Raw genomic sequence first — 457,362 nt, 5'->3', positions numbered from 1 at the left:
TTGTAACCGGCGTAGTCGTCGGTCATGACATAGCCGCGATAGCCGTCCAGCAGGCGCACCGGCACCTCCTGCGCTCGGCTGGTGGCGTAGTCGAAAAGGATCACCGGGCGATCAGGTAGGCCGCCGGTTTGTACCCACATCCAGGATTGGCTGCTGGGCTCACGCCCCGGCTCTTTCAACACCTGCACACGTGTTTCATCACAGTGGATGATCCGACTGTTCAACAGGCTTTCGCGCATCAGATTCAGCAGCGGCTGAAAGTGCTCGCTGCATTGAATCACCCAGCGTGCCAGGGTTTGGCGCGGGATATCGATACCGTGACGCCCCAGCACTTTTTCGAAGCGGTGAAGCGGCAAGCCGTCTACGTATTTGGTGGTCAGCAGCATGGCCAGCACACTCGGGCTGGCCATGCTTTTCTCGATCATCTGGGCGGGCTTGTCCGCCGTTACGGGCGCTGACTCGCAGTCCCGGCAGCCGTACACCTTGCGAACATGTTTGATGACGCGAATCTGCATCGGGACGATTTCAAGTTGTTCGCTGACTTCTTCACCGATGGCATGTTTACGGCAGCCACAAGCGCAGGTCAGTTCATGCTCGGGCAGTTCGTGGACAACTTCGATACGCGGCAAATCAGCTGGCAGCGGCTTGCGCTTGCCACGGCGTTTGGTTGGCGCAACGACTTCCTCGTCGTCAGCCTCATCCAAGGGCTCGGCCAGGCTTTCCGCTTCGTCGAAGAGTGGCAACTGTGGTGTCGCCGCATCGCCAGTCTGCTCGGTCTTGCGCCCGAACAAGCGCTGGCGCAACAGCGCAACTTCCTCTTCGAGATGAACGATCTTGCCCTTGTCGGACGCGCGCTCGTGGATCATCTGCTCAAGCAGTTGCTTGAGCAGAACAGGATCGTCAGGGAGGTTTTCGGGCATGGAAATCATGCCGCGGATTATACCGAATCAGGCGACGTATCGAGGCGTCAAAACCTGATGCGGACGGTTGCGCCAGAGGTCGAAGCCATCGAGCAGCCAGTTCAGTTCCTGAACGGTCAGGACAATGGCGACGTCAGTCGGATCAGGTGAAGTTTTGAAACGTTCGGACTCCAGGCGTTTGAGCCAGAGGCAGAAGCCGTTTCGCTCCCAATAAAGGATTTTCACGCGATTGCGAGGCTTGTTGAGGAAGACGAAAAGCACTGGGTCGAACACCGCCACCTTGATATCGAGTTCGACCAGCGCGGCCAGGCCATCGATGGATTTTCGAAAGTCGACGGGCTTGGGGTAGAGGTACACTTTTTCGACTTTGGCGTCGGGTCGCATCATGGTCGGCGAGCTCCAGAAAGAAATCGGGAGCACAGCATCGGGGATCAGGTAAGCGCTTTGAATGTGGGGTTCATGGAGCGCTTACGTTTCATGGAATGGCGCGCGAGGGGGCCAGCCTTTCTTGAGGCGGTTGAGTTGGGCGGGGATGAATTGCTGGCTGTAGATTGGGTCTTCTGCGATCGCCAGCCAGAAAGCTTGGGAGAAATGGTCGAAGCTGTGGAATGTTTGACCTGCGAGTTTACGGATGATGAATTCTGGAAGAAGGCTGGCCATGGAGTCGTCCCTGGGTGAAAGGCAGGGAAAGTGTGCCCTGGGACCAGCTTTCTGTATGTCAGGGGTAGGCTGTATGTCAGTAGGATCGTTCCTGGTGATTTGTAGGAGTAGTCTTGGAGCCTGTTTATCCTCCACCGCTTTGGATGAAAAACTGCCGGGTAAATTTGCCAAATGACTCCGGGTGCGGTGCCAGCATTCTCAGCGGCGCGTCATGGCATCCGGATATGTAGAGACCCTGGGTGATCAGGGCCTCATTCTATTCAGCTAGCTTTGAAACCTTCTTTGCCATTGGCCAGGCGCCACGTTTCGACTATTTCAAGTACTTGCTCAGGCTCACCCCGGTTGCTGCCTTGCGGTCTAAAAAAAAGATCACTACCAGACGGATGCTCGGTAATTTTCTCAAAATGTTCAATCAAAGGTACCAGTACGTTGTCTGGCTCATCCTCGATAGCTGTATCGATCATTTGGAGGAAGGTAAGGAACTCTTGTTTTGTGTAATCTTCAAGTTTATTTTTCAAGACCGTCTTTTCCATAGTGAATGTGGTTGTGGGCTTTGGGCGTCAAACTTATTAAGTTGTCCATGTCATATACACCACCTTGCTCGCTGATAGGCACGACGTGGTGAATTTCGTGGGAGCGTTTGCTCATATACTTGTCATCTCTATCGACCCAAGGCGAGTATCCATGTTTTCTCATTCGACGGATGTCTTGAGGGCTAAACTGCTTCGAAAGCTCGGGGTCATTAGCCACCGCCTTCCAAAATTGCCGCCGGAACGCGTTAAAACTCCTATATTCTCTATCCCTTAGAAGATCAGCAATCTGAGCAGGAATTGGAGCACCTTCGAGGCTGGCTGCCGATTTACGCCATGTATCTGTTACCTGTGCACCGTTCCCGGTTGATGTACCAGCCTCGTATCGCGGACTCTTGAACAACACCAGAATAGGGGGTAAACCCGAGTCCATGGGAAAGGTGATGATCAACCGTTCCTGGTCCAGCAAGTCCAGCGCCGGGTAACCCTCTGTTTCGGTGCTGACGGGGTTCAGGGTACTGCCGGTGTAAACGACGGTACCGGGCGCTGCTGGCGGCAAGGTGGTGGAGCTTCCTTCTTCACCACCCGGCGCGTTGGCCGGTGTCCAAGTCAGAATCCGCTGCGGATTTTCCAGTGCAAGGCTGTAGACCAGACGTTCAGTGTCGAATGTCGCCGTGCGCACCGGTACTGGTCTGTCCCCAGGCACCACATACAGGTCCAGGCCGTTGTCATGCTCGGCCCCTGCCAACAAATACGGTAAGTCGATGCTGGTTGATGACAGAGCCAAGGCTGCAAGGTCCGGCCCGCCGGGCGGCGTAAGGCTGGCTAGTGAGGTGCTGATTAGGTACCTGCGCTCACTGTTACCCAGCGTTGATGGCCAGGCCATCGCGAGGGTGCCTACCGCAAGCGAGGAGATGGTAGTCGCAACGAAGCGGGTAATCGCCGCTGTGAATCGCCCCTGGTTTCCTAGACACTCTCCAAGCTCAGGAAATAGCGTTTCTCATACTCTACTGGAGACAGCTGCATAGCACTGCTGTGTCGGCGTTTAGGGTTATAGAACATCTCGATGTAATCGAAAATATCACTTCGGGCTTCTTCACGGGTTGTGTAGATCTTTCGTCGGATTCGCTCCCGCTTCAAAAGCTGGAAAAAGCTCTCGGCTACGGCATTGTCGTGGCAGTTTCCCCGCCGGCTCATGCTGCTGATTACATTGTTAGCCTTCAAGAAGCTTTGCCAATCTGAGCTACTGAACTGACTACCCTGATCTGAGTGAATCATCACTTGCTGCTGTGGCTTGCGTCGCCACACAGCCATCAACATTGCGTCGATAGCGAGGTCGCTGCACATCCTTGGCTTCATTGACCAACCAATTACTTGGCGTGAGAACAGATCCAGCACTACCGCCAGGTAGAGCCATCCTTCATAGGTGCGGATGTAAGTGATATCTGTCACCCAGACCTTGTTCGGTTCACTGACATTGAACTGCCGCGCGAGGTGGTTGGGCGAGGCCACTGTTGGTTTACCACCGTAAAACCCTGGACGCCGCCGATAGCCCGTTTGCGAACGCAGCCCCTCCGCCTGCATCAAGCGCCCGACTCGATTTCGTCCGCATTCCTCTCCTAGCTCACGTAGGTCATCGTGAATTTTGCGGTAGCCGTATACGCCTCCGCTTTCTAGCCAAGCGTGTTTGATCAAGCCAAGCAGACGTTGATCTTCTTTTGCTCGGGCAGATTGAGGCTCGGCCAGCCAGGCGTAGTAGCCGCTGGGGTGCACCTTGAGGGTTTGGCAAAGGCGCCGCACCGGGTAATCAGTCGAGTGCTTCTTGATGAAGGCGTACTTTAACCGCACTCCTTGGCAAAGTACGCGGCGGCCTTTTTTAAGATGTCTCGCTCTTCCGTCACGCGCTTGAGTTCAGCGCGCAGCTTGCGCAGTTCGGCCTGCTGATCGTCGTCTTGCTGACGCTGCTCTTGGGGCTTGCTGTAGACCTTGATCCAGGCATAAAGGCTGTGCACGGACATGCCCAGGCGCTGGGCAACATCGGCGACGGGCTTGCCTTTCTCGGTGACTTGCTTGACCGCTTCGATCTTGAATTCTTCAGGGTAACGCTGACGACTCATGGCACCTCCTATTTGGGCCTCATTATGAGGCTTGGAGGTGTCTACGAAACCAGGGGCGATTCACACTGGTATAGCGCCGCCCATGCGAGCCTGGACCAATGCCATTATTGGCCTGATAACTGGCCACCCAGCGTCGAAGCAGGCTGAAATCGATACCTAAGTGTTGAGCCACCTTTCGGAAACCGTTGCTGCCATCCAGGTAGGCTGTGATCGCTGTGAGCTTGAATTGCTCGGTGTACTTACCCATAGATCCCCCAAGGGTTGGATTGGTGTCCAACTTCTTGGGGGCAGTCCAGCCTGTGGGAGCGGGCGTGCCCGCGAAGGGGCCAGTGAATCCAGCCCACAAAAAAGGCCTCTTGCGAGGCCTTTGTCACATTCAGATCAACGCTTGAGCCCGTAGCTCTCATCCAGCATGCCCGGCGAGTTAGGCGCTTTCGGCGCATAGTCGCGCGGCACTTCGGCGGTGTCTTTAGGTGGGGTCAGGCGGTCACGCGGGCCTTGCGGTGCATCGGAGTGCAGCGCAGCCAGCAGGCGTTGGCGGGTGACGTCATCGAGGGCCAGGCTGTTGGCGCCTTCAGCCAGGTGATCCTGTACGTCCTGATAGCTCTGGGTCAGTTTCTTGACCAGCATGGCGGTGCTGTTGAAGTGGGTGACCACTTCGTTCTGGTAGCTGTCGAAGCGCTTCTGGATGTCATCCAGTTGACGCTGGGTGTTGCTCGGGGCCGCATTGGGCAGCAGGCGGGCAACAATGAAACCGACTGCCACACCGATGACCAGGGCCAGGGTTGGCAACAACCAAACAAGGAGCGAGAGTTCCACGAGTCCTTCCTCTATAAACGGCTTTGCTTTACGTTAACGGCTCAGACCTGCGCTGTATACCGCGAGCGATCGCAAATCAGAACAGAATTTCACACCTAGACGAATCGACCCTTCCCGAGGTCACGGAGTAGTGCCTTGCTTGTCCGCGAAACCCCCTTGTTCATCGATGGCCCCAGCGGCCAGCTGGAAGCCTTGTACCTGGACGTGGCCAATGCCCGTGGCGCGGTGCTGATCTGCCACCCCAACCCGGTCCAGGGCGGCACCATGCTCAACAAGGTGGTCTCGACCCTGCAGCGCACCGCACGTGATGCCGGCTATGTGACCCTGCGTTTCAACTACCGTGGCGTCGGCCAGAGCGCCGGCAGCCACGACATGGGCGCTGGCGAAGTGGCCGATGCCGAGGCCGCTGCAGCATGGCTGCGTGCCAGGCACCCCGGGCTACCGTTGGTGCTGATGGGCTTTTCGTTCGGTGGTTTCGTTGCCACCAGCCTGGCCGGGCGCCTTGAAACGGCAGGCGTCGAGTTGCAGCACCTGTTCATGATCGCCCCGGCAGTCATGCGCCTGACCGCCGAATTCCCGCTGCCGCAGCGCTGCCCGCTCACCTTGGTGCAGCCGGACGCCGACGAAGTCGTCGCGCCGCAGCTGGTTTACGAATGGTCCGAAAGCCTGCCGCGTCCCCATGAGCTGCTGAAAGTGGCAGAATGCGGACACTTCTTCCATGGCAAGCTGACCGATCTGAAGGATCTGCTGCTGCCGCGCCTTTCGAACTGAGCCAAGCCTGAATAAGCGAACACCCATGACCACGCGCATTCTTACCGGTATCACCACCACCGGCACTCCGCACCTGGGCAACTACGCCGGCGCCATCCGCCCGGCGATCCGTGCCAGCCAGCAGCCCGGTGTCGACTCGTTCTACTTCCTGGCCGACTACCACGCCCTGATCAAGTGCGACGACCCGCTGCGCATCCAGCGCTCGCGCCTGGAAATCGCCGCCACCTGGCTGGCCGGTGGCCTGGACCCGGACAAGGTGACCTTCTATCGCCAGTCCGACATCCCGGAAATCCCCGAGCTGACTTGGCTGCTGACCTGCGTTGCCGCCAAAGGCCTGCTGAACCGCGCGCATGCCTACAAGGCCTCGGTGGACAAGAACGTCGAGAACGGTGAAGACCCGGACGCCGGCGTGACCATGGGCTTGTTCAGCTACCCGGTGCTGATGGCCGCCGATATCCTGATGTTCAACGCCAACAAGGTGCCGGTCGGTCGTGACCAGATCCAGCACGTGGAAATGGCCCGCGATATCGGCCAGCGCTTCAATCACCTGTTCGGCCAAGGCAAGGACTTCTTCGCCTTGCCGGAGGCTGTGATCGAGGAAAGCGTGGCGACCCTGCCGGGCCTGGACGGGCGCAAGATGTCCAAGAGCTATGACAACACCATCCCGTTGTTCACCAGCGCCAAGGACATGAAAGACGCCATCTCGCGCATCGTCACCGATTCGCGCGCGCCCGGTGAGGCGAAAGACCCGGACAACGCGCACCTGTTCACCCTGTACCAGGCCTTCTCCACGCCTGAACAATGCGCCGGTTTCCGCGAAGAGCTGCTGCAGGGCCTGGGCTGGGGCGATGCCAAGCAGCGCCTGTTCCAGCTGCTGGACGGCCAGCTGGCCGAGAAGCGCGAGTACTATCACCAGTTGATCGCCCGGCCGGCGGACCTGGAAGACATCCTGCTGGCTGGCGCCGCCAAGGCCCGCAAGATCGCCACGCCGTTCCTCGAGCAGCTGCGCGAGGCCGTTGGCCTGCGTTCATTCCGCAGCAGCGTGCAGGCCACCGCCGAAGTGAAGAAAAAAGCCACCAAGAGCGCGCGTTTTGTCAGCTTCCGTGATGAAGACGGCAGCTTCCGCTTCCGCCTGCTGGCCGCTGACGGCGAGCAACTGCTGTTGTCGCGCAGCTTCGCCGACGGCAAGAGTGCCGGCGCCGTGAGCAAGCAGCTGCAGCAAGGTGGCGAGGTTGATGTGCGCGTCGAAGGCCTGAGTTTCGGCCTGTGGCTCAATGGCGAGCAGGTCGCCGACGGGCCGCAGTTCGACAACGCTGAAGCCCGTGATGCGGCCATTCAGAGCCTGAACGAAGCCTTGGCACCACAGCAGGACTGAGGCTGCCAAACGGTGGGAGCAACTGTCTTGCTCAATTTCTGAAAGCTGGCGCTATCCGTGTGGGAGCGGGCATGCCCGCGAAACAGGCGCCGCGGTGCATGGCACCGGCTTTGCCGGTGTTCGCGGGCACGCCCGCTCCCACAGACTGATTGCCATTAAGCGGGCCTGTCGCTACAGTGACGGCCCGTTTTTTGTTGCCTCGCTAACGAATCATGACTCCCTTAGAACGCTATCAAGCAGATCTGAAACGTCCCGACTTCTTCCATGACGCGGCGCAGGAAACTGCGGTGCGTCACCTCCAGCGCCTGTACGACGACCTGGTGCACGCGCAGAACAACAAGCCGGGCGTGTTCGGCAAGCTGTTCGGCAAGAAGGAGCAGACTCCGGTCAAGGGCCTGTACTTCTGGGGTGGGGTGGGGCGAGGCAAGACCTACCTGGTTGATACCTTCTACGAAGCGCTGCCGTTCAAGCAGAAGATGCGTACGCACTTCCACCGCTTCATGAAGCGTGTGCACGAGGAGATGAAAACCCTCAAGGGCGAGAAGAACCCGCTGACCATCATTGCCAGGCGCTTCAGCGAAGAAGCCAAGGTGATCTGCTTCGACGAATTCTTCGTGTCGGACATTACCGACGCCATGATCCTCGGCACCTTGATGGAAGAGCTGTTCAAGAATGGCGTGTCGCTGGTGGCCACCTCCAACATCGTGCCGGACGGCCTGTACAAGGACGGCCTGCAGCGTGCGCGCTTCCTGCCGGCCATCGCCATGATCAAGCAGTACACCGACGTGGTGAACGTCGATAGCGGGGTCGACTACCGCCTGCGTCACCTGGAGCAGGCCGAACTGTTCCACTTCCCGCTCGATGACGCGGCGCACCAGAGCATGCGCGCCAGCTTCAAGGCGCTCACCCCTGAGTGCACCCAGGCGATCGAGAACGACGTGCTGATGATCGAGAACCGCCCGATCAATGCCCTGCGTACTTGCGACGACGTCGCCTGGTTCGACTTCCGCGACCTGTGCGACGGGCCGCGCAGCCAGAACGACTACATTGAGTTGGGCAAGATCTTCCACGCCGTATTGCTGAGCAACGTGGAGCAGATGGGCGTCACCACCGACGACATCGCCCGCCGCTTCATCAACATGGTGGACGAGTTCTACGATCGCAACGTCAAGCTGATCATCTCGGCCGAGGTGGAGTTGAAGGACCTGTATACCGGTGGGCGTCTGAGCTTCGAGTTCCAGCGTACCCTGAGCCGGTTGCTGGAGATGCAGTCGCACGAATTCCTGGCGCGCGCACACAAGCCCTGACGCCAGCGGCAAGCTTCAGGCGGCAAGGAAAATTCAGGGCAATGCGCGATCCGCTCTGGTTTTTCCTCGTCGCTTGAAGCTCGAAACCTGCCGCACCGGAAGCCTTTCAGGCTTCCTGCATGAACTGCTGCCGATACTGGTTCGGCGACAACTCGGTATGCTGGCGGAACAGCCGCGCAAAGAAACTGGCATCGTCATAGCCCACCTCGTAACTGATGGTCTTGATGCTCTTGCGCGTACTCGACAACAACCCCTTGGCTGTCTCGATGCGTAACCGTTGCAGGTAATGCAGCGGCTTGTCACCCGTTGCGCCCTGGAAGCGACGCATGAAGTTGCGGATGCTCATGCCGTGGTTGCGGGCCACATCCTCGAAGCGGAACTTGTCGGCGAAGTGCTCCTCCAGCCAGTGCTGGATCTGCAGGATGATCAGGTCCTGGTGCAGCTTCTGCCCGCCAAAGCCCATGCGCCCCGGGGTGTAGTTGCGTTGCACTTCGTAAAGGATATCGCGGGACACCGCACGGGCCACGTTGGCACCGCAGAAGCGTTCGATCAGGTAGATGTACAGGTCGCAGGCTGAAGTTGCACCGCCGGCGCAATAGATATTGTCGGCATCGGTCAGGTGCTTGTCCTGGTTCAGGCGGATCTGCGGGAAGCGTTCGGCAAAGCTGTTGAAGAAGCGCCAGTAGGTGGTCGCCTCCTTGCCATCGAGCAGGCCGGATTCGGCCAGCCAGAATACACCACTGGCCTCGGCGCACAGCACCGCGCCACGCGCGTGCTGTTCACGCAGCCACGGCAGCACCTGTGGATAACGTTGCAGCAGGTTGTCGAAATCATCCCAGTAGGCAGGGAGGATGATCACATCAGCGTCGTCCAGGCCGCCGTCAACCGGTAACTGCACATTGCTGAAGCTGTCCACGGGCTGGCTGTCGGGGCTCACCAGGCGGATTTCGAACATGGGCTGCAAGCCCAGGCCCAGCTGCTTGCTGTAGCGCAGGCTGGCGAGGTGGAAGAAGTCCTTGGCCTGCATCAAGGTCGAAGCGAACACCTTGTCAATGGCCAGGATGCTGACGCGCCGCAGCGACGCTGAGGGTTGGGTAAACATCATTGTCATTGTTCTTATAGGGTAGAGTGGTCAATCACCGGCTGGATCGTCTTATTTTTTGGCGATTGTGTCTACCCCATGTAACAGCGGCGCGAAGCGGGGCGCAGTGTTTGGCTCAAGGCGCCGGGTTGGGCTGCTCCTGATGAATGGCTTCGATCGCTGTCAGCAGATCGGCGCTCAGGTTCAGTTCAAGGCTGGCCAGGTTGCTGTCCAGTTGCTGCAGGCTGGTGGCGCCAATGATGTTGCTGGTCACGAACGGCTGTCGGGTGACGAACGCCAGGGCCATTTGCGCCGGGTCCAGGCCGTGCTCGCGGGCCAACTGCACGTAGCGGCTACAGGCCGCCACGGTCTGTGGGTTGGAGTAACGGGCAAAGCGGCTGAACAGGGTCAGGCGTGCATTGTCTGGCCGTGCGCCGTTCTCGTACTTGCCCGAGAGCATGCCGAAGGCCAGCGGCGAATAGGCCAGCAGGCCACATTGCTCGCGTATGGCCACTTCTGCCAGGCCCACCTCGAAGCTGCGGTTGAGCAGGTTGTACGGGTTCTGGATCGATACCGCCCGTGGCCAGCCCCGGCTCTCGGCCAGCTGCAGGAATTTCATGGTGCCCCACGGCGTTTCGTTGGACAGGCCGATGTGGCGGATCTTGCCCGCACGTACCTGCTCGTCGAGCACCTGGAGGGTTTCTTCCAGTGGGGTGAAGTGATCCTGCGGCAGGTGCTGATAGCCCAGCTTGCCGAAGAAGTTGGTGCTGCGCTCTGGCCAGTGCAACTGGTACAGGTCGATGCGGTCGGTCTGCAGGCGCTTGAGGCTTTCGTCCAGCGCCGCGACGATGTGCTGACGGTTGTGCTTGAGCTGCCCGTCACGGATATGGCTGATGCCGTTGCCCGGGCCTGCCACCTTGCTGGCCAGGATCCACGCGTCGCGGTCGCCATGGTCACGGAACCAGTTGCCGATGATGCGCTCGGTGGCCGCGTAGGTCTCCGGGCGGGGAGGGACCGGGTACATCTCGGCGGTGTCGATGAAGTTGACCCCGGCAGCCTTGGCCCGGGCAATCTGTTCGTAGGCCTCGGCCTGGATGTTCTGCTCGCCCCAGGTCATGGTGCCCAGGCACAGGGCGCTGACGTTGAGGTCGGTACGGCCGAGCTGGCGGTATTCCATCGGTTATTCACTCCTTGGCGATAGAAGCCAATCAAAGCAGGTTGAAATTTTTCGCGCAATCTGGATAATTCAGCCCCTCTCCGCGTGGCGGAAGTGATGCACCATCACGCAGGAAGAACCCCGTCGAACATTGGCGTGCCCGACCCGAGCCCCCAAAAGCGTCTGTGTTCGGCTGCGCGCTTGCCCTTGGCAAGCTGTGCACTATCCAGTAAGATTCGCCGTCTATTTTTCGCTGGGCGGCCTCTGAGGCTTTAGAGAATGAAAACTTTTACTGCTAAACCGGAAACAGTAAAGCGCGAGTGGTTCGTAGTCGACGCCGCTGGCCAGACCCTGGGTCGTCTGGCTACCGAAATCGCTACCCGTCTGCGTGGCAAACACAAACCAGAATACACCCCTCACGTTGACACCGGCGACTACATCGTCGTTATCAACGCCGAGCAGGTTCGTGTGACTGGTGCCAAGTCTTCCGACAAAATGTACTACTCCCACTCCGGTTTCCCAGGCGGTATCAAGGAAATCAACTTCGAGAAGTTGATCGCCAAGGCCCCTGAGCGTGTTATCGAAACTGCGGTCAAAGGCATGCTGCCTAAGAACCCGCTGGGTCGCGACATGTACCGCAAGCTGAAAGTGTACGCGGGTGCTGCTCACCCACACACTGCTCAGCAGCCTCAAGAACTGAAGATCTAACGGGATAGTTCATTATGTCGGCGACTCAAAATTACGGCACTGGCCGTCGCAAGACCGCAACCGCTCGCGTATTCCTGCGTCCGGGTACTGGTAACATTTCCATCAACAACCGTTCTCTGGACGTGTTCTTCGGTCGCGAAACCGCTCGCATGGTTGTTCGCCAGCCGCTCGAGCTGACTGAATCCGTTGAGAAATTCGACATCTACGTCACCGTTTCCGGTGGTGGTGTCAGCGGTCAGGCCGGTGCGATCCGTCACGGTATCACCCGCGCTCTGATGGAATACGACGAAACCCTGCGTGGCGCTCTGCGTCGTGCTGGCTACGTCACCCGCGACGCTCGTGAAGTTGAGCGTAAGAAAGTGGGTCTGCGTAAAGCGCGTAAGCGTCCTCAGTACTCCAAGCGTTAATACCGCTTCGGCAGTCGAAAAAAGCCCGGTTCCTTGGAACCGGGCTTTTTTTTTAGCCTTGAACTAACCTGTCAGCAGTCAGTGGCCGCTTGTCGCATAGACGTAGATCAAGCAAAGCGTGGGTTGTCGCCCTTGCCGGGGTAATCACCTTGTCAGTGTGTGGATTTGTTTCTTACCATGGCGGCCAATTTTTAGTGCCATTGACACAACCTAAGTACAGGCCAGGTCCAACTGGCCAAGCAAGCTGATGGGAGAGGACTGAATGAGCAATGACGGCGTCAACGCAGGCCGGCGCCGCTTCCTCGTAGCCGCGACATCCGTGGTCGGGGCGGCGGGGGCAGTGGGGGCTGCGGTACCGTTCGTGGGGTCATGGTTTCCCAGTGCCAAGGCGAAAGCCGCGGGTGCACCGGTGAAGGTCAACATCGCCAAGGTCGAGGCAGGGCAGCAGATGGTGGCCGAGTGGCGTGGCCAGCCCGTATTCATCGTGCGGCGAACGGAGGAAATCCTTGGCAATCTGAAAAAAATCACGGGTGACCTGTCCGATCCCGAGTCCAAGGCCTCGGTACAGCCAGCGTACGTCGACCCTGAGGTTCGCTCGATCAAGCCGGAAATTCTCATTCTCGTCGGCCTGTGCACGCACCTGGGCTGCTCGCCCACCTTCCGGCCAGAAGTGGCGCCCGCCGACCTTGGGCCGAAATGGGTGGGTGGTTACTTCTGCCCGTGCCACGGCTCTCACTATGACCTGGCTGGTCGTGTCTACAAGTCCCAGCCGGCGCCTCTCAACCTGCCCGTGCCACCGCACTCTTATGAGTCGGACGAGATCATCGTCATTGGCGTCGACCAGGAGAACGCATGATGAGCAAGTTCATGGACTGGATTGATGCTCGCTTCCCCGCCACCAAGATGTGGGAAGACCACCTCAGCAAGTATTACGCACCCAAGAACTTCAACTTCCTGTACTTCTTCGGCTCCCTGGCATTGCTGGTGCTGGTCAACCAGATCGTGACCGGCGTGTGGCTGACCATGAGCTTCACGCCCTCGGCGGAAGAGGCGTTCGCCTCGGTCGAGTACATCATGCGTGACGTGGAATACGGCTGGATCCTGCGCTACCTGCACTCCACGGGGGCGTCAGCGTTCTTCATCGTGGTCTACCTGCACATGTTCCGCGGCCTGCTCTATGGCTCCTACCAGAAGCCACGCGAGCTGGTCTGGCTGTTCGGCATGCTGATCTATCTGGCGCTGATGGCTGAAGCGTTCATGGGCTACCTGCTGCCATGGGGGCAGATGTCGTACTGGGGCGCCCAGGTGATCATCTCGCTGTTCGGTGCCATCCCGGTGATCGGTGATGACCTCACCCAGTGGATCCGCGGTGACTACCTGATCTCGGGCATCACCCTGAACCGCTTCTTCGCCCTGCATGTGGTTGCCCTGCCAATCGTGATTCTCGGCCTGGTGGTATTGCACATCCTCGCCTTGCACGAAGTGGGTTCGAACAACCCTGATGGCGTCGACATCAAGAAGAAAAAGGACGAAAACGGTATTCCGCTGGATGGTATTCCGTTCCACCCGTACTACACCGTCAAAGACATTGTCGGCGTGGTGGTGTTCCTGTTCGTGTTCTGCGCCGTGGTGTTCTTCTTCCCTGAAATGGGCGGTTATTTCCTGGAGAAACCTAACTTCGAGCAGGCCAACGCCTTCAAGACTCCAGAGCACATCGCGCCGGTGTGGTACTTCACACCGTTCTACGCAATCCTGCGTGCGGTGCCTGACAAACTGATGGGCGTCATTGCCATGGGAGCGGCCATCGCCGTGCTGTTCGTACTGCCTTGGCTCGACCGCAGTCCGGTGCGTTCCATGCGTTACAAGGGCTGGATCAGCAAGGTCTTCCTGCTGGTGTTCTGCGTGTCCTTCGTCATCCTCGGCGTGCTGGGCGTACTGGCACCGACACCTGGGCGTACTTTGCTGTCGCAGGTATGCACGGTGTTGTACTTCGCCTACTTCCTGCTGATGCCGTTCTACACAAGGCTCGAGAAGACCAAACCGGTTCCGGAAAGGGTGACTGGCTGATGAAAAAGTTGATTGCAGTATTTTTGCTGGCAGTGATGCCCGCCTTTTCCTTCGCTGCCGAACATGGCCTGGAGCTGGACAAGGTCGATATCGACCTGACTGACAAGGCCGCCATGCAGGACGGCGCGCGTACCTTCGCCAACTATTGCATGGGTTGCCACAGTGCCAAGTTCCAGCGCTACGAGCGGGTGGCTGATGACCTGGGTATCCCGCATGAACTGATGCTCGAGAAGCTGGTGTTCACAGGTGCCAAGATCGGTGACCACATGCAGATCGGCATGAAGCCCAGCGACGCCAAGACCTGGTTCGGTGCTGCGCCGCCCGACCTGACCCTGGTCGCCCGCGTGCGCGGTACCGATTGGCTTTACACCTACCTGCGCAGTTTCTATGAGGACCCATCCCGCCCTTATGGGGTGAACAACAAGGTATTCCCGAACGTCGGCATGCCTAACGTGCTGGTGGGTCTGCAAGGTAACCAGGTAGTGGGTTGCAAGCAGGTGCAGACGGTGGTCGATGGCAAGAAGCAATTCGACCCGTTGACCGGCAGCCCGTTGACCCATGAAGCTTGCGATCAGCTGACCATTACGCCGAATTCCGGTACCCTGACGGCCGAGCAGTTCGACGAGAAGGTCAAGAACCTTGTGACCTTCCTGGCCTATTCGGCCAACCCAGTCAAACTGGAAAGCCAGCGCATCGGCACCTATGTGTTGCTGTATCTGGCTTTCTTCTTCGTATTCGCCTACTTGCTCAAGCGTGAATACTGGAAGGACGTGCACTGATCACGCAGTAGTTTCTGGTTGTTGAACGCGCCCGGGGTGGCCTAGCAGTATTGCCAGGCCACCCCGGGCGCGTTTTCATTTAAAGTTGCACAAGCATCCGTGCGAGGAGCCGCTACATGGGCGCAACCAACAGGTTAGCCTGCTATTCCGATCCCGCTGATCACTATTCTCATCGGGTGCGCCTGGTTCTGGCCGAGAAGGGCGTCAGCGTGCAGTTGATCGATGTCGATCCCGCCCGCCTGCCGCCGAAGCTGGCCGAGGTCAACCCTTATGGCAGTGTGCCGACCTTGGTCGATCGTGACCTGGCGTTGTATGAATCGACCGTGGTGATGGAATACCTCGAGGAGCGTTACCCGCACCCGCCGCTGATGCCGGTATACCCGGTAGCGCGTGGCAACAGCCGTCTGCTGATGCACCGCATCCAGCGCGACTGGTGTGCCTTGGCCGATACCGTGCTTGACCCGCGTAGCAGTGAAGCTGCCCGAACCGAAGCGCGCAAGGCCTTGCGCGAAAGCCTGACCGGGGTCTCGCCGTTGTTCAGCGAGTTCGCCTGCTTCATGAGTGATGAGCAAAGCCTGGTCGATTGCTGTCTATTGCCCATACTCTGGCGTTTGCCGGTGTTGGGTATCGAATTGCCGCGGCAAGCCAAGCCGCTGCTGGATTACATGGAGCGCCAGTTCGCCCGCGAGCCTTTCCAGGCGAGCCTGTCCTCCGTAGAACGTGAAATGCGCAAGCTTTAAGGAGCCGTTGATGAACTCCAGTCGCCCCTATCTGGTTCGAGCACTGTACGAGTGGATCGTCGACAACGATTGCACGCCCCATATGCTGGTCAATGCCGAATTCCCGAAAGTTCAGGTGCCGGATGGTTTCGCCAGTGATGGCCAGATCGTCTTGAATATCTCGCCAAGTGCCGTGCGTAGCCTGCACATGGACAATGATGCAGTCAGCTTCGAGGGCCGCTTCAGTGGCGTGGCTCACTCGCTGTTCGTGCCGGTTGGTGCAATCCTGGGTATCTACGCCCGCGAAAATGGCCAAGGTATGGTCTTCGAGCTGGAGCCGTCTTTGATGGATGGCGACGAGCTGGAAGACGATGATGTGCAGCCGGATGACGATGGCCCGCCAGACGATGGAGGGCAGCCGCCGCGTCCGACTGGCCGGCCAAGCCTGAAAGTGGTCAAGTAACAAAAAAGGCGATCCGGATGGATCGCCTTTTTTGTTTGGCCTGTCCAGGCAATCACTGAGTCAATCGATGTACTCGAACAGCTTGACGATCTTCTGCACGCCCGACACGCCCTGCACCACGGCAGTGGCCGAGTTGGCTTCTTGACGGGTGACCAGGCCCAGCAGGTAGACGATGCCGTTTTCGGTAATCACCTTGATGCGCGAGCTGGGCACGGCGCTGTCGGTCAGCATCTGGGTCTTGATCTTGGTGGTCAGCCAGGCGTCGTTGTTGCGCGCCAGAATGGAGGAGGGCTGCATCACTTGCAGCTCGTTGTGCACTTTCTTGACCCGCTGGACCTGGCTGGCGGTTTGCTCCGCGAGGCTCTTGAGGTCGGCGCGCGGGGTCTGCCCGGCCAGCAGGACGATGCCGTTGTAGCTGCTGACAACGATGTGCGAGCCCTTGTCCAGGTCTGGGTTGGCTTTGGAAATGTTCACGGCGGCCTTGGTCTCGATCAGCGAGTCGTCGATCTTGCTGCCGATGGTGCGCGTGCCGCGATCGTCCTCGATCGGCGAATTGCGGGTAGAGGTGAGTACCGAGCTGCAACCAGTGACGCTCAGGCACAGGGTCAGGGCCATCAGGCCGAGGCGCATAGGGGTCATTCTTCACTCCCGAACAGTTGGCTGTCGATCAGATCGCACAGGCAGTGGATCGCCAGCAGGTGGACTTCCTGGATACGCGCGGTAACTGTCGAAGGCACGCGGATTTCCACGTCCTCGGGCAGCAGCAGCGAAGCCATGCCGCCGCCGTCGCGACCCGTCAATGCTACGACAATCATTTCACGGTCATGTGCGGCCTGGATGGCCTGGATCACGTTGGCCGAATTGCCGCTGGTAGAGATCGCCAGCAGAACGTCACCGGGCTGGCCCAGGGCGCGGATCTGCTTGGAAAAGACTTCGTTGTAGCTGTAGTCGTTGGCGATCGAGGTCAGGGTCGAGCTGTCGGTGGTCAGCGCGATAGCTGGCAGGCTGGGGCGCTCGCGCTCGAAGCGGTTGAGCAGCTCCGATGAAAAGTGCTGGGCATCGCCGGCCGAGCCGCCGTTGCCGCAGGCGAGCATCTTGCCCTCGTTGAGCAGCGCATTGACCATGACCAGGCTGGCCTGCTCGATGTGCGGTGCCAGGATGTCCATTGCCTGTTGCTTGGTTTCGATGCTGGCCTCGAACAGCCGGCGAATTCGGGATTGCATGTCCATCTGGTGACCTTAAATGGGGCGGTGGCCTTTGCTACGCGCAACAACGACCAGCCCGCGATACATAGAGCAAAAAAAACGAAGTGGGTTCAGCATTCGAAGGCGTTTTTCAGCCATTGAAGCGGTCTGCCTGCATGGTGGCTACCCTGCAGGGCGACCACGTCGAAGCGGCAGGGGTAGTTGCCCCAGTGGGCCTCCTTTTGCAGGAACAGGGTGGCGGCAAGCACCAACCGTTTCTGCTTGCGCCCGTCGATACTGTCGAGGGCGCCTCCGAAGCCCGCGTGCAACCGGTAGCGGACTTCGACGAATACTACTGTATCGGCGTCGAGCATGACCAGATCAAGCTCACCGCCTTTGCATCGCCAGTTGCGTGCCAGCAACTGCAGCCCTTGCCCCTGAAGGTACTCAAGGGCTTGGGTTTCTGCCGCTTGCCCGGCACGGGTAGGCGATGCTGCGGCCATCAACGCACGGTGTCAGGCAGGCGCTTGACCTGGCCGCCGCTAAACTCGGCCCAAGGCAGCTGGCGTTCGACGCGCTGGTTGGCATTGATGCTCAGGCTGCCCGAAAGGCCAAGGACGCGGTTGTCCGGTAGCGCTTTCAGTTGGCCCAGGCGCGGCGCCAGGCTGTAGGCATCGACGCCCATGGCATACAGGCGGCCGAGGCTGCCAGCGGCTTGCGGCCACTGCTGTACAACCTGTTGACGCAGGCTGTTGCTGGTGTCGAGCAGCCACGGTGTTTCGCAGAAGCGGATGCCGTTCATGTCATTGTACTGGTTGACGTCACCGCTGGCGCTGTACAGGTTCGAGGTGGCATAGACCGGCACGTCACCGGCGTACTGGAAGTTCAGGGTCGGCTTGATCTGTTGCGCCTGTTGTGGGGTCGAGGCGAGGAAGATGAAGTCGATGTCCTGGCGGCGCGACGGTTGTGCAGCGATGCTGCCGCCCACTGTGCTTTGCAGGCTCTTGGCGCGGCCTTCGCTCTGGCGCAGCTGGAACAGGTCGGCAATTTGCTGGGCCAGGGCGACCGGCTGGGCGATGCGCTCGGCGGCGAGCAGGGTTCCGCCATTGCCTTCCCAGTCCTGGCGGAAGGCGGCCAGGACACGGTCACCCCATTCGCCGCTCGGCACCAGGGCAACGGCGCGGACCATGCCATCGGCGCGGGCGCGGCGGGCCACTTCGCGGGCTTCGTCCTCGGCAGCCAGGCCGAACTGGAACAGTTGTGGCGGCGCCTTCTGGCCAGCGTCGGCGTAGTTCAGGGCCAGTGTGGTGATCGGCAGCTGTGGTTTGGCGGCCAGTTGTTTGACCAATGGCTTTTCAAGCGGGCCGATGACCAGTTGCACGCCGGCGGCTTGCGCCTGGCGATAGAAGTCGTCCAGCGAGCCGATGCGTGAGCTGTCGAACACCTGCACCGCAGGCGCTGGCTGGCCGCTTTGCTGGGCCTGGAAGTGGGCGGCCATGAAGCCATCGCGCAGGGCGCGGGCTACACCGGCCAGCGGGCCTTCCTGAGGCAGCAGCAGGGCGATCTTGGTCAGCGGCTGGCTGGCCAGCTCCTTGAGCTTGGTCAGGGCCAGCGGCAGTTGCTGGGCGGCAGGGTGGTCCGGGTGCTGTTTGACCCAGGCTTCGATGGCCGCTTGCTGCTGCTCCAGGGTGCCGGCGCTTTTCACGGCGAAGGCCAGGCTGGTCCAGCCAGCCAGGGTCTGATCGTTGGTTGGCTGCTGCAGTTGCTCTGCAGGCAGCGAGGCGACCAAGGCCCAGATGGCGTCATTGTTGGTGCTGGCGGCCTGGCCGCCAAGCAGCGGGGCCAGCAGGATGCGCTGCTGTGCGGCAGCCAGGGCCTGGCCATCGGCTTCGAGCGCGGCGGCGTGCACACTGTAGGTGCGCGCTTGCAGGTCTGCCGGCAGTTCGGCGAGGCGCTGCAGGCTGGGGTGGGCCAGGGCGGTCAGCGCTGCCTTGGGCTGGTTGCGGCTCATGGCCAGCTCGGCCGCGAGGGTGCTGGCGAACACTTGCTGGGCCGGCTTGAGCGTGTCCAGCGGGACCTGCTCGAGAATGCGTGCGGCGCGTGGGAAGTCCTTCTGCTTGTAGGCCAGGTCGGCCGCGCTCAGGCGCAGCAGCGCGGCGTCTTCCGCAGACTTGCTGGAAGCTGCCTTTTCGAGCAGTTGCTCGATGCTGGCGTCCGGGGTGCGTGGTAGTTCGCCCAGGCTGGATGAGGGCGAGCTGGCGCAGGCTGCCAGCAGGGCGGCGAGGCAGAGGGCTGTGAGCAGCCGCAGGCAAGCGATCATGTAAAGGTCCTGTTACTCGATCAAGTTGGCCGGCAATTGTACCCAAGCACTGGCCGGGGCGCGATGTTGCTGTGTCGATCCTTCACTATAGGTGGCGTGTTCCTGATCGCCGGCGAAGTTCTTTGCGCCCTGTTGCAGGCGCTCGGGCTACAATGGCGCCTTTGATCCGAATGACAGGTGTGCGCAGTGACTGATGTGGCAGGGGCTTCGAAATCCACGGTGGGGACGCTGTATGTGGTGGCAACCCCCATCGGCAACCTTGACGACATGAGCGCCCGGGCGCTGAAGGTGCTGGCGGACGTGGCGCTGATCGCGGCCGAAGACACCCGTCATTCGATCCGCCTGCTGCAACACTTTGGCATCGATACGCCGTTGGCCGCTTGTCATGAGCACAACGAGCGTGACGAGGGCGGGCGTTTCCTCTCCAAACTGCTGGCGGGTGAAAATGTGGCGCTGGTCTCCGATGCCGGCACGCCTCTGATTTCCGACCCGGGCTATCACCTGGTGCGTCAGGCGCGGGCCGCGGGGGTGAGCGTGGTGCCGGTGCCGGGCGCCTGTGCCTTGATCGCCGCGCTTTCGGCGGCAGGCCTGCCGTCGGATCGCTTCATCTTCGAAGGCTTCCTGCCGGCCAAGCAGGCAGGGCGCCGGGCGCGCCTGGAGCAGGTGAGGGAAGAGCCGCGCACGTTGATCTTCTACGAAGCCCCGCATCGAATCCTGGAATGCCTTGAAGACATGGAGGCGGTATTTGGTGGCGATCGTCCGGCGTTGCTGGCGCGCGAACTGACCAAGACCTTCGAGACCCTGAAGGGCTTGCCGCTGGCCGAGTTGCGCGCCTTCGTAGCCGGCGACAGCAATCAGCAGCGTGGTGAATGCGTGGTGCTGGTCGGCGGCTGGAGTGCGCCGGAGGGCGAGCAGGCCATCAGTGCCGAAGCACAGCGCGTGCTCGATCTGCTATTGGCTGAGTTGCCACTGAAGCGGGCGGCGGCGCTTGCAGCGGAAATTACCGGGGTGCGCAAGAACCTGTTGTATCAACTGGCCCTTGAAAAGCAGAAAGCCGAATAGTGGCAGTTTGATATAAATGCCGTTAGCGCTTGTTCTTGCGCCCGCGTGTCGGTAACCTTGGCGGCGGAGAGTCGATCGGACAGTCGCTGCCTGTTTTTGTTCCGCAACTTTTTGTTGTGTGAGCAGCAGGGGGAGGAAAGTCCGGGCTCCACAGGGCGGAGTGCCAGGTAACGCCTGGGAGGCGTGAGCCTACGGAAAGTGCCACAGAAAATAACCGCCTAAGCACTTCGGTGCCGGTAAGGGTGAAAAGGTGCGGTAAGAGCGCACCGCACGGCTGGCAACAGTTCGTGGCTAGGTAAACCCCACTCGGAGCAAGACCAAATAGGGTTCCATCAGGCGTGGCCCGCGTCGGAACCGGGTAGGTTGCTAGAGGCGTCCAGTGATGGCCGTCGTAGAGGAATGACTGTCCTCGACAAAACCCGGCTTACAGATCGACTCTCCACCTTTCTTTCCCTGCTTGAATCGATAGCAGATCCTCTCTGGTAATACCGAAAAAATCTTACTCTTAATAAATTACTTTAACTTCGAACTCCATTCGCTTGCGTGGGTTTGATTTTTCTCGTGTTTTTTTCTCTCTGGCAGTCCTTCCACATTCCCTTGTTGCGCTAAATCTCGGTCCTGTAAGGCTTTTCCTTATGAACGTGCCTTGACGGTGCTGCGGGCGGATTCCTATAGTGTGCGCAAGTGGCAGAAAGTGGGATGAAGTGGGTTTTCTGACACAAAAAAGCTAACATTGTGGGGAATCACAGCCGTGTTCCGCGGAGCCAACGCCGTCAGCCTCGATGCCAAGGGCCGTCTCGCCATGCCGAGTCGGTACCGTGACGAGCTCGACTCACGTTGCAATGGCCAACTGATCGTGACCATTGACGCCGTAGACCCCTGCTTGTGTGTTTATCCCCTCGATGAGTGGGAACAGATAGAAGCCAAGTTGCGTGCCTTGCCATCGTTGCGTGAGGAAAACCGCCGCCTCCAGCGTTTGCTGATTGGTAATGCGGTTGACCTGGAGCTCGATGGCAGTGGGCGTTTCCTGGTGCCGCCCCGCCTGCGTGAGTACGCCAAGCTCGACAAGAAGGCGATGCTGGTGGGGCAACTGAACAAATTCCAGCTGTGGGATGAAGATGCCTGGAACGCGGTTTCGGCAGCTGACCTTGCAGCTATTCAACAACCGGGCGCCATGCCCGACGAATTGCGTGACCTGATCCTGTGACCATAGATAGCGGCTTCAACCACATTACCGTCCTGCTCGATGAAGCTGTCGAGGCATTGGCCCTGCGCGCCGACGGTTGCTATCTGGACGGTACTTTCGGCCGGGGCGGACACAGCCGTCTGATTCTCAGCAAGCTCGGGCCGCAAGGGCGGCTCTTGGGCTTCGACAAAGATCCACAAGCGATTGCCACGGGGCAAGCGCTGGCGGCCGAAGACGGCCGCTTTGTCATTGTGCAGCGCAGTTTTGCCGAGCTGGGTGCAGAAGTGGCAGCACGCGGCCTGCACGGCAAGGTCAGTGGTGTGTTGCTGGACCTGGGCGTGTCCTCGCCGCAGCTGGATGACCCGGAGCGTGGCTTCAGCTTCCTCAATGATGGCCCGCTGGACATGCGCATGAACCCGGACCAGGGCATCAGTGCCGCTGAGTTCATCGCCACTGCGCCCGTGGAAGAAATCGCCCGCGTCTTCAAGGAGTACGGCGAAGAGCGCTTTGCCGGGCGAATGGCGCGTGCAGTGGTCGAGCGCCGTGAAAAACAGCCCTTCACCCGTACCGCCGACCTGGCGGAGGTGCTCAAAGTGGCCAACCCTGCATGGGAAAAGGGCAAGAACCCGGCTACCCGAGCCTTCCAAGGCCTTCGCATTCACGTCAACAACGAGCTGGGTGACCTGGAGGCTGGCCTTGAGGCTGCGCTCGATGCGCTCGAAGTCGGTGGTCGCCTGGCGGTCATCAGCTTCCACTCGCTGGAAGACCGTATCGTCAAACTGTTCATGCGCAAGCTGGTGAAGGGTGAGGCCGACAACCTGCCGCGTAACCTGCCGGTTCAGCACAAGGCCTTCGAGCCGAAAATCAAGCTGATCGGCAAGGCTCAGTTCGCCTCCGAGGCCGAGCTCAAGGCCAACCCGCGGTCGCGTAGCGCCGTGATGCGCGTGGCGGAGAAGCTGCGGTGAGCAGGCTACTTGCCAAACCCTTGCCAGGCGGAAGCTTCCTGATGCTTTTGCTGTTCGTCGGCGTGCTGGTTTCGGCCATTGCCGTGTCCTACAGTGCGCACTGGAACCGTCAACTGCTCAACACCCTGTACGGTGAATTGAACGAGCGCGACAAGGCTCAGGCCGAATGGGGCCGGCTGATTCTTGAGCAGAGTACCTGGACCGCTGCCAGCCGCATCGAGAGCCTGGCCTCCGAGCAGTTGAAGATGCGCGTGCCGTCAGCTGACGAAGTCCGGATGGTGGCGCCATGATGAAGCTCGAAGGCGCACTCTACCCGTGGCGCTTCCGCGTAGTGATCGGCTTGCTGGCGATCATGGTCGGCGCCATTTGCTGGCGCATCATCGACCTCCAGGTGGTTGACCGTGACTTCCTCAAGGGCCAGGGCGATGCACGCAGCCTGCGTCACATCCCCATCCCGGCGCACCGCGGCTTGATCACCGACCGCAACGGTGAGCCGTTGGCCGTGAGTACCCCGGTCACCACGTTGTGGGCCAACCCTAAAGAGATGCAGGCCTCCAAGGAACGCTGGCCGCAATTGGCCGCAGCGCTGGGGCAAAACCCGCAGCAGTTGATCGAACGCCTGACCCAGCAGGCCAACAAAGAGTTCATCTACCTGGTCCGGGGGCTGACCCCCGAGCAGGGCCAGCACGTGCTCGACCTCAAAGTGCCTGGTGTGTACGGCCTGGAAGAATTCCGCCGCTTCTATCCGGCCGGTGACGTGACTGCACACATGGTCGGCTTTACCGACCTCGACGACCACGGTCGTGAAGGGGTGGAGCTGGCCTATGACGAGTGGCTGGCCGGTGTGCCCGGCAAGCGTCAGGTGATCAAGGACCGGCGCGGTCGGCTGATCAAGGACATTCAGGTAACCAAGAACGCCAAGGCCGGGAAGACCTTGGCGTTGTCGATAGACCTGCGCCTGCAGTACCTGGCTACCCGCGAGTTGCGCAACGCCATTGCCGAACAGGACGCCAAGGCCGGCAGCCTGGTGATCATGGACGTCAAGACCGGTGAGGTCCTGGCCATGGTCAACCAGCCGACCTACAACCCCAACAACCGCCGTAGCATGTTCCCGGCGGCCATGCGTAACCGGGCGATCATCGACGTGTTCGAGCCGGGCTCCACGGTCAAGCCGATCTCCATGAGTGCGGCGCTGCAGAGTGGCCGCTGGAAGCCGACCGACAAGGTCGAGGTGTACCCTGGCAGCCTGCAGATCGGCCGCTACACCATCAAGGACGTGTCGCGCAGCGAGGGCCCGATTCTTGATTTGACCGGCATCCTGATCAACTCCAGTAACGTTGGCATGAGCAAGATCGCCTTCGACATCGGCGGCGAGGCCATCTACCGGGTCATGTCCCAGGTCGGCCTGGGCCAGTACACCGGCCTTGGCTTCCCGGGCGAACGTGTCGGCAACCTGCCCAACCACCGTGAGTGGCGCAAGGCCGAGACCGCCACCCTGTCCTATGGCTACGGCGTATCGGTGACCGCCCTGCAGCTGGTGCATGCCTACGCGGCGCTGGCCAACGACGGCAAGATGGTGCCGCTGTCGATCATCAAGGTCGACAAGACGCCGGAAGCCGTGCAGGCCATTCCGAAGGAAGTCGCCGAAACCGTTCAGGGCATGCTGCAGCAGGTGATCGAAGCGCCGCGTGGCGTCTTCCGTGCCCAGGTGCCGTTCTATCACGTGGCCGGCAAGTCCGGCACCGCGCGTAAGGCCACCGTGGGTGCCAAGGGGTACACCGAAAACGCCTACCGCTCGCTGTTTGCCGGCTTCGGGCCAATGAGTGACCCGCGCTACGCCATCGTCGTGGTCATCGACGAGCCAAGAAAGGGTGGTTACTTCGGTGGCCTGGTTTCGGCGCCTGTATTCAGCAACGTCATGTCCGGCACCCTGCGCCTGATGAACGTGCCGCCAGACAACCTGCCGCCACCGGCACCAGCCGTGCCATCACAAGTCAATGCAGCAGCCGCCAAGGGAGGGCGTGGATGATGACAATGCCATTAAGCAAACTTTTCGCCCATGCCAGCCGTGATCCGTTGATTCGTGAGCTGACCCTGGACAGCCGTAGTGTGCGCCCGGGTGACTTGTTCCTGGCGGTGCCGGGTGCCAAGGTCGATGGTCGCGAGCATATCGCCGATGCCCTGGCCCGTGGTGCTGCTGCCGTGGCCTATGAAGAGCAGGGCGCCAACGTGCTGCCGCTGACCGATGTGCCCCTGATTCCGGTCAAAGGCCTGATCGCTCAGCTGTCAGATATCGCCGGGCGCTTCTACGGTGAACCGAGCCGCCAGTTGAATCTGGTCGGCGTGACCGGCACCAACGGCAAGACAAGTGTTACCCAACTGGTCGCCCAGGCGCTCGACCTGCTTGGCCAGCGCTGCGGCCTGATTGGCACCCTGGGTACCGGTTTCTACGGCGAGTTGCAGAGCGGCCGCCTGACCACGCCGGACCCGATTGCCGTGCAATCGACCCTCAACGACCTCAAGAAAGGCGGCGCCAAGGCCGTGGCCATGGAAGTGTCTTCCCATGCCCTGGAGCAAGGCCGGGTTGCCGCACTGGAATTCGACATCGCGGTGATGACCAACCTGTCCCGCGACCACCTCGACTATCACGGCAGCATGGAAGCCTATGAGGCCGCCAAGGCCAAGCTGTTCGCCTGGCCGAGCCTGCGTTGCCAGGTGGTCAACCTGGATGACGGGTTTGGTCGTCGTCTGGCCGCCGACTTCGCGCGTCGCCCGAGTGTCGACCATATCGAAACCCGGCTGCTGAGCTACAGCCTGGAAAACCCTGAAGCCTCGCTGTTCTGCCGCGAAGCCGTGTTCAGTGATGATGGCGTGCGCGCCACGATCGTCACCGCCCAAGGTGAGCGTATCTTGCGCAGCCAACTGCTGGGCCGCTTCAACCTGAGCAACATGCTTGCCGCTGTGGCGACCCTGCTGGCGCTCGACTATGCGCTGGACGAGATCCTCAAGGTCACGCCGCAACTGCAGGGGCCGGTAGGCCGCATGCAGCGCCTGGGTGGCGGCGACAAGCCGCTGGTGGTGGTCGACTACGCGCACACACCGGATGCACTTGAAAAGGTACTCGAGGCCCTGCGCCCGCACGCTCATGGCAAGCTGTTGTGCCTGTTCGGCTGCGGCGGTGACCGTGATCGCGGCAAGCGCCCGCTGATGGCCGAAGTGGCCGAGCGCCTGGCCGACCGCGTACTGGTCACCGACGACAACCCGCGTACTGAAGATCCGTTGCGCATCTTCGATGATATCCGCCCCGGTTTCACCAGGCCTGACGACGTCGAGTTCGTTGCCGGCCGTGGCGAAGCCATCGCGCACCTGATTGCCACCGCTGCTGCCAACGATGTGATCGTGCTGGCCGGCAAGGGGCACGAGGATTACCAGGAGATCAATGGCGAGCGCCATGATTTCTCCGATTTGACCGAAGCCGAAAAGGCACTTGCAGCCTGGGAGGCTCCACATGCTTAAGCCGCTGTCACTCAGCCAGCTGACCACAGCACTGAAGGGTCAACACATCGGTGGCGACGCCACGTTCACCGGCGTCAGCATCGATAGCCGCAGTGTCAGCGCCGGGCAACTGTTTGTCGCCCTGGCCGGCCCGCGTTTCGATGGCCATGACTACCTGGCAGATGTGAAAGCCAAAGGCGCAGTAGCCGCCCTGGTCGAGCGTGAAGTGGCTGGTGTCGACCTGCCGCAGTTGCTGGTCAAGGATTGCCGGGTAGCACTGGGTCAGCTCGGCGCCCTGAACCGCGCGGCTTTCGACAAGCCTGTAGTGGCCATTACCGGTTCCAGCGGCAAGACCACGGTCAAGGAAATGCTCGCCAGCATCCTGCGTACCCGTGGCCTGGTGCACGCCACCCGCGGCAACTTGAACAATGACCTCGGTGCACCGCTGACACTGCTGGAGATCGCCCCGGAGCACAGCGCGGCAGTGATCGAGCTGGGCGCCTCGCGCATTGGCGAAATCCGCTACACCGTAGGCCTGACGCAACCGCAGGTTGTCATCATCAACAACGCCGGTACTGCCCACGTTGGTGAATTCGGCGGCCCGGACAAGATCGTCGAAGCCAAGGGCGAGATTCTCGAAGGCCTGGGCCAGGGCGGTATTGCCATCCTCAACCTGGACGACAAAGCCTTTGACATCTGGAAGGCGCGTGCCGGTGCGCACAAGGTCGTCAGTTTCGCACGCAGCAACCCGAAGGCCGATTTCCACGCGTCAGACATTGGTCGCGATGCCCGTGGCTGCCCGTCCTTCACCCTGCATGGCGCCGGTGAAACGGTAGCCGTGCAACTCAATGTGCTGGGTGAACACAACGTCAGCAATGCCCTGGCCGCCGCCGCCGCTGCACATGCCGTTGGTCTGAGCCTGAGCGGCATCGCCGCCGGCCTGGCGGCGGTGCAGCCGGTCAAGGGGCGCACCGTGGCGCAGATCGCGCCGAACGGGGTACGGGTAATCGACGACAGTTACAACGCAAATCCCACCTCTATGTGCGCAGCCATTGATATACTCGCCGGCTTTTCCGGACGCACCGTTCTGGTGCTTGGGGATATCGGCGAATTGGGGCAATGGGCGGAAGAAGGCCACCGTCAGGTGGGTGACTACGCGCGTGGCAAGGTCGACGCCCTGTACGCAGTGGGTTCCAACATGACACATGCGGTCAAGGCGTTCGGCGCCAATGGCCGCCATTTCGCTACTCAAGCTGAGCTGATCGATGCGGTTAGCGCCGAGAATGCCAGTGACACCACTATCTTGATCAAGGGCTCGCGCAGCGCTGCGATGGAAAACGTCGTGGCGGCATTGTGCGGTGCCAGCGGGGAGAAACATTAATGCTGCTGCTGTTGGCCGAGTATCTGCAACAGTTCCACAAAGGCTTCGCGGTCTTTCAGTACCTGTCCCTGCGCGGGATTCTTGGTGTACTGACCGCGTTGTCCCTGGCGCTGTGGCTGGGCCCCTGGATGATCCGTACCCTGCAAATTCGCCAGATCGGCCAGGCCGTGCGTAACGACGGCCCGCAATCGCACCTGTCCAAGTCCGGCACCCCGACCATGGGTGGGGCGCTGATCCTGTCGGCTATCGCCGTCAGCACCTTGCTGTGGGCCGACCTGAGCAACCGCTATGTATGGGTTGTGCTGATCGTCACCCTGGCGTTCGGTGCCATCGGCTGGGTCGATGACTACCGCAAGGTGATCGAAAAGAACTCGCGTGGCCTTCCGAGCCGCTGGAAGTACTTCTGGCAGTCGGTGTTCGGCCTGGCGGCGGCGGTGTTCCTGTACAAGACGGCGCCCACCAGCGTCGAGACCACGCTGATCCTGCCGTTCATCAAGGATGTCACCATTCCGCTGGGCGTCGGCTTCGTCGTACTGACCTACTTCGTCATTGTCGGCTCGAGCAACGCGGTCAACCTCACCGATGGCCTTGACGGCCTGGCAATCATGCCGACGGTGATGGTCGGCGGCGCGCTGGGCATCTTCTGCTACCTGTCGGGTAACGTGAAGTTCGCCGAATACCTGCTGATCCCCTACGTGCCGGGCTCGGGCGAGCTGATCGTGTTCTGCGGCGCGCTGATCGGTGCCGGCCTGGGCTTCCTGTGGTTCAACACTTACCCGGCGCAAGTGTTCATGGGCGACGTCGGCGCGCTGGCACTGGGCGCCGCGCTGGGCACCATCGCCGTCATCGTGCGCCAGGAAATCGTGCTGTTCATCATGGGCGGCATCTTCGTGGTGGAAACCCTGTCGGTGGTGATCCAGGTCGCCTCCTTCAAGCTGACCGGCAAGCGCGTGTTCCGCATGGCGCCGATTCATCACCACTTTGAACTCAAGGGCTGGCCAGAGCCCCGGGTGATCGTCCGATTCTGGATCATCACCGTGATCCTGGTACTGATTGGCCTTGCAACCCTGAAATTGAGGTAGATGAGCGTGTCTTTGATCGCTTCCGACCAATTCCGCATCGTTGTCGGCCTCGGCAAGAGCGGCATGTCCCTGGTTCGCTTCCTGGCGAGCCGGGGCATTGCCTTTGCGGTCGCCGATACCCGCGAGCAACCGCCGGAACTGGAAACCCTGCGCCGTGATTACCCGCAGGTGGAAGTGCGCTGTGGTGAACTGGACGTGGACTTCCTGTGCCGCGCCAACGAGCTGTACGTGAGCCCCGGTCTGGCCTTGGCCACGCCGGCCTTGCAGCAGGCTGCCGCGCGTGGCGTGAAGCTGTCTGGCGACATAGAGCTGTTTGCTCGCCATGCCAAGGCGCCGATCGTTGCCATCAGTGGTTCCAACGCCAAGAGCACCGTCACGACGCTGGTCGGTGAAATGGCCGCCAAGGCCGGCAAACGCGTGGCCGTGGGCGGTAACCTCGGTACCCCGGCCCTCGACCTGCTGGCCGATGACATCGAGCTGTACGTGCTGGAGCTTTCCAGCTTCCAGCTGGAAACCACTGACCAGCTCAACGCCGAAGTGGCGACCGTTCTGAACATCAGCGAAGACCACATGGACCGCTATAGCGGCCTTCCGGCCTACCACCTGGCCAAGCACCGGATTTTCCGCGGTGCCCGCCAGGTGGTGGTCAACCGCCAGGATGCCCTGAGCCGGCCGCTGCCGGTGGAAGGCCGTCCATGCTGGACCTTCGGCCTCAACCCGCCCGACTTCAAAGCGTTTGGCCTGCGTGAAGTGGACGGTGAGAAATACCTGGCGTTCGAGTTCCAGACGCTGATGCCGGCGCGCGAACTGAAGGTTCGCGGTGCTCACAACCAGAGTAACGCCCTGGCGGCGCTGGCCCTGGGGCATGCTGCAGGCCTGCCGTTCGAGCCCATGCTCGAGGCCCTGCGCGAATTCGGTGGCCTGGCCCACCGGTGCCAGTGGGTACGCGAGCGTAATGGCGTGAACTGGTACGACGATTCCAAGGCCACCAACGTCGGTGCAGCCCTGGCCGCCATCGAAGGCCTGGGCGCCGATATCGAAGGCAAGTTGGTGCTGATCGCCGGTGGTGACGGCAAAGGTGCTGAATTCACTGCGCTGCGCGAGCCGGTCAAGCGTTTCTGCCGCGCCGTGGTATTGCTTGGCCGTGATGCCGAGCGCCTGGCCGAGGCCTTGGGCGATGCCGTGCCACTGGTTCGGGTCAAGACCCTTGACGATGCCGTACAGCAGTGTGCCGAGCTGGCCCAGGCCGGCGATGCCGTGCTGCTGTCGCCAGCATGCGCCAGCCTCGACATGTTCAAGAACTTCGAGGAACGGGGACGCCTGTTCGCCCAGGCAGCGGGAGGTCTTGCATGATCTTCGGCATCTTCAAACCCTACCCGTCGCCGCTGATCAGCGGCCGTGGCATCGACCTGGACTTCCCGATGCTGGCCGGTTGCCTGGCCTTGCTGGGCCTGGGCCTGGTGATGATCACTTCGGCCTCCTCGGAAGTGGCTGCGGTACAGTCCGGCAACCCGCTGTATCACATGTTCCGCCACCTGGTGTACGTGTTCCTTGGTCTGGTGGCCTGCGGGGCAACCATCCTGGTGCCGATCGCCACTTGGCAGCGCATGGGCTTCATGATGCTGCTTGGCGCCTTCGGCTTGCTGGTACTGGTGCTGGTGCCGGGTATCGGCCGTGAGGTCAACGGCTCCATGCGCTGGATCGGTTTCAGCTTCTTCAACGTGCAGCCTTCGGAAATCGCCAAGGTGTTCGTGGTCATCTACCTGGCCGGCTACCTGGTACGCCGACAGACCGAGGTGCGCGAAACCTGGATGGGCTTCTTCAAGCCGTTCATCGTGCTGCTGCCCATGGCCGCCTTGCTGCTGATGGAACCGGACTTCGGCGCCACGGTGGTGATGATGGGCGCGGCGGCGGCCATGTTGTTTTTAGGAGGGGTGGGGCTGTTCCGCTTCAGCCTGATGGTGGTGCTGGCGGTGCTGGCGGTATTTGTTCTGGTGCAGGCGCAGCCCTACCGGATGGCGCGCCTTATTACCTTCACCGACCCTTGGGCCGATCAGTTCGGCTCGGGCTACCAGCTGACCCAGGCACTGATTGCCTTCGGCCGTGGCGAGTGGCTGGGCGTTGGCCTGGGCAACAGCGTGCAGAAGCAGTTCTACCTGCCTGAAGCGCACACCGACTTCGTGTTCTCGGTCCTGGCGGAAGAACTGGGCGTGGTTGGCTCGCTGCTGACCGTCGCGCTGTTCGTGTTCGTCACCGTGCGCGCCCTGTACATCGGCCTGTGGGCCGAGAAGGCCAAACAGTTCTTTGCCGCCTACATGGCGTTCGGCCTGGCTTTCCTGTGGATTGGCCAGTTCCTGATCAACATCGGTGTGAACGTCGGCCTGCTGCCGACCAAGGGCCTGACCCTGCCGTTTCTCAGTTACGGGGGGAGCTCGCTGGTGATCTGCTGCGCCTGCGTGGGCCTGTTGCTGCGCATCGAGTGGGAAAGCCGCACGCACCTGGGCAGTGAGGAGCACGAATTCAGCGAAAGCGATTTTGCCGAGGAGACCAGTCATGGCCGCTGAAGGCAAAAATGTGTTGATCATGGCCGGCGGCACCGGGGGGCACGTATTCCCGGCGCTGGCCTGCGCCCGTGAGTTCCAGGCGCGCGGTTACAGCGTGCACTGGCTGGGCACCCCGCGTGGCATCGAGAACGAGCTGGTGCCGCAGGCGGGTTTGCCATTGCATCTGATTCAGGTCAGCGGCTTGCGCGGCAAGGGCAAGCTGTCGTTGCTCAAGGCGCCTTTCACCTTGGTCAAGGCCGTACTGCAGGCACGGCGCATCATTCGCCAGCTCAAGCCCGTATGTGTCCTGGGCTTTGGCGGCTATGTGACCGGCCCCGGCGGCATGGCCGCGCGGCTGTGCGGCGTGCCACTGGTGATCCATGAGCAGAACGCCAGGGCCGGTACCGCCAATCGGTTGCTGGTGCCACTCTCGGCCCGGGTCTGCGAAGCTTTCCCGAACACCTTCGAGGCCAGCGACAAACGTCGCACCACCGGCAACCCGGTGCGTCCGGAGCTCTTCATGGACGCGCAACGCACGCCTTTGGGCGAGCGCCGCGCACGCCTGTTGGTGCTGGGGGGCAGCCTGGGTGCGGAACCATTGAACAAATTGTTGCCTAAGGCCCTGTCCGAGGTGCCCGCGGCGCTGCGGCCAGAGGTGTTCCACCAGGCCGGCAAGCAGCACGCACCGATTACCGCCGAGCGTTATCACGAGGCGGGCGTCGCGGCTCAGGTAGAGCCTTTCATCAAAGACATGGCCCAGGCTTATGGCTGGGCCGACCTGGTGGTGTGCCGGGCCGGTGCCTTGACTGTCAGCGAACTGGCAGCAGCAGGCCTGCCTTCGATGCTGGTGCCTTTGCCCCACGCGATCGACGATCACCAGACCCACAACGCCCAATATCTGGCCCGCGAAGGCGCTGCCTTCCTGATGCCACAAGCGACAACTGGCGCAGCGCAACTCGCTGAACGCCTGAACGAGGTGCTGATGCAACCCGAGAAACTCAACGTCATGGCTGGCACCGCACGGCGCCTGGCCAAACCTGCTGCAACCAGCACCGTGGTCGATATCTGCCTGGAGGTGGCCCATGGTTGAGAGCCAGAAAGCCATGCCCCAACCGAAGATGGGCCGTATTCGCCGCATTCACTTCGTCGGCATCGGCGGCGTGGGCATGTGCGGTATTGCCGAAGTGTTGCTGAACCTGGGCTATGAAGTGTCCGGTTCGGACCTTAAAGCCTCGCCGGTTACCGAGCGCCTGGAGTCCTTCGGCGCTGAGATCTTCGTCGGCCACCGCGCCGAGAACGCTGCCACCGCCGATGTGCTGGTGGTGTCCAGCGCCATCAACCCGGCCAACCCGGAAGTTGCCACCGCACTGGAGCGGCGCATTCCGGTGGTGCCGCGTGCCGAGATGCTCGCCGAGCTGATGCGTTACCGCCATGGCGTGGCCGTTGCCGGTACTCACGGCAAGACCACCACAACCAGCCTGCTGGCTTCAGTGTTCGCCGCCGGTGGCCTGGACCCGACCTTCGTCATCGGTGGCCGCCTTACCGCTGCCGGCACCAATGCGCAGCTGGGCACCAGCCGCTACCTGATCGCTGAAGCAGACGAAAGCGATGCCAGCTTCCTGCACCTGCAGCCGATGGTGGCGGTTGTCACCAACATCGATGCCGACCACATGGCGACCTACGAAGGTGACTTCAACAAGCTGAAGAAAACCTTTGTCGAGTTCCTGCACAACTTGCCGTTCTATGGGCTGGCAGTGATGTGCCTGGACGACCCGGTGGTTCGCGAGATCCTGCCGCAGGTGAAGCGCCCGACCGTGACCTACGGCTTCAGCGAAGAGGCCGACATCCGCGCCATCAATGTGCGTCAGCAGGGCATGCAGACCCACTTCACCGTGCTGCGCCGTGACCGCGAGCCGTTGGAGGTTTCGGTGAACATGCCCGGCAACCACAACGTGCTCAACGCCCTGGCTACCATCGCCATCGCCACTGACGAAGGCATTACTGACGAGGCCATCGTCCAGGGCCTGTCCGGCTTCCAGGGTGTCGGTCGTCGCTTCCAGGTATACGGCGAGCTGCCGGTCGAAGGCGGCAGTGTGATGTTGGTCGACGACTACGGTCATCACCCCACCGAAGTGGCGGCGGTGATCAAGGCTGTGCGCGGTGGCTGGCCAAGCCGCCGCCTGGTGATCGTCTACCAGCCGCACCGCTACAGCCGCACCCGCGACCTGTACGACGATTTCGTCCAGGTGTTGGGCGATGCCAACGTGCTGCTGCTGATGGAGGTCTACCCGGCCGGCGAAGAGCCGATCCCCGGTGCCGACAGCCGTCAGCTGTGCCACAGCATCCGCCAGCGCGGCAAGCTGGACCCGATCTACATCGAGCGCGGCGCCGAACTGGCACCGCTGGTCAAGCCACTGCTGCGCGCTGGCGACATCCTGCTCTGCCAGGGTGCCGGTGATGTCGGCGGCCTGGCTCCCCAGTTGATGAAAAGCCCGCTGTTCGCAGGCGCCAAGCAGGAGAAGTCGAAATGACCAGCGCCTACGACAAGCTGCACTCGACCCTGGACGTCAAGGCGTTCGGTCGCGTCGCCGTGCTGTACGGTGGCAAGAGCGCCGAGCGTGAAGTGTCGCTGAAATCCGGCGCCGCAGTGATCGATGCGCTGAGCACTGCCGGCGTCGACGTGGTTGCCATCGACGTCGGTGACGACCTGCTCGCACGCCTGCAGAGCGAGAAGATTGACCGCGCCTTCATCATCCTCCACGGCCGTGGCGGTGAAGACGGGAGCATGCAAGGTTTGCTGGAGTGCCTGGGCATCCCCTACACCGGCAGCGGCATCCTGGCTTCGGCGCTGGCGATGGACAAGCTGCGCACCAAGCAGGTGTGGCAGAGCCTGGGCATTCCCACGCCACGCCACGCGGTGCTGGCGAGCGAAAGCGATTGTTTGCAGGCCAGTACGGAACTGGGCTTCCCGCTTATCGTCAAACCCGCCCATGAAGGCTCTAGCATCGGCATGGCCAAGGTGAACAGCGCCCAGGAACTGGTCGCCGCCTGGCAGGACGCCGCCAAATACGATTCCCAGGTACTGGTGGAGCAGTGGATCCACGGCCCGGAGTTCACCATCGCGGTACTGCGCGGCCAGGTGCTGCCGCCGATCGCCCTGGGTACGCCGCACGTGTTCTACGACTACGACGCCAAGTACATCGCCAACGATACCCAGTACCGCATCCCGTGCGGGCTGGATAGCGTCAAGGAACAGGAACTGATCGACCTGACCGCGCGCGCCTGCGATGCCATTGGCATCGAAGGCTGGGGGCGGCTGGACGTGATGCAGGACGAGCAGGGCCGGTTCTGGCTGCTCGAAGTCAACACCGCACCAGGCATGACAGATCATAGCCTGGTGCCCATGGCGGCCCGCGCGGCTGGCCTGGACTTCCAGCAACTGGTGCTGGCAATCCTGGCCGAAAGCGTGGCGACGCGAGGTTAATAACCATGCAAGGCGCGATGATACGTCAGCAGCAACCCGTTACCGGCCGTAGCAAGCCGGTGCCGCGTGGTGCCAGCCGGCTGGTGGCCGACGAGCCCGTATCGGCGCGCCTGCCCCGGCCAAGCCTGGGCGGCCTCAAGCGCTTGCTGTGGCCGGTGTTGCTGGTGGCGGCCGGCTTTGGTGCCTACGAGGGCGCCATTCGCCTGATGCCGTACGCCGACCGCCCGATCACCAAGATCGATGTGCAGGGCGACCTCAGCTACATCAGTCAGCAATCGGTGCAGCAGCGTATCGCGCCCTACGTGGCGGCGAGCTTCTTCAGCGTCGACCTGCCGGCGATGCGCGCCGAGCTCGAGCAGATGCCGTGGATCGCCCACGCCGAAGTGCGCCGGGTGTGGCCCGACGAGGTGGTGATCCGCCTTGAAGAGCAGCTGCCGGTGGCACGCTGGGGGGACGCAGCCCTGCTCAACAACCAGGGTCAGGCTTTCACCCCGCGCGAGCTGGCCAACTATGAGCACCTGCCGCAGCTGGCCGGGCCGCAGCGTGCTCAGCAACAAGTCATGCAGCAGTATCAGGTATTGAGCCAGATGCTGCGCCCCTTGGGCTTTTCCATCGCTCGCCTGGAGCTGCGCGAGCGAGGCAGCTGGTTCCTGACCACCGGTGCGAGCAGTGCCGGGCCAGGCATCGAGTTGCTGCTGGGGCGCGATCATCTGGTGGAGAAGATGCGCCGTTTCATTGCCATTTACGACAAGACACTCAAAGACCAGATCACCACTATCGCCCGCATTGATCTGCGTTATTCCAACGGACTTGCCGTTGGTTGGCGGGAACCGATTGCACCGACGACGGCCCAACCCGCCGTTGCGAAGAATTAGAGAGAGGCAGGACCATGGCAAACGCGCATAGCGGCAAAATGATCGTCGGGCTGGACATTGGCACCTCCAAGGTGGTGGCGCTGGTGGGCGAAGTGGGCGAAGACGGCACCCTGGAAATCGTCGGGATCGGCACCCATCCGTCCCGTGGCCTGAAAAAAGGCGTGGTGGTGAACATCGAGTCCACCGTGCAGTCGATCCAGCGCGCCGTGGAAGAGGCGCAGCTGATGGCCGGCTGCCGTATCCACTCGGCGTTCGTCGGTGTGGCCGGTAACCACATCCGCAGCCTGAACTCTCACGGCATCGTCGCCATCCGTGACCGCGAGGTCAGCCTGGCCGACCTGGAGCGCGTACTCGACGCCGCCCAGGCCGTGGCGATTCCGGCCGACCAGCGCGTGCTGCACACCTTGCCGCAGGACTACGTGATCGACAACCAGGAAGGCGTGCGCGAGCCGCTGGGCATGTCTGGCGTGCGTCTGGAAGCCAAGGTTCACGTGGTCACTTGCGCAGTCAACGCCGCCCAGAACATCGAGAAGTGTGTGCGCCGCTGCGGCCTGGAAATCGACGACATCATCCTCGAGCAGCTGGCTTCGGCCTACTCGGTGCTGACCGATGATGAAAAAGAGCTGGGCGTGTGCCTGGTGGACATCGGTGGCGGCACCACCGACATCGCCATCTTCACCGAGGGTGCCATCCGCCACACGGCGGTCATCCCGATTGCTGGCGACCAGGTGACCAACGACATCGCCATGGCCCTGCGTACCCCGACCCAGTACGCCGAAGAAATCAAGATCCGCTACGCCTGTGCCCTGGCCAAACTGGCTGGCGCTGGCGAGACCATCAAGGTGCCGAGCGTCGGCGATCGCCCACCGCGCGAGCTGTCGCGCCAGGCCCTGGCCGAGGTGGTGGAGCCACGTTACGACGAGCTCTTCACCCTGATCCAGGCCGAACTGCGCCGCAGTGGCTACGAAGACCTGGTGCCCGCCGGCATCGTCCTCACCGGCGGCACCGCGAAGATGGAAGGCGCCGTCGAACTGGCCGAGGAAATTTTCCACATGCCGGTACGCCTGGGCGTGCCGCACAGCGTTCGGGGGCTGAGCGACGTGGTGCGCAACCCGATCTATTCCACTGGTGTGGGCTTGCTCACCTACGGCCTGCTGAAGCAGTCCGAGGACTTGGCCCTGACCGGTAACAGCAACAGCAGCAGCAACAGCTATGGCGATGAACCGAAGGCCCCAGTGCTTGAACGCTTCAAGAAGTGGGTCCAGGGCAACTTCTAAGTTTCAAAGCAGTAGTGGTAGGCGCAACAACTAGAGAACTGTAAGGAGAGGGAAAATGTTCGAGCTCGTAGACAACGTCCCGCAAAGTCCGGTCATTAAAGTGATCGGCGTTGGTGGTGGTGGCGGCAACGCCGTCAATCACATGGTCAAGAGCAGCATCGAAGGCGTGGAATTCATCTGCGCCAACACCGATGCCCAGGCGCTGAAAAACATTGGCGCGCGCACCATCCTGCAATTGGGCACTGGCGTGACCAAAGGCCTGGGTGCCGGTGCCAATCCGGAAGTCGGCCGTCAGGCCGCGCTGGAAGACCGTGAGCGCATCGCTGAAGTGCTGCAGGGCACCAACATGGTGTTCATCACCACTGGCATGGGCGGCGGTACCGGTACCGGTGCAGCGCCAATCATTGCCGAAGTGGCCAAGGAAATGGGTATCCTCACCGTCGCAGTGGTGACCCGTCCGTTCCCGTTCGAAGGCCGCAAGCGCATGCAGATCGCCGATGAAGGCATCCGCATGCTGGCTGAAAGCGTCGACTCGTTGATCACCATCCCCAACGAGAAGCTGCTGACCATCCTGGGCAAGGATGCCAGCCTGCTGTCCGCTTTCGCCAAGGCTGACGATGTCCTGGCCGGTGCCGTACGCGGTATCTCCGACATCATCAAGCGCCCCGGCATGATCAACGTCGACTTCGCCGACGTGCGCACCGTGATGGGTGAAATGGGCATGGCCATGATGGGTACTGGTTGCGCCAGCGGCCCGAACCGTGCGCGTGAAGCCACCGAGGCAGCTATCCGTAACCCGCTGCTGGAAGACGTCAACCTGCAGGGCGCCCGCGGTATCCTGGTGAACATCACCGCAGGCCCGGACCTGTCGCTGGGTGAGTACTCCGACGTGGGTAGCATCATCGAAGCCTTCGCCTCCGACCACGCGATGGTCAAGGTCGGCACCGTGATCGACCCGGACATGCGCGACGAACTGCACGTGACCGTGGTGGCCACTGGTCTGGGCGCACGCATCGAGAAGCCTGTGAAGGTGGTCGACAATACCCTGCAGACTGCCCAGCAGGCGTACGAAGCGTCCAATCCTGCGCCGGTGCGCCAGGAGCAGCCAGCGGTCAACTACCGTGACCTGGAGCGCCCGACCGTCATGCGCAACCAGGCGCATGCAGGTGCTGCCGCAGCCGCTAAACTGAACCCTCAGGATGACCTGGACTACCTCGATATCCCGGCATTCCTGCGTCGTCAGGCTGATTAATGGAATTTATCAGGGGTATAAAGGTGATTGGTATTCATCAAAGGTTGGGTCTGTTATCATCCCTAGCCTTTGTTGATACCTGTTCGCAATTTGCGCTGAAGCGGCCAATGCCATGATTAAACAACGCACCCTGAAGAATACCATCCGTGCCACAGGTGTCGGTCTGCACTCCGGGGAGAAGGTTTACCTGACCCTCAAGCCTGCACCTGTTGACACCGGCATCGTCTTCCGCCGCGCCGACCTCGACCCTGTGGTCGAGATTCCTGCGCGTGCGGCCAACGTCGGCGAGACAACCATGTCGACGACGCTGGTCAACGGTGACGTCAAGGTCGATACGGTCGAGCACCTGCTCTCCGCCATGGCGGGTCTGGGCATCGATAACGCCTACGTCGAGCTCTCCGCCTCGGAAGTGCCGATCATGGATGGCAGCGCCGGTCCTTTTGTATTCCTGATTCAGTCTGCCGGCCTGGAAGAACAGGACGCAGCCAAGAAGTTCATCCGCATCCTGCGTGAGGTAACCGTGGAAGAGGGCGACAAGCGCGCCACGTTCCTGCCTTTCGAAGGTTTCAAGGTGAGCTTCGAGATCGATTTCGATCACCCGGTGCTTCGCAACCGGACCCAGAGCGCCAGCGTCGACTTTTCCAGCACGTCGTTCGTGAAGGAAGTCAGCCGCGCGCGTACTTTTGGTTTCATGCGTGACATCGAGTACCTGCGCAAGCACAACCTTGCGTTGGGTGGCAGTGTCGAGAACGCCATCGTGGTCGATGAGGACGGCGTGCTGAACGAAGACGGCCTTCGTTACGAAGACGAATTCGTCAAGCACAAGATCCTCGACGCCATCGGCGATCTGTACCTGCTGGGCAACAGCCTGATCGGCGAGTTCAAGGGCTTCAAGTCCGGCCACGCGCTGAACAACCAGCTGTTGCGCAAGCTGATTGCTGAAACCGATGCCTGGGAAGTGGTCACTTTCGAAGATGCCAGTACGGCACCGATCTCGTACATGCGCCCTGTTGCGGCCGTGTAAGTTCGAACACTCTCTAGTTCATTAAGGCCACCTTCGGGTGGCCTTTTTTATGGCTTGCCCTGGGCGTGGGCGGCCAACCGTTCCAGTGCTGCGCGCAGTTTGGGGTCGGTAATGCCTTCGGCGGTGTCGCGCAGGCTCTCGGCCGCGCTGTTCGAAAGCTCGGCAGCATGCCCGCCCCGCTTGGCCGGCACCAGCGGCGGCTGCACCTTGTACAGGATGCGCCTGAGGTTGCCGAATGCTTCCATGGCCTGCAGTGCCGCCAACAAGCGCTTCTGCTGGTAGCGCAGGCGGGTGGCCCAATGGCCGTCGGTAACCACCAGCAACAAAGTACCATCGCGCCAGGACGCCACATGGCAGTGCTCGCGGGCAGCCGGTTGCAACTGGCTTTCCAGCAGGCGCTGCAAGTGCTCCAGGCGCTCGGCCTGGTTCAGCAGCAGGCGCAGCGGGCGCACCTGGCGCAGCAGGGCGGAGGGCGGCTGGGCGGGGGAGGGTTTGTAGGCCATGGGGGTACGCGTGAGGTGACGTGGGCACAGTCTAACATCTCCGTTGCCTGTACCGGCCTCTTCGCGGGTGAACCCGCTCCTACCAGGGCTATCGATACCTCGTAGGAGCGGGTTCACCCGCGAAGGGGCCGGCACAGGCAGCCAAAGACAAGACTGGTTCTCGATAGCTTTCATGTTGCCAAGCCTTGAACTCAGTGAAAATGCCCCTATCTAAAACAGGCCCCCGCCAAAACGCTGTATCAGCATCGTGGAAATCCACCACTTTCCTCACCATCGTTTCCGGGTAGAATGCTCGTTCGCATGCGGCCTATGGGCTGCACGGGCGACTCATGGGGCCGCCCTCCATCCCTACGTGTGGAAGATCCTGCCGATATGTTTGCGCCTTTGTTAAAAAAACTTTTTGGAAGCAAGAACGAGCGTGAAGTCAAACGCATGCTCAAGACGGTGAGTATCGTCAATGCCTTCGAAGAGAAGATGGTGGCCCTCTCCGACGAGCAACTGCGGGGCAAGACTGCAGAGTTCAAGGAACGCCTGGCCAAAGGCGAGACACTGGACCAGTTGCTGCCCGAAGCCTTCGCCGTGGCCCGCGAGGCCGGCAAGCGCGTCATGGGCATGCGCCATTTCGATGTGCAGCTGATCGGCGGCATGACCCTGCACGAGGGTATGATCGCAGAAATGCGCACCGGTGAAGGCAAGACCTTGGTCGGTACCTTGGCCGTCTACCTCAACGCATTGTCCGGCAAGGGCGTGCATGTGGTCACCGTCAACGACTACCTGGCGCGCCGTGACGCCAACTGGATGCGCCCGCTGTACGAATTCCTCGGTCTGTCGGTCGGTATCGTCTCGGCCTTCCAGCCGCCGGAAGAAAAGCGCGCCGCCTATGCAGCCGACATCACCTACGGCACCAACAACGAATTCGGGTTCGACTACCTGCGCGACAACATGGCGTTCAGCCAGGACGAGAAGTTCCAGCGTGAACTGAACTTCGCCGTGATCGACGAAGTCGACTCCATCCTCATCGACGAAGCGCGTACCCCGCTGATCATTTCCGGTCAGGCCGAGGACAGCTCCAAGCTGTACATCGAGATCAACCGCCTGATCCCGCGCCTCACCCAGCACATCGAAGAGGTCGAAGGCCAGGTCACCCAGGAAGGCCACTTCACCATCGACGAGAAGAGTCGCCAGGTGGAGCTGAACGAAGCCGGTCACCAGTTCATCGAAGAGATGCTGGCCCAGGCGGGCCTGCTGGCTGAAGGCGAGAGCCTGTACTCCGCGCACAACCTGGGCTTGCTGACACACGTCTACGCCGGTCTTCGTGCACACAAGCTGTTCCACCGCAACGTCGAGTACATCGTCCAGGACGGCCAGGTTCTGCTGATCGACGAACACACCGGCCGTACCATGCCGGGTCGTCGCCTGTCCGAGGGCCTGCACCAGGCCATCGAGGCAAAAGAGAACCTGAACATCCAGGCCGAGAGCCAGACCCTGGCTTCGACCACCTTCCAGAACTACTTCCGCCTGTACACCAAGCTGTCCGGCATGACTGGTACGGCCGACACCGAAGCATTCGAGTTCCAGTCGATCTACGGCCTGAACGTGATGGTCATTCCGCCGAACAAGCCACTGGCGCGTAAGGACTACAACGACCTGGTGTACCTGACCGCTGACGAGAAATACGCCGCGATCATCGCCGACATCAAGGAAAGCATGAAGCTGGGCCGTCCGGTGCTGGTGGGTACCGCGACCATTGAAACTTCCGAGCACATGTCCAACCTCCTGAAAAAGGAAGGGATCGACCACAAGGTGCTCAACGCCAAGTATCACGAGAAGGAAGCCGAGATCATCGCGCAAGCAGGCGCGCCAGGTGCACTGACCATCGCCACCAACATGGCTGGCCGTGGTACCGACATCCTGCTGGGCGGTAACTGGGAAGCCGAAGTGGCTGCCCTGGAAAACCCGACAGCCGAGCAGATCGCCCAGATCAAGGCCGACTGGCAGAAGCGTCACCAGCAAGTGATCGAGACGGGTGGCCTGCATGTAATCGCTTCCGAGCGCCACGAATCGCGCCGTATCGACAACCAGCTGCGCGGCCGCTCCGGTCGTCAGGGCGACCCGGGTTCCAGCCGCTTCTACCTGTCGCTGGAAGACAGCCTGATGCGCATCTTCGCCTCTGACCGGGTGAAGAACTTCATGAAGGCACTGGGCATGCAGTCGGGCGAGGCCATCGAGCACCGCATGGTCACCAACGCTATCGAGAAAGCCCAGCGCAAGGTCGAAGGCCGCAACTTCGACATTCGTAAGCAATTGCTCGAATATGACGACGTCGCCAACGAGCAGCGCAAGGTGATCTACCACATGCGCAACAGCCTGCTTGCCGCCGACAACATTGGCGACACCATCGTCGAATTCCGCAAGGAAGTCCTGGACGCTACCATCAGCCAGCACATTCCGCCGCAGTCGCTGCCAGAGCAGTGGGACGTAGCCGGCCTGGAGGCTTCGCTGGCCAGCGATTTCGCCATCAAGTTGCCGATCCAGCAATGGCTCGACGAGGACGATCACCTCTACGAAGAGACCCTGCGCGAGAAGCTGCTGAGCGAGATCACCACGGCCTACACCGAGAAGGAAGACCAGGCCGGTCTCGAGGCCCTGCGAACCTTCGAGAAGCAGATTCTGCTGCGCGTACTGGACGACCTGTGGAAAGACCACCTGTCGACCATGGACCACCTGCGTCACGGTATTCACCTGCGTGGTTATGCGCAGAAGAACCCGAAGCAGGAGTACAAGCGCGAGTCGTTCAGCCTGTTCCAGGAGCTGTTGGAGTCGATCAAGCGCGACACCATCCGCGTGCTGTCGCACGTACAGGTTCGCCGCGAAGACCCGGCCGAAGAAGAAGCCCGCCTGCGCCGCGAGGCCGAAGAGCTGGCGAGTCGCATGCAGTTCCAGCACGCCGCTGCACCGGGCCTGGGAAGTGAGCAACTGAGCGAGGAGGGTGCCGAAGTAGCGGTAGCCTCGGCGCCAGTACGCAATGACCAGAAGCTGGGCCGCAACGAGCCGTGCTGGTGTGGTTCGGGCAAGAAGTTCAAGCATTGCCACGGTCAGATCGAGTGATCTGAACCTAACGTTGTACAAGCCTGGGGCCGCTTTGCGGCCCTTTCGCGACACAAGGCCGCTCCCACAGGTACCGCGCTCGTCCATGATCGGGCGCGATCCTTGTGGGGGCGGCCTTGTGTCGCGATGGGGCGCGAAGCGGCCCCTTTTTCGACATCATCGTTTTTTCTAGGAGCGCTCTAATGGCTGTTGGTCTTGGTCCTTTGCCCACCCTGCACCCGGTTCCGGGTTTTGAACTCGGTATCGCTTCTGCCGGTATCAAGCGCCCGGGGCGCAAGGATGTGGTGGTCATGCGCTGTGCCGAAGGCTCCAGCGTGGCTGGCGTGTTCACCCTCAACGCCTTCTGCGCAGCGCCGGTGATCCTGTCCAAGCAGCGTGTACAGGGCACCGTGCGCTACCTGCTGACCAACACGGGTAACGCCAACGCCGGCACCGGCGCGCCAGGCCTGGCCGCCGCCGAGCGCACCTGCGCCAAGCTGGCCGAACTGGCTGGCGTACCGGCCGAGTCGGTACTGCCGTTCTCCACCGGCGTGATTGGCGAGCCGCTGCCGGTCGAAAAGATCGAAGGCGCGCTGCAGGCCGCCCTCGACAACCTGTCGGAAAACAACTGGGCTGAGGCCGCTACCGGCATCATGACCACCGACACCCTGCCCAAGGGGGCCAGCCGCCAGTTCCAGCACGATGGCGTGACCGTCACCGTTACCGGTATCAGCAAGGGTGCAGGCATGATCCGCCCGAACATGGCGACCATGCTGGGCTACATCGCCACCGACGCCAAGGTGGCGCCAAAGGTACTCAAGGACCTGATGCTGGACGGCGCCAACAAGTCGTTCAACCGCATCACGATCGATGGTGACACTTCGACCAACGATTGCTGCATGCTGATCGCTACCGGCAAGGCCGACCTGCCGGAAGTGACCGAAGCCAGCGGCGCGCTTTTCGAAGCGCTGAAAAAGGCCGTGTTCGAAGTGTGCATGGAAGTGGCCCAGGCCATTGTCCGTGACGGCGAAGGCGCGACCAAGTTCGTGACCGTGCAGGTCAACGGCGGTGGCAACCACCAGGAGTGCCTGGACGTTGGCTACGCCGTGGCCCACTCGCCGCTGATCAAGACCGCGCTGTTCGCTTCCGACCCGAACTGGGGCCGCATCCTCGCCGCCGTAGGCCGTGCCGGTGTACCGGAGCTGGATGTGAGCCTGATCGATGTCTACCTGGACAGCGTTTGCATCGCGAGCAAAGGCGGCCGCAGCCCGAGCTATACCGAAGCGCAGGGTTCGGCAGTGATGGCCCAGGAAGAGATCACCATCCGAATCGAACTGGGCCGCGGCCAGTGCAGCGAAACCATCTGGACGACTGACCTGTCCCACGAGTACGTGAAGATCAACGCCGAGTACCGTACCTGATCTACTGATCCGAAGGCCTCTTCGCGGGCACGCCCGCTCCCACAGGTGTTGCAATGCCTGCAGGAGCGGTGCGGTCCCTGTAGGAGCGGGCTTGCCCGCGAATGGCCGCGCAGCGGCCTGCGGGTTTTGCAATACAAACCTGATGGAGCCGAACCATGAGCTATCACCTGATCATCGGCGACAAGCTGTACTCCTCCTGGTCGCTGCGTGGCGCCCTGGCGCTCGAGCTGGCTGGCGTGCCCTACGAAGAAACCCTGATCAAGCTGAACCAGCCTGATACCCGCCAGCGCATCCTCGCTTTCTCCTCCACCGGCAAGGTGCCGCTGCTCAAGACCGAGCACGGTGTGATCGCCGATTCCCTGGCCATTGCCGAATACCTCAACGAACAGCACCTCGACGCCCAGCTGTGGCCTGCCGACGCAGCCGCCCGCGCCCAGGCCCGTTCGGCTTGCGCGCAGATGCACAGCGGTTTCTTCGCCCTGCGCGGTGCCATGCCGTTCGACCTGTCGCGTGACCAGGCGCTGGACACTGTGCCGCTGGACGTGCAGGTCGATATCGACCGTATCGTCGCGCTGTGGTCCGAATGCCGCGTGGTGGCCAAGGACAGCGGCCCGTTCCTGTTCGGCCAGCCAAGCCTGGCCGATGCCTTCTTTGCCCCGGTGGCCGTGCGCCTGCGCACCTACCGCGTAGAAGTCCCCGCCGAGGCGGCAGCCTACATCGAGACCATTTATCAGTGGCCAGCCTTCCAGGCATGGCAACAGGCAGGCCTGGAGGAGCGTGAAGCGTGAAACGGATTCATGTAGTGGCTGCCGTCATTCGCGGTGCTGATGGCCGTATTCTGATCGCACGCCGTGCCGATACCCAGCACCAGGGCGGCTTGTGGGAGTTCCCCGGTGGCAAGGTGGAAGAAGGCGAAAGCGTCGAAGCAGCGCTTGCCCGCGAGCTGCGCGAGGAGCTGGGCATCGAGGTAAGCCGGTCGCGTGCGCTGATCAAGGTCAGCCATGACTACCCGGACAAGCAGGTGCTGCTGGACGTGCGCGAGGTCGAAGCGTTCACTGGCGAACCCCATGGTGCCGAAGGCCAGCCGCTGGAATGGGTTGCCCCGCGCGATTTGCCGCAGTACGAATTCCCCGAGGCCAACAAACCGATCGTCGCCGCTGCGCGCCTGCCGGACCAGTACCTGATCACCCCGGATGGCTTGGAGGTGCCGCAGCTGCTCAAGGGCATCCAGAAGGCGGTGGCCAATGGTATTCGCCTGATCCAGTTACGTGCCCCGGACATGTACGACCCCAAGTACCGCGACGTGGCGGTGGATGCGGTCGGGCTGTGTGCGGGCAAGGCGCAGCTGATGCTGAAAGGGCCACTGGAATGGCTGGGTGATTTCCCGGCGGCCGGTTGGCACCTGACAGCCGCGCAGCTGCGCAAGTACGCCGCCAGGGGCCGGCCGTTCCCCAAGGAGCGCTGGTTGGCGGCATCCTGCCACAGTGCCGAAGAGCTGGCGCTGGCTGAGCAGATGGGCGTGGACTTTGTCACCTTGTCGCCAGTGCAGGCGACCCAGACGCATCCGGATGCGGTGCCGCTGGGCTGGGATGAGGCGCAGCGCGTGATTGCCGGGTTCAACAAGCCGGTATATCTGCTGGGTGGGGTAGGGCCGAGTGAGCGCCAGCAGGCCTGGGAGGCGGGTGCACAGGGTGTGGCCGGGATCCGGGCGTTCTGGCCACAGGTTTGAGTCCCCTGTAACAGGGGCTGCTGCGGGGCCCATTCGCGGGGCCCGCTCCCACAGGAAACTCACAAGCTTCAAGCCTGCTCGAAACCTGTGGGAGCGGGCAAGCCCGCGAATGGGCTGCAAAGCAGCCCCAGAAGTATCAGCCTTTCGGTTTCTCGGCGGGCTGCCACAAAACCTCAGCCACCCCCTGGCGCCGCCCGATGATCCGCGCCGCCACGAACAATAGATCGGAAAGCCGGTTGATATACGCCAAACCAACGCCTTCCAGCGGCTCCACGGCATTCAACTGCTGACACCGGCGCTCTGCACTGCGCGCCAGGCTGCGGCACACATGCGCCTGCGCCACCAGCGCCGAACCACTGGGCAGAATGAAGTTCTTCAGCGGCCCCAGCTCTTCGTTCCACACATCGATGGCCGCCTCCAGGCGTTCCACTTCCGCCAGGGTCAACGCCTGGTAACTGGGCATCGCCAGCTCGCCACCCAGGTCGAACAAGCGGTGCTGACACGGCGCCAGCACTGTGGTCACTTCATTCAGCCCGTGCTCGGCGAGCCCCGCCAGCAGCAACCCCAACTGGCTGTTCAGGCTGTCCACCTCGCCAATCGCTTCGATCCGCGGGTGGTCCTTGGGCACCCGACGGCCGTCGCCCAGGCCGGTTTCGCCTTTGTCGCCGGTGCGGGTATAGATCTTCGAAAGGCGGTAGCCCATGTCATTGCTCCGTTCTGGCCGGCACCGCCGCTGCCGGCTGGGTGAGGGGCAGGCGTAGGGTAAAGCAGGTGCCTTGGCCTGGCGTGGATTGCACTTCCATCTGCCCCTTGTGGTTGTTGGTGATGATGAAGTAAGAGACCGACAGGCCCAGCCCGGTACCCTGGCCGATTTCCTTGGTGGTGAAGAACGGCTCGAAGGTGCGCTTGCGCACCGCCTCGGGCATGCCGACGCCGTTGTCTTCGACCTGGATTTCCGCCCATGGCGGGTTTAGCCGGGTGCGCAGTGTGATGCGTCCGGGCTCGCTGGGTTGCGGGCGTTGGTGGATGGCCTGGGCTGCGTTCTTCAGCAAGTTGAGCAGTACTTGTTCCAGCTCGTTGGCGGTACATGGCACCGGCCCCAGGTCGGGGTCGAACTGGCGCACGATGGCTTGCCCCTTGAAGTCGAAGCCGATGGCCAGATCGAAGTCATTGCCGGCAATTTCAAGCGCCTGATCGATCAGTGCCGGCAGCTCGCATGGCTCCAGCTGGCGGTTGCTGCGGCGGCTGAAGCTGAGCATGTGGGTGACGATCTTCGCCGCCCGGGCGCCGGCCTGCTGAATGCCGTCGAGCAGCTGCGGCACCTCGCGGCTGTCCAGGTAGCGGTTGATCGTGGCCAGGTCGATCCCCAGCTCTTCGGCCTGTTCCTGGTTGCGCGGCAGGTCGGACGACAGGCGTCGGCGAATGTTCTGCACGTTGTGCAGGATAGCGCCCAGCGGGTTGTTGATTTCGTGCGCCATGCCGGCAGCCAGACCACCGACCGAGAGCATTTTTTCCGATTGCACCATCATTTCTTCCAATGACAGGCGCTGGGTGATGTCGTCGATACGAATGACCACGCCGCGCCCGCCGCCGCCGGTCAGTGGGTAGAAGGTCAGGGCGTAGTGGCGCAGGTCGTCGCCCTTGGGCCAGGTTACCCGCTCGATCTTCGCCACTCGATGTTTTTCCACGGTTTCCTTCAGTTGCGGGAGGAACGGCTTCAGCGGCTCGAACGCAATGAACACCGGCTGGTTAAGTGCCTCGTCCAGTGGTGTGCCGGAAAGCACCGTGGCTTCGTGGTTCCATTGGGTCACGTAAAGCTGTTCGTCGAGGGCGATCAGTGCCGAGGGCATCGAGTCGATGATGCTGTTGAGGTAGTTCTGGAAACCGGTGAGCTTTTTCTCGATCTTGCTGCGTACCTGTACTTCCAGTTCCAGCTTGCGGTTGGTGTGGCGGGTTTCTTCAGCAAGGCCCTGAGCCTGGTCGTAGGCACTCTGGAACTCGTCGCGGGCGCTCTTGAGCTGCTGCTCGCGGGCCTCGATGCGCGACAGCATGGTGTTGAAGGCCTCGGCCAGGCTGCCGATTTCATCATCGTTGCCGCGTTGGGCGCGCAAGGCGTAGCTCTCTTCGCGGGTAACCTGGCGGCTGAGTTCCTCAAGCTGGTTGATCGGTTGGGTGATCAGGCGTTTGATCTGCCGGGCGATGACGATCCATAGCAGGACACTGAACACCAGGATGCCCAGGCTGGCGCTGAGTGTGCCGGTGTAGAAGGCCGTGGGCAGTTCGCTGCTGGCTACCAGCAGCAAGTGTGCCGGTGGGTTGGCATCGCGGGGGATGCGGATCAACTGAGTGCTGCGAAACTCCATCAGGCGCCAGCCGTCGATGTTGCGAAAACGTTTGGGCAGGGCCAGCGGCTCGCCATGCTGCAACTGCGCCAGCATTCGGCCATCGCCACCGTAGACCGCGGCGGCGCGTAGCGGTGTGTAACTTTCCAGTTCCTTGAGCAGGGCACGGGCCGTTTCCGGGGTGTCGCCGGCGCGGGCTGCAAGCTGAGGATTGGCCACCAGCCGGCCGATGGTCTGCATGGCCTGAGGCGCCATGCTTTCCTGGGTGATCCAGTAGGCGGCGCTGATGAAGGTGAGGTTGGCCATCAGCAAGATGGTCACCAGCAATACCAGCAGGGCCGCCAGCAGCTTCTGCCCGACCGGGAGGTTTTCCAGGCGTTGGCGCAAGGTCATGGGCAAGGCAATGTCCGTATCCGGTTGAAGGGCCGCGTCAGTCGCAGGGCAAACCACGCGCGCGCAGGTTTTCGACCAAGCGCTGCAGCAGGTGTTCCAGCTGCGGCAATTGCAGGCCATGACGGCCCGCAGCGCGGCAAGCATGGCCGAGCAGGTAGTGCAACTCGGTGCGCCGTCCTGCATGCACGTCCTGGTACATGGAAGAGTAGTTGGCTGCGGTGGCGAGGATTACCCGCTGCACTTCTTCCTCCAGCCCCTCGGCTGCTTGCGGCTGGCCGCAACGGCGCAGCAGGCGGGCCAGCTCGACGCACAGGGCCTGCACTTCACCCAGGTGCCCCAGCAGCCCGCCATTCTGGCAATCGTGAAGCACGGTCAGCGGGTTGATGGCGCAATTGAGCGCCAGCTTGCGCCACAGGCGGGTCAGTATGTCTACTGTCCATTCTGCGGGGATACCGGCCTCGTGCAGGTCATCGAACCAGGCGGGGATCATGGGGTTACGTGGGTCGCCCAGCCAGTTGAAGCCATGGCCGGCAAAACGCACCTGCCAGTCCCCCTCGCGGAAGGCGCCTTCGGTGCTGGAGGCGAAGATGCAGCGAGCGTGCGGCACCAGGTCTGCGACTTCATCCTGGCTGCCAAGGCCATTCTGCAACAGCAGCACTTCGGCGCTCTCGGCCAGCCGTGGCGCTAGACCGGCAATCGCCGGGGCAGCGTCATAGGCCTTGCAGGCCACCAGCAGCCGGTGGATCGGGCCATGCGCCTGCGCCGTTTCGGCTGGTATGGCGTAGTGCCGGGTTTGCTCCTGTTCGATCAGGGTCAGGCCACCGGCCTGTTGATAAGCCTGCAGCCGTTGCCCGTCACGCAGGATCAGGCGCACGGCCTTGCCTGCGCGTGCCAGGCGGCAGGCCCACAGACTGCCAAGGCTACCGGCGCCGAGAATATGCCAGGTGCTGCTCATATGCGTTTCGCAACCCGTTATAATGAGCCCGCATTTTAACCTTCAAACCCAGCGCGCTCCATCTTCAGCCTGAGCGCGCTTTTATTTTGGGAGAACAACCATGCCTTCGTTCGACGTGGTATCGGAACTGGACAAGCACGAAGTGCAGAACGCGGTCGACAACGCCATCAAGGAACTGGACCGCCGCTACGACCTCAAGGGCAAAGGCACCTTCGAGTTCAAGGACAAAGAGCAGACCGTGATGCTCACCGCCGAGGAAGAGTTCCAGCTCGAGGCGATGCTGGAGATCCTGCGCCTTGCACTGGTCAAGCGCAAGATCGACGTGAAGTGCCTGGAAACCAAGGACCCCTACGCCTCCGGCAAGGAAAAGAAACAGGAAGCCAAGTTCCGCGAAGGCATCGACAAGGACCTGGCAAAAAAGATCGTTGCCACCATCAAGGATGGCAAGCTGAAAGTACAGGCCGCCATCCAGGGTGAGCAGGTACGGGTAACCGGCAAGAAACGTGACGATCTGCAGGAAGCCATCGCCCTGCTGCGCACCAAGGAATTCGACATGCCGCTGCAGTTCAACAACTTCCGCGACTGATGCGGGGGTGGCCCGGAACCCCGATGGCCAAATGATGTCCATGGGGGCCGGGGTTGCGTAATAACACGCGCGGCCTGTTCTACCGTGTACTTGCCGCTCGGCATCAGGAGATGAATATGGATTTGAACGCTGAGGTCGACCAGCTCGTCCGCCAATCCCAGACGTGGATCCCTTTGATCATGGAATACGGCAGCCGTGTGCTGCTGGCACTGCTGACCTTGGCGGTTGGCTGGTGGATCATCAACAAGGTCAGCGCCCGCCTCGGCAAGCTGGTTGGCCTGCGCAACGCCGACCTGGCGCTGCAGGGCTTCATCAGCACCCTGGCGAACATCGTGCTGAAGGTGCTGCTGTTGGTCAGCGTGGCCTCGATGATCGGCATCGAGACCACCTCGTTCGTCGCCGCCATCGGTGCCGCAGGCCTGGCCATCGGCCTTGCCTTGCAGGGCAGCCTGGCGAACTTCGCCGGTGGTGTGCTGATTCTGATGTTCCGCCCGTTCCGTATCGGTGACTGGATCGAGGCGCAGGGCGTTGCCGGCACAGTCGACAGTATCCAGATCTTCCACACCGTGCTGCGCACCGGTGACAACAAGACGGTCATCATGCCCAATGGCAGCCTGTCCAACGGCATCATTACCAACACCAACCGCCAGCCGACGCGCAAGGTGGTGTTCGATGTGGGCGTTGACTATGAGGCCGACCTGCAGAAGGCCCGCAATGTGTTGCTGGAGCTGGCAAAGGACCCGCGTGTTCTGCAAGACCCGGCACCGCAGGCGGTCGTGTCGACGCTGGGCGACAGCTCGATCACCGTATCGCTGCGCTTGTGGACCAAGACCTCCGATTACTGGGACGTGATGTTCATGCTCAACGAGTATGCGCGTGACCGGTTGAAGGCCGAAGGGATCGATATTCCGTTTCCGCAGCGGGTTATTCGCGTGGTGCAGGAGACTGCAACGCAGTAATACCGCGTTAAAGCCGGGGCCGCTTTGCGCCCCTTCGCGGGCAAGCCCGCGCCTACGAGGACATGCGTGTTCTGTGTAGGAGCGGGCTTGCCCGCGAAGGGGCGCAAAGCGGCCCCAGTTTTTTTCGACCCTGATTACACTTGCTCACAGCAATTTCCAGCCATTTCTGGCATATAGCGTGACCCCGCCCGCCACACCCGATACGCCATCATGAAACCACTGCTGTATATCACCCCTCTGCGTGCCTTGCTGTTCGGCCTGACCCTGGCCCTGTTCGAACTGCTGACCTACCTGGCCAGCGATGCGGTCATGCCGGCCATGCCTGTCGTGGTCAACGACCTCGACGCCAGCCCCGAATACATACCCCATGCCCTCAACCTGTACCTGCTGGGGGGCGTGGTACTGCAATGGCTGATCGGCCCGTTGGCCGACCGTTATGGACGGCGCCCTTTGCTGCTGGTCGGCTGCGCATTCTTTGGCCTGGCCTGCCTGGCTACCTTCTGGGTCCAGGACATCGGCCTGTTCAACCTGTTGCGTCTGTTGCAGGGCATTGGCCTGGGCTTTGTGGTCACCGTCAGCTACCCAGCCCTGAACGAGGCTTTCAGCGAGGCTGATGCCGTACGCATGATGGCCCTGTTGGCCAACATCGCCTTGCTGTCGCCCCTGCTCGGGCCGCTGGTGGGCACCTTGCTGCTGCAATGGCTGGACTGGCGCTGGCTGTTCGTGGCGTTCGCCATCGGCGCGGTGCTGGCCTGGCTGCTGCTGTACCGGCTGATGCCGGAAACCCTGGGCGTGGAGCGCCGTGACGGCTCGCGGCTGGCGTTCACGCCGATTCACCTGCTGCCACTGCTGGCGGGCTATGGCCAGTTGCTGGGCAACCGCCGCTTCGTTGCAGGCAGCGCCGCCCTTGGGTTGGTCGGCTTACCGCTGATTGGCTGGATTGGCCTGTCGCCGGTGCTGCTGATTCACGATGAGGGGTTGAGTACCCTAGAGTATGCCTTGTGGCAGTTGCCGGTTTTTGGCGGGCTGATCCTCGGTAACCTGATCATCAACCGTATTGCCGATCGCTACCCGCTGCCAGCCCTGGTGCGTGGCGCGCTCTGGCCATACCTGGCTGGCCTGTGCCTGATGGTGCTGGCGACCTGGTACTGGCCGAGCGTGACCAGTGTGGTGGCCGGCATGTCGTTGTATGCGCTGGGGTTGGGCGTGGCCAATGCGGTGCTGTACCGCATGACGCTGTTCTCCAGTGAGCAGAGCAAGGGGCTGGTTTCGGCCATGCTGGGGATGATCACCATTGCCTTGCTGGGGCTCGGCGGTGCGCTGCTGGCGATGATTGGCGCCGGTGCCAGCTTGCTGCATTTTGCCCTGGCGGCGGGGGTGGCGGGGGCGTTGGCGCTGTGGCCGCTGTGGTTTGTGGTGGGTGGGCGGCCTGGGGAAGGGGCTGTAGCTCGATAATCGGTATTGCCGGTGCCGGCCTCTTCGCGGGTAAACCCGCTCCTACACAGGGCCGCGCCGCCTTGTAGGAGCGGGTTTACCCGCGAAGAGGCCAGCACAGGCAATACAAAACTTCAGGGCCGCTCAGCCACAGAGTGATCCTCGGCCACCGGCGTCCCCCGCCCGGCTTCCTGATGCCACTGCAGGGCGATCAGGATCAGCGTAGGCACCCCCAGCAGCGCCGTGATCAGGAAGAAGTCGTGGTAGCCGAACTTCTCCACAATTACGCCCGAATACCCGCCGATCAGCCGCGGCAACAGCAACATGATCGAACTGAGCAGCGCGTACTGGGTCGCCGAGAACTTCAGGTTGGTCAGGCTGGACAGGTAGGCGACAAAGGCCGAGGTAGCCATGCCGGAGCTGAAGTTGTCCAGCGAGATGGTCACCACCAGCATTTCCAGGTTCGGCCCCATGTCAGCCAACATCAGGAACAGGATGTTGGTGCCGGCAGAGGCTACGCCGCCAATGAACAGGATGGGCATGATGCCGAAGCGTACGATCAGCAGGCCGCCAACCCCGGCGCCGACCAGGGTCATGATCAGGCCGAAGATCTTGCTGACGCTGGCAATCTGGTCCTTGGTGAAGCCCATGTCGATATAGAACACGTTGGCCATCACCCCCATCACCGTGTCCGACATGCGATAGGTGGCGATCAGGCCGAGCAGCAGCAGAGCCTGCCAGCGGTAGCGGGTGATGAAGTCGTTGATCGGGGTCAGCACGGGAGCCAGGCCACGACGGCCGAGGCTCGACAGGCAGGCCCAGGTCAGCAGCACGTAGAGGATCAGGCGCAGGAAGGCGCGGTCTTCCAGCAGCAGGTCGAGCGGCGTGGCATCACCGGAGACCACGCTGGACCAGCCGGTATTGAACATCTGGGTGAAGCTGGCCGGTACCGAGACCAGCAGGATGATCAGCACGAACACCGAGGCCATCTGGTGCACCAGCCCATAGCGCGCTGCCGACAGCTGGGTGCGCATGGGCACTGGTGGTTCGCGCATGACCAACGTGGTGAACAGGGCGGGCAGCATCATCACCCCGAACATCACGTACGTGCCGGCCCAGGCCTTGTGCAGGTAGCTGAAGCCGGTAGAGCCGAACCACTCGGCGAAGAACAGGGCACCGGCCGTGGCGAGCAAGGCAGCCACCCGGTAGCCGGCCATGTAGCTGGCTGCGAGCGCGGCCTGGCGCTGGTCGTCAGCGATTTCCAGGCGGTAGGCGTCGACAGCGATGTCCTGGGTAGCCGAGGCGAAGGCCACCAGTACGGCCATGGCGATCAGCCAGGAGAGGTGTTGTTGCGGGTCGCACAGGCTCATGCCGACCAGCCCGATCACCACCAGCGCTTGCGACAACAGCAGCCACGAACGCCGGCGCCCGAGGCCGCCAAGCAGCGGCAAGCGCCACTGGTCGAGCAGCGGCGACCAGACCCACTTGAAGGCGTAGGCCAAGCCAATCAGGCTGGCATAACCGATGGTTTCACGGGCAACGCCGGCTTCGCGCAACCATACCGACAGGGTCGAGAACACCAGCATGTAGGGCAGGCCGGCGGCGAAACCGAGTAGCAAAAGTACCAATGTTGACGGGCTGGCATAGGCAGCAAGCGCAGCGCGCCAGGTTTTACGGGGCATGGGCCAACATCTGCCTCAAGTTTTCGAAAACAAAGCGCGCACTCTAACCGCTGTGCTCCATTGGGCGCCAGCCATGGCGCGTCATATCCACACGATTGTTGCTTACATTCACACCTTCCCCGCGTAACCGCGCCCGTTGTTCATCGCCCGACGGGGTGCCCAGCGGCAGGCTCAACCGGCCACCTGCACCGAGCACCCGGTGCCAAGGCAGGCGTGTGTCTGCAGGCAACTGCCCCAGGGTGCGCCCCACCCAGCGCGCCGCACGGCCAAGCCCGGCCAGTTCGGCCAGTTGGCCATAGCTCACGACCTTGCCGGGTGGCACCTGGCCCAGTACTGAATACAGCGCCGTTCGTCGGCCCTCGGCCGAATCAAGGGCGTGCTCATATCCATCAGACATCTCGCCCGCCTTGGGCTGCAGATGAAACCGGACCGGTGGTCTGGTAAATGAGAGTTGAACTCAACGGCATACTCCCGGTCTGTCCTTGCTCTGGTCGTGGGTATCTGGATAATGCCCGGCTTTTTCGTCAAATCGAACCCATAGTCCGCAAACAAAGCCCGTTTATGAATTCTAGATCCTTGTTGTGCCTTCTTGCTGTTTCCCTGTGTGCCTCTCCAGTGTGGGCCGACACTGTGTGGATGAAGAACGGTGATCGGCTAAGTGGCAAGATCAAGGTATTCGACGGCGGCAAGCTGCTGCTGGAAACCCCTTATGGCGGGTCCATCGCCCTGGACTGGAAACAGGTCCAGACGCTGGAAAGCGACCAGGAGATGCTGGTCAAGCAGGACGCCTACAGCGGAGAGAAAGCCAAGTCGCTCAAGGCGGCAGAGGCAGGCAAGGTGACCTTGGCCAATGGCGATTCACCGAAGACGGTGGAGCTGGCCAGCATCGAGCAGATCATGAAGCCCAAGCCGCTGGTCGAGGATTTCGTGTGGAAAGGTAATGTCGACGTGGCGCTGGACTACAAGCGCGCCGAGAACGACACCGACGATTATGACGTGGGCTTCAAGACCACTGCCCGCCATGGCCGCTGGCGGCACAACGCCGAGGGTGAGTACAACCGCGAGACCAAGGACGACGTCACCACCACCAACAACTGGAGCGCCGAGTACGCCCTGGACCGCTTCATTACCGATAAGTGGTTCTGGCAGGGGCGTGCGGAGTACAAGCGCGATCACATCGAAGACCTGGCCCGCCAGCGCACCGTGGGTACCGGCCCGGGTTACCAGTTCTGGGACGATGAGCTGGGTGCGTTCTCGCTGGGCTCACTGATCAACCGCACTGATTTCGAGTATCGGGACGGCGGCAAGGATAATTTCTATTCTGCGGCCGTGAAGTGGGATTACACCCGCTACCTGATCGGCAAGAACGTGCAACTGTTCACCAACGGCGAGTTCGCCAAGCCGCTGGGTGGCGTGGCCGACTACTCGCTGGATGCCGAGGTTGGCCTGCGCTACAAGGTCACCGAGTGGGCCTCGCTGAACCTCAAGGCGGAGAAGGATATCATCACCGGCACGCGTGAGAGTGACCTGGACAAGACACGCTATACCGCGGGCTTCGGCGTTACCTGGTAAGGCGTCTGGATGCAGGTCAGTGGCACAGGCAGCTGATAATGCTTATCTTGTCCCCAACCCGTCCGCCAGGAGCCGCCCTCAAGTGAGTACCAACGCCATCCGCCCCGCCCGGGAACTGCTGCTCAAGGAATACCGCGGCGTGCTTTCGACACATTCCAGGTCGATGCCTGGCTACCCCTTCGGTTCGGTCGTGCCGTACTGCCTGGACGCCCAGGGCAACCCGCTGATCCTGATCAGCCGCATTGCCCAGCACACCCACAACCTGCAGAAGGACCCCAAGTGTTCGCTGCTGGTGGGTGAGCGCGAGGCCGAGGATGTGCAGGCGGTAGGGCGCCTGACGGTGATGGCCGAAGCGCACAAGCTGGTCGACGAGGCCGTCATCGAGGCCGCCGCCGAACGCTATTACCGCTATTTCCCGGACGCGGCCGACTACCACAAGGCCCACGATTTCGATTTCTGGGTGCTGCAACCGGTGCGCCACCGCTACATCGGCGGCTTCGGTGCGATCCACTGGCTTGACCATGTGACCTTGGCCAACCCGTTCGCGGGCAAGGCCGAGGGGAGCATGATCGAACACATGAACAGCGATCACGCCAGTGCCATTGCCCACTACGTCGAATTGACCGGGTTGCCACAGCACGTACCGGCGCAGATGGTTGGGGTAGACAGCGAAGGCATGCACCTGCGCATCGGCCAGGCAGTGCACTGGTTGCCTTTCCCCACTACTTGCAACACGCCGACACAAGTCCGCGAGGCCTTGGTTTTGCTGGCTCGCGCCGACCATTGGCCGCTTGTGATGCAAGCCGAGGGTTGAAATCCGGAGCGCAGGCATCCATTTGAGGTCTTATTGGAAGGTTATCTTCCGTCGAGGAACCCTTGATGCGTGCTTTTCTACTGCTGTTTCTGATTTTTCCTGTGCTGGAGCTGTTCGTCTTCGTGAAGGTCAGCGCGGCTATCGGTTTCTTCCCGGCGTTGCTGCTGATCATCGCCGGCTCCGCCCTGGGCGTACTGGTCATGCGGGTGGCCGGCCTGGCGACTGCATTGCGCGCCCGTGAAAGCCTGCAGCGCGGTGAATTGCCCGCCGAGGACATGTTCCAGGGCATGATGCTGGCCGTGGGCGGTGGCCTGTTGTTGCTGCCCGGCTTCATCAGCGACGTGCTGGGTGTGCTGTGCCTGCTGCCATTCACCCGCCGCCTGGCGGCGCGCAAGATGCGCGAGCGTGCCGAGGCCCAGGCCATGCGCCAGCGTGCATTCCAGGATGACCCCTTCCAGGCGCAGCCGCGTGATGGCGGCCACCGCCCGAACGTGATCGAAGGCGAGTACGAGCGCCGCGACAAGTAACAAGGACCGGGGCCGCGCAAGCGGCCCCGGTTTTTTTGGGCCTGATGAAAAATTTTCTATCTCGAGCCTTGTAATTGGATGTGGCGGCCTCATGTATGTGGTCACCGCAAGGTTTCTGGTGGCAACACCAGACATTACACAGGTGGTTCGCTCACAGCGGGCCACCCCCGGCAACGCCGGACAGCATCAAAACCGCCGGTGTCGAACCGGCCGATGAAAACCACAATTTGGGAGAGATCGACAATGAAACTTCGTCCTCTGCATGACCGCGTAGTCATCCGTCGCAGCGAAGAAGAATCGAAAACCGCTGGCGGTATCGTCCTGCCGGGTTCGGCCGCTGAAAAACCAAACCGCGGCGAAGTTGTAGCCGTCGGCACCGGTCGCGTTCTGGACAACGGCGAAGTTCGCGCGCTGGCCGTGAAAGTGGGTGACAAAGTGGTTTTCGGCCCGTACTCGGGCAGCAACACCGTGAAAGTCGATGGCGAAGACCTGCTGGTCATGGCCGAGAACGAAATCCTCGCCGTTGTCGAAGGCTGATTTCCCCCGACTTCCCGTTACTCCAAAGTTTTTCAAGGATTAAACGATCATGGCTGCTAAAGACGTAAAATTTGGTGATTCCGCTCGTAAGAAAATGCTGGTTGGTGTCAACGTTCTGGCTGACGCGGTAAAAGCGACCCTGGGCCCGAAAGGCCGTAACGTGGTACTGGCCAAGAGCTTCGGCGCGCCGACCATCACCAAGGACGGCGTTTCCGTCGCCAAAGAAATCGAGCTGAAAGACGCTTTCGAAAACATGGGCGCCCAGCTGGTCAAGGAAGTTGCTTCCAAGGCCAACGACGCTGCCGGTGACGGCACCACCACCGCTACCGTTCTGGCTCAGGCCATCGTCAACGAAGGCCTGAAAGCCGTCGCTGCCGGCATGAACCCGATGGACCTGAAGCGCGGTATCGACAAGGCCACTGCTGCCGTCGTTGCCGAGCTGAAGAACCTGTCCAAGCCATGCGCCGACTCCAAGGCCATCGCCCAGGTAGGTACCATCTCTGCCAACTCCGACAACTCCATCGGTGAAATCATCGCCGAAGCCATGGAAAAAGTCGGTAAAGAAGGCGTGATCACTGTTGAAGAAGGCTCGGGCCTGGAAAACGAACTGTCCGTCGTAGAAGGCATGCAGTTCGACCGCGGCTACCTGTCGCCGTACTTCGTCAACAAGCCGGACACCATGGTTGCCGAGCTGGAAGGCCCGCTGCTGCTGCTGGTCGACAAGAAAATCTCCAACATCCGTGAGCTGCTGCCAGTTCTGGAAGCCGTTGCCAAGGCCGGCCGCCCACTGCTGATCGTTGCCGAAGACGTTGAAGGTGAAGCGCTGGCTACCCTGGTAGTCAACAACATGCGCGGCATCGTCAAGGTTGCTGCAGTCAAGGCTCCGGGCTTCGGCGATCGCCGCAAGGCCATGCTGCAGGACATCGCTGTCCTGACTGGCGGCCAGGTCATCTCCGAAGAAATCGGCCTGTCCCTGGAAACCGCTACCCTGGAGCACCTGGGTAACGCCAAGCGCGTCATCCTGTCCAAGGAAAACACCACCATCATCGACGGTGCTGGCGCTGACACCGAGATCGAAGCACGCGTCAAGCAGATCCGTGCCCAGATCGAAGAAACCTCCTCGGACTACGACCGTGAGAAGCTGCAAGAGCGTCTGGCCAAGCTGGCTGGCGGTGTTGCCGTGATCAAGGTCGGTGCCGGCACCGAAGTTGAAATGAAAGAGAAGAAAGCCCGCGTTGAAGACGCCCTGCACGCTACCCGTGCAGCCGTTGAAGAAGGCGTGGTGCCTGGCGGTGGTGTTGCCCTGGTTCGCGCCCTGGCAGCCATCATCGACCTGAAAGGCGACAACGAAGACCAGAACGTCGGTATCGCGCTGCTGCGTCGCGCTGTTGAATCCCCGCTGCGCCAGATCACTGCCAACGCCGGTGATGAGCCAAGCGTGGTTGCTGACAAGGTCAAGCAAGGTTCGGGCAACTTCGGCTACAACGCCGCTACCGGTGAATACGGCGACATGATCGAGATGGGTATCCTGGACCCAGCCAAGGTCACTCGCTCGGCGCTGCAAGCTGCTGCTTCGATCGGCGGTCTGATGATCACCACCGAAGCCATGGTTGCCGACCTGCCGGAAGACAAGCCAGCTGCTGGCATGCCTGACATGGGCGGCATGGGTGGCATGGGCGGCATGATGTAAGCCAGCCTTACCCCCTGCACCATCAAAAAGCCCCGGTTCGCGAGAACCGGGGCTTTTTTTTATTGCTGTCGGGGCCTCTTCGCAGCACAAGGCTGCGCTTGAGCCTTGTGCTGCGAAGAGCGTGGATCAACCGACCAGCGGATCACCCACGTGCAGGATCTTCATGCCGTTGGTGCCACCGATAGTGTGGTAGCTGTCACCCTTGGTCAGGATCACCCAGTCACCTTGCTCCACCAGGCCACGTTTGAGCAGCTCGTCGACCGCCGCCTGGCTCACCTTGTCGGCCGGCAGCGCGGCCGGGTCGAAGGCAATCGGGTACACGCCACGGAACATCGAGGCGCGCGCCTGGGTGGCGCGGTGCGGCGACAGGGCGAAGATCGGTACATGCGAACGCAGGCGCGACATGATCAGCGGGGTGTAGCCGCTTTCGGTCAGGGCGATGATCGCCTTTACGCCCGGGAAGTGGTTGGCAGTGTACATGGCCGCCAAGGCGATGCTTTCGTCGCAGCGCTGGAAGGTGGTGTGCAGGCGATGGCTGGACTTCTGGCTGGTCGGGTGCTTTTCGGCACCCAGGCAGATGCGTGCCATGGCCTGGACAGCTTCGATCGGGTAGGAACCGGCGGCGCTTTCGGCCGACAGCATTACCGCATCGGTGTTGTCCAGCACGGCGTTGGCCACGTCGGACACTTCCGCGCGGGTCGGCATCGGGTTCTGGATCATCGACTCCATCATCTGGGTCGCCACGATCACGGCCTTGTTGTTGCGGCGGGCGTGCTGGATGATCTTCTTCTGGATAGCGATCAGCTCGGCGTCGCCGATTTCCACGCCCAGGTCACCACGGGCAACCATCACAGCGTCGGAGGCGGCGATCAGCTTGTCGAGGGTCTCGTCATCGGCCACCGCTTCGGCGCGTTCGATCTTGGCCACCAGCCAGGCGCTGCCGCCGGCTTCGTCACGCAGCTTGCGCGCGTATTCCATGTCGCTGGCGTCACGCGGGAAGGATACGGCCAGGTAGTCCAGGTCCATTTCCGCAGCCAGTTTGATGTCGGCCTTGTCTTTTTCGGTCAGGGCCGGTGCGGTCAGGCCGCCACCTTTACGGTTGATGCCTTTGTGGTCCGACAGTGGGCCACCGATGATCACCACGCAGTGCAGGGCATCTGCAGTGGCGGTTTCGACGCGCATGACCACGCGGCCATCGTCGAGCAGCAGTTCGTCACCAACGCCGCAGTCCTTGACCAGGTCGGGGTAGTCGATACCGACGATGTCCTGGTTGCCTTCGGTCAGCGGGTGGGCGGTGGAGAAGGTGAACTTGTCACCGATCTTCAGTTCGATGCGCTTGTTGGCGAACTTGGCGATGCGGATCTTCGGACCCTGCAGGTCGCCCAGCAGTGCAACATGGCGGCCGTTCTTGGCGGCGATGTCACGGATCAGGCGCGCGCGGGCCTTGTGCTCGTCCGGTGTGCCGTGGGAGAAGTTCAGACGTGCCACGTCCAGGCCGGCGAGGATCAGTTGTTCGATCACTTCCGGCGAGTTGCTGGCGGGGCCAAGGGTGGCGACGATTTTGGTGCGGCGGATGCTCATGCACAGACTCCTATAGTGAAGCGCAGCGAAAGGCTACTCCTGAATCTCGCTGTAGTCATTGTTCCGTTGCACTACCTGCAACCAAGGCAGGGTGGCATTTGAACGGGGCAGGGTATCCTTGCAAAAGGGTGTGAAGATTTGCAGGCAAACGCCGATACACTGGCATCAAAGGAGATCCCCATGCGAGCCCTGATCGTTTTAGCCTTGGCCGCCAGCGCCGTCGGCTGTACCCGCTGGTCCATGGACCACCACCTGAACAATGCCTACCGCGCCTACGACCGCGGCGATTGCGCACGGGTCATGCTCGAACTGTCGCAGGTTGATCGCACCAGCCGTGCCCGGCCGTTCATCCACCCCGAAGTGTCACTGCTGCGCGGCCAGTGCCTGGAGCGCCAGGCGTTGTACGTGGACGCGGCGCAGACCTATCAGTACCTGATCCAGCAGTACCCGGGCAACGAATATGCCTATCGCGCCCGGGCGCGCCTGCAGACCTTGGAAAAACTCGGCCATTTGCGCGGTGCAGAAACGGCCGTGGCCAACCCGGTGACGACCGTACCTTGGCGCTAACACAAAGGTGTGGTTTATTTCACGGGATTTGCTGCGCGTGCTGCGCTAATCTGTAACTCAGCTGTTACAACAACCGCCAGTACCTTGTATTCCTGGCATCAGGTACGGAATACACTCGCGATCATGTTCAACAAGCGCCACATCGAACGTCATCAACTACCTTGTGTCCTCAAGGTGTTCAACCGCTTTACCGGTCAGGAGATCGGCCAGCTAGGCAATGCCTCGGAAAATGGGTTGATGGTCATCAGCCAGCTGCCCGTGTTGGTCGGGCCCGATTACGAACTGCAACTGCGTATGCCCCTGCCTGGCGGCGGGCACCAGTTCGTCAACCTCACTGCCAGTTGCCTGTGGTGCCGCGAGGACCAGACGCCTGGGCACTACGATTCGGGCTTCATGCTGCTGCAGTCTCCGCGCGAGTACGATGATTTCGTACGTTCGTTGCGCGACTATTTCAGTTTCCGCCCCGCCAACGCTCCCGTCTGAACGTTCATTTTTCAGAATCGCGCTAGAATCGGGTCGACCTTGATACAGGACGACCCCGTGACCTCCAGCATTTTCTGGCACGACTATGAAACCACCGGCATCAACCCGCGCTGCGATCGGCCGCTGCAGGTGGCCGGCCTGCGCACTGACTTCGACCTTAACGAAATCGACGAGCCAATCAGCCTTTATTGCCGACCGTCGGACGACATCCTGCCGCACCCGGCGGCCTGCCTAGTGACAGGCATTACGCCGCAACTGCTGGCGGAGCAGGGCCTGTGCGAAGCCGAGTTCATGACTCGCGTGCATGCCCAGCTGGCGCAACCGGGCACCTGTGGTGCCGGCTACAACACCCTGCGCTTCGACGATGAAGTGACCCGCTACAGCCTTTACCGCAACTTTTTCGACCCCTATGCCCGTGAATGGCAGGGAGGCAATAGCCGCTGGGACCTGATCGACATTGTGCGTACCGCCTATGCCTTGCGCCCGGAAGGCATTGAATGGCCGCAACAGGACGGGCGCACCAGCCTGCGTCTGGAACTGCTGAGCAAGGCCAATGGCATTGACCACGGTCATGCCCACGAAGCGCTTTCCGACGTGCGGGCAACCATTGCCTTGGCTCGCCTGATTCGGCAGAAACAACCCAAGTTGTATGACTGGCTGTTTCAGCTGCGCAGCAAGCATAAAGTGATGGAGCAGGTCCGTCTGTTGCAGCCACTGGTGCATATATCCGGGCGTTTTTCGGCGGCGCGCAATTACCTGGGGGTCGTATTGCCACTGGCCTGGCACCCGCGTAATCGCAATGCACTGATTGTCTGCGACCTGCATCAGGAAACCCTACCGTTACTGCGGGAAAGTGCTGAAGTTTTACGTCAGCGCTTGTACACCCGGCATGATGAATTGGCCGAAGGTGAATTACCGGTACCGCTCAAATTGGTGCAGATCAATCGCTGCCCGGTAGTGGCGCCGCTGTCGGTATTACGCCCGGTCGATCAGCAACGATTGGGCCTGGACTTGACGTTGTTACAATCGCGCGGTGAACAACTGGCCAATCAACAGGCGCAATGGCAAGAAAAGCTGGAGCACATCTATGGCAAGGACGAGTTTGCCCCGAGTGAGGACCCGGAACAGCAGTTGTATGATGGTTTTATAGGTGACCGCGACCGGCGCTTATGCGAGCAAGTTCGTGCGCTGGAACCGGCGCAGTTGAGCCATGGCCAATGGATGTTCGATGATCCGCGTTTGCCGGAGCTGTTGTTCCGCTACCGGGCACGTAACTTCCCTGAAACCTTGACCGGCGAAGAGCGGCAACGTTGGTATGGCTTCTGCCAACAGCGCCTGAGCGACCCGCAGTGGGGGGCGCCGAATACCTTGGGCGACTTCGAAAAGGCGCGCCAGCAAGCCTGGGAGGGGGCCGACGAGGCAGGCAGGCGCGTGTTGGAGGCCTGGCAACTGCATGCTCGACAATTGCAGGAACGCTATTCAATCGGCTGATGGCAGATAAACAAAAACGCCGGCAATGTGCCGGCGTTTTTGTTGTGCGAAGCAAGAGGGCGTATGCGGATAATCAGTCCAGCAGGGTTGCCCAGCTTTCAACCACGTCGCCGCCCCAAGTGGCTTTCCACTCTTTCAGGGTCTTGTGGTTGCCGCCTTTGGTTTCGATCACTTCACCGTTGTGCGGGTTCTTGTATTGCTTGACCTTGCGTGCGCGCTTGGTGGCGGTAGTCTTGACCGAACCACGAGGTGCCTTGCTCAGTTTCGACTCTGGATCGAGCAGGGCAATCACGTCGCGCAGCGACTTGGAGTACTCGCCCATCAGTGTGCGCAGTTTGCCTTCGAACTCCAGTTCTTTCTTCAGCTTGTCATCCTGCGACAGATTGGCCAGGCGGGCCTGAAGTTCCTTGATGGCTTCTTCGGTGGCGCGGTACTCGTTGATCAGGGACATGGAGTGTTCCTTAATGCGTGTTCAGAAATGTGTGGGGCAATAATAGACAGCCCATACTCGCAAGTAAACATAAGATTGGGCCATTAACTGTTAATTAAGCTGTGACAGCATTTCTCTACGTGAACAAAATTTTACATATGCCCCGTGCGTTTCCTCTTGTCTGTCAGGCAGCGCCCGTGTGGCGTTTTCGGGCTTGCATATGCCATCGCGGTAACGATCAATACTGCGTTTTTTCTGGCGGACCGCTAGAATAGGCGCCTTTGCGAAGTTCTGGAGTCTCATTCATGCGCACCTATCGTCTGGTGATCGCCTGCCCCGACCGTGTAGGCATCGTGGCGAAAGTCAGTAATTTCCTGGCCTTGTACAATGGCTGGATCAACGAAGCCAGCCACCACTCCGATGAGCAGAGCGGTTGGTTCTTCATGCGTCATGAAATCCGCGCTGAATCGCTGCCGTTCGGTATCGAAGCCTTCCGTGAGGCGTTTGCGCCGATCGCCGAAGAGTTCTCCATGACCTGGCGCATTACCGACTCGGCTCAGAAAAAACGCGTGGTATTGATGGCCAGCCGTGAGTCGCACTGCCTGGCAGACTTGCTGCACCGCTGGCACACCGATGAGCTGGACTGCGAGATCCCTTGCGTGATTTCCAACCACAACGACCTGCGCAGCATGGTCGAGTGGCACGGTATTCCGTTCTTCCATGTACCGGTCGACCCCAAAGACAAGGCCCCGGCCTTTGCCGAGGTGTCGCGCCTGGTGCAGGAGCATGCGGCCGACGTCGTGGTGCTGGCCCGCTACATGCAGATCCTGCCGCCACAACTGTGCCGGGACTATGCCGAGAAGGTGATCAACATCCATCACAGCTTCCTGCCGTCGTTCGTCGGCGCCAAGCCTTACCACCAGGCCGCCCTGCGTGGGGTGAAGCTGATCGGCGCGACGTGCCACTACGTCACCGAAGAGCTGGATGCCGGCCCGATCATCGAGCAGGATGTGGTGCGTGTCAGCCATGCCGACAGCATCGAGGACATGGTCCGCTTCGGCCGTGATGTGGAGAAGATGGTGCTGGCCCGTGGCCTGCGTTATCACCTGGAGGACCGCGTGCTGGTGCATGGTAACAAGACTGTGGTGTTCGACTGACACCGTGCGGCTTGCTGTGAGATTCCGGGCTGCTGCGCAGCCCTGTCACGACAGGGGCGCAGAGCGCCCCGGCACTCCTGGGTGAAACGGCAATGACCAAGCAACGCAACAACCCCGTCGCCTCACCTCCACCGACCGTTGGCGAAGGCTGCCTGGCCCGCTACGACCCTGAAGCCCTGGATGACACGGATGGCACCGACTTCCCCGGCGCCGCCGAACTCTGGCAACAGCTCAACCCGCCTGACGCCGCCAGCGCTCCAGCAACGGACGTCCCAGCAGGCACACAAACACCGGCCCCCCAGCCAGCAGATAAAAGTAATACGTAACCGCCCGCCATATCAGGATTGCCGCAGCTGCGGTCGAGCTGCCCACCAAGGGTGTCAACAGGCTGGCCGACGTCAGTTCGGCGGCCCCGGCGCCGCCAGGCAGCAGACTGAATTGGCCGGCGCTGAGCGACAGCATCTGCACCAGGAAGCTGGGAATCCACTGCAGGTCTACCCCCAAGCCCCGCAGCACCAGGTACAAGACGCTGTAGCGCAGTCCCCAGTGGATGCAGGTCAGGGTGAACACCAGGCTCAGCCTGCGCTTGGGCAGGCGCCAGGTCTGCGCCAGTGCTGCAACGAAGTGCAGCAGTTTGCGCGCCCAGCGACGTTTGCGCGGCTGGCCCATCCCCATGCGCTGCAACAGCCTGCCGTTCATGCGCATTATCGGGCGCCGGTAGCGCAACAGCCCGATCACCCCGGCCAACGCTGAGCACAGCAGTAACGCACTGCCAAGCAACATGCTTTCCTGGCTGCGGCCCAGGCTGTGGAACAGTGCGTAGCCGGCAATCGCCAGCATTGCGCAAAAGAAGAACACCAGGTCGTTCAACTGGTCCATGGCAAAAACGGCGCCGCTGCGTGCCGGGCGGATGCGGTCTCGCGCCAGCAGGGCCATCAGGGTCAGCGGCCCACCACTGCCGCCAGGGGTGGTGCAGATGGCAAACTCGGTGGCCATGACCACGCCCAGGCTGCGAGCATGGCTCAACTGTTTTGCCTGCTCACCCAGCAACAGGCGCAGGCGCAGCGCATTGATGACCCAGCACAACAGAATCATGCCTAGTAGCATGAGCAGCAGGTGCGGGTCGAACCGGCTCAGCCTCGGCAGCAGCTCGCTACCACCCAGCAACGCTGGCACCAGCGCTGCACCCAGCAATGCCAGCGCCAGCCAGGCCCAGCGCTTCATGCTGCCCCCTGGCGCTCCAGCCAGGCAGATTTGGTCAGCGGTTCGCGGCCATCCTTCAACAGTCTCTCCAGCGTGCGCAACCAATAGTCACGGGATGAGCGATGGCGCATGTCTACAGGGTGCAGCCCCAAGCGCAACGTGCTCGCGCCCCGCCAGCGCTGGCATTGCCAGTCGCACAGCGTGCGGGACAGTTTGCGACGCCATGCGCAGCGCGCGCTCCAGACCAGGCCTGGCGCATCAATAGCCGTAAAGTCTGGCAAGCGGTACAGATGCTGAGGTGTACTGGTGTATTTCAGTGGCAGGCGGCACAGCGCTTGCCGCGTGCCCTGGCTCATGAGCCAGGCCGGTGCGACAAACCCTGCCACAGGCCACCCTCGGTCCTCGAACAGTGCCAGGCCTTCCTGTAGCCGGGTAAGCGCTTCGTTCTCATCAAGGCTGTAGAACTCGCCTTCATGGGTATAAATGCGCCGCATGAAGTAGTCGATGGGGCTGCGTGGTACGGGGCCTTCGTCAGCATGGGCATAGCCGTGAAGCGCCAGCTCGTCGCCTTTGGCAAGGCGTTCGTCCAGCAGACGGCAGAACGAAGGTGCCTGGTGCAGCGGATTGCGTCGATGGAAGTCCGGGACCACCAGCCATGTCATTGGCACGTGGCCCAGCGCGTCCACGGCCCCTACGAACGGTTCATAGTCCGGCCAGGTTTCCGGGGCAACATCATGCAACACCAGCATGAGGCTGCGTTGGCTGGCAGAAGGCTCAAGCATGGGCGCGCACCTGCGGCTGGTGGCCGAGCACGGCCTGGTAGTGCTGGAGCAGGCCAGCTACCACGTTATCCCATGAATAATGTTGCTCTACATGGTGGCGGGCCTGCACGCCGAGCTCGCGGATACCTGCCTCGAATGCCTCGCGCACGGCGGATGCCATGGCCCGACCATCGTTGGGCGTGCACAGGCGGCCACACTGTTCGTTGATGATTTCAGGGAACGCACCGGCGCGCGCGGCCACCACGGGTGTGGCGCTGGCCATGGCTTCGAGAATGACCAGGCCGAATGTTTCCTGGTCGCCAGCATGCACCAACAAGTCGGCGCTGGCGATCAGCCGGGCCACCTCTGCAGCCGGGCAGAAGTGATCGATGACGCTGACGTTGTGCGGCACGCTGGCCGGCATGTTCGAGCCCACCAGTAACAGGTGGTAGGGGTCGCCAAGTTGCTGCATGCAGTCAAGCAGCACCGGCAGGTTCTTTTCCCGCGAGCCGCGGCCGGCAAAGATCAACAGGCGGCTGGTGTCGGCAATGCCCAATTCGGCACGTACATGTGGGTCGCGCCGGGAGGGGTGGAAAGTGGCAAGGTCAACGCCCAGCGGCTGCACATGGACATCGCGCACGCCCAAGCGGCGTAATTTGTCGGCCATCACCTGGCTGGGGGCCAGTACCCGATCAAAATTGCCGTAGAGCTTGCTGACGTAGGCCTCGACATTGGGTGCGAACCAGTTGCCCATGCGGTTGCTGACCAGTAACGGCAGGTCGGAATGGTAGAAACCGATCACGGGCACGTCGAGCTGGCGCCGCGCTTCCAGCGCCGCCCAGGCGGTCAGGTAGGGGTCGCCAACTTCGATCAGGTCGGGTTTGAGCGTGCGCAGTGTATTGCACCAGGGGGCCAGGCGTACCGGAAACCGGTAGCCCTTGCCAAACGGCAAGGGCGGCGCAGGTACCTGATAGATGCCATCGCCGTGTTGGGCGCTGGCACCGGGAATCAACAGGCTGTGGCGTACGCCGTGAATGGCGTCGAGACGGTGATGTTTGGCATCAAGATAGGTACGTACGCCACCGCTGGCCGGGGCGTAGAACATGGTGATGTCGGCGATGTGCACGATCAGCATCCCTCCGGGATCGTCTTCGGGTCTGTCATCTGGCGTTGAATTGCCGGCGATGAAATGCCTAAAGGTGGACCTATCAGAAGGATAGTTTGTTCGATCGGTTTGAGAGGAGGGGAGTGCGTAATGCCTGGCGCAGCGCAGAGGCTGCGCCAGGCGAATGTGTAGCCTCTATCAGATACGGAAGCTGCCCACCAGGTGCTTCAGGCGGCCAGCCTGCTGCTCGAGGTCGGAGCAGGCGCGCAGGGTCGCTTGCAGGTTCTCCACGCCTTCCTGGTTGAGCATGTTGATCTCGTTGATGTCCATGTTGATCGCCTCGACCACGGCGGTCTGCTCTTCGGTGGCAGTGGCCACCGACTGGTTCATGCCGTCGATCTCGCCGATGCGCACGGTAACGCTGTCCAGTCGCTCACCCGCCTGGTTGGCGATCTGCATGCTGTCCTGGCTGTGGCGCTGGCTCTGCTCCATGGTGTCGACCGACTCGCGGGCACCGACTTGCAGCTCTTCGATCATGGTCTGCACTTGCTGCGCCGACTCCTGGGTGCGGTGCGCCAGATTGCGCACCTCATCGGCGACCACGGCAAAGCCACGCCCGGCCTCACCGGCGCGGGCCGCTTCGATGGCGGCGTTCAGCGCCAGCAGGTTGGTCTGCTGGGAAATGCTGGTGATCACTTCCAGGATCTGGCCGATATTCACGGTCTTGCTGTTCAGTGTTTCGATGTGCGCGCTGGAGGTGACGATCAGGTCGGACAGGCGGTTCATCGCGGCAATGTTGCGCTCGACCACTTGCTGGCCTTCTTCGGCCAGCAGGCGCGCGGAGCTTGCGTGCTGCGAAGCCTGGGCGGCGTTGCCGGCGATTTCCTGAGCCGCAGCGCCCAACTCATTGATGGCGGCGGCGACACTGTTGGTGCGGTTGGACTGCTCGTCGGAGTTGGTCATCGACGAGTTCGAAGCGCTGATCACCCGCAGGGCTACTTCGTTGACCTGCTCGGTGGCCGAGGACACTTCGCGAATGCTGCTGTGAATGCGCTCGACGAAGCGGTTGAAGGCGTTGCCGAGGACACCGAATTCGTCGTGGCTGTGGATGTGTAGGCGCTTGGTCAGGTCGCCCTCACCTTCGGCGATGTCTTCCATGGCGCGGGTCATGGTGTGCAGCGGTTGCATCAACACGCGGATCAGCAGGCCGAGCAGGCCGATGATGATCACCACTGCCACTACCGTGGCGATCACCGCAGAGGTGCGGAAGGTGCTGAGCATCGAGAAGGCCTTGTCCTTGTCCACCGACAGGCCGATGTACCAGTTCGCCGACGGCAGGCCGGTAATCGGGCTGAAGGTCAGCAGGCGGGTCTGGCCATCGCTTTGCACTTCGGTCAGCTCGCCGGTCAGTTTCGGCGTGTGCTGCGGGAACAGGTCCGACAGCGACTTCATGACCAGATCCTTATCCGGGTGCACCAGGATCTTGCCCTGGTCGTTGACCAGGAAGGCGTATCCCATGCCGCCGAAGTTCAGCGAGTTGATGATCTGCACCAGACCGTCCAGGGCCAGGTCGCCGCCGACCACGCCAACGCTGTTGGAGACCTTGCTGAGGATGCCGATGACCATCTTGTTGGTGGTCATGTCGATGTAGGGTTCGGTCAGCGTCGCGCCGCTGGCGTTCATGCCGTCCTTGTACCAAGGGCGGGTGCGCGGGTCGTAGCCGTCGGGCATCTTCGCGTCCGGGCGCACGCTGAAACCGCCGTCGACTTTGCCCAGGTAGACCGTGAGGAAGCTGGATATCAGCGCATTCTGACCCATCAGGGTTTCGGCGTTGGCCGGGTCCTGGGCAATGTTCTGCGCCAGGTTCTCCACCAGTTTTATCCGGCCCTCGAACAGGTTGCGAATGTTGGTCGACGTGGAGGCGCCCATTTCAGCCAGATAGTTTTCCAGGTCCTCGCGGATCGCATTACGCTGGAGGTAATCGTTGTAGAGGGTGAAAAGGCTGAAGGCGAGTATCACGATCAGTGATGCCGCCAAAAGAATCTTGTGGCTGAAACGAAGGCTTTTGTTCATGGCGTAATCGGTTCCGCTAAGGTTTTATATCAGGCGTTCGCACGAGTGGAGCCGTAGGTTGTGCAACATCCCGAAAAGTCCCTTTTCGGCTGTTCCTCTCTATTAAGGCGAATAACACCCACAGGTATCGGCCGAATTAAGCTAAAGCTTGAGCAGAGGATTAAAGAGATGTCGGAATTTTCGACCATCGTTGTAGGCGCGGGCCCGGATGGCCTGCCAGTCGGGCAAGCAATGCGCCTGGCCAACCGCCACGGTCTGGTGGCTGGCGCAACCGGTACTGGCAAGACCGTCACCCTGCAGCGCCTGGCGGAGGTGTTCAGCGACGCAGGGGTGGCGGTGTTCGCCGCGGATGTCAAAGGCGACCTTTGTGGCCTGGGTGCTGCCGGTGCGCCACAAGGCAAGGTGGCTGAACGCATCGCCGGCATGCCGTGGCTGGGGCATACGCCCAGGGCTTACCCGGTGAGCTTGTGGGATATCGCCGGGCAGTCTGGCCACCCGCTGCGCACCACCCTCAGTGAAATGGGGCCGTTGTTGCTGGGCAACTTGCTGGAACTGACCGACAGCCAGCAGGCGGCGCTTTATGCAGCATTCAAGGTGGCCGACCGCGAAGGCCTGCTGCTGCTGGACCTCAAAGACCTCAAGGCCCTGCTGGCGCATCTGAAGGACAACCCACAGCTGCTCGGCGAAGACAGCGCGCTGATGACCACGGCCTCCACCCAGGCTTTGTTGCGCCGGCTCGCTACCTTGGAGCAGCAGGGCGCCGAGGCACTGTTCGGCGAGCCGGCATTGCAACTGGAGGACCTGCTGCGCCCTGATCCGGATGGACGTGGACGTATCCACCTGCTCGATGCCAGCCGATTGGTGCACGAGGCACCCAAGGTGTACGCGACGTTCCTGTTGTGGCTGCTGGCCGAATTGTTCGAGCAGTTGCCCGAGCGCGGTGATGCCGACAAGCCGGTGCTGGCGCTGTTCTTCGATGAAGCACACCTGCTGTTCAACGGCACGCCCAAGGCGTTGCAGGACCGTCTTGAGCAAGTGGTCCGGCTGATCCGCTCCAAGGGGGTGGGGGTCTATTTCGTTACCCAGTCGCCGGGTGACTTGCCCGACGCGGTGCTGGCCCAGTTGGGCTTGCGCATTCAGCACGGCTTGCGGGCGTTCACGGCCAAGGAGCAGAAGTCGCTGCGGGCGGTAGCCGATGGTTTCCGCCCCAACCCGACGTTCGACACCCTGGCGGTGCTGACCGAACTGGGTATTGGCGAAGCGCTGGTGGGTACGTTGCAAGAGAAGGGCACGCCGGCCATGGTGCAGAGGGTGCTGGTTGCACCGCCGCAGTCGCGTATCGGGCCACTGAGTGCGGCTGAGCGTATTGCGCTGATTGCGGCTTCGCCATTGTCGGGGCGCTATGACAAACCGGTGGACCGTGAATCTGCCTATGAAATGCTGAGCCAGCGTAAGGGCGAGCCGGTGGAGCCGGCGCCACAACCGAAGGCGGATGAAGAGAGTTTTGCCGACAAGGCGGGTGAGTTCTTGCAGAGTGCAGCGGGGCAGGCGATCAAGTCGGCAGTGCGCCAGGCGGCCAACCAGTTGGGGCGGCAGTTGGTGCGCGGTTTGATGGGGTCGTTGTTAGGGGGCAAGAAAAGGTAGTCTTCCTGCGCCGCTTCCATACCCCTGGTAGCAGAAGTCTGCTTCGGCAAGGAACAAGGTGGCGCGGGCATTACGGCTATGAAAAAGGCGCCCGAGGGCGCCTTCATTCATTGCGGTGTCACTCAGCCAATGGCTTTGGACGCCAGCCAGAACAGGCCGGCCGCCAGGCCCATCGAGGTAGGCAGGGTCAGGACCCATGCCAGCAGGATGGTCTTCACGGTGCCGCCTTGCAGGCCACTTTTGTTGGCGACCATGGTGCCGGCCACGCCGGACGACAGCACGTGGGTGGTCGACACCGGCAGGGCGAATACGTTGGCCATACCGATAGCGCAGGCTGCGGTGATCTGTGCCGACATGCCTTGGGCATAGGTCATGCCTTGTTTGCCGATCTTCTCGCCCACCGTCAACACCACGCGCTTCCAGCCAACCATGGTACCCAGGCCAAGGGCCAGTGCGACGGCCACGATCACCCAGAACGGGGCGTATTCGGTGGTGGCGGTGAGGTCTTTGCGCAGTTTTTCAAGGTCGGACTTTTCACGGGCGTCCAGGCCTGGCAGCTTGCCAACCTTCTTCGCCGTGTCATCCAGGCACAACAGATAGCGGCGCACTTCAACGCGCTTCTCGGCATCGAGGCTGTGGTAGTCCGTCACACCTTTCAGCGAGGTCTGCAGCGCAGCAATGGTCGGCTCGGTCTGCTGCGGGTTGCAACTGAACTGCTCCGGCAGGTCGCTGGCCTTGGCCTTGCCCAGTGCCAGGAACTCGCCCAGGGTGGCGGCGTTACGCTGGTAGAACTGGCTCATGTGCAGGGTAGCGTCGCGAGTACGTTCGATCTGGTAGGTGGTGCTGTTCAGGTCGAGTACGAACTTGGCCGGGACAATACCGATCAGCACCAGCATGATCAGGCCGATGCCTTTCTGGCCGTCGTTGGAGCCGTGCACGAAGCTCACGCCCATGGCGGAAACCACCAGGACCAGACGGTTCCAGAAGGGCGGGTGCTTCTTGTCGTCGAGCTTGCGGCGCTGTTCCGGGGTTTTGTGCATCTTCGACAGCGGGCGCCACCATTTCAGGCCGATCAGCACCAGGGCAGCAACGGCGAAGCCGGCCATTGGCGAGACCACCAGCGACATGGCGATATCGATCGCTTTCTGCCAGTTGACGCCGTCGCCCAGCGGAATGTCGTTGATCAGGGCGTTGGCCAGGCCGACACCGAGGATGGAGCCGATCAGCGTGTGCGAACTGGAGGCGGGGATGCCAAAGTACCAGGTGCCCAGGTTCCAGGTGATGGCCGCAGCCAGCAACGAGAAGACCATGGCCAGGCCGTGGCCGGTGTTCACATTGATCAGCAGCTCTACCGGCAACAGGTGCACGATGGCATAGGCCACCCCTACACCGCCGAGCAGAACGCCAAGGAAGTTGAACACGCCGGAGAAGAACACGGCGAGGTGCGGCGGCATGGCTTTGGTATAGATGACGGTAGCTACCGCGTTGGCGGTGTCATGAAAGCCATTGATGAACTCGAAGGCGAGTACGAAGGTCAAGGCGAGCAGCAGGCTCACCAACACCCAGGCATCCAGTCCGCTGAATAAATCGATCATGAAGGTTGTCTGGCGGGTCTTAGGGGGGCGGGATTATGCCAGAAAACCTTGGCAATCGATGCACCTGTAACAGGCAGATGACAATCTTCATGGTGCAAGCGCGCCATGCAGAGGGGGGCGGTACGGGAGGTAAATAGCGGCTAAAAATCACAAAATAGGGCGAAAAAAGGCCGAAATCTTGAGGAAAATCCATTTCGCAGAAATTCAAACGACTGTATGAAATTTGTGTGATTCCATTTCATCATCGGCCAGACAGTAAAGATCGACCTCGCCCGGGTAGGCCGGGCGACGACGCGCAGAGGGCCCCGAGGCTCAGGGATTGTCGCTGCGCAGTTCTTTTTCGATGCGTTCCAGTTCCTGGCTGAAGGCCTGGTCGCGAACGCTGGCACGCTTGCGCCAGGGTTTGCGTTCCGGATCCGGTTGTGCGGCGTATGTGGTGACTTCACCACCATAAACATCCTTGTAACGTTCAGCCTGGCGCTCGAGTTCCGCGCGCAGTTCATCTTTCGTCACGTGCAGTACCTGAAATAAGTGTAATGACTGTTGTCATGCATTGTGCAACATGCATTTTGCCTTGCTGGCCGCAACGGCTTGATAAAGCGGAAGGTTCAATGACCACGGTAAGCGGAGGGCCTGCGCAATCGATTATAGCAACCGATAATTCGCCGAACATCGATAATTTACGCAACCCTGACATCATCTGGCGTAAGTAGCAGATTGTGCCCGCGAACAGTTGGGACCTTTCGTACAAAGTTTGAAAGGAATGGCGGATAGAAGTTCGTTGCAATGTCAGGGCGGGCCGGAATGAAAAACGGCCTCGCCGAAAGGCGAGGCCGTTGCCTGGGGACTTCTACGGTGGGTACCTGACCAGTCTCTCCAAAGAAGCCACAAGTGGCATGGGAAAGGTATAAGCAAAAGTGTCGGCGGTCAATTGCGATTATCGGCCGTTTGTTCGATAATCGCACGAACCGGTGTTTTTTTTGAGGTGTGCGATGAGTGACGAAACCCTGGGCAACGATTCCGGCAATGCTGAGGTGGCGCGACCTGCTTCGGCTGCCATGGCGCCGCCGATCGTGGCTTCCCCGGCCAAGCGCATCCAGGCCTTTACCGGTGACCCGGACTTCATGACCTCGCTGGCACGTGGCCTGGCCGTGATCCAGGCATTCCAGGAGCGCAAGCGCCACCTGACCATCGCCCAGATCAGCCACCGTACCGAAATCCCTCGCGCGGCGGTGCGCCGTTGCCTGCACACGTTGATCAAGCTGGGGTACGCCACCACCGACGGGCGTACCTATTCGCTGCTGCCCAAAGTGCTGACCCTGGGGCATGCCTACCTGTCGTCGACGCCGCTGGCAATTTCTGCCCAGCCGTACCTGGACCGCATCAGTGACCAGCTGCATGAGGCGGCCAACATGGCCACCCTCGAAGGCGACGACATCCTTTATATAGCCCGTTCGGCCACGGTCGAGCGGCTGATTTCGGTCGATCTATCGGTGGGCGGACGTCTGCCGGCCTATTGCACGTCGATGGGGCGCATTCTGCTGGCGGCCATGGACGACACCAGCCTGCGTGAGTACCTGGAACGTGCCGACCTCAAGGCGCGCACCAGCCGCACCCTGAATGACCCCGAATCGTTGTTCGCCTGCATCCAGCAGGTGCGCGCCCAGGGCTGGTGCGTGGTAGACCAGGAACTGGAACAGGGGCTGCGATCGATTGCGGTGCCGGTGTATGACGCTTCGGGGCAGGTGTTGGCTGCGCTGAACGTCAGTACCCATGTCGGGCGGGTGACCCGCAGTGAACTGGAGCAGCGGTTCTTGCCAATTTTGCTGGCAGCCAGCCGGGACCTTTGCCACCAGTTGTTTGGTTGAGACCGCAGGGAGCACTTTGCGGCCCCGGATCAGAACAGGCAAAACCGTTTCTTGTGCGATAAACGCACAGTGTCGTGCCGGGTGAATTGCTTCACCCCGGCCCGCTGATTAATGTCTCTCGCAACGGTCGGCTAGCCGACCGAACAAGAAAAACACTAGAGGCACTCACTCATGAATACTGTCACCTCGCTGCTGCGGCCGCACCCGCATGCAGTATCGTTATATCCAGGCTGACCCAGGCCATATACCCCAATCATCGCCCTTGTACCGGATGCCCGCGTGCAATGGCCTGACTGTGCCCCACATTCTGGATAACAATAATGAACCAAGCGCAAACCAACGTCGGCAAAAGCCTCGACGTTCAGTCATTCATCAATCAGCAGCCGCTGTCCCGCTATCAGTGGCGGGTCGTGCTGCTGTGCTTCCTGATCGTCTTCCTCGACGGCCTGGACACCGCTGCCATGGGGTTCATCGCCCCGGCACTGTCGCAAGAGTGGGGGATCGACCGCGCCAGCCTTGGGCCGGTCATGAGTGCCGCGTTGATCGGCATGGTGTTCGGCGCCCTGGGCTCCGGGCCGCTGGCTGACCGTTTCGGCCGCAAAGGCGTGCTGGTGGGGGCGGTGCTGGTGTTCGGTGGCTTCAGCCTGGCCTCGGCCTATGCCACCAACGTCGACCAGTTGCTGGTACTGCGCTTCCTGACGGGCCTGGGCCTGGGTGCAGGCATGCCCAACGCTACCACGCTGTTGTCCGAATACACGCCGGAGCGCCTCAAGTCGCTGCTGGTGACCAGCATGTTCTGTGGCTTCAACCTGGGCATGGCGGGTGGTGGCTTCATTTCCGCCAAGATGATCCCGGCCTACGGCTGGCACAGCCTGCTGGTCATCGGTGGCGTGCTGCCGTTGCTGCTGGCGCTGGTGCTGATGGTCTGGCTGCCGGAGTCGGCGCGGTTCCTGGTGGTGCGCAACCGCGGTACCGACAAGGTGCGCAAGACCTTGTCGCCCATCGCGCCGCAAGTGGTGGCCGAGGCAGGCAGTTTCAGCGTGCCGGAGCAAAAGGCGGTGGCTGCACGCAACGTGTTCGCGGTGATCTTCTCTGGCACCTATGGCTTGGGCACCGTGTTGCTGTGGCTGACCTATTTCATGGGCCTGGTGATCGTCTACCTCCTGACCAGCTGGCTGCCAACCCTGATGCGTGACAGCGGCGCGAGCATGGAGCAGGCGGCGTTCATCGGCGCGCTGTTCCAGTTTGGCGGCGTGCTAAGTGCAGTCGGCGTGGGTTGGGCCATGGACCGTTTCAATCCGCACAAGGTAATTGGCATTTTCTATCTGCTCGCCGGGGTGTTCGCCTACGCAGTGGGGCAGAGCCTGGGCAACATCACTCTGCTAGCCACGCTGGTGCTCGTCGCTGGTATGTGCGTGAACGGTGCGCAGTCGGCAATGCCATCGCTGGCGGCGCGCTTCTATCCCACCCAGGGCCGGGCCACAGGCGTATCGTGGATGCTGGGTATTGGCCGCTTTGGTGCGATTCTCGGGGCCTGGAGTGGTGCAACGCTGCTGGGCCTGGGCTGGAGCTTCGAGCAGGTGCTGACGGCGTTGCTGGTACCGGCGGCGCTGGCGACCGTGGGAGTGGTCGTCAAGGGGCTGGTCAGCCACGCCGACGCAACCTGAGGGCGAGGGCCGCGTTGCGGCCCATTCACAGCGTAACGCCGCTCCCGCAGGTGCGGCGTTGTGCTGCAATCAGGGCGCACAGTTGCCCTGCGCGTGGGGTGGATAGTCGTGCAACAAATGGTTCGTTAATCGCACAGATAGTCGATTATCGGATTGTAAGGTACCTACCAGTCTCCTTAATCTGGGTTTACCGAAGCACCCTGACCAGGAGCCTCCAAATGCCACGCGCAGACCATTTCCGAACCCACCCAAATCGAGCTGTCCGCCATGCGTGACCTCGACGCCCGTACCGCCGCTGACCATGGCCAGCTGGCAGGAGAAGCCTGATGCACGACGTATTCATCTGTGATGCCATCCGTACCCCGATCGGCCGCTTCGGCGGCGCCCTGGCCAGCGTGCGGGCCGACGACTTGGCAGCCGTGCCGCTGAAGGCGCTGATCGAGCGCAACCCTGGCGTGCAGTGGGACCAGGTAGACGAAGTGTTCTTCGGCTGCGCCAACCAGGCCGGTGAAGACAACCGCAACGTGGCCCGCATGGCACTGCTGCTGGCCGGCCTGCCGGAAAGCATCCCGGGCGTCACCCTGAACCGCCTGTGCGCGTCGGGCATGGATGCCGTCGGCACCGCGTTCCGCGCCATCGCCAGCGGCGAGATGGAGCTGGTGATTGCCGGTGGCGTCGAGTCGATGTCGCGCGCCCCGTTCGTCATGGGCAAGGCTGAAAGCGCCTATTCGCGCAACATGAAGCTGGAAGACACCACCATTGGCTGGCGTTTCATCAACCCGCTGATGAAGAGCCAGTACGGTGTGGATTCCATGCCGGAAACCGCCGACAACGTGGCCGACGACTATCAGGTTTCGCGTGCTGACCAGGACGCTTTCGCCCTGCGCAGCCAGCAGAAGGCTGCCGCCGCACAGGCTGCCGGCTTCTTTGCCGAAGAAATCGTGCCGGTGCGTATCGCTCACAAGAAGGGCGAAATCATCGTCGAACGTGACGAACACCTGCGCCCTGAAACCACGCTGGAGGCGCTGACCAAGCTCAAACCGGTCAATGGCCCGGACAAGACGGTCACCGCCGGCAACGCCTCGGGCGTGAACGACGGTGCTGCGGCGATGATCCTGGCCTCGGCCGCAGCGGTGAAGAAACACGGCCTGACTCCGCGTGCCCGTGTTCTGGGCATGGCCAGCGGCGGCGTTGCGCCACGTGTCATGGGCATTGGCCCGGTGCCGGCGGTGCGCAAACTGACCGAGCGTCTGGGGATAGCGGTAAGTGATTTCGACGTGATCGAGCTTAACGAAGCGTTTGCCAGCCAAGGCCTGGCGGTGCTGCGTGAGCTGGGTGTGGCTGACGATGCGCCCCAGGTAAACCCTAATGGCGGTGCCATTGCCCTGGGCCACCCCCTGGGCATGAGCGGTGCACGCCTGGTACTGACTGCGTTGCACCAGCTGGAGAAGAGTGGCGGTCGCAAGGGCCTGGCGACCATGTGTGTGGGTGTCGGCCAAGGTCTGGCGTTGGCCATCGAGCGGGTTTGACCTGTACCGGCCTCTTCGCGGGGAAGCCCGCTCCAACAGGGATCCACGCAATCACCTGTGGGAGCGGGCTTCCCCGCGAAGAGGCCTCTCCTGTGAGACATAAGGCCCATTGCCAGCCCGATAGCGGAACGAGTGTGTTACTAGGTATGTCTAGAACTACCTAGGACCCTCCAGGAGTAAACCCGTCATGACCTCAACCTATTACACCGGCGAAGAACGCAGCAAGCGCATCTTCGCTATAGTCGGTGCCTCATCAGGCAACTTGGTGGAATGGTTCGACTTCTACGTCTACGCCTTCTGCGCGATCTACTTCGCTCCGGCCTTCTTCCCCTCCGACGACCCCACCGTGCAGCTGTTGAACACGGCAGGTGTATTCGCCGCGGGCTTTTTGATGCGCCCCATTGGTGGCTGGATCTTCGGCCGCCTCGCCGACCGCCACGGTCGCAAGAACTCCCTGATGATCTCGGTGCTGATGATGTGCTTCGGCTCCCTGATGATCGCTTGCCTGCCCACCTATGCCAGCATCGGCACCTGGGCCCCGGCGCTGCTATTGCTGGCCCGTCTGATCCAGGGGCTGTCGGTAGGGGGCGAATACGGCACCACGGCCACCTACATGAGTGAAGTGGCACTGCGTGGGCAGCGCGGCTTCTTTGCTTCGTTCCAGTACGTCACCCTGATCGGCGGCCAGTTGCTGGCGGTCCTGGTCGTGGTGATCCTGCAACAGCTGCTGACTGAAGATGAACTGCGGGCCTGGGGCTGGCGCATTCCCTTCGTGGTGGGGGCCATCGCCGCCCTGATCTCGCTGATGTTGCGCCGTTCGCTGCACGAGACCAGTAACGCCGAAGCCCGCAATGACAAGGATGCAGGTTCGATCGGAGGTCTGTTCCGCAATCACGCAGCGGCGTTCATCACGGTACTGGGCTACACCGCGGGTGGCTCGCTGATTTTCTATACTTTCACCACCTATATGCAGAAGTACCTGGTCAACACCGCGGGCATGACCGCCAAGAACGCCAGCTACGTGATGACCGGGGCGTTGTTCCTGTTCATGGTGGTGCAGCCGTTCTTCGGCATGCTGTCCGACCGTATCGGCCGGCGCAATTCGATGCTGCTGTTCGGCGGCCTCGGTACCCTGTGCACCGTGCCGCTGCTGATGGCGCTGAAAACCGTGACCAGCCCGATCATGGCCTTCGTGCTGATCAGCCTGGCCCTGTGTATCGTGAGTTTCTACACCTCGATCAGCGGTCTGGTGAAGGCCGAGATGTTCCCGCCGCAGGTGCGTGCACTGGGTGTTGGCCTGGCCTACGCGGTGGCCAACGCAGCATTCGGCGGTTCGGCCGAGTATGTGGCCCTGGGCCTGAAAACCCTGGGGATGGAAAACACTTTCTACTGGTACGTGACGGCGATGATGGCGATTGCCTTCCTGTTCAGCCTGCGCCTGCCGAAGCAGGCGGCGTACCTGCACCATGATGATTAAGGACGCTGCATGAGCAACCAACTGTTCGACGCCTATTTCACCGCGCCGGCCATGCGCGAGATTTTCTCCGACCGAGGCCGCCTGCAGGGCATGCTGGATTTCGAAGCCGCGCTTGCCCGAGCCGAAGCCTCTGCCGGTTTGGTCCCGCACAGCGCGGTAGCGGCCATCGAGGCGGCATGCCAGGCCGAGCGCTATGACGTTGGCGCGCTGGCCAATGCCATCGCCACCGCGGGCAACTCGGCCATTCCGCTGGTGAAAGCGTTGGGCAAGGTGATCGCCACCGGCGTGCCTGAGGCTGAGCGCTATGTGCACCTTGGCGCCACAAGCCAGGATGCGATGGATACCGGTCTGGTTCTGCAACTGCGCGATGCCCTCGATTTGATCGAGGCCGACCTCGGCAAGCTGGCCGATACCCTGTCGCAGCAGGCCTTGAAGCACGCCGATACGCCATTGGTGGGTCGTACCTGGTTGCAACACGCCACCCCGGTGACCCTGGGCATGAAACTGGCCGGTGTACTGGGTGCTTTGACCCGCCACCGTCAGCGCCTGCAGGAACTGCGCCCGCGCCTGCTGGTCCTGCAGTTCGGCGGTGCCTCGGGCAGCCTGGCGGCGCTGGGCAGCAAGGCGATGCCGGTGGCCGAAGCGCTGGCCGAACAGCTCAAGCTGACCCTGCCCGAGCAGCCCTGGCACACCCAGCGCGACCGCCTGGTGGAGTTTGCCTCGGTACTGGGCCTGGTTGCCGGCAGCCTGGGCAAGTTCGGCCGTGATATCAGCTTGCTGATGCAAACCGAGGCGGGGGAGGTGTTTGAGCCTTCTGCGCCGGGTAAGGGTGGTTCTTCGACCATGCCACACAAGCGCAACCCGGTGGGTGCCGCCGTGTTGATCGGTGCTGCGACCCGCGTGCCGGGCCTGCTGTCGACGCTGTTCGCGGCCATGCCTCAGGAGCACGAGCGCAGCCTGGGCCTATGGCATGCCGAGTGGGAAACCCTGCCGGATATCTGCTGCCTGGTCTCTGGCGCCCTGCGCCAGGCTCAAGTGATTGCCGAGGGCATGGAGGTGGACGCCGCGCGCATGCGCCGTAACCTCGACCTGACCCAAGGCCTGGTGTTGGCCGAAGCGGTGAGCATCGTCCTCGCCCAGCGTCTGGGTCGCGACCGTGCCCACCACCTGCTGGAACAATGCTGCCAACGCGCGGTGGCCGAACAGCGACACCTGCGTGCCGTGCTGGGTGACGAGCCACAGGTCAGCGCCGAGCTGTCTGGCGAAGAACTCGATCGTCTGCTCGACCCTGCCCATTACCTGGGCCAGGCCCGCGTCTGGGTGGCGCGCGCCGTGTCCGAACATCAACGTTTCACTGCCTGAAGGAGACCGCTGTGGCGCACTTGCAACTGGCCGATGGCGTTTTGAATTACCAGATCGATGGCCCGGATGACGCCCCGGTGCTGGTCCTGTCCAACTCGCTGGGTACCGACCTGGGCATGTGGGACACCCAGATTCCGCTCTGGAGCCAGCACTTCCGAGTGCTGCGCTATGACACCCGTGGTCACGGAGCATCGCTGGTCACTGAAGGCCCTTACAGCATCGAACAGCTGGGCCGCGACGTGCTGGCCCTGCTCGATGGCCTGGATATTCAAAAGGCTCACTTCGTCGGCCTGTCGATGGGTGGCCTTATCGGCCAGTGGTTGGGTATCCATGCAGGTGAGCGCCTGCACAGCCTGACCTTGTGCAACACGGCCGCCAAGATCGCCAATGACGAGGTGTGGAACACCCGTATCGACACGGTACTCAAAGGCGGCCAGCAGGCCATGGTCGACCTGCGCGATGCCTCCATCGCCCGCTGGTTTACCCCGGGCTTTGCCCAGGCACAGGCGGAGCAGGCCCAGCGTATCTGCCAGATGCTGGCGCAAACCAGCCCGCAAGGCTACGCAGGCAACTGTGCAGCGGTACGTGACGCTGATTATCGTGAGCAACTGGGCCGTATCCAGGTGCCCGCGCTGATCGTTGCCGGTACGGAAGACGTGGTTACCACCCCTGAGCATGGCCGCTTCATGCAGGCCGGTATCCAAGGTGCCGAGTACGTCGACTTCCCGGCGGCGCACCTGTCCAACGTCGAGATTGGCGAGGCCTTCAGCCGCCGCGTGCTCGATTTCCTGCTGGCTCACTGAGGACAACGCCATGGACGAGAAACAACGTTACGACGCTGGCATGCAAGTGCGCCGCGCAGTGCTGGGTGATGCCCACGTGGACCGCAGCCTGGAGAAGCTCAACGACTTCAATGGCGAGTTCCAGGAAATGATCACCCGCCACGCCTGGGGTGACATCTGGACCCGCCCAGGGCTGCCGCGCCATACCCGCAGCCTGATCACCATCGCCATGCTGATCGGCATGAACCGCAACGACGAGCTGAAGCTGCACCTGCGTGCAGCGGCCAACAATGGCGTGACCCGCGACGAGATCAAGGAAGTGCTGATGCAGAGCGCGATCTACTGCGGCATTCCGGCGGCCAATGCCACGTTCCACCTGGCTGAGTCGGTGTGGGATGAACTTGGCGTAGAGTCTCGCCAGTAAACCGTGATCGCGGGCAGGCCCCTGCAACAGGGCGCTTGCCCGCGAATGGCCTTTACACCGATGCCTTTTTTTGCCGCATGGCAATCGGGCCGGCGTTGGCTTCCACGGCGCGCTTCAGGGTCGGGCACAGGCCCAGCATGAACGCAGCTTCCGCCACCACGAACAGTGGCCCGATGATCAGGCCGCTCACGTCGTCGACAAATGCCGGTTTGCGGCCTTCGTAGTAATGGCCGATGAACTGGATGATCCATCCCACCACGAACGCCCCCAGCCCGGCGCCGAGCCATAGCGTTGTCGACTGCACTGCCAGCGCTTCACCGACCCACAGGCACAGGCCCAGCAACAGCCCCATCACCAGCCCGAAGCGCAGGTCCAGGCGCAGGTAGAACCACACAGACGCCGCCGCTGCCAGCAGGGCAGGGGACAGCCACATGCCAGCTATCTCCCAGCCTGGGCGTGAAAGCAGGATGGTGACTGCCAGCACGATCATGGGGATGCCGACGAAGTGGGTGGCGATGTTGCGTGGATCGCGGTGGTAGTTGGCGTATTGGCTCAGGTGGTCGACGAGGGTTTTCATTGTTGTGCCTCCCTGTTCAGCTTTGTTTCACCTGTAGCGGATAGTGATCAGGATAGCCTGCAGTCACCACCATCATCAGCTCAGCGAATGGCGGCAGCTCGCACTGGGCAATTCATGGCAGGGTTTTCATCACGCTGTTGCCAATGATGCTTTCAAAAGGGAGGGCGTCTGGCCTCTTCGCGGGGTTATTCGCGAAGAGGCCAATTGAGTCACAGAAGATTCAGCGGATAACTCACAATCAAGCGGTTCTCATCGAACGCGTTGGTGCTGAAGTCGCGACGCATGGTCGAGTTGCGCCATTTCAGCGACAGGTCCTTGAAGCTGCCCGACTGCACCACATAGGCCAGCTCTGTTTCCCGCGCCCATTCCTTGCCATCGTCCACGCTGCCCACGTTGACGTTGTCACCCTTGATATAGCGGTTCATCAGGGTCAGCCCGGGTACGCCGACGGTGGCGAAGTTGAAGTCATGGCGAACCTGCCAGGAACGCTCCTTGGCATTGTCGAAGCTTGAATTGTAGCTGTCGTTGGCCAGGGTACCGCCACTGGTGCCATTGACCCGCATCCAGGCATCGTCGCCGCTGACCTTCTGCAGGCCAACGTAAAAGGTGTGGCCTTGGTAGCGCGCCGAAAGCAAGGCGGAGGCGGTGCGGTTGTCCAGCTTGCCGGCCCGTTCGGCGCCATCTTCCTTGCCGATGAAGTAGCCCAGGTTGGCGCCCAGCGTCCAGTCGCCCAGCGGCTGGCTGTGCGTCAGGTTGAGGTATTGCTGGCGGTAGATGTCCTTGAGCTGGGCATCCCACAGGCCGATCATGGTGCGCTTGTCGTTGAAGGTGTACTCACCGCCGCCGAAGTTGAAACGGTCGGAGGTGAAGGCGGCTTTACCGTTGAGCGACATGTCTTCCATGCTGGCATCGTTGCGCGGGCTGTTGCCGCGGAACTGGCCGGCGTACAGGGTCAGGCCGGCGATTTCCCTGGAGGTCAGCTGGCCACCGCGGAATGTTTGCGGCAGTGAGCGGCCATCGTCCGAACGCAGGATTGGCAGTACCGGCATCCATTCACCGACTTTCAGCTCGGTTTCGGACAGCTTGGCCTTCAGCGCCACACCCAGCCGGCCAAAGTCATCGGCCGGGCGGCCGTCGTCATGCACGGGCAGCAGGTGAGTGTTGGTGGTGCCTTTGCCGCCGTCGAGCTTGACCGAGTACAGGCCCAGTACGTCCACGCCGAAACCGACCGTGCCCTGGGTGAAACCGGAGCGGGCATCGAGGATGAAGCTTTGTGTCCATTCCTCGGCCTTGCCCTGTGGGTGGGCCGGGTCGACGAAGTTACGGTTGATGTAGAAGTTGCGCAGGTTGAGGGTGGCCTTGGCGTCCTCGATGAAACCACCTTCGTTGGCGGCGAATGCGGGGAGGGCGCAGGACATGGCCAACAGGCCAGGCAGCAGCTGACGTGCGGGTAGCGAAATGCTCATCTGTCGTGGATCTCTTGTTTTTATGGTCGAGCCGGTGCACTGCAGGATCGGGCCTGCAGGTGCGGGTGTTTTTGATGAACTTGGGTAACGTTGCGTGGGGGGATGGTGCGGGGTAGTGCGGGGGTGAGGCAATTCGCCGCAAACGGAACGGGGCGATAATCGAACGGAATGTTCCGGTTGGTTAATAACTCTCCTGGGGCGGCCTCTTCGCGGGTGAACCCGCTCCTACAGCGGCTTGCGCCCAACCACCGATATGTGTCCACCACCCGATCCGTGTAGGAGCGGGTTCACCCGCGAATACGGTGGTGGCTGCGACGCCGAATCGCCAGGGGATACTGGCCGGCACAGGCACTAAAAAAGCAAAGCCCACCGCTAAGGGTGGGCTTGTGCTGTAACAAGGCCGATCAGCCTTTCGGTGTTTCCACCGATGCCTGCTGGTTGGCCTGCCCGGTCTGCTCGTACCAGCCACCGCCAAGCGCCTTGTACAGGTTGACCTCGCTGGTCAGCTGCGACAGGCGGTCGCCGATCAGCGCTTGCTGGGCACTGAACAGGTTGCGTTGGGCATCGAGGAAGGTCAGGTTGCTGTCAATCCCGATGCGGTAACGGCGTTCGGCCAAGCGGTAGTAGTCCTGGTTCGCCTGCACCAGGTCGCGCTGGGCCTGCAACTGCTCTTCGAAGGTCTTGCGTGCCGCCAGGCCATCGGAGACTTCCTGGAAGGCCGTCTGGATGGTTTTTTCGTACTTGGCGACGTTGATGTCCTTCTGGATTTTCGAGTAGTCCAGGCTGGCTTTGAGGCTACCGGCGTTGAAGATCGGCAGGTTGATCTGCGGCTGGAACAGCCAGGTGCCCTGGCCGCCCGAGAACAGGTGGCCCATGTCGGGGCTCAGGCTGCCGGCGTTCGCGGTCAGGCTGATGCTCGGGAAGAACGCTGCGCGGGCTGCACCAATGTTGGCGTTGGCAGCCTTGAGCAGGTGCTCGGCTTCCTGAATGTCCGGGCGACGCTGAAGGATATCCGATGGCAGGCCGGCCGGTACTTCGGCCAGTTGGTCGGCATCAAGCTCCAGCGGCTTGGCCAGGTCGGCAGGAATGCCGGTGCCCAGCAGCACGGTCAGGCTGTTGACGTCCTGGGCGACCAGGCGCTGGTACTGCGAGTACTTGACCCTGGCGCCTTCCACGGCGGTACGCGCCTGGCTGACGTCCAGGGCCGATGCCACGCCGACTTCGTTGCTGCGACGGGTGAGGTTGTAGCTTTCCTCGTAGGTCTTCAGCGTTTCTTCGGTCAGCTTGAACAGGGCCTGGTCGGCCTGCCAGGTGTAGTAGGCGTTGGCCACGCTGGCTACCAGGGCGATTTGCGTGGAACGACGCGCCTGCTCGCTGGAGAGGTAGGTTTCCAGGGCCTGCTCGGTCAGGCTGCGCACGCGGCCGAACAGGTCCAGCTCGTAGGCGCTGACGCCCAAGGTGGCCGAGTACTGGCTGGTGATGCCAGATTCGCCCGTTTGCGACATGTTCGCCGGGACACGCTGGCGGCTGCCGCTGCCGGTGGCCGAAACCGCCGGGAACAGGTCGGCGCGCTGAATGCGGTATTGCGCACGGTAGGCGTCGAGGTTCAACGCCGCGACGCGCAGGTCGCGGTTATTGACCAGCGAGGTCTGGATCAGCTGTTGCAGCGCCGGGTCGCGGAAGAACTGGCGCCAGCCCTGTTCAGCAGCGGCAACATCCGCCGATTGCGTCGGCGAGTAAGCAGGGCCTTGCGGCCACTGCGCAGCCACCGGCGCCTCCGGGGTCTGGTAGTCAGGGATCAGCGAGCAGCCGCCAAGAATGAAAGCGGTTACCGCCAGGGACAACAAAGACTTGGTCATTGCCCAGCCTCATAACGTGGATTTTCAGGGGTGACGTCTTTTTCCGGCTCTTTGCTGCCGAACAGCGACGACACTGCGACGAAGAACAGTGGTACCCAGAAGATAGCCAGCACGGTCGCACTGATCATGCCGCCGATCACGCCAGTACCGATGGCGTGCTGGCTGCCGGCGCCGGCGCCGCTGGCGATGGTCAACGGCACCACGCCCAGGATGAACGCCAGCGAGGTCATGATGATCGGGCGCAGACGCATGCGGCACGCTTCGATCGCTGCGTCGTACAGGCTACGGCCTTGTTCGTGCAGCTCCTTGGCGAATTCCACGATCAGAATGGCGTTTTTCGCCGCAAGACCGATGGTGGTCAACAGGCCAACCAGGAAGTACACGTCGTTGGACAGGCCGCGCAGGCTGGTGGCGATCAGCGCACCGATGATACCCAGCGGTACTACCAGCACCACAGCGATCGGGATCGACCAGCTTTCGTACAGGGCCGCCAGGCACAGGAACACGAACAGCACCGAGAGGGCGAACAGCGCCGGCATCTGCGAGCCGGAGAGTTTTTCCTCGTAGGACATGCCGGTCCAGGAGAAGCCGATACCGCTTGGCAGCTCGCCTGCAATGCGCTCGACCTCGGCCATGGCTTCACCGGTACTGTAGCCAGGCGCCGGTGCACCGAGGATTTCCATCGCTTCGACACCGTTGTAACGCGACAGCTTCGGCGAACCGTAGGTCCATTCGCCTTTGGCGAAGGAGGAGAACGGCACCATCTCGCCTGCGCCGTTGCGCACGTACCATTTTTGCAGGTCTTCCGGGCTCATCCGCGCGCTGGGTTCGCCCTGGATGTACACCTTCTTGACCCGGCCACGGTCGATGAAGTCGTTGACGTAGCTGGCACCCAAGGCAATCGACAGGGTGTTGTTGATGTCGGCAATGGTCACGCCCAAGGCGCTGGCACGTTCGTCATCAATGGTCAGCTGGTACTGCGGTTCATCGTTCAGGCCGTTCGGGCGCACGGCGCTGAGGATCTTGCTCTGCGCAGCTTTGGCCAGGAACTGGTTGCGCGCCTCCATCAACTTCGCGTGGCCGACACCGCCGCGGTCCTGAAGGAACACGTCGAAGCCGGTGGCGTTACCCAGTTCAAGCACCGCTGGCGGGGCGAAGGCGAACACCATCGCATCGCGGAAGGTGAAGAAGTGCTGCTGGGCGCGCTGGGCCAGGGCGAACACGCTGTTTTCCTTCGAGCGTTCATCCCAGGGTTTGAGCATGATGAAAGCCATGCCTGAGCTCTGGCCGCGGCCTGCGAAGTTGAAACCGTTGACGGTGAACACCGACGATACGGTATCGGCTTCGTCCTTGAGCAGGTATTCACGCATCTGGTCGACCACGACCTGCGTGCGTTCGGCACTGGAGCCGGCCGGGGTCTGCACCTGAGCGAACAGTACGCCCTGGTCTTCTTCTGGCAGGAACGCGGTAGGGATGCGGGCGAACAGCCAGATCATGCCGACCACGATCAGCGCATAGGCCAGCAGGAATGGCACCTTGTTGCGCAGGATGGTGCCTACACTGCGCTCGTAGCCATTGACGCTGCGGTCGAAGTTGCGGTTGAACCAGCCGAAGAAACCGCCTTTGGCGGTGTGGTGTTCGCCCTTCTTCAACGGTTTGAGCATGGTTGCGCAGAGCGCCGGGGTGAAGATCAGCGCAACCAGCACCGACAGGCCCATGGCCGAGACGATGGTGATGGAGAACTGCCGGTAGATCACACCCGTGGAGCCGCCGAAGAACGCCATGGGCAGCAGTACGGCCGAGAGCACCAGGGCGATACCCACCAGGGCACCCTGGATCTGTTCCATCGAGCGTTTGGTCGCTTCCTTGGGCGGCAAGCCTTCCTCGGACATGACCCGCTCGACGTTCTCCACCACGACGATGGCGTCGTCCACCAGCAAGCCGATGGCCAGAACCATGGCGAACATGGTCAGGGTGTTGATGCTGAAGCCCGCGGCGGCAAGGATGCCGAAGGTACCCAGCAATACCACCGGTACGGTCATGGTGGTGATGATGGTGGCGCGGAAGTTCTGCAGGAACAGGTACATCACCAGGAACACCAGCACCACGGCTTCGATCAGGGTGTGGATCACGCCGCTGATCGATTCGGTGACCACTGGGGTGGTGTCATACGGGAATACCGCCTTGACCCCCGGCGGGAAGAACGGTTCCAGGCCTTTGATGGTCTCGCGCAGTGCCTTGGCGGTGTCCAGGGCGTTGGCGCCGGTTGCCAGTTTTACCGCCAGGCCGGAAGCCGGCTTGCCGTTGAACTGGGCGCTGACGGCGTAGTTTTCACCCCCCAGGCCCACTTGGGCGACGTCACCCAGGCGCACCTGTGAACCGTCTTTGTTGACCTTGAGCAGAATGCTCTCGAACTGCTCGGCGGTTTGCAGGCGGGTCTTGCCGATGATGGTGGCGTTCAGCTGGGTGCCCGGCAGGGCTGGCAGGCCGCCGAGCTGGCCGGAAGACACCTGCACGTTCTGTGCGGCCACAGCGGTCTTGACGTCGACCGGGGTCAGCTGGAACTTGTTCAGCTTGGCCGGATCGAGCCAGATACGCATGGCGTACTGCGCACCGAACACCTGGAAGTCACCTACACCCGCTGTACGCGAGATCGGGTCCTGCATGTTCGAGACGATGTAGTTGGCCAGGTCGTCCTTGGTCATGCTGCCGTCTTCGGAGACCAGGCCGATCACCAGCAGGAAGTTCTTCACTGCTTTGGTGACGCGGATACCTTGCTGCTGCACTTCCTGCGGCAGCAGCGGGGTGGCCAGGTTCAGCTTGTTCTGTACCTGTACCTGCGCGGTGTCGGGGTTGGTGCCCTGTTCGAAGGTGGCGGTAATGGTCATGCTGCCGTCGGAGTTACTTTCCGACGACACATAACGCAGGTTGTCGATACCGTTGAGCTGCTGCTCGATCACCTGCACCACGGTGTCCTGCACGGTTTGCGCCGAGGCGCCCGGGTAGGTCACGGCGATGGCGATGGCCGGCGGCGCGATACTGGGGTACTGGTTGATCGGCAGCTTCAGGATAGACAAGGCCCCGACCAGCATGATCACCAACGCGATCACCCAGGCGAAGATCGGGCGATCGATAAAGAACTTCGACATGGTTTACTCCGCTTTGGCGTCTGCTTTCGCCGCGTTGGCCTGAACAGGGCCGGCCGGCTTCTTGACGTTGGTGGCTTCGCTGACCTTCACCTCGACGCCTGGGCGCACGTACTGCAGCCCTTCGGTGATCAGGCGGTCACCCGGGTTGAGGCCTTCCTCGATCAGCCAGTCGCTACCCAAGGTGCGGCTGGCCTTGAGCTGGCGCAGTTCAACCTTGTTCTCCTGGTTGACCACCAGGGCGGTGGGTGCGCCCTTGAGGTCGCGGGTCACGCCTTGTTGCGGTGCCAGGATGGCGTTGGTGTTGACCCCGGCCTTGAGCCGCGCATGCACGAACATGCCTGGCAGCAGGGTGTGATCGGGGTTGGGGAACAGGGCGCGCAGGGTCACCGAGCCGGTGGTCTCGTCGACCGCGACTTCGGAGAATTCCAGGCGACCTTCCTGCTTGAACAGGCTGCCGTCTTCCAGTACCAGCTGAACCGATGCGGCGTTTTTGCCGGCCTTCTGCAACTGGCCGCTTTCCAGGTCACGGCGCAGCTTGAGCAGCTCGGCGGTGGACTGGGTAACGTCGACATAAATAGGATCGAGCTGCTGGATGGTGGCCATGGCGTCGGTCTGACCATTGCTCACCAGTGCACCTTCGGTGAACGAAGAGCGACCGATACGGCCGCTGATCGGCGCCAGAACCTTGGTGTAGCGCAGGTCGATCTGTGCGCTCTTGAGCGAAGCCTCGGCCTGCAATCGTTTGGCATTGGCGTCGTCGTATTCCTGTTTGGAGACGGCCTGCTCGTCAATCAGTTGCTTGTAGCGTTCGGCCAGTGAGCGTGTAGCCAGCAGGTTGGCCTTGGCATTGGCCAGGGTGGCTTCGTACACGGCAGGGTCGATCTGATACAACTGCTGGCCTTCCTTGACCTCACTGCCTTCCTTGAACAGGCGCTTGAGGATGATGCCGTTGACCTGCGGGCGCACTTCTGCGACGCGGTAGGCACTGGTTCGCCCCGGCAATTCCGAGGTGAGGGTGAAGGCTTGCGGCTGGATGGTCACGACGCCGACCTGAGGAGCCTGCGCCGCGGGCGCTGCTTCTTCTTTCTTACAGCCACTGAGCAGGGTTGCCAGGGCGACGGCGGAAACCAGAGCGGTAACGGCTGGCTTGAATTGCATGAGGATCCTCGGGTCGCTGGAGCAGGGAGACGCTCAAGAGTAATGGAAGAGATCTTGATCTGGAAAAAATGCTATCCGGTGGATAAATAGCTTGCTAAGGAATATACTTACATTCATGGTTGTTTGTAAATACTGCTGGGTTGTACTCAGGTACAGCCGCAGCGTTTGATTAGCTCATCCGAGAGGCCCCGGCAGAGGTGCCCCCGGAGCGTCCCCGCACGCGCTGCGCGTTCGGGCCAGATGAGGTTGTACTGCCATGGTCCGTAGAACCAAAGAAGAAGCCCAGGAAACCCGCGCCCAGATCATCGAAGCGGCGGAAAGGGCCTTCTACAAGCGCGGGGTCGCGCGAACCACCCTGGCCGACATCGCCGAACTGGCGGGTGTGACGCGGGGGGCGATCTACTGGCACTTCAACAACAAGGCCGAGCTGGTGCAGGCGTTGCTCGACAGCCTGCGCGAGACCCATGACCATTTGGCGCGCGCGAGCGAAAGCGAGGATGAACTCGACCCGCTTGGCTGCATGCGCAAGCTGCTGTTGCAAGTGTTCAACGAGCTGGTGCTCGATGCCCGAACCCGTCGTATCAATGAAATCCTGCATCACAAGTGCGAGTTCACCGATGACATGTGTGAAATTCGCCAGCAGCGCCAGAGTGCGGTGCTGGATTGCCACAAGGGCATCACCCTGACGCTGGCCAATGCCGTACGCCGGGGCCAGTTGCCTGGCGAGCTGGATGTCGAGCGCGCGGCGGTGGCCATGTTTGCCTATGTCGATGGCCTGATCGGGCGCTGGCTATTGCTGCCTGACAGTGTCGATCTGCTGGGCGATGTCGAAAAATGGGTCGACACCGGGCTAGATATGCTGCGCTTGAGCCCGGCTCTGCGCAAATGACACTTTGTTAAGGATTGTGAGGGAGTGTTTCCCCTTTGTGTTAAGGGGGTATTAAGGGCATGGCCGCCCTGCGGCTGTTCGGAGCACAAGGCGGCTCTTGCAGCAAGTGCGTAGCCTTCAGCGGCCGCGCAATTGCCGGTCGGGCAAAGCCAATGCCGCAAGCAGTCCCAGCACCGCGACGACCGCACTCCCCATCAGCAGCTGCCGGAACGTTTCCAGCAACCGTCCCTGAGTCACCGGGTCCACCTCTGCGGCCTTCAAGCTCCCCAGCAACGGATTACCCGACAGTTCGAAACCACCCTGATGCAGCAGTGCCAGCAACAAGCTGGACATGCATGCCACGCCCATGGCTCCGCCCAGCGAACGGAACAGGTTGGTGGTGCTGGTGGCCACGCCGATGTCTTTGCTGGCCACCGCGCTCTGTGTGCCCACCAGTGAGGTCGGGAATTGCAGCCCGCAGGCTATGCCGGTCAGCAGCATGAACAGCGCAATGAGCAACGCTGATTGCGGTGGGGTCAGTGCCATCGCGAAAATGGCCACTGGCATCAGCAGTGCACCGGCCAGGATCTGTGGCTTGTAGCGCCCGGTCCGGCTGGTCATGCGGCCACCTGTGAAGGCGCCCATGGGCAGCCCCATGGCCAGCGGCAGCAGATGCAGGGCGGCGCTGTCGGCACCGGCGCCGGTAATGCCCTGGTAACGCAGGGGCATGAGCATGGTCAGCGAAATGGACTGGAAGCTGGCGAAGAAGATCACCGCCCAGCACAGCACTGCCACACGGTTGCCGAACAGACTGAGCGGCAGCAGCGGTTCCGGGCAGCGGCGTTCGTGGGCGATGAATAGCGCCAGGCCCAGCAGGGCGCAGCCGAACAGCGCCAGCACGGCCGGGTCGGCCCAGGCCTGGCCCTGGCCCACCAAGGTGATGCCCAGGAGCAGGCTGCCAAGGCCGAGAATCAACAGCATGGCGCCAAGGTAGTCCACCTGTGCCTCGCGACGCTGCACTGGCATGTCGCCGAGCGCACGGCGAATGGCCCACAAGGCGACCAGCCCCAGCGGCAGGTTGATCCAGAACACCCAGCGCCACGACAGGTACTCGGTCAACCAGCCGCCCAGCACTGGCCCGGCCACGCTGGCCGCGGCGTACATGCTGCTGAAGTAGCCCTGGTAGCGGCCGCGTTCGCGCGGGGGCACGAAGTCGCCAATGATTGCCTGGCTCACCGAGACCATCCCGCCTGCGCCGATACCCTGCAGTACCCGGGCCAGCACCAGTTGCGGCATGTCCTGGGCCATGGCGCAGGCAATGGAGGCCAGGGTGAACAGGCTGATGCCGGTGAGGATCATCCGGCGCCGGCCGTAAAGGTCGCCCAGTTTGCCGTAGATCGGCACGGCCACGGTCATGGCCACCATATAACCGGAGATGACCCAGGCCAGCAGGCCGACATCGCTGAACTGCGCCGAGATGGCCGGCAGCGAGACGGCGACGATGGTCTGGTCCAGTGCGCCGAGGAAGATGGCCAGCATCAGGGCGGTGAGCACGTTGCGCAGGGCGGTGGGGGGCAGGGCGGCGGTCACGGGAATACCTTGTTTTGTCTATGGCGGCCCCTTCGCGGGCAAGCCTGCTCTCACAGAAGCCCTCGGATTGTAACCTGAGTTAGGTAGCTTCCTATGTACTATCTGCATCCCCTATGCAAGATCGGCATTGGCGCATTCATCCAGTGCTGCATGGCTGCGTGATATCGTTGGTATGCCACAGAGGCTGAAATCCGGGGCTTGCACCAGGTTGGTGCAGCATATTGCCGCAGGTTTTTCAGTCCGCTGTCTCCCACACCTTTTATTCCTCTGCCTGCATGTCGAGCATGACCGCCCAGATGGCGACGGTTGGAACAGGTCAGGTAGACCCGATTACAGGGGTCGGTAGTTACCGTTCAAATTTCAACTTTTTTGCGGAGTGATCATGCCCAAGGCTTCCCACCAAGATCTGCGTTTTGCCTTCCGCGAGCTGCTCGCTTCAGGTTCCTGTTTCCACACTGCCTCGGTGTTCGACCCGATGTCGGCACGCATTGCCGCAGACCTGGGCTTCGAAGTCGGTATCCTCGGCGGGTCGGTCGCTTCGTTGCAGGTACTGGCTGCTCCGGACTTCGCTCTGATCACCCTCAGCGAGTTCGTCGAGCAGGCCACCCGCATTGGTCGGGTCGCGCAACTGCCGGTACTGGCCGACGCCGACCACGGCTATGGCAACGCACTGAACGTGATGCGCACGGTGATCGAACTGGAGCGCGCCGGTGTGGCCGCACTGACCATTGAGGACACCCTGCTGCCTGCCCAGTTCGGGCGCAAGTCCACCGACCTGATCCCGGTCGAGGAGGGGGTTGGCAAGATCCGTGCGGCGCTGGAGGCACGAGTCGATTCGTCCCTGTCGATCATTGCCCGTACCAACGCGGGCGTAATCAGCACCGAAGAAATCATCGTGCGTACCCAGAGCTACCAGAAGGCGGGCGCTGATGGCATCTGCATGGTCGGGGTCAAGGACTTCGAGCAGCTCGAGCAGATTGCCGAGCACCTGACCGTGCCGCTGATGCTGGTCACCTATGGCAACCCGAACCTGCGCGATGACGAGCGCCTGGCGCGTCTGGGCGTGCGCATCGTGGTCGATGGCCATGCGGCTTACTTTGCCGCGATCAAGGCCACTTACGACTGCCTGCGGCTGCAGCGTGGTCGGCAGAACAAGTCGGAAAACCTCAGTGCCACCGAGCTCTCGCACACCTACACCCAGCCAGAAGACTACATTCGCTGGGCCAAGGAATACATGAGCGTCGAAGAGTGATCGGCAGGGCGCCGTCCATTCAACGGACGGCGCTCAAGGTTGCACTGTGAGGCACGCAATGTGCCTGCTCGCAGCTATTGGCGACGCTTGGCTGGCTGCGTAGCAGTTCGGCGCGCCAGCAGGCTGAGCCATACAGCGCTGTAACTGCGGTAAGGGCCATGACAAGGGCGACTCTTTTTGATTTGATGCCCATGGTGCTCACCTCCTGTGACAGCGATAGGGGTGTACGCCACTAGTATAGATCCCGATCCCACTCCGGCTCGTCCTTGAAACGCTGTACCAGGAAATCCAGCATGCTGCGCAAGGTCGCCGGCATGTGTTTGCGCGACGTATACACCGCATTAAGGTTCAGTTCACGCGGTTTGGCCTCGGGCAGCAGACGCACCAGTTCACCCCGGCGTATGGCGTCTGCGGCCTGGAAGGTTGGCAGCATGGCGATACCTGCGCCCGCCAGCGCGGCCCTCTGCAGGGTCATCACCTCATTGGCACTGATGTTTCCCGATACGGGGACGGCGACCTGCTGGCCGGCTACCGCGAAATGCCACAAGCTGTGTCCGAAATAGGCATGGGTCAGGCAGTTGTGCAGGCTCAGTTCCTCAACCCGTTGCGGCGTGCCTCGCTCATTCAGGTAGGCCGGTGCCGCGCACACGACCGAGCGGCACACGCTCAGGCGCCGGGCGATGAGGCTGGGGTCCACGTCATTGCTGGTGCGAATGGCCAGGTCGATGCGCTCGTCCACCAGGTTGACGGTGCGGTCGAGCATCTGCAGTTCTACCTTCACGTCAGGGAAGCGCCGCACATAGGCGGCCACTGCATCCACCAGCTGTGCCTGGCCGAATGAGGTACTGACGCTGATACGCAGTGCCCCCCTTGGCGCGTCTTCCGGCTGCTGCACGGCAGCCTGCAGGTCACCGGCCAGTTCCAGCAGTTGCCGGCAGCGAGGCAGGGTTTCCTGGCCGGCTGCCGTGAGGCTGAGCTTGCGCGTGGTCCGCTGCATCAGCCGCGTGCCAACCCAGTCTTCCAACTCTGCCAGGTAGCGCGACACGACCGGACGCGATAACTGCAGATAGTCCGCCGCCGCCGACTGACTGCCCAGGTCGATGACTGTGACGAATACACGCATGGCATTGAGGCGATCCATGATTTGCCCGATTTCAGAAACAAACTATGTATGAGCATCGCATTTTTTGTGACGAATCGGGTAACTAAGCTGTGCGCATTGTTTGCCGGAAGGCGTTATCCGAAGCCGGCAGACGAGAGCCCTGGCGCTGGCGGCGAAGGTCGCCAAGGGCAGTCATTTCGTTCAACTGATGGAGAGTATTTCATGAGCAAGATCGCAATCATCGGTGCCACTGGCCGCGCTGGCAGCCAGTTACTGGAAGAGGCCCTGCGCCGTGGTCACCGTGTGCTGGCCATTGCCCGCGACCCTTCCACGCTTGCAGGGCGAGAGGGTGTGACCGTCAAGTCGCTGGATGCCACGGACAGCGCGGCCCTGCAAGCAGCGGTCGCAGGTATGGACGCTGTGTTGAGTGCCGCGCATTTCTCGACAATGCAGCCGCACGCCATCATCGAGCCGGTGAAGCGCGCCGGGGTCAAGCGCCTGCTGGTGGTGGGTGGCGCCGGTAGCTTGTTGTTGCCGTCAGGGCATCGGGTGATCGACAGCCCGGATTTCCCGGAGGCGTATAAAGCCGAGGCCAGTGCCGGCGTGCGTTTTCTGGAGGCGCTGCGGCGCGAGCCGAACCTGGACTGGACCTTCCTCTCGCCTTCGGCTGAGTTCGTTGAGGGTGAGCGCAGAGGTCACTATGCGCTGGGCAAGGATCATCTGTTGATCGGTGCGGACGGCAAGAGCTGGATCACGTTTGCCGACTATGCGATTGCCATGCTGGATGAGCTGGAGAAGCCGAAACACTCGCGGCAACGGTTCACAGTCGGCTATTGAGTCGCCTGCGAAAGGGCCGTCACAGGCTGGCCTGGCCCTCCAGCCAGTCCAGCAATTCCAGCAGCCCGGGCGGTAAGCTCCTGGCCTGGCTCACCAGGTAATACCCCTTGCCTGTCAGCACCTTCAGCGCAAACGGCATGCACAACCGCCCACCGCGCAGGTCATCGCCAATCAGCGACCAGTCACCGATCGCCACCCCAGTCCCCTGCGAGGCCATGGCCATCGCCATGTCCAGTGTCTCGAAATGTTGTTTAGGTCCATGCGTGGCCAGCGTCACTCCAGCCGCCTGCAACCACAACCGCCAGTCGTGTTCATCCCGCGAGGGATGCAGCAGCATGTGCCTGGCCAGGTCTTCCACCTGCTGCAACGGCACTGGCCCTTCACGCAGTGACGGTGCGCACACCGGGGTCAGCTGCTCATCGAACAGCTTGCGCACCTGCAGCCCGTGGTTCGGTGCATCGCCGTAGACCACTGCCGCATCGAAGCCCTCGCGACGGAAATCCACCCCGTGCTGCACGGTCGTGGTCAGCTCCACCGGTACGTCCGGGCGCAGTGCCTGCCACTCCATCAGGCGCGGCAGCAGCCAACGCATCACGCAGGTGGGGGCCTTGAGCTGCAGGGTGGTGCTGTGCTCACCCACCTCGCGCACCCCTTGTTCGATCAGGGCGAACACCTGCTGCACCCGCGGCAACCAGTCCAGGCCTTCACGGGTCAGGCTCAACCCACGCGCCTCGCGCTTGAACAGGGCATAACCGAGGTGTTCTTCGAGGGCTGCAATCTGGCGGCTGACAGCGCCCTGGGTGATGTGCAACTGCTGCCCGGCGCGGGTGAAGTTGCAGTGCTGGGCGGTGACCAGAAACGTGTGCAGGGCAGGCAGGGGCGGGAGACGTTTCATTGCAGTAAGCCATGATCAAAGGACATGGCTAGTATGTGTTTTTTTACATTGTGGCGATAGCCGTGGCTTGGGTCCAATAAGGGCATACCCCAACAAGATTCATGGTGATCCCTGATGGCAACCTGCGGCGAAGTACTGGTCAAACTCCTTGAAGGCTATGGCGTCGATCATGTCTTCGGCATCCCCGGTGTGCATACCGTGGAGCTCTATCGTGGCCTGGCGGGCTCTTCCATTCGCCACATCACCCCGCGTCATGAGCAAGGTGCCGGGTTCATGGCTGACGGCTATGCGCGCACCCGCGGCAAACCCGGGGTATGCTTCATCATCACTGGCCCGGGCATGACCAATATCACCACTGCCATGGGCCAGGCCTATGCCGACTCGATCCCGATGCTGGTGATTTCCAGCGTGCAGTCCCGTGACCAACTGGGCGGTGGCCGTGGCAAGTTGCACGAGCTGCCCAACCAAGCCGCGCTGGTATCGGGGGTGGCGGCGTTTTCCCACACCTTGATGAGTGCAGCCGACTTGCCGCAGGTGCTGGCCCGGGCATTTGCCGTGTTCGACAGTGCCCGGCCACGCCCGGTGCATATCGAAATCCCGCTCGATGTGCTGGTTGAACCGGCCGACTTCCTGCTGCCGGGCCGCCCTGTACGGGGTAGTCGGGCAGGGGCTGCACCGCAGGCCGTGGCGCAGATGGCTGAGCGACTGGCCAGTGCACGTCGGCCGCTGATTCTGGCCGGCGGCGGGGCGTTGGCTGCGGGCGCTGCGCTGGCACGCCTGGCCGAACACCTTCAGGCCCCGGTGGCGCTGACCATCAATGCCAAAGGCTTGCTGCCTGCCAGCCACCCATTGCAGATCGGCTCGACCCAGTCGTTACCGGCCACACGGGCGCTGGTGGCCGAGGCTGACGTGGTGCTGGCGATCGGCACCGAACTGGCCGAAACCGATTATGACGTGACCTTCAAGGGAGGCTTCGAGATCCCGGGCAGTCTGCTGCGCATTGACATCGACCCGGACCAGACCGTGCGTAATTATCTGCCGGAGCTGGCGCTGGTGGCCGATGCCGAGCTGGCAGCCGAAGCGCTGCTCGGTGCCTTGCAGGCCCAGCCGCAGCCAGTGCACGAAAGCACTTGGGGCGTGGCCCGCGTGGCCGACCTGCGCAAGGTCCTGGCGGCAGACTGGGACCAGCCCACCCTGAGCCAGACGCGTTTGCTGAGCGCCATACTGGAGCGCCTGCCGAATGCGATTCTGGTGGGCGACTCGACCCAACCTGTGTACACCGGCAACCTGACACTCGACATGCAGCAGCCACGCCGCTGGTTCAACGCCTCGACCGGGTACGGCACCTTGGGTTACGCGTTGCCAGCAGCTATGGGCGCCTGGTTGGGCAGTGCCGAGCAGGCCGTGGAACGCGCTCCGGCGGTGTGCCTGATTGGTGATGGTGGTTTGCAGTTCACCCTGCCGGAACTGGCCAGTGCAGTGGAGGCGCAGGTACCGCTGATCGTACTGCTGTGGAATAACCAGGGGTACGAGGAAATCAAGAAATACATGGTCAATCGGGCGATCGAGCCGGTCGGGGTGGATATCCATACCCCGGATTTCATCGGCGTGGCGCGGGCGTTGGGCGCGGCAGCAGAGAACGTGGCCGATATCGCCCAATTGCAGGCCGCGCTCGGGCAAGCGGTGGAGCGCAAGGGGCCGACCTTGATTCAGGTGGATCAGAATCAGTGGCAGGCCGCGGTGTTGGGTTGAAGCATTGCGATTGCCTGTATCGGCCTCTCGCACCTGCAGGCAGCGCGCAATTTTCGCATCTGTGCAAAAACCTGTAGGAGCGGGTTTACCCGCGAAAGCGCCGCTGCAGGCGAATGTCGAGCTTCAGACCGCAGTAGCCCGCAACCGAGCCACATCACGAATCGGCGGCGCGCCGTAAAGCCGGCTGTATTCACGGCTGAACTGCGACGGGCTTTCATAACCCACCCGATAAGCCGCCACCGCCGCCTCCAGCCCGTCGTTCAACATCAGCCGCCGCGCCTCCTGCAGGCGCAGCTGCTTCTGGTACTGAAGCGGGCTCATCGAGGTCACGGCCTTGAAGCGGTGGTGCAAGGTCGAGGTGCTGAGGTTGACCTCACGGGCCAGGTCCTCGATACGCAGCGGCTGTTGGAAGTTGTTGTTGAGCCAAGTGATGGCCTGGCAAACCCGGTGGGTCTGGCTGTTGGCCAAGGCAATTTCATACAGCCGGTAACCCTGCGGCCCACGCAGCAGGCGGTAGAGAATCTCTCGGCGGAACAGCGGCGCCAGCATTGCGATGTCGCGGGGGGTGTCCAGCAGCCGCAGCAACCGCAGCAGGGCATCGAGTAACGCGGCATCTGTCCTTTCCACATACAAACCACGGCCGGAAGGTCGATTGGGTACCAGCATCGGGCCGCTCTCGGCGATCAGCTGGCTGATCTCCGCCGGGTCCAGGTCCATGCGCAGGCCCAGGCTTGGGTTCTCGGGGCTGGCATCCAGCCTCACGGCACTGAGTGGCAAGGTCACCGAAACGACCATGTAATGCAGTGGGTCGTAGGCATACTGCTCGTCACCCAGGAACAGGCTTTTGCTGCCTTGGGCAAGGATGCACAGGGCAGGCTGCGCCAGGGTGGGTACAGAACGCACATTTTCGGTGTGACGCACCAGGTACAGGTCATCAATGGCCGATGCTGGGCCATAGGGCTCGCCCGCATGGCGGTTGATCAGCTCGGCCAGCTCCAGGCGCTGCAGTTCCAGGGTCGGTTCGGTGGACGTGGCGGTGGTCATGATGGCTTTCCTCTGCTGACCGACGCAGCATAGGTTTGGGCAAAGACGGGCGCTAGTCGAAAGCTGCATGTGGATTGCCTGATCCTGCCGCGCTGCAGGATCAGGCAATCGACATGCAGTAATGGCCTAACGCGCTGCGCGGGTGAGCGCCTAACCTTGGCAGCCTGGCTTTTCCGTCCGCCTGCTTCAAGGAGATTGTGCAATGACCCTTAAACAACCGGTCACCCACCTTGCTTTCATCCGTGCCAGCAGCGGGCGCTCGGCAGAGCTGGGCGCGCGCCTGCGTGACCTGCTCGAGCCCTCGCTGCGTACACCGGGTTGCCTGAGTTTTACCGTGCAGCGTTCGCAGGCTGATGCTGACCTGTGGTTGCTCAGCGGAAGCTGGCAGGACCAGCAGGCGATGAGTGGTTACTTTGCTTCGCCGACACTGGAGGTGTTCGGTGAGCTGGTGCAGGCCCAGGTGGTCAGCAGCCTGGACTTGCATACCTTCGATTGAGCGTGAATGAGGTAAAGTGACGCCCTTGTTCAATCACGCGGACAGCAACATGGCACGTAGGGAATTCACTCATTTCGAAGCGGTATCGGCGATGGTGCCGGTGGAAGGTGGCGGCTACAACGCAGCCATCGCGGTCAAAGCCTTGGGCATGGGCGGCGCGCCGCGCTTTCACAAGGTTCTCGACGGGCAGGTATTCAAGGGCGCCGTGGCCGCCGACGAAGCGGCCACCGCCGAACTGCAACGCCTGCAGGGCGTCAGCGAAGAGGGTGAGCTGGTCTGGTGATCAGGCCGGCGGCCGGGCCATCTTGAACAGGTTGCCCAGCTCGAAATAATCCGCCGGGCCACCCCCACGCAGGATTGGCTCGGCGGCAGCGGTATCGTAGATGCCGTTGTTCAACAGGTGCTCGGCAATGTGCACCGCCACCACTTCCCCAAGGATCAGCCAGCTGGGCACCTCTTGCTGGTCGGCCCGCTTGAGCTGGACGATCTGGCTGACCTTGCACTCGAAGGCTACCGGCGTTTCACCCACGCGCGGCACCTTGACGATGCTCGACGGTGCGGCAGTGAGGCCGCTCAATTCGAATTCGTTCACTTCGGCAGCAACCGGTGCGCAGCTCAGGTTCATTTGCTCGGCCAGTGGGCGGGTGGCCAGGTTCCAGACGAACTCACCGGTCTGCTCGATGTTGTTCAGGCTGTCTTTGCGCCCGACGCTGCAGAAACCGATGATCGGCGGGATGTAGTTGAACGCATTGAAGAAGCTGTAAGGCGCCAGGTTCAGGCGGCCTTCGCGGTCCTGAGAGGAGATCCAGCCGATCGGGCGGGGACCGACGATGGCATTGAACGGGTCGTGCGGCAGGCCGTGGCCTTTGGCGGGTTCGTAGTAATACATCTGTGCTGGGCTTGTTGGCCCTACCTCCTGGTGGACAAGGTGCCTAGTGTGCCAAGCCTGAGCTCGCCTGCAAATGATCAAGCCCGGCCGAAGCCGGGCTGGGTGCTCGCAATCAGGTATCAGCTGATGCGGTGCGCGTTGGTGCGATCGAAGCCGTCTTCAGCGAAGCGTTGGCCACCGGTGCGGTCGAAGCCGTCTTCAGCGAAGCGTTGGCCACCGGTGCGGTCGAAGCCGTCTTCGGCGAAGCGCTGGCCGCCGGTGCGGTCGAAGCCGTCTTCGGCGAAGCGTTGGCCACCGGTGCGGTCGAAGCCGTCTTCAGCGTAGCTGGCTGACTGGGTTTGAACTGCGGCAAAGGTGTGAGCGTCGGTCCGGTCGAAGCCATCTTCGGCGAAGGCGCCAGCTGCGAAAACCGAGAGGGCCAGGGTAAGGATCAGTTTGTTTTTCATGGTCGTTGCTCCAGGGGTTTGTGAGTTGTTTGTTTCTATGGGTTTAATCCTACGCCGAATAACTTGATTAAAAAGCGCAAAAAACAGCGCTTAATAATCTATTTGCTCGATGTATTTGGGCGCGTATGTGGTGCTTCAGGCCGCAACCCTGGCTAGGGAGCGTCCTTGCGGGCGCCAACGTTCTGCCAGCCATTGCAGCTTGATAAGGTGGAATTAATAGGGCGTTAAGAAGGAAAAGTCTGAATAGAAAAGGGGCGCTCCATGCAATGGAGCGCCCCTTTTAGTACTGCCAGGCCAGCGTTACTCAGTGGTAATCCGCGAGTGCTGCTTGGTGTCTTTCATGGTCGCGTAAACCAGCAGCGAGCAGGCGATACAGGCGGTGACGTACCAGTAGAAGCCGCTCTCCATACCAGCGCTCTTGAACCACAGGGCCACGTATTCGGCGGTGCCACCGAAGATCGACACCGTCAGGGCATACGGCAGGCCCACGCCCAGGGCGCGAATCTCGGTTGGGAACAGCTCGGCTTTGACCACGGCGTTGATCGAGGTATAGCCGCTTACGATGATCAGTGCGGCCATGATCAGGAAGAACGCACCCCACCAGGTCTGGATGGTGTGCAGGGTGCTGAGGATGGGGACGGTGAACAGGGTGCCGAGCACACCGAAAGCGATCAGGATCGGACGGCGGCCAATCTTGTCGGACAGACCACCGATCACCGGCTGCAGGCACATGAACAGGAACAGCGTGGCGGCCGAGATGGTGGTCGAGTCACTGATGCTCATGCCCACGGTGTTGACCAGGTATTTCTGCATGTAGGTGGTGTAGGTGTAGAAGGCCAGGGTGCCGCCCATGGTCAGACCGACGACGGTCATCAGCTCCTTGGGGTGACGCAGCAGGGTGCGCATCAGGCTTTCCTTGGCCTTTTCCTTCTTGGTGAACGAGGCGGTTTCTTCCATGCCGCGACGCAGGTACAGGGCCACCACCGCGCACAGCGCACCGATCACGAACGGCACGCGCCAGCCCCAGGCGTACAACTGCTCGGTGGTCAGGGTCTGTTGCAGGATGATCAGTACCGCCAGGGCGATGAGCTGGCCGGAGATCAGGGTCACGTACTGGAAGCTGGAGAAGAAACCACGGCGATCCTTGCTGGCCATTTCGCTGAGGTAGGTGGCCGAGGTGCCGTATTCACCACCCACCGACAGGCCCTGCAGCAGGCGCGCGATGACCAGCAGGACAGGTGCGGCGACGCCGATGGTTTCGTAACCCGGGGTCAGGGCGATGACCAGGGAGCCTGCGCACATGAGCAGGACCGACGCCATCAGCGCGGCCTTGCGGCCCTTGCGGTCGGCGTACAGGCCCATCAGCCAGCCACCGATCGGGCGCATCAGGAAGCCCACGGCGAAGATCGCGGCGGTATTGAGCAGTTGTGCGGTGGAGTCGCCGGCGGGGAAGAAGGCCTTGGCGAAGTACAGCGAGAATGCGGCGTAGACGTACCAGTCGTACCATTCGACCATGTTGCCGATGGACCCGCTGAAAATCGACTTCAAGCGGCTGGCGGTGGTTTTTTCTGCGGCAGGCGCGGTGGCCGCCCCGGCGGGCAGGGAGGTGGCGTTATCCATGAGGGATACCTTCTCGTTGTTTTTGTGGAGCGCGCCGTGGCGCAGCTTGCCAAGGCAATTGCAGAAGGTGTGCCAAATGGGTGCGGGCTGATTCATTTGAGGGCATCAAATAGCCCGAGCCGGCACAGTAGTGGGTGTTGCGCCGCCCTTTGCAGGAGCGGGCTTGACCGCGAAGGGCTGCAAAGCAGTCCAAAGCCTCGACGTTATGAGCGGTTTTTTGCCTACCAGGTCTTGGTCATAAGCGGATTTCCGCTCATGCCTACCCAATAAAATCCTCGCGCACCAGCCCATGCCGTTGCATCTTTTCGTTAAGCGTGCGCCGCGGCAGTTGCAAAGCCTCCATCACCGACTTGATCTCGCCCCCATGTTGACGCAAGGCCGCACGTAGGCATTGCGCCTCGAATGCTTCCATCTGCTCGCCCAGCGACTGCCCGGCAGGTGCCACCTCGAAGTTTGGCGAACCCAGCCCCAACGCATGCCGCTCCGCCGCATTGGCCAGTTCACGTACGTTGCCAGGCCAGTCATGTGACAGCAGCTGCGCCAGCTGAGCACCCGATAGCGGCGGGGCCGCGCGGCCAAGCTTTTCACCGGCAGCACGGGCAAAGTGCTCGAACAGCAGCGGAATGTCCTCCCGCCGCTCGCGCAGCGGTGCCAGGCGCAATTCGGCGACGTTCAGGCGGTAGGCCAGGTCTTCGCGGAAGCGCCCGGCACGAGCCTCCTCGAGCAGGTCGGGCTTGGTCGCAGCAATGATGCGCAGGTCGACGCTGATGCTCTGGTTGGCCCCCAGGCGCTCCAGTTTCTGCTCCTGTATCACCCGCAACAGCTTGGCCTGTTGGGCCAGGGGCATGCTCTCGATTTCGTCGAGGAACACGGTGCCACCGTTGGCATACTCCAGCTTGCCGATGCGTTTACCCTGGGCGCCCGTGAAGGCGCCACTCTCATGGCCAAACAGTTCGGCCTCGAACAGCGACTCGGGGATGGCCGCGCAGTTAAGGGCTACAAAGGGCTTGGCGGCACGGGGGCCGAAGTCGTGCAGGCAGCGGGCCACCCGCTCCTTGCCACTGCCGGTTTCACCGCGGATCAACACGTTCACCGGCAGGCCGGCCAGGTCCAGCACTTGCCGGCGCAGCTGTTGCAGGCCCTGGGACATGCCCAGCAGCGTGCCTTCCAGGCGTGACTTGAGGTCGGCCTGCTCGTGGAGCCGGCGGTTCTCAAGCACCAGCTGGCGTTTTTCAAGGGCGCGGCGCAGGCTGCCCAGCAAGTCTTGCGGCGTGAAGGGTTTTTCCAGGAAGTCATAGGCCCCCATGCGCATGGCTTCTACCGCCATCGGTACATCACCGTGACCGGTCAGCAGAATCACGGGCAAGTCGGGGTCGTTCGCCTGCAGGCGTTCGAGCAATTGCAGGCCATCCATGCCCGGCATGCGCACATCGCTGATGATCACCCCAGGGAAGTGCTGCGGCAGGTGTGCCAGGCACGCTTCGGCGCGAGCGAACAACTGCACGCTGAAGCCAGACAGGCTCAGCCATTGCTCGACAGCAGTGCGGATACTGGCTTCATCATCGACGACGATCACCGAATTCAACATACAGGCTCCAGGTCACGGGGCAGGGTAAGGCTCAGGCGCGCGCCGCCAGGCAGGTTTTCGGCCCGCAGCTGGCCGCCGGCCTCGTGGACGATGCCGTAGGAAATGGCCAGGCCCAGCCCTAGCCCTTCCCCCACCGGTTTGGTGGTAAAGAACGGGTCGAAGACCTTGGCCAGGTCGGCTTCGGCAATGCCGCCACCCGAGTCGAGCACACTCAGGCGCCATAGCTCCCCGTCGGGTTCGATGCGGATCTCCAGGCGTTTGTAACGCTTGTCGAGCATGGCGTCGAGTGCATTGTGCAGGAGGTTTATCAGCACCTGCTCCAGGCGGATGGCATCGCCGCGTACCCAGGCCGGGCGTGCCAGGTACAGAGCCACTTCCACTTCCTCGTTGCGAAGGCGCGCTTCCAGCAGGTGCAAGGCCTGGTCGACCACGGTTGCCAGGTCAAGGCGTTCGCGCAGGCCCATCGGGCTGTTGCGGGCAAAGGTTTTCAGGTGGCTGGTAAGTGCTGCCATGCGCGTGAGCATCTGTTCCAGTGGCTCCAGCGCTTGCCGCGCTTCGTCATGGCGACCATGGTCAAGCAGCAGGCGCAGGGTTTCCAGCTGCATACGTTGGGTGGTCAGCGGTTGGTTGATTTCGTGGGCCATGGCCGCCGACATCTGCCCGAGTGCGGCCAGCTTGGCTGATTGCACCAGGCCTTCCTGGGCAGTGCGCAGCTCGCGGGTGCGTTCTTCGACCTGGCGTTCGAGTTCTTGCCGGCTGCGCTGGCGCAGGCGTGCCAGGCGCAGGCGTTGGCTGACGAAAAGGGCGGCGAACACCAGGCTCAGCCAGACGGCGGCGGCGCCAAGCGCGGCGTTACGGCCGTCGGCAGCGACCTGCGGTTTGCGCAGCAGGTGCAAGGTCCAGTTTTCGCCTTCCAGCGGCAGGCTTTCCCACAGGTACTCGGTACTACCCTCGGGGCCTTGCACGCGGCTAAGGGTGCTGTAGGGGGCAAACCGCGTCAGCACCTGATGGTGTAGCGGCACCAGCGGTTGCTTGTCGTACTGGCGGGTTTCGGCCAGCTCGGCACGGTCGGCGCCACTGAGCGGCTGAAGTTCGCGGTAGCGCCAGCCATCCTGGTTTGCGATGAAAGTGATGCCGCGGGCGTCGCTGACCAACAGGATATCGTTGCCCTGTCGCCATTCGCGTTCCAGCTCGGGGAACTCCAGCTTCACCACCATGGCGCCAAGGAATCGGCCATGCTCGTCGTTCACCGCGCTGGCGAGGAAGTAGCCCGGCACGCCACTGGTCACGCCCACGGCATAGAAGCGGCCACTGCCCTGGTTGCGGGTTTGCTTGAAGTAGGGGCGGAAACCGTAGTTGGAGCCGACGTAGCTGCTGGGCAGCCGCCAGTTGCTGGCGGCAATGGCCAGCCCGGTGCGGTCGAGCAGCTCGAGGGTGGAGGAATTGGCGGCGCCATTGATGCGTTCGAGCTTGAGGTTCAGGGCGTTCTGAGCCTTTTCGTCGACCGGGCCGCGCAAGGCTGCGATCAGCTCCGGGTCCAGCGCCAGCACGGCGGGGAGGGCACGGTAGCGATCGATCAGGGTGTGCAGTGCGTTGGCGTACAGGCCCAGTTGCTGGCTGGCACGCTTGGCGTCGTCTTCCATGGCCTGGCGCTTGGCCTGGTGCATGGCCCAGCCGGCGCTGAGTGCGGTACCCAGCACGATCAGCAGGGTGATCAGCCCCAGACGCAGGGCGCGAAAGGAAAAGGGCATCGGGGGCGGATCCGGTGGTGGGAGATCGGGGCCGGCCTCTTCGCGGGTAAACCCGCGCCTACAGGGACTCTGCAGCACCTGTAGGCGCGGTTTTACCCGCGAAAAGGCCGGAACAGGCGGCCTTTTTCAGTCAAAGCAATTCAAAGCTCTGCTGCTGCACCGCCTGGGAGTCCAGCCCTACCTGGACATTGAACTCCCCTGGTTCGGCAACCCGCTGCAACTGGCCATTGTAGAACTTCAGGTCGTCCTCGCTGATGCGGAAGGTCAACGTGCGGGTTTCACCCGGTTCAAGCATCAGCTTCTGGAAGTTTTTCAACTCTTTCACTGGGCGGCTCATCGACGCCGACACATCCTGCAGGTACAGCTGCACCACCGTCTCGCCTGCAACCTTGCCGGTGTTCTTGACTGTTACCTTGGCATCCAGCGTATCGCCGCGCTTTAGATCCTTGCTCGACAGGTTCAGGCCTGACAGCTCGAAGCTGCTGTAGCTCAAGCCATAGCCGAACGGATAAAGCGGCCCGTTGGGTTCTTCGAAGTATTGCGAGGTGTAGTTGCCCGGCTTGCCCGGCGTGAACGGCCGGCCGATGCGGGTGTGGTTGTAGTACATCGGGATCTGCCCCACCGACCGTGGGAAGGTAATGGCCAGCTTGCCGGAGGGGTTGTAGTCGCCAAACAGCACGTCGGCGATGGCATTGCCGCCTTCGGTGCCGGCGAACCAGGTTTCCAGGATGGCATCGGCCTGCTCGCGCTCCCAGCTGATCGACAGCGGCCGGCCGTTCATCAGCACCAGCACCAGCGGTTTGCCGGTGGCCTTGAGCGCCTTGATCAGCTCGCGCTGGCTGGCCGGGATCTCCAGGGTGGTGCGGCTCGACGACTCGTGGGACATGCCGCGGGACTCGCCGACCACTGCGACCACGACGTCGGATTGCTTCGCCGCCTTGACTGCTTCATCGATCAGCACGGCAGGCGGGCGTGGGTCGTCGACGATTTCCGGGGCATCGAAGTTGAGGAAGTTCAGGTAATCGAAGATCGCCTTGTCGCCCGTGACGTTGGAGCCTTTGGCGTAGACCAGCTTGGCCTTGCCTTCCACGGCGCGGCGCAAGCCTTCGCGCACGGTCACCGAGTGAACGGGCTTACCGTCGGCGGCCCAGCTGCCCATCATGTCGATCGGGGCATCGGCCAGCGGGCCGACCAAGGCAATGGTGCCGGCTTTTTTCAGTGGCAGGGTCTGGTTGCGGTTTTCCAGCAGCACCAGGCTGCGGCGTGCCACGTCACGCGCAGCTTCGCGGTGCAGGCGGTCGTTGCCGTAGTAGTCCTTCAGATCGGTTTCGGCCTTGCCGATGCGCACGTACGGGTCCTTGAACAGGCCCATGTCGTACTTGGCACCCAGCACTTCACGCACCGCCTGGTCCAGCTCGCGCTGGGTCACCTCGCCGGACTTCAGCAGGCCCGGCAGCTCTTCGCCGTACAGGGTATCGTTCATGCTCATGTCGATGCCGGCCTTGATCGCCAGCTTGGCGGCTTCACGGCCGTCACGGGCGACGCCGTGGCGAATCAGCTCCTGGATGGCACCGTGGTCGCTGATGGTCACGCCCTTGAAGCCCCACTCCTTGCGCAGCAGGTCGTTCATCAGCCAGGTGTTGGAGGTGGCCGGTACGCCGTTGATCGAGTTCAGCGCCACCATAACGCCACCGGCACCTGCATCGAGCGCGGCGCGATAGGGTGGCAGGTAGTCGTTGTACATTTTCGGCAGGCTCATATCGACCGTGTTGTAGTCGCGCCCGCCTTCCACGGCGCCATACAAGGCGAAATGCTTGACGATGGCCATGATGCTGTCGGGGTTGGCCGGGCTGCTGCCCTGGAACGAGCGCACCATTACCTGGCCGATTCTCGAAGTCAGGTAGGTGTCTTCGCCGAAACCTTCGCTTGTGCGGCCCCAGCGCGGGTCACGGGCGATATCCACCATTGGCGCGAACGTCATGTCCAGGGCGTCGGCCGAGGCTTCGATCGCGGCGGTGCGGCCGACCTTGGCGACGGCCTCCATGTCCCAGGTAGCGGCCATGCCCAGGCCGATCGGGAAGATGGTGCGCTCGCCGTGGACGGTGTCGTAGGCGAAGAACATCGGGATCTTCAGGCGGCTGCGCATGGCCGCGTCCTGCATCGGCCGGTTTTCGGGGGCAGTGCGTGAGTTGAAGGTGCCACCGATACGGCCGGCGGCGATTTCCTCGCGGATCTTGTCGCGGGGCATTTCCGGGCCGATGCTGATCAGGCGCAACTGGCCGATTTTTTCGGCTTCGGTCATCTGGCTGATCAGATGCTCGATAAAGGCCTGCTTGTCCTGCAGGGGCGGGGCGGTGGGGGCGGCGAGGGCCGCCTGACTGGCAAGGCCCATGGCCAGGCCCAGCAAAGACAGTTTCATCATCAATTCCGTTTTGGGGCCTCTGCCGTATCCACGGTGATACGTGCGCGACCGAAGTTTTCAGGCGGCTATTGTTGTACGATTTGCAGGCAATTCTTCCAGCGGCGGATTATGCCTGAATATGTCGCCTGCGGATGAAGCCCCGAATGCCGGGATAACAACTATAAGAACGCTCAAGAGACCGACGGCATGACCCCCTTCGACGAATACCATCAGCGGCAGATTGCCGAAGCCATTGCCCGTGCCGAACGGCGTACCGATGCCGAACTGGTGACGGTGCTTGCCCGTCGTGCCGACGATTATGCGTATTGGCCGTTGTTGTGGGCCGCCGTGCTGGCACTGACCGTGCCCGGTCTGTTGCACTGGCTGCTGGCTTGGCCCAGCGTGCGTGGCGTGCTGATGGGCAACGTGCTGCTGTTCGTCGTTTTGTGCCTGCTGCTGCGCAACCCACGCCTGGCCGACTGGCTGATCCCCCGTACCTTGCGCCGCTGGCGTGCCTCGCGCCTGGCCCACCAGCAGTTTCGCGAGCAGAACCTGCAGCGCACAGCGGGCGCCACGGGCGTGCTGATTTTCGTCAGCGAGGCGGAGCGGCATGTGGAGATCCTGGTCGATCGGGGTATCGAGCACTGCCTGGATGCCCAAGCCCGCGCGGCCATCGGTGCCCGCTTGGCCGAGCAGGTGCGCCAGGGCCGTACCTTGCAGGGCTTTGTCGAGTGCATCGAAGCGTGTGGCGAGTTGCTTAGCCAGCACGTGCCGCCAACCCATGCACGCAACGAGTTGCCCAACCGCTTGGTGATTCTCGACTGAAGGAGCGTCCAGCCTTGCTGGATTTCCTGTGGGCACAGGCTTGCCTTGGAAACAGGCGACAGGGTGTCTGGCACCGGCTTTGCCGGTGTTCGCGGGCAAGCCCGCTCCCACAGGGTGCTTGGGGCACGTTAGAATAGGCGTTCCGCTTCCCAAGGCCCCCTTTTTCATGTCCGCCAGTACTTCTGCCTCTTGCGCGCCGGATGCGCGCGCTCAGTTTCTCGACCTGCTGAACGCCACCCTGCACGGCGAAACCCTGGTCAAGCTGGTGCTGGCGCGCCATGTCGGTGCCGACCAGACCTTGCAACGGATCATTGCCAAGCCGCTGCAGGTCAAGGGCCAGCCGTGCCTGTCGCTGGTCTACCGCCACCAGACCCGCGACATCACCCGCAACCTGCCGCTGGACCAGGCCCAGGTGCTGGTTGCCGAACTGCTGCCGGACAGCTTCCGCAATGCCCATCTGTTCGATGCTGACGGCGAAGTGCAGCTGACCTTCAGCAAGAAGGGCAAACCGATGCTCCAGCGCCACGGTGCCCAGGCACCGCGCGTGGCCGATGCGGGCAGCGGGCATGACCGCGAGAAGAAGCGTTATCTGGAGCTGTCGCGGCCGTTTCTGCGCGACCTCGGTGTGACCGACGCACAAGGCGCACTGATCCCGTCCATGTCGCGCAAGTGGAAGCAGATCAACAAGTTCATCGAGGTTTTCGACCACGCCCTGGCCAATGCACCGGTGTCGACGGAACAGGCGCTGCGGGTGGCCGACTTCGGTTCGGGCAAGGGCTACCTGACCTTTGCCATGCATGACTACCTGCGCAACAGTTTGGGCCGTGACGCACAGGTGACCGGCGTGGAGCTGCGCCAGGACATGGTCGACCTGTGCAACGCCGCGGCCGCACGCCTCGACCACCCAGGCCTGGAGTTCCAGTGTGGTGATGTGCGCAGCGTGGTGCCTGAGGCCATCGAGGTGATGATCGCCTTGCATGCCTGTGACATCGCTACCGACTACGCAATCCACACCGGCATCCGCTGCAACGCCGCGATCATCATGTGCTCGCCGTGCTGCCACAAGCAGATCCGCCCGCAATTGCACAGCCCGGGGTTGCTGCAACCCATGCTGCAGTACGGCCTGCACCTGGGCCAGCAGGCCGAAATGCTGACCGACAGCCTGCGTGCGCTGTACCTGGAAGCCTGTGGCTATGAAACCAAGGTGTTCGAGTTCATCTCGCTGGAGCACACCAACAAGAACAAGATGATTCTTGCGGTGAAGCGGCGGCAGGCGGGAGATAACGGGGCGTTGCTGGAGAAGATTGCCCAGCTCAAGGCGTTCTATGGGGTGCAGGAGCATTGCCTGGAATCGTTGTTGCGCGCGGATGGGTTGCTCTGACGCCACCCACCGGCACGCCTCCGGGGACGCTGTCAGCGCCGAGCAGAGGGCACTTCGATAGCCAATGCTGCCTGCCCCAACGGGTGGGTGCTGGCATCGAAGAAATGCACCGCCGTCCCCGGCAAATCCCCGAAACGATCTGCAAAATGCTGCTTCTGATTGATCACCGAAGCCTCGCCCAGCGGCCGAATGGCAATGGATAGCTGTTGCGGACGGGCTTGGCGCACAGCGTCGAGCAGGTGCCGGTCACTGCTGTCCAGATGCTGTCCGAACAGGCATATCCCGTGGTTTTCCTGCGCCAGCTGCCCCAGGCACCAGTTCAGGTAGTCCGAGTTGCGGATAGCGCGCAGTTTTTCGTCGCTGCGGTCTTCGTTGACGAAAAGCGGTACTTCACCCGGGATGTTCACGGCAAACCCATCGAGCAGTTCGGCACTTTCAGCGCTGCGCTGGCGGGTGGTGCCGTCGGGCAGCTTGAGCAGGTGCAGGCCGCCATGCAGGTGCAGCACCCGGGTGCCTTCGCTGCCGGTGCGTCGCACGTCGAAATAGCCTTGTTCGTCGAACAGTTCGGCGAAGCCATTCGGGGCGTGATGTACGGCCCATGGCAGTAGCAGGTCGTAGTTGCTGGTGTAGACGCTTCGATAGCCACGCAGGGCCTGATTGAGGGTTGCCAGTGTGGCCGGCGGCATCAGCGGCCAGGGCAGATGCACCGTGCGCACGGCGTGAATCAACGCTTCCTTGATCGAGTAGTAGCGGTTCAGCGGTGCGGTGGAGTTGATGGCCAGGGCGGCATTGGTCCGCACGGTGGTGTTGAGGGCGCTGAGCACCGGCTCGAACAGTTCCGTGGCCAAGGACTTGAACAGTGCCTGGTCGCTGACCGCCAGGCCTTTCTTGCGGCCTGCGCGTTGCGCTTGCTCGAACAACGAGAAGTAGCCGAACGGCTTCCATACTGCGCGGCTGGCGCCGTTGCCCAGCAGCAGGGCGTCGCAGGGGTGGCGGGCGGCGAGTTCTGGCCAGGGGGTGAGGGTGGCATCGAGAGCGGGCATGCTGGGTCCGTTGAGTGGTGCGGGGAACGGGGCGACTTTAGCATGTCATGCGAGGTGTGCGAGGGTTGGTGTCAGGGCGATGGTTTTGTGTTGTCTGTGCTGGCCCTTTCGCGGGTAAACCCGCCCCTACAAGTCCATGTAGGAGCGGGTTTACCCGCGAAAGGGCCAGCACAGGCGCAGCAGGTTGAACAGGATGAAAGCCGCTCAACCCTGTTCGGTCACTTGCACACTGTGGTTTCGGTTGCGCCACACGCGGTACGCACGAATCCCTGCGCGTACCGAGCCGAATAGCAGTTTTTCTTCCATGTCCCGCGCCATCCCCGAGCGCACCAACATGCGCAGGAAAGTGCCACGGGCGCGGGCGATGGCGAAGAAGATGCCTTGGGCCGCCAGGGTGTCGCGCACTTCGCGCAGGGCGGCGATGCCGCTGACATCGATGCTGGTTACCGCTTCGGCATCGAACAGCACGGCTTTAGGCTGGTCCTGGCTTTGCACGGCTTCAAGCAGGCGCATCTTGAAGTAGTCGGCATTGAAGAACAGGATGGCGTCGTCGAAGCGGTACACCACCAGGCCAGGCACGGTGCGGGCGTCCTTGAATTTGCGGATGTCCACCTGGCCTTCGGTGCCCGGCAGCCAGCCCAGTACGGCATCGGTGGGCTGGTAGATGCTGTAAAGCAGGCGCAGGATCGCCAGGGTCACGGCAAACACGATACCGGGCAGCACGCCCAAGCTCAGTACGCCCGCCGTGGTCACCAGGCACAGCCAGAACTCGAAGCGGCTTAGACGCCGGATATGCCCCAGCGACTTGATGTCGATCAACCCCCAGCCTGCCATCAGCAGCACGGCGCCCAGCGCAGCCTGGGGGATCCAGGCCATGGGCGCGGTGAAGAACAGCAGGATCAGGGCGATCACCAGTGCCGCGATGATGCCCACCAGCTGGCTTTTGCCACCGACCATGTCGTTGACTGCAGTGCGCGAGTCGGCACCGCTGATGGCAAAGCCCTGGGAAACCCCGGCCGCCAGGTTGCTCACGCCCAGGGCGACGAATTCGTGGTTGGCGTTGATCGCATAGCCATGCCGGGCGGCAAAGCTGCGTGCGGTAAGCATGGCGCTACAGAAGCTGACGGTGGCGATACCCAGGGCGTCGCGCAGCAGGCTCTTCATTTCCGCCAGGTTGCTGTGTGGCCAGGCCAGTTGCGGGATGCCTGCAGGTACCGGCCCAAGGACGGCGACGCCGAAGCGGTCAAGGCCGAACAGACCAACCAGCAGCATGAACAACGCCACTACCGTGAGGGCTGCGGGCAGGCGCGGGTAGCGCCGTGGCAGCCAGATGAGCAGGCCCAGGGCGGCCAGGCCGATGATCAATGTGACCCAGTGAATTTCCCCCAGACGCTGGAAGAAGTTGATCAGGCTGAGGATGAAACCGTCGCCCTCGATCTTGAAGCCCACCACTTTGGACAGCTGCCCGGCGATCAGGCTCAGGCCGATACCGTTGAGGTAGCCGATCAGGATCGGCCGCGAGAAGAAGCTGGCGATGAACCCGGCCCGCGCCAGGCCCGCGGCAATCAGCATCACGCCGACCAGCACGGTGACGATCACCGACAGTTCGACGATGCGCTGCGGGTCGCCCATGGCCAGCGGTGCCACGGCACCGGCGATCATCGCGCAGGTGGCGGCGTCGGGGCCGACCATCAGCTGGCGCGAGCTACCGATCAGCGCGTAGACCATCATCGGTAGCACACAGGCGTACAGGCCATATTGCGGCGGCAGCCCGACGATCTGCGCATAGGCAATGGCAATGGGAATCTGGATCGCGGCTACCGACAGGCCCGCCTGCAGATCGGCGTGGAACCATTCACGGCGGTAGTGCAGCAGGTTGGCAAGGCCCGGTAGCCAGCGGGAGAGAAACATGCGTTGTCCTTTCGAATGGTTTCACGAATCCAGTGAGCATATCCGCCACAAGCCGTTTCGCTTGCGCACGCAAAGGCCCGATGCGCATTGAAGCGGATCGGTGGGTAAATGGCCATGGGCCAGGTCAAGGCAGGATGAAAAACGAAAAAAGGAGCCAAGGCTCCTTTTGACTGCGATGACGTTGCTGGAACGCCATGCGGGAATGCGATGTGGAGCGGGTAGAGGGAATCGAACCCTCAACTAAAGCTTGGGAAGCTTTCGTTTTGCCACTAAACTATACCCGCATCTGAGCTCGACTTTTTACCAGAACCTTCAGCGAATTAGAAGCCCAAGTTATAAAAAAGCTTGTCGGCGCCCCGTGGCCTGCGGGTATTGGCTACAAGGCGCCGAGCCGCTCAGATGGCAAATGCATGCTGCCCCTGTTGCACGGGTTGGTAACGTTGGCGGGGTTCACGCACGGTTGGCTTGAGGAAGCCCAGCATGACATTGCGGGTGTTCTCGCAGGCGGTCTTGTTCTCCATGTCCAGGAAGTGGCCCGCATCGCGGATCACGCTGAACTGGCTTCTGCCCACATGCTTGCTGAACTGCCGCGCATCCTCGACTGTGGTGTACTCGTCGCGCTCGCCGTTGATGAACAGCACCGGGATGTTGATATTGCGCGCGCCTTGCAGCGCACGTTCCAGGTCGTGCTCCAGCACCTGGTTGATGTGGAAGTGCATCTGTGCGTACTCGTGGCTGTCCAGGCTGCTCACATGGCGGTAGTTGAAGCGTTTGAACAGCGACGGCAAGTGCTTGCCGATGGTGTCATTGACCAGGTTGCCGACCTGATAACGGTCGCAGGCGGCCAGGTACTGGCAGCCACGGTCCAGATAGTCGCGCATCGGCTCGTTGATCACTGGCGAGAACGAACTCACCACTGCCTTCTTCACGTACCGCGGCTGGTGCGCCAGCGCCAGCAGCGTGCTTGCGCCACCCCACGAAAAAGACATCACGTGGTCTGCCTGGAAGTGCTCGATCAGCTCAAGGAGGATATGCGCCTCGGTCTCCTTGCTGATCAGCCGTTCCTGACGGTTGTGCGGCTTGGACTTGCCTGAATACGGCTGGTCGAACAGAACCACGTTGAACTGTGGGTGCAGGTTACGTACCGTCTGGGCGAACGAGGCCGTGGTGGCCAGCGAGCCGTTGATCAGGATGATCGTGTTTTCGGCCGCATCCGCGCGATAGAACTCCGTGTAAACCCGATACTGACCTTGGATATCAAGTACAGCGATTTCTGGCCTCATGTCATCGACTCCTGGCGCAAAAAGGGTATTCGCGTCACCTAGGGTGCACGTTCTTTATGACAGGTAGGCATTTGCCTGAAGATAATCCGGGGGCCCTGTGTCGATCCTTGGCACTTGCGTCGACGGTATTGTTTTTGGCGGGCAATTTGCCGTGCCCCAAGGCATCTAGGCTTTGGGTGGCCGGCAAAAAGTGTCATCGGCTGCAGGTGTGACTTGGTAGTCACATGCAGACTGACGATTTGGATTCAAGCAGTGGGTTGGGGATCGCGCAAGTGCCGTTCGGTAAGTAATGTGACTTTTGTCGCTGAGCGGTCGTATGACGACACGGGCTGTCTGTCACGGCCTAGACAGTGGCTATCTCATTGGCCGTCAGTTCACGATACTCCCCCGGCGCCAACCCCGGATCCAGCCGGATCGCCCCCATGCTCTCCCGATGCAGCCCCACCACCTTGTTGTTGAAATGCCCGAACATGCGCTTGACCTGGTGGTATCGCCCCTCGACGATCGCCAGCCGGGCTCGGTGGGGGCCGAGGATGTCCAGCTGGGCAGGTTGGGTGGTGAGGTCTTCGAAGGCAAAATAGAAACCCTCGCGAAACTTGGCCACATAGTGCTCGCCAATCTCGTCCTCGGTGTCCACCAGATAATGCTTGGGCAGCTTGGTGGCAGGCTGGGTCAGGCGCCGTGACCACTGGCCATCGTTGGTCAGGATCATCAGGCCGGTCGTGTTGAAATCCAGGCGCCCGGCTATGTGCAGGTCATCTCGAAACGCCGCTGGCAGCAGGTCGAGAACGGTACGGTGTTGCGGGTCGTGAGTGGCGCTTACGCAGCCAGTGGGCTTGTACAGCATCAGGTAGCGGGCCGGGCGGCCGGCCTGCAGCAGTTGCTCGTCCAGCTCTACGCGGCTGAATTCACGCACGTCGGTCAGCGGGTCGCTGACTACCTGGCCATCCACTCGCACGCGGCGTTGCGCCAGCATCAGGCGAACGTTCTGGCGGTTGTAGCTGGGCAGGTTGGCGAGGAAACGGTCAAGGCGCATGGCAACGATCAGTGGGCAGCGGATGGACGGAGCTGTTCTTCAACGGCGGCGCAGCGCGGGCACAGACAGGCCTTGTTGCGCAGCTCGTCGGGCAAGGCCTGGAGCACGGCCGGGTCGATGGTCACGCTATAGCACCAACACGCTTGGGTGGCACGGCGTGGGTCGGCCAGGCTGCACTGGTTGAGGGCACCGCAAGCGGGGCAGTGTTGCTTGTCATTCATGGCGGGTTTCACTGCAGACACGGTTGCGGCCAGCCTGCTTGGCACGATAAAGCGCGCGGTCGGCGCGGGTCAGCAGGGCGTGCAGGGTATCCCCCGGTTGCAGGCTGCTCAGGCCGATGCTGGTGGTCAGCCGCAGCGGCTGGTTGTCGTAACTGAAGGTCAGCTGCTCGGTGCGTCGGCGGATCTTTTCCGCCACCTCGATGGCCTGGCGGCCTTCAGCTTCGCGCAGCAGCACGATGAATTCCTCACCGCCCCAGCGGCACAGTATATCTGACTGACGCAGGCTGCCTTGCAGCACATTGGCGAATTGGCGTAGCACTTCGTCACCTGCCAGGTGGCCGTGGTTGTCGTTCAGCGCCTTGAAGTGGTCCAGATCGATCAGCAAGGCCACCAGTGGGCTACTGTCGCGCCTGGCTTCTCGCAGCGCCTGGGCGGCGAGCAGGTCGAAGCTGCGCCGGTTGTACAAGCCGGTGAGGCTGTCGAGCGTGGCCAAGGCTTCGGTGCTGGCCTGGTGGCGGCGGACCATGGCATGCACCAGTGCCAGCACCACCAGGGTGATCATCGTACAGATCGCCAGGTTCAGGTACAGCGCGTGGCGAATGCGGTCGAGGACGCCGGTTTCGCGTTTGTCCACCAACAGGTACCAGTCCAGTTCGGGCAGGTGGCGAATGTTGAGAAAGTGGCTGTGGTTTTCGCTGTCATGGTACTCGTGGCTGCCTTCGCCCGGCACCAACTGCTCGGCCAGCATGGCCTTCAGCTCAGGGTTGTCCTTAAGTGACTGGCCGACTTGCAAGCCATGCGGGCCACCCTCGGAGCCGGTCATCAGCACCTTGCCCTTGGCATCCGTGAAGAGCACCGCGCGCTGGTAGCGGCGTTGGTACTGATCGATCAGCTTGACCACCGACGATACGCTCAGCCCTACGCCTGCCGCGCCGATGAAGCGCTGCTGGTAGTCGTGCACCTGGTAATTGATGAACACGGTCAGGCTGTCCTGGTTGGCCATGTCCAGGTCGACGTTGATCTCATAAGGGGCCTTGAGTTCACGCAGACGGAAATACCAGGCATCACGCCAGGTGCCCGGTTCGACGTGCTTGAGCACGCCTTTGGCCTGGTAGTAGGTCAGCGTGCGATCGGACACGAAAAAGGACGTGAAGATGTCCTGCTTGCCCAGGACCTCGCTCAGGTAGCGGGTCATGCGTTGGGTATCCTGCTCGCCGGACAGTACCCAGTCGCGCAGGAAGGTGTCCTGGGCCATCATCGAGGCGATCAGCACCGGGCGGATCAGGTCTTTCTGGATTTCCGAGTAGACAGTGTCGGAGGTTAGCGGCAATTCGGTATTGATGATGCCGTCGCGGATGGCGCTGCGCGAGGAGAAGTAGCTGAGCAGCGAGGTGGCCAGGAAGCCGCATGCCAGTAACACGAGCAGGGTAACGATCAGCGAGCGTTGCGAGAACAGAGCGGAACGTAAGGGCATGATCTTCCCGTGATGTGTGCCGAGCCGCTTATTCTAGTGAGATGGCCGGCAAATGACTGCAAGTTTTTCAGGGTTATTGCAGCTGTATCAAGTTATTGCAGAAACGGCACTGCACCTGCCCGCCACTGTCTTACTCAGTGTCGATTTACACATCTTGTATCGACGCTCGCCAGCGCCGCTGTTCGGGCACTCCAGCGGTCCAGGAGGCCGCCATGTCCTATCGAATCCTGTTGATCGCCCTGCTGGGGCTGATGACTTCGGCCTGCGCCCCGTACCATGAGCGCGGGGGCTATTACCGTTCGGACTATTACTCCACCGACCGCTATGTGGCGCCGGGGTATTACCGCTATGACCGTTACTATGTGGCGCCTGCGCCGCGCTACTACTATCAGCCTGCTCCCCGTTACTACAATCGGTCGGCCCCTGTGCCCCATTACCGGCCCTATCCGCAGCCGAGGATGAACCAGTGGCATGGCAACCCGCGCCATGACTACGGCAATCGCCAGCGGCAAGACTACCGGCAGGACCGGGATCGCCATGACTATCGCAATGACAGCCAGCGTTACCGGCAGGGCGACCGGCACTCCAATCGGCAGGTTGACCACCGCGGGCGCTGGGACGGGCGGGGCGGGCAGGGGCGAGGAGGAAACTGGCAGCGCTAGCTGAGCGGAGGCGGGGGCTGAAAAGCAGCCCCCGCATCAGCAGGCTAACCCACATCCGCCAATGGGTGCCGTCCTTCCCACGCCTTGGCAAAATGCGCCTCGACTACCGCCGCCGGTACTTGCGCCACATCAGGCCAGTGCCAGCGCGGCTGGTTGTCTTTGTCCAGCAGGCGAGCGCGCACGCCTTCACTGAATTCAGGGTGGCGGCAACAGTTCAGGCTCATGCTGTATTCCATCTGGAACACCTGCGCCAACGACAGGTACCGCGCCCGGCGGATCTGCTCCCAGACCAGATGCGCCGTCAGCGGGCAACCCTCATGCAGACGGTGGCCGGCATCTGCCAGCAATGGGTCGTCATGCTGCTTGAGCCTTTCCAGCGCGCGCCAGGCTGAAGCCGCATCCGCCACGTCGAGTAACTGATCGATCTCATGCCGTCGTGGCAGCCACTGGGCATCAGGCAGCTCGGCGCAGGCACGATGCTGCTCGGCCTTGAGCAGGCTGTTCAGTTGTATGGCGGTCTGCTCCTGCCAGTTGAGTTGCACCAACTCCTCGATCAAGGCCTCTTGCTGGTGCTCGCCCAGAAAACGGTCAGCCAGGCCTAGGTCAAGGGCATCGCGGGCGTTGATCGGCGCACCTGTCAGGCCGAAGAACAAACCCAGCTTGCCCGGCAGTCGGGCCAGGAACCAACTGGCGCCTACGTCAGGGTACAGGCCGATGCTGATTTCCGGCATGGCCAGCCGGCTGCTGGGGGTGACGATACGTACATTGGCGCCTTGCAGCAGCCCCATGCCCCCACCCAGCACATGCCCATGGCCCCAGCACAGCAACGGTTTGGGGTAGGTGTGCAGGGCAAAGTCCAGGCGGTATTCGGCGGCGAAGAAGGAGGCCGCCAGCGGTGGGACACTGCCGGGGTGGTCCCGGCAGGCTTGCGCCAGCGCACGGACATCGCCGCCTGCGCAAAAGGCTTTTGCCCCGTTGCCGCGCAGCAGCACGCAGACGATACCCGGGTCGCGGGCCCAGGCATGCAGTTGTTCGCCCAGCACCTCGATCATCGGCAGGTTCAGGGCATTGAGCGCCTTGGGCGCATCCAGGGTGGCGATGCCGATGCGGGCGCCATCGACGCCGGTGAGTACCTCGCAGTGAATGGTCATGGACTACCTCTCGCAAGTCATCGCTCAAGTATGGCTTGCCTGGCCGATCATGCCGGTCGTCGGTCGGATCGTTTGACAAGCGCGAAGGGCTTACCTAGTGTCGCGCCATTGTTTATGGAAGGCCCCATGACTGACGACGATCGCATCAAACTCGAACCCAGCTGGAAGGCCGCATTGCGCGGTGAATTCGACCAGCCTTACATGCACCAGCTGCGCGAGTTCCTGCGTGGCGAGTACGCTGCCGGCAAGGAGATCTACCCGCCAGGGCCGCTGATCTTCAATGCGCTCAATTCGACACCGCTGGGCCAGGTGAAGGTGGTCATCCTCGGTCAGGACCCGTACCACGGGCCGGGCCAGGCACATGGCTTGTGCTTCTCGGTGCAACCGGGCGTGGCCACGCCACCGTCGCTGGTCAATATCTACAAGGAGCTGCAGCGCGACCTGAACATCCCGATCCCCAGCCACGGCTACCTCCAGAGCTGGGCGGAACAAGGCGTTCTGTTGCTCAACACGACCATGACCGTCGAGCGCGCCAATGCCGCGTCGCATGCCAAGAAAGGCTGGGAGTTTTTTACCGACCGGATTATCCAGGTGGTCAGTGAGCAATGCCCGAACGTGGTGTTCCTGCTATGGGGGGCGCATGCACAGAGCAAGCAGAAGCTGATCGACGGTACCAAGCATCTGGTTTTGAAGTCGGTCCATCCTTCGCCGCTGTCGGCGTATCGCGGGTTCATCGGTTGCGGGCATTTCAGCCGTGCCAACAGCTTCCTCGAGCAGCGGGGGCTCGGGCCCATCGACTGGGCACTGCCCCCGCTGTGACAAACCGCGGTGGGGTACGCAATCGCTCAGGGCGTCATGCTGATGCGCGGCTCGCTGCGCTGGCCAATGGCAATACCCCGCTCATGGTTCTGGCGCACGTACTCCACCAAGGCTTCAAGGTCGGTGATGCCGGTGTCCTGGCGTCGCCTTCCTTCTTTGAAAGTGGCCAAGCCACCGCCACCATCGGCCAGGAAGAGGTTGCTGACGACGCGATAATGGGTCAACGGCTCAACGGGTTTGCCGTGAAGACGCACACTCCCCTCGACGACACGGCTGCCGACAGGCCGTGAACCATCCCACTCATAATGAAAACCCTTCGATACTTGCAGCGGATTGAAACTGCCCCTGTTCCATTGAAGGTTGAGCAGTTCGGTAATCTGCTTGCCTGTCAGTTCCTGAACCACCAGTGGGTTATTGAACGGTTGTACGGCGAATAATTGTTCGTAGGTCAGGTCGCTATCGGCAGGCTGGATAAGATCACTGCGCAGCCCACCCAGGTTGAGAAAGGCAACCTGGGTATTGAACGCCTGGGTCATGGCCAATTGGGCATCCGTGACCAGGTTCCCCAAGGTTGTTTCACCGGCCGCATTTTCTTTACGGTCAAGTTCTGCCGTCGAGATGCGTCCTATGGGTTCGAGCAATTTTTCCCCGGACCGCTGACGCACTTCCTCCAGCAAACTGGCCAACTGGGCATTCGGCAGGTAGTTCTGTGGGTCAGCAGGAATATTGCGGGCGGTGATGTTCGTGACGTGATGGGTGCCTGGCGTTACCTGCAACTCCAACTGAGTCAGGAAGTGGCCGTACTTGCCAGCCTGAGTGATGCTCAGGTCACCCACCTTGCATTGATAGCTGGCATGCGAGTGGCCGCTGATGACGGCATCTACCGCAGGATCCAGCCGCTTCGCCACGTCGACGATCGTGCCACTTAGCTGGCTGCAATCCTGCGTGTCGAACGGCTCGGCGGTATCCCCTCCCTGGTGCATGACCGCAATGATTGCATTCACACCCTTGGCCTTGAGCTCCGGAATCACGTCATTGATGGCTTGCGCTTCATCCGTGGCTTTGAGCCCTGCGAATGCGCTGGCCGAGACCACTTTTTCCATGTTGCGCGGCACTGCACCGACGAACGCTATCTTCACCCCTTTTACCTGCTCAATGTGATAAGCCGGTAGCAAGCGCTTGCCCGTAGTGGTATCGATCAGGTTGGACGCTATGTAAGGGAAGCCACTTCCTGGGTAGTTGCCGCGAAACTTGCAAGCCTTTTCAGGGCGCGTTGACTCGCATCCTCCGTGGATCTGACGAAGAAACTCGGCCTTGCCTGCATCCAGTTCGTGGTTCCCGGATGCGCTGACGATCATGCCCATCGCGTTCAAGGCCTCAAGCACAGGCTCGTCAGCCCACAGCGCAGAAATGGCGGGGCTGCCCCCTATCAAGTCGCCAGCCCCGATGAACAGCAGATCGGGGTCCTGCGTTCGCAGTTCATCGAGCATGGCGCCGAGTGTGGCGATGCCGCCGTAGGTCAGGCGGGTAGCGCCTTGCGCGCCAGCGTAGTCTTGGGGGTTGGGTTCCAGGTAGCCGTGAAGATCATTGATAGCCACGACGTTGATCTGGACGGGGGCAGGTGACTCTGCGGCAAGGCTGCCTGCGCTTATGGCAAGGCATGCCCAGGCAATAGCCGAGCGATAGTTGCAAGAAAGACGAACTTTCATCATTACCTCTTGAATGCCGGGAAGTGTGGGTTTGCTGGCGATCAGGGCAGCAATCCGACTCTATTCACCCGGGCATTGGGCAAGTGGTAACTATCTATCTTCAGGGTACTTGCAGCTCGAATGCCTGTTGTCCCACAACCGGAAGAGCGGTTCTGCAAGAAACAACACCAGGATCAGGCGCATCACCTGCAGCGCCGTCACCAGCGGCACTGACAATTGCAGCGTTTCGGCCGTGAGGCTCATTTCGGCGATCCCGCCAGGCATCATCCCCAGTGTCAGCGAACGCAAGTCCAGTGCAGTCATCATGCTCAGCAGCCACGCGGCACTGGCGGCAATCGCCATGCACAACGCCGTGGCCATCAAGGTGCGCCCCAGGAACGACGGTGCGCGGCGGAAGAACGCGCGGTTGAAGTGACAGGCCAGGCCGCTGCCGATGAGCCACTGGCCGATCTGGCTGGCGCCATTGGGCAGGGCGATCTGCAGGTTGCCGGCCAGGCTGACCGTAGCCGCTACCAGCAATGGCCCGAACAGCCAAGGGTTGGGCTGGCGCAAGCGCTGCCAGAGCAAGGCAACGGCAACACCCAAGGGCGCAATCAATGCCAGCCAGCCCCAGCTCACGCTACCGGTGTGGTTCAGTGGCACCCCGTCACCCAGCAGAAACTTGAACAGCGCCGGCACGCAAAGCACCACTGCCAGCACACGCAAGCTCTGCGCTGCCGCCACCTGGCTGAGCACCGCGCCATTGCGCGCCCCAAGGTTGACCATCTCTCCCGAACCGCCCGGCATGCTGGCAAAGAACGCGGTGGCGCGGTCTTCGCCGGTTCGCCGCAGCAGCCATACGCTGATCACGCTGGACAGGGTGGTGAACAACGCACCGAAGAAAATCAGCGCGAAATGGCTGGCCACCTGCTCGATCACCGCGGGGGTGAAGTGCAGGCCAATACCGATGCCGATGATCCACTGCCCGCACTTGCGGCCGTTGGGGATTTCCGAAAGCTGCCAACGCGTCAGGCAGCGCACCAGGATGATCGCCAGCAATGAACCGACCATCCATGGCAAAGGCCAGCCGACCTTGCTGGCGGCAAAACCGCCAGCAAGGCCGACCAGCCCGGTCGCGACGAACAATGGCAACGACCGATCAGGCATCGGCCAGGGCCCGGCGCTGCAGGCTGCGTTTGCGCCAGATGCGCAGCAGCGGCAGGGCGAGCATTACCACTACCAGCGCCCAGATGCCCATGCTGATCGGGCTCGACCAGAGGATGCCCAGTTCACCGTTGGAGATCGACAGCGCCCGACGCAGGTTCTGCTCCATCAGCCCGCCGAGGATGAAGCCCAGCAGAATCGGCGACAGTGGGAAGTCCAGCTTGCGCATGATGTAGCCCATGATGCCGATGCCGACCATGAGGAACAGGTCGAAGGTAGTGGCATGCACGGCGTAAACGCCGATCGCGGTGATGATGGCGATCACCGGCACCAGCGCCCAGTTTGGCACGGCGAGGATGCGGGTGAAGATGCGGATCATCGGGATGTTGAGGATCACCAGCATGATGTTGGCGACGAACAGCGAGGCGATCAGGCCCCAGACGATATCTGGCTGCTGTTCGAACAGCAGTGGGCCAGGGGTGATGTTGTACAGGGTCAGGGCGCCGATCATCACGGCCGTGGTGCCAGAGCCCGGTACGCCCAGGGTCAGCATCGGGACCAGGGCGCCACAGCAGGACGCACCAATGGCAGTTTCCGGGGCTGCCAGGCCACGGGCATCGCCTTTGCCGAACTTGCCGCTTTCCCCGGCCATGCGTTTCTCGGTCATGTAGGCCACGGCGCTGGCCAGCGTTGCGCCGGCGCCGGGTAGAACACCCATGATGAAACCGAGCAGGCCGCAACGGATGTTGACCAGGAACACCGAGGCCGCTTCCTTGAAGTTGAACAGCATACGGCCGGTAGCCTTGACCGCCTGGTGGCCATGGTGGGTCTTTTCCAGCAGCAGGAGGATTTCGCTGATGGAGAACAGGCCCAGCACGAGGACCACGAACTGAATGCCGTCGGCCAGGTGCACGCTGTCACCGGTGAAGCGGTACACGCCGCTGTTGGCGTCGATGCCGACCGCCGACAGGAACAGGCCGATGAGAGCGGCAATGAAGGTTTTCAGTGGTTTGTCACCGGCCATGCCACCCAGCGCGACGATGGCGAACACCATCAGCACAAAGTACTCCGCCGGGCCGAAGGCGATGGCCCATTTCGCCAGCAGCGGGGCGAACAGCACCATGCCGCAGGTGGCAATGAAGGCGCCGATGAACGAACTCCAGGCCGACAGCGACAGGGCAACACCGGCCAGGCCCTGGCGGGCCATCGGGTAACCATCGAGGGTGGTCATGACGGTCGAGGCTTCGCCCGGGATGTTCAGCAAGATCGAGCTGATACGCCCGCCATATTCGCAGCCCAGGTACACCGCGGCCAGCAGGATCAGCGCCGATTCCGGCGGCAGGCCGAGGGCAAAGGCGATGGGGATCAGCAGGGCCACGCCGTTGATCGGGCCCAGGCCCGGCAGCAGGCCGACCACGGTGCCGATCAAGGTGCCGGAGAGGGCGGTGACCAGGTTGTAGGGGGACAGGGCAATGCCGAAGCCCTGGCCCAGGTAGCTCAAGGTATCCATGTCAGTTCTCCAGTACGCTCAGCAGGCCAAGGGGCAGGGGCACGTCCATCACGCGGTCGAACAGCCAGTAGAGGAAAATGCTCATGCCGGCCACCACAATGGCGCTTTGCAGCCAGCGGCCACCGTACAGCCGAGCCATGGGCAGGCCGACCAGGATGGCGCTGAGGATGAAACCGAGCGCTTCGAAAGTGGCGGCGAAGACGATCAGCAGGCCGACACAGGCGGTGATCTTGATCAGGGTCTCGCGGTCCAGTTCCGGTTCGTCATCCTTGCGCACGATGGGCGTTGGGCGGAACACCAGGTACAGCAGGCCCAGTCCCATCAGGCCGAGCACCAGCAGCGGGTAAGCGCGCGGGCCCACCGGTTCATAGGAGAATGCAGCCTGATAGGGCCAGGCCATCACGGCCAGGGCGGCACACATCGCCAGCAGGGCCAGGGCGAAAATGCGTTGAAGGATCATTGGGGAATCCTCGTTGGGATTGCTCAAGTGAAATGCAAATCCTGTGGGAGCGGCCTTGCGTTGCGATCGGGCGCGAAGCGGCCGCTAAACCTGCCGATGCGATCTGTCCGAAGCATCGTATCGGCTGTGCCGGGGGCCGCTTCGCGCCCGATCCCGACACAAGGCCGCTCCCACAGGGGTGGTGAGTCCGACAGGCTTACTGGATCAGGCCGAATTCCTTGGCCAGCGCCTTGTAGTCAGCCACTTGCTTCTTCACATAGCCGTCCAGCTCTTCGCCGGTCATGGCGAACGGGAACAGCTCGCGCTGGTCTCGCAGCTTGGCGAAGTCCTCGGAGGCCAGCATCTTGTCGAACGAGGCCTTCCACCAGGCGTAGTCCTCGTCGCTCACTTTTGGCCCCAGGTAGAAACCGCGCACCACCGGCCAGACGATGTCGTAGCCCTGCTCCTTGGCAGTAGGGATGTCTTTCATTTCCGGCTCGTCCAGGCGGTTCTCAGAGAACACCGCGAGGATGCGCATGTTGCCGCTCTGGATGTGCGGCATGGAGTCGGAAATGTCGGTAGAGCCGACCTGGATGTGGCCGCCCAGCAATGCCGTGGCGATTTCGCCGCCGCCCTCCAGGGCCACGTAGCGCAGGTCGCGCGGGTTGATGCCAGCGGCCTTGGCGATCAACGCAGTCTGCATCCAGTCCTGGCTGCCGACGGTGCCGCCGGAACCGATCACGACCTTGCTCGGGTCTTTCTTCAGCGCTGCGACCAGGTCATCAAGTGTCTTGTAGGGCGAGTCGCTCTTCACCGCGATGGCACCGTAGCTGGTGCCGACGGCAGCCAGCCATTTCACTGCGTTTTCGTCGAAGCGGCCGAATTTGCCCTGAGCCAGGTTAAGCAGTGAGCCACTGGACCAGGCCACCAGCGTGCCGGCGTCTGCCGGGCGCTGGGCGACCACGGCGTTGTACGCGACCGCGCCGACACCGCCGGGCATGTAGGTGACGCGCATCGGTTTGCTGAGGATCTTTTCTTGTACCAGTGCGCTTTGCACCAGCTTGCAGGTCAGGTCGAAGCCACCGCCGGGTGAGGCGGGAGCGATGCATTCGGGGCGTTTCGGTTCTGCAGCGAGGGCGTTGCCGGCCAACAGCAGGCAGCCGGTAGCGAGGACGAGGCGGCGCAGTGAAAAGGTCATCGTCGATCTCCGTGAGTGTTGTTGTTATCGGATTACCGCTATGGGGTTACCACAGCGCCACGCTGTAGCTGACCAACAGCCTCACTTCATCCGCGTCACGGGCGAAGTTGGAGCGGAAGGTGGCGTTGCGCAGACGCACGGCGACGTTCTTCAACGGGCCGCTTTGTACCACGTACTTCAGTTCGGTGTTGCGTTCCCACTCTTTGCCTTCGCCACCGGCAGCACGGCTGACGTTGTCACCGCTGATGTAACGGGTCATGAAGGTCAGGCCCGGTACGCCGAGCGCGGCGAAGTTGTAGTCGTAGCGCGCCTGCCAGGAGCGTTCGTCGGCCCCGGCGAAGTCATTGATCTGGACGAAGTTGACCAGGTACGGGTCGGCGCCATCCACATACGGGAAGGCACTTTCGCCAGACAACTGCTGCCAGGCGGCGCTGACCTTGTGCCCGCCCAGGGCATAGCTGAGCATGCCGTTGACGGTGGTGTTGTCGATGTTGCCGGCCTTGGCTGCACCGGCGTCGTCGCTCATGGCAAGGCGCAGGTCGGCACCCAGGGTGCCCGGGCCCCAGGGTTGGGTGGCGACCATGCCGATGAAGTGCTGGCGGTAGATATCGTCGAGCTGGGCGAAGTGGTAGCTGCCGGTGATGCGGTCGGTGAACTGGTAGTCGAGCCCCGCCAGGGCCAGGTTGTCAGCGCTGAAGGTGCCACCGAAGCGGCCGTTCTTGTTGTTCAGCGCCAGGTCTTCCCAGTTGGTGTCGTTGCGGTCCTTGGCTTTGTCTATGCGGCCACCAGTGAAGGTCAGGCCCTTGATCTCCTTGGAGGTGAGCAGGCCACCTTCGAAGGTTTGCGGCAGGATACGCCCATCGTTGGGCTGCAGGGTCGGCAGTTCGGGGATCAGGGTGCCGATCTTGAGTTCAGTCTGGGAGATCTTCACCTTGCCGGTCAGGCCCAGCTTGGAGTACTCGTCGGCAGCCTTGCCGTCATCGTGGGTCGGCAGCAGGCCGCTGTTGGCACGGTCCGGGCTGGAGTCGAGCTTGATGCCGAGCATGCCCAACGCGTCCAGGCCAAAGCCCACGGTGCCATCGGTGTAGCCAGACTCGAAATTGAGGATGAAGCCCTGGGCCCATTCATCGCGCTTGGATTGCTGCGCGCTGGTGCCGTCGCGGAAGTCGCGGTTGAAGTACATGTTGCGGGTTTCGAAGGTGGCCGTGCTGTCTTCGAAGAAGGCGGCCTGGCTCATCGGGGCGACACCGGCAAGCGCGAGGGCGCTGGCGATGGCCGAGGGGCGAGCGATAAAGGAACGGGTAGGCGCGAACGCCTGCGGCTGCGATGACAGCATCGTCGATGACTCCGTTTATTGTTCTTATTCGTTGCACCTTGCTGGTGCTTTTTTCGGCGCGAAGGGCGACCGTGGTGCGATGCTAGGCAACGAACCTTTCGCTAACCTTTCAGCGTGAAAGGTTTGTCACGAGGGGCTTCACAGGCGTGGTGACAGCGGTACACTCCGCGCCACCGTCCCACCCGAGCAGGGAGAATCCGATGCGTGTGCTACTGGTCGAAGACCACCTGCAACTGGCCGAAAGCGTGGCCCTGGCCTTGAAAAGCCATGGCCTGACCGTGGATGTGCTGCATGACGGCGTGGCTGCCGACCTGGCGCTGGCCAGTGAGGAATACGCCGTGGCCGTGCTGGATGTCGGCCTGCCGCGCATGGACGGCTTTGAGGTATTGGCGCGCTTGCGAGGTCGTGGCAAGACCTTGCCGGTGCTGATGCTGACTGCGCGCAGTGACGTCAAGGACCGGGTCCATGGCCTGAACCTGGGCGCCGACGATTATCTGGCCAAGCCGTTTGAGCTGACCGAGCTGGAGGCGCGGGTCAAGGCCTTGCTGCGCCGCAGTGTGCTCGGTGGCGAGCGCCAGCAACGCTGTGGGCCGCTGGTGTATGACCTGGACACCCGTCGCTTCACCCTCGGTGACGACAACCTGACGCTGACCTCGCGCGAGCAGAGCGTGCTGGAAGCGCTGATCGCTCGCCCGGGCCGGGTGATGAGCAAGGAGCAGCTGGCTGCCCAGGTGTTTGGCCTGGACGAAGAGGCCAGCCCTGACGCCATCGAAATCTACATTCACCGGCTGCGCAAGAAGCTCGACGGGCACCCTGTGGCCATCGTCACTTTCCGCGGTCTGGGCTATTTGCTTGAGCACCGCGATGCGTGACAACGGCAGCCTGCGCGGGCGCTTGCTGGGTAATTTGGCGCTGTTGCTGGTGGTGCTGATGCTGGCCAGCGGCCTTAGCGCCTACTGGAATGGCCGCGAGGCCGCCGACACTGCCTACGACCGCACGCTGCTGGCTTCGGCGAGAACCATCGCCGCGGGCCTGTCGCAGCGCGATGGTTCGTTGAGCGCGGATGTGCCTTACGTGGCGCTGGACACGTTCGCCTATGACAGTGCGGGGCGCATTTACTATCAGGTGCTGGATATCAAGCAAAGGCTGATTTCTGGCTACGAGAACCTGCCGCCACCGCCGCCGGGTACGCCGCGCACCGATGACTATCCGGCATTGGCACGGTTCTACAACGCCACTTACCTGGGCCAGGACGTTCGTGTGGTCAGCCTGCTGAAGCCGGTCAGCGAGCCGAACATGAACGGCATGGCAGAGATTCGCGTAGCCGAAACCGAAGAAGCGCGGGTGCGCATGGCCCGAGGGTTGATGGCCGATACCCTGCTGCGCCTGGGCATGCTGGCACTGGGGGCGTTGGTGATGGTGTGGTTTGCCGTGAGTGCCGCGTTGCGGCCGTTGGAGCGCCTGCGCACAGCGGTGGAAGAACGCCAGCCGGACGACTTGCGAGCGTTGCCGGTGGTGCAGGTACAGCGCGAGCTGGGCCCGCTGGTGCGCGCCTTGAACCACTTTACCGAGCGCTTGCGCGGCCAGTTCGAGCGCCAGGCGCAGTTCATTGCCGACGCGGCCCACGAACTGCGAACGCCGCTGGCGGCGTTGAAGGCACGGGTCGAGTTGGGCTTGCGCTCGGCCGAGCCGCAGGAGTGGCGGCAGACCTTGGAGTCGGCAGCCCAGGGCACCGACAGGCTGACCCACCTGGCCAACCAGCTGTTGTCCCTGGCGCGGGTCGAGAATGGCGCACGGGCGATTGCCGAAGGCGGTGCGCAGCGTCTGGACTTGAGTCAGTTGGCCCGCGAGCTGGGCATGGCCATGGCGCCTTTGGCGCACAAGCGCGGGGTGGCGCTGGCGCTGGAGGCCGAGGCGCCGGTGTGGCTGAAGGGGGAGCCGACATTGCTCAACGAGTTGTTGAGCAACCTGGTGGACAATGCCTTGGCGCATACGCCAGCGGGTGGCAATGTGATTTTGCGGGTAATGGCGCCGGCAGTGCTGGAAGTGGAAGACGACGGGCCAGGTATTCCCGTGACCGAGCGCGAACGGGTGTTCGAGCGGTTCTACCGGCGAAGTGCGCAGGGCAGTGGGTTAGGGCTGGCGATCGTTGGCGAGATCTGTCGGGCGCACCTGGCGCAAGTGAGCCTGCATGATGGCGAGAAGGGCGGGTTGCGGGTGCGGGTGAGCTTTATCGCGGATTGATGGTTTGCCTGTGTCGCCCCTTTCATGGGCTCACCCGCGAAAGGGGCGACACAGGCTGCTACAGCTCAGCGCAACATGCTCCGCGCCTCCAGCAGTTCATCGACCTCCAGCTCGGTGCCAAACGGCAACCCCAGATGGCGGTACGCCGGCAGCGCAGCCAATGGCCGGTGACGCCCGCGCTGACTGATGCAGCGGGCGATCTGCACGATGTCGATGTAATCGATCTTGTCAGTCTGGCGGTCCAGGTCATGAACCTGGCTCGGCAGGTGGACCAACTGCTCCGGAAACTCCCAGGCCTTGAGGATCTTGTCCCCCAGCACCGGCTGGAGTTGCTCGATCACGTAATGCAGGCAAACCGGGTCGGACAACAGTTCGTTGTGCTCTTCGGCATAGATGAGTACCGGCAGCGCGCCAATCTGGTTGACCAGCCCACCCAAGGTGGCCTGGTCGGGCTTGAGAGGTGTGAAGCGGCGGCAGATTTCGTAGCTGATGCCCGCCACTTCCAGGCTACTGGCCCAGATATCGCGCAGTTTCTGCTCCACTGCCGGCGAGCGGGCATGGAAAATCTGCTCGATCACCAGGCCGATGGCCAGGTTGCAGCTGTAATTGATGCCTAGCCGCGTGATGGCGGTATGCAGGTCGGTCACCTCGACCGCAGCACGCAGCAGTGGGCTGTTGACGACCTTGATCAGGCGCGCTGACAGGGCCGCGTCGCGGCCGATCACCTTGCTCAGGGCCGCTACGCTGATCTCGCTGTCTTCCGCTGCCTCGCGGATGCTCAAGGCAACCTCGGGCAGGGTTGGCAGGACCAGGTCATCCTTTTCGATGGCGTCGAGCAATTGTGCTTGAACCAACTCGGCCAGCTTGTTCATGGGCATGTCTACCGCAGTGGTGGTGCGGCCCCGCCACAGGGGTGGGGCAGGCTGGTCAGCGCTGGATTTCCCGGTCGCGGTCCAGTTCGTAAGGCAGGGTCAGCACCTGCAGGCGCGGGCCTTCGAGGCTGCCCAGGTGCAGGTTGCCGTCTTCCACCGCCTCGGCGCTGAGCACCGCGAGCAGTTCGCAGCCCGTGCCGTTGCCGGCAGCAATGACCACTTCACCGACCGACGACCCATGGGTGGGCGAGAAAATCTCGGCGCCCGGGGCCGGAATGGCCTGCTGGTCCAGGGCCAGGCGGTACTGGCGGCGCTTGAGTTTGCCCAGGTACTGCATGCGGGCGACGATTTCCTGGCCGGTGTAGCAGCCTTTCTTGAAGCTGACGCCGTCGACGGCCTGCAGGTTGATCATCTGCGGGATGAACAGCTCACGGGTCGGGCCCATGACCTGGCCGATACCTGCGCGAATCTGCCCCAGCAGCCAATCGTTGACACTGCCTTCGGGCAGCGCTGCGGCAAGGGCCTGGCGTACAGGCTCGGCGTCAGCCGCCGGCACCCACAACTCGACCCGGCCGGCGGACACGGCGATCGCGATCAGCCCGTCATGGCGCACGGTGCTACCGGCGGCGGCGGGCACGACAAGCCCCAGCGCCTGCAGTGCAGCGTCGCCACCTTGCAGGCCGAAACGTGCCCATGCGCTGCTTTCGTCGGTCAGCGTGGCCTTGGAGAACACAGCGTACTTTTTCAGGTCGGCCAGTTGCGCGTCGAGCAGTTCACTGGCCATGGCCAGCAAGTAGCCGTTGCCTTCGGGCACTATGCGGAAGCTCGACTGCATGCGCCCCTTGACCATGCAGCGGGCGCCGAGGCTGGCGTGTTCCTGGCTGAGGTAGTTGATGTTGCAGGTCAGCTGGCCTTGCAGGAACTTGCCTGCATCGGAGCCGCGGACGGCGAGGATGCCCTCGTGGGACAGGGGGCAGAAGAAAGCGGAATCGGCCATGGGTCATCGCGGTGGCTAAAGACTGGCGGCCATCATAGAACGCCGGTAACAAAATAGGTAGGTGACTAGACCAACGCCCGGTGTCGCTTCGCGCGCCTGGCTGTATACTGGCGGCCCATTCGAGGAGGGCCCCATGGTCGAACAAACTGAACTCAACCGGCTTTTCTGGCACAGCCGCCGCGGCATGCTGGAACTGGACGTACTGCTGGTGCCTTTCACCCAGGAAGTCTACCCCACCCTCAATGAGACCGACCGTGAACTGTACGTGCGTCTCTTGAGCTGCGAGGATCAGGACATGTTCGGCTGGTTCATGGAGCGCACCGAGTCCGAAGACCCGGAACTGCAGCGCATGGTCCGCATCATTCTGGACCGTGTCCAGCCCAAGTGAGTGCTTCGAGTGCCGTTGGCAAGGCTCGCGCCTGCTGCTGACGGCCTACCTCGCTTGTCAGGTTCTGGCGTGGCTTGCCGTGTGGGCGAGCCCGCTGCCCGGGTGGATGGCCTTTTTTGTTGTCGCCGCCTGTACGGCCCACGCTGGCTGGGCCATTCCCCGACGTATCCTGTTGACCCATGAGCATGCTGTTGTCGGCCTGCGCCGTGATGTGCGGGGCTGGCAGGTGTTCAGCCGTGCCTGTGGGTGGCAGTCAGTGCGCTTGTGCCAGGACAGCGTGGCTTTGCCTGGGCTGGTGGTGTTGCGCTTTGAGCGGGCGGGGCGGTGGTTGGGGCAGAGCCAGTGCGTACCGGGGGATGCGCTGGGGCCGGATGAGCATCGGCGCTTGCGGGTGCGGTTGAAGTTCAGCCGGCGGCGCTGGGCTGCGGTGAGCCGGGCATAGATCGAGACCGGGTCAGCTTCTTCGCGGGCTCGCCCGCCCCCACAGCTACTGCGCAATGCTGCAAGGCAGTCAAATTCCTGTGGGAGGGGGCGAGCCCGCGAAGGCCGCGACGCCGTTTTCAGATTGGGCTGAGGATAGTGTCCTTGGCCTCGTCCAGCATCCCTGGATAGTCCAGTGTGTAATGCAACCCTCGGCTTTCCTTGCGCTGCATGGCGGACAGGATCATCAGCTCGGCCACTTGCGCCAGGTTGCGCAGCTCGATCAGGTCACGGCTGACCTTGTAGTTGCTGTAGAACTCGTTGATTTCATCCAGCAGCAGGCGAATGCGGTGCTGGGCCCGCTGCAGGCGCTTGCTGGTGCGCACGATGCCGACGTAGTCCCACATGAAGCGCCGCAGTTCGTCCCAGTTGTGCGCAATGATCACGTCCTCGTCCGAGTCGGTCACCTGGCTGGCGTCCCAGCCGGGCAAGGCCTTGGGCATGGCCACTTGCTCCAGGTGCGCCTGGATGTCGGCAGCGGCGGCGCGACCGTACACAAAACATTCCAGCAGCGAGTTGCTGGCCATGCGGTTGGCGCCGTGCAGGCCGGTGAAACTGGTTTCGCCGATGGCATACAGGCCAGGCACATCGGTGTGGCCGCAGTCGTCGACCATCACCCCGCCGCAGGTGTAATGCGCCGCCGGCACCACTGGGATCGGCTGGCGGGTGATATCGATGCCAAAGGCCAGGCAGCGCTCGTACACGGTGGGGAAGTGGCTCTTGATGAAATCTGCAGGCTTGTGAGTGATGTCCAGGTATACGCAGTCCACGCCCAGGCGCTTCATCTCATGGTCGATGGCGCGGGCCACGATGTCCCTTGGGGCCAGCTCTTCGCGTGGGTCGAAGCGTGGCATGAAGCGTTCGCCGTTGGGCAGGCGCAGCAGGGCGCCCTCGCCGCGCAGGGCTTCGGTGATCAGGAAACTCTTGGCCTGCGGGTGATACAGGCAGGTCGGGTGGAACTGGTTGAACTCCAGGTTCGCCACCCGGCAGCCGGCCCGCCAGGCCATGGCGATACCGTCGCCGCAGGCACCATCGGGGTTGCTGGTATAGAGGTAGACCTTGGCCGCACCGCCCGTGGCCAGCACGGTGAAGCGCGCGCCGAAGGTGTCTACCTCGCCGGTGTTGCGGTCGAGCACGTAGGCGCCCAGGCAGCGTTCGCCGGGCAGGCCCAGGCGGCGTTCAGTGATCAGGTCGACCGCCACCCGCTGCTCCAGCAGCTGGATGTTCGGGCGCTGGCGAGCCTGTTCCAGCAGCGTGGTGAAGATTGCCGCGCCGGTAGCGTCGGCGGCGTGGATGATGCGCCGGTGGCTATGGCCCCCTTCACGGGTGAGGTGGAACTCGAAGCCGCCATCGTCGACGCTGTAGTGCTCATCGCGGGTGAAGGGCACGCCTTGCTCGATCAGCCACTGGATCGCTTCGCGGCTGTGCTCGACGGTAAAGCGCACCGCGTCTTCATGGCACAACCCGCCGCCGGCATTGAGGGTGTCCTCGACATGCGACTGCACAGTATCGGTGTTGTCCAGCACTGCAGCGACGCCGCCCTGGGCCCAGAAGGTCGAGCCGTTGGCCAGGTCGCCCTTGCTCAATACGGCAACGCGAAGGTGGCTGGGGAGGTTAAGTGCCAGGCTGAGACCGGCGGCACCGCTGCCGATCACCAGGACATCATGTTGGAATTGTTGGCTCATGTCGGGACACTAGTAATCTTTGGGAGGGGCACGGCACAATGGTCACGCGCGGATGGCATTGTGAAACTATCGTTAAACGTGGCCGGGATGCCTTTATAGCAGCCCCGGGTGGCCAATTTCCATGCTACCTGCCAGGTTGCGACAACCTTTGTGGGAACTTTCCGACATGGCCGGAAATCCTATGAAGGCTGCCCGTACGCCACAATTTGCCGCGGCGACGCAGGGCGGCAGGCCTTTCCAGGCTTACCCCTGTGTATTTGAAACCTGATTATCGACGTAGCCGGCCGTGACCGCGCCGCGTCTTCCGTGCAAGCCGACCAAGGGCTGCAGGAAACTTGCTTGGAGGGGAGAACTTTTGCGCAAAGCCCGAGTCTATGGTTGCAAGCCTGAACGATGGCTGATGCAACGCTCCTTCGAGTTCACTGAGGAGTGTTCATGCTAACCCAGGAAGAGGATCAGCAGCTTGTCGAGCGCGTTCAGCGCGGCGACAGGCGAGCTTTCGATCTGTTGGTGCTGAAGTATCAGCACAAGATTCTCGGGTTGATCGTGCGGTTTGTCCACGATACCCACGAGGCCCAGGATGTAGCACAGGAAGCCTTCATCAAGGCCTACCGTGCGCTTGGCAACTTCCGCGGCGACAGTGCGTTCTATACGTGGCTGTACCGCATCGCCATCAACACGGCGAAGAACTACCTGGTGTCCCGTGGAAGACGGCCGCCAGACAGTGATGTGAGCTCCGAGGATGCGGAGTTTTACGACGGCGATCATGGTCTCAAGGATCTCGAGTCCCCAGAGCGCTCGTTGTTGCGGGATGAAATCGAAGGCACTGTCCATCGCACCATCCAGCAACTGCCCGAAGACCTGCGTACGGCATTGACGCTACGCGAGTTCGACGGGCTGAGTTACGAAGACATTGCCAGTGTCATGCAATGTCCGGTGGGTACCGTGCGCTCTCGAATCTTCCGCGCTCGGGAGGCCATAGATAAAGCCCTGCAGCCGTTGTTGCAGGAAACCTGAGACAGCGGCGACAGCGCCAAGAGAGGAACCGCCATGAGTCGTGAAGCTTTGCAGGAATCGCTGTCCGCGGTGATGGATAACGAAGCGGATGAACTGGAACTGCGTCGGGTGTTGAACGCCGTCGACGACGCCGAAACCCGTGCCACCTGGTCGCGTTACCAGGTTGCCCGTGCAGCCATGCACAAGGAGCTGCTGCTGCCTAACCTGGATATCGCCTCTGCGGTGTCCGCGGCGCTGGCCGACGAAGCCGTGCCAGCCAAGGTCAAGAAAGGCCCTTGGCGCAGCATTGGCCGTCTGGCGGTAGCCGCCTCGGTTACTGTCGCGGTACTGGCCGGTGTGCGTATGTACAACCAGGACGAGATCACGGGTGCAGAGCTTGCTGCCCAGCAGCCTGTCCAGCAGGGCCTGAGTGTGCCACAAGCGCAAGGCCCGGCCGTTTTGGCAGGCTATAGTGAAAGCAGTGAGCAACCGACCGGGCCAATGGCCAATGGCGTGCTGCAGAACCAGGCCGGCTGGGATCAGCGTCTGCCAGGCTACCTGCGCCAGCATGCCCAGGAATCTGCGCTCAAGGGCACTGAAACCGCATTGCCGTATGCCCGCGCCGCCAGCCTGGAAAACCGTTAAGTAAGGAGGATCATGCGCGCGCTACCTCTCTTGTCGCTGCTGATTGGCAGCTGCATGACGGTGCCAGCATTGGCTGCCAATTCTTCGCCTGAGGCGAGTGAGTGGCTGAACAAGCTGGCACAGGCCGAGCAAAAACAGAGCTATCAAGGGTCGTTCGTCTACGAACGCAACGGCAGTTTCTCCTCCCACGACATCTGGCACAGGGTCGACGACGGCAAGGTCAGCGAGCGGCTGTTGCAGCTTGATGGCGCCGCCCAGGAAATCGTGCGCGTGGATGGCAAGGTGGAGTGTGTCAGCGGGGCCTTGGCCAGCGGTGTCACGGCGCCGCCGGATACCGCACCGCGTGTGCTTGATCCGCTGAAACTGATGGGTTGGTACGATTTGAGTGTGGCAGGCAAGTCACGGGTCGCCGGGCGCGATGCCGTGATCATTACGCTCACGCCACGCGACCAGCATCGCTATGCGTTCGAATTGCACCTGGACCGTCACTCGGGTTTGCCACTGCGTTCGTTGATGATCAACGACAAGGGGCAGTTGCTGGAACGCTTCCAGATGACCCGTCTCGATACCGATGAAATACCCAGCGACGCAGACCTGCGCCCAGGTGCTGCCTGCAAGCCAGTGCAGCATGTGGCAGCCGGCAGCAATGATACCGTCGCGGGTTGGCGTTCGGACTGGCTGCCACCCGGTTTCGAGCTGGTCAACAGCTCGGTACGCCGTGATCCCAAGCGCAACAGTTCGGTCAGCAGCCTGATGTATGACGACGGCCTGGCGCGTTTTTCGGTGTTCATCGAGCAAGTGAGCGATGATGGCGGCACCGACATGCGCACCCAGCTAGGCCCGACCTCGGCAGTCTCGCGTCGCCTGAATACACCCAAGGGCAAAGTGATGGTGACCGTGGTTGGCGAAATTCCGCTGGGTACGGCAGAACGCGTCGCCCTGTCGATGCGCCCCCAGGATGCCCAGGCGCGCCAGTAATGGCGCGCTTTTGCGTGCCGAGTCAAGGCAGGTGGGCATACGCCTGAAATGAAATTAAAGCATTGTCATTTGCAATCCATCGGCAAATTTTCTATAGGTCAGGCTTTGAAGAGCCTGGCCTTTTCTGCGTTGAGCAGGGGTCTTTCCAAACTACCGCTCGTTGTGACGGGAGTCGTATGTCAATACCACGCTTGAAATCCTACCTAATGATGTTCGCTGCTGTGCTGATGCTCGGCCAAGTAGTCGCCGCCCAGGCCGAGGAAGCCCTGCCGGACTTCACCACCCTGGTGGAGCAGGCTTCGCCGGCAGTGGTCAACATCAGTACCAAGCAGAAACTGCCTGACCGCCGGATCGCCGCAGGCCAGATGCCGGATCTGGAAGGCCTGCCGCCGATGTTCCGCGAGTTCTTCGAGCGCAACATGCCCCAGCAGCCGCGTTCGCCGCGCGGCGACCGCCAGCGCGAGGCGCAGTCGCTGGGCTCGGGTTTCATTATCTCCAGTGATGGCTACGTGCTCACCAATAACCATGTGGTGGCCGATGCCGACGAGATCATCGTTCGCCTGTCGGACCGTAGCGAACTGCAGGCCAAGCTGGTCGGCACCGACCCGCGCACTGACGTGGCGCTGCTGAAGGTCGATGGCAAGAATTTGCCAACGGTGAAGCTGGGTGACTCCGAGAAGCTCAAGGTGGGCGAGTGGGTACTGGCCATCGGTTCGCCGTTCGGCTTCGACCATTCGGTGACCAAAGGTATCGTCAGCGCCAAGGGCCGGACCCTGCCCAATGACACCTACGTACCGTTCATCCAGACCGACGTGGCCATCAACCCGGGTAACTCCGGCGGCCCGCTGTTCAACATGAAAGGCGAAGTGGTGGGGATCAACTCGCAGATCTTCACCCGTTCTGGCGGTTTCATGGGCCTGTCGTTCGCCATCCCGATCGATGTGGCGATCGATGTCTCCAACCAGCTGAAGAAAGACGGCAAGGTCAGCCGCGGCTGGCTGGGCGTGGTGATTCAGGAGGTCAACAAGGACCTGGCTGAATCGTTCGGCCTGGACAAGCCGGCGGGCGCCCTGGTGGCCCAGGTGCTGGAAAACGGCCCGGCAGCCAAAGGCGGCCTGCAGGTGGGCGACGTGATCCTCAGCATGAACGGCCAGCCAATCGTCATGTCGGCCGATCTGCCGCACCTGGTAGGCGGCCTCAAGGATGGCGAGAAGGCCAAGCTGGAAATCATCCGCAATGGCAAGCGCCAGAACCTGGACATCAGCGTCGGCGCGCTGCCGGATGACGACGTTGACATTGGCGCTGGCACCGAAGGCAGCGCCGAGCGCAGCAGCAACCGCCTGGGTGTATCGGTCGCCGACCTGACCGCCGAGCAGAAAAAATCCCTGGAGCTCAAAGGTGGCGTGGTCATCAAGGAAGTGCAGGATGGCCCGGCAGCCATGATCGGCTTGCGCCCGGGTGATGTCATCAGCCATCTGAACAACCAGGCCATCGGTTCTGCCAAGGAATTCACCGAAATCGCCAAGGAACTGCCGAAGAACCGTTCCGTGTCGATGCGCGTGCTGCGTCAGGGCCGTGCCAGCTTCATCACCTTCAAGCTTGCTGAATAAGCGGTTTCGCAAGGCGAAAGGGCAGCTTCGGCTGCCCTTTTTCATGAATATTCACAATTGCCGGAATGATTGCTGTGTACAGTCGGACAGAGGAATCTCCCATAACCCAGCAGCTTAAGGTACAATTCCCGGCTATTTTTCGGCGGGCGTCCGGCTCGCAGCCTTTTCGAGTGTTGACCCGTGAGTGATTTGAGTCATATCCGCAATTTCTCCATCATCGCCCACATCGACCATGGCAAGTCGACGCTGGCTGACCGTTTCATCCAGATGTGCGGTGGCCTGTCGGCGCGCGAGATGGAAGCCCAGGTGCTCGATTCCATGGACCTGGAGCGTGAGCGCGGTATCACCATCAAGGCCCACAGCGTCACGCTTCACTACAAGGCGCAGGACGGCAAGACCTACCAGCTGAACTTCATCGATACCCCCGGCCACGTCGACTTCACCTACGAAGTCTCGCGCTCGCTGGCGGCCTGTGAGGGGGCACTGCTGGTGGTCGACGCCGGCCAGGGCGTGGAGGCCCAGTCCGTAGCCAACTGCTACACCGCCATCGAGCAGGGCCTGGAGGTCATGCCGGTCCTGAACAAGATGGACCTGCCCCAGGCCGATCCGGACCGCGTCAAGGACGAAATCGAGAAGATCATCGGTATCGACGCCACCGACGCCGTCGCCTGCAGCGCCAAGAGCGGCATGGGCGTTGACGAGGTGCTCGAGCGCCTGGTGCACACCATTCCCGCGCCGGAAGGTGAGATCGACGCACCGCTGCAAGCGCTGATCATCGACTCCTGGTTCGACAATTACCTGGGCGTGGTCTCGCTGGTGCGCGTGCGCCAGGGCCGCGTCAAGAAAGGCGACAAGATCCTGGTCAAGTCCACCGGCAAGGTGCACCTGGTCGACAGCGTCGGTGTCTTCACCCCGAAACACACCCAGACTGCCGATCTGAAAGCCGGCGAAGTAGGCTTCATCATCGCCAGCATCAAGGACATCCACGGTGCCCCGGTTGGTGACACCCTGACCCTGTCCTCGACCCCTGAGGTCGAGGTGTTGCCAGGCTTCAAGAAGATCCAGCCGCAGGTCTATGCCGGCCTGTTCCCGGTCAGTTCCGACGACTTCGAGGATTTCCGCGACGCTCTGCAGAAGCTGACCCTGAACGACTCCTCGCTGCAGTACATGCCGGAAAGCTCCGACGCGCTGGGCTTTGGCTTCCGTTGCGGTTTCCTGGGCATGTTGCACATGGAGATCATCCAGGAGCGCCTGGAGCGCGAATACGACCTGGACCTGATCACCACCGCGCCCAGCGTGATCTACGAGCTGGAGTTGAAAACCGGCGAAACCATCGTCGTCGACAACCCGTCCAAGCTGCCGGACGTCTCGGCTGTAGCCGACTTCCGCGAGCCGATCGTCACCGCGACCATCCTGGTTCCGCAGGAGCACCTGGGCAACGTCATCACCCTGTGCATCGAGAAGCGTGGCGTACAGCGCGACATGCAGTTCCTCGGCAGCCAGGTGCAGGTGCGTTACGACATGCCGATGAACGAAGTGGTGCTCGATTTCTTCGACCGCCTCAAATCCACCAGCCGCGGCTATGCTTCGCTGGATTATCATTTCGATCGCTACCAGTCGGCCAACCTGGTCAAGCTGGACGTGCTGATCAACGGCGACAAGGTCGATGCCCTGGCATTGATCGTGCACCGCGACAACGCGGCCTACAAAGGCCGTGCGTTGACCGAGAAGATGAAGGAACTGATCCCTCGGCAGATGTTCGACGTAGCGATCCAGGCAGCCATTGGCGGCCAGATCATTGCGCGGACAACCGTCAAGGCGCTCAGAAAGAACGTACTGGCCAAGTGCTACGGTGGTGACGTCAGCCGTAAGAAGAAGCTGCTGGAGAAGCAGAAGGCCGGTAAGAAACGCATGAAACAGGTGGGCAACGTGGAAATTCCACAAGAAGCCTTCCTCGCCGTGCTCAGGTTGGATAGCTAGGTCCTATGTCGCTAAATTTCCCGCTGTTGCTGGTCATCGCCGTCTTCATCTGCGGTCTGCTGGGCTTGATCGACCTGCTGTTCCTGGCCCCGCGCCGGCGTGCGGCAATCGCCAACTATCAGGGTAGCGTCAGCCAGCCTGAGATGGCGGTGGTCGAACGGCTGAACAAGGAGCCGTTGCTGGTCGAGTACGGCAAGTCGTTCTTTCCGGTGCTGTTCATCGTGCTGGTGCTGCGTTCGTTCCTGGTCGAGCCGTTCCAGATCCCTTCGGGATCGATGAAACCGACCCTGGAAGTGGGCGACTTCATCCTGGTGAACAAATTCTCGTACGGCATTCGCCTGCCGGTGATCGACAAGAAGGTCATCGAGGTCGGTGACCCGCAACGCGGGGATGTGATGGTGTTCCGCTACCCGAGCGACCCGAATGTCAACTACATCAAGCGTGTGGTTGGCCTGCCGGGCGACGTGGTCCGCTACACCAACGACAAGCGGCTGTTCGTCAACGGCCAGCCCGTTGCCGAACAACTGGTGGGCAGCGAGCCGGGTACCCTGGGCAGTGCTCAGCTGTACAAGGAAAAGCTCGGCGCGGCCGAACACCTGATCCGCAAGGAAATGAGCCGTTATCGCATGCCGCCGGACCAGCAGTGGACCGTACCTGCGGGCCATTACTTCATGATGGGCGACAACCGCGACAACTCCAACGATAGCCGTTTCTGGGATGACCCGAACATTCCCAAGGAACTGCACGGCATGGTTCCGGACCGGAACATTGTCGGCAAGGCCTTCGCGGTGTGGATGAGCTGGCCAGAGCCCAAACTCAGCCACTTGCCCAACCTGTCGCGGGTTGGCCTGATCCATTGATACCCATCGGCGCTGTCCAGCAGACAGCGCCGAATGCATTTCTGACATAGGCTGTGTTCTCAGGGATCGGGAGATTCGCCGCAAATCGATCGGCGGACCACAGCCAAACAGTCTTTCAGGATGTTGATTTGAACAACGCGTTGAACAACGATCGGGTGGCCGCATGAGTGCTTCCCTTGCCGGTCTGGAGCGAAAGCTCGGTTACACCTTCAAGAACCAGGACCAGATGCTCCTGGCACTGACCCATCGCAGTTACGCCGGGCGCAACAATGAGCGCCTGGAGTTCCTCGGTGACGCCATTCTCAACTTCGTTGCCGGCGAAGCGCTGTTCGAGCGTTTTCCGCAGGCCCGCGAAGGCCAGTTGTCGCGGCTGCGTGCGCGGTTGGTCAAGGGTGAGACCCTGGCCCGTCTGGCCCGTGGTTTTGACCTGGGCGATTACCTGCGCCTGGGTTCCGGAGAACTCAAGAGCGGCGGCTTTCGCCGCGAGTCGATCCTGGCCGACGCCCTGGAGGCACTGATTGGTGCCATCTATCTGGACGCCGACATGGACACCGCCCGGGAGCGCATCCTGGCCTGGCTGGCCGATGAGTTCGAAGGCCTGACACTGGTCGACACCAATAAAGATCCGAAAACCCGCCTGCAAGAGTTCCTGCAGTCGCGCAGCTGTGAGCTGCCGCGTTACGAAGTCGTGGATATCCAGGGTGAACCACACTGCCGGACCTTCTTCGTCGAATGCGAAGTGGTACTGCTGAACAACAAGAGCCGTGGTCAAGGCGTTAGCCGGCGTATTGCCGAGCAAGTCGCCGCCGCGTCTGCACTGATCGCCCTGGGCGTGGAGAATGGCAATGACTGATAGCAACCCGACCCGCTGCGGCTACGTAGCCATTGTCGGCCGTCCCAACGTCGGCAAGTCGACCCTGCTCAACCACATCCTGGGCCAGAAGCTGGCGATTACCTCGCGCAAGCCGCAGACCACCCGCCACAACATGCTCGGCATCAAGACCGAAGGTGATGTGCAGGCCATCTACGTCGATACCCCCGGTATGCACAAGGCCAATGACAAGGCCCTGAACCGTTACATGAACCGCAACGCCTCGGCGGCCCTCAAGGACGTCGACGTGGTTATCTTCGTGGTTGACCGTACCAAGTGGACCGACGAGGACCAACTGGTTCTGGAGCGCGTGCAGTATGTCACCGGCCCGCTGATCATCGCGGTCAACAAGACCGACCGCATGGAAGAGAAAGCCGAGCTCATCCCGCACCTGCAGTGGCTGCAAGAGCAACTGCCGAACGCCGAGGTGATGCCGATTTCGGCACAGCAGGGGCACAACCTTGAAGCGCTGGAAGCACAGATCGCCAAGCACCTGCCCGAGAACGATCATTTCTTCCCCGAAGACCAGATCACCGACCGTAGCAGCCGCTTCCTGGCCGCCGAACTGGTGCGTGAGAAGATCATGCGCCAGCTGGGTGCGGAGTTGCCGTACCAGATCACGGTGGAGATCGAGGAATTCAAGCAGCAGGGCCATGTGCTGCACATTCACGCGTTGATCCTGGTTGAACGCGATGGCCAGAAGAAAATCATCATTGGTGACAAGGGCGAGCGCATCAAGCGCATCGGTTCCGAGGCGCGCAAGGACATGGAAGTGCTGTTCGATTCCAAGGTCATGCTCAACCTGTGGGTCAAGGTAAAGGGCGGCTGGTCCGACGACGAGCGCGCCCTGCGTTCGCTGGGCTACGGCGACCTGTAATTACCTGACCGGTCGGTTATTCCTGTGGGAGCGGGCTTGCCCGCGAATGCGATAGTGGGTTCACTGACGCTTTCGCGGGCACGCCCGCTCCCACACGTACATCAGGCCCCAGAGATAGTGCATGGACCAACCCACCCCCCAGCCAGCCTACGTACTGCACAGCCGTGCCTACAAGGAAACCAGCGCGCTGGTGGACTTTTTCACCCCGCAGGGCCGCATGCGCGCCGTGTTGCGTCGCGCGCGGGGTAAGGGCGGCAGCCTGGTGCGGCCGTTCGTGTCGCTGGAGGTGGAACTGCGTGGGCGTGGCGAGCTGAAGAATGTCAGCCGCATGGACAGCACCGGCATCGCCGCCTGGCTTCACGGCGATGCGCTGTTCAGCGGGCTGTACCTCAATGAGCTGCTGATGCGCCTGTTGCCTGCCGAAGCGCCGTTCCCGGCCCTGTTCGAGCACTACACCTTGACCTTGCAGGCACTGAGCGCCGGTCGACCGCTGGAACCCCTGCTGCGCTCGTTCGAATGGCGGCTGCTGGACGAACTCGGCTATGCGTTTTCCTTGCACCATGACGTCAACGAGCAGCCCATTGCCGCCGATGGCCTGTACCGCTTGCGCGTTGACGCCGGCCTGGAGCGGGTTGAGCTGGCGCAGCCCGGCCTGTTCCGTGGCACCGAACTGCTGGCCCTGGCCCAAACCGACTGGGATGCCCCTGGCGCCTTGCTTGCCGCGAAGCGGCTGATGCGCCAGGCACTGGCAGTTCACCTGGGGGCAAAACCGCTGGTCAGCCGGGAACTGTTTCGCAAGCGCTGATCAGGACGTATGCTGTTGGGCTCAATCCTCAGGAGAGCCTTTCGTGACTCACAGCAACCGCATGCTTCTTGGCGTCAACATCGACCACGTGGCGACCCTGCGCCAGGCCCGTGGCACGCGCTACCCTGACCCGGTCAAGGCTGCCCTGGACGCCGAGGAAGCAGGCGCCGATGGCATCACCGTGCACCTGCGCGAAGACCGCCGGCACATCCAGGAGCGTGACGTCGTGCTGCTCAAGGATGTACTGCAGACCCGCATGAACTTCGAGATGGGCGTCACCGAAGAGATGATGGCCTTTGCCGAAAAGATTCGGCCGGCGCATATCTGCCTGGTACCCGAAACCCGTCAGGAGCTGACCACCGAAGGTGGCCTGGACGTGGCAGGGCAGGAAGCGCGGATCAAGGCTGCAGTGGAACGGCTGGCACGTACCGGTGCCGAGGTGTCGCTGTTCATCGACGCCGACGAGCGGCAGATCGAGGCCTCGCGTCGGGTCGGCGCACCGGCCATCGAGCTGCACACCGGCCGTTATGCCGATGCCGAAACCCCCACCGATGTGGCTGAAGAGCTCAAGCGTATCGTCGACAGTGTGGCGTTTGGCGTGGGGCAGGGGCTGATCGTCAATGCGGGTCACGGGCTGCACTACCACAACGTCGAGGCGGTGGCGGCGATCAAGGGTATCAATGAACTGAACATTGGCCATGCGCTGGTGGCCCATGCCCTGTTTGTCGGCTTCAAGGCTGCTGTGGCCGAGATGAAGGCGCTGATCGTGGCGGCTTCGCGCTGATTTGTCGGCTCCTCGCCGCAAGTGTATTCAGGCGCCCCTGCGGGCGCCTTTCTTATTTGCGCGCCAGCAGGGTGGCGCGGCGCGGGGCAGGCAGGCCTTCGACGGTCTTGCTGTGGTCGTTCGGGTCGAGGAAGTCGCTCAGTGACTGGTAGCGCATCCAATCGGTGCTGCGCTGCTCCTCGACGCTGGTCACGCTCACGTCGACGCAGCGCACATCGCTGAAGCCGGCACGGCGCAACCAGCGGGCCAGCGCCGGTACCGACGGCAGGTACCAGACGTTGCGCATCTGTGCGTAGCGGTCCTCAGGCACCAGCACCTGGTTTTCGTCGCCCTCGATAACCAGCGTTTCCAGCACCAGCTCGCCACCCTTGACCAGGCAGTCCTTGAGCGCCAGCAGGTGCTCGATGGGCGAGCGGCGGTGATAGAACACGCCCATGGAAAACACGGTATCGAAACCTTCCAGGTTGGCGGGCAGGTCTTCCAGGGCGAACGGCAGGTGCCAGGCCGGCAACTCCGGCAGGTATTGCTGCACGGCCTGGAACTGGCAGAAGAACAGCCAGTTGGGGTCGACCCCAATCACCATGTCTGCGCCGGCGCCGAGCATGCGCCACTGGTAGTAGCCATTGCCGCAGCCCACGTCGAGTACACGCTTGCCCTTGAGGTCCAGGTGCGGGCCGACCCGTGACCACTTCCAGTCCGAACGCCATTCGGTGTCAACGTGCACGCCAAACAGGTCGAACGGCCCTTTGCGCCAGGGCGACAGGCCCATCAGTGCCTGGCGCATCTGCGCGCGGGTGGCGTCGTCGCAGTCGCAATCCAGACGCAACCCGTTGACCAGGTCGATTTCACTGGGTTGCAGGGCGGGCAGGGCTTCCAGCGCCCCGCGCCAGCGGTCGAGGTCACCGTGACCCTTTTCCAGCTTGGCGTCCAGTTGTGCTTGCAGGCCTTGCGACCAGGAAGCCAGGGGCGTGCCCGCCAGGCGGCGGACGAGGGGAGACAGATCGATCATGGCAGGGCTATCAACGAGGCGAAGTTAAGGCATTGGAACCAAGGCACCACTTTCGAGAAGCCGGCTGCGCGCAGGCGTTCCTGGTGGGTTTCGAGTGTATCGGGCTTCATCACGTTTTCGATGGCGCTGCGCTTCTGGGCGATCTCCAGTTCGCTGTAGCCATTGGCCCGTTTGAAATCCAGGTGCAGTTCATTGAGCAGGTCCTGCTCTTGTTCATCGGCGAAGCGCAGCTTCTCCGACAGAATCAGCGCGCCGCCGGGCAGCAGCGCCTGGCGGATTCGCCCGAGCAGTTCAAGGCGCTGGTCAGGGGCGATGAACTGCAGGGTGAAGTTCATCGCCACTACCGAGGCGGGCTCGAAGGGCAGGGCAAGGATATCGGCTTCCAGTACTTGTACTGGCAGCAACTCCTGGAACATCGAATCCTGCGCAGTAAGGTACTGGCGGCAGCGCTCGACCATGGCGGCGGAGTTATCCACCGCGATTACCCTGCAGCCGTCGCTGCGCACATGGCGCCGCAGCGACTGGGTAACGGCACCCAGCGATGCGCCCAGATCGTACAGTGCGGTGCCTGGCTGGGCGAACCGAGCGGCCAGTACCCCGAGGTTCTCGACAATGGTTGGGTAACCGGGCACCGAGCGCTTGATCATGTCCGGGAACACACGCACGACGTCTTCGTTGAAGACGAAGTCGGGCACCTGCTCCAGGGGTTGGGAGAAAAGGCGGTCGGGTTGTTTGCTCACGGCGAATCCAGGCGGCTGGTGATAGGCAGGGGGCGCATTCTAGCCAAACCGCAGCCCGGATGCATGGTTGGCTGACCAGCGCTTTGCGTTCAATTGACCCGAATGCTGCAATCGAAGGTCTGCACCGGGCGCACTTCCGGGGCCCAGGGTTGCTGGTAGACCAATACCAGGTTCCCTTCGCCCGTAGCGCGGGCCTGGAAGCGCCAGGTCGATAGGCCCGAGCTGCCGACGATACCGGTGTCTTCAGGCGCGCTGTAAACCTCGGGGCCAAGGCTTTGCAATACGTTGGGCGCCGGGTTCTGTACCAGCCAGCGGTAGCCGGTGGTGGGGTTGCTGGGCAGGGTAAGCGTGAGGATCTGGCCGACCTGCAGGCGCTTGGGGCATTCGCTTTCGGCGTCCAGGTCAACAGGCTGCGAGGGTTGTTGCGCGCAGGCAGAAAGCAGGGCGAAGCTCAGGGGAACGAGCAGACGAGGAGAGGTCATGGTGGCTCCGAAGGCTGGCGATGGCCTGAGGATACCCGATGATCGAGGAAATTTGTGCTGCCTGTGCCGGCCCTTTCGCGAGTAAGCCCGCGCCTGCAGGGGTAGCGTACCCTTGCAGGCGCGGGCTTGCCCGCGAAGAGGCCGGTGCAGGCTAGAACAGCACTTTCGCCACGTCGGTAAAGCGCTTGGCGAAATGCACTGTCAGGCCTTCGCGCAGGTAGTCCGGCAGTTCTTCGAAGTCACCGCGGTTGGGCTCCGGCAGGATCAGTTCGAAAATCTTCTGCCGCCGCGCTGCAATCACCTTCTCGCGCACGCCGCCAATCGGCAGTACCTGACCGGTGAGGGTCAGCTCGCCCGTCATGGCGACACCTTTTTTGGCAGACTGGTCGCGGGCCAGTGAAAGCAAAGCGCTGGCCATTGTGATGCCGGCACTGGGGCCGTCCTTGGGCGTGGCGCCTTCTGGGACGTGCAGGTGGATGAACGCTTCGTTGAAGAAACCTGGATCCCCGCCAAATTGCTTGAGGTTGGAGCTGATGTAGCTGTAGGCAATTTCGGCAGACTCCTTCATCACGTCACCCAGCTTGCCGGTCAGCTTGAAGCCGCGGTTGTGGGTGTGGATGCGGGTCGCCTCGATCGGCAGCGTGGCGCCGCCCATGCTGGTCCAGGCCAGGCCGGTGATGACGCCTTTGCCAGCCAGTACCTGCTCGCTGCGGAACACCGGTATGCCGAGTGCGGTTTCCAGGTCCTTGGTGCCGATCTTAAGCTTGGCGTCGGGGTTTTCCAGCAGCTTGACCACGGCCTTGCGCACCAGTTTGCCCAGTTGCTTCTCCAGCTGGCGCACGCCCGCCTCGCGGGCATAACCGTCGATCACCAGGCGCAGGGCGCTGTCGCTGATGCTGAGGCTAGTCTTGGAAACGCCGGCCTTTTCCAGCTGCTTGGGCCACAGGTGGCGCTTGGCGATGGTCAGTTTTTCTTCGGTGATATAGCCAGACAGGCGGATCACTTCCATGCGGTCGAGCAACGGCCCGGGAATCGAATCGAGGGTGTTGGCAGTGCACACGAACAGCACCTTGGACAAGTCCAGGCGCAGGTCGAGGTAGTGGTCGAGGAAATCGACGTTCTGCTCGGGGTCGAGGGTTTCCAGCAACGCTGAGGCCGGGTCGCCCTGGTAGCTCTGGCCCATCTTGTCGATTTCGTCGAGCATGATGACCGGGTTCATCACTTCGACGTCTTTCAGGGCCTGCACCAGCTTGCCGGGCTGGGCGCCGATATAGGTGCGGCGGTGGCCCTTGATCTCGGCTTCATCACGCATGCCGCCGACGCTGAAGCGATAGAACGGCCGGCCGAGCGATTCGGCGATGGACTTGCCGATGCTGGTCTTGCCCACCCCGGGCGGGCCTACCAACAGCACGATCGAGCCGCTGATCTCGCCTTTCCAGGCGCCCACGGCGAGGAACTCGAGGATGCGCTCCTTGATGTCGTCGAGGCCGGAGTGGTACTGGTCGAGGACTTTGCGCGCGTGCTTGAGGTCGAGCTTGTCTTTGCCGTACACGCCCCACGGCAGGGCGGTGGCCCATTCCAGATAGTTGCGGGTGACGGCGTATTCGGGTGAGCCGGTTTCCAGGATGGCCAGTTTGCCCATCTCTTCATCGATGCGCTTGCGTGCCTGCGGTGGCAGGGTCTTGCCTTCCAGGCGCTGTTCGAACTGTTCGAGGTCGGCGCTGCGGTCGTCCTTGGTCAGCCCCAGCTCTTGCTGGATGACCTTGAGTTGTTCCTTGAGGAAAAACTCGCGCTGGTGCTCGCCGATCTGCCGGTTGACCTCGGCCGAGATCTCGTTCTGCAAGCGCGCGACTTCCACCTCTTTGCGCAGCATTGGCAGTACTTTCTCCATGCGTTTGAGCATGGGCACGCAGTCGAGCACTTCCTGCAACTGATTGCCGGTGGCCGAGGTGAGCGCGGCGGCGAAGTCGGTGAGCGGCGAAGGGTCGTTGGGGCTGAAGCGGTTGAGGTAGTTCTTCAGCTCTTCGCTGTACAGCGGGTTGAGCGGCAGCAGCTCTTTGATCGCGTTGATCAGCGCCATGCCGTAGGCTTTGACCTCGTCGGTCGGCTCGGCGGGCTGGCGCGGGTATTCGACTTCGACCAGGTAGGGCGGGCGGTGGTGCTTGAGCCAGTTGCGGATGCGCACCCGGGACAGGCCCTGGGCGACGAACTGCAATTTGCCGTTTTCGCGGCTGGCATGGTGCACCTTGACCAGCGTGCCGTACTGCGGCAGTGCCGAGGTGTCGAAGTGGCGGTGGTCTTCTGGCGGGGTGTCCATGAAGAACAGCGCCAGGCAGTGGTCCGGTGACTTGGCTACCAGGTCGAGCGTTTCGGCCCAGGGCTCTTCATTGACGATCACCGGCAGTACTTGGGCCGGGAAGAACGGGCGGTTGTGGATCGGGATGACGTAGACCTTGTCCGGCAGCTGCTGACCGGGCAGGGCGAGGGCGTGGCCGGCTTCGGCCTGGAAGGTGTGCTCGACTTCGCTGTGTTCGTCAGGGTGTTCGGGGAAATCCTGCTGGTCGCTCATGGGGCACCTGCGTGAATGACTATGGTGCTTAGATGGGGCGGGGAGGGATGGGTTTCAATGGTTCGGGAGCAGCCTTGTGTCGCGATTGGGCTGCGCAGCAGCCCCAGAATCCATCCAGCATTCTAGATCGTTGGGGCCGCTGCGCGACCCAATCGCGACACAAGGCCGCTCCCACAGGGTTGAGCCTGCGGGAGCGGTGTCGCTTACTCGGCTAATTTGTAAGCGATGATGTAATCGCCCATCTTGGTGCCCAGCGAGCCATGGCCGCCGGCAGTCACCAGCACATATTGCTTGCCGTCCTTGCCGGTGTAGCTCATCGGCGTAGCCTGGCCACCTGCTGGCAGGCGTGCTTTCCACAACTCCTTGCCGTTGTTCACGTCATAGGCGCGCAGGTACTGGTCGAGCGTGCCGCTGAGGAAGCCGACGCCACCGGCGGTGACGATCGAGCCACCCATGCTCGGCACGCCAACCGGCAGGCCGATCGGTAGCGGGGTGCTGTCGCGGGTGGTGCCGTTCTTGTGTTTCCACACCACCTTGTTGGTGAACAGGTCGATGGCGGCGACGTAGCCCCAGGCGGGTGCCTGGCACGGTACGCCGAGCGGCGACATGAACGGGTGCATGGTCACGGCATACGGTGCGCCGGTGTTCGGCTGCACGCCGCTGGTCTCGCTTTCGCGCTTGCTGCCTTCGGCAACCTGCTCACGCGGAACCATCTTCGACACGAAGGCCATGTAGTTGGGCGAAGTGAACAGCAGCTGGCGCACCGGGTCGACCGACACGCTGCCCCAGTTGAATACACCGACGTTGCCGGGGTAGACCAACGAACCTTGCTCGGATGGCGGGGTGTACTGGCCTTCGTAGCGCAGCTCGCGGAACTGGATGCGGCACAGCATCTGGTCGAAAGGCGTGGCGCCCCACATGGCCTGTTCGGTCAGCTCTGGGCCGAGCAGGTTGAGGTCGGAGCGGGCCTGGGTGGGCGAGGTGTGGTCGCCTTCCACTGCGCCTTGTGGGGTGGGGATCTCGCGGATCGGCACGATTGGCGTGCCGTCGCGGCGGTCGAGCACGTACAGGCTGCCTTGCTTGGTCGGTACGATGATCGCCGGTTTCACGCCATCGTCGGTTTTCAGGTGTACCAGGGTCGGCTGGCTGCCGACGTCCATGTCCCACAGGTCGTGGTGGGTGAACTGATAGTTCCAGCGTGCCTTGCCGGTGGCCAGGTCAAGGGCGACCACGCCGGCGCTGTACTTCTCGGCGCCCGGGGTGCGGTCGGCGCCCCACTGGTCCGGGGTCTGGTTGCCCAGCGGCAGGTAGATCATGCCAAGGTCTTCGTCGACGCTGGCGATCGACCACATGTTGGCCGAGTTGCGGCTGTACATTTTGCCGGCAGCCAATGGCTTGGTGTCGTCCGGGTTGTTACTGTCCCAGTTCCACACCAGGTGGCCGTCGTGCACGTCGTAGGCGCGGATCACCCCGGACGGCTCATTGGTCGACTCGTTGTCGGTGACGTGGCCACCGATGATCACCAGGTCACGGGTAATCGCAGCAGGCGAGGTGGAGTAATAGCCGCCGGCGGTGAATGGGCCAATGCCGGTGGTGAGGTCGATCACGCCCTGGTTGGCGAAACCTTCGCAGACCTTGCCGTTGTCGGCGTTGATGGCGATCAGGCGGGCATCCGCGGTAGGCAGGTAGAGGCGACGCGGGCAGGCTTGGGCCACGGCCTGGCCTGCATCGGTAATTTTCGGCGCCGGGCTGCCGTCGCGGCTGACGTAGCGGTTTTCGTCATAGTACGAGACGCCACGGCAGGTCATGTGGGCAAAGCCCTTGAAGGTGCCGGTCGGGCTCTTGACCTGCGGGTCGTAGCGCCAGATTTCTGCGCCAGTGTCCGGGTCCAGCGCCAGCAGGCGGCTGTGCGCGGTGCAGGCGTACAGCATGCCGTTGACCTTCAGCGGGGTGTTCTGGTTGGTCAGCTCCACCGGGTCGTTTTCGGTTGGCAGATCACCGGTGCGAATTCGCCAGGCTTCTTCCAGACGGTAGGCGTTCTGCGGGGTGATCTGGCGCAGCGGCGAGTAGCGGTCGCCATGCTCGGTACGGCCGTAGGCCTGCCATTCGCCGTCGGGCATGGCCGGGGCGGCGCTGGCCATTTCGCTGCTGTCGCGGCCCAGTTCGCCGAACACTTCACCGGGATGGGTGAACTGGCTGGCCAGCGCGCAAGCGCCCGAAGCGACCACTGCCACGCCGAGCAGTGCAGTGTTGGCTTTGCTGGCTGGGCCGATCAGCGGGCGACGTGCCCACGGCAGCAGCAGCACCACGCCGATGGCGAACCAGATAGCCAGCCGTGGCACCAGTTGCCACCAGTCCAGGCCTACTTCGAACAGGGCCCATACGGTGCTGCCCAGCAGCACCAGGCCATACAGGCCCAGGGCGATCTGGCGTTGGGCCAGCAGCAGGATGCCCGAAAGGGCAAAGCCGATACCGGCGATCAGGTAGTACAGCGATCCGCCCAGCTGGCTCAGCTTGATACCGCCGGCCAGCAGGGCCAAGCCCATCAGCAACAGCAGCGCGCCAATCAGGCGCGGTAGCCAGCGGCTTCCTTGGTTCGCACCTTCAGTGCTCATCGTAGGTTCTCCGTCAGGTCAAAAAAGGGGTTAGAAACTGCTCTGGATCTTCAGGCCGCCGATCAGGGCGCCATCGACCTGCGACACCCCGCCCGGGTGGCGGATGTACTGCAGGTTGGGGCGTACCGTGAGCCAGTCGGCCAAATGGATGCCGTAGTACAGCTCGGCGCTGTACTCGGTGTCCTGCACTGGCAGGAAGCCCGGGTTGTCGTAGTCGTAGAGGCCGGCGGCCTGGTTGACCAGGCGGGCGTTCTTGCGATAGGCAGGGTTGACGTGCACGCGGGCCAGGGCGAAACCGATGTCGTCCTTGGCGCGGGCATCGAAAGGCCCTTTGAATACCAGTCCTGCCTGCACATAGTTGTCGATGGCATTGGTCTTTTTGTCATGCACCGTGGCGTTGGCGAACACGCTCAAGCCGCGCGACTGGTCGGACGCCAGCGAGGTGACCTGCTGCTGGGCGCCAATCCACAAGCCGTGCTTGCTCGAACTGCTGCGGTAGGCGGCGCCGCTGATGGCGGCCGGCTGACCGTTGCTGTCCTTGAGAACATCTTGTGCCTTGGCATTACTGTAGTAGTAGCCGGCACGATATTCCCCTTTCAAGCCTTGGATACGTGGGGTCCATACCAGTTCGAACGGCATTACCGCACCCTGGGTGCCGCTGCCGCTGAGCTTGAAACCATTGCCGGATTCGAGGTTGGAAGGGTTCTGCTCGAAGACGCCGACCTGGGCGTACAGCTCGGGGGTAAGGTTGTAGCGCACGCGCAGGGCCCACTGGCTGACTGGCCAGTTGTACCAGATGCCACCCACCCAGTTGCCCACCTGCGAGCCGCAGAAAGCCAGGTTCTGGAAGTCGCAAGGGAAGCTGTTGAAGTCCTCGCCTTCACCGAAGCGGCCGAATTTCACATCCAGCGCACCGTCGAAGTACTTCTGCTTGATCCACATCTGCGTCAGCCGCCAGGTTTCGCCGCGGCCCCAGACTTCCTGGGCGGAGGTGAAGCCGCCGACACGCGGGTCGTTGATGCGGTCGTTGCTGATGTTGTCGCCGTGACGCTCGGTGACGGTCAGCTGGAATTCGGTGTCGTGCCAGCCGAGGATCTTCTCCAGGTCCAGGTGGCTGCCGAAGGTGAACTGGTCGCTGTAGCGCGCGGTGCGGTCGTGGTCGTAGCCGCCGTGCAGGTTGCTGCCCATCTCGCCGGTGTAGCCAAGGGTGAAGTCGTAGCCCTTTTCCAGCAGTTCGCTGCGGGTTCCACCCCAGTCGCCGAGCATCCAAGGGGAGTCGCTGGCGAACATTTCGCTGGCGCCGGCGGGGGTTGCCAAGGCACTAAGGGCGAGGCCGATGTAGCAGGTTTTAGGCAGTTGGAACATGAGATAGCGCTATCTTTTGATTATTGAAAAAAACGGCAAGCGCATCGAAGGGCGGGCCCCTCAATGGATATGGCGACAAGAGTGTTCGATGAAGCGTTTCAGCTTGCGGCGGGAAGGATATAGGGGAAGTTATAAGAAAAAAAGACAAATTGTCGCAGAGGATTGTTGTTGAACGGGCAACAGTCGTCATTAATCGAGGCAGGTGTAGGAGCGGGTTCACCCGCGAATGCGCCGGTTGCCCTGCCATCGTATTCGCGGGTGAACCCGTTCCTACACCGATCTTCGTCGCTTGTGGTTCAGAAGGTGGTACGCAACCCAACTTCCACGCTACGCCCCGGCGCCGGTGCGATATCGCGCAGGATCGAACTGGCATAGCGCACGGTCTGGTCGGTGAGGTTTTCGCCGCGCACAAACGCCAGCCACTGGCTTTGACCAATGTCGAAGCGGTAGCCAACGCTCGCGCCCAAGGTGGTGTAGCCATCAGTGCTGGTTTCGTTGGCGGGTTTGCGGTGCTGCGACGCAGCGTGCTGCACGTCTACCCGCGCCTGCCAGCGGTCCAGCTCCCAGACCAGGCCGCTGTTCAGGCGCAGCGGCGCGATACGGGGCAGTGGCTCGCCACTGTCGAGGTTCTTGGCCCGGGTATAGTCACCGGACAACTCCAGCGCGAAGCTGCCGTAACGGTTCTCGGCCAACTGCCAGCGGTCCTGGGCCTCGATACCGTAGAAGCGCGCCCGCACGCCTTGATACTGGTATTCCGGGAAGCCTTCATGGTCATGATCGTGATCCTCCTCCTCATGGTCATGCTCGCCTTCGCGGGTGTTGCCGGTGCCAATCAGGCCGATGTAGTTGCGGAAGTGGTTGTAGAACACCCCGACACTGCCTTTATGGGTGCCGTTGTCGAAGCGTAGCGCCAGGTCGGCGGAAATGGCCTTTTCCTTGTTCAGGCTGGCGTCACCGACTTCAAACGCGCCGGTGGCTACGTGCGCGCCATTGGCGTACAGCTCGTAAAAGGTAGGGGCGCGCTCGGTGTAGCCGAGGTTGGCGGCCAGCGACCAGACTGGGTCGAGCTGGTACACAGCCCCCGACGACAGGCTGAAGGCGTTGAAGCTGCTGGCGCTGTCTGCGTCGACGAAGTTCTCGTTGCCTTTGGCGTCAGGATCTACGCGGGTGTGCTCCATGCGCGCACCCAGGCTCAGGTTCAGGCGCTCGCTGGCTTGCCACTGCTCGAGCATGAACAGTGCCACGCTGTCGGTATCGGTATGCGGGACGAAGGCTTCCTCGCCGAGGGCCGAAAACTCGTTACGGCTGACTTGGGCCCCAATGATCCCTTCCACTGGTCCAAGCGGTTGGTGGCGGGCTTCAATACGCGCTTCGTAGCCTTTGTTCTTGAAGGTGGTATGGACCTCGCCTTCTTCGATTTCTTTGTGTTCGTAGTCGGTGTAACCGGCATCTACCTTGACTGAGCTGAACGGGCCGTCGAGGTCGCGCAATTCGGAGGCGAAGGCGTAGTGGTCCTGTTTCATGTCCAGACGCACGCCGGACTCGGCCACCGAGCCATAGTTGCTGTCGTAGCCGCTGTACGACAGGCCGGCGTAGCCGTGGTCCCAGTGGTAGGCACCACCGATTGCGCCGCCGTCCTGGCGACCGTCGCTGTTTTCCAGGCGGTGTTTGCTGCCGGGTTCGTCGGCATCGCGCACCTTGGCGCTGCGTGCGTAGCCCGGGATGCGCAGGTCGTTGAACTGGCGGCTGTTGGCATCCAGGTGCAGGGCGAAGGCGCCGTCGCCGGCCTCCAGCTTGCCGGCGCTGCTGCGGGTGGTGTCGGCACCGCCGTAGCGCAGTTCTCCTGCGCCGTGGATGCCCTCGATCGGCGAGTCCGGGATACGGTTGTCGAAGGTGTTGACCACCCCGCCAATGGCGTTGCCGCCGTAAAGCAGGGCGGCCGGGCCCCGGACGATTTCGACGCGCTCGACGGTTACCGGGTCCAGCGGCACGGCATGATCGTAGGACAGCGACGAGGCATCCAGGGCACCGACGCCATTGCGCAGGATACGAATGCGGTCGCCATCCAGGCCGCGGATCACCGGGCGGCTGGCGCCAGGGCCAAACCAGGTAGAGGCGACACCGGGCTGCTTGTTCAGGGTTTCACCCAGGCTGCCGTGCTGCTGTTGCAGCAGGTTTTCGCCTTCGAGCACGGTGCTGGGGGCGGCCAGTTGGCGGTTACCCAGCGGGTTGGCGGTGATGACCTGTGGTTCGAGTTCTACGGCCTGGCTGGGGGATGCAGCCAGCCAGAGTGCGACGGCAAGGGGGGAAAGGCGAAGCGGTGTGTACAGCATGGGGATGGGGCGTTCCTTGGCAGATGCTTTTTAGCGTTACAACATAACATAACTATTCCATCACAGAGGTTTTGCCTCTGACCAGCGATTTTTCTGTCGACTCGACGGATCCCGCCCACCACTACACTCGTGTAAGGTGCGCATCTTTCCTACGGAGCACAGCATGAGCACGGCCCAACACAACGCGCTGCACGGCAAGACCCTTGAACAGATCCTCACCGAGCTGGTGGCGCATTACCAATGGCATGGCCTGGCCGAGCGCATCGATGTGCGCTGCTTCAAGAGCAACCCGACCATCAAGTCGAGCCTGACGTTCCTGCGCAAAACACCGTGGGCGCGGGAAAAGGTCGAGCAGCTGTACGTGAAGCTGCAGCGTCAGGCCTGACATGTCGCGTCGCCCTTGGCTGACCGGCATGGCCGTGCTGGGCTGGTTCGGCCTGGCCGTGCAGGTGAACCTGGTACTGCTGGCGCGTTGGCAGGAACAGGCCAGCCTGATTGGTGGCCTGATCAATGTGTTCGGCTACTTCACCGTGCTGACCAATACCCTGGTGGCGACGGTGCTCAGCTATGCCGCATTCGGCCGGGAAGGCCGTGGCAAACGCTTTTTCCTGTCGCCCTCGGTAAGCTCTGCAGTGGCCGCCAGTATCGTGCTGGTGGCGCTGGCCTACAGCGTGCTGCTGCGTCATTTGTGGCAACCACAGGGTTGGCAATGGCTGGCGGACGAGTTGCTGCACGACGTGATGCCGGTGCTGTATGCCTTGTACTGGTGGAGCGAGGTGCCCAAGGGCAGTTTGCGGCTATGGCATTTGCTGGTGTGGGCGGTGTACCCAGCGGTCTACTTTGGTTATGCGTTGTGGCGGGGGAGTGAGATCGGCGTCTATGCCTACCCGTTCATTGATGTGGCCAGCCTGGGGTATGGGCAGGTGATGCTCAACGCCCTTGGGGTGCTGGCGGGTTTCTGGGGGATAGGGCTGGTGTTGCTTGGGCTGGATCGGTGGCGGGGGCTGCACAGGCTGGCTTGACCTGTACCGGCCTCTTCGCAGGCAAGCCCGCCCCCGCAGAGAAATCACAAGCCCAAGGGCTGTGGTATTCGCTGTGGAAGCGGGAGGCACGCGGCCCGGGTGTCAGCAGCAGGGCACAAGATTGCTGATATCCCCAAATGGCCAGGGCCGCGATGGAGCCTTAGTGCTTCTTCCCTTGCATGCTCGAAACCCATTGCTCGCTGCGACTATGCCCACTGGTTCTCAACACGCCCAGGTCCAGCGCATTTTCCCCATCCGCCGCCATTTTGCTTTTGGCTATCTCGGCGATTGCCGTGCCCAGATCCACCGGTGAGTTGGACGCATCGAGCGACAGGTCTCGGCGATAGTCATTGCCGCTTAGCGTTTCCTGGGTGACCGAGTTGGCGTCGAGCCTCACGTCGCCTTTGGCCGACTGCAAGCGTGCCCCCACCAGATGAGCGTTGCCACCGACCTGCAGGTCGATGCCGTCGCTGCTTTTAAGCGTGGTCTGACGCGCCACATTGTCACGCTGTGCATGCGACACGTCGAGGCTGACGGTCGGCGAGAACCCTGGGTCTGCCTTGCTCAGGGCCGAACCGGCCTTTTTCTCGACCTTGCCTCCCAGCGGCCCTGCCACCGATTTGGCCGCGTTGACATAGCCCTGCGGGTTTTTCTCCTGGCTCAGCCTGACATCGCCTTTCACGCTCAGGGTGTTGACGTTGTCCTTGAGGCTGGCGATGCGCAGGTCACCGTCGATTGTGCCGCCAATATGCCCTGCATCCAGGGTGGCACTCTCGATGCGGGTATCGCCGCGGCTTTGCAGGTCGATGCGCTCGGCGCGCAGGTCACTGGTATTCCAGGTGAGGTTGTCGCGCTTGTCGAGCTCTACCTTGAGCCGGCCATGCAGGCCGCGGGTGTCCAAGGCGCCCTTGGCCATGTTGAAACCAGCGCCGGCCGAGATGTCAAGGTTGTCGCGTCGCTCCTGGCTGGAAGAGGCTTCAACCAGCATGCCGCCATTCGAGGCGTCTAGGGTGATCTGTTCGGCCGAGGCCTGCAGGCCTTGCAGGTGCAGGGCGATGTCCTCGCGGGCGCTGCTGGTCAGGGTCAGTGTGCCGTTGCTGGCAAACTGGGCATCGACCGCCTGACGTGCATGTTCGTCCTGCTTGCCGTGGCTGAAGTGGCCGCCTATGGCTCCCCCTTGGGTCTGGCCAACCTTGGCCGCCAGCTCCATGCCGCCACCCAGGTTGGCGCCTGTGGCCTGCTGGGTATCGCTGGCCGCCTTGACCTGCAACTGGCCGCCGCTTTGCACCCGTATGTCGCCGGCCTTGGCCTCGCGGTTGCCAATGCGGGTGCCTTCGAGCAACAGGTCGCCGGCGCTGGTCAGTTGAACTTCGCCCTTGGCGTCGATCTGTGCCACTTGTGCCTTGCTCTGCGTGCTCAGCTTCTGGTCCTGGTCCAGATAGCCCCGGCCATCGACGCCGGTGCTGCCCGGGCGGTTGCCGACTTTGGCCCAGGCATTGCCATCGAGCTGGCGTGACTGCTGTTCGGCCTTGTCGGTCGCCTGGGGTAGGGCGAGCGACCCTGCACTGTGCATGACCACGCTGCCTTCGCCGCCATCGATGCGGGCCCCTTCGTAGCGGCCATCGCTGCCCAGCTGTACCTGGATACCCTGTTGCCCGTAAAGGCTGCCGGGCACGGCGGTGCTGGCGATATCCTTTTTATCCAGCGACCCTCCTTTGCCGGCGGCGCGTACATTCAAGTCCTCGCCGGTGCTGGTGTCCAGGCGCGCGTCGCCACCATAGGCCAGGCGTTGAACGGTGGTTTCCTGGGTATTTTCGGCGGCGCTCACCTGATGCTGCTGCGCCTCGATTTTCAGCGAGCCGGCATTGGCCCGCCAGGCTGTGCCCTGGTCGGCCAGTGTGTCAGCCTTGACCTCGACCTTTGCTGCGGAAAACTCGCTGACCTGAGCAATTCCACGGCGCTGGTTTTCCAGGCGCTTGAGGTGTTCGACCGTCATGTCGGCCCCCACGCTGGGAGGCGCCATGGCGTCTTCGGGCGAAGCTTGCTGGAAGCGTGCGGCTTCCTCACCCAGCACCAGGCGTTCGATAGGGCGGGTCAGGTCGCGGTATTCGATACTGGCGCCCAGGCTACCCGACCAGTCGTCACGGCTTTGTTCATGTTCATGGGTATCCTGAGCTGCACGGTTGTCGATGCGTTTGGCGGTCACCTGCAGGGTGTTGCCGGCCTCGACGTGCGCGGCCTCGGTGAGCAGTGCATCACTGCGCAATTTCAGATCGCCGCTGGCCTGCAACTCGCTGCGCTGCACCTTGCTGTCGCGATCGGCTTGCACCTCGCGGTTGTGATGGCCTTCGAACAAGCTGCCCAGACGGTCGATGCCACCGGTTACTGTCAACCCGCCACCACTTTCGGTGGTGCTGGTGGCTACGTCACGGTCGTTGCGGGTCGCCCCCAGTGTCACTTCCCGCGCCTGCACATCGAGATCGCCGGCAGTGGCCTGGACCTTGCTGCCGTTGACCTGCAGGTGCGCGCTGCTGTTCATGCCCACCGAGGCGCCCTTGAGCTCACTGGCAACCTGGTTGGTCGTGCGCTGCTTGCTGGTGCTGGTCACGACCTCATACGCCACGCCAGCCGCGTACTGGCGAGACTCGGGCTTGCCATCCTCGGCTTCCTGGGTCTGTCTGGCGCTGGCCGTGAAACCCCGTTGTTGGTCGCGGGTTTCGCGTTCATCGACCGATTGCGAACTGCCAATCAACAGGTCACCTTTGGCCTCGACTTGCAGATGCTTGCCAGCTTCGACCTTGGCGCCCTGGATGCGCATCTCTTCGGCGCTGGCCAGGCGCAGGTTGCTGGTCGAGCTGACGTCGCTGACCAGTACCTGCTGTTTGCGGTCCGTGCTTTCGTGCTTGCTGCCGATCAGGCCGAACAGTTTACTGTCGCTGGTGCGCTGGGTGGAGGTCGTGCTGCCATGGTCTGCCTCGATAGCCAGCGAGCCGTTCTCGCTGTAGAGCACCGCGTCCTGTTTACCGAACACGGTGCTGCCTTTGATCGCGACCTGGTCGGCGCTCACAGTGAGCTTGCCATCGCTGGTTATCGTGCTGCCAGCGACGACCTGGCCCTCGGTGTCGTTACCTTTGCGGTCACCAAAGAATGTGCCGGACACCAGGTCGCCTCGGTAGTCGCGTTGGGTACCGTGTTCCTGCAAGGTGGTGGTGCCGATGTCGGCCTGTTTCGCCTGGATAGCCAGATCGCCGCGGCTGTGCAGGCTGCTGCCCTGTACGTTGAGGTTGTCGCTTGCCTTTATCGACATGTGCCCGGCGCTCAGGGTACTGCCCTTTGCGGTTTCCTTGAGCTGGTCGCTATCGCTGTCACCGCGCCATAAATCCTTGCGATGACGCACCTGCTGTTCGGTGCGTTTGCTGTCGATGCCGGCGAGGATGTCCAGGCCGGCACCGCTGTCGACCGTCAGCTCGTTACCGGCGTCCACCTTCGCGGCAGTCATGCGCATGTCGTCGCCGGACTGCAACAGCACGCTCTCAGTGCCCAGCAATTGACTGCCCTGTTGCTGCTGGTGGGTGGTGGTGGTCTTGCGGTTGTAGGTTTCACGGGTGACGAACCAGAACTTCTTGTTCCAGCTGTCACTGTCGTGCTTGATGTGCTCGATTGTCTTGGCGTCCAGGGTGAGCTTCTTGCCAGCTCTTGCTTCGATCCGCGGGGCCTGGCCGTCGACCGTTTCAAGCATCAGGTCATCGGCAGCGGTGAGTTTCAGTACGCCACGCTCGCTGCGCAGCTCGGTCGGGCGGTCGCCACTGCCGCTGACATGCAGGCCCCCGGCCGAGCTGATGTCGACCCCCTCGGTGCCCAGAATCTGCGAGGCCCCCACACGCACACCCGCGCCTTCGGCAGTACTTACCACACGGATACGCCCGGCGCGCATGGCGCCGAACAGGCTGGCGTCAATGCTCGAAGAGGGGCTGGGCAGGTGTTCGACCACCTCGCCGTTGCGGCTGTCGATACGGTTGCGGCCGACAGTGATGTCGAGCGTTTCGCTGGCCATGAGCAAGCCTTTGCTGTCCACGCGCGGTGCGATTAGTTCGAGTGCGCCACCGGCATTGCCCTGGCCATGCTCCAGTACCTGCAGGGTGCCACTGGCCGTGAGCGTATCGAGGTACCTGAGCTGTTGCTCCTCGAATTGCGGGGTGCCCACCACGAAGCCTGCGCGGGTGGTGTTGATGAAACTGCCGCCATTGAGGGTGATGCCATTGGGGTTGGCCAGTATGTAGTCGGCCGGGCGCCCGAAGATTTCCTGCGGCCCCTCGATCAGCGAGGCGTTGCGGCTGATCACTTCGTTAAGAATGGTCGAGGCGGCCTGGCCCTGGAACTGCGGGTTGGCCGCCAGGGCGCCGGCTAGTTGCGACTGCCCGGCTGCGGTGGCGTTGTTCAGCACCAGGCCCGGGGTGGCAACGTTGTAGTCGATGAACTGGTTGTGTGACAGCCCCTTGGCGTTGGGCGGCACGATGTCGATGACCGGCACCCCGTGGCCGTTGTGGATGACCGGGGTTCCCCCGGGGCCGCTGGCTGCTTCCAGTCCTGTCTGAGCCACTGCGGCGCTGGGCCCGAGCACGGCGAGGAAGATTGCCCAGCGCAAGGTATCCGGGCGAACAGGCGGTAACTGCGAGAGTGTTTGCATTTTCTCGTTCTCTTTGTTGTGGGTGAATCAGATGCTCAGGGTCCAGTCCAGCACCCAGAAGCCGGGCTCCAGCCGCGGGCGGGGCAGGTCGCTGGTGTACAAGGCGCGTTGGTAGTCCAGGCGCAGGCGGCTGCCGGGCAGGCTCAGTTCAAACCCTGCGGCGGCCCCGGCCAGGCGCTGTGACGGTTTGCCTTCGGCGGTGCGAACCCAGCCCAGGTCCAGGCCGATGTAGGGGCGTATCTCGAAAGGTGGGGCCCAGGTCCGTGGCAGCGCCTGGCTGAACGTATTGCGCCAGACGGCGCTGCTGGCACCGGAGTAAGTGTGCAGACGGAAGCCGCGGACAGCCGAATCGTCGCTGACCAGCAGCTGTTCGACGGCAGGCAGCGGGTCACGGCTGTACTGCATGGCCAGCTCGCTCTGCCAGCGCCAAGGGCTGGGTGCCGGGCCTTGACGCAGGTGCAGCAGGTTGGCGCGGTACTTGCGAAAGTCCGGGCGCAGGCGTTGAGCACCCAGGGGCGAGCGGTCGGCACCCAATGCGTCAATGCCTTGGGCAACGCCGAAGTAACCGTTCCACAAGCCACTTTCGAGCCACAGCAGGTTGATGCCGGCCTCTACCGTGGCCAGCGTCGGGCTCTGCTGGACGATAACCGCGCCAGCGCTGCGGTTGATCAGCTGCTTGCGGTCCAGCCGGGCGCTGGCGCTGAGCATGCCTTGCTGGTTGCGCCACAATACCCGCTCGACACTCAGGCCCTGATAGCTGCTGCTGCCGTCGGCAGCCTTGTCGCTGTAGGGGAGGGGGGCTTGATAGCTTAGCTGGCTGGCGCTGAGGGCAAAGGTCCAGGCGCCGTAGGGGATGCTGTAGTACAACGATATCCCTTGGCTTTGGCCAGGCGTATCGAGCACCGTGCGGGTCAACGACAGGCGCAGCTCATCATTGAGGCCAAGCGGGCTGTCCAGGCCAATGCCGAGGTTGACGCGGTGGCGGCCGGTCAGCTCGCTGCCCCGGTTGTCGAAGCGGCTGTCCAGGTGCCAGCGTGAAGCAACCTTGCCCGGCTGCACGACCACGCGGGTGCCGCCCTGCAGTTCGCCGGGCAGCAAGGTGGCGCCCAGTTCATAGGCGCGAAGGCGGTTGAGCTGGTCCAGGCCTTGCTCAAGGTCGGGCAGGTACAGTGGCTGCCCAAGCAGGCCTGGGAAGGCACTGGAGAGAGACAGGGGCAGGTCGGGGCCAGCCAGTTCGATGGTTTCGACAAAACCTTCGACAATGACGATGTCCAACGGCATGCCCTCTGCTGGGGGCTGCCGCAGGTAGGGGCGGCTGGTTGGGTAGCCGGCTTGTACATAACGTTGGGTGATGGCTTTGAGCAGCCGGTTGATGTCGGCAATGCCCATGCAGGCAGGCGTGAGGGCACGGAGGGTGGGCGCCAGTGCCGAGTTCGAAAGCCGGTGCATGCCCGCCACGCGCACGCCATCGATTGCCCAGCAGCGATCATCGTGCGGGCGGTGGGAAGTGCTGTTGGTCGGTTCAGCCGGGACGGATATACGCTGCCAGCGTTCCAGCCGCTGCTGTTGCTCGAGTTGCCGCAGCCCATGCTGTTGATCGCGCAGCTGCTGGCTGGCAGGGTCGTCGGCCAGCACCTGGGGAACGGACAGCAAGCCAGAAAGGCAACCGGCCGACAGCCAATGGGCGATGCGGTGAATCAGGCACGGCATTGAAGCACCCCGCAAATGATGTACGGTTTTCGTACTCGTCTGCGTGGATGCTAGAAATTAAGCTACTCGTATGGATGCAGTACCCTGCCTAAGCACCTGTCAGGCAAGTTCGCGCTAAATGGTGAGAAGGTTCCTACAACTTTTGCCGGAAGGCTCTATATCAAGGGCGGATCTCGATCAGCGTTCCATCCCGAACCAGGTCCCACACTTCCTGCATGTCGCGGTTGCGCATGGCAATGCAACCATCCGTCCAGTCCAGGGTATGGAAGTACCATTCCGGGTATTCATCGTTGATCGGCGTGCCGTGAATCATGATCATGCTGCCGGCATTCACCCCTGCCCGGGTCGCGCGGGCGGCATCGCTGATGTTCGGGTAATTGATGTGCATGGCCAGGTTGAAGCGGTCGCTCTGCTTGCGCCAGTCCAGCCAGTACAAGCCCTCGGGGGTTTTCTTGTCGCCTTCGCGTTCCTTGGCGCCCTTGGGCTGCTTGCCCAGCGAAATGCGGTAGGTTTTCAGCGGCTCGCCGCGGCTGATCAACTGCAGGCGGCGCTCCGACTTGATCACCAGCACCTTGTCGATCAACGGTTGCATGGCTTGCTGCGAAGGCGAGGGAGTTTGCGCTGCCGGCGCGGGCTTGCGGATGATGGTTTCGGTGAAGGCCGCCTGGGACACCGAGGTAACGCAAAGGCAGAAAAGGGCAAGCAACCAGCGCATGTAACAGTATCCCTGAAGGCGTTTAGGTGTGTGGCGAAACGTTCATCGGCGGCAGGTATTCATGGCCTATGGGGTAGTGCTGGCCGATGCGGTCGCGATAGTAGCATTCTAGTGTGCGAGTGACGGTGCGGAAAGCCAGCTCGTCCCACGGTATCTCATGTTCTTCGAACAGCCGCACCTCCAGGCTTTCGACACCGACGGCAAAGTCCAGGTCCGCCAACTCGGCGCGGAAGAACACATGCACCTGGCTGATGTGCGGCAGATCGAACAGCTGGTACAGGGACGTCGGCCCGACCCGGGCGCAGGCTTCCTCGACGGTTTCGCGACGCGCGGCCTGGTCGAGGGTTTCGCCGTTTTCCATGAAACCGGCGGGCAGGGTCCAGAAACCCCGGCGCGGCTCAATGGCGCGGCGACACAGCAACACCTGGCTGCCCCAGGTCGGCAACACGCCGGCCACAATGTTGGGGTTCTGGTAGTGGATGGTCTGGCAAGAGCCGCAGACGTACCGCAGGCGGCTGTCGCCCTCGGGGATCCGCTGAGTGACCGGTTGGCCGCATGCGCTGCAGAATTTCATGTGTGGTTCCTTATGCTCAAGGCTATCTTGGCGCGGCCACCGTGCCGCCGCAAGCGCTGGGGCTTGGGTGCTTCGCGGCTTTGGTGCATCATGCAACACAGGACCTGGATACGAGCGTGCGCAATGCTGGACGAGCTACTTCGCCGAATGAGCAACCACCAACCCGCGTCATTGGAAACCGACAGGCGGTTCCCCGAAGCGGCGGTCCTCTTGCCCATTACCCGCAGCGAAGCGCCCGAACTGGTCTTGACCCTGCGCGCCAAGGGCCTGTCTACCCACGGTGGCGAAGTAGCCTTTCCCGGTGGCCGCCGCGACCCGGAAGACCCGGACCTGGTCTTTACTGCCCTGCGCGAGGCTGAAGAAGAAATCGGCCTGCCCCCTGGCCTGGTGGAGGTGATTGGTCCGCTCAGCCCGCTGATTTCGCTACATGGCCTGAAAGTGACGCCATTCGTCGGGCTTATCCCCGACTTCGTCGAATATCGCGCCAATGATGCCGAGATCGCGGCAGTATTCACCGTGCCGCTGGAATTCTTCCGGCAGGACCCGCGCGACCATACCCACCGTATCGATTACCAGGGGCGTAGCTGGTATGTGCCCAGTTACCGCTATGGTGAATACAAGATCTGGGGGTTGTCGGCGATCATGATCGTCGAGCTGGTCAACCTGCTGTTCGATGCCGGTATCAGCCTGCATCAGCCCCCGGAGCGTTACATCGAAAATTGAGCGGGGCCTACCCCGCCATCTGCGTCGCAGCCTGAGGAACAAGCATGAAATATCGCCTGGGCGACCTGCGGGTCGAGAGCCACCCCACCAGTTGGGCCGCCCCCAACGCCACGCTCATTGGCAGCGTGCGCCTGCAAGCCCATGCCAGTGTGTGGTTTGGCGCGGTGTTGCGCGGTGATAACGAGCTGATCGACATCGGCGAAGGCAGCAACGTGCAGGATGGCACGGTGATGCACACCGACATGGGCTCGCCACTGACGTTGGGCAAGGGCGTGACCGTTGGCCACAATGCCATGTTGCATGGCTGCACGGTGGGCGACTTCAGCCTGGTCGGTATCAACGCAGTGATCCTCAATGGCGCGCGCATTGGCAAGCACTGCATCATCGGCGCCAATGCACTGATCGCCGAGGGCAAGGAAATTCCGGACGGTTCGCTGGTGATGGGCTCGCCGGGCAAGGTGGTACGCGAACTGACCGAGCAGCAGAAGCGCATGCTTGAAGCGAGTGCCGCACATTACGTGCACAATGCCCAGCGCTATGCGCGGGATCTGGTGGTTGATGATGAGTGAAGTGGTCGAGCGGCCGGTGGCTTCGCCGTGCGTGAGCATTTGCGCGCTGGACGAGCAGGATATCTGCACAGGCTGCCAGCGTACCGTGGCCGAGATTGGTCGCTGGGGGCGGATGGACAACGACGAGCGTCGGGCGGTGCTCAAGCGTTGCCATGAACGGGCAGTAGAAGCCGGCCTCATCATGCAGGCCTGACGCGAACCCTGTAGGAGCGGGTTTACCCGCGAACACCGGCGAAGCCGGTGCCATGCACCGCAGTGGCAGCTTCGCGGGCACGCCCGCTCCCACAGGTACAGCGACAGCCTTGAGGGCTGCACATCTGTGGGGGCGGGTTTACCCGCGAACGGCCCAGCGGTAATCTGTGCGGCTTGCCCACAGACAGCCCGCCATGTTCTATCTGATTGCCTACATCAGCAGCGTAGTGCTGATCAACTACGCCTTCTCCAGTGCCCCGCATCTGGACATCATCTGGTCCGCCTGGGGCGGCCTGGTGTTCATCCTGCGCGATATGGTGCAGACCCGTTTTGGTCATGGCGCCCTGTTCGCCATGCTGGTGGCACTGGTGCTGTCCTATGTCACCTCGGAACCGGCCATCGCCCTGGCCAGCGCCACTGCGTTCTTCATCTCCGAGCTGATCGACTGGCTGGTGTTCAGCATCACCCGTCGGCCGCTGCGCGACCGCCTGTGGCTCAGTTCGGCGCTGAGCATCCCGGTGGATACCTTCATTTTCTTCGGCATGATCGGCGCGCTGACCCCGGCAGTGATCGGCACCGCGATGGCCTCGAAATTCGCGGGTGTAACGGCGGTGTGGCTGGCCATGGCATTTCGCGCCCGGCGGGCCGCCGTGGCCGGTTGATGGTGTAGAATAGCGGTCCTTTTTCAGCGGGTGGCGCCTAGCCTGGCGCGGCCCCGGATGCCTTCGAGGACCTGAAATGACCCGTATCGGAACCCCATTGTCGCCCACCGCGACCCGTGTACTGCTCTGCGGCTGTGGCGAGCTGGGCAAGGAAGTGGTAATCGAGCTGCAGCGCCTGGGCGTCGAAGTAATCGCCGTCGACCGCTACGCCAATGCTCCGGCAATGCAGGTGGCGCACCGCAGCCATGTGGTCAACATGCTCGATGGCGTTGCCCTGCGCGCGGTGATCGAAGCCGAGAAGCCGCACTACATCGTGCCGGAAATCGAAGCCATCGCCACCGCCACCCTGGTCGAGCTGGAAAACGAAGGCTTCACCGTGGTGCCGACGGCCCGCGCCACCCAGTTGACCATGAACCGCGAAGGCATCCGCCGCCTGGCTGCCGAAGAGCTGGACCTGCCAACCTCGCCGTACCACTTCGCCGACACCTATGAAGACTACGCCAAGGCCGTAGCCGACCTGGGTTACCCGTGCGTGGTCAAGCCGGTGATGAGCTCGTCGGGCAAGGGCCAGAGCCTGCTGCGCAGCGATGCTGACCTGCAGAAGTCGTGGGACTATGCCCAGGAGGGCGGCCGCGCTGGCAAGGGTCGGGTGATAGTCGAAGGTTTCATTGACTTCGAATATGAAATCACCCTGCTGACCGTGCGCCACGTGGGCGGTACCACCTTCCTTGAACCCGTTGGCCACCGTCAGGAGAAGGGCGATTACCAGGAGTCCTGGCAGCCACAGGCCATGAGCCCGAAGGCGCTGGCTGAATCGCAGCGCGTGGCCAAGGCGGTCACCGATGCCCTCGGCGGTCGTGGCCTGTTTGGTGTGGAGCTGTTCGTGAAGGGCGACCAGGTGTGGTTCAGCGAAGTGTCGCCGCGCCCGCATGACACCGGTCTGGTCACCCTGATTTCCCAGGACCTGTCGCAATTCGCCCTGCATGCCCGCGCCATTCTCGGCTTGCCGATTCCGGTGGTGCGTCAGTTCGGCCCGTCGGCTTCGGCAGTGATCTTGCCCGAAGGCCAGTCCCAACAGACCAGCTTCGCCAACCTGGGCGCAGCGCTGAGCGAGCCGGATACCGCCATTCGCCTGTTCGGCAAGCCGGAAATCAATGGCACCCGCCGCATGGGTGTGTGCCTGGCGCGTGACGAATCGGTCGAACTGGCGCGGGCCAAGGCGACCCGTGCTTCGCAGGCGGTCAAGGTCGAGTTCTGATCCGCGAGTGCTGGGGCTGCTTTGCAGCCCTATCGCGACACAAGGCCGCTCCCACAGGGATAGCGCAGCTTCCAGGCTTACGCGATCGCTGTGGGAGCAACTGTCTTGCTCAATTTCTAAAAGCTGGCGCCTTCCCTGTGGGAGCGGGCTTGCCCGCGAACACGGGCGAAGCCCGTGCCATCCACCACGGTGTTGGCTTCGCGGGCAAGCCCGCTTGTGTCGCGATAGGGCCGCAAAGCGGCCCCAGTGGCTTACAGCGTGGTATTGCGCGTCTCTTTCAGGCACAGCACGGCAATCAGGCTGATCACCGCCGCCACCGACACATAACCCCCCACCCAGCTCAACCCCCCCATGCTCACCAGTTTCTGGGCAAAGAACGGTGCCGCCGAGGCGCCGACGATACCGCCCAGGTTATACGCCGCCGAGGCACCGGTATAGCGCACGTGGGTCGGGAACAGCTCTGGCAGCAATGCACCCATCGGCGCGAAGGTCACGCCCATCAGGAACAGCTCGATGGCCAGGAACAGCGCCACGCCCGCAGTCGATCCCGAGGTCAGTAGTGGCTCCATGGTAAAGCCCGAAGCTATCGCCAGCAGGCCGCCGACGATCAGTACCGGCTTGCGCCCGTATCGGTCACTGAGCCAGGCCGACAACGGTGTGGCCAGTGCCATGAACACCACCGCGAAACACAGCAGGCCAAGGAACGTTTCGCGGCTGTAGCCCAGTGTGGTCACGCCGTAGCTCAGCGAGAACACCGTGGAAATGTAGAACAGCGCATAGCACACCACCATGGCCGCAGCGCCCAGCAGGGTTGGCAGCCAGTATTTGGAGAACAGGTCGACCACCGGCATTTTCACCCGCTCGTGGCGGGCAACGGCCTTGGCGAACACCGGGCTCTCTTCGAGCTTCAGGCGCACGTACAGGCCTACCAGTACCAGTGCGGCGCTGAGCAGGAACGGAATGCGCCAGCCCCACTCGCGGAACTGCTCGTCGCTGAGCACCAGGGCCAGGGTCAGGAACAGGCCGTTGGCCGCCAGGAAGCCGATTGACGGGCCCAACTGCGGGAACATGCCGAACCAGGCCCGCTTGCCTTCCGGGGCGTTTTCGGTTGCCAGCAGGGCCGCGCCACCCCATTCGCCGCCCAGGCCCAGGCCTTGGCCAAAACGCAGCAGGCAGAGAATGATCGGCGCCCACACGCCAATGCTGTCATAGCCCGGCAGCACGCCAATGGCGGTGGTGGATACGCCCATCAGCAGCAGCGAAGCGACCAGCGTCGACTTGCGGCCGATGCGGTCGCCAAAATGGCCGAACAACGCCGAGCCCAGCGGGCGGGCGAGGAAGGCGATACCGAAGGTGAGGAAGGCGGCCAGCATTTGCGCGGTGCCCGACCCGGAAGGGAAGAACACCGGGCCGATTACCAAGGCGGCGGCGGTGGCGTAGACGTAGAAATCGTAGAACTCGATGGCGGTGCCGATGAAGCTGGCAGTGGCTACCCGCGCAGGCGAGTTGACTGGCGCGGCAGGCGCTTGGGCATAAGTGCTGCTTGTCATTGAGGAGGTCCCTGACAGTCTGGTCCGGCTCCATGGGCTTGGCCCGCGACGGCATGCCCTGCAAAAGGGCGGGTACGGTTAAGCGGGCGCCGGAGCGTTTTATTGTGTGCGCCCGACTGACGATAGCCCAAGGGGGTACGGGCGGGGCGGGTACTGTTCGGGGGTGTTGACGCAGGACCGCAGGGCGTATCAGTGGAGCGGACTGGCCGTGGAGCGCCGGGTGCGGGTAGCAGGCGTGACGGCGGGGCTGGGTAAGCGTGACCCGAGTATAGCTATCGGGTCACGGTCCACACCAGTACCTTGCTGGCGCAATTGTCCTCTGTTTCAAGGATTTCCAGGCGATAGCGGCCTATCTTCAGGCAAACAGCGCTTTCCGGGATGCTTTCCAGCGCTTCGGTGACCAGTCCGTTGAGGGTTTTCGGCCCGCCGTCGCAGGGCAGGTGCCAGCTCAGGGTGCGGTTGATTTCGCGTAACGAAGCGGTGCCATCGATGACGAAGGTACCATCGGGTTGCGGGTGCACATGCGGGTTTTCCAGGCTTTGCTCGTCCTCGAACTCGCCGACGATCTCTTCGAGAATGTCTTCCAGGGTGACGATACCCAGTACTTCGCCGTACTCGTCCACCACCACGCCCAAGCGGCGCTGCTGCTTGTGGAAGTTCAACAACTGCATTTGCAGGGGCGTGCTTTCCGGTACGAAATAAGGTTCGTAGCAGGCGCTGTGCAGCGCTTCCAGGGTCAGCTCGGCCTTGGGCAGCAGGTGGCTGATCAGCTTGGTGTTGAGGATCGCTTCGACCTGGTTGATGTCGTTGTGGTAGACCGGCAGGCGGGTGTGGCGGCTGACGATCAGCTGCTCGACGATGCGTTCGATCGGCTCGTCGAGGTTGATGCCATCCACTTCGTTGCGCGGCACCAGGATGTCGTTGACAGTGATCTTGTCCAGTGACTGCAGGCCGTCGAGCAGACCCTGGCGAGGTGCTTCGTGCTGTTCATCCTCATCGAAGTCGTCGGCCTCCTGCGTGTGCAGGGCCACCGCTGTGGGCTGTGCCCGGAACGGGCGCAGAATCAGCTTGGCGGCGCCGTCCAGTAGGCAGGCCAGTGGCTGCAGCAGTGCGAGAGGCACTTTCAGCAGGCTGGCACCAAGGCTCACGAACGCCTGCGGGTTACGCCGGGCAAGGCGCCGCGGCAGGTACTCGGCAAACACCAGCAAGGTGAGGGTCGCGGCCAGGCCTGCCAGCCAGAAGCCGTGCTCGCCACTCTGGCGCTGGCCCACCAGGCAGGCCAGCCCCAGCACCAGCAGCTTGCCCAGGCTGGCGCACAGCACCAAGGCCTGGGCTGGCAGCACGGGATGGCCGTCTTCGCCGGCGCGCAGTGTGCCATTGAGCTGCAGGCGGGCAGCCTCCACGGCAGTGAACAGTGCTGACCACAAAAGGGCCAGTGCCAGAGTGCCGAATAGCGGTGCGTACGGCAGGGTGTCCATGGGCGGCCGTCAGATATGCAAGATGAATTCGCGAACCAGCTTGCTGCCGAAATAGGCCAGCATCAGCAGGCAGAAACCGCTCAGCGTCCAGCGGATGGCCATGTGGCCCCGCCAACCCAGGCGGGTGCGGCCCCACAGCAGCACGCTGAACACCACCCAGGCGACACAGGCCAGCAAGGTCTTGTGCGCCAGGTGCTGGGCGAACAGGTTGTCGAGGAACAGCCAGCCGGAGATCAGCGACAGCGACAGCAGGCACCAGCCGGCCCAGAGGAAGCCGAACAGCAGGCTTTCCATGGTTTGCAGTGGCGGGAAGTTGCGGATCAGCCCGGACGGGTGCTTGTTCTTCAGCTGGCGGTCCTGCAGCAGCAACAGCAGCGACTGGAACACCGCGATGGTGAACAGCCCGTAGGCCAGGATCGACAACAGGATGTGCGCAAGGATGCCGGGTTCTTCGTTGATCAGCGGTACCGTGCCGGGGGGGGCGAACTGGGCCAGCAGCGCGGTCACCGCACCCAGCGGGAACAGCAGCACCAGCAGGTTTTCCACGGGTATGCGCAGGCAGGCCAGCAGGGTCAGGGAAATGACCGCCACGGCGATCAGGCTGGCGGCGCTGAAGAAGTCCAGGCTCAGGCCCAGCGGGGTGATCAGCTGGAAGAACAGTGCACCGGCCTGGGCCAGGACTGCGATGGCACCCAGCAGGCCAAGCAGGCGCTTTTCGGCCTTGCGGCCCTGGGACAGGTATGAGCCCTGGTAGATGGCCGCCGCTATATATAGGCCGGCTGCGATCAGGTTGGGGATGAGGCTGGGTGAGGAGACCATAAGTCCTGGTTGGCGAGCCTTTAAAGAGACGGAGTTTGGCATAGATTCCGCTGATCAAGGAAGACTGAAGGCTTGTGTCGGGGCATTCGTGGGCACGCCCGCTCCCACAGGTATGGCGCAGGCCTGCAAGCAGTGAGGATCCTGTGGGAACGGGCGCGCCCGCGAAGAGGCCAGCACAGCCACCGAATATCTACCAAGGTGTGCGTCGCCGCTGCACTTCGCTATAATCGCCGCCTTGCTGTGCCCGGCGGGTGTGTGTTTCCCCCCCTGGCACCTGACAAACCTCGGCTTTACTGGGCCTGAAAGGATCACCATGTTCGAAAACCTGACCGACCGCCTGTCACAGACGCTGCGCCATGTCACCGGCAAGGCCAAGCTGACCGAAGACAACATCAAGGACACGCTGCGCGAAGTGCGCATGGCGCTGCTCGAGGCCGACGTTGCCCTGCCGGTAGTCAAGGATTTCGTCAACAGCGTCAAGGATCGTGCGGTCGGGACCGAGGTGTCGCGCAGCCTGACTCCGGGCCAGGCCTTCGTGAAGATCGTTCAGGCCGAGCTGGAAAGCCTGATGGGCGCGGCCAACGAAGACCTCGCACTGAACGCCGCCCCGCCTGCCGTCGTGCTGATGGCGGGCCTGCAAGGCGCCGGTAAGACCACCACCGCCGGCAAGCTGGCGCGCTTTCTTAAAGAGCGCAAGAAAAAGAGCGTGATGGTGGTGTCTGCCGACGTCTATCGTCCGGCGGCGATCAAGCAGTTGGAAACACTGGCCAACGATATCGGCGTCACCTTCTTCCCGTCCGATATCAGCCAGAAGCCGGTGGCCATCGCCGAAGCCGCCATCCGTGAAGCCAAGCTGAAGTTCATCGACGTGGTCATCGTCGACACCGCCGGCCGTCTGCACATCGACGCCGACATGATGGACGAGATCAAGGCGCTGCACGCTGCCGTCAAACCGATCGAGACGCTGTTCGTGGTCGACGCCATGACCGGCCAGGACGCTGCCAACACCGCCAAGGCCTTTGGCGAGGCGCTGCCGCTGACCGGTGTGGTGCTGACCAAGGTTGACGGTGACGCCCGAGGCGGTGCTGCGCTGTCGGTACGTGCAATCACCGGCAAACCGATCAAGTTCATCGGTATGGGTGAGAAGACCGAGGCCCTCGAGCCGTTCCACCCCGACCGCGTCGCTTCGCGCATCCTCGGCATGGGCGACGTGCTCAGCCTGATCGAGCAGGCCGAACAGACCATCGACAAGGCCAAGGCCGACAAGCTGGCCAAGAAGCTGAAGAAGGGCAAGGGCTTCGACCTCGAAGACTTCCGTGACCAGCTGCAGCAAATGAAGAACATGGGCGGCCTCGGCGGCCTGATGGACAAGCTGCCAAGCATCGGCGGGGTCAACCTGTCGCAAATGGGCAATGCCCAGGGCGCGGCCGAAAAGCAGTTCAAGCAGATGGAAGCGATCATCAACTCCATGACCCCGGCCGAGCGCCGCGACCCTGACCTGATCAGCGGTTCGCGCAAGCGCCGTATTGCGTTGGGTTCCGGTACCCAGGTGCAGGACATCGGCCGGCTGATCAAGCAGCACAAGCAGATGCAGAAGATGATGAAGAAGTTCTCTGCCAAAGGCGGCATGGCCAAGATGATGCGCGGCCTCGGCGGGATGCTGCCAGGTGGCGGCATGCCAAAGCTGTAACCCCCGATCCGGGTGCCTGCCTTTTGTCGGGCAGGCGCCCAGAACCCCCGCTGTAGCGGGGCAACAGCCGCGAATTTCGCGGCGCAACCGGCAAATCTGGACGGCAGGGCGAGGCCTTGCCGAAAAAGTCATTTGCAAATGTCCGTGTATTCCCCGAGAATATGCGGCCTTTTGGGCACCCGTGTGCCTATTTGGCATTCAGATTTGCAGTACCAGCTGCTGTATCAACTGCAGCACCGACTATAGGAACGATGTTCACATGGTAACCATTCGTCTGGCCCGTGGCGGCTCGAAAAAGCGCCCATTCTACCACCTGACCGTGACCAACTCGCGTAACGCCCGTGACGGCCGTTTCGTTGAGCGCGTAGGTTTCTTCAACCCAATCGCTGCTGGCGCCGAAGTTAAGCTGTCGGTCAACCAAGAGCGCGTCACCTACTGGCTGAGCCAGGGTGCACAGCCGTCTGAGCGTGTTGCTCAGCTGCTGAAGGAAGCTGCCAAGGCCGCTGCCTGAATAGTATGAACGCGACGCCAGAAAAGGCTGACGACCTCATCGTCGTTGGCAAGATTTTTTCGGTTCACGGCGTTCGCGGCGAGGTGAAGGTGTATTCCTTTACCGATCCGATTGAAAACCTGTTGGATTATCCACGCTGGACGCTTCGGCACGAAGGCAAGGTAAAGCAGGTCGAGCTGGTCAGCGGTCGTGGCTCCCAAAAGGGCCTGGTCGTGAAGCTGAAAGGTCTCGACGATCGCGATGAAGCCCGTCTTCTGAGCGGTTACGAAATCTGCATCCCGCGGAGCCTTTTGCCCAACCTGGCTGCCGACGAGTACTACTGGTACCAGTTGGTAGGTCTGAAGGTCATCAACCAGGACGAACAACTGTTCGGCAAGGTCGATCACCTGTTGGAGACCGGTGCGAACGATGTAATGGTGGTCAAGCCCTGCGCAGGCAGCCTGGATGATCGCGAGCGTCTGTTGCCCTATACGGAGCAATGTGTGCTGGCAATCGACCTCGAAGCAGGCGTGATGCGGGTCGAATGGGACGCGGACTTCTAAACGATGGGTAACCTTCGCGTAGACGTCATCACGTTGTTCCCCGAGATGTTCTCGGCCATCACGGAGTACGGCATTACCAGCCGCGCGGTGAAACAAGGGTTGCTTCAGGTGACTTGCTGGAACCCGCGGGACTACACCACAGATCGTCACCACACGGTAGATGATCGGCCGTTTGGCGGTGGTCCGGGCATGGTGATGAAAATCAAGCCTCTGGAAGACGCCCTGGTTAGCGCCAGGCAGGCGACCGGAGCAGCGGCGAAGGTGATCTACCTTTCGCCACAAGGCCGCAAGCTGACTCAGCAGGCGGTCAAAGGCCTGGCCGAACAGGAATCGTTGATCCTGATCGCCGGTCGTTATGAAGGCATCGACGAGCGCTTTATCGAGGCTCATGTCGATGAGGAGTGGTCGATTGGCGACTATGTGCTTTCCGGTGGCGAGCTGCCGGCCATGGTACTGATCGATGCGGTTACGCGACTGCTGCCCGGAGCTTTAGGGCATGTGGACTCGGCGGAAGAAGATTCCTTCACCGACGGTCTGCTCGATTGCCCGCACTACACCCGGCCTGAGGTGTATGCGGATCAGCGTGTTCCCGACGTGTTGCTAAGTGGCAACCATGCACATATCCGGCGTTGGAGGATGAAGCAGTCCCTTGGTAGGACCTTCGAACGACGCGCCGATCTTCTGGAAAGTCGCTCGCTTTCTGGAGAAGAGAAGAAGCTGCTCGAGGAATATCTCCGCGAGCGGGACGATAGTTAAACGTATCGATGGTGGATCGCGTATCCATCTTAGGAGCACAGCATGACCAACAAGATCATCCAGCAGCTCGAAGCCGAGCAGATGAGCAAGGAAATCCCAACCTTCGCACCAGGCGACACCGTTGTCGTTCAGGTTAAAGTGAAGGAAGGTGAGCGTTCCCGTCTGCAGGCGTTCGAAGGCGTCGTTATCGCCAAGCGTAACCGCGGTCTGAACAGCGCCTTCACCGTGCGCAAGATCTCCAGCGGCGTTGGCGTAGAGCGTACCTTCCAGACCTACAGCCCGCAAATCGACAGCCTGGCCGTGAAACGTCGTGGTGACGTGCGTAAAGCCAAGCTGTACTACCTGCGCGACCTGTCCGGCAAAGCCGCTCGCATCAAGGAAAAACTGTCCTGAGTGCAGTTTGCCCGGTGGCCGAGGCCGCCTAGCGAGAAAAAAGCAGCCTTCGGGCTGCTTTTTTGCGTTTTGAAACCCCGAAAATGTGATTGCCATGACGACCCGAGACCAGGAAATCCAGCGCCGCACCGAACTGTCGGTGACCCGCGTGACCAAGGCGGTGTTCCCCAATACCACCAACCACCACAACACCCTGTTCGGCGGCACCGCCCTGGCCTGGATGGACGAAGTGTCGTTCATCGCTGCCACGCGTTTTTGCCGCCTGCCGTTGGTGACCGTGTCTACCGACCGCATCGATTTCAAGCACCCGATTCCGGCGGGCTCGATCGTCGAGCTGGTGGGGACGGTGATCAAGGTCGGCAACACCAGCTTGCAGGTGCAGGTGGATGTGTTTGTCGAGAACATGTACCTGGATGGCCGTGACCGGGCGATCCATGGGGTGTTCAGCTTCGTCGCCATCGACGAGGACAAGCGCCCGGTGCCCGTGCTGCCAGGCGCCTGAGTGTCACGGCTCCGGTGCTGGCTCGATCAATGCCACCAGGGTCCAGCCCGGTTGTGGCTGCAACGGGTTATCAGGGCTGGCTACATGAACCCAGCCATGGTCATCGCGTGCGAACAGCAAGTGTGCACGCTCGCCATGCAGCGCCTGGTAGGCGTCCCAGCCAAAGCCTTCGGTCAGGTTGGTGCTATACAACTCGGCGCCCTGATGCATGCGGTTGGCCAGTTGCAAATAGGTCATCGGCTTGGCCCCCAATAGATGCCCGCGGTGCTCTTCGGCCGCTCGATGTTTGTCGCTGCGTTGTTTCTCCAGGCCACTGGCTAGCACGAACAGCCGGCTGTGCCCGAAATCGTGACGGAACCTGGCGCAGGCCAATGCATTGATTTCGCCGGCAGGAGAGAGGCCCAGCAAGTGCCCGAGGCCGACCAGGTCCAGATGGGCGTCGGCATGCTGCGAGGCCGGGTTGCCAAAATAGGTCGTGAGCCCGTCCATGCGCGCGGCGCGGATGTTTTCCCAGCTGGAGTCCGTCAGCAAAACCCGGCAGCCCAATTGCTGAAGGGTTTTGGCGATGGCCCGGGCCGGCTCGTTGGCGCCGACGATGAGAAACCCGCTGGGGGCCGGTTCAGCGACCTTGAGCAAGCGTGCCAGCGGCCTGGCCGTAGCGCTTTGCAGTACCACCGTGCCGATGATTACCGCGAAGGTCAACGGTACCAGCAGCAAGGCATCCTGGTGGCCGGCCTGGTCCAGACGGATGGCAAAAATGGCTGAAACGGCTGCAGCAACGATGCCGCGTGGAGCAATCCAGGCCAGCAGCGCGCGCTCCCGCCATTTGAGTGTCGAGCCCAGTGTGGCCAGCCAGACGCTGAGAGGGCGTGCCAGCAGTTGGATCACCAGCAACAGCGCCAGGACGGCAGGGCCAAGGCCTAGCAGGGCATGCAGGTCAAGGCGTGCAGCCAGCAGGATGAACAGGCCGGAAATCAGCAGCACGCTGAGGTTTTCCTTGAAGTGCAGGATCTGTCGCACATCAACCCCGCGCATGTTGGCCAGCCACATTCCCATCACGGTGACCGCCAGCAGCCCCGACTCGTGCACGATCTGGTTGGCGGCGATGAAAATACCCAGTACCGCCGCCAGTGACGCGAGGTTGTGCAGGTACTCTGGTAGCCACTGTTCGCGCATTATTTGCCCCAACAGCCAGCCCCCCGCCGCGCCCAGGGCGGTGCCGCAGAAGATCACGCCGGCGAAGGTAACAAGGCTCTGGCTCAGGCCGTTACCCTCGGCGCTGGCGATGATGAAGCTGTATACCACCACGGCGAGCAGCGCGCCGATCGGGTCGATCATGATCCCTTCCCAGCGCAGGATGTTCGCGATCGCTGCCTTTGGTCGCACCACGCGCAGCATGGGCACGATCACTGTTGGGCCGGTCACCAGGGTCAGGGTGCCGAAGAGAATCGCCAGCGGCCAGTCGAACCCGAGCAGCCAGTGGGTTGCCAGTGCAATCACCAGCCAGGTGACCAGTGCGCCCACCGTGACCAGGCGATGCACCACGCTGCCGATCTCGCGCCACTGCGACAGGTGCAGGGTCAGGCTGCCTTCGAACAGAATCAGCGCTACCGCCAGCGACACCAGCGGCATCAGCAATGGGCCGAACAGCGCTTCGGGATCGAGCCACCCCAGCGCTGGGCCGGCAATGATCCCGGCCAACAACAGAAACAGAATTGCCGGCAGCTTCAGGCGCCAGGCCAGCCATTGGCAGGCGAGCGCTGCTGCGCCGATGCCGCCCACACTCAGAAGGATCTGCTGTTCGTTCATGCGGGCTCCCTATGCCGACGTTGTTATGAAAGACTAAGCGCCATTTCGTCGTTTGCCACCGAGATTTCATGCCCGCCCTCGACCACCCCCTGATCGACCAGTTCCTTGACGCCCTATGGCTGGAAAAAGGCCTGTCCGACAACACCCGCGTGTCCTACCGCAGCGACCTGGCCCTGTTCAATGGCTGGCTGCAGGAGCATTCGGTATCGCTGCCAGACGCCGGCCGCGACCTGATCCTCGATCACCTGGCCTGGCGCCTGGATCAGGGCTACAAGCCACGTTCCACGGCGCGTTTCCTCTCCGGTCTGCGCGGCTTTTTCCGTTACCTGCTGCGGGAAAAGCTGGTGGCCATCGACCCGACCCTGCAGGTCGACATGCCGCAATTGGGCAAGCCGCTACCCAAGTCGCTGTCCGAAGCCGACGTCGAAGCCCTGTTGCAGGCTCCGGACCTGGGCGAAGCCATTGGCCAACGCGACCGTGCCATGCTCGAAGTGCTCTACGCGTGCGGCCTTCGGGTTACCGAACTGGTCAGCCTGACCCTCGACCAGGTCAACCTGCGCCAGGGTGTGCTGCGGGTGATGGGCAAGGGCAGCAAGGAACGCCTGGTGCCCATGGGTGAAGAGGCGGTGGTGTGGTTGGAGCGCTACCAGCGCGATGGTCGCGCCGAACTGCTCAATGGCCGTCCCAGCGACGTGCTGTTCCCCAGTCAGCGCGGCGAGCAGATGACGCGCCAGACCTTCTGGCACCGTATCAAACACCACGCACGGGTTGCCGGCATCGACAAGCCGCTGTCGCCGCACACCCTGCGGCATGCCTTCGCCACCCACCTGCTCAACCACGGTGCCGACTTGCGGGTGGTGCAGATGCTGCTGGGCCACAGTGACCTGTCGACCACGCAGATCTATACCCACGTCGCCAAGGCGCGCCTGCAGCAGTTGCACGCCCAGCACCACCCGCGTGGATGAATGTTTTTCATGTTCCGCCGACCGGTCCTTGCGACCCCCTTCACGGGCAGCGTGATGTGGTAGGCTTGAGCGGTTTGCACCAAGGGCCGCACGGTCACCGCGTATTTTCCGCAGGTGGCGCCCTCCGGCCCCTGTCCGCCTTCAGGAGTTCCCATGCGCGTGACCCAGTTTTTCGCCGCCGCCGCGTTGGCGCTGGCCAGTACCTTTGCCGTTGCCGCGGCAACCGATAGCAACGCCGGTGCCGAGCAGGCCATCCGTAAATCGTTGCAGAACCTCGAGCTGGAAGTGCCCGTGGAAAGCGTGGCCAGCAGCCCGCTCAACGGCCTGTATGAAGTCAAGCTGCAGGGCGGCCGCGTGCTGTATGCCAGCGCGGATGGCCAGTTCGTGATGCAGGGCTACCTGTTCCAGATCCAGGACGGCAAGCCGGTCAACCTCACCGAAAAAGCCGAACGCCAAGGTATCGCCAAGCTCATCAACGGCATTCCAGCCGCCGAGATGGTGGTTTATCCTGCCAAGGGCGAGACCAAGTCGCACATCACCGTGTTCACCGACACCACCTGCCCGTACTGCCACAAGCTGCACGCCGAGGTGCCCGAGTTGAACCGTCGCGGTATTGAAGTGCGCTATGTCGCCTTCCCGCGCCAGGGCCTCGGTTCGTCGGGTGACCAGCAGTTGCAGGCAGTGTGGTGCTCCAGCGACCGCCGTGGGGCGATGGACAAAATGGTCGAAGGTAAAGAAATCAAGGCCGCCAAGTGCACCAACCCGGTCAGCAAGCAGTTCCAGCTGGGTCAGTCGATCGGTGTCAACGGCACGCCGGCCATTGTTCTTGAGAGCGGCCAGGTCATTCCGGGCTACCAGCCTGCACCGCAGGTCGCCAAGCTGGCACTTGCCAAGTAATCCAGTTCAGTACGCCGTCGTCATGGGGTGACGGCAAGTTTCACGGTCGGCAAACGTGTCGGCCGTTCAATGGGGAGTTCACAGTGAAACCGGTCAAAGTAGGCATCTGTGGGTTGGGGACCGTCGGTGGCGGAACCTTCAATGTACTTCAGCGCAACGCCGAGGAGATTGCCCGCCGTGCCGGGCGCGGTATTGAAGTGGCACAGATCGCCATGCGCTCGCAGAACCCGAACTGCCAGATTACCGGTACCCCCATTACCGCTGACGTGTTCGAAGTTGCAAGCAACCCGGAGATCGACATTGTCATCGAGCTGATCGGTGGCTATACCATCGCCCGCGACCTGGTGCTGAAGGCCATCGAAAACGGTAAGCACGTGGTCACTGCCAACAAGGCGCTGATTGCCGTGCACGGCAACGAAATCTTCGCCAAGGCCCGCGAGAAGGGCGTGATTGTCGCGTTCGAGGCGGCCGTAGCCGGTGGCATCCCGGTGATCAAGGCCATCCGCGAAGGCCTGTCGGCCAACCGCATCAACTGGCTGGCTGGCATCATCAACGGCACCGGTAACTTCATCCTCACCGAAATGCGTGAGAAGGGCCGTGCCTTCCCGGACGTGCTGGCCGAAGCTCAGGCGCTGGGCTACGCCGAAGCCGACCCGACCTTTGACGTAGAAGGCATTGACGCTGCGCACAAGCTGACGATCCTGGCGTCCATCGCGTTCGGTATCCCGCTGCAGTTCGACAAGGCCTACACCGAAGGTATCACCCAGCTGACAACGGCAGACGTGAACTACGCCGAGGCGTTGGGCTACCGCATCAAGCACCTGGGCGTGGCGCGTCGCACCGCCGAAGGTATCGAGCTGCGCGTGCACCCGACGCTGATCCCGGCCGACCGTCTGATCGCCAACGTCAACGGCGTGATGAACGCTGTCATGGTCAACGGTGATGCTGCTGGCTCCACCCTGTACTACGGTGCTGGCGCGGGTATGGAGCCTACCGCTTCGTCAGTGGTCGGCGACCTGGTCGACGTGGTCCGTGCCATGACCTCCGACCCGGAAAACCGTGTGCCGCACCTGGCCTTCCAGCCAGACTCGCTGTCGGCCCACCCGATCCTGCCGATCGAAGCCTGCGAAAGCGCCTACTACCTGCGCATCCAGGCCAAGGATCACCCGGGCGTACTGGCCCAGGTCGCCAGCATCCTTTCGGAGCGCGGTATCAACATCGAGTCGATCATGCAGAAGGAAGCCGAGGAACAGGATGGCCTGGTGCCAATGATCCTGGTGACCCATGGCGTGGTCGAGCAGCGTATCAATGACGCCATCGTCGCCCTGGAAGCCCTGCAGGACGTGGTCGGCAAGGTTGTGCGCATTCGCGTCGAGCAGCTCAACTAACAAATATTGCCGATGGGCCGCCCGCGCGGCCCCGGCCCCAGCATCGAAGGTTTGCACCCATGCGCTATATCAGTACCCGCGGCCAGGCACCGGCCCTGAATTTCGAAGACGTGCTGCTGGCTGGCCTGGCCAGCGACGGCGGCCTCTACGTGCCGGAAAACCTGCCACGCTTCACCCAGGAAGAAATCGCCTCGTGGGCCGGCTTGCCCTACCACGAGCTGGCCTTCCGCGTGATGCGTCCGTTCGTCGAAGACAGCATCGCCGACGCCGACTTCAAGAAGATCCTCGAAGAGACCTACGGCGAGTTCGCCCACGCGGCGGTCGCCCCGTTGCGTCAGCTGAACAGCAACGAGTGGGTGCTGGAGCTGTTCCACGGCCCGACCCTGGCGTTCAAGGACTTTGCCCTGCAGTTGCTCGGCCGCCTGCTTGACCATGTGCTGGCCAAGCGCAACGAGCGCGTGGTCATCATCGGTGCCACCAGCGGTGATACCGGTTCTGCCGCGATCGAAGGCTGCCGCCGTTGCGACAACGTCGACATCTTCATCCTGCACCCGCACCAGCGTGTGTCTGAAGTGCAGCGCCGCCAGATGACTACCATCTTTGGCGACAACATCCACAACATCGCCATCGAAGGCAACTTCGACGATTGCCAGGAAATGGTCAAGGCCAGTTTCGCCGACCAGTCGTTCCTCAAGGGCACCCGCCTGGTCGCCGTCAACTCGATCAACTGGGCGCGGATCATGGCCCAGATCGTCTACTACTTCCATGCAGCCCTGCAGCTGGGTGGCCCGGCGCGCTCGGTGGCGTTCTCGGTACCGACCGGCAACTTCGGCGACATCTTCGCCGGCTACCTGGCGCGCAACATGGGCCTGCCGGTCAGCCAATTGATCGTCGCCACCAACCGCAACGACATCCTGCACCGCTTCATGAGCGGCAACCAGTACGTCAAGGAAACCCTGCACGCGACCCTGTCGCCGTCGATGGACATCATGGTCTCGTCCAACTTCGAGCGCCTGCTGTTCGACCTGCATGGCCGCAACGGTGGGGCGATTGCCGAGCTGATGGCCAACTTCAAGCAAGGTGGCGGCTTCAGCGTCGAGCAAGACCGCTGGACCGAAGCCCGCAAACTGTTCGACTCGCTGGCAGTCAGCGACGAGCAAACCTGCGAGACCATCGCAGAAGTGTTCGCCGCCACCGGTGAAGTGCTCGACCCGCATACCGCAATCGGCGTCAAGGCTGCCCGCGAGTGCCGCCGTAGCCTGGACACGCCAATGGTGGTGCTGGGTACCGCGCACCCGGTCAAGTTCCCGGACGCGGTGGAGAAGGCCGGTGTGGGCAAAGCGCTGGAGCTACCCGCGCACCTCAGCGACCTGTTCAGCCGTGAAGAGCGTTGCACGGTACTGGCCAACGACCTGAAGGCTGTACAGGGCTTTGTCAGCCAGCACGGCAACCGCGGCAAGCCGCTGTAATTGCATGGCGTTTGGGGCTGCAGAGCAGCCCCAACGTCTCAGCCTTTTCCCTCAGGTCTATCAGAAACATCCTATTCGGCCTGCCGAGCACCCCGCATAAATTAGCCGGTCCTCCCAACAGGAGCGGCTCATGCACCAGCCCTATGTGTTGATCCACCAGGCTCGCCCGTCCCACCAGATCCTCTTGCACCAGGCGCTTAACGGCCAAGGCGTCTTCAACGTGCGCATCAGCGAGAGCATCGCTGACCTCGACGCCTGCCTCTGTGCTGAGCGTCGCCCCGACCTGCTGATCCTCGACCACGCCATGCCAGCCCGGGCCGGCCTTGCCCTGTTCGCCCAATCGCAGCGAGCGCGCGCATTGCTGTTCGTCGGTCAGCCTGCCCCAGCGCGTCAAAACCTTGCCCAAGAGGCCAGAAAGCGCGGCATGTGGGTGCTCGACGAGTTACCCTGGCCGCTGTCGATGCCACGCCTGCAGCATGCCTTGCAAACACTGCAGGTGCGCCCAGGGAGGCGTATTCAAACTGTCATGCCAGCCCCGCATGCTCACTGAAGCGGGCGCGGTTTGACGAACTTTCTGCGGCGCCTGCTGGTCAGTTACTTTAGGTCCCACCACGCAGCGAGTGATCCGGATGGAAAGAATCTGCAGCCTGCTCAACGAAGCCCTGACGCCCTATCAGACCCACCTCGGCACCGCCGATCCCAGTGGTAATCGCCAACTGACCGTTCACGACCCTCTCTCAGGTATTACCTTGCGGCGCACGGTCAGCGAGCGCCAATTGCAGGAGCACCGCCTGCTGATCGACCTCGTGGACGGCTTGCACCGAGACCTGCAGATAGCTGAGGGGCGGTTGCAGCCATGTGTCATCGCAGCATTGCAGCATCGCCAGCAACCGCAGGGAACCTTTGCCTGAGTGGTTCATCAGACAGTGTAAGGGCAGCCAGCCAGTGCTTTGCTCCGGCGCTGGCAAGGCTGTCACGGGAAGTCCTCAAGGGCTTTCGCTTGGCCCCGGGCGTCTTCCCCAGCGCCCGGGGTTTCTTTTTCTCGGCAGGCACGTATCCCCCGTCTGCTTCTGCAACGACCGTGCATACGGGTTGGGCTTATTTGTCCTCAAAGAAACGCCGGCTTTCCTGTAGATAGTCTTCTCGCAATGCCAGGTCCAGCCAGCGGGCATACAACCCTGGCAACACATCCCGGCGCAGGGTAGGCAGCAACTGGTCGATGTGGGCAACTGCCGCACGCCCCAGTTCGCTGTTTGAACACCCCACATGCAGAAACTGGTAGCGATTCACGCCCTGCACAGTATGAAACTGGTAGTCAGCCAGTGACCCGCCTTGTTGTTGGATCAGGTAGCGCACTTCAGGCCAGTAGCCGAGCACCAGGCGCAGGCGCCCCAGTTGCTGCATCTGCAACAGGTTGGCGGTGGCCTCGTTGCCGTAGTGGCGGCTGAGCGCGCTGTCGGGCAACTGGCGCAGGATGCTGTCAATCTGCGTGCCGTAGCTGCGCTCGGCGACAATCCCCAGCTTTAGCGGGGCCTTGCTCAGCAGGCCATGCAGGTCCACCTGATGGCCGTCGAGGTAGGGTGCCACCAGCGCCTGGTTTTCCTTGCGCAACACCAGGCCGCCGCTAAGCACGCCCAGCGCTGGAACGGAAAAATGCACATACTTGGCCCGTTCAGGGGTCCACAGCAGGGTTGGGTCGCAGGTGAAGGTGTCACGGTCTTGCAGCATCTGCAGGCCGCGGGCGCGGTTGACCCGCACGATGCTGTGTTCGTACTCGGGCATCTGCCTGATCAGCAGCGGTAACAACTGGTCGATGACCCCCTGGCCTTCTTCCGTGCCTTCAAAAATGGTGAACGGTGGCAGGTCGCGCACCAGCCAGAAGAGGTGCTCCTTGGCGCTTGCTGGCTGCAACAGCAACGCAGGCAATAGCCCGCAGAGCAGGAGCAGATGGCGTAGGCAGCGGGGCGCGCACATGGAGCCGGTCAGCGCCAGGATCAGACCGTGCCCGCTGCGCGCAGGCTGGCGATGGCCGCTGCGTCGTAGCCCAGGCTGCCGAGCAGCGCCTCGGTATGCTCGCCCAAGGCCGGGCCGACCCATTCGCTAGAGCCGGGAGTCTCCGACAGCTTGGGCACGATGCCGGGCATGTGGAATGGCTTGCCATCCGGCAGCTTGGCCTGCAGGAACATTTCGCGTGCCAGGTACTGGGGGTCGTTGAACATGTCTTCGGCCGAATAGATACGGCTGGCTGGCACTTCGGCAGTGGTCAGCACCTGCATCAGTTGCTCCAGTGGCAAGCTGTTGGCCCAGCGGTCGATTACCCCATACAGCTCGTCACGACGCAGGTCGCGGCCGTCGTTGCTGGCCAGGGTAGGGTCGTTGGCGAGGTCATCGCGACCGATGGCCTGCATGAAGCGCTTGAAGATCGCATCACCGTTGGCGCCGATCTGTACATGCTTGCCGTCGGCGCTTGTGTGGATGGAGGAGGGCGTGATGCCTGGCATGATGTTGCCGGTGCGTTCGCGGATGAAACCGAACACATCGAATTCCGGGACCATGCTCTCCATCATGGCAAAGATCGCCTCGTACAGGGCCACGTCCACCACCTGGCCCTGGCCGCCATTGACTTCCCGGTGGCGCAGCGCCATCAGCGCGCCGATCACCCCCCACAGGGCGGCAATCGAGTCACCGATGGAAATCCCCGTGCGCACTGGCGGGCGGTCATCGAAACCGGTGATGTAGCGCAGGCCGCCCATCGACTCGCCTACGGCACCGAAGCCTGGCTGGTCTTTCATCGGCCCGGTCTGGCCAAAGCCCGACAGGCGCACCATCACCAGGCGCGGGTTCAGCGCATGCAGCTCATCCCACCCCAAACCGAGTTTTTCCAGCACGCCCGGGCGAAAGTTTTCGATCAGGATGTCGGCCTCGGCCAGCAGGCGCTTGAGGATATCGCGGCCCTCGGTGTGCTTGAGGTTGAGGGTGAGCGACTGCTTGTTGCGGGCCTGCACGAACCACCACAGCGAGGTGCCCTCGTACAGCTTGCGCCACTTGCGCAGCGGGTCGCCGCCATCGGGCGATTCGACCTTGACCACTTCGGCGCCGAATTCGGCACAGATACGGGAGGCGAACGGCCCTGCGATCAGGGTACCGAGTTCGACAACTTTAAGGCCGGCGAGGGGTTTGCTGGGCGTCGACATGGGGTGTCCGTGGCAGTTGGGCAGAGCCGTGGTTTTATCACACGTCGGTTTCGCCGGGTACTGCTGCGGGGCATGGAAGGTGCGGATGGGTTAGACTGTGCCACTTTCTTTTGCACGAAGCCCGTCGACCATGGCCCAGCCGTCCACCACCTACAAGTTCGAATTGAATCTCACCGACCTTGATCGCAACGTCTACGAAAGCGTCAAACAGACTATCGCTCGGCACCCTTCGGAAACCGAAGAGCGCATGGCCGTTCGTTTGTTGGCGTACGCGCTCTGGTACAACGAGAACTTGTCGTTTGGCCGCGGCCTGTCGGATGTCGATGAGCCGGCGCTGTGGGAAAAGAGCCTGGACGATCGCGTGCTGCACTGGATTGAAGTTGGCCAGCCCGATGCCGATCGCCTGACCTGGTGCTCGCGCCGTACCGAACGCACCAGCTTGCTGGCTTACGGCAGCTTGCGAGTGTGGGAGGGTAAAGTGGTGAGCGCGGTCAAGAACCTGAAAAACCTGAGCATTGCCGCTGTGCCGCAAGAGGTGCTGGAAACCCTGGCGACCGACATGCCGCGTAGCATCAAGTGGGACGTGATGATCAGTGAAGGTACGGTATTCGTGACTGACGACCGTGGCCAGCATGAAGTGCAACTGCAGTGGCTGCTCGGTGAGCGTGGTTGAAGCAACCCATGCGTATCGAACCTCGCCCGCTGCCGCCGACCCTGCCATTTCTGGGTAACCTGCCACCCTTGCTGACCCGCCTTTACGCCGCGCGCGGCGTGCAGAGCGAGGCCGAGCTGGACAAAAGCCTGGCACGCCTGCTGCCGTACCAGCAGCTCAAGGGCATCGAGGCCGGTGTGGACCTGCTGGTCGAAGCCATCGACCAGCGCCAGCGCATCCTCATCGTCGGCGACTTCGATGCCGACGGTGCCACCGCCAGCACCGTCGGGGTGCTGGGCCTGCGCCTGCTGGGTGCGGCCCATGTCGATTACCTGGTGCCCAACCGCTTCGAGTATGGCTACGGCCTGACCCCGGAAATCGTCGAGGTGGCGCTGCAGCGCCAGCCGCAGTTGCTGATTACCGTGGACAACGGCATTTCCAGTGTTGATGGGGTGGCAGCCGCCAAGGCCGCCGGGCTCAAGGTGCTGGTCACCGACCACCACCTGCCGGGCGAGCAGTTGCCCGATGCCGATGCCATCATCAACCCCAACCAGCCGGGCTGCAGCTTTCCGAGCAAGTCGCTGGCCGGGGTAGGGGTGATCTTCTATGTGTTGATGGCCCTGCGCGCTCGCTTGCGCAGCCTTGGGCGCTACGAGGCGCAGCCACAGCCGAACATTGGCGAGCTGCTCGATCTGGTGGCGCTGGGCAGTGTTGCTGACGTGGTGCCGCTGGATGCCAACAACCGCATCCTGGTGCACCAAGGCCTCGAGCGCATCCGCGCCGGTCGAGCCCGACCAGGGCTGAAGGCCATTCTCGAAGTGGCCCGCCGTGATCACCGGCGGATCACCTCGACCGACCTCGGTTTCATCCTCGGCCCGCGGTTGAACGCCGCAGGGCGGCTGGACGACATGAGCCTGGGTATAGAATGCCTGCTGTGCGAAGACGCGGCGCTGGCCCAGGACATGGCCCAGCAGCTGGACGACCTGAACCAGGACCGCAAGTCCATCGAGCAGGGCATGCAGCGCGAGGCCCTGGCCCAGCTCAAGGACCTGCCGGTCGAGTCCATGCCCTACGGCTTGTGCCTGTTCGATGCCGATTGGCACCAAGGGGTGATCGGTATTCTGGCTTCGCGTCTGAAGGAACGTTACCACCGGCCGACCATTGCGTTCGCTGATGCTGGCGACGGCATGCTCAAAGGTTCGGCGCGCTCGGTGCCGGGCTTCCATATTCGCGATGCGCTGGATGCCGTGGCCGCGCGCCACCCGCAACTGATCAGCAAGTTCGGCGGCCACGCCATGGCGGCAGGGTTATCGTTGCCCGAGGCCAATTTCCCGGCATTTGCTGAGGCGTTCGATGAAGAGGTGCGGCGTCAACTGCGCGAAGAAGACCTGACCGGCCGGCTGTTATCCGACGGTAGCCTGGCGGTCGAGGAATTCCACCTCGACCTGGCCAAGGCCCTGCGCCACGCCGGGCCTTGGGGCCAGCACTTCCCGGAGCCGCTGTTCCATGGCGTGTTCCAGTTGGTGGAGCAGCGTGTGGTTGGCGAACGGCACCTGAAAGTGGTGCTCAAGAGCGAATGTGGCTCGGTGCGGCTGGATGGCATTGCCTTCGGCATTGACCGCGAAGTGTGGCCAAACCCGACGGTGCGCTGGGTGGAGTTGGCGTACAAGCTGGATGTGAACGAGTTTCGCGGTAATGAGAGTGTGCAGTTGATGATTGCGCATATGGAGCCGCGCTGACTGCAAATAGGGGGCTGCTTTGCAGACTATCGCCGGCAAGCCAGCTCCCACCTCGACCGCATTGACTTCAAGTCATGCCCGCTCCCACACATACAACTGTTAGTGGCGGATCTCGGATTGCCTTTTGCACTTCCGGATCTGCCAGTGCATGACGCCTGCTGCGACGAACGAAGCCAGGCTCAGCAGTGAGAAGAACACAATCCCCTCGACTGCTTCCCGGTTGTAAGTCTCTATCACATACTTCTTGATTGCTTGATCGTACAGAATTTCATCGCTGGTCGATAATTGTCTGACGATTGAGCCGGCTAAAGCATCTTCGACATCTGCAAACAGGGGCGTCGCCTTGCTAAGGTTGGCGGCGTCGAAGCGGGCTTTTTCTGCATAAACCCATGTTTTGATCAGATGGCCGCTTGGTTCGGTGTAAGTAATGCCAAAACTGTAGATCGACTTGTCATGCTCCCAAAGTTCGGGTTTTGATGTAAGAGTGGCTGGAACGCGTACCCAGGGAGCTGTTACTGGTTGTGTGCTGCTGTTCCAGTTCGTTAGGTAGATCGGAATAAAACATAAGAAAATGAAGCCGATAAGTAGCATGGATGTCATTCGCTTATGGGGTTCCAAAGCCTGCATGATTTCGATCCAGGCACGCCAAGTTAACATCAGCAAATCCCTCCTAGGAATGAAGCCTTCTAACGATATTTGTCTTGCTGTGGGGCAGAGCAACAAGCGTACTTGTCCTGGCCGCCACCTATGACGGTGGTGATTGATGGACGAGGACCTGCGGGCGGTTGTCCATTAATGCTGTCAATTCCCACGGTGATCGTAGCGCCGTCACTAGTAGATGGCGGCGGCTGAATGGGTGGGTTCACACCGCCATAAATAACTGGTTGCCCCCAGTTGTTCACTTGAAATAGCTCTAATCTTCTTGTGCCTAGCTGGATCTCCAACGTATCGGGGTGCCATGTGACTACCTGGATTAATCCGCCGAAGTGATTATTTATAGTCTCTGGATTGGTAATTGCTAAGTTTGGGGCTAATATAGGCTTTGGTGCTTCGCTGGATATGTCGTGTGTTTTTAAGCTGTTCATAATTGGCGCTATGGCCGTTGCGATATTTTTAGCTAACTCTGAATTATATGTGCCTAGTAAGCTGGCGCCCAGCGCGACAGCAGTGAATACACCAGCGGTATAAGGGGCCGCCGCCAGGAGTGCAAACCCCGCCACCACACCAGCTACGTTGCCTACTAAACTGATGTAATCACCTTCTTTTGGCTCTTTTCCTTCCTTGGATTCAGCAACGATTTTCAAAAATGTCACCGTACCCGCGAGAGTATTGGTAACGATATTCAAAAACGGCACTGCTCCCGCAGTCATTTGCGTAACAGACAGCACGGAGGCAATGGCACTGGCGGTCTGCGCAGTCTGCACAACTAGCGAAAAGCCTTGACTGTCAGTGGTGAACTGGTCATGCACCGCAGCAGCCGCGCCTGCTTGGAATCCAGGTTTTCCAACCCTATCAACCATGGCCACAAATATTTCGACCCGTTTAGTCATATTTTGAAATCCTTGTTTATTGTCTTGAACGCAATAGTGAGGCGCAGACGGTCGCAGTCTATGGTTGGTGAGTTAGCTCGGTGTGGAATTTCACCGTCGAAGATTGCGATACGCCTTGGTTTGGGTAGTGCCGCAGCGATAACGTCAGTCTTGGCGTCATTGCAGAATAAAAGCTCACCTCCCCATGTCGTTGCCCAGTAGTCGTTACAGAAAAGGACTGCGGTATGCCCTGGCTCGCTTGGCAGGTTGTCTCGGTGAATTGGGCTGTCCTGCCCAGCGGTCTGGCCGTTTGCATACACGCCGATCAGTCTGGAGTTTTTCATGTGTCCAGCACATAGACGCTTCCAGATGTTGATGAGGAATCCCCAGCGCTCGTTTGCGACCAGTTCTTGCTCACAACATTCCAGTGATTCACGCTTGCTCCCTGCAATGAAAAAATGCCAGCAGGGGCGAGCGAAGGGCGTAGAATTTACTGGCCAGTCATATCGCCATAGGGGGTGTGAGAACGCGTTGTTAAGTTTGGCTTGTTCATCAAGTGTAATGGCATTGTCTAGAATGCTAATGTCACTTGGAGCGAATTGTCTTTGCATTGGCTATGTCTCAAGTTTTGTACAATGCCTTAAAGGCTGTTAGCCAGATAGTGGTGGTTGGCGCTAGGAGACATTAGTCGCTTGGTGTAGTGGGTTCGATAAGATATGGGGGTTACTGATTGAGAAGATTTTCCGAAGCTGATGTGGCTCTTGAGGCAATTGGCTGTGGGAAATCTTCCGTTGCCCCGGTGCGTCGGGGCAAGAAGGTGTACATGGGGGAGGTGACCCATTCATGTATGGAGTAATTACTGCCCTTAGCCGAGTAACAGTGGCGCCAACCTCAACGCGACATACCTAGGGGTTGTATGAAATGCCTTGAGACGAAAGTCAGGCAAGGCGAAAACAGCCGAAGAAGCGCAGTTTATGGGCCGTAAATGAGCATACCGAGGCTGTTTTCAACGCAGCATTACCGAGTATCAAGGCATTTCATACAGAGCCTAACTCGGCATCATCCATCAACGCCTTGGCCATCGCACTGCGGTAGTGGGCAGCCCAGATCATCATGGGTTTCTCATCCATCAGGCCGAGGATGGTCAGTTCGCGCACATAACCCATCAATTCGGATGCCTGGTCACGGGCGTCTCGGCACGGAATGCCTGCTTCGATGCGAAACAGTGGGTGGGTCTGGTTTTTACCTTGGAAGAAAGTGGTTTTGCCGACGGTGAATTGGGTGTCGACTGTGCTCATTGATCCTTCTCCTGAATCATTTCGAGTGACAACGAATGAAAGTTCTAATCGAAATGAGGGGGAGATCAGGGACTGTCATTTTCATATCAATAACTCGTAGGCTTACTGATTGACTGCTTCTCCGATTCCACACGAAGGGTGGCAGCTGTACGCGGTGTGGAATCCAGGCTACGAGTTAACCCGGTAGGCTTGTGACCTTCCGCGCACAACGGCCATGACGACAGTTACTCGGTAATTGATCGGGATTCCACGCCCGGACGCTGAATGCCAGCAACCAGCAAAGGCGACATACTCTCAAGACAAAAAAACCACACCCCACCCAAAATCCCATGGAACCTCCCCCCCACCCATTCTGGTCTAGTCTGAAGTTATGACCGGACCTGGGCCAGGGACGTGCAATTGAGTGTCCGGGCCGGATCACCATTGGAGTCCTTGGGAGGTGCCCTCATGAGCCTGCTGCTCGAGCCTTACACCCTGCGTCAGCTGACCTTGCCCAACCGCATCGCCGTGTCACCAATGTGCCAGTATTCAGCCGTCGATGGCTTGGCCAACGACTGGCATCTCGTCCATTTAGGCAGCCGTGCCGTCGGTGGCGCCGGCCTGGTAATCACTGAAGCCGTGGCGGTGACCGCCGATGGCCGGATCACCGCCGAAGACCTGGGCCTGTGGGACGACGCCCAGATAGCGCCGTTGCAGCGCATCACCCGCTTCATCAGTGCCCAGGGGGCCGTGCCTGGCATCCAGCTGGCTCACGCCGGGCGCAAAGCCAGTACCTACCGCCCGTGGCTTGGCAAACCAGGCAGCGTCAAACTGGAGGAGGGCGGCTGGCAGCCGGTGGGGCCATCGAGGATCGCCTTCGATCCGCAGCACACGCCTCCACGCGAGCTGAGCCAGGACGAGATCCAGGATGTAATCGCCGCTTTCGTCGCCTCGACCGAACGCGCCTTGAAGGCTGGATTCAAGGTGGTGGAAATCCATGCTGCCCATGGCTACCTGCTGCACCAGTTCCTGTCACCGCTGAGCAACCAGCGCCGTGATCAATATGGCAGTTCCTTCGAAAACCGTATCCGCCTGACCCTGGAGGTGGTCGAGGCCGTGCGCAAAACCTGGCCTGCCGAATTGCCGCTGTTCGTGCGGGTATCGGCTACCGATTGGGTAGAGGACGGCTGGAACCCGGATGAAACCGTCGAACTGGCACGCCGCCTGCGGAGTTTGGGCGTGGATCTGATCGATGTTTCTTCTGGTGGCACCTCGGTCAACGCCGAGATCCCCACCGGCCCCGGCTACCAGACCCGCTTTGCCGAGCGCGTGCGCAAGGAATCGGAAATCGCCACCGGCACCGTGGGCATGATCACCGAACCGGCCCAGGCCGAGCACATCCTGCGCACCGGCCAGGCCGATATCATCTTCCTCGCCCGCGAACTGTTGCGCGACCCGTACTGGCCACTGCATGCCGACGACGACCTGGGCGGCAACAAGGCCACCTGGCCTGCGCAATACCAGCGTGCGACCAGCCGCGCCAACCCGATTCACGAGTCGGATTTGCGCGACTGACCCATGACGGCCCCTGCAGGAGCAGCCGTGTCTCGCGAAAGGGCCGCAAAGCGGCCCAGGGTTCAGCTATAGGCAGCCTTGCTGAGAATATCGCTTACCCATTGGTTGATGCTTTTTTCGGCCAGCTCCGCCTTGGCCGCCACACTGGCGTGAAGGGTAGGCTCAAGGCGTAGGCTGAGCTTGCCGGAATACGTTTTCTGCGGTTCCCGCCCAAGGCGTTCGCAAGTCTCAAGATAATCGTCAACGGCTTCTTCAAATGCCTGGCGCAACTCACTGATCGATTCGCCATGAAAACCTATCACGTCGCGAATACCGGCGACATGGCCGATCAACAACTGGTCTTCGTCGCTGTATTCGATACGAGCGGCGTATCCGCGGTAAGTCATTACATTCATGGTAATACTCCTGCCTGCTCAATGAACTGGCGGGCGTCTCTTAGTTGATAGGGCTTGGCGTGCCAGTCCGGATGAGGGCGGTGGAAGGTTGCCACTGCTCCATTGAGTTCAAAGCGAACCCGTGATCCTCTTCCTTCTATGACCCTGGCACCCAGCGATACCAGCAGAGACTCCACCCGCGCCCACTCCAGTGTTCTGGGAACCGGCCTTTTAAGTAATGCTTCAAGTGTGGCTTGCTGATGATTATTCATGGTATCAGATTATGATACCAGTCAAGAGAGCTCAATGAACGTGCAGTAGGAGGGAGTAGATCACGGTTGAAGGAAAATTCTGAGACGTTGGCCGAGGGGCATTCAAGCCCCTCGGTCAACGCGAGCACTTAGTGCTTGATCATCACATGCCGCACACAGGTGTAGTCCTCCAGCCCATACATCGACATGTCCTTGCCATACCCCGAATGCTTCTGCCCGCCATGGGGCATTTCGCTGACCAGCATGAAGTGGGTATTCACCCAGGTGCAGCCGTACTGCAAGCGCGCCGCTAGGCGGTGGGCGCGGCCGGTGTCGCGGGTCCATACCGATGAGGCCAGGCCGTAGTTGGAGTCGTTGGCCCATTCCAGTGCCTGCGCTTCATCGGTGAAGCGGGTGACCGAAACCACCGGGCCAAAAACTTCGTTGCGCACGATCTCGTCGTCCTGCAGGGCATCGGCCAGCACAGTAGGCTCGAAGAAATAGCCATCGCCCTCTATTGCCTTGCCACCGGTTACCAGACGAATGTGCGGCTGGGCGATGGCCCGCTGCACCAAACCGGCGACCTTGTCGCGGTGCTGGGCACTGATCAGCGGCCCCAGTTCGGTTTCTTCAGACTCCTGCAGGCCCGGTTTGAGGCTGGCTACGGCTTTCCCCAAGCGCTCGACGAAGCGCTCGTAGATCCCGTCCTGCACATACAGGCGGCAGGCTGCGGTGCAGTCCTGGCCAGCGTTGTAGAAGCCGAAGGTGCGGATGCCGTCGATGGCGGCATCGATGTCAGCGTCATCGAACACCAGCACCGGCGCCTTGCCGCCCAGCTCCATGTGCATGCGTTTCACGCTGTCGGCGGTGGCGCTGATGATGTGCGCGCCGGTGGGGATCGAGCCGGTCAGCGATACCATGCGCACCTTGGGGTGGGTTATCAACGGGTTGCCGACCGTCTGGCCGCGACCGAAGAGAATGTTCAGCACCCCCGGCGGGAGCAAGTCCTGGGCCAGCTCGCCCAGGCGCAGGGCCGTCAGGGGCGTCAGTTCGGACGGCTTTATCACCACTGTGTTGCCGGCAGCCAGGGCCGGGGCGATCTTCCAGGCCAGCATCATCAGCGGGTAGTTCCACGGCGCGATGGAAGCCACCACACCCAACGGGTCGCGGCGAATCATCGAGGTGTGGCCCGGCAGGTACTCGCCTGCCGCCAAGCCGCCCAGGCAGCGCGCCGCACCGGCAAAGTAGCGGAACACGTCGGCAATCGCCGGGATTTCGTCGTTCAGTGCAGCGCTCAGGGGCTTGCCGCAGTTTTGCGATTCCAGCCTGGCCAGTTCATCGCCATGGGCTTCGATGGCGTCGGCCAGCGCCAGCAAGGCCTGCGAACGTTCTTTAGGGCTGGTTTGCGACCAGCTGTCGAAGGCCTGGTCGGCAGCGCGCACGGCGCTGTCCACCTGGGCTTCGCTGGCTTCGTTGATCTGCGCCAGGGCAGTGCCCAGCGCCGGGTTGAGCACGGTCCAGGCCGGGCCTTGGCCAGCGACCAGCTGGCCATTGATCAGCATCTGCGTTTGCATCGGGGGCTCCTCCAGGGTCATTTGCCACCGCCCGCGACGCTATCGCCGCCACGGGTCAGGTAATAGGCGCCAAGAATCGGCAGCATGGTCACCAGCATCACCAGCATGGCGACAACGTTGGTCACGGGTACGTCGCGCGGGCGACTGAGCTGGTTGAGCAGCCAGATCGGCAGGGTGCGCTCGTGGCCGGCGGTGAACGTGGTGACGATGATTTCATCGAACGACAAGGCAAAGGCCAGCATGCCGCCCGCCAGCAGCGCCGAGCCGAGGTTGGGCAGGACGATGTAGCGGAAGGTCTGCCAACCGTCGGCGCCAAGGTCCATCGAGGCTTCGATCAGGCTTTGCGAGGTGCGCCGCAGGCGGGCGATCACGTTGTTGTAGACGATCACCACGCAGAACGTGGCGTGGCCGACTACGATGGTGAACACCCCGGGCTCTATCCCCAGCGTCTTGAATGCCGAGAGCAGGGCGAGGCCGGTGATGATGCCTGGCAGGGCGATGGGCAGGATCAGCACCAGCGAAATGCTTTCCTTGCCAAAAAAACTGCGCCGATAGAGCGCCGCCGAGGCCAACGTACCGAGCACCAGTGCGATCAAGGTGGCCAGGCAAGCCACCTGCAGCGACAGCTTGATTGCCTCTAGCACATCGGGCCGGGTGAAGGCCACGTCGATCCACTTCAGGGTAAAGCCCTTGGGCGGAAAGCTGAACGCCGCGTCTTCGGTGTTGAAGGCGTACAGGAAGATGATCAGGATCGGGAAGTGCAGGAACAGCAACCCGCCCCAGGCCGCCAGGCGCAGCCCTGCAGACGCTTTTTCAGAGTGCATCGAAAGCCCCCAGGCGTTTGACGATGGCCAGGTATACCGCGATCAGCACGATGGGCACCAAGGTGAACGCGGCGGCCATCGGCATGTTGCCGATCGCCCCTTGCTGGGCATAGACCATGCTGCCGATGAAGTAGCCGGGCGGGCCGACCAGCTGCGGCACGATGAAGTCGCCCAGGGTGAGCGAGAAGGTGAAGATCGAGCCGGCGGCGATGCCGGGGATCGACAGCGGCAGGATCACCTGCACGAAGGTTTGCCCTGGCCGGGCACCCAGGTCCGCCGACGCCTGCAGCAGCGACGGTGGCAAGCGCTCCAGCGAGGCCTGGATCGGCAGGATCATGAACGGCAGCCAGATATACACGAACACTAGGAAGCGCCCCAGGTGCGAAGTCGACAGCGTGCTGCCGCCCACGCCCGGCACGGCCAGCACCACCTGCAGCAGGCCATCCAGGTGCAACTGCTGGACGAACCACTGGGCCACGCCGCCCTTGGCCAGCAGCAGGGTCCAGGCATAGGTCTTGACGATGTAGCTGGCCCACATCGGCATCATCACCGCGATGTAGAAAAACGCCTTGGTCTTGCCGCTGGTGTAGCGCGCCATGTAATAGGCGATGGGGAAGGCCAGTACTGCGCTGGCCAGCGACACTGCCACCGCCATGCCCAGGGTGCGCAGGATGATGTCGAAGTTCGACGGGTTGAACAGCGCGGCGAAGTTGCCCAGGGTCAGGTCCGGGGTCACCGCCATGGTGAAGTCGTCGAAGGTATAGAAGCCCTGCCACAGCAGGTTCAGCAGCGAGCCCAGGTAAATCGCGCCGAACCAGGTCAGCGGCGGGATCAACAGCAGTGCCAGGGACAGGTTGGGGCGCCGGTACAGCAGGTTGGACAGGGTGCGCAGTGTGCTCATGTCAGCGGCCCTCGGTTTCCTGCAGCACCGTCATGGCCTCGCGGGGCCAGTGCGCCTGCAGGCGTTGCCCGAGCTGCCAGGCCTGTACCTGCTTCTGCCAGCGGTCATTGGCCTGGCTTACTGCCAGCAGTTGACCGTTGTCCAGCTGCAGTTCGTAGCGGGTGGCGCTGCCTTGGTACTGGACATCGTGCAGCACGCCGCTGACCTGTACCTCATGGCTGGTCACTACCGGGTCGCCCAGGCGAATGTGCTCGGGACGGATGGAGAAGGGCGCCGGGCTGCCGTTGAGCTGCATGGCCAGCTCGCCCCGCACCACGTTGGACGTGCCGACGAATTCAGCGACGAAGGTTGTGCTGGGCTTCATGTACAGGTTGCGCGGGGTGTCGACCTGTTCGATACGGCCGCGGTTGAACACCGCGACCCGGTCAGACATCGACAGTGCTTCGGTTTGGTCGTGGGTGACGAAGATGAAGGTGATGCCCAGTTGGCGTTGCAGCTTTTTCAGCTCGCCTTGCATCTGTTCGCGCAATTTCAGGTCCAGCGCGCCCAGTGGCTCATCCAGCAGCAGCACCCGCGGACGGTTGACCAACGCCCGGGCCAGGGCCACGCGCTGACGCTGGCCGCCAGACAGCTGTGCCGGCTTGCGCGCGCCATAGCCGGCCAGGGCTACCATGGCCAGGGCTTCTTCGGCGCGGCTGTGGCGTTCGGCCTTGCCCACGCCTTTTACCTTCAGGCCATAGGCGATGTTCTCCAGCACGTTCATGTGCGGGAACAGCGCATAGTCCTGGAACACAGTGTTGACGTCACGTTGGTAGGGCGGCAGGCCAGCGGCCTCGACCCCTTGGATGCGGATCGAACCGCTAGAGGGTTGCTCGAAGCCTGCGATCAGGCGCAGGCAGGTGGTCTTGCCCGAGCCGGAAGGGCCGAGCATGGAAAAGAACTCGCCATCGATGATGTCGATGCTGACCTGGTCGACGGCCTTGACCTCGCCGAAGGTGCGGGAAACCTGGGTGAACTGGACGGCTAGGGGCATGCGTGGACTCCGGACAACAAGGGTTCTCCTGTGCCGGCCTCTTCGCGGGTGAACCCGCTCCTACAGGACGCGCCACCCTTGCAGGCGGTGAAGAACCTGGGGGAGCGGGATTGCCCGGGAAAAGGCTGGTACAGGCATTCAGGCAACCTTAGCGACCACCCATGATCGCAATGTAGTCCTGGGTCCAGCGGCTGTAAGGCACGAACTTGCCCCCTTGGGCCTGCGGTGTTTTCCAGAAGGCAATCTTGTCGAAGTTGTCGAAGCCGTTGGTCTTGCAGCCCTCGGCCCCCAGCAGCTCGCTGCCGGTGCACGCCGCCGGCACAGCCGGCAACGAGCCGAACCAGGCCGCCACATCGCCTTGCACCTTAGGTTGCAACGACCAGTCCATCCACTTGTAGGCGCAATTGGGGTGCTTGGCCTCGGCGTGCAGCATGGTGGTGTCGGCCCAGCCGGTCGCGCCCTCCTTGGGAATGGTCGAGGCCACTGGCTGGTTCTCGGCCTTGAGGCCATTGACCATGTAGCCCCAGGAGCTGGAGGCAACCACGCCTTCGTTTTTCACATCGCTCATCTGGACCGTGGCGTCATGCCAATAGCGGTGGATCAGCGGTTGCTGCTGGCGCAGCAGTTCCAGCACGGCCTTGTATTGTGCCTCGTTCAGTTCGTACGGGTCCTTGATGCCCAGTTCGGGCCTGGCCGACTTCAGGTACAGCGCTGCATCGGCGATGTAGATCGGCCCGTCATAGGCTTGCACGCGGCCCTTGTTCGGCTTGCCGTCGGGCAGGTTCTGCGGCTCGAACACCACGCTCCAGCTGGTGGGCGCCTGCTTGAAGGTGTCGGTGTTGTACAGCAGCACGTTTGGCCCCCACTGGTACGGCGTGCCGTACACCTGCTTGTCGACCACATACCAGCTACCGTTCTGCAGGCGCGGGTCGATGCTCTTCCAGTTGGGGATCAAGGCGGTGTTGATCGGCTGTACGCGCTTGCCTGCAATCAGCCGCAGCGATGCATCGCCCGAGGCGGTGACCAGGTCATAGCCGCCCTTGGTCATCAGGCTGACCATCTCGTCCGAGGTGGCGGCCGTTTTCACGCTGACCTTGCAGCCGGTTTCCTTTTCGAAACCGGTCACCCAGTCGTAGGCCTTGTCGCTTTCACCGCGTTCGATGTAGCCGGGCCAGGCGACGATGTCCAGGCGCCCCTCGCCGGCCCCCAGGGCCTTGGGCGCTTCGGCGGCCTGCAGGCTGGCGCTGGCCAGCATGGCGCAGGTGGTGGCGCCGAGCAATGCGGTCTTGTGCACTGACATGGTGTTCCCTCTTCTTGGCGATCTTGTTCGGGCAGTCATGAGGCAAGCAGTGAAACAATCGTTATAAGCGTAGTGCGTGAGTGCGAGGTATTGGCGATATCGAGTCTAGTTGGCTTTTTGCCCGCTAACGCAACATCCTGAAGCAAATCCCTGCATGGCGTGTGCTCCGCCAAGCCTTACTCTGGCGTTTGAATCTTCTTACGTGGAGACACGCGAATGAACACCCGTGGCTTGCTCGATCAACTCCTCAAATCCGGCCAGCAACTGCTCGAAAAGCAGGGGGGCGCCACCAAGCCTGGCAGCCCTTCGGGCGGGTTGGGCGGGTTGTTGTCCGGGGCAGGAGGCGGCCTGCTGGGTGGGGGCGCTCTGGGCCTGTTGCTGGGTAGCAAGAAGGCCCGCAAGTACGGTGGCAAGGCCCTGACTTACGGCGGCCTCGCCGCGCTGGGGGTACTGGCCTATAAAGCTTACGGCAACTGGCAGGCAAACCAGCGGGGGGCCGCAGCCGAGCCTCAAACCATCGACCGCCTGCCGCCGGCCCAGGCCGAGCAGCACAGCCAGGCGGTACTGCGCGCCTTGGTGGCGGCGGCCAAGTCCGATGGGCATATCGACGAGCGCGAGCGGGCGCTGATCGAGGGTGAATTCACGCGCCTGGACAGCGACCGCGAATTGCAGCACTGGCTGCATGCCGAGCTGAACAAGCCGCTGGACCCGGCCGAAGTGGCCCGCGCTGCGCAAACGCCGGAGATGGCTGCCGAGATGTACCTGGCCAGCGTGATGATGGTCGATCAGGAAAACTTCATGGAGCGTGCCTACCTGGACGAGCTGGCTCGCCAGCTGCGGCTGGACCCGGGCTTGCGCCAGGAACTGGAAAGCCAGGTGCGGTTGGCTGCAGCGTAGTGGCGGTGCTTGCCACGGCCTATTGAGCGCCTGTGAGATCGAGCGCCGCCCGCGCGGCGCTCGATCTCACAGGCGCAAAATTCCTGACGACAATCACATCAATACCGTAAGACCTCTGGGCTATACTTCGGCGATTTTTCCCGCTCGTTGTGAATTCCTGAGGGCTGAATGTGAAGAACTGGACCTTGCGCCAACGGATCCTGGCAAGTTTCGCCGTGATCATCGCCATCATGTTGCTGATGATCGTGGCCGCCTACTCGCGGTTGGTGACTATCGAAACCGCCGAAGAGGCGGTGGGGACCGACAGCATTCCCGGCGTCTACTACAGCTCGATGATCCGCAGCGCCTGGGTCGACAGCTACGTTACCAGCCAGCAACTGGTGGGCCTGTCCAACCATCGTGAAATCACATCGGCCGACCTGGAACTGTTCAGAAGCTTCGATAACCGGCTGAAGCAATACATGGCCAGCTACCAGGCCACCATCCAGGACAAAGACGACCAGGCCCGATTTGACAGCTTCGTGCAACTGGAAGAAAACTACCTCAAGATCGTCAACCAGGTGCTGGATGCGTACGGTCAGCACAACTACGACGAAGCCCAACGGCTGATCACCGAGGTCCTCACCCCGGCCTGGAAGGATGGGCGCGAGCACCTGAATGAAGTGATCGAGTATAATCGGGCCTCTGCCGATGCCGCCACCAACGATATCGTCAACGCAGTCAACACGGCCAAGGGCAGCATGGTGGTCTCACTGCTGCTGGCAATCGTCGCTGCCGGCATCTGCGGCCTGTTGCTGCTGCGTGCTATCACAGCGCCCATGCAGCGTATCGTGCATGCCCTCGACAAGCTGCGTTCCGGTGACCTGAGCATGCGCCTGAGCCTGGATCGCAAGGACGAATTCGGTGCCATCGAAAGCGGCTTCAACGAAATGGCCGAGGCACTGGCCAACCTGGTGGCCCAGGCCCAACGCTCGTCGGTGCAGGTGACCACTTCGGTCACCGAAATTGCCGCCACCTCCAAGCAGCAGCAGGCCACCGCTACCGAGACGGCCGCTACCACCACCGAAATCGGCGCCACCTCGCGGGAAATCGCCGCGACTTCGCGGGACCTGGTGCGCACCATGACCGAAGTGACGACGGCTGCTGATCAGGCATCCAGTCTGGCAGGCTCTGGGCAGCAGGGTCTGGCACGCATGGAAGAGACCATGCACCAGGTGATGGGCGCTGCCGACCTGGTCAATGCCAAGCTCGGTATCCTCAACGAGAAAGCCAGCAACATCACCCAGATGGTGGTAACCATCGTCAAGGTTGCCGACCAGACCAATCTGCTGTCGGAAAAGGCCGGTGAATATGGCCGCGGCTTTGCCGTGGTCGCTACCGAAGTGCGCCGCCTGGCCGACCAGACCGCCGTGGCCACCTACGACATCGAGCAAATGGTGCGCGAGATCCAGTCGGCAGTGTCGGCCGGTGTCATGGGGATGGACAAGTTCTCCGAAGAAGTGCGCCGCGGCATGTTCGAGGTGCAGCAGGTGGGCGAGCAACTGAGCCAGATCATTCACCAGGTGCAGGCCTTGGCGCCGCGTGTATTGATGGTCAACGAAGGCATGCAGGCCCAGGCCACCGGTGCCGAGCAGATCAATCAGGCGCTGGCCCAGCTCAGCGATGCCAGCACCCAGACTGTCGAGTCGCTGCGCCAGGCCAGCTATGCCATCGACGAGCTGAGCCAGGTGGCCGCGGGCCTGCGTGGCGGCGTGTCGCGCTTCAAAGTCTGACCGCGATGAACGACTTGCAACTGCGTACCGCGCGGGCGGCGAACACCGAGGGGGCGTTGTACCTGCAGTTTCGCATCAGAGCGCAGCGTTTTGCCCTGAGCGTGCACGAGGTGATCGAAGTGCTGCCTCGTCAGCCGCTCAAGCCGATCGCCCAGGCACCTGCCTGGGTCGCGGGCATCCTCGCCCATCGTGGCCAACTGGTTCCGGTCATCGACCTTGCCGCCTTCAGCTTTGGCCAGCCGGCGGTGCAACGCACCAGCACCCGCCTGGTGCTGGTGCACTACCGAGGCGGCCTGCAGCTTGGCCTGATCCTGGAGCAGGCCACCGAAACCCTGCGTTGCCAACCGGACGAGTTCCAGCCCTATGGGGTGGACACAGGCGATGCGCCTTATCTGGGCCCGGTGCGCCAGGATGCCCAAGGCCTGCTGCAGCGCATCGAAGTCAATGACCTGCTGCCCGACACCGTGCACGCATTGCTGTACACGCAAGACCCGACAGGGATGCCTACATGAACGAACAGCGTTTCTTCCGCTTCTTGCGCGAGCGTATTGGCCTGGACGTGGAGTCGGTGGGCGCGCCTATGGTCGAACGCGCGCTGCGCCAACGTTGCGTGGCTGCGGGCGCGATGGACCTGGACGATTACTGGCTGCGCCTGCAGCAGTCGGCAGACGAGCAACAGGCGCTGATCGAAGCGGTGATCGTCCCGGAAACCTGGTTTTTCCGTTACCCCGAATCCTTCACTGCGCTGGCCAGCCTGGCCCATAAACGGCTGGCTCAACTGGCTGGCGCGCGCCCACTGCGATTGCTCAGCCTGCCGTGTTCTACCGGCGAGGAGCCCTATTCGCTGGCCATGGCCTTGTTTGACGCCGGCATGGCGCCTGGGGCATTCCTTGTCGATGGAATGGACATCAGCCCAAGTTCAGTAGCCAAGGCCGGGCAGGCGGTATATGGGCGCAATGCGTTCCGGGGTAGCGAACTGGGCTTTCGCGAGCGCTACTTCGATGCTCTGGACGAAGGCCACCGCCTGCATGAGCGGGTACGCCAGCAAGTCAGCCTGCGGGTGGGCAATGTGCTTGACCCGGCGCTGGCCAGCCGCGACGGCCTGTATGACTTCGTGTTCTGTCGCAACCTGTTGATCTATTTCGACGTACCGACCCAACAGCGTGTGTTCGAAGTGCTCAAGCGCTTGCTGCATCCGCAGGGTGTGCTGTTCATCGGCCCGGCCGAAGGCAGCTTGCTGGCACGCATGGGCATGCGTCCATTGGGGATCGCCCAGTCGTTTGCCTATGTACGCCATGAAGGCGACAGCGCCCCCTTGGCGGCGGCACCCGCCCAACCGGCCAAGCGTGCGTTCACGACGTTGCCCGCACCGGTTTATCCGCAGCCCAGTGTGCCGTTGCCTCGTTCACTGCGTGTGCTGCCGGTGGCGGCCAGGCCAGCGCCAGCCCGCGAGCACAGCCACGAGGGGGCCAGCGAGTTGCTGGCCGGCATTGCCCGGCTGGCCAATGCCGGTGCCAGCGAGCAGGCCCGTAGCGAATGCCAGCGCTACCTGAGCCAGTACCCGCCGTCGGCACAGGTGTACTACTGGCTGGGGTTGCTCAGTGATACCGAAGGCGATGCGCAGCAGGCGCTGAGCCACTATCGCAAGGCCCTGTACCTGGAACCACAGCACCCCGAGGCGCTGGTGCACCTGGCCGCCTTGCTGGCGGCCCAGGGTGACCTGGCCGGCGCTCGGCGCCTTCAGGAGCGCGCGGCTCGGGCTGGCCGGGAGTCTGAACGATGAACAGTGAATCCGCGATGCAATTGCTCGCCGAGGATGACGCGCACATCGACGACTGCTGGAACCGTATTGGCGTGCGCGGCGACAAGCAGTGCCCACTGCTGGAGCGGCATGTTCATTGCCGCAATTGCGAGGTGTATGCCGCCGCGGCCACGCGTTTGCTCGACCGCTATGCGCTGGTGCAGGAGCACCAGGCTGCAGCGGTGCAGCCGGACGCGGAAAACACCGGTCGCTCGATGCTGCTGTTCCGTCTGGGCGAAGAGTGGCTGGCGCTGGCTACCGCCTGCCTGGCCGAAATCGCCCCGTTGCAGGCGGTGCATTCATTGCCGCACCAGCGCTCGCGGCTGCTGCACGGGGTTGCCAATGTACGCGGTGCGTTGGTGCCGTGCCTGTCCCTGGCTGACTTGCTCGGGGTGCAGGCCGGCTCCACCGAGCAACGCAGCGCACGGGCGATGCCACGTATGCTGATTCTGGCCGCCGAAGGCGGGCCGGTGGTGATGGCTGTCGAGGAAATCGACGGTATTCACCGGCTCGACCCGCAGTTGCTGGGCAGTGGCCGGGACGCCACACGCTTCACCGCCGCAGTCCTGCAGTGGCGCGGCCGCAGCGTGCGGGTTCTGGACGATCAACACTTACTGTCTGCCGTGCAGCGGAGCCTGTCATGACCCCAGAGCAAATGCGCGACGCATCGTTGCTCGAACTGTTCAGCCTGGAGGCCGAGGCGCAGACCCAAGTGCTCAATGCCGGCCTGATGGCACTGGAGCGCAACCCTACCCAGGCCGACCAGCTCGAGGCCTGCATGCGCGCTGCCCACTCGCTCAAGGGGGCTGCGCGCATTGTCGGGGTGGATGCTGGCGTCAGTGTCGCCCACGTGATGGAAGACTGCCTTGTGGCGGCCCAGGAAGGCCGACTGCGGCTGACCGCCGAGCATATTGACGCGCTGTTGCAAGGTACCGACTTGCTGATGCGTATTGCCACACCCGGCGATGCCGGGGCGCAGGCGACCTTGCCGGTGTTTCTTGCGCAAATGGCCAGCCTGCTCGACCCGGGCGCCTCTGCCATGCCTGTCGTGCCACCGGCGGCATCCGTGCCGCCGCTGGCAACCCTGCCGCCTGCCCCCATGGTAATGCCAGCCGAACCACCGGAACCAGAGCCCGAACCCGCCCTGCGGCGCAAGGCTGGCAAGCGCGCTGGCGAAGGTGCCGAGCGGGTACTGCGTGTCACCGCCGACCGCCTCAATAGCCTGCTTGACCTGTCCAGCAAGTCGCTGGTGGAAACCCAGCGGCTCAAGCCATATCTGGCTACCCTGCAGCGCCTCAAGCGCATGCACGGCCAGGGTATGCAGGCGCTTGACGGCTTGCGCATGCAGCTGGAAGACACGGGGCAGGGCAACGAGGTGCTCGAGGCCTTGGCACAGACCCAGCGCCTGCTGGCAGAGACCCAGCAGATTCTGCAGCAGCAGGCGGCCGACCTGGATGAGTTCGGCTGGCAGGCCAGCCAGCGTGCGCAGTTGTTGTATGACACCGCACTGGCCTGCCGGATGCGGCCGTTTGCCGACGTGCTGACCGGGCAAAGCCGTATGGTCCGCGACCTGGGCCGTTCGCTGGGCAAGCCGGTGCGGCTGGTGGTGGAAGGGGAGAAGACCCAGGTCGACCGCGATGTGCTGGAAAAGCTCGAAGCACCGCTGACCCACCTGTTGCGCAATGCCGTCGACCACGGCATCGAATTGCCCGAGCGGCGCCTGCTGGCGGGCAAGCCAGACGAGGGGGTGATCCGCCTGCGGGCTTCGCACCAGGCGGGCATGCTCAGCCTGGAGCTGATCGACGATGGCGCCGGTATCGACCTGGAACGCCTGCGCAGCAGCATCGTCGAGCGCGCCCTGTCGCCCGCTGACACGGTGGCGCGGATGAGTGAGGCGGAGCTGCTGACGTTCCTGTTCCTGCCCGGTTTCAGCCTGCGTGACAAGGTTACCGAAGTGTCCGGGCGCGGCGTGGGGCTGGATGCGGTGCAGCACTTGATCCGCGAGCTGCGCGGCTCGATCGAGTTGACCCAGGTGGCAGGGCAGGGCTGTCGCTTCCATCTTCAGGTGCCGCTGACCCTGTCGGTCGTTCGCAGCCTGGTGGTCGAGGTGGGCGGTGAGGCTTACGCCTTCCCGCTGGCCCATATCGAACGCACGCTGGAAGTGACCGCCGAACAGATCGTGCAGATCGAAGGGCGCCAGCATTTCTGGCACGAAGGCCGGCATATTGGCCTGGTGGCGGCCAGCCAGTTGCTCAATCGCCCGGCTGGGCAAAGCGATGAAGCCAGCCTGCGGGTAGTGGTGATTCGTGAGCGCGAGCAGCTGTATGGCGTGGCCGTGGAGCGGCTGGTGGGGGAGCGGGTGCTGGTCGTGATGCCACTCGACCCACGCCTGGGGAAGGTGCAGGACATTTCCTCCGGCGCCTTGCTCGATGATGGCTCGGTGGTCCTGATCGTCGATGTCGAAGACTTGCTACGCTCGCTGGAAAAACTGCTCAGCACGGGCAGCCTGGAGCGCATCGAGCGCGGCAGCAGCGGAGCCCGTGGCGTAGTCCGCAAACGCATCCTGGTGGTCGACGACTCGCTGACCGTACGCGAACTGCAGCGCAAGCTGCTGGGCAACCGTGGCTACGACGTGGCGGTGGCGGTGGATGGCATGGACGGCTGGAACGCCCTGCGCAGTGAGGACTTCGACCTGTTGATCACCGACATAGACATGCCGCGCATGGACGGTATCGAGCTGGTTACCCTGGTGCGTCGCGACCAGCGCCTGCAGTCATTGCCGGTGATGGTGGTGTCCTATAAAGACCGTGAGGAAGACCGACGGCGTGGCCTGGACGCCGGCGCCGACTACTATTTGGCAAAGGCCAGTTTCCACGACGATGCGTTGCTGGATGCTGTTGTGGAACTGATCGGAGGTGCTCAGGGATGAAGATCGCCATCGTCAATGACATGCCCCTGGCCGTCGAAGCGTTGCGCCGGGCGGTCGCCCTGGAGCCCGCACACCAGGTCGTGTGGGTGGCCAGCAACGGTGCCGAGGCGGTGCAGCGTTGCACCGAGCAGTTACCGGACCTGATCCTCATGGACCTGATCATGCCGGTGATGGACGGTGTCGAGGCAACCCGGCGGATCATGGCCGAAACCCCGTGCGCCATTGTCATCGTCACGGTCGACCGTAAACAGAACGTACACCGGGTATTCGAGGCCATGGGCCATGGCGCCCTCGATGTGGTCGACACCCCGGCGTTGGGCGCTGGCGATGCCCGCGAAGCGGCGGCGCCCTTGCTGCGCAAGATCCTCAATATCGGCTGGCTGGTCGGCCAGCAGCGGGCACCTGCCGCAAGGTCGGTCGCTGCGCCGCTGCGCGAGGCTTCCCAGCGCCGCGGGTTGGTGGCAATCGGGTCTTCGGCAGGTGGCCCTGCAGCACTCGAAGTATTGCTCAAGGGCTTGCCGGCAGCGTTTCCGGCGGCCATCGTGCTGGTCCAGCATGTGGACCAGGTGTTTGCCGCAGGCATGGCCGAATGGCTCAGCAGCGCAGCAGGCCTGCCGGTGCGCCTGGCCCGTGAAGGCGAACCGCCGCAGCCAGGGCAGGTACTCCTGGCCGGTACCAACCACCACATTCGCCTGCTACAGAATGGCCAACTGGCCTACACTGCGGAACCTGTGAATGAAATCTACCGGCCCTCGATCGATGTGTTCTTCGAGAGCGTGGCACGTTACTGGAATGGTGATGCAGTGGGCGTGCTGCTCACCGGCATGGGCCGCGACGGTGCCCAGGGCCTGAAGCTGATGCGTCAGCAGGGCTTTCTGACCATTGCCCAGGACCAGGCCAGCAGCGCGGTGTACGGCATGCCCAAGGCTGCTGCGGCTATTGATGCCGCCGTGGAAATCCGCCCGCTGGAACGCATTGCCGGGCGCTTGACTGAATTTTTCGCAAAATGACGAAATGTATTGAATCACGCCGCCAGGCCGGTAGTGATCGGGTGAACAATGATGAATGATTTACCGATCGAAGGTTTCGCGACCACCAACGAAAACTCGGCAATGGTGCTGCTGGTCGACGATCAGGCCATGATCGGCGAAGCGGTGCGGCGTGGCTTGGCCAATGAAGACAACATCGACTTCCACTTCTGTGCCGACCCGCACCAGGCGGTGGCCCAGGCCATGCGCATCAAGCCCACGGTCATTCTTCAAGACCTGATCATGCCTGGCCTGGACGGCTTGACCCTGGTGCGCGAGTACCGCAACAACCCGGTGACCCAGGACATCCCGATCATCGTCCTGTCGACCAAGGAAGACCCGCTGGTAAAGAGTGCGGCATTTGCCGCCGGGGCCAACGACTACCTGGTCAAGCTGCCTGACACCATCGAACTGGTGGCACGCATCCGTTACCACTCGCGTTCCTACCTGACCCTGCTGCAGCGCGACGAGGCCTACCGTGCCCTGCGCGTCAGCCAGCAGCAGCTGCTTGATTCCAATCTGATGTTGCAGCGGCTGATGAACTCCGATGGCCTGACCGGGCTGTCCAACCGCCGGCACTTCGACGAATACCTGGAGCTGGAATGGCGCCGGGCGATGCGTGAACAGCAGCAGTTGTCGTTGCTGATGATCGACGTGGATTACTTCAAAGTCTACAACGACAGCTTTGGCCATCTGGCCGGTGACGAGGCCTTGCGCCAGGTCGCCGAAGCCATCCGTAGCTCGTGCTCGCGGCCGACCGACCTGCCGGCGCGCTATGGCGGCGAAGAGTTTGCCCTGGTGCTGCCCAACACCTCGCCAGGCGGGGCGCGGCTGGTGGCCGAAAAACTGCGCCAGACCGTGCTGGGCCTTGGCATCCCCCATACTGCGCCGACGGCTGATACGTTCTTGACCGTGAGCATCGGCCTGGCCACCCAGACTCCGGCTATCGGCAGCCATTGCCGGCAGCTGATTTCGGCGGCGGACAAGGGGCTTTACCTGGCCAAGAACAGCGGGCGGAATCAGGTGGGCGTTGCTTGAGGGTCGAATACCGCCAGCGAGCACTGATTAGAATGTTGCCGAGCATGGCTGGCGGTATCGATATCGATGCTTTTACAACCGTCACTCCACGATCTTTACGGCTCTTGTAATGCCGTGGAAGATAATTATCTTGTCTGGGTAGACTAGCTGAACTTCGGCCTTGAACTGATAAATTGAATTGATCTTGAGCGTACTGTCATCGCCGTAGTAAGGACTGGTGGGCGATGCCGGCTCGACGCTATGGGATATGCGGCCAATTGTGTCGGCGAACCTGAACTCTGTCCGGACTTGCTGCAGATTCTCTTGGGACCCACCTTCGACGCCAGGGAAGCCAAAGCTCATATCGATTCTGTATTTTAGAGGGCCACCGCTTGTGTCAATTATTTCTTTCAGGCTGAGCGTGTTGTTTCTTTCTTTCGCTAGTGTAATGGTGCCGAGTTCACCCTTAAGTTTCCATTCATTGTCTGTGGTTGATTTAGGGAAGATTTCGATGATTTTCATGCTGGCCTCGTTTAGGTGCGATTGCATGTCGGTATTGCAAGGTGAGAGTTGAATGTCAGTCGCCAGCGTTTACAACTGGCAGAAATGTCAGTTGCAGTAGCCTGTCGGTTTTGCCTGCCGGGCGGGTCTGCCGCCGCGCCTCCGACTGCGTTATACTCGCGGGCTTTTCACCGAATTCGCACGAGTAGCCCGCCCATGGAAATCCAACCGATCCTGAACACCATCAAGGACCTCACCGAGCGTTCCCAGTCAATTCGGGGGTATCTTTGACTACGATCACAAGCATGACCGCCTGATCGAAGTCAACCGCGAGCTGGAAGACCCCAACGTCTGGAACAAGCCTGAGTACGCCCAGGCACTGGGCCGCGAGCGTGCCATGCTGGCCCAGGTCGTCGAGACCCTGGACAAGCTGTCCAACGGCCTGGGTGACTGCCAGGACCTGCTCGACATGGCCGTCGAAGAAAATGACGAAGGCGCCGTCGGCGACGTCGTGACCGAGCTGGAAAGCCTGGAAGAAAACCTGGCCCAGCTTGAGTTCCGTCGCATGTTCAGCGGCGAGATGGACATGAACAACGCCTACCTGGACATCCAGGCCGGTTCTGGTGGTACCGAGGCGCAGGACTGGGCCAACATCCTGCTGCGCATGTACCTGCGCTGGGCCGACAAGCGTGGTTTCGATGCCACCATCATCGAGCTTTCCGAAGGTGAAGTGGCCGGTATCAAAGGTGCAACCGTGCACATCAAGGGCGAATACGCCTTCGGCTGGCTGCGCACCGAAATCGGCGTGCACCGCCTGGTGCGCAAGAGCCCGTTCGACTCCGGTGCCCGTCGCCACACGTCGTTCTCGGCGGTGTTCGTATCGCCCGAGATCGACGACAAGGTCGAAATCGAGATCAACCCGTCCGACCTGCGCATCGACACCTACCGCTCCTCCGGTGCCGGTGGTCAGCACGTGAACACCACCGACTCGGCGGTCCGTATCACTCACGTACCGACCAATACCGTGGTGGCTTGCCAGAACGAACGCTCCCAGCACGCCAACAAGGACACCGCCATGAAAATGCTGCGGGCCAAGTTGTACGAACTGGAAATGCAGAAGCGCAATGCCGCCTCGCAGGCGCTGGAAGACAGCAAGTCGGACATCGGCTGGGGCCACCAGATTCGCTCCTACGTGCTGGATGACTCGCGCATCAAGGACCTGCGTACTGGCGTCGAACGCAGCGACTGCCAGAAGGTCCTCGATGGCGACCTTGACCAGTACCTGGAAGCGAGCCTCAAACAGGGCCTGTAAGCCGCACTCCACTGCCGCGATACCTGGCTACCCGCCGGTATCGCGTGCCCTGCCCGAAAAGGGCAACGAATACCTGATGGAAAGAATGACGACATGAGCGACCTGAAGACCGAATCGCAAGACCTGCAACAGGAAGAAAACGCCCTGATCGCCCTGCGCAAGGAAAAACTTGCCGCCGAGCGTGCCAAGGGCAATGCCTTCCCCAACGACTTCCGTCGCGACAGCTACTGCAACGACCTGCAGAAGCAATACGCGGACAAGACCAAGGAAGAGCTGGAAGCAGCCGCGATCCCGGTCAAGGTCGCCGGCCGCATCATGCTCAACCGTGGTTCGTTCATGGTTATCCAAGACATGACTGGCCGTATTCAGGTCTACGTCAACCGCAAGACCCTGCCGGAAGAAACCCTGGCCGCGGTCAAAACCTGGGACCTGGGCGACATCATCAGCGCCGAAGGCACCCTGGCCCGTTCCGGCAAGGGCGACCTGTACGTCGAAATGACCAACGTGCGCCTGCTGACCAAGTCGCTGCGCCCGCTGCCCGACAAGCACCACGGCCTGACCGACACCGAGCAGCGCTACCGCCAGCGCTACGTCGACCTGATGGTCAACGAAGAAACCCGCCACACCTTCCGTGTGCGTTCGCAGGTGATCTCGCACATCCGCAAGTTCCTCATCGAGCGTGACTTCCTCGAAGTCGAGACGCCGATGCTGCAGACCATCCCGGGCGGCGCCGCTGCCAAGCCGTTCGAAACCCACCACAATGCCCTGGACATGGCCATGTTCCTGCGTATCGCGCCGGAGCTGTACCTCAAGCGTCTGGTGGTTGGTGGTTTTGAGAAAGTGTTCGAGATCAACCGCAACTTCCGTAACGAAGGCGTTTCGACTCGTCACAACCCTGAATTCACCATGCTCGAGTTCTACCAGGCCTACGCCGACTACCGCGACAACATGGACCTCACCGAGGAACTGTTCCGCGAGCTGGCGCAACTGGTACTGGGCTCCACTGACGTACCGTACGGCGACAAGGTCTTCCACTTCGGCGAGCCGTTCGTACGCCTGTCGGTGTTCGACTCGATCCTCAAGTACAACCCGGAGCTGACCGCCGCCGACCTGCAGGACGTCGACCGCGCCCGCGAGATTGCCAGGAAAGCCGGCGCCAAGGTGCTGGGCCATGAAGGCCTGGGCAAGCTGCAGGTGATGATTTTCGAAGAGCTGGTCGAGCACAAGCTGGAACAGCCGCACTTCATTACCGAGTACCCGTTCGAAGTGTCGCCGTTGGCCCGTCGCAACGACGACAACCCGGCCGTTACCGACCGTTTCGAGCTGTTCATCGGTGGCCGCGAAATCGCCAACGCCTACTCCGAGCTCAACGATGCCGAAGATCAGGCCGAGCGCTTCCTGGCCCAGGTGGCCGAGAAGGACGCGGGTGACGATGAAGCCATGCACTATGACGCCGACTTCGTTCGTGCGCTGGAGTACGGCATGCCGCCGACCGCCGGTGAAGGCATCGGCATCGACCGCCTGGTGATGCTGCTGACCAACTCGCCGTCGATCCGCGACGTCATCCTGTTCCCGCACATGCGTCCGCAGGCCTGAGTGAGCTGAACGAGCCGCCTTTCGAGGCGGCTTTTTCTTGCCTGAAGCTTTATGTTGTCAGTACCGGCCTCTTCGCGGGTAAACCCGCTCCTACAAAGGCCTTGTAGGAGCGGGTTTACCCGCGAAGGGGCCAGCACTGACGAAACACGCCCATGAGGTATCCCCCGTGACACCCGCCATGCCTGACCAAGGCGCCGCCGGCATCGCCACCGCCGTCGCCGAAAGCGTGCAATACCAAGGCCGCAAGACTGCCCGCCAAGGCAGCGAACAGCGTCGCCAGTTGATTCTCGATGCCGCCATGCGCATTGTCGTGCGCGATGGCGTGCGCGGTGTGCGCCACCGGGCAGTGGCCGCCGAGGCCGGCGTGCCATTGTCGGCCACCACCTACTACTTCAAGGACATCGAGGACCTGCTCACCGATACCTTTGCCCAGTACGTCGAGCGCAGTGCGGCTTACATGGCCAAGCTGTGGGCCAACACCGAGGTGGTGTTGCGCCAGTTGCTGGCACAGGGCGATGGCAGCCCGCAGGCCCGGGCGCGGCTGGCTGACGAGGTGGCGCGCATGACCGCCGACTACGTTCAGCGGCAACTGCTGAACCGCCGTGACTTCCTGATGGCCGAGCAGGCTTTCCGCCAGGAAGCATTGCTGTGCCCGCGACTGGCTGAGCTGGTGTGCGCTCATGAGCAGATCCTGCTGCACGGCACCCGGCAATTGCTGCAGGTCGTGGGTTCGCGGCAGCCGGAGCAGGATGCACAGATGTTGACGGCGATTATCGAGCAGTTGGAATATCAAGGCCTGCTCAAGCAAGCGAATGCGCAAGCCGATGGGCAGATGCTCGCTATGCTTACCCGATACCTGCAGCTGGTGCTGGCATCGGCCTGAGCCGAGAACGACCTTTTCAAGGAGAACCTGATGAGAGCCTGGCGTGTGGTGTTGTTGACTTTGTCATTCCTGCTGCTGGGCGGTTGTCTGGTGACCTTCCATGAGCCTTTGCCCAGCAACCAGGCAGCGCCCAAGGCCTTGCTCGGCAAGTGGAGCAGCAAGGACGCCTGGGGAGAGCCGTTGAAACTGGTGATCAGCCGTAGCGGTGGCGACGCCTACAAGGCAGTGGCCACGGCCAAGGGCAAGGCGCCTGAAGAGTACGTGTTCACCGTGTCACGCCACGGCAACCGCTGGTACTTGTCGGCTGGCGTGCCCAAGCGCCTGGGCGGCAATTTCCTGATTGGCGGCTTCGATATCGTCGATGGCAAGGAACTGGTGGTCTACAACCTGGATGTCGAGCAGGTACAGCAGGCGGTGGACAAGAAGGAACTGAGCGGTCGTAGTACCGAAGTGCCGGAGGACAACGGCGACGGCGTGCTGATCGACAGCCCGGCGGCGCGGGTGCTGGCCTACCTGGACGACCCGGCCAACTCCGACCTGTTCGTCGAAGTGGCGCGGTTCCAGCGCTCGGGCAAATGACCGTGTTGGCGTCTTCGCGGGCTTGCCCGCTCCCACAGGTATTTCACAGGTATCTGATCCTGTGGTGCCCCTGTGGGAGCGGGCTTGCCCGCGAAGAGGCCGGTACAGGTTTCGTGTACTAGAAAGGAGTTCCCGGTGGACGAATACCAGCAAACCATCCGCGCCCTGTCCGACCGCATCGTCGCAGCACAGACGCCTATCCGGGTCCTGGACGCGGTGAAGTGGGACGACAACATCCGCCAGGGCTTTCTCAAGGCCAAGGGCAAGGAGCCGCCGGCGGTTGATCGCGCCTACTACCAATCGCGCCCGCTGTCGTTCGACTCCAGCGCGGTCAAGGCCGAGTTCCAGGGCATCGAGCGCGACATCATTCGCCAGTTGGGCCAGTTCAACCCGGTCGGGCAGATCATGAAGCGCATGTGCCGCGAATACCGCATGGTGGTGCGCATGCTTGAAGCACGCGGTACCGAGGACTTCGGCCTGATCTCCCAGGAGCTGTACGGCGCCGCCTCGGATGCCTTCCACGCCGGTGACCCGACCCTGGCCGACCTTGGCCTGATGCTGTCGGACTACCTGAACAACATCGATGGCCGTGGTGACCTCAAGGATGAGCCAAAGAATCTCACCGCCAAGGAGGCGGTGGAGATCCTCCAGCACCGGCTGAACAACGTGTTCGGCGAGGCCGAAGGGACCATTCGCGTGTTCGAGTCCGACGGTATCGTCGCCGACGCCGCAGCCGGTGCCGACTACATCAAGGTGCGTGCCGATGCCATGTTCAACGCCCGCGATGTGCGCGCCCTGGAGGTGCACGAAGGGTTGGTGCATGTCGGTACCACGCTCAATGGCCTGAACCAGCCGATCTGCACCTTCCTGGCCAAAGGCCCGCCATCGTCGACGGTAACCCAGGAGGGCCTGGCGATTCTCATGGAGGTGATCGCCTTTGCCTCCTACCCCAGCCGCCTGCGCAAGCTCACCAACCGCACCCGTGCCATCCACATGGTCGAGGAGGGGGCAGACTTCATGCAGGTCTACGGTTTCTTCCGCGAGCAGGGCTTCGAGATGGCGCAGAGCTACAGCAACGCCAGCCGGGTGTTCCGCGGCTCGGTGCCCAACGGCCTGCCATTCACCAAGGACTTGTCCTACCTCAAGGGCTTCATCATGGTTTACAACTACATTCAGTTGGCCGTGAAGAAGGGCAAACTGGAACAGATCCCGTTGCTGTTCTGTGGCAAGACCACCCTGGAAGACATGCGGACCCTGCGCCAACTGGTCGAGGAAGGGTTGGTCGAGCCGCCCAAGTACCTGCCTGAACAGTTCCGCGACCTGAGTGCGCTGTCGGCCTGGATGTGCTTCTCCAACTTCCTCAACCACCTGAGCCTGGATCGCATTGAAGCCGACTACGCGAACATTCTCTGAGCACTGCCGCCTGCTCGTCCTCGGCCTGGTCCTGCTGAGCCTTGGCGGCTGCAGCAGCCTGTTGTTCTACCCCGAGCGTGGTCAGGCCTTCACCCCTGAGCGTGCCAAGCTGGAATACCGCGATGTCACGCTGACCACTGCTGATGGCATCCGCCTTCACGGTTGGTGGCTGCCAGCCAAGGCCGGGGTCGAGGTCAAGGGCACGGTGCTGCACCTGCACGGCAACGGCGGTAACCTGCCAGGGCACCTGGGGGGTAGCTACTGGCTGCCGGAGCAGGGCTACCAGGTGTTGATGATCGATTACCGCGGCTATGGCTTGTCTCAGGGCCAGCCGAGCCTGCCGGAGGTTTACCAGGACATTGCTGCAGCCATGGCCTGGCTGCAGCAGGCGCCCGAGGTCAAGGGCAAGCCGCTGGTACTGCTGGGGCAGAGCCTGGGCGGTGCCATGGCCATTCATTACCTGGCGGCCCACCCCGAACAGCGTCAGCGCTTCAGCGCCCTGGTGTTCGATGGTGTGCCGGCCAGTTACCGCGCGGTGGGGCGCTTTGCGCTCAGCACTTCCTGGATGACCTGGCCATTGCAGGTTCCGCTGTCGTGGCTGGTGCCGGACGGCGACAGCGCGATCCGCTCGATCGAGCGATTGAGCAGCCCGCCCAAGTTGTTTTTCCACAGCATCGACGACAACCTGGTGCCGATGGACAACGGCATCCGCCTGTATCAGCACGCGCCACCACCGCGGGTGCTGCAACTGACCCGAGGGGGGCACGTGCAGACCTTCGCCGACCCTACCTGGCGCCAGGTGATGCTGCGGTTCCTCGATGATCCCAGCCATTTCAACGGCCTGCGGCGGCTTGCCGAAGTGCCCAATTTCCCTGACGAGAAGAACAAGCAATGAGTGAAGAACGCAACGCCATCCCGCTGATCCTGACCGGCGTCGGCAGCATCATCGTGACGGTAGGGGCTTTGTGGTATTACGGTTACCTGCATTTCGCCAAGCCCGAAGATGCCCTGCTGCTGCAGGACTTCACCATGCTCAAGACCATCCCCGGCGAGGACTACAAGGTATCGCTGGACCCGGCGCCGCAAGTGGCCCAGTGCGTCGACGGCGTGCTGGTGCTGTTCGACACCCAACAGAAAGGCCTGACCGGCGTGCTGGTGGACAACCGCAAGCGCGCGGTGCGCTGCATGGGCGAAGAAACACCGCAGCAGGTGCAGTGAGCCATTTCCTTGCTGCCTGAACTCGCCTCTTCGCGGGCACGCCCGCTCCCACAGGGTCGCGCAAAACTCGAAACTGGCGCCGTACCTGTGGGAGCGGGCGTGCCCGCGAAGAGGCCAGAACAGGCAAAAGAAAGGTTCTTCACGGATTGCCGGGAAAGTCATTCTTGATCTTCATGAAAAAGAATTCGCTGTCCCGGTAACCGTAAGCCATCCGCTTGATCACCTTGATCCGGTTGTTGATGCCTTCCAGCTGGCCCGTATGCATCGGCCATCGCACCCTGCTCAAGATGCCGCGCCAGTATCCCTTCAGGCGTTTAGCAAACTGCTTCAGTGCCGGTATCGCGCTTTCATCAGCCAGACGCAGCCACTGCTTCCAGGCTGATCGCCAACCCCAGGCGGTGGTGGGCGACCACAGCGCTTTTAACTCTGCTTTCATCAGATAAACCGTCATCAGCGATTGGTTAGCCGACAGCAGATCCCTCAGGTGCACCTGTTGATCTTTTCGCTTGAGATTTTCCGGATTACGCAGCAGTAGCCAGCGTGCTTGCTTGATCACCCTGCGCGCGGGTTTGTCATGGCGCAGACGGTTGGCTTCGTCGACCCGTACCCGGTCAATCACCTCGCGCCCATACTTGGCGACTACATGAAACAGGTCGTAGACCACGCGTGCCTGAGGGCAGTGTTGGCGTACCTCCAGGTCAAATGCGGTGTTCATGTCCATCGCCACTGCTTCGATCCGCGCACAGCCTTCTGGCCCCAACTCCTCAAAGAAGGGCCTGACAGCCGCTCTGCTACGTCCTTCGCCAATCCACAGAACCCGGCGGGTATCGGCGTCCAGCACCACGCTGGCGTAGCGATGGCCTTTGAACAGGGCGAACTCGTCCATCACCAGGCGCCTGGGCTGGGCCTTTGGTAGCTTCTCTAGAGCGGCTTGTAGAGCTCGTCGCTCCAGCAAGCGCACACTGTCCCAATGCAAGTCAAACAGCTCAGCGACGTGCAGGGTAGGCAGCCGCTGGCAAGCCTGGATCACGGCCTCGGCCAAGCGCTGGGTCATACGCGAATAGCGATCAAGCCAGCTGACTGACTCCATCCGCTTGCCGCATGCGCGACACCCAACGCGCCGCAGTTCCACATTCAACCGTACCGCATGGCCAAGAATGGGGAGATCACGGATCGAACGCTGGCAGTATTCGTGGATGGCGGTGCTGGGCTGATGGCAGCCGCTGCAGGTGGGGAACCTAGTGGGCTGCGGAATCAGGTCGATCAGCAGATCGTCGCCGTCAGGCCTGATGGCAATGACAGAAAAGCCCTCCCAAAAGGGCAGAAACGTATTAATATCGTGCACAAGAACGCCGGTTTGTTGATGTGTTTGCTCGCACGAACATCATCCATCAAACCGGCGTTCTTGTTTCTGTCTTTCCCGGGATTCCGTGAAGAACCAAAAGAAAGCCCCGCGTCGATCGCGGGGCTTGTCCTTTCAGCTAGCCAGCCTTAGCGCTGAACCTGGCTCACCGAGCGTGGTGCCACCGGCTGGTTGTCGTTGGAGATGGTCACCTCCACCCGACGGTTCTGCGCACGTCCCGAGTTGCTCGAGTTGTCCGCTACCGGGTACTCCTTGCCATAGCCCTGGGAAACGATACGCGCCGGATCTACCCCGGCACGTACCAGTGCCATGCGCACGCTATTGGCGCGGCGTTCGGACAGTGTCTGGTTGTAGTTGGCCGAGCCGACGCTGTCGGTGTAGCCCTCGACGATCACCTTGCGTTCCGGGTTTTCCTGAAGGAACTGGGCCAGCTTGGTGATGTTCGGGTAAGCGCTGCTCTTGAGTTCGGCCTTGTTGAAGTCGAACAGCACGTCGCCGAAGGTCACCAGCGTTCCGCGGTCGGTCTGCTTGGCGTTGAGGCTGTCCTGCAGCTTGGCGATCTGCGCGTCGCGGGCATCCAGCTTGGCCTGCGCGCGCTGGGCCGAGGCGTTTTTCAGTTCAGCTTCGGCAGTACGCAGGGCAATGGTCTGCTTGGCCACTTCGACGCGCTGGTTGGTCAAGTAGGCCAGTTGGTCGACTTTCTTCTCGTCTTCACGGTCCATGTACGCCTTGTCGGCCTTGTTCAGCCAGTCCTGGGCGTCCTTGGTCTCCAGTGCCGCGACCTTGCTCGCTTGCGGGTCGCTCTGCAGCGAGGAGAAGTTGGTGCGGGCCGCTTCCAGATTGGCATTCGGATCGTGCGAGCAGGCAGCAAGACCGACGCTCAGGGCCAGCAGGGCGGGAATCATGACGTGTTTGCGCATAGTGTTCATCCTTTGATCGTGTGCGAAGGCTAAGGTTGGCGGGGCAGGGCTCACTGAACGCTGCGCAGGCCTTCCTCACGTACGTCCTGAACGCCCTGGCGGGCATCCTGCACGGCCTTCTGGGCTTTGGCTGCCTGGGCCTTGCGTTCGGCGAGGCGGGCATCCCACTCGGCCTGTTGGGCCAGGCGCTTGGCCTCGTCGTACTTCTTGTCGTGCATGGCGATTTCGGCTTGCTTGAACTTGTCCTGAGCCGCTTTCATTTCAACGGCAGCGAACTCGGTACCGCCAGCGCTGACGGCGGAGTTCACGGCGGACTGGGTGACGGCATACTGCTCGGTGGGCGGATTGCCCGCACAGCCGGCCAGGACCAGGCTACTGCCCAGCGCCAGCGCGGCCAGCTTGAACCCGCGCACATGAGTGGATGACAGTTTGCTAGTGCGGGTCTTCATGGTGGTCAGCTCCATTGGATCACTCCTGATAACGACGATGTCCGTAGCAGTCCATCGCTCAATCCCTGACATAACCGCGCGCTTCAGTTCAACGGTGCACGAGGGCAGTGTGCAGGGTTTTAGCGTGATGGCTATTGGCTCCGACTCGAAGGTTTTTCGAATAGTTCAGAAAAAAGCGCCGTGATCGGATAACTATTTCTGACTGATCGGTCAGTGCGATTTGCCTGGAACTTTCCCAGGCTGGAGCGGTATTCCGGGCCTTGAGCAGGCCCGGAATGCTGGCGCGCAGGATTATTTGTCGCTGTCGACTGTCGCGTTGCTCAAGTTGTGCAGGTGTTGGCGGGACAGGGAGAGAAAGCGCGGCGTAGGACCAACGTCTTCGTACAACGGGTCGCCTTCTTCGTCGGTGGCGATGACCTGGCGACCCTGTACATAGGGGAAGCTGGCCTCCAGTTCTTCAAGGGCGGCGGCGACCAGTTCGCCGAGCAGTTCTTCGGCGGTGCGCTTGGGGTACATGTCGATCAGCGCGGCCAGGCGCGCTTCGGACTCCAGGTCCAGGTGCAGGACATGACCGGTACGGCTGAGGGTGCCGGCGGCATTCTGTTCCCAGTGCTGGGCGAGTTCACGGATTTTCATGATGACCTCTGTTGACGCCTGGAAAGGCTGCACTGCATGGGAGTGCTGTGCTTTCACTTTAGTTTGGTTTGGCCGATCACGGCTTGCCATCGTCGTTCGGCTGTGGGCACTCTTGGGGGATACCGCTCGCTCCTGCACAGGGCGCGCTGAGGCTGATAGGGATGTAACGGAGAGAGCGCCAATGACCGATATCGATGTGCGTTTGCGTGAAGATGTCCATGTGTTGGGTGAGCTGCTTGGCGAAACCATTCGCCAGCAGCATGGCGATGCGTTCCTGCAGAAAATCGAGGACATCCGCCACAGTGCCAAGGCCGACCGTCGCGGCCCGGGTGAGCAGCTGAGCTCGACCCTGGCGGACCTGGCCGAAGAAGACCTGCTGCCCGTAGCGAGGGCCTTCAACCAGTTCCTCAACCTGGCCAACATGGCCGAGCAGTACCAGTTGATCCGCCGCCGTGACGCCGACCAGCCCGAGCCATTCGAAGCGCAGGTACTGCCCGAGCTGCTGGGGCGCTTGAAGCAGGCCGGCCACAGCAACGATGCCCTGGCCCGGCAACTGGCCAAGCTCGATATCCAGCTGGTGCTCACCGCACACCCCACCGAAGTGGCCCGCCGCACGCTGATCCAGAAGTACGACGCGATCGCCGGCCAACTGGCCGCACAGGACCATCGTGACCTGACCCCGGCAGAACGCCAGCAAGTGCGCGAGCGCCTGCGGCGGCTGATCGCCGAGGCCTGGCACACCGAGGAAATCCGCCGTACCCGGCCTACGCCGGTAGACGAAGCCAAGTGGGGTTTCGCAGTGATCGAGCATTCACTGTGGCATGCCATCCCCAGCCACCTGCGCAAGGTCGACAAGGCCCTGCTGGAGGCCACTGGCCTGCGCCTGCCGCTGGAGGCCGCGCCGATCCGCTTTGCCTCGTGGATGGGTGGGGACCGTGATGGCAACCCCAATGTGACGGCTGCCGTCACCCGCGAAGTACTCCTGCTGGCGCGCTGGATGGCCGCCGACCTGTTCCTGCGCGACATTGATGCACTGGCCGCCGAGTTGTCCATGCAGCAGGCCAACGACGCCCTGCGCAAACAGGTTGGCGACAGCGCCGAACCCTACCGCGCAGTGCTCAAGCAACTGCGCGACCGCCTGCGTGCGACACGCGCATGGGCGCATTCGGCCTTGACCAGCAACCAACCGGCCGGTGCCGACGTGCTGGTGGACAACCGCGAGCTGATCGCGCCGCTGGAGCTGTGCTACCAGTCACTGCACGAATGCGGCATGGGCGTGATCGCCGAGGGGCCGCTGCTCGACTGCTTGCGTCGTGCGGTGACCTTCGGCCTGTTCCTGGGCCGCCTGGACGTACGCCAGGACGCTGCCCGCCACCGTGATGCGCTGACCGAGATTACCGATTACCTGGGCCTGGGGCGTTACGCCGACTGGGATGAGGAGCAGCGCATCGCGTTCCTCCAGGCCGAGCTGAAAAACCGCCGGCCCCTGCTGCCTGCGCATTTCAAGCCGCAAGCGGACACCGCCGAAGTGCTGGCGACCTGCAGGGAAGTGGCCGCCGCGCCGGCCGCCTCGTTGGGGTCTTACGTCATCTCCATGGCCGGTGCCGCCTCGGATGTACTGGCGGTGCAACTGTTGCTCAAGGAAGCCGGCCTGACCCGCCCCATGCGTGTGGTGCCACTGTTCGAGACCCTGGCCGACCTCGACAACGCCGGCCCGGTCATGCAGCGCCTGCTTGGCCTGCCGGGCTACCGCGCGGGCCTGCGCGGCCCGCAGGAAGTGATGATCGGCTACTCCGATTCGGCCAAGGACGCCGGCACCACGGCTGCTGCGTGGGCGCAGTACCGGGCTCAGGAAAACCTGGTGCGCATCTGTGCCGAGCATCAGGTCGAGCTGCTGCTGTTCCACGGCCGTGGCGGTACGGTCGGGCGAGGCGGCGGCCCGGCCCATGCCGCGATCCTGTCGCAGCCACCGGGTTCGGTGGCGGGGCGTTTCCGCACCACCGAGCAGGGTGAAATGATCCGCTTCAAGTTCGGCTTGCCGGGCATTGCCGAGCAAAACCTCAACCTGTACCTGGCTGCCGTGCTTGAAGCCACGCTGTTGCCACCACCGCCCCCGCAGCCGGCCTGGCGTGAAGTGATGGACCAGTTGGCCGCCGATGGTGTCCAGGCCTACCGCAGCGTGGTACGGGAGAATCCCGATTTCGTCGAGTACTTCCGTCAGTCGACGCCAGAACAGGAACTGGGGCGCCTGCCGTTGGGCAGCCGCCCGGCAAAACGTCGCGCCGGGGGCATCGAAAGCCTGCGGGCCATCCCGTGGATCTTCGGCTGGACCCAGACCCGGCTGATGCTGCCGGCCTGGCTGGGCTGGGAAACGGCGCTGACCAATGCCTTGGCCCGTGGTCAGGGTGAGTTGCTGGCACAGATGCGCGAGCAATGGCCGTTCTTCCGCACCCGCATCGATATGCTGGAAATGGTGCTGGCCAAGGCCGATGCGCAAATTGCCGAGGCCTACGACGAACGTCTGGTGCAACCGCACCTGCGTCCTTTAGGTGCGCACCTGCGCGACCTATTGTCGCAGTCATGCCAGGTGGTGCTGGGCCTGACCGGGCAGCCGGTGCTACTGGCGCACAGCCCCGAGACACTGGAATTCATTAGCCTGCGCAATACCTATCTGGACCCGTTGCACCGCCTGCAGGCAGAGTTGCTGGCCCGCTCGCGCAGCCGCGAAGCCGCTCTGGACAGCCCGTTGGAGCAGGCCTTGCTGGTGACCGTGGCGGGTATTGCCGCCGGGCTGCGCAACACCGGCTAAGGGCAAGCCCGGGTCATGTCTGGCGCGTGCCATACAGGCCCGGCACTATGACGGGGAGGGTGGTTGCGCCTGGCGCAACCGCCTGCCCGGTCAGCCGCAAGTGGCGCATTCCTGCAACTTTGGGACGCTTGTCTGGCTGCCGGGCGCTGTGTATCTTGAGCAGCCTTCTGACCGATTTATGGTCATACCCGATTTTCCGGACTTGGCCCTGGTCGCCGAATCCATTGAATTTCATAAAAAAATTTGAGGAGCACGAGATGCGCGTAATTCTGCTGGGAGCTCCCGGGGCCGGTAAAGGTACTCAGGCAAAGTTCATCACCGAAAAGTTCGGTATTCCACAGATCTCCACCGGTGACATGCTTCGTGCCGCCGTCAAGGCTGGCACCCCGCTGGGCCTGGAGCTGAAGAAAGTCATGGATGCCGGCCAGCTGGTCTCCGACGAGTTGATCATCAGCCTGGTGAAGGAGCGCATCGCTCAGCCTGATTGCGCCAACGGCTGCCTGTTCGACGGCTTCCCACGCACCATCCCACAGGCCGAAGCCATGGTCGCTGCCGGTGTCGACATCGATGCCGTGGTCGAAATTGCCGTGGACGACGAAGAAATCGTCGGCCGCATGGCTGGCCGCCGCGTGCACCTGGCCTCGGGCCGTACCTACCACATTCAGTACAACCCGCCGAAAGTGGAAGGCAAGGACGACGAGACCGGTGAAGACCTGATCCAGCGTGACGACGACAAAGAAGAAACCGTTCGCCATCGCCTGTCGGTCTACCACAGCCAGACCAAGCCGCTGGTGGATTTCTACCAGAAGCTGTCGGCTGCCAATGGCGGCAAGCCGAAGTACAGCCACATCGAAGGTGTCGGCTCGGTTGAAGCCATCACCGCCAAGGTCCTGGCAGCCCTGAGCTGATCCGGCGCCTGAGGCACCTCGACAACGGCCCGCTTGCGGGCCGTTGTCGTTTGTAGGCCGCACAGCGCCCCCTCAGGACACAACGCCGCTGCTGCTCTATACTGCCGCTCTTTTTCATTCGCACCTGGATACCCGTTCGATGACCACCCTGCTGGCCCTGGATACCGCCACCGAAGCCTGTTCCGTCGCGCTGCTGCATGACGGCAAGGTGACCAGCCACTACGAGGTGATCCCGCGCATGCATGCCCAGAAGCTGCTGCCGATGATCAAGCAACTGCTGGCCGACTCTGGCGTGGCACTGAATGCGCTGGATGCCATTGCCTTTGGCCGTGGCCCGGGCGCGTTCACCGGCGTGCGTATTGCCATCGGTGTTGTGCAAGGCCTGGCCTTCGCCCTCGAACGCCCGGTGCTGCCGGTGTCCAACCTGGCCGCATTGGCCCAGGGTGCATTGCGCGAGCAGGGCGTGCAGCAGGTGGCCGCTGCCATCGATGCGCGCATGGATGAAGTGTACTGGGGCTGCTACCAGGCCACGGCGGGTGAAATGTGCCTGGTCGGCCGTGAAGCCGTATTGCCGCCCGAGCAGGTGGCGCTACCGGCAGGCAGCAATGGCGAGTGGTTCGGTGCCGGTACCGGGTGGGGCTACGCCGAGCGCCTGGCGGTACAGGTGGCGGCGAGCAACCCGGCTGCCTTGCCCAATGCTCTGGACATTCTCAGCCTGGCCACCTTTGCCTGGGCCCGTGGCGAGGCAATCGTCGCCGAGCAGGCGCAACCGGTTTATCTGCGCGATAATGTAGCCACGCCCAAGAAGCACTGAGTGCTGTTCGTCGGTTATCGCCGAACACGCTAAAACCTTTTGCGCGATCTGTGGTCCAGTTATCACTCAAGCATTAGCGACGGAACCCTGATGCTGCTAAATTGCCATCATTGGTCCTGAGTGCTCATGCCATGCGTATCGACGGTTTCTCATCGCAGTCCTACCCGCTCAAGCGCACCTCGCGCAAAGCAGCGGTGCGTGACGAGGCCATCGACGATGCCGAGGTGATCGAGGAGGCAGAGGCCGCCCCGCAGGAAGCCACCGCCCGCCGCCCTGGTGGTGGCCTGCCAGCCCGCCAGCAGGACATGGTTTTCCCTCGCGCCCGTGACCGCCGCACCGCCACCGCACTGGCCAGCTACCTGAGCACTGCCGGCTTTACTGACTGGGACATGGAAGTACTGGGGCTCGACCTGTACATTTGATGGATGAATCCCTCACCACTGCCTTACTTTCTCGGTTGCCCGTCGTGGAGCGAAAACGCCTGGCGCGACTACCTGTACCCCGCTGACGCCAACAGTAATCAAATGCTTGGCTTCTACAGCCAGGTGTTCAACGCGGTCGAAGGCAACACCACTTTCTACGCACGTCCCGCTCCCGGCACCATTGCCCGCTGGGCGCAGGTCATGCCCGAGCACTTTCGCTTCACTGCCAAGTTTCCGCGGGATGTCAGCCATGAGGGCGACCTGCGTGACCAGCTTGAACCTGCCTTCGACTTCACTCGGCTGATGGCCCCGCTGGGCCAGCGCGTATCACCCTACTGGCTGCAGTTGCCGGCCCAGTTCGGCCCGGCGCGCCTGGGTGAGCTTTGTCACTTCCTCGATCAGATTGCCGTGCCCGTGGCTGTGGAAGTGCGCAACCAGGCCTTTTTTGCCAAGGGTGAGGAAGAGCGCCTGCTCAATCGCCTGCTGCACGAACGCGGTGTGGAGCGCATCTGTCTCGACCCACGTGCGCTGTTCAGTTGCACCTCGCGCGACCCAGCCGTGCTGCATGCGCAGTCGAAGAAGCCCAAGGTGCCTCCGCGGCCGGCAGCCTTCAGCCAGCACCCGCAGGTTCGCTTCATTGGCCATCCGGAACTGGAGGCCAATCACACCTTCCTTAGCCCTTGGGTAGAAAAAGTCGCCGCCTGGATCGAAGAAGGCCGCAATCCCTATATCTTCCTGCACACCTCGGACAATCGCCTGGCTGCGGCGCTGGCCCAGCGCTTCCATCAACGCCTGATGGCACGCCTGCCGGGCCTGGCACCTTTGCCGGAATTGCCGCGCGCCCCTGAGGTCGAACAATTGGGGCTACTCTGACCTTTCCCTGACTGCCGGAGGTTGAACCATGGATGTGCAAACCCTGCGAGCTGAGGCCTTCAAGGCGTTACACGAGCGCGACGGCGCGTTCGTCATCCCCAACCCGTGGGATGCCGGCTCCGCCAAGTTGCTCGCCAGCCTGGGTTTCGAGGCGCTGGCGACCACCAGTGCAGGCCTGGCCTTCAGCCTGGGCCGGCCAGACGCCGAAGGCGCCTTGAGCCTGGACGATACACTGGACAATGCCGGCGAGATCGTCGATGCCACCGCGCTGCCGGTGGCCGCCGATCTGGAAAACGGTTTTGGCGACTTGCCCGAAGACTGTGCCCAGACCATTCTGCGTGCCGCCGAAATTGGCCTGGTGGGCGGCTCCATCGAAGATGCCAGTGGCCGCAGTGATGCGCCCATCTATGACTTCGGGTTGGCTGTGGAGCGCGTGCGCGCCGCTGTGCAGGCTGCGCGAAGCCTGCCATTCCCGTTCACCTTGTGCGCCCGGGCAGAAAACCTGCTGCACGGACGCATGGACCTCGACGACACCATCCTGCGCCTGCAAGCCTATGCCGAAGCCGGTGCCGACGTGCTCTACGCCCCCGGGCTGCGCACCGTGGAGGAAGTCCGTGCCGTGGTGCAGGCAGTCGCACCGCGCCCTGTGAATGTGCTGATGGGCATGGCGGGCGTGCCGCTGAGCGTCAACCAGTTGCAGGACCTGGGCGTGCGCCGCGTCAGCGTTGGCTCGTCGCTGGCCCGTGCTGCGCTCGGGGCCTTCTACCGGGCCGCGCAGGAAATTCGCGATGAGGGCACGTTCGGCTACGGTGAGCAGACCATGCCGTTTGCCCAGCTGAACGACCTGTTCCGTCGCTGATGCGGGCATTGCTGGCGCTACTGGCCGGCCTGCTGACGGTGGCCGGCCTGGCCTGGCACTTCGGCTGGCGCCTGCCTGCCGCATGGAACCCCTGGGCGCCGCTGGACGTACGCCAGCCGCCCAACCTGCTGACCCCCTACAAACTGTCGCGCCTACGCGATGACCCAGCGCTGTGCCGGCAGGCGCTGGAAACCAGCCACCTGCGTTACCGGGCACAAGCCGACAGCCCGGCGTCGGCCAACTGCCCGCTGCAGAACGTATGGCGCATCGAGGGCGGCCAGGCGCGGCTGAGCAGCAGCTTTCTGGCCAGTTGCCCGTTGGCGGTGGCCTATGCACTGTTCGAAAACCATGGCTTGCAGCCGGCGGCGCAGGAAGTGTTTGGGCAACCGGTGACGCAGGTCGATCACTTGGGCAGCTTTGCCTGCCGCAACGTCTACCACCGCAAGCAGGGCCGTTTGAGCCAGCACGCCACGGCCAATGCGCTGGACATCAGCGGTTTTCGCCTGAAGGACGGCCAGCGCATTATCCTGGCGCGTGACTGGCAGGCGGGCGGGCAGAAGGCGGAATTCTTGCGTCAGGTGCAGCAGGCCGCTTGCGAGAGCTTCAGCACGGTACTGGGGCCGGATTACAACGCTGCGCACCGCAACCACTTTCACCTGGACATGGGGCGCTGGCAGATCTGTCGTTAGCCTCAGGCGTACGCGCGCACGTTGTTCAGCACCACTGGGCGCGCCCAGTGGATGTCGAACGCCAGGTCATTCTGCTGCTTGGCCAGGGTGGCGTCGTCGAACGGTTCCGGGGCCGGGTCCAGCAGGTTGCTTTCCAGCTCGGCGATGGGTAGGAACAGTGACCGTGGCGTGGGGCCAGGGCCGGGTTCGGCGATCGGCTGACCCTGGTTCATCACCACCGGGCGCAGCCAGCTGTTGTTGATGTCGAGCTGGCGCTGTTGCTCGATCAGTTCCATGGCGCTGAACGGCTCGGGGGCGGGCGGCAGCAGCTTGGCTTCAAGTTCGGCCTTGGGCAGAAACAACGGTTCGGGTGGCGCCACGATGGTGTCGTGCACCGGGCAGGCGCGCTGGGCGTCGATCAAGGCCAGTGCACGGGCGCCGCCGATGGGTTCGCCGCTGTCCTGGTCGTATTGCACGAACGACTGGCTGACGCCGTCTACGGGCTCTTCCTGCTGCTCGGCCATGGCCCGGGCAAAGAAATCCTGCCACAGGTGGCTGACGCCCCCGAGTGCCTGGGTGTTGTGCTGACTGTAGTTGCCGACGGGCGACAAATAGGTCAAGCCGATGGGAAGAGTATCTGACATGGCAGTCGTGCGCGCTGTGCTCTGGCAGAATAGCGGGATATTGCCTGTATCGGCCGTGGCTGCCGATTCATTAAGGGCTTGGTTTGATTTTTCGGGTGTGAACGATGGAAGAGCAAGGCACGGGTATCAGGGTCGAGGCGATTACAGCTGAGTATGCGCAACAGGCCAGGGCGTGGGCTGAACGCCTGGGCCTGCCGCTGCAGGACGATACCGCCGCCTTCGCTGTGCAGGTGGGCGTCGACGGCTTGCAGATTCAGCAACTGGGCCCGCAGGCGCCTGGGCCGGTGCGTGTGGACTTCGTCGAAGGCCAGGCTGCGCATCGCCGCCAGTTTGGCGGCGGCAACGGGCAGATGATCGCCAAGGCCGTGGGCATTGCCCAAGGTATCCGGCCGCAGGTACTGGATGCCACGGCGGGGCTGGGCAAGGACGCGTTCGTGCTGGCCAGCCTTGGCTGCCAGATGACCCTGATCGAGCGCCAGCCGCTGATTGCCGCGCTGCTGGAGGACGGCCTGGCGCGGGCCCGGGCGGATGAAGAGGTGGGCCCGATTGTCGGGCGCATGCGTCTGCTGACCGGCAACGCCATCGAGCGCATGCGCGCCTGGGAAGGGGAGGCGCCGCAGGTGATCTACCTCGACCCGATGTTCCCGCACCGCGACAAGAGCGCCCTGGTGAAAAAGGAAATGCGTGTGTTCCGGCCTTTGGTGGGCGATGACCCGGATGCCCCTGCGCTGCTTGAAGCCGCCCTGGCGCTGGCCAGCCACCGGGTGGTGGTGAAGCGCCCGCGCAAGGCACCGATCATCGACGGGCCGAAGCCGAGCCACAGCCTGGAAGGCAAGTCGAGCCGGTATGACATTTATCCGAAGAAGGCGTTGAAAGCCTGACGTTTGTGTGGCCTGCCCAGGCCTCTTCGCGGGTAAGCTCGCGAAGAGGCCTGCAAAGATATCCAGGTATCAGGGTTTGAATGCCCTCAAGAACACCCCCACCACCTCGCGCACATGCGCCTCGGCTTCATCGCCTTCCAGCGGCCCCGCACATCCCAGCAGCAACCGGTAATCCGGTGCCCCTTTGACCAGGCAGAAGAAGTGCTCCGCGGCGCGCAGCGGGTTGTCGATGCGCAGCAGCCCGCGCTCATGTGCCCCACGCAGTAGCGCTTCCATGCCTGCGAGTACGCGCTTGGGCCCGGCCTCGTAGAAGTACTCGCCAAAACTCGGGTCCAGGCTGCCCTGGGCCATGATCAGGCGGCTGAGCTTGATCGCTTCGTCACTGCTGATAAGCGCCTGGAAGTTGCGGGCAATCGTCAGCAGCACTTCTTCCACCGGTACCCCCTCGGGATACTCGAACAGCAGGTCAGGCAACTGGATCTGGCAGGTGGCCATGACCGCCGAACAGAACAATGTCTGTTTGTCGGTGAAGTGGCTGTACACGGTGAGCTTTGAAACACCTGCCGCCGCAGCGACCGCATCCATGCTGGTGTTGGCGTAGCCAAGGCTGAGGAACAGGGCCTTGGCCGCTTCAAGGATCGCCTCGCGCTTGGCCAGGTCCTTGGGCCGGCCTGGGCCGATGGGTGCGTCGTTGAGCATTGTGGTCTGCATCTGGTTTAAGAATCCCCATCTTAACGGGTCAGCCGCGATACGGCTAAACCTAGCTCACATTTACCTGCGGCCTGCCAGCGTTCAGTTGATCGACAGGGTGGGCGTTCAGCCGCCGCTTGATCTCACAGGCGCCAGAGGGCTCCAGCCAGGTCGTCGAAAAGCCAGCGCATGCCCTTCCCGGCATCGTTGCGCTGATTTAATATACCAGCCAGTACAAATATTAAATGTGCACTCCGCGAAAGGATTCATCATGTTGCGCCATGCCTTGTCCATCGCTCTGCCCGCCGCCGCTGCCCTGCTTCTGGCGGCGTGTGGCCAGGAAGCCGCCCCACCCGCCGCGCCGCGCCCGGCGCTGGTGGTGCAGCCACAGCCGGCCGAAGCCGCTGCCGACAGTTACCCCGGCGAAGTGCGCGCGCGCTTCGAGCCGGAGCTGGCCTTCCGCATTGGCGGCAAGGTCAGCAAGCGCCTGGTGGAGGAGGGGCAGCGGGTCAAGGCCGACCAGCCGCTGGCCGAGCTGGACCCGCAGGACGTGCGCCTGCAACTTGAAGCCAATCGCGCCCAGCTGGCGGCTGCCGAGGCCAACCTGGCATTGGTGCGCGCCGAGCGCGACCGCTACCAGAAGCTGCTGGAACGGCAGATGGTCAGCCACTCCCAGTTCGACAACGCCGAAAACCTCTACCGTGCAGGCCTTGCCCGTCTGAAGCAGGCCAAGGCCGAGTTCGATGTGGCGGGCAACCAGGCCGAATATGCCGTATTGCGTGCGCCGCAGGCCGGGGTGATCGCCAAGCGCCAGGTTGAAGTGGGCCAGGTGGTCGCCGCCGGGCAGACCGTGTTCACCCTTGCCGCCGATGGCGAGCGAGAAGTGGCCATCGGCCTGCCGGAGCAGCAGTTTGCCCGCTTCGCTGTGGGCCAACCGGTGAGCGTGGAGCTGTGGTCGCACCCGCAGGCGCGTTTCCAGGGGCGCATTCGCGAGCTGTCACCGGCCGCCGACCCGCGCTCGCGCACGTTCGCGGCGCGCATCGCCTTCACCACGGCCGCCGTACCGGCCGAGCTGGGCCAGAGCGCCCGGGTGTTCATCGCCAAGGACGGGCTGATCCCGCTGGCGGTACCGCTGTCGGCAGTGACTGCGGAAAACGGTCAGGCCTATGTCTGGCGGGTGAACAAGGAAAGCCGCCTGGAGCGGGCGACCGTGCGCCTGGGGGCTTATGGCAGCGACAGCGTGCCGGTGCTCGAAGGCCTGGACCCGGGTGACTGGGTGGTTGCCGCTGGTGGCCATGTACTGCGCGAGGGCCAGGAGGTACGCCCCGTGGACCGCAGCAACCGTGTAGTGAACCTGACGGCCAAGGAGTAAGTCCCGATGGGTTTCAACCTTTCTGCCTGGGCGCTGCGCAACCGCCAGATCGTCCTGTTCCTGATGATCCTGCTGGCCGCCATTGGCGCCATGTCGTACACCAAGCTTGGCCAGAGCGAGGACCCGCCATTCACCTTCAAGGCCATGGTCATCCGCACCCTGTGGCCAGGCGCCAGCGCTGAAGAAGTGGCGCGGCAGGTGACCGAGCGCATCGAGAAGAAGCTGATGGAAACCGGTGAGTACGAGAGAATCGTCTCGTTCTCTCGCCCCGGCGAATCGCAGGTTACTTTCATGGCCCGCGACTCGCTGCACTCCAAGGACATCCCCGAGTTGTGGTACCAGATCCGCAAGAAGGTTGCGGACATTCGCCACACCTTGCCGCCGGAGATCCAGGGCCCGTTCTTCAACGACGAGTTCGGCACCACCTTCGGCAACATCTATGCGCTGACTGGCGAAGGCTTTGACTATGCGGTGCTCAAGGACTACGCCGACCGTATCCAGATCCAGCTGCAGCGGGTCAAGGATGTGGGCAAGGTCGAGCTGATCGGCCTGCAGGACGAGAAAGTCTGGATCGAGCTGTCCAACCTCAAGTTGGCCACCCTCGGCGTGCCCCTGGAAGCCGTGCAGAAGGCGTTGCAAGAGCAGAACGCGGTGAGCACCGCCGGTTTCTTCGAGACGCCCAGCGAGCGCTTGCAACTGCGCGTGAGCGGGCGTTTCGACAGTGTCGAGCAGATCCGCCAGTTCCCCATTCGCGTGGGTGATCGCACCTTCCGGATTGGTGATGTCGCCGAGGTGCACCGTGGCTTCAACGACCCACCTGCACCGCGCATGCGCTTCATGGGCGAGGATGCCATTGGCCTGGCGGTGTCGATGAAAGACGGTGGCGACATCCTGGTACTGGGCAAGGCCCTGGAAGGCGAGTTCGAGCGCCTGGCGCATAACCTGCCTGCCGGCATGGCGCTGCGCAAGGTTTCGGATCAACCGGCGGCGGTCAAGGCCGGCGTGGGCGAGTTCGTGCAGGTGCTGGTCGAGGCGTTGGTCATTGTGCTGCTGGTGAGCTTCTTCTCGCTGGGTCTGCGCACTGGCCTGGTGGTGGCGCTGGCCATTCCGCTGGTGTTGGCCATGACCTTTGCCGCCATGCACTACTTCGGCATCGGCCTGCACAAGATTTCCCTTGGCGCGCTGGTGCTGGCCCTGGGCTTGCTGGTGGACGACGCGATCATTGCCGTGGAGATGATGGCGATCAAGATGGAGCAGGGCTATGACCGCCTCAAGGCAGCCAGCTATGCCTGGACGAGTACGGCCTTCCCGATGCTCACCGGTACGCTGATCACGGCAGCAGGCTTTCTGCCGATTGCCACCGCGGCCTCCAGCACGGGCGAATACACCCGGTCGATCTTCCAGGTGGTCACCATCGCTTTGCTGACCTCTTGGGTGGCGGCCGTGGTGTTCGTGCCTTACCTGGGCGAGCGCCTGCTACCCGACCTGGCCAAGCTGCATGCGGCGCGTCATGGCAAGGACGGCCATGCACCAGACCCATACGCCACCCCGTTCTACCAGCGCGTGCGACGGCTGGTGGAGTGGTGCGTACGGCGGCGCAAGACGGTAATTCTGCTGACCATCGCTGCCTTTGTCGGCAGCATCCTGCTGTTCCGCTTCGTACCCCAGCAGTTCTTCCCGGCTTCCGGGCGCCCGGAGCTGATGGTTGACCTGAAGCTGGCCGAAGGTGCCTCGCTGGCCAATACCGCCGAGCGGGTCAAGCAGCTGGAGGGGCTGCTCAAGCAGCAGGACGGTATCGACAACTACGTGGCCTATGTGGGCACCGGTTCGCCGCGCTTCTACCTGCCGCTGGACCAGCAACTGCCGGCAGCCAGCTTTGCCCAGTTCGTGGTGCTGGCCAAGTCGATGGAAGACCGCGAGCGCCTGCGCAGTTGGCTGATCAGCACTGTGGACCAGCAGTTCCCCGACCTGCGTGCCCGGGTCACGCGCCTGGAAAACGGCCCGCCTGTGGGCTACCCGGTGCAGTTCCGGGTCACTGGCGAGCATATCGAGAAGGCCCGTGCACTGGCCCGTGAAGTGGCGGACAAGGTGCGCGAGAACCCGCATGTGGTGAACGTGCACCTGGACTGGGAGGAACCCAGCAAGGCGGTGTTCCTCGAAATCGACCAGGACCGCGCCCGTGCGCTGGGCGTGAGCACTTCGCACCTGGCGAGCTTCCTGCAAAGCTCGCTGATCGGCACCACGGTCAGCCAGTACCGCGAGGACAACGAACTGATCGAGATCCTGCTGCGCGGCACCCTTCAGGAGCGCAGCGAGCTGGCCAACCTGGGTAGCCTGGCATTGCCCACCGACAATGGCCAGAGCGTGGCGCTGTCGCAGGTGGCGACCCTGGAGTACGGCTTTGAAGAAGGCATTATCTGGCACCGCAACCGCTTGCCGACGGTGACCGTGCGTGCCGATATCTACGACCAGGAGCAGCCGGCGACGCTGGTGAAGCAGATTCTGCCGACCCTGCAGGAAATCCGCGCCAAGCTGCCCGATGGCTACCTGCTGGAGGTGGGCGGCACGGTGGAGGACTCCGAACGGGGGCAGAAATCGGTGAATGCCGGCATGCCACTGTTCATCGTGGTAGTCCTGAGCTTGCTGATGATCCAGCTGCGCAGTTTCTCGCGCACGGTGATGGTGTTCCTCACCGCGCCGCTGGGGTTGATTGGTGTGACCCTGTTCCTGCTGGTGTTCCGCCAGCCGTTCGGCTTTGTCGCCATGCTTGGCACCATTGCCTTGGCGGGGATGATCATGCGCAACTCGGTGATCCTGGTGGACCAGATCGAGCAGGACATCGCAGCGGGGATGGAGCGCTGGCAGGCGATCATCGAGGCAACGGTGCGGCGCTTCCGGCCGATCGTGCTGACCGCGCTGGCGGCGGTGCTGGCCATGATCCCGTTGTCGCGTAGTGTGTTCTATGGACCGATGGCGGTGGCGATCATGGGTGGGCTGATCGTGGCCACGGTGCTTACACTGCTGTTCCTGCCGGCGTTGTATGCGGCGTGGTTCAGGGTGAAGAAGGGCTGAAGACCGCAGGGGGAGGGCTTGGCCCTCCCTTCGCGGGTGAACCCGCTCCTACGACGGCCTGTGTCCAACCCCGCCGCCGTGTAGGAGCGGGTTTACCCGCGAATACGGTGGCGGCAGCAACGGTGAGCGGCTGGTGAAAATTGGCCAGCAGGCCCGGCCCCTTCGCGGGTGAACCCGCTCCTACAGAGGACCGCGCAGGCTTTTCGATCATTGTAGGAGCGGGTTTACCCGCGAATACGGTGGCGGCAGCAACGGTGAGCGGCTGGTGAAAATTGGCCAGCAGGCCTGGCCCTTTCGCGGGTGAACCCGCTCCTACAGAGGACCGCGCAGGCTTTTCGATCATTGTAGGAGCGGGTTTACCCGCGAATACGGTAGCGGCAGCAACGTTGAACGGCTGGTGAAAATTGGCCAGCAGGCCCGGCCCTTTCGCGGGTGAACCCGCTCCTACAGCGCGCCGAAGACCTTCTTGGCCAGGCTGGTAGCCGCAGCTGCCGGGTTCTGGCGAATGCTCTGCTCCTGTTTGCCGATCATCTCGAACAGGCCATCCAGCGCCTTCTCGGTCACGTAGTTCTCGATATTGGCGTCATCCTTGACCAGCCCCAGGCCTTTGGCTTGGGCAGCGAAGGCATTGTACTGCTGGGCCACGCCGACCTTGTCGGTGGCCTGCTTGACGATTGGCAGGAACTTGGCGCGGATCTGCTCGCGGCTGCTCTTGTTCAGGTACTGGGTGGCCGAGTCGTCACCGCCGCTGAGAATGCCCTTGGCATCGGTCACGCTCATGTTCTTGACGGCATCCACCAGAATCGCCTGGGCCTGCGGCACGGCGGCCTCGGCGGCTTTGTTCATGCTGGTTTCCAGGGCTTCGACCTGTTCACCCTTGCCGAACATCTTCATGGCCTTGGCGGCTTTGCCCAGGTTGCCTGGCAGCTCGATGCGCACGTCCGGATTATTGCTGAAGCCGCCTGGGGTGCTCAGTTGCTTGACGGCCAGCTGCGCACCTTGGGTCAGGGCATCTTTCAGGCCGCCGGTGGCGTCTTTCTGGCTGAGGTCGCCCAGCGACAGGGCCAGGGCACTGGCCGACAGCAGCAGGCCGGCGCACAGGGTGGTGAAGCGCAGGGAAGTGCGGATCATGAAGCTTTCCTTGTAAACGGATGAGTGCGGGTATCAGCGAACCTGATCTACCTTGATGCGTACCGATTGCGGGTCACTGCCATCAAGCGCGACACCGTGGTGTTCGGTATTGATGAACAGCAACTTGCCATTCAGCTCGATGCGCGCGCTCACCGCATAGCGGTGGCCAGGCTTGACCTGCGCGGGGTCATAGGTGAGATGGAACGGCAGCGGCACGTTGCCTTTGACCGGACCGGCCTGGCGCGCCAGGGTCACGGCAGGGGCGTCCATCAGCGACACATCCTGCAGTTCCACGCTCAGGGTGGCGGCAGGCGGCAGGGCAATGCGCTGCAGGTAGAAGACTTCGCCGTCCAGGCTGGCCTGGTTGGGTGGGGTTTGGCTGGAGCAGGCTGCAAGCAGGGATGCGCAACACAGCATAAAGAGCTTTTTCATGGAATCTCCGGTGTCCTTGGAGCTGGCTTGTGGCCAACCCCACGGACTTTAGCGGATTTTGCCGACCGATGAACCGTTAGAGGGTCGAAGTTTCCAGCCCGTCGTCACGGTGCAGGGCCACCTGGCGGATCGACAGGCGCAGCTCGGCCGACAGTACTCGCTTGGCCACGCCCTCGGCCAGCTCGCCGAGCTTGTCGTGATAACCCAGCTTGCCTTGCGCGTCGGCGTGCAGCACGCCTTGCTGAAGCAAGGTCTGGATGAAGTGGCGGAACAGCGTCTTGTCGAAGAACTCCGGTGCGTTCAGGCCATGCAGGATCGACAGGCGCTGGGCCATCATCACGCACAGGTCTTCCAGCGCTTCGGCGCTCAGGCTGTTCTGCCCGCTGTTGATCAGCAGCGAGGTGGCCATGTAGAAGCGCTGCAGGGTCTGGGTGATGGTGCGGGCGAGCAGGGTCAGCAACACGAACTGCCGCGAGCTGGGCGCCGGGCGCACGTACAGGTCGTTGTCCTGGCGCAGCAGGCCCTGTTCCACCAGCGCGACCAGCCATTGGTCGATGACCTCGTCCAGCTGTTCTGGCGTCCAGCGCAGGAACAGTTCGGCCTGCAGATAGGGATAAAGTGCATGCACATACTGGCCCAGCAGTTGGCGGCTCATGCGTGAACTGCTGAGGAAGAAACTGGCGAGCAGCGCCGGCAGGGCGAAGATGTGCAGCACATTGTTGCGGTAGTAGGTCATCAGCACCGCGTTGCCTTCATCCAGGTAGAGGATGCGGCCCAAGGCGTCCTTCTGCTCGGCCACCAGGTTCATGCTGCGCACATGTTCGATCAGTGCTTTGCCGTCGCCCTCGGGCAGGGTGGTGTGCGGCGAGTAGGGCACTTGGCGCAGCAGCGCCAGGTACAGGTCGAGAACGCGGGTCAGGGCGCGCTCGTCCAGGGCAAGGCGGCTGGTCGACAGCAGTGCCAGGGCCACCAGGTTGACCGGGTTGATGGCGGCCGCCTCGTTGAGGTGACGGGCCACGGTTTCTCCAAGGCGGGCGGTGGTGGCGTTGAGCCAATCCGGCCGGTACTGCGGACCGTGATCCTGTTCACGCCAGCCGGGCTGCTGCTGGTCGAGGAAACCAGCCAGGCGGATGGGTTCGCCGAAGTTGACGTAGACCTGGCCAAAGCGCTGCTTGAGTGCACCGAACACCTTGAAGATGTCCAACACCGACTCCTTCTTCTTGCTGGCGCCGCGCAGTTCGCCCAGGTAGGTACGGCCTTCGAGCACGCGTTCGTAGCCGATGTACACCGGCACGAACACGATTGGCGTACGCGACGAGCGCAGGAAGCTGCGCAGGGTAATGGCCAGCATCCCGGTGCGCGGCTGCAACATGCGCCCGGTACGCGAGCGGCCGCCTTCGACGAAGTACTCGACCGGGAAGCCCTTGGTGTACAGGGTGTGCAGGTACTCGTTGAACACTGCCGTGTAAAGCGGGTTGCCCTTGAACGTGCGGCGCATGAAGAAGGCGCCACCACGGCGTAGCAGGTTACCGACCACAGGCATGTTGAGGTTGATGCCCGCAGCCACGTGCGGCGGGGTGAGGCCGTTGCGGAACAGCAGGTACGACAGCAGCAGGTAATCGATGTGGCTGCGGTGGCACGGCACGTAGATCACTTCATGGCCAGGGGCGATACCCTGCACCTGTTCGATGTGGTTGACCTTGATGCCGTCGTAGATCTTGTTCCAGAACCAGCTGAGCACCACTTCGAGGAAGCGGATGGCGGTATAGGTGTAGTCCGAGGCTATCTCGTTGCCATAGCGCAGTGCCTGGGCCTCGGCTTTGGCCAGCGGCAGGTTCTCGCGCTGAGCTTCGTCGGCAATCGCCTGGCGCACTTGCGGGGCATGGACCAGGCCTTTGACCAGGGTGCGTCGGTGCGAGATGTCCGGGCCGATGACGGCAGTCTTGAGGTTGCGAAAGTGCACGCGCATCAGGCGCTGGGCCATGCGCACGGTGCGCTCGTGACCTTTGTTGTGCTGCACCAGTTCGCGCAGGTGGATTGGCGCGGAGAACTGTACCCGGGTCTTGCGCCCCAGGATCAGTACGGTCAGCAGCCGGCGCAGGCGCCCGGTTACCGCCCAGCTGTCGGCGAACAGCAGCTTCCAGGGGCTGGACTCGCTGGCCGGGGTCTGGCCCCAGAACACGCTGACAGGAATGATCTGCGCATCTTCTTCGGCATGCTGGCTGACGGCAGCCACCAGGCGCTCGAGCGTGGGCGGGGCGCCGCTTTTGTCCTGGCGGCCGAGCCAGTCCGGGTCGGGGGTCAGGTAGAAGAACGCGGCGGGTTCCTGCAGTGGGCCGACGGCTACCGGCAGCACCGGGCGCGGCAGCCCCGCCTTGGTGCACTCGTGGTCGAGCACGGCCAGGTCGGTGAGCGCGGGCGAGGGCAACGCATAGAACACCGGCCGGCTGCGGTCGAGGTTGAGGGTCATGGAAGACTGGTTGATGGTCTCGGAGCGCACCCACAGGTACAACAGGCGACGCAGGCCGCCGAATATCAGGCGGTGCAGGGGGGAACGGGTCATGGGGTGTGTGCCCTGGGTGTGATGTTCAGGTGAGTATTCTGCTATTTAGTCTGCCGTATCGGCGTAAGTTCAGCAAAATTCGGCCAACGACGGGACCGTCATCAATTTTTTTTGTTCTGTGTCATATACTCGGCCTGCCACTTGCAGGATATTTCGGCAAGCGGCGTTGGCACGGGGCAGGTGACCTCGTGCCTGCAAGGCGATCTTCACAATAAAAATCCGGAGTAGTTCAGATGTCGTCTCGTGAGACTGGGAATGTAAAGTGGTTCAACGATGCCAAGGGTTATGGCTTCATTCAGCGCGAAGGTGGTGCGGATGTCTTCGTCCACTATCGGGCGATTCGCGGTGAGGGGCATCGTACCCTGGTCGAAGGGCAGCGGGTGGAGTACGCCTGCGTGCAGGGCCAGAAAGGCCTGCAAGCCGAAGACGTAGTGGGCCTCTGAGCCTCTGGTTTCAAGCCGTAGGAGCGGGCTTGCCCGCGAAGCAGCCACTACGGTGGCTGCCACGGGCGAGGCCCGTGTTCGCGGGTAAGCACGCTCCTACAGAAACGAGCAAGCCTGCCGTTTCATGATGTACGCCAGGTGATTTCCTCTTCACCGTCGGCGCTGATGCGGACCCAGCGGTCAGCATCTTCTTCCCCGTCTTCCTCGACCCAGCCACCCGGCGCGCAGCGCACTTCCACACCCAGCGCGGCAAATGCGGCGCGGGCGCAGGCAACGTCATCGGCCCACGGCGTCTGGTCGCTTTCCAGGTACAGGCTGTTCCATTTCCCTACAGCCTTGGGTAACCAAGTGACCGGAATGTTACCGGCCTGGCATTTGAAGGTATGGCCTTTCTGCTTCCACTCGGTGCACGGGCCGATTGCCTGGGCGAGCCACTCGGCAATCTGCTTGTGGTCGACGTCGGCGTCCTTCAGGTAGATCTCGATATCAGGTTGACGCATAAGGGCTCCGGGTGTGCTCAGTCTTGGCGCACGAAATAGTCATAACGCATGGAAACCGTGACCTCGAACGGCTCGGGCTGGTCGATCACCCGGGCACGTTTTTCGGCGCTGGCGCGCCAGCCGTGTGGGGTCATGGCCAGCAGGTCGGCGCGGGCCTTGGGCGCGGCCAGGCTCAGGCGGAACTCGAGGGTTTCGCTGTGGGCGTGGGCCATGCCTTCAGGGACCAGGGCCAGGTGCTTGTCGTCGGCGTAAGGGCGTACTTCATCGTAGAGCACTTCACGCAGTTCCATCAGGTGGCCGCTGGTCGGGCCGACCCGCATCAGGCCGCCGCCGGGGCTGAGCAAGCGCTTGGCCTCGGTCCAGTCCAGCGGGCTGAAAACGCTGGCGATGAACTGGCAGCTGGCGTCGGTCAGCGGCACGCGGGCCATGCTGGCGACCATCCAGGTGACCGCCGGTGCTCGGCGGCAGGCGCGCTTGACCGCTTCGCGGGAGATGTCCAGCGCATAGCCGTCGGCGGCCGGCAAGGCCTGGGCGATCTGTGCGGTGTAGTAACCCTCGCCGCAGCCGATGTCCAGCCAGGCGCCAGGCTGGCGCTCGGCGGCCAGCTCGGCCAGGCGGCGGGCGACTGGCGCGTAATGGCCGGCGTCGAGAAAGTCGCGGCGTGCCTCGACCATCGCCTGGTTGTCACCGGGGTCGCGGCTGTTCTTGTGCTGCACCGGCAGCAGGTTCAGGTAACCCTGGCGGGCGCGGTCGAAGCGGTGGCCGGCCGGGCACACCACTCCATTGTCGAGCCGGCTCAGCGGCGCCTGGCAAAGCGGGCAGGCAAGCATCAGGCGAGCAACCGGACCAGGGTCTGGTAGTAGATTTCGGTCAGCAGATCGAGGTCGCTGGCCAGGATCCGCTCGTCAACCTGGTGGATGGTGGCGTTGACCGGGCCGAGTTCGACCACCTGGGTGCCCATGGTTGCGATGAAGCGGCCATCGGAGGTACCGCCGCTGGTGGAGGGCTGGGTATCGCGACCGGTGACGCCCTTGATGCTGGCCGCCACGGCGTCGAGCAGCTCGCCTGGTTCGGTCAGGAACGGCAGGCCCGACAGTGCCCAGTCGACCGACCAGTCCAGTTCATGCTTGTCGAGAATCGCCGACACTCGGGCCTGCAGGCCTTCGACGGTGGACTCGGTAGAAAAGCGGAAGTTGAACAGCGCGGTCAGCTCGCCCGGGACCACGTTGGTGGCGCCGGTGCCGGAATTGAGGTTGGAGATCTGGAAGCTGGTTGGCGGGAAGAACGCATTGCCCTCGTCCCAGTGCTCGGCAGCCAGTTCCGCCAGGGCCGGGGCGGCCAGGTGGATCGGGTTGCGCGCCAGGTGCGGGTAGGCCACATGGCCCTGTTTGCCGCGTATGGTCAGCTTGGCGCCCAGCGAACCGCGGCGACCGTTCTTGACCACGTCACCCAGCAAGGTGGTGCTGGACGGTTCGCCGACGATGCACCAGTCCAGGCGCTCGTTGCGCGCTTTCAGGCGCTCGACCACCGCTTTGGTGCCGTGGTGGGCGGGGCCTTCCTCGTCGCTGGTGATCAGAAACGCGACCTTGCCGCGGTGGTTCGGGTAGTCCTGCACGAAGCGCTCGCTGGCGATGACCATGGACGCCAGGCTGCCCTTCATGTCGGCGGCGCCACGGCCGCAGAGCATGCCGTCGGCGTCGATCAGCGCCTCGAACGGTTCATGCTGCCATTGCTGGACCGGGCCGGTAGGCACCACGTCGGTGTGGCCGGCAAAACACAGTACCGGGCCGTCCTGGCTGCCGTGGGTGGCCCAGAAGTTGTCGACATCTTCAATGCGCATCGGCTCCAGCTGGAAACCGACGGCGCCCAGACGGTTCATCATCTGCGCCTGGCAATCGGCGTCGACGGGGGTGACCGAGGGGCGACGGATCAGGTCGCAGGCCAGTTGAAGGGTAGGCGAGAGCTCGGCAGGGGCCGTCATGGGGGACTCCGGGGCAAGGCAAGGCGGGGAAATCTGAGGGGCGTTATCTTATATCAAATGGTTTCGGGCAGCACGGCCCATTCGCGGGCACGCCCGCTCCCACAAGTACTGCACAGCTCTGAACGCCTGTGCCAAGCCTGTGGGAGCGGGCGTGCCCGCGAATGGGCTGCACAGGTCAGCCCAGGCAACTTCAAGCCTGCTGCGCTTCGGCAGCCTTTTCTGCGGGCTTGGGCAGCGACGACAGGAACGCCATCACCAGCGCTGCTACATAAGGCAACGACTGCACCAGCAACATCGCCACCCAGAAGCGCATGTCCGAACTCGGCAGCCCCTGCACCAGGTAGATACCCAACGCCGCGCCCCACAGCAGCACCATGATGAACAGCTCTTCACGGGCTTCGGAAATCGCCACCAGCAACCCATGGCTGTCAGCGTTCTTCGGCGTGCGGAAGAACGGCATGCTGCTGGTGAAGAAACCATACAGTACCGCCTTGGCGATGGTGTGCGACAGTGCCAGCCCGGCCAGCGCAGCTGCGAAGGCATCCTTGAGGTTCACCCCCACCGCTCGGCGGTACAGGAAGATGATCTTGCCGACCTTGAAGAAGAACAGCGCCAGCGGCGGGATGGCGAAGATCATCAAGGGTGGATCGACCCGATGCGGCACGATGATCATCGCCGCCGACCACAACAGCGCGCCGATGGTGAAGAAGATGTTCATGCCATCGGCGATCCACGGTAGCCAGCCGGCCAGGAAGTGGTAGCGCTGGCCACGGGTCAGCTGGCTGCCTTTGCCGCGCAGCAGCGCGCCGGCGTGGTGCTTGATGATCTGGATGGCGCCGTAGGCCCAGCGGAAGCGTTGCTTCTTGAAGTCGATGAAGGTGTCGGGCATCAGGCCCTTGCCGTAGCTGTTGTGGGCGTAGGCGGCGGACAGGCCTTTCTCGAACACGCGCAGGCCCAGTTCGGCGTCCTCGCAGATGCACCACTCGGCCCAGCCCAGTTCTTCCAGCACACTGCGCCGGGTCATGGTCATGGTGCCGTGCTGGATGATCGCGTCACGGTCGTTGCGGGTGACCATACCGATGTGGAAGAAGCCCTTGTATTCGCTGTAGCACAGCTTCTTGAAGGCGCTTTCGTGCTGGTCGCGGTAATCCTGCGGTGACTGCACCACGGCAATTTTCGGGTCGGCGAAGTGCGGCACCATGTGCTTGAGCCAGTTGCGGTCGACGCAGTAGTCCGAGTCGATTACCGCGATCACTTCGGCGTCCTTGGCCGTGTGCGGGATCAGGTAATTCAGCGCGCCACCCTTGAAGCCGGCCAGAGGCGCGACGTGGAAGAACTTGAAGCGCTCGCCAAGCTTTTCGCAGTGGGCCTTGAGCGGCTCCCACACGGCCGGGTCCTTGGTGTTGTTGTCGATCACCAGCACTTCGTAGTCGGGGTAGTCCAGGGCGGCCAAGGCGTCCAGAGTCTGTTTCACCATCTCAGGTGGTTCGTTGTAGCACGGCACATGCACCGACACCTTGGGCCGGTAGGCAGTGTCGGCCTGCACGGGCAGGAACTCGCGGCGGCGCTTGTGTATCCAGACCGCCTCGGCCAGTTCGTGGGCCTCGGTGAGCAGCACGATGAACACGCCCAGCGCGCCGAGGGCCAGCAGCACGCCCACGGTCAGGCTGAACCAGGTGCTGTATTGCTGGCTGTAGTCGTAGGCGATCCACACCAGCACCGACCCGCACAGGAAGGTGATGAACGTCAGGAAGGTACGGCCACGCTGGCGCAGGGCCGAGCCATCGATGAACAGCACCATCAAGGCGATCATTGCCAGCACCACCGACGCCACTGCCAGGGCCCGCCACTGCGGGATCGCCACCACGGGGCCGTCGAAGTTGAACTTCTGCTGGCGCTCGGCGTTGTAGACGCCCCAGTAGGCGCCTACCGAACCTTCGTCGCTGGCCTTCCAGGGTTGGTCATAGGCTTCAATGACAAAGTAGTTGTAGCCACGGCGGTTGAGGGTGTTGACCAGGGTGCGCAAGTAGATGGCCTGGTCGGCCTGTGTGGCATCGGCACCACCGCGCATGCGGCCGTTGCTCGGCCAGCCGACTTCCGACAGCAGCAGGGGTTTGCGCGGGAACTGGTGCTTCAGTTCACGGGCGCGCTCGAGGACGAACTCGACCGAATCCTTCATCGGCACGAACTCCCAGTAGGGCAGGATGTGCGCGGCAATCAGGTCGACGTGTCTGGCCAGCTCAGGATGTTCCTTCCAGATGTGCCATTGTTCACTGGTGGTCACGGGCACCTTCACGGCTGCGCGTACCCGGTCCAGGTATTTGATCAGGTTTTCCGGTGTGACCTCTTCACGGAACAGCGCCTCGTTGCCGACCACCACCCGCACCACGCTGCGCGATGTGTTGGCCAGCTGGATGGCCGTGGCGATTTCGCGCTCGTTGCGCTCCAGGTCCGGGCTGATCCATATCCCCAGCGTCACCCGCAGGCCGAACTCTTCGGCCAGGCGCGGGATGTCGGCCTGGGTGCCTTCCACGGTATAGATACGGATGCTGTCGGTCAGTTTGCTCAGTTGCTCCAGGTCCTGGCGCATTTCGTCGTCAGTGGGGTACTGACCCTTCTGTGGGCTTTCGCCCAGGCGGAACGGCGAATACGAAAAACCAGAGATCTGTTCTGGCCAGGCGGGGGCGGAGACCGGGCGGTTGATCAGTGCCCAGAACCCGGTGAACAGTGCGGCGATGGTCAGCACCACTACCAGGTTCAGGCCGAATTTACGTGAAGACATCGTCGTCCATTCATGTCGAAGTGATAGGACATTAAAGCAGGGTTGGCAGTCTCTTTCCTAACGATGCAGGCCAAGGGTCCACTGGCATATAATGCGCGCCGGTTTTTTGGGGTATGAACATGAGCACAGAAGATCCACGCTTTGCCGGCGTTGCCCGGCTGTATGGCGACCAGGGGCTGCAACGTCTGGGCCAGGCCCATGTGGCTGTGGTCGGTATTGGCGGGGTGGGCTCGTGGGTGGCCGAAGCACTGGCACGCAGCGGCGTGGGCGAGATTACCCTGTTCGACCTGGACGATGTCTGCGTCAGTAACACCAACCGCCAGGCCCATGCGCTGGAAGGGCAGGTGGGGCGGCCCAAGGTCGAGGTCATGGCCGAGCGCCTGCGGGCGATCAACCCGGGGTGCACGGTGCATGCGGTGGCCGACTTCGTCACCCGCGAGACCATGGCCGAGTACATCACCGAGCACCTCGACTGCGTGATCGACTGCATCGACAGCGTCATGGCCAAGGCGGCGTTGATCGCCTGGTGTCGGCGGCGCAAGATTGCCATTGTCACTACCGGTGGCGCGGGCGGGCAGATCGACCCGACGCAGATCCAGATCGCCGACCTGAACAAGACCTTCAACGACCCGTTGGCTTCGCGGGTGCGTTCCACCCTGCGCCGCGACTACAACTTCTCGCGGAATGTCAGCCGCAACTATGGCGTGCCGTGCGTGTTCTCCAGTGAACAGCTGCGTTACCCCAAGGGCGATGGCAGCGTCTGCCTGCAGAAAAGCTTCGTGGGTGAGGGCGTGCGGCTGGACTGCTCGGGTGGCTTTGGTGCAGTGATGATGGTGACCGCGACCTTTGGCATGGTAGCGGCGAGCAAGGCGATAGAAAAACTGGTGGCTGGAGCGCGCCGGCCGTCGGAACGGGTCAAGCCTGAATAGACCGTGTGGGCATCCTCGCGGGCCCGCCCGCTACAGGTGTTGCATCTCTCTCAAGCATGATGCCGTACCTGTGGGAGCGGGCAGGCCCGCGAAGAAACCAGCGCCGATTCAGCGGTTGGACGCCAACTCCGCCATCCGCTGCAACACCGCATGCAGCCCATTGCTGCGCGACGGCGACAGTTGGCGTTCCAGCCCGAGCTGGGTAAACCACTCGCGCAGATCAATCCCGGCCAGCTCCTCACTGGCCAGTCCCTGCACCCGTACCAGCAACAGCGCCAGCAGCCCACGCAACAAGCGGGCATCGCTGCTGGCCTTGAACCGCCACACGCCCTCGATCTGCTCGGCCACCAGCCACACCAGGCTCTCGCAGCCATGCACCCGGTTGGCCTCGGTCTTTTCGGCGTCTGCCAGCGGCTCCAGGCGGTCACCCCACTGCATCAGCAGCCGCGCACGCTGTTCCCAGCCTTTGCCCTGTTGAAACGCTTCCAGCGCTTGGTGCGCCTGTTCCGGCAGGCTCATCGCAACAGCTCCAGGCCTTGGTCCAGCGCGTCGAAGAAACGCTGCACGTCATCGCTGTCGTTGTACAAACCCAGCGATACCCGTATCGCGCCTTCCAGCCCCAGCCCCTTCAGCAGTGGCATGGCGCAGTGGTGACCGGCACGTACGGCAATGCCCTGTTCAGTCAGCAGGTGAGCGATATCGGCGTTGTGCACGCCCTCGATGACGAAACTGGCCAGGGCCGTCTGCGGTGCGCCCAACACCCGCACGCCCTCGCGGTCGCCCAGGCCACGCAGCAGGTGCTGGTGCAGGCTGGCTTCATGCGCTGCGACCGCATGGGCATCGAGGCTGGCCAGATAGTCCAGTGTCGCACCCAGGCCGATCACCCCGGCAATCGGCGGCGTACCCGCTTCGAAGCCCAGGGGCGCGGGACGGAAGCTGGCGCTGTGGTACTCGGCCAGCTGCACCATCTCGCCACCGAACTGCCAGTGGCGCAACAGCTCCAGGGCCTGGGCGCGGCCATAGAGCACGCCGACGCCGTCCGGACCGTACAGCTTGTGGCTGGAAAACACATAGAAGTCGCAGCCCAGCTGCTGCATGTCCTGGCGACCATGCACCACGCCCTGGGCACCATCGACCACCGTCAGCGCGCCTTGGGCGCGGGCATGGGCCAGCAGCGCTGGCAGCGGTTGCCAGGTACCCAGCACGTTGGACAGCTGGCTGATGGCGAGCACTCGGGTGCGCGGGCCGATCAGTTGCAGTGCCTGGTCCTGGTCGATACGACCAAGGGCGTCCAGTGGCAACACCACCAGGCGCAGGTTGCGCCGGTGCGCCAGCTGTTGCCAGGGCAGCAGGTTGGCATGGTGCTCCAGGGCACTGATGGCAATTTCGTCACCGGCTTCGAGGCGGTGCTCCAGGCCATAGGCCAGCAGGTTCAGTGCCGAGGTGGCGCCGTGGGTGAACACGATCTGCCGCGAGTCTGCGGCATTGAGCCAGGCGGCGACCTTGTCGCGGCTGGTTTCGAAGGCCTGGGTCGCCAGCGCACCTGGCAAATGCTGGGCACGGTGCACGTTGGCCGCGCCATGGCCGTAGTAATGGCTCAGGGCATCGAGCAAGGCTTGCGGCTTCTGGGTGGTGGCGGCGCTGTCCAGATAGGTCTGGTGCTGCCGTTGCAGGGCGGCGATGGCGGGGAAGTCGGCACGCCAGGGAGAGGGCTGGAACATGTTTGCGAGGCCTGGAATGAAAATCGGGTCTGGTGCATTGGCGCCAGACCCGATCTTAACACCTCAAACCCGGCAGGGTTCTCAGTTGTGAGCGTGCAGCGCTTCGTTCAGCTCGATGGCCGACTTGTGGGTCTTGCATTCTACCGCGCCGTTCAGCGAGTTGCGGCGGAACAGCAGGTCGGTCTGGCCGGCCAGGTCGCGGGCCTTGACCACTTTGACCAGTTCGTTGTTCTCGTCCAGCAGGTTCACCTTGGTGCCCGCGGTGATGTACAGTCCGGCTTCGACGGTGTTGCGGTCGCCCAGCGGAATACCGATACCGGCGTTGGCGCCGATCAGGCAGCCCTCGCCGACTTTGATGACGATGTTGCCGCCACCGGACAGGGTGCCCATGGTCGAGCAGCCGCCGCCCAGGTCCGAGCCCTTGCCGACGAATACGCCAGCGGAAACGCGGCCTTCGATCATGCCCGGGCCTTCGGTACCCGCGTTAAAGTTGACGAAGCCTTCGTGCATGATGGTGGTGCCTTCGCCAATGTAGGCGCCCAGGCGCACACGGGCGGTGTCGGCGATACGCACGCCGGCCGGGACCACGTAATCGGTCATTTTCGGGAACTTGTCCACCGAGAACACTTCCAGCAGCTCGCCCTTCAGGCGTGCTTCCAGTTGCAGTTCGGCCAGCTCGCCCAGGTCGACCGCGCCCTGGTTGGTCCAGGCCACGTTCGGCAGCAGCGGGAAGATGCCGGCCAGGCTTACGCCATGCGGCTTGACCAGACGGTGCGACAGCAGGTGCAGCTTGAGGTAGGCCTCTGGAGTCGAGCTCAGGGCAGCGTCTTCGGCCAGCAGGGTGGCGACCAGCGGCTTGTGGCTCTCTGCCAGACGGGTCAGCAGGGCGGCCTGCGCGGCGTCCACGCCCTTCACGGCTTCGGCCAGTTGTGCGGCCTGGGCGTTGCTGAAGGCGATGGCCTGGTTGCCACCTTCGTAACCGAGAACAGGGGCGACTGCAGCAACCAGTTCGGCGCTCGGATTGAGCAGTGGTTGTGCGTAGAACACTTCCAGCCAGGCGCCCTGGCGGTTCTGGGAGCCGACACCGAAGGCCAGGCTGAACAGGGTATTGGACATGTGATTACCTCGTGCGAAATAGGGTAGGGGCTCAGGCCAGGGCAGCGGCGTACAGGTCGGGCTTGAAGCCAACCAGGGTACGCGCGCCAAGGTCGAGCACCGGGCGTTTGATCATCGACGGCTGGGCCAGCATCAGCTCGACGGCCTTGGCCTGGTCGAGGTCTGCCTTGCTGGCGTCGTCCAGCTTGCGGAAGGTGGTGCCGGCACGGTTGAGGATGACTTCCCAGCCGTGTTCGTCGCACCAGCGGTTCAGGCTGTCACGGTCGATGCCTTGGGTTTTGTAATCGTGGAATTCGTAGGCGATGGCTTTGTCTTCGAGCCAGGTACGCGCCTTTTTCATGGTGTCACAGGCTTTGATGCCGTAGAGCGTGTAGGTCATTGTGTACATTGGGGATACAGGTTGCCCCAATCTCTCCGTTTTTCGATGTCAGTCGCGCGATTATGCGGGAACGAGGCAGGGAGCGCCACGGGTGTGCAAGTCTTGGGTTTTGATGGGGCGTGGTTAGGTCTGCCTTGAGTCTTGCAGCGCCTTTGAGATCGAGCGCCGTCCCGGCTTAAGAGATTCAGCGCCTTTGAGATCGAGCGCCGCCCGCGCGGCGCTTCGCGGGTAAACCCGCTCCTACGTTTGTTTCGGGCCAGTTATGCCTGTGGCATTTGCGCGCGAACGCCTTGGCGCACGCCTCGATATCGCGTCGTACAAACAAGGCGGTCGCGCGGGTCTGGCACAGGCGATACTGGCCCGAAACAAACGTAGGAGCGGGTTTACCCGCGAAGCGCCGCGCGGGCGGCGCTCGATCTCACAGGCGCTGAATGTCTTAAGCCGGGAAACTGGCGGCGCTTGATCTCAAAGGCGCTGCATCAAACCTACGTATCATCATGTTACATATTCCCCCGTCACCTGCGACTATCGTGCAGCGGCCCCGAACCGTCGGTCGCCGCTAACATATTGTTCCAATGGCGATGTTTCGCCTTGCTATCGTTTCTGGTTCACAAAGGAAGCTTTCCCGGATGCAGTCCGCCTACACCGTTCTCATCCTGCTGACGCTGGTCAGCCTGTCGAAGCTGGTCGGCCGTGTGATCCCACTGCCATTGCCGCTGGTACAGATTGCCGCCGGTGCCTTGCTGGCGTGGCCGACGCTGGGCCTGCATGTAGCCCTTGACCCCGAACTGTTCCTGTTCCTGTTTCTGCCTCCGCTGCTGTTCGCCGACGGCTGGCGCATCCCCAAGCGTGAGTTATGGCGCATTCGTGGCCCGGTAGTGGCGCTGGCCGTGGGGCTGGTGTTGTTCACCGTGGTCGGTGCCGGTTATTTCATCCACTGGTTGCTGCCGAGCATCCCGTTGCCGGTGGCCTTCGCCCTGGCCGCAGTGCTTTCGCCGACCGACGCCGTGGCCGTTTCGGCCATTGCCCAGGACCGCCTGCCCACTCCCCTGATGCACATGCTGCAGGGCGAGGCGCTGATGAACGACGCGTCGGGCCTGGTAACCTTCAAGTTCGCCTTGGCGGCGGCGATCACCGGGGTGTTTTCGTTGGCTGACGCCAGCTTCAGCTTTGTGTTGGTCGCACTGGGCGGCCTTGCGGTGGGTGTGGTACTGAGCTGGTTGATCGGTCGCCTGCGCATGTGGATGATCACCCGGGGCTGGGACGATCCAGCTACCCATGTGGTGTTCATGTTGCTGCTGCCGTTCGCAGCCTACGTGCTGGCCGAGCGCCTGGGCGTTTCGGGTATTCTCTCGGCGGTCGCGGCCGGCATGATGCAGAGCTGGCTCGACCTGCTGCCGCGTCAGACCAGTACCCGCCTGCTCAATCGCAGTGTCTGGTCGTTGCTGGAGTTTGCCTTCAATGGCCTGATCTTCCTGTTGTTGGGCTTGCAGTTGCCAGACATCATCAAGGCTGTGGTCAGCCACGAAGCGACCCTCTGGCCGACATTGGCCTACCGCTGCCTGGACGTGGTGGCGATCTTTGCCGCACTGATTCTGTTGCGGTTCATCTGGGTCCAGAGTATCTGGCGCTCGATCGGTGTGGTACGTCGCTGGCGCGGCAAGCCGGCACTGGTGCTGATGCCTACGGCGCGTTCCTGCTGGTTGCTGACCTTGGGTGGTGTGCGCGGCGCTGTCACCCTGGCGGGTGTCATGTCGATCCCGTTGCTGATAGGGGCTGGTACAGCTTTCCCGGAGCGTGACCTGCTTATCTTCATTGCTGCGGGGGTAATTCTGCTGTCGTTGATCAGTGCCTGCCTTGCCCTGCCGCTGTTACTGCGCGGGGTGACCAAGAGCCCGGACGAGCGCTTGCACCAGGAAGTGCAGGAAGCCTGGCGGCGCACAGCCGAGGCGGCGATTCATGCCTTGGAGGCAGAAGAGGTGATCGACAGCAACGCACCGCAGGATGCTGCGCAGGCAACTTTGGCGACCGAGCTGAAGGCACGCTTGATGGCTGAATACCGGGATGAGCTGGAAAGCTACGACGACAGTGCCGAAGCCAAGGCTCTGGCCGCACAGATGGACTTGCTGGAGCGGCGTTTACGCTTGCGTGCCCTGAGGGCGCAGCGGCTGGAGCTGTACAACCTGCATCGTCAGCACCTGGTGGGCGATGAGGTGGTGCGGCAAGTACTGGGTGAGCTGGATATGAGTGAGGCGAACCTGGGTTCAGTCAAGTAGACCCTATCAAGGCCCTTCGCGGGCGCGCCCGCTCCCAGGTACTGCGCTGCGCTTGAAATCAGCGCAGTACCTGTGGGAGCGGGCGTGCCCGCGAAGGGGTTGATCAGCGGTTTTGCAGGAAGGCGCGAATGCGCTCCGCCGCTTCGATGCATTCGGCCAGCGGTGCAACCAGTGCCATGCGCACGCGCCCGGCACCCGGGTTCACCCCATCCACTTCACGCGACAGGTACGACCCCGGTACCACGGTCACATGCTGGGCTTCGAACAGGTCGCGGGTGAACTCGGCATCGTCGCCCGGTACCTTGGCCCACAGGTAGAAACTGCCGTCCGGGCGCTGCACGTCCAGTACCGGCTGCAGAATATCCAGCACGGCATCGTACTTGGCCCGGTATTGGTCGCGGTTCTCGCGTACATGCGCCTCGTCCTGCCAGGCGGCGATGCTGGCCAGCTGGGTTTGCACTGGCATCGCGCAGCCGTGGTAGGTGCGGTACAGCAGAAACGGCTTGATGATCTGGGCATCGCCCGCGACGAAGCCCGAGCGCAGCCCTGGCAGGTTGGAGCGCTTGGACAGGCTGTGGAACACCACGCAGCGCGCAAAATCGCTACGGCCAAGCTCGGCGCATGCCGACAGCAGGCCTGGCGGTGGCGCATCCTCGTCGAAGTACAGCTCGCTGTAGCACTCGTCGGCGGCGATCACGAAGTCGTGTTCGTCAGCCAGGGCAATCAGCTTCTTCAGGGTGTTCATCGGCACCAGCGCACCGGTAGGGTTGCCCGGCGAGCACAGGAACAGGATCTGGCAACGCTTCCACACCTCGGCCGGTACGGCGTCGAAGTCCGGGTTGAAACCGTTGTTTTCCAGGCACGGTAGGTAGTGCGGGGTGGCACCGGCCAGCAGCGCTGCGCCTTCGTAGATCTGGTAGAACGGGTTGGGGCTGATCACCAGGCCGTCATCGGCGCGGTTGACCACGGCCTGGGTGAAGGCGAACAGCGCTTCACGGGTGCCGTTGACCGGGAGGATGTGGCGGTCGGCGTCCAGCCAGCCGGCGGGCACGCCAAAGCGTCGTTCGCACCACTGGCCGATGGCCTGGCGCAGGGCTGGCAAACCAAGGGTGCTGGGGTAAACCGCCAGCTTGTCGAGGTTGTCGGCCATGGCCTGGGCGACGAACGCCGGCGATTCGTGCTTCGGCTCACCAATCGACAGGGCGATGGCGCGTTTGTCCGCCGCAGGCTTCACGCTGCCCAGCAGGGCGCGAAGCTTTTCGAACGGATAGGGCTGAAGCTGGGTCAAGGCATGGTTCATCGGCGCAAGGTCTCGTCAATCGTCTAATCGTTAAAAGGTCACGCGGGTCTGGCTGGTGTCGCTACCTTGGCCGGCCTGCAGTTGCTGCACGATGGCTTCCTGCAGGCGGCTGCACAGCTGCGGGTCTGACAGCGGCTGGTTGTCGGCATCGGTAATGAAGAACACGTCTTCTACCCGCTCGCCGAGGGTGGCGATCTTGGCGTTTTGCAGTGACAGGTCGAACTCCAGGAAGATCCGCCCCAGCCGGGCCAGCAGGCCCGGGCGGTCTGGTGCGGTGATTTCGAGGATGGTCACCGGCCGCTGGGCATCGTTGAGGATGGTCACTTGCGGCGGGAAGTCGAAGTGCTTGAGCTGGCGCGGTACCCGGCGCTGGATGATGGTCGGGTAGTCCTCGGGGTTGCGCAGCGCTTCGGTCAGGCCATCGCGAATCTGCTTGACCCGCTGCGGGTTGTCGCCGATCGAGCCACCGTCGTTGTCCAGCACAATGTAGGTGTCGAGGGTGAACTGGCTGCTCGACGTGATGATCCGTGCGTCGTGGATGTTCAGGTTCAACTGCGACATGGCCGCCACCGTCACGGCGAAGAAATCGTGCTGGTCGGGGGCATAGATGAAGATCTGCGTACCGCCTTCGAACTCGCGTTGGGTGGTTTCCTTGATCAGCACCAGCGGCCCGCCATCGGCCGGTTGCTGCAAGATCGCATCCGTGTGCCAGGCGACGTCGGCGGCGGTGTGCTTGAGGAAATAGTCATCGCCCAGTTGCGCCCATAGCTGCTCGACGTCGTCCGGGTCGGTGCCCTCGCGCACCAGGATGTCCAGCGCTGACGACTGGGTCTGGCGAATCTGCTCTTCGCGGTCCAGCGGGTTTTCCAGGCCGCGGCGCAGGGCACGCTTGGTCTCGGTGTACAGCTGGCGCAGCAGGCTGGCCCGCCACGAGTTCCAAAGGCTCGGGTTGGTGGCGTTGATGTCGGCCACGGTCAGTACGTACAGGTAGTCAAGGCGCGTCTCGTCGCCCACGTGCAGGGCAAAGTCGTTGATCACCTGCGGGTCGGACAAGTCCTTGCGCTGAGCGGTGGTCGACATCACCAGGTGGTTCTGCACCAGCCAGACGATCAGGCGGCTGTCCCAGGCCGGCAACTGGTGCCGTTCGCAGAACTTCTGTGCGTCCACTGCACCGATTTCCGAGTGGTCGCCCTGGCGACCCTTGCCGATGTCGTGGTACAGCCCGGCCAGGTAGATCAGCTCGGGTTTGGGCAGGCGCCCCATGAGCTTGCTGGCCAGCGGGAATTTCTCGGACACCGGCGTGTATTGCAGCTTGCGCAGGTGCTTGATGAGGTTGAGGGTATGCGCATCGACCGTATAGATGTGGAACAGGTCATGCTGCATCTGCCCGACGATCAGGCCGAACTCTGGCAGGTAACGGCCAAGAATGCCGTAGCGGTTCATCCGGCGCAGGTTGCGGTGGATGCCGATTTCGCACTTGAACAGCTCGATGAACAGGCTGGTATTGCGGATATCGGTGCGGAACGTGTCGTCGATCAGGTGGCGGTGTTCGCGCAGCAGGCGCACGGTATCGGCACGCACGCCCTTGATCTCGGGGTGTTGGGCCATCAGCACGAAGATTTCCAGCATGGCGAATGGCGTGCGTTTGAACACGTTCGGGTGGGTGGCCTCGATATAGCCGTCATGCAGGCGGAACCGCGCATTCAGCGGCTGGGTGCTGCCACTTTCCTCATCGGCGAGGATAACCTCTTCGAAGTGCTGGATGATCAGGTCGCACAGCTGACTGATGCTCATCACCACCCGGTAGTACTGCTGCATGAACTGTTCGATCGCCCGCTTGGGGTTTTCATCGCTGTAGCCCAGCAGCGTGGCGATGCTGCGCTGGTGGTCGAACAGCAGGCGGTCTTCGGCGCGTCCGGCCAGCATGTGCAGGGCGTAACGGACTTTCCAGAGGAAGTCCTGGGACGAAGCCAGCAGTTCATTCTCGCTTTCCAGCAAGAAGCCTTCGCCGGCCAGTGCGTGCAGGTTGAGCGTTCCGTACTGGCGGCGGGCCACCCACAGGACCGTCTGGATGTCACGCAGGCCACCTGGCGAACCCTTGACGTTGGGTTCGAGGTTGTACTCGGTGTCGTTGTACTTGTGGTGGCGGGCCTTGAGTTCGGCGCGCTTGGCCAGGAAGAACTCCTTGCTCGGCCACATGTGCGCGGTGCTGGTGACTTCCAGCATGCGCTGGCGCAAGGCCTCGGGACCGGCGATGGTGCGACTTTCCATCAGGTTGGTGATCACCGTCAGGTCGGCGCGGGCCTGTTCGGCGCACTCGTCGACGGTGCGCACGCTCTGGCCGACTTCCAGGCCAATGTCCCACAGCAAGGTCAGAAAGCGCTCGATGGCGTCGCGGTACTGCTCGTGCTCGGCAGCGCCCAGCAGAATCAGCAGGTCGATGTCCGAGTGCGGGTGCAGTTCACCGCGCCCGTAGCCGCCCACCGCAACCAGGGCAATGCCGCTCTGGTCGCCCCAGTCGAACTGGTTCCACGCCTGTTGCAGGATATTGTCGACGAGCCAGGCGCGGGCCTCGATCAGCGGACGGATGTCGCTGCCGGCGCGAAAACGTTTGTCGAGCACCTCGCCGGCCAGGCGGATGGCTTTCTTGAAGGCGGCGATGGGGCTCGCCTTGAGGGCCAGTTCCGCCTGGAACTGGCCACGGTCGAACAGCTCGGGGTCCACCTGGGGCATCGCGTCACGTTCCTGTCGTGGGGTGGCCTGTCGGGGTGCGGTCAGGCCGAAGTGCGCGGGATGGTGTCGTCCTTGCGCAGGGTGAAGATCTCGTAGCCAGTGGCGGTCACCACCAAAGTGTGTTCCCACTGGGCCGAGAGCTTGCGGTCCTTGGTGATGGCGGTCCAGCCGTCGCCCAGCACCTTGGTGTCGGCCTTGCCCTGGTTGATCATCGGCTCGATGGTGAAGGTCATGCCTTCCTTCAGCTCCATGCCCGTGCCAGCGCGGCCATAGTGGAGGATCTGCGGCTCTTCGTGGAACACCTTGCCGATGCCATGACCGCAGAACTCGCGTACCACCGAGAAACCGTTCTTTTCCGCGTGCTTCTGGATCACTTCACCGATGTCGCCCAGGCGGCAGCCCGGCTTGACCAGCTCGATGGCCTTGTACATGCATTCCTGGGTGACCTTGGACAGGCGCTCGGCCCAGACCGGCACGTTACCGACGTGGAACATGCGGCTGGTATCGCCGTGGTAGCCGTCCTTGATCACGGTGACGTCGATATTGAGCGTGTCACCGTCCTTGAGCGGCTTGTCGTTGGGGATGCCGTGGCAGACCACATGGTTGATCGAGGTGCAGATCGACTTCGGGTAGCCCTTGTAGTTGAGCGGTGCCGGGATGGCCTGCTGAACGTTGACGATATAATCGTGGCACAGGCGGTCGAGCTCTTCGGTGGTGACACCGGGCTTGACGTGTTCTTCGATCATTTCCAGCACTTCGGCGGCCAGGCGGCCAGCGATGCGCATCTTCTCGATGTCTTCTGCGGTCTTGATGGTGACGGTCATTACAGGCTCTCTACGGCGCCGTGCCGGCGCGAACAAACGGGAAAGGCCGGATTCTAGCAGAGCAGGGCGCCGATCGGTCGGGATAAAGGCGGCCATGCTGTTGTCTACAGCTGGCATTCTGGCGCGAAAGCCGGGGTGCTGCAAAAAGTGCTGACAGACGCAACAGTATCCGGGTTCCGTTCGCTCGCGGTCTGTGGTATAAAATGCGCCGCTTTCGGGGACGACCCCGTCAGCACTTAACCCACACACGTGTCGACACGATGACCTGGGTGCCCCGAGTTGCAGAATTCGCGGGTTGGTCATTGGGATACGTGGAGGCCCAACCCGACTTATCAAGGAACTATCATGTCCCAAGTCAACATGCGCGATATGCTGAAGGCCGGTGTGCACTTCGGCCACCAGACCCGTTACTGGAACCCGAAAATGGGCAAGTACATTTTCGGCGCGCGTAACAAGATCCACATCGTCAACCTGGAAAAAACCCTGCCAATGTTCAACGACGCTCTGTCGTTCGTAGAACGCCTGGCCCAGGGCAAGAACAAGATCCTGTTCGTCGGCACCAAGCGTTCCGCCGGCAAGATCGTCGCCGAGCAAGCCGCTCGTTGCGGTTCGCCGTACGTTGACCACCGTTGGTTGGGCGGCATGCTGACCAACTACAAGACCATCCGCGCTTCGATCAAGCGTCTGCGCGACCTGGAAACCCAGGCCGAAGACGGCACTTTCGCCAAGCTGACCAAGAAAGAAGCCCTGATGCGCTCCCGCGACCTGGAAAAACTGGATCGCAGCCTGGGTGGCATCAAGGACATGGGCGGTCTGCCAGACGCTCTGTTCGTTATCGACGTTGATCACGAGCGCATCGCGATCACCGAAGCCAACAAACTGGGTATCCCGGTCATCGGCGTTGTCGATACCAACAGCAGCCCGGAAGGTGTTGACTACATCATCCCAGGTAACGATGACGCCATTCGCGCTATCGAGCTGTACATGACTTCGATGGCTGACGCAGTCATCCGCGGCCGCAACAACGTTGCCGGCGGCACCGAAGTTTACGCTGAAGAAGCGGCTGCACCTGCTGCTGAGTAATAGGCGCTAGCGTCTACTTGGCACGCAAAAAGGGGGCTTTGCCCCCTTTTTGCCACCTTGAAATCCTGCTGTCAGCATCGGCCCCGCATCATGGGCCTGCTGAAATGAAAACAGCGGATTTGCAGAATTGAACGCCCGTGATTGACGGGTGGAATGGTTGAAAAACTTTCCAAGAGGATTTTGAAATGGCAGCAATTACTGCAGCGCTGGTAAAAGAACTGCGCGAGCGTACCGGCGAAGGCATGATGGATTGCAAAAAGGCCCTGGAAAAGGCCGGCGGCGACATCGAGAAAGCCATTGACGACATGCGTGCCTCGGGCGCCATCAAGGCCGCCAAAAAGGCTGGCAACGTCGCTGCTGAAGGCGCTATCGCCGTCAAGACCGACGGTACATCCGCCGTCCTGCTGGAAGTGAACTCGCAGACCGACTTCCTGGCCCTGCAAGACGACTTCAAGAACTTCGTGGCCGAAAGCCTCGAAGAAGCCTTCGCCCAGAAGCTGACCGACGCCGCTCCGCTGATCGCCTCGCGTGAAGCTGCTCGTGAAGCCCTGGTTGCCAAGTGCGGCGAGAACGTCAACATCCGTCGCCTGGTGCGCGTTGAGGGTGACGTTGTCGGTGCCTACCTGCACGGCAACAAGATCGGCGCTGTCGTCGTTCTGAAAGGCGGTGACGTGGAGCTGGCGAAGAACATCGCCATGCACGTTGCAGCTTCGAACCCTGAGTTCCTGGATTCGTCGGAAATCTCCGCCGAGGCCATCGAGCGCGAGAAGAATGTCTTCCTGCAGCTGAACGCCGACAAGATCGCCGGCAAGCCGGAAAACATCGTTGAGAACATGATCAACGGTCGTATCACCAAGTTCAAGGCCGAAGCCTCGCTGAAAGAGCAAGCCTTCGTCATGAACCCGGAAATCAAGGTTGGCGAGCTGGCCAAGAAAGCCGGTGCTGAAATCGTTTCCTTCACCTACTTCAAAGTAGGCGAAGGCATCGAGAAGCCAGTCGACGACTTCGCTGCTGAAGTTGCCGCTCAGGTCGCTGCTGCCAAGCAGTAAGACAGCCCCGTCTGTCGCCCCAAAGAGGCTGCCCGCTCACGCGCGCAGCCTCTTTGTCAAAACGGGGAGGGGTTTATACGACTCCCTCTTCGCTGGCACCGAAGCGGTGCCACGCTACAGTTAGCAGGCTGCAAACAGCCCGCACGAATTTTCTAAAAGTACGCCGCAGGAGAGACTCGCAATGGCTCAGCAGGTGAGTGGTCGCCAACCTCGCTATAAACGCATTTTGCTCAAACTTAGCGGCGAGGCCCTGATGGGCTCGGAAGACTTCGGGATCGACCCGAAAGTGCTGGATCGCATGGCGCTTGAAGTTGGCCAGCTGGTAGGGATCGGTGTCCAGGTCGGCCTGGTGATCGGTGGTGGCAACCTGTTCCGCGGCGCCGCGCTCAGCGCAGCCGGCATGGACCGCGTCACGGGTGACCACATGGGGATGCTGGCTACCGTGATGAACGGCCTGGCCATGCGCGATGCGCTGGAACGCTCGAACATCCCGGCCCTGGTCATGTCGGCCATTTCCATGGTGGGTGTCACCGATCATTACGATCGCCGCAAAGCTATTCGTCACCTCAACTCCGGGGATGTGGTAATTTTCTCCGCCGGTACCGGCAACCCGTTCTTCACCACCGACTCCGCGGCCTGCCTGCGCGCCATCGAAATCGATGCTGACGTGGTGCTGAAGGCGACCAAGGTCGATGGCGTGTACACTGCCGATCCATTCAAGGACCCGCATGCCGAGAAATTCGATCACCTGACCTACGATGAGGTTCTGGATCGCAAGCTGGGTGTGATGGACCTGACCGCAATCTGCCTGTGCCGTGACCACAAGATGCCATTGCGGGTATTCAACATGAACAAGCCTGGCGCCCTGCTGAACATCGTGGTGGGTGGCGCTGAAGGCACACTGATCGAGGAAGGCCAAGCATGATCAACGACATCAAGAAAGACGCGCAGGAGCGCATGGGCAAGTCCATCGAAGCCCTGTCCCGCAACCTGGCTGCAATCCGCACCGGTCGCGCTCACCCAAGCATCCTGGACAGCGTCAAGGTTACCGCCTGGGGTAGCGAAATGCCGCTGAACCAGGTCGCCGCGATCACCGTCGAAGATGCCCGCACCCTGAAGATCGTCGCTCACGACAAGAACCTCAGCGCTGCCATCGAAAAGGCCATCCTCACCTCCGATCTGGGCCTTAACCCGTCCAGCGCCGGTACCACCATCCGTGTGCCGATGCCGGCCCTGACCGAGGAAACCCGCAAGGGCTACACCAAGCAGGCCAGCGGTGTTGCCGAGGATGCCAAGGTAGCCGTGCGCAACGTGCGCCGCGACGCCCTGGCTGACCTGAAAAAGCTGACCAAGGACAAGGAAATCAGCGAAGACGAAGAGCGTCGCGCCGCGGACGAGATCCAGAAGCTGACCGACAAGTTCGTCGCCGAAGTGGATGCTGCCTTCAAAGCCAAGGAAAAGGACCTGATGGCCGTCTAAGGCCGGGGTTTTTTAATGGAAAAGACCAAGCCAGCGGCGCCGTCCTCGGTGCCGCGTCATGTCGCGATCATCATGGATGGCAACAACCGCTGGGCGAAAAAACGCCTGCTGCCCGGCGTGGCCGGGCACAAGGCGGGTGTGGATGCCGTTCGCGCGGTCATCGAAGTCTGTGCCAAGTCAGGGGTCGAGGTACTGACCCTGTTCGCCTTCTCCAGCGAGAACTGGCAGCGCCCTGCCGAAGAGGTCGGTGCGCTGATGGAGCTGTTCTTCTCGGCGCTGCGCCGTGAGGCCAAGCGCCTTGACGAGAACAATATCAGCCTGCGCATCATCGGCGACCGTTCGCGTTTCCATCCTGAGCTGCAGGCCGCCATGCGCGAGGCCGAGGCAGTGACCGCTGGCAACAACCGCTTCATTCTGCAGATAGCAGCCAACTACGGTGGCCAGTGGGACATCGCCCAGGCTGCCCAGCGGCTGGCGCGGGAAGTGCAAGCCGGGCACCTGCGCCCGGAAGACATCACGCCGGGCCTGCTGCAGACCTGTCTGGCAACCGGCGACCTGCCGCTACCGGACCTGTGCATTCGCACCGGTGGCGAGCACCGCATCAGCAATTTCCTGTTGTGGCAGCTGGCCTATGCCGAGTTGTATTTCTCCGACCTCTACTGGCCGGACTTCAAACACGAGGCCATGCGCAATGCCCTGGCCGATTTCGCTTCGCGCCAGCGCCGCTTCGGTAAGACCAGCGAGCAGGTCGAGGCTGGAGCTCGTGCTTAATGCTTAAACAACGCATCATTACTGCGCTGATCCTGCTGCCGGTCGCGCTGGGTGGTTTCTTCCTGCTCAATGGCGGGGATTTCGCCCTGTTCATCGGCTTCGTAGTGACCCTCGGTGCCTGGGAGTGGGCACGCCTTGCCGGGCTGATGGCCCAGCCGCTGCGCATTGCCTATGCAGCGGTGGTCGCGGGGGCGCTGATGCTGCTGTACATCCTTCCGGAACTGGCGCCCTGGGTACTGGGCGCTGCGGTGATCTGGTGGGGGCTGGCCACCTGGCTGGTGCTTACCTACCCGCGCAGCAGCGACCTGTGGGCCAGTGCTGCCTGTCGGTTGCTGATCGGCCTGCTGGTGTTGCTGCCGGCCTGGCAAGGGTTGGTGCTGCTCAAGCACTGGCCCCTGGGCAACTGGCTGATCCTGTCCGTCATGGTGCTGGTGTGGGCCGCGGACATCGGTGCGTACTTCTCTGGCCGGGCATTCGGCAAGCGCAAGCTGGCTCCGCAGGTCAGTCCGGGCAAGAGCTGGGAAGGCGTGTACGGTGGCCTGGCGGTCAGCCTGTTGATTACCCTGGGTGTCGGCATCAGCCGCGACTGGGGCTTTGGTCAGATCCTGCTGGGCCTGTTGGGCGCTGCGTTGCTGGTGATGTCCTCGGTGGTCGGTGACCTGACCGAGAGCATGTTCAAGCGTCGCTCCGGTATCAAGGACAGCAGCAATCTGTTGCCCGGGCATGGGGGTGTGCTCGATCGCATTGACAGCCTGACTGCGGCAATCCCGATCTTCGCCGTCCTGTTGTGGGCTGCCGAATGGGGTGTGATGTGAGTCGCCCGCAGCGTATTACCGTACTCGGGGCCACCGGCTCCATTGGCCTGAGCACGCTGGATGTGATTGCGCGTCATCCTGACCGTTATCAAGCGTTTGCCCTCACTGGCTATTCGCGCATCGACGAGCTGTTGGCCTTATGTGTGCGTCATCGCCCGGCATTCGCTGTGGTGCCGAGCACTGAGGCGGCGGTGAGGTTGCGTGCGAGTCTGGCTGCGGCCGGTTGCACCACCGAGGTACTGGAAGGTGAGGCCGGGCTTTGCCAGGTGGCGTCGGCCGCTGAAGTGGATGCAGTGATGGCAGCCATTGTCGGTGCTGCCGGCCTGCGCCCCACGCTGGCGGCGGTCGAGGCAGGCAAGAAGGTGTTGCTGGCCAACAAGGAAGCACTTGTGATGTCCGGCGCACTGTTCATGGAGGCGGTGCGGCAAAAGGGTGCCGTGCTGCTGCCGATCGACAGCGAACACAACGCTATCTTCCAGTGCATGCCAGGCGACTACGCCCGTGGCCTGAGTGCTGTCGGTGTGCGCCGGATCCTGCTTACCGCGTCCGGCGGGCCGTTCCGCGAAACGCCGGTCGAGGCGCTGCTGGACGTGACTCCGGAGCAAGCCTGTGCGCACCCCAACTGGTCCATGGGGCGCAAGATCTCCGTGGATTCGGCCAGCATGATGAACAAAGGCCTCGAGTTGATCGAAGCCTGCTGGTTGTTCGATGCCGTGCCGTCCAAGGTTGAGGTGGTGGTGCACCCGCAGAGCGTGATCCACTCGCTGGTCGACTACGTGGACGGTTCGGTACTCGCGCAGTTGGGCAACCCGGACATGCGTACGCCAATCGCCAACGCGTTGGCCTGGCCGGAACGGATCGATTCCGGGGTTGCCCCTCTGGACCTGTTCGCCATCGCCCGTCTGGATTTCCAGGCGCCCGACGAACAACGCTTCCCTTGCCTGCGCCTTGCGCGGCAGGCTGCCGAGGCCGGCAACAGCGCGCCTGCCGTGCTCAATGCGGCCAACGAAGTCGCGGTCCAGGCATTTCTTGAACGGCGCATCCGCTTCCCGGAGATCGCGGGTATGATCGAACAGGTACTCGACCAGGAACCCGTCGTACCGCTGCCGTCGCTGGATGCGGTATTTGCCGCCGATCAGCGTGCCCGGGAGCTTTCCCGTGAGTGGCTGAGGCGTCACGGCCGCTGATGCAGGCCCGCCAAGGTTCGTGAGGGGGCTGGGCAGGATGCCGGCCCGCTGAACATCATTCGGAGATGGACATGACAGCGCTCTACATGATTATCGGCACCCTCGTGGCTCTGGGTGTGCTGGTCACTTTCCACGAATTCGGTCACTTCTGGGTGGCGCGCCGCTGCGGCGTCAAGGTGCTGCGTTTCTCGGTGGGTTTCGGCACGCCGCTGCTGCGGTGGCATGACCGCCACGGCACCGAGTTCGTTGTTGCGGCCATTCCTCTGGGTGGCTACGTCAAGATGCTCGACGAGCGCGAAGGCGATGTGCCGCCAGCGCTGGCCGGGCAGTCGTTCAACCGCAAGTCGGTGCGCCAGCGTATTGCGATTGTCGCGGCAGGCCCGATCGCCAATTTTCTGCTGGCTATCCTGTTTTTCTGGGTGCTGGCGATGCTGGGTACCCAGCAAGTCCGCCCGGTTATCGGCGCGGTCGACAGTGGCAGCCTGGCAGCATCTGCAGGGCTGACCGCGGGTCAGGAAATTGTTTCTGTAGATGGCAAGCCGACCAACGGTTGGTCGGCGGTCAATTTGCAGCTGGTTCGTCGTCTGGGCGAGAGCGGTACCTTGCAGATTGGCGTGCGCGATGAGGGCGCCAGCGCCGAGCGCCAGCTGCAGGTCAAGCTGGACAGTTGGCTCAAGGGCGCCGACGAGCCGGACCCGATTCAATCCCTGGGGCTGCGCCCTTGGCGCCCGGCGATCACCCCGGTGCTGGCCGAGATCGATCCGAAGGGGCCGGCTGCCGCTGCGGGCCTGAAAACCGGTGACAAGCTGCTGGCTCTGGATCATGTGGCGGTTACCGAATGGCAGCAGGTAGTCGACCGCGTGCGCGCCCGCCCGGATGCCAAGGTCGTGGTGCGAGTGGAGCGCGACGGCGCTGCCCTGGAGCTGCCGGTGACCTTGGCCCGCAAGGGGGAGGGCAAGGCAGTCGGTGGCTATCTCGGCGCTGGTGTCAAAGGTGGCGAATGGCCTGCCAACATGCTCCGCGAAATCAGCTATGGCCCGCTGGATGCGGTGGGTGAGAGCTTGTCGCGTACCTGGAACATGAGCGTCCTGACCCTTGAATCGCTGAAGAAAATGCTGTTCGGGGAGCTCTCGGTAAAAAACTTGAGTGGACCGATAACCATTGCTAAAGTGGCGGGCGCTTCAGCCCAGTCCGGCGTGGGGGATTTCCTGAATTTCCTGGCCTACCTGAGCATAAGCCTGGGGGTTCTTAACCTGCTGCCCATTCCAGTACTGGACGGGGGGCATTTGCTGTTTTACCTGGTCGAGTGGGCGCGCGGTCGTCCGCTGTCGGATCGGGTGCAAGGTTGGGGGGTTCAGATCGGTATCAGTTTGGTCATAGGGGTGATGTTGCTCGCCCTGATCAACGATCTGGGTCGACTATAAAGCTTCGCTCAATTGCGAACCTGCCGTTCTGTGACGGCAGGTTGTTTATTGCCAGTTGGAATAAAAGGACTTCATGAAACGTCTGCTGCTAACTGCGGTCATGTCCGCACTGATGATCGCTGAAGTTCACGCCGAGTCCTTCACCATCTCCGATATTCGCGTCAACGGCCTGCAGCGGGTTTCCGCTGGCAGTGTGTTCGGTGCCTTGCCACTGAACGTTGGCGACCAGGCTGACGACCGCCGCCTGGTGGACTCGACTCGTTCCCTGTTCAAGACCGGGTTCTTCCAGGACATCCAGTTGAGCCGCGATGGCAATGTGCTGATCATCAACGTGGTCGAGCGCCCGTCGGTGTCGAGCATCGAGATTGAAGGCAACAAGGCGATCAGCACCGAAGACCTGATGAAGGGCCTGAAGCAATCGGGCCTGGCCGAAGGTGAGATCTTCCAGCGTGCCACCCTCGAAGGTGTGCGTAACGAGCTGCAGCGCCAGTACGTGGCCCAGGGGCGCTACTCGGCCGAGGTCGACGCCGAAGTGGTGCCGCAGCCGCGCAACCGTGTGGCCCTGAAGATCAAGATCAACGAAGGCACCGTCGCCGCCATCCAGCACATCAACATCGTTGGCAACAACGTATTCGATGATGAGACCCTGGGGCAGCTGTTCGAGCTGAAGACCACCAACTGGCTGTCGTTCTTCAAGAACGACGACAAGTACGCCCGTGAAAAACTCTCCGGTGACCTGGAGCGCCTGCGTTCCTACTACCTGGACCGCGGCTACATCAACATGGACATCGCCTCCACCCAGGTGTCCATCACGCCGGACAAGAAGCACGTCTACATCACCGTCAATATCAACGAAGGCGAGAAATACACCGTTCGCGACGTGAAGCTGTCCGGTGACCTCAAGGTGCCGGAAGACCAGGTCAAGTCGCTGCTGCTGGTGCAGCCGGGGCAGGTATTCTCGCGCAAGGTGATGACCACCACGTCCGAGCTGATCACCCGTCGCCTGGGTAACGAAGGCTACACCTTCGCCAACGTCAACGGCGTGCCGCAACCCAACGACCAGGACCACACGGTCGACATCATGTTCGTGGTCGACCCGGGCAAGCGTGCCTACGTCAACCGCATCAACTACCGCGGCAACACCAAGACCGAAGACGAAGTGCTGCGTCGCGAAATGCGCCAGATGGAAGGCGGCTGGGCGTCGACCTACCTGATCGACCAGTCCAAGACCCGTCTTGAGCGCCTGGGCTTCTTCAAGGAAGTCAACGTCGAGACCCCGCAGGTGCCTGGCACCGACGACCAGGTCGACGTCAACTACAGCGTCGAAGAGCAGGCCTCCGGCTCGATCACCGCCAGCGTCGGTTTCGCCCAGAGCGCCGGCCTGATCCTGGGTGGTTCGATCAGCCAGAGCAACTTCCTCGGTACCGGTAACAAGGTATCCATCGGCCTGACCCGTTCGGAATACCAGACCCGTTACAACTTCGGTTTCGTTGATCCCTACTTCACCGCCGATGGCGTCAGCCTGGGCTACAACGCCTTCTACCGCAGCACCGATTACGACGACCTCGACGTCGACGTTGCCAGCTATGCGGTGGACAGCTACGGTGCCGGCGTCAGCCTGGGCTACCCGATCAGCGAAACCTCGCGCCTGACCTACGGCCTGAGCGTGCAGCAGGACAAGATCAAGACCGGCAAATACACCGTCGACGAGATCTTCGATTTCCTCGAGCAGGAGGGTGACAACTTCCTGAACTTCAAGGCCTCGATCGGTTGGTCCGAGTCGACCCTGAACAAAGGCGTACTGGCCACCCGTGGTCACTCGCAAAGCCTGACCCTGGAGTCCACCGTTCCGGGCAGCGACCTGTCGTTCTTCAAGCTTGACTACCGTGGCCAGCTGTTCAAGCCGATCACCAGCGACTACACCCTGCGCCTGCATACCGAGCTGGGCTATGGTGATGGTTACGGCAGCACCTCCGGTCTGCCGTTCTACGAGAACTATTTCGCGGGTGGTTTCAACTCCGTCCGTGGCTTCAAGGACAGCAGCCTGGGCCCACGCAGTACCCCGAGCATCGGCGAGGCCGCAGGTGGCAAGCCAGGCACCATCGCCGACCCGGATCAGGATCCGTTGCCGTTTGGTGGTAACGTGCTGGTGCAGGGCGGTGCCGAACTGCTGTTCCCGCTGCCGTTCGTCAAGGACCAGCGTTCACTGCGCACCTCTGTGTTCTGGGACGTGGGTAACGTGTTCGACACCAATTGCGGCAACAAACCTGATTGCGAGAAGGTCGGGTTCTCGGGCATGGCCAGTTCGGTCGGCCTGGGCGTGACCTGGATTACCGCACTGGGCCCGCTGAGCTTCAGCCTGGCAATGCCGGTCAAGAAGCCGGACGATGCCGATACCCAGGTGTTCCAATTCTCTCTGGGCCAGACCTTCTAAGGTCGGCCCTTGCTTAATGACAACGGTTTATCCAGGAGTGCATCGTGCGTAAATTGGCTCAATTGGCCGTAGTGGCCGCGGCGTTGGTAGCCACCCCGGCTTTCGCCGAAATGAAGGTTGCCGTCCTGAACTACCAGATGGCCCTGCTCGAGTCGGATGCCGCCAAGAAGTATGCGGTTGATGCCGAGAAGAAATTCGGTCCGCAACTGACCAAGCTGAAAAGCCTGGAAAGCAGTGCCAAGGGCATCCAGGACCGCCTGATCAAGGGCGGCGACAAGATGCAGCAGCAGGAGCGTGAGCGCCTGGAGCTCGAGTTCAAGCAAAAGGCCCGCGATTTCCAGTTCCAGTCCAAGGAACTGAACGAAGCCAAGGCCGTTGCTGATCGCGACATGCTCAAGCAACTGAAGCCGAAGCTGGATGGTGCTGTCGAGGAAGTGATCAAGAAGGGCGGCTACGACCTGGTCCTCGAGCGTGGTGCGGTCATCGATGTCAAACCTCAGTACGACATCACCCGCCAAGTCATCGAGCGCATGAACCAAGCCCGTTGATATGAGTGTGACCATGACGCTAGGCCAGCTGGCCGAGGTACTCGGAGCTACCCTCAAGGGGCCCGAGGCGCTGCAGATTACCGGGTTGGCCACCTTGCAGGAGGCTGGCCCGACGCAGTTGAGCTTCCTCGCCAACCCGCAGTACCGCAAGTACCTGGATAACAGCCAGGCCGGCGCGGTGCTGCTCAAGGCTGCGGATGCCGAAAGCTTTGCCGGCAATACCCTGATCGTGGCGGACCCGTACCTGGCTTACGCGCGGATTTCCCACCTGTTCGATCCCAAACCCAAGGCTGAGGCGGGAATACATCCCAGCGCCGTGGTGGCGGAAGATGCCCAGGTGGACGCCAGCGCCAGCATCGGGCCGTTCGCGGTCATCGAAAGTGGTGCGCGCATCGGCGCCAACGTCAGCATCGGCGCACACTGCTTCATCGGTGCCCGCAGTGTGGTCGGTGAAGGTGGTTGGCTGGCACCGCGGGTCACGCTGTATCACGACGTGACCATCGGTAAGCGTGTGGTCATCCAGTCGGGTGCCGTGATCGGCGGCGAGGGCTTCGGCTTTGCCAACGAGAAGGGCATCTGGCGCAAGATTGCGCAGATCGGCGGCGTCACCATTGGTGATGACGTGGAGATCGGCGTAAATACTGCTGTTGACCGTGGCGCGCTGTCCGACACCCGGATCGGCGACGGGGTCAAGCTGGATAACCAGATCCAGATCGCTCACAACGTGCAGATCGGTGATCACACTGCCATGGCCGCTTGCGTCGGAATCTCCGGCAGCACGCGCATCGGCAAGCACTGCATGCTGGCCGGGGGTGTGGGGCTGGTTGGGCACATCGATATTTGCGATAACGTTTTCGTTTCCGGAATGACCATGGTTACCCGTTCGATCACTGAACCGGGTTCCTATTCTTCCGGCACTGCCATGCAGCCGCTGGCTGACTGGCGCAAGAGCGCCGCGCGTATCCGCCACCTGGACGACATGGCCAAGCGTCTCCAGCAGCTGGAAAAACGCGTCGATACCGTGACCTCAGGTGGCCTGCCGACATCAGAAGGCTGATACCATTCCCTGAGCAAGAGTGAACAGTCGCTAGCTGGCTCCTCTTTGGATTGCAAAAGGAGCGTGTGGTCAGCACCTGCGCTCCCTATTCTTATTACAGGCTTCCCCACCGAAATGATGGACATCAACGAGATTCGCGAATACCTGCCTCACCGCTACCCGTTTCTGCTGGTAGACCGTGTGACGGATCTGGACTTCGAGGCCCAGAGCATTCGTGCCTACAAGAATGTCAGCATCAATGAGCCGTTTTTCAATGGCCACTTCCCGGCACACCCGATCATGCCGGGTGTCCTGATCATCGAAGCCATGGCCCAGGCGGCCGGCATCCTTGGTTTCAAGATGCTCGATGCCAAGCCGGCCGATGGCACCCTGTACTACTTTGTCGGTTCCGACAAACTGCGTTTCCGTCAGCCGGTTCTGCCGGGTGACCAGCTTGTGCTGGAAGCCAAGTTCCTCAGCCGTAAAAGCATGATCTGGAAGTTCGAGTGCCGCGCCCTTGTCGATGGCAAGCCGGTCTGCTCGGCAGAAATCACCTGCGCGGAACGCTCCCTATGAATTCGATTGATCCTCGGGCCATTATCGATCCGTCGGCCAAGCTGGCCGACGGCGTCGAGGTCGGCCCTTGGTCGATCGTTGGCCCTGATGTAGAAATCGGGGAGGGCACCGTTATCGGCCCGCATGTTGTGCTCAAAGGCCCGACCCGCATCGGCAAGCACAACCGTATCTTTCAGTTTTCCTCGATCGGTGAAGACACCCCGGACCTGAAGTACAAGGGTGAGCCGACGCGCCTGGTGATCGGTGATCACAATGTGATTCGCGAAGGGGTGACCATCCACCGCGGTACTGTTCAGGACCGCGCGGAAACCACCGTGGGTGACCATAACCTGATTATGGCCTATGCCCACATTGGCCACGACAGTGTCATCGGCAACCACTGCATCCTGGTCAACAACACGGCGTTGGCAGGTCATGTACATGTGGGTGACTGGGCGATCCTGTCCGGTTACACCCTGGTTCACCAGTACTGCCATATTGGCGCCCACGCGTTTTCCGGCATGGGCACGGCCATTGGCAAGGACGTTCCGGCCTTCGTTACCGTGTTCGGCAGCCCCGCCGAAGCCCGCAGCATGAACTTCGAGGGCATGCGCCGCCGCGGTTTCAGCGACGAGGTGATCCATGTGCTGCGTCGTTGCTACAAGATTGTCTACCGTCAGGGCCTGACCGTCGAAGACGCGCTCAAGGAGCTGGCCGAACCGGCCACGCAACACCCTGAGGTCGAGCTGTTCCGTCAGTCGATCCTGAGCTCCGCTCGCGGCATCACGCGCTGATATGGCCCAGCTTTGCGTAGCGCTGGTCGCCGGTGAGGCCAGTGGCGATATTCTTGGTTCAGGCTTGATGCGTGCCCTCAAGGCGCGCCACCCCGACGTGCGTTTCATCGGGGTTGGCGGCCCCTTGATGGAGGCCGAGGGCCTGCAATCCTATTTCCCCATGGAGCGCCTGGCCGTCATGGGACTGGTCGAAGTACTGGGGCGCCTGCGCGAGCTGCTCAAGCGCCGCAAGCTGCTGATCCAGACCCTGATCGAAGAAAAGCCCGACGTATTCATCGGCATCGACGCCCCTGACTTCACCCTCAACATCGAGCTGAAGCTGCGCCAGGCCGGGATCAAGACCGTGCACTATGTCAGCCCGTCAGTGTGGGCCTGGCGGCAGAAGCGCGTGCTGAAGATCCGCGAAGGCTGCGACCTGATGCTGACGCTGCTGCCGTTCGAGGCGCGGTTCTACGAAGAGCAGGGTGTGCCAGTGCGTTTTGTCGGCCACCCGCTGGCAGACACCATACCGCTTGAAGCCGACCGCCCGGCCGCGCGCGCCGCGCTGGGCCTGGGCGAGGGGCCGGTGGTGGCGCTGATGCCGGGCAGCCGGGGTGGCGAAGTAGGGCGCCTGGGCGCGTTGTTCCTTGACGCCGCCGAGCGCCTCAGCCAACAAGTGCCGGGTGTGCGCTTCGTGTTGCCCTGCGCCAACGCCACGCGGCGCGCCCAGATCGAACAGATGCTTGAAGGGCGCCACCTGCCGCTGACCCTGCTCGATGGCCAGTCGCACCAGGCCCTGGCGGCCTGTGACGCGGTGCTGATCGCCTCGGGCACCGCCACCCTCGAGGCGTTGCTGTACAAGCGGCCGATGGTGGTGGCGTACCGCCTGGCGCCCTTGACCTTCTGGATTCTCAAGCGTCTGGTGAAAAGCCCTTACGTGTCATTGCCGAACCTGCTGGCCCAGCGAGAGCTGGTGCCCGAGTTGCTGCAGGACGACGCTACCAGCGAAGCGCTGGCCAACACCCTGGCGCCGCTGGTGCGCGATGGAAGCCAGCAGACCGAACGTTTCGACGAAATTCACCGCACCCTGCGCCGTGACGCCTCCAATCAGGCGGCCGAGGCGGTACTGGCCCTGCTCAAGGACCGCTGACATGCAAATTGGACTGGACTTCAACCTGGTAGAAGACCTGGTCGCCGGCGTTGACGAAGTGGGCCGTGGCCCGCTGTGCGGCGCGGTGGTAACGGCGGCAGTGATTCTTGATCCCGCGCGGCCGATTCTCGGTCTGAACGATTCGAAGAAACTCACCGAAGCCAGGCGTGAGGCGCTGTTCGACGAGATCTGCGAAAAGGCCTTGAGCTTCTGCATCGCCCGCGCCGAAGTCGAGGAAATCGACAGCCTGAACATCCTGCAGGCCACCATGCTGGCCATGCAGCGGGCAGTGGAGGGCTTGCACATTACGCCAAAGCTGGCCCTGATTGATGGCAATCGCTGCCCGAAGCTGGCGGTGCCGGCAGCACCGGTGGTCAAGGGGGATAGCCAGGTGCCGGCCATTGCGGCGGCATCGATCCTGGCCAAGGTGACCCGTGATCGGGAGATGAGTGCGTTCGAACTGATCTACCCGGGTTATGGCATTGGCGGGCACAAGGGCTACCCGACCCCGGTGCATCTCGAGGCGTTGGCGCGTCTTGGGCCTACGCCCATTCATCGGCGTTCCTTCGCCCCGGTGCGGGCGGCTTGGGATGCTCGCGAAGGCGTCACCGATTCCCTGATCTGACCTATTGGGGCCGCTTTGCGGCCCTTCGCGGGCACGCCCGCTCCCACAGGATTCATCGGTCTGAGCAGCGGGGCCGTACCTGTGGGAGCGGGCGTGCCCGCCAAGGGCTGCAAAGCAGGCCCAAAAAAAGCCCCTAGTTAGGCTACAATCCCGCCCTTGTCGTTAAGCTCTGCTACAGGATCTTCCATGTCGGTTCCCTTCGTTCACCTGCGCGTCCACTCCGAATTCTCGCTGGTCGACGGCCTGGTGCGGATCAAACCGCTGGCCAAGGCGCTGACCGGGATGAACATGCCGGCGGTCGCGATCACCGATCAGAGCAACATGTGCTCGCTGGTGAAGTTCTACAAGACGGCCATGGGCGCCGGCATCAAGCCGATCTGCGGTGCCGACCTGTGGCTGGCCGGTGCCGACCCGGAAGCCCCGCTGTCGCGCATCTGCTTCCTGGCCATGGACCCCAAGGGCTATCGCAACCTCACCGAACTGATCTCGCGCGGCTGGACCGATGGCCAGCGCAATGGCCTGGTCATCCTCCAGCGTGAATGGATCGCCCCGGCCAGCGAGGGCCTGATTGCCCTGTCCGCGGGCAAGGAAGGCGACATTGGCATGGCGCTGCTGGCGGGTCGGCAAGACGAAGCCGAAGCGCTTCTTCAAGACTGGATGGGCATGTTCCCCGAGCGCTTCTATGTTGAAGTGCAGCGCACCAATCGGGCACGCGACGAAGAATACGTGCACGCGGCGGTGGCATTGGCCGACAAGCTTGGCGCCCCGCTGGTGGCTACCAACGACGTACGCTTCATCAAGCAGACGGACTTCGACGCCCACGAAACCCGCGTATGCATTGGCGAGGGCTGGACCCTCGATGACCCGCGCCGTCCGCGTTGCTACAGCGACCAGCAGTACCTGAAGTCGGCCGAGGAAATGGCCGAGCTCTTCAGTGACCTGCCCGACGCCATCGCCAACACCGTCGAGATTGCCAAGCGCTGCAACATCCAGGTGCAGCTGGGCAAGTACTTCCTGCCTGACTTCCCCACGCCCAACGGCATGGGCATCGACGACTACCTGCGGCATGTGGCCCACGAAGGCCTGGAAGAGCGCCTGGCCGTGCTGTGGCCGAAAGAGACCACGCCCAATTACGAAGAAAAGCGTCAGGTTTACCTGGACCGCCTGAAGTTCGAACTGGATATCATCATCCAGATGGGCTTCCCCGGTTACTTCCTGATTGTTATGGACTTCATCAAGTGGGCCAAGAACAACGACGTACCGGTTGGCCCGGGCCGCGGTTCGGGCGCTGGCTCGCTGGTGGCCTATGTACTGAAGATCACCGATCTCGACCCGCTGGCCTACGACCTGCTGTTCGAGCGCTTCCTCAACCCTGAACGTATTTCCATGCCCGACTTCGACGTCGACTTCTGCATGGACGGCCGTGACCGGGTGATCGACTACGTGGCCGAGGCCTACGGCCGTAATGCGGTGAGCCAGATCATCACCTTCGGTACCATGGCCGCCAAGGCGGTGGTGCGTGACGTGGCGCGGGTGCAAGGCAAATCCTATGGCCTGGCCGACCGCCTGTCGAAGATGATCCCCTTCGAAGTGGGCATGACCCTGGAGAAGGCCTACGAGCAGGAAGAAATCCTGCGTGACTTCCTCAAGGGCGACGAAGACGCCCGTGAAATCTGGGACATGGCCCTGAAGCTGGAGGGTGTGACCCGGGGTACCGGCAAGCACGCCGGTGGTGTGGTTATCGCACCGACCAAGCTCACCGACTTTTCGCCGATCGCCTGTGATGAAGAGGGTGGTGGCCTGGTAACCCAGTTCGACAAGGATGACGTCGAGGCCGCCGGCCTGGTGAAGTTCGACTTCCTCGGCCTGCGTACCTTGACCATCATCAAGTGGGCGATGGAGATCATCAACCGCGAGCAGGCCAAGAAGAACCTGCCCGACCTCAACATCGACTTCATCCCGCTGGACGACCGCAAGACTTACGAGCTGCTGCAGAAGGCCGAAACCACGGCGGTGTTCCAGCTTGAATCGCGTGGCATGAAGGAGCTGATCAAGAAGCTCAAGCCCGACTGCCTGGAAGACCTGATTGCACTGGTTGCGCTGTTCCGCCCGGGCCCGCTGCAATCGGGCATGGTGGACGACTTCATCAACCGCAAGCACGGCCGCGCCGAGCTGGCCTACCCGCACTCCGACTACCAGTACGAAGGCCTCAAGCCGGTACTGGCGCCGACCTACGGCATCATCCTGTACCAGGAACAGGTGATGCAGATCGCCCAGGTCATGGCGGGTTACACCCTGGGTGGCGCCGACATGCTACGCCGGGCCATGGGTAAGAAAAAGCCCGAGGAAATGGCCAAGCAGCGCGGTGGTTTCATCGAGGGTTGCGTAGCCAACAATATCGATGCGGACCTCGCCGGTAACATCTTCGACCTGGTAGAGAAGTTCGCGGGCTACGGCTTCAACAAATCCCACTCCGCCGCCTATGGCCTGGTGTCGTACCAGACCGCCTGGCTGAAAACCCACTACCCGGCGCCGTTCATGGCTGCGGTCCTGTCGGCGGATATGCACAACACCGACAAGGTGGTGGTGCTGGTGGAAGAGGTGCGCAGCATGAAGCTGCGCCTCGACGCGCCGGACGTGAACTTCTCGGACTTCAAGTTCACCGTCAACAACGACGGCCGTATCGTCTACGGCCTTGGCGCCATCAAGGGTGTCGGCGAAGGCCCGGTGGAGGCGATTGTCGAGGCCCGTGCCCAAGGCGGTCCGTTCAAGGACCTGTTCGATTTCTGTGAACGCATCGACCTCAAGCGGGTCAACAAGCGTACCCTTGATGCGCTGGTGCGCAGTGGCGCGTTGGACCGCCTTGGCCCGCACTTCCATGACGAGATCAAGGCCTACCACGCCAACATCGACATCAACCGGGCAACCTTGCTGTCGGCGCTGGGCGAGGCCATCAAGGCAGCCGAGCAGGCTGCGCATACCGCTGACAGTGGTCATGTCGACCTGTTCGGCAGCATGTTCGACGCGGCAGATGTCGACGTCTATGCCAACCATCGCAAGGTGCGCGAGCTCACCCTCAAGGAGCGTCTGAAGGGGGAGAAAGACACCCTTGGCCTCTACCTCACCGGCCACCCGATCGACGAGTACGAGACCGAGATCCGCCGCTTCGCCCGCCAGCGCATCGTCGACCTCAAGCCGTCGCGCGAAACCCAGACCATCGCGGGCATGATCATTGCCTTGCGGGTGATGAAGAACAAGAAGGGCGACAAGATGGGCTTCGTCACCCTGGATGACCGTTCCGGACGGATCGAGGCATCGCTGTTTGCCGATGCCTTCATGGCGGCACAGTCCTTGCTGCAGACCGATGCCATGGTGGTGGTGGAAGGCGAGGTCAGCAATGACGACTTCTCCGGGGGCTTGCGCCTGCGGGTGAAGCAGGTGATGACCATGGAAGACGCGCGCACCAAGCTGGCCGAGAGCCTGCGCCTGAAGGTGGCGCACGACGCACTGAAGGGCGACCGGCTGAAATGGCTGGGCGAGTTGATCACCCGCCATCGCGGTGCTTGCCCGATCACGCTGGAGTACACCGGCAGCGACGCCAAGGCCATGCTGCAGTTTGGCGAGCAGTGGGCGATCGACCCAGCCGATGGGCTGATTCAGGCGCTGCGTGACCAGTTCGGGCGTGAGAACGTCTTCCTGCAATATCGTTGAACCGACAAAAATTTAATCTCGACCTGAATGCGCCTGATCCCTTAAGGTATGGCGCCAAACGGATCAACCGGCCGGCCGCCTGGCCGTAGACCCAAGACGGATGACTATGAACCCGAATTTCCTCGACTTCGAACAGCCGATTGCCGACCTGCAAGCCAAGATCGAAGGCCTGCGCCTGGTGGGCAACGACAACTCGCTGAACATCAGCGATGAAATTGCCCGTCTGCAAGACAAGAGCAACACCCTGACCGAAAGCATCTTCGGCAACCTGACCAGCTGGCAGATCGCCCGCCTGGCCCGTCACCCGCGTCGTCCTTACACCCTGGACTACCTGGAGCACATCTTCACCGAGTTCGAAGAGCTGCACGGGGACCGTCACTTCTCTGACGACGCCGCCATCGTGGGTGGTACTGCGCGTCTGGACGGCAAGCCGGTCATGGTCATTGGCCACCAGAAGGGCCGTGAAGTGCGCGAGAAAGTGCGTCGCAACTTCGGCATGCCGCGCCCGGAAGGCTACCGCAAGGCCTGTCGCCTGATGGAAATGGCCGAACGCTTCAAGATGCCGATCCTGACCTTCATCGACACGCCGGGCGCCTACCCGGGTATCGACGCCGAAGAGCGCAACCAGAGTGAAGCCATCGCCTGGAACCTGCGGGTCATGGCACGCCTGAAAACCCCGATCATCGCTACCGTGATTGGTGAGGGTGGTTCCGGTGGTGCACTGGCCATTGGCGTGTGCGACCAACTGAACATGCTGCAGTACTCCACCTACTCGGTGATCTCGCCGGAAGGCTGTGCTTCGATTCTGTGGAAAACTGCCGATAAAGCAGCAGACGCGGCCGAGGCCATGGGCATCACCGCCGAGCGTCTGAAGAGCCTGAACATTGTCGACAAGGTCATCCAGGAGCCGCTGGGCGGCGCCCACCGTGACCCGGCCAAGATGTCCGAAAGCATCCGTGCCGATCTGGTGCAGCAGCTGGACATGCTCGGCAAGTTCGACAACGATGCGCTGCTGGCCCGTCGTTACGAGCGCCTGATGAGCTACGGCCTCTGATTCTGATTTGCCCCGGGGCCGTTTTGCGGCCCTTGTGATTGATGGCACCGGCTTCGCCGGTGTTAGCGGGTAAACCCGCTCCTACAGGTATTGCGCTGCCCTTGAGGCTTGCGCCGTACGTGTGGGAGCGGGCATGCCCGCGAATGCTTTCTGGAATCGAGCGAGGGCTAGATGATCAACCTCACTCCTTGGCTCAACGCCCCCACCTGGTACGTCGCCTTCTCCGGCGGCCTCGATTCCACCGTCCTCCTGCACCTGCTGGCCGAATACGCCCGCAACCACGCATCCCCCCCGCTGCGCGCCATCCATATCCACCACGGCCTGCAAGCTGCTGCCGACGCCTGGCCCGCCCACTGCCAGGCCATCTGCGACAATTTCGACGTTGAACTTCAGGTCATCCACGTCCAGGTCTCCCCAGGCGCCAGCCTTGAACAGGCCGCTCGCGATGCCCGCTATGCCGCCTTCAGGCAAGTGCTCGGCCCGGGCGATATCCTGTTCACCGGCCAGCACCGCGACGACCAGGCCGAGACCCTGCTGTTCCGCCTGTTGCGTGGTGCCGGCCTGCGGGGCCTGGCGGCAATGCCGGGGCAGCGGGCGCTGGGGCAGGGCAGCCTGGTCAGGCCGTTACTGGCCTGTTCCCGGCAACATTTGCAGGATTATGCCCAAGCCCAAGGGCTGACCTGGATCGAAGACCCGTCAAACCTCGACACACAATTCGCCCGCAACTACCTGCGCGGCGAAGTGATGCCGCACTTGCAGCAACGTTGGCCACAGGCCAGCCAGAACTTCGCCCGGGCAGCAGAGCATCTGGGCGAGGCGCTGGGTTTGCTGGACGAACTGGCCCAAGAGGATCTGGCGCTTGCGGGCAAGGGGGCGCCCATCGCCTGGCCGGGGCTGGATTCCCTCGACCTGGCCGCCCTGCTGGCGTTATCGCCGGCCCGTCAGCGCAATGCCTTGCAGTACTGGCTGAGCCAGCGCACCCGTTTGCCCGATACCCGGCACTGGGCCGGCTGGGCAGACCTGCGCGATGCCGCTGCCGATGCCCGGCCAGTCTGGCGGCTTGCCGATGGACGGTTGGTGCGTAGCCACGGGCGCATCTGGTGGCTGAGCGGTGATTGGCTACAGCAACCGGCTGGCTCGCTGGCCTGGCCCGACCCTGATCGGCCGTTGCGGTTGCCGGGCAATGGTTGCGTGCGTCTTGTTGGCGCAGCCGTGTCGAGCGTGTTGCGCATTGCCTACCGTCAGGGGGGGGAAATGCTGGAGGTTCCCGGCCGTGGCCGGCGGGACCTCAAGCGCCTGCTCAACGAACAGCAGGTGCCGCATTTCCTGCGCTCGCGCCTGCCGTTGCTGTATCACGGCGAACGCCTGCTGGCGGTGGCCAACCTGCCCGGGCTGGTGCAGGCGGATTGCCAACTGCACTGGCAGTTACCGACGAACGCGCAAGGTTTGAGCTGAAGGGTACATTCCGGTAGACTACCCTCCCTTCTTGATACAACTTCTGTGGGTTCCGCGAAAACACAGGGGTTGCCGATTACCAAGCAGTTTTTTGCCGAGCTGATTCTGGAAATGACGAGCGAACGCCATGCCGGGTATACCCTGGCTGTACAGACGCGGCAGTTTTTCGAGATGCACTGTGATTGACGCAGGTGATCGGGGGCTTCGGCCTTCCTTCGCTTTCTCCGGCGGCGCTGGCCGCCTTAACGCAGACTTCTAGGGTTTTTCATGACGCGCTACATATTCGTCACGGGCGGTGTTGTTTCTTCATTGGGGAAAGGCATTGCCTCGGCTTCCCTGGCGGCCATCCTGGAAGCGCGGGGCCTGAAGGTCACCATGCTCAAGCTGGATCCGTACATCAACGTCGACCCGGGCACCATGAGCCCGTTCCAGCACGGTGAAGTGTTCGTCACCCACGATGGCGCCGAGACCGACCTCGACCTGGGGCACTACGAGCGGTTCATCCGCACCACCATGACCCAGAACAACAACTTCACCACCGGCCGTATCTACGAGCACGTGCTGCGCAAAGAGCGTCGTGGTGATTATCTGGGCGCGACCATCCAGGTCATCCCGCACATCACCGACGAAATCAAGCGTCGCATCATCAAGGGTGCCGGCGATGCCGACGTGGCCCTGGTGGAGATCGGCGGTACCGTGGGTGATATCGAGTCGCAGCCGTTCCTCGAGGCGATTCGCCAGCTGCGTGTCGAAGTGGGCTCCAAGCGTGCCATGCTGATGCACCTGACCCTGGTCCCGTACATCGCCACCGCTGGCGAAACCAAGACCAAGCCGACCCAGCACTCGGTCAAGGAGCTGCGCTCCATCGGCCTGCAGCCTGATGTGCTGATCTGCCGCTCCGACCACCCGGTCGATGCTTCGTCGCGTCGCAAGATCGCGCTGTTCACCAACGTTGAAGAGCGTGCGGTGATTTCGCTGGAAGACGTCGACACCATCTACAAGATCCCGGGCGTGCTGCATGCTCAGGGCCTGGACGACTTCGTCGTCGAGCGCTTCGGCCTGCAGTGCAATGGCGCCGACCTGTCCGAGTGGGACAAGGTGGTCGATGCCAAGCTCAACCCGGAGCACGAAGTGACCATCGCCATGGTCGGCAAGTACATGGAGCTGCTGGATGCGTACAAATCGCTGATCGAAGCGATGAGCCACGCCGGCATCACCAACCGGACCAAGGTCAACCTGCGTTACATCGATTCGGAAGACATCGAGAACCAGGGCACCAGCCTGCTCGAAGGCGCCGATGCCATCCTGGTACCGGGCGGTTTCGGCCTGCGCGGTGTGGAAGGCAAGATCACTGCGGTGCAATACGCCCGTGAGAACAAGGTGCCGTACCTGGGTATCTGCCTGGGCATGCAGGTGGCCGTCATCGAATTCGCCCGTAACGTGATGGGCTGGAAAGACGCCAACTCCACCGAGTTCGACCGTAACAGCGGCCACCCAGTGGTCGGCCTGATCACCGAGTGGGCCGATGCCACCGGTGCCGTCGAGACCCGCGACGAGGCTTCCGACCTGGGCGGCACCATGCGCCTGGGCGCACAGGACTGCCAGCTGGCTGCCGGTTCCAAGGTGCACGACTGCTACGGCAAGGACGTGATCACCGAGCGTCACCGTCACCGCTACGAAGTGAACAACAACCTGCTGCCACAACTGGTGGACGCTGGTCTGGTGGTTTCCGGCCGTTCCGAAGACGGCGCGCTGGTGGAAGTGGTCGAGTCCAAGGATCACCCGTGGTTCGTCGCTTGCCAGTTCCACCCGGAGTTCACCTCCACCCCGCGTGACGGCCACCCGCTGTTCAGTGGTTTCGTCAAGGCAGCCCTGGCTCAGAAGAACAAGGCCTGATCGATGACCCAGAAGATCATTCGCGTCGGTAACATCGAGATCGCCAACGACAAGCCGTTCGTCCTGTTCGGCGGCATGAACGTTCTGGAATCCCGTGACCTGGCGATGAAGGTCTGCGAAGAGTACGTGCGGGTTACCGAGAAGCTCGGTATCCCGTACGTGTTCAAGGCCAGCTTCGACAAGGCCAACCGTTCGTCGGTAACGTCCTACCGTGGCCCTGGCATGGAAGAGGGGCTGAAGATCTTCGAAGAGATCAAGCGCACCTTCAACGTGCCGGTGATCACCGACGTGCACGAGCCTTACCAGGCCGAGCCCGTCGCCAAGGTGTGCGATATCATCCAGCTGCCGGCTTTCCTGTCGCGGCAGACTGACCTGGTGGTGGCCATGGCCAAAACCGGCGTGGTGATCAACATCAAGAAGGCTCAGTTCCTCGCACCTCAGGAAATGAAACACATCCTGGCCAAGTGCGAAGAGGCCGGTAACGACCAGTTGATACTCTGCGAACGTGGTTCGAGCTTCGGCTACAACAACCTGGTGGTCGACATGCTGGGCTTCGGCATCATGAAGCAGTTCGAGTACCCGGTGTTCTTCGACGTGACCCACGCCCTGCAGATGCCGGGTGGCCGCGCCGATTCCGCCGGCGGTCGTCGGGCCCAGGTCACTGACCTGGCCAAGGCCGGCATGAGTCAGGGCCTGGCCGGGCTTTTCCTCGAAGCCCACCCCGACCCGGACAACGCCAAGTGCGATGGCCCATGCGCCCTGCGCCTGGATAAACTGGAGCCGTTCCTGGTCCAGCTCAAGCAATTGGACGACCTGGTGAAAAGTTTTCCGACGGTAGAAACCGCGTAAAGCTCATTTCTCGGGTAAAGTACCGCCCGATCCACCCCTGACCAGTCGGTCAGGGGCTCCCTTCATCAGGCCTGCCCAAAGCAAGTTCGCCCGGTGAACGGCAAGAATTTCCTAAGCTAAGTTGTTTTCGTCAAATTCTGGAGTGCTTACAACAATGGCAAAAATCGTCGACATCAAAGGTCGTGAAGTTCTCGATTCGCGTGGCAACCCCACTGTGGAAGCCGATGTACTGCTCGACAACGGCATCATCGGCAGCGCTTGCGCGCCGTCCGGTGCTTCTACCGGCTCGCGCGAAGCGCTGGAGCTGCGTGATGGCGACAAGAGCCGTTACCTGGGCAAGGGCGTGCTGAAGGCCGTCGCCAACATCAACGGCCCGATCCGTGACCTGCTGCTGGGCAAGGATCCTTCCGACCAGAAGGCGCTGGACCGCGCCATGATTGAACTGGACGGTACCGAGAACAAGGCCAAGCTGGGCGCCAACGCCATCCTGGCTGTTTCCCTGGCTGCCGCCAAAGCTGCTGCCCAGGACCAGGACCTGCCGCTGTACGCGCACATCGCCAACCTGAACGGCACCCCGGGCCAGTACTCGATGCCGGTTCCGATGATGAACATCATCAACGGTGGCGAGCACGCCGACAACAACGTCGACATCCAGGAGTTCATGGTTCAGCCGGTTGGCGCCAAGACCTTCTCTGACGGCCTGCGCATGGGTACCGAAATCTTCCACCACCTCAAGGCTGTACTGAAGGCCCGTGGCCTGAACACCGCCGTAGGTGATGAAGGTGGTTTCGCCCCTAACCTGGCATCCAACGAAGACGCCCTGGGCGCCATCGCTGAAGCTGTCGAAAAAGCCGGCTACAAGCTGGGCACCGACGTGACCCTGGCCCTGGACTGCGCGGCTTCTGAATTCTACGAAGACGGCAAGTACAACCTGTCCGGCGAAGGCAAGTCGTTCGACGCCGAAGGCTTCGCCGACTACCTGAAAGGCCTGACCGAGCGTTTCCCGATCATTTCGATCGAAGACGGCCTGGACGAGTCCGACTGGGCTGGCTGGAAAATCCTCACTGACAAGATCGGTGAAAAAGTCCAGCTGGTCGGTGACGACCTGTTCGTGACCAACACCAAGATCCTCAAGGAAGGCATCGAGAAAGGCATCGGTAACTCGATCCTGATCAAGTTCAACCAGATCGGCTCGCTGACCGAAACCCTGGAAGCCATCCAGATGGCCAAGGCTGCTGGTTACACTGCAGTGATCTCGCACCGTTCCGGTGAAACCGAAGACTCGACCATTGCCGACCTGGCTGTGGGTACTGCTGCTGGCCAGATCAAGACGGGCTCGCTGTGCCGTTCCGACCGCGTTTCCAAGTACAACCAGCTGCTGCGCATCGAAGAGCAACTGGGCGCCAAAGCGGTTTACCGCGGTCGTGCCGAGTTTCGCGGCTAAGCAAGAGATGGTAAAAAGGCAGCAGCCGGAGTTGTAGGAACGTTCGTACTGAACTTTCCTACGTACTAACGGGTTTCTGTCGACGAAGCCTGGCCTCGGCCAGGCTTCGTGCTATTCGAGGCCCCGAAGTAAAAAGTACGCGGCAGCCTTTTTAACCTGGATAACGTGATGCGCAGTCCCTATTGGTTGTTCCTCGTTCTGCTCTTGCTGTTGGGTGGCCTGCAGTACCGCCTGTGGGTGGGTAACGGCAGCCTGGCGCAAGTGACCGAACTGAAGCAGCAGATTGCCGATCAGCATGCCGAAAACGAGCGCTTGCTCGAGCGTAATCGTGTGCTCGATGCTGAAGTGCTAGAGCTGAAAAAAGGCATGGAGACCGTTGAAGAACGGGCCCGCCATGAATTGGGGATGGTCAAAGAGGGCGAAACCCTCTTCCAGTTGCCACAGAAATGATCGATACCTTGCCGGCCTTCTGGGCCGTGATCCCTGCGGCGGGTGTAGGTGCCCGCATGGCTGCCGACCGCCCCAAGCAATACCTGGAGCTGGCTGGGCAGACTCTTCTCGAGCACAGCCTCGACTGTTTTCTTGGCCACCCGGCGCTTAAGGGCGTGGTGGTCAGCATTGCCGAAGACGACCCGTACTGGCCTGGCCTGCGCTGCGCCAGCGACCCACGCATCCAGTGCGCGGCGGGCGGGCGTGAACGCGCTGACTCGGTGCTTAACGCCTTGCTGGTGCTGCATGCCCAGGGGGCGGGGGACAGCGACTGGGTGCTGGTGCACGATGCTGCGCGGCCGAACCTGGCGCGCAGCGACCTGGACAAGCTGTTGTCGGAGCTGGCGGACGACCCGGTGGGTGGCCTGCTGGCGGTGCCGGCGCGCGATACCCTCAAGCGTGCCGACAGCCATGGCCGGGTGAGTGCTACCGTGGACCGCAGCACGATCTGGCAGGCGTACACACCGCAGATGTTCCGCCTTGGAGCGTTACACCGGGCGCTGGCTGAGTGCCTGGTGTCGGATGTGGTGGTGACCGATGAAGCTTCGGCCATCGAATGGTCCGGTCAGGCGCCGCGGCTGGTGGAAGGGCGCAGTGACAACATAAAGGTGACCCGGCCCGAAGATCTCGAATGGTTGCGCCAGCGCTGGGCGGGTAAACGCTGAGCGCTCTCCTGGGCTGGCCTTTTCGCGGGTAAACCCGCTCCTACAATGGATTGCATCGGTGGTTGGACACAGACCGTCGTAGGAGCGGGTTTACCCGCGAAAGGGCCGGACCTGCTGGCCAATCCCCACCCGCCGTCCACCGTTGCCGCCGCCACCGTATTCGCGGGTAAACCCGCTCCTACACACGCATCGGTGGTTGGACACAGACCGTCGTAGGAGCGGGTTTACCCGCGAAGAGGCCAGTACATGCAGCACATCCCGTCAGCCGAAACGATACTCCGGCAACCCCGCCAACCCCTCCTTCAGGTAATCCACCAACCGCCGCACTTTCGGCGACAGGTGCCTCTGCTGCGGATACAGCGCCCACACCGCCGTATTCGGCGGTTGGTGCGCCTCCAGCAGCGACACCAGCGCACCACTGTTCAGGTGTTCCAGCACGTAGTAATCCGGCAACTGGCACAACCCGATCCCTTGCAGCGCCGCATCCAGCACTGCCTGGCCACTGTTGCAGCGCCAGTTACCCTGTACCCGCTGGCTGATCTCACGGCCATCCTGCTGTAGCGCCCACAAGTCCGAACTCCCCACCAGGCAATTGTGCCGCGCCAGCTCCGACAGGCTGTGTGGCCGGCCATAGCGCTCAAGATAGGCCGGCGAGGCACACAGGTACATGCGCCTTGGCGCCAGGCGGGTAGCCACCAGGCGAGAGTCGGCCAGGCGGCCCAGGCGGATGGCCAGGTCCATGCCTTCATGCAGCAGGTCGAGGGTGTGGTTGCTCAGCTCCACATCCACGCGCAACTGCGGGTACAGCGCCATGAATCGCGTCACCAGCGGCACGATGAAGCGCTCGCCGTAGGCCACTGCACACGTCATGCGCAACAAGCCCTTGGGTTCGCTGGCCAGGTCGCCCATGGCGCGCAGCGCTTCCTCACGGCCATCCTGCAAGCGTTGGCAATGCTGCAGGAAGGTCTGCCCGGCTTCGCTCAGGGTTACCCGGCGGGTGCTGCGATACAGCAGACGCGTTTGCAGGCGGTCCTCCAGCCGGGCGATCTGCCGGCTGATGTGCGATGAGGAAACCCCCAGGCGTTCGGCGGCGGCAGTGAACTGGCCCGATTCGGCCACGGCGACAAATTCGTCGATGCCTTCCCATCGGCTGCTCATCGATTATCCCTGTGTGGCAATAATGTTTTGTCTTTGGCCTGATTATTCATCAAAAGGCGCTGAATTACACTGCAAGACTGAATCGATCCACTGTCTGGAGACCTTTGATGATCAAGTCCCGTGCTGCCGTAGCCTTCGAAGCCAAGAAACCCCTGGAAATCGTCGAAGTCGACGTGGCCATGCCAAAGGCCGGTGAGGTGCTGCTGCGCGTGGTCGCCAGCGGTGTCTGCCACACCGATGCCTATACCCTGTCCGGTGCTGACCCGGAAGGTATCTTCCCGTCGATCCTCGGCCACGAAGGCGGTGCCATCGTCGAAGCGGTAGGCGAGGGGGTGACCTCGCTCGCCGTGGGTGACCACGTCATCCCGCTGTACACCCCGGAATGCGGCAAGTGCAAGTTCTGCCTCTCGGGCAAGACCAACCTGTGCCAGGCCATCCGCGCCACCCAGGGCAAGGGCCTGATGCCGGACGGCACCACGCGCTTCTCGTACAAGGGCCAGCAGTTGTTCCACTACATGGGCACCTCGACGTTCTCCGAATACACCGTGCTGCCGGAAATTTCCGTGGCCAAGATCCAGAAAGAAGCAGCACTGGAAAAGGTCTGCCTGCTGGGTTGCGGCGTCACCACCGGTATCGGCGCGGTGCTCAACACTGCCAAGGTCAAGCCCGGTGATACCGTGGCCATCTTCGGCCTCGGTGGCATCGGCCTGTCGGCCGTGATCGGTGCGGTCAAGGCCAAGGCCTCGCGTATCATCGCCATCGACATCAACCCGGCCAAGTTCGAAATCGCCCGCCAACTGGGTGCCACCGATTGCATCAACCCGAAAGACTACGATCGCCCGATCCAGGAAGTGATCGTCGACCTCACCGATGGTGGCGTGGACTTCTCCTTCGAGTGCATCGGCAACGTTCAGCTGATGCGCGCCGCCCTGGAATGCTGCCACAAGGGCTGGGGTGAGTCGGTCATCATCGGTGTGGCCGGTGCCGGCCAGGAAATTTCCACGCGTCCGTTCCAGCTGGTTACCGGTCGGGTTTGGCGTGGTTCGGCGTTCGGCGGCGTGCGTGGCCGCAGCGAGCTGCCGAGCTACGTGGAAATGTCCGAGAAAGGCGAGATCCCGCTGGACACCTTCATCACCCACACGATGGGTCTGGAAGACATCAACAAGGCCTTCGACCTGATGCATGAAGGCAAGAGCATCCGTAGCGTGATCCACTTCTGAGGTCTGCCATGAGCCTGGATAACATCTCCTGCCAGAAGAGCTTCGGCGGCTGGCACAAGCGTTACCGGCATCATTCCAAGGTGCTGGGTTGCGATATGGTGTTCGCTGTGTACCTGCCACCGCAGGCCGAGCAGGGCGAAAAGCTGCCGGTGCTGTACTGGCTCAGCGGCCTCACCTGCACCGACGAGAACTTCATGCAGAAGGCCGGCGCCCAGCGTCTGGCCGCCGAGCTGGGGCTGATCATCGTCGCCCCCGATACCAGCCCACGTGGCGAGCAGGTGCCGGGCGATCCGGACGGCGCCTGGGACTTCGGCCTGGGTGCTGGCTTCTACCTCAACGCCACCCAGCAACCCTGGGCCCAGCACTACCGCATGCACGACTACGTGGTGGAGGAGTTGCCAGCCCTGATCGAAGCGCACTTCCCGGCGTCGGGCGAGCGCAGCATCAGCGGCCACTCCATGGGTGGGCATGGCGCGCTGGTGTGCGCCTTGCGCAATCCGGGGCGCTACCGCTCGGTGTCGGCATTCTCGCCGATCAGCAATCCGATGGATTGTCCGTGGGGCGAGAAGGCCTTCAGCCGCTACCTGGGTGAAGACCGTGGACGCTGGCGTGAGTGGGATGCCAGCGTGCTGCTGGCCGAAACCCCTGCTGGCCAATGCCCGCCGTTGCTGGTGGACCAGGGCGACCGTGACGACTTCCTCGAGAAGCAACTCAAGCCTGAAGCGCTGGAGCAGGCGGCACGCAAAGGTGGCCACGAAATGACCCTGCGTATGCAGCCGGGTTATGACCATAGCTACTACTTCATTGCCAGCTTCATCGAGGAACACCTGCGCCATCATGCGGTGGCACTGGGGCGGGTTTAACGCCTCCTGTGGGAGCGGGCGTGCCCGCGAAGGGCTGCACAGCAGCCCCAATCCCACAAATCCCCTGCAAAGCAGGTAGAATCACGCCCTGACTCATTCAGGGCGTTTTCTTATGCGTATTGGCCACGGCTACGATGTGCACCGTTTTTGCGACGGTGATTTCATTACCCTGGGCGGGGTGCGTATCCCCCACAAATACGGCCTGCTGGCCCACTCCGACGGTGACGTGCTGCTGCACGCCCTGAGCGATGCCTTGCTTGGCGCTGCGGCGCTGGGCGACATCGGCAAGCACTTCCCTGACACTGACCCGCAGTTCAAGGGGGCTGACAGCCGCGTGCTGCTGCGCCATGTGGTCGGCATCGTCAAGGCCAAGGGCTGGAAGGTCGGCAACGTTGACGCCACCATCGTCGCCCAGGCACCGAAAATGGCCCCACACATCGAAACCATGCGCCAGCTGATCGCCGAAGACCTGCAGGTCGAGCTCGACCAGGTCAACGTCAAGGCCACTACCACAGAGAAGCTTGGCTTTACCGGCCGCGAGGAGGGCATTGCCGTGCATTCGGTCGCCCTGCTGCTGCCAGCATGACCGAACTTGAACTGCTGGGCCCGCGCGCATCGGGCGAACCCCTGGGCACCGCCATCCTCAAAGCGGTCGCCGAAGACTTTCAGGTTGACGAAGTCCTGGATATACCGCTATCGGGCCAAGGCGAGCACCTGTGGCTGTGGGTCGAGAAGCGTGATCTGAACACTGAAGAAGCCGCCCGGCGCCTCGCCCGCGCCGCTGGCGTGCCGGTGCGCAGCATCAGCTACGCCGGCCTGAAGGACCGCCAGGCGCTGACCCGCCAGTGGTTCAGCCTGCACCTGCCGGGCAAGGCCGACCCAGATCTGTCGCGTGCCGAGGATGCCAGCCTGCGTGTGCTCAAGCAGGTGCGTCACCAGCGCAAACTGCAGCGCGGCGCGCATTCGGCCAACGGGTTCACCTTGCGCCTGACCGCCCTGGCTGCCGATCACCAGGCGGTGGATGCCCGCCTGGAGCAGCTGAGGCAGCGAGGTGTGCCCAACTATTTCGGCACCCAGCGCTTCGGGCACGGGGGTGGCAACGTCCATGACGCCCTCGATTGGGCCGCGCGCAAGGCTTTGCCTGAACAGCGCAACGTGCGTTCGCGGCTGCTTTCGGCCGGGCGCAGCTACCTGTTCAATCAGTTGCTGGCTGCGCGTGTGGCTGACGGTAGCTGGGCCCGAGCCCAGGTTGGCGACCTGCTGGCGTTCACCGACAGCCGCAGTTTCTTCCCGGCGGGTGAGGCGGAATGTGCCGACCCGCGCCTGGCGATTCTCGACTTGCATCCAACCGGCCCGATGTGGGGGGAGGGCGCTTCACCTGCTGGCGGTGCGCCTGCGCAGCTGGAAAACGCTATCGGCGCACGTCAGCCGGCACTTTGCCAGTGGCTGGCCCAGGCGGGCATGGATCACGAACGGCGAATTCTGCGGCTCCCTATTGGCGGCCTGACGTGGCATTATCCCGAGCCTGATATCCTGCAACTGGAATTCGTCCTGCCGGCCGGATGCTTCGCCACCGTGGTGGTGCGTGAAGTCGTGGATCTGGTGTCGGCAGGGCAGACGGACAGCCCATGCGTATTCTGATTTCGAATGACGACGGTGTTACCGCACCTGGCATCGCCGCGCTGCACGCTGCGCTGGCGGATTATGCCGAGTGCGCGGTGATCGCCCCGGATCAAGACAAGAGCGGCGCCAGCAGTTCGCTGACGCTGGACCGGCCACTGCATCCGCAGACCTTGGCCAATGGCTTCATCAGCCTCAACGGCACGCCGACCGACTGCGTGCACCTGGGGCTCAATGGGCTGTTGCCACAGACGCCGGACATGGTCGTGTCGGGGATCAACCTCGGTGCCAACCTGGGCGATGACGTGCTGTATTCGGGAACGGTCGCTGCGGCGCTCGAAGGCCGCTTCCTCGGCGGTACCTCGCTGGCGTTCTCGCTGTTGTCGCGCCAGCCGGACAACCTGCCGACCGCGGCCTATATCGCCCGTCGTCTGGTCGAGGCACAGTCGCGCCTGGTGTTGCCGCCACGCACCGTACTCAACGTCAATATTCCCAACTTGCCGCTGGAGCACATCCGTGGCATCCAGCTCACCCGTCTCGGTCACCGGGCGCGGGCGGCGGCGCCCACCAAGGTGGTCAACCCGCGTGGCAAGGAAGGCTACTGGATTGCCGTGGCCGGTGATGCCGAGGACGGCGGCCCGGGCACCGACTTCCACGCGGTGATGCAAGGCTACGTATCGATTACCCCGTTGCAGCTCGACCGCACCTTCAATGATGCCTTCGAGCAGCTCGATGGATGGCTGGAGGGCCTGCTCTGATGCGCGAGGACGATATGCTGCGGCGTGGCATCGGCATGACCTCTCAGCGTACCCGGGAGCGGCTGATCCAGCGCTTGTGCGAAGAGGGGGTTTCGAACACCAAGGTGCTCGACGTGATCCGTCGTACGCCGCGCCACCTGTTCGTCGACGAGGCGCTGGCGCATCGGGCTTACGAAGACACCGCGCTGCCGATCGGCCACAACCAGACCATCTCCCAGCCGTTCATGGTTGCTCACATGAGCGAGTTGTTGCTCGAGGCCGGGCCGCTGGACAAGGTGCTGGAGATTGGCACCGGTTCAGGCTACCAGACGGCGATCCTGGCCCAGCTGGTCGAGCGAGTGTTTTCGGTAGAGCGTATCAAGGTACTGCAGGACCGGGCCAAAGAGCGTCTGGTGGAGCTTAACCTGCGCAACGTGGTCTTCCGCTGGGGTGACGGTTGTGAGGGGTGGCCGGCGCTTGCGCCGTACAACGGCATCATCGTCACCGCCGTGGCGCCGGAAGTGCCACAGGCACTGCTCGACCAACTGGCACCCGGTGGGCGCATGGTCATCCCGGTAGGGCCGGCCGGCGAAGCGCAGCAACTGATGCTGATCGTGCGCGAGGAGCATGGATTCTCCCGTCGGGTACTGGGGGCTGTGCGTTTCGTGCCGCTGCTCAATGGTCCCCTGGCCTGAGGCCTGTTGATCCGAGCTGTGCGGGCATGAGGCGCGGTGTATTTTTGTGCCAGTGGCGAATTCTTGTCGCTTCGCCCTGTCTATCAGGCGGTGCGAAGCGCTGACGCACAGCGTGCACCGGGGTTTTATGCCCGTCTTTTGTACCCGTCTGCCATTACCGGCTGGCTTGGTTATAATTGCAATAATATTGCATTTCTTGTCTTCATATCGATTTTCGGCACCATGAGGGGAGCGCGGGTGGGTCACACAGTCATTCGGCAGCGCAAGGACGGGTCGGGTTTCAAGCTTCTGGTGATTGCATTGGCCATGGGCTCGCTTCTGGTGGGTTGCTCAAGCACCAGCAGCAACAGCGCGCGGGTGGTCGACCGCAACAACACCGTGCCCAAGCGCCCGGCGGTGACTTCTGGGCAATACATCGTCAAGCCAGGCGACACCCTGTTCTCCATCGCCTTCCGTTATGGCTGGGACTACAAGGAGCTGGCTGCACGCAACGGCATCCAGGCGCCTTATACCATCCGCCCGGGCCAAGCGATTCGTTTCAGCAGCGGTTCCAGCAGCCGCACTACGGTGGTGTCCAGCCCATCCTCGTCAAGCCGCACCACGGTCACGCGGCGGCCTGTGGGCAGCACTGCCACGGCGCCTGCCAGCACCAGCAAACCGGCCACGTCGGCGCCTTCCACTCCTGCCCCTGTGGTTGCTACCGTACCAGCCGCAGAGCGCGCGGTAGGTGGGTGGACCTGGCCTGCCAACGGTGTACTGATTGGAAAATTCGCTTCAAACGGTAGTTTGAATAAAGGCATTGATATCGCCGGTGATTTGGGACAGCCTGTTTTTGCTGCGTCTGATGGTGCGGTGGTTTATGCCGGGAGTGGTTTGAGGGGCTACGGCGAGCTGATCATCATCAAGCACAGCGACACCTACGTCAGTGCCTACGGTCATAACCGCAGGCTGTTGGTTCGGGAGGGGCAGCAGGTCAAGGCAGGGCAGTCGATTGCTGAAATGGGGTCTACGGGCACAGATCGGGTGAAGCTGCATTTCGAGATTCGCCGCCAGGGCAAACCCGTCGATCCACTCCAGTTCCTGCCACGTCGTTGACCGTTGTACCCAGCCTGTTCCTGTGATGTAGAGGGGACAGGCTCAAGCGCTGCCAGGGAGAAAGGTGCCGCTCGAGTCTGAGTTCGAACTCAGCAAAGGATTATAACAATGGCTCTCAGTAAAGAAGTGCCGGAGTTTGACATCGACGATGACGTCCTCCTGATGGAGACGGGTATCGTTTTGGAAACGGATGTGGTGTCAGACGAACCTGCTGTATCTTCGGTTCGGACGAGGGCCAAATCGGGCTCTTCGCTCAAGCAACACAAGTACATCGATTACAGCAGGGCGCTCGATGCCACCCAGCTGTATCTCAACGAGATTGGTTTCTCGCCGCTGCTTTCGCCGGAAGAAGAAGTGCATTTTGCGCGCTTGTCGCAAAAGGGTGACCCTGCCGGCCGCAAGCGCATGATCGAAAGCAACCTGCGGCTGGTTGTCAAAATTGCCCGTCGATACGTGAACCGTGGCCTGTCGTTGCTCGACCTGATCGAGGAGGGCAACCTGGGGCTGATCCGTGCGGTCGAGAAGTTCGACCCGGAGCGTGGTTTCCGTTTTTCGACCTATGCGACCTGGTGGATTCGCCAGACCATCGAACGGGCGATCATGAACCAGACCCGCACCATTCGCCTGCCGATCCACGTGGTCAAGGAACTGAACGTCTACCTGCGCGCCGCGCGCGAGCTGACGCAGAAACTCGACCACGAGCCCTCGCCGGAAGAAATCGCCACCTTGCTGGAAAAGCCGGTCGCCGAGGTCAAGCGTATGCTCGGCCTGAACGAGCGGGTGTCTTCGGTAGACGTGTCGCTTGGCCCGGATTCGGACAAGACCCTGCTCGATACCCTGACCGACGACCGCCCGACCGACCCGTGCGAACTGCTGCAGGATGACGACCTGTCGCAGAGCATCGACCAGTGGCTGGGCGAGTTGACCGACAAGCAGCGTGAAGTGGTTGTACGCCGCTTTGGCCTTCGCGGCCATGAAAGCAGCACCCTGGAGGATGTTGGGCTGGAGATCGGCCTTACCCGTGAACGCGTGCGGCAAATCCAGGTGGAAGGGCTCAAGCGCTTGCGCGAGATCCTTGAAAAGAATGGTCTGTCCAGCGAGTCATTGTTCCAGTAGCTAGCGCTGTAACAAAAGACGCCCCGATCATCTCGGGGCGTTTTTGTTTGTGGCGGAAAGCGAGTTGCCCTTTAGATTGCCGGGGCGCATGGCGCCAAGACGCTACCTGGCAAGACACCTATCAAATGTGTACCGCGCTACCCCGGTAACATCGCGTGTAAGCCTTTGCTTACTCGTTGTGTAAGCTTTCCATGCAACCTTCAGTAAATCAAAGTCGTTTCCAAAGGCTGCATTTTTACAACCCATTGAAAAGCATGGTTTATTCACCGGTGAGTAAATGTGTCCGCGGAAATACCTTGCAAGGTCCATCGCTTGCTCGCCGGGCTGAACCCGCTAGTATTCGAACTGTGCACAGGGACATGCACAGGTTTTCAGGATGAAGGCCAAGGACATCGCAAGAAGCGATTTCATCAGGATGATGTTTGGGACAAGCAGGGACTACGGAAAAAATGTGGGCGGGTCAAACCGCCCCTTTTTTTGCCTGTAGGAAAACAAAAAAGGCCCCGAAGGGCCTTTTTCGCGTCTGGGCGCTATCAGCGCTCCAGGTCGGCAATCTTGCCGGGCTTGCCATCCCATTCTTCAGCGTCCGGCAGGGCGTCCTTACGCTCGGTGATATTAGGCCAGATTTCCGCCAGCTCGGCGTTCAGCTCGATGAAGTTTTCCATGCCCGAAGGCACTTCGTCTTCCGAGAAGATGGCTTGCGCTGGGCACTCCGGCTCGCACAAGGCGCAGTCGATGCACTCGTCCGGGTGGATGACCAGGAAGTTCGGGCCTTCGTAGAAGCAGTCCACCGGACAGACTTCCACGCAGTCGGTGTATTTGCATTTGATGCAGTTGTCGGTGACGACGAAGGTCATTTCTAATTCTCTCCTCAGGCGACGGCGGCGGCCCTTCCTCTCAGGGCCGCGCGGTTTACGGGCATGTGGCTGCAGGCCAGGCTAATAACCTGCAGCACCAGCAAACCGCGGCGGATTCTACCAGCTTGTAATGGGCGCCGTTATAACAGGTTCTTTAGTTGATATAGCATTTCGATAGCTTGACGCGGGGTCATGTCGTCCAGTTGCAGCTTGCCCAGCTTCTCGATGGCTGGATGAGGCAGGCTGGCAAACAAGTCGCTCTGGTGCGGCACTTGCGGCGCGTCCTTGGCCTTGTGGGCCGCTGGCTGCTCATGGGGCAGGCTGGTGGTTTCCAGCCGGCCAAGGTGCTCGCGGGCACGCTGGATCACTGCCGTCGGTACGCCGGCCAGCTGCGCAACGGCCAGGCCGTAGCTTTGGCTGGCAGGGCCGGGTAGCACGTGGTGCAGGAACACGATGCGTTCATTGTGCTCGGTGGCGTTCAGGTGCACGTTGGCCACCAGCGGCTCGCTCTCCGGCAGCACGGTCAGTTCGAAGTAGTGGGTGGCGAACAAGGTGTAGGCACGCAGCTGGGCCAGGCGCTCAGCGGCAGCCCAGGCCAGCGACAGGCCGTCGAAGGTGCTGGTACCGCGGCCCACTTCGTCCATCAGCACCAGGCTGCGGTCGGTGGCGTTGTGCAGGATGTTGGCGGTTTCGCTCATCTCCACCATGAAGGTCGAGCGCCCGCCGGCCAGGTCGTCACTGGAGCCGATGCGGGTGAAGATGCGGTCGACCAGCGACAACTCGCAACTCGCCGCAGGGACGAAGCTGCCGATGTGCGCCAGCAGCACGATCAGGGCGGTCTGGCGCATGTAGGTCGACTTACCGCCCATGTTCGGGCCGGTGATGATCAGCATGCGCGTACTGTTGTCCAGGCCCAGGTCGTTGGCCACGAACGGCGTGGTCAGCACCTGCTCCACCACTGGGTGGCGGCCCTGCTCGATGCGCAGGCAAGGCTCGTCGACGAAGCGTGGGCAGTTCAGGTCGAGGTTCAGTGCGCGCTCGGCCAAGTTGCTGAGCACGTCCAGTTCGGCCAGGGCGGCTGCGCTGTCCTGCAGTGGCGCCAGGTGGCTGATCAGGGTTTCCAGCAGTGCGTCGTAGAGCATCTTCTCGCGGGCCAGGGCGCGGCTCTTGGCCGACAATGCCTTGTCCTCGAACGCCTTCAGCTCCGGGGTGATGAAGCGCTCGGCGCCTTTGAGGGTCTGGCGGCGGATGTAGTCGCCCGGGGCCTGTTCGGCCTGCTTGGTCGGCAGTTCGATGAAGTAGCCGTGCACGCGATTGTAGCCGACCTTGAGGTTGGCCAGGCCGGTGCGAGCCTTTTCCCGGGCTTCCAGGTCGATCAGGAACTGGCCGGCGTTCTCGCTGATTGCCAGCAACTCGTCCAGTTCGTTGTCATAGCCGGCCTTCAGTACGCCGCCGTCGCGGATCACCGCCGGCGGGTTATCGATGATCGCCCGCTCCAACAGGCTGGCCAGCTCCGGATAGGTACCGGTAATGGCCGCCAGACGCGCCAGGTGCGGCGCTTCGAGCTCGGTCATGGCGTTCTGCAGTTCTGGCAACGCGCCCAGCGCATCGCGCAGGCGTGCCAGGTCGCGCGGGCGGGCATTGCGCAGGCCAATCCGGGCGAGGATCCGCTCGATATCGCCAATTTCCTTCAACTGCGGCTGCAGCTTTTCGAAGCGGTAGCTGTCGAGCAGGCAGCGGATCGAGTCCTGGCGTGCTTGCAGCACCTTGAGGTCGCGCAGCGGGCGGTTCAGCCAGCGGCTCAGCAGGCGGCTGGCCATGGCGGTCTGGCAGCGGTCGATCACCGATTGCAGGGTGTTGTCGCGCCCGCCCGCCAGGTTGATGTCCAGCTCCAGGTTGCGGCGGCTGGCCCCATCGAGGATGACTGTATCGTCCAGACGCTCGTGGCGCAGGCTGCGCAGGTGCGGCAGGGCGGTGCGCTGGGTTTCCTTGGCGTAGGTCAGCAGGCAGCCGGCGGCGCCGATGGCCAGGGTCAGTTTGTCGCAGCCGAAGCCCTTGAGGTCCTTGGTCGCGAACTGTTGGCACAGGGCCTTGCGTGCAGAGTCGCGGTCGAAGTCCCAGGGTGCGCGGCGGCGGGCGCCTGGGCGTTTCTCCGCAGGCAGGTCCCGTGGCCAGTCGTCGGGGATCAACAGCTCGACCGGGTTCAGGCGCTCGAGTTCGGCCAGCAGGTTTTCCCAGCCCTTGATCTCCTGCACGCTGAAATTGCCGCTGGTGATGTCCAGTACCGCCAGGCCGAACAGGCGCTCGTCACCGAGCAGTGCGGCAATCAGGTTGTCGCGGCGCTCGTCGAGCAGTGCCTCGTCACTGACCGTACCCGGGGTGATGATGCGCACCACCTGGCGCTCCACCGGGCCCTTGCTGGTGGCGGGGTCGCCGATCTGCTCACAGATCACCACCGACTCGCCGAGCTTGACCAGCTTGGCCAGGTAGCCTTCCAGCGAATGGAACGGAATCCCGCACATGGGGATGGACTGGCCGGCCGACTGACCGCGGGCGGTCAGGGTGATATCCAGCAGTTTCGCGGCCTTTTTCGCATCTTCGTAGAAGATCTCGTAGAAGTCGCCCATGCGGTAGAACATCAGCTGGTCCGGGTGCTGGTTTTTCAGCTTCCAGTACTGCTGCATCATCGGGGTGTGTGCGGAAAGATCTGAGATTGCTTTATTCATCAATGGCTTAGAAAGTAGGTCTCAACATTGTGGGGCAAATTTGGGGCGTTCTGTGTTGCGTTTGGCGACGCCGAGACCCACCGGATTTTAAAGTCGCATAGGTTACCACGGGTGCCGGTCAGGCAGTACCGGGCAACCGTGGTGAAGGCATATTGACACTATGTGCCCCCTGTGGAGAATTGCGCAACTTGATCATCAGGGATGGCCTGCCTCATTCACCTGCGGTGGTACCTGGCCCGGTAAACATCTATTGCAAGGTTGATTAGAGCAGTGAGCGGAATTCGTTTTGATGTCGATGCGGTATTTTGTATCTCCCTCGATATGCGGGGTGACCGGCGTGCGCTGTTCCGCGAAACCATCGGGCGGCAACTCGACAATCAAGTGGTCTTTCATGTCGTCGAGAAAAACAACGACCCCAGGCGAGGGTGCTACGAATCGCATCAGCAACTGGCCCGCCATGCGCTCGACAATGGTCACGACAGAGTTCTGATTTTCGAAGACGATGCCAAGGCCTATGAATTCAAAGCTTGGCAGGTGCGCTGGGTAAACCGGTTCATGCAGACCCGACGATTCGAGGCCCTGCATCTGGGCTATTCCATGGGGCGAACCTGGCTGACTTGGTTCCCGTTCATCGCCAGGGGCCGGGTTGTTGCGCTGCACGCTTACGTGCTGTCCCGCGAGGGCTGCAGGATTCTGGCAGAGACACCCTATGATGGCACGCCTGTGGATGTGGTGGTCAAACACAAGATCCGCCAGCATTGCGTATTTCCCATGATGTTCCGCCAGCATGCCGCCGCCGTTGCAGGCAGTGACCTGGAGCAGGTAGTGCGCAATGAAGATGAATGGTGGGAACGTAACTGGGCGAAGCACCGCCGCTCACCTCTGAAAAACATCTGGCGCACCATGCTTCGGCTGAACTTCTGAGGTAGTTATTTTGTTCAGGCGTATCGTGTGTAGGCTGTTCCGGCACCGGGCCATAGAGGTCGAGCGCATTTTTGTCGGAGAAATCGTTATCTCACGTAGAGCCTGTGGGCGCTGTGGCCTGCCGCTGCGGGATTTGGCTGAATATCAGTGAGGGCGGCGGGTACTTTAAAATTGTGCTGATGCTCTGATGCATGCCATGAGTGGTTTATCGTCTGTGAGATCGGGTGCCGCCCACCCTCCCCAGAATGATAGGGTAGAGGGCAGCCTACCAGGAGCACCCTACATGGACCCGATCACCACGCTCGCCACCCGCCTGGGTGAACACCTGCGCCGATTCAATGCGCAGGTGACTACCGCCGAATCCTGCACCGGTGGTGGCATTGCCGAAGCCATTACCCGTATACCTGGCAGCTCGGCCTGGTTCGAAGCCGGATACGTCACCTATTCCAATGCCCAGAAAACCCGCCAGCTGGGGGTGCCTGAAGCGTTGTTCGGTCAGGTGGGGGCAGTCAGCCAGGAGGTGGTCGAAGCCATGGTTCGTGGGGCTCAGGCCGCCAGTGGCGCACGCTTCGCCGTGGCGGTGAGTGGTGTGGCCGGGCCGGACGGCGGCTCGCCAGCCAAACCGGTGGGCACTGTGTGGCTGGCCTGGGGTGATGGCGACCGGGTGTTCAGCGAACGTCGGCAGTTCGACGGTGACCGCGAGGCGGTGCGCCGACAGACGGTGATCGCCGCGTTAGACGGCTTGTTACAGCTTGGTGCCGAGTAAATCGACGACAGGGGTTTGCGCGGGCGTCTGCCTGTGGAATAATACTGGCTACTTATACAGGTATTCCGGCCGTCAGGGCCAAGTCGAACACGTGAGGATTTCAATGGACGACAACAAGAAGCGCGCCTTGGCTGCGGCCCTGGGTCAGATCGAACGCCAATTCGGTAAAGGCGCGGTCATGCGCATGGGTGACCATGAGCGTCAAGGCATTCCGGCCATCTCCACCGGCTCGCTGGGCCTGGATATCGCACTGGGCATCGGCGGTCTGCCAAAAGGCCGTATCGTCGAGATCTACGGCCCGGAATCGTCGGGTAAGACCACGCTGACCCTGTCTGTCATCGCTGAAGCGCAAAAGAACGGTGCTACCTGCGCCTTCGTCGACGCCGAACATGCCCTTGACCCTGAGTACGCCGGCAAGCTGGGCGTCAACGTCGATGACCTGCTGGTTTCGCAGCCGGACACCGGTGAGCAGGCCCTTGAAATCACCGACATGCTGGTGCGTTCCAACGCGGTCGACGTGATCATTGTCGACTCCGTTGCCGCGCTGGTACCGAAGGCCGAGATCGAAGGCGAGATGGGTGACATGCATGTGGGCCTGCAGGCCCGCCTGATGTCCCAGGCACTGCGCAAGATCACCGGTAACATCAAGAACGCGAACTGCCTGGTCATCTTCATCAACCAGATCCGTATGAAGATCGGTGTGATGTTCGGCAGCCCGGAAACCACTACCGGTGGTAACGCCCTGAAGTTCTATGCTTCGGTCCGTCTGGACATCCGCCGTACCGGCGCGGTCAAGGAAGGCGACGAAGTGGTCGGCAGCGAAACCCGCGTCAAGATCGTCAAGAACAAGGTCTCGCCTCCGTTCCGTCAGGCTGAGTTCCAGATTCTTTATGGGAAAGGTATCTACCGTAACGGCGAGATCATTGATCTGGGGGTATCTCAGGGCTTGGTCGAGAAGTCCGGCGCCTGGTACGCCTACCAAGGCAACAAGATCGGTCAAGGCAAAGCCAACGCTGCCAAGTACCTGGCTGAGAACCCGGCTATTGGTGCCGAGATCGAGAAGCAGATTCGTGAGAAGTTGCTGAAAGCGGGTGCTGCTGCTGAAGCCGGCAAAGCTGCTGCTGCCGAAGCTGATGCCGATGACATGGCCGACGCTGACGCCGGTTATTGATTGCGCAGTAGATAGCCAAATATGTCTGCCGTACTCGACACCCCCGTCGCCATCCGGCGGACAGCCATGGACCTGCTCGCACGACGTGAGCACGGTCGAGTCGAGCTGACGCGCAAGTTGCGTCAGCGCGGCGCTTCGGACGAGCTGATCGAGCCTGAACTCGATCGGCTCGCCGAAGAAGGGCTGCTTAGTGAAGCCCGCTACCTTGAGAGTTTCATTCGTTATCGTTCCGGCTCTGGCTATGGCCCTGCGCGTATTCGCGAAGAGCTGTGTCAGCGTGGTTTGGCGCGTGCAGATATCGACCAGGCCCTGCGTGAAAGCGAGGTGAATTGGGGCGAGCGTATGCGCGACGTGTGGCAGCGCAAGTTTGCCGGGCAGCGCCCGCAAGATCCGCGCAGCCGCGCCCAGCAGACCCGGTTCCTGGCTTACCGTGGGTTCCCTATGGACATGATCGGTCGTCTGCTCAGCGGGCGTGATCTCGACGATTATTGACGCTCTAAACCACAGTGGCACGTGCCCGTAGCGGATAATCTGTTTTGCCAAATGCCCCAGGCTGTCTCCATTCCATGTGTAGGAGCGGGTTCACCCGCGAATACGGTGGCGGCTGCGACGCTGAATGGCCAGGGATATTGGGCAGCAGGTCAGGCCCTTTCGCGGGTAAATCCGCTCCTACGAAGGTCTGCGCCCAACAACCGATCATGTGCAGGAGCAAACAGCCTAAGGTTGCTCCTGCAGGTATCACGCGAGCTGTTATAGAAAAGCATCAACTCACTTTCAGCGCCTGCCTGGCCCTCTGCGTGGTATGCATGGGTTGCGGCTTGGCCCAGTTCTCCGGCAGGTTGATGAAATCCACCAGCTCACGCAAGCGGCCCTGATCTCGGCCGTTGAAGGCGAATGAAAGGCGGGTCAGATGGCTGTAATTGCCAACTTCGTGCTCGGCACTGCTATCCGCTTGCTGGTGATATTTGCCACTCAGGCGCAAATCGGCAAACCCTTCCTGAATGTCATACAACGCCGCTTCGCTGAGCGCATGGTGCATGCGGATCACGAACTGGCTCTTCAGCCAGCGGCTGGAGTGGTAGTTGCTGTAGAACTGGTTGATTTCCTCAACCGCTTCGTCAGCGCTGTGTACCAGGCGCACCAGCTTCAGGTCGCTGGGGAGGATGTAGCGGTTTTCTTCCAACTGGCGGCTGATGAAGTCCAGGCAGTCACGCCAGAAGCTGCCGCCCGGTGAGTCCAGCAGCACCACCGGCACCAGTGGGCTTTTGCCGGTCTGGATCAGGGTCAGCACTTCCAGCGCTTCATCCAGGGTGCCGAAGCCGCCAGGGCACAGCACCAGGCCGTCGGCCTCCTTGACGAAGAACAGCTTTCGAATGAAGAAAAAGTGGAACGGCAGTAGTTTGTCGGTACCGTTCACCGTCGGGTTGGCATGTTGTTCGAAGGGTAAGGTGATGTTGAAGCCCAAGCTGTGCTCGCTACCGGCGCCTTCGTGGGCGGCCGCCATGATGCCGCCGCCGGCGCCGGTGATAACCATCAGGTCGGAGCGCGCCAGAGTGGCGCCCAGCTCGCGGGCCAGGGCGTACATCGGATGCTCCAACGGGGTGCGTGCCGAGCCGAACACGGTCACTTTGCGTCGGTCCTTGTAGCGCTGCAGGGTCCGGAACGACTGGTCCAGTTCGCGCAGGGCCTGCAGGGTGATCTTGGCGCTCCAGCGGTCGCTGTCGTCATGGGCCATGCGCAGGATGGTCAGCATCATGTCGCGGTAGAGCGGCAGGTTAGGGCTGTTGGGGGCAACCAGTTGCAGTTGTGCTTCGATATTGCTCAGGTCGATATTGTTGTCGCGGAAGTGGCTGAACAGCAGTTCATTCGAATGGTAAGGCATGCGACGTCTCCTTCTGCACCAATACCTCTGACCTCAATCTAGACCCTTGCGCCCGATCGTGCCGAGGTGTTCGGCGCAGCCGCCTGTCGGCCTGCGGCCATCGGCAGCACGGGTTTGGTTAACTGGTAGAGTGAAACGTGTCGATGCAGGAGGTGGCGGTATGCATCGCTTGGTCATCGAAGTGGACTGGCAGCTCTACCAGCAGCTGGAGAGCGCGGCCCAGGTGCATCACCTGAGCCTTGAAGCCGAGTGCCGCCGCAGGCTGTCGGGGCTGGAGTGCCGGTCGCGATACTTGCAGGCGCTGTTGGCGGAGATGCGCGCCGATGCCGCTGAAGGGCGCTGGCACGCTCATGAGGACGAAAAGGCGTAGCGTCGTCGCTGTGCTTACTTCTTCTTGTTGCCGGCCACGCAGCTGGCGTTGTCGAAGGCCTGGTCCATGACTGGCTGGTTGGTCTTGTAGACCGTGAAGCGGTAGACCATGACGGCACCCTTGGACATCAGGTTGCGGAAGCCGTTGTTGCGGCACACGCTGTCGCCGAGTTGGCTGCGCACCTGCTCAGGGTTGGCCTGCATGCGCGCTGCGTGGCTCTGGCGTACGCTCAGATGGTTGACCAGTGCCTTGCCTTCAACGGTGTAACCCTGATCGAGAATGTCCTCGTTGATTGCGCGTGGGGTGCCGACGCTGCTCTCTTTGGCGACCTTCTGCAGCAGGGTGTTCAGGTCGTAATCCTGCTTGGATGCCGCCTGGGCTGCCAGAGGCAGGGCGAGCAGCAGGCTCAGGGCGGGGGCGATAAGGCGCAGCATGAATCTCTCCTGGTTCGATGACTGGCGCTTTGACATGCGCGGGTCAACGGCGTTCCGTAAAATTGCGCGTGGCGAGGACCGGCACGGTAGAAACCCGATTATAAGGAGCGCATTGCCGGCTGCACAGCAATTGCCACCTGTTCTGGTAGACTGGCCGCCTTGTTTTCTCCGAGTCATCCTTGTGCCCATTTTCAATCTGTCCAGAGGCCTGCCGGCATGAGCCATGCGGTAGCGCGTCTGCGCGCCGAACGCCTGGCCCGCAGCAACAAGCCTTTCATCGCCCGTGGCTCGCGTGCCGAGCGTTGCCCGGATTGCCGGGTCATCGCCACCCATTGCCTGTGTGCCTGGAAGCCTAGGGTGCAGGCTGACGCAGGTGTGTGCCTGCTGATGCACGACACCGAGCCGCTGAAACCCACCAACACCGGCTGGTTGATTGCCGACCTGATTGAAGATACCTGGGCCTTCGGCTGGTTGCGCACCGCGGTTGACGAGCGCCTGCTGGCCTTGCTCGATGACCCGCGCTGGCAGCCCTATATCGTTTTTCCGGGCGAGTTCGTTGCCCAGGAGCGGGTGGTCAGCGAGGTGGTGCGCGAGCCGGGCAAGCGTCCACTGTTCATCCTGCTGGATGCCACCTGGACCGAAGCGCGCAAGATGTTCCGCAAAAGCCCGTACCTGGACCGCTTCCCGGTGTTGAGCCTGCAAGCCGAGCAGATGTCGCGCTACCGCCTGCGGCGCTCCAAGCGCGATGATCATTTCTGTACGGCAGAAGTTGCGGCGATGTGCCTGGACCTTGCTGGCGATGGCCAGGCTTCGCAGGCGCTGGATGCCTATCTGGATGTGTTCAGCCTGCATTACCTGAGCGGCAAGCGGCGGCTGCCGCTTGACGAGCAGGACGACACCCACCAGCGTTTGCATACCTTCCTATAGTCCAAGGGGCACAACCCCTGCTTTGGTTCATAATGACGGAGCTGGCAGCCAGGGTGGGCGAGGCGGCAGGGCGATTGGCTTGATCACCCTTGACCGTGCTCGGCATCCTTGGCGCCGATTCCCCGCCGGGCGCTTCCCTTCCCCTCGAGTGCCTGGCACAGAACAGGATCCTTAGATCGATGGCCACATACGAAATCCTGATTGCCGATGACCACCCACTGTTCCGTGGCGCCCTGCGCCAGGCCGTTACCCTCGGGCTTGGCTCCGATGTGCGTCTGGTCGAAGTCGCGAGCATTGCCGAACTGGAAACCCGCCTGAGCGAAAAAGCCGACTGGGACCTGGTGCTGCTGGACTTGAACATGCCGGGTGCCTACGGTTTTTCCGGTCTGGTACTGCTCCGCGGGCAGTACCCGCAGATCCCCGTGGTGATGGTTTCGGCACAGGAAGAGGCCGCCGTGGTGGTCAAGTCCCGCGAGTTTGGCGCCAGTGGTTTCATTCCCAAGTCCAGCACCCTGGAAGTGATCCAGGATGCGGTGCGCAAGGTGCTTGATGGCGAGGTCTGGTGGCCGCCGCAGGCGTTCGAAAAGGTCGATGTGTCGGCCGAGGCCAAGGCCGCCAGCGAAGGCTTGGCCAGCCTCACGCCGCAGCAGTTCCGCGTACTGACCATGGTCTGCGAAGGCTTGCTGAACAAGCAGATCGCCTATGAGCTGAGCGTGTCGGAAGCGACCATCAAGGCCCACGTAACCGCGATCTTCCGTAAACTGGGCGTGCGTACCCGGACCCAGGCTGCACTGCTGCTGCAACAACTTGAATCGGTTGCCAGCAACTGACTGCGTGTGGCTTCACGCTTTTTTGACCCGAGCCGGTCTAGTCTGCTGGCCTTTCTGCTGTGAAGTGACTCAGATGACATCGCCATTCAAGGGCCAGACCGGCCTCAAACGCATCTTCAACGCCGCTGGCTACTCGCTGGACGGCCTGCGTGCCGCCTTCAAGGGCGAGGCCGCATTCCGCCAGTTGGTGCTGCTCAACGTGCTGCTGATCCCGATCGCCTTCTGGCTGCCGGTCAGCCGCGCCGAGCGGGCAATCATGATCGCCGTTTGCCTGTTGGGGCTGATCGTCGAGCTGTTCAACTCGGCGGTGGAGGCGGCCATCGATCGAATTTCGCTGGAGCGCCACCCGCTGTCGAAAAATGCCAAGGACATGGGCAGCGCCGCACAGCTGGTGGCCCTGACCATGGTGGCGCTGGTGTGGGGTGTGATCCTGCTTTAAGCGATCGGCGGCAGCACGATCTCGTCACTGCGGGTAAAGCCGGCAGTGAAGTTGCGGCATAGCTCGAGAAACTCACGCATGGCCGAGGTCTGGTACTTCTGTTTGTGCCAGATGAAGTAGAACTGACGCAGCAGGTCCAGCTCCGGTGTTTCCACAGGTACCAGGCTGCCACGGCGGAAGGCGTCGCGCAGGGCCAGACGTGAAATGCAACCGATGCCCAGGCCCGACTCCACCGCGCGCTTGATCGCTTCGGTGTGCTCCAGCTCCAGGCGAATATTGAGGTTGGCGCGGTGATGGCGCATGGCCTGGTCGAAGGTCAGGCGCGTGCCTGAGCCTTGTTCGCGCAGGATCCACGCCTCCTGCGAGAGGCTTTCGATATCGGCGCGGCCCAGTTTCGCCAGTGGGTGCTGTGGCGCACAGAACACCACCAGTTCGTCCTCGACCCACGGCTGAACTTCCAGGTCGGGGTGATTGCAGTCACCTTCGATTAGACCCAGATCAATTTCGTAGTGCGCGACCTGTTGCACGATATGCGCAGTATTTTGGACATGCAGTTTTACCTGGCTTTCCGGGTGTGTCTGCATGTAGTTGCCGATCAGCAGGGTGGCCAGGTAGTTGCCGATGGTGAGCGTGGCGCCGACCGCCAGTGAGCCGAAACCGGATTTGCCGTTGAGCAGGTCTTCGATTTCCTTGGCCTGGTCAAGCAGGGCTACTGCTTGTGGCAGCAATTGATGGCCCAGGGCATTGAGGGCCAGGCGCTTGCCGGCACGGTCGAACAGCTGGCAGCTCGATTGCCGCTCCAGTTCCGTGATAGAGGTACTGGCGGCCGACTGCGACAGCGCCAACAGGCTGGCGGCCCGAGAGACGCTTTGGTGCTGGGCGACGGCGACGAAGACTTGCATTTGACGGAGTGTGAATCGCATATCGATATAACCGATAACACATATCTTGATAATCCAGTTAACAGATATTGTCGCTGCCCCTAAACTATTGCGCAACTGTGCGCTTTGCGCGCGCGTTTTTCTTCAGGAGCCCCATCGATGAGCAACATGAACCACGAACGTGTCCTCAGTGTGCACCACTGGAACGACACCCTGTTCAGCTTCAAGTGCACCCGCGACCCGGGCCTGCGCTTCGAGAACGGTCAGTTCGTGATGATCGGCCTGCAGCAGGACAACGGCCGTCCGCTCATGCGTGCCTACTCCATCGCTTCGCCAAACTGGGAAGAGCACCTTGAATTCTTCAGCATCAAGGTGCCGGACGGCCCGCTGACCTCGCAGCTGCAGCACCTGAAGGAAGGCGATGAGATCATCATCAGCAAGAAGCCTACCGGCACCCTGGTGCTCGACGACCTGAATCCTGGCAAGCACCTGTACCTGCTGAGCACCGGCACTGGCCTGGCGCCGTTCATGAGCGTCATCCAGGACCCGGAAACCTACGAGCGCTTTGAAAAAGTGATCCTGGTGCACGGCGTGCGCTATGTGAACGAAGTGGCCTACCGCGAGTTCATCACCGAGCACCTGCCGCAGAACGAGTTCTTCGGTGAGTCGGTTCGCGACAAGCTGATCTACTACCCGACCGTGACCCGCGAGCCGTTCGAAAACCAGGGCCGTCTGACCGACCTGATGCGCAGCGGCAAGCTGTTCAGCGACATCGGCCTGCCGCCGATCAACCCGCAAGACGACCGCGCGATGATCTGTGGCAGCCCGAGCATGCTCGACGAGACCAGCGAAGTGCTGGACAGCTTCGGCCTGAAGATCTCCCCGCGCATGCGCGAGCCGGGTGACTACCTGATCGAGCGTGCCTTCGTCGAGAAGTAAGGCGCAGGTGGGTACAGGAAGGCGACTCTCGGGTCGCCTTTCTTATGCCTGGGATTTGTGCATTGCCTGTTCCGGCCCTTTCGCGGGTAAACCCGCTCCTACGGGGGGGGGCGTGCAATTCTCGAGACGTGCGCTGCACCTGTAGGAGCGGGCTTGCCCGCGAAAGGGCCGGTGCAGGCGACCCCCGATCTATTCGACCCGCGTCTCGCCGCTGTACACCAGGACTTCCCGGCACCGCTTGCACAGGTATCGCCGCCCTTGGTGCACCAGCTTGTGCCGCTGCGCGGTAAACGGGAAGTCGCTTTGCGGGCACGGGCAGCGGTAGATGTAGCGGGTCACTGCGCGCCGTTGCACGTCATAGTTGTGGCAACGATTGGGCGGCAGTTCATACACCCCGCGCATGATCAGCTGCCACTCTTCACCATGGGCCTGGATGCGGTCGCCAAACAGTTGGTGGGCAACCAGGTGTGCCACTTCATGGGCCACGGTCTGGCGCAGGAAGTCTTCCTGGTTTTCGCGGTAGAGCTGCAGGTTGAAGCGCAGCAGATTCTCGTGCAGGTGGGCGACGCCGGCTTTTTGCCCGCGCAGTTTGAAGCTGACTTCGGGGCGCGGGAAGCGGCGTTTGAAAAAGGCTTCGGCTTGCTGGTAACAGGTTTCGACGCGTTGTTTGAGCTGCTCGGGCATGGCGGGGCGGTTCTCCTGACCAGGCATTATGCCGCAAGCGCAGGTGGCTTGCCGAGTCACCGGTCAGCGCACAGCCAGAGGCCGCCTTGCGGCGGCCTCTGGTTGATGCCCCAGTGTTGGTTCGGTCTGTTCTAGTTGGTGTAGACGGGCCCCACGCCCAGTCCCCAGATAATCACGGTAGCGGCCATGATAGCCACCAGTACCACCAAGCCTACTGCCAGCACCGAGCTGGAGAACAGGAAGCCTTCATCCGACGGTATGTTCATGAACGTCGGCAAGCCGACATACAGCAGGTACACCGTGTAGCAGATGGCGGCAGTGCCGATCAGCATGCCCAGCCACAGGTGCGGGTAAAGCGCCGCCAGGCCGCCGATGAACAAGGGGGTGGCGGTGTAGGTGGCAAAAGCGATGCATTGCGCCATGGACGGGTTGGCATCGTAGGTGCGGGCCATCCAGTGGATGAACGCGCCCATTACCGCCACCCCGGCGAGCATGGCCAGGTAGGACATGATGCTCATCCAGATTGCGCTTTCCATGGTCAGCATCACTGCTGGTCGGTCACCGATCACCCAGCCCACCTGGGTAGTGCCGATAAACGCCGAAACGGCCGGAATCGCCGCGAGGATCAGGGTGTGTGTCAGGTACATGTGGCTGATGGTTTCTTCTTCGCCACGAATCTCCCGCCATTCCTGATCGGGATGGGTAAACAGCCCCACAACGTGATGAATCATGCCGATCACTCCTCTCAATGTTGCCAAACGCCCCCCAATATGGAGCGTAAGCGGCCCGAGGCCCTAACACCGATGCAAGCGGTAATGTGGCCTTATGTCGCAGTATAGGAAGCCGTTACCTACATAAACCGTGCTTTTTAGAGCAAATTGCGCTGTAAGCCGTGCTGTTGATTACAATGAAGTCTTTATCGGAATGCCTACAGCGGCGTCGCGTTTGTGCGTAAAATAGCCGGCTTTTGTCACACCTCGCGGATCCAAGCGCTATGGGCACCCTCTCGGTCAACCAGAACAAACTGCAAAAACGCCTGCGTCGTCTCGCTGGCGAAGCCATCACCGACTACAACATGATCGAGGATGGCGACAAGGTCATGGTCTGCCTGTCCGGCGGCAAGGACAGCTACACCATGCTCGACGTTCTGTTGCACCTGCAGAAGGTGGCACCGATCACGTTCGAGATCGTTGCGGTGAACATGGACCAGAAACAGCCGGGCTTCCCTGAGCACGTATTGCCGGCCTACCTCAAGGAACTGGGGGTCGAGTACCACATCGTCGAGAAGGATACCTACTCGGTGGTAAAGGAGCTGGTACCCGAAGGCAAGACGACTTGCTCGCTGTGTTCGCGCCTGCGCCGCGGTACCCTGTACACCTTCGCCGACGAAATTGGCGCCACCAAGATGGCGCTGGGGCACCACCGCGACGACATCGTCGAAACCTTCTTCCTCAACATGTTCTTCAACGGCGCGCTCAAGGGCATGCCGCCGAAGCTGCGCGCCGACGATGGCCGCAACGTGGTGATCCGCCCGCTGGCCTACTGCAGCGAGAAGGACATCCAGGCCTACTCGGACATGAAGGAATTCCCGATCATCCCGTGCAACCTGTGCGGCTCGCAGGAAAACCTGCAGCGCCAGGTGGTCAAGGACATGCTGGTGGAGTGGGAACGCAAGCACCCGGGCCGTACCGAGAGCATCTTCCGTGCCCTGCAGAACGTGGCACCGTCGCAGTTGGCCGACCGGAACCTGTTTGACTTCACCAGCCTGAAGATCGACGAAAACGCTACCCCGCGTTTCCTCGACGTGCTGAACATCTGAGCCCATGCGTGATTACCAGTGGTTGCATGAGTACTGCCTGAACCGCTTTGGTTCGGCCCAGGCGCTGGAGGCTTTCCTGCCGCAGCCGCGCACGCCGGCGCAACTGCGCGACATCAGTGACGACCGCTACCTGTCGACATTGGCCCTGCGCGTGTTCCGCGCGGGGCTCAAGCACAGCCTGGTGGATGCCAAGTGGCCGGCGTTCGAGCAGGTGTTCTTTGGCTTCGACCCGGAGAAAGTGGTGCTGATGGGCGCCGAGCATCTGGAGCGGTTGATGCAGGATGAGCGCATTATCCGCCACCTGGGCAAGCTCAAGAGCGTGCCGCGTAATGCGCAAATGGTGCTGGATATCGCCAAGGCGCATGGCAGTTTTGGTGCATTCATCGCCGACTGGCCAGTGACCGACATTGTCGGCTTGTGGAAGTACCTGGCCAAGCACGGCAACCAGTTGGGCGGGTTGTCGGCGCCACGGTTCTTGCGCATGGTCGGCAAGGACACGTTCATCCCGACCGATGACATGGCAGCGGCGTTGATTGCGCAGAAGGTGATCGACAAGCAGCCAACCAGCCAGCGCGACCTGGCTCTGGTGCAGCAGGCGTTCAACCAGTGGCATGCAGAGAGCGGGCGGCCGCTGTGCCAGTTGTCGGTGATGCTGGCGCACACCGTCAACCATTGAGTCTTGTGTTGCTCCCATTCGCGGGCACGCCCGCTCCCACAGGAATCGCACCGCACTTAAGGCCTGTGCAGTATCTGTGGGAGCGGGCGTGCCCGCGAAAAATCTAACTGCCTTCGCCTGCCATGCGCCGCTCATGCTGAAACTTCCAGCGCACGTACAGTAGCCCGGCAATGAACAGCCCCAGGCTCACCAGCACTTCAAGCCAGCCGAATACCGCCCGCGCCGGGTCGAACGCCGCCAGCACGCCCTTGATGAAATAGATATTCACCACGAAGCAGGTCCAGGCATGCGCCCGGGCGCTGCCTTTCAGCATGCCTGGCAGCAGCAACAGCAACGGCACCAGCTCGATCGCCAGGATCACCTCGACCCGGGCCCCATGCAGGTTGGCGAACCACAGGTTGTTCACCACCAGCAGGGCGATCAGGCCGAAGAAGCATGCCAGGCTCAATGCCCGCGTCAGGCGCAGGCGTGGTACCAGCCATTGGAGTGGCGGCAATACCTTGGGCTTTCTAGCCACGCGCCGCCTCCAGGGCCTTGGCCGTGGTCGCCAGACGTTGGCCCAGGGCGCGGCACAGGGTGACTTCGTGTGGGTCGAGTTCACGCTTGCCATCGGCGCCTGCGTGGTGGCTGGCGCCATAAGGCGTGCCGCCACCACGGGTCTCGAGCAGTGCCGACTCGCTGTAGGGCAGGCCCATCACCAGCATGCCGTGGTGCATCAGTGGCAGCATCATCGACAGCAGGGTGGTTTCCTGGCCGCCGTGCAGGCTGGCGGTGGAGGTGAACACGCCAGCCGGTTTGCCGACCAGCTCACCGCCGAGCCAAAGGCTGCTGGTGCCGTCCAGGAAGTACTTGAGTGGCGCTGCCATGTTGCCGAAGCGGGTCGGGCTGCCCAGTACCAGGCCAGCGCAGTGGCGCAGGTCATCAAGGGTGGCGTACAGCGCGCCACTGGCCGGAATATCCGGGGCCACCGCTTCGCATTCGGTGGAAATAGCCGGTACCGTGCGCAGACGCGCCTCCATGCCGGCCAGCTCGATACCGCGGGCGATGTGCCGGGCCATTTCGCTGGTCGCGCCATGGCGGCTGTAATACAGCACCAGGATGTAGGGCGCGCTCACGGCAGGATCTCCAGCACTTTTTCCGGCGGGCGACCGACCACGGCCTTGTCGCCGGCAACCAGGATCGGCCGCTCGATCAGTTTGGGGTGCTGGGCCATGGCCTCGATCAGTTGCGCGTCGGTCAGTGCCGGGTCGGCCAGGTTCAGCGCTTTATATTCGTCCTCGCCGCTGCGCAGCAACTGACGCGGGGCGATGCCCAGCTTGCCGAGCAGGGCCTTGAGGGTGACCGCGTCGGGCGGGGTTTCCAGGTAGCGCACGATGGTCGGTGCCAGGCCGCGGGCTTCGAGCAGTTCCAGGGCGCCGCGGGATTTCGAGCAGCGCGGGTTATGATAGAGCGTGAGGTCAGTCATGTCGGGTCGCATCCAGCTGGGTGTGGCGGCTATTCTAACCGCAGCGACTGACCAATTTGCTTTAAAACTCGAGAAGGATTGACCCATGGCAAGGCGTCTGGCAGCAGTACTGGCCATCACCGCGAGCCTGTTGCTCGGTGGTTGCGGTGCCGATTACGGCGTGGACCAACACGGTAATACGGTTAAGGCCGAGCAGATCGAAGGGCACTGGCTGGTGCTCAACTATTGGGCTGAATGGTGCGGACCGTGCCGTACCGAAATCCCGGAACTGAACGCGGCGGCCAAGCAATGGGCGGCTGATGGCGTCAAGGTGGTGGGGGTGAACTTCGATGGCCTGCAGGGGCAGGACCTGAAGCAGGCTGCCGAAACCCTGGGTATCGGTTTCACCGTGCTTGCCCAGGACCCGGCCGAGCGCTATGACCTGCCGCGCAGCGAGGCGTTGCCGGTGACCTACATCATCGACGACAAGGGCAAGGTGCGTGAGCAGTTGATGGGCGAGCAGACCCTGGAAGGGTTGCAGGCCAAGATCAAGGCCCTGAAAGGCGCCTGATGCATTCGGGGCCGCTTTCGCGGCCCTTCGCGAGCAGGCCCGCTCCCACAGGGGGGACGCGACAAACTGGACTGCCCCCCAAAAGTTGGACAGTTTTAAGCTGCAGCCTGAGCCCTGTACTCCACAGGGCTCAGGCCATTGAGCCTCAGCTTGATGCGATCATGGTTGTAGTAGTGAATGTACTCATCCAGACCCGCTCTCAGCTCATCAATGCTCTCGAAACGCTTCAGGTAGAAAAACTCAGATTTGAGCGTGCCGAAGAAGCTTTCCATGGCCGCGTTGTCCAGGCAATTGCCTTTTCGAGACATGCTCTGCTTTATCCCGCATTCGCTTAGCTTACGGCGGTATTGCGCCTGCTGGTAATGCCATCCCTGATCCGAATGCAACACGAGCTTCGGTTTCTCTCCCAGGCAATCGAGCGCTTTGCCAAGCATGTTCCCAACCAGGCTATAGCACGGGCGACTGGCCATTTCGTAGGCCACGATTTCGCCGTTGTACAAATCCATCACGGGCGACAGATAGAGCTTCTGTTGAGCTACTTTGAACTCGGTTACGTCAGTCACCCACTTCTGGTTTGGGCGTTGAGCGACAAAATTTCGCTCCAGTACATTCGCTGCCACTTTGCCGACGGTACCTCGATAGGAGCGATATTTCTTGGGGCGCACTACTGATTTCAATCCCTGCTCAGCCATCAGCCGTTCAATGACCTTCTTGTTCACCCGCTTTTCCTTCCTGATTACGAGTGCGATACGGCGATAACCATAAAGCCGTTTCTGCTCGTGATAGACGCGATGCACCAATGCCTTGAGCTCAGCATGCCGGTCTGGCTTCTGCTGAGCTTTGAGCTGGTAGTAGAAGGTGCTGCGCGCCAGCTCGACCAACTGAAGGAGGTCAGGCAAAGGAAACCTGCGCTTGAGTTTGGAAACGATCAGGGCTTTTTCCCGCGTGTTCGTTCCTTTTCCTCGCGCAGAGCCTTGAGCTCCTTTAGGACAGCATTCTCCATGCGCAGGTACTCAAGTTCAGCCATCAGCTGATCTCGAGACTTCTGATCATCATTGGTATCGGTGGGTTTGGCAGGCTTGATCTTCTTCGACACGTCGATTGGCTTTCTTGGCTTGATGGCAGTAGAGGGTGCAGGACTGCCACTGTAGTACTGCCGCTGCCAAATGCCTATCTGAGAGGACTGCCCAAGACCAAAGTGGGCAGCGGTCTGGCGCAGCGAAAGCCGATGCTCGTGCATATAGCTAAGCACCTGCTGTTTGAAATCACTGGTATAGCGCCGCCCATGCGAGCCTGGACCAATGCCATTATTGGCCTGATAACTGGCCACCCAGCGTCGAAGCAGGCTGAAATCGATACCTAAGTGTTGAGCCACCTTTCGGAAACCGTTGCTGCCATCCAGGTAGGCTGTGATCGCTGTGAGCTTGAATTGCTCGGTGTACTTACCCATAGATCCCCCAAGGGTTGGATTGGTGTCCAACTTCTTGGGGGCAGTCCAAACTGTGGGAGCGGGCGCGCCCGCGAAGGGCCGCAAAGCGGCCCCGGCAATCCTCAGCCTTCCTCGGGCCAGAAGCGCAGCGGCTTGCCTTCGGCTGGCCAGAAGCGCATTTGCCCCACCGGTGATACATCCCAACGCTCTACCGTTTCCAACGCCTGCAGGAAGCGCTTTTCCTGTTCCATCAGCGCGGGTGCGCACAGCTTGCGGGTCTTGCCGACCTTGCCGAAGCTCAGGTGTTCGCCATCGAGCGTGTAAGGCGCAAACCAGTGGTTGCAGCCGCCGTTGCCATAGGCACGGCCGTCGCTGGCCAGGGTCAAGGTCAGGTGGCTGTAGTCGATCAGTGGTCGTTCGCCAATCCACTCCAGCACGTAGCTGCGTTCCTGCTGCAGCCGGGAAGGTTCCGTGGCGCAGCCGAGCAGGCCGGTTGCAATCAGCACGCCGGTCAGCAGATTCTTCACTCGGCGCTCTCCTGGCAACGCGGGCACAGGTGTTTTTCGCCACGGCTGGCCCAGCCCAGCTCTGCGATACGGGCGCTGGCAGCCGGCTGACGAGCTGCCTTGCCGAGCTTGGCGTCTACTGCGAACTCGAAGCCCAGCACCGCATCGCAGCGATCGCACTCGACCTGCCAGGTGAGGATTTCCAGCTCGTTGAATACCGGGCCGCTCGCCACGGCAACCCACTGGCCGCGTGGGTTGATCAGGTGGCGCACGCTTTCCACGGTCAGGCGCATGGACAAATCCTTGCTGCCCTTGAGCGTGACCAGCAGGCTGTCGCCTTTTTGCATCGAACCGCCGTTGCCCGTGACCTGATAGCGGCCCGGCACCAAAGCGCGGCACTCGATCAGGGTGTGTTGCGGGTTGAAAAGGGTGTAGCGAAAATCGTGTTCGACCATGGGTCCTCCAGAAATGCCGCGTATCCTAGCATTAACCCATCACCAGGTTCTGTGGATTGCCTGCCGCCCAGCGGTTGATGTTGTCCAGTGTGGTCGCGGCAATGGCATCCAGCGCCTCGCGGGTGAGGAAAGCCTGGTGGGCGGTGATGATCACGTTGGGGAAGGTCAGCAGCCGAGCCAGCACATCGTCTTGCAAGGGCAGGTCGGAGCGGTCCTCGAAGAACAGTTGGGCTTCTTCTTCGTAGACGTCCAGGCCCAGGTAGCCAAGCTGGCCGCTTTTCAGTGCGTCGATCAGCGCCGGGGTGTCGACCAGCGCACCGCGACCGGTGTTGATCAGCATGGCGCCGGGCTGCAACTGGGCCAGGCTTTGCGCGTTGATCAGGTGCCGAGTGTGTTCGGTCAGTGGGCAGTGCAGGCTGATGATGCGGGCTTCGCGCAACAGCTCGGGCAGGGCCATGTAGCGGGCGCCAAGGGCCAGCAGCTCCGGGTTGGGGTAGGGGTCGTACGCCAGCAGCTGGCAGCCGAAACCGGCCATGATGCGAGCGAAGGCGGCCCCGATCTGGCCGGTACCGACGACCCCGACGGTTTTCCCGTGCAGGTCGAAGCCGGTCAGCCCGTGCAGGGTGAAGTCACCTTCGCGGGTGCGGTTGTAGGCCCGATGCAGGCGTCGGTTGAGTGCCAGGATGAGCGCCACGGCATGCTCGGCAACGGCGTGTGGCGAGTAGGCCGGCACGCGCACCACGGCCAGGCCCAAGCGCTGGGCGGCGGCCAGGTCGACGTGGTTGTAGCCGGCCGAGCGCAGGGCGATCAACCGCGTGCCAGCGGCGGCCAGGCGCTGCAGCACCGGCGCGTCGAGTTCGTCATTGATGAAGGCGCAGACCACCTCAAAGCCATCTGCCAGGGCGGCGGTGTCGAGGGTCAGGCGGGCGGGCTGGAAATGCAGCTCCAGGGCGGTGCCGCTGGCAGCCTTGGTGAAGCTTTCCTGATCGTAGTGCTGGCTGCTGAACAACAGGGCGCGCATGGTCGAACTCCTTTGCAATGCATGTCTTGGGTGGGTCACTGCCTGTCAAGGCATGCCCAGCGTGGCCCAGATCCCCTCAAGCGCTCAATCTGGCCTGTGCCGCCAGCCGGCTGATCGCGCTGTCCAGTTCATCCAGGGCCTGCTGTGCCTGGGGATTGTCCTGCTTCAGCAAGGTCTCGCTGCGTTGGCACGCTGCCCGTAACTGCGGCACGCCGCAATAGCGTGAGGCACCGTTCAGACGGTGTACCTGCTCGATCAGGCCATTGCGGTCATCGGCGGCGCGGGCGGCGCGTATGGCTTCGCGGTCTGCATCCAGCGAGGCCAGCAGCATGCTCAGCATGTCAGCCGCCAGATCTGCCTTGCCAGCGGCCAGGCGCAGGCCCTCTTCGGGGTCGAGTACCTTCAGTTCGTCGCCGTTGGTCAGCAGCTCGGCCTGTGCCTGCTGCGGTGTGCCCAGGCTCAGGCCGGTCCACTTCATCACCACCTGGGCCAGTTGCCGTTCGCTGATCGGTTTGGTCAGGTAGTCGTCCATGCCGCTGTGCAACAACGCGCGTTTTTCGTTGGCCATGGCATGGGCAGTGAGGGCGACGATCGGCAGCGGGTTGCCGCTCTGGGTGTTTTCCCACAGGCGGATCTGTTCGGTACAGGCGCGGCCGTCCATGCCGGGCATCTGCACATCCATCAGCACCAGGTCGAACAACTCTTCCTGCACGGCCTGTACCGCCGCATAACCATTGTTGACGGCCAGTACCTCGGCACCCAAGTCTTCGAGCAGGGTTTTTACCAGCAGCAGGTTGGCGGCATTGTCGTCGACGCAGAGTATTTTCGGTCGTCGCTGGCCGTTGGCGTTGCTCCCCTCGGCCAGCGGACGGCGAGGTTGTACCAGCTCCAGCAAGAGGCGCCGCAGCTTGCGGGTGCAGGTCGGCTTGGACAGCAACTGGCCATGGCCGTTGGGCAGGTACGGGTGGTACAGCGCCTGCTCGGTGGTCGGGCACAGCACCACGCATTGGCAGTGGTAACGCTCGAGCTGCTGATGATAACGGCCCAGTTGCTCGGGCGACAGGTTACCCAGGTTGGCCCCGAGCACCGCGAACTCGAAGGGCAGGCCGGCCTGGCTGGCGGCCTGCACCCCCTGCAGCAACTGGTCGTAGGTAGCGAACAGGCTCACGCTGAGGCCGCAGTCTTCCAGCTGGTGCTCCAGTGCCTGGCGCGCCAGTTCGTGGCCATCGACAATGGCAGCACGGCGGCCCAGCAATGGCTGCGGTGGCAGCGCTTCGGCATCGTCATGAGCCTTGGGCAGGTTGAGGCTGATCCAGAACTGCGAACCTTCGCCCGGGGTACTGTCGACACCGATCTCGCCGCCCATCTGTTCGATCAGGCGCTTGGAAATCACCAGCCCGAGACCGGTGCCACCGGGCTGGCGGGCCAGTGAGTTGTCAGCCTGGCTGAAGGCCTGGAACAGTGTGCGCACATCCTGTGGCGACAGGCCGATGCCGGTGTCCTGCACGCTGATGCGCAACTGCGCGCAGTCTTCGTGCTCGTCTTCCAGCATGGCGCGCACGACGATGGTGCCTTCGCGGGTGAACTTGATGGCGTTGCTGACCAGGTTGGTGAGGATCTGCTTGAGCCGCAACGGGTCGCCAACCAGCGAAGCAGGCGTGTCGCGGTAGATCAGGCTCAGCAATTCCAGCTGCTTGGCGTGGGCGGCCGGAGCGAGGATGGTCAGGGTGTCCTGGATCAGGTCCCGCAGGTTGAACGGTATGCTGTCGAGCACCAGCTTGCCGGCTTCGATCTTGGAGAAATCGAGGATCTCGTTGATGATTCCCAGCAGGTTGTCAGCAGACTTCTCGATGGTGTTCAGGTAGTCGAGCTGGCGCGGTGTCATCTCGCTTTTTTGCAGCAGGTGGGTAAAACCGAGGATGCCATTGAGCGGGGTGCGGATTTCGTGGCTCATGTTGGCCAGGAACTCCGACTTGATGCGGCTGGCCTCAAGTGCCTCTTTGCGCGCCATGTCCAGCTCGATGTTCTGGATTTCGATGGTTTCCAGGTTCTGGCGCACGTCTTCGGTGGCCTGGTCGATGCTGTGTTGCAGTTCTTCGTGGGCGTTTTGCAGGGTTTCGGCCATGCGGTTGATGCCGTGGGCCAGTTCGTCCAGCTCATGGCTGCCCATGGTCGGCAGGCGTTCTTCGAGGTGGCCGTCCTTGAGCTGATTGACCGCGTGCTTGATGCGTTCGATGGGGTCGTTGATGGTGCGGCTCATGCGCAGCGCCAGCAGGCCGCTGAGTGCCAGGCAGGCGAGAATCAGCAACAGGCTGGTGAACAGGTTGCGGTAGCCGCGCAGCAGCGTGCCGTCATGCGACAACTCGATCTCTACCCAGCCCAGCAGGCGCTCGGCTTCGGCCGGCACGGCGTCGGTGGCCAGGTCGCGGTGGTGGCCGAAAACTGGCATCAGGTAGCGGGTGGCGTCGTTGCCACTGCGCTGCAGGAGTTGGGTGCCGGTACCGCCGCTGGGCGGCAGATTGAGCATGCTCGGGCCGGCGTGGGCCAGGCGCGTGCGGTCCGGGGCCAGAAACGCCACTGCGCGCACATCGGCCTGCTCCAGGGTTTGTGCGGCAATTCTCTCCAGTTGCGCAGGCACGAGCCGGGCCATGGCGGGTGCGGCCAGGGGCGCCAGTTGTTCGGCGATCATCTTGCCGCGCTGCAGCAGCTGGGTGCGCAGGTCGTTCTGTTGCAGCCAGGTGAAATAGCTACCCAGCACCAGGGCCATCAAGCCGGCCGGTAGCAGTGCCAGCAGCAGTACCCGGCTGCGGATTCCCAAGCGATCGAGCACACTCGCCTCCTCTGATGTGCCTGGATGCCGTCAAGTGGTAACGGCCAAGCCGCGAAGTTACTCCGCCTGCCGCACCATTGCATCTCTTTAGTACGTGTTATGCGCCGTTGCCGAGGCATTGGTCGCAGTGCGGTTGCCTGGCAGGTGGCGAATGCTCAATAATCACGCAATTGAGAATGCATGGCAGTTGCCAATGAATCCTGTATCTATTTACAACACCAACATCCTTGCCATCGAGGACGACCCGGTGCTTGGTGCCTATCTGCAGGAAGAGCTGCAGCGTGGCGGCTGCCAGGTCACCTGGTGCCGCAATGGCCTGGAGGGCCTGGAAACAGCTGGCCGCCAGGCTTTCGATGTGGTGCTGATGGACATCCTGCTGCCCGGGCTTGATGGGCTGGACGCCTTGGCGCAGTTGCGCAGGCACAGCACCACACCGGTGATCATGATGTCGGCGCTGGGGGCCGAGGCGGATCGTATCAGCGGCTTTCAGCGCGGCGCCGACGATTACCTGCCCAAGCCATTCAGCATGGCCGAGTTGCAGGTGCGCATCGAGGCGATTCTGCGCCGCGTGGCACTGGAGCGGCGGCATCAGGGCCCGCTGGAGCAAGCCGGCTGCGGCGAGCTGCAGTTCGATGAGGGGCTGTGCGACGTGCGCCTGAATAGCCGCCTGGCAGGCCTGACCCCCAGCGAATACCGCCTGCTGGATATCCTCAACCGCAACCTCGACGAAGTCCTCAGCAAGCCGTTCCTGTACCAGCATGTGTTGCAGCGCGGCTATTCACGGCATGACCGCAGCCTGGACATGCACGTCAGCCAGATCCGTCGCAAGCTCAAGGGCATCGGTTATCACGAACGGCAGATCCGCACCGTGTGGGGCAAGGGTTACGTGCTCAGTGCCAGCGAGGCGGAGTGAACCATGCTCGACCGCCATTCGCTGTTCTGGAAGCTGACCATCTTGCTGGTGGGCTTCTGCCTGCTGATGATCGGCCTCAGTTATACCTGGGGCCGACACATGGAAACCCAGAATGCCTTCCTCTCGGAGTCGGCACGGCAGACCTTGCGGGGTTATGCCGCCGAAGCTGAGCAGGCCTGGCGCAGCGGCGGGCGGGAAGGGCTGGACCAGTGGGTGGCGGCCATGCATCAGCGCGAACGGGGCTGGGTGGGCGTGCTCGACATCAACCTGCGCCCGCTCGACAACGCCACACTCAACCCACTGATCATGCAGCGTCTGACACGCCTGCGCGGTGTCGATTGGCCGATGAGTCGGCGCAGTGTCGACCAGCCGTGGGTGCGCATACCGTTCCCGGGGGCGCCGGAGCAGGGCATGCTGGTGATCGAACTGCCGCAGCGCTTCAATCCGGGGCAGCACCGCTTGCTGTGGCGCATTGTCACCAACGGCATCATCCCGGGGCTGTTCACCTTGCTGTTGTGTGTAGGCCTGTACCGCATGCTGATCGTGCCGCTGAACCAACTTCGCGAGCAGGCCAATGCCTGGCGGGCCGATCAGCTGTCGGCCCGGCTGGACTCGCGCACCATCGCCCGGCATGACGAGCTGGGCGAACTGGCGCGTGCCTTTGACCAGATGGCCGAGCGGCTGCAGGGCACGGTGGCTATGCAGCAGCAGTTGCTGCGCGACCTGTCCCACGAAATGCGCACGCCGCTGAGCCGGCTGCGGGTGGCCTGCGATGGTGAAACCGACCTGCAGCGTTTGCGTGACCGCCTGATCCGTGAAGTGGACTGCATGCAGCAACTGGTCGAAGACACCCTGCAACTGGCCTGGCAGGACGCCGAGCGTGCGCCGATGAACCTTGAGCCGATCGAGGTCCACGCCTTGTGGGAGTTGCTGGCCGAAAATGCCAGCTACGAGAGCGGCTGGTCGCCTGCGCAACTGCGCTGCGAAGTACCGGCCGACTGCTGGGTGCAGGGCAACCTCAACCACCTGGCTCAGGCGCTGGAGAACATCTTGCGCAATGCCATTCGCCACTCGCCGGCCGAGGGTGTGGTGCGGTTGGGTGGGCAGCGTGAGGGCAGCTATTGGTGGCTGTGGCTTGAGGATGAGGGTGGCGGTGTCGCTGAAGAAGACCTGGAACGGATCTTCGCGCCGTTCTCGCGGTTGGATGGTTCGCGGCCCGGGGATGGTGGCTTCGGCCTGGGGCTGAGCATCGCCCGCAGTGCCATCCAGCGCCAGGGCGGCACCTTGTGGGCGCAGAATGGCAACCGCGGGTTGCGCTTGTGGATGAGGTTGCCGTTGCATGTGCCGGCCGCTTCGCGGGTAAACCCGCTCCTACAGGCTTGCGAGTCCCCGTAGGAGCGGATTCACCCGCGAAGAGGCCAGCACATGTCACACCGTTATAGCTTGTAGCTATATGCACTACAGATTGCGTGATATGGCCGTGAAGGGTTTGCCGGTATGATAGGCACCCCCGCCGTCCGGATTGCGAAATACGCCATGACCTTGCAGTACCCAACCATCGCCGATTGCGTCGGCAATACGCCACTGGTTCGCCTGCAGCGCATCGCTGGCGAAACCAGCAATACCCTCCTGCTCAAGCTCGAAGGTAACAATCCTGCCGGCTCGGTGAAAGACCGCCCGGCCCTGTCGATGATCGCTCGCGCCGAATTGCGGGGCCAGATCAAGCCAGGCGATACCCTGATCGAAGCCACCTCCGGCAACACCGGCATCGCCCTGGCGATGGCGGCGGCGATCAAGGGCTACAAGATGATCCTGATCATGCCCGACAACTCCACCGCCGAGCGCAAGGCCGCCATGACGGCCTATGGCGCCGAGCTGATCCTGGTGACCAAGGAGGAGGGGATGGAAGGCGCCCGTGACCTGGCCGAGAAGCTGCAGGCCGAAGGCCGTGGCCTGGTGCTCGACCAGTTCGCCAACGGCGACAACCCGATCGCCCACTACAACAGCACCGGCCCGGAGATCTGGCAGCAGACCCAAGGCACCATTACCCATTTCGTCAGCTCCATGGGTACCACCGGTACCATCATGGGCTGCTCGCAGTACCTCAAGGAACAGAACCCCGCGGTGCAGATCATCGGCCTGCAACCGATGGAGGGCTCGGCTATTCCGGGCATTCGCCGCTGGCCCGAGGAATACCTGCCGAAAATCTTCGATGCCACCCGCGTCGACCGCGTGGTCGACATGTCGCAGCAGGAAGCCGAAGACACCACCCGTCGCCTTGCGCGTGAAGAGGGCATTTTCTGCGGCGTGTCTTCTGGTGGTGCGGTTGCGGCCATGTTGCGCCTGTCCCGCGAAGTGGAAAATGCCGTAATGGTCGCGATCATTTGCGACCGCGGCGACCGTTATCTGTCCACCGGCCTGTTTGATCCACGCTAAATGTCCAAGAAAAAAAGCAACAGCGGCCTGCGCTTCCAGCCGGCCGGCGGCAATCGCACCCCCCAGGTACCCGTGGGCAAGAAGCAGCGCCTGGACATCGAGCGCCTGGCCGGTGACGGCCGTGGCATCGCCTTCCTCGACGGGCGTACCTGGTTCGTCAGCGGTGCCTTGGCCGGTGAGGCCGTGGAGGCGCGGGTGCTCAACGCCCGTGGCAAAGTGGTCGAGGCCCGCCTGGAGCGGTTGCTGCAGGCCGCGCCCGAGCGCCGTGAGGCGCCGTGTCGCTACTACGACCGCTGCGGTGGCTGCAACCTGCAGCACCTGCCGCACGAAGCGCAACTGGCGCTGAAGCAGCGCACACTCGCCGAGCAGCTGCAGCGGGTGGCCGGCGTGCAACCCGAGGCGTGGGCTGCCCCCCTGAGCGGGCCGGAATTCGGCTACCGGCGCCGGGCCCGTGTGGCCGTGCGCTGGGACGTCAAGGCGCGTCAGCTGGAGGTGGGCTTCCGCGCCGAAGCCAGCCAGGACATCATTGCCATCGACGATTGCGCAGTGCTGGTACAACCCTTGCAGTCCATTTTGCGCCACTTGCCGACTGTGCTGCGTTCGTTGAGCAAGCCGCAGGCGCTGGGCCATGTAGAGCTGTTCAGTGGCACCGCCGAGGCGGTTCTGGTGCGCCACGTCGCGCCATTGCCGGCTGAGGACCAGGCCAGGTTGCAAGCGTTCTGCGAGCAGGCCAACGCCCAGCTGTGGCTGCAAGGCGAAGGTGAGCCGGCGCCAGTGGACCCAGCGGCGCAGTTGGGCTTTGCCCTGGCACCCTGGCAGCTGGAGCTGGCCTGGCGCCCGGGCGATTTCGTGCAGGTGAATGCTCAGGTCAATACGGCGATGATCGAGCAGGCTTTGGCCTGGCTCGCTCCACAAGCCGACGAGCGTGTGCTGGACTTGTTCTGCGGTCTGGGCAACTTTGCCCTGCCGCTGGCCCGCCAGGCGCGTGAAGTGGTGGCAGTGGAAGGTGTACAGGCCATGGTCGATCGGGCCGCGGCCAATGCCCGGAACAACAATGTGCATAACGCACGGTTTTTTCAGGCCGATTTATCGCAGCCTTTGGCCGGCACCGGATGGGCCGCCGAGGGCTTTTCTGCGGTACTCTTGGATCCACCGCGCGACGGTGCTTTCGAGGTGGTGCAAGGCATCGCCCGCCTCAAGGCCAGAAGGCTGGTCTACGTATCGTGCAACCCGGCCACGCTGGCGAGAGACGCCCAAGTGCTGGTCGGCCAGGGGTACCGGTTAAAAAGGGCCGGGATTCTCGACATGTTTCCTCAGACGGCGCATGTCGAGGCCATGGCGTTATTCGAAGCGGGCTAGCTGACTGGCCCCTTGGTGCGGTTGCCACGGAAGGGCGGCCGCACGGTGATCGCCAGCACACCCGTATGGTGTGCTGCATGGAAAGGTAAAACAAAGATGGTACAGGTGAGAGTGCACCAGCCGGTCAACACCGACGGCAGTATCAATCTCGAAGCATGGTTGGACCATGTGGTAAGCGTCGATTCGGCACTGGATCGCGCAGCGCTGAAAGAAGCCTGCGAGTTTGCCCTTGAGGTAGAGAAAAAGGGCAACCCGGCCAAGCATTCCTGGGCGGATGGTACGTCCAGCTTCCAGGCAGGCCTGGAAATCGCCGAAATTCTGGCTGACCTCAAGCTCGACCAGGACTCCCTGGTGGCTGCGGTCATCTACCGCTCGGTGCGCGAGGGCAAGGTCACCCTCGCCGAGGTCAGCCAGCGGTTTGGCCCGGTGGTGTCCAAGCTGATCGACGGCGTGCTGCGCATGGCCGCCATCAGTGCCAGCCTCAGCCCACGACAGTCGCTGGTGCTGGGCTCGCAGGCGCAGGTCGAGAACCTGCGCAAGATGCTGGTGGCCATGGTCGACGACGTACGCGTGGCGCTGATCAAGCTGGCCGAACGCACGTGCGCAATCCGGGCGGTCAAGTCCGCCGATGACGAGAAACGCCTGCGTGTCGCGCGTGAAGTGTTCGACATCTACGCGCCGCTCGCGCACCGCCTGGGTATCGGTCACATCAAGTGGGAGCTGGAAGACCTGTCCTTCCGCTACCTGGAGCCCGACCAGTACAAGCAGATCGCCAAGCTGTTGCATGAGCGGCGGCTGGACCGCGAGCGCTTCATCAGCGATGTGATGAACCAGTTGCAGAACGAGTTGCTCGCCACTGGCGTGAATGCCGACATCAGCGGTCGGGCGAAACATATCTATTCGATCTGGCGCAAGATGCAGCGCAAAGGCCTGGAGTTCAGCCAGATCTACGACGTGCGTGCGGTGCGCGTGCTGGTGCCGGAAATCCGCGACTGCTACACCGCGCTGGGCATCGTGCACACCTTGTGGCGGCATATTCCCAAGGAGTTCGACGACTACATCGCCAACCCCAAGGAGAATGGCTACCGCTCGTTGCACACTGCGGTAATCGGCCCCGAGGGCAAGGTGCTGGAGGTGCAGATCCGTACCCACGGCATGCACGAAGAGGCCGAACTTGGGGTATGCGCCCACTGGCGCTACAAGGGCACCGACGTCAAGCCCAGCTCCAACCACTACGAAGAGAAGATTTCCTGGTTGCGCCAGGTGCTGGAGTGGCACGAAGAGCTGGGCGACATCGGTGGCCTGGCCGAGCAGTTGCGGGTCGACATCGAGCCTGACCGGGTTTATGTGTTCACCCCCGACGGCCACGCCATCGACCTGCCCAAAGGCGCCACGCCATTGGACTTCGCCTACCGCGTGCACACCGAGATCGGCCACAACTGCCGCGGCGCGAAGATCAACGGCCGTATCGTGCCGCTGAACTACAGCCTGCAGACTGGCGAGCAGGTGGAGATCATCACCAGCAAGCACGGCAACCCCAGCCGTGACTGGTTGAACTCCAACCTGGGCTACGTCACCACCTCGCGGGCGCGGGCCAAGATCGTCCACTGGTTCAAATTGCAGGCCCGCGACCAGAACGTTGCTGCCGGCAAGACCTTGCTTGAGCGCGAGCTCAGTCGTCTGGGCCTGCCGCAGGTTGATTTCGAGCGCCTGGCCGAGAAGACCAACGTCAAGACCGCCGAGGACATGTTTGCCTCGCTCGGTGCTGGCGACCTGCGCCTGGCTCATCTGGTCAACGCTGCCCAGCAGTTGCTGGAGCCTGAGCGTATCGAGCAGATCGAGTTGGTGCCGCGCAAGCCTACCGGGCCGCGTACCGGCAAGCGTGGCGACATTCAGATCCAGGGTGTCGGCAACCTGCTGACACAAATGGCCGGCTGCTGCCAGCCGCTACCGGGCGATGCCATTGTCGGTTACATCACCCAGGGCCGGGGCGTGAGCATTCATCGCCAGGACTGCGCCTCGGTATTGCAACTGGCGGGCAAGGAGCCAGAGCGCATGATCCAGGTGAGCTGGGGGCCGATCCCGGTGCAGACCTACCCGGTCGACATCGTCATCCGCGCCTACGACCGCCCGGGCCTGTTGCGCGATGTGTCGCAGGTGCTGCTGAACGAGAAGATCAACGTGCTGGCGGTGAACACCCGTTCGAACAAGGAAGACAACACCGCGCTGATGTCGCTGACCATCGAGATTCCAGGCCTGGACGCGCTGGGGCGCCTGCTGGGGCGGATCTCGCAGTTGCCGAACATCATCGAGACGCGGCGTAATCGTACCCCTTGAGACCGGGGCGTCCGCTTCGCGGGTAAACCCGCTCCTACAGGATGGATGCAGGTTTGAAATCTGCACCGTACCTGTGGGAGCGGGCAAGCCCGCGAAGAAGCCACCACCGAAGGACCTGCCTGTATGACCTACACCCTTGACGACCTGCTGCACCTCATGGCCCGCCTGCGTGACCCGCAGTACGGCTGCCCGTGGGACCTGAAGCAGAACTACGCCAGCATCGTCCCGCACACCATCGAAGAGGCCTACGAGGTCGCTGACACCATTGAGCGCGGCGATTTCGAGCACCTGCAAGGCGAGCTGGGCGACCTGCTGTTCCAGGTGGTCTACTACAGCCAGCTGGCCCGCGAAGAAGGGCGTTTCGAGTTCGATGGCGTGGTCGACAGCATCACCCGCAAGCTCATCCGCCGCCACCCGCACGTTTTTCCGACTGGCGAGCTGTACGCGCCGGTGGACACGCCCAGCTTGAGCGAAGCCCAGGTCAAGTCGCGCTGGGAAGAAATCAAGGCCGAAGAGCGCGCGGAGAAGAGCCAGCCCGAACAGCTGTCGCTGCTTGATGACGTGCCGGCAACCTTGCCGGCGCTGTCGCGGGCAGCCAAACTGCAAAAACGTGCGGCCACGGTCGGTTTCGACTGGCCGGCGGCGTTGCCGGTGCTGGACAAGGTCCGCGAAGAGCTGGATGAAGTGCTGCAGGCCATGGCCGACGGCGACGCCGATGCGCTGGAAGATGAAGTCGGCGACTTGCTGTTTGCTGCGGTCAACCTGGCCCGCCACCTCAAGCAAGACCCAGAGCATGCGCTGCGCCGCGCCAATCGCAAGTTCGAACGACGTTTCCGTTTTATCGAACAGGCATTGCGCGACAGTGGCCGCCCCATTGAAGATTGTGACCTTGACGAGCTGGATGCCCTTTGGGGGGAAGCCAAACGTCAGGAAAAGAACCTGCCCAGCTGCGGCTGAGCTGTTGCATAAGTGAGTGAATATTCATGAGCCTTTCCCTTCGCGACCAATTGCTCAAAGCCGGTCTGGTCAACCAGAAACAGGTCTCGCAGACCAACAAAGCTGAAAAGAAACAGAAGCGCATGGAGCACAAAGGCCAGGTCGAAGTCGACGACAGCCAGCAGCGCATGGCCAAGGAAGCCATGGCTGAAAAAGCCCGGCGTGACCAGGAGCTGAACCGCCAGCAGCAGGAAAAGGCCGAGCAGAAGGCCCGTGCCGCACAGGTCAAGCAACTGATCGAGGCCACTCGCCTGCCCAAACTGAGCACCGAGGATTACTACAACTTCGTCGACGACAAGAAGGTCAAGCGCATTGCCGTCAACGCCCTGATGCGCACCAAGCTGAGCAACGGCGCGCTGGCCGTGGTAGCCCATGCCGGTGGTTACGAGGTTATCCCCCGTGAGGCCGCCTTGAAGATCCAGGAGCGCGACCCTGGCCGTATTCTGCTGCTCAACAGCCATGTCGAGGAAACGGACGAAGACGACCCGTACGCGGCTTACAAGATCCCTGATGATCTTATGTGGTAATCACGAAAACCCCGCCTTGGCGTTAATGCGGTTCATTCAAGATCGCAGGGCCGCTCTGCGGCCCTTTCGTGACACGCGCGTTCTCCAGAGGACGCTGGCCTTGTGTCGCGAAAGGGTTCGTCGCGCGCTGAACCGGCGCAGTTAGTCTGTTGCACTATCGTCTTGGTTCCCTCCGTTCGTCGGACATTTCCTAGGGTTCCGGCACAACGGCTAGCCTCCAGCTTAGCGTCAGGGATAGCGCTGAACATTCGGTCCAGGAAGGGCCATTACGCCTCGTCGTCCCGACGCTTTATCTGCTGAGGAGACGACAATGAAAATAACCCTGAAACGGCTGGCGTGCCTGGGTGCAAGTTTCACCAGTGCGTTCGCCATGGCCGATGCGGCCAGCCCGCCGGTGCTGTCACCTGCGATTCCCTTCGACGTCACCGCCAATCCCCCCTTCACCCTGGACAACCTGCAACACGATTTCGACGTGCTGTCGTGGCAAACCTTCGTCGCCCTGAACTGGCCCGCCAACGCCGACGGCAGTGCCAACACCTCGGCGAAGATCGGCGCGCCCGGCAAGACGGTGTGGGAATCGTGGAAAGAAAGCTATGAGATCTTCCTGCCCAAGGGGCAGAAACCCGTCGCCTGGGACCAGCAGGCGCCCGTGCCCGCGGCCTGCCAAGGCAAGGGTGACTTGCCGGTGCTGCAACAGATGGGCAAGGTCGCCGGTGTGCTCGATGAGTTCATCCAGCCGTTCAAGACCGGCCCGCTGGTTGACCAAAGCGGCACCTACACACGCAACGCGATCATGGTCAACCAGCCGATGTTCGATGACATCGTCAACAATGGCCTGTACAGCAAGGAAGGCCAGCAAGCGTTCCTGAGCAAGGCCGACAACCGCATCGCTTTCGCCTGCGGTTCGCAGAAGGCCCAGCAGGTTGGCGCGATCATGGTCAAGTCGGCCTGGAAAGTGCTCGATGGCAGCGACAACCCGCAGGAGTTCCACGCCGTCGACGCGCTGGTCTACACCCCCGGCAACGCCGACCCGAACAAGGGGGCGGTGATCCCCGAGTCGTGCAATGCGCAGAAGGTCGGGCTGGTAGGCCTGCACATCGTGCACAAGACCGAAGGCGCACCTCAGTGGGTATGGTCGACGTTCGAGCACGTGCGCAACGTGCCGGAAAAGACCACGCCAATGAACGAGCGCAAGGGGCCTTACCTGTTCTACGACGCCCAGGCCAGCGACCGCCCGGTGAACGAGCCGCCCGCGCCACCGTGGGACCCGTCGAAGAAGGCCATCCCCTCGCAGATCGTGCGTGAAATTCCCATCACCGCCGCCACCCAACAGCTCAACACGCAGTGGCAAGGCGCGCTCAAGGGCACGGTGTGGGCCAACTACCACCTGATCAGCACCCAGTGGCCCACCGCCCCGGCCGATGACTGCCAGGGGCCGTCGCCAACCAACCCGCTAGGTACGCCTGCGCCGAACTTCCTGGCCAACGCCACCCTGGAGACCTACAACCAGGGCACCACCCCGCAGGCCTCGTCCAGTTGCATGGAGTGCCACAACAACGCGACCACCCGCGTGACCCAGTCACCGCGCACCAGCTTCGCCGATTTCACTTTCCTGCTTGAACGTGCCCAATCCACCGGCGCCAAGGAGTGATGCCATGAGCGACCAGAACCTGCAAAACTTCATCGGCTTGTCCGCCGTGCTCACTGGCCTGTCGGCCAAGCTGCTGGCGCCTTCCGTCGACCCGATCAACCTGCCGCCGGTGTTCTTCGCCACCGCCCAGCAAGGCATGGGCCTGGAGGCGTTCAGCAGCCTGCTGGAGCTGTACGCAAGCATCCAGAGCCAGCCGCCCGCGCAAATCGCCAGCGCCGTGCTCGATAACGCGAACCCGCAAATCGCCCAGGGCGCCCGCTCGATCATGAAGCTGTGGCTGCTTGGCAGTTGGTACCAACCCTACGACCTGGGCAACGCCCGCACGGGTGATACGCGTGTGGTCTCCGACCAGGCCTACAAGGAGAGCTGGGCGTGGAAGATCGCCCAATCCCACCCCATGGGCTACAGCCAGTTCCACTTCGGATACTGGGGTGAGCAGCCACCGACCCTCAAGCAATTCACCGGTGTCGACGCCAAGGAAGGGCAGCAGCCATGAGCAATGTACAACCCCAGAACATCGAAACCGCCGATGTGATCGTGGTGGGCGCCGGCATGGCCGGCAGTGTCATGGCCTACCAGTTGGGCCTGGCCGGGTTGAAAGTGCTGGTGCTCGAATCGGGCCCGGCCATTCCGCCGAATCGCAGCGAGTACCTGGAGCGCTTCTACACCGCGGTGCTCAAGGCGCCCGAGTCGCCGTACCCACCTGAGCAGAGCGAGCAGACCCCGGCCACGCAGTTCGCGCCACGGGCGACCATCCAGGACCTGATCACCGCAGGTAGCCAAGACCCGAACAAGGCGCAGAAAAGCTACCTGGTGCAGAAGGGGCCGCACCTGTTCGCCAGCACCTACGAGCGGGTAGGCGGCGGCACCATGTGGCACTGGATGGGCACGGCCCTGCGCCTGTTGCCCAACGACTTCCGCATGCGCACTGCGTACAACGTCGGGGTCGACTGGCCGATCAGTTACGACGACCTGCAGACCGCCTACTGCCGCGCCGAGGAGGAGATGGGCGTGTCCGCCGATGTCGCCTCGCAGACCTACCTGGGCGTGACCTTCCCGCAGGGCTACAAATACAGCATGCATGGCATCCCGCCATCACTGGTCGACCAAGGCCTGGGCAAGCACGTCACGGGCACCATGTACCAGAGCCCGGAGAAGGGGCCCGACGGCAAGCCGTACCCAGGTGTCACCCTCAACGTCCGGCAGACCCCGGCCGGGCGCAACTCGCAGAATGATAACGGCCGCCGGGTGTGCGCAGGCAACACCAGCTGTACGCCGATCTGCCCGATCCAGGCCAAGTACGACGCCACCGTGACCATGGCCAAGGCACTGGATACCGGCAACGTGCGCATCCTTTACCAGACCGTGGCGAGCCAGGTACAGGTCGATGCCAATGGGGTCACGGGCATCGACTTCATCCAGTACCAGAACAACGGTACGCGCCAGAACGGCACGGCCCAGGGCAAACGCTACGTGATCGCCGCCCACGCGATCGAAACGCCGAAGCTGCTGCTCAACTCCATCGGCCCGAACAGCCCTAAAGGGGTTGCCAACAGCAGCGGCCAGGTCGGCCAGGCATTGGCTGACCACCCGGTGTACCTGGCCTGGGGCCTGATGCCCGAAGGCAAGCCGCTGTTCCCGTTCCGGGGGCCGTTGTCCACCTCGGGGATCGAGGACATGCGCGATGGCCCGTTCCGCAGCCAGCGTGCCGCCTGGCGTATCGAAATCGGCAACGAGGGCTGGAACTGGTCGGTGAACGACCCCTACACCTCGGTCTGCGATTTCATCGACGGCACCAACCACGGCGGCGCTAACCCCAGCAATCTGGCGTTGTCCGGCCAGGCGCTGGTGCAGCAGCTCAACAGCGTGCTGACCCGCCAGTTCCGTCTGGGCTTCTTGGTCGAGCAGGTGGAGAAAGACCCCGATAATGCGCTGTGCCGGGTGGAGAGGAGTACGGAGTTCTCCGACGGATTGGGCCTGCCTCGGCCGCAGATCACCTACGAACTGTCCGACTACACCAAGGAGGGTTTCAAGCAGGCGCGCCTGGCCGCTACGTACATCATCACCGAGCTGATGGGCGCTACCGAGCTGACCGACCTGAACCCTAAGCTCGAGCCCGGCTCGCAAACGGTGTTCGAGTACGACGGCCAGAACTACGCGTTCTACGGCGCTGGCCACCTGATGGGCACCTACCGCATGGGCTCGGACCGCACCAAGTCGGTGGTGGACAAGGACCAGCGCAGCTGGGACCACCCCAACCTGTTCCTGGTCGGCGACGGTGTGTTCCCCACTACCGGCACCGCCAACCCGACCTTGACCATCACCGCGTTGACGTTCCAGGCCGCCGACGTGGTGGCCAGCGACCTGCTCAAGCGCACCGTGCAGGTGCAGGCCAACCAGGCATGGCAGGGCACGGGCATGCAGGTCAATGGGCAGAGCTGGCAGTTGGCGGTATGCACGGGCGGGCAGTGGACGGCGAACCCGGCCACCGGCATGGTTGGCGCGGCGGGCAACCCAAGGTTGATCGCCAAGCCCGGCTATGCCTTGCCTGGTCAACCGGAAGGGGCGTTGATCGGGCGTATCGGCAACAGCGGCGTGCCGTTCCTGGTCGGCAACCAGGTGCAATTGCCGCGTGGCCAGCAAGGTGAGTTGCAGCTGTGCATCAATGACGACCTGGACGGGCGTTACGGGGCTGGCCTGAGCGATAACCTGGGCAGCCTGTCGGTAGAGGTGCGTTTCGGGGCGGTGTAGGCCCTGTCATGGCAACCCCACGATGCTCCGGCAATGCCGCAGCATTGTGGGGTTGCTCACTCAGCCCAGGCGAGTCAGGGGTTCGCCGCAATGGGCAGGGTCATTGTGTGGCGCGCTGGTTTTCCAGGTCTTCAAGCTCAACGCGGTATTGGTGTGCTTCGTGTTCGTTATGGAACATGCCCACCAGTTGACCTTGTTGGTACACATCCCAGATCCGCACGCCAGCGGCCAGGCCTTCGTGGGACATTCTCGATTCGTCGCGTTCGGTTACTTGGACAGTCATCGGTAAACTCCACTTCTTCAAGATGGCTGCGACAGTGTGTCGCACGTCTTCTTTATAGAGTTTGTTAGCAGACTAAGTAAGTAAAACAGGCATGAAACAAGTTTCATGAAGCTCGAAGGGATGCTGCCTGGGTGGGCTTTTCGCAGCAAAGAAAAGCCCCGCACTGGGCGGGGCTTCAGGTATTGCAGGCAGTGCGCGATCAGTTGCCCTTTACCGGCTTGCCATCAACCGTGCCATCCTGCAGCACGATCACGTACTCCTTGCCATCGGTCTCTACCTGGCGCAGTTGCACCAGCAGGTAGTCCCAGTTCTTGGCAAACCACAGCTCGGTGATGCGCTTGCTCTGGCTGGGATCGCGCACGCGCTCGACCTTCACGGCATCGACCTGGCCGGTCTTGGTGGTGACCTTTTCGGTGCCCAGCACGCGGAAGTCGTAGGTGTCGATCTCGTCGCCGTCGACCACCTGGTAGGTCATGCTCTTCTTGCCTGCGGCCACGTCGTGCTGCAGGGCCAACTGGTAGGAGGATTTGTCCAGTACGCCGCGGTTCAGTGGCAGGCTGACAGCATCGCCACGGTCGCTGCCGGTGATCTTCTTGGTGCTCCAGTCGAAGTCAAGGTCGACCTTCTTGGCCTTGCCCAGGCCGCCGCGCTCGAAGTGGTACTTCTGCGGCAGCAGGGTGTCGTTTTCCAGGCGCAGGGTGCTTTGCTCGGTCAGGCTGGCGATCATCATGGAAGCCTTGAAGTTAAGGTCCCAGGTACCGTTGGCATTTTTGACCAGGCTGCGCTCGGCGGTGCCGCTCATGGGCAGCTGCTTCCAGTCGGCGGTGTAGCTGGCCGAGAACGGCTTCAGATCAGCTGCCTGGAGGGGCAGGGCGAGCACGGCGAGAGCCAAGAGCAGGGCGCGACGCATAAATTCTCCTAGGATCGAATCAAGTGACCGCTGGCCGCCAGTGGCTGGCCGTCCAGTAATGCACCCTGTTCGCCAAGACGCAAGCGCCCTTCAGCGAACCAGCGCACCGCCAGTGGGTAGATCAGGTGTTCCTGATGGTGTACCCGCTGTGCCAGGCTTTCGACGGTGTCATCAGACGCCACCGGTACCACAGCCTGTACGACCAGTGGGCCGCCATCGAGTTCCTCAGTCACGAAGTGTACGCTGCAGCCATGCTCGGCGTCGCCAGCTTCCAATGCCCGGCGATGCGTATGCAGGCCCTTGTACTTGGGCAGCAGCGACGGGTGGATGTTGAGCAGGCGGCCCTGATAGTGGCGCACGAAGCCGCCACTGAGGATGCGCATGAAACCGGCCAGCACGACCAGGTCCGGGGCAAAGCCGTCGATGCGCGCCATCAGCGCGGCATCGAAGGCTTCACGGCCGTCGAACTGGGTGTGGTCGAGCACGACGCTGTCGATGCCGGCCGCTGCGGCGCGTTGCAGGCCGTAGGCATCGGCGCGGTTGGAAATCACCGCGCGGATACGCACCGGGCTGTCCTGCCCTTGGCAGCTGTCGATCAGGGCTTGCAGGTTGCTGCCGGAGCCCGACAGCAGTACCACTACATTGCAGGTCTTGCTCGGCATCAGTGTGCCTTGAGGTTCTGCAGCTCGACCTGGGCAGCGCCTTCGGCGGCTTCGGCGATGTGGCCGATTACCCACGGTTGCTCACCGGCGGCGCGCAGTTCGTTCAGGGCGGCTTCGACCTGGTCCTGGGCCACGCAGATGACCATGCCCACGCCGCAGTTCAGTACGCGGTGCATTTCGTGCTCGTCGACGTTGCCTTTTTCCTGCAGGAAGTCGAACACCGCCGGGCGCTGCCAGCTGGCTACGTCAACCACGGCCTGGGCGTTTTTCGGCAGTACGCGCGGGATGTTGTCCAGCAGGCCGCCGCCGGTGATGTGGGCCATGGCCTTGACTGCGCCGGTGTTCTTGATCAGCTGCAGCAGCGGTTTGACGTAGATGCGGGTCGGCGCCATCAGCAGGTCGGTCAGCGGCTTGCCGTCCAGCTGGGTGTTCTCGATGTCGGTAGCCGACACTTCGAGGATCTTGCGGATCAGCGAGTAGCCGTTGGAGTGCGGGCCCGAGGACGGCAGGGCGATCAGCGCGTCACCGGTGGCAACCTTGGAGCCGTCGATGATTTCGGCCTTTTCCACCACGCCTACGCAGAAACCGGCCAGGTCGTAGTCTTCGCCTTCGTACATGCCAGGCATTTCGGCGGTTTCACCACCGACCAGCGAGCAGCCGGCCAGTTCGCAACCGGCGCCGATGCCGGTGACCACGGTGGCGGCCACGTCAACGTTCAGCTTGCCAGTGGCGTAGTAGTCGAGGAAGAACAGCGGCTCGGCGCCGCACACGACCAGGTCGTTGACGCACATGGCGACCAGGTCCTGGCCGATGCTGTCGTGCTTGTTCAGGTTCAGCGCCAGGCGCAGCTTGGTGCCGACGCCGTCGGTGCCGGAGACCAGCACCGGCTGCTTGTAGCCGGCCGGGATCTCGCAGAGGGCGCCGAAGCCGCCCAGGCCACCCATGACTTCAGGGCGCGCGGTGCGTTTTGCCACGCCCTTGATGCGTTCGACCAGTGCTTCGCCGGCGTCGATGTCTACACCGGCGTCCTTGTAGCTCAGGGAGGGTTGCTTGCTCATTGATCCAGGCCTTTAGGAGGGAGGGATTCTTAAAAACGACCATGACGGCCAAGGCCGGCTGATAAGCGGCGGCGGTCTGAAACGTCAGTGATCTGTGAAGGCGCGCGATTTTATCAGGGTTGCCGGGCAGCGGCCATCCTCAGGCCGACGGGCAGGGCGGTAATTGTTGAAAAAAGCTGGAGGGTGGTTGATGCGGTTGCATGTGTATAAGCTGCAAGCAACGAGCTTTACGCTGCACGACAATGCAGCCCGGCGCTCGGCCTGCTTTTTCTTGCAGCTTGAAGCTTACGGCTTGAAGCTCGACTGGACAGGAATCCTCCATGCGTTTGTTCAATATTCTGGCAGCCGGTTGCCTGGCCCTGATCTCGGCCACTGCCCTGGCTGAAAATGTCTCCGGCCTTTATCAGGTGCGCGAGCCGGTCACCGGGCCGGGCGCCGAAGCCCGTACCGCGGCCACAGTCAAAGCCCTGGACACGTTGGTGCAGCGTCTGACCGGTGACCCAAAGGCCGTGCAGAGCCCTGCATTGGCCGAGCTGCGCAAGGACCCACAGCAAATCATCAACCAGGTGGGCAGCGAAGCCGGCCCGCCCGAGTCGGTAGTGGTCGAGTTCGACCCAGGTAGCACCGAGCGGGCCTTGCGCAAGGCTGGCCTGGCGCTGTGGGGCAGTAACCGGCCCTCGATACTGGGGTGGTGGTTGAACGACACGGTCGAGGGCAGCAACCTGGTCGGTGATGGCCAGGCCAGTGCCCAACCCCTGCGCCGCGCCGCCCAGCACCGTGGTCTGCCGTTGCGCTTGCCGCTGGCCGACTTGCAGGAGCAGCTGGTCGCCAATGCCAAGCAGATCGAAGGCAACGATCCAGCGCCACTGCGCGAAGCTTCCGAGCGCTACGGCGCCGATGCCTTGCTGGCGGTACATGCCCAGGAAGCCGACGGCAAGTGGCAGGGCAAGTGGCAGCTGTGGCTGGGCGACCAGCGTGAGCAGGGCACTGCCGAGGGCGCCGACCAGGCCGCCTTGGCTGACGCGGTGATGATGGCGGTAAGCAGCCGCCTGGCGCCGCGCTACGTTACCCGGCCGGGTGCCAGCAGCCAGTTGCAGGTGCAAGTGCAGGGCATGAACCTGCAGCGCTATGCCGAGCTGGCCCGCGTGCTGGAGCCCTATGGCCCACGCTTGCAGGCGGCTGAAGGCACTACCCTGACCTACGGGGTTACGGGCAATCGTGAACAGCTACGTGCCCAGCTTGGCCTGGCCAAACTGCAGGAAGTGCCGGTCGAGCAGGCACCGGCGGTGCCGGCCATGCCAGCACCGGCAGTGGATGCCGCAGCCGCGCAGCCCGCGCCTGCGCAGCCAGCACCCAAGCCGTTCGACGGCTTGCGTTTTCGCTGGTAAGGGGCGCTTGCCGTGACTGACATGCGTCGCTGGATCTGGCTGGGCGCTGCACTGCTGATCGCTGTGCTGCTTTATAGCCTGCACAATATTCTTACGCCGTTCCTGGTCGGCATCATGCTGGCCTACCTGGCCGACCCGCTGGTCGATCGTCTCGAGCGCCTGGGGCTTTCGCGTACCTGGGGTGTGGTGGTGGTGTTCGGCCTGTTCACCCTGTTGCTGTTGGCGTTGTTGCTGGTGCTTGTGCCGATGCTGGCCAAGCAGTTGGTGCGCCTGTACGAGTTGGCGCCGCAAATGCTCGACTGGCTGGAGCATGTTGCGCTGCCGTGGGTACAGGGCCGCCTTGGCCTGGCCGATGGTTTCTGGAAATTCGACAAGATCAAGGCCGCCATCGGCGCGCACATGGGGCAGACCACCGATATCGTCGGCATGCTGCTGTCCCAGGCCACTGCCTCAAGCCTGGCGTTGGTGGCCTGGTTGGCCAACATGGTGCTGATCCCGGTAGTGGGCTTTTATCTGCTGCGCGATTGGGACTTGATGATGGGCAAGCTGCGCGGCCTGCTGCCGCGCCAGCGCGAGCCGCAAGTGATGGGCCTGGCAGGTGAATGCCATGAAGTGCTGGGGGCATTCGTGCGCGGGCAACTGATGGTGATGCTGGCCCTGGGCGTCATCTATTCAGCCGGCCTGATGCTGGTGGGGCTCGAACTCGGTCTGCTGATCGGCATGCTTGCAGGCCTTGCGGCCATCGTGCCGTACATGGGCTTCATCATTGGCATTGGTGCCGCGCTGGTGGCCGGCCTGTTCCAGTTCGGTGGCGACCTGTACCCGATGCTGGGCATCGTTGCGGTGTTCATGGTCGGGCAGGCGCTGGAGGGTATGGTGCTGACCCCTCTGCTGGTGGGCGATCGCATCGGCCTGCATCCGGTTGCGGTGATCTTTGCCATCCTCGCCGGTGGTGAACTGTTCGGCTTCACCGGTGTGCTGCTGGCGCTGCCGGTGGCGGCGGTGATCATGGTGCTGCTGCGGCATGTGCATGACCTGTACAAGGAATCGGATATGTACGCCGGGAATATCGACCCGGAGCTTTGAACACGTGTTTCGTCTTGAGCCTTTTCGTGCCCGCGAAATCGAGCGCCGCCCTGTGGCGCCCGCTCTCGCGGGTGCTGAGCACTGTTTTTCCAGCATCCGTCGTTCGCTTGTGCAGCGCAACTTGTTGATTTTGCTTGCCCTATCTGCAGTCGAGATTGTGCGCCCCGCGTTGCGGGTATAGACTTTGCAGATTGTTCACCAAAGGCCCCCAGCGGTCCCGTCGACCGCCCGCGAGCATGAAACCACCGATCCAGTTGCCCCTGGGTGTGCGCCTGCGCGATGACGCCACCTTCATCAACTACTATCCGGGCGCCAATGCTGCGGCATTAGGTTACGTCGAGCGGCTATGCGAAGCCGACGCCGGCTGGACCGAGAGCCTTATCTACCTGTGGGGCAAGCAGGGTGTTGGCCGTTCCCACCTGCTGCAGGCCGCCACCCATCGCTTCCAGCAACGTGGCGAGCCCGCTGTCTACCTGCCGCTGGCGCAATTGCTCGACCGTGGCGTGGAACTGCTCGACTACCTGGCCCAGTACGAACTGGTGTGCATCGACGATCTGCATGTGATCGCCGGCAAGGCGGATTGGGAAGAGGCCATGTTCCACCTGTTCAACCGCCTGCGCGACAGCGGCCGACGCTTGCTGCTGGCTGCCTCGGCTTCACCGCGTGAGCTGCCGATCAAGCTGCCGGACCTGAAGTCGCGGTTGACCCTGGCGCTGGTGTTCCAGATGCGTGGCCTGTCCGACGAAGACAAGCTGCGCGCCTTGCAGCTGCGAGCTTCGCGCCGTGGCCTGCACCTGACCGACGAAGTCGGCCATTTCATCCTCACCCGCGGCGCGCGGAGCATGAGCGCGTTGTTCGACTTGCTAGAGCGCCTCGATCAGGCGTCGCTGCAGGCACAACGCAAGCTCACCATCCCTTTTCTCAAGGAAACCCTCGGCTGGTAACCCCCTGAAAACCCTGGGCCAGAGCGGTAAAACAAAAAAGTCACATCTTTTTCGATAAAATTTGCAAATGGCCATGATAGAGGGCATAGTTTCACCCTTCTAAAGGATTACAGACACGGTCGTGCCCATGCTGAAGCGCTTCGCACCCCTCGTGCCACTCGCACTCGTGACCCTGCTTTTTGGCTGCGCGGCCCAAGGCCCGGTATCTCAGCCCCAGGATCACACCCCGATCACTGCACAATCGGCTGTCAAGGCCAAGGCCTCTTCCTCGTCGGTATTCGGCGAGCCGGAAGAGCTGGCCACCGAAGATGACCTGGCGTCTTTCTCCGGCGGCAAGCCTTACCAATTGCCGGTTCTGGCTGACAGCATTCTCGAGCGCGGCATGTCGTTGATCGGCACCCGCTACCGCTTTGGTGGTACCTCGGAAAAGTCCGGCTTCGACTGCAGTGGCTTCATCGGTTACCTGTTCCGCGAAGAGGCGGGCATGACGCTGCCGCGCTCCACGCGTGAAATGATCAACGTCGATGCGCCGAAAGTGGCCCGCAACAAGCTCAAGCCAGGTGACTTGCTGTTCTTCAGTACCAATGGCCGCGGCCGGGTAAGCCATGCCGGGATCTACCTGGGTGACAACCAGTTCATCCACTCCAGCAGCCGCCGCAGTGGCGGTGTGCGCATCGACAGCCTCGGTGATCGCTACTGGAGCAAGACCTTCATTGAAGCCAAGCGCGCCTTGGCCATGGCGCCGACCAACATCGCGCGCAACTGATATCAAAATGATGTACCCTGCCGCGGCGGTGATGCTTTGAAAAAAAGCACACCGCCGTGCGCATTTACAGAAAGCGTCTAATCTAATTTCTCAACTCTTTTCGGCTGCAGCGCAGCGGTCTCAGACAGGATGTTCTGGCCATGATAAAGATGGCGCGCTTCGCATTTCTCTCCTTGGCAGCCTTGCTGGCTGCATGCTCCAGCCGTGCGCCTGCGCCGGCCCCTGTGGTACAGCCGCAGGTTACCTATAGCCAGCCCAATCCTTCACCGATTGCCGATGACGTGCTGATTCGCGCCATTGGTCTGGTTGGCACGCCCTATCGTTGGGGGGGCAATACCCCGGACTCCGGCTTCGACTGCAGCGGCCTGATCAAGTATGTGTACCGTGATGCTGCTGGCATCAGCCTGCCGCGCTCGACGCGAGAGATGATCGTCATGCGCGCACCCACGGTGGATGCCAGTTCGCTGCAGTCTGGTGACTTGGTGTTCTTCGCCACCAGTGGCGGCTCGCAGGTCAGCCATGCCGGCATCTATGTCGGGGACGGGCGCTTCGTGCATGCACCTTCCACCGGTGGCACCGTGCGCCTGGACTACCTGTCAAACAGCTACTGGGCCAAGGCCTACCTGCAGGCCAAGCGGGTGATTCCGCAAGGGCATCTGGCACAGAACCCTTGATATCCATGCCTGTTTAGCGGCCCCCTCGAGCTTGGGGCCGATACCGGCTGCCTGGATTCAAGGTGTTTTGCTCACCCGCCAGACCACCCGCTTCGATTGACGCTCCCGGTGCAACCCTCTAACCTTCGCGGCGTGTTTCAGGTGCCCTGCCAGCCCCGACTGGGCAGGGTGAAACTGGGAAGCCGGTGGGCGCCAGCATGGCGCGATTCCGGCGCTGCCCCCGCAACGGTGGATGAGTAAAAGGCCGCGCAGGGCCACTGGATGCCAGCATCCGGGAAGGCGCGCAGGCCAGGGCCAAGGCCCACTCACAAGCCCGGAGACCGGCCTGATACTGCCAACGGCATCACGGAGGGTGATGCGCGGTGCACCGTGGCGCCCAGCCATGGCCTCTGCGCGTTCTCCGTTTGCCTGCCTATTACCTGTCGCCGCGCATTGCCGTGGTGCCAGCCAGCGGAGAACCCTGATGAGCGATTCCACCGAACGCGACGAACGCCACCTGGCGCGCATGCAGCGCAAGAAGGCGGTCATCGACGAACGCATCGCCAATTCCCCTAACGAATGCGGCCTGCTGCTGGTGCTGACCGGCAATGGCAAGGGCAAGAGCAGTTCGGCCTTCGGCATGCTCGCGCGCGCCTTGGGCCACGGCATGCAATGCGGTGTGGTGCAGTTCATCAAGGGCCGCAACAGCACCGGCGAGGAGCTGTTCTTCCGTCGCTTCCCCGAACAGGTGCGCTACCACGTGATGGGCGAGGGCTTTACCTGGGAAACCCAGGACCGCCAGCGTGACATCGCTGCTGCGCAAGCCGCCTGGGCGGTGTCGCGCCAGTTGCTGCAGGACCCAGGTGTACAGTTCGTGGTGCTGGACGAGCTCAACATCGCCCTCAAACATGGTTACCTCGACCTGGACCAGGTACTGTCCGACATTCAGGCCCGCCCGCCCATGCAGCATGTGATTGTCACTGGCCGCGCTGCGAAGCCCGAGATGATCGAACTGGCCGACACCGTGACCGAAATGGGCATGCTCAAGCACGCCTTCCAGGCCGGTATCCGCGCACAGAAAGGCGTCGAACTGTGAGTCGATCGCGGCACTGCCCCGCCGTGTTGATCGCGGCGCCGGCCTCTGGCCAGGGCAAGACTACCGTCACTGCTGCGCTGGCCCGCCTGCACCGCAACCTCGGGCGCAAGGTGCGGGTGTTCAAATGCGGGCCCGACTTTCTTGACCCGATGATTCTCGAACGGGCCAGTGGCGCGCCGGTGTATCAGCTGGACCTGTGGATGATCGGTGCGGAGGAAAGCCGTCGTCTGCTGTGGGAAGCTGCTGGCGAGGCTGACCTGATCCTCATCGAAGGGGTGATGGGGCTGTTCGACGGTACCCCGTCAAGCGCCGACCTGGCGCGCCACTTTGGCGTGCCGGTGCTGGCGGTGATCGACGGCACAGCCATGGCCCAGACCTTCGGCGCCCTGGCCCTGGGCCTGGCGCGGTACCAGGCCGATCTGCCGTTCGCCGGCGTGCTGGCCAATCGGGTAGGCAGCCTGCGTCATGCGCAACTGCTCGAAGGCAGCCTGACCGAGGGCTTGCGCTGGTATGGCGGCTTGTCCCGCGAGCGCGGCATCGAGCTGCCCAGCCGCCACCTGGGCCTGGTGCAGGCCAGCGAGCTGAATGACCTGGACACCCGCCTGGACGCTGCCGCCGAAGCGCTGGGCGCCAGTTGCGATGCGGCGTTGCCACCGCCAGTCAGCTTTGCCGAGCCGGAACCGCAAGCCAGCGTTGCCTCGCTGGCCGGTGTGCGCATTGGCGTGGCGCGGGACGAGGCGTTCGCCTTCATCTATGGCGCTAACCTCGACCTGTTGCGCAACCTGGGTGCCCAGCTGGTGTTCTTCTCGCCGCTGCACGACCACGAGCTGCCGGCGGTAGACAGCCTGTATCTGCCGGGTGGTTATCCTGAGCTGCATCACCATGCGCTGGCCGCCAACGCCCCGATGTGCGAGGCGATCCGCGCCCACCACGCGCAGGGCAAGCCATTGCTGGCCGAGTGCGGCGGCATGCTGTACCTGCTTGATGCTCTGACTGACGTGGCCGGTGAACGTGCCGAACTGCTCGGCCTGCTGCCGGGTGAGGCGACCATGCAGAAGCGCCTGGCTGCCCTGGCGCTGCAGGCGGTGGAACTGCCGGAGGGGACCTTGCGCGGTCACACCTATCACCATTCGCTGACCAGTACTGCGCTGGAACCGATCGCCCGGGGTCTGAGCCCCAACGGCGGGCGTGGCAACGAGGCGGTTTATCGTCTGGGCCGGCTGACGGCCTCTTACGTGCACTTCTATTTCCCTTCCTGCCCGGATGCGGCGGCGGCGCTGTTGCGACCATGAATGATCACGCCTACAGCGACGCCGAGCGCGCCGCCATTTACCGGGTCATCGGCGAGCGCCGCGACATGCGCCATTTTGCGGGTGGCCAGGTGGCGCCCGAACTGCTTGGCCGCTTGCTGGCCGCCGCACATCAGGCGCCCAGTGTCGGGCTAATGCAGCCGTGGCGCTTTATCCGCATCACCCAGCGTGACCTGCGCGGGCGCATCCAGGCCTTGGTGGAAGCGGAGCGGGTACGCACGGCCGAGGCGTTGGGCGAGCGATCCGATGCCTTCATGAAGTTGAAGGTGGAGGGCATAAACGATTGTGCCGAGCTGCTGGTGGCGGCCTTGATGGACAACCGCGAGCCACACATCTTCGGCCGCCGCACCCTGCCGGAGATGGACCTGGCCTCGCTGGCCTGTGCCATCCAGAACCTGTGGCTGGCCGCGCGTGGCGAAGGGCTGGGCATGGGCTGGGTGTCGCTGTTCGACCCGCAGGCGTTGGCCGCGCTGCTGGGCATGCCCGCCGGGGCCAAGCCGGTGGCGGTACTGTGCCTTGGGCCGGTCGCCGAGTTCTATCCGGTGCCGATGTTGGTGCAGGAAAGCTGGGCCGAAGAGCGGCCCCTGAGTGAAATGCTTTACGAAAACCAATGGGGAGAGCGTCAATGAGCGTGGCCTTGCTGACCGTGGCCGGGGTGGCCCTGGACGCTTTGCTGGGCGAACCACAGCGCCGTCACCCCTTGGTGGCGTTCGGCAATATGGCCGGCAACCTGGAGCGCCGCCTGAATGCGGGCGGGCGCGGCTGGCGCAGCCACGGCGTGAGCGCGTGGTTTCTGGCGGTGGTGCCGCTGACCCTGGTGGCGCTGGTCCTTTCGTGGCTGCCGTATATTGGCTGGCTGGTTGACGTGCTGGCGCTTTACTGCGCCGTGGGGCTGCGCAGCCTGGGCGAGCATGTGCTGCCGGTGGCCAGCGCCTTGCGCCAGGGCGACCTGGCGGAGGCGCGGCGACGGGTTGGCTACCTGGTCAGCCGAGAAACGCGCGAACTGGACGAGCCCGCGGTGGCCCGAGCGGCGACCGAGTCGGTGCTGGAGAACGGCAGCGACGCAGTGTTCGCCGCGTTGTTCTGGTTTGTGGTGGCCGGTGCGCCCGGTGTGGTGCTGTACCGCCTGAGCAACACGCTGGATGCCATGTGGGGCTACCGTAACGAACGTTTCGAGCGCTTTGGCTGGTGCGCGGCGCGCATCGACGATGTGCTCAACTACATACCTGCAAGGCTGGTGGCCCTGACTTATGCTCTGTTGGGCAAGACCCGTCTGGCCCTGGCCTGCTGGCGCAAGCAGGGCCCGCTGTGGGACAGCCCCAACGCCGGGCCGGTGATGGCTGCCGGCGCCGGCGCGCTGGGCGTGGAGCTTGGTGGCCCGGCGGTGTACCACGGCGAACTGCATGAGCGGCCGCGTCTGGGCGAGGGGCCAGTGGCCGATGCCGATGCCATCGAGCGCGGCTGGCAGCTGGTGCAGCGCGGCGTGTGGCTGTGGCTGCTGGTGATCTGCCTGGGGGCCTATATCAATGCTTGAACATGGTGGCCGCCTGTTACGCGCGGTGCAGCAATACGGTATCCCCCGTGAGCAGTGGCTCGACCTGTCCAGCGGCATTGCGCCCTGGCCATTTTCTGTCCCGCCGATTCCCGTCGACGCCTGGGCCCGCCTGCCGGAAACCGAGGACGGCCTGGAGGACGCCGCGCGCTTGTATTACGGCGCCCGCCAGTTGCTGCCGGTAGCCGGCTCCCAGGCCGCGATCCAGGCCTTGCCACTGCTACGTCCAGCCGCTCGAGTAGGCGTGCTGACGCCGTGCTATGCCGAACACCCCTATGCCTGGCAACGGGCGGGGCATCAACTGCTGGCGCTGGATGAAGCGCAAGTCGAGGCTGCGCTCGACGGCCTCGATGTGCTGGTGCTGGTGAACCCCAACAACCCGACCGGCCAGCGGGTGTCGCGCGAACGCCTGCTGGCTTGGCATGCTCGCCTGGCTGCCCGCGGTGGCTGGCTGCTGGTCGACGAAGCATTCATGGACAACACCCCGGCGGACAGCGTGGTGGACTGCGCCGAACGCCCGGGACTGATCGTGCTGCGCTCGTTTGGCAAGTTCTTCGGCTTGGCCGGCGTGCGCCTGGGCTTCGTTGCCGCCGAACACAGCTTGCTGCTGCGCCTGGCCGAGCTGCTCGGACCCTGGACCGTCAACGGCCCGACCCGGGTGCTGGCCCAGGCCAGCCTGTCTGATCAGACTGCCCAGCGCGCGCAGGCCGAACGCTGTGCTGCTGCCAGCGAGCGGCTTGCGCACGTGTTGCGCAGTGCCGGCCTGGCGCCTAGTGGTGGCTGCGACCTGTTCCAGTACGTGCGTAGCGAGCATGCTGCGCGGCTGCATGAATTTCTCGCCCGGCGCGGCATCCTGGTACGGCTGTTCGAACAGCCAGCGGCAGTGCGCCTGGGGTTGCCTGCCTGCACGGCGGACGAACAGCGCCTGGCCCAGGCCCTGGCGGCTTATCAGAAGGAAACGGCATGACGACCCTCATGGTGCAAGGCACCACCTCCGACGCAGGCAAGAGCACACTGGTGACCGCGTTGTGCCGCTGGCTGTTGCGCCAGGGCGTCGCTGTGGTGCCCTTCAAACCACAGAACATGGCGCTGAACAGCGCGGTGACGGCTGATGGTGGTGAAATCGGCCGGGCCCAGGCGGTGCAGGCCCAGGCCTGCCGGCTACAACCGCACACCGACATGAACCCGGTGCTGCTCAAGCCCAACAGCGATACCGGCGCCCAGGTCATCATCCACGGTCGGGCGGTCACCAGCATGAATGCAGTGGCCTACCACGACTATAAAACCACGGCCATGCAAGCGGTGCTGGCGTCTCATCAACGCCTGAGTGCCGCGTACCCGGTGGTCATGGTCGAGGGGGCGGGGTCGCCGGCAGAGATCAACCTGCGTGCCGGCGATATCGCCAACATGGGCTTTGCCGAAGCGGTGGACTGCCCGGTGATCCTGGTGGCCGACATCAACCGCGGTGGTGTGTTCGCCCACCTGGTGGGCACGCTGGAATTGCTGTCGACCACTGAACAGGCGCGGGTCAAAGGTTTTGTCATCAACCGCTTCCGTGGCGACATTGCTCTGCTGCAGCCAGGGCTGGACTGGCTGGAACAACGCACCGGCAAACCGGTACTGGGCGTCCTGCCTTACGTTACCGACCTGCACCTGGAAGCCGAAGATGGCATCGATGTGCGCCAAGGCGTCAAGCACGAGCGAGTGCTAAAGGTGATCGTGCCAGTGCTGCCGCGCATCAGTAACCACACCGACTTCGACCCGCTGCGCCTGCACCCGCAGGTGGACTTGCAGTTCATTGGCCCAGGCCAGCCGATTCCGGCTGCCGACCTCATCATCTTGCCAGGCTCCAAGAGCGTGCGTGGCGACCTGGCACAACTGCGCGAGCGCGGTTGGGACAAGGCCATCGAGCGGCACCTGCGCTATGGCGGCAAGCTGATCGGTATCTGCGGTGGCCTGCAGATGCTGGGGCGGGAAGTGCATGACCCGCTGGGGCTGGAGGGAGCCGCAGGCTCAAGCCAGGGGCTCGGCCTGCTCGACTATGCCACGGTGCTCGAAGCCGAGAAGCAACTGCGCAATGTGGCCGGCACGCTGAGCCTTGAAGCGGCAACGGTAACCGGTTATGAAATTCATGCTGGCGTTACGACGGGGCCTGCGCTGGCGCAACCCGCGGTCCAACTGGCTGATGGCCGCCATGATGGTGCTGTCAGTGCCGATGGCCAGATCCTCGCCACCTACCTGCATGGCCTGTTCGAAGGCAGCCAGTCGTGTGCCGCGCTATTGCGCTGGGCCGGGCTGGAGGATGTGCAGGTTATCGACTACGAAGCGTTGCGCGAACACGACATCGAGCGCCTGGCCGATCTGGTGGAAAAGCACCTGGACACCGCGCATTTGCGCCAACTGTGTGGGGTAGCCTGACATGCGTAACCTGATTCTCGGCGGCGCCCGGTCTGGCAAAAGCCGCCTGGCCGAACAACTGGCCAGCGCCAGCGGCTTGCCGGTGACCTACATCGCCACCAGCCAGCCGCTGGATGGCGAAATGAACGAACGCGTGTTGCTGCATCGTCAGCGCCGGCCGGATGACTGGGGGTTGATCGAAGAGCCCTTGGCCCTGGCCGCGGTACTGCGCGCCGAAGCGGCCGAGGGGCGCTGCCTGCTGGTGGATTGCCTGACCCTGTGGCTGACCAATTTGTTGATGCTGGAAGATGACCAGCGCCTGGCCGAGGAGCGTGATGCCCTGCTGGCATGCCTGGAACAGTTACCTGGCACCCTTATCCTGGTCAGTAACGAAACCGGCCTGGGCGTCGTGCCCATGGGCGAGCTGACCCGGCGCTATGTCGACCTGGCCGGCTGGCTGCACCAGGCCGTGGCCGAACGCTGTCAGCGTGTAGTGCTGACCGTGGCCGGCCTGCCCCTAATCCTCAAAGGACCTGCACTATGACCCAAGCCTGGTGGCGTGACGCCTGCCAACCCCTCGACAACGCCGCCATGGACCAGGCCCGCGCCCGGCAGCAGCAACTGACCAAACCTGCTGGCTCGCTCGGTCAACTTGAAGAACTGGCCATTCAGCTGGCTGGCCTGCAGGGGCTTGAACGACCAATGCTGGATCAGGTAGCCATCAGCATTTTTGCCGGCGACCACGGCGTGGTCGAAGAGGGCATCTCGGCCTACCCGCAGGCGGTGACCGGGCAGATGCTACGCAACTTCGTCGGCGGGGGCGCGGCGATCAGTGTGCTGGCGCGGCAACTGCAGGCCAGCCTGGACGTGGTCGACCTGGGCACCATTGACGCGCAGTTGGAGCTGCCCGGCGTGCGTCATCTGCGCCTGGGCACCGGTACTGCCAACTTTGCCCGTCAACCCGCGATGACCGAAAACCAGCTGCAAGCGGCCTTGCAGGCTGGTCGCGACAGTGCCCAGCGCGCCGCCGAACAGGGCGCACAGCTGTTCATCGGTGGCGAGATGGGCATCGGTAACACCACCGCCGCCGCAGCCTTGGCCAGTGTTCTGCTGGGGTGTCCGGCGTCGGAGCTGAGCGGCCCTGGTACCGGCCTGGACTACGCCGGGGTGCAGCACAAGGCTGAAGTCATCGAGAGGGCGCTGTGCCTGCATGGCTTGCGTGCTGAAGACCCGTTACAGGCACTGGCTTGTGTTGGCGGTTTCGAGATCGCGGCGTTGGCGGGTGCCTACCTCGGTTGCGCGCAGGCGGGTGTCGCGGTGTTGGTGGATGGCTTTATCTGCAGTGTCGCTGCGCTCGTGGCAGTGCGCCTCAACCCGCAGTGTCGGGCCTGGCTGTTGTTCGCTCACCAGGGGGCTGAGCCTGGGCACAAGACCTTGCTTGCTGCGCTGCAGGCCGAGCCCTTGCTGGCCTTGGGCTTGCGCCTGGGTGAGGGCAGTGGCGCTGCCCTGGCGGTGCCGCTGTTGCGCCTGGCCTGTGCGCTGCATGGGCAGATGGCGACCTTTGCCGAGGCCGCGGTGGCGGACCGCCCGGCATGATCCTCGACTTGCTGCGCCATGGTGAAACGGAACAGGGCGGCCTGCGTGGCAGCCTTGATGATGCCTTGACCGACAAGGGCTGGGCACAGATGCGCCGCGCCGTGGCCGACGGCGGCCCATGGCAGGTGCTGGTCAGCTCGCCGCTGCAACGCTGTGGGCGTTTCGCCGATGAGCTGAGTGCGCAGTTGAACCTGCCAGTGCAGCGTGAGCCCGCCCTGCAGGAACTGCACTTCGGTGATTGGGAGGGCCAAAGTGCCGCGCAGATCATGCAGCACCAGGCCGATGCACTGGGCCGTTTCTGGACCGACCCTTACGCCTTCACACCGCCCAATGGCGAGCCGGTCGAGGCGTTTGCCGAACGGGTGCTGGCGGCTGTCGAGCGTTTGCGCCTTCAGCATGCCGGCAAGCGCGTGCTACTGGTGACCCATGGTGGCGTGATGCGGCTGTTACTGGCCCGTGCCCGTGGCTTGCCCAGGGAGCAGTTGCTGCAGGTCGAGGTTGGCCATGGCGCGTTGATGCGGCTGGTGCCGGGTGGCGATGGGCAACTGGTCGAGGCGCCCTGAGATGTTGCCGTTCTGGATCGCCTTGCAGTTTCTCAGCAGCCTGCCGGTGAGCCTGCCGGGCATGCCGGCACCGCGTGAGGTAGGGCGTTCGCTGCTGTACTACCCGCTGGTCGGGCTGCTGTTCGGCTTGCTGCTGTGGTTGGCCAGTCACCTGCTACAGGGTACGCCGTCGCCGCTGCATGCGGCTTTGCTGCTGACGTTGTGGGTACTGCTCAGTGGTGCCTTGCACCTGGATGGCCTGGCGGACAGTGCCGACGCCTGGCTCGGTGGTTTCGGCGACCGTGAGCGCACCTTGCGGATCATGAAAGACCCGCGCAGCGGGCCGATTGCCGTGGTCACCCTGGTCTTGGTGTTGTTGCTGAAGTTTTGCGCATTGTGGGTGCTGGTCGGGCAGGGCATCGGGGCGCAATTGCTGCTGGCGCCGTTGATCGGGCGGGCGGCGATGTTGGGCCTGTTCCTTTGTACACCTTATGTGCGACCTGGCGGGTTGGGCCAGGCGTTGGCCGAACATATGCCCCGGCGCGCAGCAGGGTGGGTATTGCTGGTTTGTGTGCTGTTCTGCCTCTTCCTGGGCGGATGGAGCGTGCTGCTGGCGCTGGCGGTGTTTGCCTGGTTGCGGCATATGATGTGCCGGCGCCTGGGCGGGACCACCGGTGATACCGCCGGTGCGTTGCTGGAGCTGCTGGAGCTGGCCGTCGTGCTCGGGTTGGCGCTGGGGCTTTGAGCGCTTGATCTAGACGGCGCTTTAGCGGCTGCTTTGCGGTGCTTTCGCAGCAGGCCATAGGTGTGGAGGGGCAGTAACTTCCAGAAACGGTCCGGAAGCGCCTGCCTCTTCCTTGCCGGCGTATCCTCAGCCTCCCCTCCAGCAATCAGGTAGGCTTCCCGTGCGTCACTGGATCTTTGCCAGTCTATTGGTCCTGTCCACCCTCCCAGCCTCTGCTGCAGACCTCATGGCGTTCTGGGACACCCCACGCCACGGCGGCAACAGCTTCAACCGGCTACCACCCGATCAAGCCTACTTCGATGCCCTGAGGGGGTACGGCGCCACATGGGTGCGGCTGTCGTACGACAAATGGCAACCGGTGAAACGTGATTTCCTCCTCGGCAGCGCCGATACCTATGAAGGCCTGCCCGACGCCGACCTGGCTGTGCTGCGTGCCACCCTCGACCGGGCGCACCAGGCGGGGCTCAAGGTGGTCATCGCGCCACTCTCGCTACCGGGTATGCGCTGGTCGCAAAACAATCAGGGCCAGTTCGATGATCGCTTGTGGCAAGACAAACGTTACTGGTCCCAGGCTGCGGCGTTCTGGCGAGATATGGCGCGCGAACTGAAAAGTCATCCGGCCATCGCGGCCTACAACCTGATCAATGAGCCAGCACCGGAGAAACAGGGTGGCCTGGCTGAACATGCCGAACTCGGGCAGATGCAGCAGTGGTATGCGCAAGCGCAGGGCGGTGCGCGCGATCTGCCCTTGCTGTACCGGCAACTGATAGCGGCCATCCGCGAAGAAGACGCTGATACGCCGATCATGGTCGATGCCGGCTGGTATGCAGGCGCAGACGCGTTCGGCTACTGGCCGGCGCCGCTGGAAGACCCGCGAGTGCTGTACAGCGTGCACATGTATGAGCCCTATGCCGCAACCAGTGCGCCGAACATGGCGCGCAAACAGCCCATCGCCTATCCAGGCCCCGTATCTTTTGCCGGGCAGACACAGCTGTGGGATGGGCGGCGAGTTGAAGGCTACTTGCGCCAGCTACTGGCATGGGCCGAGGTCGTGGGGCTACCGCTTTCTCGTCTGGTGGTGGGCGAGTTTGGCTGCATGCGCAGGCTGCCGGGTTGTCGGCAGTACCTTGAAGATGTACTCGTCGTGCTGGATCGCAACCGGTTGCACTGGGCATTCTATAGCTTCCGTGAAGACAACTGGGATGGCATGGACTACGAGCTGGGCACGGCGAAGGTGCCGTGGCGCTACTGGCAGGCGGTCGAGCAGGGCGCGCCAGACCCCTTGGCGCGCAAGGCCACCGTTGAGTTCGAGCCGATCCGCAGGCGCTTGAACCCGGACTGACGCTTCTCAATCTTTCGTGAAACTTCTTGCAACACTCCGTACGCGGGTATATACACGTATCCATGCTGACCAGTGAATGCATCTGTACCCACCTGCGTCGCGCCGCCCGCGGCGTGAGCCGGCATTACGACGAAGCCCTTGCCGGCTTCGGGGTCAATGTCGCCCAGTTTTCCCTGCTGCGGCACCTGCAGCGGCTCGACCGACCCAGCATCACAGCCCTGGCCGAAGCCATGGGGCTCGAGCGCAGTACCCTGGGCCGCAACCTGCGTGTGCTGGAGGCGGATGGGCTGGTAGCACTGGGCGAGGGCGACGACCAGCGTAACCGCGTGGTGCTGTTGACCGCGGCGGGTAAGCAACTGCTGCACGTTGCCCACCCGGCCTGGGAGCAGGCCCAGAAAGAGCTGGTTGAACGGCTCGGGGTGGGGCAGCGGGATGAACTGGTGCGACTGCTGGAACAACTGGCCTGATTTGATACGACTATAAGCGGGTATATACCCGTAAACCTTGCGATGTGCTGGAGATAACGACAATGACTTCGGTGTGGCGAACCAGCGGATGGGTGTTGGTGGGGGCGGCCTTGATACTGGCGCTGTCTCTGGGCGTACGGCACGGCTTTGGCCTGTTTCTGGGGCCGATGAGTGCTGATTTTGGCTGGGGGCGTGGAGTGTTTGCCTTCGCCATTGCCCTGCAGAACCTGATCTGGGGCCTGGCGCAGCCGTTCGCTGGCGCCTTGGCCGACCGGCTTGGCGCGGCGCGGGTGGTCATCATCGGCGGTATTCTCTATGCCGTCGGCTTGATCTTGATGGGCTTGGCTGATTCGCCCTGGTCGTTGTCGCTGAGTGCGGGCTTGCTGATCGGCATCGGCCTGTCCGGCACGTCGTTCTCGGTCATCCTCGGTGTGGTCGGGCGTGCAGTGCCGGCCGAAAAGCGCAGCATGGCCATGGGGATCGCCAGCGCCGCCGGGTCGTTCGGCCAGTTCGCCATGTTGCCGGGCACCCAAGGCCTGATTCAGTGGCTGGGCTGGTCGGCAGCGTTGCTGGTACTGGGCCTTTTGGTGGCGTTCATCGTGCCTTTCGTCTGTCTGCTGCGCGATCGCCCGTTACCCAGTCACGGTGCCGAGCAGACCCTGGGCCAGGCGCTGCGCGAGGCGTGCACGCACTCCGGCTTCTGGTTGCTGGCGCTGGGCTTTTTTGTCTGTGGCTTCCAGGTCGTATTCATTGGCGTTCACCTGCCGGCCTACCTGGTTGACCAGCATCTGGCTGCGGCCACCGGTACGACAGTGCTGGCGCTGGTCGGCCTGTTCAACATCGTCGGTACCTTCACTGCTGGCTGGTTGGGCGGGCGCATGTCCAAGCCGCGCCTGCTGACCGGGTTGTACCTGCTGCGTGCGGTGGTGATCGTGCTGTTCCTGTGGGCGCCGGTGAGCGAGTTCAGTGCTTACCTGTTCGGCATTGCCATGGGCCTTCTGTGGTTGTCCACGGTACCGCTGACCAATGGGACCGTGGCCACGGTGTTCGGGGTGCGCAACCTGTCCATGCTGGGCGGTATCGTGTTCCTGTTCCATCAGTTGGGTGCGTTCCTGGGGGGCTGGCTGGGTGGGATAGTGTATGACCGCACCGGTAGCTATGACCTGGTCTGGCAGATTTCCATCCTGCTCAGCCTGCTGGCCGCTGCCCTTAACTGGCCGGTGCGCGAACGCCCGGTTTCACGCCTTCAGGCCCAGGCTGTATGAACCGCTACCTGATACGCGGCCTGTTGGCTATTGCCGCCCTGTTGCTGCTGGCACTGGTGTGGTGGGGCTGGCATCAGGGTGGGATGGCGCTGATGCAACTGGGCATGAGTGTGTGTTAGGCGCTACCCTGCAAGCTCAAGGATTGTCATGCGGGAGAAACGAGTCATGCGTGCACATTGGTTGACGGTGCCGGTGCTGGCCCTGCTTGCCAGTACATCGAGCTGGGCTGCAGATTGCCCGGCATTGTTGCAGGGCAGCCTGCCGGAATTGCGCGGTAAGGGGCAGGTCGACCTCTGCGAGCGCTTTGCCGGCAAGCCGCTCGTGGTGGTGAATACTGCCAGTTATTGCGGTTTTGCCCCGCAGTTCGAGGGGCTCGAGGCGACCTACAAGGAGTATCACGAGCAAGGCCTGGAAATGCTCGGCGTGCCGTCCAATGACTTCAAGCAGGAAGACGCCGACAGTGAGAAGACTGCCAAGGTTTGCTATGCCAACTACGGTGTCACCTTCACCATGACCAAGACGCAGGCGGTGCGGGGCAAGGATGCGATACCGCTGTTTGCGGAGCTGGCCAGCCAGAGCAGTGCGCCGAAGTGGAATTTCTACAAGTATGTTGTCGATCGCAAGGGCAAGGTGATCGGTAACTTCTCCAGCCTGACCAAACCGGATGATCCCGCGTTCCGCGCCGCTATCGAAAAGGCCATCGCCTCACAGCAGTAACCAGGCTGCGCTTGCTGCGGCGTTTGATTTTAAGCGCGAGGCAGTTCAGGCGACGCAGATTGCGACTTCAGGAGGCCTTACGCCGTCCTCCTGAAGTCGCGGGATCAAGATCAAAAACAGGAAGTGGCTGGCTGCGGGTCACTTCACCGTGCATGCACGGTAATCGCCACCAACCGCACCACCACCGGCCGGACCACCAGCACGCACACAAATGCCACCGGCATCGCCAACTGATAGGCCTTGAGCACATTGCCCAGATACTCAGGGGTAAACCCGGCATTGGCCGCCGTGATCACGAAGCACATCAACAGCGCCATGATCGACGACATGTAGAACGCGAAAACGTAGGGAGTAGCGACCGGGTGCAATTTACGTCGACTGCGCGATCGGGACAGGTTGCTCATGCGAACTCCTGAAAGCTGAGTGGAAGCGCAGATTAGCAACCTGCCCCCTGCAGCTGTAGACCGGCAGCATTGAGTTCTTTATAAAGAAACTCTTACGAATCCAAGCGCTCACCATGGACCTGCTCAACGCCATTCGCTGCTTCATCAAGGTGGTCGAGGCCGGTAGCATCGCTGCTGGTGCCCGTATCCTCGGCCTCAGTCCGGCAGCCGTCAGCCAGAACCTGGCGCGGCTGGAAGGCCACCTGCAAGTACGCCTGCTCAGCCGAACCACACGCAGCATGGCCCTGACGCCCTCTGGCGCCCAGTATTACGAGCGTGTAAAGCATATCGAGCGTGATCTGGCCCTGGCCGAACAGGCAGTGACAACACCCGACAGCGAGCCTCAGGGGCGGCTGTGCATTGCCTCGACCTCTGCCTTTGGGCGCCATGTGCTGGCGCCGTTGATACCTGCTTTCAGTGCCCGCTACCCTTTACTTTCGATAGAGTTGGTAACGACTGATCGTCGGGTCAACCATGCCCGTGAAGACGTTGACGTGAGCTTGCGCATTGCCCCACAGCTCGAAGACCAGCTGCTGGCCCGGCGCATCGCCCGCATCCCGTTCATTTGTTGTGCCTCACCCGGTTACCTGCAGAGCGCTGGCGTACCTGCCACGCCCGAGGCCTTGCGCGGGCACCGTTGCCTTGTGTTTCGCTATCCGGTGGATGGCCGCTTCCTGCGCTGGGGCTTCATGCGGGACGGCCTGCGCTTCGAAGCGGAGTTCGGCAGTGTATTGATCAGCGACGATATCGATGCCCTGACCCAGATGGCCCTGCACGATGGTGGCATCACCCGTCTGGCCGAGTTCATCGTGCGACCGCACCTGGCCTCGGGTGCGTTGGTGCCGCTGTTCGAATACTGCGACAGCAGCCAGGCTTACGCCCAGACCGAGCCCATGGACATCTACCTGTGCCTGGCCGATCGCTTTGCCATGACCACCAAGGTGCGCGCTTTCATGGACTACCTGCGCGAATGCCTGGGCGACAGCTGGCAAGTGCAGGCATGAAAAAACCGCCACGAAGGCGGTTTTCATGTAACGCACAGGAATCAGAAGCGGTAGGTGAGGGATGCACCGATACCGTGAGCGCTGTTCTCGTACTTGGCCTGGTAGCTGCCTTTCAACAGCCCTTGTTGTTGCGAGCTTGGCAGGTTGTTGACCTTGGTATCCTCTTCCCACAAATACGAATAGGCAACGTCGATGGTCATGTCATCGTTCGGGCTCCAGCCGGCACCAAAGCTGACCGCTTTACGATCGCCAGTCGGAATGCGTGGCGAGCGATCATGGTTGTTGGTGGGCGACTGGTCGACGGAGAAGCCTGCGCGCAGGGTCCACTCCTTGTTCACCTTGTAGGACGCGCCAATGGCGTGGGCCCAGGTGTCGTGCCAGTTCTGCTCTTCGGTGATGGTCTTCAACGGGTAGCCTGCCGGCGCTTCGTTCTCGACGACGATGCTTTCCAGGCGGCTCCAGCGCGTCCAGGTGCTACCCGCATACAGTGTCCAATGGTCATCCAGTTCATGAGTGACCGAGAAGTCCACAGACTCTGGCGTCTTGATCTTCAGGCTGGCGTCGAACTTGCCGTTCAGGCCAAGCTGTGGAATCGGGTAGGAAACGCGGGTATTGCCTTCAAGCTTGTAGTCGACCATCGAGTGATAGGTCAGGCCCAGACGGGTACGGTCCGTAGCTTGCACCAGAACGCCGATGTTGTAACCGATCGCAGTGTCGTCGCCCTTGATCTTGGTCTCGCCATCAGGGCCATTGGGCCCCAGGAGGGCCTTGCTGCTCAGGTTCGAACCCAGTTCACCCTTGATACGGTTGATAGTCGGGCCAAAACCGATCGACACTTTGTCGTTGAAGGCGTAGCTGACGGTTGGCTGGAAGGTGACAACCTCGACCTTGCTCTTCTTGCCCCAGTAGCGTGCAGCGTCATCGCTACCGTAGTCGGTGATCAGGCCATATGGCACGTAAACGCCGAAGCCAACGCTCCAGTGATCATCAATCGGCTTGACGTAGTAGCCCATGGGTACGCCAACGAGAGGCACCATGTCACCATCGGTTTCCCCCCCGAAGTTGCTGCCTGGGCCCGATATGTCGGTCTTGGCGATGACGGCAGCGCCGCCCACGGTGAATTGTTCGCGCTTGAGGCGGGACATGCCGGCCGGGTTGCCATACACAGTGCTGGCATCGTCGGCAGAAGACGAGCGCCCAGCAAAACCGGTTCCCATGCCGCTGATACTTTGTTCGTTCAGCGCGAACCCGGCGGCGAGCAGTTGGCTGGAAGCAAGCGCAACGGCTACGCCGAGGGAGGTTTTGAGCATTACTTTTTTCATTATTAGAAAACTCCTTGGGTCTCCGGGGCGAAAAGCTACCAACAAATCACGCGCTGCGCTATAGGCTCAATCGCAGGAGTTAGAGCGGTTTTGTAGGACAATCCGACCAAAATTCCATTTTTTCCGGGTTACTTGTAGGACGCGTCTCAAGATGCCTGTGGCAATTTCTGATCTATGCAGGCATGCCAGGCATGGGTGAAGTCGCGCAGACGACCCTGGGGGTTGAAAATCTGTCGCCAGATACGCGCCAGTGCCAGCAGATCGTCCGCCGCAGGCAATGGGGTGGCCTGCTCTTCGATGAGCATCCAGGCAATGGCAGTGGAATAGCGCAGGTTGACGGTGAGCTCCAGGTGCGGGCCACCAAGGAAGGCGTGCTGGCTGGCCAGGCCGCGGACCAGGCTGGCGAGGTCGGGGTCACGGGCCAGGTATTCGTCCCAGAGCGCCTGGTGACGATGTTCGCCGATGCGGTAGAGGCCGTGCCCGCGTCGGTCGTGCAGGGCTGAGCCGAGTGCTGACTGGCTGGCGGCGATACCCAGGAGCAAGGCTTCGGCGCTGGCGCAGTGACGGTTCAGGTAGACCAGGGTGGGTCGGATCACATACTGACACAATTCATTCGCCGCAATACCCATGATGCCCTCGAGCAGGTAAGGGCCGGACGGGCGCTGGAGCTTGGCAGCTGGTGAATGATCAGGCCCGCCGGGAGCGGAAAGCACCGCTCGAGTTGAAGTGTAGTGTGATAATCATGGTGTAAAGAGCTGTTTTTAAATCGATTGCTGCCTGATGCTCCGGGCTATATGCCCTAAGGCAATTACGCCCAGAGCGTTCAGGCAGTCTTGCGATCGGATGATTCAGCGCTTGAATACCACGGTATTCGCCGGTCACGCGGTGAGCGACTGACGCGTCCGGGCGATCACCGCCTGCAGCGGTTCATGGCGGCTGTACTGTTCGTGGTACAGGCGTTCTGTGTGGCAGGCAACGCCGTGTTCGTCTACCAAGGTAAAGCTGAAGCTGCCCTTGCGTGGGGCAACGATAAGGCACTTCAACGGCGAGAAGGCCTGGGAGAGGGTGCCAATGGCAGCCTGAATCTGATGATGAGTTTGCATATTGTTGGAGGTTCCTGCTTTAAACACGGGGGTTATGATCCGTGCATGATAGAAACGTTCCAGTGACGCCTTTATTAAGGGACGAACGAACCTGACTGGAACAGGGCAGCCAGAGGGGGCGCAATCAAATGTAGGCGCTTGGGCTGACTGGTAGGTACTTCGGAAGGCAGGCAGCACGCCGGGGCCAAGGTTCTAGGCCGTCGAGGTGGGATCCTGATCAATCTGTCATGTGATTCGTGCTTGCGCAGCGTAAGGCTGGCGAGTGAATCATTGAATGGGCCGGTCCTTGTTTCAGCAGGGACGCTCTTGGGGGGAGCGAGTCTGCAAGGACGCTTGCGGCCAGAATTGACTTTCAGCTTGGTACTAACGAGGGGCACCTTACCGGAAGTGCAGATGTTTGGCAAGCGCTACGTTTGTTCAGGTGAGCCGCGCAGTATGGCGCGAATTTTCGTTGCTGGGAAGAGGGGGAAAATGGCCCGAATGCCGGCCGATGTGCCCTTTTCGTGCACCCAAATGGAGGTTCATGGTGCACTTGTTCACATTCGGGGCAGCGCCTGTAACGGTCTGGTAACACCACCCGGCAGCCTCGCCAATGCCTTGACTGCGTGGTTAAGTCAATGAAAAAAAACACTATTTTTAGCTGGTGAAAAAATCGTCAGTTTGACCAAAGCCCCCAATTCACGGGGGTTTGAGGGGTGTGAGAGGGGGTTGTCCACCGAGTTATCCACAGGAACTGTGGATTGTCCCGAGCGCTTGCTCTAGCACGGGCGTGCCAGCAATGGGATGGACTGTCCGACAATTGCCATGCTCCAACAGACTGGTTGGTCATCCACCTGAAAACGTCAAGAAAAGATCATGGAATTTTTTTTCAATCCTCCAGAAATCGACAGGCCAGGGCGAAAAAAAAAGAGTAGAGTGGCGCGCCTTTCGAGTTACCAAACCTGTTGCTCATGAAGTTTCGCGGTAAAAACCTCGCCAGCCCTGCTGCATCGACACTTGCACCTCCCGCCAAACGCTTTTCCCTGAAAGTGGCCCTGTGGTTGCTCGACAGTCCGCGCTTGGGCGACAACCCTCAGGTCAAGCACCTGGCCGGGCGCTTGTTGAAGCAGCCGGCGCGCCAAGGTGTGGTTGTGGCGCAGAGCCGCCTGGGGCAGATGCTGTGCCGCGATTGTGGCAACGCCCGTGACCGGCGTATAGGCCATGAGCTGCTGCGTCAGGCTGCCCGCGCAGGGGATCGGCGGGCGCAGCTGGAGTACGCCCGGCTGTGTCAGCACAACGAGCCGGAGCAGGCGCGCTATTGGCTTGAGCTTGCGGCAGGGCAGGGATCGCAGGAAGCGCGGCGGTTGCTGCGACAGTGGTTTCCTGCCTGAGGCTTGTTGCCTGCGCGGGCCCATTCGCGAGCAATCACTGATGTGTGTTCACCACCGTGGTAGGAGCGGGTTTACCCGCGAATACGGTGGCGGCGGCAACGGTGAACGGCGGGTGGGGATTGGCCAGCAGGTCCGGCCCTTTCGCGGGTAAACCCGCTCCTACGGCGGCCTGTGTTCAACCCCCGATGCTGGTGTAGGCGCGGGTTTACCCGCGAATACGGTGGCGGCTGCGACGGTGAACGGCGGGTGGAGATTGGCCAGCAGGGCCGGCCTCTTCGCGGGTAAACCCGCTCCTACGGCGGCCTGTGTTCAACCCCCGACGCGTGTGTAGGAGCGGGTTTACCCGCGAATACGGTGGCGGCTGCGACGGTGAACGGCGGGTGGAGATTGGCCAGCAGGGCCGGCCTCTTCGCGGGTAAACCCGCTCCTACGGCGGCCTGTGTTCAACCCCCGATGCGTGTGTAGGAGCGGGTTTACCCGCGAATACGGTGGCGGCTGCGACGGTGAACGGCGGGTGGAAATTGGCAAGCAGGGCCGGCCTCTTCGCGGGTGAACCCGCTCCTACGGGCGACCGTGCGGGCTTTTCTTTCAGGCTTGCGCAACGGGCTTGCCCGCAAAGAGGCGGATGCAGGCAACACACCCATCAGGCTGATAAGCTGCACTCAATTTGCATCAGAGCGTTCGGGGTAAGCATGACAGTGGATCTGGCCAGCATTCTGCTGGGCTTGGTGGCAGGCGCAATACCCTGCCTGGTGTGGGTCATGCAGGTGCAGCGCCGCCAAGGCGCCCGGCAAGCTGAGCAGGCCTTGCTCGAAGAACGCCTCAATGCAGCCCAGCTGGCCCAGGCCGGCCTGCAGGCGCAACTGGACGCCAGTCGCGACGAGGTCAGCGACCTCAGTGAGGCCAACGCCGTCAAGCAGGCCCAGTTGGCCGCCCAAAGCCGTGAGCTGGAGCTGCTGCAGATCGATCGCGACAACGCCCGTGACGCCGCCCACGCCTGGAGCCTTGAGCGCGCCAACCGCGAAGCCGAACTGCGTCGCCTGGAGGCGCAAACCGCGCGCCTGGACGCAGAGCTGCGTGAACAGCAGGAAAGCCACCAGCAACGCCTGGAAGACCTGCAGGAGGCCCGTGACACCTTGCGCGCCCAGTTCGCCGACATGGCCACCAAGATCTTCGACGAACGCGAGCAGCGCTTCGCCCAGACCAGCCAGCAGCACCTTGGCCAGTTGCTCGACCCGCTCAAGGAGCGCATCCAGGCCTTCGAAAAACGCGTGGAGGAAAGCTACCAGCAAGAGGCCCGCGAGCGCTTCTCGCTGGGCAAGGAGCTGGAGCGCCTGCAACAGCTCAACCTGCGCCTGTCCGACGAAGCCACCAACCTTACCCAAGCCTTGAAGGGCCAGAAAACCCAGGGCAACTGGGGTGAGCTGATCCTCGAACGTGTGCTGGAACATGCCGGCCTGGAAAAGGGCCGCGAATACCAGACCCAGGTCAGCCTGAAAAGCGCCGATGGCGAGCGTTTCCAGCCGGATGTGCTGATCATGCTGCCCGGCGACAAGCAGGTGGTGGTGGACGCCAAGGTCAGCCTCACTGCGTACCAGCAGTTCGTTGCCGGCAACGACGAAGCTGCGCTCAAGCAGCATGTGCAGTCGCTGCGCAGCCACGTCAAAGGCCTGTCGAGCAAGGACTACAGCCGCCTTGAAGGCCTGCACAGCCTGGATTTCGTGTTGTTGTTCGTGCCCATCGAGGCGGCCTTTTCGGCGGCCCTGCAGGCCGAGCCGAACCTGTTCCAGGAGGCCTTCGACCGGCAGATCGTGATTGTCAGCCCTACCACGTTGCTGGCGACCTTGCGGGTTATCGACAGCCTGTGGAAGCAGGAGCGTCAAGGGCAGAACGCCCGCGAAATTGCCGAGCGTGCCGGCTGGCTCTACGACAAGTTCGTGCTGTTCATCCAGGACCTGGACGAGCTGGGCAGCCGCTTGCAGCAGGTAGACAAGGCTTATGCCGCCGCGCGCAACAAGCTGTGCGAAGGGCGTGGCAACCTGGTCAGCCGCAGCGAGCAGCTTAAGCTACTGGGCGCCCGTGCCAGCAAGAGCTTGCCGGCAGACCTGCTGGAGCGGGCGCTGTCCGATGAGGCGCTGCCCGAGGTAGCGGTTACTGAGCCAGGCTCAGATGGCGATTGAGCAGGGCGCGCAAGGCCGCAGGCTTGACCGGTTTGGCCAGGTAGTCCAGCCCTGATGCATGTACCAGGGCGATGGTTTCCTTGCTGCCGTCGGCGCTGATCACTACACCGGGTACCGGCTCACCCAGCCGTGCTCGAAGCCAGCCCATCAGCCCGGTGCCGGTCTCGCCGTCGTCCAGGTGGTAGTCCACCAATGCCAGGTGCGGGCGCATGCCTTTGGCCAGCAGGGCTTCGCATTCGGCCTGGTTGCGCGCGGTCCATACCTGGCAACCCCAGCGGCTCAGCAGGCTGTTCATGCCGATCAGGATGCTGTCTTCGTTGTCCACGCAAAGCACTTGCAGCCCCGCCAGTGGCTGGCCGCCCTGTTGTTCTGCAGGCGCGCTTGGTGCCGCGGTGGCCTGGTGCGCAATCGGTACGCTGACGCGGAACACCGTGCCCTTGCCTGGCCATGAGCGCACTTCCAGCGGATGCCCCAGCACCCGACACAGACCGTCTGCAATGGCCAGGCCCAACCCTAGCCCCTTCTCGGCACGGGTCTGGTGGCTGTCCAGGCGCTTGAACTCCTGAAAGATCACTTGCAGCTTGTCGTCAGCAATGCCTGGGCCACGGTCCCAGACCTCCAGCCACAGGCGCTCGCCCTGTCGGCGCGCGCCCAGCAGGATCGGGCTCTTGCCGTAGCGCAGGGCATTGGTGAGGAAGTTCTGCAGCACCCGGCGTAGCAGTTTCATGTCGCTGTCCACCCGCAGGCGGCTGCCGCGCAGGCGGAACTCCAGGCCTTTCTCGGCCGCCAGCAGCTTGAACTCGGCGCCCAGGGTGTCGAACAGCTCGTTGAGGGCGAAGGGTTTGGCATCCGGGGTGATCTTGCCGTTTTCCAGGCGCGAGATGTCCAGCAGGTCGCTGATCAGCTCTTCAGCCGAGCGCAGCGAGCTGTCCATGTGCTGTACCAACTGCCGGGCCTCTTCGTTCATGCCCTCGGCCTGTTGCGACAAGGCGGCAGAGAAAAGCCGTGCGGCGTTCAACGGTTGCATCAGGTCATGGCTGACGGCGGCCAGGAAGCGGGTCTTGGACTTGCTCACCGCTTCGGCCTGGCTCTTGGCTTCGGACAGCGCCTGGTTCAACTGCGACAGTTCGTGGGTGCGCTCCGCCACGCGTTGCTCAAGGCGTTCGTTGGCATCGCGCAGGGCCTGCTCGGCCTCGCGGAACGGGGTGATGTCGGTGAAGCTCATGACAAAGCCGCCGCCCGGCATCGGGTTGCCGATCAGCTCGATCACCCGGCCATTGGGGAACAGCCGCTCGGAGGAGTGCGCGCGGCCCTGGCGCATCCAGTGCAGCCGCCGCGCCACATGCACCTGTGCCTCGCCGGGGCCGCACAGGCCGCGCTCGGCGTTGTAGCGGATGATGTCGGCAATCGGCCGCCCTACGCTGATCAGCCCGTCCGGGTAGTTGAACAGTTCAAGGTAGCGGCGGTTCCAGGCCACCAGGTGCAGGTTCTGGTCGACCACGCTGATGCCTTGGTTGATGTTCTCGATGGCGCCTTGCAGCAGGGCGCGGTTGAACTGCAGCACCTCACTGGCTTCGTCAGCGATGCGCACCACGTCTTCCAGTTGCATGTCACGGCCTTCGATGGCCGCCTTGACCACCGCGCGGGTCGACGAGGTACCGAGCACCCCGGCCAGCAGGCGCTCAGTGTGCTCGATCCAGTCGCCATCGGCGTTCTGGTTAGGGTTGAAGCCCTTGCCCTGGCGGTAGGCAAAGCGGATGAAGCTCTGCCGTGCGCGCTCTTCCCCGACAAAGCGCGAGGCCAGGGTCAGCAGGTCGTCGATCTGCACCGCCAGCAGCGGCTTGCTGCTGGGCCGCGCGCTGGTCTGCTGGCCAATGAACCGGCCGGCCTGCCAGTGCTCGGAAACCCGCGTGCGCGACAGCACCGAAACCCAGGCGAACAGGGTGAAATTGCCCGCCAGTGACAGCACCACACCTTGGGTCAGTGGACTGATCGGCAGGTTCAGCGGGTTGCCGTGCAGCCACGCCAGGCCAGGGAACAACTGCAACGACCAGCCCAGGCTGTGCGCGGCAATCGGCAGCACCAAGGTGTAGAACCACAGGAAAATGCCAGCGGCCAGGCCGGCGAACACACCGCGACGGTTGGCCTGCTTCCAGTACAGCGCGCCAAGCATGGCCGGGGTGAGCTGGGTCACAGCGGCAAAGGCGATCTGGCCGATGGTCGCCAGGCTGGCGGTGGAACCCAGCAGGCGGTAGCTGACATAGGCCAGCAGCAGGATCACCACGATGGTTACCCGGCGTACCGAAAGCATCCAGTGGCGGAACGCTTCGAAAGGCCGCTCGGCGTTGTTGCGGCGCAGCAGCCAGGGCAGCAGCATGTCGTTGGACACCATGGTCGACAACGCCACGGCCTCGACGATCACCATGCCGGTGGCCGCCGAGGCACCGCCGATGAACGCCAGCAGGGCAAGGCTCGGGTGCGCCTCGGCCAGGGGCAGGCTGATGACGAACGAGTCGGAGATCACCGTGCCGGGCAGCAGCATCTGCCCGGCCAGGGCAATCGGCACCACGAACAGCGCGGCCAGTGCCAGGTACATCGGGAATACCCAGCGCGCCAGGCGCAAGTCCTGCGGTTCGATGTTCTCTACCACGGTAACGTGGAACTGCCGGGGCAGGCAGATGATTGCCATCATCGCCACGGCGGTTTGCACCACCATGGACGGCCAATTGATGGTTTCTTTCCAATAGTCCTGCAAGTGGACCGACTGGCGGGCCTGGCTGAACAGGTCGTCGAAACCGTCATACAGGTTGAAAACGATGAAGATGCCGACGGCAAGGAACGCCAGCAACTTGATCAGCGATTCGAAGGCAATTGCCAGGACCATGCCGCGGTGGTGCTCGGTCACATCCAGGCTGCGGGTACCGAAGACGATGGCGAACAGCGCCAGTACCAGCGATATCACCAGCGCGGTGTCCTGCACGCGGGTGCCGGTGGCGTCGGCGTTGGCGCCGATCAGCAGGTTCACGCCCAGTACGATGCCCTTGAGCTGCAAGGCGATGTACGGCAGCACGCCGACCAGGCAGATCAGTGCCACCACCACTGCCAGGGTCTGCGACTTGCCGTAGCGTGCGGCAATGAAGTCGGCGATCGAGGTAATGTTCTGCTGCTTGCTGATCAGCACCATCTTCTGCAGCACCCAAGGGGCGAAGATCAGCAGCAGTACCGGGCCCAGGTAGATGGGCAGGAACGCCCAAAGCTGTTCGGCGGCCTGGCCGACCGCGCCGAAGAAGGTCCAGCTGGTGCAGTACACGGCCAGCGACAGGCTGTACACCCAGGCACGCAGCTTTGGCGGCAATGGCGTGCTGCGGCGGTCGCCATAGAAGGCGATGGCGAACATGATGGCCATATAGGCCAGGGCGACCACGGCGATCAGCCCGCTGGACAACGACATGAAGACTCCGAAGCAAAAAGGTAACGCGGTCCCGATCAATCAGTCTGGCACGCAAGTGCCGCTTCGTCAGCGCAGACGATGGTTGTAGGAGCGGGTTCACCCGCGAATGGGCCGGAACAGGCAACATCAACCCCTGCGGGTGCCCAACCAATAGAACACCCCTGCCAGTATCACCGACAACACCAGCAGGTAGAAGACTGCCCCTGGCCACAGGTGTACCAGTGCAAACCCCACCATCACCGGCCCCAGCGCCGCCCCCAGGTTGGACAGGTTCTGCGCGCCGTAATACACCCCGCGCAAGTGCTCCGGTGCGATCAGGTCGATAAACATGTACTCGGCCGGGATCACGATGATTTCGCCCAGCGTGAACACCAGCATCGCCAGGCACCAGGCCAGTACCGAGCCTGCCAGCGCAAAACCCAGCAAGCCGGCGATGAACAGGCCCATGCCGGCCAACAGCCACGGCATCAGGCGCTGGCGGCTGATACGCCGGCCAATCAGGTACTGCAAGGCAATGACCGTCACGGCGTTGGTGGTGACCAGATAGCCGATCAGCCGTGCCGCTTCGGCCGGGCTGCTGGTGACCACCAGGTACTGGGACAGGTAGGCGGTGAACTGGCCGAACACCACCGCGCTCAGCACCCCACCTACGGTAAAGCACACCAGTCGACGATCCCGCGCCAGCCCCAGCGCCACTTGGCCGAAGCCGGCCGCAGGTTTGTCCGGCGCGATGGCCTGCAGGCTGCGATCACCCAGGCGCCAATAAGCCAGGCACATGGCCAGGCCAAGCAGGGCAGAGGCGAGGAACGGCACATGGTCGTTCAGTTCAAGCATGGCCACGCCCAGCAACGGGCCGGCGGCGTAGCCGACGTTGCTGAGGGTGTACTTGATGGCGAACACCTCGGCCCGCTCATCCACCGGCAGTAACGCGCAGAAGCCTGCCTTGGCGGCGATATCGACCACTGCCAGGGCCAGGTTGATCAACACCAGACAGAAGAAGAACGGCAGTGCCGAACGGCTGGCGACCGCGCCGACGAAGGCCAGGGCGAACAGCAGGGTACTGGCGCTGACCAGCGTGTGGTTGCTCAAGGTGTCGACCAGATGGCCACCGTACAGACTCAATAGCGAGGCAACGATCAGCGCGCCACCGATCAGCAGGCCGATCTGGCTGATCGGCAGCTGGAAATTGTCGGCCAGGTAAACCACCAGGTAGGGCAGGGTGAGGGCACGGGCGACGGTAAGCGTGAAGGTGGTGGTGAGCAGCAGGCGAACGGTGTGCGGGTAGCGTTTTATGGCGGCGAGCATTGCCACGTCCTTGTTGTGCGGGTTTGCCGAGCACAAGCATAAGCCACATGCGGTCCTCCCGACACAAGGACGTTTCGCCTACCAAAGGGCGACAGGCGGAGGATTGACAGCCCGTCAGGCTCAGGGAATACTCTCGAAAAATTCATATATATGTTTATATAACAAGACGAGAGCGAGACCCATGCACCCATTGACCGGTGATGCTCGACTGCCCCGCTACCAACAACTGCGCGATCACATGGTCGCGCAAATTGCCAACAACCGCTGGCGCCCGGGGGAAGCGATCCCGACCGAGGCAGCCTTGGCCACCGAGTTCGACCTGTCGATCGGTACCGTGCGCAAGGCCGTCGATGTCCTGGTGGCCGAAGGCGTGCTGGAGCGCCAGCAGGGCCGCGGCACCTTCATTCGCCGCCCACAGTTCCAGTCGTCGCTGTTCCGCTTCTTCCGTTTCGAGGCCGCCAATGGCGAGCGCATAGTACCGGAAAGCCGCATTCTCTCCATCGAGTCGCTGCCGGCGCCTTCCGCGGTGGCCGAGGCATTGGGCCTGGCAGGGGAGGCAGAAGTGATCCGCATCATTCGCACACGTCTGCTCGGCGCCCAGCCGGTGCTGGCCGAAGAAATCTGGCTGCCGCGCCAAACCTTCCAGCCGCTGCTGGACGTGGATCTGAACAGCGAGGGCCCGCTGCTGTACCCGATCTACGAAGCGCTGTGCGGTCAGGTGGTCGCCTACGCCGAAGAAACCCTGACCGCCGAAGCGGTCGACGCGGTGCATGGCCGCTTGCTGCAACTGCCGGCCGACAGCCCGGTGGTCGTGATCGAGCGCCTGGCCCGCGATTACGCCGGCAAACCTCTGGAATGGCGCCGCTCGCGCGGCCATGCGCAGCACTTCCGCTACCGCATCGACATTCGTTAAACCGGTCGCTTCACCCTTTTACCTGTCTGCGCCGTGCTGCCACGGCGCAGTGGCTTCGCCTGCCCGTCACACCACGACTAGAAGGATAACAATCATGTTCAGCTGGTATCGCGAGATCACCTCACGGGAACGCAAGACATTCTGGGCCTGTTTCGGCGGCTGGTCGCTCGATGCGCTGGAAGTGCAGATGTTCGGCCTGGCCATCCCCGCGTTGATTGCCGCGTTCTCCCTGACCAAGGGCGATGCCGGCCTGATCAGTGGCCTGACCCTGGTGACCTCGGCAATCGGCGGCTGGCTGGGTGGCACACTGTCCGACCGCTATGGTCGCGTGCGTACCCTGCAATGGATGATTCTCTGGTTCTCGTTCTTCACCTTCCTTTCGGCGTTCGTCACCGGCTTCTACCCGTTGCTGTTCGTCAAGGCCATGCAAGGCTTTGGCATTGGTGGCGAATGGGCAGCCGGCGCTGTGCTGATGGCCGAAACCATCAACCCCAGGTATCGCGGCAAGGTCATGGGCACGGTGCAGAGTGCCTGGGCTGTGGGGTGGGGGCTGGCGGTGGCACTGTTTACGCTGATTTACTCACTGGTGCCGCAGGAGTTTGCCTGGCGGGTGATGTTCTTCGTCGGTCTGCTGCCATCGCTGCTGATCATCTGGGTACGCCGCAACGTGCCCGAGCCGGACAGCTTCCAGCGCCTGAAAAAGGAAAAGGCCATCCCTTCCAGCTTCTTGCAGTCGATGGCTGGCATCTTCCGCCCTGAACTGCTGCGTGTGACCCTGCTGGGCGGCTTGCTCGGCCTGGGTGCCCACGGTGGCTACCACGCGGTGATGACCTGGTTGCCGACCTTTCTCAAGACAGAGCGCAACCTTTCGGTGCTGAACTCGGGCGGTTACCTGGCGGTGATCATCCTGGCCTTCTGGTGCGGCTGCGTGGTCAGCGGCCTGCTGATCGACCGTATTGGCAGGCGCAAGAACATCCTGCTGTTCGCCCTGTGCTGTGTACTGACCGTGCAGGCCTACGTGTTCTTCCCGCTGACCAATACCCAGATGCTGTTCCTCGGCTTCCCGCTGGGCTTTTTCGCCGCCGGCATCCCGGCCAGCCTGGGTGCGTTTTTCAACGAGCTGTACCCGGCTGACGTGCGCGGCGCCGGGGTGGGCTTTTGCTACAACTTCGGTCGCGTGCTGTCGGCCGTGTTCCCGTTCCTGGTCGGGCACATGAGCGAGTCGATGTCGCTGGGCAGTGCCATCGGCATCGATGCCGGCATCGCCTATGGCGTTGCGGTGATCGCAGCCCTGTGCCTGCCCGAAACCCGTGGCCGCAACCTTGAATCTGCACCTGCGCCGGAAACGGCCGGTGCCGTCGCCAAGTAACCTGAACCTGTTTGTATGAGAACCATGCTCGACGCACCCGCTTTGCACCTGACTGCCATCGACAGCCACGCCCACGTGTTCAGCCGTGGGCTGAACCTGGCCACCCAGCGGCGTTATGCGCCCAGCTACGATGCGCCGCTGGGCGACTACCTGGGCCAACTGCGGGCCCATGGTTTCAGCCATGGCGTACTGGTCCAGCCCAGCTTCCTGGGTACCGACAACCGCTACCTGCTCAGCGCCTTGCAGACCGTGCCAGGGCAACTGCGCGGGGTGGTGATGCTGGAGCGGGATGTCGAGCGGGCGACCTTGACGGAAATGGCCCGGTTGGGAGTCAGGGGGGTACGCCTCAACCTCATGGGGCAAGACATGCCTGACCTGACCGGCGCGCAGTGGCGGCCCCTGCTGGAGCGCATCGGCGAGCAGGGTTGGCACGTGGAACTGCACCGTCAGGTGGCGGACATTCCAGTGCTGGTGCGGGCATTGCAGCCCTATGGGCTGGACATCGTGATTGACCATTTCGGCCGCCCGGATGCCCGCCGTGGCCTGGGCCAGCCGGGGTTTGCCGAACTGCTGACCCTGAGCGGTCGGGGCAATGTGTGGGTGAAGGTGTCCGGCATCTACAGGCTGCAGGGCTCGCCGGAGGAGAACCTGCCATTCGCCCGTCAGGCGCTGTGCGCGCTGGAAGCCCATTACGGCGCAGAGCGGTTGATGTGGGGCAGTGACTGGCCGCATACCCAGCATGAGTCGGAGGTCAGTTTCGGCACCGCTGTCGAACAGTTCGAGGCCTTGGGTTGTTCGGCGCAGTTGCGCCAGGCACTGTTGCTGGATACCGCGCGGGCGTTGTTTGGCTTCGAGTGACCTAGCGCCAGTGCTGCAACTGCCAGCAGGTCCTTGAACGCAAGCTTGTGTGGTCATGCCTGAGCCGGTGCTTGCCAGCCAGCGCATTTCCCATGCAGATTTGTGGCCCGGCGCGCTTGGCGAGCCTCCAATTGAAAAGCCCTCAGGACCAAGGACGATGAGTCACTCTTCGCAATTCACCTTGCTCGGCAAGCGGCGTTTCCTGCCGTTTTTCATCACTCAGTCGCTGGGTGCCTTCAACGACAACCTGTTCAAGCAGTCGCTGATCCTGGCGATTTTGTTCAAGCTCAGCCTGGGCGATGGTGACCGATCGATCTGGGTCAACTTGTGTGCCTTGCTGTTCATCTTGCCGTTTTTTCTGTTTTCGGCGCTGGGCGGGCAGTTTGGCGAGAAGTTCGCCAAGGATGCGCTGATCCGGGCAATCAAACTGGCCGAAATCGTGATCATGGCGATTGGTGCGCTGGGCTTTGTCACCAACCATCTGTGGCTGATGCTGGTGGCGCTGTTCGGTATGGGGACGCACTCGGCGCTGTTCGGCCCGGTGAAGTATTCGATCCTGCCGCAGGCCCTGCGCGAGGAAGAGCTGGTGGGCGGTAACGGGCTGGTGGAAACCGGCACCTTCCTCGCCATCCTCGCCGGCACCATCGGCGCGGGGATGATGATGTCGGCCGACAGCTACGCAACGGTGGTAGCCGGGGGCGTGGTCGGCACGGCGGTACTCGGCTACCTCGCCAGCCGCTGGATCCCTCGGGCGGCTGCCGCCTCGCCGCAAATGCCGCTGGACTGGAACATCTTCAAGCAGTCGTGGGTGATCTTGCGCATGGGCCTGGGCCAGCCGCCGGCGGTGTCGCGTTCGATCGTCGGCAACTCGTGGTTCTGGTTTGTCGGCGCCATCTACCTCACGCAGATCCCAGCCTACGCCAAGGATTGGCTGCACGGTGATGGCACGGTGGTGACCCTGGTGCTGACCCTGTTCTCGGTGGGCATTGCCCTGGGCTCGCTGCTGTGCGAGCGGCTCAGTGGACGCAAGGTGGAAATCGGCCTGGTGCCGTTCGGCTCGTTCGGCCTGACCCTGTTCGGCCTGCTGTGGTGGTGGCACTCCGGTGATGTACCGGCTGCAGCAGCGCCGCACGACTGGCTGGCACTGCTGGGCATGAGCCAGGCCTGGTGGATCTTGCTGTCAATCATTGGCCTGGGTGTGTTCGGCGGCTTCTACATCGTGCCGTTGTATGCGTTGATCCAGGCCCGCACGGCCGAGGACGAGCGCGCCAGGGTGATCGCGGCCAACAACATCCTCAATGCCTTGTTCATGGTGGTGTCGGCGGTGCTCACCATCATCCTGCTAGGCGTGGCCAAGCTGAGCATCCCGCAGCTTTTCCTGGTGGTGTCGCTGCTCAATATCGCGGTCAACACCTATATCTTCAGGATCGTGCCCGAGTTCACCATGCGTTTCCTGATCTGGCTGCTCAGCCATTCGATGTACCGCGTGCAGCACCGAGACCTTGAGCGCATCCCCGACGAAGGTGCTGCATTGCTGGTGTGCAACCATGTGTCGTTCGTCGATGCGTTGCTGCTGGGCGGGGCCATACGCCGGCCGATCCGCTTTGTCATGTACTACAAGATCTACAACCTGCCGGTGCTCAACTTCGTGTTTCGCACTGCCGGTGCCATCCCGATTGCCGGGCGTAACGAAGACCAGGCGACGTACGAGCGGGCCTTCGCGCGCATTGCCGAATACCTGGCGGATGGTGAACTGGTGTGCATCTTCCCGGAAGGCAAGCTGACGGGCGATGGCGAAATCGATGTCTTCAAGGGTGGGGTCAGCCGCATCCTCGAAGAAACGCCGGTACCGGTGATTCCGCTGGCCTTGCAGGGGTTATGGGGTAGCTTCTTCAGCCGCGACCCGGCCAAGGGCTTCTTCAAGCGCCTGTGGTCGCGGGTGACCATCGTGGCAGGCGCCGCCGTCCCGGTGGAGGCGGCGCAGCCTGAAGTGTTGCGCGAACAGGTCAGCCGCCTGCGCGGCCCTCTGCGATAGGGGTTAGCTGGCGCTGACTTTCAGGCCGACAAGGCCGCAGACGATCAGCGCCACACTGACCAGCCGCACCAGGGCCATGGACTCGCCGAACAGAATGATCCCGGCGATGACCGTACCGACTGCGCCTACGCCGGTCCAGATGGCATAGGCGGTGCCCAGCGGCAACTCCTTCATGGCCAGGCCCAGCAGGCCCAGGCTGATGACCATGGCGCCGACGGTAAGGACAGTGGGTAGCGGTCGAGTGAAACCGTCGGTGTATTTGAGGCCGACGGCCCAGCCGACCTCGAAGAGGCCGGCGAAAAACAGGATGATCCAGGACATGAGTGTGTCTCCATCGTTTGAATGATGGGGCCGTCCCCGGAGTGGTCACGCGGTGCGTCGTGAGGTCGTCCTCACAGTGGGTGCCATGGTGCCAATCTGCGGCCTTCCGGGCAAGTCCACGCCTGCTGGCCAATTTCCACCCGTCGTTCACCGTTGCCGCCGCTACCGTATTCGCGGGTAAACCCGCTCCTACACCTGATCGGGGGTGGACACACATTGGTGATTGGGCGCAGGCCGTCGTAGGCGCGGGTTGACCCGCGAAGAGGCCGGTGCTGGCAGAAACGCTTCAAGCCAGCACCGCAACTCATACCCGTCAGACCCCTTGCGGGATCTCTTCCCCGCCCAGCGCCTCGAACAGCACCGGCAGGAATTCGGCAAAGGTCATCATCATCAGCTGGAAGCTGGCGTCGAACTGTTGCGCAGCCTCATCGCCACCGTCCTGTTCGGCCTGCTCCTGCAGCAGCTCTTCGAACTTCAGGCGCTTGATGACCATCTTGTCGTCGAGGATGAACGACAGCTTGTCTTGCCAGGCCAGGGCCAGCTGGGTCACCACTTTGCCGGTGCTCAGGTGCAGCTGGATCTCTTCGCCGGTCAGGTCCTGGCGCTTGCAGCGCACGATACCGCCATCTTCGGCGGTGTCGCGCAGCTCACACTCGTCCAGCACATAGAAGCCTTCGGCGGCTTGCTGCGACTTGACCCAGTCGGTCATGGTGGCCACTGGCGCAATCTTCACCGTGGCCGGGCGCACGGGCAGCGAGCCCATCACTTCACGCAGGGTCGACAGCAGGTCTTCGGCGCGCTTGGCGCTGGCCGAGTTGACCAGGATCACGCCCAGGCGCGGGGCAATGGCGGCGAAGATCATCGAGCGGCGGATGAACGCACGCGGCAGGAACGCCTGGATGATTTCGTCCTTGATCTGGTCGCGTTCCTTTTTATAGACCTTGCGCATTTGCTCGGTCTCGATCTCTTCGACCTTTTCCTTGACCGCGTCGTTGACCACGCTGCTCGGCAGGATGCGTTCTTCCTTGCGCGCGGCAATCAGCAGGTACTCGCCGCTGACATGCACCAGGGGAGCGTCTTCGCCTTTGCCGAACGGCGCGACGAAACCATAAGTGGTCAGCTCCTGGCTGGCGCAGGGGCGGGCCGGCTTGCTGGCCAGGGCGGCTTCCAGCGCTTCAGGCTCGAACGGAACTTCCTGGGTCAGGCGGTAGGTCAGCAGGTTCTTGAACCACATGAGGGGCAATCTCTCCTTAATGCATAAGGCGGGCATTATTCTCCGAGCGGTGAATTGAGGCCAGCCCTGTCAGAGGGCCAGCAGTGACTTATGCACGAAAGAATCGCCCGACAACGCTAGGTCTTTGAAAGGCCTGAGGTTTTTTTTGCAAAAAGTTTAAAAAGTGCTTGCCAGGGTGCGGGGCGCTCCGTAGAATGCGCGCCACACCGAGACGAAGGGTGATTAGCTCAGCCGGGAGAGCATCTGCCTTACAAGCAGAGGGTCGGCGGTTCGATCCCGTCATCACCCACCACTCGATGTATAGCGCAGCGGTAGTTCAGTCGGTTAGAATACCGGCCTGTCACGCCGGGGGTCGCGGGTTCGAGTCCCGTCCGCTGCGCCATATTCCACTTCCAGGGCCCACTGAACACCCGGAAGTAACAAAGAAAGCGACCTTAGGGTCGCTTTTTTTGTGCCTGATTTTTGGTGTTTGACCGAAGTGTGAAAAAACTTCGATAAGTGCTTGCCAGAGCGCCAAGTCGCCCGTAGAATGCGCGCCACACCGAGAGACATGGGTGATTAGCTCAGCCGGGAGAGCATCTGCCTTACAAGCAGAGGGTCGGCGGTTCGATCCCGTCATCACCCACCACTCGATGTATAGCGCAGCGGTAGTTCAGTCGGTTAGAATACCGGCCTGTCACGCCGGGGGTCGCGGGTTCGAGTCCCGTCCGCTGCGCCATATTCCACTTCCAGGGCCCACTGAACACCCGGAAGTAAAAAAGAAAGCGACCTTAGGGTCGCTTTTTTTATTTCTGCATCATGCGATCGTCTCCGCCCCTCTGCAACAAGGGGCTAGCTGCGCCACTCTTATTCCCGCAGCGTCAGCACCTCAAACCCGTCCTCGGTCACCGGCCGTGCCTTGAGCGTATCGACGATGAACGCTTCGGCGCGGTCGTTGATCTGCATCGTGGTCACATCGGGGCGGATGAAGCTGTCGATTTTGGCAAACACCTGGGTCAGCAACTGGCCGGTGCGGCGCATCAGGTCGAGTTGGGCGGGGGGCTTGAGGATCACCTGGGACATGGGGGGAGGGCAGTTGCTCATGCTGGAAATTGCCCCAGCAAAGCGCCTGGGAGCGTGAGGTTGCCACCGCATGGTGCGTAACCTGTGCAGGCCTCTTCGCGGGCACGCCCGCTCCCACAGGTACTGCGCCGCCCTCAGGCCTTGCGATATCCCTGTGGGAGCGGGCATGCCCGCGAAAGGGCCGGTATAGCTGGCCCATAAATTGCTGATCTACCCTCATCCCGGGCTGTCAACGTCGACAGCCCTCACCACTTCACGACAAAGGCGCCGTGTTGCCCCGCTTGCATCAGCATGCCGGGGCAGCCGGCGCCTTTTTGCGTTTTCCACAGGAGCCCGCCCATGGCCAACAGCGAAGTACGCAGCGTCTGCCCCTACTGCGGCGTGGGCTGCGGCATCGTCATGAGCGTTGCCGATGGCAAGGTCGGCAAGATCAGCGGCGACAAGCTGCACCCGAGCAACTTTGGCCGCCTATGCACCAAAGGCCTCACCGCACACCAGCCACTGAGTGCCAGCGGGCGCATGGCCGACGCCTACCTGCGCCAGCAACGCAGCCAGCCGCCAGTGCGCACCAGCATGGACCAGGCCATCGCTGCCACCGCCGAGCGTCTGCGCGGCATCATCGACCAGCACGGCCCGGATGCCGTGGCGCTGTACGTGTCCGGGCAAATGTCGCTGGAGGCCCAGTACCTGGCCAACAAGTTGGCCAAGGGCTTTATCCGTACGCGCCACATCGAGTCCAACTCGCGCCTGTGCATGGCCAGCGCCAGCAGTGGCTACAAGCTGTCGCTTGGCGCCGATGGCCCACCTGGCAGTTACCAGGACTTCGAGCACGCCGACGTATTTCTGGTGATCGGCGCCAACATGGCCGACTGCCACCCGATCCTGTTCCTGCGCCTGCTTGATCGGGTCAAGGCCGGTGCGAAGCTGATCGTCGTCGACCCGCGGCGCAGCGCAACCGCCGATAAGGCCGACCTGTTTCTGCAGGTGCGCCCCGGCAGTGACATGGCCTTGCTCAACGGCCTTTTGCACCTGCTGCATCGCAACGGCCACACCAACCCCGATTTCATCGCCCGCCACACCGAAGGCTGGGACGAAATGCCGGCCTTCCTCGACGACTATACCCCCGAGCGCGTCGCCGCCATCACCGGGCTGGCCGAGGCCGATATCATCAAGGCCGCCGAATGGATCGGCAGCGCCAACAACTGGATGAGCTGCTGGACCATGGGCTTGAACCAGAGCATTCACGGCACCTGGCACAGCAACGCCATCTGTAACCTGCACTTGGCCACGGGTGCCATCTGCCGCCCCGGTAGCGGCCCGTTCTCGCTGACCGGCCAGCCCAATGCCATGGGCGGCCGCGACATGGGCTACATGGGCCCCGGCTTGCCAGGCCAGCGCTCAGCGTTGGTGGAAGATGACCGCGCGTTCGTCGAACGGCAGTGGCAACTGCCACCCGGCAGCCTGCGCAGCGAGGGCGGCGAGGGTACGGTGGCGCTGTTCGGGCAGATGAAAGCCGGTGAAGTGAAAGCCTGCTGGGTCATCTGCAGCAACCCGGTGGCCAGTGTCGCCAACCGTCAGCAAGTGATCGACGGCCTGCGCAAGGCCGAACTGGTCATTACCCAGGACGCCTTCCTCGACACCGAAACCAACCGTTACGCCGACATCCTGCTGCCGGCCGCGCTGTGGGCCGAAGGCGAGGGTGTGATGATCAACAGCGAGCGCAACCTGACCCTGATGCCACGCGCTGTCGAGCCCCCCGGGCAAAGTCTGCCGGACTGGCAGATCATTGCCCGCGTAGCGTGCGCCATGGGCTATGCCGACGCCTTCGACTACCCCAATGCCGAAGCGGTGTATGAGGAAATACGCCGCTTCCACAACCCTGTCACCGGTTATGACCTGCGCGGTATCGGCTATGCCGAATTGCGTACGCAGCCGCGCCAGTGGCCCTGTGCACCGGGCAGCGAACAGCATCGCAGCCCGCTGCGCTACCTCAACGACGGCAGCAGCCAGGCGCTACTGCTCGATGCCCGGGGTAGACGGCCGGCACTGGCCTTCCCCACCGTCAGCGGCAAGGCGCGCTTCTTTGCCCGGCCCTGGTTGCCGGCAGCGGAAGTGCCGAACGATGACTACCCCATGGTGCTGAACACCGGTCGCGTGCAGCACCAGTGGCACACGTTGACCAAGACCGGCAAGGTGCCGGCGCTGAACAAACTGGAGCCCGGCCCCTACCTCGAGATTCACCCAGAGGATGCCGCCCGGCTGGGTGTCGCAGAAAAGGACCAGGTGGCCGTTCGCTCGCGCCGGGGGCACGCCGTGTTGCCGGCGCGCATCAGTGACCGGGTCATGCCGGGCAACTGCTTTGCGCCGTTTCACTGGAACGACCTGATCGGCGAGCAATTGGCGATCAACGCCGCGACCTGCGATGCGGTCGACCCGCTGTCGCTGCAACCTGCCTTCAAACACTGCGCCGTAGCCCTGGAGCGGGTCGCAGGCGAGCGCATCGACGCCCTTGATCTGAACACTGCCACTGTAGAGCCTGTCCGCATGCCGACCGCCACCCTGTCCCGTCTGCTTGGCCTGCACACCCTGCCGGTTCCGGTGCTGGCCGAAGAAGAGCGTCATTACCTGCAAGGTTTCCTGCTGGGCCTGGACCAGGCCCGCGCCGAGGGCATACCCCGCCTGCCGGCCAGTGCGCCGCTGGCTGCCAGCCGTCGCTTGTTTGTCGACGGTTTGCTGGCCGGGCTGTTCGCCCAGCCTGCAACTGCGCCCATCGCGGCACAGGCCGCGCCATGGCATCAGGTGCTGTGGGCCTCGCAGACCGGCAATGGTGAGCAATTGGCCGAACGCTGTGCCGCGCGCCTGCGCGGTGCCGGTCTGAACGTGCAACTCAGCTGCCTGGAGGCGGTCAGCCCAAGCCAGCTGCAGGGTGCTGCCAGTGTGGTGTTGATCGCCAGCACCTTTGGCGATGGCGACGCGCCCGACAGCGGCGCGGCCTTCTGGCAGGCTTTGCAGGGCGAGGAGGGCGCTCACTGCGCCGGGCTGCCCTATGCCGTACTGGCCCTGGGCGACTCCAGTTACGCCCAGTTCTGCGGTTTTGGCCGCAAGCTCGACCAGCGCCTGGCCGAGCTGGGAGGGCAGCGCCTGCTGGCGCGGGTGGACTGCGAGCCAGACTTCGACGAAGCCTTTGCCGGCTGGCTTGAAGCGTTATTGCCTGCACTGGGCACTGCCGCGGCGCCACCTCCGGCGAGTGAACCTGCACCCGTATCGGCCTTCAGCAAGCAGCAACCCTGGATGGCCACCGTACTGGAAAACCGCCTGCTCAATGGCCCCGGCGCCAGCAAGGAAACCCGCCAGCTGGTCTTCGACTTGAGCGGCAGCGGCTTCAGTTACGCTGCCGGCGATGCCCTGGGCGTGTGGCCGCGCAACTGCCCGGCCCTGGTAGAAGAGCTGCTGACCCTGATGCAGCTCGATGGCCAGGCGATGGTCGAGCTTAAAGGTCATTGCGCCATGCCATTGGCCGAAGCCCTGCAAACACACCTGGAAATTGCCAAGGTCACTGCGCAACAACTGCAGGCATTTGCCAGCAATGCGCCTGACCTGCAGCGCTTGCTGCACCCTGAATGCAAGGCCGAGCTGCAAGATTGGCTGTGGGGCCGGCAGTTGGTCGATGTGCTGCGCGCCTTCCCCCAGCAGTTGCCGCTGGCCAGCTGGCTGGAATTGCTCAAGCCATTGCAGCCGCGGCTCTATTCGATCAGCTCCAGCCCGCTGGCGCACCCAGGCCAGGTGCATCTGACGGTATCGACGGTGCGTTATGGCGAACGTAAAGGCGTGTGCTCAAGCTTTCTTGCCGACCGTGCGCAGGTGCAAAAGGTGGCGATCTTCCCGCAGGTGTCGAAGCACTTTCGCTTGCCCGAGGACGACAGCGTGCCGGTGATCATGGTGGGCCCTGGTACTGGCATTGCACCGTTTCGTGCGTTCCTCGAGGAGCGAGAGGCACGGGGGGCAAAAGGCGACAACTGGCTGTTCTTCGGCGAGCAGTACGCAGCGACCGATTTCTACTACCAGGAGCAGTTGCAGGCCTGGCAGGCGGCGGGGCACCTGCGGCTGGACACGGCGTTCTCGCGGGACCAGGTCGAGAAGATCTATGTGCAGCAGCGCATGCTCGAGCAGGGTGCGCAGCTGTGGCAATGGCTGGAGGCGGGGGCGTATTTCTATGTGTGTGGCGATGCGCAGCGCATGGCCAGGGATGTGGATGCGGCGTTGCGGGTGATCGTCGCCGAGCATGGCCGGATGGATGCGGCTGCGGCTGCGGCTTATGTCGAAGGCTTGAGCAAGGCCCGGCGTTATCGGCGCGATGTGTACTGAAGTGCTCCAAGATGGGGTGTTGTGCACCTTGAATGTGCATTGGCTGGGCGGGCCCAGCGCAAGTGTAGGAGCGGGTTTACCCGCGAAGAGGCCGACACAGGCAACCCAGGCAACCCACGCAACCCACGCAACCCAATTGGCACGCTCCCTGCTTAACCTCGGATACAACAAAGCCCACTGATCAACGGCGATCAACCCGGGCCCCCTACCGTGATGAATACAGGCAAAGGCGCCTGGAGCTTCGGCTCCAGGCGCTTTTTTTTTGATCGAGGATCGGCTTATGAAGGCAACAGCGAGCAGCGGGCAACGAGAGCGACTGGTCATCGTCGGCAACGGCATGGTCGGCCACCATTGCGTCGAACAACTGGTCAGTCGCGGCGCCCTGCAGCGCTTCGAGGTGCGGGTATTCGGCGAAGAGCGCCAACGCGCGTATGACCGCGTGCACCTGTCCGAATACTTCGGCGGCAGCTGTGCCGAAACCCTGGCCCTGTGTGAGCACGATTTCTACGACGCCAATGGCGTGCACCTGCACCTGGGTGAGGCCGTGCTGGAGATCGACCGCGAGCGCCGCGAAGTCGTCACTGCCGCAGGTCGCTATGGCTACGACCAGCTGGTGCTGGCCACCGGCTCCTATCCCTTCGTGCCGCCGATCGAAGGCTCCAACGGCAATGCCCGCCTGGTCTACCGCACCCTGGACGACCTCGATGGCATTCGTGCTGCCGCAGCCGGTGCCCGCCGAGGGGTGGTGGTCGGCGGTGGCCTGCTTGGTCTGGAAGCTGCCAACGCCCTCAAGTCGCTGGGGCTGGAAGCCCACGTGGTGGAATTCGCCCCACGGCTGATGCCGGTACAGCTGGACGGCGAGGGCGGTGCCGCGTTGAAGGCGCAGATCGAAGCGCTGGGTGTGGGGGTGCACCTGTCGCGCGCCACCCAGTCGGTCAGTGCTGGTGAAACCTACCGCTACCGCATGAACTTCGACGGTGGTGAGCACCTGGAAACCGATCTGATCGTGTTCTCCGCCGGTATCCGCCCACAGGATGCACTGGGCCGGGGTTGCGGCCTGGACATCGCCGCGCGCGGTGGCGTGGTCATCGACAACCACTGCCGCAGCAGCGACCCCCGCATCTTCGCCATCGGCGAGTGCGCCTCGTGGAACGGCAGCGTGTTCGGCCTGGTCGCCCCGGGCTACAGCATGGCGCGCAACCTGGCCGGGCTGCTGATGGGCGAGGCGGCGGTGGCGTTCACCGGCGCCGACATGTCGACCAAGCTCAAGCTGCTGGGTGTGGATGTCGGTTCGATCGGCGATGCCCACGGTGCCACGCCGGGCGCGCGCAGCTATCGCTTCATCGATGAAGCCAACAGCGCTTACCGCCGTTTGGTGGTGGATGCCAGCGGCAAGCACGTGCTCGGCGCGGTGCTGGTCGGTGACAACAGCTATTACGACACCCTGTTGCAGTACGCCCAGAACGGCATCGCCCTGCCGGCCGACCCGGCAGCGCTGATCTTGCCGCAAGGCGGTGGTGCGCCGGCCCTAGGCGCCGATGCGCTGCCCGACAGTGCGACCATCTGCTCCTGCCACAACGTCAGCAAGGGGGCGGTGTGCGCCGCGATCGACAGTGGCTGCAGCGACCTCGCTGCGGTCAAGGGCTGCACCAAGGCCGCGACCGGCTGCGGCGGTTGCGCGGCCCTGCTCAAGCAAGTCTTCGAGCACGAGCTGACGGCCCGCGGCGTGGCGGTGGACAAGAGCCTGTGCGAGCACTTTGCCTACACCCGGCAGGAGTTGTACGGGTTGGTGCGGGTGGAGGGTATCCGCACCTTCAGCGAACTGCTCGAACGCCATGGCAAGGGCCATCTGGGGTGTGACATCTGCAAGCCAGCGGTGGGCAACATTCTCGCCTCGTGCTGGAACCAGCCGATCATGGACCCGGCGCTGGTGCCGCTGCAGGACACCAACGACACCTTCATGGCCAACATGCAGAAAAACGGCACCTATTCGGTGGTGCCGCGCATTCCCGGTGGTGAAATAACCCCCGACAAGCTCATCGTCATCGGCCAGGTGGCCAAGAAATACGACCTGTACACCAAGATCACCGGTGGCCAGCGCATCGACCTGTTCGGCGCCCAGTTGCACGAGCTGCCGCTGATCTGGGGCGAACTGATCGATGCCGGTTTCGAAACCGGCCACGCCTACGGCAAGTCGACCCGCACGGTGAAGTCGTGCGTGGGCAGCACCTGGTGCCGTTACGGCGTGCAGGACAGTGTCGCCATGGCCCTGCGCCTGGAAGATCGCTACAAGGGCCTGCGCAGCCCCCACAAGCTCAAGTTCGCGGTATCGGGATGCACCCGTGAATGCGCCGAGGCGCAGAGCAAGGACATCGGCGTTATCGCCACCGACAAGGGCTGGAACCTGTACGTGTGCGGCAACGGCGGCATGCGCCCGCGGCATGCCGAGCTGTTCGCCACCGACCTGGACGACGAAACCTTGGTACGCCTGATCGACCGCGTGCTGATGTTCTATATCCGCACGGCCGACAAGCTGCAGCGCACCTCGGTGTGGCGTGAAAACCTGGAAGGCGGGCTGGACTACCTGAAGCAGGTGATCATCGACGACAGCCTGGGCCTGGCCAGCGAGCTGGAAGCGCAGATGCAGCATGTGGTCGACCAATATGAATGCGAATGGGCCAATGCCCTCAACGATCCGGAGAAGCTCAAGCGCTTCCGTACCTTCGTCAACGACCGACGCGCCGACCCGGACGTGCACTTCGTGCGCGAACGCGAACAACGCCGGCCCGCTGCACCGCTGCACCTGATCCCAACTGTCGAGGAGGCTGTCTGATGAACCTGGCCAATGTTGCTGTGAACACGCAAGAAAACTGGCAGACGGTGTGCCAGGCGCAAGACCTGGTGGCCGATTCCGGGGTCGTGGTTTGGTTCGATGGGGCCCAGGTGGCGTTGTTCTATCTGCCGGGGCAGGCGCAGCCGTTATACGCGGTGGACAACCGTGACCCGCGCTCCGGTGCCAATATCATCGGCCGTGGGCTGGTGGGCAGTGTGCAGGGCAAGCTGGTGGTGGCGGCGCCGTTGTACAAGCAGCATTTCAGCCTGCTGAGTGGGGAGTGCCTGGAGGATGCCGGGCAGAGGTTGCGGGTGTGGCCGGTGCGGTTGAAGGGGGAGGCGGTGGAGCTGGCGGTGGCCTGATACCCCTTTGCTGCCTGTGCCGGCCTCTTCGCGGGCAAGCCCGCTCCTACGGAATCTGCACCGCCTTCAAATACGGCGCTGCACCTGTGGGAGCGGGCTTGCCCGCGAAGAGGCCAGCACAAGCCGACTAGATAACCAACCCCTGCGGCGTGCGCCCGGCAAACACATCCACCAGGCTGGCCACCACCATCTCGCCCATGCGCGTGCGTGTCTGTACTGTGGCACTGGCGCGATGCGGTTGCAGGACTACATCTTCGCGCTCAAACAAAGCCTCGGGCGCTCGCGGCTCATCGGCAAACACATCCAGCGCCGCGCCAGCGATCTCGCCGGCCTGCAGCGCGGCGATCAACGCAGGCTCATCCACCAGCTTGCCGCGTGCGATATTGATCAGATACCCCTCGCTGCCCAACGCCCGCAGCACGTCGCGATTGATCAGTGCCTCGCCCTTGTCAGCCGCCGCCGCGAGGATCAGCGCATCGCTGTCCTTGGCCAACTGCAGCAGATCTGCCTCGAACCCGTAGGGCACATCCAGCGCCTGTAGATCGGTGTAGCGGATCGGGCAACCGAAGGCTGCCGCCCGTTGCGCTACCGCCCGCCCGACCCGGCCCATGCCGACGATGCCCACGCGCATGCCCGACACCTGCCGGGCCAGTGGCAGCGGTGCCAGCGGCGTGGTGCTGGTGGCCCAACGGCCGGCGCGAACGAAGCGGTCACCGGTGCAGATCCCCCGGCACAAGCCGATCAGCAGGCCGATGGCAAGATCGGCGACGTCCTCGGTGAGCGCACCGATGGTCGCCGTCACCTGGATGCCGCGATCGCGGGCATAGGCCAGGTCTACCGCGTCGGTGCCGACGCCATTGACGGCGATCACTTCGAGGTTGGGCAGGCGCGCCATCAGCGCCTGGCTGATGCCGGTGTGGCCGCCGGTGATCACACCGCGAATATTGCCAGCATGCTGGCTGACGTAGGCCTCCTTGTCGGCCTGTTCGTAGTAGCGGTGTACGGTGAACAGCTGTTCCAGGCGCTCACGGATCTGCGGGATCAGGATAGGGCTCAGTTGCAGGACTTCTGGTTTCATCGGTTACTCCATCATAAACAGGGATCAGCCACGGCCAACGAATGGCATGTTGCTGGCCATCACGGTCATGTTCAGTACGTTGGCGTCGAGCGGCAGCGCTGCGATGTAGCGCACCGCATCGGCCACATGGCGCACGTCGAGCATCGGCTCGGCGGCGATCTCGCCATTGGCCTGGCGCACCCCCCGGGTCATGCGCTCCGACAACTCGGTCAGGGCGTTGCCGATGTCCACCTGGCTGCACACGATGTTGTAAGGCCGACCATCCAGCGCCAGCGCCTTGGTCAGGCCAAGCACCGCATGCTTGCTGGCGGTGTAAGGTGCGGTGAACGGGCGTGGGGTGTGCGCCGAGATCGAGCCGTTGTTGATGATCCGCCCGCCTTGCGGCTGCTGGCGGCGCATCAGGCCGAAGGCGGCGCGGGCGCACAGGAATACACCATCGACATTGGTGGCGATGACGTTGCGCCAGTTCTCCAGCGGCAGCTCGTCGACGGGTACAGCGGGGGCGTTGATGCCGGCATTGTTGAACATCACGTCGAGTCGGCCATGCACCTCCTCGATGGTGGCGAACAATTGCGCAACGCTTTGCTCATCGCGCACGTCAGTGGGAACGGCCAAGGCCTCACCGCCCGCTGCTTGCGCTTGCTCGACGACGGCTTGTAGCGGTTCGGCGCGGCGCCCGGCAAGGACCAGGCTGAAGTTGTCCTCGAGCAGGGCGAGGGCGACGGCACGGCCGATGCCACTGCCAGCACCGGTGACCAGCGCGACTTTCTTGTTTTGGCTCATCGATAGGCTCCAGCAGGTTCAGGCGGCGTTGGCGGCATGCCCGGCAGGGCGAGGACCGACGTGCAGGTGCAATTCGCCGATACCATCGATGCCGGCGTGAAGGGTGTCGCCCGGGTTCAGCGGTGCCACGCCGGGCGGGCTGCCGGTCATGATCAGGTCGCCCGGGCGCAGTGGCAGTTGGCGAGACAGCCTGCTGATCACTTCGGCCAATGCCCAGGTCTGCTGGCTGAGGTGTGCACGTTGGCGCTCCTGGCCATTGACCTGCAGCCATAGCGACGTATCCAGCGGCCAGTCGCATTCGCTGGCGGGAACGATGGCGGTCATCGGTGCCGAAGCCTCGAACACCTTGGCGCCTTCCCACGGCAGGCCCTCGGCCTTGGCCTTGCGCTGGTGATCGCGACGGGTCATGTCCAGACCGGCGGCAAAGCCGAACACGTGCTCCAGGGCATGCTCGTGGGCGATGTTGACGCCGCCTTTGGCGATGGCCGCGACCAGCTCGATTTCATGGCAGAACTCGTCGGTCTGCGGCGGGAAGGGCAGTTCGCCCAGTGCCTCGACCACGTTGCTTGCCGGTTTCATGAAAAACACAGGCTCCTGCGGCGCCGCGCCGTAGGATTCCGGCCACGGGTAGTTGCGGCCGAGGCAGAACACCCGGCCGACCGGGAAGCGCGCATCGCTGCCACGGATCGGCAGGCTGACGATGGCCGGCGGGTTGAACAGGTAGGTCATGGTTAGATCCTCCGTACTGGAGTGGACAGCGTATCCAGCGGCTGGCCGGCAAAGTTGGACGAAAGCGGGGTTGGGTTGGACTATCCAAGGCACCTGTACCGGCCCTTTCGCGGCTAAAGCCGCTCCTACAGGGATAGCGTCAAACCCAGGGGCAATACCGTCCCCCCGTAGGAGCGGCTTTAGCCGCGAAGAGGCCGGTACCGTCAATACACGCCTTGGCTCAGCCCGCAGTCTTCAGCTCGATGCGATACAGCTTCCCAAGCAGCAGCGAGTAAGACAGCGTGCCCATCAACGCCACACCACCGATGAACCAGAACGCCATGGCGAACGAGCCACTGGCGTGCACGATCGCGCCGATCACGATCGGGGTGACAATGCCTCCAATGTTCGCGGCCAGGCTGGTGACGCCGCCGGTCAGACCGATCAGTTCCTTGGGTGCCACTTCCGATACCGCCGCCCACGACGACGAGGCGATGCCCTGGGCGAAGAACGCCAGGGTCAGCACGGCGATGCACAGCACATTGGAGTCGGTGAAGTTCACCAGCACGATCGACATGCCCAGCATCGAGCCCACCACCAGTGGCAGCTTGCGGGCGAACGACAGCGAGTAGCCCTTGCGGATTAGAAGGTCAGAGACGATGCCCGCCAGGAGGATGCCGACCGTGGCACCAATGAACGGCATGACCGCGAAGATGCCGACCTTGATCAACGTCAGCTGACGCTCTTCGATCAGGTAGGTGGGGAACCAGGTGAGGAAGAAGTACAGCGCCGAAGTGCTGGCGAACTTGCCCAGGCAGATCGCCCAGATCTGGCGATAGCGGAACAGTTCGGCAACCTGGCGCCAGTCGAAGCGCGTACGTTCCTGGCTGCTTTTCACCAGGCCGCCGCCGTGCTCGATATAGGCCAGTTCTTCCTTGCTGACCTTCTTGCAGTTGAGCGGGTCGCGATACAGGAACAGCCACACTGCACCGAACAGGATGCCGACCAGACCGGTGCTGTAGAACACGTGGCGCCAGTCATAGGTGGTCGCCAGCCACAGGAGCGCGCCGGTGAACAGCGCGGTGCCCAGGTACTGGCCACATACGTAGATGCTGCTGGCCATGCCGCGCTCGCGAGCGGGGAACCATACCGTAACCGCACGGCTGTTGGCCGGGAAGGCCGGGGCCTCCATGGCGCCGACCGCCAGGCGCAGGCCGAACAGCGAGGCGAAGCCACTGGCCAGGCCCTGGGCCACGGTGACCGCCGACCAGCTGATCAGCGACACGCCATAGGTCAGGCGTGAGCCGAAGCGGTCGGCAATGAAGCCAGCCGGTACCAGGGCCAACGCGTAGGTCCAGGCGAAAGCGGAGAAAATCAGGCCCATCTCGACCTTGTCCAGGCCCAGGTCTTTGGCCATGAACGGCGCTGCGATGGAAATGTTCACCCGGTCGACGTAGTTGATGATGGTCGCCACCAGCAGCAGCGACAGCATGAACCAGCGGCGGCGGGTAGGCAGGCGCTGGGCGGGGGCCGCGTCCAGCGTGTACGACGACGCGGCGCGGGGGGTAGGCGTGCTCGACATGAGTCGACCTCGTTTGTTGTTGTTGGTAGAGGTTGGGCTGCAGTCCCTTTTCTAAGGTGGTCGTACAACGAGGTGAATGCAACGGGGTATTTAGACCGTTTTTTTCATTGGAGGCGGGGCAGTGCTGTGCTGTCCAAGAAATTTCTCAGCCGGGGTTTCGCCTGAAAAATTGGCTGAATAGCGCATTTTCAGAGGGCTGCGTGGATTTGCGGTTGCGCAGGTTTTTGCATAAGGGGTTAAATGCAGAGTTTGGACGTCGTACAACTTAAAGCGCCTGTATCCCGGAGATTGCCCATGCCCCCCAAGCGCGAGGTTCCGACCTATGTCATGCAGCAGCGCAGCGAGCTGATGGATTTCTACATCCGCGACCAGCGCGGGCGTCCCGCCGAGACCGCGCCGCATCGTCATGAGTACTTCCAGATCCAGGTCAATCTCGGCGGCGACACGGTGCAACACATCGGCAGCGTGCAACGCCCATTCAGACGCAACACCCTGGCCTTCATCCTGCCGCACCGGGTGCATGTGATCCCGCATCCGGAGGACAGCGACTTCGTGGTGATCAATTTCTCCCAGACGTTCCTGCTGCCGCACCTGGCCTGCGACCCGATGGACCTGGAGGAAGTGTCGATCCTGCAGGCGCCGGAGCTGTCGCCGTTCCGCTTTCAGGAGCATCTCGACTTCCACCTGAGTGACCCGGACTTTGCCGAGGTACGGCAAACCCTCGAGCGCATGCGTGCGCTGGATGCCAACCGCCGTTTCGGCACCCGCGAAATCCTCAAAGGCCTGTTGCTGCAGCTGATCGGCCAGGTCTGTGGCCTGTATGCCGAGCCGCTGCGCGAACTGGCCGACAGCAACGCGGCCCAGCTCAGCCGCCGCGCCGCGCTGGGCCGCATGAGCGACTACCTGCGCCGGCATATCGACGACCCCGATCTGAACCTGCAGAAAGTCGCCGCCGCCACTTACCTGTCGCCGACCTACCTGACCCACTGGCTGCGCAAGGAAATCGGCAAGACCTTCAGCGAGCTGGTGCTGGAGCGGCGCATGCACGCCGCACGCAACTACCTGCTCAACGGCAGCCGCCCAGTGGGCGAGGTGGCGCGGCTTTGTGGCTTTGCGGACGAAGCCTACTTCTCTCGACGTTTCCGCCAGATCCACGGCCTGCCACCTGGCCAGTTCCGCCGCCAGCAACGCGACCCGGATACGCCGCAGGCGGCAATGCTTTAAGCCTGCCCGCTTCTGCCGTGGCGTACTACTGGTCCGGTTTCAGAGAGAGGGCGAGCATGCAGGGGGGGCGGTAGCCCTGCTGTACGTCTTGCCCGCTCACCAGCATGCGCTGGTTGTCGGTATCGATTGCCATCGAGTCGGTGTGGGTGACGAAACCAAATTCCCCCGAAAACGCTCCAAACTGACCGTAGCCATAAGGGGGGCAAAGCGAGTGTCCAGTTGGCTGCTTGAGTGGTAGCGCACCGCCATGTTGAAGGCATAGAAACCACCGTAACCGATCAGGCCACCCTCGGCATTCTTGATTCGGACCATGGTATTGAGCTCCACTCACAATAATCGCTGAACACCTATTGAGCGATGCTTCGCCAGGATCGGCTACTGGCAGAAGTGACAGGTGCGTCAACGATCTGGACATGCAGGGCAGCCTGGCCAGGGCGTCCGATATCCTGTCGAGCACTTAAGTCTTGATACTCGTTGATACTGCGTTGAAAACAGCCTCGGAATGTTGATTTACAGTCCGTACCGTCCGCTTCCTCGGCTGTTTTCGCCTTGCCTGAACTTCGCCTCAAGACTTTTATGCAGTCTCTGGTGAAGTGCCAGTTTGTCTCATTTTTGTTGCTTCAATGAGACAGCAATGACACAAGGGGTGGAGCCCGTCTGTTCTTCCCGCCCCGCTACGAGTAGACGTTGGCTTTCTGACATTACCGTCGCGGAAAAGCTGTAACTATAAAATCCTGGATCCCACCCGATTGCCGTAAAAACACCGTAACCATTCGGCGGCACGAATGTAGTATCGAGTTGGCCGTCCAGACGGTAACGCACCGCCATGCTGCGATTGAAAAATGAACCATAACCTACCAGTTTTCCATCGGCCTCTGTCATATAGTCCCAGCCACCCTGAATGGGGAATAATACGACACGACCCTCGTTGAATTCTTTAGCAGGTTTTCCTGTGTAGTCTAGCCGATAGATCATGGGAGTACTGGTCCCTTCGGACCACAACTGGCCGTGGACGGTGATGCGCTGACTGGCGTTATTTAGCGTGAAACCATAAAAGATAATGCCAGGCTTTGACCAATAGACCCCGTTGTCAGCGAAGCGCTGGTCAAGCTCTCCGGACAATGTCAGTGCTGCGATTCCGTCTACGCTCCCCGAATCGGTGAAATAGCGCGTGGAGATGATGATGCGCACCTTCTCACCAACCTCCAGCATCTTAGGCACCCCAATGACATATCGGAGGTCCGGAATAAGATCTTGCATCTTGAGGATACCTAGCTTACCAAAGCTCTTGCGTGGGACACCTTCATGGGTGAGCACGAAAAGGATTGGAGCGTCTTCAAGGGAACCTGAGAAGATATAGTCGTTCTTGTAAGTGGTGAATCGGTAGAGCGTGATATCTTTAAAATTGAAAAAATTATTTAGGATGATGTAGCCGTTGTTGCTGCCGAAATCAGTATCTGGCTTTCCGTTTGGCTTAAGCTTCCACAGGTGGGTGAAGCCTTGGGTTCGATCAATCATAGTGAGCAGGATGTGACCCTCCGCATCCTCGGCCATATGAGAGAAACTATGATAATCAAAAACTGTGCTCAGGTCAGTCAGATAGACAAGACCTGTTTTGTTGAAAGACGTATCCAGCTCGCCATCTTTCAAGGTGCGCGCAATGAAAGGTTTCGTGCCGTTGTGGACGCCTCTCAAGTACGTTCGCTCGGGATAGTAGTTGCTTGCCAGGATTTGCGAAACCGCGTTTCTAGGATCCGCGGTAGGCTCGCCGATGTGAAGGTGCCCTTTGTCGGCATAGGTTACGTCAATGGGCGCCTTGAGTTCCTGACTCTCGCCTTGGTAATCACGGGGGGTGTGTTGAGTCTGGGCAAAAAAAACCATATTTGGATGCATGATATGACCTGTCACTTGGGGAAGTGGTTTTTGCGATCTCATTTAATGCGATCCGGATGGTTGCGGGTACTGGCAAAAATGATAGGCGTTGGTGGTCGATGGATAACGATCCGGTCCTGGAGTTTGGGCTGCAACGGGGAGCACGGGGCGGCAGACCTGGATACGCCGCAGGTAGCGATGCGGTAAGCTTGCTGCCATGAACCTCGACACCCGCATCAAATACCGCCACTTGCTGTGCTTCCTGGAGATTGCCCGGCAGGGCAGCCTGGCCAGGGCGGCCGATATCCTGTCGATCAGCCAGCCGGCGATTTCCAAGACCCTCAAGGAGCTTGAGGACCTGCTCGAGGCGCGCCTGTTCGAGCGCAGCCGCCAGGGTGTCGAGCTGACCCCGGCCGGCACCCGCTTCATGCGTTACGCCGGGCCCAGCGTGCAGGCGCTGCGCGATGGCGTCAGCAGCCTGCGCGGTGAAGCGCGGGCGCCGTCGCAGGTGCGCATTGGCGTGCTGTCCACGGTCGAAGGCCTGCTCATGCCCGAGGTACTGTGCCGCCTCCACCAGCGCCATGAAGCGCTGGTGATCAGCGTGGTCACCGGGGTCAGCGCGCAGTTGCTTGGCCAACTTCACCTGGGGGAGCTGGAACTGGTGGTCGGGCGCATGACCGACAGCCCACAGATCCAGGGCCTGTCGTTCGAGCACCTGTACAGCGAGTCGATGAGCCTGGTGGTGCGCCCGGGTCACCCGCTGCTGGCCAGCACGCCCGTGGAGCGGGGGCAGGTGGGGCGCTACCCGCTGGTGCTGCCACCGGCCGGCACCACCATCCGCCAGCATGCCGACAGCCTGTTCGTGCAATGCGGCATCCAGATGCCGGCCCAGCGCCTGGAAACCCTGTCGCTGGCCCTGAGCCGGCGCTACCTGCTGGGCAGCGATGGCCTGTGGGTGGCGCCGCGTGATGCCGTGCTGCTCGACCTGCGCCGTGGCGAACTGGTCGAGCTTGACCTGGGTGTGCGTGAGCCGGGAGGGTCGGTGGGGATTTGCCGCAATGCCGCCTTGCCGTTGAGTTTGCCTGGGCAGTGGGTGGGTGAGGTGCTGCGGGAGGTGGCAGGGGAATATCGAGAGGGTCGGTATCCCTGAGGTTCCGGGGGGCTGCCTGGCCTGATGTTTCCCTCCTCAGAACCCGCAGAAATAAAAGGCCACAAAAAATCGGCAAACCAGGCACAAAGGGTCAATACTGGCCAATGGCTGTAAAGCTTCGATGAAGAAGCTTTTAACGACTGAACTTCCTTACGAAAACCCGCTCCTATGCCGGTAGCCATTGGTCATGGCCGCCTGATAAGCTCGCGGCTTTACCCTGATTGCCCTCATGGCGCATGAACAAGGAAATAGCATGAAACAGCATCGTTTGGCGGCTGCGGTTGCCCTGGTAGGCCTGGTACTGGCTGGCTGCGATCAACAAGCCAGCAGCCCCGAGCTGAAGACTCCGGCGCAGAAAGCCTCCTACGGTATCGGCCTGAACATGGGCAAGAGCCTGGCTCAGGAAGGCATGGAAGACCTTGATTCGAAAGCAGTCGCCCTCGGCATCGAAGACGCCGTTAGCAAGAAAGAACAACGCATCAAGGACGAAGAGCTGGTAGAAGCTTTCACCGCGTTGCAGAAACGCGCCGAGGAGCGCCTGGCCAAGGCCAGCGAAGAAGCCGCCTCCGCCGGCAAGAAGTTCCTGGAAGAAAACGCCAAGAAGCCAGGCGTGGTCACCACGGCCTCGGGCCTGCAGTACGAAGTGGTCAAGAAGGCCGACGGCCCGCAGCCCAAACCGACTGACGTGGTCACTGTCCACTACGAAGGCAAGCTGATCGATGGCAAGGTATTCGACAGCTCCGTCGAGCGTGGCAGCCCGATCGACCTGCCTGTCAGCGGTGTGATCCCAGGTTGGGTCGAAGGTTTGCAGCTGATGCACGTCGGCGAGAAGTACAAGTTGTTCATCCCGGCTGAACTGGCCTATGGCGCACAAAGCCCAAGCCCGCTGATCCCGGCCAACTCGGTACTGGTGTTCGACCTGGAACTGATCGCCATCAAGGACCCGGCCCAGTTGCAAGGCGCCGAGCCGCAGGCCGAAGCCCCTGAAGAAGCACCTGCCCAGTAACATTGGCTGGTTGTTGAAAACGCCCCACATTGATGGGGCGTTTTCGTTTGTGCCGATTGGACGAACCTGCAACAGCTGATACTGTCCGAGGAAATGCAGCGTGAAGAAGTAGGATGTTTCTGACGCAAATCGTTTGCGGCGCAGGTAGTCATGGCGTGAAACGACTGTGTAAAAAACGCCCGATCTGACCGGGCCCCTTGCCTGGCAGGCACCTGGGGTCGGAAACGTCGCCCTGTTCACAAGGTTATCCACAATAAATGTGGATAACCTTTTCCTCTCGGAGGCTCCATGAGCGCACCCTGGAATTTCGCCCGTTTCCTGCCATTGGCCGAGCGCCTGCTCAGCCGCGGTCGTTTGCCGGCCTTGTTGTTCGCGGTGGCGCGCAAAGGCCCGCGCCTCGGCCAACTGCGTGAAGATGTGAAGCTGCTGCAGTCGCTGTGCCTGGCCTGGTGGAGGGGGGAGTACCGCGCCATCAGCCCCAAGGCACTGGTCACTGTCGTGGCGGGCCTGCTGTATTTCGTCAGCCCCATAGATGCCATCCCGGACTGGTTGCTGGGGGTGGGTTTCCTCGATGACATCGCGGTGCTGGGTTGGGTGCTGAAAACCGTGGCCGACGAGTTGGCGCGCTTCAAGGCCTGGCGCGATAGCCAGGCACCCGAACGGCTACGCGTGGTCGAGCGCCTGCCGGCTACCCCGGAAGCGCTGCGGCTGGAGCGCAACAAGTAATGAAACCGGCCTGAATCTCACCTCAACTGCACAGACCTCGGAGTTGGTAATATAATTGGCATAAGGGTTATGCCTACGGATTACATGCTGTAATCCTTTTTAAAGGGGTTTGTAATGGGTATTCAGGTCATCAGCCGGGACGGTCAACCCGAGTACGCTGTCGTTCCCTGGGAGCAATACCAGGCGTTGCTCAGCGCTGCAGGGCAGGCACCAGCCGAGGCGGTTTCCAGTGAGGCGCAGGGCGTTACTGCCAGCGCGCCCCTGCCAGCCTTCAGCGAAGTCGCCCAGATTCGCCAGGCCAAGGGCATTGCCCCGGAGCAACTGGCGCGCAATGTCGGGGTGAGCCCGGCGTATCTGGCCATGATCGAATCGGGTGAACGCCAGCCAGATGCTGCCATCCGCCGCGCCCTGGCCTGGCATCTGGGGGTGGCTGGCTGGAGCGAGCCATCATGAGCCAGGTCAGGATCAGCCGTCAGCACTGGGATAACCTGCTGGGCGAGCTTGACCTGGCCCGTCGTCAACGTCACTTGCTGACATACCGAGCGCTGATCGAGCGCTTGCAGCTCCCCAGCCCGGCCATGCAGACGCTGACTGCCGCGCTGGAATACCTGGCGGTGCTGGATGCCCGTGCCGAGCAGCCATTGCGCAGTTCGCTGGTGATCAGCCAAGGCGCCAGCCGTTTGCCGCGTACTGGCTTCTTTGAGTGCGTCGAGCGCCTGGGGCGGTTTACCGGGCCGGTCGATGGCATGGAGGCCGCCTCGTGGCATGCCTCTGAGGTGGTTCGGGTGTTCGAGTACAGCTATCCCGAAACGGCCTGAAGCGTTGCCCGTTCCAGCCTGTTCGCTACAGGTGGTGACCCTGAGCGAGAGGGCAGGGCCTGCTGGCCAATTTCCACCCGTCGGTCACCGTTGCCGCTGCTACCGTATTCGCGGGTAAACCCGCTCCTACACGCCTGATCGAGGGTGGACACATGTCTGTGGTTGGGCACAGGCCGCCGTGTAGGAGCGGGTTTACCCGCGAAAGGGCCGGGCCTGCTGGCCAATTTCCACCCGTCGTTCTCCGTTGCCGCCGCTACCGTATTCGCGGGTAAACCCGCTCCTACACGCCTGATCGAGGGTGGACACAGGTCGGTGGTTGGGCACAGGCCGCCGTGTAGGAGCGGGTTTACCCGCGAAAGGGCCGGGCCTGCTGGCCATTTACCACCCGCCGTTCACCGTTGTCGCCGCTACTGTATTCGCGGGTAAACCCGCTCCTACGCCGGATCGGTGGTTGGGCACAGGCCCCCGTAGGAGCGGGTTCACCCGCGAATAGGCCGGCACAGGCAGCGCATCCCTGTGAATCAACCCGCACCCCCTGCCATCGGCATCCACCACTTCCAATGCCTCCAGGTGCTGGTATCGGCCAAACAGCTCCAGCAGCTGCCCGATCGTGGCATTCAAGTGCACTGTCGGTTGTTCAGCCAGTGGCACCTGCGTCAGTGCTGGTAAAAGCCCGCTGTCGCGCACCCCCATCTCCTGTGGCCGCCCTAGCAAATAGCCCTGCACCAGGTCCACGCCCATCTCCACCAGCACCGCCAGCTCTTCCGCCAGCTCGATGCCCTCGGCAATCACCTGTGCCTTCGATGCCCGGGCGATCTGCAAGATAGAGCCTACAAACTCGCGCTTGAGCGGGTCACGGTGGATGCCATCAATGAAGTGCCGGTCGATCTTCACGTACTCGGGGCGCAGCTCCGACCACAGGCGCAGGCTGGAATAGCCCGCGCCCAGGTCGTCGATGGCAATCGAGAAGCCCATGTCGCGATAGTGGTGCACGGCATTGGACAGCAGCTGGAAGTCGTCGGTGGGCGTGTGCTCGGTCAACTCGATCACCACCCGGCTGGGCGGCAGGCCAACCTGTTCGAGCAGTTTCAGGGTCAGGCCGGAGGGGTAGTGCGGCTCCAGCAGCGATTCAGGTGAGATGTTGAGAAACAGTTTGCCCTGCAGTTGCTGCTCGCTGAAGCGTCGGCAGGCGCTTTCTCGGCAAGCGGCCTCCAGCTCGGTCAGGCGGCCGGCCTGGCGGGCGATGGTAAACAGGTTGAGCGGTGCATGCAGCGGGCTGTTGGACGGGCCACGGCTCAGCGCCTCATGGCCGAACACCCTATGTTCACTCAGGCACATGATTGGCTGGAACAGACTGTGAATACTGCGCTGAGCCAGGATGGCACTCAAGGCACTGAGCTGTTCGGCGACGGTCATGATGGATTCCTGAAAAGTAAGGGCCGGGCATCTGCATGCCCGGCCCTCATATTTCACGACAGCACGATGACTGTTTGATGACAGGTCACATTATTCTGCCATCACTGCTGAGGTGCCTTACTTTTTGGCCACCTTGGTGCTGGCACTGAGGTAGTCGATCAGGATGCGACCGGTTTCCGCGAGGTAAGCGTCGTCTTCCGGCTTGGTATTTTCATCCTCGACCGGCAGAGCGTCTTCGTCCTCTTTCTTCAGCTCTTTCAGCGGTTCTTCACCCTTGGCCTTGCGGCGGGTGTTTTCCAGCGCCAGTTGCTTGCTCTCGATGCTGTCGTGGCGTGCGCGGCGTTCCTGCTCGTTGAGGCTGACGGTTTTCTCGTTCATCAGCTTCTGGGTCAGGGCCAGGCGGTCGCGGATGTAGGTGAACTCGGCATCCTTGTCGCTGCGCGCCTCATGTTGCGCCTTGAGCTGGGCCAGGAACGGCCTGAACGGATCGGCCGCAGGCTTGACCACCGGGCGGATGGTGTCCCACGGCATGGCCTCTGGCAGGGCGCTCTCGCCGATTTCCTTGGTGTCGATGATCGATGGGTAGTCGATGTCCGGCAGCACCCCCTGATGTTGCGTACTCTGCCCGGAAACCCGGTAGAACTTGGCCAGGGTCAGCTTCAGCTCGCCATGGTTGAGCGGCTGGATGGTCTGCACGGTGCCTTTGCCGAAGGTCTGGCCACCGATGATCAGCGCGCGGTGGTAGTCCTGCATGGCACCGGCGAAGATCTCCGATGCCGAGGCCGACAGGCGGTTGACCAGCAGTGCCAGCGGGCCCTTGTAGAAGGCCCCCGGGTTTTCGTCTTCCAGCACGTCGACGCGGCCGTCGCTGTTGCGCACCAGCACGGTCGGGCCTTTCTCGATGAATAGGCTGGTCAGCTCGGTGGCTTCCTGCAGCGAGCCGCCGCCGTTGTTGCGCAGGTCGATGACCACGCCGTCGACTTTCTCTTTCTGCAGTTCGGTGAGCAACTTCTTCACGTCACGCGTGGTGCTCTTGTACTCGGGGTCGCCAGCGCGGTAGGCCTTGAAGTCCAGGTAGAAGGCTGGGATCTCGATGATGCCCAGCTTGTAGTCACGCCCGTCCTGCTTGAGCTTGAGCACCGACTTCTTCGCCGCCTGCTCTTCAAGCTTCACCGCTTCACGGGTGATCGACACAATCTTGCTGGTCTGGTCGCTAGGCGCATTGCTGGCCGGGATGATTTCCAGGCGTACCACCGAGCCTTTCGGGCCACGGATCAGCTTGACCACTTCGTCCAGGCGCCAGCCCACCACGTCGACCATTTCCTTGTTGCCCTGGGCTACGCCGATGATCTTGTCAGCCGGGGCCACCTGCTTGGTCTTGGCTGCCGGGCCTGCTGGCACCAGGCGCACGATCTTGACCTGGTCGTTGTCGCTTTGCAGCACTGCACCAATGCCTTCGAGCGACAGGCTCATGTTGATGTCGAAGTTTTCGGCGTTGTCCGGCGACAGGTAGTTGGTGTGTGGGTCGTAGGACTGGGCGAAGGTGTTGATGTAGGCCTGGAAGATGTCCTCGGCACGGGTCTGGTCCAGGCGCGTGAGCTGGTTCTTGTAGCGCTTGATCAGGGTTTCCTGGATCTGCTTGGGTTCCTTGCCGGCGATCTTCTGGCGCAGCACTTCGTCTTTGACGCGTTTGCGCCACAAGTCGTCGAGCTCGGCCTGGTTCTTCATCCACGGCGCGTCCTTGCGGTCGATCAGCAAGGTTTCCCTGGTGGTGAAGTCAATCTTGTCCACACCCTTGTTCAGCTCGGCCAGGGCGAAGTCCAGGCGTTGCTTGACGCGGTCGAGGTAGCGCTTGTAGATGGTGAAGCCCGGGTCCAGGTTGCCGCTCTTAAGGAAATCGTCGAATTGCGTTTTCCATTTATCGAATTCGGCAATGTCGGCAGCGGTAAAGTAGCTGCGCGCCGGGTCCAGCAGCTTGATGTAGCTGTCGTAGATAATGACCGAACGGGCATCGTCCAGGGGCGGCTTGCTGTAGTGGTGGCGCTTGAGCAATTCCACCACGTTGAGGCTGGCGACGATCTCGTCGCGGTCGGGCTGCAGGCTGTCCCACTTGTTGGCGGCCGCCGCATTGCCGCCGAGCGTGAGGCTGCCCAGGCCGATCATCACAGCCAGTGCGGTGCTTGGAAGGAAATGCTTCATGCTGATTCGACGTGGAGGCAATTGATCACGCATAGTAGGCCGTCTTTTCCGTTGCCGGTTCCATGGAGCCGGGCAGATACTGCAAAAGGCCTGAGGTAAGCGACCTCAGGCCCAGTCATGATTCAACTATGGAGGCACTGTGAAGGCATTGCAAGGCGTTGACGGACATGTGGAGTGGGTCGAGGCCGAACGCCCGACCTGTGACGCGGGCCAAGTGCGCATTCGCGTGGCCGCTGCGGGGCTGAACCGCGCCGATCTGCTGCAGATGAAAGGTTTGTACCCGCCACCACCAGGTGCCAGCCCATACATGGGGCTGGAGTGTTCCGGGGTGGTTGAAGAGGTGGGGGCTGGTGCCGCCTGGCGCGTGGGTGACCGCGTTTGCGCCCTGCTGGCCAGCGGCGCCATGGCCGAGGAAGTGGTGGTCGATGCCCGTCACGTATTGCCGGTACCCGAAGGCCTTGGCCTGCATGAGGCGGCAGCGTTGCCGGAGGTGTATGCCACCGCCTGGCTGAACATCTTCCAGCTCGGGGCAGTGAAGGCTGGCGAGAAGGTGCTGGTGCACGCCGGCGCCAGTGGCGTTGGCTCGGCCGCCATCCAGCTGTGCAAGGCGTTCGGCAGCCCGGTATGGGTCAGCGTCGGTTCTCAGGACCGCCTGGCCTACTGCCAGGCGCTGGGCGCTGCGGGGGGTGTGGTACGTAACGAGAACCTGGACGAGCTGGAAGGTTTCGGCCCGTTCGATGTGATTCTCGACCCGGTGGGCGCCAGCTACGGTGAGCTGAACCTCAAGCTGTTGGCCCGTGACGGGCGCTGGGTGATCATCGGCCTGATGGGCGGACGCAAGTTCGAGCTGGACCTGGCCCAGGTGCTGGGCAAGCGTCTGGAAATTACCGGTTCCACCCTGCGCAACCGTGATGACGGCTTCAAGGCCGAGTTGCTGCGCGAACTGCAGCAGCAAGTATGGCCGCTGTTCGCCGAGGGGCGGTTGTCGCCGCAGCTGGTCGATACCTACCCGGTGGAGTTTGCCCAGGCGGCGTATGCCGAGCTGGAGACCAACCAGGTGTCGGGCAAGCTGGTGATGGTGATCGACCCTAGCCTGGTGTAAGCAGGCCTGGCCCCTTCGCGGGTAAACCCGCTCCTACATCGGGATCGCCATAATTTGAACACTGTGCGATGTAGGAGCGGGTTTACCCGCGAAGGGGCCGGCACAGCCCATAAAAACCTTCAGCTCCAGCTCAGAATCGGCCACCCATTGATCTCGGCATGCTCGCGCAACACCGCGTCCGGGTTCACCACATGCGGGTGATCCACTCTCAACAACAACGGCAAGTCATTCCTCGAATCGGAATAGAAACTCGCGCCCTCCAGGTTTTCCTGCTCCTGATCCAGCCATTCCAGCAACCGCGTGATCTTGCCCTCACGATAGGTCAGCACCCCGTGGGTCTTGCCGGTGTACACCCCGTTCACTGCCTCCAGCTCGATGGCCAGGTACTCATCCACGCCCAGTCTCGCGGCAATCGGCCCAACCAGGTGCGTACCCGAAGCGGAAATGATCAAAATGCGATCTCCACGCTTGCGGTGCTCGGCAATGCAGCGGCAGGCGTCACCGTAGATGATCGGTTCGATCACTTCTTCGACCCACGGTGTCACCAGGTGCTCGACTTCTTCCAGGGTGCGCCCGGCAATCGGCTCCAGGCTGAAGGCCATGTAGTCCTCCATCTGCAGGTGGCCCCTGCCATAGGCTTCCATCAGTTCATGGTCGCGGCGCAGGAAATCCTTGCCGTCGACCCAGCCCAGCCGGGCCATCTGCTCGCTCCACAGTGATGCGCAGTCGCCGTGGATCAGGGTTTCGTCCAGATCGAAAATTGCCAGTGCCATTGTGTTGAGTCTCCTTAAGCCACTTCCCGCAGCGCAGTGGGGTCGATCGACACGCTTACCCGTTTTCCGTCCGCATGCAAGTCGGCCGGCGAGCGGTTGAGCACATCGACCACCAGCTCCACTTCGCGCACCCGCACCCGGTAGCGGATCACGTTGCCCAGCAGGCTGTGGCTGCGCACCTCGGCGTCCAGCTCGCCGTGCTCGCCAAGGGTGATCGACTCCGGGCGGATCGCCAGGCGGCTGGCCACCGGGCGCTGCAGCAGGCGGCTGGCGCTGTCGGCGTCGAGCAGGTTGTAGTTGCCGATGAAACCGGCGGCAAACAGGTCCACGGGGGCGGTATAGAGGGTTTCGGCATCGCCACTCTGAACAATGCGCCCCTGGTTCATCAGGAAGATGCGGTCGGACATGGTCAGCGCTTCCTCCTGATCGTGAGTGACGAAGATGGTGGTCAGCCCCAGTTCGCGCTGGATGGCGCGGATCTGCTCGCGCAGGTGCTTGCGGATACGCGCATCCAGCGCCGACAACGGTTCGTCGAGCAGCAGCAGGCGCGGGCGGGTGACCAGTGAGCGTGCCAGGGCCACGCGCTGGCACTGGCCGCCGGAAAGCTGGTGCGGGTAGCGCCCGGCGAACTTGCCCAGCTCCACCAGCTCCAGCACCTCGCGTACCCGCAGCTGGCTTTCGTCGGCCTTGACCTTCTGCATGCGCAGGCCGAAGGCGACATTCTGCTCCACGGTCATGTTAGGGAACAGCGCGTAGCTCTGGAACACCATGCCGATGCCACGCTTTTGCGGGCTTAGCGGCACGATGTCGTGGCCGTCGAGCAGTATCTGCCCGCTGTCCACCGAGGTCAGCCCGGCAATGCAGCGCAGCAGGGTGGACTTGCCGCAGCCGGACGGGCCGAGCAGGGTGACGAATTCGCCGCGTTCGATGTGGCAGTCGATGCGCTCGAACACCGGGCTGCCGGCGTAGCTTTTCTGCAGTTTCTGTACGCTGACGAAGCTCATGTCAGGTCTTGTCCTTGTTCAGGCGGTTGGCGACCCAGGTCAGTACCAGCACGAAGGCGAAGTAGGAGATGACCAGCGCGCTGTTGAAGTGGCCGCTGCTGTTGCGCATGTTGTTCAGGTACACCTGCAGGGTCTCGTAGCGGGTGCCGACCAGCAGGTTGGCAAACACGAATTCGCCGAACAGGAACGAGAACGACAGCAGCACTGCCACCATCAGGCCCTGGCGCAGGTTCGGCAGCACCACCAGCAGTGCGGCCTGCCAGGTGCTGGCGCCGAGCAGTTGCGCGGCGTCCATCAGGTCGCGCAGGTTGATGGCCTGCAGGTTGTTGGTGATGGCCCGGTACATGAACGGCAAGGCGATGGTGAAGTAGCAGCCGATCAGGATCCACGGTGTGCCGACCATGGCCATCGGCCCGCTGCCATACAGCTGCAGCAGCCCCACCGACGACACCACCGGCGGGACCGCGAATGGCAGCAGGATGAGGATGTTCATCAGCGCGTCGAGCCGCGGGAAGTGGTAATGCACCACGAACAGCAGTGGCAAGATCAGCACCACCGACAGCAGCAGTGCGCCTACGCACACCAGCAGCGACTGGCCGAACGCGGCGAGGAAACGTGGCTCGCTCCACAGCGCCGCATACCACTTCAGGGTCAGGCCACTGGGCAGCAGGCTCGCCGACCAGCTGGTGGCCAGCGAGTAGAGGAGGGTGCCGGCCAGGGGCAGCAGCAGGATCAGGAACAGCAGGTAGACCACGAGGCGGTGGTACCAGCCGCCGGAGCGGATGTCAGCGCGCATGGTAGCTCCTTTTCAGCAGCCATTGATGCACCACCGTGACCAGCGTCATCAGCCCCACCAGCACCATCGCCAGGGCGCTGGCCAGGTTCGGATCGAGGCTGATATCGCCCGCCACCAGGCCAGCGATGCGGATCGGCAGTACGTTGAAGTTGCCGGTGGTCAGTGCGTACACGGTGGCGTAGGCGCCCAGGGCGTTTGCCAGCAGGATGACGAAGGTGCCCAGCAGTGCCGGGGCCAGCACCGGCAGGCCGATGTGTCGCCAGAACTGCCAGTGGTTGGCGCCCAGCAGCGCGGCTGACTCGCGCCAGTCTTCGCGCAGGGCGTCGAAGGCGGGGTACAGCAGCAAGACGCCCAGCGGGATCTGGAAGTAGGTGTACACCAGGATCAAGCCGCTTTTGGAATAGATACTGAAGTCTTCCAGCAGGCCGACCTGCTTCAGCAGCAGGGTCAGTGCGCCGTTGAAGCCAAGCAGGATGATGAAGGCAAAGGCCAGCGGTACGCCGGCAAAGTTGCTGGTCATGTTGGCGAAGGCGCTGACGAAGTCGCGCAGCTTCGAGTCCACCTGGCGCAGTGAATAGGCGCCGAGGGTAGCGATGACGATGCCGAACACGCTCGACCAGAAGCTGATTTCCAGGCTGCGTTGCAACGCCTGCCGGTAGAACTTGGAGGCGAACACCTTGCTGAAGTTGTCGATGCCCCAGCCGGCCTCCGATTGCAGGCTGTTGATCGCCACCCAGGCCAGCGGGGCGACCTGGAAAATGACGAAGAACACGGCGAACGGCAGCAGGCAGAGCAGGGCCAGGTAGCGGCCACGTATGCCGCCATTCACTTCAGCAGCTCCCGGCAAACCGTCTTGTCGTGCGCGGCACCCAGCAGCTCGCAGATGGTGCCGCACAGTTCGGTCTGCAGCGGTTGGGCGGCCGGGTCCAGGCTGAAGGCGTCGCCGAAGACGAACAGCGGCACTTCACGTTCTTCCGCCAGCAGGCCGTTGTGCGAGCGGTCGTTGTTCATGCCGTGGTCGGCGGTGACCAACACCTGGTAGCCCTCTTCGAGCCAGCCGGGCAGGTAGTCGGCCAGCAGGATGTCGACGCTGCGCGCAGCGTTGCGATACTGGCTGCTGTCCAGGCCGTGGCGGTGACCCACGTCGTCCACGCTCATCGGGTGCACCAGCAGGAAGTTGGGCGCGTGGCGGCGGCGCAGGTACTCGCCATCGGCCAGAAGGTGCGAATCGGGGTAACGGTCGTCCCAGTAGAACAGCCCGTGCTGGATCGGCAGTTTCGGCGCGTGGGTATGGCGGTCGCGCTGCGGATCGAAGGGCGAGCGGTTGTACAGCTCGCTCATCCAGTGATAGGCCGCCGCCGCGGTGCCCAGGTTGGCCTCGCGGGCGTAGTGAAACACGCTGCGTTGGTTGGACAGGCGGTTGATGTTGTTGTGCACGATGCCGCTGTCGATCGGTGGCACGCCGGTGAGGATGCATTCGTACAGCGGCCGCGACAGCGAGGGCAGCTCGCATTCCACGCGGTACAGCGCGGCTCGGTCGGCCTCGACGTAGGCGTGCAGGTGGCCCATCGCATGGTGAGCGACCTGATAGTTGAGGCCGTCGAGCAGGACCAGGATGACGTTGTGTTGCATGTTTTCTCCAGTCATGAACCGCGTTGGCATCTTCGCGGGTAAACCCGCTCCTACATGTATCGCGTATCCCTGTGTAGGAGCGGGTTTACCCGCGAAAGGGCCGGATCAGGCACTACAAAGCCCAGCCCCTTACTCCATCTCGATGATCACCTGCTCCTGCCACATCTGCGGCAGTTTCTTCGAGGTGGCTTCCCAGGCTTCGGCATTCTTGATCGGCTGGGCGGCAGCGTACTGGTCGTTGGGCAGCAGCTTGGCCTGCACATCCGCCGGCAGCTTCAGGTGCTCGGCCCGGATCGGCCGCGCATGGCCCTTGGCCAGGTTGATCTGCCCGGCGTCGCTGAAGATGTATTCACGGGTCAGCTTGGCCGCGTTGGGGTGCTTGGCGTACTTGTTGATGACCGTGGTATAGCCGGAAATCACCGAGCCGTCCGAGGGGATCAGCACTTCAAAACGCTTGGGGTCGATCTGTTCACGGTAGCTCAGGCCGTTGAAGTCCCACACCACGCCAACTTCCACTTCGCCTTTTTCCAGGGTCTGGATGGTCGGGTTGGCCAGTGACAGGCGCTTCTGCTGCGCCAGCTTGGTGAACAGCTGCAGGCCCGGCGCCACGTTGGTTTCGTCACCCTTGTAGGCGATGGCCGCAGCCAGCACACCGTTGGCGGCCTGGGCGGCGGTGCCGACGTCACCGATGGCGACCTTGTACTTGCCTTTTTCCAGGTCATGCCAGGTTTTCGGGCGGTCGCCTTCCTTGACCAGGTCTTTGTTGATGATGAAAGCGATGGTGCCGGTATAGGCCAGCGCCCAGTGGCCGTCCTTGTCCTTGGCCCATTCCGGCACCTGGTCCCAGGTGCTTGGCTTGTAAGGCTGGCTGACGCCCTTGGTCACCGCGATCGGGCCGAAGGCGGCACCCACGTCACCGATGTCGGCGCTGGCGTTGTCCTTCTCGGCTTCGAACTTGGCCAGTTCCTGGGCTGAGCTCATGTCGGTGTCGCTGTGCTTGAGGCCGTACTTGCTGGCCAGGTCTTCCCAGGTGCCTTTCCAGTTTGCCCAGGCGTCGGGCATGCCCACGCTGTTGACAGTGCCTTCCTTGCGGGCGGCGTCTTCCAGGGCCTTGAGGTCAGTGCCGGCGGCCATGGCCGTGGTGCACAACGCGATGGCCGAACCAAGCAGTGACGCCATGAAGAACTTTTTCATCCGAAGCTCCTTTGGGTGGGTGCCTTTGCGATCGTTGTTCTGGGTAAAGCCGTTGCAAGCCTTTGACTGGCACCTTTGGTCTAGGTCAGCAAACCTTGAGCCAAAGTAGGCCGCTTGCGTGACAGTTTGATGTAGGGAGGGGGCCGGCAAGGGCCCTGAAGCTACAGCGTAGACCAGGTAATCGCCCCGGTTCTGCTGGCTTGGCGCGTTTCTGGCAGTGCCTGGCCCAAGCTTTGTCACAGGATGTTCATCAGCCCTGCCTAGGCTTGCACTATTCTCAACCTGCCCTGTGATGGGGCTGGACTAGTCCAGATAGGTAACCTTTCGATGCAGTCGACGCCCCCGCGTGCGGTAACAGCCATCTGCCATGCCCTGCAGGAGCAGATCGAGCATGGCCTGCTGGCGCCGGGCGGCAAGCTGCCGGCCGAGCGGCGGCTCAGCGAGGTGTTCGACACCACGCGCATTACCCTGCGTGAGGCGTTGGTGCAGCTGGAGGCCCAAGGCTTGATCTACCGAGAAGAGCGGCGAGGCTGGTTCGTTGCGCCGCAGCGCTTGACCTACGACCTGATCGAGCGCAGCCATTTCCATGCCATGGTGCGCGATCAGGGGCGGGTGGCCAGTACCGAACTGCTGTCGGCGAGGCTGCAGCCGGCTTCGGCGGCCATCTGTGCACGCTTGCAGCTGCCGGCGTTGTCCAGTGTGGTGCGCGTCTGCCGGTTACGGCGGATTGACGGGCGGGCGGTGCTGTATGCCGAGCATTACCTCAACCCCCGGTACTTTCCAGGCATTCTCGAACACGACCTGGCGCAGTCACTGACCGAGATTTATGGGCGGGTGTATGGCATCGAGTACGGGCAGGTGTGCTTCGAGATCCTGCCGACAGCGTTGCCGGTGGAGGCGGCAAGCGCTTTGAAAGTGTCGGCGGGCAGCCCGGGGTTGCACATTACCCGGGTCAACAGCGACCAGCATGGGCACTTGATCGACTGTGACCTCGAGTATTGGCGGCATGATGCGATCCGCATTCGTGCCCAGGCTGGATGATGTGTTGCCTTCTTCGCGGGTAAACCCGCTCCTACGAGCCGGCCTCGGTCATTCCACCCCCACCGGCTGTCACCACCTGCACCGACAACCGCGGCGTCGCCAGGTCCAGCCCGGCTTCATCCAGCTGCCGCTTCAAGGCCAGGTTGAACGCCCGCGACACCTCCCACTGCTTGATCGGCGCGGTCTTGAACCGCGCCCGCAAGATCGCCGACCCTGACTCGAAGCTCTCCACCCCCTGTAGCTCGAGCGGCGACCAGATATTGCGGCGCATCAGCGGGTCGTTGCGCAGCTTCTGCCCCACTTCGCGAACCAGCGAGATCGCCTGGTCGATGTTCATGCTGTGCGGGATTGCCACGCGGAAGATCGCGTAGCCGAACTCCCGCGAGTAGTTCTTGATGCTCTTGATCTCGCTGAACGGGATGGTATGCACAATGCCGTCGATGTCGCGCAGGCGCACGGTACGAATGGTCAACCCTTCCACCGTGCCCAGGTGGCCGCCGACATCCACGTAATCGTCGATGGCCAGTGAATCTTCGATGATGATGAACAGGCCGGTGATCAGGTCGGCTACCAGCGACTGCGCGCCAAAACCGATGGCCAGGCCGATCACACCGGCACCGGCCAGCAGTGGGGTGACGTTCATGCCCATGTTGGCCAGGGCGACGATGACCGCGATGATGAAGATGACCACGAACATCACGTTGCGAATCAACGGCATCATGGTTTGCGCACGGGCGTTGGCCAGCCCCCGGCGCGAGCGCACCAGGGCATGGTGTACGGCGGTGTCTGCAAGGATCCACACCAGCCAGGCCACGATCAGCGTGCCGGCCAGGCCCAGCAGGCGCAGGCTGATGTCATGGCCGTCGCCCTCGGCGAAGCTGATCATCGACACGCCCCACACGCGCAGGCCCAACTCGATGAACACCAGCCAGATGAACAGGTGCACCAGCAGGTAGCCGAAGTTGCGCAGGCGCTCGGTGTACACCGCCTGGCGCTTGCTGGCCCGCTTGGGGTTGGCGGCATGGCGGCGCACCAGGCCGTTGAGCACCATGCACACCACCACCAGCACGGTGCACATCAGCGACTGGCGCAGGGCGGTGCTGGTGTCGCCGGCGGAGACGAAGGTGGCGAACAGCGAAATGGCCACCAGGATCAGCGCCGGAATGAACCAGAAGCTGCCGAGGATCTCGATGGTATCGCTGAGGGTACGTCGGGTCAGGCGCCGCGACAGTGGCTGGTTGCGGATCAGGTGGGCGATCGGCCGGCGGAAGCGCAGGATGAACAGCCCGGTACACAGTGCCGCAATCACATTGGCCAAGGTAGCCAGGGTGTGGGCCAGGTGGGTACCGAGGGCAACCAGCATGCGTGGATCGCTCATCGCCTCGCCAAACGCGGCGAAGCTGCCGATCAGCCACAACGGGCGAAACGCCTGGCGCCGCAGGATGTGCAGGGCGCGGTGGCGGTGTGGGCCGTCCAGCAAGGAAAAGGCGATGACGCAAATGGCCGAAAAGCAGGTGCCGACCACCAGCGCATAGGCCAGCACCATTGCCAGGGATTTGCCCAGTGATGGCGGCAGCACGAAACTCAGGTACACCGTGAACACCAGTGCTACCAACCAGGGGCCGAGCTTGCGCAAGGCAAAGCGCACCAGGTCCCAGGTCCGCGGGTGCTGTGGCAGTTCCTCGCTCAGGCCAAAGCGCAGGCGGACCCGATGGCCGACCCAGTTGAAGGCATAGGCCAGCACGCTCCACACGGCAATCACTGCAGCAAAACCGAACAGGATCGCCGGCCACTGGTGCACGGGCACCACCAGTTCCGCCAGTTCGGCCTGGGCCTGTTCGATTTCCGCGGCCCAGCGGTGGAATGGGCTGGCATCGCCGCTGAACTGTTTTTCAAAGTCATGCAGGGCACCGCCGATCAGGCCGAGTACGCCCTGTTCAACGCTGGGTTGCGATTGCCGGGTGGCGTCGCGCAGTTTTTTCAGGTCGGCCAGCAGCTTGGCCCGTTGCTGGTCGTTTTCGAGGTTCTTGATCACCTCGTCCAGCGACTTGCCCAGCGGCTCGGTGGCCTCTGGTTGCGCGGGCGCACTGCCGCCCAGCAGGCCAGGCAAGCCCGCCGCTTGTACCGGGGCAATGAAAAGCAAGAGCAACAGGAACAGGTAACGCAGGAGGGCAGGCACTGGCAAATCTACCTCAGGTCAAACGATTGACCGAGTGTAGAGGTTTATGTCGGCAGTTTCTCGAGGATCTTCCAGCAGGTGAGGCCGAAAATACCCAAGGTGCCGACCCACATCATCAGTACACCGATGTTGCGTTCGCGCATGCTGAAGCCGATGGTCAGCAGCATCAGGAACAGGAACACCGGGACGAACAGTGACAGGAACGGGGACATGGACAGCAATCCTTTTGCAGTGGGGCCATGTAACAAGCATAGCGCTTGGCAAACGAGGCGTGATTGACCTTGAGCACGTTTAAGCAGGCGCGGCCTGTTCGAGGCGTCGAACCGCCGCGAACAGGCCGCGCCTGCTTACATCAAGGCAGCTCGCGGCTACGGTAGAACGCGGTCAGTACCTTCACCAGGTGCGCCAGGTCATGGCTGCCACACAGCTCGCGAATGGAGTGCATGGCAAAGGTCGGCAAACCGATATCCACCGTGCGCACACCCAGGTGGCTGGCGGTGATCGGCCCGATGGTCGAGCCACAGCCCATGTCGCTGCGCACCACAAAGCTCTGCACCGGTACTTCCTCGGCCATGCACAAGTGGCGGAAGAACCCGGCCGTCTCGCTGTTGGTGGCGTAGCGCTGGTTGTTGTTCACTTTGATCACGGGCCCGGCGTTGAGCTTCGGCCCGTGGTTGCCGTCATGCTTGTCGGCGTAGTTGGGGTGCACGCCGTGGGCATTGTCGGCCGATACCATCAGCGAGCGCTGGACGGTGCGCACATAGGTGTCGCCATCGGGTAGCAGGCGCTGCAGGGTCTGCTCCAGCATCGGGCCATCGGCACCGCAGGCCGAGCAACTGCCGACTTCTTCGTGGTCGTTGCACACCAGCACACAGGTTTCGTCGCTGTCGGCGGCCAGCAGGGCCTGCAAACCGGCGTAGCACGACAGCAGGTTGTCCAGGCGGGCGCCAGCGATGAAGTCGCCATTCAGACCGATCAGCGCGGCGTCCTGCGTGTCATAGAAGCTCAGCTCGTAGTCCAGCACCACGTCGGCGATCAGCTCGTGCTCGCGGGCCAGTTGCTCGGTGAGCAGGGCGCGGAAGTCGATGCGTTCGTCACCGGCCACTTGGGCGAGGATGGGGGGCAGTTCGTTCTGCGGGTTGATCGCCCAGCCTTCGTTGGCGGTGCGGTTCAGGTGGATCGCCAGGTTGGGGATGATCGCGACTGGCAGCTTGAAGTCGATCAGCTGGCTTTCGACCTTGCCGTCACGGCGGTAGGTGACGCGGCCGGCCAGCGACAGGTCGCGGTCGAACCAGGGTGCCAGCAACGCGCCGCCATACACTTCCACGCCCAGTTGCAGGAAGCCCTGGCGCTGTAGCTCGGGCTGAGGCTTGACCCGCAAGCACGGGCTGTCAGTGTGGGCGCCGACCATGCGGATGCCATTGAGCAGCGGCGACTGCTTGCCCAGTTTGATGGCGATGATTGAAGAATCGTTGCGGGTGACGTAGTAGCGGCCGCCAGTCTCGGTGTCCCAACTGTCGCGCTCGTCCAGGCGCTTGTAGCCGGCCGCCTCAAGGCGCTGGACCAGGCTGGCGGTGGCATGGAAGGGCGTGGGGGAGGCCTTGAGAAATTCGATGAGGCCGGTATTCAGTGCGTCGCGCATAGCTCACTCCAGACAGCAGTGGCGCGAGTTTAACGCAGAATGTCGACAATTTGTGTCTGCATCTTCGCAGCTAACCCCCGCTACTACAGGTATTGCACAGCCCCTGAGCGCAGTGCGGCCCTTGCAGGAGCGGCTTTAGCCGCGAAGAGGCCGGTACAGGCCCTGCAAAATCAGAACGGTGCCGGGCACTCGAACTTCAACCGCTGCCCGGACACCGGGTGGGTAAAGCTCAGCATCGAGGCATGCAGGCACAGCCGCTCATGGGCCGCCAGGGCTTGCGGGTTGGCGTACAGGCGATCACCCAGCAGCGGGTGCCCGATCGACAGCATGTGCACGCGCAGCTGGTGCGAACGCCCGGTAATCGGCGTCAGCTCCACCCGACAGTGATCGCCGCAGCGTTCCACGATACGCCAGAAGGTCAGGGCGTGCTTGCCCTGCTCGTGGTCCACCACATGCCGTGGTTTGGTCGGTGGGTCGTAGCGCAGCGGCAGGTCGATGCTGCCGCTGTCCAGCGCCGGCTGGCCCCAGCACAGTGCGGTGTAGGCTTTTTCGGTTTCACGGTCGTGGAACTGGCGCGACAGCTCGCGGTGGCTGTCGGCATCGCGGGCCAGCAGGATGATGCCGGAGGTTTCCCAGTCCAGACGGTGCACGATCAGCGCATCGGGGTAGCCGTTTTCCTGCAGACGGGTGATCAGGCAGTCCTTGTTGTCCTCGGCACGGCCAGGTACCGACAGCAGCAGGGTCGGTTTGTTGATCACCAGGATGGCGGCGTCTTCGAAGAGGATCTGGACATTCGACAGCGGCATTGCAGGTCTCACGAAAATAGCAGTAAACGCTGGGGCCGCTTTGCGGCCCTTCGCGGGCAAGCCCGCTCCTACAAAGGATATGCGTTCCCCTGTAGGGGCGGGCTTGCCCGCGAAGGGCTGCAAGGCAGCCCCAAATTGTCGACTACGCGGATCAGCGATCCGGCAGGGTGATGTTCAGCTCCAGAATCGAGCAGCTGCCCTGGTTTTCCAGCTCGATATGCACATCATCGTTGCCGATGTTCACATATTTGCGGATCACTTCCAGCAGTTCTTTCTGCAGCGCGGGCAGGTAGTCCGGTTCGCTGCGTTGGCCGCGCTCGTGCGCCACGATGATCTGTAGACGCTCTTTCGCTACCGACGCGCTGGTCTGTTTCTGTCTGCCACGAAAGAAGTCAAAAAGGTTCATGGTTTATTTGCTCCCGAAAATGCGCTCGAAGAATCCCTTCTTCTGTACATCGATGAAGCGCATCGGCTTCTCTTTGCCCAGCAGGCGGTCGACCGCATCACTGTAGGCCTGGCCGGCATCACTCTGGTCATCGAGAATGACCGGGATACCCTGGTTGGACGCCTTGAGGACGGCCTGCGATTCCGGGATCACACCCTTGAGCTTGATCGACAGGATTTCTTCCACGTCGGCCACGCTCAGCATTTCGCCTTTGACGACGCGCTCAGGGTGGTAGCGGGTGATCAGCAAATGCTCCTTGATCGGCTCTTCGCCGTTTTCGGAGCGGCGCGACTTGCTCGACAGAATGCCCAGCATGCGGTCGGAGTCACGTACCGACGAAACTTCCGGGTTGGTCACCACGATGGCTTCGTCAGCGAAGTACATGGCCAGGTGAGCACCTTTTTCGATACCGGCCGGCGAGTCGCAGATGACGTACTCGAAGTCCTTCTTCAGGTCCATCAGTACCTTTTCCACGCCTTCCTGGGTCAGCGCGTCCTTGTCACGGGTCTGGCTGGCGGCCAGCACGTACAGGTTCTCGAGGCGCTTGTCCTTGATCAGGGCCTGTTGCAGGTTGGCTTCGCCGTTGACCACGTTGACGAAGTCGTACACCACGCGGCGTTCGCAGCCCATGATCAGGTCGAGGTTACGCAGGCCCACGTCGAAGTCGACAATGACGGTCTTGTGGCCGCGCAGTGCGAGGCCGGTACCAATGGCGGCGCTGGTAGTGGTCTTGCCCACACCCCCCTTGCCGGAAGTAACCACGAGAATCTTGGCCAAGGTGTTTCACCCCTAAAAATAGTCGGGACACTTGTCCCTGCAAAAAACTGAAATAGCTAAATAAAGGCAACGGTAAAAAAGTTGCTCTAAAAATGCTGGCAAGTATCCGTTAAAGACGGGTGATGTTCAACACGTCACCAGACAGGCTGACTTGCACGCTGGTCCCCCACAGTGGATCCCGGCGCAGGTCTTCGCAGACTTTGTACTGGCCGGCGATCGAGACCATTTCGGCGGTCATCTGCTGGCAGAAGATACGCGCCTTGGTGTTGCCTTTGATGCCAGCCAGGGCGCGGCCGCGCATGGCGCCGTACACATGGATGTTGCCATCGGCCAGAAGTTCCGCACCTGGGCTGACCGAAGCCGTCACAACCAGATCACCTCCCTGAGCATAGATCTGTTGGCCACCGCGTACTGGCGAAGTAATGATGCGGGTCGGGCGCACCTCGGGTTCGGGGGGCGGTGGTGGCGCTGGGGCCGGTTCGGGCTTTTTGACCACCTCGGGCTCGGGCTCCAGCGGCCGTTCGCGGGCCCCTGACGGCGGCAGCACCGGCAGGTCGATAGCGATGGCGGCGGCGATGTCCTCGATGCGGTTGGCGCGGATGGCCAGGGTACGCAGGCCGTGGTGTCGGCAGATCCGCATCAAGCCGGGCAGGTCGATCGCCCCTTCGTCGGCCGGCAGCTTGTCCAGCGCCAGCACCAGCGGTGTATTGCTGAAGAAGTTCGGGGCCTGGGCGACTTTGGCCGCCAACTGGCGGTCGAGGGCTTCAAGGTCATTGCGTGCCAGTTCCAGTACCGTAATGGCGAGCATGCTGCCCTTGAGCTGGAACACGGAGGCGGTGTCGGATGTGTGGTTTGGGCTCATGGTCTGCATAGACGGCTTGTTGCGAAAAAAGTGCCCTGACTTATAACGAGAACACCGGTTGCCCGCAACATGCGCTGATCCGTTGTAGAATGCGCGGCCTTTGTCTTTCCGGATGCTTCAATGGAACGCCCGCGTTTTCGTCCCTATTTCCTTCACCCCAAGTTCTGGGGCCTGTGGCTGGGCCTGGGCCTGCTGTGGCTGGTGGTTCAGTTGCCGTACCGGGTGCTGCTGAAGATCGGTGCCGCGCTGGGCGCCGTCATGTATCGCTTTGCCGGTGAACGTCGGCGCATCGCCGCGCGCAACCTGGAGCTGTGCTTCCCGGAGCTGTCGGTCGACGAACGGCAGCGTTTGCTCAAGGCCAACTTCGCCTCCACCGGCATCGCCTTCTTCGAAATGGCCATGAGCTGGTGGTGGCCCAAGGCCAGGCTGGCGCGCCTGGCCCATATCGAGGGCCTTGAGCACCTGCAGGCCGCCCAGCAGGCGGGGCAGGGTGCGATCCTCATGGCGGTGCACTTCACTACCCTGGAAATCGGCGCCGCGCTGCTCGGCCAGCAGCACACGATCGACGGCATGTACCGCGAACACGGCAATGCACTGTTCGACTTCATCCAGCGCAGCGGCCGCGAGCGTCACAACCTTGATTCGCTGGCGGTGGAGCGCGAGGACGTGCGTGGCATGCTCAAACTGCTGCGTTCGGGCCGGGCGATCTGGTACGCACCGGACCAGGACTACGGCGCCAAGCAGAGCATCTTCGTACCGTTGTTTGGCATCCCCGCGGCGACGGTGACCGCTACCACCAAGTTCGCCCGGTTGGGGAAGGCGCAGGTGATTCCGTTCACCCAGAAGCGGCTGGAGGATGGCAGCGGCTATCGGCTGGTCATCCACCCGCCGCTGACGGATTTCCCCGGGGAAAGCGAAGAGGCCGATTGCCTGCGCATCAACCAATGGGTCGAGAGCGTGTTGCGCGAGTGCCCCGAGCAGTACCTGTGGGCGCACCGCCGGTTCAAGTCGCGGCCCGAGGGTGCGCCGCGGCTGTATGACAAGAAGAAGCGCTGAAAACACATCAACCCCAGGAAGGACGCCATGGCACCACCCCCGGTAACCGGTCTCATCCTGTCTGGCGGCGGCGCCCGCGCCGCCTACCAGGTCGGTGTGCTGGCGGGCATCGCCGAGTTGCTGCCCGCCGGCGCGGACAACCCTTTTCCGGTCATCGTCGGCACCTCCGCCGGGGCCATCAACGCCGTCACCCTGGCCAGTGGAGCCGTGCACTTCAACGACGCCGTGCAGCGGCTCACTGCCTTCTGGCAGAATTTCCGCAGCCATCTGGTCATCCGCAGCGACTGGCCCGGGGTCGTGCGCCAGGCCAGCCGTTTCGTCGGCCACAGCCTGCTGGGGCTGGGTGGTCAGGCCCCCGTGGCGTTGCTCGACAGCAGCCCGTTGCGCAGCCTGCTGCAAACGCACCTGAACCTGGATGGCATCGGCCACGCCTTGGCCGCCGAGCAACTGCGCGCCGTGGCGGTGACCGCCTTTGGCTACGAGTCTGGCCAGGCGGTGACCTTCTACCAGGGCCGCGGCACCATCGAGGCCTGGCTGCGCCACCGGCGTATCGGCATACCCGCACCGTTGACCATCGACCACTTGCTGGCCAGTGCGGCGATCCCGCTGCTGTTCGCCCCGGTGCAACTGGGCGGCGAGTATTACGGCGACGGTGCAGTGCGCCAGTCGGCGCCGATCAGCCCGGCCTTGCACCTGGGCGCCAGCCGGGTGCTGGTGGTCGGGGTCAGCGGAAACCCGCAGCGGCCAGCGCCACCGGTGCCGCCCCAGCGCGTGTTCAGCGGGCAGCAGCCGAGCCTGGCGCAGATCGGCGGGCACATGCTCAACAGTACGTTCATTGACAGCCTGGAAGGCGATATCGAACTGCTGCAGCGCCTCAACCACTTGAGCGGGCTGTTGCCGGCGCACCTGGATGCCCGGCGCCTGGGGCTGGCACCGATCGACGTGCTGGTGGTGGCGCCCAGCCAGCCGCTGGATGAGATTGCCGCTCGGCACCGCCGCGAGTTGCCGGCGGCGTTACGCCTGTTCTTACGGGGGCCGGGGGCGACGCGCACCAGCGGGGCGGGAGTGTTGAGCTATTTGCTGTTCGAGGCCAGCTATTGCAGTGAACTGATCGAGCTGGGGCGGCGCGATGCCCTGGCCAAGAAGCGCGAGCTTTGCGAATTCCTGGGGATTTGATGTTGCCTTTGCGGGCCCTTTCGCGGGTGAACCCGCTCCTACAAGGGATTGTGTAATGCCTGTGCAGGAGCGAAAGGGCCGCAGCAGGCTTACTCGGCTATCTGCAACTTGCGCGCCTGGGTATACACATACCGCACCTTTTCATACTCGAACGGCGAATTCAGCTGGCCATAGCGGAATTTGGTCGTATAGCGCTTGTCCACCACACGCAGGGCGAAGATTTCCGGATGATCGGTGCTGGCTTCGGCCACGTTCAGGTAGTTGACCGCCTGCTCTCCCGCATAGTCCACCACCAGCCCGGTGGTATCGCGCAGGTTCGATGGCCCTAACACCGGCAGCATCAGGTACGGCCCATCCGGTACGCCATAGAAGCCCAGGGTCTGGCCAAAGTCCTCGCTCTGGCGCGGCAGGCCCATGCTGGTCGCCGGGTCCCACAGCCCACCCACGCCGATGATCGTGTTGAACATCAGTCGCGCGGTGATTTCTGCCGAGCGCTTGGCTTTGAGCTGCAACACGCTGTTGAACAGGTTCGGCACATCGCCAAGGTTGTTGAAGAAGTTGCTCACCCCCGTGCGCACGAAGCTTGGGGTGACATACTGATAGCCATTCACCAGCGGCAGCAGCACCCATTGGTCCAGTCGGTAGTTGAAGTGGTAGATGCGCCGGTTGATCGACTCCAGCGGGTCGTACACGTTCAGCGCCTGCAGGGTTGAGCGCTCGAACTCGCGCTGGTCCAGCCCCGGGTTGAATTTCAGCTCACGCAGCGGGTCGAGGAAGCCATCGGCTTCGGGCACCAGTGGCGCGGTGCCGATCACCTGCGGGTCGGCCTCGACCACACTGGCTCGGGGTGCGGTTTCGGCGGCCAGGGTGTGGCCAGCGGCAAGCAGGGCAGTGGCGAAGAGGAGTTTGTTAACCACGGAAGAACTCCAGCATGGCGTCACTGTTGACGCGGTAGTTGAGGTTGCCGCAATGGCCGCCATGGGGGTAGAGGGTCAGCCGTTCGCCGAACACCTTGCGCAGGAAGCCAATGTCGCCCGGGCCGAGAATGACATCGTCGGCGTTGTGCATCACGGCGATCTTGTCACTGCTGCGCAGGTAGTCTTCCAGGGCATACAGACTGACCTGGTTGACCAACTGCAGGATGCTGTTGCCGTCGGTGCGGGCGCGCCACATCGGAATCACCTGTTCGGTCATGTAGCAGTCGAAGTCGCACTGCAGGGCGCGCTTGAAGAACGGCGTGAGGCTGCTGCCTTCAGTGATCGGGAACTTCGGCGGAATGATCAGGCCACGGCGGTTGATCAGGTCGGAAGTGAAGGCGATGTCGGCTGCCGAGAAACGGAACGAGGTGCCGATCAGCATGGCCATCTGTTCGTTGGACAGGTGCTGGCGCGACTGCTGGAAGTCGTACAGCAGGGCGTCGTTCAGGTCGATGTAGCCCTTGTCCTGGAAGTAGCGGGTGAGTTTTTCCAGCATCAGCTCGTAGAACGTGGTGCTGCGGTCGATGCCCTTGACCTGGGTCTGCACCAGCTTGTCGAGGTTGTTGATCGAGGTGTAGAGGTTGACCGGTGGGTTGAGCAGCAGCACACGCTTGAAGTTGAAGCTGCGGCGGGTTTCGTCCAGGTGGCTGACGAAGGCGGCGTCCAGCGCACCCAGGCTGTAACCGGTGAGGTAGAAATCACTGACCGGCAGGCGTGGATGCTGGGCGCGCACGGCCTGCATGACCCGGTACATGTCTTCGGCGTCTTCCTGGCTGATGCCGGGGGTAGCAAAGCGCGAGGCTGCACTCATGAAGTCATAGCTGGTGGGCGATGACAGTTGCACCACGTGGAAGCCGGCCTGGTAGAACAGCTTTTTCAGGTATTCATTGATGCTGCTGCTATAGGGCGCACCGGTGCCGGCGATGATGAAGATCAGCGGCGCTTCGCGATCCTGGCGGGCCAGGCGGTACTTGAGCTTCTTCACTGCCCAGAAGTTGTCGGGCAACGTGAACTCGCGTTCCGGGCGCAAGTTCAGGCTGTAGTCGGACTGAGTGATTTCATCGTCGCTGGGCAGGTCAGGGCGCTTGTCCGGCGGCGTGGTGGCGATGGTGGCCTCGAACGGGTTGGTAAGAGGGTAGCCATAGCTGGCAGCGTCGATATCCCGCGCTGAAGCGGCCACAGCCATGAGCAAGCTGCCGAGCAGGGCAGCGAGGCGCAAAGATCGAAGCATGTAATCCCCCAAAAGAACGCAAGGTCGAGCAGTGTGCAGGCTAGGACCACAGCCAGGCGGGCAAAGTTGCCCGCTGCGGTGGCATTTGGCGTACTTGCTATCTGCAACATAGCTGCCGGGGTGTGATTTTGCCTTAGAAACGGGCATAAGCGATCATGGATGCTTTCGATTACCGCTATTGGAGAACAGGATGTCTCGTTCGCTGCCGACGGCGCTGTTGCTGCTGTTCCTGGGGGGTTGGCTCGCGGCCAGTTATGGCGTGCGTTACGGCCTGATGGAGGACGGCCAGTGGGTAGGGTTGTGCGCAGTGCCGACCGCCTATTGGCAGTGCGAGGTGCGTTCGCTGCTGGGGTTGGGCATTCACCATCAAGTCATGGCCTGGGGCGGATTGGGCCTTGCGCTACTGGCCCAGTTCGTTTCCGCGCGTGCCGGCTGGTGGCTGGCAGTGTTGGCACTGGTGTTCGCGGTGCCGGCGCTGGTGCTGTACACCGCCAGCATTGCGGTGTTTGCGCTGGTGCTGGCGGGGTTGCGCCTGGTCAGGCAACCCCCAATGTAAGCAGCTGCGCGTACCTGTGGGAGCGGGCTTGCCCGCGAAGCCAACACCGTGGTGGATGGCACGGGCTTCGCCCGTGTTCGCGGGCAAGCCCGCTCCCACAGGGATGCGCCAGCTTTCAGAAATTGAGCAAGACAGTTGCTCCCACAAGGTCCGCGCCGGGCTTGAGGAATATGCAGTATCAAGCCTGGCGCATCCGCAAGCTTCGCCACAACGCCGCTGTCATCAGCACACTCACCACCGCCCAGCCCCAGGCCTGCTGGTTCTCCAGCCCTTCGACGAACAACTGCGGCGCCACCCCGGCGCCGACGATGAACGCCAGCAACGCCACCTCCGCCCGCCGCGCCCGCACTGGCCACAGCACATACACCAGCGCCGGCAACGCCAGCGCTGCGCTGGGGAAGCTGCGGTAGCGCGGGTCGAACACCATTGCCAGCATGCTCACCGCCGCAGCGAAGCCCGCCGCCAGCAACAGCCAGCCGGCTCGCTCCTGCAGCCAGGCGAACAAGCGTTCACGCCAGCCGGCCCGCCGCGTCAGCGCCAACAACGCGTGGGCCAGTACCAGCAGGTTCAGCCCGGCCAGCATCAGTGCCCACAACCATTCCCCGGCAAAGCGCGCATGGGTACGCATCAACTCGCCCCACAGGCCCAGGCAAGCGGCGCCAAACGCTGCCAGCAGTGGCAGCAGCAAGGCGGCCATCGGTGTAGCGGGGCGCCCGGCCAGCACCAGCATGATCACCATCAGCACGGTGCTGGCCAGCAACCACTGCGGCCAGTCATGCAGGTTGCTCACGGGCCCTTCGAGCACACCCTTGTCCTGCCGGTCCGCGTCGTACAGCCCCCAGTAGCCACCCACTGCGCCCTCATTGGCGCGTTTCCAGGGCTGATCGAAGGCTTCAATCAGGTTGTAGTGCCAGCCATTGCGCTCGGCCATGGCCACGAAGCCACGGATGAAGCGCGCCTCATTGACCCGGCTGGGCACCGCCGTTTCGCGTTGGCGGCCTTCGCTGGGCCAGCCGGTTTCGCCAATCAGTATGTCCTTGGGCGCGAAGCGTGTGCCGAACACCCGGCGCACATCGGCAACGTGGGCCAAGGCATCGTCGATGCCACGCGGGTCGTCCTCCCAGTAGGGCAGCAGATGGATGGTCAGGAAGTCCACTGCCGGGGCCACCTGCGGGTGCTGCAGCCAGAATTCCCACACATCGGCGTAGGTCACTGGCACCTTGACCTCGCGCTTCACCCGCGCGATCAATTTGGCAAGGTGGGCACCGGTCACCTCCTTGCGCAACAGTGTCTCATTGCCGACGATCACCGCGCTGACCACGTCAGGGTTGGCGTTGGCAGCAGCGATCAGCAGGTTGATTTCCTTCTCGGTGTCGGCCGGGTGGGCGTTCACCCAGGCGCCCAGCATCACCTTCAGCCCATGCTTGCGTGCCAGCGCCGGGATTGCCTCAAGACCGCTCATGGAATAGGTACGGATGCACTGAAACCGCTCGGCCAGTAACGCCAGGTCGGCGTCCATCCGCGCTGGGCGCAGGCGAAACGGCTGGTCGTAAGGCGACTGGTCTTTGTCAAACGGCGTGTACGAAGCGCATTGCAGCTTGTGTGCAGGGCTGGCCGCATCGGGCAGGTGCACAGGCTTGCCCAGCCCGTACCAGAGCCCCCCCAGCCCGAGCAGGGCCAGCAAGCAGGCAAGCAGGTACAACGGCAATAACAGGCGGCTACAACTGGGCATGTGGCGGTCCATCGTCTGGGACAAAAGGTTAGATAGTAGCCCGGCGCCAAACCTTTGGCATGCAAGGATCGCGCAGGCCGAGGCAGGCCGATGGCGCTAATGGCACAGTGCTGTCGCATATGGGGCGGGTGCAGGTCGCAGCTGGATCAGGTCGACTTGTGTTGCAGGAAGATGATGCAATCTCCAAGACCTGACGAGGGGATGCTTTGATGGCAACTTTGAAGAAAATGCGACGTTTCCTGGGTGTGGGCACCGCCCTGGTAATGGCCATGAGCACTGCACAGGCTATGGCCAAAGAAGTAAGCATTGGTTACGTGGATGGTTGGGCCGACAGCGTGGCGACCACCAACGTGGCCGCCGAAGTAATCAAGCAAAAACTCGGCTATGACGTGAAGTTGCAGGCCGTGGCCACGGGGATCATGTGGCAGGGTGTGGCAACTGGCAAGCTCGATGCCATGTTGTCGGCCTGGTTGCCGGTGACCCATGGTGAGTACTGGGCCAAGAACAAGGACAACGTGGTCGACTACGGCCCGAACTTCAAGGACGCCAAGATCGGCCTGATCGTCCCCGAGTACGTCAAGGCAGTGAGCATTGCCGACCTCAAGACCGATAACAGCTTCAAGGACAGGATTGTTGGCATCGACGCAGGCTCCGGTGTGATGCTCAAGACCGACCAGGCGATCAAGGACTATGGCCTGACCAGTTACAAGTTGCAGGCCAGCTCGGGTGCGGCGATGACTGCGGAACTGGGCCGTGCCTATGCCAAGCAGCAGTCGATTGCGGTGACCGGCTGGGTTCCGCACTGGATGTTCGCCAAGTGGAAGCTGAAGTTCCTCGAAGACCCGAAAGGCGTATATGGCGCGGCAGAAACCGTGAACAGCATCGGCAGCAAGGAACTGGCCACCAAGGCACCGGAAGTGGCGGAGTTCCTGAAGAAGTTCAACTGGCAGTCCAAGGACGAGATTGGCGAGGTGATGCTGGCGATCCAGGAAGGGGCCAAGCCTGAAGCGGCCGCCAAGGACTGGGTCGCCAAGCACCCTGATCGTGTGAAGGAGTGGACTGGCAAGTAATAACCTTCCAGGGCCAATAGGGTTTCTTCGCGGGTAAACCCGCTCCTGCTAGGAGCGGGTTTACCCGCGAACGGGTCATTACTTTGTTACGCAATCGGTAAAACACCGTTGCATCTAAGACTAAGGTCGTCTGGTTGGCGTCCATCGGCAGCATAAAGTAAGGGTGTGGGTTCCATCCCGTATCTGTGCTGCTAGGACAAAAACAATGAACGACAGCATTTACCTCTCGATACAAAACAGCCCCCGTTTCAAGGAGCTGGTCACCAAACGCGAACGGTTCGCCTGGATTCTCTCGGCGATCATGCTCGGCCTGTACTGCGCCTTCATCCTCCTGATCGCCTACGGTCCTCATGTGCTGGGCGCCAAGCTCAGTCCTGAGTCATCGATTACCTGGGGCATTCCCCTGGGCGTCGGCCTGATCGTTTCGGCATTCGTCCTGACCGCCATCTACGTACGCCGCGCCAACGGCGAATTCGATGAGCTGAACAAGGAAATCCTGAAGGAGGCGCAACAATGATTCGCCAAACCAAAGCCCTGGCCGTACTGGCCTGCGGAGCCTTCGCACCCGCCGTGTGGGCCGCCGATGCCCTGACCGGCGAGGTGCAGAAACAACCGCTGAACGTTTCCGCCATCGCCATGTTCGTGGCCTTCGTCGCCTTCACCCTCGGCATCACCTACTGGGCCTCCAAACGCAACAAGTCGGCATCGGATTACTACGCTGCCGGGGGCAAGATCACCGGCTTCCAGAACGGCCTGGCGATTGCTGGCGACTACATGTCGGCCGCCTCGTTCCTGGGTATTTCCGCGCTGGTGTTCACCTCGGGTTACGACGGCCTGATCTACTCGATCGGCTTCCTGGTTGGCTGGCCGATCATTCTTTTCCTGATTGCCGAACGCTTGCGCAACCTGGGCAAGTACACCTTCGCCGACGTGGCCTCGTACCGCCTCGGGCAAAAGGAAATCCGCACCCTGTCGGCCTCCGGTTCGCTGGTCGTGGTGGCGTTCTACCTGATCGCGCAGATGGTCGGCGCCGGCAAGCTCATCGAGCTGCTGTTCGGCCTGGACTACCATGTGGCGGTGATCCTGGTGGGTATCCTGATGTGCCTGTACGTGCTGTTCGGCGGCATGCTGGCCACCACCTGGGTACAGATCATCAAGGCTGTGCTGCTGCTGTCCGGTGCCAGTTTCATGGCGCTGATGGTCATGAAGCACGTGGGCTTTGACTTCAACACGCTGTTCTCCGAAGCGATCAAGGTACACGCCAAGGGCGAGGCGATCATGAGCCCCGGTGGCCTGGTCAAGGACCCGATCTCGGCATTCTCCCTGGGCCTGGCACTGATGTTCGGTACTGCCGGCCTGCCGCACATCCTGATGCGCTTCTTCACCGTCAGTGACGCCAAGGAAGCGCGCAAGAGCGTGCTGTACGCCACCGGCTTCATCGGCTACTTCTACATCCTCACCTTCATCATTGGCTTTGGCGCGATCCTGCTGGTCAGCACCAACCCGGAATTCAAGGACGCCGCAGGCGCTCTGCTGGGCGGCAACAACATGGCCGCGGTGCACCTGGCCAATGCGGTGGGTGGCAGTGTGTTCCTCGGCTTCATCTCGGCGGTAGCCTTTGCCACCATCCTGGCAGTGGTGGCTGGCCTGACCCTGGCTGGTGCCTCGGCAGTGTCCCACGACCTGTACGCCAGCGTCTGGCGCAAGGGCAAAGCCAACGACAAGGACGAGATCCGCGTATCGAAGATCACCACTGTCGCTTTGGGTGTGCTGGCGATCGGCCTGGGGATTCTGTTCGAGAAGCAGAACATCGCCTTCATGGTCGGCCTGGCGTTCTCCATTGCGGCCAGCTGCAACTTCCCGGTACTGCTGCTTTCGATGTACTGGAAGAAGCTGACCACCCGCGGTGCCATGATCGGCGGCTGGCTGGGCCTGGTGAGTGCGGTGACGCTGATGATCCTTGGCCCGACCATCTGGGTACAGATTCTTGGCCACGAGAAGGCAATCTACCCGTACGAGTACCCGGCGCTGTTCTCGATGGCCATTGCCTTCGTCAGCATCTGGTTCTTCTCGGTCACCGACAAGTCCAAGGCGGCTGAGGATGAGCGCGCGCTGTTCTTCCCGCAGTTCGTGCGTTCGCAGACTGGCCTGGGTGCCAGCGGGGCGGTCTCGCACTAACGTCAATCCCCTGCATTGAAAAACGCCCCGCCTGTCGGGGCGTTTTTTATTTTATGCAGTCAGAAACAGCCTACATACATAGTGAGGCTCTGCCCATAAAGTTCCCTCATGTCGTAAGTGCATCTATAGATGCCGGCACATTTGGGGAATATTCAATGAAGTTACGCTGTTTAATCACCTTCGCTTTCCTTGGCGTGGCGGGCGCTGCAGGGGCAAAGGAAATACCGCAGGACATCAGTGTCCAGGCTGTCGTGTCGGCACCTGAATTTCAGGTGAACTCGGTTGGCAATTGGTGGGAAGACGTACTTCAGGCTGAATATGACCCGGACCGTGGCGTCTTCAAGCAAATCGAAAAAGAGGTGTTTGTAAAAAGCACCTACGGCCCGATTTACGCGAAAACAGACCGTTCGGAGTATCGGTTCACACGGGTGGGCGGTGCGGTAGCGCCCCGTCGATACCACATCATGTTGAATCGCAAAAAAATGGGCACGGCACCGGTTGAAATCATCAGTGCTGCTGAAGCCGCTCAGGGAAAAAACATTCAATTCAGGTTCTATCCGATGGCGGAATCGTCGTCGACTCGCATGCCTGGTACTTACACTACGCAAGCCACCTTGATGTTTGAAACAGGGGCGCCCTGATTCGCAATTTCATTCGGGTGCCCCAGGGCGCCCGCTATTTGATGTGCAACCGTTAAAGGAAGTTTGATGTGAAATCCTATGTATTGGCTGTCCCGTTCCTTGCATTGTTTGCCGGTGCCGCTGTCGCGTCCGCCCCTGAGCCGATCACCCAGAGTATTTCAGTGACGGCGATCATTCCCGGGAATGATTTTTCAGTGGCCCCCGTAGGGGACTGGCTGGAGAAAGGCGTGACGCTTGAATATGAGCAGGAGCGCGAAGACTTCAAGGCGGTCAGTGAAAAGTTCTCGGCACAGAGTGATGTCGGCGCTATTCAGGCCCACCTGCTGCACACAGCATCGCTGCAAGACCCACAAACCGACCAGAAGATTGATCTTATCATCACTGTCGGGGATAAAAAGTTGGAGTTGACGCCCGCGGAGGTCATGAGCGCGGAAGATGCTAAAGCTGGCAATGATCTTCCCATTACGTTTAAGGCCATAAAGCCCGACAATGGTTATCTGAAGGGTGAGTATGCCGGGACAGTGAGCGTGTTGTTTGAAACTTCCTCCACCAGCCTTTGATTGAAGCAGTGCCGCCTGCCTCAACTTACTGGATGTTTACCAGTGTAGGGGCAGGTGTTGAAGTGGATTGAATCATGTTCCAGTTTGCTGCACCCGGCCGCGCACTCGCTGTCTGGCTGCTGGGTGCTGCCTGCATTATGCCCCTCGAAGTGTTGGCCGAGCGCGCGTCCAGTGCCATTGACCTGAATACATTCGGGCGTTTGCCAGAAGACTTCGAGGCGCACTTTTTCGATGTGCCGCTTGCCGTGCGAGTGGAGCTTGATCAACGCTACCTCGGTGATGCCATGGTGGTATTGAGCCGTGATAACCGTGTGCAGTTGCTGACGTTTACCGACACTGAGCAGAGCGCAGAGCCGGCCACGCTCAGGCAGTTATGGCAACAGCGCCTGGAGGGCGGGCGCATGCTGGGCGACTGCCTGCAAAACTGCCCGGACGGGTTGCAGGCTATCCATTACAGCCTGGCCAATTCCCAGTTGTCATTGCTGACGTCCAATGCCGAGAAGCGGGAGCAGGACGCGCTCTTCCACCGCCTCCCGGAGCATAGTGACGCTGGGTTGCTGCTGCGTAACCAGCTCAACCTGGTCAATGATGGCAATCAGACCACGGGCAGAATCGGCCTGCTCGGTCAGGGCAACCTGCATAATTGGACGACGCTTGCCGATGCACGCGTGGATCGTAGCCCATCTGAGCAAGGCGATATGCGTTACCGCATGAACCAGCTTTACGCGGAGCGCCTGCAGGAAGAGCATTTCTTTCGGCTGGGTTACTTCTCCACTGGCGCACAAGGCCTGGTGCGCCAGCCATCGCTACTCGGGCGCCGCCCTGATAGCACGCTTGGCTTGATGCTGGGCAGCAGTGACAGCCTGCTGGTCGACAATGGCCAAGCCAGCGCCATCCCCGTCTACGTCACGCCGAACCGCCCGGGTATCGTCGAAATCTATCGCAATGGTTCGCTGATCAACAGTCAGCCGGTACAGCCGGGTTTGCAGGCGATCGACACGCGGGTATTGCCCGGCGGCATCTATGATGTGGAGCTGCGTTTGCTCGAAGACGGCCTGGAGACCTCGCGCAGCGAAGTGTCCATCTACAAGCCCAGCCGGTGGCAGAACATGGATAACCGCTGGCGCTACAACCTGTACCTGGGCCAGCAGGTCGAGCTGCTGAGCAACTCGGATGGCAATCGTGAACAGAGCCCGGTGTTCGGCGCCCTTTCCAACTACCTGATGCATCCTGCTGCGGTGCTGGGGTTGTCAGTGCAACAGGTCGATGCTGACCTGCAGTTGGGGACCTCGCTGGACTGGGACGTGCATGAGCGGTTCAAGCTATACGCCAGCCTCAATCAGACCCAGGGCCTGGGCAACGGCGGCGATCTGCAGTTGACCTACACCCACCCTTGGGGCTCGTTGTTGCTGAGCCACAACCAGACCTGGCTGGAGCCTGGCAGTAGCGGTCGCGACGATACTTCCCAGCGCCAGGTGCGCAGCCGCACCGCTTTTTCGATCAACCAGCGGGTAACCGCGCGCAGTTCAGCGACGCTGCGCCTGGAACACAGTGCGGGCTCGGCAAGCGGCCTGGGTGCCGACCTGAGCTGGGCGTTCTTCGGGAAACTGCGGGGGCATCAGAGCAGTGTTCGCCTGTCACTTTTCGACAGGCCTGGAACGCGCAGCAGCGCCGGTGTCCGCAGCCGCGGCGTCAACGTTGCTGTAAGCATGAAGCTTGAGCGCGATGGCAGGCAGCTTGGGGTCGATGTGGGTAGCCGCGCCTCGCGTGAGGGGGGCAATGACCCCTACGCTTCGCTGTGGTATCGGCAGAACGTCGACCTGGGCCCCGTGCACAGCCTGGGGGGCAGTGCGACGCTCGACAGCTATGGCACCAGCCTGGCGGCCAATGGGCGGTTTAACAGCCAGGCGCTGCAGGGCGATGCCTATGCCCAGAGTTCCTCTTTCAACAATAACCTCAGCGGTGGCCTCAACCTGGAAAGCACCCTGGCGCTGGGCGCCGGGAAGCTGGCCATGGGCGGCAGCAACCTGCCGCTCGAAGCCGGCTTGATCATCGATGTCGAAAGCGATCTGCACGGTGTGAAGCTGCGCGCCAACGATGGCCAGGGCATGAGTGCAGTGCTGCACCCCGGGCGCAATATCGTGCCGGTGACGGCGTTCAAGTCTGGCCATGTGCGCTTCGACTTCGACACGAAGGACGTGCCGCCAGCACAGATCCAACCCCTCGCTGTGGACTATCACCTCAACCGCGGTGGGGTGGGGTACCACTCAGTGAAGGTCATGCGAACGGTCACCGTGTTTGGTCGGCTGCTCGACGGGCAAGGCCAGCCACTGCACGGCGCGCATGTGGTCAATGACGCCGGGCGCACGGTTGTCGAGGTGGAAGGCTATTTCAACGTCGAAATGAGTGAGTCACGGCCCACCTTGGAAATTCGCCATGACACGGCAGGTAGCTGCCTTCTGACATTACCGCCGGACAACTTTGATCGCGAGGATGACCTGCTGATCGTGGGTGATCAGCGGTGTGTGCCCAGTGTGGGCTGAGCCGGCTTTCGGCATGACGCTGTAGAGGGCCCGATTCCCGGGTCGATGGATTGGATGTTGAGTAAACAGAGGTTGAAGATGCACAGGTTCACATTTCACTTGTCACCCTTGTTGTTCGTTGCGCTGATGCTGCCGTGGTTTGCCCAGGCCGGGCCACAGCTGGATGTCGGCGCGCTCTATGACTACCTCGAGCCAGGCAAGGGCACCTATGCCAAACGCATCTACAACCGGGGGGACAGTACAGCGTTCGTCAAGGTCAGCGTGCTGGAGCTGGTCTACGACGGCCAGGCCGAACCCCGTGAGGTGGAAGTCGATGAGCTGCCCTTCGACCAGCGCAGCGTTGTTGCGAGCCCTGCGCGGATGATCATCCCGGCACGCGGCATGCAGGCCGTGCGGTTGCTGTATCGCGGTGAACGAAACCAGGAGCGTTACTACCGGCTGCGCTTCGTCCCGGTGGTGCCGGAACAGGATGACAGCTTCGCACTGGATGAAACGGAGCTTGACGCTTACCGCAAGGAACTCAGTGCCGGTGTGCAGTTTCTGGCCGGCTACGGCACCATTTTGATTACCAAGCCTGCTGCCACGCGGTATCAGACCTCGATCGAGCGAGCCGGTGGGAAATGGACCGTGCGCAACGAGGGCAATGCCACGGTGCTGCTCGACAACGTCCAGGTCTGTGTGCTGAACGAGGACGAGTGTGAGCCTCCGGCCAAGCACCATCTTCGTCCTGGACGTACGCGCGAGTTCGTCGAGAAGCCCGGTGTCGAATACCGCTTCGAACAGGTGGAAGGCGATGCGCGCAAAGCCATGAACTTCAAGGCAGAGTGAGAGGTAGGGGCATGTTTCGCAAGTGTGCAATGCTGGTACTGCTGTCTGGCGTGTTCGGCTCATCGTGGGCGCAGGCGGCCGACATTACGCTCAAGCTGCGTTACCGCGGCGAGACCCGGCAATTTGAAAACCTGACACCCCGGTCATCCCCTGTCTGTACTCAGTTGCCGCAGCTTTGTGGCGATCCGCTGCAGGATCTGCTGGATGTGGAGGTCGAATACTCGAAAACAGTCGATGGCGAAGGCACCGATGGCTTCTACCTCTCGGCCCCTGTCCAGCCAACTGCGCTACTGATGGTGCGTGACAAGACCGGCGAGCAAGTCAGCATGGACTTTGCCATTACCCACCTGGGCGGTGCGGTAACTTCGGACGATGGGGCACCTACGCTTGCGGCGCGCACGGGCCTGGACTCGAGTGGTTGCCAGGTTGCGTTGGCGAGCGCGGCGCATCGCCTGTTTCTGTGGTCGCCAGCCAGCAACGGGTGCTGGGCCAACCTCAACGCGGCGAATGCGAGCACTTACCATGTGAGTCACCTTACGCTGGGCTACAGGCTGAAGACGCCTTTGCCGGCGAGCTTGAAGTCGGGCGTGTACCGAGGGCGCGTGGTCTATTCGATAGGCCCCGACAGGGATATTGGCCTGGGTTCGAGCCGAACGGTCGCCGGGCTCACGGCCGATTCAGTGGCGATCAACGTCGAACTGGAGGTGGTGCATGACCTTGAGGTGCGTTTTGAGCCGGGTTCCGAGCAGGTGGTACTGGTGCCGCAGCAGGCGCACGGGCCTGGGAGCCGAGGACGGGGTGTGGCAGAGAAACTGGAAAAAGACGTGGGCTTCAGCCTGACTGCCAGTGGGCCATTCAACGTCTGGGCGCAGTGCAGCACCGGGTTGGATAGCACGTGCAATCTACGGTCGGCCAAGGGCCATGGCATACCGCTGTACCTGGCCATGACCTTGCCAGGGGTTTCCTACAATGGCCGTTCGCTCTATCGGCAGGCAATGACCTTTGGCGGAGCTGAGAACGCCATGAGCCTGGAAGTCCCGCCAGAGGGTGTGACCGGCAGCCAAGGGCAGTTGCATTTTCATGTATACCCTCGCGGCCACACCCAGAAACAGGACATGTTGCCTGGTATCGAGTATCAGGCCGTCGTGACAATGGTGTTCGATGCGAACCTGTAGAATGGCAACCGGGTGGTGTGACCCGCTTGCCATTCACCTCACGTGACTGTTTGAAGTGGCTATCCGCAGCGCGTCATATCATCCCAAGCAACAGTAATACCAACAGAATCACCAACACCACGCCGATTATGCCGGAAGGGCCATAGCCCCAGCTGCGCGAGTGGGGGAAGACCGGTAAGCCACCGATCAGCAGCAGAATCAGGATGATGATAAGGATCGTGGTCATGTCAAAGTCCTTGCGTGATTAGGGGGCAAGAGCCTGAGATTGCTGGCCTCTCGATAATTCGGACCGGTGCGGGTTGGTAAAGATTCCATCCCCGTGCAGCCGTCTACCCAATCATGCCCGCCCATTCACTGCCCTGATGAATCCTCCCGGATGGCGACGCCTTGATTAGACTCTCCGGACTACCTGTCAGAACAAGGCCTGCGACCATGCAAAAACGCATCATGATCACCGGCGCCGGGTCTGGCCTCGGCCGCGAGATCGCCCTGCGCTGGGCCCGTGAGGGCTGGCGCCTGGCATTGGCCGATGTCAACGAAACCGGCCTGCGCGAAACGCTGGAGCAGGTTCGCCAGGCCGGTGGCGACGGCTTCGTCCAGCGCTGCGATGTGCGCGACTATAGCCAGCTGACGGCCCTGGCCCAGGCCTGCGAAGCGAAGTTCGGTGGGGTCGATGTGATCGTCAACAACGCCGGCGTCGCTTCGGGCGGGTTCTTCGCCGAACTGACGCTGGAGGACTGGGACTGGCAGATCGCGGTCAATCTGATGGGCGTGGTCAAGGGCTGCAAGGCCTTCCTGCCGCTGCTGGAGCGCAGCAAGGGGCGCATTATCAATGTCGCCTCGATGGCCGCACTGATGCAGGGCCCGGGCATGAGCAACTACAACGTGGCCAAGGCCGGTGTGCTGGCCTTGTCGGAAAGCCTGCTGGTGGAGTTGCGTCAGGTGGAGGTGGCGGTGCACGTGGTGTGCCCGTCGTTCTTCCAGACCAACCTGCTGGACTCGTTCCGCGGGCCGAACCCGGCGATGAAGGCGCAGGTGGGCAAGCTGCTCGAAGGTTCGCCGATCAGTGCGGCGGACATTGCCGACTATATCCATCAGCAGGTCGCTGCAGGCGAGTTCCTCATCCTGCCCCATGAGGCAGGGCGCCAGGCCTGGCAACTGAAACGCCAGGCCCCTGAGCGGCTGTATGACGAGATGGCCGAAATGGCGATGAAAATGCGGGCAAAAGCCCCGTCGCGATGATTGGTCTGTAGGAGAAGTTACTCAAAAGTGTAAGAAGCTTCTGAATCGTAGTGGAGCTATTGAGTAGCTGAATACCTACGGGGCAGGCTCCGGTTTTCCCTTTCGCAGGAGGATCGGAACATGCTGGTAATAGGGCGCGAAGTAGGGGAGGTCATCGTGATTGGCGATGACATCCGGATCATGGTGGTAGAGACCCGGGACGGCGTGGTGCGCTTTGGTGTGGCTGCTCCGCGTGAGGTGCCGGTGCATCGAGCCGAAGTTTACAAGCGCATCAAGGCGTCCAAGCAGAGCAAGGCCTGAAGAGGCCTGGCCTGCTATTCGAGCAGCTCGCGGGGCACATCATGCTTGGCCAGCAACTGGCATTGCTGGCTTTCCAGGTCGAACAGGATGAAAGCCTGGCCTTTGGCCAATGCCTGGCGTACCCGCAGCACGCGGGTTTCCAGCGGTGTGTCGTCGCCATTGTCAGTGCCGTCGCGGGTGACGAAGTCCTCGATCAGGCGGGTCAGGGTTTCGGCTTGCAATTGGTCGTAGGGGATCAGCATGGTCGGGCGGTGTCTGAAATAGGTATGGGCATGCTACGCGAAACATTCGAGGTGTTGGGGCCGCTTTGCAGCCCCAAGTGCGTTTAGCCTTTGTTTCCGACCAGGCTGTCCACGGCCGGTACCCGCGTGTCGCTCTCCATCTGTGCATCATGCTCCAGCTGGTGGCTGAAGCGCTCGAGCGATGCATTGGCCGGCTGCGAGTCGCTGGCAAATACGGGCGGGCTCAGCAGGTAGGCTGACAACAACCGGCTCAGCGCTGCCAGGCTGTCGATATGGGTGCGCTCGTAACCATGGGTGGCATCGCAACCAAAGGCCACCAGCGCGGTACGAATATCATGCCCGGCAGTCACCGCCGAATGGGCATCGCTGAAGTAATAGCGGAACAGGTCGCGCCGCACCGGCAAGTCATGGTCGCCGGCCAGTTTCAGCAGGTGCCGGGACAGGTGGTAGTCGTAAGGCCCCGACGAGTCCTGCATGGCCACACTGACCGCATGCTCGCTGGAAGCCTGCCCAGGCGCTACCGGGGCGATGTCGATGCCGACGAACTCGCTGACGTCCCAAGGCAGGGCGCCGGCTGCACCCGAGCCGGTCTCCTCGGTGATGGTGAACAGCGGGTGGCAGTCGATCAGCGGCTGGCGGCCGCTTTCCACCACGGCCTTCAATGCCGCCAGCAATGCCGCTACGCCAGCCTTGTCGTCCAGGTGACGGGCACTGATGTGGCCGCTTTCGGTGAACTCGGGCAGGGGGTCGAAGGCCACGAAATCACCAATGCTTACGCCCAGTGCCTCACAGTCGGCGCGGGTGGCGCAGTAGGCATCCAGGCGCACTTCCACGTGGTCCCAGCTGATCGGCATCTGGTCGATCGCCGTGTTGAAGGCATGCCCGCTGGCCATCAGCGGCAGCACGCTGCCACGGAATACCCCGGTATCGGTGAACACGCTAACCCGGCTGCCCTCGGCAAAACGGCTGGACCAGCAGCCGACGGGCGCCAGGGCCAGGCGGCCATTGTCCTGCAACTGACGCACGCTGGCGCCGATGGTATCCAGGTGGGCAGAGACGGCGCGGTCGGGGGTGGCCTGCCGGCCTTTGAGGGTGGCGCGAATGGTGCCGCGGCGGGTCAGCTCGAAGGGGATGCCCAGTTCGTCAAGGCGTTCGGCCACGTAGCGCACGATGGTGTCGGTGAAGCCGGTGGGGCTGGGGATGGCGAGCATTTCCAGCAGCACGCGTTTGAGGTAGTCGAGATCGGGTTCGGGGTGTTGCTCGGACATGGTTGGGGACTCCTTTACTCCTGTGCCGGCCTCTTCGCGGGTAAACCCGCTCCTACGGGTACAGCGCCGTCTTCGCGGGTAAACCCGCTCCTACAGGTACAGCGCTGCCTTCGCGGGTAAACCCGCTCCTACAGGTACTGCGCCACCTTCAAGGGCGGTGATATCCCTGTGGGAGCGGGCTTGCCCGCGAAGAGGCCGGCACGGGTTTACGCCAAAGGCCGGCTATGGGGAAACAGCAGGTCGATAAAACGCTCGGCCGTGGGCTGCGGTTCATGGTTGGCCAGGCCAGCACGTTCGTTGGCCTCGATGATCACGTACTCCGGCTGCCCGGCATCGCGCACCATGAAGTCCAGCCCAACCACAGGAATTTCCAGTGCCCGTGCCGCCCGCACGGCAGCATCGGCCAGCACCGGGTGCAGGCGTTCGGTGACGTCTTCCAGGGTGCCGCCGGTGTGCAGGTTGGCCGTGCGCCGCACGGCCAGGCGCTGGCCGGCCGGCAACACGTCGTCATAGCCAACGCCCGCTGCGCGCAAGGTGCGCTCGGTTTCGTCGTCCAGCGGAATGCGACTTTCGCCACCGGTGGCGGCCTGGCGGCGACGGCTCTGGGCTTCGATCAACTGGCGCACGCTGTGCTTACCGTCGCCCAGCACCTGCGCCGGGTGGCGGATGGCGGCGGCCACCACCTCGTAGCCGATCACCACGATGCGCAGGTCGAACCCGGCATGGAAGCTTTCCAGCAGCACGCGGCTGTCGAACTGGCGGGCATGCGCCACGGCACGGGTGATGTCGTCGATGCAGGTCAGGTTCACCGCCACGCCCTGGCCTTGCTCGCCATCGACCGGTTTGACCACCACCGCGCCATGCTCTTCGAGAAACGCCAGGTTGTCATCGGCATTGCCCGCCAGCTGTTGCGCGGGCACCTGCAGCCCGGCGTTGTGCAGGGCGTGCTGGGTCAGGCGTTTGTCCTGGCACAGGGTCATGGTCACGGCACTGGTCAGGTCGCTGAGCGATTCCCGGCAGCGAATTCGCCGCCCGCCCAGGCTCAGGGTGAACAGGCCGCCAGCGGCGTCGTCCACCTGCACTTCGATGCCCCGGCGCAGCGCCTCGTCGACGATGATGCGTGCGTAGGGGTTGAGGTCGGCTTGCGGGCCAGGCCCGAGGAACAGCTGCTCGTTGATACCGTTCTTGCGCTTGACTGCGAAGGTGGGCAGGTTGCGAAAACCTAGTTTCTGGTACAGGCGCTTGGCCTGGCGGTTGTCGTGCAGCACCGACAGGTCCAGGTAGGCCAGGCCACGGCTCATGAAATGCTCGATCAGGTGGCGCACCAGCACTTCACCCACGCCGGGGCGGGTGCAGTGTGGGTCCACCGCCAGGCACCACAGGCTGCTGCCATGCTCGGGGTCATCGAACGCCTTGGTGTGGTTCAGGCCCATGACGCTGCCGATAACCGCGCCGCTGTCTTCGTCTTCCGCCAGCCAGTACACCGGGCCACCCAAGTGCCGGGGGGTAAGCAGCTCGGCGTCGACGGGGAGCATCCCGCGCGCCTGGTACAGCGTGTTGATCGCCTGCCAATCGGCGGGGTTCTGTGCCCGGCGCACGCGGAAGCCGCGAAATACCCGCTGCGCCGGGCGGTAATCGGTGAACCACAGGCGCAGGGTGTCGGACGGGTCGAGGAACAACTGCTGAGGGGCCTGTGCCAACACCTGCTGCGGGGCGGCAACGTAGAGGGCGATGTCGCGTTCGCCCGGGTGCTCGTCCAGCAAATCTTCGGCGAGGGACACCGGGTCGGGGTAGGTGTGGCCTATCAGCAGCCGGCCCCAGCCGCAGTGCACGGCACGCGGTTGGTCGTGAGGCTGGCTGCCGTCGCCGGCCAGGCGCGCTTGCAGGCGCTCGTAGGACGGCGTCTGGCCGCGCAGCAGGCGCTGACCATAAGCGATTTCATGGGCTTTCATCGGTCAGATTCCTTGTTCGCTCAGCCACAGGTTCAGCGCCGCCAGTTGCCACAGCTTGGAGCCGCGCAATGGCGTCAGCTGGCCGTGTGGGTTGCTCAGCAGGCGGTCGAGCATGGCCGGGTTGAACAACCCTCGGTCCTGGCTGGGGTCGGTCAACAGTTCGCGTACCCAGCCCAAGGTGGCACCTTCCAGATGCTTCAGGCCCGGTACCGGGAAGTAACCCTTCTTGCGGTCGATCACCTCATGCGGGATCACCCGTCGCGCTGCCTGCTTGAGCACCTGCTTGCCGCCGTCGGGCAGCTTGAAGCGGGCGGGAATGCGTGCCGACAGTTCCACCAGGCGGTAATCGAGGAACGGCGTACGCGCCTCCAGGCCCCAGGCCATGGTCATGTTGTCCACCCGCTTGACCGGGTCGTCGACCAGCATCACGGTGCTGTCCAGGCGCAGCGCCTTGTCCACGGCAGCCGGTGCGCCGGGGCGCGCGAAGTGTTCGCGCACGAAGTCGCCGGCGGCGTCGGTTTCCAGCAGCCAGGGGGCCTGCACGGTGTCGCGGTATTCGGCGTGGCTGCGGTCGAAGAACGCCTCACGGTAGGCCGCATAGGCATCGTCGGCGCCGTCCACCTGCGGGTACCAGTGGTAACCGGCGAACAGCTCATCGGCACCCTGACCGCTCTGTACGCCCTTGCAGTGCTTGGCCACTTCCCGCGACAGCAGGTAGAAGGCGATGCAATCGTGGCTGACCATCGGCTCGCTCATGGCTCGGAACGCGGCCGGCAGTTGGTCGATGATTTCGTGCTCGGCAATGCGCAACTGGTGGTGACGAGTGCCGTAGTGTTTGGCGATCAGGTCCGAATACTGGAACTCGTCGCCGCGCTCGCCGCCGGCATCTTCAAAGCCGATGGAGAAGGTCGACAAGTCGTCAACGCCCACTTCGCGCAGCAAGCCGACCAGCAGGCTGGAGTCGACGCCGCCGGACAGCAACACACCCACATCGACGGCTGCCCGTTGGCGGATTGCCACGGCGTCGCGCGTGGCGTCAAGTACGCGAGTGGTCCAGCCTTCCAGATCAAGTTCACGCTCGTCCGGGTTGGGGCCGTACTTCAGCTGCCACCAGGTCTGGCGTTCCACTTCGCCATGGCGGTCGATGCGCATCCAGGTGCCGGGCTCCAGCTTCTGCACATTGGCCAGCAGGGTGCGTGGTGCCGGTACCACGGCGTGGAAGTTCAGGTAGTGGTTGAGGGCCACCGGGTCGAGCATCGGGTCGATGTCGCCGCCCTTGAGCAGTGCCGGCAGGGTCGAGGCAAAGCGCAGGCGCTCGCCGTTGCGCGACAGGTACAGGGGTTTGACGCCCAGGCGGTCGCGGGCCAGGAACAGGCGCTGGTTGTCGCGCTCCCAGATGGCCAGGGCAAACATGCCGTTGAGCTTGGGCAGCAGCGCCGCGCCCCAGGCGTGGTAGCCCTTGAGCAGCACCTCGGTGTCGCCGTCGGACCAGAAGCTGTAGCCCAGCGCCTGCAGTTCCTCGCGCAGTTCGGGGAAGTTGTAGATGGCACCGTTGAAGGCCAGCGACAGGCCCAGCGTATTGTCGACCATCGGCTGCGCCGAGCCGTCGGACAGGTCCATGATCTTCAGGCGCCGATGGCCCAGGGCGATCGGGCCCTGGCTATGGAAGCCCCAGGCATCCGGGCCTCGCGGGGCCAGGTGATGGGTAATGCGCTCTACCGCAGCCAGGTCGGCTGGGCGAGGGGCTTGGTCGATGGGGGTGAAACGTAACTCTCCTGCTAATCCGCACATAAGTCCTTACCGGTTTTTCCGTTGGGGAGGTGATGCCCCGGATTAGGGCACCTTAAGGAACTGACCTATGTGCTTTTCGAGAGTTTTAGAATGTTTGGTTATATGTGGCCGGGCAGGCAACCTGATGCAATCATTTCCCCCGGATCAACCGGCGCAATCCAAACCGGTTCGGATGGCAAGCCTCCGCCACCGCCCGCGGCAATGGCAGCGGTTCCCCACATACCCAGGCCGCCACCAGCTCGCCACTCAACGGCGCCGTGATCAACCCGCGTGAGCCATGCCCGCTGTTCACATACAACCCGCCCAGCCAAGGGCAGGGCACATCCGGTACTTGCCGCGCATCCCGGCCCAGTACTGCATAGGCTTCGGCAAACGCCTGCCCGTCCGCGATGGGGCCGACGATCGGCAGGTAATCCGGGCTGGTGCAACGGAACGCAGCACGTCCCTGCAATTGCTCGGGGTCCAGTTCAGCCACAGCCAGCCGTTGCGCCAGATCGACGGAAATTTCGTCCAGCAGCGCCAGGTTGCCCTGGTGCTCGGCCACTGTTGGCGCAAGGTCTTCGCTATGGAAGTCAAAACTGGCGCCCAGTGTATGTTCACCCTCGCGCGGCGGTGCCACATAGCCTTCCGCGCACACCACGGTGCGCAGTGCCTGGCTGCTGGCGGTGGCCGGCAAGCGGGTGATCTGCCCGCGGATGCGCTTGAGTGGTAACTGCGCGCAAGGTTCGAAGCGCAGCACATCCGCCGCGCCGGCCAGGACCACCACTGGAGCGCGGGCTAACAGCTGGTCGCCAGCCCAGGCTTGCCACTGTTCATCCACTTTGCGCAGTTCGAGCACTTCCTGGTGCGTCACCAAATGAATACCAGGGTGCTGCAACTGCTGCTGGCACAGCGCCGGCGGGTGCACCCAGCCACCTTCGGGGTAGAACAACCCGCCGCCAGGCAACGCCACGCCGGCGATGGCTTCGGCCTCGGCGCGCGCCAGGCAGTGCAACAAGCCGGGGTCGAAGGCGGCAGCCAGCTTGCCCTGGCGTTCGGCCTCCTTGCTGTCGAAAGCCAGTTGCAGCACCCCGCAGGCATCCCAGTCACGGCCACGCTGCAAGCGCTGCAGCTGGCGCCGGGTGTAGCCGAACCCGGACAGGATCATCTGCGACAGTGCGGTGCCATGGGCAGACAGCTTGAGGTACAGCACCCCTTGCGGGTTGCCCGAAGCCTCCTGGGCGGGGGCTTCGTGGCGCTCCAGCACGGTTACCTGCCAGCCGCGCCGGGCCAGGCTGGCGGCGCTGCTGCTACCGGCAAGTCCGGCACCGATCACCAGCGCCTCGCGCGGCCCCTGTGGCACAGCGGGGCGCGCGTACCAAGGCGCGCATGGGCCGGGCAGGGGGCCGACGTAGGCGCCGCTCATCACCTCCCACTTCTTGCCGATGCCTGGCACCTTCTTCATGGCGAAGCCGGCTTCGACCAGGCTGCGACGTACCCAGCCGGTGGTGGTGAAGGTACCCAGCACCGTGCCCGGATGCGATAGCCGCGCCAGTTGTGCAAACAGCTCCGGAGTCCACATGTCGGGGTTCTTGGCGGGGGCGAAGCCGTCGAGGAACCACACATCGATCTGCGCATCGAGTTGCGGCAGCTGTTCCAGCACATCGCCTATCAACAGGGTCAGGGTGACCCTGCCACCGGCGAAGGTGAACTGCTGAAAGCCCGGGTGCACCGCCACGTATTGCTCCAGCAGCGGCTCGGTATAGGCGGCCAGTTCAGGCCACAGGCGCACTGCGCGGGCCATGTCGGCGTGGTCGAGGGGGTACTTCTCGACGCTGACGAAGTGCAGGCGCGCGTCGCTGTGTGCGTGCAGGTCGAACAGCTGCCAGGCGCAGAAAAAATTCATGCCGGTGCCAAAACCGGTTTCGCCGATCACCGTGCAGGCGTGCGGCGCCAGGTTGGCAAAACGCTCGGCCAGGCGGGTCTGGCCGAGGAACACGTGCTTGGTTTCTTCGATGCCTTCGTTGACTGCGAAATAAACGTCGTCATAGTGCCGCGAATGGGGGCGGCCCTGGTCGTCCCAGTCGATCTGGGCGTGCTGGAGGAGGGTGGGCATGGTGGGCTCGGTTGCAGCGGATGGCGGGATTTTATGCCATCCGGCTGAGCTGTGGGAGCGCGTTCATTGGTGAAGAGGTCAATACAGGCCGAAATGAAATCCGCTAGTCTTGCTTATCCATTGAAGGAGCCAGTGCATGTTCGAATCTGCCGAAATCGGCCACAGCATCGACAAGGAGGCTTACGACGCCGAGGTACCCGCTTTACGCGAGGCCCTGCTCGAAGCCCAGTACGAACTCAAGCAGCAGGCGCGTTTTCCAGTGATCGTGCTGATCAACGGCATTGAAGGCGCCGGCAAGGGTGAGACGGTAAAACTGCTCAACGAGTGGATGGACCCGCGCATGATCGATGTGCTCACCTTCGACCAGCAGACCGACGAAGAGCTGGCCCGCCCACCCGCCTGGCGCTATTGGCGGGCCTTGCCACCCAAGGGGCGAATGGGTGTGTTCTTTGGCAACTGGTACAGCCAGATGCTGCAGGGGCGGGTGCACGGGGTGTTCAAGGATGCCGTGCTCGATCAGGCCATTACCGGTGCCGAACGCCTGGAGGAGATGCTGTGCGATGAAGGTGCGCTGATCATCAAGTTCTGGTTCCACCTGTCCAAGAAGCAGATGAAGGCACGGCTGAAATCGCTCAAGGACGATCCGCTGCACAGCTGGAAGATCAGCCCGCTGGATTGGCAGCAGTCGCAAACCTACGACCGCTTCGTGCGCTTTGGCGAGCGCGTGCTGCGCCGCACCAGCCGCGACTATGCGCCATGGCACATCATCGAAGGGGTAGACCCGAATTACCGCAGCCTGGCGGTGGGGCGCATTCTGCTGGAAAGCCTGCAAGCCGCGCTGGCCCACAATCCCAAGGGCAAGCACCAGGGCAACGTGGCTCCATTGGGCCGCAGCATCGACGACCGCAGCCTGCTTGGCGCCCTGGACATGACCTTGCGCCTGGACAAGGCCGACTATCAGGAACAGTTGATCACCGAACAGGCCCGTCTGGCCGGCCTGCTGCGCGACAAGCGCATGCGCCGGCACGCCCTGGTGGCGGTGTTCGAAGGCAACGACGCCGCCGGCAAGGGGGGCGCCATCCGCCGCGTGGCGGCGGCGCTGGACCCGCGTCAGTACCGTATCGTGCCGATTGCCGCGCCGACCGAAGAAGAGCGCGCCCAGCCGTACCTGTGGCGGTTCTGGCGGCACATCCCGGCACGGGGCAAGTTCACCATCTTCGACCGTTCCTGGTATGGCCGGGTGCTGGTGGAGCGGGTGGAAGGCTTCTGCAGCCCCGCTGACTGGATGCGTGCCTATAGCGAGATCAACGACTTTGAAGAGCAGTTGGTGGATGCCGGCGTGGTGGTGGTCAAGTTCTGGCTGGCGATCGACCAGCAGACCCAACTGGAGCGCTTCGAAGAGCGTGAGCAAATTCCGTTCAAACGCTACAAGATCACCGAGGATGACTGGCGCAACCGCGACAAGTGGGACGAATACTCCCAGGCGGTGGGTGACATGGTCGACCGCACCAGCAGCGAGATTGCCCCTTGGACGCTGGTGGAGGCCAATGACAAGCGCTGGGCGCGGGTGAAGGTGGTGCGGACCATCAACCAGGCGCTTGAGGCGGCGTTTGCCAAGCACAAGAAATAGCTGAAGGTGAGGTTGCCTGTTCTGGCCTCTTCGCGGGTAAACCCGCTCCTACCGGGGATCGCGCGCTGAGCTGCGCCCCGGATGTTGGACAAAAAATCCAACACCGGAGCGCAGCTCACGCTCCCGTAGGAGCGGGTTTACCCGCGAAAGGGCCAGCACAGGCAACACCTCCCCCCAGCCATGCCCCAAAAGAATGACCTGATGAATTCTTTTCTCGGCACTCTCCACCGTCTCTGTCCTCCAACCCCGTAGAATTCAACAACCCCCACCACGGGCTTGATCGAGGATTTTATGCACACCACTTCTGGCCGCTGGGGCTATGGGCTGTTCCTGGCACTTCTGACAGCGCTGCTCTGGGGCATCCTGCCGATCAAGCTCAAGCAGGTACTGCAAGTAGTCGATCCGATCACTGTCACCTGGTACCGCCTGCTGGTCTCCGGCGGCCTGCTGTTCGCCTGGCTGGCGGCTCAGCGGCGTTTGCCGTCCATACACAAGCTGGCGCCCAGGGCCAGGGGCCTGGTGCTGGTTGCGGTGCTCGGCCTGATGGGCAACTACGTGCTCTACCTGATCGGTCTCAAACTGCTTAGCCCGGGCACTGCACAACTGGTGGTACAGATCGGCCCGGTGCTGTTGCTGGTGGCCAGCGTGTTCGTGTTCCGCGAGCGCTTGAGTGTGGGGCAGGGCATGGGCCTGTTGGTGCTGCTGGCAGGCTTTGGCCTGTTCTTCAACCAGCGCCTGGAAGAGCTGCTGACTTCGCTGGGTACCTACACCACCGGCGTGTTGACCATCTTGCTGGCGACCAGCATCTGGGTGTTCTACGCCCTGAGCCAGAAGCAGTTGCTGACCGTGTGGCACTCGCAGCAGGTGATGATGGTGATCTACCTCAGCTGCGCTGCGTTGCTGACACCTTGGGTGCACCCGCTGGAGGCCTTGCAACTGACCCCGGTGCAAGGCTGGCTGCTGCTGGCCTGTTGCCTGAACACCCTGGTGGCTTACGGCGCGTTCGCCGAAGCGCTGGCGCACTGGGAGGCGTCGCGGGTAAGTGCCACGTTGGCGCTGACCCCGCTGGTGACCTTTGTTGCGGTAGCGCTGGCAGCATGGGTGTGGCCTGAGTATGTGCATGCCGAGGACATCAATGCCCTTGGCTATTTGGGGGCGGTCACGGTGGTGTTCGGTTCGGCGCTGGTGGCGCTGGGGCCCTCGCTGGTGGCGGGTTGGCGGGCCCGCAGGGCGCGGTTGGCCTAGGTCTGTCGATTGCCTGTACGGCCCTTTCGCGGGTGAACCCGCTCCTACGATGGATTGCCTCTCGGCGTAGGAGCGGGTTCACCCGCGAAAGGGCCGGTACAGGCTACAGAGCAGTCAGCCCTTGCCGCCCGGCGCCAGCATGTTCTCCGGCCGCACCCACTGGTCGAACTGCTCATTGGTCAGGTACTTCAACGCCAAGGCCGCCTCGCGCAAGGTCGTGCCCTCGCTGTAAGCCTTCTTGGCAATTTCTGCCGCCTTGTCATAGCCAATATGCGGGTTCAGCGCCGTCACCAGCATCAACCCGCGCTCCAGGTGCGCGGCCATCTGCTCGGCATCCGGCTCGATACCCGCCACGCAATGCTGCTGGAAGTTGCGGCAACCATCGGCCAGCAACTCGATGGATTGCAGCAGGTTATGGATGATCACCGGCTTGAACACATTCAACTGCAAATGCCCCTGGCTGGCGGCAAAGCCGATGGCTGCGTCGTTGCCCAGTACCTGGCAGGCCAGCATCGACAGCGCCTCGCACTGGGTGGGGTTGACCTTGCCCGGCATGATCGAGCTGCCCGGCTCGTTGGCTGGCAGGCGCACCTCGGCAAGCCCGGCGCGAGGGCCGGACCCCAGCAGGCGCAGGTCGTTGGCGATTTTCATCAGGGCCACGGCCAGGGTCTTCAGGGCCCCCGCCAGGCTGGTCAGCGGTTCGTGGCCGGCGAGGGCGGCGAACTTGTTGGGTGCAGTGATGAACGGCAGGCCGGACAGCGCCGCCAGCTCGGCCGCGATGGCCTCGGCAAAACCCTGCGGGGCGTTGAGCCCGGTACCCACGGCAGTGCCGCCCTGGGCCAGTTCGCACACCGCCGGCAGGGTGGCGCGGATGGCGCGCTGGGCGTAATCGAGCTGGGCGACGAAGGCCGACACTTCCTGGCCGAAGGTAATCGGCGTGGCGTCCATCATGTGCGTGCGGCCGGTTTTTACCAGCTTGTGGTGACGCATCGACAGCTCGGCCAGCCCCGAAGACAGTTCGGTGACGGCAGGCAGCAGCTTTTCATGCACCGCCTGGGCTGCCGCAATGTGCATGGCGGTGGGGAAGCAGTCGTTGGAGCTCTGCGAGCGGTTGACGTGGTCATTGGGGTGTACTGGCGCCTTGCCGCCACGGCCTTTGCCGGCCAGTTCGTTGGCGCGTCCGGCGATCACCTCGTTGACGTTCATGTTGCTCTGGGTGCCACTGCCCGTCTGCCAGACGACGAGCGGGAACTGATCGTCGTGCTGGCCATCCAGCACTTCATCGGCGGCCTGTTCGATCAACCGAGCGATGTCGGCCGGCAGGTCGCCATTGCGGTCGTTGACGCGCGCCGCGGCCTTCTTGATCAGTGCCAGGGCGTGCAATACCGCGAGGGGCATGCGTTCCTTGCCAATGGCGAAGTTGATCAGCGAACGCTGGGTCTGCGCACCCCAGTAGGCGTCCTCCGGAACTTCGACCGGGCCCAGGCTGTCTGTCTCGATACGGCTCATTCTGTACTCACTCCTGTGTAGTTCGAAATCGCAGTTTAGGCCCTGATTCGACCGAGCGGTTCCGTCGCTCGTCGTGCCACTTGAGCACATCGCCACCACGGCGCAGAATGCTCTACTCTGAGGTGCCCGCCTCCCCCTCTTTGAAGGAAATGCAATGACCCGTCTCCGTGTCCTTTGTGCCGCCGTTGCCCTGGTTTGCGCCAGCGGCCAGGTACTCGCTGCCACCGCCAGCCACAACGCTGCTGCCGAGAAATTCCTGACCCTGGCCAACGCCGACAAGCTGGGCACCCCGGTGTACATGCAAGTGCAGCAGATGTTCGCCCAGCGTTTCGCCCAGACCAAGGCCCCGGCCGCCAAGCAGCCCGTGCTGGAAAGCTACCAGGCCAAGGCCAATGCCGCGCTGGACAACGCCATCGGCTGGAACAAGCTGAAGCCGAAGATGGTCGACCTGTACACCCGGACCTTCACCGAGCAGGAGCTGAAGGACCTGGTCAAGTTCTACGAATCGCCGCTGGGCAAGAAAGTGCTGCGTGAAATGCCTAAGGTCACCCAGCAGTCGGCACAGTTGACCCAGCAGAGCCTGGAGCCAGCAGTACCGGTGGTGAACAAGCTGCTGGAAGACATGACCAAAGAGCTGGACCCGAACGCAGGCAAGGCCGCCGCCCCAGCGAAGAAGTGAGTACGCCGCAATGACCATGCAACAACGTATCGAACAGCAACTGGCCGCGCTGGCGCCGCAACACCTGGAAGTGCTCAACGAAAGTCACATGCACAGTCGTGGTCAGGAGACCCACTACAAGGCGGTGATCGTCAGCGAGCAGTTCGCCGGGTTGAACAGCGTCAAGCGCCACCAGAAGGTGTACGCCACCATGGGTGAGCTGATGGGCGAGATCCATGCCCTGGCCATCCACACCTACACCGCCGAAGAGTGGGCCAAGGTCGGCGTTGCACCGGCCTCGCCCGTGTGCGCGGGCGGCGGGCACTGAAACCTTTCTGTTGTTCTGGTAGAATCCTGCAAGATCCGGGGGCCGCTTTGCGGCCCTTTCGCGACACAAGGCCGCTCCCACAGGAACCGCACTAGCCATCGGGTTACGCGGTCCCTGTGGGAGCGGCCTTGTGTCGCGAAAGGGGCACAAAGCGCCCCCATGCTTTTTCTGTACCTGTCAAACCCGGTCCGCCCCTTACGAGGGCAACCACCTGGAGATTCCGTTACATGTCTCAAGCCATCGTCGTCGCGGCGCTGTACAAGTTCGTCACCCTGGAAGACTACGTCGAGCTGCGCGAGCCGCTGCTCAAGACCATGCTCGACAACAACGTCAAAGGCACCCTGCTGCTGGCCCAGGAGGGCATCAACGGCACCGTGTCGGGCACCCGGGAAGGCATTGATGGCCTGCTGGCCTGGTTGCGCAGCGACCCGCGTCTGGTCGATATCGACCACAAAGAATCGTACTGCGACGAACAGCCGTTCTACCGCACCAAGGTCAAGCTCAAGAAAGAGATCGTCACCCTCGGCGTGCCGGGCGTAGACCCCAACCAGGCCGTTGGCACCTATGTCGAGCCCAAGGACTGGAACGCCCTGATCAGCGACCCGGAAGTGCTGTTGATCGACACCCGCAACGACTACGAAGTGGCCATCGGTACCTTCAAGGGCGCCATCGACCCGAAGACCGAAACCTTCCGTGAGTTCCCGGAGTACGTCAAGGCCAACTTCGACCCGAGCAAGCACAAGAAGGTCGCCATGTTCTGCACCGGCGGCATCCGTTGCGAAAAAGCCTCCAGCTACATGCTCGGTGAAGGCTTCGAGTCGGTCTATCATCTTAAGGGCGGCATCCTGAAATACTTCGAGGAAGTGCCTCAGGAAGAAAGCCTGTGGGACGGCGACTGCTTCGTCTTCGACAACCGGGTCACGGTGCGTCATGACCTGAGCGAAGGCGAGTACGACCAGTGCCACGCCTGCCGCCATCCGATCAATGCAGAGGAGCGCGCGTCCGAGCACTATTCGCCAGGTGTCAGCTGCCCGCATTGCTGGGACAGCCTGAGCGAGAAGACCCGGCGCAGTGCCATCGACCGGCAGAAGCAGATCGAGCTGGCCAAGGCCCGCAACCTGCCGCACCCGATCGGTTACAACTACAAAGCCGAGGCTTGAAGCATGTCTGCACGCCTGATCTATGTGATGGACCCGATGTGCTCCTGGTGCTGGGGTTTTGCGCCAGTGGCTGCGGCCCTGATCGCCCAGGCGCGTGAGGCAGGCGTGCCTGCCCGCTTGGTAACGGGCGGGCTGCGTACCGGCGGCAGCGCCCTGGACAGCTCCACTCGCAAGTACATCCTGGAACACTGGCAGGCGGTGGCTGATGCTACCGGCCAGCCGTTCCGCTTCGAGGGGGCCATGCCGGACGGCTTCGTCTACGACACCGAGCCGGCCTGCCGCGCGCTGGTCACGGCCCGCGAGCTGGATGCCGAGCGCGTCTGGCCGCTGCTGGCGTTGATCCAGCGTTCGTTCTACGAACAGGGCATCGATGTGACCACCGCGCCGCAGCTGGTCGAGCTGGCCTCGCAGTGTGGCTTCGACCGTGCCGCGTTCGCCGAAGCCTTCGCCCGTGCCGATACCCGCGCCGCCACCGCGGCCGACTTCGCCTGGGCCCAGGACCTGGGTATTGCCGGGTTCCCGACCCTGCTGGCCGAGCGCAATGGCCAACTGGCCTTGCTGACCAACGGCTACCAGCCGCTGGAGCGCCTGCAACCCTTGCTCGGCCGCTGGCTGCAGCAGGCCGCCTGTGCTTGATGTACCTGGGTCACCCGACCCGGTACCGGGCAAGCCATACACTGCGGGCGATCGACTGAGCTGGGCGGAAATCCGCCGCCTGGCCCTGCATCACAAGAAAAACCTCTGGTCAGCCAACCTCATTGCGTTACTGGCGGCGTGTTGCAGTGTGCCCATTCCGCTGCTGCTGCCGCTGTTGGTGGACGAAGTTCTGCTCGGCCATGGCGATGCTGCGCTGAAGTGGATGAACCATCTGCTGCCGTCCAGCTGGCAGGTGGCAGCCGGCTACATCGGCCTGATGCTGGCGCTCACCCTGTGCCTGCGCTTGGCTGCGTTGGCCTTCAACGTGATCCAGTCCAAGCTGTTCGCCGGGCTGGCCAAGGACATCGTCTACCGCCTGCGCATCCGCCTGATCGAGCGCCTCAAGCGTATTTCGCTGAAAGAGTACGAAAGCCTGGGCAGCGGCACGGTGACCACCCACCTGGTCACCGACCTGGACACCCTCGACAAGTTCGTTGGCGAAACCCTCAGCCGCTTCCTGGTGGCCATGCTGACACTGACCGGCACGGCGGCCATCCTGATCTGGATGCACTGGCAGCTGGCCTTGCTGATCTTGCTGTTCAACCCGCTGGTGATCTACTTCACCGTGCAGTTGGGCAAGCGCGTCAAGCACCTGAAAAAGCTCGAAAACGACAGCACCGCGCGCTTTACCCAGGCGCTGGCTGAAACCCTCGATGCCATTCAGGAAATCCGCGCCGGCAACCGCCAGGGCTACTTCCTTGGCCGCCTGGGCCTGCGTGCCCGCGAGGTGCGCGATTACGCCGTGGACTCGCAATGGAAAAGCGATGCCAGTGGCCGTGCCAGTGGCCTGCTGTTCCAGTTCGGCATCGACATCTTCCGCGCGGCGGCGATGCTGACCGTGCTGTTTTCCGACCTGTCGATCGGCCAGATGCTGGCGGTGTTCAGCTACCTGTGGTTCATGATCGGTCCGGTGGAGCAACTGCTTAATCTGCAATATGCGTACTACGCCGCAGGCGGTGCGCTGAGCCGCCTCAACGAGCTGCTGGCGCGTGCCGACGAGCCGCAATACCCGGCCGCCAGCGACCCGTTCGCCGGGCGCGAAACGGTGGGCATTGAAGTGCGCGACCTGCGCTTTGCCTATGCCGACGAGCCGGTGCTCGAGCACCTCGACCTGTCCATCGCTGCGGGTGAGAAGGTGGCGATTGTCGGTGCCAGCGGCGGCGGCAAGAGCACGCTGGTGCAGCTACTGCTGGGCCTTTACAGCGCCCAGGCCGGGACCATCCGCTTTGGCGGGGCCAGCCTGCAGGAAATCGGCCTGGAAACCCTGCGCGAGAACGTCGCGGTGGTGTTGCAGCACCCGTCGCTGTTCAACGACAGCGTGCGTGCCAACCTGACCATGGGCCGCGACTGCAGCGATGATGCGTGCTGGCAGGCGCTGCGCATCGCCCAGCTGGATGCCACCATCGCCGCCTTGCCGCAGGGCCTGGACAGTGTGGTAGGGCGTTCAGGCGTGCGCTTGTCCGGTGGCCAGCGCCAGCGCCTGGCCATTGCCCGCATGGTACTGGCTGAGCCCAAGGTGGTGATCCTCGACGAGGCCACCTCAGCCCTGGATGCCGCCACCGAGTACAACCTGCATCAGGCCTTGGCGTGCTTCCTCAGCGGCCGCACCACGCTGATCATCGCCCACCGCTTGTCGGCGGTGAAACAGGCCGACCGGGTGCTGGTGTTCGATGGCGGGCACGTGGCCGAAGACGGCGACCATCAGCAGCTGATTGCCGAGGGTGGGTTATACGCCAAGCTGTATGGGCATCTGCAGCAGAGCTGATTATCTGGCTGCCTTCACCGGGCTTTTGGGAGCAACTGTCTTGCTCAATTTCTAAAAGCTGGTGCGACCCTGTGGGAGCGGGCTTGCCCGCGAACACGGGCGAAGCCCGTGCCATCCACCGCGGTGTCTTCTTCGCGGGTAAACCCGCTCCTGCAATGGCCAGCGCGTACGCTGTAAAAATCCCCGATTCCTTGTCATAAAAATCCCCGCCACAGCGATGGCAAATGGCCTACGCTGTGCTTGTCTGGGTCGATTTACGCCTTATCTGCTCTGTGACAGGGACTCCATGAAGGGACATCGCACACTCGAAGCGCCAAAGTTGCTCGGCATCACATGGCCTTTCATCGCCGTCGTGGTCCTTCAGGTGGCGTTGGGCAGCCTCAGCCTTTATACGCTCTCGGCCGTGCGTGCCTATGTCGCGGGCGAAAGCCTGTGGTCCAAGGCGCAGAAAGATGCCATCTACTACCTCAGTCTGTACGGCGAGACGCAGGACGACAGCACCTACCAGCGCTATCGCCAGGCCATTACCGTGCCCCAGGGTGACCATCGTCTGCGCGAGGTGCTCGACCACCCCAGCCCTGATCTGAACGCCGCGCGACAGGCGGTTCTGCAAGGTGGCAACCACCCTGACGATGTCGATCGGATCATCTGGTTCTACCGCAACTTTCGCCATGTCAGTTATATGCAGACAGCCATCGATTACTGGGACATCGGTGACGACTATCTGGCCAAGCTGGATGTACTGGCCGGTGAAATGCGCCAGCGTTTTGCCAATGGCCCGGCGGATCCAGACACTGTCAGCGATTGGAAGGCCCGCATTGTCGCCATCAACGAAGGCGTGACCCCGGCGGCCAAGGCCTTCAGTGATGCCTTGGGTGAAGGCTCGCGCATGTTGCTGCGGGTGCTGCTGATCACCAACCTGCTGACCGCGATGTTCCTGATCGCCATTGCCTGGCGCCGCTCCAGCAAGCTGTTGGCCCAGCGCCAGGCCTTTGCCAGCGCCCTGCAGGAAGAAAAAGAGCGTGCGCAGATTACCCTGCAGGCCATCGGTGATGCGGTGATCACCACCGATGTCGAGGGCAATATCGGCTACATGAACCCGGCCGCCGAGCAGTTGACCCACTGGCAATCCGGCCAGGCCCAGGGCCTGCCGCTGTCGGCACTGTTCAGCCTGGTGGATGAACACGCCGAGGAGGACGGTCGCAGCTTGGTCGAGCAGGTGCTCAGCGGCAGCCTCAAGGGCGGCTCTGAGCATGCCCGGCTGATCCAGCGCCTGGACGGCAGTACCGTGTCGATCAACCTGGTAGGCTCGCCGATCCTCAATGATGGCCAGGTCAGTGGCATCGTGCTGGTGCTGCACGACATGACCCAGGAACGCCAGTACATCGCCAACCTGTCCTGGCAGGCAACCCACGATGCCCTGACCGGGCTGGCCAACCGCCGCGAGTTCGAATACCGCCTGGAGCAGGCGCTCAACGACCTGGCGCGTCAGGCCGGGCGGCATTCGCTGATGTTCCTCGACCTCGACCAGTTCAAGCTGGTCAACGACACCTGTGGCCACGCTGCCGGCGATGAGTTGCTGCGGCACATCTGCGCGGTGCTGCAATCCGGCCTGCGTGAGGGCGATACGCTGGCACGGCTGGGCGGCGATGAATTTGGCGTGCTGCTGGAAAACTGCCCGCCCGACCAGGCCGAGCGCATTGGCGAACAATTGCGCCAGATGGTGCAGAGCCTGCACTTTGTATGGAAAGGGCGGCCGTTCGTGACCACGGTCAGTATTGGTCTGGTGCATATGGCCCAGGCCCCCGGTACCCTGGAGGCCTCGCTGCGCGCCGCCGACATGGCCTGCTACATGGCCAAGGAAAAGGGCCGAAACCGTGTGCAGGTGTACCACGCCGACGACAGCGAGCTGTCCATGCGTTTTGGCGAAATGGCCTGGATCCAGCGCTTGCATGTGGCCCTGGAAGAAAACCGCTTTTGCCTCTACGCCCAGGAAATCGCCCCGCTCAAAACCTTCGAGGGCCCGGGCCATATCGAAATTCTGTTGCGCCTGCACGACGAAAGCGGCCGCACCATCCTGCCCAGCAGCTTCATCCCGGCGGCCGAGCGCTACGGTCTGATGACCGCGCTGGACCGCTGGGTGGTGCGCAATGTGTTCATGGTCATACGCCAGTGCCTGGAAGAAGGGCGTGAAGGGCCGTTGTCGACCTGTGCCATCAACCTGTCGGGGTCCAGCATTGGCGACGACAAGTTCCTTGAATACCTCCAGCGGTTGTTCGTCGAATACGCCATTCCGCCGCGAATGATCTGCTTTGAAATTACCGAAACCAGCGCCATTGCCAACCTGGGCAGCGCCATTCGCTTCATCAACGAGCTGAAAGGACTGGGTTGCCGTTTCTCGCTCGATGATTTTTGCGCCGGCATGTCCTCGTTCGCCTATCTCAAGCATTTGCCCGTGGACTACCTGAAGATTGACGGCAGTTTCGTCAAGGACATGCTCGACGACCCGGTCAACCGGGCCATGGTCGAGGTCATCAACCATATCGGCCATGTGATGGGTAAGCGCACAATTGCCGAGTTCGTCGAAACACCCTTGATCGAGCAGGCCTTGCAGGAAATAGGCGTGGATTACGCCCAGGGCTACCTGATCGAACGCCCCCAGGTGTTCACCTGTGACAGTCTGCAGCGCCAACGGATCGCCGCCCGGCCTCTGTTGCAGCGAGCACCTGGCACATTTCGCTAGTTGGAAATCACAAGGATCAAGGAGCTGAAAGTGATTGACGCATTCGTTCGTATCGGGCCTTTGATGGACCCCGCCAGTTACCCCCAATGGGCCCAGCAACTGATTGAAGACTGCCGCGAGAGCAAGCGCCGGGTGGTTGAGCATGAGTTTTATGCACGACTACGCGATGGCCAGCTGAAGCAATCGACCATCCGTCAGTACCTGATCGGGGGCTGGCCGGTGGTGGAGCAGTTTTCGTTGTACATGGCGCATAACCTGACCAAGACCCGCTATGGCCGGCATCAGGGCGAGGACATGGCGCGGCGCTGGCTGATGCGCAACATCCGCGTCGAGCTCAACCATGCCGACTACTGGGTGAACTGGTGCCAGGCGCACGGTGTGCACCTGCACGAGTTGCAGGCGCAAGAAGTGCCGCCCGAGCTGAACGGCCTGAACGACTGGTGCTGGCGGGTGTGCGCCACCGAGAACCTGGCCATTTCCATGGCGGCGACCAACTACGCCATCGAAGGCGCGACCGGTGAATGGTCAGCGGTGGTGTGCTCGACCGACACCTATGCGCAGGGGTTCCCTGAAGAAGGGCGCAAGCGGGCGATGAAGTGGCTGAAGATGCATGCCCAGTATGACGATGCGCACCCGTGGGAGGCGCTGGAAATCATCTGTACCCTGGCCGGTGAGAACCCCACCCTGGGGTTGCGGACCGAGCTGCGCAGGGCGATCTGCAAGAGTTACGACTGCATGTTCCTGTTCCTGGAACGCTGCATGCAGCTGGAAGGGCGCCAGCAAGGCCGTATGCGGCCGGCGTTGGCTGTGGGCTGATCGCTTTCCTGTACCGCCCTCTTCGCGGGCTTGCCCGCTCCCACAGGATCACCGCAACCCTCAAGGACTGCGCCCTACCTGTGGGAGCGGGCAAGCCCGCGAAGAGGCCGATGCAGGTTTATTGGGCGTTGAACGCCTGCCCGTTCACCCCTGTGCTGTCCGGCCCCATCAGGTACAGGTACACCGGCATGATCTCTTCGGGCAGCGGGTTGTTCTGCGGGTTCTCGCCGGGGTAGGCCTGGGCCCGCATCGCCGTGCGCGTGGCGCCCGGGTTGATACTGTTGGCGCGCACCGGCGCCACGCCTTCCAGCTCATCGGCCAAGGTCTGCATCAGGCCTTCGGTGGCGAACTTCGACACGCCATAAGCGCCCCAGTAAGCCCGGCCCTTGCGCCCCACGCTGCTGCTGGTAAACACCACCGAAGCGTCTTCCGACAGCTTCAGCAGCGGCAGCAGGGTGCTGGTGAGCATGAAGGTGGCATTGACGTTGATGTGCATCACGCGCATGAAGTTGTCGCCCGACAGCTGTTCCAGCGGCGTGCGCGGGCCGATGATCGACGCATTGTTGAGCAGGCCATCGAGGCGGCCGAACTGGCCTTCGATCATGGCCGCCAGCTCGTCGTACTGGTGTGGCAGGGCGGTTTCCAGGTTGAACGGGATGACCACCGGCTGCGGGTGGCCGGCGGCTTCGATCTGGTCGTAGACCTCGTTCAGGTTGGCCTCGGTCTTGCCCAGCAGCAGCACGGTGGCACCCAGTGCGGCATAGGCCTTGGCAGCCGCGGCACCAATGCCACGGCCGGCACCGGTAACCAGGATGACCCGGCCTTGCAGCAGGTCGGGGCGGGCGGTGTAGTCGAACATGGTTCTGTCCTTCGAGTTCGTGTGGGCGGCCTGGGCCTATTGTAGGAGCGGGTTCACCCGCGAATGCGCCAGCCCGGACAACACTGGCGCCTGATCGGACGCATTCGCGGGTAAACCCGCTCCTACAAAAGGGCGGTGCCCGGTCATCGGTCTGGGTTCAGCAGCCGCACAGCGCGCTGTCGATCACTTTGCGCAGTTCCAGCGGGTGGTCCACTACCACGTCGGCACCCCAGTTGTTGGGGTTGTCCTCTGGATGAATATAGCCGTAGCGCACTGCTGCCGTGCGGGTACCCGCGTCGCGACCAGACTCGATGTCGCGCAGGTCGTCGCCAACGAACAGCACACTGGCCGGGTCCAGGTTCAGGGTCTTGCAGGCCAGGATCAGCGGCTCGGGGTCGGGTTTGCTGTTTTTCACGTGGTCCGGGCAGATCAGCAACGCCGAACGCTCGGCCAGACCCAGTTGCTGCATGATCGGCTCGGCGAAGCGCACCGGCTTGTTGGTGACGACGCCCCACAGCAGGTTGCCTTTCTCGATGTCGGCCAGCAGCTCGGCCATGCCCTCGAACAGCTTGCTGTGCACCGCGCAGTCGCGCTGGTAACGCTCGAGGAACTCCAGGCGCAGGGCCTCGAAGCCGTCAGCCTCCGGGTCCATGGCGAACGCAGTGGCAACCATGGCGCGGGCGCCACCCGAGATCACGCCACGGATCAGGTTGTCGTCAACGGCCGGCAGCCCGCGTTCGGCGAGCATGGCCTGGCAAATGGCGATGAAGTCCGGCGCCGTGTCCAGCAAGGTGCCGTCCATGTCGAAGAGTACTGCTCGCAAACGCATGCTTATTCCTCGCGCAGGGTCTGGATCATGTAGTTGACGTCGACGTCGCTGTTGAGCTTGTAGTGCTTGGTCAGCGGGTTGTAGGTGAGCCCGATGATGTCCTTCACCTGCAGGCCGGCATCGCGGCTCCAGGCGCCCAGCTCGGACGGGCGGATGAACTTCTTGAAGTCATGGGTGCCGCGCGGCAGCATCTTCAGGATGTACTCGGCGCCGACGATGGCCAGCAGGTAGGCCTTGGGGTTGCGGTTGATGGTGGAGAAGAACACCTGGCCGCCCGGCTTGACCATGCGGTAGCAGGCGCGAATCACCGAAGACGGGTCGGGCACGTGCTCGAGCATTTCCAGGCAGGTGACCACGTCGAACTGTTCAGGCATTTCCTCGGCCAGGGCTTCGGCGGTGATCTGCCGGTATTCCACCTGCACGCCGGACTCCAGCTGGTGCAGCTGAGCCACCGCCAGTGGCGCCTCGCCCATGTCGATACCGGTGACCGTGGCGCCGCGCAGGGCCATGGCTTCGCTGAGGATGCCGCCACCGCAACCCACGTCCAGCACTTTCTTGCCGGCCAGGCTGACGCGCTCGTCGATCCAGTTGACGCGCAGCGGGTTGATTTCGTGCAGCGGCTTGAACTCGCTTTCGCGGTCCCACCAGCGGTGGGCCAGCGCTTCGAACTTGGCGATTTCGGCGCGGTCGACGTTGCTCATTGAACAGTCCTCTGAAACTTCGCAAAATTGCGCCGGAGTATACCCGAGCGCTTGGCCGCGAGGGTCGCTATAATCGCCGGTTTTTGATATCCGAATGACGGGGAGAGGCGATGCGCGAGCGACTTTTGGCGGCGGAGAAGGTGACCGCGATCCGCTGGCAGGGCGGCGCCTTGCACCTGCTCGACCAGCGCCTGCTGCCGTCGGAGGAGCGTTGGCTGGCCTGCGACAATGTTGCGCAGGTGGCCGCAGCCATCCGTGACATGGCGGTGCGCGGCGCCTCGGCGATCGGTATTGCCGCAGCTTACGGCCTGGTACTGGCCCTTGAAGAGCGGCTGGCCGAAGGCGGCGATTGGGAAATGGACCTTGAAGACGACTTTCTCACCCTCGCCGAGGCGCGCCCTACCGCCGCCAACTTGTTCTGGGCGCTGAACCGCATGCGCGAGCGCCTGCAGCGCCTGCGGCCGGAAGAAGACGTTCTGGCAGCGCTGGAGGCCGAAGCGGTGGCCATTCACGACAGCGACCGTGAGGCCAACCTGACCATGGCCCAGCAGGGTATCGAGCTGATCCGTCGCCATCAGGGCAATGCCCAGGCCCTGCTCACCTTCGGCAACGCCGGCGCCCTTGCCAGTGGTGGCTTTGGCACCGCACTGGGGGTGATCCGTGCCGGCTACCTGGAAGGCATGGTCGAGCGGGTTTATGCCGGTGAGACTCGCCCTTGGCTGCAGGGCTCGCGCCTGACCGGCTGGGAGCTGGCCAACGAGGGCATCCCGGTGACCCTTTGTGCCGACTCTGCGCTGGCCCACCTCATGAAGACCAAGGGCATCACCTGGGTGGTGGTGGGGGCGGACTGCATCGCTGCCAATGGCGACATGGCCGGCAAGATCGGCACCTATCAGCTGGCCGTCAGTGCCATGCACCATGGCGTGCGCTTCATGGTCGTGGCGCCGAGCACCAGCATCGACCTGAACCTGGCCACGGGTGAGGATATCCCGCTGGAGGAGCGTGACGCCGACGAGTGGCTGGACTTCGGCGGTACCCCGGTGTCGCCGGGTGTCGAGGTGTTCAACCCGGTGTTCGATGTAACGCCGGCCGACCTGATCGATGTGATCGTGACCGAACGCGGCATCGTCGAGCGCCCGGATGCTGCCAAGCTGGCTCAGCTGGTTTGCCGCAAGCGCCTGCACTGATTTTGTATCGCCTCACCGGCCTTTTCGCGGGCTTGCCCGCTCCCACAGGGATATCGCATGGCCTTAGGGCTGTGGTGAACCTGTGGGGGCGGGCGAGCCCGCGAAAAGGCCGGTGCAGGCAATACAAAAACCAGGTTTCAAGCGCGGCTGAGACCAACTGCCACCTCTCCCCACCGCCCCCGCGTTTGTGATAACATCCGGCAGTTTCCAAGACCGCCCATCACGGCGGCCTTCATTGCGCAGATCCATGGCACAACTCATTGATTTGTCGTAAGTCGTCGCACCCTTATGCGCTGCGGCGGCGAGCTTCGTTCGGCCCTTGATGGAGCTGCGAAGTTTCACCAGAAAAAGGAATCAGGCTTCTCATGGGCGAACTGGCCAAAGAAATCCTCCCGGTCAATATCGAAGACGAACTGAGACAGTCTTACCTCGACTACGCGATGAGCGTGATTGTCGGGCGAGCGCTGCCCGATGCGCGTGACGGCTTGAAGCCCGTGCATCGCCGCGTTCTCTATGCGATGAGCGAACTGGGCAACGACTGGAACAAGCCGTACAAGAAATCCGCCCGTGTGGTCGGTGACGTGATCGGTAAGTACCACCCGCACGGCGACACTGCGGTCTACGACACCATCGTGCGTATGGCCCAACCGTTCTCGTTGCGCTACCTGCTGGTCGACGGCCAGGGCAACTTCGGTTCGGTGGACGGCGACAACGCTGCTGCCATGCGATACACCGAAGTGCGCATGACCAAACTGGCCCACGAACTGCTGGCCGACCTGCACAAGGAAACCGTCGACTGGGTGCCCAACTACGACGGCACCGAGCAGATCCCGGCGGTCATGCCGACGCGTATTCCCAACCTGCTGGTCAACGGTTCCAGCGGTATTGCCGTGGGCATGGCGACCAACATTCCGCCGCATAACCTCGGCGAGGTCATCGATGGCTGCCTGGCGCTCATCGACAACCCGGAAGTCACCATCGATGAGCTGATGCAGTTCATCCCTGGCCCGGACTTCCCGACTGCCGGCATCATCAACGGTCGTCAGGGCATCATCGAGGCCTATCGCACCGGCCGTGGCCGCATCTACATGCGCGCCCGCTCCGAGATCGAAGACATCGACAAGGTTGGCGGCCGCCAGCAGATCGTGATCACCGAGCTGCCGTACCAGCTGAACAAGGCGCGTCTGATCGAAAAGATCGCCGAGCTGGTCAAAGAGAAGAAGATCGAAGGCATCACCGAGCTGCGCGACGAGTCCGACAAGGACGGCATGCGCATCGTCATCGAGCTGCGTCGCGGCGAGGTGCCGGAGGTGGTGCTCAACAACCTCTACCAGCAAACCCAGCTGCAGAGCGTATTCGGCATCAACGTTGTGGCCCTGGTCGACGGCCGTCCGCGCCTGCTCAACCTCAAGGACCTGCTCGAAGCGTTCGTCCGCCACCGCCGTGAAGTGGTGACCCGTCGTACCGTATTCGAGCTGCGCAAGGCCCGTGAACGTGGCCATATCCTTGAAGGCCAGGCGGTTGCGCTGTCCAACATCGACCCGGTCATTGCCCTGATCAAGGCCTCGCCGACGCCGTCCGAAGCCAAGGAAGCCCTGGTTTCCACGCCGTGGGAATCCAGTGCTGTGCAGGTCATGGTCGAGCGCGCCGGCGCCGATTCCTGCCGCCCTGAGGACCTGCCGGAGCAGTATGGCCTGCATGACGGCAAGTACTTCCTGTCGCCGGAACAGGCCCAGGCCATTCTCGACCTGCGCCTGCACCGCCTGACCGGCCTGGAGCACGAGAAGCTGCTGGCCGAGTACCAGGAAATCCTCGAGCAGATTGGCGAGTTGATCCGCATCCTCAGCAGCGCCGAGCGCCTGATGGAAGTGATTCGCGAGGAGCTGGAGGCCATCCGTGCCGAGTACGGCGATGTGCGCCGCACCGAAATCCTCAATGCCAGCCACGACCTCAACTACGGCGACATGATCCCGGAAGAAGAGCGCGTGGTCACCATCTCCCATGGTGGTTATGCCAAGACCCAGCCATTGTCCGCCTACCAGGCCCAGCGCCGCGGCGGCAAAGGCAAGTCGGCGACCGGCGTGAAGGACGAGGACTACATCGAGCACCTGCTGGTCGCCAACAGCCATGCCACCCTGTTGCTGTTCTCCAGCAAGGGCAAGGTGTACTGGAAGAAGACCTACGAAATCCCCGAAGCGTCCCGCGCTGCCCGCGGTCGTCCGCTGGTCAACCTGCTGCCGCTGGAGGAGGGTGAGCGCATCACCGCCATGCTGCAGATCGACCTTGAAGCACTGCAGCAGAACGCCGACCTCGACGAAGAACTGGACGAGGCTGAAGACACCGTGCTCGAGGGTGAGCTGGTAGAGGCCGAGGAAGTCGACGAAGAAGACGGCGACACCCCGGAGTGGGTTGCAGAGCCGACCGGCGCGTACATCTTCATGGCGACCGCTTCCGGTACCGTCAAGAAGACCCCGCTGGTGCAGTTCGCCCGTCCGCGCTCCAACGGCCTGATCGCCCTGAAGCTGAAGGAAGGCGACACCCTGATTGCCGCGGCCATCACCGATGGCGCCAAGGAAGTCATGATGTTCTCCGACGCTGGCAAGGTCATTCGCTTTGCCGAGAGCGTCGTGCGTGAAATGGGCCGCAACGCCCGTGGTGTGCGCGGCATGAAGCTGGGCAAAGGCCAGCGGATCATTTCGATGCTGATCCCGGAGTCCGGCTCGCAGATCCTCACCGCCTCCGAGCGTGGCTTTGGCAAGCGCACCCCGCTGTCCAAGTTCCCGCGTCGCGGCCGCGGTGGCCAGGGTGTGATCGCCATGGGTACCAAAGGGCGCAACGGCCTGCTGATCGGTGCTATCCAGGTGCAGGAAGGCGAGGAGATCATGCTGATTTCCGACCAGGGCACGCTGGTTCGCACCCGGGTTGGCGAGGTGTCCAGCCTCAGCCGCAACACCCAGGGCGTTACGCTGATCAAGCTGGCGGCCGATGAGACACTGGTGGGCCTGGAGCGTATCCAGGAGCCGTCCGAGGACGAACTCGATGAAGTGATCGAGACGGACGAGGAGGGTGTCGAGGCTGTAGCGCCAGACAATGAAAATGAAGAAGCTGCGGGTGCCGACGAGGCCCCGCAAGAGTAAGCAAGCGTAAACCCGAGCGGGGCGACCAAGGTCGCCCCGTTTGACTGATAACAGCTGGCAAAGCCCGGCCTTGTGGGAGCGGGCATGCCCGCGAAGCAGACACTGCGGTAGATGGCACCGGCTTTGCCGGTGTTCGCGGGCTCGCCCGCTCCCACAGGGTCGCTGCTAACCCATGTGATAGTTTTTGTTCTATTTGGCAGAGCGAGAGTGGATGTGAGCAAACGAGCCTTTAACTTCTGCGCAGGCCCTGCCGCGCTTCCTGACGCTGTCCTGCAGCGCGCACAGGCCGAGATGCTGGACTGGCGTGGCAAGGGGTTGTCGGTGATGGAAATGAGCCATCGCAGCGACGATTACGTGGCCATCGCCGAAAAGGCCGAGCAGGACCTGCGTGACCTGCTGTCCGTCCCCTCCAACTACAAGGTGCTGTTCCTGCAAGGGGGCGCCAGCCAGCAGTTCGCTGAAATCCCGCTGAACCTGCTGCCGGAAAACGGCACGGCCGACTACATCGAAACCGGTATCTGGTCGAAAAAGGCCATCGAGGAAGCGCGCCGTTTCGGCAACGTCAACGTCGCCGCCACTGCCAAGCCTTACGACTACCTGGCCATCCCCGGCCAGAACGAGTGGAACCTGACCAAAAACGCAGCCTACGTGCACTATGCGTCCAACGAGACCATCGGTGGCCTGCAGTTTGACTGGGTGCCGCAAACCGGTGACGTGCCGCTGGTGGTCGATATGTCGTCCGACATCCTCTCGCGCCCGATCGATGTGTCGCAGTTCGGCCTGATCTACGCCGGCGCGCAGAAGAATATCGGCCCAAGCGGCCTGGTGGTGGTGATCGTGCGCGAAGACCTGTTGGGCCATGCCCGCAGCAGCTGCCCGACCATGCTCGACTACAAGGTTTCGGCTGACAACGGCTCGATGTACAACACCCCGGCCACCTACTCCTGGTACCTCTCGGGCCTGGTCTTCGAGTGGCTGAAAGAGCAGGGCGGTGTCGAGGCCATGGAGCAGCGCAACCGTGCCAAGAAAGACCGCCTTTACGGCTTCATCGACCGCAGCGAGTTCTACACCAACCCGATCAGCGTCAACGCCCGTTCGTGGATGAACGTGCCGTTCCGCCTGGCTGACGAGCGCCTGGACAAGGCCTTCCTCGCTGGCGCCGACGCGCGTGGCCTGCTCAACCTCAAGGGCCACCGTTCGGTTGGCGGCATGCGCGCGTCCATCTACAACGCCCTGGGCCTGGAAGCGGTAGAAGCGCTGGTAGGCTACATGGCTGAATTCGAGAAGGAGCATGGCTGACATGTCCGAACAGGAGCTCAAGGCGCTGCGCGTGCGCATCGACAGCCTCGACGAGAAAATCCTCGAGCTGATCAGCGACCGCGCCCGCTGCGCCGAAGAAGTGGCCCGGGTCAAGACTGCCTCGCTGAAAGAAGGCGAGAAGCCGGTGTTCTACCGTCCCGAGCGTGAAGCTGCGGTGCTCAAGCGCGTGATGGAGCGCAACAAGGGCCCGCTGGGCAACGAAGAGATGGCGCGGCTGTTCCGCGAAATCATGTCGTCGTGCCTGGCCCTGGAAGAGCCGCTGAAAATCGCCTACCTCGGCCCAGAGGGCACCTTCACCCAGGCGGCGGCCATGAAGCACTTTGGCCACGCGGTGATCAGTCGGCCGATGGCGGCCATCGACGAAGTGTTCCGTGAAGTGGCGGCCGGTGCCGTCAACTTCGGTGTGGTGCCGGTGGAAAACTCCACTGAAGGTGCGGTCAGCCACACCCTGGACAGCTTCCTCGAGCATGACATGGTGATTTGCGGTGAGGTCGAGCTGCGTATCCACCACCACCTGCTGGTGGGCGAGAACACCAAGACCGACAGCATCACCCGCATCTACTCCCACGCCCAGTCGCTGGCCCAGTGCCGAAAGTGGCTGGACGCTCACTACCCGAACGTGGAGCGCGTGGCCGTATCGAGCAATGCCGAAGCGGCCAAGCGGGTCAAGGGCGAGTGGAACTCGGCGGCGATCGCCGGCGATATGGCGGCCAACCTGTACGGCTTGACCCGTCTGGCCGAGAAGATCGAAGACCGCCCGGACAACTCCACGCGCTTCCTGATGATCGGTAACCAGGAAGTACCGCCGACCGGCGACGACAAGACCTCGATCATCGTTTCGATGAGCAACAAGCCAGGTGCGTTGCATGAGTTGCTGGTGCCGTTCTATCAGAACGGCATCGACCTGACCCGCATCGAGACCCGCCCGTCGCGCAGCGGCAAGTGGACCTACGTGTTCTTCATCGACTTCGTCGGCCACCACCGCGACCCGCTGATCAAGGCGGTGCTCGAGCAGATCAGCCAGGAGGCTGTGGCGCTGAAGGTGCTGGGCTCTTATCCGAAGGCGGTGCTTTGATTCAGGGGCCTTGGGGCTGCCTTGCAGCCCTTCGCGGGCATGCCCGCTCCCACAGTGAGCATGTGATGCCGATCTCTGTGGGAGCGGGCTAGCCCGCGAAGGGCCGCGCCGCGGCCCCAATGGCCCTCACAGGCTACCTAGATTTCTGAACAGGGTTCGCACCAGTGGTAAATGCAGCAAAAACCAAACCCGCGCCCATCATCGACCGCCTGGTCGTGGTCGGTCTCGGCCTGATCGGCGGCTCGTTCGCCAAGGGCCTGCGTGAAAGCGGCCTGTGCCGCGAAGTGGTCGGTGTCGACCTGGATGCCCCCTCGCGCAAGCAGGCCGTGGCCCTGGGCGTGGTCGACCGCTGCGAAGAAGACCTTGCCGCCGCTTGTGTGGGCGCCGATGTCATCCAGCTGGCCGTACCGATCCTGGCCATGGAAAAAGTCCTCGCGCGCCTGGCCCTGCTCGACCTGGGTGATGCGATCATCACCGACGTCGGTAGCGCCAAGGGCAACGTCGTGCGTGAGGCGCGTGCCGTCTTCGGTGCCCGCCTGCCGCGCTTCGTCCCGGGCCACCCCATCGCTGGTTCCGAGCAGAGCGGGGTAGAGGCGTCCAATGCCACCTTGTTCCGTCGGCACAAGGTCATCCTCACGCCGCTGGCCGAAACCGACCCCGCCGCGCTGGCCCTGGTTGACCGCCTGTGGCGTGCGCTGGACGCCGATGTGGAGCACATGTCGGTCGAGCGCCATGACGAAGTACTGGCCGCCACCAGCCATCTGCCACACCTGCTGGCCTTTGGCCTGGTCGACTCACTGGCCAAACGCAATGAAAACCTCGAGATCTTCCGGTACGCTGCGGGTGGGTTCCGCGATTTCACAAGAATCGCCGGCAGCGATCCGACCATGTGGCATGACATCTTCCTCGCCAACCGCGACGCTGTCCTGCGCACGCTTGATACATTTCGCAGTGATCTCGACGCCCTGCGCGACGCGATCGCTGAAGGGGATGGGCACCAGCTGCTGGGTGTATTCACCCGCGCACGGGTTGCCCGCGAGCATTTCAGTAAAATCCTGGCCCGCCGGGCCTATGTGGACGCTATGAACGCCAACGATCTGATTTTCCAGGCCCAACCGGGTGGCCGCCTGAACGGGCGGATCCGTGTACCGGGCGACAAGTCGATTTCCCATCGCTCGATCATGCTCGGCTCGCTGGCCGAAGGTACTACCGAGGTCGAAGGCTTCCTCGAAGGCGAAGATGCGCTGGCGACCCTGCAGGCATTCCGTGACATGGGTGTGGTCATCGAAGGCCCCAACCACGGTCGTGTGACCATTCACGGCGTGGGCCTGCATGGCCTGAAGCCGCCACCAGGGCCGCTGTACGTAGGTAACTCCGGTACTTCGATGCGCCTGCTGTCGGGCCTGTTGGCCGGTCAGCCGTTCGATGTCACCATGACCGGCGACGCCTCGCTGTCCAAGCGCCCGATGAGCCGTGTGGCCAACCCGCTGCGCGAAATGGGTGCTGTGGTCGAGACCGGCCCGGACGGCCGCCCGCCGCTGACCATTCGCGGCGGCCACAAGCTCAAAGGCTTGACCTACACGCTGCCGATGGCTAGCGCCCAGGTCAAATCCTGCCTGCTGCTGGCCGGCCTGTACGCCGAAGGCAAGACCACTGTCACCGAGCCTGCGCCTACCCGTGACCACACCGAGCGCATGCTGCGCGGTTTTGGCTATTCGGTCGACAGCAATGGCCCGGTGGCCTCGCTGCAGTCCGGTGGCAAGCTGACCGCTACGCGGATCGAAGTGCCGGCAGACATTTCCTCGGCAGCGTTCTTCCTGGTCGCAGCCTCTATCGCTGAAGGCTCCGAGCTGGTGCTGGAGCATGTCGGCATCAACCCGACCCGTACTGGCGTGATCGACATCCTGCGCCTGATGGGCGGTGACATCACCCTGGAAAACCAGCGTGAAGTGGGTGGCGAACCCGTGGCCGACCTGCGTGTGCGCGGTGCCAAGCTGAAGGGTATCGACATTCCTGAAGCTTTGGTGCCGCTGGCCATCGACGAATTCCCGGTCTTGTTCGTGGCCGCTGCCTGCGCTGAAGGGCGTACCGTGCTGCGTGGCGCCGAAGAGCTGCGGGTGAAGGAGTCCGATCGTATCCAGGTGATGGCCGATGGCCTCACCACCTTGGGCATCAAGTGCGAGCCGACCCCGGACGGCATCATCATCGACGGTGGCCAGATGGGCGGCGGCGAAGTGCATGGGCATGGTGACCACCGCATCGCCATGGCCTTCAGCGTGGCTTCGCTGCGTGCCAGTGCGCCGATTCGCATTCACGACTGCGCCAACGTCGCCACCTCGTTCCCCAACTTCCTGGCGCTGTGCGCCGAAGTGGGGATTCGCGTGGCAGAAGAGGGCAAGTCGTGAATTCAATGGCACCGGTTATCACCATCGACGGGCCAAGCGGCTCGGGCAAGGGCACGGTCGCCGGGCTGATTGCCCGCGAGCTGGGCTGGAAGCTGCTGGACTCCGGCGCGCTGTATCGCTTGCTGGCATTCAATGCCAGCAACCACGGCGTCGACCTGACCAACGAAGAGCTGCTGACCAAGCTTGCCGCCCATCTGGATGTGCAGTTCATCGCTGCCGAGCCCGGTAAGCTACAACAGATCATCCTTGAGGGTGAGGACGTCAGCAACGTCATCCGTACCGAAACCGTCGGTGCCGGTGCATCGATGGTGGCCTCGCTGCCGGCAGTGCGTGATGCGCTGCTGGTTCGTCAGCGTGAGTTCCGCGAAGTGCCGGGGCTGATTGCTGACGGTCGCGACATGGGTACCGTGGTGTTCCCGGATGCGCCATTGAAGGTCTTCCTCACCGCCAGCGCGGAGGAGCGCGCACGTCGCCGCTACCTGCAGTTGAAGGGCAAGGGTGAAGATGTTAGTCTGTCGAGTCTGCTGGATGAGATTCGTGCGCGTGATGAGCGCGACACCCAACGTGCAGTGGCCCCGCTGAAGCCAGCGGCCGATGCCATTCAGTTGGACTCTACCGAGTTGTCCATCGAGCAGGTGTTGCAACGTATCAGAAGCGAGATCGCCCAGCGCGACCTTATCTGATAGCCAGGAAAGCAGGCAGGGGCACCAGTCAACGTCCTGCCGGCTTTCCTTTACTTAAAACGAACCCACATTGTCTGGAATGTGGTTATGGGCGTCTGTTTCGCCCGAATCTACAGGAATTAAAATGAGCGAAAGCTTTGCAGAACTCTTTGAAGAAAGCCTGAAAACCCTCAATCTTCAGCCGGGTGCGATCATCACCGGTATCGTTGTCGACATCGACGGCGACTGGGTTACCGTACACGCTGGCCTGAAGTCCGAGGGCGTCATCCCGCTCGAGCAGTTCTACAACGAAGCTGGCGAGCTGACCATCAAGGTCGGTGACGAAGTTCACGTTGCGCTGGACGCGGTCGAAGACGGCTTTGGCGAAACCAAGCTGTCCCGTGAAAAAGCCAAGCGCGCCGAGTGCTGGATTGTTCTGGAAGCAGCTTTCGCCGCCGAAGAAGTGGTCAAGGGCGTTATCAACGGTAAGGTTAAGGGCGGCTTCACTGTCGACGTTAACGGCATCCGTGCGTTCCTGCCGGGCTCCCTGGTTGATGTCCGCCCAGTGCGCGACACCACCCACCTGGAAGGCAAAGAGCTGGAATTCAAGGTCATCAAGCTGGACCAGAAGCGCAACAACGTTGTCGTTTCCCGTCGCAGCGTGCTGGAAGCCGAGAACAGCGCCGAGCGCGAAGCCCTGCTGGAAACCCTGCAGGAAGGCCAGCAAGTCAAAGGTATCGTCAAGAACCTCACCGACTACGGCGCATTCGTGGACCTGGGCGGTATCGACGGCCTGCTGCACATCACCGACATGGCCTGGAAGCGCATCAAGCACCCATCGGAAATCGTTAACGTTGGCGACGAAGTCGACGTACGCGTTCTGAAGTTCGACCGTGAGCGCAACCGCGTTTCGCTGGGTCTGAAGCAGATGGGCGAAGATCCGTGGGTAGCTATCACTGCCCGTTACCCAGAAGGTACTCGCGTACAGGCTCGCGTTACCAACCTGACCGACTACGGCTGCTTCGCTGAGCTGGAAGAAGGCGTTGAAGGTCTGGTACACGTTTCCGAAATGGACTGGACCAACAAGAACATCCACCCGTCGAAAGTCGTTCAGGTTGGCGACGAAGTGGAAGTCATGGTTCTGGACATCGACGAAGAGCGTCGTCGTATCTCCCTGGGCATCAAGCAGTGCAAGTCCAACCCATGGGAAGACTTCTCCGGCCAGTTCAACAAGGGTGACAAGATCACCGGTACCATCAAGTCGATCACCGACTTCGGTATCTTCATTGGTCTGGACGGCGGCATCGACGGCCTGGTTCACCTGTCCGACATCTCCTGGAACGAAACCGGCGAAGAAGCCGTGCGTCGTTTCAAGAAGGGCGACGAGCTGGAAACTGTCATCCTGTCGGTTGACCCAGAGCGCGAGCGCATCTCCCTGGGCATCAAGCAGCTGGAAGACGATCCGTTCTCCAACTTCGTTGCTGTCAATGACAAGGGCGCTATCGTCAAGGGCATCGTGAAAGAAGTTGACGCCAAAGGCGCCATCGTCACCCTGGCCGACGACATCGAAGCCACTCTGAAAGCTTCCGAAATCAGCCGTGACCGCGTTGAAGACGCGCGTAACGTTCTGAAGGAAGGCGAAGAGATCGAAGCCAAGATCATCAGCGTTGACCGCAAGTCCCGCGTTATCAGCCTGTCGATCAAATCGAAAGACGACGCTGAAGAGCGCGAAGCTATCCAGAGCCTGAAAAACGCTCCGGAAGCTGCTGCCGACACCACCATGGCTGCGCTGCTGCGCGAAGCAATGGCCAAGCAGAACTGAGTTCTGTTTGATCGGTAAAAAGGGCGACCCGAGGGTCGCCCTTTTTTTTGCTCCGCAACCAGGTGGCGCGGCGGATGGCACTGCTGGAACACGCCAGCTTCAGGCTGGCGAAGCCCGTTGTAGGAGCGGGTTCACCCGCGAATCAGGCAGCGCGGTGGATGGCACCGGCTTCGCCGGTGTTCGCGGGTAAACCCGCTCCTACACCGATGGCGCTGGATCACACTCGCCTCAGGCCGACACGCCCCGTTGTAGGAGCGGGCTTGCCCGCGAATCAGGCAGCGCTGGCCTGCCTGAGTGGTAGACCATTCTTGAATTACTTCAATCTTGAATTTTTTTATTAAGTCAAGATCCACCCTGTTCAAATCCTTCCCAGCGTGCTACAAACTGGTTAAGCAATGATCTAGCTGCTTGATAACGAAGGGAAAAATATGACGAAGTCGGAGCTGATCGAACGTATTGTCACCCATCAGGGGCTGCTCTCGTCCAAGGATGTGGAGCTGGCCATCAAGACCATGCTTGAGCAGATGTCACAATGCCTGGCTACCGGCGATCGCATCGAGATCCGCGGTTTTGGCAGCTTCTCGCTGCACTATCGCGCCCCTCGCGTAGGCCGTAACCCGAAGACCGGCCAGTCGGTCAGCCTCGAAGGCAAGTTCGTGCCGCACTTCAAGCCCGGCAAAGAGTTGCGTGACCGGGTCAATGAAGACGAGCACGAAGAGGCCCACACCTGATTCCACAAGGAGCAATCTGATGCGTAACCTCAAGCGCGCCCTGGCGGCGGTGTTCGTGCTGCTATTGGCGGCTGTGGTGTTGTTCTTCGTGCTGGAGAACCAGCAAGCCGTGTCATTGGTCCTGTTCGGTTGGGCTGCACCCGCCATGCCGGTTGCTGTCCTGGTGTTGGCTGCCTTGGTCATTGGCCTTGCAGTCGGGCCGTTGCTGGGGGCCTACGGCGTGCAGCGCAGCAAGCGCAAGATCAGGGCTTCTGCTCGTCAGGCGGCATTGAACGGCAACTAAGGAAATTTCCTACACCTACTAAAGAAAGGTTCACCTATGCATGCGTCGGTCGTCATGGAGTAATAGTCCACTTCATTTTCGGTCCAGGCGAGTGTGCGCAGCATGGAATATCCCAGCCTTTCCCATCACGGTGGTACCCGGGGTGTCACCGGGTCCTGTCACCAGTTGCACCTCGGCCCATCCACCAGTTTGCTGGTCGACTGCGGGCTGGAACAGGGAAGTGATGCGCCGCCCGGTGCAGAATCCGCCCCCCTCGGTTTTGACATCCAGGGTATTCAGGCCCTGGTCATCACCCATGTCCATCTCGACCATGTTGGGCGCATCCCTGCGCTGCTGGCAGCGGGTTACCGTGGCCCTATCCTGTGCAGCGAGCCCTCGGCCCGGCTGCTGCCGCTGGTGCTGGAAGACGCCTACAAGCTGAGCATCAGCAGCGAGCCTGCGCAGGTGGCGCGCTATCTCGATTTCATCCGTG

At 62.5% G+C, this 457,362-nt stretch carries 415 protein-coding genes, 5 tRNA genes, 1 other RNA gene, 5 pseudogenes and 1 riboswitch (2 of these 427 only partly in view); of the genes and pseudogenes, 254 read left to right on the top strand and 172 right to left on the bottom strand.

What is annotated here, in order from left to right; all coding sequences use genetic code 11:
* The 8 genes from PRJ_RS22920 to PRJ_RS22885 all read right to left on the bottom strand — a co-directional run.
* Positions 1–929, bottom strand: the 5' portion of a protein-coding gene (locus PRJ_RS22920; protein ID WP_104962523.1) for an IS66 family transposase. 604 nt of this gene lie to the left of the window's left edge; only the first 929 of its 1,533 coding nucleotides appear in the window; it begins with the start codon at positions 927–929; its stop codon lies beyond the left edge, outside the window.
* 18 nt (positions 930–947) lie between these two features.
* Positions 948–1,307, bottom strand: coding sequence for an IS66 family insertion sequence element accessory protein TnpB (gene tnpB, locus PRJ_RS22915; protein ID WP_010954006.1), 360 nt, complete (start codon positions 1,305–1,307; stop codon positions 948–950).
* Positions 1,308–1,388: 81 nt separating this feature from the next.
* Complete coding sequence (locus PRJ_RS22910) at positions 1,389–1,580, bottom strand: hypothetical protein (RefSeq protein WP_256597876.1); 192 nt, start codon at positions 1,578–1,580, stop codon at positions 1,389–1,391.
* A gap of 260 nt (positions 1,581–1,840) precedes the next feature.
* Entirely contained in the window at positions 1,841–2,098 is a 258-nt protein-coding gene (locus PRJ_RS22905; RefSeq protein WP_104962522.1) for a bacteriocin immunity protein, read from the bottom strand.
* Positions 2,088–2,897, bottom strand: a complete 810-nt coding sequence (locus PRJ_RS22900) for an S-type pyocin domain-containing protein (protein ID WP_256597875.1) — start codon at positions 2,895–2,897, stop codon at positions 2,088–2,090. Before PRJ_RS22900 ends, PRJ_RS22905 begins: the two co-directional genes overlap by 11 nt.
* 179 nt (positions 2,898–3,076) lie before the next feature.
* Positions 3,077–4,227, bottom strand: a protein-coding gene (locus PRJ_RS22895) for an IS3 family transposase (RefSeq protein ID WP_104960814.1) whose coding sequence is annotated in 2 segments (ribosomal slippage) — positions 3,077–3,993 and positions 3,993–4,227 — 1,152 coding nt in all. Because the reading frame shifts where the segments join, the coding sequence is not laid out codon by codon here.
* Positions 4,228–4,249: 22 nt separating this feature from the next.
* Positions 4,250–4,474, bottom strand: a complete 225-nt coding sequence (locus PRJ_RS22890) for a transposase (RefSeq protein WP_104962521.1) — start codon at positions 4,472–4,474, stop codon at positions 4,250–4,252.
* A gap of 134 nt (positions 4,475–4,608) precedes the next feature.
* Positions 4,609–5,046 carry a YhcB family protein gene (locus PRJ_RS22885; protein ID WP_010952432.1) on the bottom strand — a complete coding sequence of 146 codons (438 nt, stop codon included), beginning with the start codon at positions 5,044–5,046 and terminating at the stop codon, positions 4,609–4,611.
* Between the two features lie 135 nt (positions 5,047–5,181).
* On the opposite strand from PRJ_RS22885, the gene PRJ_RS22880 reads away from it, so the two are divergent.
* From PRJ_RS22880 to zapE, 3 genes are all read left to right on the top strand, one after another.
* Positions 5,182–5,817 (top strand): alpha/beta hydrolase, encoded by a 636-nt coding sequence (locus PRJ_RS22880; protein WP_104962520.1) that lies wholly within the window; start codon positions 5,182–5,184, stop codon positions 5,815–5,817.
* A 25-nt stretch (positions 5,818–5,842) separates the two neighbouring features.
* On the top strand, positions 5,843–7,192 hold the full coding sequence (locus PRJ_RS22875; protein ID WP_019752497.1) for a tryptophan--tRNA ligase: 1,350 nt from the start codon (positions 5,843–5,845) through the stop codon (positions 7,190–7,192).
* Positions 7,193–7,404: 212 nt separating this feature from the next.
* Entirely contained in the window at positions 7,405–8,499 is a 1,095-nt protein-coding gene (gene zapE / locus PRJ_RS22870) for a cell division protein ZapE (protein WP_064490729.1), read from the top strand.
* A 106-nt stretch (positions 8,500–8,605) separates the two neighbouring features.
* Here zapE and PRJ_RS22865 read toward each other — a convergent pair whose 3' ends face one another.
* Both PRJ_RS22865 and PRJ_RS22860 read right to left on the bottom strand, forming a co-directional pair.
* Positions 8,606–9,526 carry a GlxA family transcriptional regulator gene (locus PRJ_RS22865; RefSeq protein ID WP_172402841.1) on the bottom strand — a complete coding sequence of 307 codons (921 nt, stop codon included), beginning with the start codon at positions 9,524–9,526 and terminating at the stop codon, positions 8,606–8,608.
* 190 nt (positions 9,527–9,716) lie between these two features.
* Positions 9,717–10,757 carry an NADP(H)-dependent aldo-keto reductase gene (locus PRJ_RS22860; RefSeq protein WP_104962519.1) on the bottom strand — a complete coding sequence of 347 codons (1,041 nt, stop codon included), beginning with the start codon at positions 10,755–10,757 and terminating at the stop codon, positions 9,717–9,719.
* 258 nt (positions 10,758–11,015) lie between these two features.
* Between PRJ_RS22860 and rplM the strand changes: the two genes are divergently transcribed.
* The 7 genes from rplM to PRJ_RS22825 all read left to right on the top strand — a co-directional run bounded on the left by rplM (position 11,016) and on the right by PRJ_RS22825 (position 15,879).
* Positions 11,016–11,444, top strand: a complete 429-nt coding sequence (gene rplM / locus PRJ_RS22855; RefSeq protein WP_003251819.1) for a 50S ribosomal protein L13 — start codon at positions 11,016–11,018, stop codon at positions 11,442–11,444.
* 14 nt (positions 11,445–11,458) lie between these two features.
* Positions 11,459–11,851, top strand: a complete 393-nt coding sequence (gene rpsI, locus PRJ_RS22850; RefSeq protein WP_003251821.1) for a 30S ribosomal protein S9 — start codon at positions 11,459–11,461, stop codon at positions 11,849–11,851.
* 262 nt (positions 11,852–12,113) lie between these two features.
* Positions 12,114–12,707 (top strand): ubiquinol-cytochrome c reductase iron-sulfur subunit, encoded by a 594-nt coding sequence (petA, locus tag PRJ_RS22845; protein ID WP_003251823.1) that lies wholly within the window; start codon positions 12,114–12,116, stop codon positions 12,705–12,707.
* Positions 12,707–13,918: a cytochrome bc complex cytochrome b subunit gene (locus tag PRJ_RS22840; protein WP_010952438.1), complete on the top strand. Its 1,212-nt coding sequence runs from the start codon at positions 12,707–12,709 to the stop codon at positions 13,916–13,918. Before petA ends, PRJ_RS22840 begins: the two co-directional genes overlap by 1 nt.
* Positions 13,918–14,697, top strand: a complete 780-nt coding sequence (locus PRJ_RS22835; protein WP_010952439.1) for a cytochrome c1 — start codon at positions 13,918–13,920, stop codon at positions 14,695–14,697. The genes PRJ_RS22840 and PRJ_RS22835 overlap by 1 nt, the downstream gene beginning before the upstream one ends.
* A 116-nt stretch (positions 14,698–14,813) precedes the next feature.
* Positions 14,814–15,437, top strand: coding sequence for a glutathione S-transferase N-terminal domain-containing protein (locus PRJ_RS22830; RefSeq protein WP_014592290.1), 624 nt, complete (start codon positions 14,814–14,816; stop codon positions 15,435–15,437).
* A gap of 10 nt (positions 15,438–15,447) precedes the next feature.
* On the top strand, positions 15,448–15,879 hold the full coding sequence (locus PRJ_RS22825) for a ClpXP protease specificity-enhancing factor (protein WP_104962518.1): 432 nt from the start codon (positions 15,448–15,450) through the stop codon (positions 15,877–15,879).
* Positions 15,880–15,939: 60 nt separating this feature from the next.
* Here the strand turns inward: PRJ_RS22825 and PRJ_RS22820 are convergent, their stop codons facing one another.
* The 4 genes from PRJ_RS22820 to PRJ_RS22805 all read right to left on the bottom strand — a co-directional run bounded on the left by PRJ_RS22820 (position 15,940) and on the right by PRJ_RS22805 (position 19,383).
* Positions 15,940–16,518: a BON domain-containing protein gene (locus tag PRJ_RS22820; RefSeq protein WP_019439045.1), complete on the bottom strand. Its 579-nt coding sequence runs from the start codon at positions 16,516–16,518 to the stop codon at positions 15,940–15,942.
* Positions 16,515–17,108, bottom strand: coding sequence for a phosphoheptose isomerase (locus PRJ_RS22815; protein WP_012053657.1), 594 nt, complete (start codon positions 17,106–17,108; stop codon positions 16,515–16,517). The genes PRJ_RS22820 and PRJ_RS22815 overlap by 4 nt, the downstream gene beginning before the upstream one ends.
* 86 nt (positions 17,109–17,194) lie before the next feature.
* Complete coding sequence (locus PRJ_RS22810) at positions 17,195–17,566, bottom strand: YraN family protein (RefSeq protein ID WP_020190054.1); 372 nt, start codon at positions 17,564–17,566, stop codon at positions 17,195–17,197.
* A complete protein-coding gene (locus PRJ_RS22805) occupies positions 17,566–19,383 on the bottom strand; it encodes a penicillin-binding protein activator (protein WP_104962517.1) in 1,818 nt (605 codons plus the stop codon). Before PRJ_RS22805 ends, PRJ_RS22810 begins: the two co-directional genes overlap by 1 nt.
* A gap of 186 nt (positions 19,384–19,569) precedes the next feature.
* Here PRJ_RS22805 and rsmI point away from each other — a divergent pair, with 186 nt between their 5' ends.
* The 18 genes from rsmI to lpxC all read left to right on the top strand — a co-directional run bounded on the left by rsmI (position 19,570) and on the right by lpxC (position 39,009).
* A complete protein-coding gene (rsmI, locus tag PRJ_RS22800) occupies positions 19,570–20,445 on the top strand; it encodes a 16S rRNA (cytidine(1402)-2'-O)-methyltransferase (protein WP_014592287.1) in 876 nt (291 codons plus the stop codon).
* A 67-nt stretch (positions 20,446–20,512) separates the two neighbouring features.
* Positions 20,513–20,888: RNase P RNA component class A (gene rnpB / locus PRJ_RS22795), an RNA gene on the top strand.
* A 308-nt stretch (positions 20,889–21,196) separates the two neighbouring features.
* Positions 21,197–21,652, top strand: coding sequence for a division/cell wall cluster transcriptional repressor MraZ (gene mraZ, locus PRJ_RS22790; RefSeq protein WP_004575120.1), 456 nt, complete (start codon positions 21,197–21,199; stop codon positions 21,650–21,652).
* Positions 21,649–22,596 (top strand): 16S rRNA (cytosine(1402)-N(4))-methyltransferase RsmH, encoded by a 948-nt coding sequence (rsmH, locus tag PRJ_RS22785; protein WP_014592285.1) that lies wholly within the window; start codon positions 21,649–21,651, stop codon positions 22,594–22,596. Before mraZ ends, rsmH begins: the two co-directional genes overlap by 4 nt.
* Complete coding sequence (ftsL, locus tag PRJ_RS22780; RefSeq protein ID WP_003251845.1) at positions 22,593–22,886, top strand: cell division protein FtsL; 294 nt, start codon at positions 22,593–22,595, stop codon at positions 22,884–22,886. Before rsmH ends, ftsL begins: the two co-directional genes overlap by 4 nt.
* Positions 22,886–24,625 carry a penicillin-binding protein 2 gene (locus tag PRJ_RS22775; RefSeq protein ID WP_162497240.1) on the top strand — a complete coding sequence of 580 codons (1,740 nt, stop codon included), beginning with the start codon at positions 22,886–22,888 and terminating at the stop codon, positions 24,623–24,625. Before ftsL ends, PRJ_RS22775 begins: the two co-directional genes overlap by 1 nt.
* A complete protein-coding gene (locus tag PRJ_RS22770) occupies positions 24,622–26,112 on the top strand; it encodes a UDP-N-acetylmuramoyl-L-alanyl-D-glutamate--2,6-diaminopimelate ligase (protein ID WP_177429901.1) in 1,491 nt (496 codons plus the stop codon). The genes PRJ_RS22775 and PRJ_RS22770 overlap by 4 nt, the downstream gene beginning before the upstream one ends.
* Positions 26,105–27,472 carry a UDP-N-acetylmuramoyl-tripeptide--D-alanyl-D-alanine ligase gene (gene murF / locus PRJ_RS22765; RefSeq protein WP_104962515.1) on the top strand — a complete coding sequence of 456 codons (1,368 nt, stop codon included), beginning with the start codon at positions 26,105–26,107 and terminating at the stop codon, positions 27,470–27,472. Before PRJ_RS22770 ends, murF begins: the two co-directional genes overlap by 8 nt.
* Positions 27,472–28,554, top strand: a complete 1,083-nt coding sequence (gene mraY, locus PRJ_RS22760; protein WP_003251852.1) for a phospho-N-acetylmuramoyl-pentapeptide-transferase — start codon at positions 27,472–27,474, stop codon at positions 28,552–28,554. Before murF ends, mraY begins: the two co-directional genes overlap by 1 nt.
* A 6-nt stretch (positions 28,555–28,560) precedes the next feature.
* Complete coding sequence (gene murD / locus PRJ_RS22755) at positions 28,561–29,907, top strand: UDP-N-acetylmuramoyl-L-alanine--D-glutamate ligase (protein ID WP_029615326.1); 1,347 nt, start codon at positions 28,561–28,563, stop codon at positions 29,905–29,907.
* Positions 29,904–31,118: a putative lipid II flippase FtsW gene (gene ftsW / locus PRJ_RS22750; RefSeq protein ID WP_020190051.1), complete on the top strand. Its 1,215-nt coding sequence runs from the start codon at positions 29,904–29,906 to the stop codon at positions 31,116–31,118. Before murD ends, ftsW begins: the two co-directional genes overlap by 4 nt.
* On the top strand, positions 31,108–32,187 hold the full coding sequence (murG, locus tag PRJ_RS22745) for an undecaprenyldiphospho-muramoylpentapeptide beta-N-acetylglucosaminyltransferase (RefSeq protein ID WP_104962514.1): 1,080 nt from the start codon (positions 31,108–31,110) through the stop codon (positions 32,185–32,187). The genes ftsW and murG overlap by 11 nt, the downstream gene beginning before the upstream one ends.
* A complete protein-coding gene (murC, locus tag PRJ_RS22740) occupies positions 32,180–33,628 on the top strand; it encodes a UDP-N-acetylmuramate--L-alanine ligase (RefSeq protein WP_010952455.1) in 1,449 nt (482 codons plus the stop codon). Before murG ends, murC begins: the two co-directional genes overlap by 8 nt.
* Entirely contained in the window at positions 33,625–34,581 is a 957-nt protein-coding gene (locus PRJ_RS22735; RefSeq protein ID WP_014592278.1) for a D-alanine--D-alanine ligase, read from the top strand. Before murC ends, PRJ_RS22735 begins: the two co-directional genes overlap by 4 nt.
* Before the next feature lie 5 nt (positions 34,582–34,586).
* Positions 34,587–35,456, top strand: a complete 870-nt coding sequence (locus PRJ_RS22730; RefSeq protein ID WP_003251865.1) for a cell division protein FtsQ/DivIB — start codon at positions 34,587–34,589, stop codon at positions 35,454–35,456.
* Positions 35,457–35,470: 14 nt separating this feature from the next.
* On the top strand, positions 35,471–36,733 hold the full coding sequence (ftsA, locus tag PRJ_RS22725; RefSeq protein WP_003251867.1) for a cell division protein FtsA: 1,263 nt from the start codon (positions 35,471–35,473) through the stop codon (positions 36,731–36,733).
* Between the two features lie 55 nt (positions 36,734–36,788).
* Positions 36,789–37,985, top strand: a complete 1,197-nt coding sequence (gene ftsZ / locus PRJ_RS22720) for a cell division protein FtsZ (protein ID WP_003251871.1) — start codon at positions 36,789–36,791, stop codon at positions 37,983–37,985.
* Positions 37,986–38,097: 112 nt separating this feature from the next.
* A complete protein-coding gene (gene lpxC, locus PRJ_RS22715) occupies positions 38,098–39,009 on the top strand; it encodes a UDP-3-O-acyl-N-acetylglucosamine deacetylase (RefSeq protein ID WP_003251873.1) in 912 nt (303 codons plus the stop codon).
* A gap of 47 nt (positions 39,010–39,056) precedes the next feature.
* Here the strand turns inward: lpxC and PRJ_RS22710 are convergent, their stop codons facing one another.
* Complete coding sequence (locus tag PRJ_RS22710; protein ID WP_003251875.1) at positions 39,057–39,512, bottom strand: DUF721 domain-containing protein; 456 nt, start codon at positions 39,510–39,512, stop codon at positions 39,057–39,059.
* A gap of 372 nt (positions 39,513–39,884) precedes the next feature.
* Between PRJ_RS22710 and secA the strand changes: the two genes are divergently transcribed.
* The 4 genes from secA (at position 39,885) to PRJ_RS22680 (ending at position 45,749) form a co-directional block, all read left to right on the top strand.
* Entirely contained in the window at positions 39,885–42,620 is a 2,736-nt protein-coding gene (gene secA, locus PRJ_RS22700) for a preprotein translocase subunit SecA (protein WP_020193381.1), read from the top strand.
* Between the two features lie 182 nt (positions 42,621–42,802).
* Positions 42,803–44,020 (top strand): bifunctional glutamate N-acetyltransferase/amino-acid acetyltransferase ArgJ, encoded by a 1,218-nt coding sequence (gene argJ, locus PRJ_RS22695; protein ID WP_010952461.1) that lies wholly within the window; start codon positions 42,803–42,805, stop codon positions 44,018–44,020.
* A gap of 155 nt (positions 44,021–44,175) precedes the next feature.
* Positions 44,176–44,808 (top strand): glutathione S-transferase family protein, encoded by a 633-nt coding sequence (locus PRJ_RS22685; RefSeq protein WP_104962513.1) that lies wholly within the window; start codon positions 44,176–44,178, stop codon positions 44,806–44,808.
* Positions 44,805–45,749 (top strand): Nudix family hydrolase, encoded by a 945-nt coding sequence (locus tag PRJ_RS22680; protein ID WP_104962512.1) that lies wholly within the window; start codon positions 44,805–44,807, stop codon positions 45,747–45,749. Before PRJ_RS22685 ends, PRJ_RS22680 begins: the two co-directional genes overlap by 4 nt.
* Before the next feature lie 136 nt (positions 45,750–45,885).
* Here PRJ_RS22680 and PRJ_RS22675 read toward each other — a convergent pair whose 3' ends face one another.
* The 3 genes from PRJ_RS22675 to PRJ_RS22665 are packed head-to-tail and all read right to left on the bottom strand — an operon-like array spanning position 45,886 to position 49,439.
* Positions 45,886–46,452, bottom strand: coding sequence for a cob(I)yrinic acid a,c-diamide adenosyltransferase (locus PRJ_RS22675; protein WP_104962511.1), 567 nt, complete (start codon positions 46,450–46,452; stop codon positions 45,886–45,888).
* 1 nt (position 46,453) lies between these two features.
* On the bottom strand, positions 46,454–48,484 hold the full coding sequence (locus PRJ_RS22670; protein ID WP_104962510.1) for an ATP-binding protein: 2,031 nt from the start codon (positions 48,482–48,484) through the stop codon (positions 46,454–46,456).
* A 37-nt stretch (positions 48,485–48,521) separates the two neighbouring features.
* Positions 48,522–49,439 (bottom strand): putative 2-dehydropantoate 2-reductase, encoded by a 918-nt coding sequence (locus PRJ_RS22665; protein ID WP_104962509.1) that lies wholly within the window; start codon positions 49,437–49,439, stop codon positions 48,522–48,524.
* Positions 49,440–49,539: 100 nt separating this feature from the next.
* Between PRJ_RS22665 and PRJ_RS22660 the strand changes: the two genes are divergently transcribed.
* The 3 genes from PRJ_RS22660 to PRJ_RS22650 all read left to right on the top strand — a co-directional run bounded on the left by PRJ_RS22660 (position 49,540) and on the right by PRJ_RS22650 (position 52,439).
* Complete coding sequence (locus tag PRJ_RS22660; protein ID WP_003251890.1) at positions 49,540–50,025, top strand: YajQ family cyclic di-GMP-binding protein; 486 nt, start codon at positions 49,540–49,542, stop codon at positions 50,023–50,025.
* 116 nt (positions 50,026–50,141) lie between these two features.
* The gene (locus tag PRJ_RS22655) at positions 50,142–50,984 is read left to right on the top strand and encodes a mechanosensitive ion channel family protein (protein ID WP_003251892.1); all 843 of its coding nucleotides are present in this window, start codon (positions 50,142–50,144) and stop codon (positions 50,982–50,984) included.
* 210 nt (positions 50,985–51,194) lie between these two features.
* Positions 51,195–52,439 (top strand): MFS transporter, encoded by a 1,245-nt coding sequence (locus PRJ_RS22650; protein ID WP_104962508.1) that lies wholly within the window; start codon positions 51,195–51,197, stop codon positions 52,437–52,439.
* A gap of 113 nt (positions 52,440–52,552) precedes the next feature.
* Here PRJ_RS22650 and PRJ_RS22645 read toward each other — a convergent pair whose 3' ends face one another.
* Both PRJ_RS22645 and PRJ_RS22640 read right to left on the bottom strand, forming a co-directional pair.
* The gene (locus tag PRJ_RS22645; RefSeq protein WP_104962507.1) at positions 52,553–54,100 is read right to left on the bottom strand and encodes an AmpG family muropeptide MFS transporter; all 1,548 of its coding nucleotides are present in this window, start codon (positions 54,098–54,100) and stop codon (positions 52,553–52,555) included.
* A 43-nt stretch (positions 54,101–54,143) separates the two neighbouring features.
* Positions 54,144–54,497: an MGMT family protein gene (locus PRJ_RS22640; protein WP_020191618.1), complete on the bottom strand. Its 354-nt coding sequence runs from the start codon at positions 54,495–54,497 to the stop codon at positions 54,144–54,146.
* A gap of 164 nt (positions 54,498–54,661) precedes the next feature.
* On the opposite strand from PRJ_RS22640, the gene PRJ_RS22635 reads away from it, so the two are divergent.
* From PRJ_RS22635 to groL, 5 genes are all read left to right on the top strand, one after another.
* On the top strand, positions 54,662–55,672 hold the full coding sequence (locus PRJ_RS22635; RefSeq protein ID WP_104962506.1) for a DUF481 domain-containing protein: 1,011 nt from the start codon (positions 54,662–54,664) through the stop codon (positions 55,670–55,672).
* An 82-nt stretch (positions 55,673–55,754) separates the two neighbouring features.
* A complete protein-coding gene (locus PRJ_RS22630) occupies positions 55,755–56,486 on the top strand; it encodes a HugZ family protein (RefSeq protein ID WP_064491142.1) in 732 nt (243 codons plus the stop codon).
* 65 nt (positions 56,487–56,551) lie between these two features.
* Positions 56,552–57,013, top strand: a complete 462-nt coding sequence (locus PRJ_RS22625; RefSeq protein WP_003251903.1) for an FxsA family protein — start codon at positions 56,552–56,554, stop codon at positions 57,011–57,013.
* 243 nt (positions 57,014–57,256) lie between these two features.
* Positions 57,257–57,550, top strand: coding sequence for a co-chaperone GroES (locus tag PRJ_RS22620; RefSeq protein ID WP_003251905.1), 294 nt, complete (start codon positions 57,257–57,259; stop codon positions 57,548–57,550).
* Between the two features lie 49 nt (positions 57,551–57,599).
* Positions 57,600–59,240, top strand: coding sequence for a chaperonin GroEL (gene groL, locus PRJ_RS22615; RefSeq protein WP_010952474.1), 1,641 nt, complete (start codon positions 57,600–57,602; stop codon positions 59,238–59,240).
* Between the two features lie 126 nt (positions 59,241–59,366).
* On the opposite strand, the gene pyk is transcribed toward groL, so the two are convergent.
* A complete protein-coding gene (pyk, locus tag PRJ_RS22610; protein ID WP_003251912.1) occupies positions 59,367–60,821 on the bottom strand; it encodes a pyruvate kinase in 1,455 nt (484 codons plus the stop codon).
* Positions 60,822–61,001: 180 nt separating this feature from the next.
* On the opposite strand from pyk, the gene PRJ_RS22605 reads away from it, so the two are divergent.
* The 3 genes from PRJ_RS22605 (at position 61,002) to sbcB (ending at position 63,362) form a co-directional block, all read left to right on the top strand.
* Complete coding sequence (locus PRJ_RS22605; protein ID WP_003251914.1) at positions 61,002–61,388, top strand: hypothetical protein; 387 nt, start codon at positions 61,002–61,004, stop codon at positions 61,386–61,388.
* A gap of 123 nt (positions 61,389–61,511) precedes the next feature.
* Positions 61,512–61,871, top strand: a complete 360-nt coding sequence (locus tag PRJ_RS22600; protein WP_012053641.1) for a PilZ domain-containing protein — start codon at positions 61,512–61,514, stop codon at positions 61,869–61,871.
* 57 nt (positions 61,872–61,928) lie between these two features.
* A complete protein-coding gene (gene sbcB, locus PRJ_RS22595) occupies positions 61,929–63,362 on the top strand; it encodes an exodeoxyribonuclease I (protein WP_064491140.1) in 1,434 nt (477 codons plus the stop codon).
* Between the two features lie 73 nt (positions 63,363–63,435).
* Here the strand turns inward: sbcB and mvaT are convergent, their stop codons facing one another.
* Positions 63,436–63,813: a histone-like nucleoid-structuring protein MvaT gene (gene mvaT, locus PRJ_RS22590; protein ID WP_003251920.1), complete on the bottom strand. Its 378-nt coding sequence runs from the start codon at positions 63,811–63,813 to the stop codon at positions 63,436–63,438.
* A 284-nt stretch (positions 63,814–64,097) separates the two neighbouring features.
* Here mvaT and purU point away from each other — a divergent pair, with 284 nt between their 5' ends.
* A complete protein-coding gene (gene purU / locus PRJ_RS22585; RefSeq protein WP_003251921.1) occupies positions 64,098–64,949 on the top strand; it encodes a formyltetrahydrofolate deformylase in 852 nt (283 codons plus the stop codon).
* A 231-nt stretch (positions 64,950–65,180) separates the two neighbouring features.
* Here purU and PRJ_RS22575 read toward each other — a convergent pair whose 3' ends face one another.
* The 5 genes and pseudogenes from PRJ_RS22575 to PRJ_RS30755 all read right to left on the bottom strand — a co-directional run.
* Positions 65,181–66,173 (bottom strand): lysylphosphatidylglycerol synthase transmembrane domain-containing protein, encoded by a 993-nt coding sequence (locus PRJ_RS22575; RefSeq protein ID WP_104887091.1) that lies wholly within the window; start codon positions 66,171–66,173, stop codon positions 65,181–65,183.
* Positions 66,170–66,934, bottom strand: a complete 765-nt coding sequence (locus PRJ_RS22570; RefSeq protein ID WP_104962504.1) for a DUF2334 domain-containing protein — start codon at positions 66,932–66,934, stop codon at positions 66,170–66,172. Before PRJ_RS22570 ends, PRJ_RS22575 begins: the two co-directional genes overlap by 4 nt.
* Positions 66,927–68,048: a glycosyltransferase family 1 protein gene (locus PRJ_RS22565; RefSeq protein ID WP_104962503.1), complete on the bottom strand. Its 1,122-nt coding sequence runs from the start codon at positions 68,046–68,048 to the stop codon at positions 66,927–66,929. Before PRJ_RS22565 ends, PRJ_RS22570 begins: the two co-directional genes overlap by 8 nt.
* A 168-nt stretch (positions 68,049–68,216) precedes the next feature.
* Positions 68,217–68,813: pseudogene (locus PRJ_RS30760) on the bottom strand (methyl-accepting chemotaxis protein); the annotation flags it as partial.
* A gap of 261 nt (positions 68,814–69,074) precedes the next feature.
* Positions 69,075–70,091 (bottom strand): annotated as a pseudogene (locus PRJ_RS30755) (cache domain-containing protein); the annotation flags it as partial.
* A 168-nt stretch (positions 70,092–70,259) separates the two neighbouring features.
* Here PRJ_RS30755 and PRJ_RS22555 point away from each other — a divergent pair.
* Positions 70,260–71,735 (top strand): helicase HerA-like domain-containing protein, encoded by a 1,476-nt coding sequence (locus PRJ_RS22555; RefSeq protein WP_104962501.1) that lies wholly within the window; start codon positions 70,260–70,262, stop codon positions 71,733–71,735.
* A gap of 122 nt (positions 71,736–71,857) precedes the next feature.
* Here the strand turns inward: PRJ_RS22555 and PRJ_RS22550 are convergent, their stop codons facing one another.
* Together PRJ_RS22550 and PRJ_RS22545 are read right to left on the bottom strand one after the other, a co-directional pair.
* Positions 71,858–73,330 (bottom strand): inorganic phosphate transporter, encoded by a 1,473-nt coding sequence (locus tag PRJ_RS22550; RefSeq protein WP_014592256.1) that lies wholly within the window; start codon positions 73,328–73,330, stop codon positions 71,858–71,860.
* A gap of 312 nt (positions 73,331–73,642) precedes the next feature.
* The gene (locus tag PRJ_RS22545) at positions 73,643–73,843 is read right to left on the bottom strand and encodes a hypothetical protein (protein ID WP_003251937.1); all 201 of its coding nucleotides are present in this window, start codon (positions 73,841–73,843) and stop codon (positions 73,643–73,645) included.
* A gap of 479 nt (positions 73,844–74,322) precedes the next feature.
* Here PRJ_RS22545 and pcaR point away from each other — a divergent pair, with 479 nt between their 5' ends.
* From pcaR to pcaC, 8 genes and pseudogenes are all read left to right on the top strand, one after another.
* Positions 74,323–75,198: a pca regulon transcriptional regulator PcaR gene (pcaR, locus tag PRJ_RS22535; RefSeq protein ID WP_003251938.1), complete on the top strand. Its 876-nt coding sequence runs from the start codon at positions 74,323–74,325 to the stop codon at positions 75,196–75,198.
* 320 nt (positions 75,199–75,518) lie between these two features.
* Positions 75,519–76,865 carry an MFS transporter gene (locus PRJ_RS22530; RefSeq protein ID WP_020192010.1) on the top strand — a complete coding sequence of 449 codons (1,347 nt, stop codon included), beginning with the start codon at positions 75,519–75,521 and terminating at the stop codon, positions 76,863–76,865.
* Between the two features lie 231 nt (positions 76,866–77,096).
* A pseudogene (locus PRJ_RS30120) lies at positions 77,097–77,192 on the top strand (CoA-transferase subunit beta); the annotation flags it as partial.
* Positions 77,189–78,394 (top strand): 3-oxoadipyl-CoA thiolase, encoded by a 1,206-nt coding sequence (pcaF, locus tag PRJ_RS22520; protein WP_172835047.1) that lies wholly within the window; start codon positions 77,189–77,191, stop codon positions 78,392–78,394. The pseudogene PRJ_RS30120 and the gene pcaF, both read left to right, overlap by 4 nt.
* Before the next feature lie 187 nt (positions 78,395–78,581).
* Positions 78,582–79,871, top strand: coding sequence for an MFS family transporter (locus PRJ_RS22515; protein ID WP_104962500.1), 1,290 nt, complete (start codon positions 78,582–78,584; stop codon positions 79,869–79,871).
* Positions 79,872–79,880: 9 nt separating this feature from the next.
* Complete coding sequence (locus PRJ_RS22510) at positions 79,881–81,233, top strand: 3-carboxy-cis,cis-muconate cycloisomerase (RefSeq protein ID WP_010952487.1); 1,353 nt, start codon at positions 79,881–79,883, stop codon at positions 81,231–81,233.
* Between the two features lie 11 nt (positions 81,234–81,244).
* The gene (gene pcaD, locus PRJ_RS22505; protein WP_014754363.1) at positions 81,245–82,036 is read left to right on the top strand and encodes a 3-oxoadipate enol-lactonase; all 792 of its coding nucleotides are present in this window, start codon (positions 81,245–81,247) and stop codon (positions 82,034–82,036) included.
* 10 nt (positions 82,037–82,046) lie between these two features.
* On the top strand, positions 82,047–82,439 hold the full coding sequence (gene pcaC, locus PRJ_RS22500) for a 4-carboxymuconolactone decarboxylase (RefSeq protein ID WP_010952489.1): 393 nt from the start codon (positions 82,047–82,049) through the stop codon (positions 82,437–82,439).
* A gap of 52 nt (positions 82,440–82,491) precedes the next feature.
* On the opposite strand, the gene PRJ_RS22495 is transcribed toward pcaC, so the two are convergent.
* The 5 genes from PRJ_RS22495 to ttgA all read right to left on the bottom strand — a co-directional run bounded on the left by PRJ_RS22495 (position 82,492) and on the right by ttgA (position 90,648).
* On the bottom strand, positions 82,492–83,016 hold the full coding sequence (locus PRJ_RS22495; protein ID WP_010952490.1) for a DUF962 domain-containing protein: 525 nt from the start codon (positions 83,014–83,016) through the stop codon (positions 82,492–82,494).
* A 209-nt stretch (positions 83,017–83,225) separates the two neighbouring features.
* Positions 83,226–84,482 (bottom strand): OprD family porin, encoded by a 1,257-nt coding sequence (locus tag PRJ_RS22490; protein ID WP_104962499.1) that lies wholly within the window; start codon positions 84,480–84,482, stop codon positions 83,226–83,228.
* Between the two features lie 404 nt (positions 84,483–84,886).
* Positions 84,887–86,341, bottom strand: a complete 1,455-nt coding sequence (locus PRJ_RS22480; RefSeq protein ID WP_104962497.1) for an AdeC/AdeK/OprM family multidrug efflux complex outer membrane factor — start codon at positions 86,339–86,341, stop codon at positions 84,887–84,889.
* On the bottom strand, positions 86,338–89,490 hold the full coding sequence (gene ttgB, locus PRJ_RS22475; protein WP_014754360.1) for a multidrug efflux RND transporter permease subunit TtgB: 3,153 nt from the start codon (positions 89,488–89,490) through the stop codon (positions 86,338–86,340). The genes PRJ_RS22480 and ttgB overlap by 4 nt, the downstream gene beginning before the upstream one ends.
* A gap of 3 nt (positions 89,491–89,493) precedes the next feature.
* A complete protein-coding gene (gene ttgA / locus PRJ_RS22470) occupies positions 89,494–90,648 on the bottom strand; it encodes a toluene efflux RND transporter periplasmic adaptor subunit TtgA (protein ID WP_104962496.1) in 1,155 nt (384 codons plus the stop codon).
* A 256-nt stretch (positions 90,649–90,904) separates the two neighbouring features.
* Between ttgA and ttgR the strand changes: the two genes are divergently transcribed.
* A complete protein-coding gene (gene ttgR / locus PRJ_RS22465; RefSeq protein WP_104962495.1) occupies positions 90,905–91,537 on the top strand; it encodes an efflux transport transcriptional regulator TtgR in 633 nt (210 codons plus the stop codon).
* Positions 91,538–91,654: 117 nt separating this feature from the next.
* Here ttgR and PRJ_RS22460 read toward each other — a convergent pair whose 3' ends face one another.
* The gene (locus tag PRJ_RS22460) at positions 91,655–93,106 is read right to left on the bottom strand and encodes an MDR family MFS transporter (RefSeq protein WP_104962494.1); all 1,452 of its coding nucleotides are present in this window, start codon (positions 93,104–93,106) and stop codon (positions 91,655–91,657) included.
* Between the two features lie 382 nt (positions 93,107–93,488).
* On the opposite strand from PRJ_RS22460, the gene PRJ_RS22455 reads away from it, so the two are divergent.
* Positions 93,489–94,358, top strand: a complete 870-nt coding sequence (locus PRJ_RS22455) for an oxaloacetate decarboxylase (RefSeq protein WP_020190257.1) — start codon at positions 93,489–93,491, stop codon at positions 94,356–94,358.
* A gap of 232 nt (positions 94,359–94,590) precedes the next feature.
* On the opposite strand, the gene PRJ_RS22450 is transcribed toward PRJ_RS22455, so the two are convergent.
* Complete coding sequence (locus PRJ_RS22450; RefSeq protein WP_104962493.1) at positions 94,591–95,499, bottom strand: LysR family transcriptional regulator; 909 nt, start codon at positions 95,497–95,499, stop codon at positions 94,591–94,593.
* A 183-nt stretch (positions 95,500–95,682) separates the two neighbouring features.
* On the opposite strand from PRJ_RS22450, the gene PRJ_RS22445 reads away from it, so the two are divergent.
* A complete protein-coding gene (locus PRJ_RS22445) occupies positions 95,683–96,297 on the top strand; it encodes an NAD(P)-dependent oxidoreductase (RefSeq protein WP_104962492.1) in 615 nt (204 codons plus the stop codon).
* 19 nt (positions 96,298–96,316) lie between these two features.
* Here the strand turns inward: PRJ_RS22445 and PRJ_RS22440 are convergent, their stop codons facing one another.
* Positions 96,317–97,192, bottom strand: a complete 876-nt coding sequence (locus PRJ_RS22440; protein WP_012053627.1) for a LysR substrate-binding domain-containing protein — start codon at positions 97,190–97,192, stop codon at positions 96,317–96,319.
* 114 nt (positions 97,193–97,306) lie between these two features.
* On the opposite strand from PRJ_RS22440, the gene PRJ_RS22435 reads away from it, so the two are divergent.
* Complete coding sequence (locus tag PRJ_RS22435) at positions 97,307–98,944, top strand: 5-guanidino-2-oxopentanoate decarboxylase (RefSeq protein ID WP_104962491.1); 1,638 nt, start codon at positions 97,307–97,309, stop codon at positions 98,942–98,944.
* Positions 98,945–99,067: 123 nt separating this feature from the next.
* Here PRJ_RS22435 and PRJ_RS22430 read toward each other — a convergent pair whose 3' ends face one another.
* Entirely contained in the window at positions 99,068–99,988 is a 921-nt protein-coding gene (locus PRJ_RS22430) for an AraC family transcriptional regulator (protein ID WP_104962490.1), read from the bottom strand.
* 202 nt (positions 99,989–100,190) lie between these two features.
* Here PRJ_RS22430 and PRJ_RS22425 point away from each other — a divergent pair, with 202 nt between their 5' ends.
* Positions 100,191–100,484, top strand: coding sequence for a putative quinol monooxygenase (locus PRJ_RS22425; RefSeq protein ID WP_010952504.1), 294 nt, complete (start codon positions 100,191–100,193; stop codon positions 100,482–100,484).
* Between the two features lie 16 nt (positions 100,485–100,500).
* Positions 100,501–100,767 carry a hypothetical protein gene (locus PRJ_RS22420; protein ID WP_014859143.1) on the top strand — a complete coding sequence of 89 codons (267 nt, stop codon included), beginning with the start codon at positions 100,501–100,503 and terminating at the stop codon, positions 100,765–100,767.
* Here the strand turns inward: PRJ_RS22420 and PRJ_RS22415 are convergent, their stop codons facing one another.
* From PRJ_RS22415 to bglX, 6 genes are all read right to left on the bottom strand, one after another.
* Positions 100,768–101,373, bottom strand: a complete 606-nt coding sequence (locus PRJ_RS22415) for a flavin reductase family protein (protein ID WP_004575149.1) — start codon at positions 101,371–101,373, stop codon at positions 100,768–100,770.
* Positions 101,374–101,492: 119 nt separating this feature from the next.
* Positions 101,493–101,819, bottom strand: coding sequence for a hypothetical protein (locus PRJ_RS22410; protein WP_014592240.1), 327 nt, complete (start codon positions 101,817–101,819; stop codon positions 101,493–101,495).
* Positions 101,820–102,119: 300 nt separating this feature from the next.
* Positions 102,120–103,439 carry an MFS transporter gene (locus PRJ_RS22405; protein ID WP_104962915.1) on the bottom strand — a complete coding sequence of 440 codons (1,320 nt, stop codon included), beginning with the start codon at positions 103,437–103,439 and terminating at the stop codon, positions 102,120–102,122.
* 259 nt (positions 103,440–103,698) lie between these two features.
* Positions 103,699–105,027, bottom strand: coding sequence for a sigma-54 dependent transcriptional regulator (locus PRJ_RS22400; protein WP_104962489.1), 1,329 nt, complete (start codon positions 105,025–105,027; stop codon positions 103,699–103,701).
* Positions 105,021–106,778 (bottom strand): ATP-binding protein, encoded by a 1,758-nt coding sequence (locus PRJ_RS22395; RefSeq protein WP_104962488.1) that lies wholly within the window; start codon positions 106,776–106,778, stop codon positions 105,021–105,023. The genes PRJ_RS22400 and PRJ_RS22395 overlap by 7 nt, the downstream gene beginning before the upstream one ends.
* A 130-nt stretch (positions 106,779–106,908) precedes the next feature.
* Positions 106,909–109,200: a beta-glucosidase BglX gene (bglX, locus tag PRJ_RS22390; protein WP_104962487.1), complete on the bottom strand. Its 2,292-nt coding sequence runs from the start codon at positions 109,198–109,200 to the stop codon at positions 106,909–106,911.
* 186 nt (positions 109,201–109,386) lie between these two features.
* On the opposite strand from bglX, the gene PRJ_RS22385 reads away from it, so the two are divergent.
* Positions 109,387–110,004 (top strand): TPM domain-containing protein, encoded by a 618-nt coding sequence (locus tag PRJ_RS22385; protein WP_104962486.1) that lies wholly within the window; start codon positions 109,387–109,389, stop codon positions 110,002–110,004.
* Between the two features lie 166 nt (positions 110,005–110,170).
* Positions 110,171–111,385 (top strand): SAM-dependent methyltransferase, encoded by a 1,215-nt coding sequence (locus tag PRJ_RS22375; RefSeq protein WP_104962485.1) that lies wholly within the window; start codon positions 110,171–110,173, stop codon positions 111,383–111,385.
* Between the two features lie 32 nt (positions 111,386–111,417).
* On the opposite strand, the gene PRJ_RS22370 is transcribed toward PRJ_RS22375, so the two are convergent.
* The 7 genes from PRJ_RS22370 to PRJ_RS22340 form a co-directional block, all read right to left on the bottom strand.
* Positions 111,418–112,428, bottom strand: coding sequence for a DUF4917 family protein (locus PRJ_RS22370; protein WP_104962484.1), 1,011 nt, complete (start codon positions 112,426–112,428; stop codon positions 111,418–111,420).
* A 204-nt stretch (positions 112,429–112,632) separates the two neighbouring features.
* On the bottom strand, positions 112,633–114,339 hold the full coding sequence (locus PRJ_RS22365) for a SulP family inorganic anion transporter (protein WP_104962483.1): 1,707 nt from the start codon (positions 114,337–114,339) through the stop codon (positions 112,633–112,635).
* Positions 114,340–114,549: 210 nt separating this feature from the next.
* Positions 114,550–114,623, bottom strand: a tRNA-Gly gene (locus PRJ_RS22360).
* A gap of 111 nt (positions 114,624–114,734) precedes the next feature.
* Positions 114,735–115,622, bottom strand: coding sequence for a (R)-3-hydroxydecanoyl-ACP:CoA transacylase (gene phaG / locus PRJ_RS22355; RefSeq protein WP_010952516.1), 888 nt, complete (start codon positions 115,620–115,622; stop codon positions 114,735–114,737).
* Positions 115,623–115,965: 343 nt separating this feature from the next.
* Positions 115,966–116,658, bottom strand: a complete 693-nt coding sequence (locus PRJ_RS22350; RefSeq protein ID WP_104962482.1) for a pseudouridine synthase — start codon at positions 116,656–116,658, stop codon at positions 115,966–115,968.
* A gap of 8 nt (positions 116,659–116,666) precedes the next feature.
* Positions 116,667–116,879 (bottom strand): cysteine-rich CWC family protein, encoded by a 213-nt coding sequence (locus PRJ_RS22345; RefSeq protein ID WP_003252007.1) that lies wholly within the window; start codon positions 116,877–116,879, stop codon positions 116,667–116,669.
* Positions 116,872–118,353, bottom strand: a complete 1,482-nt coding sequence (locus PRJ_RS22340) for a diguanylate cyclase (protein ID WP_104962481.1) — start codon at positions 118,351–118,353, stop codon at positions 116,872–116,874. The genes PRJ_RS22345 and PRJ_RS22340 overlap by 8 nt, the downstream gene beginning before the upstream one ends.
* A 212-nt stretch (positions 118,354–118,565) precedes the next feature.
* On the opposite strand from PRJ_RS22340, the gene PRJ_RS22335 reads away from it, so the two are divergent.
* Positions 118,566–119,015 carry a hypothetical protein gene (locus tag PRJ_RS22335; RefSeq protein WP_064491121.1) on the top strand — a complete coding sequence of 150 codons (450 nt, stop codon included), beginning with the start codon at positions 118,566–118,568 and terminating at the stop codon, positions 119,013–119,015.
* Positions 119,016–119,059: 44 nt separating this feature from the next.
* On the opposite strand, the gene PRJ_RS22330 is transcribed toward PRJ_RS22335, so the two are convergent.
* Positions 119,060–120,166, bottom strand: coding sequence for an enoyl-CoA hydratase/isomerase family protein (locus tag PRJ_RS22330; protein WP_014592228.1), 1,107 nt, complete (start codon positions 120,164–120,166; stop codon positions 119,060–119,062).
* A gap of 126 nt (positions 120,167–120,292) precedes the next feature.
* Here PRJ_RS22330 and ung point away from each other — a divergent pair, with 126 nt between their 5' ends.
* On the top strand, positions 120,293–120,985 hold the full coding sequence (ung, locus tag PRJ_RS22325; protein WP_104962480.1) for a uracil-DNA glycosylase: 693 nt from the start codon (positions 120,293–120,295) through the stop codon (positions 120,983–120,985).
* A gap of 26 nt (positions 120,986–121,011) precedes the next feature.
* On the opposite strand, the gene PRJ_RS22320 is transcribed toward ung, so the two are convergent.
* The 6 genes from PRJ_RS22320 to PRJ_RS22295 form a co-directional block, all read right to left on the bottom strand.
* Positions 121,012–122,694, bottom strand: coding sequence for a bifunctional metallophosphatase/5'-nucleotidase (locus PRJ_RS22320; RefSeq protein ID WP_104962479.1), 1,683 nt, complete (start codon positions 122,692–122,694; stop codon positions 121,012–121,014).
* Between the two features lie 90 nt (positions 122,695–122,784).
* Complete coding sequence (locus PRJ_RS22315; protein ID WP_010952522.1) at positions 122,785–123,840, bottom strand: AbrB family transcriptional regulator; 1,056 nt, start codon at positions 123,838–123,840, stop codon at positions 122,785–122,787.
* Positions 123,833–125,347 carry a tripartite tricarboxylate transporter permease gene (locus PRJ_RS22310; protein ID WP_010952523.1) on the bottom strand — a complete coding sequence of 505 codons (1,515 nt, stop codon included), beginning with the start codon at positions 125,345–125,347 and terminating at the stop codon, positions 123,833–123,835. The genes PRJ_RS22315 and PRJ_RS22310 overlap by 8 nt, the downstream gene beginning before the upstream one ends.
* A gap of 1 nt (position 125,348) precedes the next feature.
* Entirely contained in the window at positions 125,349–125,807 is a 459-nt protein-coding gene (locus PRJ_RS22305; protein WP_049587364.1) for a tripartite tricarboxylate transporter TctB family protein, read from the bottom strand.
* A 196-nt stretch (positions 125,808–126,003) separates the two neighbouring features.
* Positions 126,004–126,984 (bottom strand): tripartite tricarboxylate transporter substrate binding protein, encoded by a 981-nt coding sequence (locus tag PRJ_RS22300; RefSeq protein ID WP_003252023.1) that lies wholly within the window; start codon positions 126,982–126,984, stop codon positions 126,004–126,006.
* Between the two features lie 46 nt (positions 126,985–127,030).
* A complete protein-coding gene (locus tag PRJ_RS22295; protein ID WP_104962478.1) occupies positions 127,031–128,320 on the bottom strand; it encodes an OprD family porin in 1,290 nt (429 codons plus the stop codon).
* A 200-nt stretch (positions 128,321–128,520) separates the two neighbouring features.
* Between PRJ_RS22295 and PRJ_RS22290 the strand changes: the two genes are divergently transcribed.
* Together PRJ_RS22290 and PRJ_RS22285 are read left to right on the top strand one after the other, a co-directional pair.
* Positions 128,521–129,192 carry a response regulator gene (locus PRJ_RS22290; protein WP_010952527.1) on the top strand — a complete coding sequence of 224 codons (672 nt, stop codon included), beginning with the start codon at positions 128,521–128,523 and terminating at the stop codon, positions 129,190–129,192.
* Positions 129,185–130,564: a sensor histidine kinase gene (locus PRJ_RS22285; protein WP_104962477.1), complete on the top strand. Its 1,380-nt coding sequence runs from the start codon at positions 129,185–129,187 to the stop codon at positions 130,562–130,564. Before PRJ_RS22290 ends, PRJ_RS22285 begins: the two co-directional genes overlap by 8 nt.
* A 65-nt stretch (positions 130,565–130,629) precedes the next feature.
* Here PRJ_RS22285 and PRJ_RS22280 read toward each other — a convergent pair whose 3' ends face one another.
* Complete coding sequence (locus PRJ_RS22280; RefSeq protein ID WP_028698136.1) at positions 130,630–131,436, bottom strand: HDOD domain-containing protein; 807 nt, start codon at positions 131,434–131,436, stop codon at positions 130,630–130,632.
* Positions 131,437–131,491: 55 nt separating this feature from the next.
* A complete protein-coding gene (locus tag PRJ_RS22275) occupies positions 131,492–132,433 on the bottom strand; it encodes a folate-binding protein YgfZ (protein WP_104962476.1) in 942 nt (313 codons plus the stop codon).
* A 133-nt stretch (positions 132,434–132,566) separates the two neighbouring features.
* Between PRJ_RS22275 and PRJ_RS22270 the strand changes: the two genes are divergently transcribed.
* Positions 132,567–132,821, top strand: coding sequence for a succinate dehydrogenase assembly factor 2 (locus PRJ_RS22270; RefSeq protein WP_003252043.1), 255 nt, complete (start codon positions 132,567–132,569; stop codon positions 132,819–132,821).
* Complete coding sequence (locus tag PRJ_RS22265) at positions 132,805–133,263, top strand: protein YgfX (RefSeq protein ID WP_104962475.1); 459 nt, start codon at positions 132,805–132,807, stop codon at positions 133,261–133,263. Before PRJ_RS22270 ends, PRJ_RS22265 begins: the two co-directional genes overlap by 17 nt.
* A 118-nt stretch (positions 133,264–133,381) precedes the next feature.
* Here PRJ_RS22265 and nadB read toward each other — a convergent pair whose 3' ends face one another.
* Complete coding sequence (gene nadB / locus PRJ_RS22260; RefSeq protein ID WP_104962474.1) at positions 133,382–134,986, bottom strand: L-aspartate oxidase; 1,605 nt, start codon at positions 134,984–134,986, stop codon at positions 133,382–133,384.
* A gap of 435 nt (positions 134,987–135,421) precedes the next feature.
* Between nadB and rpoE the strand changes: the two genes are divergently transcribed.
* The 10 genes from rpoE to pdxJ all read left to right on the top strand — a co-directional run bounded on the left by rpoE (position 135,422) and on the right by pdxJ (position 145,392).
* Complete coding sequence (rpoE, locus tag PRJ_RS22255) at positions 135,422–136,003, top strand: RNA polymerase sigma factor RpoE (protein ID WP_003252049.1); 582 nt, start codon at positions 135,422–135,424, stop codon at positions 136,001–136,003.
* A 33-nt stretch (positions 136,004–136,036) separates the two neighbouring features.
* A complete protein-coding gene (locus tag PRJ_RS22250; RefSeq protein WP_003252050.1) occupies positions 136,037–136,627 on the top strand; it encodes a sigma-E factor negative regulatory protein in 591 nt (196 codons plus the stop codon).
* 12 nt (positions 136,628–136,639) lie between these two features.
* Positions 136,640–137,605, top strand: a complete 966-nt coding sequence (locus tag PRJ_RS22245) for a MucB/RseB C-terminal domain-containing protein (RefSeq protein ID WP_104962473.1) — start codon at positions 136,640–136,642, stop codon at positions 137,603–137,605.
* A gap of 206 nt (positions 137,606–137,811) precedes the next feature.
* Positions 137,812–139,215 carry a DegQ family serine endoprotease gene (locus tag PRJ_RS22240; RefSeq protein WP_371920367.1) on the top strand — a complete coding sequence of 468 codons (1,404 nt, stop codon included), beginning with the start codon at positions 137,812–137,814 and terminating at the stop codon, positions 139,213–139,215.
* Between the two features lie 180 nt (positions 139,216–139,395).
* Positions 139,396–141,195: a translation elongation factor 4 gene (gene lepA, locus PRJ_RS22235; RefSeq protein ID WP_010952535.1), complete on the top strand. Its 1,800-nt coding sequence runs from the start codon at positions 139,396–139,398 to the stop codon at positions 141,193–141,195.
* 5 nt (positions 141,196–141,200) lie between these two features.
* Positions 141,201–142,055, top strand: coding sequence for a signal peptidase I (gene lepB / locus PRJ_RS22230; protein WP_003252057.1), 855 nt, complete (start codon positions 141,201–141,203; stop codon positions 142,053–142,055).
* 163 nt (positions 142,056–142,218) lie between these two features.
* Complete coding sequence (rnc, locus tag PRJ_RS22225; protein ID WP_003252059.1) at positions 142,219–142,908, top strand: ribonuclease III; 690 nt, start codon at positions 142,219–142,221, stop codon at positions 142,906–142,908.
* Positions 142,901–143,803, top strand: coding sequence for a GTPase Era (gene era, locus PRJ_RS22220; protein WP_003252061.1), 903 nt, complete (start codon positions 142,901–142,903; stop codon positions 143,801–143,803). Before rnc ends, era begins: the two co-directional genes overlap by 8 nt.
* 121 nt (positions 143,804–143,924) lie before the next feature.
* Positions 143,925–144,608, top strand: coding sequence for a DNA repair protein RecO (recO, locus tag PRJ_RS22215; RefSeq protein ID WP_104962471.1), 684 nt, complete (start codon positions 143,925–143,927; stop codon positions 144,606–144,608).
* A gap of 61 nt (positions 144,609–144,669) precedes the next feature.
* Entirely contained in the window at positions 144,670–145,392 is a 723-nt protein-coding gene (gene pdxJ / locus PRJ_RS22210; RefSeq protein WP_371920366.1) for a pyridoxine 5'-phosphate synthase, read from the top strand.
* 52 nt (positions 145,393–145,444) lie between these two features.
* On the opposite strand, the gene cmoB is transcribed toward pdxJ, so the two are convergent.
* The 7 genes from cmoB to PRJ_RS22170 all read right to left on the bottom strand — a co-directional run bounded on the left by cmoB (position 145,445) and on the right by PRJ_RS22170 (position 156,505).
* Entirely contained in the window at positions 145,445–146,401 is a 957-nt protein-coding gene (gene cmoB / locus PRJ_RS22205; protein WP_064491118.1) for a tRNA 5-methoxyuridine(34)/uridine 5-oxyacetic acid(34) synthase CmoB, read from the bottom strand.
* Positions 146,398–147,141 (bottom strand): carboxy-S-adenosyl-L-methionine synthase CmoA, encoded by a 744-nt coding sequence (gene cmoA, locus PRJ_RS22200; protein ID WP_010952541.1) that lies wholly within the window; start codon positions 147,139–147,141, stop codon positions 146,398–146,400. Before cmoA ends, cmoB begins: the two co-directional genes overlap by 4 nt.
* Before the next feature lie 89 nt (positions 147,142–147,230).
* Positions 147,231–147,623 (bottom strand): protease inhibitor I42 family protein, encoded by a 393-nt coding sequence (locus PRJ_RS22195; protein WP_014592209.1) that lies wholly within the window; start codon positions 147,621–147,623, stop codon positions 147,231–147,233.
* A 151-nt stretch (positions 147,624–147,774) separates the two neighbouring features.
* Positions 147,775–150,192 carry an endopeptidase La gene (gene lon / locus PRJ_RS22190; RefSeq protein ID WP_104962470.1) on the bottom strand — a complete coding sequence of 806 codons (2,418 nt, stop codon included), beginning with the start codon at positions 150,190–150,192 and terminating at the stop codon, positions 147,775–147,777.
* 203 nt (positions 150,193–150,395) lie between these two features.
* Complete coding sequence (locus PRJ_RS22180) at positions 150,396–152,807, bottom strand: glucose/quinate/shikimate family membrane-bound PQQ-dependent dehydrogenase (protein ID WP_104962468.1); 2,412 nt, start codon at positions 152,805–152,807, stop codon at positions 150,396–150,398.
* 30 nt (positions 152,808–152,837) lie between these two features.
* Complete coding sequence (locus PRJ_RS22175) at positions 152,838–154,172, bottom strand: carbohydrate porin (RefSeq protein ID WP_064490977.1); 1,335 nt, start codon at positions 154,170–154,172, stop codon at positions 152,838–152,840.
* A gap of 296 nt (positions 154,173–154,468) precedes the next feature.
* On the bottom strand, positions 154,469–156,505 hold the full coding sequence (locus PRJ_RS22170) for a TonB-dependent receptor (protein ID WP_104962467.1): 2,037 nt from the start codon (positions 156,503–156,505) through the stop codon (positions 154,469–154,471).
* A 163-nt stretch (positions 156,506–156,668) separates the two neighbouring features.
* Here PRJ_RS22170 and PRJ_RS22165 point away from each other — a divergent pair, with 163 nt between their 5' ends.
* Together PRJ_RS22165 and PRJ_RS22160 are read left to right on the top strand one after the other, a co-directional pair.
* On the top strand, positions 156,669–156,890 hold the full coding sequence (locus tag PRJ_RS22165; RefSeq protein ID WP_012053596.1) for a VF530 family DNA-binding protein: 222 nt from the start codon (positions 156,669–156,671) through the stop codon (positions 156,888–156,890).
* Between the two features lies 1 nt (position 156,891).
* Positions 156,892–157,527 (top strand): Pr6Pr family membrane protein, encoded by a 636-nt coding sequence (locus PRJ_RS22160; RefSeq protein ID WP_010952548.1) that lies wholly within the window; start codon positions 156,892–156,894, stop codon positions 157,525–157,527.
* A 160-nt stretch (positions 157,528–157,687) separates the two neighbouring features.
* Here the strand turns inward: PRJ_RS22160 and PRJ_RS22155 are convergent, their stop codons facing one another.
* The 4 genes from PRJ_RS22155 to PRJ_RS22140 all read right to left on the bottom strand — a co-directional run bounded on the left by PRJ_RS22155 (position 157,688) and on the right by PRJ_RS22140 (position 165,213).
* Positions 157,688–162,214, bottom strand: coding sequence for a hemagglutinin repeat-containing protein (locus tag PRJ_RS22155; protein WP_104962466.1), 4,527 nt, complete (start codon positions 162,212–162,214; stop codon positions 157,688–157,690).
* Positions 162,215–162,241: 27 nt separating this feature from the next.
* Positions 162,242–163,924, bottom strand: a complete 1,683-nt coding sequence (locus PRJ_RS22150; RefSeq protein ID WP_104962465.1) for a ShlB/FhaC/HecB family hemolysin secretion/activation protein — start codon at positions 163,922–163,924, stop codon at positions 162,242–162,244.
* Positions 163,925–164,084: 160 nt separating this feature from the next.
* Positions 164,085–164,639, bottom strand: a complete 555-nt coding sequence (locus PRJ_RS22145; protein ID WP_010952551.1) for a murein L,D-transpeptidase family protein — start codon at positions 164,637–164,639, stop codon at positions 164,085–164,087.
* Positions 164,640–164,661: 22 nt separating this feature from the next.
* Positions 164,662–165,213 (bottom strand): NUDIX hydrolase, encoded by a 552-nt coding sequence (locus PRJ_RS22140; RefSeq protein ID WP_020191181.1) that lies wholly within the window; start codon positions 165,211–165,213, stop codon positions 164,662–164,664.
* Positions 165,214–165,336: 123 nt separating this feature from the next.
* Between PRJ_RS22140 and PRJ_RS22135 the strand changes: the two genes are divergently transcribed.
* The 5 genes from PRJ_RS22135 to purT all read left to right on the top strand — a co-directional run bounded on the left by PRJ_RS22135 (position 165,337) and on the right by purT (position 168,617).
* Positions 165,337–165,936, top strand: a complete 600-nt coding sequence (locus tag PRJ_RS22135) for a CoA pyrophosphatase (RefSeq protein ID WP_003252125.1) — start codon at positions 165,337–165,339, stop codon at positions 165,934–165,936.
* 44 nt (positions 165,937–165,980) lie between these two features.
* Positions 165,981–166,505, top strand: coding sequence for a gamma carbonic anhydrase family protein (locus tag PRJ_RS22130; RefSeq protein ID WP_020191179.1), 525 nt, complete (start codon positions 165,981–165,983; stop codon positions 166,503–166,505).
* A 1-nt stretch (position 166,506) separates the two neighbouring features.
* Positions 166,507–166,698, top strand: a complete 192-nt coding sequence (locus PRJ_RS22125; RefSeq protein WP_162497239.1) for a DUF1289 domain-containing protein — start codon at positions 166,507–166,509, stop codon at positions 166,696–166,698.
* 193 nt (positions 166,699–166,891) lie between these two features.
* Positions 166,892–167,359, top strand: coding sequence for a VUT family protein (locus tag PRJ_RS22120; protein WP_014592198.1), 468 nt, complete (start codon positions 166,892–166,894; stop codon positions 167,357–167,359).
* A 76-nt stretch (positions 167,360–167,435) separates the two neighbouring features.
* Positions 167,436–168,617: a formate-dependent phosphoribosylglycinamide formyltransferase gene (gene purT / locus PRJ_RS22115; protein ID WP_010952557.1), complete on the top strand. Its 1,182-nt coding sequence runs from the start codon at positions 167,436–167,438 to the stop codon at positions 168,615–168,617.
* 251 nt (positions 168,618–168,868) lie between these two features.
* On the opposite strand, the gene PRJ_RS22105 is transcribed toward purT, so the two are convergent.
* From PRJ_RS22105 to PRJ_RS22095, 3 genes are all read right to left on the bottom strand, one after another.
* Positions 168,869–170,167: an MFS transporter gene (locus PRJ_RS22105; protein WP_010952558.1), complete on the bottom strand. Its 1,299-nt coding sequence runs from the start codon at positions 170,165–170,167 to the stop codon at positions 168,869–168,871.
* A gap of 272 nt (positions 170,168–170,439) precedes the next feature.
* Positions 170,440–171,645, bottom strand: a complete 1,206-nt coding sequence (locus PRJ_RS22100; protein WP_010952559.1) for a transporter associated domain-containing protein — start codon at positions 171,643–171,645, stop codon at positions 170,440–170,442.
* Positions 171,646–171,654: 9 nt separating this feature from the next.
* Entirely contained in the window at positions 171,655–172,464 is an 810-nt protein-coding gene (locus tag PRJ_RS22095; protein ID WP_064490840.1) for an inner membrane protein YpjD, read from the bottom strand.
* Positions 172,465–172,777: 313 nt separating this feature from the next.
* Here PRJ_RS22095 and ffh point away from each other — a divergent pair, with 313 nt between their 5' ends.
* The 6 genes from ffh (at position 172,778) to PRJ_RS22065 (ending at position 176,858) form a co-directional block, all read left to right on the top strand.
* The gene (gene ffh / locus PRJ_RS22090; protein WP_003252139.1) at positions 172,778–174,154 is read left to right on the top strand and encodes a signal recognition particle protein; all 1,377 of its coding nucleotides are present in this window, start codon (positions 172,778–172,780) and stop codon (positions 174,152–174,154) included.
* Between the two features lie 259 nt (positions 174,155–174,413).
* A complete protein-coding gene (gene rpsP / locus PRJ_RS22085; protein ID WP_003252142.1) occupies positions 174,414–174,665 on the top strand; it encodes a 30S ribosomal protein S16 in 252 nt (83 codons plus the stop codon).
* 5 nt (positions 174,666–174,670) lie between these two features.
* Positions 174,671–175,207, top strand: coding sequence for a ribosome maturation factor RimM (gene rimM, locus PRJ_RS22080; protein WP_003252144.1), 537 nt, complete (start codon positions 174,671–174,673; stop codon positions 175,205–175,207).
* Between the two features lie 3 nt (positions 175,208–175,210).
* Complete coding sequence (trmD, locus tag PRJ_RS22075) at positions 175,211–175,963, top strand: tRNA (guanosine(37)-N1)-methyltransferase TrmD (protein WP_003252146.1); 753 nt, start codon at positions 175,211–175,213, stop codon at positions 175,961–175,963.
* A gap of 42 nt (positions 175,964–176,005) precedes the next feature.
* Complete coding sequence (gene rplS / locus PRJ_RS22070) at positions 176,006–176,356, top strand: 50S ribosomal protein L19 (RefSeq protein ID WP_003252148.1); 351 nt, start codon at positions 176,006–176,008, stop codon at positions 176,354–176,356.
* A gap of 94 nt (positions 176,357–176,450) precedes the next feature.
* The gene (locus PRJ_RS22065; RefSeq protein WP_014592194.1) at positions 176,451–176,858 is read left to right on the top strand and encodes an acyl-CoA thioesterase; all 408 of its coding nucleotides are present in this window, start codon (positions 176,451–176,453) and stop codon (positions 176,856–176,858) included.
* A 3-nt stretch (positions 176,859–176,861) separates the two neighbouring features.
* Here the strand turns inward: PRJ_RS22065 and PRJ_RS22060 are convergent, their stop codons facing one another.
* Positions 176,862–178,667: a sodium:proton antiporter gene (locus PRJ_RS22060; protein WP_104962464.1), complete on the bottom strand. Its 1,806-nt coding sequence runs from the start codon at positions 178,665–178,667 to the stop codon at positions 176,862–176,864.
* Between the two features lie 68 nt (positions 178,668–178,735).
* Between PRJ_RS22060 and xerD the strand changes: the two genes are divergently transcribed.
* The 6 genes from xerD to PRJ_RS22030 all read left to right on the top strand — a co-directional run bounded on the left by xerD (position 178,736) and on the right by PRJ_RS22030 (position 184,297).
* A complete protein-coding gene (gene xerD, locus PRJ_RS22055; RefSeq protein ID WP_003252154.1) occupies positions 178,736–179,632 on the top strand; it encodes a site-specific tyrosine recombinase XerD in 897 nt (298 codons plus the stop codon).
* 153 nt (positions 179,633–179,785) lie between these two features.
* Positions 179,786–180,529, top strand: a complete 744-nt coding sequence (locus PRJ_RS22050; protein WP_104962463.1) for a thioredoxin fold domain-containing protein — start codon at positions 179,786–179,788, stop codon at positions 180,527–180,529.
* An 83-nt stretch (positions 180,530–180,612) separates the two neighbouring features.
* Positions 180,613–181,917, top strand: coding sequence for a homoserine dehydrogenase (locus PRJ_RS22045; RefSeq protein ID WP_003252157.1), 1,305 nt, complete (start codon positions 180,613–180,615; stop codon positions 181,915–181,917).
* Positions 181,918–181,976: 59 nt separating this feature from the next.
* Positions 181,977–183,386, top strand: coding sequence for a threonine synthase (thrC, locus tag PRJ_RS22040; RefSeq protein ID WP_104962462.1), 1,410 nt, complete (start codon positions 181,977–181,979; stop codon positions 183,384–183,386).
* 130 nt (positions 183,387–183,516) lie between these two features.
* The gene (locus PRJ_RS22035) at positions 183,517–183,936 is read left to right on the top strand and encodes a response regulator (protein WP_104962461.1); all 420 of its coding nucleotides are present in this window, start codon (positions 183,517–183,519) and stop codon (positions 183,934–183,936) included.
* Between the two features lie 79 nt (positions 183,937–184,015).
* Positions 184,016–184,297: a DUF3509 domain-containing protein gene (locus tag PRJ_RS22030; RefSeq protein WP_104962460.1), complete on the top strand. Its 282-nt coding sequence runs from the start codon at positions 184,016–184,018 to the stop codon at positions 184,295–184,297.
* A 187-nt stretch (positions 184,298–184,484) separates the two neighbouring features.
* On the opposite strand, the gene PRJ_RS22025 is transcribed toward PRJ_RS22030, so the two are convergent.
* Complete coding sequence (locus PRJ_RS22025; RefSeq protein WP_104962459.1) at positions 184,485–185,360, bottom strand: TIGR02285 family protein; 876 nt, start codon at positions 185,358–185,360, stop codon at positions 184,485–184,487.
* A 20-nt stretch (positions 185,361–185,380) separates the two neighbouring features.
* The gene (locus PRJ_RS22020; RefSeq protein ID WP_104962458.1) at positions 185,381–186,580 is read right to left on the bottom strand and encodes a CaiB/BaiF CoA-transferase family protein; all 1,200 of its coding nucleotides are present in this window, start codon (positions 186,578–186,580) and stop codon (positions 185,381–185,383) included.
* A 130-nt stretch (positions 186,581–186,710) separates the two neighbouring features.
* On the opposite strand from PRJ_RS22020, the gene PRJ_RS22015 reads away from it, so the two are divergent.
* Positions 186,711–187,253: a YaeQ family protein gene (locus tag PRJ_RS22015; protein WP_003252169.1), complete on the top strand. Its 543-nt coding sequence runs from the start codon at positions 186,711–186,713 to the stop codon at positions 187,251–187,253.
* An 8-nt stretch (positions 187,254–187,261) separates the two neighbouring features.
* A complete protein-coding gene (gene recJ, locus PRJ_RS22010; protein WP_020192999.1) occupies positions 187,262–188,971 on the top strand; it encodes a single-stranded-DNA-specific exonuclease RecJ in 1,710 nt (569 codons plus the stop codon).
* Positions 188,972–189,070: 99 nt separating this feature from the next.
* Here recJ and PRJ_RS22005 read toward each other — a convergent pair whose 3' ends face one another.
* The 4 genes from PRJ_RS22005 to PRJ_RS21990 form a co-directional block, all read right to left on the bottom strand.
* Positions 189,071–189,628, bottom strand: coding sequence for a hypothetical protein (locus tag PRJ_RS22005; protein ID WP_064490844.1), 558 nt, complete (start codon positions 189,626–189,628; stop codon positions 189,071–189,073).
* A gap of 29 nt (positions 189,629–189,657) precedes the next feature.
* The gene (locus PRJ_RS22000) at positions 189,658–190,521 is read right to left on the bottom strand and encodes a hypothetical protein (RefSeq protein WP_104962457.1); all 864 of its coding nucleotides are present in this window, start codon (positions 190,519–190,521) and stop codon (positions 189,658–189,660) included.
* The gene (locus tag PRJ_RS30115; protein ID WP_019436544.1) at positions 190,518–191,111 is read right to left on the bottom strand and encodes a 2OG-Fe(II) oxygenase; all 594 of its coding nucleotides are present in this window, start codon (positions 191,109–191,111) and stop codon (positions 190,518–190,520) included. The genes PRJ_RS22000 and PRJ_RS30115 overlap by 4 nt, the downstream gene beginning before the upstream one ends.
* Positions 191,112–191,537: 426 nt before the next feature.
* Complete coding sequence (locus PRJ_RS21990) at positions 191,538–191,798, bottom strand: DUF3077 domain-containing protein (protein WP_064490845.1); 261 nt, start codon at positions 191,796–191,798, stop codon at positions 191,538–191,540.
* A 447-nt stretch (positions 191,799–192,245) separates the two neighbouring features.
* Here PRJ_RS21990 and PRJ_RS21985 point away from each other — a divergent pair, with 447 nt between their 5' ends.
* Positions 192,246–193,352, top strand: coding sequence for an NADH:flavin oxidoreductase/NADH oxidase (locus tag PRJ_RS21985; protein WP_104887121.1), 1,107 nt, complete (start codon positions 192,246–192,248; stop codon positions 193,350–193,352).
* A gap of 62 nt (positions 193,353–193,414) precedes the next feature.
* Here the strand turns inward: PRJ_RS21985 and PRJ_RS21980 are convergent, their stop codons facing one another.
* The 7 genes from PRJ_RS21980 to ydcS all read right to left on the bottom strand — a co-directional run bounded on the left by PRJ_RS21980 (position 193,415) and on the right by ydcS (position 199,609).
* Positions 193,415–193,747 (bottom strand): type II toxin-antitoxin system HicB family antitoxin, encoded by a 333-nt coding sequence (locus PRJ_RS21980; RefSeq protein WP_003252175.1) that lies wholly within the window; start codon positions 193,745–193,747, stop codon positions 193,415–193,417.
* The gene (locus PRJ_RS21975) at positions 193,744–193,998 is read right to left on the bottom strand and encodes a type II toxin-antitoxin system HicA family toxin (RefSeq protein ID WP_104962456.1); all 255 of its coding nucleotides are present in this window, start codon (positions 193,996–193,998) and stop codon (positions 193,744–193,746) included. The genes PRJ_RS21980 and PRJ_RS21975 overlap by 4 nt, the downstream gene beginning before the upstream one ends.
* A 128-nt stretch (positions 193,999–194,126) precedes the next feature.
* Positions 194,127–195,551: a gamma-aminobutyraldehyde dehydrogenase gene (locus PRJ_RS21970; RefSeq protein WP_104962455.1), complete on the bottom strand. Its 1,425-nt coding sequence runs from the start codon at positions 195,549–195,551 to the stop codon at positions 194,127–194,129.
* 17 nt (positions 195,552–195,568) lie between these two features.
* Positions 195,569–196,375: an ABC transporter permease gene (locus tag PRJ_RS21965; protein ID WP_104962454.1), complete on the bottom strand. Its 807-nt coding sequence runs from the start codon at positions 196,373–196,375 to the stop codon at positions 195,569–195,571.
* Positions 196,365–197,276: an ABC transporter permease gene (locus PRJ_RS21960; protein ID WP_104962453.1), complete on the bottom strand. Its 912-nt coding sequence runs from the start codon at positions 197,274–197,276 to the stop codon at positions 196,365–196,367. Before PRJ_RS21960 ends, PRJ_RS21965 begins: the two co-directional genes overlap by 11 nt.
* 1 nt (position 197,277) lies before the next feature.
* Positions 197,278–198,309: an ABC transporter ATP-binding protein gene (locus PRJ_RS21955; protein WP_104962452.1), complete on the bottom strand. Its 1,032-nt coding sequence runs from the start codon at positions 198,307–198,309 to the stop codon at positions 197,278–197,280.
* 148 nt (positions 198,310–198,457) lie between these two features.
* Positions 198,458–199,609 carry a putative ABC transporter substrate-binding protein YdcS gene (gene ydcS / locus PRJ_RS21950; RefSeq protein ID WP_104962451.1) on the bottom strand — a complete coding sequence of 384 codons (1,152 nt, stop codon included), beginning with the start codon at positions 199,607–199,609 and terminating at the stop codon, positions 198,458–198,460.
* A gap of 216 nt (positions 199,610–199,825) precedes the next feature.
* On the opposite strand from ydcS, the gene PRJ_RS21945 reads away from it, so the two are divergent.
* The 8 genes and pseudogenes from PRJ_RS21945 to wspR all read left to right on the top strand — a co-directional run bounded on the left by PRJ_RS21945 (position 199,826) and on the right by wspR (position 209,105).
* Positions 199,826–200,506 carry a tellurite resistance TerB family protein gene (locus tag PRJ_RS21945; protein WP_010952580.1) on the top strand — a complete coding sequence of 227 codons (681 nt, stop codon included), beginning with the start codon at positions 199,826–199,828 and terminating at the stop codon, positions 200,504–200,506.
* A gap of 170 nt (positions 200,507–200,676) precedes the next feature.
* Complete coding sequence (locus PRJ_RS21940) at positions 200,677–202,278, top strand: methyl-accepting chemotaxis protein (protein ID WP_104962450.1); 1,602 nt, start codon at positions 200,677–200,679, stop codon at positions 202,276–202,278.
* Between the two features lie 5 nt (positions 202,279–202,283).
* Positions 202,284–202,790, top strand: a complete 507-nt coding sequence (locus PRJ_RS21935) for a chemotaxis protein CheW (RefSeq protein ID WP_104962449.1) — start codon at positions 202,284–202,286, stop codon at positions 202,788–202,790.
* Complete coding sequence (locus PRJ_RS21930) at positions 202,787–204,061, top strand: protein-glutamate O-methyltransferase CheR (protein ID WP_020192786.1); 1,275 nt, start codon at positions 202,787–202,789, stop codon at positions 204,059–204,061. The genes PRJ_RS21935 and PRJ_RS21930 overlap by 4 nt, the downstream gene beginning before the upstream one ends.
* Positions 204,058–204,723 (top strand): chemotaxis protein CheW, encoded by a 666-nt coding sequence (locus tag PRJ_RS21925; protein ID WP_003252198.1) that lies wholly within the window; start codon positions 204,058–204,060, stop codon positions 204,721–204,723. The genes PRJ_RS21930 and PRJ_RS21925 overlap by 4 nt, the downstream gene beginning before the upstream one ends.
* A complete protein-coding gene (locus tag PRJ_RS21920) occupies positions 204,720–207,008 on the top strand; it encodes a hybrid sensor histidine kinase/response regulator (protein ID WP_104962448.1) in 2,289 nt (762 codons plus the stop codon). Before PRJ_RS21925 ends, PRJ_RS21920 begins: the two co-directional genes overlap by 4 nt.
* Positions 207,005–208,018: a Wsp signal transduction system protein-glutamate methylesterase WspF gene (wspF, locus tag PRJ_RS21915; RefSeq protein WP_010952586.1), complete on the top strand. Its 1,014-nt coding sequence runs from the start codon at positions 207,005–207,007 to the stop codon at positions 208,016–208,018. Before PRJ_RS21920 ends, wspF begins: the two co-directional genes overlap by 4 nt.
* 48 nt (positions 208,019–208,066) lie before the next feature.
* Positions 208,067–209,105: pseudogene (wspR, locus tag PRJ_RS21910) on the top strand (Wsp signal transduction system regulator diguanylate cyclase WspR).
* Between the two features lie 50 nt (positions 209,106–209,155).
* Here wspR and PRJ_RS21905 read toward each other — a convergent pair.
* Positions 209,156–209,575: a hypothetical protein gene (locus tag PRJ_RS21905; protein WP_104962447.1), complete on the bottom strand. Its 420-nt coding sequence runs from the start codon at positions 209,573–209,575 to the stop codon at positions 209,156–209,158.
* Positions 209,576–209,770: 195 nt separating this feature from the next.
* Between PRJ_RS21905 and prfB the strand changes: the two genes are divergently transcribed.
* The 7 genes from prfB (at position 209,771) to PRJ_RS21860 (ending at position 216,555) form a co-directional block, all read left to right on the top strand.
* Positions 209,771–210,866, top strand: a protein-coding gene (gene prfB, locus PRJ_RS21900; RefSeq protein WP_061405587.1) for a peptide chain release factor 2 whose coding sequence is annotated in 2 segments (ribosomal slippage) — positions 209,771–209,842 and positions 209,844–210,866 — 1,095 coding nt in all. Because the reading frame shifts where the segments join, the coding sequence is not laid out codon by codon here.
* 93 nt (positions 210,867–210,959) lie between these two features.
* Complete coding sequence (gene lysS / locus PRJ_RS21895) at positions 210,960–212,462, top strand: lysine--tRNA ligase (RefSeq protein ID WP_010952588.1); 1,503 nt, start codon at positions 210,960–210,962, stop codon at positions 212,460–212,462.
* A gap of 178 nt (positions 212,463–212,640) precedes the next feature.
* Positions 212,641–213,345: a TetR/AcrR family transcriptional regulator gene (locus tag PRJ_RS21885; RefSeq protein WP_003252210.1), complete on the top strand. Its 705-nt coding sequence runs from the start codon at positions 212,641–212,643 to the stop codon at positions 213,343–213,345.
* A 30-nt stretch (positions 213,346–213,375) separates the two neighbouring features.
* Positions 213,376–213,924: a hypothetical protein gene (locus PRJ_RS21880; protein WP_104962446.1), complete on the top strand. Its 549-nt coding sequence runs from the start codon at positions 213,376–213,378 to the stop codon at positions 213,922–213,924.
* Between the two features lie 135 nt (positions 213,925–214,059).
* On the top strand, positions 214,060–215,337 hold the full coding sequence (locus PRJ_RS21870) for a flavohemoglobin expression-modulating QEGLA motif protein (protein WP_003252215.1): 1,278 nt from the start codon (positions 214,060–214,062) through the stop codon (positions 215,335–215,337).
* The gene (locus PRJ_RS21865; protein WP_020190166.1) at positions 215,309–216,232 is read left to right on the top strand and encodes an alpha/beta hydrolase; all 924 of its coding nucleotides are present in this window, start codon (positions 215,309–215,311) and stop codon (positions 216,230–216,232) included. The genes PRJ_RS21870 and PRJ_RS21865 overlap by 29 nt, the downstream gene beginning before the upstream one ends.
* Positions 216,229–216,555, top strand: coding sequence for a hypothetical protein (locus PRJ_RS21860; protein ID WP_003252219.1), 327 nt, complete (start codon positions 216,229–216,231; stop codon positions 216,553–216,555). The genes PRJ_RS21865 and PRJ_RS21860 overlap by 4 nt, the downstream gene beginning before the upstream one ends.
* Before the next feature lie 139 nt (positions 216,556–216,694).
* Here the strand turns inward: PRJ_RS21860 and PRJ_RS21855 are convergent, their stop codons facing one another.
* The 4 genes from PRJ_RS21855 to PRJ_RS21840 form a co-directional block, all read right to left on the bottom strand.
* Complete coding sequence (locus tag PRJ_RS21855; RefSeq protein WP_104960601.1) at positions 216,695–217,900, bottom strand: ISL3 family transposase; 1,206 nt, start codon at positions 217,898–217,900, stop codon at positions 216,695–216,697.
* A 146-nt stretch (positions 217,901–218,046) separates the two neighbouring features.
* Positions 218,047–218,838 carry an OmpA family protein gene (locus PRJ_RS21850; protein WP_020190165.1) on the bottom strand — a complete coding sequence of 264 codons (792 nt, stop codon included), beginning with the start codon at positions 218,836–218,838 and terminating at the stop codon, positions 218,047–218,049.
* Positions 218,839–218,888: 50 nt separating this feature from the next.
* Entirely contained in the window at positions 218,889–219,302 is a 414-nt protein-coding gene (locus PRJ_RS21845; RefSeq protein WP_020190164.1) for a DUF4398 domain-containing protein, read from the bottom strand.
* Positions 219,303–219,578: 276 nt separating this feature from the next.
* Positions 219,579–219,923, bottom strand: a complete 345-nt coding sequence (locus PRJ_RS21840; RefSeq protein ID WP_021785939.1) for a hypothetical protein — start codon at positions 219,921–219,923, stop codon at positions 219,579–219,581.
* Between the two features lie 181 nt (positions 219,924–220,104).
* Between PRJ_RS21840 and ppc the strand changes: the two genes are divergently transcribed.
* The 7 genes from ppc to PRJ_RS21805 all read left to right on the top strand — a co-directional run bounded on the left by ppc (position 220,105) and on the right by PRJ_RS21805 (position 227,297).
* The gene (ppc, locus tag PRJ_RS21835) at positions 220,105–222,732 is read left to right on the top strand and encodes a phosphoenolpyruvate carboxylase (protein ID WP_104962445.1); all 2,628 of its coding nucleotides are present in this window, start codon (positions 220,105–220,107) and stop codon (positions 222,730–222,732) included.
* Positions 222,733–222,989: 257 nt separating this feature from the next.
* A complete protein-coding gene (gene adk, locus PRJ_RS21830; protein ID WP_004575467.1) occupies positions 222,990–223,640 on the top strand; it encodes an adenylate kinase in 651 nt (216 codons plus the stop codon).
* A 139-nt stretch (positions 223,641–223,779) separates the two neighbouring features.
* A complete protein-coding gene (gene tsaB / locus PRJ_RS21825) occupies positions 223,780–224,454 on the top strand; it encodes a tRNA (adenosine(37)-N6)-threonylcarbamoyltransferase complex dimerization subunit type 1 TsaB (RefSeq protein WP_014592162.1) in 675 nt (224 codons plus the stop codon).
* A gap of 131 nt (positions 224,455–224,585) precedes the next feature.
* Positions 224,586–224,876, top strand: a complete 291-nt coding sequence (locus PRJ_RS21820; protein ID WP_014592161.1) for a hypothetical protein — start codon at positions 224,586–224,588, stop codon at positions 224,874–224,876.
* Between the two features lie 3 nt (positions 224,877–224,879).
* Positions 224,880–225,749 carry a DUF72 domain-containing protein gene (locus tag PRJ_RS21815; RefSeq protein ID WP_020192467.1) on the top strand — a complete coding sequence of 290 codons (870 nt, stop codon included), beginning with the start codon at positions 224,880–224,882 and terminating at the stop codon, positions 225,747–225,749.
* Positions 225,750–225,777: 28 nt separating this feature from the next.
* Positions 225,778–226,608, top strand: coding sequence for an oxaloacetate decarboxylase (locus PRJ_RS21810; protein WP_104962444.1), 831 nt, complete (start codon positions 225,778–225,780; stop codon positions 226,606–226,608).
* Positions 226,608–227,297 carry an extensin family protein gene (locus PRJ_RS21805; RefSeq protein WP_104962443.1) on the top strand — a complete coding sequence of 230 codons (690 nt, stop codon included), beginning with the start codon at positions 226,608–226,610 and terminating at the stop codon, positions 227,295–227,297. Before PRJ_RS21810 ends, PRJ_RS21805 begins: the two co-directional genes overlap by 1 nt.
* A 2-nt stretch (positions 227,298–227,299) precedes the next feature.
* On the opposite strand, the gene PRJ_RS21800 is transcribed toward PRJ_RS21805, so the two are convergent.
* Complete coding sequence (locus tag PRJ_RS21800; RefSeq protein WP_010952603.1) at positions 227,300–227,920, bottom strand: hypothetical protein; 621 nt, start codon at positions 227,918–227,920, stop codon at positions 227,300–227,302.
* A gap of 104 nt (positions 227,921–228,024) precedes the next feature.
* On the opposite strand from PRJ_RS21800, the gene PRJ_RS21795 reads away from it, so the two are divergent.
* Entirely contained in the window at positions 228,025–228,801 is a 777-nt protein-coding gene (locus tag PRJ_RS21795; protein WP_104962442.1) for a class I SAM-dependent methyltransferase, read from the top strand.
* Between the two features lie 69 nt (positions 228,802–228,870).
* On the opposite strand, the gene PRJ_RS21790 is transcribed toward PRJ_RS21795, so the two are convergent.
* A complete protein-coding gene (locus PRJ_RS21790; RefSeq protein ID WP_064491434.1) occupies positions 228,871–229,512 on the bottom strand; it encodes a TetR/AcrR family transcriptional regulator in 642 nt (213 codons plus the stop codon).
* A gap of 250 nt (positions 229,513–229,762) precedes the next feature.
* On the opposite strand from PRJ_RS21790, the gene PRJ_RS21785 reads away from it, so the two are divergent.
* Positions 229,763–230,863, top strand: a complete 1,101-nt coding sequence (locus tag PRJ_RS21785; protein WP_012053558.1) for an efflux RND transporter periplasmic adaptor subunit — start codon at positions 229,763–229,765, stop codon at positions 230,861–230,863.
* A gap of 6 nt (positions 230,864–230,869) precedes the next feature.
* Positions 230,870–233,935: an efflux RND transporter permease subunit gene (locus PRJ_RS21780; RefSeq protein WP_104962441.1), complete on the top strand. Its 3,066-nt coding sequence runs from the start codon at positions 230,870–230,872 to the stop codon at positions 233,933–233,935.
* A gap of 444 nt (positions 233,936–234,379) precedes the next feature.
* On the opposite strand, the gene PRJ_RS21770 is transcribed toward PRJ_RS21780, so the two are convergent.
* From PRJ_RS21770 to plsB, 3 genes are all read right to left on the bottom strand, one after another.
* Entirely contained in the window at positions 234,380–235,066 is a 687-nt protein-coding gene (locus PRJ_RS21770) for a DUF4197 domain-containing protein (RefSeq protein ID WP_003252248.1), read from the bottom strand.
* 33 nt (positions 235,067–235,099) lie between these two features.
* On the bottom strand, positions 235,100–235,498 hold the full coding sequence (locus PRJ_RS21765) for a YbaY family lipoprotein (protein WP_003252249.1): 399 nt from the start codon (positions 235,496–235,498) through the stop codon (positions 235,100–235,102).
* Between the two features lie 76 nt (positions 235,499–235,574).
* The gene (plsB, locus tag PRJ_RS21760; protein ID WP_104962440.1) at positions 235,575–238,061 is read right to left on the bottom strand and encodes a glycerol-3-phosphate 1-O-acyltransferase PlsB; all 2,487 of its coding nucleotides are present in this window, start codon (positions 238,059–238,061) and stop codon (positions 235,575–235,577) included.
* A gap of 233 nt (positions 238,062–238,294) precedes the next feature.
* Between plsB and PRJ_RS21755 the strand changes: the two genes are divergently transcribed.
* Positions 238,295–238,504: a cold-shock protein gene (locus PRJ_RS21755; RefSeq protein ID WP_003252255.1), complete on the top strand. Its 210-nt coding sequence runs from the start codon at positions 238,295–238,297 to the stop codon at positions 238,502–238,504.
* A gap of 122 nt (positions 238,505–238,626) precedes the next feature.
* Here PRJ_RS21755 and PRJ_RS21750 read toward each other — a convergent pair whose 3' ends face one another.
* The 4 genes from PRJ_RS21750 to PRJ_RS21735 form a co-directional block, all read right to left on the bottom strand.
* The gene (locus PRJ_RS21750; RefSeq protein ID WP_010952612.1) at positions 238,627–239,004 is read right to left on the bottom strand and encodes a hypothetical protein; all 378 of its coding nucleotides are present in this window, start codon (positions 239,002–239,004) and stop codon (positions 238,627–238,629) included.
* Between the two features lie 17 nt (positions 239,005–239,021).
* On the bottom strand, positions 239,022–239,834 hold the full coding sequence (locus PRJ_RS21745; protein WP_104962439.1) for a putative RNA methyltransferase: 813 nt from the start codon (positions 239,832–239,834) through the stop codon (positions 239,022–239,024).
* Positions 239,834–240,985, bottom strand: a complete 1,152-nt coding sequence (dapE, locus tag PRJ_RS21740; RefSeq protein ID WP_004574734.1) for a succinyl-diaminopimelate desuccinylase — start codon at positions 240,983–240,985, stop codon at positions 239,834–239,836. Before dapE ends, PRJ_RS21745 begins: the two co-directional genes overlap by 1 nt.
* A gap of 190 nt (positions 240,986–241,175) precedes the next feature.
* Positions 241,176–243,767, bottom strand: a complete 2,592-nt coding sequence (locus PRJ_RS21735) for a glycosyltransferase (protein ID WP_104962438.1) — start codon at positions 243,765–243,767, stop codon at positions 241,176–241,178.
* A gap of 119 nt (positions 243,768–243,886) precedes the next feature.
* On the opposite strand from PRJ_RS21735, the gene tcdA reads away from it, so the two are divergent.
* Entirely contained in the window at positions 243,887–244,696 is an 810-nt protein-coding gene (tcdA, locus tag PRJ_RS21730; protein ID WP_003252264.1) for a tRNA cyclic N6-threonylcarbamoyladenosine(37) synthase TcdA, read from the top strand.
* Positions 244,697–244,804: 108 nt separating this feature from the next.
* Here tcdA and PRJ_RS21725 read toward each other — a convergent pair whose 3' ends face one another.
* The 4 genes from PRJ_RS21725 to PRJ_RS21710 all read right to left on the bottom strand — a co-directional run bounded on the left by PRJ_RS21725 (position 244,805) and on the right by PRJ_RS21710 (position 247,912).
* The gene (locus tag PRJ_RS21725; RefSeq protein ID WP_003252266.1) at positions 244,805–245,215 is read right to left on the bottom strand and encodes a SufE family protein; all 411 of its coding nucleotides are present in this window, start codon (positions 245,213–245,215) and stop codon (positions 244,805–244,807) included.
* On the bottom strand, positions 245,212–246,417 hold the full coding sequence (locus PRJ_RS21720; RefSeq protein ID WP_104962437.1) for a cysteine desulfurase: 1,206 nt from the start codon (positions 246,415–246,417) through the stop codon (positions 245,212–245,214). The genes PRJ_RS21725 and PRJ_RS21720 overlap by 4 nt, the downstream gene beginning before the upstream one ends.
* Positions 246,418–246,498: 81 nt before the next feature.
* The gene (gene dapD, locus PRJ_RS21715; protein ID WP_019437665.1) at positions 246,499–247,533 is read right to left on the bottom strand and encodes a 2,3,4,5-tetrahydropyridine-2,6-dicarboxylate N-succinyltransferase; all 1,035 of its coding nucleotides are present in this window, start codon (positions 247,531–247,533) and stop codon (positions 246,499–246,501) included.
* Positions 247,534–247,564: 31 nt separating this feature from the next.
* Complete coding sequence (locus PRJ_RS21710; RefSeq protein ID WP_003252272.1) at positions 247,565–247,912, bottom strand: ArsC family reductase; 348 nt, start codon at positions 247,910–247,912, stop codon at positions 247,565–247,567.
* Between the two features lie 629 nt (positions 247,913–248,541).
* On the opposite strand from PRJ_RS21710, the gene PRJ_RS21700 reads away from it, so the two are divergent.
* The gene (locus PRJ_RS21700) at positions 248,542–250,188 is read left to right on the top strand and encodes a Na+/H+ antiporter (protein WP_020190561.1); all 1,647 of its coding nucleotides are present in this window, start codon (positions 248,542–248,544) and stop codon (positions 250,186–250,188) included.
* A gap of 103 nt (positions 250,189–250,291) precedes the next feature.
* Here PRJ_RS21700 and dapC read toward each other — a convergent pair whose 3' ends face one another.
* From dapC to map, 3 genes are read right to left on the bottom strand one after another with little or no spacing between them, the layout of a single operon-like run.
* On the bottom strand, positions 250,292–251,488 hold the full coding sequence (dapC, locus tag PRJ_RS21695; protein ID WP_010952672.1) for a succinyldiaminopimelate transaminase: 1,197 nt from the start codon (positions 251,486–251,488) through the stop codon (positions 250,292–250,294).
* Positions 251,489–251,518: 30 nt separating this feature from the next.
* The gene (locus PRJ_RS21690; protein WP_010952673.1) at positions 251,519–254,221 is read right to left on the bottom strand and encodes a [protein-PII] uridylyltransferase; all 2,703 of its coding nucleotides are present in this window, start codon (positions 254,219–254,221) and stop codon (positions 251,519–251,521) included.
* 41 nt (positions 254,222–254,262) lie between these two features.
* Positions 254,263–255,045 (bottom strand): type I methionyl aminopeptidase, encoded by a 783-nt coding sequence (map, locus tag PRJ_RS21685; protein WP_003252286.1) that lies wholly within the window; start codon positions 255,043–255,045, stop codon positions 254,263–254,265.
* Positions 255,046–255,390: 345 nt separating this feature from the next.
* Here map and rpsB point away from each other — a divergent pair, with 345 nt between their 5' ends.
* The 23 genes from rpsB to ispD all read left to right on the top strand — a co-directional run bounded on the left by rpsB (position 255,391) and on the right by ispD (position 281,537).
* Positions 255,391–256,128 carry a 30S ribosomal protein S2 gene (gene rpsB, locus PRJ_RS21680; protein ID WP_003252287.1) on the top strand — a complete coding sequence of 246 codons (738 nt, stop codon included), beginning with the start codon at positions 255,391–255,393 and terminating at the stop codon, positions 256,126–256,128.
* Between the two features lie 185 nt (positions 256,129–256,313).
* The gene (tsf, locus tag PRJ_RS21675; RefSeq protein WP_010952674.1) at positions 256,314–257,177 is read left to right on the top strand and encodes a translation elongation factor Ts; all 864 of its coding nucleotides are present in this window, start codon (positions 256,314–256,316) and stop codon (positions 257,175–257,177) included.
* Between the two features lie 181 nt (positions 257,178–257,358).
* Positions 257,359–258,102: a UMP kinase gene (gene pyrH, locus PRJ_RS21670; RefSeq protein WP_003252294.1), complete on the top strand. Its 744-nt coding sequence runs from the start codon at positions 257,359–257,361 to the stop codon at positions 258,100–258,102.
* On the top strand, positions 258,099–258,656 hold the full coding sequence (frr, locus tag PRJ_RS21665; RefSeq protein ID WP_003252296.1) for a ribosome recycling factor: 558 nt from the start codon (positions 258,099–258,101) through the stop codon (positions 258,654–258,656). Before pyrH ends, frr begins: the two co-directional genes overlap by 4 nt.
* Before the next feature lie 15 nt (positions 258,657–258,671).
* Positions 258,672–259,427, top strand: a complete 756-nt coding sequence (gene uppS / locus PRJ_RS21660; protein ID WP_010952675.1) for a polyprenyl diphosphate synthase — start codon at positions 258,672–258,674, stop codon at positions 259,425–259,427.
* Positions 259,427–260,242 carry a phosphatidate cytidylyltransferase gene (locus PRJ_RS21655; protein ID WP_003252301.1) on the top strand — a complete coding sequence of 272 codons (816 nt, stop codon included), beginning with the start codon at positions 259,427–259,429 and terminating at the stop codon, positions 260,240–260,242. The genes uppS and PRJ_RS21655 overlap by 1 nt, the downstream gene beginning before the upstream one ends.
* Entirely contained in the window at positions 260,239–261,429 is a 1,191-nt protein-coding gene (ispC, locus tag PRJ_RS21650; protein WP_049587431.1) for a 1-deoxy-D-xylulose-5-phosphate reductoisomerase, read from the top strand. Before PRJ_RS21655 ends, ispC begins: the two co-directional genes overlap by 4 nt.
* 71 nt (positions 261,430–261,500) lie before the next feature.
* Positions 261,501–262,853 carry an RIP metalloprotease RseP gene (gene rseP, locus PRJ_RS21645; RefSeq protein ID WP_104962913.1) on the top strand — a complete coding sequence of 451 codons (1,353 nt, stop codon included), beginning with the start codon at positions 261,501–261,503 and terminating at the stop codon, positions 262,851–262,853.
* 73 nt (positions 262,854–262,926) lie between these two features.
* Complete coding sequence (gene bamA / locus PRJ_RS21640) at positions 262,927–265,287, top strand: outer membrane protein assembly factor BamA (protein ID WP_003252308.1); 2,361 nt, start codon at positions 262,927–262,929, stop codon at positions 265,285–265,287.
* 44 nt (positions 265,288–265,331) lie between these two features.
* Positions 265,332–265,835 (top strand): OmpH family outer membrane protein, encoded by a 504-nt coding sequence (locus PRJ_RS21635; RefSeq protein WP_003252311.1) that lies wholly within the window; start codon positions 265,332–265,334, stop codon positions 265,833–265,835.
* A 1-nt stretch (position 265,836) separates the two neighbouring features.
* Positions 265,837–266,892 (top strand): UDP-3-O-(3-hydroxymyristoyl)glucosamine N-acyltransferase, encoded by a 1,056-nt coding sequence (gene lpxD / locus PRJ_RS21630; RefSeq protein WP_020190323.1) that lies wholly within the window; start codon positions 265,837–265,839, stop codon positions 266,890–266,892.
* 114 nt (positions 266,893–267,006) lie between these two features.
* A complete protein-coding gene (fabZ, locus tag PRJ_RS21625; protein WP_003252314.1) occupies positions 267,007–267,447 on the top strand; it encodes a 3-hydroxyacyl-ACP dehydratase FabZ in 441 nt (146 codons plus the stop codon).
* Positions 267,444–268,220 carry an acyl-ACP--UDP-N-acetylglucosamine O-acyltransferase gene (gene lpxA, locus PRJ_RS21620; protein WP_010952681.1) on the top strand — a complete coding sequence of 259 codons (777 nt, stop codon included), beginning with the start codon at positions 267,444–267,446 and terminating at the stop codon, positions 268,218–268,220. Before fabZ ends, lpxA begins: the two co-directional genes overlap by 4 nt.
* Before the next feature lies 1 nt (position 268,221).
* Positions 268,222–269,349 (top strand): lipid-A-disaccharide synthase, encoded by a 1,128-nt coding sequence (gene lpxB / locus PRJ_RS21615; RefSeq protein ID WP_104962436.1) that lies wholly within the window; start codon positions 268,222–268,224, stop codon positions 269,347–269,349.
* Position 269,350: 1 nt separating this feature from the next.
* Complete coding sequence (gene rnhB / locus PRJ_RS21610) at positions 269,351–269,974, top strand: ribonuclease HII (RefSeq protein ID WP_104962435.1); 624 nt, start codon at positions 269,351–269,353, stop codon at positions 269,972–269,974.
* A gap of 186 nt (positions 269,975–270,160) precedes the next feature.
* Positions 270,161–273,685 (top strand): DNA polymerase III subunit alpha, encoded by a 3,525-nt coding sequence (gene dnaE, locus PRJ_RS21605; protein ID WP_104962434.1) that lies wholly within the window; start codon positions 270,161–270,163, stop codon positions 273,683–273,685.
* A 106-nt stretch (positions 273,686–273,791) separates the two neighbouring features.
* A complete protein-coding gene (locus PRJ_RS21600) occupies positions 273,792–274,739 on the top strand; it encodes an acetyl-CoA carboxylase carboxyltransferase subunit alpha (RefSeq protein ID WP_003252323.1) in 948 nt (315 codons plus the stop codon).
* 171 nt (positions 274,740–274,910) lie between these two features.
* Positions 274,911–276,194: a tRNA lysidine(34) synthetase TilS gene (tilS, locus tag PRJ_RS21590; RefSeq protein WP_104962433.1), complete on the top strand. Its 1,284-nt coding sequence runs from the start codon at positions 274,911–274,913 to the stop codon at positions 276,192–276,194.
* A 267-nt stretch (positions 276,195–276,461) separates the two neighbouring features.
* A complete protein-coding gene (locus PRJ_RS21585; protein WP_012270851.1) occupies positions 276,462–278,090 on the top strand; it encodes a CTP synthase in 1,629 nt (542 codons plus the stop codon).
* Positions 278,091–278,093: 3 nt separating this feature from the next.
* On the top strand, positions 278,094–278,939 hold the full coding sequence (gene kdsA, locus PRJ_RS21580) for a 3-deoxy-8-phosphooctulonate synthase (RefSeq protein WP_010952685.1): 846 nt from the start codon (positions 278,094–278,096) through the stop codon (positions 278,937–278,939).
* A gap of 154 nt (positions 278,940–279,093) precedes the next feature.
* A complete protein-coding gene (gene eno / locus PRJ_RS21575) occupies positions 279,094–280,383 on the top strand; it encodes a phosphopyruvate hydratase (protein WP_003252333.1) in 1,290 nt (429 codons plus the stop codon).
* A gap of 168 nt (positions 280,384–280,551) precedes the next feature.
* Positions 280,552–280,833 (top strand): cell division protein FtsB, encoded by a 282-nt coding sequence (gene ftsB / locus PRJ_RS21570; RefSeq protein WP_004576849.1) that lies wholly within the window; start codon positions 280,552–280,554, stop codon positions 280,831–280,833.
* Positions 280,830–281,537, top strand: a complete 708-nt coding sequence (gene ispD / locus PRJ_RS21565; protein WP_064490978.1) for a 2-C-methyl-D-erythritol 4-phosphate cytidylyltransferase — start codon at positions 280,830–280,832, stop codon at positions 281,535–281,537. Before ftsB ends, ispD begins: the two co-directional genes overlap by 4 nt.
* Positions 281,538–281,798: 261 nt before the next feature.
* On the opposite strand, the gene PRJ_RS21560 is transcribed toward ispD, so the two are convergent.
* On the bottom strand, positions 281,799–282,695 hold the full coding sequence (locus PRJ_RS21560; RefSeq protein ID WP_003252336.1) for a LysR substrate-binding domain-containing protein: 897 nt from the start codon (positions 282,693–282,695) through the stop codon (positions 281,799–281,801).
* Positions 282,696–282,802: 107 nt separating this feature from the next.
* On the opposite strand from PRJ_RS21560, the gene PRJ_RS21555 reads away from it, so the two are divergent.
* The 8 genes from PRJ_RS21555 (at position 282,803) to rpoS (ending at position 290,041) form a co-directional block, all read left to right on the top strand.
* The gene (locus PRJ_RS21555; RefSeq protein WP_104962432.1) at positions 282,803–283,915 is read left to right on the top strand and encodes an S-(hydroxymethyl)glutathione dehydrogenase/class III alcohol dehydrogenase; all 1,113 of its coding nucleotides are present in this window, start codon (positions 282,803–282,805) and stop codon (positions 283,913–283,915) included.
* Positions 283,916–283,923: 8 nt separating this feature from the next.
* Positions 283,924–284,778 (top strand): S-formylglutathione hydrolase, encoded by an 855-nt coding sequence (gene fghA / locus PRJ_RS21550; RefSeq protein ID WP_014592130.1) that lies wholly within the window; start codon positions 283,924–283,926, stop codon positions 284,776–284,778.
* 112 nt (positions 284,779–284,890) lie between these two features.
* The gene (gene ispF / locus PRJ_RS21545; RefSeq protein ID WP_016501146.1) at positions 284,891–285,364 is read left to right on the top strand and encodes a 2-C-methyl-D-erythritol 2,4-cyclodiphosphate synthase; all 474 of its coding nucleotides are present in this window, start codon (positions 284,891–284,893) and stop codon (positions 285,362–285,364) included.
* Positions 285,361–286,419: a tRNA pseudouridine(13) synthase TruD gene (truD, locus tag PRJ_RS21540; protein ID WP_104962431.1), complete on the top strand. Its 1,059-nt coding sequence runs from the start codon at positions 285,361–285,363 to the stop codon at positions 286,417–286,419. The genes ispF and truD overlap by 4 nt, the downstream gene beginning before the upstream one ends.
* The gene (gene surE / locus PRJ_RS21535; RefSeq protein ID WP_020193800.1) at positions 286,407–287,156 is read left to right on the top strand and encodes a 5'/3'-nucleotidase SurE; all 750 of its coding nucleotides are present in this window, start codon (positions 286,407–286,409) and stop codon (positions 287,154–287,156) included. Before truD ends, surE begins: the two co-directional genes overlap by 13 nt.
* A 35-nt stretch (positions 287,157–287,191) precedes the next feature.
* A complete protein-coding gene (locus tag PRJ_RS21530) occupies positions 287,192–287,830 on the top strand; it encodes a protein-L-isoaspartate(D-aspartate) O-methyltransferase (RefSeq protein ID WP_003252348.1) in 639 nt (212 codons plus the stop codon).
* 237 nt (positions 287,831–288,067) lie between these two features.
* Positions 288,068–288,925, top strand: coding sequence for a peptidoglycan DD-metalloendopeptidase family protein (locus PRJ_RS21525; protein ID WP_104962430.1), 858 nt, complete (start codon positions 288,068–288,070; stop codon positions 288,923–288,925).
* A gap of 108 nt (positions 288,926–289,033) precedes the next feature.
* The gene (gene rpoS, locus PRJ_RS21520) at positions 289,034–290,041 is read left to right on the top strand and encodes an RNA polymerase sigma factor RpoS (protein ID WP_003252351.1); all 1,008 of its coding nucleotides are present in this window, start codon (positions 289,034–289,036) and stop codon (positions 290,039–290,041) included.
* Between the two features lie 533 nt (positions 290,042–290,574).
* On the opposite strand, the gene fdxA is transcribed toward rpoS, so the two are convergent.
* On the bottom strand, positions 290,575–290,898 hold the full coding sequence (fdxA, locus tag PRJ_RS21515) for a ferredoxin FdxA (protein WP_003252355.1): 324 nt from the start codon (positions 290,896–290,898) through the stop codon (positions 290,575–290,577).
* 140 nt (positions 290,899–291,038) lie between these two features.
* Positions 291,039–293,612, bottom strand: a complete 2,574-nt coding sequence (mutS, locus tag PRJ_RS21510; RefSeq protein ID WP_010952693.1) for a DNA mismatch repair protein MutS — start codon at positions 293,610–293,612, stop codon at positions 291,039–291,041.
* A gap of 282 nt (positions 293,613–293,894) precedes the next feature.
* On the opposite strand from mutS, the gene PRJ_RS21505 reads away from it, so the two are divergent.
* The 4 genes from PRJ_RS21505 (at position 293,895) to recX (ending at position 296,977) form a co-directional block, all read left to right on the top strand.
* Positions 293,895–294,548, top strand: coding sequence for a hypothetical protein (locus PRJ_RS21505; RefSeq protein WP_029615342.1), 654 nt, complete (start codon positions 293,895–293,897; stop codon positions 294,546–294,548).
* A 283-nt stretch (positions 294,549–294,831) separates the two neighbouring features.
* Positions 294,832–295,314, top strand: coding sequence for a CinA family protein (locus PRJ_RS21500; RefSeq protein WP_010952695.1), 483 nt, complete (start codon positions 294,832–294,834; stop codon positions 295,312–295,314).
* Positions 295,315–295,417: 103 nt separating this feature from the next.
* Positions 295,418–296,485, top strand: coding sequence for a recombinase RecA (recA, locus tag PRJ_RS21495; RefSeq protein ID WP_003252365.1), 1,068 nt, complete (start codon positions 295,418–295,420; stop codon positions 296,483–296,485).
* Positions 296,486–296,506: 21 nt separating this feature from the next.
* Positions 296,507–296,977, top strand: a complete 471-nt coding sequence (gene recX / locus PRJ_RS21490) for a recombination regulator RecX (protein ID WP_003252366.1) — start codon at positions 296,507–296,509, stop codon at positions 296,975–296,977.
* Positions 296,978–297,248: 271 nt separating this feature from the next.
* Here the strand turns inward: recX and PRJ_RS21485 are convergent, their stop codons facing one another.
* Entirely contained in the window at positions 297,249–298,367 is a 1,119-nt protein-coding gene (locus tag PRJ_RS21485) for an LOG family protein (RefSeq protein ID WP_104962429.1), read from the bottom strand.
* A 160-nt stretch (positions 298,368–298,527) separates the two neighbouring features.
* On the opposite strand from PRJ_RS21485, the gene PRJ_RS21480 reads away from it, so the two are divergent.
* A complete protein-coding gene (locus PRJ_RS21480) occupies positions 298,528–298,737 on the top strand; it encodes a hypothetical protein (protein WP_104962428.1) in 210 nt (69 codons plus the stop codon).
* Between the two features lie 14 nt (positions 298,738–298,751).
* Here the strand turns inward: PRJ_RS21480 and PRJ_RS21475 are convergent, their stop codons facing one another.
* Positions 298,752–299,171 carry a quorum-sensing-regulated virulence factor family protein gene (locus PRJ_RS21475; RefSeq protein WP_003252372.1) on the bottom strand — a complete coding sequence of 140 codons (420 nt, stop codon included), beginning with the start codon at positions 299,169–299,171 and terminating at the stop codon, positions 298,752–298,754.
* Positions 299,172–299,387: 216 nt separating this feature from the next.
* On the opposite strand from PRJ_RS21475, the gene PRJ_RS21465 reads away from it, so the two are divergent.
* The 3 genes from PRJ_RS21465 to PRJ_RS21455 all read left to right on the top strand — a co-directional run bounded on the left by PRJ_RS21465 (position 299,388) and on the right by PRJ_RS21455 (position 301,367).
* Positions 299,388–300,098: a tRNA-uridine aminocarboxypropyltransferase gene (locus PRJ_RS21465; protein ID WP_003252373.1), complete on the top strand. Its 711-nt coding sequence runs from the start codon at positions 299,388–299,390 to the stop codon at positions 300,096–300,098.
* A 179-nt stretch (positions 300,099–300,277) separates the two neighbouring features.
* Entirely contained in the window at positions 300,278–300,928 is a 651-nt protein-coding gene (gene erdR, locus PRJ_RS21460) for a response regulator transcription factor ErdR (protein ID WP_010952699.1), read from the top strand.
* Positions 300,929–301,001: 73 nt separating this feature from the next.
* Positions 301,002–301,367 (top strand): diacylglycerol kinase, encoded by a 366-nt coding sequence (locus PRJ_RS21455; RefSeq protein ID WP_010952700.1) that lies wholly within the window; start codon positions 301,002–301,004, stop codon positions 301,365–301,367.
* On the opposite strand, the gene finR is transcribed toward PRJ_RS21455, so the two are convergent.
* Positions 301,364–302,290: a LysR family transcriptional regulator FinR gene (finR, locus tag PRJ_RS21450; protein WP_003252379.1), complete on the bottom strand. Its 927-nt coding sequence runs from the start codon at positions 302,288–302,290 to the stop codon at positions 301,364–301,366. The genes PRJ_RS21455 and finR overlap by 4 nt on opposite strands.
* Positions 302,291–302,407: 117 nt before the next feature.
* On the opposite strand from finR, the gene fpr reads away from it, so the two are divergent.
* Positions 302,408–303,187 carry a ferredoxin-NADP reductase gene (gene fpr / locus PRJ_RS21445; RefSeq protein WP_003252381.1) on the top strand — a complete coding sequence of 260 codons (780 nt, stop codon included), beginning with the start codon at positions 302,408–302,410 and terminating at the stop codon, positions 303,185–303,187.
* Between the two features lie 189 nt (positions 303,188–303,376).
* On the opposite strand, the gene PRJ_RS21440 is transcribed toward fpr, so the two are convergent.
* Positions 303,377–303,871, bottom strand: coding sequence for a SprT family zinc-dependent metalloprotease (locus tag PRJ_RS21440; protein WP_010952701.1), 495 nt, complete (start codon positions 303,869–303,871; stop codon positions 303,377–303,379).
* A 131-nt stretch (positions 303,872–304,002) separates the two neighbouring features.
* The gene (locus PRJ_RS21435) at positions 304,003–304,602 is read right to left on the bottom strand and encodes a Yip1 family protein (protein ID WP_003252385.1); all 600 of its coding nucleotides are present in this window, start codon (positions 304,600–304,602) and stop codon (positions 304,003–304,005) included.
* A gap of 263 nt (positions 304,603–304,865) precedes the next feature.
* On the opposite strand from PRJ_RS21435, the gene ttcA reads away from it, so the two are divergent.
* Both ttcA and PRJ_RS21425 read left to right on the top strand, forming a co-directional pair.
* Positions 304,866–305,690: a tRNA 2-thiocytidine(32) synthetase TtcA gene (ttcA, locus tag PRJ_RS21430; RefSeq protein ID WP_014592121.1), complete on the top strand. Its 825-nt coding sequence runs from the start codon at positions 304,866–304,868 to the stop codon at positions 305,688–305,690.
* 4 nt (positions 305,691–305,694) lie between these two features.
* Positions 305,695–306,366 carry a DNA-3-methyladenine glycosylase I gene (locus PRJ_RS21425; protein ID WP_010952703.1) on the top strand — a complete coding sequence of 224 codons (672 nt, stop codon included), beginning with the start codon at positions 305,695–305,697 and terminating at the stop codon, positions 306,364–306,366.
* Between the two features lie 103 nt (positions 306,367–306,469).
* On the opposite strand, the gene PRJ_RS21420 is transcribed toward PRJ_RS21425, so the two are convergent.
* The 3 genes from PRJ_RS21420 to arsC are packed head-to-tail and all read right to left on the bottom strand — an operon-like array spanning position 306,470 to position 307,831.
* Positions 306,470–306,883: a DUF2069 domain-containing protein gene (locus PRJ_RS21420; protein WP_021785866.1), complete on the bottom strand. Its 414-nt coding sequence runs from the start codon at positions 306,881–306,883 to the stop codon at positions 306,470–306,472.
* Positions 306,876–307,481, bottom strand: coding sequence for an NAD(P)H:quinone oxidoreductase (gene wrbA, locus PRJ_RS21415; RefSeq protein WP_104962427.1), 606 nt, complete (start codon positions 307,479–307,481; stop codon positions 306,876–306,878). Before wrbA ends, PRJ_RS21420 begins: the two co-directional genes overlap by 8 nt.
* The gene (arsC, locus tag PRJ_RS21410) at positions 307,478–307,831 is read right to left on the bottom strand and encodes an arsenate reductase (glutaredoxin) (protein ID WP_104962426.1); all 354 of its coding nucleotides are present in this window, start codon (positions 307,829–307,831) and stop codon (positions 307,478–307,480) included. The genes wrbA and arsC overlap by 4 nt, the downstream gene beginning before the upstream one ends.
* Positions 307,832–307,916: 85 nt before the next feature.
* On the opposite strand from arsC, the gene PRJ_RS21405 reads away from it, so the two are divergent.
* A complete protein-coding gene (locus tag PRJ_RS21405; protein ID WP_010952706.1) occupies positions 307,917–308,381 on the top strand; it encodes a peroxiredoxin family protein in 465 nt (154 codons plus the stop codon).
* Between the two features lie 95 nt (positions 308,382–308,476).
* Here the strand turns inward: PRJ_RS21405 and PRJ_RS21400 are convergent.
* From PRJ_RS21400 to PRJ_RS21380, 5 genes are all read right to left on the bottom strand, one after another.
* A protein-coding gene (locus PRJ_RS21400) for an IS3 family transposase (protein ID WP_104960958.1) occupies positions 308,477–309,831 on the bottom strand; the annotation gives its coding sequence in 2 pieces (ribosomal slippage) (positions 308,477–309,355 and positions 309,358–309,831; 1,353 coding nt in all).
* A 101-nt stretch (positions 309,832–309,932) separates the two neighbouring features.
* Positions 309,933–310,337, bottom strand: a complete 405-nt coding sequence (locus tag PRJ_RS21395; RefSeq protein ID WP_014592116.1) for an META domain-containing protein — start codon at positions 310,335–310,337, stop codon at positions 309,933–309,935.
* Positions 310,334–310,771 (bottom strand): hypothetical protein, encoded by a 438-nt coding sequence (locus PRJ_RS21390; protein WP_014592115.1) that lies wholly within the window; start codon positions 310,769–310,771, stop codon positions 310,334–310,336. The genes PRJ_RS21395 and PRJ_RS21390 overlap by 4 nt, the downstream gene beginning before the upstream one ends.
* 31 nt (positions 310,772–310,802) lie before the next feature.
* Positions 310,803–311,792, bottom strand: coding sequence for a 2-hydroxyacid dehydrogenase (locus PRJ_RS21385; protein ID WP_104962425.1), 990 nt, complete (start codon positions 311,790–311,792; stop codon positions 310,803–310,805).
* A 76-nt stretch (positions 311,793–311,868) separates the two neighbouring features.
* Positions 311,869–314,622, bottom strand: a complete 2,754-nt coding sequence (locus tag PRJ_RS21380; protein WP_104962424.1) for a response regulator — start codon at positions 314,620–314,622, stop codon at positions 311,869–311,871.
* 193 nt (positions 314,623–314,815) lie between these two features.
* Here PRJ_RS21380 and PRJ_RS21375 point away from each other — a divergent pair, with 193 nt between their 5' ends.
* From PRJ_RS21375 to PRJ_RS21325, 10 genes are all read left to right on the top strand, one after another.
* The gene (locus PRJ_RS21375; protein ID WP_104962423.1) at positions 314,816–315,535 is read left to right on the top strand and encodes a response regulator transcription factor; all 720 of its coding nucleotides are present in this window, start codon (positions 314,816–314,818) and stop codon (positions 315,533–315,535) included.
* A gap of 3 nt (positions 315,536–315,538) precedes the next feature.
* A complete protein-coding gene (locus tag PRJ_RS21370) occupies positions 315,539–316,930 on the top strand; it encodes a sensor histidine kinase (RefSeq protein WP_104962422.1) in 1,392 nt (463 codons plus the stop codon).
* A gap of 141 nt (positions 316,931–317,071) precedes the next feature.
* On the top strand, positions 317,072–317,971 hold the full coding sequence (gene cysM / locus PRJ_RS21365) for a cysteine synthase CysM (RefSeq protein ID WP_010952713.1): 900 nt from the start codon (positions 317,072–317,074) through the stop codon (positions 317,969–317,971).
* The gene (rlmD, locus tag PRJ_RS21360; protein ID WP_010952714.1) at positions 317,972–319,330 is read left to right on the top strand and encodes a 23S rRNA (uracil(1939)-C(5))-methyltransferase RlmD; all 1,359 of its coding nucleotides are present in this window, start codon (positions 317,972–317,974) and stop codon (positions 319,328–319,330) included. It abuts the gene before it with no gap.
* Positions 319,331–319,426: 96 nt separating this feature from the next.
* Positions 319,427–321,667 (top strand): GTP diphosphokinase, encoded by a 2,241-nt coding sequence (relA, locus tag PRJ_RS21350; protein ID WP_003252420.1) that lies wholly within the window; start codon positions 319,427–319,429, stop codon positions 321,665–321,667.
* 123 nt (positions 321,668–321,790) lie between these two features.
* Entirely contained in the window at positions 321,791–322,624 is an 834-nt protein-coding gene (mazG, locus tag PRJ_RS21345) for a nucleoside triphosphate pyrophosphohydrolase (protein ID WP_003252422.1), read from the top strand.
* Between the two features lie 26 nt (positions 322,625–322,650).
* Complete coding sequence (locus PRJ_RS21340; RefSeq protein ID WP_003252424.1) at positions 322,651–323,190, top strand: DUF2058 domain-containing protein; 540 nt, start codon at positions 322,651–322,653, stop codon at positions 323,188–323,190.
* A 310-nt stretch (positions 323,191–323,500) separates the two neighbouring features.
* Positions 323,501–324,841, top strand: a complete 1,341-nt coding sequence (locus tag PRJ_RS21335) for a cytochrome C (protein WP_104962420.1) — start codon at positions 323,501–323,503, stop codon at positions 324,839–324,841.
* A gap of 4 nt (positions 324,842–324,845) precedes the next feature.
* The gene (locus PRJ_RS21330; protein WP_104962419.1) at positions 324,846–325,337 is read left to right on the top strand and encodes a sorbitol dehydrogenase; all 492 of its coding nucleotides are present in this window, start codon (positions 324,846–324,848) and stop codon (positions 325,335–325,337) included.
* Positions 325,334–327,592, top strand: coding sequence for a GMC oxidoreductase (locus PRJ_RS21325; protein WP_104962418.1), 2,259 nt, complete (start codon positions 325,334–325,336; stop codon positions 327,590–327,592). The genes PRJ_RS21330 and PRJ_RS21325 overlap by 4 nt, the downstream gene beginning before the upstream one ends.
* A 100-nt stretch (positions 327,593–327,692) precedes the next feature.
* On the opposite strand, the gene PRJ_RS21320 is transcribed toward PRJ_RS21325, so the two are convergent.
* The 4 genes from PRJ_RS21320 to purM form a co-directional block, all read right to left on the bottom strand.
* Positions 327,693–327,875, bottom strand: coding sequence for a hypothetical protein (locus PRJ_RS21320; protein WP_003252431.1), 183 nt, complete (start codon positions 327,873–327,875; stop codon positions 327,693–327,695).
* Between the two features lie 199 nt (positions 327,876–328,074).
* A complete protein-coding gene (locus tag PRJ_RS21315) occupies positions 328,075–328,785 on the bottom strand; it encodes a DUF3108 domain-containing protein (protein ID WP_010952720.1) in 711 nt (236 codons plus the stop codon).
* Between the two features lie 8 nt (positions 328,786–328,793).
* Positions 328,794–329,447, bottom strand: a complete 654-nt coding sequence (gene purN / locus PRJ_RS21310) for a phosphoribosylglycinamide formyltransferase (protein WP_104962417.1) — start codon at positions 329,445–329,447, stop codon at positions 328,794–328,796.
* Positions 329,447–330,505: a phosphoribosylformylglycinamidine cyclo-ligase gene (gene purM / locus PRJ_RS21305; protein WP_003252437.1), complete on the bottom strand. Its 1,059-nt coding sequence runs from the start codon at positions 330,503–330,505 to the stop codon at positions 329,447–329,449. Before purM ends, purN begins: the two co-directional genes overlap by 1 nt.
* Positions 330,506–330,825: 320 nt before the next feature.
* Here purM and PRJ_RS21295 point away from each other — a divergent pair, with 320 nt between their 5' ends.
* The 20 genes from PRJ_RS21295 (at position 330,826) to PRJ_RS21205 (ending at position 348,371) form a co-directional block, all read left to right on the top strand.
* Positions 330,826–331,893 (top strand): DUF2066 domain-containing protein, encoded by a 1,068-nt coding sequence (locus PRJ_RS21295; RefSeq protein WP_104962415.1) that lies wholly within the window; start codon positions 330,826–330,828, stop codon positions 331,891–331,893.
* A gap of 12 nt (positions 331,894–331,905) precedes the next feature.
* On the top strand, positions 331,906–332,979 hold the full coding sequence (locus PRJ_RS21290; RefSeq protein ID WP_010952723.1) for an AI-2E family transporter: 1,074 nt from the start codon (positions 331,906–331,908) through the stop codon (positions 332,977–332,979).
* 236 nt (positions 332,980–333,215) lie between these two features.
* Entirely contained in the window at positions 333,216–333,923 is a 708-nt protein-coding gene (gene hda / locus PRJ_RS21285) for a DnaA regulatory inactivator Hda (protein WP_003252443.1), read from the top strand.
* A 127-nt stretch (positions 333,924–334,050) separates the two neighbouring features.
* On the top strand, positions 334,051–334,689 hold the full coding sequence (locus PRJ_RS21280; RefSeq protein WP_104962414.1) for a C40 family peptidase: 639 nt from the start codon (positions 334,051–334,053) through the stop codon (positions 334,687–334,689).
* Positions 334,690–334,829: 140 nt separating this feature from the next.
* On the top strand, positions 334,830–335,363 hold the full coding sequence (locus PRJ_RS21275) for a C40 family peptidase (protein ID WP_104962413.1): 534 nt from the start codon (positions 334,830–334,832) through the stop codon (positions 335,361–335,363).
* 122 nt (positions 335,364–335,485) lie between these two features.
* Positions 335,486–335,707, top strand: a riboswitch (cobalamin riboswitch).
* Between the two features lie 119 nt (positions 335,708–335,826).
* A complete protein-coding gene (cobO, locus tag PRJ_RS21270) occupies positions 335,827–336,438 on the top strand; it encodes a cob(I)yrinic acid a,c-diamide adenosyltransferase (protein WP_003252448.1) in 612 nt (203 codons plus the stop codon).
* Entirely contained in the window at positions 336,435–337,730 is a 1,296-nt protein-coding gene (locus PRJ_RS21265) for a cobyrinate a,c-diamide synthase (RefSeq protein WP_104962412.1), read from the top strand. Before cobO ends, PRJ_RS21265 begins: the two co-directional genes overlap by 4 nt.
* A complete protein-coding gene (gene bluB / locus PRJ_RS21260) occupies positions 337,727–338,377 on the top strand; it encodes a 5,6-dimethylbenzimidazole synthase (RefSeq protein ID WP_104962411.1) in 651 nt (216 codons plus the stop codon). The genes PRJ_RS21265 and bluB overlap by 4 nt, the downstream gene beginning before the upstream one ends.
* On the top strand, positions 338,374–339,282 hold the full coding sequence (gene cbiB / locus PRJ_RS21255; RefSeq protein ID WP_104962410.1) for an adenosylcobinamide-phosphate synthase CbiB: 909 nt from the start codon (positions 338,374–338,376) through the stop codon (positions 339,280–339,282). Before bluB ends, cbiB begins: the two co-directional genes overlap by 4 nt.
* Entirely contained in the window at positions 339,275–340,267 is a 993-nt protein-coding gene (gene cobD, locus PRJ_RS21250) for a threonine-phosphate decarboxylase CobD (protein WP_104962409.1), read from the top strand. The genes cbiB and cobD overlap by 8 nt, the downstream gene beginning before the upstream one ends.
* Entirely contained in the window at positions 340,264–341,718 is a 1,455-nt protein-coding gene (locus PRJ_RS21245) for a cobyric acid synthase (protein ID WP_104962408.1), read from the top strand. The genes cobD and PRJ_RS21245 overlap by 4 nt, the downstream gene beginning before the upstream one ends.
* Before the next feature lies 1 nt (position 341,719).
* Positions 341,720–342,241 carry a bifunctional adenosylcobinamide kinase/adenosylcobinamide-phosphate guanylyltransferase gene (gene cobU / locus PRJ_RS21240; RefSeq protein ID WP_003252463.1) on the top strand — a complete coding sequence of 174 codons (522 nt, stop codon included), beginning with the start codon at positions 341,720–341,722 and terminating at the stop codon, positions 342,239–342,241.
* Entirely contained in the window at positions 342,238–343,293 is a 1,056-nt protein-coding gene (gene cobT / locus PRJ_RS21235; RefSeq protein WP_104962407.1) for a nicotinate-nucleotide--dimethylbenzimidazole phosphoribosyltransferase, read from the top strand. The genes cobU and cobT overlap by 4 nt, the downstream gene beginning before the upstream one ends.
* A complete protein-coding gene (locus PRJ_RS21230) occupies positions 343,290–343,856 on the top strand; it encodes a histidine phosphatase family protein (RefSeq protein ID WP_104962406.1) in 567 nt (188 codons plus the stop codon). Before cobT ends, PRJ_RS21230 begins: the two co-directional genes overlap by 4 nt.
* Position 343,857: 1 nt before the next feature.
* A complete protein-coding gene (locus PRJ_RS21225) occupies positions 343,858–344,580 on the top strand; it encodes an adenosylcobinamide-GDP ribazoletransferase (protein WP_104962405.1) in 723 nt (240 codons plus the stop codon).
* Between the two features lie 226 nt (positions 344,581–344,806).
* Positions 344,807–345,922, top strand: a complete 1,116-nt coding sequence (locus PRJ_RS21220) for a glycoside hydrolase family 5 protein (protein WP_104962404.1) — start codon at positions 344,807–344,809, stop codon at positions 345,920–345,922.
* Between the two features lie 62 nt (positions 345,923–345,984).
* Positions 345,985–346,389 (top strand): MarR family winged helix-turn-helix transcriptional regulator, encoded by a 405-nt coding sequence (locus PRJ_RS21215; protein WP_014592088.1) that lies wholly within the window; start codon positions 345,985–345,987, stop codon positions 346,387–346,389.
* A 62-nt stretch (positions 346,390–346,451) separates the two neighbouring features.
* Complete coding sequence (locus tag PRJ_RS21210) at positions 346,452–347,654, top strand: MFS transporter (RefSeq protein ID WP_104962403.1); 1,203 nt, start codon at positions 346,452–346,454, stop codon at positions 347,652–347,654.
* Positions 347,651–347,773, top strand: coding sequence for a hypothetical protein (locus PRJ_RS30450; RefSeq protein WP_010952738.1), 123 nt, complete (start codon positions 347,651–347,653; stop codon positions 347,771–347,773). Before PRJ_RS21210 ends, PRJ_RS30450 begins: the two co-directional genes overlap by 4 nt.
* Positions 347,774–347,819: 46 nt before the next feature.
* Positions 347,820–348,371 (top strand): glutathione peroxidase, encoded by a 552-nt coding sequence (locus PRJ_RS21205; RefSeq protein ID WP_003252479.1) that lies wholly within the window; start codon positions 347,820–347,822, stop codon positions 348,369–348,371.
* Positions 348,372–348,514: 143 nt separating this feature from the next.
* On the opposite strand, the gene PRJ_RS21200 is transcribed toward PRJ_RS21205, so the two are convergent.
* Positions 348,515–348,775 (bottom strand): DUF2798 domain-containing protein, encoded by a 261-nt coding sequence (locus PRJ_RS21200; protein WP_070096274.1) that lies wholly within the window; start codon positions 348,773–348,775, stop codon positions 348,515–348,517.
* A 113-nt stretch (positions 348,776–348,888) separates the two neighbouring features.
* Here PRJ_RS21200 and PRJ_RS21195 point away from each other — a divergent pair, with 113 nt between their 5' ends.
* On the top strand, positions 348,889–349,818 hold the full coding sequence (locus PRJ_RS21195; protein ID WP_104962402.1) for a LysR family transcriptional regulator: 930 nt from the start codon (positions 348,889–348,891) through the stop codon (positions 349,816–349,818).
* Positions 349,819–349,859: 41 nt separating this feature from the next.
* Here the strand turns inward: PRJ_RS21195 and PRJ_RS21190 are convergent, their stop codons facing one another.
* The 3 genes from PRJ_RS21190 to PRJ_RS21180 form a co-directional block, all read right to left on the bottom strand.
* Positions 349,860–351,140, bottom strand: a complete 1,281-nt coding sequence (locus PRJ_RS21190; RefSeq protein ID WP_012053441.1) for an OmpP1/FadL family transporter — start codon at positions 351,138–351,140, stop codon at positions 349,860–349,862.
* 146 nt (positions 351,141–351,286) lie between these two features.
* A complete protein-coding gene (locus PRJ_RS21185) occupies positions 351,287–351,769 on the bottom strand; it encodes a hypothetical protein (RefSeq protein ID WP_003252489.1) in 483 nt (160 codons plus the stop codon).
* Positions 351,770–352,018: 249 nt separating this feature from the next.
* Positions 352,019–352,243: a hypothetical protein gene (locus PRJ_RS21180; RefSeq protein WP_010952743.1), complete on the bottom strand. Its 225-nt coding sequence runs from the start codon at positions 352,241–352,243 to the stop codon at positions 352,019–352,021.
* Between the two features lie 950 nt (positions 352,244–353,193).
* On the opposite strand from PRJ_RS21180, the gene PRJ_RS21175 reads away from it, so the two are divergent.
* Positions 353,194–353,613 carry a tetratricopeptide repeat protein gene (locus PRJ_RS21175; protein ID WP_014592081.1) on the top strand — a complete coding sequence of 140 codons (420 nt, stop codon included), beginning with the start codon at positions 353,194–353,196 and terminating at the stop codon, positions 353,611–353,613.
* An 806-nt stretch (positions 353,614–354,419) separates the two neighbouring features.
* Positions 354,420–355,793 carry a DNA recombination protein RmuC gene (rmuC, locus tag PRJ_RS21160; RefSeq protein WP_162497237.1) on the top strand — a complete coding sequence of 458 codons (1,374 nt, stop codon included), beginning with the start codon at positions 354,420–354,422 and terminating at the stop codon, positions 355,791–355,793.
* Here the strand turns inward: rmuC and PRJ_RS21155 are convergent.
* Positions 355,765–359,244, bottom strand: coding sequence for a PAS domain-containing hybrid sensor histidine kinase/response regulator (locus PRJ_RS21155; protein ID WP_104962400.1), 3,480 nt, complete (start codon positions 359,242–359,244; stop codon positions 355,765–355,767). The genes rmuC and PRJ_RS21155 overlap by 29 nt on opposite strands.
* A 126-nt stretch (positions 359,245–359,370) precedes the next feature.
* A complete protein-coding gene (locus PRJ_RS21150) occupies positions 359,371–360,549 on the bottom strand; it encodes an MFS transporter (protein ID WP_104962399.1) in 1,179 nt (392 codons plus the stop codon).
* 181 nt (positions 360,550–360,730) lie between these two features.
* Here PRJ_RS21150 and PRJ_RS21145 point away from each other — a divergent pair, with 181 nt between their 5' ends.
* From PRJ_RS21145 to PRJ_RS21130, 4 genes are all read left to right on the top strand, one after another.
* Positions 360,731–361,462 (top strand): GntR family transcriptional regulator, encoded by a 732-nt coding sequence (locus PRJ_RS21145; protein ID WP_020189988.1) that lies wholly within the window; start codon positions 360,731–360,733, stop codon positions 361,460–361,462.
* 94 nt (positions 361,463–361,556) lie between these two features.
* Positions 361,557–362,831 (top strand): MFS transporter, encoded by a 1,275-nt coding sequence (locus PRJ_RS21140; protein WP_104962398.1) that lies wholly within the window; start codon positions 361,557–361,559, stop codon positions 362,829–362,831.
* A 24-nt stretch (positions 362,832–362,855) separates the two neighbouring features.
* Positions 362,856–363,689: an amidohydrolase gene (locus PRJ_RS21135; RefSeq protein WP_104962397.1), complete on the top strand. Its 834-nt coding sequence runs from the start codon at positions 362,856–362,858 to the stop codon at positions 363,687–363,689.
* 157 nt (positions 363,690–363,846) lie between these two features.
* Positions 363,847–365,724, top strand: coding sequence for an MFS transporter (locus PRJ_RS21130; RefSeq protein WP_104962396.1), 1,878 nt, complete (start codon positions 363,847–363,849; stop codon positions 365,722–365,724).
* Between the two features lie 3 nt (positions 365,725–365,727).
* Here the strand turns inward: PRJ_RS21130 and sugE are convergent, their stop codons facing one another.
* Entirely contained in the window at positions 365,728–366,045 is a 318-nt protein-coding gene (sugE, locus tag PRJ_RS21125; RefSeq protein WP_010952753.1) for a quaternary ammonium compound efflux SMR transporter SugE, read from the bottom strand.
* A gap of 313 nt (positions 366,046–366,358) precedes the next feature.
* Complete coding sequence (gene rdgC / locus PRJ_RS21115) at positions 366,359–367,279, bottom strand: recombination-associated protein RdgC (RefSeq protein ID WP_003252510.1); 921 nt, start codon at positions 367,277–367,279, stop codon at positions 366,359–366,361.
* Positions 367,280–367,495: 216 nt separating this feature from the next.
* Between rdgC and PRJ_RS21110 the strand changes: the two genes are divergently transcribed.
* From PRJ_RS21110 to PRJ_RS21095, 4 genes are all read left to right on the top strand, one after another.
* Positions 367,496–367,571 (top strand) — tRNA-Val (locus PRJ_RS21110).
* Between the two features lie 13 nt (positions 367,572–367,584).
* Positions 367,585–367,661, top strand: a tRNA-Asp gene (locus PRJ_RS21105).
* Positions 367,662–367,831: 170 nt separating this feature from the next.
* Positions 367,832–367,907: transfer RNA gene (locus PRJ_RS21100), tRNA-Val, on the top strand.
* A 13-nt stretch (positions 367,908–367,920) separates the two neighbouring features.
* A tRNA-Asp gene (locus tag PRJ_RS21095) sits at positions 367,921–367,997 on the top strand.
* Between the two features lie 161 nt (positions 367,998–368,158).
* Here the strand turns inward: PRJ_RS21095 and PRJ_RS21090 are convergent.
* Positions 368,159–368,362 (bottom strand): annotated as a pseudogene (locus PRJ_RS21090) (type I methionyl aminopeptidase); the annotation flags it as partial.
* A gap of 318 nt (positions 368,363–368,680) precedes the next feature.
* Here PRJ_RS21090 and PRJ_RS21085 point away from each other — a divergent pair.
* From PRJ_RS21085 to nirD, 3 genes are all read left to right on the top strand, one after another.
* Positions 368,681–372,706 (top strand): bifunctional nitrate reductase/sulfite reductase flavoprotein subunit alpha, encoded by a 4,026-nt coding sequence (locus PRJ_RS21085; protein WP_104962394.1) that lies wholly within the window; start codon positions 368,681–368,683, stop codon positions 372,704–372,706.
* Between the two features lie 280 nt (positions 372,707–372,986).
* Entirely contained in the window at positions 372,987–375,539 is a 2,553-nt protein-coding gene (gene nirB / locus PRJ_RS21080; protein ID WP_104962393.1) for a nitrite reductase large subunit NirB, read from the top strand.
* Positions 375,539–375,901 carry a nitrite reductase small subunit NirD gene (gene nirD, locus PRJ_RS21075; protein WP_104962392.1) on the top strand — a complete coding sequence of 121 codons (363 nt, stop codon included), beginning with the start codon at positions 375,539–375,541 and terminating at the stop codon, positions 375,899–375,901. The genes nirB and nirD overlap by 1 nt, the downstream gene beginning before the upstream one ends.
* Before the next feature lie 127 nt (positions 375,902–376,028).
* On the opposite strand, the gene PRJ_RS21065 is transcribed toward nirD, so the two are convergent.
* The 4 genes from PRJ_RS21065 to PRJ_RS21050 form a co-directional block, all read right to left on the bottom strand.
* Positions 376,029–376,979: a 2-hydroxyacid dehydrogenase gene (locus tag PRJ_RS21065; protein ID WP_064493501.1), complete on the bottom strand. Its 951-nt coding sequence runs from the start codon at positions 376,977–376,979 to the stop codon at positions 376,029–376,031.
* 24 nt (positions 376,980–377,003) lie between these two features.
* Positions 377,004–377,762 carry an SDR family oxidoreductase gene (locus PRJ_RS21060; protein WP_064493502.1) on the bottom strand — a complete coding sequence of 253 codons (759 nt, stop codon included), beginning with the start codon at positions 377,760–377,762 and terminating at the stop codon, positions 377,004–377,006.
* Positions 377,763–377,780: 18 nt separating this feature from the next.
* Positions 377,781–378,491, bottom strand: coding sequence for a fumarylacetoacetate hydrolase family protein (locus tag PRJ_RS21055; RefSeq protein WP_104962391.1), 711 nt, complete (start codon positions 378,489–378,491; stop codon positions 377,781–377,783).
* 220 nt (positions 378,492–378,711) lie between these two features.
* Complete coding sequence (locus tag PRJ_RS21050) at positions 378,712–380,052, bottom strand: MFS transporter (RefSeq protein ID WP_104962390.1); 1,341 nt, start codon at positions 380,050–380,052, stop codon at positions 378,712–378,714.
* A gap of 294 nt (positions 380,053–380,346) precedes the next feature.
* On the opposite strand from PRJ_RS21050, the gene PRJ_RS21045 reads away from it, so the two are divergent.
* The gene (locus PRJ_RS21045) at positions 380,347–381,276 is read left to right on the top strand and encodes an AraC family transcriptional regulator (RefSeq protein ID WP_104962389.1); all 930 of its coding nucleotides are present in this window, start codon (positions 380,347–380,349) and stop codon (positions 381,274–381,276) included.
* Between the two features lie 606 nt (positions 381,277–381,882).
* Here the strand turns inward: PRJ_RS21045 and PRJ_RS21035 are convergent.
* Complete coding sequence (locus tag PRJ_RS21035) at positions 381,883–383,211, bottom strand: hypothetical protein (RefSeq protein WP_256597867.1); 1,329 nt, start codon at positions 383,209–383,211, stop codon at positions 381,883–381,885.
* A gap of 154 nt (positions 383,212–383,365) precedes the next feature.
* On the opposite strand from PRJ_RS21035, the gene pcaQ reads away from it, so the two are divergent.
* From pcaQ to PRJ_RS21010, 5 genes are all read left to right on the top strand, one after another.
* Positions 383,366–384,298, top strand: coding sequence for a pca operon transcription factor PcaQ (gene pcaQ / locus PRJ_RS21030; RefSeq protein ID WP_010952764.1), 933 nt, complete (start codon positions 383,366–383,368; stop codon positions 384,296–384,298).
* A 253-nt stretch (positions 384,299–384,551) separates the two neighbouring features.
* A complete protein-coding gene (locus tag PRJ_RS21025) occupies positions 384,552–385,304 on the top strand; it encodes an FKBP-type peptidyl-prolyl cis-trans isomerase (protein WP_003252534.1) in 753 nt (250 codons plus the stop codon).
* A gap of 288 nt (positions 385,305–385,592) precedes the next feature.
* The gene (locus PRJ_RS21020) at positions 385,593–386,030 is read left to right on the top strand and encodes a YkvA family protein (protein WP_010952766.1); all 438 of its coding nucleotides are present in this window, start codon (positions 385,593–385,595) and stop codon (positions 386,028–386,030) included.
* A 114-nt stretch (positions 386,031–386,144) separates the two neighbouring features.
* Complete coding sequence (locus tag PRJ_RS21015) at positions 386,145–386,483, top strand: multiprotein-bridging factor 1 family protein (RefSeq protein ID WP_104962387.1); 339 nt, start codon at positions 386,145–386,147, stop codon at positions 386,481–386,483.
* The gene (locus tag PRJ_RS21010; RefSeq protein ID WP_003252539.1) at positions 386,480–386,848 is read left to right on the top strand and encodes a hypothetical protein; all 369 of its coding nucleotides are present in this window, start codon (positions 386,480–386,482) and stop codon (positions 386,846–386,848) included. The genes PRJ_RS21015 and PRJ_RS21010 overlap by 4 nt, the downstream gene beginning before the upstream one ends.
* Before the next feature lie 378 nt (positions 386,849–387,226).
* Here PRJ_RS21010 and PRJ_RS20995 read toward each other — a convergent pair whose 3' ends face one another.
* Positions 387,227–388,264 carry an EAL domain-containing protein gene (locus PRJ_RS20995; protein WP_104962386.1) on the bottom strand — a complete coding sequence of 346 codons (1,038 nt, stop codon included), beginning with the start codon at positions 388,262–388,264 and terminating at the stop codon, positions 387,227–387,229.
* Positions 388,265–388,381: 117 nt separating this feature from the next.
* Positions 388,382–390,463 (bottom strand): carboxy terminal-processing peptidase, encoded by a 2,082-nt coding sequence (locus tag PRJ_RS20990; RefSeq protein WP_162497229.1) that lies wholly within the window; start codon positions 390,461–390,463, stop codon positions 388,382–388,384.
* 139 nt (positions 390,464–390,602) lie between these two features.
* On the opposite strand from PRJ_RS20990, the gene PRJ_RS20985 reads away from it, so the two are divergent.
* The gene (locus PRJ_RS20985; protein ID WP_014592061.1) at positions 390,603–391,565 is read left to right on the top strand and encodes an NAD(P)H-quinone oxidoreductase; all 963 of its coding nucleotides are present in this window, start codon (positions 390,603–390,605) and stop codon (positions 391,563–391,565) included.
* Between the two features lie 119 nt (positions 391,566–391,684).
* On the opposite strand, the gene PRJ_RS20980 is transcribed toward PRJ_RS20985, so the two are convergent.
* From PRJ_RS20980 to PRJ_RS20955, 6 genes are all read right to left on the bottom strand, one after another.
* Positions 391,685–392,338, bottom strand: a complete 654-nt coding sequence (locus tag PRJ_RS20980; RefSeq protein ID WP_064491333.1) for an HAD family phosphatase — start codon at positions 392,336–392,338, stop codon at positions 391,685–391,687.
* Between the two features lie 14 nt (positions 392,339–392,352).
* Positions 392,353–393,342 carry an ABC transporter ATP-binding protein gene (locus tag PRJ_RS20975; protein WP_010952771.1) on the bottom strand — a complete coding sequence of 330 codons (990 nt, stop codon included), beginning with the start codon at positions 393,340–393,342 and terminating at the stop codon, positions 392,353–392,355.
* Between the two features lies 1 nt (position 393,343).
* Positions 393,344–394,138: an ABC transporter permease gene (locus tag PRJ_RS20970; protein WP_003252553.1), complete on the bottom strand. Its 795-nt coding sequence runs from the start codon at positions 394,136–394,138 to the stop codon at positions 393,344–393,346.
* Positions 394,128–394,967, bottom strand: a complete 840-nt coding sequence (locus PRJ_RS20965) for an ABC transporter permease subunit (protein WP_010952772.1) — start codon at positions 394,965–394,967, stop codon at positions 394,128–394,130. Before PRJ_RS20965 ends, PRJ_RS20970 begins: the two co-directional genes overlap by 11 nt.
* Positions 394,964–395,770, bottom strand: coding sequence for an alkaline phosphatase family protein (locus PRJ_RS20960; RefSeq protein WP_020191060.1), 807 nt, complete (start codon positions 395,768–395,770; stop codon positions 394,964–394,966). Before PRJ_RS20960 ends, PRJ_RS20965 begins: the two co-directional genes overlap by 4 nt.
* Positions 395,771–395,899: 129 nt before the next feature.
* Positions 395,900–396,964 (bottom strand): ABC transporter substrate-binding protein, encoded by a 1,065-nt coding sequence (locus tag PRJ_RS20955; RefSeq protein WP_104962385.1) that lies wholly within the window; start codon positions 396,962–396,964, stop codon positions 395,900–395,902.
* A 327-nt stretch (positions 396,965–397,291) separates the two neighbouring features.
* Between PRJ_RS20955 and PRJ_RS20950 the strand changes: the two genes are divergently transcribed.
* Positions 397,292–398,005, top strand: a complete 714-nt coding sequence (locus tag PRJ_RS20950) for a UTRA domain-containing protein (RefSeq protein ID WP_003252562.1) — start codon at positions 397,292–397,294, stop codon at positions 398,003–398,005.
* A 31-nt stretch (positions 398,006–398,036) separates the two neighbouring features.
* Here PRJ_RS20950 and PRJ_RS20945 read toward each other — a convergent pair whose 3' ends face one another.
* From PRJ_RS20945 to minC, 7 genes are all read right to left on the bottom strand, one after another.
* The gene (locus tag PRJ_RS20945; protein ID WP_049587301.1) at positions 398,037–400,184 is read right to left on the bottom strand and encodes a mechanosensitive ion channel family protein; all 2,148 of its coding nucleotides are present in this window, start codon (positions 400,182–400,184) and stop codon (positions 398,037–398,039) included.
* Positions 400,185–400,228: 44 nt separating this feature from the next.
* Positions 400,229–400,396: a hypothetical protein gene (locus PRJ_RS30110; protein ID WP_003252566.1), complete on the bottom strand. Its 168-nt coding sequence runs from the start codon at positions 400,394–400,396 to the stop codon at positions 400,229–400,231.
* 140 nt (positions 400,397–400,536) lie between these two features.
* The gene (locus PRJ_RS20940; protein WP_010952777.1) at positions 400,537–401,826 is read right to left on the bottom strand and encodes a M18 family aminopeptidase; all 1,290 of its coding nucleotides are present in this window, start codon (positions 401,824–401,826) and stop codon (positions 400,537–400,539) included.
* A gap of 170 nt (positions 401,827–401,996) precedes the next feature.
* Positions 401,997–402,632 (bottom strand): RluA family pseudouridine synthase, encoded by a 636-nt coding sequence (locus PRJ_RS20935; protein WP_019436776.1) that lies wholly within the window; start codon positions 402,630–402,632, stop codon positions 401,997–401,999.
* Positions 402,633–402,783: 151 nt separating this feature from the next.
* Complete coding sequence (gene minE, locus PRJ_RS20930; protein WP_003252572.1) at positions 402,784–403,038, bottom strand: cell division topological specificity factor MinE; 255 nt, start codon at positions 403,036–403,038, stop codon at positions 402,784–402,786.
* A 3-nt stretch (positions 403,039–403,041) separates the two neighbouring features.
* On the bottom strand, positions 403,042–403,854 hold the full coding sequence (minD, locus tag PRJ_RS20925; protein ID WP_003252574.1) for a septum site-determining protein MinD: 813 nt from the start codon (positions 403,852–403,854) through the stop codon (positions 403,042–403,044).
* 109 nt (positions 403,855–403,963) lie between these two features.
* A complete protein-coding gene (minC, locus tag PRJ_RS20920; RefSeq protein WP_104962384.1) occupies positions 403,964–404,725 on the bottom strand; it encodes a septum site-determining protein MinC in 762 nt (253 codons plus the stop codon).
* Between the two features lie 111 nt (positions 404,726–404,836).
* Here minC and PRJ_RS20915 point away from each other — a divergent pair, with 111 nt between their 5' ends.
* Both PRJ_RS20915 and PRJ_RS20910 read left to right on the top strand, forming a co-directional pair.
* Complete coding sequence (locus PRJ_RS20915; RefSeq protein ID WP_104962383.1) at positions 404,837–405,772, top strand: lipid A biosynthesis lauroyl acyltransferase; 936 nt, start codon at positions 404,837–404,839, stop codon at positions 405,770–405,772.
* Between the two features lie 27 nt (positions 405,773–405,799).
* Entirely contained in the window at positions 405,800–406,948 is a 1,149-nt protein-coding gene (locus PRJ_RS20910) for a patatin-like phospholipase family protein (RefSeq protein ID WP_104962382.1), read from the top strand.
* 89 nt (positions 406,949–407,037) lie between these two features.
* On the opposite strand, the gene PRJ_RS20905 is transcribed toward PRJ_RS20910, so the two are convergent.
* A complete protein-coding gene (locus PRJ_RS20905; RefSeq protein WP_010952781.1) occupies positions 407,038–407,784 on the bottom strand; it encodes a VacJ family lipoprotein in 747 nt (248 codons plus the stop codon).
* 73 nt (positions 407,785–407,857) lie between these two features.
* A complete protein-coding gene (locus PRJ_RS20900; RefSeq protein WP_020193404.1) occupies positions 407,858–409,156 on the bottom strand; it encodes a serine protein kinase PrkA in 1,299 nt (432 codons plus the stop codon).
* Between the two features lie 190 nt (positions 409,157–409,346).
* On the opposite strand from PRJ_RS20900, the gene PRJ_RS20895 reads away from it, so the two are divergent.
* A complete protein-coding gene (locus PRJ_RS20895; protein WP_104962381.1) occupies positions 409,347–409,712 on the top strand; it encodes a hypothetical protein in 366 nt (121 codons plus the stop codon).
* 178 nt (positions 409,713–409,890) lie between these two features.
* On the opposite strand, the gene PRJ_RS20885 is transcribed toward PRJ_RS20895, so the two are convergent.
* Complete coding sequence (locus PRJ_RS20885; protein WP_104962380.1) at positions 409,891–411,456, bottom strand: beta (1-6) glucans synthase; 1,566 nt, start codon at positions 411,454–411,456, stop codon at positions 409,891–409,893.
* 197 nt (positions 411,457–411,653) lie between these two features.
* Here PRJ_RS20885 and PRJ_RS20880 point away from each other — a divergent pair, with 197 nt between their 5' ends.
* The 8 genes from PRJ_RS20880 to PRJ_RS20845 all read left to right on the top strand — a co-directional run bounded on the left by PRJ_RS20880 (position 411,654) and on the right by PRJ_RS20845 (position 420,439).
* Positions 411,654–412,514, top strand: a complete 861-nt coding sequence (locus tag PRJ_RS20880) for a glycine betaine ABC transporter substrate-binding protein (RefSeq protein WP_014592048.1) — start codon at positions 411,654–411,656, stop codon at positions 412,512–412,514.
* A 205-nt stretch (positions 412,515–412,719) separates the two neighbouring features.
* Positions 412,720–413,031 carry a DUF485 domain-containing protein gene (locus PRJ_RS20875; RefSeq protein WP_010952786.1) on the top strand — a complete coding sequence of 104 codons (312 nt, stop codon included), beginning with the start codon at positions 412,720–412,722 and terminating at the stop codon, positions 413,029–413,031.
* Entirely contained in the window at positions 413,028–414,692 is a 1,665-nt protein-coding gene (locus PRJ_RS20870) for a cation acetate symporter (RefSeq protein WP_012053405.1), read from the top strand. The genes PRJ_RS20875 and PRJ_RS20870 overlap by 4 nt, the downstream gene beginning before the upstream one ends.
* Before the next feature lie 155 nt (positions 414,693–414,847).
* Entirely contained in the window at positions 414,848–415,333 is a 486-nt protein-coding gene (locus tag PRJ_RS20865; protein WP_104962379.1) for a hypothetical protein, read from the top strand.
* Positions 415,334–415,401: 68 nt separating this feature from the next.
* On the top strand, positions 415,402–415,893 hold the full coding sequence (locus PRJ_RS20860; protein WP_104962378.1) for a CS1 type fimbrial major subunit: 492 nt from the start codon (positions 415,402–415,404) through the stop codon (positions 415,891–415,893).
* Positions 415,894–415,967: 74 nt separating this feature from the next.
* Entirely contained in the window at positions 415,968–418,436 is a 2,469-nt protein-coding gene (locus PRJ_RS20855) for a TcfC E-set like domain-containing protein (RefSeq protein WP_104962377.1), read from the top strand.
* A gap of 54 nt (positions 418,437–418,490) precedes the next feature.
* Positions 418,491–419,264 (top strand): hypothetical protein, encoded by a 774-nt coding sequence (locus tag PRJ_RS20850; RefSeq protein WP_064491538.1) that lies wholly within the window; start codon positions 418,491–418,493, stop codon positions 419,262–419,264.
* An 11-nt stretch (positions 419,265–419,275) separates the two neighbouring features.
* A complete protein-coding gene (locus PRJ_RS20845) occupies positions 419,276–420,439 on the top strand; it encodes a hypothetical protein (protein ID WP_104962376.1) in 1,164 nt (387 codons plus the stop codon).
* A 73-nt stretch (positions 420,440–420,512) separates the two neighbouring features.
* On the opposite strand, the gene PRJ_RS20840 is transcribed toward PRJ_RS20845, so the two are convergent.
* Positions 420,513–420,665: a DUF3309 family protein gene (locus tag PRJ_RS20840; RefSeq protein WP_003252624.1), complete on the bottom strand. Its 153-nt coding sequence runs from the start codon at positions 420,663–420,665 to the stop codon at positions 420,513–420,515.
* Between the two features lie 206 nt (positions 420,666–420,871).
* On the opposite strand from PRJ_RS20840, the gene PRJ_RS20835 reads away from it, so the two are divergent.
* Positions 420,872–421,681 carry an SDR family oxidoreductase gene (locus tag PRJ_RS20835; RefSeq protein WP_104962375.1) on the top strand — a complete coding sequence of 270 codons (810 nt, stop codon included), beginning with the start codon at positions 420,872–420,874 and terminating at the stop codon, positions 421,679–421,681.
* Between the two features lie 120 nt (positions 421,682–421,801).
* On the top strand, positions 421,802–421,981 hold the full coding sequence (gene csrA / locus PRJ_RS20830; RefSeq protein ID WP_004575804.1) for a carbon storage regulator CsrA: 180 nt from the start codon (positions 421,802–421,804) through the stop codon (positions 421,979–421,981).
* A 14-nt stretch (positions 421,982–421,995) separates the two neighbouring features.
* Here the strand turns inward: csrA and PRJ_RS20825 are convergent, their stop codons facing one another.
* From PRJ_RS20825 to mnmC, 5 genes are all read right to left on the bottom strand, one after another.
* Positions 421,996–422,223 carry a YheU family protein gene (locus tag PRJ_RS20825; protein WP_004575803.1) on the bottom strand — a complete coding sequence of 76 codons (228 nt, stop codon included), beginning with the start codon at positions 422,221–422,223 and terminating at the stop codon, positions 421,996–421,998.
* Between the two features lie 83 nt (positions 422,224–422,306).
* A complete protein-coding gene (locus PRJ_RS20820; protein WP_104962374.1) occupies positions 422,307–423,491 on the bottom strand; it encodes an osmoprotectant NAGGN system M42 family peptidase in 1,185 nt (394 codons plus the stop codon).
* A gap of 206 nt (positions 423,492–423,697) precedes the next feature.
* Positions 423,698–425,443 carry an N-acetylglutaminylglutamine synthetase gene (gene ngg, locus PRJ_RS20815; RefSeq protein WP_104962373.1) on the bottom strand — a complete coding sequence of 582 codons (1,746 nt, stop codon included), beginning with the start codon at positions 425,441–425,443 and terminating at the stop codon, positions 423,698–423,700.
* Positions 425,444–425,446: 3 nt separating this feature from the next.
* Positions 425,447–427,234: an N-acetylglutaminylglutamine amidotransferase gene (locus PRJ_RS20810; RefSeq protein WP_104962372.1), complete on the bottom strand. Its 1,788-nt coding sequence runs from the start codon at positions 427,232–427,234 to the stop codon at positions 425,447–425,449.
* 130 nt (positions 427,235–427,364) lie between these two features.
* Positions 427,365–429,329 (bottom strand): bifunctional tRNA (5-methylaminomethyl-2-thiouridine)(34)-methyltransferase MnmD/FAD-dependent 5-carboxymethylaminomethyl-2-thiouridine(34) oxidoreductase MnmC, encoded by a 1,965-nt coding sequence (gene mnmC / locus PRJ_RS20805; protein WP_104962371.1) that lies wholly within the window; start codon positions 429,327–429,329, stop codon positions 427,365–427,367.
* A gap of 136 nt (positions 429,330–429,465) precedes the next feature.
* On the opposite strand from mnmC, the gene pap reads away from it, so the two are divergent.
* Together pap and PRJ_RS20795 are read left to right on the top strand one after the other, a co-directional pair.
* On the top strand, positions 429,466–430,959 hold the full coding sequence (pap, locus tag PRJ_RS20800) for a polyphosphate:AMP phosphotransferase (protein ID WP_010952792.1): 1,494 nt from the start codon (positions 429,466–429,468) through the stop codon (positions 430,957–430,959).
* Between the two features lie 291 nt (positions 430,960–431,250).
* Positions 431,251–432,204, top strand: coding sequence for a DMT family transporter (locus PRJ_RS20795; protein ID WP_104962370.1), 954 nt, complete (start codon positions 431,251–431,253; stop codon positions 432,202–432,204).
* A 114-nt stretch (positions 432,205–432,318) separates the two neighbouring features.
* On the opposite strand, the gene PRJ_RS20790 is transcribed toward PRJ_RS20795, so the two are convergent.
* The gene (locus PRJ_RS20790; protein WP_010952795.1) at positions 432,319–433,713 is read right to left on the bottom strand and encodes a class II fumarate hydratase; all 1,395 of its coding nucleotides are present in this window, start codon (positions 433,711–433,713) and stop codon (positions 432,319–432,321) included.
* A 154-nt stretch (positions 433,714–433,867) separates the two neighbouring features.
* Between PRJ_RS20790 and PRJ_RS20785 the strand changes: the two genes are divergently transcribed.
* The 7 genes from PRJ_RS20785 (at position 433,868) to PRJ_RS20755 (ending at position 441,879) form a co-directional block, all read left to right on the top strand.
* Complete coding sequence (locus PRJ_RS20785) at positions 433,868–434,392, top strand: DUF2059 domain-containing protein (RefSeq protein ID WP_010952796.1); 525 nt, start codon at positions 433,868–433,870, stop codon at positions 434,390–434,392.
* 10 nt (positions 434,393–434,402) lie between these two features.
* Positions 434,403–434,699: a BolA family transcriptional regulator gene (locus PRJ_RS20780; protein ID WP_010952797.1), complete on the top strand. Its 297-nt coding sequence runs from the start codon at positions 434,403–434,405 to the stop codon at positions 434,697–434,699.
* A 227-nt stretch (positions 434,700–434,926) separates the two neighbouring features.
* Positions 434,927–435,859, top strand: coding sequence for a rhodanese-related sulfurtransferase (locus tag PRJ_RS20775; RefSeq protein ID WP_104962369.1), 933 nt, complete (start codon positions 434,927–434,929; stop codon positions 435,857–435,859).
* A 3-nt stretch (positions 435,860–435,862) separates the two neighbouring features.
* Complete coding sequence (locus PRJ_RS20770) at positions 435,863–436,495, top strand: DsbA family protein (protein WP_049587258.1); 633 nt, start codon at positions 435,863–435,865, stop codon at positions 436,493–436,495.
* Positions 436,488–438,320, top strand: a complete 1,833-nt coding sequence (locus tag PRJ_RS20765) for an ABC transporter ATP-binding protein (RefSeq protein ID WP_010952800.1) — start codon at positions 436,488–436,490, stop codon at positions 438,318–438,320. Before PRJ_RS20770 ends, PRJ_RS20765 begins: the two co-directional genes overlap by 8 nt.
* 286 nt (positions 438,321–438,606) lie before the next feature.
* Positions 438,607–441,063: an EAL domain-containing protein gene (locus PRJ_RS20760; RefSeq protein ID WP_104962368.1), complete on the top strand. Its 2,457-nt coding sequence runs from the start codon at positions 438,607–438,609 to the stop codon at positions 441,061–441,063.
* Between the two features lie 30 nt (positions 441,064–441,093).
* Positions 441,094–441,879: a TenA family transcriptional regulator gene (locus tag PRJ_RS20755; protein WP_104887175.1), complete on the top strand. Its 786-nt coding sequence runs from the start codon at positions 441,094–441,096 to the stop codon at positions 441,877–441,879.
* Between the two features lie 118 nt (positions 441,880–441,997).
* On the opposite strand, the gene PRJ_RS20750 is transcribed toward PRJ_RS20755, so the two are convergent.
* From PRJ_RS20750 to ubiG, 3 genes are all read right to left on the bottom strand, one after another.
* A complete protein-coding gene (locus PRJ_RS20750; protein ID WP_003252656.1) occupies positions 441,998–442,738 on the bottom strand; it encodes a YciK family oxidoreductase in 741 nt (246 codons plus the stop codon).
* Between the two features lie 157 nt (positions 442,739–442,895).
* Positions 442,896–443,567, bottom strand: a complete 672-nt coding sequence (gene mupP, locus PRJ_RS20745; RefSeq protein ID WP_010952803.1) for an N-acetylmuramic acid 6-phosphate phosphatase MupP — start codon at positions 443,565–443,567, stop codon at positions 442,896–442,898.
* A gap of 2 nt (positions 443,568–443,569) precedes the next feature.
* Positions 443,570–444,268 carry a bifunctional 2-polyprenyl-6-hydroxyphenol methylase/3-demethylubiquinol 3-O-methyltransferase UbiG gene (ubiG, locus tag PRJ_RS20740; RefSeq protein ID WP_003252662.1) on the bottom strand — a complete coding sequence of 233 codons (699 nt, stop codon included), beginning with the start codon at positions 444,266–444,268 and terminating at the stop codon, positions 443,570–443,572.
* Between the two features lie 110 nt (positions 444,269–444,378).
* On the opposite strand from ubiG, the gene mtnA reads away from it, so the two are divergent.
* The 10 genes from mtnA to PRJ_RS20680 form a co-directional block, all read left to right on the top strand.
* Positions 444,379–445,455, top strand: coding sequence for an S-methyl-5-thioribose-1-phosphate isomerase (mtnA, locus tag PRJ_RS20735; RefSeq protein ID WP_104962367.1), 1,077 nt, complete (start codon positions 444,379–444,381; stop codon positions 445,453–445,455).
* Positions 445,456–445,820: 365 nt separating this feature from the next.
* Positions 445,821–448,592 carry a DNA gyrase subunit A gene (gene gyrA / locus PRJ_RS20725; protein ID WP_104962366.1) on the top strand — a complete coding sequence of 924 codons (2,772 nt, stop codon included), beginning with the start codon at positions 445,821–445,823 and terminating at the stop codon, positions 448,590–448,592.
* A 213-nt stretch (positions 448,593–448,805) separates the two neighbouring features.
* Positions 448,806–449,891 (top strand): 3-phosphoserine/phosphohydroxythreonine transaminase, encoded by a 1,086-nt coding sequence (serC, locus tag PRJ_RS20720; protein WP_010952806.1) that lies wholly within the window; start codon positions 448,806–448,808, stop codon positions 449,889–449,891.
* A gap of 1 nt (position 449,892) precedes the next feature.
* Entirely contained in the window at positions 449,893–450,987 is a 1,095-nt protein-coding gene (pheA, locus tag PRJ_RS20715; protein ID WP_003252669.1) for a prephenate dehydratase, read from the top strand.
* A 197-nt stretch (positions 450,988–451,184) separates the two neighbouring features.
* On the top strand, positions 451,185–453,392 hold the full coding sequence (locus PRJ_RS20710; RefSeq protein WP_256597970.1) for a bifunctional prephenate dehydrogenase/3-phosphoshikimate 1-carboxyvinyltransferase: 2,208 nt from the start codon (positions 451,185–451,187) through the stop codon (positions 453,390–453,392).
* Positions 453,393–453,397: 5 nt separating this feature from the next.
* Positions 453,398–454,075: a (d)CMP kinase gene (gene cmk / locus PRJ_RS20705; RefSeq protein ID WP_003252672.1), complete on the top strand. Its 678-nt coding sequence runs from the start codon at positions 453,398–453,400 to the stop codon at positions 454,073–454,075.
* Between the two features lie 124 nt (positions 454,076–454,199).
* A complete protein-coding gene (rpsA, locus tag PRJ_RS20700) occupies positions 454,200–455,876 on the top strand; it encodes a 30S ribosomal protein S1 (protein ID WP_003252673.1) in 1,677 nt (558 codons plus the stop codon).
* Between the two features lie 428 nt (positions 455,877–456,304).
* Positions 456,305–456,607 carry an integration host factor subunit beta gene (ihfB, locus tag PRJ_RS20690; protein ID WP_010952810.1) on the top strand — a complete coding sequence of 101 codons (303 nt, stop codon included), beginning with the start codon at positions 456,305–456,307 and terminating at the stop codon, positions 456,605–456,607.
* 19 nt (positions 456,608–456,626) lie between these two features.
* Positions 456,627–456,890 (top strand): lipopolysaccharide assembly protein LapA domain-containing protein, encoded by a 264-nt coding sequence (locus tag PRJ_RS20685; protein ID WP_047595005.1) that lies wholly within the window; start codon positions 456,627–456,629, stop codon positions 456,888–456,890.
* Between the two features lie 102 nt (positions 456,891–456,992).
* Positions 456,993–457,362 carry the start of an MBL fold metallo-hydrolase RNA specificity domain-containing protein gene (locus PRJ_RS20680; RefSeq protein ID WP_104962364.1) on the top strand. It continues 1,064 nt past the right edge of the window, so the window shows 370 of its 1,434 coding nt (coding positions 1–370); its start codon is at positions 456,993–456,995; the stop codon falls past the right edge of the window.

Source organism: Pseudomonas sp. XWY-1 (genome assembly GCF_002953115.1).
GTDB lineage: Bacteria > Pseudomonadota > Gammaproteobacteria > Pseudomonadales > Pseudomonadaceae > Aquipseudomonas > Aquipseudomonas alloputida.
The sequence above is the reverse complement of the archived record's forward strand: the minus strand, read 5'-3'. Positions and strand labels throughout refer to the sequence as shown.

Bases quoted from the DNA above. Each gene is read 5' to 3' on its own strand.
- tnpB (WP_010954006.1), bottom strand. From the start codon at position 1,307: ATGATGCGACCCGACGCCAAAGTCGAAAAAGTGTACCTCTACCCCAAG.
- PRJ_RS22910 (WP_256597876.1), bottom strand. From the start codon at position 1,580: ATGGCCAGCCTTCTTCCAGAATTCATCATCCGTAAACTCGCAGGTCAA.
- PRJ_RS22890 (WP_104962521.1), bottom strand. From the start codon at position 4,474: ATGGGTAAGTACACCGAGCAATTCAAGCTCACAGCGATCACAGCCTAC.
- PRJ_RS22875 (WP_019752497.1), top strand. From the start codon at position 5,843: ATGACCACGCGCATTCTTACCGGTATCACCACCACCGGCACTCCGCAC.
- zapE (WP_064490729.1), top strand. From the start codon at position 7,405: ATGACTCCCTTAGAACGCTATCAAGCAGATCTGAAACGTCCCGACTTC.
- PRJ_RS22865 (WP_172402841.1), bottom strand. From the start codon at position 9,526: ATGCAGGCCAAGGACTTCTTCCACCTCGCCAGCCTGCGCTACAGCAAG.
- PRJ_RS22860 (WP_104962519.1), bottom strand. From the start codon at position 10,757: ATGGAATACCGCCAGCTCGGCCGTACCGACCTCAACGTCAGCGCCCTG.
- rplM (WP_003251819.1), top strand. From the start codon at position 11,016: ATGAAAACTTTTACTGCTAAACCGGAAACAGTAAAGCGCGAGTGGTTC.
- rpsI (WP_003251821.1), top strand. From the start codon at position 11,459: ATGTCGGCGACTCAAAATTACGGCACTGGCCGTCGCAAGACCGCAACC.
- petA (WP_003251823.1), top strand. From the start codon at position 12,114: ATGAGCAATGACGGCGTCAACGCAGGCCGGCGCCGCTTCCTCGTAGCC.
- PRJ_RS22840 (WP_010952438.1), top strand. From the start codon at position 12,707: ATGAGCAAGTTCATGGACTGGATTGATGCTCGCTTCCCCGCCACCAAG.
- PRJ_RS22835 (WP_010952439.1), top strand. From the start codon at position 13,918: ATGAAAAAGTTGATTGCAGTATTTTTGCTGGCAGTGATGCCCGCCTTT.
- PRJ_RS22830 (WP_014592290.1), top strand. From the start codon at position 14,814: ATGGGCGCAACCAACAGGTTAGCCTGCTATTCCGATCCCGCTGATCAC.
- PRJ_RS22825 (WP_104962518.1), top strand. From the start codon at position 15,448: ATGAACTCCAGTCGCCCCTATCTGGTTCGAGCACTGTACGAGTGGATC.
- PRJ_RS22820 (WP_019439045.1), bottom strand. From the start codon at position 16,518: ATGACCCCTATGCGCCTCGGCCTGATGGCCCTGACCCTGTGCCTGAGC.
- PRJ_RS22815 (WP_012053657.1), bottom strand. From the start codon at position 17,108: ATGGACATGCAATCCCGAATTCGCCGGCTGTTCGAGGCCAGCATCGAA.
- PRJ_RS22810 (WP_020190054.1), bottom strand. From the start codon at position 17,566: ATGGCCGCAGCATCGCCTACCCGTGCCGGGCAAGCGGCAGAAACCCAA.
- PRJ_RS22805 (WP_104962517.1), bottom strand. From the start codon at position 19,383: ATGATCGCTTGCCTGCGGCTGCTCACAGCCCTCTGCCTCGCCGCCCTG.
- PRJ_RS22775 (WP_162497240.1), top strand. From the start codon at position 22,886: ATGAAGCTCGAAGGCGCACTCTACCCGTGGCGCTTCCGCGTAGTGATC.
- PRJ_RS22770 (WP_177429901.1), top strand. From the start codon at position 24,622: ATGATGACAATGCCATTAAGCAAACTTTTCGCCCATGCCAGCCGTGAT.
- murF (WP_104962515.1), top strand. From the start codon at position 26,105: ATGCTTAAGCCGCTGTCACTCAGCCAGCTGACCACAGCACTGAAGGGT.
- mraY (WP_003251852.1), top strand. From the start codon at position 27,472: ATGCTGCTGCTGTTGGCCGAGTATCTGCAACAGTTCCACAAAGGCTTC.
- ftsW (WP_020190051.1), top strand. From the start codon at position 29,904: ATGATCTTCGGCATCTTCAAACCCTACCCGTCGCCGCTGATCAGCGGC.
- murG (WP_104962514.1), top strand. From the start codon at position 31,108: ATGGCCGCTGAAGGCAAAAATGTGTTGATCATGGCCGGCGGCACCGGG.
- murC (WP_010952455.1), top strand. From the start codon at position 32,180: ATGGTTGAGAGCCAGAAAGCCATGCCCCAACCGAAGATGGGCCGTATT.
- PRJ_RS22735 (WP_014592278.1), top strand. From the start codon at position 33,625: ATGACCAGCGCCTACGACAAGCTGCACTCGACCCTGGACGTCAAGGCG.
- PRJ_RS22730 (WP_003251865.1), top strand. From the start codon at position 34,587: ATGCAAGGCGCGATGATACGTCAGCAGCAACCCGTTACCGGCCGTAGC.
- ftsA (WP_003251867.1), top strand. From the start codon at position 35,471: ATGGCAAACGCGCATAGCGGCAAAATGATCGTCGGGCTGGACATTGGC.
- ftsZ (WP_003251871.1), top strand. From the start codon at position 36,789: ATGTTCGAGCTCGTAGACAACGTCCCGCAAAGTCCGGTCATTAAAGTG.
- lpxC (WP_003251873.1), top strand. From the start codon at position 38,098: ATGATTAAACAACGCACCCTGAAGAATACCATCCGTGCCACAGGTGTC.
- PRJ_RS22710 (WP_003251875.1), bottom strand. From the start codon at position 39,512: ATGGCCTACAAACCCTCCCCCGCCCAGCCGCCCTCCGCCCTGCTGCGC.
- secA (WP_020193381.1), top strand. From the start codon at position 39,885: ATGTTTGCGCCTTTGTTAAAAAAACTTTTTGGAAGCAAGAACGAGCGT.
- argJ (WP_010952461.1), top strand. From the start codon at position 42,803: ATGGCTGTTGGTCTTGGTCCTTTGCCCACCCTGCACCCGGTTCCGGGT.
- PRJ_RS22685 (WP_104962513.1), top strand. From the start codon at position 44,176: ATGAGCTATCACCTGATCATCGGCGACAAGCTGTACTCCTCCTGGTCG.
- PRJ_RS22675 (WP_104962511.1), bottom strand. From the start codon at position 46,452: ATGGGCTACCGCCTTTCGAAGATCTATACCCGCACCGGCGACAAAGGC.
- PRJ_RS22670 (WP_104962510.1), bottom strand. From the start codon at position 48,484: ATGACCTTGCGCCAACGCCTGGAAAACCTCCCGGTCGGGCAGAAGCTG.
- PRJ_RS22665 (WP_104962509.1), bottom strand. From the start codon at position 49,439: ATGAGCAGCACCTGGCATATTCTCGGCGCCGGTAGCCTTGGCAGTCTG.
- PRJ_RS22660 (WP_003251890.1), top strand. From the start codon at position 49,540: ATGCCTTCGTTCGACGTGGTATCGGAACTGGACAAGCACGAAGTGCAG.
- PRJ_RS22655 (WP_003251892.1), top strand. From the start codon at position 50,142: ATGGATTTGAACGCTGAGGTCGACCAGCTCGTCCGCCAATCCCAGACG.
- PRJ_RS22650 (WP_104962508.1), top strand. From the start codon at position 51,195: ATGAAACCACTGCTGTATATCACCCCTCTGCGTGCCTTGCTGTTCGGC.
- PRJ_RS22645 (WP_104962507.1), bottom strand. From the start codon at position 54,100: ATGCCCCGTAAAACCTGGCGCGCTGCGCTTGCTGCCTATGCCAGCCCG.
- PRJ_RS22640 (WP_020191618.1), bottom strand. From the start codon at position 54,497: ATGTCTGATGGATATGAGCACGCCCTTGATTCGGCCGAGGGCCGACGA.
- PRJ_RS22635 (WP_104962506.1), top strand. From the start codon at position 54,662: ATGAATTCTAGATCCTTGTTGTGCCTTCTTGCTGTTTCCCTGTGTGCC.
- PRJ_RS22625 (WP_003251903.1), top strand. From the start codon at position 56,552: ATGCGTGCTTTTCTACTGCTGTTTCTGATTTTTCCTGTGCTGGAGCTG.
- PRJ_RS22620 (WP_003251905.1), top strand. From the start codon at position 57,257: ATGAAACTTCGTCCTCTGCATGACCGCGTAGTCATCCGTCGCAGCGAA.
- groL (WP_010952474.1), top strand. From the start codon at position 57,600: ATGGCTGCTAAAGACGTAAAATTTGGTGATTCCGCTCGTAAGAAAATG.
- pyk (WP_003251912.1), bottom strand. From the start codon at position 60,821: ATGAGCATCCGCCGCACCAAAATCGTCGCCACCCTTGGCCCCGCCAGC.
- PRJ_RS22605 (WP_003251914.1), top strand. From the start codon at position 61,002: ATGCGAGCCCTGATCGTTTTAGCCTTGGCCGCCAGCGCCGTCGGCTGT.
- PRJ_RS22600 (WP_012053641.1), top strand. From the start codon at position 61,512: ATGTTCAACAAGCGCCACATCGAACGTCATCAACTACCTTGTGTCCTC.
- mvaT (WP_003251920.1), bottom strand. From the start codon at position 63,813: ATGTCCCTGATCAACGAGTACCGCGCCACCGAAGAAGCCATCAAGGAA.
- purU (WP_003251921.1), top strand. From the start codon at position 64,098: ATGCGCACCTATCGTCTGGTGATCGCCTGCCCCGACCGTGTAGGCATC.
- PRJ_RS22575 (WP_104887091.1), bottom strand. From the start codon at position 66,173: ATGAAGCGCTGGGCCTGGCTGGCGCTGGCATTGCTGGGTGCAGCGCTG.
- PRJ_RS22570 (WP_104962504.1), bottom strand. From the start codon at position 66,934: ATGCTTGAGCCTTCTGCCAGCCAACGCAGCCTCATGCTGGTGTTGCAT.
- PRJ_RS22565 (WP_104962503.1), bottom strand. From the start codon at position 68,048: ATGCTGATCGTGCACATCGCCGACATCACCATGTTCTACGCCCCGGCC.
- PRJ_RS22555 (WP_104962501.1), top strand. From the start codon at position 70,260: ATGTCGGAATTTTCGACCATCGTTGTAGGCGCGGGCCCGGATGGCCTG.
- PRJ_RS22550 (WP_014592256.1), bottom strand. From the start codon at position 73,330: ATGATCGATTTATTCAGCGGACTGGATGCCTGGGTGTTGGTGAGCCTG.
- pcaR (WP_003251938.1), top strand. From the start codon at position 74,323: ATGAGTGACGAAACCCTGGGCAACGATTCCGGCAATGCTGAGGTGGCG.
- PRJ_RS22530 (WP_020192010.1), top strand. From the start codon at position 75,519: ATGAACCAAGCGCAAACCAACGTCGGCAAAAGCCTCGACGTTCAGTCA.
- PRJ_RS22515 (WP_104962500.1), top strand. From the start codon at position 78,582: ATGACCTCAACCTATTACACCGGCGAAGAACGCAGCAAGCGCATCTTC.
- PRJ_RS22510 (WP_010952487.1), top strand. From the start codon at position 79,881: ATGAGCAACCAACTGTTCGACGCCTATTTCACCGCGCCGGCCATGCGC.
- pcaC (WP_010952489.1), top strand. From the start codon at position 82,047: ATGGACGAGAAACAACGTTACGACGCTGGCATGCAAGTGCGCCGCGCA.
- PRJ_RS22495 (WP_010952490.1), bottom strand. From the start codon at position 83,016: ATGAAAACCCTCGTCGACCACCTGAGCCAATACGCCAACTACCACCGC.
- PRJ_RS22490 (WP_104962499.1), bottom strand. From the start codon at position 84,482: ATGAGCATTTCGCTACCCGCACGTCAGCTGCTGCCTGGCCTGTTGGCC.
- PRJ_RS22480 (WP_104962497.1), bottom strand. From the start codon at position 86,341: ATGACCAAGTCTTTGTTGTCCCTGGCGGTAACCGCTTTCATTCTTGGC.
- ttgB (WP_014754360.1), bottom strand. From the start codon at position 89,490: ATGTCGAAGTTCTTTATCGATCGCCCGATCTTCGCCTGGGTGATCGCG.
- ttgA (WP_104962496.1), bottom strand. From the start codon at position 90,648: ATGCAATTCAAGCCAGCCGTTACCGCTCTGGTTTCCGCCGTCGCCCTG.
- ttgR (WP_104962495.1), top strand. From the start codon at position 90,905: ATGGTCCGTAGAACCAAAGAAGAAGCCCAGGAAACCCGCGCCCAGATC.
- PRJ_RS22455 (WP_020190257.1), top strand. From the start codon at position 93,489: ATGCCCAAGGCTTCCCACCAAGATCTGCGTTTTGCCTTCCGCGAGCTG.
- PRJ_RS22450 (WP_104962493.1), bottom strand. From the start codon at position 95,499: ATGGATCGCCTCAATGCCATGCGTGTATTCGTCACAGTCATCGACCTG.
- PRJ_RS22445 (WP_104962492.1), top strand. From the start codon at position 95,683: ATGAGCAAGATCGCAATCATCGGTGCCACTGGCCGCGCTGGCAGCCAG.
- PRJ_RS22440 (WP_012053627.1), bottom strand. From the start codon at position 97,192: ATGAAACGTCTCCCGCCCCTGCCTGCCCTGCACACGTTTCTGGTCACC.
- PRJ_RS22435 (WP_104962491.1), top strand. From the start codon at position 97,307: ATGGCAACCTGCGGCGAAGTACTGGTCAAACTCCTTGAAGGCTATGGC.
- PRJ_RS22430 (WP_104962490.1), bottom strand. From the start codon at position 99,988: ATGACCACCGCCACGTCCACCGAACCGACCCTGGAACTGCAGCGCCTG.
- PRJ_RS22425 (WP_010952504.1), top strand. From the start codon at position 100,191: ATGACCCTTAAACAACCGGTCACCCACCTTGCTTTCATCCGTGCCAGC.
- PRJ_RS22415 (WP_004575149.1), bottom strand. From the start codon at position 101,373: ATGTATTACTACGAACCCGCCAAAGGCCACGGCCTGCCGCACGACCCG.
- PRJ_RS22410 (WP_014592240.1), bottom strand. From the start codon at position 101,819: ATGAAAAACAAACTGATCCTTACCCTGGCCCTCTCGGTTTTCGCAGCT.
- PRJ_RS22405 (WP_104962915.1), bottom strand. From the start codon at position 103,439: ATGGATAACGCCACCTCCCTGCCCGCCGGGGCGGCCACCGCGCCTGCC.
- PRJ_RS22400 (WP_104962489.1), bottom strand. From the start codon at position 105,027: ATGTTGAATTCGGTGATCGTCGTCGATGATGAAGCCAGTATCCGCACT.
- PRJ_RS22395 (WP_104962488.1), bottom strand. From the start codon at position 106,778: ATGCCCTTTTCCTTTCGCGCCCTGCGTCTGGGGCTGATCACCCTGCTG.
- bglX (WP_104962487.1), bottom strand. From the start codon at position 109,200: ATGATGAAACTGTCTTTGCTGGGCCTGGCCATGGGCCTTGCCAGTCAG.
- PRJ_RS22385 (WP_104962486.1), top strand. From the start codon at position 109,387: ATGACCCCCTTCGACGAATACCATCAGCGGCAGATTGCCGAAGCCATT.
- PRJ_RS22375 (WP_104962485.1), top strand. From the start codon at position 110,171: ATGTCCGCCAGTACTTCTGCCTCTTGCGCGCCGGATGCGCGCGCTCAG.
- PRJ_RS22370 (WP_104962484.1), bottom strand. From the start codon at position 112,428: ATGCCCGCTCTCGATGCCACCCTCACCCCCTGGCCAGAACTCGCCGCC.
- PRJ_RS22365 (WP_104962483.1), bottom strand. From the start codon at position 114,339: ATGTTTCTCTCCCGCTGGCTACCGGGCCTTGCCAACCTGCTGCACTAC.
- phaG (WP_010952516.1), bottom strand. From the start codon at position 115,622: ATGAGGCCAGAAATCGCTGTACTTGATATCCAAGGTCAGTATCGGGTT.
- PRJ_RS22350 (WP_104962482.1), bottom strand. From the start codon at position 116,658: ATGCGCCTTGACCGTTTCCTCGCCAACCTGCCCAGCTACAACCGCCAG.
- PRJ_RS22345 (WP_003252007.1), bottom strand. From the start codon at position 116,879: ATGAATGACAAGCAACACTGCCCCGCTTGCGGTGCCCTCAACCAGTGC.
- PRJ_RS22340 (WP_104962481.1), bottom strand. From the start codon at position 118,353: ATGCCCTTACGTTCCGCTCTGTTCTCGCAACGCTCGCTGATCGTTACC.
- PRJ_RS22335 (WP_064491121.1), top strand. From the start codon at position 118,566: ATGTCCTATCGAATCCTGTTGATCGCCCTGCTGGGGCTGATGACTTCG.
- PRJ_RS22330 (WP_014592228.1), bottom strand. From the start codon at position 120,166: ATGACCATTCACTGCGAGGTACTCACCGGCGTCGATGGCGCCCGCATC.
- ung (WP_104962480.1), top strand. From the start codon at position 120,293: ATGACTGACGACGATCGCATCAAACTCGAACCCAGCTGGAAGGCCGCA.
- PRJ_RS22320 (WP_104962479.1), bottom strand. From the start codon at position 122,694: ATGAAAGTTCGTCTTTCTTGCAACTATCGCTCGGCTATTGCCTGGGCA.
- PRJ_RS22315 (WP_010952522.1), bottom strand. From the start codon at position 123,840: ATGCCTGATCGGTCGTTGCCATTGTTCGTCGCGACCGGGCTGGTCGGC.
- PRJ_RS22310 (WP_010952523.1), bottom strand. From the start codon at position 125,347: ATGGATACCTTGAGCTACCTGGGCCAGGGCTTCGGCATTGCCCTGTCC.
- PRJ_RS22305 (WP_049587364.1), bottom strand. From the start codon at position 125,807: ATGATCCTTCAACGCATTTTCGCCCTGGCCCTGCTGGCGATGTGTGCC.
- PRJ_RS22300 (WP_003252023.1), bottom strand. From the start codon at position 126,984: ATGACCTTTTCACTGCGCCGCCTCGTCCTCGCTACCGGCTGCCTGCTG.
- PRJ_RS22295 (WP_104962478.1), bottom strand. From the start codon at position 128,320: ATGCTGTCATCGCAGCCGCAGGCGTTCGCGCCTACCCGTTCCTTTATC.
- PRJ_RS22290 (WP_010952527.1), top strand. From the start codon at position 128,521: ATGCGTGTGCTACTGGTCGAAGACCACCTGCAACTGGCCGAAAGCGTG.
- PRJ_RS22285 (WP_104962477.1), top strand. From the start codon at position 129,185: ATGCGTGACAACGGCAGCCTGCGCGGGCGCTTGCTGGGTAATTTGGCG.
- PRJ_RS22280 (WP_028698136.1), bottom strand. From the start codon at position 131,436: ATGAACAAGCTGGCCGAGTTGGTTCAAGCACAATTGCTCGACGCCATC.
- PRJ_RS22275 (WP_104962476.1), bottom strand. From the start codon at position 132,433: ATGGCCGATTCCGCTTTCTTCTGCCCCCTGTCCCACGAGGGCATCCTC.
- PRJ_RS22270 (WP_003252043.1), top strand. From the start codon at position 132,567: ATGGTCGAACAAACTGAACTCAACCGGCTTTTCTGGCACAGCCGCCGC.
- nadB (WP_104962474.1), bottom strand. From the start codon at position 134,986: ATGAGCCAACAATTCCAACATGATGTCCTGGTGATCGGCAGCGGTGCC.
- rpoE (WP_003252049.1), top strand. From the start codon at position 135,422: ATGCTAACCCAGGAAGAGGATCAGCAGCTTGTCGAGCGCGTTCAGCGC.
- PRJ_RS22250 (WP_003252050.1), top strand. From the start codon at position 136,037: ATGAGTCGTGAAGCTTTGCAGGAATCGCTGTCCGCGGTGATGGATAAC.
- PRJ_RS22245 (WP_104962473.1), top strand. From the start codon at position 136,640: ATGCGCGCGCTACCTCTCTTGTCGCTGCTGATTGGCAGCTGCATGACG.
- PRJ_RS22240 (WP_371920367.1), top strand. From the start codon at position 137,812: ATGATGTTCGCTGCTGTGCTGATGCTCGGCCAAGTAGTCGCCGCCCAG.
- lepB (WP_003252057.1), top strand. From the start codon at position 141,201: ATGTCGCTAAATTTCCCGCTGTTGCTGGTCATCGCCGTCTTCATCTGC.
- rnc (WP_003252059.1), top strand. From the start codon at position 142,219: ATGAGTGCTTCCCTTGCCGGTCTGGAGCGAAAGCTCGGTTACACCTTC.
- era (WP_003252061.1), top strand. From the start codon at position 142,901: ATGACTGATAGCAACCCGACCCGCTGCGGCTACGTAGCCATTGTCGGC.
- recO (WP_104962471.1), top strand. From the start codon at position 143,925: ATGGACCAACCCACCCCCCAGCCAGCCTACGTACTGCACAGCCGTGCC.
- pdxJ (WP_371920366.1), top strand. From the start codon at position 144,670: ATGCTTCTTGGCGTCAACATCGACCACGTGGCGACCCTGCGCCAGGCC.
- cmoB (WP_064491118.1), bottom strand. From the start codon at position 146,401: ATGATCGATCTGTCTCCCCTCGTCCGCCGCCTGGCGGGCACGCCCCTG.
- PRJ_RS22195 (WP_014592209.1), bottom strand. From the start codon at position 147,623: ATGACCTCTCCTCGTCTGCTCGTTCCCCTGAGCTTCGCCCTGCTTTCT.
- lon (WP_104962470.1), bottom strand. From the start codon at position 150,192: ATGAGCGACCAGCAGGATTTCCCCGAACACCCTGACGAACACAGCGAA.
- PRJ_RS22180 (WP_104962468.1), bottom strand. From the start codon at position 152,807: ATGAGCACTGAAGGTGCGAACCAAGGAAGCCGCTGGCTACCGCGCCTG.
- PRJ_RS22175 (WP_064490977.1), bottom strand. From the start codon at position 154,172: ATGTTCCAACTGCCTAAAACCTGCTACATCGGCCTCGCCCTTAGTGCC.
- PRJ_RS22170 (WP_104962467.1), bottom strand. From the start codon at position 156,505: ATGCTGTACACACCGCTTCGCCTTTCCCCCCTTGCCGTCGCACTCTGG.
- PRJ_RS22165 (WP_012053596.1), top strand. From the start codon at position 156,669: ATGAGCACGGCCCAACACAACGCGCTGCACGGCAAGACCCTTGAACAG.
- PRJ_RS22160 (WP_010952548.1), top strand. From the start codon at position 156,892: ATGTCGCGTCGCCCTTGGCTGACCGGCATGGCCGTGCTGGGCTGGTTC.
- PRJ_RS22155 (WP_104962466.1), bottom strand. From the start codon at position 162,214: ATGCAAACACTCTCGCAGTTACCGCCTGTTCGCCCGGATACCTTGCGC.
- PRJ_RS22150 (WP_104962465.1), bottom strand. From the start codon at position 163,924: ATGCCGTGCCTGATTCACCGCATCGCCCATTGGCTGTCGGCCGGTTGC.
- PRJ_RS22145 (WP_010952551.1), bottom strand. From the start codon at position 164,639: ATGCGCTGGTTGCTTGCCCTTTTCTGCCTTTGCGTTACCTCGGTGTCC.
- PRJ_RS22140 (WP_020191181.1), bottom strand. From the start codon at position 165,213: ATGAAATTCTGCAGCGCATGCGGCCAACCGGTCACTCAGCGGATCCCC.
- PRJ_RS22135 (WP_003252125.1), top strand. From the start codon at position 165,337: ATGCTGGACGAGCTACTTCGCCGAATGAGCAACCACCAACCCGCGTCA.
- PRJ_RS22130 (WP_020191179.1), top strand. From the start codon at position 165,981: ATGAAATATCGCCTGGGCGACCTGCGGGTCGAGAGCCACCCCACCAGT.
- PRJ_RS22120 (WP_014592198.1), top strand. From the start codon at position 166,892: ATGTTCTATCTGATTGCCTACATCAGCAGCGTAGTGCTGATCAACTAC.
- purT (WP_010952557.1), top strand. From the start codon at position 167,436: ATGACCCGTATCGGAACCCCATTGTCGCCCACCGCGACCCGTGTACTG.
- PRJ_RS22105 (WP_010952558.1), bottom strand. From the start codon at position 170,167: ATGACAAGCAGCACTTATGCCCAAGCGCCTGCCGCGCCAGTCAACTCG.
- PRJ_RS22100 (WP_010952559.1), bottom strand. From the start codon at position 171,645: ATGGACACCCTGCCGTACGCACCGCTATTCGGCACTCTGGCACTGGCC.
- PRJ_RS22095 (WP_064490840.1), bottom strand. From the start codon at position 172,464: ATGGTCTCCTCACCCAGCCTCATCCCCAACCTGATCGCAGCCGGCCTA.
- ffh (WP_003252139.1), top strand. From the start codon at position 172,778: ATGTTCGAAAACCTGACCGACCGCCTGTCACAGACGCTGCGCCATGTC.
- rpsP (WP_003252142.1), top strand. From the start codon at position 174,414: ATGGTAACCATTCGTCTGGCCCGTGGCGGCTCGAAAAAGCGCCCATTC.
- rimM (WP_003252144.1), top strand. From the start codon at position 174,671: ATGAACGCGACGCCAGAAAAGGCTGACGACCTCATCGTCGTTGGCAAG.
- trmD (WP_003252146.1), top strand. From the start codon at position 175,211: ATGGGTAACCTTCGCGTAGACGTCATCACGTTGTTCCCCGAGATGTTC.
- rplS (WP_003252148.1), top strand. From the start codon at position 176,006: ATGACCAACAAGATCATCCAGCAGCTCGAAGCCGAGCAGATGAGCAAG.
- PRJ_RS22065 (WP_014592194.1), top strand. From the start codon at position 176,451: ATGACGACCCGAGACCAGGAAATCCAGCGCCGCACCGAACTGTCGGTG.
- PRJ_RS22060 (WP_104962464.1), bottom strand. From the start codon at position 178,667: ATGAACGAACAGCAGATCCTTCTGAGTGTGGGCGGCATCGGCGCAGCA.
- xerD (WP_003252154.1), top strand. From the start codon at position 178,736: ATGCCCGCCCTCGACCACCCCCTGATCGACCAGTTCCTTGACGCCCTA.
- PRJ_RS22050 (WP_104962463.1), top strand. From the start codon at position 179,786: ATGCGCGTGACCCAGTTTTTCGCCGCCGCCGCGTTGGCGCTGGCCAGT.
- thrC (WP_104962462.1), top strand. From the start codon at position 181,977: ATGCGCTATATCAGTACCCGCGGCCAGGCACCGGCCCTGAATTTCGAA.
- PRJ_RS22035 (WP_104962461.1), top strand. From the start codon at position 183,517: ATGCACCAGCCCTATGTGTTGATCCACCAGGCTCGCCCGTCCCACCAG.
- PRJ_RS22030 (WP_104962460.1), top strand. From the start codon at position 184,016: ATGGAAAGAATCTGCAGCCTGCTCAACGAAGCCCTGACGCCCTATCAG.
- PRJ_RS22025 (WP_104962459.1), bottom strand. From the start codon at position 185,360: ATGTGCGCGCCCCGCTGCCTACGCCATCTGCTCCTGCTCTGCGGGCTA.
- PRJ_RS22020 (WP_104962458.1), bottom strand. From the start codon at position 186,580: ATGTCGACGCCCAGCAAACCCCTCGCCGGCCTTAAAGTTGTCGAACTC.
- PRJ_RS22015 (WP_003252169.1), top strand. From the start codon at position 186,711: ATGGCCCAGCCGTCCACCACCTACAAGTTCGAATTGAATCTCACCGAC.
- recJ (WP_020192999.1), top strand. From the start codon at position 187,262: ATGCGTATCGAACCTCGCCCGCTGCCGCCGACCCTGCCATTTCTGGGT.
- PRJ_RS22005 (WP_064490844.1), bottom strand. From the start codon at position 189,628: ATGTTAACTTGGCGTGCCTGGATCGAAATCATGCAGGCTTTGGAACCC.
- PRJ_RS22000 (WP_104962457.1), bottom strand. From the start codon at position 190,521: ATGACTAAACGGGTCGAAATATTTGTGGCCATGGTTGATAGGGTTGGA.
- PRJ_RS30115 (WP_019436544.1), bottom strand. From the start codon at position 191,111: ATGCAAAGACAATTCGCTCCAAGTGACATTAGCATTCTAGACAATGCC.
- PRJ_RS21990 (WP_064490845.1), bottom strand. From the start codon at position 191,798: ATGAGCACAGTCGACACCCAATTCACCGTCGGCAAAACCACTTTCTTC.
- PRJ_RS21985 (WP_104887121.1), top strand. From the start codon at position 192,246: ATGAGCCTGCTGCTCGAGCCTTACACCCTGCGTCAGCTGACCTTGCCC.
- PRJ_RS21980 (WP_003252175.1), bottom strand. From the start codon at position 193,747: ATGAATGTAATGACTTACCGCGGATACGCCGCTCGTATCGAATACAGC.
- PRJ_RS21975 (WP_104962456.1), bottom strand. From the start codon at position 193,998: ATGAATAATCATCAGCAAGCCACACTTGAAGCATTACTTAAAAGGCCG.
- PRJ_RS21970 (WP_104962455.1), bottom strand. From the start codon at position 195,551: ATGCAAACGCAGATGCTGATCAATGGCCAGCTGGTCGCTGGCCAAGGC.
- PRJ_RS21965 (WP_104962454.1), bottom strand. From the start codon at position 196,375: ATGCACTCTGAAAAAGCGTCTGCAGGGCTGCGCCTGGCGGCCTGGGGC.
- PRJ_RS21960 (WP_104962453.1), bottom strand. From the start codon at position 197,276: ATGAGCACACTGCGCACCCTGTCCAACCTGCTGTACCGGCGCCCCAAC.
- PRJ_RS21955 (WP_104962452.1), bottom strand. From the start codon at position 198,309: ATGCCCCTAGCCGTCCAGTTCACCCAGGTTTCCCGCACCTTCGGCGAG.
- ydcS (WP_104962451.1), bottom strand. From the start codon at position 199,609: ATGTCAGTGCACAAGACCGCATTGCTCGGCGCCACCACCTGCGCCATG.
- PRJ_RS21945 (WP_010952580.1), top strand. From the start codon at position 199,826: ATGAACACCCGTGGCTTGCTCGATCAACTCCTCAAATCCGGCCAGCAA.
- PRJ_RS21935 (WP_104962449.1), top strand. From the start codon at position 202,284: ATGAACGACTTGCAACTGCGTACCGCGCGGGCGGCGAACACCGAGGGG.
- PRJ_RS21930 (WP_020192786.1), top strand. From the start codon at position 202,787: ATGAACGAACAGCGTTTCTTCCGCTTCTTGCGCGAGCGTATTGGCCTG.
- PRJ_RS21925 (WP_003252198.1), top strand. From the start codon at position 204,058: ATGAACAGTGAATCCGCGATGCAATTGCTCGCCGAGGATGACGCGCAC.
- PRJ_RS21920 (WP_104962448.1), top strand. From the start codon at position 204,720: ATGACCCCAGAGCAAATGCGCGACGCATCGTTGCTCGAACTGTTCAGC.
- wspF (WP_010952586.1), top strand. From the start codon at position 207,005: ATGAAGATCGCCATCGTCAATGACATGCCCCTGGCCGTCGAAGCGTTG.
- PRJ_RS21905 (WP_104962447.1), bottom strand. From the start codon at position 209,575: ATGAAAATCATCGAAATCTTCCCTAAATCAACCACAGACAATGAATGG.
- lysS (WP_010952588.1), top strand. From the start codon at position 210,960: ATGAGCGACCTGAAGACCGAATCGCAAGACCTGCAACAGGAAGAAAAC.
- PRJ_RS21885 (WP_003252210.1), top strand. From the start codon at position 212,641: ATGCCTGACCAAGGCGCCGCCGGCATCGCCACCGCCGTCGCCGAAAGC.
- PRJ_RS21880 (WP_104962446.1), top strand. From the start codon at position 213,376: ATGAGAGCCTGGCGTGTGGTGTTGTTGACTTTGTCATTCCTGCTGCTG.
- PRJ_RS21860 (WP_003252219.1), top strand. From the start codon at position 216,229: ATGAGTGAAGAACGCAACGCCATCCCGCTGATCCTGACCGGCGTCGGC.
- PRJ_RS21850 (WP_020190165.1), bottom strand. From the start codon at position 218,838: ATGCGCAAACACGTCATGATTCCCGCCCTGCTGGCCCTGAGCGTCGGT.
- PRJ_RS21845 (WP_020190164.1), bottom strand. From the start codon at position 219,302: ATGGAGCTGACCACCATGAAGACCCGCACTAGCAAACTGTCATCCACT.
- PRJ_RS21840 (WP_021785939.1), bottom strand. From the start codon at position 219,923: ATGAAAATCCGTGAACTCGCCCAGCACTGGGAACAGAATGCCGCCGGC.
- ppc (WP_104962445.1), top strand. From the start codon at position 220,105: ATGACCGATATCGATGTGCGTTTGCGTGAAGATGTCCATGTGTTGGGT.
- adk (WP_004575467.1), top strand. From the start codon at position 222,990: ATGCGCGTAATTCTGCTGGGAGCTCCCGGGGCCGGTAAAGGTACTCAG.
- tsaB (WP_014592162.1), top strand. From the start codon at position 223,780: ATGACCACCCTGCTGGCCCTGGATACCGCCACCGAAGCCTGTTCCGTC.
- PRJ_RS21820 (WP_014592161.1), top strand. From the start codon at position 224,586: ATGCGTATCGACGGTTTCTCATCGCAGTCCTACCCGCTCAAGCGCACC.
- PRJ_RS21815 (WP_020192467.1), top strand. From the start codon at position 224,880: ATGAATCCCTCACCACTGCCTTACTTTCTCGGTTGCCCGTCGTGGAGC.
- PRJ_RS21810 (WP_104962444.1), top strand. From the start codon at position 225,778: ATGGATGTGCAAACCCTGCGAGCTGAGGCCTTCAAGGCGTTACACGAG.
- PRJ_RS21805 (WP_104962443.1), top strand. From the start codon at position 226,608: ATGCGGGCATTGCTGGCGCTACTGGCCGGCCTGCTGACGGTGGCCGGC.
- PRJ_RS21800 (WP_010952603.1), bottom strand. From the start codon at position 227,920: ATGTCAGATACTCTTCCCATCGGCTTGACCTATTTGTCGCCCGTCGGC.
- PRJ_RS21795 (WP_104962442.1), top strand. From the start codon at position 228,025: ATGGAAGAGCAAGGCACGGGTATCAGGGTCGAGGCGATTACAGCTGAG.
- PRJ_RS21790 (WP_064491434.1), bottom strand. From the start codon at position 229,512: ATGCAGACCACAATGCTCAACGACGCACCCATCGGCCCAGGCCGGCCC.
- PRJ_RS21785 (WP_012053558.1), top strand. From the start codon at position 229,763: ATGTTGCGCCATGCCTTGTCCATCGCTCTGCCCGCCGCCGCTGCCCTG.
- PRJ_RS21780 (WP_104962441.1), top strand. From the start codon at position 230,870: ATGGGTTTCAACCTTTCTGCCTGGGCGCTGCGCAACCGCCAGATCGTC.
- PRJ_RS21770 (WP_003252248.1), bottom strand. From the start codon at position 235,066: ATGATCCGCACTTCCCTGCGCTTCACCACCCTGTGCGCCGGCCTGCTG.
- PRJ_RS21765 (WP_003252249.1), bottom strand. From the start codon at position 235,498: ATGAAAAAGCTCTTTATGCTGTGTTGCGCATCCCTGCTTGCAGCCTGC.
- plsB (WP_104962440.1), bottom strand. From the start codon at position 238,061: ATGACCCGTTCCCCCCTGCACCGCCTGATATTCGGCGGCCTGCGTCGC.
- PRJ_RS21755 (WP_003252255.1), top strand. From the start codon at position 238,295: ATGTCGTCTCGTGAGACTGGGAATGTAAAGTGGTTCAACGATGCCAAG.
- PRJ_RS21750 (WP_010952612.1), bottom strand. From the start codon at position 239,004: ATGCGTCAACCTGATATCGAGATCTACCTGAAGGACGCCGACGTCGAC.
- PRJ_RS21745 (WP_104962439.1), bottom strand. From the start codon at position 239,834: ATGCTTGCCTGCCCGCTTTGCCAGGCGCCGCTGAGCCGGCTCGACAAT.
- dapE (WP_004574734.1), bottom strand. From the start codon at position 240,985: ATGACGGCCCCTGCCGAGCTCTCGCCTACCCTTCAACTGGCCTGCGAC.
- PRJ_RS21735 (WP_104962438.1), bottom strand. From the start codon at position 243,767: ATGTCTTCACGTAAATTCGGCCTGAACCTGGTAGTGGTGCTGACCATC.
- tcdA (WP_003252264.1), top strand. From the start codon at position 243,887: ATGAGCACAGAAGATCCACGCTTTGCCGGCGTTGCCCGGCTGTATGGC.
- PRJ_RS21725 (WP_003252266.1), bottom strand. From the start codon at position 245,215: ATGAGCCTGCCGGAACAGGCGCACCAAGCGCTGGAAGCGTTTCAACAG.
- PRJ_RS21720 (WP_104962437.1), bottom strand. From the start codon at position 246,417: ATGTTCCAGCCCTCTCCCTGGCGTGCCGACTTCCCCGCCATCGCCGCC.
- dapD (WP_019437665.1), bottom strand. From the start codon at position 247,533: ATGTCCAATACCCTGTTCAGCCTGGCCTTCGGTGTCGGCTCCCAGAAC.
- PRJ_RS21710 (WP_003252272.1), bottom strand. From the start codon at position 247,912: ATGACCTACACGCTCTACGGCATCAAAGCCTGTGACACCATGAAAAAG.
- PRJ_RS21700 (WP_020190561.1), top strand. From the start codon at position 248,542: ATGCAGTCCGCCTACACCGTTCTCATCCTGCTGACGCTGGTCAGCCTG.
- dapC (WP_010952672.1), bottom strand. From the start codon at position 251,488: ATGAACCATGCCTTGACCCAGCTTCAGCCCTATCCGTTCGAAAAGCTT.
- PRJ_RS21690 (WP_010952673.1), bottom strand. From the start codon at position 254,221: ATGCCCCAGGTGGACCCCGAGCTGTTCGACCGTGGCCAGTTCCAGGCG.
- map (WP_003252286.1), bottom strand. From the start codon at position 255,045: ATGACCGTCACCATCAAGACCGCAGAAGACATCGAGAAGATGCGCATC.
- rpsB (WP_003252287.1), top strand. From the start codon at position 255,391: ATGTCCCAAGTCAACATGCGCGATATGCTGAAGGCCGGTGTGCACTTC.
- tsf (WP_010952674.1), top strand. From the start codon at position 256,314: ATGGCAGCAATTACTGCAGCGCTGGTAAAAGAACTGCGCGAGCGTACC.
- pyrH (WP_003252294.1), top strand. From the start codon at position 257,359: ATGGCTCAGCAGGTGAGTGGTCGCCAACCTCGCTATAAACGCATTTTG.
- frr (WP_003252296.1), top strand. From the start codon at position 258,099: ATGATCAACGACATCAAGAAAGACGCGCAGGAGCGCATGGGCAAGTCC.
- uppS (WP_010952675.1), top strand. From the start codon at position 258,672: ATGGAAAAGACCAAGCCAGCGGCGCCGTCCTCGGTGCCGCGTCATGTC.
- PRJ_RS21655 (WP_003252301.1), top strand. From the start codon at position 259,427: ATGCTTAAACAACGCATCATTACTGCGCTGATCCTGCTGCCGGTCGCG.
- rseP (WP_104962913.1), top strand. From the start codon at position 261,501: ATGACAGCGCTCTACATGATTATCGGCACCCTCGTGGCTCTGGGTGTG.
- bamA (WP_003252308.1), top strand. From the start codon at position 262,927: ATGAAACGTCTGCTGCTAACTGCGGTCATGTCCGCACTGATGATCGCT.
- lpxD (WP_020190323.1), top strand. From the start codon at position 265,837: ATGAGTGTGACCATGACGCTAGGCCAGCTGGCCGAGGTACTCGGAGCT.
- fabZ (WP_003252314.1), top strand. From the start codon at position 267,007: ATGATGGACATCAACGAGATTCGCGAATACCTGCCTCACCGCTACCCG.
- lpxA (WP_010952681.1), top strand. From the start codon at position 267,444: ATGAATTCGATTGATCCTCGGGCCATTATCGATCCGTCGGCCAAGCTG.
- lpxB (WP_104962436.1), top strand. From the start codon at position 268,222: ATGGCCCAGCTTTGCGTAGCGCTGGTCGCCGGTGAGGCCAGTGGCGAT.
- rnhB (WP_104962435.1), top strand. From the start codon at position 269,351: ATGCAAATTGGACTGGACTTCAACCTGGTAGAAGACCTGGTCGCCGGC.
- dnaE (WP_104962434.1), top strand. From the start codon at position 270,161: ATGTCGGTTCCCTTCGTTCACCTGCGCGTCCACTCCGAATTCTCGCTG.
- PRJ_RS21600 (WP_003252323.1), top strand. From the start codon at position 273,792: ATGAACCCGAATTTCCTCGACTTCGAACAGCCGATTGCCGACCTGCAA.
- tilS (WP_104962433.1), top strand. From the start codon at position 274,911: ATGATCAACCTCACTCCTTGGCTCAACGCCCCCACCTGGTACGTCGCC.
- PRJ_RS21585 (WP_012270851.1), top strand. From the start codon at position 276,462: ATGACGCGCTACATATTCGTCACGGGCGGTGTTGTTTCTTCATTGGGG.
- kdsA (WP_010952685.1), top strand. From the start codon at position 278,094: ATGACCCAGAAGATCATTCGCGTCGGTAACATCGAGATCGCCAACGAC.
- eno (WP_003252333.1), top strand. From the start codon at position 279,094: ATGGCAAAAATCGTCGACATCAAAGGTCGTGAAGTTCTCGATTCGCGT.
- ftsB (WP_004576849.1), top strand. From the start codon at position 280,552: ATGCGCAGTCCCTATTGGTTGTTCCTCGTTCTGCTCTTGCTGTTGGGT.
- ispD (WP_064490978.1), top strand. From the start codon at position 280,830: ATGATCGATACCTTGCCGGCCTTCTGGGCCGTGATCCCTGCGGCGGGT.
- PRJ_RS21560 (WP_003252336.1), bottom strand. From the start codon at position 282,695: ATGAGCAGCCGATGGGAAGGCATCGACGAATTTGTCGCCGTGGCCGAA.
- PRJ_RS21555 (WP_104962432.1), top strand. From the start codon at position 282,803: ATGATCAAGTCCCGTGCTGCCGTAGCCTTCGAAGCCAAGAAACCCCTG.
- fghA (WP_014592130.1), top strand. From the start codon at position 283,924: ATGAGCCTGGATAACATCTCCTGCCAGAAGAGCTTCGGCGGCTGGCAC.
- ispF (WP_016501146.1), top strand. From the start codon at position 284,891: ATGCGTATTGGCCACGGCTACGATGTGCACCGTTTTTGCGACGGTGAT.
- truD (WP_104962431.1), top strand. From the start codon at position 285,361: ATGACCGAACTTGAACTGCTGGGCCCGCGCGCATCGGGCGAACCCCTG.
- surE (WP_020193800.1), top strand. From the start codon at position 286,407: ATGCGTATTCTGATTTCGAATGACGACGGTGTTACCGCACCTGGCATC.
- PRJ_RS21530 (WP_003252348.1), top strand. From the start codon at position 287,192: ATGACCTCTCAGCGTACCCGGGAGCGGCTGATCCAGCGCTTGTGCGAA.
- rpoS (WP_003252351.1), top strand. From the start codon at position 289,034: ATGGCTCTCAGTAAAGAAGTGCCGGAGTTTGACATCGACGATGACGTC.
- fdxA (WP_003252355.1), bottom strand. From the start codon at position 290,898: ATGACCTTCGTCGTCACCGACAACTGCATCAAATGCAAATACACCGAC.
- PRJ_RS21500 (WP_010952695.1), top strand. From the start codon at position 294,832: ATGGACCCGATCACCACGCTCGCCACCCGCCTGGGTGAACACCTGCGC.
- recA (WP_003252365.1), top strand. From the start codon at position 295,418: ATGGACGACAACAAGAAGCGCGCCTTGGCTGCGGCCCTGGGTCAGATC.
- recX (WP_003252366.1), top strand. From the start codon at position 296,507: ATGTCTGCCGTACTCGACACCCCCGTCGCCATCCGGCGGACAGCCATG.
- PRJ_RS21485 (WP_104962429.1), bottom strand. From the start codon at position 298,367: ATGCCTTACCATTCGAATGAACTGCTGTTCAGCCACTTCCGCGACAAC.
- PRJ_RS21480 (WP_104962428.1), top strand. From the start codon at position 298,528: ATGCATCGCTTGGTCATCGAAGTGGACTGGCAGCTCTACCAGCAGCTG.
- PRJ_RS21475 (WP_003252372.1), bottom strand. From the start codon at position 299,171: ATGCTGCGCCTTATCGCCCCCGCCCTGAGCCTGCTGCTCGCCCTGCCT.
- PRJ_RS21465 (WP_003252373.1), top strand. From the start codon at position 299,388: ATGAGCCATGCGGTAGCGCGTCTGCGCGCCGAACGCCTGGCCCGCAGC.
- erdR (WP_010952699.1), top strand. From the start codon at position 300,278: ATGGCCACATACGAAATCCTGATTGCCGATGACCACCCACTGTTCCGT.
- PRJ_RS21455 (WP_010952700.1), top strand. From the start codon at position 301,002: ATGACATCGCCATTCAAGGGCCAGACCGGCCTCAAACGCATCTTCAAC.
- finR (WP_003252379.1), bottom strand. From the start codon at position 302,290: ATGCGATTCACACTCCGTCAAATGCAAGTCTTCGTCGCCGTCGCCCAG.
- fpr (WP_003252381.1), top strand. From the start codon at position 302,408: ATGAGCAACATGAACCACGAACGTGTCCTCAGTGTGCACCACTGGAAC.
- PRJ_RS21440 (WP_010952701.1), bottom strand. From the start codon at position 303,871: ATGCCCGAGCAGCTCAAACAACGCGTCGAAACCTGTTACCAGCAAGCC.
- PRJ_RS21435 (WP_003252385.1), bottom strand. From the start codon at position 304,602: ATGATTCATCACGTTGTGGGGCTGTTTACCCATCCCGATCAGGAATGG.
- ttcA (WP_014592121.1), top strand. From the start codon at position 304,866: ATGGGCACCCTCTCGGTCAACCAGAACAAACTGCAAAAACGCCTGCGT.
- PRJ_RS21425 (WP_010952703.1), top strand. From the start codon at position 305,695: ATGCGTGATTACCAGTGGTTGCATGAGTACTGCCTGAACCGCTTTGGT.
- arsC (WP_104962426.1), bottom strand. From the start codon at position 307,831: ATGACTGACCTCACGCTCTATCATAACCCGCGCTGCTCGAAATCCCGC.
- PRJ_RS21405 (WP_010952706.1), top strand. From the start codon at position 307,917: ATGGCAAGGCGTCTGGCAGCAGTACTGGCCATCACCGCGAGCCTGTTG.
- PRJ_RS21390 (WP_014592115.1), bottom strand. From the start codon at position 310,771: ATGGTCGAACACGATTTTCGCTACACCCTTTTCAACCCGCAACACACC.
- PRJ_RS21385 (WP_104962425.1), bottom strand. From the start codon at position 311,792: ATGCGCGCCCTGTTGTTCAGCAGCCAGCACTACGATCAGGAAAGCTTC.
- PRJ_RS21375 (WP_104962423.1), top strand. From the start codon at position 314,816: ATGAATCCTGTATCTATTTACAACACCAACATCCTTGCCATCGAGGAC.
- PRJ_RS21370 (WP_104962422.1), top strand. From the start codon at position 315,539: ATGCTCGACCGCCATTCGCTGTTCTGGAAGCTGACCATCTTGCTGGTG.
- cysM (WP_010952713.1), top strand. From the start codon at position 317,072: ATGACCTTGCAGTACCCAACCATCGCCGATTGCGTCGGCAATACGCCA.
- rlmD (WP_010952714.1), top strand. From the start codon at position 317,972: ATGTCCAAGAAAAAAAGCAACAGCGGCCTGCGCTTCCAGCCGGCCGGC.
- relA (WP_003252420.1), top strand. From the start codon at position 319,427: ATGGTACAGGTGAGAGTGCACCAGCCGGTCAACACCGACGGCAGTATC.
- mazG (WP_003252422.1), top strand. From the start codon at position 321,791: ATGACCTACACCCTTGACGACCTGCTGCACCTCATGGCCCGCCTGCGT.
- PRJ_RS21340 (WP_003252424.1), top strand. From the start codon at position 322,651: ATGAGCCTTTCCCTTCGCGACCAATTGCTCAAAGCCGGTCTGGTCAAC.
- PRJ_RS21335 (WP_104962420.1), top strand. From the start codon at position 323,501: ATGAAAATAACCCTGAAACGGCTGGCGTGCCTGGGTGCAAGTTTCACC.
- PRJ_RS21330 (WP_104962419.1), top strand. From the start codon at position 324,846: ATGAGCGACCAGAACCTGCAAAACTTCATCGGCTTGTCCGCCGTGCTC.
- PRJ_RS21325 (WP_104962418.1), top strand. From the start codon at position 325,334: ATGAGCAATGTACAACCCCAGAACATCGAAACCGCCGATGTGATCGTG.
- PRJ_RS21320 (WP_003252431.1), bottom strand. From the start codon at position 327,875: ATGACTGTCCAAGTAACCGAACGCGACGAATCGAGAATGTCCCACGAA.
- PRJ_RS21315 (WP_010952720.1), bottom strand. From the start codon at position 328,785: ATGCGTCGCGCCCTGCTCTTGGCTCTCGCCGTGCTCGCCCTGCCCCTC.
- purN (WP_104962417.1), bottom strand. From the start codon at position 329,447: ATGCCGAGCAAGACCTGCAATGTAGTGGTACTGCTGTCGGGCTCCGGC.
- purM (WP_003252437.1), bottom strand. From the start codon at position 330,505: ATGAGCAAGCAACCCTCCCTGAGCTACAAGGACGCCGGTGTAGACATC.
- PRJ_RS21295 (WP_104962415.1), top strand. From the start codon at position 330,826: ATGCGTTTGTTCAATATTCTGGCAGCCGGTTGCCTGGCCCTGATCTCG.
- hda (WP_003252443.1), top strand. From the start codon at position 333,216: ATGAAACCACCGATCCAGTTGCCCCTGGGTGTGCGCCTGCGCGATGAC.
- PRJ_RS21280 (WP_104962414.1), top strand. From the start codon at position 334,051: ATGCTGAAGCGCTTCGCACCCCTCGTGCCACTCGCACTCGTGACCCTG.
- PRJ_RS21275 (WP_104962413.1), top strand. From the start codon at position 334,830: ATGATAAAGATGGCGCGCTTCGCATTTCTCTCCTTGGCAGCCTTGCTG.
- cobO (WP_003252448.1), top strand. From the start codon at position 335,827: ATGAGCGATTCCACCGAACGCGACGAACGCCACCTGGCGCGCATGCAG.
- bluB (WP_104962411.1), top strand. From the start codon at position 337,727: ATGAATGATCACGCCTACAGCGACGCCGAGCGCGCCGCCATTTACCGG.
- cbiB (WP_104962410.1), top strand. From the start codon at position 338,374: ATGAGCGTGGCCTTGCTGACCGTGGCCGGGGTGGCCCTGGACGCTTTG.
- cobD (WP_104962409.1), top strand. From the start codon at position 339,275: ATGCTTGAACATGGTGGCCGCCTGTTACGCGCGGTGCAGCAATACGGT.
- PRJ_RS21245 (WP_104962408.1), top strand. From the start codon at position 340,264: ATGACGACCCTCATGGTGCAAGGCACCACCTCCGACGCAGGCAAGAGC.
- cobU (WP_003252463.1), top strand. From the start codon at position 341,720: ATGCGTAACCTGATTCTCGGCGGCGCCCGGTCTGGCAAAAGCCGCCTG.
- cobT (WP_104962407.1), top strand. From the start codon at position 342,238: ATGACCCAAGCCTGGTGGCGTGACGCCTGCCAACCCCTCGACAACGCC.
- PRJ_RS21230 (WP_104962406.1), top strand. From the start codon at position 343,290: ATGATCCTCGACTTGCTGCGCCATGGTGAAACGGAACAGGGCGGCCTG.
- PRJ_RS21225 (WP_104962405.1), top strand. From the start codon at position 343,858: ATGTTGCCGTTCTGGATCGCCTTGCAGTTTCTCAGCAGCCTGCCGGTG.
- PRJ_RS21220 (WP_104962404.1), top strand. From the start codon at position 344,807: ATGGCGTTCTGGGACACCCCACGCCACGGCGGCAACAGCTTCAACCGG.
- PRJ_RS21215 (WP_014592088.1), top strand. From the start codon at position 345,985: ATGCTGACCAGTGAATGCATCTGTACCCACCTGCGTCGCGCCGCCCGC.
- PRJ_RS21210 (WP_104962403.1), top strand. From the start codon at position 346,452: ATGACTTCGGTGTGGCGAACCAGCGGATGGGTGTTGGTGGGGGCGGCC.
- PRJ_RS30450 (WP_010952738.1), top strand. From the start codon at position 347,651: ATGAACCGCTACCTGATACGCGGCCTGTTGGCTATTGCCGCCCTGTTG.
- PRJ_RS21205 (WP_003252479.1), top strand. From the start codon at position 347,820: ATGCGTGCACATTGGTTGACGGTGCCGGTGCTGGCCCTGCTTGCCAGT.
- PRJ_RS21200 (WP_070096274.1), bottom strand. From the start codon at position 348,775: ATGAGCAACCTGTCCCGATCGCGCAGTCGACGTAAATTGCACCCGGTC.
- PRJ_RS21195 (WP_104962402.1), top strand. From the start codon at position 348,889: ATGGACCTGCTCAACGCCATTCGCTGCTTCATCAAGGTGGTCGAGGCC.
- PRJ_RS21190 (WP_012053441.1), bottom strand. From the start codon at position 351,140: ATGAAAAAAGTAATGCTCAAAACCTCCCTCGGCGTAGCCGTTGCGCTT.
- PRJ_RS21185 (WP_003252489.1), bottom strand. From the start codon at position 351,769: ATGGGTATTGCGGCGAATGAATTGTGTCAGTATGTGATCCGACCCACC.
- PRJ_RS21180 (WP_010952743.1), bottom strand. From the start codon at position 352,243: ATGCAAACTCATCATCAGATTCAGGCTGCCATTGGCACCCTCTCCCAG.
- PRJ_RS21175 (WP_014592081.1), top strand. From the start codon at position 353,194: ATGAAGTTTCGCGGTAAAAACCTCGCCAGCCCTGCTGCATCGACACTT.
- PRJ_RS21155 (WP_104962400.1), bottom strand. From the start codon at position 359,244: ATGTCGTTGTCCAGCGGGCTGATCGCCGTGGTCGCCCTGGCCTATATG.
- PRJ_RS21150 (WP_104962399.1), bottom strand. From the start codon at position 360,549: ATGCTCGCCGCCATAAAACGCTACCCGCACACCGTTCGCCTGCTGCTC.
- PRJ_RS21145 (WP_020189988.1), top strand. From the start codon at position 360,731: ATGCACCCATTGACCGGTGATGCTCGACTGCCCCGCTACCAACAACTG.
- PRJ_RS21140 (WP_104962398.1), top strand. From the start codon at position 361,557: ATGTTCAGCTGGTATCGCGAGATCACCTCACGGGAACGCAAGACATTC.
- PRJ_RS21135 (WP_104962397.1), top strand. From the start codon at position 362,856: ATGCTCGACGCACCCGCTTTGCACCTGACTGCCATCGACAGCCACGCC.
- PRJ_RS21130 (WP_104962396.1), top strand. From the start codon at position 363,847: ATGAGTCACTCTTCGCAATTCACCTTGCTCGGCAAGCGGCGTTTCCTG.
- sugE (WP_010952753.1), bottom strand. From the start codon at position 366,045: ATGTCCTGGATCATCCTGTTTTTCGCCGGCCTCTTCGAGGTCGGCTGG.
- rdgC (WP_003252510.1), bottom strand. From the start codon at position 367,279: ATGTGGTTCAAGAACCTGCTGACCTACCGCCTGACCCAGGAAGTTCCG.
- PRJ_RS21085 (WP_104962394.1), top strand. From the start codon at position 368,681: ATGGCCAACAGCGAAGTACGCAGCGTCTGCCCCTACTGCGGCGTGGGC.
- nirB (WP_104962393.1), top strand. From the start codon at position 372,987: ATGAAGGCAACAGCGAGCAGCGGGCAACGAGAGCGACTGGTCATCGTC.
- nirD (WP_104962392.1), top strand. From the start codon at position 375,539: ATGAACCTGGCCAATGTTGCTGTGAACACGCAAGAAAACTGGCAGACG.
- PRJ_RS21065 (WP_064493501.1), bottom strand. From the start codon at position 376,979: ATGAAACCAGAAGTCCTGCAACTGAGCCCTATCCTGATCCCGCAGATC.
- PRJ_RS21060 (WP_064493502.1), bottom strand. From the start codon at position 377,762: ATGAGCCAAAACAAGAAAGTCGCGCTGGTCACCGGTGCTGGCAGTGGC.
- PRJ_RS21055 (WP_104962391.1), bottom strand. From the start codon at position 378,491: ATGACCTACCTGTTCAACCCGCCGGCCATCGTCAGCCTGCCGATCCGT.
- PRJ_RS21050 (WP_104962390.1), bottom strand. From the start codon at position 380,052: ATGTCGAGCACGCCTACCCCCCGCGCCGCGTCGTCGTACACGCTGGAC.
- PRJ_RS21045 (WP_104962389.1), top strand. From the start codon at position 380,347: ATGCCCCCCAAGCGCGAGGTTCCGACCTATGTCATGCAGCAGCGCAGC.
- PRJ_RS21035 (WP_256597867.1), bottom strand. From the start codon at position 383,211: ATGAGATCGCAAAAACCACTTCCCCAAGTGACAGGTCATATCATGCAT.
- pcaQ (WP_010952764.1), top strand. From the start codon at position 383,366: ATGAACCTCGACACCCGCATCAAATACCGCCACTTGCTGTGCTTCCTG.
- PRJ_RS21025 (WP_003252534.1), top strand. From the start codon at position 384,552: ATGAAACAGCATCGTTTGGCGGCTGCGGTTGCCCTGGTAGGCCTGGTA.
- PRJ_RS21020 (WP_010952766.1), top strand. From the start codon at position 385,593: ATGAGCGCACCCTGGAATTTCGCCCGTTTCCTGCCATTGGCCGAGCGC.
- PRJ_RS21015 (WP_104962387.1), top strand. From the start codon at position 386,145: ATGGGTATTCAGGTCATCAGCCGGGACGGTCAACCCGAGTACGCTGTC.
- PRJ_RS21010 (WP_003252539.1), top strand. From the start codon at position 386,480: ATGAGCCAGGTCAGGATCAGCCGTCAGCACTGGGATAACCTGCTGGGC.
- PRJ_RS20995 (WP_104962386.1), bottom strand. From the start codon at position 388,264: ATGACCGTCGCCGAACAGCTCAGTGCCTTGAGTGCCATCCTGGCTCAG.
- PRJ_RS20990 (WP_162497229.1), bottom strand. From the start codon at position 390,463: ATGAAGCATTTCCTTCCAAGCACCGCACTGGCTGTGATGATCGGCCTG.
- PRJ_RS20980 (WP_064491333.1), bottom strand. From the start codon at position 392,338: ATGGCACTGGCAATTTTCGATCTGGACGAAACCCTGATCCACGGCGAC.
- PRJ_RS20975 (WP_010952771.1), bottom strand. From the start codon at position 393,342: ATGAGCTTCGTCAGCGTACAGAAACTGCAGAAAAGCTACGCCGGCAGC.
- PRJ_RS20970 (WP_003252553.1), bottom strand. From the start codon at position 394,138: ATGCGCGCTGACATCCGCTCCGGCGGCTGGTACCACCGCCTCGTGGTC.
- PRJ_RS20960 (WP_020191060.1), bottom strand. From the start codon at position 395,770: ATGCAACACAACGTCATCCTGGTCCTGCTCGACGGCCTCAACTATCAG.
- PRJ_RS20955 (WP_104962385.1), bottom strand. From the start codon at position 396,964: ATGAAAAAGTTCTTCATGGCGTCACTGCTTGGTTCGGCCATCGCGTTG.
- PRJ_RS20950 (WP_003252562.1), top strand. From the start codon at position 397,292: ATGCAGTCGACGCCCCCGCGTGCGGTAACAGCCATCTGCCATGCCCTG.
- PRJ_RS30110 (WP_003252566.1), bottom strand. From the start codon at position 400,396: ATGTCCCCGTTCCTGTCACTGTTCGTCCCGGTGTTCCTGTTCCTGATG.
- PRJ_RS20940 (WP_010952777.1), bottom strand. From the start codon at position 401,826: ATGCGCGACGCACTGAATACCGGCCTCATCGAATTTCTCAAGGCCTCC.
- PRJ_RS20935 (WP_019436776.1), bottom strand. From the start codon at position 402,632: ATGCCGCTGTCGAATGTCCAGATCCTCTTCGAAGACGCCGCCATCCTG.
- minE (WP_003252572.1), bottom strand. From the start codon at position 403,038: ATGAACCTTTTTGACTTCTTTCGTGGCAGACAGAAACAGACCAGCGCG.
- minC (WP_104962384.1), bottom strand. From the start codon at position 404,725: ATGCAGACCATGAGCCCAAACCACACATCCGACACCGCCTCCGTGTTC.
- PRJ_RS20915 (WP_104962383.1), top strand. From the start codon at position 404,837: ATGGAACGCCCGCGTTTTCGTCCCTATTTCCTTCACCCCAAGTTCTGG.
- PRJ_RS20910 (WP_104962382.1), top strand. From the start codon at position 405,800: ATGGCACCACCCCCGGTAACCGGTCTCATCCTGTCTGGCGGCGGCGCC.
- PRJ_RS20900 (WP_020193404.1), bottom strand. From the start codon at position 409,156: ATGCTTCGATCTTTGCGCCTCGCTGCCCTGCTCGGCAGCTTGCTCATG.
- PRJ_RS20895 (WP_104962381.1), top strand. From the start codon at position 409,347: ATGTCTCGTTCGCTGCCGACGGCGCTGTTGCTGCTGTTCCTGGGGGGT.
- PRJ_RS20885 (WP_104962380.1), bottom strand. From the start codon at position 411,456: ATGGACCGCCACATGCCCAGTTGTAGCCGCCTGTTATTGCCGTTGTAC.
- PRJ_RS20880 (WP_014592048.1), top strand. From the start codon at position 411,654: ATGGCAACTTTGAAGAAAATGCGACGTTTCCTGGGTGTGGGCACCGCC.
- PRJ_RS20875 (WP_010952786.1), top strand. From the start codon at position 412,720: ATGAACGACAGCATTTACCTCTCGATACAAAACAGCCCCCGTTTCAAG.
- PRJ_RS20870 (WP_012053405.1), top strand. From the start codon at position 413,028: ATGATTCGCCAAACCAAAGCCCTGGCCGTACTGGCCTGCGGAGCCTTC.
- PRJ_RS20865 (WP_104962379.1), top strand. From the start codon at position 414,848: ATGAAGTTACGCTGTTTAATCACCTTCGCTTTCCTTGGCGTGGCGGGC.
- PRJ_RS20855 (WP_104962377.1), top strand. From the start codon at position 415,968: ATGTTCCAGTTTGCTGCACCCGGCCGCGCACTCGCTGTCTGGCTGCTG.
- PRJ_RS20850 (WP_064491538.1), top strand. From the start codon at position 418,491: ATGTTGAGTAAACAGAGGTTGAAGATGCACAGGTTCACATTTCACTTG.
- PRJ_RS20845 (WP_104962376.1), top strand. From the start codon at position 419,276: ATGTTTCGCAAGTGTGCAATGCTGGTACTGCTGTCTGGCGTGTTCGGC.
- PRJ_RS20840 (WP_003252624.1), bottom strand. From the start codon at position 420,665: ATGACCACGATCCTTATCATCATCCTGATTCTGCTGCTGATCGGTGGC.
- PRJ_RS20835 (WP_104962375.1), top strand. From the start codon at position 420,872: ATGCAAAAACGCATCATGATCACCGGCGCCGGGTCTGGCCTCGGCCGC.
- csrA (WP_004575804.1), top strand. From the start codon at position 421,802: ATGCTGGTAATAGGGCGCGAAGTAGGGGAGGTCATCGTGATTGGCGAT.
- PRJ_RS20825 (WP_004575803.1), bottom strand. From the start codon at position 422,223: ATGCTGATCCCCTACGACCAATTGCAAGCCGAAACCCTGACCCGCCTG.
- PRJ_RS20820 (WP_104962374.1), bottom strand. From the start codon at position 423,491: ATGTCCGAGCAACACCCCGAACCCGATCTCGACTACCTCAAACGCGTG.
- ngg (WP_104962373.1), bottom strand. From the start codon at position 425,443: ATGAAAGCCCATGAAATCGCTTATGGTCAGCGCCTGCTGCGCGGCCAG.
- PRJ_RS20810 (WP_104962372.1), bottom strand. From the start codon at position 427,234: ATGTGCGGATTAGCAGGAGAGTTACGTTTCACCCCCATCGACCAAGCC.
- mnmC (WP_104962371.1), bottom strand. From the start codon at position 429,329: ATGCCCACCCTCCTCCAGCACGCCCAGATCGACTGGGACGACCAGGGC.
- pap (WP_010952792.1), top strand. From the start codon at position 429,466: ATGTTCGAATCTGCCGAAATCGGCCACAGCATCGACAAGGAGGCTTAC.
- PRJ_RS20795 (WP_104962370.1), top strand. From the start codon at position 431,251: ATGCACACCACTTCTGGCCGCTGGGGCTATGGGCTGTTCCTGGCACTT.
- PRJ_RS20790 (WP_010952795.1), bottom strand. From the start codon at position 433,713: ATGAGCCGTATCGAGACAGACAGCCTGGGCCCGGTCGAAGTTCCGGAG.
- PRJ_RS20785 (WP_010952796.1), top strand. From the start codon at position 433,868: ATGACCCGTCTCCGTGTCCTTTGTGCCGCCGTTGCCCTGGTTTGCGCC.
- PRJ_RS20780 (WP_010952797.1), top strand. From the start codon at position 434,403: ATGACCATGCAACAACGTATCGAACAGCAACTGGCCGCGCTGGCGCCG.
- PRJ_RS20775 (WP_104962369.1), top strand. From the start codon at position 434,927: ATGTCTCAAGCCATCGTCGTCGCGGCGCTGTACAAGTTCGTCACCCTG.
- PRJ_RS20770 (WP_049587258.1), top strand. From the start codon at position 435,863: ATGTCTGCACGCCTGATCTATGTGATGGACCCGATGTGCTCCTGGTGC.
- PRJ_RS20760 (WP_104962368.1), top strand. From the start codon at position 438,607: ATGAAGGGACATCGCACACTCGAAGCGCCAAAGTTGCTCGGCATCACA.
- PRJ_RS20750 (WP_003252656.1), bottom strand. From the start codon at position 442,738: ATGTTCGACTACACCGCCCGCCCCGACCTGCTGCAAGGCCGGGTCATC.
- mupP (WP_010952803.1), bottom strand. From the start codon at position 443,567: ATGCGTTTGCGAGCAGTACTCTTCGACATGGACGGCACCTTGCTGGAC.
- ubiG (WP_003252662.1), bottom strand. From the start codon at position 444,268: ATGAGCAACGTCGACCGCGCCGAAATCGCCAAGTTCGAAGCGCTGGCC.
- mtnA (WP_104962367.1), top strand. From the start codon at position 444,379: ATGCGCGAGCGACTTTTGGCGGCGGAGAAGGTGACCGCGATCCGCTGG.
- gyrA (WP_104962366.1), top strand. From the start codon at position 445,821: ATGGGCGAACTGGCCAAAGAAATCCTCCCGGTCAATATCGAAGACGAA.
- pheA (WP_003252669.1), top strand. From the start codon at position 449,893: ATGTCCGAACAGGAGCTCAAGGCGCTGCGCGTGCGCATCGACAGCCTC.
- cmk (WP_003252672.1), top strand. From the start codon at position 453,398: ATGGCACCGGTTATCACCATCGACGGGCCAAGCGGCTCGGGCAAGGGC.
- rpsA (WP_003252673.1), top strand. From the start codon at position 454,200: ATGAGCGAAAGCTTTGCAGAACTCTTTGAAGAAAGCCTGAAAACCCTC.
- ihfB (WP_010952810.1), top strand. From the start codon at position 456,305: ATGACGAAGTCGGAGCTGATCGAACGTATTGTCACCCATCAGGGGCTG.
- PRJ_RS20685 (WP_047595005.1), top strand. From the start codon at position 456,627: ATGCGTAACCTCAAGCGCGCCCTGGCGGCGGTGTTCGTGCTGCTATTG.